This window comes from Flagellimonas alvinocaridis, from assembly GCF_004916895.1.
Lineage (GTDB): Bacteria > Bacteroidota > Bacteroidia > Flavobacteriales > Flavobacteriaceae > Flagellimonas > Flagellimonas alvinocaridis.
Genome location: NZ_SNTZ01000003.1, coordinates 57,672 through 432,447 on the forward strand (window position 1 = coordinate 57,672; position 374,776 = coordinate 432,447).

Genomic DNA, 374,776 nt, shown 5'->3' on the forward strand with positions numbered 1-374,776 from the left:
ACAGGTAAATTGTCAGGCCTACAATTGGAATGGAACAATACAATACTCGAAAGTCAAGGAATAATCACAATAACCAGATAAAATTTGCACAATGGAAGATAGTCAAAGGAAATCCAATAATTATTTAAAGTTTTTTGCGATGATTGGTACTTCAATGGTCGCCATGTTTTTTTTAATGTACACCCACTCATATCAAATCATTGATCACTTTTGGTATAGTGAGACTAGATTTTTCATGACTTTGATCATGGGGGGATCGATGATCATTATTATGCTGCTATATATGCTACAGATGTATAAAGACCGACGCAAGAACATGTCAATATTAGCCTTGGGTGTTTTGTTGATTGCAGGTGGGATATGGCTGGTCAGGAGTCAGGTCACCGTATCAGGAGTCGACTACATGGAAGGAATGATACCCCATCATTCCATTGCTATTTTGACCAGTGAACGTTCTCAAATAAAAGATGTCAGGGTACGGGAGCTTGCCAATGAAATTATCAAGGCACAACGCAGGGAGATAATGGAAATGCAGTGGTTGATAAACGACATCAAGGAAAATGGAATAGTGGAAACCGAAGCAGGAAAAGAAAAGCGGCCTATTCCTAAATTCGAGGGATCTCTTAGGGAAGAAACAAAGAATCTGGCCGAATGAGAGGCGATTATTTACTACCAATGTTCTTGTTTTGCCCCAAGTTCACTACAATGGTTTGTCCTATCGAATATATTCTAAACTGATCGGGGCAAATTCTCCAAAAAAGATTGACGTGGGCGAACCTGATTTCATAGATGTTGCCGAATTCTATAAACCACTCACCAATTATAAGTACTTGACGAGGAAAGATAAAAGTTGATTTTTCGGAAAATTCTACAACTCTTTCAGTAAATAACGTAACAGTCCATTTTAGGTCTATTCTGAAATTTGTACCATACAAATTGGAGTAGAAAATGGATGCAATCGATATTATTGAGGACACCGAAAGGAAAGCGAAGACGGTGTCAAAAAAATCTTTCCCGGTCACTGGAATGACCTGTGCTGCCTGTGCATCCAGCGTGGAATCCATGCTGGGCCATACCGAAGGGGTCTACAATGCCAGTGTCAACTTTGCCAACAGTACGGTCCTTGTGGAGTATGACAGTGCTATGGACCTAAGCGATCTTCAAAATGCGGTACGTCAAATCGGTTATAATATAATTGTGGATGCCGAGGATCCTACCGAAGTACAGGAAGAGCTTTCGAAAAAGCATTATGTATCCATAAAAAAGCGAACCCTTTGGTCCGCTATTTTGACACTTCCCATTTTCCTTCTTGGGATGTTTTTTATGGATTGGGTCCCGGGTAGATGGATTTCGTTGGTACTTGCCGTTCCTATCCTGTTCTGGTTTGGCCGAAGCTTTTTCATAAATGCCTTCAAACAGGCCAGATTCGGTAAGGCCAATATGGATACCTTGGTCGCACTCAGTACGGGCATTGCCTTTTTGTTCAGTGCATTCAATACCCTTTTTCCTGAATTTTGGCTCAGTAAAGGCATGGAACCCCATGTATATTATGAGGCGGCCACAGTGATCATCACCTTTATTTCATTGGGGAAATTATTGGAAGAAAAGGCGAAATCAAATACATCCTCCGCCATAAAGAAATTGATAGGGTTGCAGCCCAAGACCTTAAAGGTGATAGCAGATGGGGAGGAAAGGGAAATCCCTATTTCTTCGGTCAAGGTAGGTCAAACGATTTTGGTCAGACCGGGAGAGAAAATCCCTGTGGATGGAACGGTGTCCAAAGGAAGTTCCTATGTTGATGAAAGTATGATCACGGGCGAACCCGTCCCTGTAGAAAAGACAAAGGATGAAAAAGTTTTTGCCGGTACCGTAAACCAAAAAGGAAGCTTTCAGTTTGTAGCTGACCGGGTGGGAGGGGAGACCCTTTTGTCCCAGATCATCAAGATGGTGCAGGAAGCACAGGGGAGCAAAGCGCCCGTACAAAAATTGGTGGACAGGATTGCCGGTATTTTTGTTCCCGTGGTAATGACGATTTCACTGGTGACATTTATCACCTGGATGTTCCTGGGAGGTGAGGACGCTTTTACCCATGCACTGTTGACCGCAGTTGCCGTATTGGTAATAGCTTGTCCCTGTGCGCTGGGTTTGGCAACCCCCACGGCCATCATGGTGGGAATCGGCAAGGGGGCCGAACACAATATCCTCATCAAAGATGCGGAAAGTTTGGAGTTGGGTTACAAAGTAAATGCCATTGTCCTGGATAAAACGGGAACCATAACAGAAGGAAAGCCAGTGGTGACCGATATGGTCTTTGCGGACCATGTGACCGATCACAGGGCCCTGGAGCAAATTTTATATGCCATGGAAGGACAGTCCGAACATCCCTTGGCTGAAGCCGTGGTCTCCTTTTTAAAAAATAGAAAGGTAAATCCGGTCGAAATTTTGAACTTCAATAGTATTACAGGAAAAGGTGTTCGCGCTGAGGCATTGGATGGAACCCAATACCTTGTGGGCAATCATAAGTTGATGGTCGAAAAAGGAATCGCCATGGATGACAACCTGGGGCACATGGTCGAAGGGTTAGAGCAGGAAGCCAAAACGGTCATATACTTTGGCGGTGGAGGCAAGGTGAAGGCGATTTTGGCCATTATGGATAGTATAAAGGAATCCTCAAAGGAAGCCATACGGGAAATGCAGGGGAATGGTATGGAAGTTTACATGATGACCGGTGATAACAAGATGACCGCCGAAGCCGTATCACAACAGGTGGGTATCAAAAGCTATGAAGCCGAAGTGCTCCCATCAGAGAAAGCTGATTTTGTGAAAAGGCTTCAAGAAAGTGGAAAGGTGGTCGCCATGGTGGGCGATGGTATCAATGATTCGCAGGCACTTGCCCAAGCAGATGTCAGTATCGCGATGGGCAAAGGGTCCGACATTGCCATGGATGTCGCGAAAATGACCTTGATCACCTCTGATTTAAATGCCATTCCCAAAGCGTTGAAGCTCTCCCATAAGACCGTTATAGGTATAAGGCAAAATCTTTTTTGGGCCTTTATATACAATATCATTGGAATTCCTATAGCTGCAGGGCTGCTGTATCCGATCAATGGATTTTTGTTAGATCCGATGATCGCTGGTGCCGCTATGGCCTTTAGCAGTGTATCGGTCGTATTGAACAGTTTGAGGCTTAAAACGATTAAACTATAGTAATTTTCTAATTTAAAATCGATGAACATGAGTACATTACAATTCAAATCAAATATTAAGTGCAGTGGGTGTGCCAATACCGTAAAACCATTTTTGGATAAGGTGGATGGCGTGACCGATTGGTCTGTTGACTTTGCCTCCCAAGACAAATTGTTGACCGTACAGACTACAAGTGCCACGGAAGAGGAAATCACTTCTGCTGTTGAATCGGCTGGATATCATTTGACCAAGAAATAAAGGAATGTCCAGAAGAATATATTAAATGGTTCGAATAGGGTTGGGGTTACCTTAATCCTATTCGGGTTGTATAAGTTTATTGGATTTTTCTACACAACTTCGGTATAGGCATGGTCATTGGTAGTATTGAAAACATCGCAAGATTCAGGTATCACTGCAATCAAAACCTCTAAACTTGATTGTGTCAATCATGTAAGGTGGACCAGTAATGGCTTGGCTGGAACACCGGTGGCAAAAATCTAAATCTTGTAATTTATACAGCTAGTTTAAAAATGACAATCAAAGTTCTTATTATATCTGCTTGTCGATAGGGCGAATAGATACTCATCTTGTTTGTGATGAGATTTTGAACTCACAAAAATTCCTTTGTCTATTTTGATTTAAAATTAAATAAAACAAGATGGTGTGGTTTGATTTTAAATATCGATATTTACGTTGTGAAAATCATTATTTCACACGAAGATGTCCTATGGGATGTCCTATTTTGGGAAAATCGACATAATATTCTGGATATTAATGGGTTAGCGCCTCTTCAAGAGGTCAGTCATGATCAAGCTTATTCCGGAGTTGCACATCCGAACACAATAGTAGGATTTAGTTCAACTTCAATTCCAATGCTTTCTGTATAAGGTTGCAGTAAGCTAATTGGTGAAAAGGGTCATAGGGGAATCAAAGCTCTTCTTCATATTTTTTAAAAAAAACAAATCATTTAAAGATTTTTTTATAATTTGTTAACGTTTTTTGGTATTTATTCTATTGGTCACTTCAGATCAAAGAATTGAAATAAGGAGCTTATACAGCTTCCCTTTATTAAAAATAGCCCAAGATTGTATTGGGGGATTTTTATGTAACGGCACTTTTTCGTTTGAGATAAAGGTAGTTCATGCCACTTTGCTGGAACTACCGCTACGTTAAGAGCGTGAGACAGGTATTGGTGATACAATGGAAGTATTCCCAATGGTCGCGCGCTGAATGACTAAGACGAAAATATATGGACCAAAAAAAATACAGAGATGAACATCTTCTCGTTGAGCAGCTGAAAGAAGGCTGCCAAGAAGCCTATGGATACCTTTTTGGGATATACCATAGAGAACTGTGCAATTACATGACGGTGGTCTCTGGCAGTACAAGGGTCGCCGAAGATATAGCCCAACAAACTTTTATTAGGTTATGGGACAACAGGGAACGGTTGGTTGTCCAAGAAAACAAACTAAAGCATTACATCTTCAAAATAGCCTACCACCTCTTTATAGACTCAAAACGGAAAAAGAAAAAGGAATTTGAGTTGTTGGAGAGTCTTAAACAAGAAGCGTATCTGGAAGTTGCAGATGCCGATGCTTCACTTTTTGAGGAACGATTGAAAAGAGTGGAGACCGAAATAGAAAACCTCCCCGAACAGTGTAAGCGGGTCTTTATAATGAGTAAAAAGGAAGGCCTTAAATACCAAGAGATCTCCGAGAGACTTCATATATCCATCAAAACTGTTGAAGTGCATATAGGCAAAGCACTGAAAAGACTTAGGGCCCAACTGACCATTTTCTTCTAAAAACCTCTCTGTAGGTTCATTTTCCCTGAATCGTTCCTTCTAAAGTTTCAGGGCAAAAAAAGCATACTCTATAATTTTTGTGTTAAAAAAATAAATTCAGGTAAGGGTTTTTTGAAAAACTGCGTCTGTTTTATAAAAGAGATAAATTTTCACCGATGACCAAGTTCGATATAAGAAGAACTATTACAAGATACATCAACCAGGAAGCTACCCAGGAAGAATTGTCAATGTTGTATGAGTGGGTAAAAAAGGGGAACAACCAAGAAGTGTTCAAAAAGTATGTTCAGGCAGATTTCCTGATAAATTATCAGAACAGATCTTGGAAGTCTGAGGAAGCCTTCAAAAATTTCTTGGAAACCATAAAAGAGAATGACTCCAAAAAGGTAAGGTCATTGTTGGTACGCGGAGATATGTGGAAATATGCGGCTGCCATAGTGGTAATTGTATCCACATCCTTTTTTGCATTGCTATACAGTACTCCGCAAGAGGATATGACTCCTCGAGTGGACTTAAATATGATAACGTTGCAATTGGAGAATGGTGAAGTGTTGAATCTAGACCCAAGTGCCAATGGAACGATTAAAAGCAAAATGGGAAATACTGTTTTTTCTTTGGTAGAAGGAGTACTCATCCAAAAGAATGGAACCAAAGGGAAGAAAGTGGAAAAAAACAATGTACTGAAGATCCCTTATGGGAAAAAGCTTTCGGTAACCCTACAAGATGGTACCGTGGTCATGTTGAATTCGGGATCTACATTGAGCTATCCGGCTAGTTTTTCCGGGAAGGACAAAAGAGAGGTGTATTTGCAGGGAGAAGCCTTTTTTGAAGTGGCCAAGAACCCGGAACAACCGTTTTTTGTCAAAACCAATACAATATATACCCAAGTGTATGGTACAGTGTTCAATGTATCCGCTTATACAGAGGATGGAGTGGCGGAAGTGGTTTTGGTAGAAGGCTCGGTAGGAGTTGGGGAAGTTGATGTAAATACCTCCAAAACCCCGCAAATGCTAAAGCCCTCACAAAAAGCTTCAAAGCTACTTGATGTGGAGAGTGGTTTTGTTGTGGAAGATGTGGATGTTTCTTCATATGTGTCGTGGACCAAAGGCATATTGACCTTTGAAAACGAGGCGATGTCCAACATTATAAAAAAGCTGGAGCGTCAGTATAACATACATATTATAAACCAATTTGAAGAATTGGGTGAGCGAAGATTCACGGGAATGTTCGATGTGGAGGACATAGACCGGGTTTTGAAAACAATTCAGACCCATACCCGCTTCAGCTATCAAAAAGAAGGAAAAACAATAACAATAAAAGAACCTAACAAACAATAGTGCCTATGATTTGAAGAACCAGTAGACCAAAAAACGAATACTTAACTAACTAGACTAAAAGAATTATGAAAAAAACCAAAACTATCCATGCTTTGTCGCCAAAGGTCGGTAGAAGAATATTATGCTGTTTTTTCTTACTGTTTATATTCGGCCATTTGAAAGCGGCATCATGTACGCAAGAGGATATTGTTGCCATAAGCTTTGAGAATACGAAGCTAGGGGATGTATTTGAAATGATTACAGAATCAACCGGATACAAGTTTTTCTATGAAGCTTCCGATGTTGACCTGAACCATAAGGTATCCATATCCCGCAAAGACCTTTGTGTTGAAGATTTCATGAAAGAACTTTTCAAGGATACGGACCTGTACTTTGAGGTGATCGCAAGGCAAATTGTGGTGAAGCACAAAGACAAGGGGCCACTGCCCAATTTAGTTCCCCAGAAAAGAATTGATGCACCAAAGCCGCAGTCCAACCTTTCGGGTACGGTTCTGGACGAAGCAGGTATGCCCTTGCCGGGGGCAAGTATTGTGGCCAAAGGGACCACAGTGGGTACAACTACCGATTTTGACGGGAAATTTACCATTACATTGCCAGTAGGTGTTACCGAAATCCAAGTAACCTATATTGGGTATAGACCCAAAGAAGTGAATGTGGCAGGACAGACCTCCATCACGGTTTCCATGGAACAGGATGCCGCTGCCCTTGAAGAAGTTGTGGTAGTGGGGTATGGAACATTGGCCAAAACCAAGGTGACAGGTTCTGTAGTCTCCATTACCCCAGAAACCATTGTTGAGGTTCCCGCACTGACCCCGGAAGGTGCCCTGATCGGCCAAGTTTCCGGTGTGCAGGTACAGGAAGTCTCCGGTGAACCGGGTGCGGCCCCTAACATTAGGGTGCGTGGTTCAGGTTCTATTTCTGCGGGAAACGACCCATTGTTTGTTGTGGACGGAATCCCTATTTCGCGTAACCTTACCTCATCAAGTCAGTTGGGGGGTGTTGCCAATAGAAGGGCTACGTTCCAACCCCCGACCATTAATCCATTGGCTACGCTAAATCCAAATGATATTGAATCCATTCAAGTACTCAAGGATGCGAGTGCCGCAGCTATTTATGGGTCTAGGGGAGGTAATGGGGTTCTTTTGATCACCACCAAGAAAGGGTCCAACTCTGAAGAAGGAGTATTTTCTTTTGATTCTTATGTGAGCATACAGTCCGTTGCCAATAAGTTGGATTTGATGAATGCCCAAGAATTGATAGACTATACTACGGATGCCAGGAACAACAATTATCTGGCCTCTGTTGATGGAGCTTCCATCAATGATCCCATAGGACCCGGAGATAGAGGGAATGCCAACTACGAACTACCGGAATCCTTTGTTAACTGGGATGGTACGGATACTGATTGGCAAGACCTTATCTTTAAGACCGGAATAGTTCAGAGTTACAATTTTTCATACGCATCACCGGTAAGGAACAAGACAAGTTTTTATGCATCCACGGGCTATTTTTCCCAAACCGGGGTTATAGATAAGGCGAAGTTTGAGCGGTACTCCGTACTGCTGAACCTAAATTCCCAACTTGCCAAAAAGTTGAACTTGGATGTAAGATTGGCCCCGACCGTTACCGAAAACCAACGGGTACCGGCATCTTCACCTTATTTTGCCACGCCTCCAGGTATCGTCTATTCAGCCATAGTGCATTCTCCAACAGTGAGTCCATACAATCCTGACGGTACCATAAACCAACTGAACAACCAATCCTATTTGGGAGGTGGGACCACAACGGCAAGTAATCCTTTGGCAATCATCGAAGCCGTGGATGACCAAATATTCCAATTTCAGACAAGGGGAAGCCTTGCATTGACCTACGATATTTTACCGGAGTTGAGTTTTAAGACATTCGGAGGGGCATACATTAATTTGTACAATCAGGATTTTTACCGTGCCAACACATTGTTGTACAGAAATTCGGCGGATGGTAACCCGTATGGACAGGCATCATCTTCCACAGAGACCAATTGGCTTTGGGAGAATACCCTCAATTGGAAAAAGGAATTTGGAGACCATTATTTGGATGCTGTTTTGGGATATACCGCCCAAAAGGACAATTTGACATTGAAACAGGTATTGGCCAACAACTATCCGGATGATTTGGTTCCGACCATCAGTGGGGGACAGGTGTTTGGTGGCACCTCTGTAAAGGAACAGTGGTCGTTATTGTCCTCTCTATTCAGGGTCAACTACAGTTACAAGGACAAGTATTTGTTTACCGGTACGATTCGTTCCGATAAATCATCCAGATTCGGAAAGAATAACCAAACGGGATATTTTCCTTCTTTCTCGGTGGGGTGGAGATTGAACGAAGAATCGTTCTTGGTCGGGTCAGAAACCGTTTCCGAGCTAAAACTTAGATTGAGTTGGGGGCAGACGGGTAACTTTGAGATTCCCAATTATGGGGCCGTTGGCCTATTATCCCCCCAAAACTATAACTTGGGAGGAAATGAAATCAACGGTTTGGTCCAGAGTACCATTCCCAATCCCAATCTGACTTGGGAGAAATCGGAACAGATTGATGCAGGTATTGAACTGGGATTGTTCAACAATCGAGTTTTTCTTTTGGCCGATTACTACGATACAAAAACCAGAGATCTGTTGTTGAATGTTGCCATTTCCTCGGTATCTGGGTTTGAAACTACGTTGAGAAATCTTGGTGAAGTACAAAACAGGGGATTTGAGATTGCGTTGAGCACCAAGAATTTTGTAGGAGATTTTACGTGGAATACGGATATCAATTTTTCAACCAATAAGAATGAAGTGCTTTCGCTCAATGAAGGAAACGAACCCATTTATTCTTCAGGTAGTGCCGGTGTACGCCACGTAACAAGGGTAGGAGACCCGATAGGAAGCTATTACGGATATGTAGTGGACGGTATATACCAATCACAGGCAGAAATAGATAGTGCTCCCCTGGATACCCAGGCTCCTGATCCAGGTGTCGGTGATTTCAAGTTCAAGGACATTGATGGGGACGGAGAGATCACTCCAGATGATAGAACGGTTACCGGGAGTTATTTTCCGGATTTTACCTGGGGGGTAAACAATAGGTTCAAGTACAAGAACATAGATTTGAGCTTCTTGATCCAAGGAGTCGAAGGGAATGAGATCTTGAACCTTACCTCAAGACATATGAAGAACGGGGAGGCCAATTTTAATTCCTATGCCATTTTCAATGAACGATGGAGGTCGCCTTCCGACCCTGGGAACGGGTCGATTCCACGGGCGGACAGAGAATCTGGAAATCATGGAAATAACAACAGACCGTCTTCTTTCCAAGTAGAGGATGGGTCGTATATCCGATTGAGGAATGTGACCTTGGGTTATACATTGCCAACCAATAATCTTTTTGGAAGCAACATCCAGAAACTTAGGTTCTATGTTACGGGAACAAATCTTTTTACGATTACCGATTACCTTGGTTACAACCCAGAGGTGAGTAGTATTACCACGAACAGTTTAACCCCGGGCGAGGATTATGGAGCATTTCCATTGACCAAATCCTTTACCCTAGGAGTAAACTTAAAGTTCTAACCTAAAAAATGGAAAACATGAAACGAGTTCTATATATAATACTATGCACGGTTCTATTCGCCGGATGTAGTGAAGATTTTACTGACCTTGCACCAGTATCCAATAGGAATGAAGCCGATTTCTATAATTCTGCGGATGATTTTGAAGTGGCCATCAATGCAAGTTATTCAGGGCTTCAAAGCATAGGAATTTATGGAAGGGGGTATTGGACCATGTTCGAGATGCGAAGCGATAATACCGATCAAGGTCCGGATGCCACAGGGTTGGCACGTCAATACACCGAAATCAATTCCTTTACCGAAGATGCGTTGAACGAGCAGATTACTTCCGCATGGAGTGAATCGTACAAGGTGATTGCCAATTGCAACGTGATTTTGGAACGGATACCTAATGTGGAAATGGATGCCTCCCTAAAGAACAGGGTCACAGGAGAAGCACTGTTCATTAGATCATTGGTGTACTATCATATGGCCATCGGTTTTGGAAACATCCCTTTACAGCTTACCCCATATATCTCTGGGGATGAGCTGACACAGGTGGACCAAAACACGATTTTGGGACAATTGGTCACGGACCTGACCACGGCCGAAGACGCCTTACCGGTTTCTTACTCGGGCAGTGAAGTGGGAAAAGCAACAAAGGGAGCGGCTGCTACTCTTTTGGCCAAGGTATTGCTGACCTTGGGTGATGATTCTGCTGCTGAAACGGTACTTCGGAGAATCATAGCCAATTATGGATATGAACTGCTTCCAGACTATGCCGATTTATGGGGTGTGGCCAATGAGAACAATGCGGAATCCATTTTTGAGGTGCAATACATCAGTGGGGGGATTGGACAAGGAAGCCTTTTTACCAACGATTTTTCACCCAGTACCGATTTGCAAACAGGCTCAGGATTTGGGCGAAACCGACCTACGGTTTCCATGTTGGAGGCATATGAGGACGGTGACCTTCGGTATGATATATCGATGGGGGATTCTTATGTGGATTTGGAAGGAGAGACCATAGAAGCTAGGTACATCAAAAAGTACCGATCTGATTTGGCAATTGAAAACGATTCCGATACCAACTTTGTGGTTTTTAGATATGCAGATGTACTTCTTATGCTGGCCGAAGCATTGGGGGAAACACCCGAAAGCTATGATTTGATCAATGAGATTAGGAATAGGGCAAATCTTCCCGATATTGATGCCTCCACTCCAGGAACCTTCGAAGAAAAACTATTGCAGGAGAGAAGAGTGGAGCTTGCTTTTGAGAACCATAGATGGCCAGATTTAAAACGCTTTGGTATGGTGGATAAAATCCAGGATGCTGAACCCTTCATCACCGGGACAAGGGAGTTTTTCTATATCCCACAACGTGAGATGGACATTAACCCAAATTTTGTACAGAACTAAGCAATGACTTTGATTACGTTATAATGTGTTTTCATTATTTAAGTTAGTTTGATTGGTAGCGCCCCAAAATACCATGAATCCCTACTTATGATGCTATGGGTGCCATTGTCAAAAAGGACAGGGGTCCGTTTCATAAAGTTGCTTTATAAGAATCGACCAAAATCACAATTACTAAATTTTTAAGGAACCTAATATAGATTATACGATGAGAAAATTAATGATGGCAATTTGCCTTTGCTTTGCCTTTGCAACCATCCAGGCACAAGAAAAAAAAGTACTCAATATTATAGCCATTGGGGCACACCCTGATGACTGTGACTCAAAATTCGGGGGTACTGCAGCACTCTTTGCAAAAATGGGCCACAATGTAAAATTTTTGGCGTTGACCAACGGAGACGCAGGCCACCAAAGCATGGGAGGAGGGCCATTGGCCAAAAAGCGCAGACAAGAGGCCAAGGATGCGGCCAAAGCTTTGGGTATTGCGGAATACGAAGTTCTGGATAACCATGACGGGGAGCTGTTTCCCACTTTGAACGTTCGACTGGAGGTAATCCGAAGAATACGTGGCTGGAACGCTGATATCGTTTTAGGGTTGAGACCCAATGATTATCATCCCGATCATAGAAATGCAGGTTCCGTTGTACAAGATGCAGCCTACATGAACATTGTGCCCAACGTAGCTCCGGACACACCACCCCTTAAAAAGAATCCAGTTTTTCTATACATGAGCGATCACTTTAAAAAGCCATACCCATTCCAAAAAGACATTGCGGTGATAGTGGATGATGTGATCGATACCAAAGTCAAAGGTTTGGCGGCCCACGATTCACAAATGTTCGAATGGTTGCCATGGACCAATGGAATGGACCTTGCCACCATTCCCAAAGGAGAAAAGGAAAGACTGGCATGGCTGAAGGACAGATGGATGAACAGAAAACCCGATGCCGGCACTTTGGAAGTCGTAAAGAAGTGGTATCCCAACGTGGATGTCTCCAAAGTAAAGCAGGTGGAGTTCTTTGAGATTTGCGAGTATGGAAAACAACCGACCGAAGAAGAAATCAAGGAATTGTTCCCCATGCTGGGTACAGAATAGGAGTGGACCAATATTTGGAACCCCAAGATTAAAATAACCAACCAACTAAAAATGGAGCACAACAAGGCCACAACCAAAAGATATTTTCACATCATTGGGTTGGTAATGATCGTATTCTTTGTAATATCCTTCATCACCAACATACTGAACTCGATAATAGTGGATGTTAAGGGTAGTTTTGATCTAAGTCTGACTTTGACAGGCCTACTGCCATTTACATTCTTTATCGCATATGGGATCATGTCCATACCTGCAGGGTTCCTTTCCGAAAGGTTTAGTGAGAAGACCTTACTGTCCGTATCCTTTCTGGTAATGGCCATTGCCTCTATGGGCTTTGCCCTTACCCCACAGTACAGTGTGTTCAGTATTACACTATTTATACTGGGTTGTTGTATGGCGGTCCTTCAGGTCATTATTAATCCCATGTTACGCGTTGCCGGAGGTGAGGAACATTTTGCATTCAACTCGGTACTGGCGCAATTGGTGTTTGGGTCAGCGTCTTTTTTAAGCCCTTATCTCTATAAATACTTGGTGAACAAGGAAGAGGTTTCCAACGATATGATTGCAGACATGTTGCGGGGATGGGTGCCTGAGGATTTGCCTTGGGCCTCGCTCTATATTGTGTTTGCTGGAATATCCCTTTTGTTGTTTTTCTATGTTTTTTTTACCAAATATCCAAAGTTTGAAAAGACTGAGGAAGAAAGGGCAGGGGACAAAAGCTCCTATTGGGATTTATTGAAAAACAAATGGACCATACTGTATTTTATAGGGATGTTTTGTTATGTGGGTACGGAACAAGGTGTTGGAAATTGGATATCCCAATTCTTATACGAATACCACGGACTTGACCCACAAACCACAGGAGCTGACACTGTATCCTATTTTTGGGCCATGTTGACGGTAGGATGTCTGCTGGGCCTTCTATTGTTGAAGTTTATGGATAGCCGGAAACTGTTGATTTTGGCAACATCCATAACCATAGTCTGTCTTATTTTGGCCTTGACAGGCTCATCCCAAATGGCATTGATAGGTTTTCCAATGGTGGGATTCTTTATTTCGGTAATGTATTCCATTATAGTTTCATTGGCGCTCAACTCGGTAAAGGAACACCATGGTTCGTTGTCCGGAATTTTATGTACCGGTATAGCAGGTGGAGCGGTCATTCCATTTATGGTAGGGGGGCTGGGTGAAATGTTGACCCTGAAATCTGGAATGTTTTTTCTGATACTGCCCTTGGCATTTATTCTTTCCATCGGCTTTTGGGCCAAACCCTTGGTAAATAATAAGACGATAAGCTTAAAGAAGGAACAGTGAAAGGGATTGGAGCAGAGGTTCTTGGGGTTGATATAGGTGGAACTAAGATCAAATCGGGCAGGGTGATGGGAAACAGAATAGTGGATACCCATCTCATTGAAGTAAATCGAGATGATTCAGAGGAAATTGCCCTCAATAAGGTGTTTGGGGCCATTGATGAGCTTATGACTGATTCAATTCGAGCCATAGGTATAGGTGTTCCCGCGGTAGTAGATCCAGATTCAGGAATGGTATATGATGTACAAAACATTCCATCTTGGACAAAAGTTCCTTTGAGAAGAAAAGTTCAAGATCGGTACAATGTGCCTGTCCATATTAACAACGATGCCAACTGTTTCGCGTTGGGCGAGAAGCATTTTGGGAAAGCCATGGGATATTCGAATTGTGTAGCGCTTTCATTGGGAACAGGATTGGGTATGGGCATTTTGGTGGATGGAAAGCTATACAATGGCGTACTGTGCGGAGCGGGGGAAGTAGGTATGATTCCTTATAAGGATGGGATTATGGAGCATTATGCGGGTAGTTTTTTCTTTGATGAAAAATACGGGGAGTCGGCCAAAGCCTTATTCAGGAAGGCCATGGATAAAGATAAGATGGCTCTACAGGCGTACAAGGAATACGGAGTTCATCTAGGAGAAGCCATCAAGGCCATTCTTTATATGTATGCTCCCCAAGCCATAGTCCTTGGCGGATCCATAAGCAAGGCATATACGTTTTTTAAAGAATCGATGTATGAAACCTTAATTTCATTTACTTATCAAAAACAATTGGAACAAACAAAAATTGAAACATCAGACTTAATGGATGCTCCCATATTGGGCGCGGCTGCATTGTGTCTGTAAAATGTATAATCGTATTGCACAAATGAGAATACTAGCTTTAATATTGCTTACATGTTTTTTGCTTAAATCCTGTGAGACCCCGGAAAAGGGCAAGCAGGTCAACATTACCATAGAGAACAATAAAGAAGGTGCACCAATAACCCTTGGAATTCCTTTTCCAAAAGGTACACTCCATTCGGTGGACCATCTACGTCTGTTGACATCCCGAGGTACTGAGATTCCTTGTCAAACCACAGAAGTGAGCAATTGGGGGCCAACCGACGAAAGTGTTAAATGGGTATGGGTTTTCTTTTTCTCCGAAAAAGACTCAGAATACATATTGGAATATGGTGATTCTGTAGTACCCATACTTCCCAAAGAAAAGATTGTTTCCATGAACAACATGCGACCCCAAGGTGGGATAGAGGTGAATACAGGGCCTTTGTCCTTCTCCATACATAAAAAAGGGAATGGTTTTTTGGATGAAGTGTTTTTGGATTCCAACAAAGATGGAAAGTTTGATAAGGAGGAGCTCATTGTTTCTTCACCAGGAAAAAATAGGGGTTCTTTTCTCGATCTTTTGGATGATGCCGGAATAGATACTTCGAAAGCGGTGATAAATGAGGTGTTCAGGGAGAAAGGATCTGGCCCGATGCACAGTATATTCCGGATAGAAGGAACCTATACCTATAGCAGATCGGATAACAATCTGTCCCCTTTTACCATTTGGTTGCACGCCTATGCGGGAAAAAGCTACATAAAAGTTTTGCATACCATGACCTATACAGGAATCCCGGACAAACATAAACCACAAGAAGGGGAACATGCCAATATTGCCACACAAAATAAGATAATCGTAACGGAAAACACTGAGAACGATATGGGTTGGACTCAGCCCAATGATCAAATTGCAGCCTGTGGGCTTCAGCTTAAATACCATCTGGATAATGAAGTAAATGTTTCAATGCCTCTATATGAAGGAAGCTGGAAAGAAGACAAAGCCAATACTTTTCTGGAGGAAATCGCTGCCAATGGGGAATCCCCAGTTCAACTTTTACAACAAGGCCCGGCAAGGAGAAAGAGCACCAGTTTAAGAAGTTTGTACCTCAACGGTTTCAAAAAGGAGGACGATGGGAACAATCCCGATACGGCTTTGGAATTTAGAGCCACTGTTTCAGAAGGGGAAGAAAGTAAAGCAATAGTGGAAAGGGCTAAAGGATGGCTCAACGTTACCGACGGAAAACGAGGAGTAGGCGTTGGGATTAAAAACTTTATGAAGGAATATCCCAAAGGGATTGAGGTCGATCCTGCCAATGGAACTCTCTTGGGCAGTGTTTGGCCCAAGGAAAACGGTCCCATGAACTTTGCTAGACATAATACCGAACCGGATGGGGGCATGTTGGGCAATTTTGCCCAAGGGATTACCAAGACCACAGAGTTTGTCTATTACTTCCACAACAACGATGCTATGGATAAAGTAGGGAAAAAGATGGATTATATCATCGAAAATCCAGTGGCGCATGCCACACCTGAGTGGTATACCCAATCCAAGGCATACGGTAATATGGCCCCTTTTTCATCCAAGCATCCGGAATTTGAGAACGCCCTGCAATATAAATACCAATGGTGGGCCTATAACCAAAAGCATGAGCCGTGGTATGGGATTTTCAACTATGGGGATGGGAAAAGTTACTACTTTAATGGAAAATGGGTACAATGGACCAATAATGAACCCACAGTGGACTTCATGCTCTGGACCAACTTTATGCGGACAGGAGACCCCAAATATTATAATTTGGCCCAAGCCATGAGTAGGCATACCATGGATGTGGACAATGTGCATTGGCCCAAAAAAAGAACCTATTATGGGGAGATAAATGATGCCATAGATTTCTGGAACTATGAGGATGAACCCAAATCCACCCCCTATTTGGGCATAGGAAGAAGGCATGCCAATGAACACTGGTATGCTCTTTTGAGTGCCCATGTATGGATACAAGGTTGGATTGCATCATATTACCTTTCTGCCGACCATAGGGCCCTCGAAGTGGCCAGAATGACTGGGGATACTTATATCAACAGAATATGGGGGGAGCATGATCTAAGGGGAAGAAGGTTATATCTATCCGTTTTAAACCTTGTTGAACTGTACGATGCCACCAAGCTCCAAAAGTATAAGGACGAACTGGACGATAGGGTCAAGTTAATGTTGGAATTCCAGGAACGTCAGGGAGGAAACCTACTCTTGGATAGATATGGGTATAGTCAGACCTATGTTGCCCAAGGACTTTATAAGTACCAACAGATTACCGGTGATGAAACCGTGAGACAAGCTCTTTTGAAACATGCTCGCTGGGTCAGGGATGTGCCTCCCTTGAACCATGAGATGGAATCATATTTGGCGACCATATATCCATTGTTGATAGGATATGAGTTCAGTGGGGAAAAAGTGTATCTGAATGAAGCTCTTGAGAGAGCCAAAGTACTAATGATCGGAGAACTGCCCAAAGAACCAGCATCCTATGAAAATGCGGAAGCTTTTAGCGAAGATCTGGTCAAGATTTCCAATTTGCCAAAAAGTAAAAAGAGCTTTACCAATTGGGAAACCAATCAAGGACTTCGCGTATTTGGATGGACCCATGCCTATAACATTCCTTACCTGTTGTACTGGATGGACAAGGAACATATGAATTAAATCTTGTAATCTTTGCGAAAAGAGGCGGTTCGATCATAGATCAACGCCTCTTTTTTATATAACCATACCAAATCAATTCAAAAAACATGTCATATAAACGTATAGGCCTTTTACTTGGTCCGATTCTGTTTCTTCTCATTCATTTCTTTTTTAGCGGGGAGGGTCTCTCCTCCCAAGGAAGGGATATCTTGGCCGTTACCGTATGGATAGGTGTTTGGTGGATTTTGGAGGTGCTTCCGATAGCTGCCACGGCGCTGCTTCCCATTGTTTTGTTTCCCATGTTGGGGGCACTGGGCCTAGAGGAAACCACAGCTAACTATGGCCATAAATATGTTTTCTTGTACATGGGTGGGTTTATGTTGGCTATGGCCATAGAAAAATGGAACCTGCACAAGAGAATCGCATTGCATATCATAAGGGCCATTGGTACCAATATGTATACCATTGTATTAGGATTTATGGTGGCTACTGCGTTTCTTTCCATGTGGATATCGAACACGGCCACTGCAGTGATGGTAATGCCGATGGCCATATCCATTGTAAAACAGTTAAAGGACAATCCACAGACCGCCAAGGACGAAAATGCTGTTTTTGGCAAGTTGCTGATGCTTTCCATCGCATATTCGGCATCCATTGGAGGGATAGCAACATTGATAGGTACCCCACCCAATCTGGTTTTTGCCGGTTTTGTACAGAAGGCCTATGGGTTGGATATCAGTTTTTGGCAATGGATGAAGTTTGGACTTCCGATATCGATTCTACTGTTGATTTTGGCATGGCTATACCTTACGCGGATTGCCTACCCGTTGCGGCAAGGAAGATTTCCTGGGGGAAGGGAAGAGATCCATAGGCTTATACAGGAACTGGGACCTATGAAAAGGGAAGAAAAGATTGTTATGGCCGTTTTTGTTCTTACCGCACTCTGTTGGATAACACGGTCGTTCTTATTACAAAAGATTGTTCCTGGGATAGATGATACCATAATAGCCATTGGAGCGGCACTTGTTTTGTTCATTTTGCCTGCTGGAAAGGGTAGGAAGATGATAAAATGGGAAGAAGCTGTTCAGATTCCTTGGGGGATAATTCTGTTGTTTGGTGGAGGAATGGCCATCGCTAGTGGTTTTGAGACTAGTGGGTTGGCAATTTATCTGGGTTCACAAATGACATTCTTTGATGGATTACCCTTGCTTACGTTGATATTATTGGTCATAACCTGCATAAATTTTTTGACGGAAGTCACCTCGAATTTGGCCACTACGGCCATGATGTTGCCTGTTTTGGCACCATTGGCGGTGACCTTGGATGTTGATCCGTTCGTGTTGATGGTTGCCTGTACCACTGCCGCTTCCTGTGCTTTTATGCTTCCAGTGGCAACGCCCCCAAATGCGGTGGTCTTTGGATCGGGCTACCTTAGAATCCCCGATATGGTACGTACTGGTTTTTTAATGAATTTAATTTCCATTCTTGTGTTGGCCATTGCGGTGTATTTCCTATTGCCTCTATTTTTGAAAATATAAGAGATGGTGGAGGAATGTATGTTCACATCAAAGAGAAATTTCTAGTAACATATTGAGTGGTTTGTTAATAACCTATACCAATAATATCTTGTGACTAATTAATATCAAGGCGGATCATCGAATAATCTTTTTAATCAATATGTCAAGTTTTTTGCGCAGAAAACTTGACATGTAATTTATTTGAATATCTTTGCATTGTAATGACAATTGCAAAAAAAATAGCGGATAAAATAGCGGAACTCCCGAAGGACAGTACTTTTGGTTATGCCGATTTACCTATTCGGCCAGAAGAATATGTAACCGCTGCAAAGGCCTTGGAACGACTACAAAAAAAAGGAATTATAAGAAAATTGTCCAAAGGCATTTTTTACAAACCCAATGTAACGGTTTTTGGAGAACTAAAGCCAAGGGAAGAGGATATTCTAAGACCATATTTATACGAAGATGGTAAGCGAATAGCCTATATAACCGGAACCTCTTTGTACAATCAGTTGAACCTGACTACCCAAATACCGTCACTATACAAAATAGCAAGTGCCGAAAAGCGCATATATATTAATAGAGGCGGCATCAAAGCAAAGCCCGTAAAGAGCTACGCACCCGTTACTGATAAAAATTATAGGATGTTGGGTTTTTTGGATGCCATGAAAGACCTTAATAGCATTCCGGATGTTGATAAAAAATCCGCTATTCTTATTTTTTTAAGACGTTTAGGGAAAATGACATCCAAAGAATTGGATGTACTCATCAAGTATGCTCTCTTGTACCCACCACGGGTAAGGGCTTTGTTGGGAGCACTATTAGAACAACTTGATGTGGCAATCGATATAAAAGAATTGAAAAACTCACTTAATCCACTTACTATCTATAGATATAATTTGCGTGATACCACATTGACAACACAACCAAATTGGAATATCGTATGAATCTGCACACTAATAGTGAACTCTTTGCTGAGGCGATAAGGGCAACTGCCCAACGTATGGATATTCTAGAAATTTACGTGGAAAAGGATTATTGGATATGCTATGCCCTAAAACTCATTTATGAAAGTGCAAACAAAGATGAGGCTATATTTAAGGGGGGTACAGCTTTGTCAAAGTGTTTTAAATACATTGACCGTTTTAGTGAAGATATTGATTTGGTAGTATTGCGCAGGGAAGAAGAGACGGGGAGCCAATTAAAGAACAAGCTTAAAAGAATAACCAAGGAAATAGTAGAACCATTCGAGGAGGTGGATATTGATGGAATCACCAATAAAATGGGAATGATAAGAAAGATTGCCTATAACTATCCCAAAATCTTTGAGGGCGATTTTGGACAAGTAAGGGATACTATCATTGTTGAAGCTACGTGGTTAGGTCACTTTGAACCATATATTAAGAAGGTCGTCAATACGTATATCTATGAAATGATGGTTGACTCAAACCAAACGAAACTAGCAGAGACTTATGGATTATTACCCTTTGAAGTACTTGTGTTGGATGTCAAAAGAACACTTTGCGAAAAAATAATGAGTTTGGTCCGGTTTTCCCATACTAAAAACCCAATTGAGGATTTGAACAACAAAATTAGGCATGTATACGATATTCATCAATTATTAAAGGATGAAACGGTTCTAGGATTTTTCAATTCGGTTGCATTTGATAAAATGCTCCTAAGGGTAGCCCATGATGATACGCAAAGTTTTAAGAACAACAATGATTGGTTAAAGTACCACCCAAAACAAGCATTGATTTTCAAAGAACCCGAAAAAACATGGAACCAACTTAAAGATACCTATCGTAATGAGTTTGAGTATTTGGTTTATGGAAAATTGCCAAAAGAGGAAAGCATTTTGGAAATAATTCTGTCCATATCAAATAGACTCACAAAAATAAAATGGGAGAATGTATAATGTGGATCAAATAGTAGACCAAAACAAGGACACGAAATGCAAATCTTTAATCTACTTATCTCTACCTACCCACTATCCAGCAGAGGAAATCACTTCTGCCGTTGAATCGGTTGGATATCATTTGACCAAGAAGTAAAAGGAATGTCCAGAAGAATAGATTTAATGGTTCGAATAGGATTAGGGTTACCTTGATCCTATTCGGATTGTATAAGTTTTTTCGATTTCTGCCTTACGACCGTGTGATGACCGAGGAGTTCATTGCTGTTTACAAAGGACTATTGGCCAATAAATTTATAATGCCAGCAGTGGGTGTGGTGGAACTGTTACCAGGTATACTTTTGGTCGTTGGTAGATGGGTGATTGTTGCATTGTTAGCTATGATTTCTATTGCTTTTGGAATCATGGGTTTTCACTTTGCAGTGGATATACAGGGCATTTTTTGGGGAATTTTGATAGCTTTTGGGCTTGTTTACCGTCTTTCAATGCATTTTTCTAACGTTGGATACCTAAAGGAAGTGGATACCAATGGTTGAATATCGTGATTTTCCATAAACCGCAACCAATATTTGAATTTATTGGTTTTTGAAAATTCATTTACAATAATATGTAAAGTTCAATTTTTTGTTTGTAATTGCCCCAAGGTGTCTTTGGCTTTTAAATTAAAGGGATATCAATCCGGAATATAAAGGGTAAGCGATATTTGAGGAAGAACGTTTCAATCTTTCATGGGTAAATTCCCTTACCTTGAAGGTGTATAGGATACGTAAAGTCAATGGTCTCAAAAATCATTAGTATGCGTTTTACCAAGTAGGGTTTGGTTCTCTGGGTGGTCAATATCCCGCAGCGGTATCGTCCCCTCGTTTATCCGCCCCGCCCTCAAGTCTGCCGTCTTCCAGCACTCGGATGGCGTCTACCTTTCCTATGATCCGGGTCCTGCCCTCATTGATTTGGTAGCCTTTTGCCTTTAGGGTTTCAATGGTTTCCAAAGGAAAGCCTTCGGGTTCGAACACGACTACATCGGGCATCCATTGGTGGTGGAACCGCGGAGCGTTCACGGCATCCTGCATGCTGAGATTGAACTCGTGGACATTGAGTATGGTCTGGGCCACGGCCGTGATGATCGTGGAACCTCCAGGGGTGCCGACGACCATGTACAGCTGGCCGTCCCTTTCCACTATGGTCGGTGACATACTGCTCAACATTCGTTTCTCGGGTGCAATACTGTTGGCCTCGGAGCCAGGAAGACCGAACATATTGGGAACACCGGGCTTGGTACTGAAATCATCCATTTCATTGTTCAGGAAAAATCCCAAGGCATCAATATAAAGTTTGGAACCGTATCCACCGTTCAGGGTCGTGGTCGCACTGATGGCATTGCCCTCCGCATCGATAATGGAGTAGTGGGTGGTCTCGCTGCTTTCCACAATTTCCACCGTTCCATGGCCTACTTCCGCGGACGGGGTGGCCCTATCAAAAGTAAAATCGGCCATTCTGCCCTTTAAGTAGTCAACGTCCATCAGCCCCGTATAGGGAATGTCCACGAAATCGGGATCGCCAAGGTAATGGTTCCGGTCCGCATACGCTCTTCTGGAAGCTTCGGTGAACAATTGGATGGCCCTAGTCGAATTGTGGCCATAGCTAGCTATATCATAGGGTGCTATCATGGTAAAGATCTGATCCATGGTCATCCCGCCACTGCTGGGGGGACCCATCGAGATGATCTTGATGTCCTTGTAGTCGAAAACAATGGGCGTTCTCCACTTGGCCTCATACCTGGCGAGATCCTCCTCCGTGATCACACCTCCCTTTGCCTGTACATAGGCCGCTATTTTTTGGGCTACCTCCCCTTTGTAGAACCCATCATGTCCCTCGTTCATGATCTTTTCCAAGGTGGTGGCCAATGCCGGGTATTTGATGGTATCACCAGCTTTGTACACGGTCGCGAATTTGGTGCTGTCACTATTCGCTTCAATGAATCGTTTTCGGGTACCTTCCAATCTTTTGGCCTGTTTTTCGGTGACCACCACCCCTTTTCTGGCCAAGGCAATGATGGGTTCCATGATTTCGTCAAGGGGCAGTTTTCCGAATTTCTTGTGGACTTCCAGAACCCCGGCCACGGTACCTGGGACACCTACGGCGGTTCCCCCGGAAGTACTCAGTCCAGGGATGACATTGCCCAGGGAGTCGAGATACATGTCCCTGTGGGCGGCCAATGGAGCCTTTTCCCTGTAATCGATACTTCCCACTTCACCATTGCTCTTGCGATAGACCATAAAGCCCCCGCCCCCGAGGTTTCCCGCAAAAGGGTAGGCCACCGCTAGGGAAAGTTCGGTGGCTACCATGGCATCGAAAACATTCCCGCCTTTTTTCATGATTTCAACGCCTATCTCCGAAGCTTCCCTACGTGCAGAGACCACCATGGCATTTTCCGTGACCAGACCTGTCGGTTCGGCAGGTAACTCACGGGTACAGTAGGTAAATAGTAGTAAGGGAAGAAAATATAGAATTCTTTTCATGGGTTTATTTTTAAGGTACTTGAAATTGCTTTTCTGGATTCCGGGTTTTGCCCTTTTGGCCGGGTCATGGCATGTCCTTGATACGCTCCAACATGATTTCCATAAGTGCTTCAGCGCCTTTCTCGGCCTTTTCCTTTAAAAAATCCCTTGGGGTATTGTCCCCGACCTCAAAGACCAAGGCCTCGGCACCATGTTTTACGAAGAAATAGTTCCTTGATACCGTGGTAGGGACCAAATCCCCATTGGGCTTGATATTGGGGTCGTATCCCTCGATGCGCTCCTTTAAGCCATCCAGCCAGGTGGAGACCAAATTGGGCATGTTTCCATGGAGCTCCGGATCCACAGTATAGTAGATATCATCCCAGGTGGAATGGAAATCTATGCCGAAATAGAACTTCCCTTGGGTCTTCTCGACCATCCCCTCCATGAAATCCTTGACCGCAGAGGTCTCCGGTTGGTTAAAATTGGCCCAATCCCGGTTGAGGTCTATCCCGCCTGTATTATGTCTCCAAAACCCATTGTCGACCCCGTCAGGGTTCATTAAGGGGACCACATAGATGGCAAATTCCTTTCGGAACTTTTTGGCCAATTTGGTATCCGAGGAAAGGGTCTCCACAAAGGATTTCATGGTCAGGTACCCTGTTACCTCAGGGGGATGCTGTCTGGAAATGATCATGATCATATTTTTGGAGTCCGTATCACCAATGCTGAGCAAATTGAGGTTCCGGCCCTCACGGCTCTTTCCAATGGTGCTCTTGGTCACGAACTTTTTCTGGGAAATACTGTCCATCCAGGCATTGACCCGGGCCGAATTTTCCAATTCTTGGCCAGCGACCCAGAGCGTATCGGGGCCCACTTCCAAACGCATTTTGACCTTTTCCGGCAAGGAGCCGGGGCCAAAGGCCCTATCTCCCTTGCCGATCTCCTCATAACGAAGGGAATCCAATGCGGTCCAGTGCACTCCGTCATGGCTGAGCTTTGGATAGTACCTGTGTTTGTTGTTCGCTTGATAGGTCAGCCATACGTCAATGGTCATAGGACGCTTTCCCCAAACCTTGAACGCATACCACGGACTGGTATTGATCGGAGTGTTCTCCGAAGTGATCAATAGGGTATAGGTACTGTCATTGTTCTGGACCAAGCCGTTCAACCGGGCACCGTCGAACTCATTGGAGAAGGTAATACCTTGATCCGGAAAGGCAAACTGTCCCTTCCATTGCTTTTGGACCGGTTTGGAATCCGTTGGTACGGCGTTCACAGGGGGTTGGCCCTGGAACCGTTGTTCTTGGCCAAATAGGTTCGCTATGGCCAACAGGCTTAGGAGTACAAAGATTCTTTTCATAATAGGATTTTTAAGCTAGTTGTTTTTGCAGTTCAATTTTCTTGAAATAGGATGCAGTGGCCGCATTGATGCGCGGTGCCAATAAAATCGCCGAAACCATGGTGGGGATGGACATTAGGGCAAAGCTGATATCGATGATGCCCACGACACCGGCCAAGGAGGAAACCGAGCCAAGGAATATGCCCGCGATATACAGGTAGTTATAGGTGTTCCGATATTTGGATCCAAACAGGAATACCACACATTTTGATCCGTAATAGGAATAGGTGAACAAAGAGGTCAATGCGAATATGGCCACAATAAAGATCAACAACGGGGCACCTATTCCAGGCATGGCAGAAACGAAAGCATCCAAGGTAATGGATACACCACTGAGGTCTGAACGCTGCCAACTTCCCGTGACCAAGATGGCAATGGCGGTCAAGGTACATACCACTATGGTGTCGATAAAGGGTCCCAACATCGCTACCAGTCCTTCCTTGATCGGTTCGGTGTTCTTTGAGGCACCATGTGCCAATGGGGCAGTGCCGATACCTGCCTCATTTGAAAAGGCGGCCCTTCGTACCCCCATGATGATGATTGCACCCAGGCTTCCCCCCAACACCGCATCGCCGGTCATGGCATCTCTAAATACGTCCATTAGGACCGGAATGATCCTACCATGGTTGACCACCAAAATATAGCTTACCGATAAAAAATACAGGGTGACCATAAAAGGCACCAGTCGACTGGCCAGGTTTGCTATGCGCCTGATCCCGCCAAATATGACCAGACCCACCAAAATGCTGATGGCGATCGCCACCATCGAAAGGGTCAGCCCCTTGGATGGTCCCATAAATGAGGGGGGCATCACTTCAACGATGACCTGGGTCAACTGGTTTGCCGTAAAAATGGGAAGTGAGCCAAAGATGCCAGCCATTGAAAAGAAAATGGCAAGGGGTTTCCATGGTTTGCCTAGACCATTGACGATGACATACATGGGGCCCCCTTGGGATTCCCCTGAATCATCGGTACCTCTGTACATGACGGCAAGGGAACAGGTATAATATTTGGTCGCCATCCCGATCAATGCACTGATCCACATCCAGAAAAGGGCACCAGGCCCACCCATCGTAATGGCAATGGCCACTCCTGAAATATTACCCATGCCCAAGGTGGAGGACAAGGCTGTGGTCAATGCCTTGAAAGCACTGATCTGTCCAACATTCGAGGCCGTCTCGTACTTTCCCCTGATGACCTGTAGGGCATGCCAGAAATGCTTGAACGGCAATAACCTGGAATACACCAAAAGATATAGTCCGCCACCCGCCAACAGCAGTAATAGGGGAAATCCCCAAATCCAGTCACTGATCCCGGTTATCGTTGCTTCAATTTTTCCCATCTGCTTATTCGTTCTGGTCGAATTTGGCGGAATAGCGTTTGTAGTCCAATTGTTGTGGTCCTTCCAAATCGATCTGCTTGCCGCCAATAAATGCCAAGGTCAAGGCATTGGTCTGTATATCGAGTGCATCCCCCTTGGATACAAATAGACTGGCCACCTTGCCCACGGCAATGGATCCCAGCTTATCGTCAATTCCCAGAATTTTTGCGGGATGCAAGGTAATGGTCTTCAGGGCTTCCTCCTTGTTCATCCCAAATGCCACCGATGTCCCCGCATAAAAGGGCAGATTGATGGAGTTGGACAACGATCCCACATGGTACATGGATACCTCGATGCCCATCCGTTGCAATTTTGTTGGCAAACCATAAAAGGCATCATAGTCCATATCATCGTTTCTGGGGAGGTTGTAGGTAGGCGGGACAATCACCGGAATTTTGTTTTCCTTGAGAAAATCGACAACTTCCAGGGAACCCTCAGAGGCCACCAAGGAGATTTGGTCAATGCCAAAGGACTTGGCAAAGGTGATGCTCTCTATGATTTCCTTGGGTTCATTCACATGGATGACAAGTACCCTTTCTTTTTGGAACAGATCCGTTAAGGCCTCCAACTTCAAATTGGTTTGGGCAGTGGGCATTTGTTCGTATTGCTTGGCATCGGAGAACAATTTTTCCAATTCACCGGTGATCTTTTCGTAAGAAGTATTGGGGCGGAGCATCCTGCTGTTCGTCTCGGCATCATAATAACTCGATAGGGCAGAGGGCCAATCGAGGTGTATGGCCGCAGCCCTTTTGAATACAGCTTCCTCCCAGTTCCAGCCATCCAAGGACATTACCGATGAGGTGCCTGGAATGACACCTCTTGATCGAATCGATTCAATGTAAAGAACCCCATTGAACCGCAAAGGTGGAAGAAAAGTTGATGTCATATCAAAGGCGTAGACTGTTTGTAGGTTGGGAAGATAATCCCCTTCCTCCAAGGTATCATTGGTATGCGGAACGCCACTGATTTCGTTGATACCGATAATGGAATTCAAAAGGATAAAACCCGGATATACCTGTTGTCCGGTTATGTCTATGATCTTATAATCGATCCCATTGGCGTCCAGATCGGAGGCTTTGCCCAAAAAGGTAATGGTTCCCTTGTCAAATCCAACCGCGGTGTCCTCCAATACCCGGCCATCCCCGGTATGAACGGTCCCCCCAACCAAAAGGATGGGAGTTTCCTGCTCCTTGGCAACCATCGGAAGAATCTGGGCATCCAATCCTTCCAAAAGGCTCGAAAGGATCAGTATCATGGTCAATATCGTATAAAATGTCTTGTTTTTCATGTTCTTAATTATTTAGTTCTGCATCTCTAAGGACTCACAATGGAATTCCACCCGTTCCAAGGATATTCTGGTTGATACGTTCTCGGTACCTTCCAACCCTTCCATTTTTTTGAGGAGCCTGGCACGCTCTTTTGAATTCTCCCTGCGCAACTGCGCATCCTTGGCCAGATCAAAATAAATGGCCCCTTCAATGATGGTCTTTTCAGGTTTGGAATAAAGCGACAGTGGATCTCCTGTCCAAAGGACCACATCCGCGGATTTACCGACTTTGATGCTTCCCATGGTATCGTCCAGGTGCAAGAGCCTTGCCGGGTTCAAAGTGACCATTTTAAGGGCTTCCTCTGGTGTGAGCCCCCCATATCTGACCATCTTTGCGGCCTCATGGTTCAAGTGTCGCATTGTTTCACCACTATCCGAGTTCAATGCAGTGACCACACCTTCACGGTCCATGATGGTGGCATTGTACGGGGTCCCGTTCCTAGCCTCCCATTTATAGTTCCAACGATCGGAAAATGTGCTGCCCCCGACCCCGTGTTCCTTCATTCGGTCCGCGATCCGATAGCCCTCCAAGGCATGGGTGAACGTGTTTAGGGCAAAACCAAACCGTTCCGCCACCTCCATCAACATCAACATTTCCTTATCCTGGTAGGAGTGGGCCGTAATGAACCGTTTCTTCTCCAAGATTTCCAACATGGTCTCGTGCAGAATGTTTTTACGGGGTTCCACTGCGGTCCTTTTTTCCTTTGTGCCCAAGCTTCTATATGCATCCCATTCCTTTTTGTAATCCAAGGCCTCGGTGAAGGCATTGGTATAAAATTGTTCCACGCCCATCAAGGACCTTGGAAATCGTATGGATACGTTGTTTTTTGAACGTTTCACGTTCTCTCCAAGGGCAAATTTGATGAAGGGGTCAGCGCCCTGGATCAACAATCCCTTGGCATCCTCCCCCCATTTGAATTTTACTAGAGCGGACTGGCCCCCAATGGGATCCGAAGATCCATGTAGGAGCTGCGCCGCAACGACGCCCCCGGCCAAAGCCCTATAAATGCCCGGGTCATCGGGGTCGACCACGTCCTGCATCCGGACCATTCCCGAATTTGGTGCCATTTCATTGATACCGCCCAAGGCAATATGGGAATGCTCATCAATGATTCCAGGGGTCAGGTGCTTGCCCGTACCGTCCAATACCAAGGCATCCTTGGCACTGAGATCGGTCCCGATCTTGGCAATCTTGCCATTTTCAAGAAGCACGTCCGTGTTCATGAGGATTCCTTCATCTTCGTTCGTCCAAACGGTGACATCGGTGATTAAAATGGATCGGGATGCAATCTTTTCCGGACTGCCAAAGGCCAAGAATGGATAGAATACCTCACCCAAGTCGACAGGATCCTTATCCTGTACCTTTTGAGCTCCCAAGGTGCCCTTTCCTTTTTCTTTCATCCGGGCGGTCCAAGGTTGGTCCTCCCCAAAGTTCAGGGTGCCAGTACCGTTAAGCACGGTCATTCCATTTTCTTGTTTGGTCCAACCTTTCAGATTGTATTGGCTTCCCTTGACCGTGAATTTAAGGACAGGTAGGTCCCCATCCATTTTAAATTCCACTTTTTCCTTTGATCCATCGGACAATGTCAATTCGGCTTGGTACTTGGGACCTTTTTCGATAATGGACAATACGGCCTTTAAGCCACCTACGGATAGGTCATATTCCCCAAGGATCGATTCGGAAATGGGTTCGTTTACCACATAGGGTTTCCCTTCGATCCAGTTGTCCATAATTTGAGTGCCCGGTTCAAAAAGATCACCGTCCGTAACGATGAAGTTGGCCATTTTACCGGCTTCCAAAGTGCCCATATCCTGGTCAACGCCCAACCATTTGGCCGGAACGGTGGTCAAAGAGGAGAGTGCAGCCGTTTTGCTCAGGCCATACGCCACTGATTTTCTCAGATTTTTCAAGAAGTCAGGAAGATTTTCAGGTGGAAAGGAGGTGATGGCAAAGGGAATGCTGTTCTTTTCCAAAGATGCCGGGTTTGTAGGGGCCAGTTCCCAATGCTTAAGATCGGCCAAGGTGATTTTCTTGGTGATGTAGGGGTCACTCACATCATAGGCCTTGGGAAAGTCGATCGGTATGATCATGGGAGCCCTCATGTCCTTCACTTCCATAATCCGTTGATATTCGTCTCCACCTCCCTTTATAATGAACTCAAACCCGAATTCATCCGCTATTTTATCGGCCCTTAAGACTGTCAACCAACCATCGGCCTCCATGATTTTAGGTAAGTTCCCATTGGCCAGCATGGCATCCAACGACAGGTCCGAAAATGGGCTGTCGGTTTGTGCGCCATACCACTTGGCATCGTAAAAGGTCTGACGCAAAAGGGCAATGGTCCCCATAGCGGAAATGGGATAGTCCTGGGTCGAGGTGCCCTTGTCAAAAGAGTAATGGTCGGCCACCTTGGAATTGATGACCAAATTGTTTTCCGTATCCTCGCCTAGGGCTACTAGGGCAGCGGTTCCCCGCGCAATTCCATCCCTTCTGATGGACGCCATGGCACCAAATCCTTGGGCCCTCCATTTGGAGGCAAGCTTTTTGTCCACGGTAAAGTTTTCGGAACTGTTGTATTGCGATTTTATGGCCTCGTTGGCATTGTAGGGTCCCTTGGTATTGGACTGTATCTGTTCCCTGCTGAGAACAGGGTTCCTGAATGGGGGACGTTTTACCTCGGGTTGCCCATATTCCCCAAACATGTCTATAAAAGAGGGATAGATATAACGTCCACTGAGATCGATTTCCAGATAGCCGTTGGGTACCTGGTTCCCCGCTTGTACCGAAACGACCTTACCGTCTTGGATGACCAACATCGCATTCTCCATCACTTGCGTTGGGGCCGTGACGATGGTTGCATGGGTGAGGGCCACCCTGTCCGGGCGCGCATCGAGGACATCGTTTTTGGGAAAGGTCTCCTGTGCGAGTGAACTCCCCATAGATAACATGATACCTAAAAAAAAGAGGTATCCAAAGGTTTTTTTCATCTTCATTGTTGGTGATTTTATCATTTATTTGGTTTTAGATTTCGAACCATTGGTCCAGGTCCAGTCTTTGGTTGGATTCGGACTTGTGGTAAAAGGTATTGCTCATTGGATCGTAATCATATGCTTTGGCCATTTCAGCACCATGCTCCGCTATTTCGCGAAGTGCATCCAGTATAAGGTCCAGTTCCCCATCCGTCATAGTGGGATGGAGTGAGAGACGGATCCACCCAGGTTTGTCCTTAAGGTTTCCGTGCTCGATCTGGTCGGTAATGTGCCGTGATCGTTCCTGGGTGACCTCCAACAGTATGTGGCCATAGGTGCCGGCACAGGAACAGCCGCCCCGGACCTGGATTCCATAGTGGTCGTTCAATAATCGGACCACCAGATTGTAATGGAGATGTTCCACATAAAAGGAAAAGACCCCTAGTCGGTACCTGACTTCCGGTGCGAATACATGCAAGCCCTTGATCTTTGGCAACTCCTCGAAACATTTCCTTGTAAGTTCATTTTCCCGTTGCCGGATCTGCTCAATGCCCATTTTTTCCTTCAGAGCGATCGACAGGGCTGTCCTTATGGTCTGTAGGAATCCAGGCGTACCACCATCCTCCCGGGCCTCAATGCTTTCAAAAAAACTGTGCCCCCCCCAAGGATTCGTCCATTTTACCGTTCCACCACCTGGATTGTCCGGAATCCGGTTCTTGTAAAGCGCCTTGTCGAAAACCAAAACGCCTGAACTGCCAGGCCCCCCTAAAAACTTATGTGGGGAGAAAAAAATGGCATCCAATTTCCTTGCCTTGTTCTCCGGGTGCATATCAATCTGGACGTAGGGTGCTGATGCGGCAAAATCCACAAAACAGTACCCGTCGTGTTCATGCATGATTTCAGCCAACTCATAATAGGGGGTTCCCACCCCCGTGACATTGGAACAGGCCGTAAAGGAACCGATCTTGAGTTTTCGGTCCCCATATTTACGAAGTTCCCTGCGCAATTGGCGTGTATCGACGAACAGGTCTTCTGTAGGCTGTAACAATACGACATCGGCCATGGTCTCCAACCAGGTCGTCTGATTGGAATGGTGTTCCATATGGGTCAAAAAAACGACAGGTCTTTCGGTCTCTGGAATCGAGAGGGAATTCTTGAACTTTTCTGGGAGCTTTAGCCCCAAAATACGCTGAAACTTGCAGAGCACCCCGGTCATACCGGTGTCAGTGGTAATAATGACATCTTCCTCGGTGGCATTGACATGTTCCTTGATCCGGTGTTTAGCCTCCTCGTAAAGATTGGTCATCAATTTCCCGGTAAAAGTGGTCTCGGAATGGGTGTTCCCGACAAAGGGACCGATTTTTTTTTTCATGATATCCTCTATGGGGCCATATAACCTACCGCTCGCGATCCAATCCGCATAAACGATCTTTTTGGTCCCAAAAGGGGTTTCGATATTTTCGTCGATACCGATAATATTTCTTCGAAAGGAATTGAAGTACGATTCCAATGATGTTTCTTTTTTCAAGATTATTATTATGAAAAGCTACCCTTTATCCAATCCAACTCAACAAACTACTAATTCAAATATTTATGGCAATGTGTTGAAGACCCCATACGATAAGGCCTAAGTTTCTATTTTTACTTGTTTTGTATTGATGGATAAGGGCAGCTTTATTGATTAATTAATTTTCACAGAATGCGATATTCTGTAAACCCTATTGTACTGGATTCTTCCCGGCTTATCGGTCAGTTATTGCCTCTAGGGAAAAATCCCGGGCACTGAATTTTGTTTCAGTCCATATAGGATTCCACAAAGTCCAAATAAGTAGTGATGGATTCCGCAAAGGCTTTGGAAAAGTTTTTCCGGTTCTCCTCACTGTCACGGACCCCTTGGAAATTGGCCTCTATCTGCATCCCGAAAACTTTGGGGTGGTCGTAAGCGGTATATCTTCTAGTGTTATATCCTCCGTTGAAGTAGGGCTCGCCCTCCTTGGGATAGGGGTCGCCTTGGCTTGGAACCGCAGGGAAACCGGCTCGTTCCATAAGGGTTCCGAAAGCGTTTTCCCCGGTCAAGAGTTGGTTGAGTCCCAATTGTGGGTTACCCTTTAATAGGTTCCGTACCGAAGTGTTTCCGCCAATTTCAGACTCGGAACTTTCCCCTTCCCTTAGTTCCGTGAGGGCAGGTGTCCTAAGTAGGTACCCCAACTCCAAACGTTTTACTTTATGGCTTTGGCCGTGAAGGTCGATGTACATCACATATCCGTATTTTTTGATGGCCGCATCCAAGGCCTCCTCGATATGCTTGTGATATTGTCTCCAGGTATACTCCATTTGTGGGTTTCCACAGGTGGCCTCCTCCAGGTCCCGGTTAAAATCGATCTTACTCCTTGCCAATCGGGCAATGACCAGGTATGGTTTTTTGCCATGGACCTTGAACGCATTCTCTATTTCCAGTGCGAGCTCGACCGTATTGTTGTCCATTACCTTCGCGCCACAATCCCTGTCCTTGATCTTCTCAGGAGATATGGTGCCCCCATGTGGGGCACTGATGACCAAAGGGATGTTGCCCTTGACGGTTTCCAGCCAGCTGTCCTCGAATATTTTCCGGCCTTCGGACAAAGCCTTTTTGTCCGAACCGTCCGATGTGCTTTTGCCACCAGCGCACTGCACTTGAAGAAGTGCAGTGGCAACTAGAAGGCAAATGAGCATGTTTTTCCCAATCTTTCCTTGAAAAAATAGATCCCTATGCATTTTTCGGTGACTTAATTTTTCAATTATTGATTGACCTTGGTAGGTTCATATAAACCAGGGTCTGCCGGGGCCATTGGATTGGAAAGGACCTCGTCCTGGGGATACAACATACGCTCCACGTTTTGTGTACTGGTCGGTACGTTCAAAGGAAAAGGCACCGCTACGTCCGAATCATTCTTCTTTAACCTGCGTGCATCATCAAATGGCATGAAGGTCGTAAACCCTGAAACATAACGTTCTTCGATGATTTCTCTGAGCAAGGCGGTTTCCGGGTCTGTTCCGTCCATATTCTCCATGCCACCGGAATCGAAGTCCCCGGCTACATAAGCGTCATATAAATAGGGTTCTGCTGAAAAATTCGAATTTAGAAAACTACCGGTGTTCAAAAAGGCACGCAACTCGTTCAAATGTCCCAAACCAATTTCGAAACCTTGGGTACGGGCACCGGCTTCTGCCAATATGAGCATATTTTCCTGAAATGTTATCATGGGTTGCGGCTCCAGTTCCTGTGCCACACCCAGATTTCCGTCCGCATCCGATTGGTCGATAACATAATACATACGCCTTGCCGTTTCATCGGTCTTGGCATTGTTCCGGGAAATTCCACTGGTATCGTCCAAGAGCTGCATCAAATAACTGTCCCCGGTCCCTGTGTTCGGACCACTGGCCAAAACAATGTAGTATTTGTTTTTGGTGGCGTTTTGCCCCGTAACATCAAGGGGATTGAACATCATGTTGTTGTTGCTAGAGGAAATCCCGTTCAAGGCTGCACTATAGGCTTCGCCATACGCTTTGGTATGCATAAAGTAACGAGCTTTCAGGGTCCATGCGGATTCGAGCCATTTGTCGCGGTCACCTTGGAAGATGTAATCCTCCAAAACCCCAAAACCGGCAGCACCCTCCAAATCTGCTATGGCACTGTCCAACAGTATCTGTAACTGTTCAAAAACATAGAGTTGGTCATCGAATTCAGGGTTTTCTATATCGCTCAATGCTTGTGAATAGGGGATATCTCCGAACAAGGAAGCATAAGTGCCCACCAAATGGGCCTCTACCACCTTGGAGATACCCAATAATAGGGGGTTGTCTGATGCTCTTTCCTGTATCACCCGCACTGGGGTCAATACACTTTGGTACCCATCCCAATCAAAGGTATTGTTAGCGACATTGTATTGGAACCGTTCCAGTTCCACTTGTTCAAAGCCGACCAGTTGTCCCGACCAATACCCCGCCATCCTGCTATAGGCGCCCAATTGGATTCCAATGTTCGAAAGCTCCGCGCCGTTTAGGAAAAGGCCTGGGTCGATATCATTCAGGGTTAACTGGTTGGGATTTTCATTGAGATCATCGACCATTTTTTCACAACCAAAAAAAACGAAAGCCGTGAAAATCAAAAGAATTTGTATATATGTTGATTTCATGATTATTAAGTTTTAGAAATTGGCTTGAACGTTGAAAAGAACCGAGCGTGTTCCAGGATTATTGAAGTAATTCATTCCGAAGGCATTGCTGACGCCATAGTTATTGGTCTCTGGGTCTACATCCTTGATTCCGGTCCAGAGGATCAAATCCCGCCCTGTCACCGATATCCGGAAGGAATCCAGTGCCAGTTTTTTACTCAACTTAAGGCCTGAAAATGTATACCCAAGGGTCACGTTACGGAGCTTGGTCCACGTGGCATCCTCGATGAACAGGTCATTGGTCTTGTTGAAACCAAGGCCACCTCCGATACCGCGATACCAAGATTCATCCAACAGGACATCCCCACCACCAAAGTCGGCAATGTTCCCCCTTACCGTGGTTCCGGCTAGGATTACATCTCCATTGACATTGACAAGGTCCTCTGTTAGGGTAACCTCCTGGGCTACATCCTTGTGTACGCCAAACCCATATAATACCACTCGTGTTCTATTAATGAAATCGCCACCTTGGGAATGTTCGAACAAGAAGCTGAAGTCAAGACCTTTAAAGTTTAGTTGCATGCCGATGCCTCCCCTCCAATCGGGATTTGGATCTCCGAGTACGCGGCTTTCCGTATCCAATTGTGGAAAACCGTTGGCATCCAAAGCCAAACTATTGTCCTCATTTCTTAGGGTTCCTGGCAAGAAAAAGGAACTCATCGGATATCCCTTGACGGCTTTTGATGTTCCTCCAATATCCACGGTTTCGGCTCCAGCAATATCCACAACCATATTTTCGTTGTTGTTGTAATTGGTGTTGATCGAAAGTTTGAGGTCATCGGTTTCGATTAACTTGCCAGTAAGATCGACTTCAAGACCTTTGTTCTCGATGACCGCGGCGTTCTTATAGTTAAAGTTGAAACCGGAACTCGGATTGGCTTTGACGGCAAAGAGGATGTCCTTGGTTTCATTTCTATAATAGGTAAACCCTAATCCCACTCGGTCTTTAAAGAACCGTAAATCGGTACCAACTTCCCACTCTGTCTTAATCTCTGGTTTCAGATTTGGATTTCCTTTTTCCGAATCGACCATAAAACTTCCACCAAAAGAGGAAAAACCCGTAGTGGCCAAAGTCTCGAATTTATAGGGAGCCGGTTGGATGCCTACTTTTCCCCATGCTGCCCTAAGCTTTCCAAAACTCAGGAAATCAGAGGAACCGACCAGATCACTGAACTGCCAGGCAAGGTCTACTGAAGGATAGAAAAAACTCCCTTTTATGGTTGAAGAGGCTTCCAAGGCTCCTGAAAAATTGAAAAACAATTGACCATAAAGATTTATTCCCAAAATACCATAACCACGGTTTGAGCGAATATGCTGAAGATTACGATTCCAAGAACTGGCCGCTTGATCTGGATTGAGATCTGGTGTGGGTAACCTTGAATCAACGGCAAAAGGACTTATTGTATTTGTATTGATAACTCTTTTCCGATCATTGAAGTTAACACCGAACGTGGCGGATACCCCTAAATCATTGCTAAAGTCATGTGTAGCAACTATAATTCCATCTAAATTGAACTCCTTACTGTTAATATCCGTCTGACTCCAATACCCGCTACTTCGAAGGCCACTAGCCGAACCGATTGGATAAAATTGACTTCTTGCATCCGTATAATAATCCAGACCGCCCCTTAAAATGACTTTTAGCCAATTGACAGGGTCAATGGTCAACTCGGGATTGATGATGAAACGGTTGACATCATTGGGTGCTTTTTGTTCGTTTAAGGTCCATAAGGGATTGTTGTAAATGGGATTTTCAGATTCTCCCAATTGGCGTCTATAGGACCTTTGTCGATTTGTGATGATGTCTCCGTTGGATGCCGTGTAGGTTCCGATATAGTCTGTAATATCAAAATCAGGTGCGGTCCTTAAAAGCCCTAAAAGGATACCGTTGGTTGTTTCCCCGGCCTGTTCAATACGATTCGATCTAGTGTTGGTAAAGGATACTCTATTGTTCCAACTCAACCAATCTGTCATTTGGAACTTGGTGTTCAACCTAACATTTTGTCTTTTGTAATCATAATTTTTGATGATTCCTTTTTGATCCAAATTCTCATAACTAAAAAAGTAAGAGGCTCTTTGCCCTCCGCCATTTACGGATACATTGTGTTGTGAAAAGGTTCCAATACGAAAAACCTTGTCATAATTACTATCAGTAAATGTTTCTCTTGAGTTTTTTGAAATTACGGGATAATATCGATTGCCGGTTGTGCTTGACAAAAAAGATGCTCCGGATGTATCCAAGTCATCGGGCTCACCTGAGCGGTCTGTGATTTTGTCGCCCCAGGATTCTGCAAAAGAAGTACTAAAAACTCCATTACGTCCTTGTCCAAAGGAGTTCTGAAGAGGAGTTCTTACATTGATATAATCATAGGATTGTGAAAAAGTATATTGTATGGTTGGCTTTTGACCCAATTGACCACTTTTTGTAGTAATCACAATAACCCCATTGGCAGCACGGGAACCCCAAAGGGCAGCAGCTGATGCACCTTTCAAAATCTGAACTGAGGCGATATCCTTTGGATTGATGTCGTCCAATCGCGATTGTTGGCTGAGGGTGACGCCTCCAATATTGTCATTGCTCACGGGAATACCATCCAAAATGATCAAAGGCTGACTGGCACCTTGAATGGTGTTCGCACCGCGGATCTGTATGGAAGATCCAGCCCCTGGGTCACCATTGGATTTGCCGATCCGTACCCCTGATGCCTTACCTGCCAATGCATTGATAACCCCGGCTTCCCCAGATTTGGCAATGTTATCGGATTGGATAGTGGAACTTGTGGAACCTGATTCATCCTTTAGTTGCTTGGTACCAATGGCCGTTACGATAACTTCATCCAAATTACTGACACTGGGGACCATGGTCACATTGACGACGGGATTGTTCCCTACGGTTATTTCCTTGGTTTGGTAACCAATATAGGAGTATACCAAAATGTCTCCTTGGGAGGCATCGATGGCATAGTTTCCATCGAAATCGGAGGAGACCCCCTTTATTGTCCCCTTAATGACAATACTGACCCCAGGTAGGGGGGAGTTGTTCTCATCAGTAACGGTTCCTGTGATGTTAATGAAATTTGGCTTCGATGCCTTTTCTGATTGGGTGCTGATCTTTTCCGGTTCATTTTCCTTTTCTACAAGGACGATCAACTTTCTCCTGATTTCATAAGAAATATTGCTTTCGGCAAGGATAATGTCCATCAGGATATCGATTTTAACTTTTTCCACATCCACCGAAATCCTTTTGTTCAAATCCAATGTGGAATTTTTGTATAGGATATTGTAATCGGTACTCTCCTCAATTTTTTCGAAAACGGATGCTATGGATGCATTTTCCATTTTCATCGAAACGAATTTTTGAGAATATGAATTATTGGCATTGAGTTGGAACAGTGCAACCAATAAAAACAGGGCGGAAATTTTCATTTTCAAATCTATTTTAGCACTAAAATAGCTTTTGCATAGTGTGTTTTTCATACTTTTGATATGGTTTAAAAATTGGTCATTCAGTTTTTGAATTGTTTGAAAACCAGGGATTGTTCCCGCAATTCCTGGTTCTTTTTTAGGTTTAGTTCATAGGCGTTAGTCGTTTTTCTGAGTTAGTATTATTTTATCGTTGGTTATCTTATAGGCAAAATCCTTGATTCTTTGGAATCCTTGTAGGACCTCTTCAATAGTTTCCGTTTTGAAGCGACCCGTGTACCGTTCACTTTTAAGAAGGTCCCCCCTTATTTCGATGGCCACATTGTAGTGCCTCTCCAATTTTTTGGTAATGTGGATGAAATCTTCGTTCTTAAAATACAGGACACCCTCTTTCCATGCGATGTACCTGCTGACATCCACATCGGTCAACTGTATCGCTTTTTGGTCCATGGAATAAGATGCCATTTGGTTCGGTTTCAAAAGGAAATGTGATGCTTCGGAACCATTGCTCCTTTTGACCGAGAGGCTGCCCTCGACCAAGACCACTTGAACGGTTTCGTCATCGGGATAGCTGGATAGGTTAAATTGAGTGCCCAAAACTTTAGTGTCCAACTCCCTTGTTTTGACCCTGAAAGGGCGCAAGGAATCGGATTCTACCGTGAAATATGCTTCCCCTGTCAATTCTACATCCCTTGGTCCCGAAGCATAAAATGCTGTGGGATAGGTCAAGGAAGAACCGGAATTGAGATAGACCTGGGTTCCATCGGAAAGCACAATCTCGAATTTCTTCCCATAAGGTACGTTGAGGGTATTGTATACCAAGGGTTCGCCCAAATCATCATTCTCAATGCTAACTTTTTTGTATACAATCTTAGATCCATCCTGTTCAGCAATGATATTGTTTGAACGCGTGATAATTGAGGCATCCTTGTTCGATAGTTCCTTGGTCGTACCGTTGTCCAGGACAATGGTGACTTCCTGTTGGCCAACCGTCTTTGAGCTATTGTTTCTTAACAAAAGCAATGTTGATATTCCGATGAGCCCGATAAAAATGGCAGCATATCTCAACCAAGCCTGTCTTCTTTTTCTTTTGGATCGAACCAAGAGGTCAAATTTTGAAAGTAATTCCTTTTTGTACTGTTCGGCATTTTCCTGACCTAGGGACCGTGTGATCAAATAGTGAAGCTCGGCCGATTCCTTAAAGGAAGAAGGATTGTCCTTGACCCATTGGGCCAATTGCTTAAATTCATCCGGGTTTGAAGGGTTTTCAAAGAAATTGAAAATAATTTTTTTGATATGTTTATTTTTCATTATCGTTAAATGCGGATTACCAAAATGTTATTTGTGAAACGATCTGAAATTGACAAACCCTTGGTTTTAATCAAAAAATATTGATAATATTGATCGGACTTAGAAGATAGGTGCAATGGATTCCAATGATATCGGGGGAAATATTGATTTAATCTCAATCCAAAAGGGCAGTCGAAAGGAATTCGAGAAGGTTGTTGAGCTTTACTACAACGAACTCTTTTTTTATGCCAAAAGTTTATGTAGGGACGAATTGTTGGCCAAGGATTTGGTCCAAGAAGCTTTTTTTGGACTATGGAAAAAAAGGGAAACTTTGAATACAAAAACGGTCCTTAGGGGATGGCTTTACCTTTCATTGAAGAATAAATTCCTGGATCATGTAAAAAAGTACAGAAAGGAAACCTATTTTTTCGAGAGGACCTATTCGGAGACCATGGAAACCCTCTCACAACAGGATTACCAAGAAAACCTATCCAGAAAGATTGAACTGATGGATAGGGAGATTGCCTTGTTGCCCAAGAAATGTAAACAAGTATTGGTCATGAGCAAAAAGGAAGGATTGACCAATGCGGAAATTTCGGATTATCTGGACATTTCCATCAAAACCGTGGAAGGCCATCTTTCCAATGCCTATAGAATCCTCAAGGAGAAGTTGTATGAGAAATTTCAAATTTTGTTCACCGTAATCAGGTTCAGATCAAAATGATAGGGAAATAGGTCCTAACCTTGATAAACCGCGATAAGGTTGTGGCCAATTCAAACATTTGACAATCCTACCGTCACGTATTAAAGGTTTTTTTTCATCATTTTTTACATTACGAGAATTTTGCGGTTCATCTTAATAACAATGAAAATCCTGAAAGCATTAGCAAAAACAGGATGCTCTTTTTATAATGGGATTTTCCTGATATGTTGAAAGTTTTCCTACCCAAAAACTGGGCTAAAAGGAAAATGGGAAAAATAATTGCAGCGTATTTACATTGCTCAATATTTAGAATGCCACTTAAGGCCAAGGTTGGTGTTCTAGTAAGGGTAACAAGTCCCAAAATGCCAATCATCGTGGCCCTTATGGCATTGATTTTCTTGACCCTATTCTCCACACAGATGATATACAATGGTCCCCCAGTGGAGAAAACCCCTGAGAAAAAACCTGCAAGAATTCCAATACCTAGAATACCTGCGTTCCTCAGATTCAATTCTCGCTTACCTAGTAAGGAATACAACACGTAGGCAAGAATAAAGGCACCGAGCATTCTTTTTAAAAAGATTGGCTTGGAAAATGAAAGGACCAATATTCCTAAAACAACCCCTACAATTGATGTTATGGAAAGGTCAAGGATTGTCTTTTTATCAATGAAGACCCATTCCCTGTAAATCAGGAAAATACTTGAAAATACATAGAATAGGGAAATGTAGGCAATGGCCTCCGGTAATTGAAACTTCAATAATAGGATGGGAAGTGCCACGAGAGAACCTGCGAATCCCATGGCACTTTGCACATAAAACCCTGCAAAAATACCTATGGCCAATGTGATAAGTGAAAATAAATCCATGTTTCAAAAATTAAACGGCTAATCTAGTGGGTTGCAAAATGGTTTTAAAATTGAAAATTTGGAAAATGCAGGGTATTTTAATTGAATAAGTATAATTTTGACCAAAATAACGTTGAAAGGATGGTTGATGGAATAGATAACCGAATAATTGGTCTTCTGAGAAAGAATTCTAGGTATTCATTTGCCGAAATCGGCAGAATCATTTCACTTTCACCTTCATCTGTGAGGGAAAGGATTCAGAAGCTAGAGGATTTAGGCATAATCGAATTGTACAGTCTCAAGGTCAATTATGCCTTGTTGGGGTATGGGATGGAGGTCTTTATCCTTCTAAAGATTTTCGATGGAAAACTAAAGTATTTTTTGGAGGAAATCCATGACTTTGTTGAAGTGGAGGAGGCACATAGGATTACAGGCCCTTATAATATCCATATTAGAGCAATTCTGCGGGACCAAAAACATTTGCAGGACTTTGTGGACAGGCTGATCAATTATGGAAGTCCAACAACCCTTTTGATTCTATCCGATATTGAAAAGAACTTGTAATTCATAAGTTCATTGTAGTGTAAAACACAGTGTAATTCTGTGCAAATGGCATTTGGGGGATTTAACTGATTTTATTTGAGTTTAATTGTTTACTTTTAACTCGTGAAAATCATTATTTCACACGAAGATGTCCTATGGGATGTCCTATTTTGGGAAAATCGACATAATATTCTGGATATTAATGGGTTAGCGCCTCGTCAAGAGGTCAGTCATCCCGACAAAAAAGCTAGATTTTTAATCTAGCTTTTTTTATTTAGTCCCTTCCTTTAAAGGCTTAATGGATTTTGATAATGATGAATTGAGGTGGCTTGTATTTTCGGCATATCATTTTAAATCATATAAAGGTGTTTTGTCAGGATCAGACCATTACACATATGTTATAATTTTAAGATGACTTTTTCAAGCAATTGATTGCTTGCCGCAACGGAACATACACACTCCTTTAAGATTGTAAACGAGAAAGAACTGATGCATCACAGAACGTTGTACAGGCTTATTTAAAAAAATACCAAACCTACAAATTGAAAAAAGAAATACTGGATACAATTTTATAGAGCTTGTTTGGATTACATATTAAAAATATTTCTTAGCTGATAGAAAAAGCGTTCTATTAACCTTAAATCTTCCACAATTATTTCAGCTTTTCCTGTAGTGCCGGGCATATAACTGATTTCTTTATCAGAAATGGTGGCAAGTCTCTCTCCTATTTTTACTTCAACTGAAATTAGGTCCCCATTATAGATACCCAATGACCCAAGTGGTATAGTCCACATTGTCTGAATGGCTTGAGCCGCACTTCTAGGTTGCCGAACAGATTAAATTATCTGGAAAAGAATAACCAAGGTGCTAAATGCTACACTAAGTATTAAAATATTAAAAGTGGTTAAAGGTTTTAATTGGGCGAGTACCGCACCATTGAAAGCCATACAAAAAATGGTGACAAAAAAGAGCAGGACCATTTTAGGGATCATGGCCATTTCCGATATTAAAAGTACCATGGCGGCAGCTGAACCTAGGCAACTTTGGCCTATGATGGCTATGGTCGCATAGCCCATTTGGCCTTTTTTGAATTCCAGGAACAGGTGCTTATGGAATTTTTTCAATTTACTGGATTTTTGATCAGTTCCAGAATGAGTCATGGGTATTGTTGATGAATGTTTCATGTTGATGGTGTTCATGGTTCACTCCCTTGAGTGCATGGTGTCTTTTAATAGGGCTTTTCGCCATTTTCTAATCAATTGGAAAGCAGTTTTTTCTCCATGGCTTCTGCCTTTGGGAAAAGAATGTTGTTTTCCAAATGGATGTGCCTGTGCAGATCATCCTCAAACTCTTGCAAGAGTGAGAATGTTACCCGATAGGTGTTGCAGGCATCCGTAGGGGGGGTGTAATCTTGGCTCAGCGCTGCAATTTTACGGAAACGTTCCCCTTCGTTGTCGTGCTCCTGCATCATCATTTGAATAGGATTGCGTACCGTACCAAAGTGAGGAGCTTCCAAGGTTTCACGATCAGCAATGCCCTCTACCATTTTACGAACCCAAGGGAAGAGCACAAGTTCCTCTTTTTTCATATGCATGGCCAGTTCCCCTGCCGATACTTTAAAATGTTCAAATATTTCGAACAATTCCGGGTGGCGTTCCCCGTGTACCCTGCAGAGCTTATCTAAATATTGATTGAGTATGGGAATGTGCTCTTCTACATAGCGATGGTGCTTCTTTTCAATATAATCTACAAGTAAGTCCAAAGGCCAAGAAGCAACATCCGGTTGACTTGCTTGGCTTTTGTCTTTGATTGTATCCAACTCTTCTTGCAAAGCCTCTAAGTTTAATCCCTTTTTGGAGGCGACCTCAGATAGGGTTCGGTTTCCTTTGCAACAAAAATCTATTTTGTGCGCTTTAAAGACCTGGGCAGTCCTGTAGTCATCTGCTACCATTTGCCCAATAGTTTTTTCCATGGTGCTGTTCATAGTTTCAATTTTAATTCGGATAAATTTATCCTTTATTAATTCAAATTTTTTTATCGTTTCAAATAGGTCAATCCCACTTCCAAACCTGTGGCGAGTTCGTACAGACTTGTACTTTGTAGCATGGTCCTTAAATTGGATCTAACATCTACGAACTTGTCGTGTAGGGGACAGGGTTTGTCTGCATTGCACTCCTTTAGACCCAATCCGCACCCCACATAGATTTTATCTCCATCAATGGCCTTCACTATCTTGCTTAGTTTTACGGTATCCATGGCTTCACGCTCAATTTCAAATCCACCTGTTGGACCTTTTACGGAATCTATAATGTTGTTCTTGGTGAGCTGTTGAAGGATTTTGGCGGTAAATGCCATGGGAGAATCAATTTCCTCAGCAATTTCATTGACGCTTACACGTCTGCCATCCAAAGATTGCATAGCAATGTACACCGCCGCCCGAATACCATACTCACATGCTTTTGAGAACATCTATTATTGTTTCTTAGATTACAAAGATAACGCTTAATTTAATTGAGACAAAATTGTCCTTTATTATTTTTTCCATCAGTAAAACGTTAGGACAAATTAAAAACCATTACAAATATTAAATTCCTAGATTGTTTAAAAAAAGAATCATGGTTTGTTTCTATTATGAAATACCATTACCATCAATCCTAAAAAAATAAATAAGGAACAAAGAACCAAGGCTAGGGCATATCCAGTAAAAACGTTCCATTGCAGCCAAGCCGAAAACCCTTTGAAGAAAATCAGGACTTCCGTAAGCAAGAATCCTACCATATAGAGTGCGTGGGATGATTTTGATACTCGTACCAAGCCAAAATAGTCCATAAAGAAGAACAGCCCAAAACTGATGACCCCCAAAAAGGTCAAGTGCAAATAGCCAATGGTAAAGTCGAGATACTTTGCCGCCAATAGGGCAAAGTAGGGAACAACGGTAATTAGTTGCAATACTACCTTGACACATGTAAGCACCACAACGGTATAGAGTAGTTGCCGTTGAAGGTTTGTTAAAGACAATTTTTCAATCCCGTTTTTGGTGTGTGCCCAATACAGCAGAAAAGCAACAATCTGGGTAATTGCCCCAATTCCCCCAAGGACATACAGCCATGGTGATGGCTCTGTCCATAGGGTGGAAAGGAAAAAAGTAAGGATTATTCCGAGGTTGATCATCTTAAAAAAGCGACTAAACCCCTTTTTGGGGATGATACGCCCCCGTTGCTCCAAAACAAACAGGAACAATCCTAGCAAGGCCAGTAACATCCAACCATTGTACTGAAAGTGCAAGTAAAAATAGATGGACAAGCGGTACCAAATGGATTGGGCACCCAAAGTGCTCATGACAGCCCCCAAGACCCACGGCCCCAAGCTTGATATAACCATATAGATCAGCGCTGCTTTTATGCATTTTAAACCATTACTTTCTTTATGTTTTGATATAACGTTCTTCCAGAAATAATAAGTATAGGTATAGGATGCTATAAGGAATAGGGTGGAAAAAATAATGGAAAAGAGAGCATAACCTTGAAAGGGAAACGTAAGGAGCATCCCGATCAAAGTGGCTTGGGTGCCCCAAAAAATTCGTTGATAGGTGGTGTTGGATACATCCTTGACAAAACAAAAATGGAGCAAAGTGGTCAAGGCCACATATACCCAGCCCAAAAGAGCAATGTGCGAATGTGCATGAACCACATATTTGTAGTTGAAATCAAAGGAGAAAATAGGGAAGGAGCGAAGCAGTAAGCCCAATACCGCTGCAATACTGAAGTACAATACAGCAATTCCAAGATGTTGACGGTATAGGTTTTCTTTCATTTGATTTTATGGAAACTTCGCCACATCCGTGTTAAAAGTCCTTCCGTTTTGCTTTATGGCCCAGTCCAAGTATGGGCAATACTGTCCAAAGTAACAGAATGGCCATGGATACCAAGAAGCCCAGGTCAGTACCGAAGAACTTCTTGAAAATGGCGCCGGTGTAGCCCAATAGGGCAGAGATGTCCAATTTGAGCAGGATCAAGATACGGGAAAGATCAATTGGATTGAGGGCTGTAGCCACCAAAGAAAAAGTATCCAGAGGGTATTCCTCAAAAACGATGAGCGACATCAGGAACAGCCCGTCATAGACCACGGCCAAGAAAAGCCATAAGAGAACGGCATAGCCGAAACCCTTTATCTTGTTTTCGTTGGATATGGCAATGACAAAAGATAATCCAACGAAAATGAACGTCAAGAAAGCCCCGGTGACCAATAGCAGTGAAAAATCAAAAATGGCATTGCTTCGTAAAAGCCCATACAGAACAAATGGAATGCCCAGACCCAACACCAGACTCATGGTCAATGAGCCTGCTACCCCAAAGTACTGTCCCATAAAAATGGACCTTCGGTTGATGGGCTGAGCCAGTAAAAGTTCGGTGAATTCGCGGGAATTGTAATAGTACATCACCCCAAATATGGTGCCTATCAAAGGGATCAAGACAATAATCACATTCATCAAGGTGATTACGGCCTTGGAAACGTCGTTGTTCAAAAAAAGCAAAACAAACCCAAGGGCCAAGTAAAACAAAAAGTAAACGTAGCTCCAACGGCTTCTAATAAGGTCGTAAAAACTGTATTTCAGTATTTTAAGCATGACTTCCTATGTTTGTTATGGTCGCAATGGCGTGTTCAAAATTGGTTTGTTCCGTTTGCTTCAAAAGCTTTTCAATGTTTCCTTTGAAATAGATTTCACCTTCCAGAAGATATACAATCTCATCGGCCACCTCTTCCACAAACTGCATAATGTGTGAGGTGATTAAAATAGTCTTTCCTTGGGTCTTTTCTTTTTGAATCAGTTCCTTGAGCCGAATCAATGCCTTTGGATCTAGGCCAGTGGTAGGTTCATCAAGAATGATCAATGGACTATCAAACATAAAGGTCAAAACAATGTTCACTTTTTGTTTGGTGCCCCCGGATAAGGTGGACAGTTTTTTGTTTAGAAAGGGTTCCAACCCAAACAGTGTAATAAGTTCAGTTTCGTCAGCGACACTGTTCCGAAGGTCCTTGATCATATGGATCAATTCTTTGACCTTGATGTTGGGTGGAAAGTTTGCAATCTGGGGAAGATAATTGATTTGCTTGCGATACTTCCAATCCTTTTTAATGGGTTTCTCCAAAACCATGATCTGTCCTTTATTTGGAATTACCATGCCCAAAATGCTTTTGATCAGTGTGGTCTTTCCTGAACCATTGGGACCTAGGATGGCATAAATATGGCCTTCGTCAATGGTGAGGTCCACTCCTTTTAACACTTGGTTCTTTCCAAATTTCTTGTGGAGGTCTTCTATTTCTATGGTCATGGTCGTATTTTCATTAAAGGTCGAATGTCTTTTAACTCATCCGGGGTGAATACTGGGGAAACCCGTTCGGAAAAATCTATGATATCCATAAACAAGCTTCGAAGTAGCACAATGGTCTCAGGGGTACGGTTCACTATGTAGGAAAACAATTTTACGGGCCTATAAGGTACATCACCAACACCATCCTTGTCCAAATCATAGCCGGTATAACTGCTCCAAAAATTACCTTCAAAGACATTGTCGTTGAGTTTACTGTTGTATGAAATGTCAAAAGAATTGTACAGGAAATTGTTGCCTGTAAAACTGTTGGTATAGCAAGCTCCGATTACTCGAATGGCCCAACCATTGTTGATGAAATCGTTATTGTGGTATTGAATGCGATTGGACCCCTCGATATTGATGCCGATGGTATTTTCTTCGAAGGTGTTTCCGCTGATTTCCGCATCATTGATTTCTTTCAAAAGCATGCCATAGGCCGCTGTTCCCCAATTCTTTTGAAAGGTGTTGTCTTTCATGGTGATGAATTTGGAAAACATGACCGCTACTCCAGCTCCATTATTTTCAAAGGTATTGTTCGAATACACATCATTGTTCGAGAACATAAAATGAAGCCCATACCGAAGATTGTCCACACTAGTATTATCGGTAATGGTTATGCGGTCTGAAAACTCCAAATAAATGCCATCCCTGGTACCTTGCACGTGGTTTTTGCTAACTTCTACATCCGTAGAATACCAAAGTTGGATGCCATTGCCGGAATTGTATTCGTCCACGGCCTGGCCAATAATCCTGTTGTGGTACACCTTGCCATGGGAAGATTTTTCCAGATAAATGCCAAAAAACAACTGTTCCAGCACCATATTCTGAATGAGGAAGTTTTTGCTCTGAACCACCCGTATGGCCGCATTGTCCTTGGTATAGCTTACCCCAACGTTAATAACAAAAAGGCCATCCAAGGTAACATTGTCCGAAGTGATCTTAAAAATCTCACCCTTTTTCTCTCCATCCACAATAGGATAGCCAATGCCTTTTATGACCAATGGTTTATCCACCAAAATCTCAAATTCTTTGTAGGTGCCTTTTTCAATGCGTATGGTGTCATGATCAGTAGCACGCGCAATGGTTTCCTTAATGGAATTGTTCTCGCAGGTAGCACAAACGGTCCAGGTGTTTGCCATACCTATTTGAAAACCCATCAATAGAATACAACCCAAAATGAATTTTATATGTTCTTTCTTGATTTTCATAGTATACCTCCGCTTTATGAACTAAAACCTACCAAAACAGGCAAGATTATAATGATGGTATTTCTGCCAATACATACCTAAACATGATGGATTTGGAAACCACCGTTTTTATCGGATAATCAAGAGTTTAGCATCCTCATTGGCCAACACCCAATGTTCCACATTCTTTGAAAAGCTAAAATGCTGTTGGGAGGTTAAATTAATGATCTGGTTTTCGATATAAAAATCGATGCAACCTTCCAGCACAAACAAATGCACATCCTTTGGGGACGAATGTTTAGGAAAAAGTGCACCTTTGGCCAGACTAACACTCAAGATTTCCATTGACGGGTTTTTAACCAGTTGCTCTACCTGTAGGTCATGAAAAGGTTGTTGCGCAATGGTGTTATCAATTCCGATCATATACATAATTGTTGTTTTTAGGAGTTATTGGTATTCTTGTTTCAATTGATTCCAGGTGAAAAGTTCCCCACCGTTGTCATCCAACGCAAATTGGGCCGCCTGTTCTTCCGAAAATGCACTTAAAAAGGCACCCATAGGGCTTGGAATGTTCTCGCTGATTAAATAAGTGGCCCCTGTAGCATCTACCAATTCGCCCGGTTGGTCAAAATCATTGACCAAAAACAGGGCTATGGTAGATTCATCCTCATCTTTTAAGTGGTTCATCATGCATTCAACCGCATCAAAGTTAAAGACCTTTCCTTTTTTGGTGACCAATTGTGCGGCATGTTGCTTGTCCACAATGGTCATGCTGCAAAAATGACAACCTACATGGCCATAATCAATAGGTTTAGGACCTACGGTGCATCCAAGGATACAGCCAAGCATGGCAAAACAGAAGATAAAAGATGGTTTCATAAGAAGTATTTTTATTGTTTTTTAGTATTCTTCCACCCTAGGTAGCTGGCCGCCAAAGTAAGCATCATACCCACGAACATGAGCCAAGCACCTATGGATGGCATGGAGGTCACATCAAAATTGAGCATCTTCACATGTCCCAATAAGGGTGGTTTATAGGTCATTGGAGTTCCATCGGGGTTGGTCAGTTTCATAATGGCATTGGGATCTAGGTTGGTTCCATAGTCTATCATCCATGCATTAAAGTCGTACATGCCCAGCAGCCCTAGAATGGACATGAGTATGAACCATCCCAAAAACCATTTATAGCCTACTTTGTTGAAATATCCCAAAATACCGATCAATACCCCTAAAGCCACCATAATTCCAATGATGGTGGGAAATGTTCCAAATTCCCACATATCTTCTACTTTGGGCAAGGTCTGCATTCCTATGTAGTGGTTGAGGCCATCAATGTTCTGAATGTCAAATTCATTCATTCCCTGCAAGCCGTTGATATGGATATTCAACCCTAGGGGGTCCGGGTACTGGGGCGCTCCCAACATAATGTTCCAAAGAGGAAAGATGTACAATCCCAATAGAAAGAGAGGGCCAACGATCATTAGTATACTAGCCTTTTTCATTTTTTTGATTTAAGGGTTACAAATTGAGAGTGTTTTTTCTGAAGGGTTGATGAACTTCAATTTGTAAGAAAAGCGGGCAGGTCATGGACACAGCCCGCTTTGTTCAATGGTAGGTCAATTGGGATTATTCACCTAAAGACCATTTCAGTTCCATGTTGGAATTGGCAGGGGAAACCCTAACATATCCTTGCATTTCTTGGTGCAATGCAGAACAAAAATCAGTACAGTAGAACGGCCATACCCCAACTTGTTTGGGCTCCCATACCGAAGTCTTGGTCTGTCCTGGCATAATCAGAAGCTCGGAGGTGTTCTGACCTAGGATAGAGAAACCGTGTGGCACATCAAAATCCTGTTCGTGGTTGGTGATGTGGAAGTACACTTTGTCACCCACTTTGATACCCTCGATATTGTCTGGCGTAAAGTGGCTTCGTATAGTGGACATATATACGTGGACCTCGTTGCCTTCGCGTACCACTTTGGAACCAGTAGGCGATGTTACGGCGTATGGGTGTTTGTTCTCATCCAATCGATAGATTTTCTTTGATTTTGGTGCCAACAGTTCAGCTGGGCAACCAGCAGCATAGTGGGGCTCACCATGCGTTGGAAAATCATAGATGAGTTCCATTTTCTCACCAGAAATGTCATAGATCTGTGCAGAGTGTTCCATTTCCGGTCCAGTGGGCAGATAACGGTCTTTGGTAATCTTGTTCATGGCCACTACGTATTTGCCAAAGGGTTTTCTTGAGTTACCCCCGGGAATCATCAAGTGTCCAACAGAATAATAGGTGGGTTTTCTATCGATGACCTCCCAAGTACCCAATTTCCATTTTACCACTTCAGAAGAGATAAAGAAGGTAGTGTAGGCGTTTCCTTTGCCGTCAAACTCGGTATGAAGGGGGCCTAGGCCACCACTTTTTACCTGTCCAGCCAATACATCCTCAAACTTAAGGATTGGAATACCGTAGGCTTCACCGTCGAATTTCTCACCTTCTATGGCCGCTATCATCTTGTCAAAAGAGTGTACGGTCAAGTCTGCAGACAGTTTACCGTTTCCAATGATGTATTGCCCAGTTGGATCTACATCACAACCGTGTGGCGATTTTGGAGTAGGTAAGAAAAATACAGCCCCGGGCACCTTTAAAGGATCAACCGTCAATACCTCTTTTTTCATGGTGGTGGTTGCCATATGGGTACTTTCATCATAAACATTATGGGCGTAGTTGGCTGGCATTTTGGTACCACCACCATTGTTTACATATTCTTCGATTTTCTTCCAGTTGACTGCGGCAATAAAATCCTTGTCGTTCTGGGATGCATTTACCTCTTGAAGCGTGTGGGCTTCTTCTGTGTTATAGGTAGTAAAGAAGAACCATCCGTGAGATTTTCCGCGACCGGGATGCGAAAGATCATAGTTGAACCCAGGCATCAACAATTGAAACTTCAAGTCCATATGACCGTGTTCTGGGTCTACACTGATAAAGGACAGAGATCCCTTGAAATTGCTTTTGTATTCATTGATTGGCATATCCCTTTGTGGAATGGGAACGGAGAAACGTGTTCCTGCTACTACATACTCGGTGTTCTCGGTAATGAATGAAGAACTGTGGTTCCCGGCACTATTGGGCACTTCGATGATTTCTTCTGTTTCAAAAGTGCTCAAACTGATACGGGCAATCCTTGGAGTATTGTTGCCATTGATGAATATCCAACGTCCATCCAGTTCTCCATTGGTCTGGGAGATATCAGGGTGGTGGGCATCGTCCCAAGGTACAAATCCATGAGATGTAGTAAGCATGGGCTTGGTCTCTTCAGAATATCCATATCCAGAAGTTGGGAATTGGGAGAACACGGGGATTTCCTTGAACATCCTTCCAGAAGGTAGTCCATAAACGGTAAGGTTACCGCTGTATCCACCAGAAAGGAAAGCATAGTATTCGTCCTGCTCACCTGGAGCAACATACACTTTTTCGGCGGCACTTGACGAGAGGGCCCCGTTTGAGTTTTGGTTTTGTTGACCACAGGAAGCCAGTACCAGGACAGCCCCCATGGACATGATCAATTTTTTATAAATTTTCATTGTGTTAGGATTTATTCGTTTTAATGGTATTGTTTATTCTTTTGGGGGAAGGATAACTTTGTCCACAACATGGACAATACCGTTCCCGGCAGGTACACTGGCAATTATTTTGGCACCTCCAACAAAAACATCATCACCCTTGATTTCAACAGGGACATTTTGATCATTGGCCTGTCCCAATTTTTTGAAGTTTTTCAAAAAATCCTTTGAATAGTTGCCAGGAGTAACGTGGTACTTGAGAATATTGGCCAATGCGTCCTTGTTTTCAGGTTTCAACAAGTTTTCCACGGTACCTTCAGGTAGGGCATCAAAAGCTGTATTGGTAGGCGCAAACACCATTAACGGGCCTGCATTCACTAGGGCATTTTCAAGCTCCGCTGCCTGCACTGCGGCGACCAGCGTACTATGGTCAGGTGAACCAATGGCTATTTGCAATACGTTGGGAGTAGATCCATCGTCTTCAATAAAAGCTTGTCCCTTGTTATTTTCCAGAATGGCCTCGGTATCATTTTGGCCAGAAGCTGTTGTGTCGTTTTGGGGCCCTTGTTTGCAACTGCTGACTACCATGAGCAGCAAAAACAGCCCCATCATACTGAGTTTGATGGTTGATTTCATATGCATTATTTTAAGGTTCTAAAATATTCTAGAATGGCACGGGCCTGATCTTCGGTCAACCCTTGGTTGGACATGGGCGAACCGTTAAATTCTTGGAGCAATTCTTTGGCCAAAGGATCTTGTTGTACCATTTCTTGGGGGTTCAAGATCATGTTCATGACCCATTCGGGAGTTCTTCGCTCCAATATTCCGTTTGGGGCGGGGCCTATGAATTTTTTATCTACCCTATGACAGGCCAGACACATTTGCTCATAAACTTCTTTGCCTTTGGCAGCCATAGTTTGGTCTATTTCAGGTGCCAGATCAACAGACTTAATGGGGCCGACACCTTTCGTGGACATGTCCACACGTTCAGAAGCTTTGACCTGATCGGTTATAGGGGTTTCAGCAGGCTGCTCTGTTGTTGTCTTTTGCCTTTGAATACTGAAACCGTCGTCTTTTTTCTCCTCTTTCTTACCGCCACAGCTTATCAAGATGAGCGTAAAGAGTAAGGTTATTCCTTTTAGTATAGTCTTCATGTGATAAATGGTTAAAATTTCGTATCAAAAGTAGCATGGGTAAAACACTAAAAACATGATAATAGTCATGAAAAGGATAAAAATGTCTTTTAATCTTTGTTGAATATAAAATGTCATGCTCTCCAACTCCTCCAAATATGCCATCAAGGGAGTACTTTATTTAGCAGTAAACTCCAATGAGGACCGAAAGATTATGGTCAGGGACATTTTTGAAATGATCCATGTGCCTGAAGCTTACTTGGCCAAACTGTTGCAGGAACTGTCACGACACAATATCATTTCCTCCACCAGAGGACCTAAAGGAGGGTTCTATTTGAGCGATGAAGACCGAAAACGGACTCTTATGGATATTGTTAGGGTAATTGATGGGGAAAAGCGCATAAAGTCCTGTGTTTTGGGAATCAAGGACTGTGATATGGATAATCCCTGTGTGTTGCATAAATTGGTGGGAGCGAACAAATCAAAATTTATAAAAGTACTCCAGAATACCACCATTTTGGATTTGGTGGAAGGAAAACAGGATATAGAAGAGTTTTTTCCCATTTGATTCCTTTTTTGCAACCGAACTCTTGCCGCATCTTTAATTTAGAAAATGCGGGAATTAAAAAGGTCATCCATTTGTGGATGACCTTTTAAAAAACAACAAGTTTTAAAACTCAATCTCGAAGTACAAACTGCTACTTTCGTTCTCTTCCGTAACACTTTCTCCTTTTAAGATTTCATCATTGGCATTGAGCAGCTGTAAGTTGATTTTCCAGTAACCGGTCATGGTGAGGGACAGTTTGCCTGCATAGTTACCGGCAGTGGCGTCATAGATTAAATCCTCATTATTGGGGGAACTATGGTTGCCCATTCCTGGCATTCTGGGATCTAACTTTATGGTATAGTTTTCTATAGGTTGAAAGCTCATCATAGATTCCATTTTGAATAGTACGGCCGATAGGTCGTTGATAGCAACTTCTGGCGTAAGTGGCATCATGGCCAAAACATAACGGGCATCATCGGCACCCATGAATACATTGACCGTTTTTTTGCCATCAGCTGGGGCGTTGACCTCTATGGTTTCCGAGATGGTATAGGTAGTGCCCCCAAAGCTGTATTCTAGGTTCAACTCCCAATATTCGTTAGCGTTGCTGGCCATTTGAAAGACCACAAAGCCTTTATAGACGGTTTTTTCCTCTGTTGCTGAAATCTCCGATTTTGGACAGGAATGGCTCATTTGGGTCATGTGCATAACGGGATTCCAGCTAATGGTTGCATTGGGGATATATTCACCGGTTGACAAGTCCTTAATTTGGAGGTATAGCTCATTGTAACCTGTGGTCAAAACCTCTTTTTCAGAATATAGCTCCAACATATGGCCATTGGCCTCAAAACTACTTGTCAGATTATAAGCTTCCAATGGATTTTCAGTTACAGGCATTGGGCTTTCGTTATTATCGGAGCAAGATGTAATTCCAACAGATAATGCAATCAATATGATTAAGGATTTTATAGTTTTCATTGTTTTTGATTTTAATAATTAGGATTAATTAATGGCATAGGATAAGGTCATGAAAAAGTTCCTTCCCATGCGGGGTATATTGTTCCAATCGGAATACGTTGAGTAATAGGTGTCAAATAGGTTTTCAACTCCTGCCTTCACATACAGCGTATTCCCACCAAAGGAAAAGGTCTTGCCCAAGGATAGGGATAGTAACGTATAGGCAGATGTACGGTCCTCCCCAAAAGTGGGGCTGAAATTGGTTTGTTCCATTGCGCCGGATAAGGTCACTGATCCCGAAAAACTTCCATGGGCATAGCTCAATTGGGAACGGTAGTCAACGGGACTGATGAAGGGCAGATTGCGACCATTGTGGTCTATGCCCCTGTGATAAGAGACCCGTCCACTCCAGTTGAGTTCAGAGGTAAACTTGTATTCCATATCCATAGAGACATTGTAAAGGTTGGCATGTTTCAAATTGGTATAGACTTTAACGCCATCGGCACCTATGGTCATTTCGTTGAGTGTTGGGTCAATTTCACCAATGATATAATCCCTGGTGTGAAAGTAATTGCCCTCTAGACCAAGCTCCAGATTATCTAATGGTAATGTAACCTTGATTCGGGTCTCCAAGGCTTTCTCATTCTTGAGATTTGGATTGCCAATGTAATCATGGTTGTCAAAACTGTTGAACAGATAAAAGCCAAATCCCTCAGAAACCGAAGGAGCACGATCACCATAGGCAACACCACCGTTTACATGCCATTTCTTAAACTGTTTGTGATAATGCGCTGAAACACTTTTTAGTGTGCGTGTTTGCCTTTGGTCCATATCTGGATAGAAAATCCGAAGACTGTTCAGTCCAAAATCATCCGCCACATGAAACGATTGGTAGGCCAGTCGAGTAGCTAATTTTAGGATGCCGTCGCTGAGGTTAATTTTGTCTTCCAAATAAAGACCCGTATTCAACGTCCGTACATCTGGCCAAGTAAGCATGAACATTTCCTGCTCATTGGGGTTATTGGGATACATGGTCATTTCCGCCAAGGAACGATTGTAAAATCCATCGATTTTACCCATAAACCTATGGTTATCAAAAGAGAGCTCGGTCTGGGAATAAAACCCATAGGTGTCACTCCAACCGGGCATATCCATTCGAATGGGCACATCAGGTCTTTGGCTGTCATCCATAATATGTGTAATGGTGTTGGCATATAGCTTGGATTCCCAATTCTCAAGGTTTCCAATAAAATTGGATTGCACCCAACTTAGTGATCCAATAAAGGCACGTGCCAAGGATACATCCATAGGCAGGGCAGGGTAGCCTACATCCCGGGCCTCGTCAAAAATAAAACTGGCTAACAGTTTTTGGTCATCGGAGACTTTGTACCCAGCATTGGCGGACAGATTGTATTTTTCATATTGGGAAAAGGCAACCTCTTCACCGCCACCAGCGGTATAGTTTTCTGCCTTCCGATAAATGATATCGGTATCCAAATAGAAATTTTCATCAGAGTAATTGAGCTCTCCCCCCACAATTTGAGAGGTGTTGTTGGTCTCGTAACCCGTTTCCACAGCAGCTGTCCAGCCCAAGGGTTTAAAGTTGCTCTTCTCCAAGCGCATATCAATGGCTCCTCCTATTACATTGCCGTGTTGGGCACCTTGTTGTCCACTTTTCACCTGGACATCCGAAAGATTGGATACGTCCACATAGGATGTTATAGGGTCCATTTTATCCGTACAGGCCCCAAAAATTCGCATACCATCAATGGTAATGGACAATCGCTCAGAGGTCATATCATTGAGCATTGGATCCCAGGCATATGCACCACGTTTGACCATGGATATTTTCTTGGAGGATTCCAGATATTCATCCAAAGTGGATAGTGGATTTGGTTGCGATTTGTGTTCAATACTTCTTTTAAAGGATGAGATGACAATGACCTCCTTTAAATCTATTGTCAAAATTGAATCCAAGGTTTGGAACTCTATGGGTTCTTGGGCCTGGAGCTTTGACTGAAAAATTAACATTAGGCAAAGCCCAAGGACAACTAGCGGATATTTTATGCAAGCTGACCTGACCCGAAATGAATAATTCGATTTCATGGTTAAAGGTTTTGAATCAATTCAAAAAAATAAAGGGCACCCAGTAGTTGGGAAAATATTGGAATTTTCCCTTAGGGGTACGTCGAATTCATTCAGGCTTGCTCTGGAGGGTGGGGAATGTCTCTAACAAAAAGTGATGTATGTAAATCTTGATAATAATAACCACTGGGGGCTATGCAAGTTTGGAATTGTAAGGACAGGTCAACGGATGGTATAGGTTGGAAGAAATCCATAGGTTGGACTTCCGTTTTTGACCGTTGATCTCCAAAGGGATTTCTATCGGAATCTTTTTGTTGTTCTTCCAATTGTTTTGCCAAGTAGCACTTACCATTACATTGCAACTCTGGTCTATTCTTGTTTTTACAGAGCACTTCTGAGATATATTCATAGTTGGCCACGTACTCCATGATGGGCCAAAGAGGCTTGACCAACATCGAAAAAGCGACCAAAAGAATAATAGTGTGCTTCATAGGGACAAAAGTAGAAAAGGCTCATGGGTGTGAACATGATAATTGTCATAAAGAGGATAACAAAGTCTTTTTTTTGCCATATCAGGTAGAGGATTGGTATCTATGGACTCAGGAAGCTTTTTTCATTCTGTTTACGGTATTCAATGCCGGTTTTGCCACTAACCTTATCAAACGTAAAAAACGTCCGTTTGCTGGATATCGCCGTTCTGGAGTTAGATTGTTGAAGGTAAGAGCCACCAATAACATGATAAAGACCCCACTGAGAACAGGGAAGATAACGTACCAATAGCCCAAACCGATAATTTTTTCAGAACCAATTACAGCAATAAGGGCAGTGGCACCACCTGGAGGATGTAAGGTCTTGCTCAACTGCATGGCTAGGATGGAAATTGAAACGGATAGGGCAGCGGCCAACCAAAGTATGTCCCCTAAAAATTGGCTAACGGTAACACCAATAATAGCACTAATAACATGCCCTCCAATCAGGTTTCGTGGTTGGGCCAATGGACTGTGGATGGCTCCATATATTAAAACACCAGTGGCACCAAATGATCCTATTATCAATATGTTGTCTGTTTGGTTCAGATAATGCCCCTGAATAACCCCGATACAAGCAATCCCTATGAACGAGCCCAAAAAAGACCAAAAGAGTTCTTTAGGGTTCAGGGAAGTCTCCCTATACACTATATATCTTCCAATTCGATATCCCCGTCTAAAATTGTTCCGCATAGATGCCCAAAGATACAGCGAAGGCTTGGCAGAGCAATGCCATTTCCTGTAGTTTTAACCTGCATTGAATCCCTTTGTTGTTACAGAAATAACGTTTGTTAATGGCTGTAAAATAGTGCTAAGACTAAGTGTCTTAAACACAGTTGGTTATTATGATTTTTGGTCGATTTCTACCCAAGTGGGTAAATATTCCCCGGAGGACTATTGGCTTGTTTATTTTTTAAATGATTTAAGTAGCTGATAAACAGAATGTTGAATGTATTTGCTTTATATTCTATTCATTAGGCATACAGTTTGCTCTTTTTTTGGCACAATGGATTGGCATTGAGGTCAAACTATTCGATTAAGGCACTGAACAAGAAGGATGGATTGTCAATAATTCAATCAAAAAGGAATTTCATGAAATACGGTAGTCTGGTTTTGGAAAAACATGACTTTTTGATGATTAAAAAGTTTATGGAATTGAACGCTTCCTTGGAAGACTACATGCATAAAAATGCTTTGGAAATCCTAGATGGGAACTTGGAGGGCGCCATTGTGCTTCAAGCAGATAAAATGCCATCGGATATTGTACGGCTCTATTCACAGTTCATTTTAACCAATTCTTCGGGTTGGCGTGAACAATTTGAGTTGGTTTCGCCCAATGAAGTTAACCCCAAGAAAAACAAAATCTCAGTGATAAGTGGCTTGGGAGCATCGATAATTGGATTGTCCGAAGGGGATATCGTAAAATTTGGAGTCCCGGGAAACATTATGATGCTTCGACTGGAAAATGTGCAGCAGAGCGGCAGGAAAATAACGTTGGAAGTATCCGAAAATGAACTTAAGAAATTATTCAAGCGAAACAAGGATACTTTTCTGGCCAATGAGCTGGAATCCTAGAGTATGCCAATGGAATACAATGTATGAAACAATTCCAATGCAATCATAGTGCACTGGGGTAGTTTGAGGCGAAGATTTTTTCAAAGACTTTATTTAATAGAAAACGATACTATGAAAGCCAAACTTTCTGGAAAACAACGAATACTGGTTGGGGCTATATTGACTTTTGCTTTTTTATTGGTCTTGGGGTCCAATTTGCTGGATCGTAAGCATTTTGAAACCATACAAAGAACGGTCAGTTCCATATACCATGACCGTATTATGGTCCAAGATTATATCTACAAGCTAAGGAACCATATTTATGTGGAGGAACTCGCCCTTATTGAAGGAAGGGAGAAAGTGGAACCTTACCTTGTCTCGCAAAAGATTCAGCCTATTCTGAATGATTATAAAAACACCGTATTGACTCCTGAAGAGAGCAAACTTTTAGAGCGCTTGATAAATGGATTTTCTGGATTGGAAACATTGGAATTGGAAGGTAAGGCAGGAGGTAAAAGTCAAAATGTGCAAGTAAACACCAAGGAAACACTTGTTAAACTCAAGAAAAATCTTGATGCGCTGGAGGCCATTCAAATAGAGGAAAGTAAAAGGCTTACAAAGATTTCGGAAAAATCGTTGGGCATCAATATGATGTTGTCCAATCTTGAGATGACTTTTTTGGTTCTAATCGGTATGGCAATAGCTCTTTTGGCCTTTCAACCAATAAAGACCCTGAATCTTGTGCATCGAAATTGAATCATCGGATGCATCTACCTGAAATTGCAAAAACGGAGCTCGCTAAAATCCAAGCTCAAGAGGTAGCCTAGTCGTCCCTGAGCGGATTCTCATCGCTTTAAGGCAAAATGAAACCTGTAGACATCTGTTATGGTCCCATTTGTGAATTGAACATTGCACCAGTATGTAGTGGAAGGCATTGGTTTTCCACGGTAGCGCCCATCCCAATTGGGATTTTCAGGAGTTAGAACGGCAACCAATTTTCCATAACGATCATAAATTTGGGTAAAATAATCACAGTCTGCATCGTTCTCTAAAAACCAATAATCATTTATTCCATCACCATTAGGGGTGAAAAACTTCTTGAATGTAAAGCAAAGTCCGTTGTCTTCAACGCAAGGCAGTCCAATGAAAGGTTCGGAAAACGTGCAACCATTGTTCACATCAAAAACTACGATGTTTTCATATAAGCCTGTTTCCAGAGCACTTAAATTGATTTGTCCAAGGTCATCGGAAGCAATGGTATTGGTAGTTTGGGCATCATTAAAATCGTATGAAACCTGATATAGCGCATTAGGGACAAGACCAATAATCTGTATGTTCCCGTCAGAGTTGGCACAATTGGTTGGGGAAGTGATTACAAACTGCAAATCAGCGTTTGAACTTTCAAGCACCACATCACCGTAATAATTTTCACAACCGTTTACCTCTTCCCTGATCATGAAGCCCATGTAAGAGCCTCCGGGTAGTTCATCAACAACGATTTCGCCATTTGGATTTGCCGTTGATTGCAGGGAAGTTGGAATGGATTGGTATTCATAGGAAATAGTATAGTCAATATTCGCAACCAGATTGCTGATGATGATACTTCCATTGTTGGCACCACATTCCGTTGGCTCCGTAATGGTAATTTGAGCATCCAAACTTGACCCACTTAGCACAACATTTCCAAGGTTATCGGTGCAGTTGATTACATTTTCAGTTACAATGATGTCATTATACGCTCCCTGCTCCAATCCTGTAACTTGAACGATTCCATTTACATCCGAGATATAATTGTCCGTCACCAAATTTCCCCCATGCACATAGGTTATGGTGTATTCTTTTTCCGGGGCCAAGTCCGAAACGGTGAATGAACCATCATTGGTTGAACACCCAGAGGGGTCGGTTTGGTCAGAAAGTGTATAGAAAACATCGCCTAAGTCAAGAATCCAGATTGCACCTCTCTCGGGTCCATTTTCACTGTCGTGATAGGCACTCACGGCAATTTTTGGATTTTGACCACCATTTAAAAGGGTAATAGCCCCTCCAAAATAGTCGCCACCATTCAGTTCTCCCGAGAAGCAATGCTCCCCATACGTATAAAAGAAGTCTTCGGAAACGGTTCCATCATTGTTTAATTCAATCATATAAAATCCACCAGTTGCAGATGATAGGGTGGGGTTTAGGTGCCCTAAAGCCCCTACTAAAATTTCAAGCCTGCCATCACCATCTATGTCATTGGTGCCATCAATTGATTCACCGAACAGGGCGCTGCCAGAAATTTGATGTGAAAGTCCCCCAGAAAGATTACTTACTTTTTGGGATGATTTCACTGTTCCGTCTGTATTTAAGTACAAGGTATAAAAGCTGCCTGCATTTACCGCTCCATCATCATCCCTATATGCGCCCACAACGATGTCGGTTACATTGTCCCCATCCAAATCACCCATGTTGAGAACGGAACCCCCAAAATAATCCTCAAATTCAAGAATGGGCGTAAACCCACCCTGTGTATCACTGATTTTTTGATATGAGTTCACGGTTAGATCGGCATTCATGAAAAGTATCCACAGTGCACCCCTCCTAGAACCTCCGTCAGCATCCCTTCTTGATGCAACGGCCAAATCGGCAATACCATCATTATTTAGATCTCCAATGCTTTCAATATCGGTTCCAAAAATTGCATCTCCGTTTATGACACCAGTAAAACCTCCTTGGGTATCACTGATTTTTACATGCGAGTTAACGGTTCCATCGTTGTTTAGGCTCAAAATCCAAACAGCACCATGCCAATAACCGCCATCCCCATCATAATCTGCACCAACGGCCAATTCAATACGTCCGTCAGAATTTAAATCCCCGAGATAGGCAACGGCGCCCCCGAAACGATCATCATTCTCAAGCACTCCCGTAAACCCACCTTGAGTATCACTGATTTTGGTTTGATTGATAACTTGGTTGTCCGCATCCAAAAAAAGAATCCAAACAGCTCCCCGATCAGTGCCACCATCATCGTCGGTGTACGCTCCTACGGCCAAATCGTTGACCCCGTTTCCGTCCAAATCCCCAATATTGTCTATGGCGATTCCCCACGAATCAAAATCATCTAGATTCCCTGTGAATCCACCATTGGTCTCATTTATTTTTTGATAATCAGCAACATTATAGCTTTGCGAAAAGCAAGGGAAAGAGCAAACAAGTAAGGAAAAAAGAAGCAGCTTGTGGGTTAAAGAATACGTTTGTGGAGTCATTGAAAGTCAACAATGAGGTTTGGTACAAATTAAAGATTTCGTAGTGAAGAAGAGGTATAAACTCCTGTTTTTTGGTCAAAGTGCACCTATTCTTCCACCTACTGTACAACTCATGCAAGAACATGACGAGGATTCTAGTTTGAAATGGGTAACTTTGATTTTCATTTAAGTCTAATTTGATGGGTTTTTTTCATTCTTTGGTGTATGAACCAAATGTGAATCGGTTGCTGAGAAATGTGAACAGGATTTTGTCTCCCTTGCTGCCAGAACACATAAAGATTCATCCATCGGGGTCGATAAAGGTAGATGTTGGCAATGGGATTGCGTTTCGGTTAAAGACGAATCAAACCAGTTATATCACACGTGAACTTTTCTGGGATAAACCTGAGAATTTTGAATACACCCCTCTTTTTATAGAGCTGGTAAAAAAGGTTGAAACTTTTTGGGATGTAGGGACCAATATTGGTTATTATTCCATTCTAGGGTGTATGGTAAACCCAAAACTGAAGGTGCATGCTTTTGAACCTTCAATGGGCCCCATGACCTATCTTGAGGAAAACATTAAAATCAACAACATTGCGGATAGGGTAAAGATAGAACCCGTGGCTCTCTCCGATGTAAACGGGGACATAGAGTTTTATCAAATACATAATCCAAAATTCCCTGACACTTTAAATTTATCTGGGGAACACAACATTGGGACAAAAACACAATTGCCCTCCAAGAAGGTTAAAGTACGATCATCTAGATTGGATGATTATAACCAGCCCAATAAAAGGATAGATTTAATCAAAATAGATACTGAAGGAGCCGAGGTCCATGTGCTCAAAGGGTCCCAGGAAACCATAAAAACCCAACAGCCCATAATAATCTGCGAAACACTTTTCAATGGTAATGAAGGCCAGATTGAAGCACTGTTGAAGGATGAGGATTATTTGTTTTTTAACCATACCGAGAAAGGCCTGGAAGAAGTTCCAACTTTGGTCCGGGAAAAGGATAACGGGGTAAGAAACTGTTTTATGGTTCCACGATCTAAGAAAGATATGATTATGTCGCTTATTGCCCGGTAATGGTATTCCCTTAAGACAAACCAAATGATTATTAAAGGAATATCAGGATATATCAACTTCTTTTTTTTCTGTCACCTGTATGATCCATTCCTTGTTCCCGCTCCAATAGAATCATCTGTTTCGGCCTAAAATTAAGTATGAGTGCTCTTCGTGGGCCATTGGTGGTGTTGCCCTTACTGTAGTGGAGGGTAAACCCATCATGGAAAGTGCATCCGCCGGCAAGCAGGGGAACTGCTTGGGCACCGGTAGTATCTGAATTGCAATACAGGGCACCTCCGCCAGACAAACTTTGGTGTGGCAGTACCTCTTGCTCTTTTACGGGTAGAAACCACATACATCCATTTTCTTCATGAACATTGTCCAGCGCAATCCAGCAACTGGCAGCACGTTTGTCAGGTAAATCAATCCAATAGGCTGCATCTTGGTGCCACGGGGTTTCTGTATTGGTGTGGGGAGCTTTATTGATCAACATATCAAAATCCAAGTCCATATCATCCCCTAGAAGCTGTTTGGCCCACTGCAAAGCCTTTTGGTATACATGGTGGTTTTGTAATTTTTCCTCAACCAAGCTAGGTCGCATAATTTGGGTGATGCGTTCCATTTTTTCATTTTCGGCCACTGTATTTCCCGCAAGGTCGCTTCGCAAACCTATGGTTTTTTCCTTTTCAGATAAAAGTTGGTTGTATATGGCTTGAAGTTCTTTTACTTCATCTGTTGTCAATAATTCTGGGATGGCTACATAGCCTTCCGAGAGAAAATTTTTCTTGAATGTATCCATGGATTTAAGTTTTTCCAAAAATGACAACTCTATATTAAAATAGCTACTATTTTTATACAACCTTACTTTTTTGAACATGTTATGAAAAAAGCGTCGACCCGTACCGTTCTTTTGCCCCATCAGCATGGAATTTCCAGGGTGCAGCAAATGGGCCACTATCGTTATTCCGCTGCAAAACCGGGATTGGAGAATCATTTCCATCAAAATAGTATTGAGATTTGTTATTGTATAGATGGTGTGCAACAATATAGTGTGGGAAGCCGGATACATTATTTAAGGGGAGGGGATATTTTGATAATTCCAGCAAACCAAACCCATAGTACGGGAGGTATGCCTGAAGAAAAAGGAGAGTTGTTCTGGATTCAACTGCAGCTTGGTGACCGGCACGGGAAACTATGCCATTTACCCCAAGAGAAGACTAATTTATTGTTGAAGCATCTACAAAATGCTTCCAACGCACCTTTTTTTGGAGGACTTCAACTAAAGGAACTGTTGATGGAACTTTTTACCTTGGTGAAGCAAGATGCAAAGGGATTGGACAGTATACGAAAGGAAGTGGTGTTACTGCGCTTGTTGTTGGATACTTTGGAACTTTCACAGCGTAGGCAGGAAAAGGAAGTATCAGAGCGTATTAGGGCTATAGATGGTTTTATAGAAAAAAACCTCCATAGGAGTATTTATGTGGATGAATTGGCCGATTTGACCCAAGTGTCAACCGGTTATTTTAAGGCGTGGTTTAAAATCAATATGGGTAATACTCCAAAGGAGTATATAAATCGAAAACGTATTGATCTAGCCAAAAAAAGGTTGCAAAGGGAAATTTCCGTGACCAAAGTGGCTTATGACCTCGGGTTTAACTCGTCCCAATACTTTTCAACAGTATTTCGAAAATATACAGGGAAATCACCGAAGGAATATATACAAGAAAAAACTAAGGCCGAATGAATCCATTCGGCCTTAGCTCTTATATGACAGATAATTGGGTTTACTCTTGAACTTCTACCACCATGTCTATCTCCACGGCAATATTGCTGGGTAAAGACCCCATTCCCACAGCAGCACGTGCATGCTTGCCACGTTCTCCAAAAACGGCCACCATTAAATCGGAATAACCGTTTATTACCTTAGGATGGTCTGTAAAATCAGGTACGGCATTGACCATTCCCTTTACTTTTACAATACGCTTTACCTTGTTAAGATTGCCTAGTTCTGCTTTTAGCACAGAAAGTTGGTTTATACCGGTAATCCGTGCAGCTTCATACCCTTCTTCAATGGAAAGGTCTGCGCCCACTTTGCCAGTGATGTTTTCACCATCTGCTTTAAGTGGACCCTTACCTGCCAGAAAAATTAGGTTTCCAACACGAACAGCATTTACATAATTGGCCACAGGAGGTGAGGGTTCACTCAAAGTAATTCCCAATTCCTGAATTTTGGCTTCAGGATTATAATTGGGGTCAATGACCTCCTTCTCTACAGGGGCACTTTCGGTCTGTGCCGGATTTTCTTGTTTTGGTTGACAGGAAACTAAGCCTATCAAAACAACACTAAGAAAAAAAATAGTACGTTTCATAGTTTGCGACGTTTTAGGCGTTGGCCAATATTTCTTTCAAACGTTTTGCAACAACACGTTCCTGTCCCGGATCCATCATCCAAGTAGTAATGCCTATATCATCCTTACCTCCAACGGTCTGAATGGATGGATGCCCTTCACGAAGTTGTTTACGAGCTTCTTCTTTTGTGATTTTGACAACACTCTCATCCCAAGTTACCCTTAAGCTAGGTACGTGGTTGGCGTAAGGAGGAACATGGATTTCGGTCTCTACACCGGTAACTGATTTGGCACTGTCACTGATCAGTTGGATTTGGCTTTCCCAAAGTTTCCATTCTTGTTCATGGTCTTTGGACAAGTAAAGCTCCAAGGCCACCAACATACCCAAAATTTCTTCTTTGTTCACTTTCATACCCCTAGCAATAGTGGTACCTCTTGGTGGGCAGTGCAATCTTGCTGCCTCAATGTACTTACGCTTACCCAATAGAAGTCCGGCACTCTGAGGTCCACGGATTCCTTTTCCTCCCGAAAAACATACTAGGTCAAAGCCCAATTTGGTGTATTTGAAAAGATTCTCTACCGGAGGTACGTCCGCAGCACAATCGATCATACACGGAATATTGTGTTTTTGGGAAAGTGCAACGAATTCTTCGTGCTTGATCTTGCCATTATCGGTATTTGCATTTAGGAACCAAAGCATTGCGGTGTTCTTGTTGATGGCCTTTTCCAATTCTTTGGTGCCATCCACTTCAATAATTTTTGCACCAGTGTTCAATAGGGCATGGGTGTATCCAATGGCATGTCCTTTTTGTACAATGACCTCATTTTTCAGTCCCGTTGTGTCAGGAAGCTGGCTTACCTTTTTGTTGTCCATTCCACAGATAATCCCGGCCAAACCAATGGTCATGGCACCAAAGCACCCAGAGGAAACGGTGGCATACTCGCAATCTAGCAGCTCGGCTATACGCTCACCGACCTTGTCCTGTAGGTCGTCCAGATTCACATATTCTGTGGTTGCATATTTAATGGCATCCGTTACTTCCTTGCTCATTAGACATCCGGTCATAGAGGTATAGGTTCCTGCTGCATTGATGAACGTACGCACTCCAAGCTCCTTGAAGAAGTCCCGTGCCAAGGGTTGGGCCACCGAAGTTTCCAGCGTTTTTGCCGAAAGCAATCCGGTTCCCATTAGTCCGCCCGCAACGGGTAGGGCGGAAAGCGTTTTTAAAACTTTTCTTCTGCTCATAATCTTTGGTTGTTTATATTAAAATTGTTCTTACTAGTTATAGGGTTTGTATTATCGCAATAGGGATTTTCTATTTACCCCAGGCTTGTTTTGAAATACCGTTTAGATCGTAGACTACTTTACCATCTTTGATGGTAAGTTCACATTCTACTTTTTCATCTCCTTCCATTTTGGTATTCCTGGTGTCTATGAATCCGAACTCTCCCTTCCTGTGGTTTAATACGGTAACATCTGCCACAGCCCCTACAGAAATATGACCTAAATCGGTACGTTGAATGATTTTTGCGGGTTCCCAAGTAGATACGGTGATAACTTCACTTAGGGACATACCCAAGTTTAGGAATTTGGACATGATATTGGCCATATCCTTCATTCCTCCATTCATACTTCCTGTGTGAAGGTCGGTGCTTATGGAATTGGGTTTGAGACCTTGCTCCATGGCAGGAATGACTTGCTCGAAAACAAAACTTCCACCCCCATGGCCTACATCAAAAATAATCCCTCTTTTTTGTGCAGCAAAAACATAGTCCCTTACTTTTCCATTTTCATCCACAATGGGGGTACGACCGTCTACATGGCCATAAGCATGGGTGAAAATATCCCCGGGGCGTAATTTTTCCATGAAGAGAGTTTCCAAGGATAACTCAGGCTCACTTCCCCCAAAGTCTATCATAACTGGGATATCGGCAAGCCTTCCTGCCTCTGCGGCCCTTTCCGCGGGTGTCCAATCAAATCCACTGAAATGTGCCAATTTCACCCCAACCACGTCGTTGGGGAACTGTTTTGCCACCATAGCGGTCATTCGGGCATCCATATCACTTAGGTTTTGCTCAATGGGTCCTCCTTTCATTCCAGAGCCTACAATGTTCAAAAAGGCCAATACCCTGGTTTTGGACCTATCGATTACCTGTTCTTTGAACTGCCTAAAGTTTCTCCAACCGGCACCCCCGGCGTCCGCAACTGTGGTAACACCACTTCTGAAGGTGAAACCATCCGGTGGGACCGCATAATAACCATTGCTCAGGTAAGCGTTGGATTCCGTACCATAAAAGTTATGGCTGTGAATGTCTATAAGTCCCGGACTAACATAAAGCCCTTTGGCGTTGATTACTGTCTTGGCTTTACTTTGGGAGATGTTGTTGGATACTTCGGCAATCTTGCCATCCTTTATGGCAACATCCATGACTTTGTCTATGTTGTTTTTGGCATCGATTACATGCCCATCTTTGATTAAGATGTCGTAATCCTGTGCCATGGCAAACATGGTGAACAAAAAGAAGCTGAAAGTTGCATACAAATTGCCCATTTTTAGAATTTTCGTTTTCATACGGTTTGGTTTATGATAAAAATTTATATTATTCTGTTTGTACTTGTATGGGGCCCGTCTCTCCACTTTGCTGGAGTTTTTCCCTTGATTCGGCAACTTCACTTTCGTCAATGGCGCTGGCCTCGTTGCCAAAATTTGTTCTGATAAAGGTCAGCACCTCTGCAATTTCCTTATCGCTCAAGAAGCCATGTTGGGGCATCATACCGTTGTAGACTTCATCGCCAACTTTTATGCTGCCTTCCATACCTCGTAGCACTACATTGATGAGTCTTTCTTTATCTCCAGTAACCCAATCCGTTCCAGTAAGCGGGGGAAATCTGCCTGGTGCTCCTTTGCCATCTCTTTGGTGACAAGCACTGCAGTATGTTTGGTAGGCTTTTGGACCACCCACAAGCCCTCCTGAAATTAGGTTGTCCTTGATTTCATCGGGGGTCCTGATGTGGGACAGCTTCTTTCGGTCTTCCATGGCCAATAATTGCTCTTGTCCAAAATTGTTCCTATCACCATTGAAAGTGACTTTCCAAATTTTTCCTTTTACAGAATCGGAGATGTACATGTCGCCATCGGGGCCAAAAGCGATTCCCATAGGGCGATAAATGGCATCCCTAACGCTCACAAGAGGGTCTACACCTGCAAAACCATCGGCAAAAACTTCTACGTCACCACTAGGTTTGCCATCCTTGAAAGGAACAAATCCAATAAAATATCCCGATTGGGGATACGGTGATCGGTTGGTAGAGCCGTGGAAGGCTATAAAGGCTCCATTCTTATATCGTTTGGGAAATTGGTCTCCCTGATAAAAAACAAGATCATTGGGTGCCCAGTGACCTGGAAATCCAATAATGGGGTCTTCAAATTCAGAACATCGACCTATGATTTCACCGTCTCCACCATATTCTGGAGCCAATACTTTTTTCCCTTTTATTTGATCATAGTAGCAGTACGGCCAACCAAAATTGGAGCCTTCCGTAACCTTCATGAATTCTTCGGAGGGCAATAGTGCACTTTCCCAAGGGGAATATTTATCCGGCCACAATCGTAAAAGGTCATCTCTACCATGCATGAGCACATAAAGCTCATCATCAGCAGGATTCCAACTCATGGCGACCACACTTCTAATGCCTGTAGCATATTTAACCCCATCTTTTTGGGTTTGCCCCAATTTATTGGCATCAAATTTCCAGATACCTCCATGGTCTTCCAGTTGGGGGCAGGGATCCATTCCGGGAATACCGGGAGTACGTTTTGGGTCTTGACAGGCATTGGAAGGAGCACCAAATGGCACATACATATTTCCTTTGCCATCAAAAGCTACGGGTTTGGCAATATGCTCGTGTTTGCCATGTTCATGATCGTCTGTCAATACCACTTCAACTTCGCCTTCAGGAACAAGAGAGCCCGGCGTTAATTTTTGTCGATATACCACAAGGTCGGAGCTGAAATAAATATAGCCATTGTATATCCTCATGGCGGTGGCGTAGCTCCAGCGTTGAGGCTCATTGTTTTCCCCAAACTTTTGAATGATGTTTGCCTCACCGTTACCATCGGTATCCTGAATGGCTGCTATTGTACCATCCTCTTTAGAGTTCCTTAGTTTGGCATATAGGATGTTATCTTCAGTAACGTCCATATGTCTTACAGTCTCAGGGATACTGTCAATAACTACCACGGAAGAGAAACCATCGGGTAGAAAAAGCTCACCATCACGTCCCGGCTCTATTTTCTTACAGTTCGAAAATAGCAAGATAGTGCCGAGGGATATTGTTAGGATTTTAATGTTACGGCTGGAAACCATGTGCTAGGGTTTTATAAATGTGTTAATATGTCAACTAATCTTTGGTCTATATTTTTTGAGGCCATCAGCTCATTTGCTTTGTTCAGATCTTGATTGTATAGGGCCCAAACCAAAGCTGCATCCACGTTTTCGGATTTTTGACTCTCTACTTTGTCCAATATGTTTTGTAAGGATTTCTTGTCCCCCAATTTTTTCATGGCCAAAACAGAAAAAATAGCATTGCTCCTTACTCTTGATGTGGTTGCAATTTCATAGTTGGCAACAGCTTTGAAGTTGGATTCTGCCTGATTTGTATTTCCTAAGCTTGTGTTGCACAGTCCCAAGAGATAATTTGCCATTCTCTCATCGGGATTGTAGGGTGCTCCCACGCCCAAGTTTTCAGGCCACTTCTTTGATGCCTCCAAAAGGGGTATCGCCTTACCTAACTGATTTTTTTCCATATATTTTCTGGCCAGATAGGTATGGGCTTGAGTGTATATTCGTTTACTTTCAGAAGCATGTTCAAAAGGTAAAATTCTTAAACCATTCAACACTGTTATGGCTTTGGGGTAGTCATTGATTGCCAAAAGCGCTTTGGCGTAGCTTAGACCAACATTGTAATTGTCAGGGAATTTTTTTACCGCCTTTTTGCCCAAAGCAACGGCGGCATCATTTTGCTCGTGCTTTAGTTGAAAAAGAATAAGGTCGTCCCAATTTTTCCAGTATCCCTGCTTAAGAGCGAGGGCTTTTTGGAAATCTTTTGACTGCATTTCGTAGGATTCGTCATGGAGAGCCTTTGCCCTGAACCTGTAGAAGGTATCATTATCGGGAACATCACCACATTCCTTTAAAAGTTGCTTGCCCTTTTTCTCCAGACCTACCGCCAAATAGTTTTGTGCCAAATAATATTTAAACGTCCAATGGTTGTTTGTCGAGGCGGCCCATTCCAAAACAGGGAGCATCTCCCTTCTATATGGAAACACAAAATCAGGTGATTGGGTTGAAAGTTGGTTCAGGACAGCGGTACTTTTTTGAGCTCCATCTTCTCGACCTAAATAGGCCAGAAGAAGTTTGGATTTACTGTCCGTTGATATGTTCAAAACGTGTAAAGCAGTTTCTTTTTGGCCTAAATTCAAATAGGAGAGCGCCAGTTCCAGTAAAGTCTCATTGGTAAATTCATTTTGAATGTGTTTTAGAATAAGATTGGGTTCTTTACTGAAAAAGAGTATTTCCTCAAAGGATGCAAAGTGATGGATGGGGCTTATTTTGGAAATTTCTGAAAGCTGTTCGTTGAACGCACTTGAATCCTTATTAAGCCTGTGTACTACCAACAATACCTGTCTGGCATTGAGGTTGTACTGGTTGAAATCCAATGCTTTTATGGCATACTCTTCAGCGGTTTCCAAATTACCTTGATGGAGATGTATTTCAGCCATTTGTGCGTATGAAACGGAACGATATTGTATGGCTCTAGCGGCCCATCCAAAAGCTTCCAAGGCATTTAGTGCATCTTTTTGGGCCCAATAGGCAATCCCTGACAGATAATTTGCGGTTGGGTCATAAATATCTAACTGCAATGCCTTGTTTGCATATTCCAAGGCACTATCATATTCAGTTTTTCTAAATTCTGTACTGGATTTTAATGTTAAACCGCCTGAGTGATATGGAGCATCGGTCAGTAGCGAGTCCAATTTAACTTCGGCAAGGGCAAACTCCCTAAACTTAACAGCTTCAGAAGCTTCGTGGTATAGTTTTTCAATCTTTGAGATTTTAAAGTCAGGGGTTTGTTCAAAATTTCGCTTGAGCAAGGTTTTACTTTTGGAAATGTAATTCAATCTGTTGTTTCCCAGCCGAACCTCAAGAACATCTGAGTCTTTGCATGGAATGGTTTTTTCAAAAACTTCCATGGGTTCCAATTTTAGGTTTTCTACAGGAAGTTCTTTGCCATTCACGAAAATGTGCAATGGTTCATTAAAGGCTTGTAGTGCATTGATGCCAAGGTAGGCCGAGTTTCCATTGCGTTCCACATTCAGGACACCATATTTGGAAGCAGCCTCCATGCCTCCGATTTCTTTTATAGGGAACCACTGTTCTTGCCATGAATCCATGACATAGGGGTCAAAATTGGCCTGCGTTATGGGATTTTCAACACCTGGGGAATATTGGTTGAACAAGCGCCCAGCTTGAAATTCAATATATTGTCCATCGGTATCTGTCAGTAAATCTTCCCATATACCACCGGAACGCGATAGGGCCCACAGCCATAACTTTTGTCCAGGCATTTGTTCATAGGGAGATAAGTGTCCAAAACCAACATTTCTATCATGATAATAGCCTCCAAAATAGTTTTGGTAATCGCCTACGATATGATAGGATTTTGCGGGGCCGAAATCATTATTGCGATACATGGCCAAGTTTCTTCCTTGCTCATCAACGGGCCATTTTCTCCAAGTACCATCATGTTCCAAGAATCCGTTTCCGGGAATAAAGAACTCCAAATCATCTGAGGCCACTGCTGCACCGGTCATCCAATTGTAATAGGATTGATTTAAGGGTGTACCGTTATACCACGAAGCATTGGTTTCAAAATAGGCTTTGTCCTTTTCCAGTTTTATTTCAACTTGCCAATAGGTCCTAGAGGGAAGGTCTAGGTTTCCAACAACACAACTTACGCTTCCATCGTCGTTGGTACGGGTCAAATAGTCCACAGGGGTGGCTGTACCAGGGTGATGTCCTATAATTCCGAAGTTAAACTCGATGCCTCCGGATGTCCATGGACCTCTCATGGCTATATTCCTGAACTTTACAACTTCATTTTTGTATAGAAATTCATTTCCGGTACTTTTTTCGATAGCGCCCCATACTTTTCCTCCAATCTCTGGAAGCACATACACTTCTATGTAATCATTTTCAAGCTTTACAACCTTCCATTCTTTTTTTTCAGATTCGTGTGAATAACCTTCGTACTTGAAATAGGGATAGATTTTAGGATTCTCGGTTAAAATTGGAGCAGGGTTAGGGGTGTTGAACCCATAAGTCTCCAACAGCATGGTTTCTTCTGTAATCGTTGTTTGGGAGTAACCACCGATAAAAAATAGAAGTAAGCTGGAATAAAGTAAAATTTTCATTTTTCGTTGGTAGAATTGGTTTTGAAGACTAATAAGGGGCCATTGTTTTGGGCCACCAAAAAAGTTGAATCATCGATAAATTTTGCATCCCTTACCTGTCCTGTAATGTTCATGCCGGTCTTTGTTTGTTCCAATGCGGTGAAACGACCATTTCCATCATTGGTCAGAACAAGCCCGTGATTGGCATCATATCGGCCAAACTTGACCCGGGTATCAAAGAAATTTCCAAAGAGCATCAGGTCAGTATCGCCGTCACCTTCAATATCAAAAGGGACCATGGCATATATTGGGGCAAATTGCGCTTCAACTGGGAGTGCTTCCAAAGTAAAACCGTTGCCATTGTTTCTAAGGATGGAAGTTTTAAAGGTGTGTGCCTCAAACTTTTGGGCCCTGGCCAAACTTTCTTCTCCAAGGATTTCTGAAACGGTGTGCGACGCATAGTCGGAAAAATTGATGTATTTGCTCTTTAGGTAGGCCAATTGGGAGCCAATATCATCCTTAGAGAATACAGGGTGATTTTTGCCACCTAGATAACAACACAGTATAGGGTCAATGGAGCCGTTGTCATCAAAGTCATCCGCATAAAGGGTAACAGGCTCTTCTGCGCTTGCCTTTAATTGGGAATTTTGCCCAAAATTGCCCAAGGCGTAATCCATGTCGCCATCATTATCCACATCGATGGGAGTGATGGTGTTCCACCACCCTTCGGAATTGGTCAATCCTTCAGGGGTTTCCGGTACAAGTTTTCCATTTTTGTTGGCTAGGAAGATTACCGGGGTGAACTCACCAACGACAATCAGATCTTGAGTGCCATCTGCGTTGAAATCTGTGAAAACGGCATCGTTTACCATTCCCAAATTTGAATTTTCACCAAGAATGCTCTCGCTCGCATCGGAGAAATTTCCTTTGCCGTCATTCAGCAGGATTTGGCTATTGGGGGCCATTGGATATTTCCCTGGCTGCAACCTTCCTCCAATAAAAAGGTCTTGGTCCCCATCCCCATCCACATCGCCCACAACGGCACATGAGCCACTAAAGCTCATTTTTGGCAGTTGATTACTACTGTTTTTAAATTGACCGTTTCCTAGGTTGATATAAAGCCTATCGGTATAATTCCCAGGGAGGGCATCATACTCATTTCCACCACTTACCACATATAAATCTGGTTGGGCATCGCCATTGGCATCAAAGAAAACAGCCCCTATGTCCTCGAACTTGCGATCTTGATCAAATATGGTTTCACTTGAGGAAATATAACTTCCATTGGCCTTTTTTAGGAACATTTTTCCAGGTTGACCTTGAGCCCCTCCAATGTAAATGTCCTTCAAACCATCGCCATTGACATCGGATACCGCCAATTTTGGCCCTTGGGTAGAGAGCATATGGGGGAGGAGTAGTTCTCTTTCAAAATCAATAAATCTATTTTCTTTGTGGTTGAAGGTTACAAGACTGTCTTGTGTAATCTCCGTAAACAGAGCTGCTATTTCTCCAACGGTATTTTCTTGGGCCGTTGCCTCATTTTGATCTAATTGCAATGTTTGATTAACGGCAATGTTATTTTTTTGGGTGATGCTGCCATCGGGCCAAATGACCTTGAGTTCCCCAATGGTGCCAACTTTACCCAAACCAAAAATTATGGAGGGGTCAACTGAAGATTGAAAACCTCTCGAGGTATAGAGTTCATGCTGAAGTTTTAAGGTGTCCGCTTCAACAATAATCTTGGAACCAATGGCCAAGGTGTTCTTGTCTTTTCCTTTGAGTTGAATTTTCAGATAGTTGTTCTGCGTGATTTTCTCTGAATTGTTACGGTAGATAAAGGCCTCTTCATCCATATTATTGACCACAAGGTCATAATCGCCATCATTGTCCAAGTCCACATAGGCAGCCCCACTGGAAAGCGATTTGCCTCCAAGGCCCCAAGCAGTGGTCTCTTTTTCGAACTTAAGATGCCCAAGGTTTTTATAGGCATAGTTTTCCTCAATGGAAGAGGGAATTTCTTTAAGGAGGTCCTTTATGGCCATTTCCACACCAGAATCCATCTCTTCAAGGCGTTTTTGTACGGCAAAGTTCATAAAGTCCATATTGGTATAGTCTCGTTTAAGACCATTGGTGACAAAGAGATCTGTGAGACCATCATTGTCTAAATCGGTGAGTAGGGGAGCCCAGCTCCAATCCGTGGCATGGATGCCAGAAAGCTGTCCCACTTCGGAAAATGAGCTGCCATTGTTTATGTGCAGCATATTCCGCATGTATTGGTGGTGAAAATCGGATTTCACCAAGAAATCATATTTGTCATAGTTGTCTGGCCCCAGCACCATTTTTTGCCTAAAGTTCCCTTCGGGCAACATGTCAAGGGTAACTATATCCAATTTGCCATCTCCATTGATGTCGGCCACATCACTACCCATTGAAAAATAGGAGGTATGCCCCATATATTTTTTTAGGCTCTCGGTAAAAGTACCATCACCGTTGTTGAGATATAAAAAATCGTGTTCGTGAAAATCGTTGGAAATGTACATGTCTGGCCAGTTGTCGTCGTTAATATCTCCTACGGAAACACTAAGACCAAATCCCAATACGCTGGAAATAATACCGGCTTCTGAGCTTACATCGGTGAATTTTCCATTGTCATTTCTGTAAAGACGATCGGCATATTCTGGGATATATTCCGATCGTAATTCTTTGGAGGTGTTCCTAAAACTTGAATAGGGCTGTACCGAGTGGTTTAGTACAAATACATCTAGATCACCATCTTTGTCGTAATCAAAGAAATTGGCCTCCGTGGAGTAACCTGAATCATCCAAGCCATATTCATTGGCCTTTTCGGTAAAAGTGAGATCTCCATTGTTAATGAACAATAGGTTTTTTCGTTTTGGAGCATCTTTCGCGGCCGAACGGCACACATAAATATCCACAAGTCCATCACCGTTTACATCGGCCATGGCTGTCCCCGTGTTCCATAATCCTTCTGCAAAAACACCAGCTTTTTCGGCAATTTCCTCAAATTTAAAATCACCTTTGTTCAGGTACAATCTACTGCCTACCATGCTTCCTGTAAAGTACAGGTCCATTAACCCATCATTATTGATGTCTCCAACGGCCACCCCGCCACCATTATAGATGTATCCATAGGTAAGGATGTTTAGTTCATCTGTTTCCACGACTAAGTTTTTAAACTTGATGCCTGTGTGCCCAGAGGGCATTTTAGAGAACAATTTATTGGAATCAATAGGGTTGCAGGAGGTCAGCACCAATATGTACAGAACACTGATGATAGAAATTAATCGCATGTAGTAGAGTGTTAGGTTGGTTTCATCTCAAAAGAAAAAACCTGTGGGAATCCCACAGGTTTTTTTGGGTTTTCCCACTCTTTAGAAGTTGGGACCTCCGGTATCCCACCATAGTCTGGTGTTGATTTCATCCGGTCCACCAAGTTTTGCGGTGGCGTCCGCTACTCCAGCAGGGTTGTTTTCACGTTCATCGTTTACAAAAGGCATTCTTTTGATAAACTCGCCTACAGGTACTATCCCCCAGTCAGCGTTACTGCTGTTCTGATAAACAGGGGGTAATTTTGGATATCCTGTACGTCTAAAGTCTACCCAAGCCTCCATTTCATTGGTATAACCTGCAATCCATTTTTGAGTAATGATCTTTTCCAGTTTGATTTCATTATCGGCACCTTCATCCCAAGCAATGGTGTTGGTAATCTGGTTGGTGAAATCATTGATGGGATCTGGATAAACCACCCCATCATAATCAATAGGCAAACTGGTGTCATCCGCAAGATAAGCATCTACACCACCTGCACCCCAAAGCTCAAAGGAAGCTTTCACTCCATTCTCATAGTTGGTCTGGGCATCACCGGCACCGGCCCAACCACGAAGGGCGGCCTCAGCTTTAAGGAAATGTACTTCATCGGCACTCAACACTTTTCGCTTAGTCACCTTTGCAGGGTCGTTAAAGCTTATGTCGATGGTTGAGAATGGAATATGGTCATCTTTGGCAATAAGCTCACCTCCATTACGTATACCCTTGTAAGGATACTCTGGGTGATCAGCCACCAATGACATATCGGATACAGGATCAAAGAATGCATGGATTCTAGGATCTTTATACCCTACCAAAATGGATTCCATAGTAGCACTCATACGGGTATCGTTCCACTCAAAGCAAATTTGGGCAGGGTGGAATTTATTCCCATACAAGGAAATATTCATGTTGTCTCCATTGGTTTCAATCAATCCTACAGGGTCTGCCAAAGCTTTCTCACCTTGCGTTCTAGCTAGGGTTGGGTCAACTTTGGAGATACGCATGGCCAATCGTAAGCGCATTGAATTGGCAAACTTGGCCCATTGAGAAACATCTCCACCGTAAGTGGCATCAAAATCAGATAGACCAGTATAGTCCATATTTGCACTAAACTCAGCAATAATTCTATCCAAATCACTAAAGAAAGCATTGTACAAGGCAGGTTCGCTGTCATACAATACATCGCCTTCAGTACCGAAATTGGTGTAGATTACTGGACCATAAAAAGTAGTTACCCTAGACATGGACAGAATTCTGATCAAGTTGGCCCATTCCACAAAAACGGTATAACCATCGGCCTCGGCAATCTCAATAACTTGTTTGGCCGGAGCCATAACAAAATCGTATTCACGTCCCCAATATCCGTTCCATCGGATATAATAGGTAGTGTTATTGATGTTACCTGTAAATGGAGTGGGTTGTGCCAAGTGCTGGGCAAACGACGTATTGGTCAGGTTATGGTTAACCTGGTTCCCAAAAATCTGGCTAAGCATTGAAGGGTAGAAAGCACCAACATGGTTAAAATCCTGCTTCAATGATTCGTTGGATATCTGGTAGGGGTTTGTGTTCGTTTCCTCAAAATTTTCAGTACATGAACTGAAGGCCGCTACCAGGGTTAAGAGATATAAAAACTTTTTCATACTGTTTTTTTTAGAATGTTAGTTTTAGGTTAAACCCGTAAGTTCCTGTAGATGGCAAGTTAAAGTTATCCAAACCTTGTGCAGTTTGACTCGTGCTCATTGCCAATTCAGGGTCAAATGGTGCATCTTTATACAAGAAGAAAAGGTTGTTACCTATAAAGGACAAGCTAGCTGCTTTAATGGGCAGACTAGAATTGGACATATCAAAGTTATATCCAATGGATAGCTGGCTCAACTTAATGTTGGTACGGTCGTATACGTAAGCCTCACCAACACCGTTCCTATCACCTATGGCACGGAACCAAGTTTCGGGATCAACACTGGTAACAGCTGTTCCAGAATCCTCATCAAAACCATTTACAGCTACAGCTCCAGCATCACGGGCATCTGCTGTACGTTGGGAAACCCCAGCGCCATCAAGCATACTTTCAGTTTGGCTGAAGACCTTTCCTCCAAATTTGGCATTGATCAAAGCTCCAAAGGAGAAACGCTTGAATGTAACATTGTTGTTCCAACCTAAGCTGAATTTAGGATCTAGATTTCCAATAAGCTCTGGAAGGTCTGTTTTTCTTGGAGCGCCGTTGCTAAATAGGATACGGCCTTGGTCATCCCTTAAGAATTTAAGAACATAAAGGTCGTTGTATCTACCACCTTCAACCAATCTGGAATAGTATCCTTCTGAAGAGCCCAAGTTGAAGATTCTTTCATCATCTGGACCTATGTCTATCACCTCATTTTTGTTAGAGGTAAAGTTAAAGGAAGAACTCCACTCCAAATCCTGGGTTTGAATAGGAATTGTATTCAAAGTAATCTCAACCCCTTTGTTACTGATTTCCCCAGCATTGATGAATTCAGTGGTGAAACCTCCTTCTCCTGAGGTCGTTGGAACTGAAATAAATTGGTCCTCACTCTTAATGGAATAGTAAGTGAAATCCAATCCAAGTCTGTTATTCATGAACCGAACATCAAATCCAAATTCAGTACTGGTTATGATTTCGGGCTTAGCATTCACAAAAGGTCTTGTAGTATTCCTATCCACACCGCCGTTGGCAGAAATTGTGTTTTGAGGGTTGATTCTGTTGAAAGGCACCTCGTTACCTACCTGGGTCCAAGAACCTCTTAGTTTGGCAAAGCTAACAGCCTCTGGCATGGTGAACATTTCGCTTAAAATAGCCGTTACACCAACAGATGGGTAGAAATAGGACTCATTTCCTGTAAGCGCCAAAGTAGAGGCCCAGTCGTTACGTCCGGATAAATCCAAGAACAACATTTCTTTATACCCAAATTGAGCATTAAGGAAAACCCCTTCTTTAATTACTGTTCCGTTGGTAAGAGAGGTTACAGGTACGTTGGTTGGCAAGTTCTGGAAGAAGAACTCATTTGGGTACAGAAGACCCAGTGTTCCTGTTCCATTACCGTTAGGACCAACACCAACACCAACACCATATTCGGTTTCTTGGTGGCTGGCACCCAAAGAAGCATTTAGACTAATGTCATCGCTTAAATCAGTATTGTAGTTGAGGATGATATCCGTGTAAAGCAATTTATCTTCATATTTCTGATAGTTCCAAGCTCCATTTGGGTGAACGTTTGTAGAGTTGGAGGTAGCAGCGTGACGTTGCTCTTTCAATACTGTTGCATAATCATAGTTGGCCCTGGCCTGAACGTTAAGATTATCAGCAATATCGTAGCTCAAGGTAAGGTTACCGATGAAACGATCTCTCTTATCCATCTGAGGTTGCTTGTTAATGATCCAATATGGATTGGATTGATGGTGATCGGAAACAAACCAGTTTTGAGAATCGATATTTCTTACAGGGTCAAAAACCGAGTAATTATTCTGAAAATCATAGAAACTTCTGTTTCTTGGGAAAAAGTAAAGACCTGTAAGTGGGTTCAAATAGTATCCTGCAGGCAATCTATTATGGCTGCTTTCAAAAGCACCAATAACATTTGAAGTGATGGTAAGCTTATCATCAAACAATTTGGTTGATTGCTTAAAGGTAAAGTTGTTTTTCAGATACTTGTTCTTAGGTGTAATACCAGTTGCGCTAATGTTACCGTAAGAGAAGTATGCCTGGGTCTTTTCAGTACCACCACTAACACTTACAGAGTTGAAGAAGTTATGTCCTGTTTGGAAAAAGTCTTCAACATAAGCACTTTGATAATCCCCGGGAGTAGTATCCCAGCTTTCCTTTGCAGCACCAATGGCTCCATACTTGAACTGTAGGTCGGGAAGTTCCAAATAGTGCTCAAAAGTGTAGCTACTGTTAAGCGTTACAGTAGTTTTTCCTTCAGCACCGCTTTTGGTGGTAATCAATACAACCCCGTTGGCACCTTGGCTACCATAAAGTACTGCAGCGTTGGCACCTCTAAGGATACTGATACTTTCAATATCATCAGGGTTAAGGGCAGAAAGTCCATCCCCACCATCAGTACCACCCCACATTCCGGGCTGGCCTCCTTTGTTGTTTGCCATTGGAATACCATCGATTACAAAAAGAGGTGAACTATCACCGCTAAGCGATTTGTTACCCCTAAGCAAAATTTTAGTAGACCCACCGGCACCTGAGCTACTTTTCTTGATTTCAACACCTGCTGTCTTACCAGAAAGTGCATTCATAAAGTTGGGGTCCCTAGTTTTTGTAAGTTCATCTGACTTTACAGTTTGTTGGGCATAGGTAAGGGTTTTCTCCTGTCTTTTGATACCCAATGCAGTTACAACCACCTCATCCAACTGGCTGGCGTCTTCCTGCATTACAATATCGATAGAGTTGGAAGCACCTACAGTAATTCTCTGTGATAGCATACCCAAATAGGAGTACACCAATACATCCCCTTGAGAAACTTCAATGGTATAATTACCATCAAAATCTGTTTGGGTACCATTGGTGGTCCCTTGCACCAAGATACTTACCCCGGGCAAAGGCATACCATCTGAAGCAGCTGTTACAGTACCTGTTACGGTCTTTTGCACCACTTCTTTTTCAACAATTACGGGAGCTTCTTTCTTAGGTCTTGGGCTAACAGCAATAGTGCTGTTGGTCCTTTTAAAGTTAAGGGCAGCTTCACGGCTTATCTGTTCCAATAGGTCATATACGGAATATGATCCAGTAGCAATAACGAGTCTTGCCTTTTTATTGACATCTCTCTCGTCATAATTGAACTTAAAAGCCGATTGGCTTTCAATTTCCTCAAAGACATCCAATACATCCACTTGTTTTGCGGAGTCCCATTTAAGGTAAATGTCTTTCAAGCTTTGTGTATACCCCTCATTGGCCATTGCAAAATAGCAGAAAACTAATTGCAAAATAAAGATTCTTGAGAGCACAGCGATCGTTTTAGTTAGTTTAAATTTCATACTTTTACGTCGGTTTAGTTGATATATTTTTTAATTGAACTTTTGATGATAAGTTTGTCTCCATCGAAAGTGCCATTTTCTTTGGAGCAAACTTATTTTTTTAAGTAGAGTTTTTCATTCCCATAATTTAAAGTTTAGCGGTTATAGTTATTTAAAATTGATTCTTATTTTTCTAGGATTATCCTTATCCATTTTAAAGGAAAACCGTTCAGCATATGCCATTTGTTCAAGCACACTTTCCAGACTTTCGGCCGGAAATTTTCCAGTATAGGTAATGGGTCTGTTCAAATTGCTGACTTCAATGTCAACATCGTACCAGTTTTCCAGTGTTTCCTTGACCTCATCAAAGCTTGCGGCCTTAAAAACAAGTATTCTCCTTGTCCATTTGTAAAAATCCATATCGGAATAGGCCGATATGTCCAACTTGCCCATGGAAGCATCAAAAGTGGCCTTGCCACCCAATGCATCTATAATTTCTGAATCCATATTCCCGGATACAACCGGCGAAACCTGAATTTTACCGGTCACCAAACCTACTTCTACTTTTTTGCCGTTATGGGCTTTAATGTTAAAAGATGTTCCAAGTGCCTTGGTCAATAGCCCGTTTGAGTTTACCACAAATGGCCTTGTAGGATCTTTTTCAACTTCAAAGAAGGCTTCACCTTCCAAAAAAATCTCCCTTTTTTCCTCAAAACTTGAACTGTAGGAAACCTTGCTATTATTATTAAGGTATACCGTGGATCCATCGGGCAGTGTAATTCTGGATTTCTGTCCGCGGAAATTTTCCTTTACTATCAGTTTTGATGGAATATAAACTGGTGCGATCTCTGTAGAGGTGGACCACTTGGCACCTACTGTCAAAGCAGTCATTAAAAGTGCGCAGGCAGCAGCTTGGAATGCCATCATTGGCCAGCTACTTTTTTTTACAGTGATTTGTGAATCTTTTTTGGCTAGGATAGACTTAAGGATTTCACCTTGGTCTATAATGTCAATATCTTCAGATGAACTGTACTTGAAAGAAAGGATGACTTCCCTGGCCACCATGACCGCCTTTTTTTTGGACGGATTTGCGGATAACCATTTTTTCCAAAAAAAATGGTTGGACGGGTTTGGCTTCAATACCCAGTTTCTAAATTCTGGATCGGCCAAAAAGTCTTCCAATTCGTATTCGTGATAATCCATAGATAGTGGCACTATATTAATATGACTTCACAATTTGATAAATGACATCAAAAAAACTTAACTTTTTTTTAAAAAAAACTTCAAGAAGATATTTACTGTATATAAAATCGTTTAATTGCTTGAGAATCTTATTGGTTTGTTAACATGTATAAGGTATTAAATTTCATCAAACCGAAATAAGTGCCCCTCATTTTATGAATTCCTTGCGCTGGCCATGGTTGTTTTTGCCAATAGTTAAACAAGGGCGGCTATTTGGCGGGCGTTTCCGCGTACTTTTTTAATTCAGAAAGTGATCTGTACATTAAGTTTCGTACAGCCCGAACGCTTGAGAAGCCCATGATTTCTTTGATTTGAGAATAGGAAAGTCCGTTGTAATAAAAATAATAGACCACCTCCCTTTGTCGCTGGGTCAATTTGTTCAAGGACTTTTGAATCAGCTTTACTTGTTCTTTGTGGAACTGTTTGTTAACTAGTAAGCTTTCATGGGATGGTGTAACCAAGAATCCATAGGAATCATTGGTCAAACCCAAATCCATTTTTTTTCTTTTCTTGTTCTGCTTTTTCTGTTCGGTAATTATCTTGTTCCTATAACACTTTATTAAAAAGGCCTTGACCGAAATCACTTTATGGAGATCATGTCTTTTTTTTCTGATGGAAATGAAAGTTTCCTGCAGGCAATCTTTGAGCAAATCGGTATCTCCTGAAAACTGTCTGCCCAAATTATAGAGTATTTGAAAGTAGTGATTGTAGATCTTAACAAAAGCAGACTCACTGCCATCGCAAAATAGCTTCCACTCCGCAGCCGAATCAAAAGACTTCGAAAACTCTTGGGAAGAGTTTTTCCTATCATTTTGATTATAACCTTCCGAAATATTGGATAATAAAGCCATTATGTTAAGAGGTTGATAATATTCTACCAATATAGAAAAAAAAACGTAAGCTCTACTTTTTTTGCAAAATTCATTTTGTGAAATATTTAACACCTCTTGATTAAGGGTGGTCTGAAATAATCAGAAACCTATAAATGACTAGGCTTCCAACCAGTTGGAAGCCTAGAAAGAAGTATAGAAAAATGTACTTGGATAGATGTGGATTAAATATGATTTTATGAAATAAAGAAGTGGTTTCTTACAAAAACTACTGTAATGGGTTAGCCTGTCCTGTGCTAAAAAGTATGAGCAAGATGATTAAACTGTCTGGTTAAAAAGAATCAGTGCAATTCTTCGCAAGAAAATCCATTTTTCCTGAGCAATTTGGAAATGGTCAAGGCACCTAGGTTTTGGGTTTCAACCCGGAGGATGTTGTCACAATCCTCCAGATCAAAATTCCAATCACCATTTTTGGTGACCAACTTGTTCAAGACGGGTTTGAGCTTCTTCACACTTCTGTTGTCGAGGACGGAAGTCTTAAATACTAAAACGGTCTTCATACTTTATATAAGTTATTTGTCCCTTTCCCAAAAGAAAGGAGGTTCTATCCCCAATGAACGTAGGTACACATAAGCCTGTCCTCTATGGTGGATCTCATTATCTATAAAATAGAAGATGGAAGACTGTACAGAACCTTCGTATTGGCCAAATAGGACAATGTTTTCTTGAAATCGTTCCAATTTGATTTTACCCCAGAGGCTATTGATTTCCTCAGTGGACTTATCCCATGCCTCCAAGACCCTTGCCTTGCTGTTGCCATGGTCAAAATGTTCTTTAAGCTCAGTGGTCTTGCCGGAAACGATTTCCTGTAATCCAGGAACGGCAATGCCCAAGAGTTCATTCACCATTTCCGAAAATGGACGCATTCCTCCAATGGAGTGTGTAAAGAGTTCTTTTTCGGGAAAGGCCTCGATGACCCTTCGCGTTACCCTTCTGTGTCCTTGCCAATGTTCTAATAATTGGGAAGAGGTGATAATTTGTGCTGTTTCTTTTTGTTGTTCCATTGTTTTTTCCATGATACATGATTTAGATTTTGATTGTGGATTCAAAGGTAGATGGGGGTTGTGACAGCCCTTTGTCAGTAGAAAAAAACTTTAGCAAAAAAAGTGATGTTGACATACGGTTGTCATGCACTGTACAGATATTTGCCATATTCAGGACCATTCATTCCAAAAGGAATTAAGGGGTGTAGGGAATCCTGAAATAGATTTAAAACAAACTAAAATGAAATGGAAATGCTCTCCCGGCCATGGATTGAAATCCTATCTTTGGGAGATAGCACATTCAATTATGGGAATGGATACCGTAAAACGTTTTGATAGGATTGTGGCGATTTTGATCCAACTGCAATCCAAGCGTATTGTAAAGGCACAGGAATTGTCGGATCGTTTCGAGGTAAGCCTTCGTACCATATATAGGGACATTCGCACTTTGGAAGCATCGGGTGTGCCCATTGTCAGCGAGGCAGGAGTAGGCTATTCCATCATGGAAGGGTACCGTTTGCCTCCGGTAATGTTCACCCGTGAGGAAGCTGGGAGCTTTGTGGCCGCAGAAAAGCTCATGCAAAAGTTTACCGACAAATCGTTGGGAGCCTATCACGAGTCGGCCATGTTCAAGCTTAAATCGGTTTTGCGGGGAAGGGAAAAGGCCTGGGTAGAAGCCTTGGAATCCCAAGTGTCCATTTTGCCGGGCAAGGAACTTTTCAATGAAAAGGTGCCCAACGCTTTGGAAATTCTGTTCGAGAGCATTGCAGAAAAGAAACAAGTCTTTTTGCGATATGGTGCCCTTCAGACAGAAATACCATCGGAACGAAAGATAGAGCCCGTGGGACTCTTCAATGAAAATGAATTTTGGTACATATTAGGGTACTGTCATTTGCGGAAGGATTACAGATATTTCCGAACGGATAGAATCCATAGGATTGAGCGTACACCACTCGATTTTGTATTGGAGCACGGCACCTTGGATGAATACCGTCAAAAAGAAAAGAAACCACCAAAGACAAAGGTCAGGATATTGGTCGATAAAGTGGTGGCCAGATACATACAGGGTAGCAGAAAGCACTATGGTTTTGTATCGGAAACCCAAAAAGGTGAATTTGTGGAAATGACCTTTATGTCCATGGATTTGGAGAACGGTTTTGCCCGGTGGTATTTGATGTTCGGGGATTTTGCCAAGATAGTAGAGCCAGAAGCCCTAAAGGAAAGGGTGGTGGAGCTGTTGAAGAAAAATCAAGAAATGTTACAAGGCTGATTTCCAGTTTTTAAAATGAGCAAGAATCGGGTTTTGAAGCAAACTGAAGTCGCATACTTTTGGTTTCAAATCATACAGTTATGGAAACCCAGACAAATTACAATTACAAGCGAATAGCAAAGGCCATAGATTTTATCAGGAACAACTTCAAAGAGCAACCCACCTTGAACGAAGTGGCCGAGACCGTGCATTTGAGCCCATACCACTTTCAACGTCTATTTACGGAATGGGCGGGCGTGAGTCCCAAAAAATTCATGCAGTATATCAGTGTAGAATATGCAAAACAGTTGCTGAAGGAACGACAGGCCACCTTGTTCGATACCGCCCAAGAAACCGGATTTTCTGGGACTAGCAGACTCCACGACCTGTTCATAAACATTGAGGGAATGACCCCTGGGGAGTTTAAAAATGGAGGCGAGAACCTGACCATCAATTATAGCTTTGCCGAAAGCCCATTTGGCCCCTTATTGGTCGCTTCGACCCCCAAAGGAATTTGCCATATGTCCTTTATACATGATGAGGCCCGTGCATTCGAGGGTTTGAGATCAAGATTTCCCAAGGCCCAGTATCGTCAGATGCTGGACAAAAACCAGCAGGATGGCCTGTTCATCTTTCAGCACGATTGGGCAAAGCTGGACCAGATAAAACTCCACCTGAACGGCACCCCGTTTCAACTAAAAGTATGGGAAACACTCCTTAAGATTCCCATGGGAAATCTATCTACGTACGGGAGTATTGCGGAAAAAATTGATCAACCCAAAGCATCAAGAGCTGTGGGGACGGCCATTGGAAGCAACCCCGTTGCCTTTTTGATTCCCTGCCATCGGGTCATTCAATCCTCGGGCCAGTTGGGAGGATACATGTGGGGCCCTACACGAAAGAGTGCCATAATCGGGTGGGAAGCGGCTCAAACCCAAACCTCAAAATAACCCTAACAGAATCCATTAAAGATGCACCAACTTAAATCAAGAATCCACAAAGTGGACTGGCCCCTTGTGGAAGAAAGTCTGCATGCCAAAGGGTATGCCGTAGTGCCCAATTTGCTCACTCCAGAAGAGTGCGATGAGTTAAAGGAGCTTTACAACAACCCTAATGGGTACAGGAAGACGGTTGTTATGGAACGTTATCGGTTTGGACTGGGCGAGTACAAGTATTTTGACTATCCCTTACCCAATATGATTCAGACCCTTCGTGAGGCCATATGCCCCCATCTGGTACCTGTGGCCAACCTTTGGATGAAAGCGTTGAAAATAGAAAAGAAGTTTCCCGGCACCCATCAAGAACTGGTGGAACAATGCAAGGAACAAAACCAGTTGAAGCCCACTCCCTTGATTCTTAAATACGGAGAAGGGGGCTTCAATACCTTGCATCAGGACCTATATGGCGATGTCTATTTTCCGCTTCAAGCGGTATTGTTTTTGAGTGAACCCGGTGAGGATCATGAGGGTGGGGAATTTGTCTTGACCCAGCAAACACCCAGAGCACAATCAAAAGCAATGGTCTTGAAACCAAAAAAAGGAAGTATGGTTGTGTTCACCACTAATTTTAGACCTGTACAAGGCCAAAAGGGATATTATAGGGCAAATATGAAACATGGGGTGAGTGAGGTGTCCAGTGGCGAACGTTATACCTTGGGAATCATTTTTCACGATGCGATAAGTTGATATGCTGTACCACATCCATCTGCAAGATTTTGAGGTAAGAATAGGAATTAGGCAAAGAGAAATCACATATGCCGGCCATAAGAAGTTGAAGATTTATGGTACCTTGAAGTGTACATCGGGCAAACGCATGAAGCGTGAAAACCGTGTCTTTTTCAAAACCGGGCAAGAAGCCATTTCTTTGGGATATAGGCCCTGTGGACATTGCATGCGGATAGCCTATAAAAAATGGAAAGATGAACTTGTTCTCAAATCAAAACAACCCTGACCAAAATTGGCTGCCCCAGGATGGTGTTGTAAACTATCATGGGCCCATTATGGCGTATGATGAAGCGAATGCATACTACAAAAAATTGATGGAAACCATTGCTTGGAAAAATGATGTGGCCATCATCTATGGTAAACGCATCGAGACCAAAAGAAAAGTGGCCTGGTATGGCGACTTGCCTTTTGAGTATACCTATTCCAACACCACTAAACATGCATTGCCTTGGACCCCCGAGCTTTTGGAGCTTAAAAAATTGGTGGAGGAACACACCGGGGAAAGCTTCAATTCATGCTTGTTGAACCTGTATCATTCCGGGGAAGAGGGCATGGTTTGGCATAGTGATGCCGAAAAAGACTTGAAAAAGGACGGCGCTATTGGTTCCTTGAGTTTTGGGGCGGAAAGAAAGTTCTCGTTTAAGCATAAAACCACCAAGGAGAAGATTTCAATTCAACTGGAACACGGGAGTCTTTTGGTAATGAAAGGAACTACCCAGACCCATTGGCTACATCGTTTGCCTCCAACCAAAATGGTAAGGTCTCCAAGAATCAACCTGACTTTTAGAACTATAGAGACTATACAAGTTCACTAGTCTTTACCATTAAAATATTGTAAATGTTTGTTAGATGTAAGTCAGTAATTATGGAAAAATCCATAACTTCAAGGGAATTTTTAATACTATGGCAACATTTACACTGAACATCAACGGAAAAAAACAGGAGGTGGACGTAGATCCATCGACACCCATACTTTGGGTTCTTCGCGACCATTTAAATATGGTCGGCACAAAATTTGGTTGCGGCATAGCCCAGTGCGGAGCTTGTACCATTCATTTGGACGGAACAGCCACACGATCTTGCATATTGCCCGTTTCCAGTATCGGGGACAAGAAAATCACGACCATTGAAGGACTTTCTGAGAACGGGGATCACCCCGTGCAAAAAGCATGGTTGGAAGTGGACGTGCCCCAATGTGGGTATTGCCAAGCAGGGCAGATTATGACAGCATCTGCCTTACTTGAAAAAAATCCAAATCCAACAGACGAAGAAATTGAAACGGCTATGAATGGAAACATCTGCCGTTGTGGCACCTATGTCCGTATTAGAAAAGCTGTAAAAATGGCTTCAGAATCATAATTCAACCGGGCTAACATAAAATTAAGACCATGACACTCATAAAGACAAAAATAGGAAGACGAGCATTCATCAGAAATACTGGTTTGGCCAGTGGAGGCCTTGTTTTAGGCTTCAATTGGTTGGCATCTTGCAAAATGACCCCGGAACAGGTGAATGCTATGCCCAAAGAGTGGTTTGAGCTCAATGGATTTCTCAAAATTGGCGATAATGGTATGGTGACCATCATGTCGCCCAATCCAGAAATAGGTCAAAATGTAAAGACGGCCATGCCCATGATCGTGGCTGAAGAATTGGACGTTGCATGGAAAGATGTTATTGTTGAGCAGGCCCCATTGAACACCGATATTTTCACAAGACAATTGGCAGGAGGGAGCCAATCCATTCGTCAAGGATGGGAGAGCCTTCGTATGACAGGGGCCACGGCCCGGCAAATGTTGAAAGAGGCAGCTGCCCAGACTTGGCAAGTTCCCGTGGATGAAATCACCACAAGTGAGGGAAGGCTTCATCATGCTGCCAGTGATAAATCGGCCGGATATGGTGAAATGGCTTCCATCGCCGCAGGGCTGGAGGTTCCTGAAGAAGTACTGTTGAAAGAAACGGGTGAATTCAAGATTATAGGTACAGACCGAAAGAATGTGGACGGCCCCAAGATTGTGACGGGCAAACCTTTATTCGGTTTGGATATACAACGGGAAGGTATGCTCATCGCTATGATTGTGCACCCTCCCGCATTTGGAATGAAATATAAATCCATGGATGCAACGGCGGCCATGGCTATGCCCGGGATCAAGGATGTGTTTCCGGTAGTGGTCTATCCGGAAGATGCTGAAAAACAATGGTCGGACGGAGGAGCCATTGCGGAACAAGTAGCCATAGTGGGGAATAGTACTTGGGAATGTATGCAGGCCAAAAAAGCCTTGGAGATAGAATGGGAAGAAGCCTCTACGCTAGAAAGTAGTGTGTACCATGATGAAGCTCTATCGAGTTTGTTGAATACGACTCCAAAAGAAGCAGCGCGAAAAGATGGGGATGTAGAAAAAGCATTTAAAAGTGCTGCCAAGATTGTGGAAAGTGTCTATACGGCACCCTTTTTGGCACATAACACCATGGAGCCCATGAATTTCTTTGCCCATGTAACCCCAGAAAAAGCGGAGCTTTTGGGCCCCATTCAAACCCCAGAGTTCTTGGAAAAGACCTTGGTGTCCGTATTGGGAATGCCCGCGGAGAAAATCGATATCATGATGACCCGAATGGGTGGGGGATTTGGCCGTCGTCTCTATGGCACATTTGCCGTGGAAGCTGCCGTAATTTCGCAAAAAATGCAGGCCCCCATTAAATTGGTATATTCACGTGAAGATGATATGACCCAAGGGACGTATCGACCTTCTTATAAAGTACGGTACAAAGCTGGTTTGGATGACCAAGGCAATTTGATAGCTTGGCATGTGCGGGGTGCGGGAACCAATGACGACTTAATTTTTGAAAACCGTTTTCCAGCTGGGGCCGTGGACAATTATTTGGCCGAGAAGCATAGCTTGCAGACCAATGTTACCACAGGAGCATGGAGAGCACCACGCTCCAACTTTATTGCTGGAGCAGAGCAAGCTTTCATGGATGAAGTGGCCGAGGCAGCAGGAAAAGACCCCATTGCCTTCCGTTTGGAACTTTTTGAAAGGGCCAAAAACAACCCAGTTGGCAATCCCGAGAACAATGATTATGACCCAGAACGTTATGCTGGTGTTTTGAAATTGGTTCAAGAAAAATCGGGATGGACAGACGGGGCGAATAGCGGTAAATCAAGAGGTGTTTCTGCTTATTATTGTCACAATTCCTATGTGGCGCAAGTTATGGATTTGACCATGGATGGGGATAGGCCCAATATCGATAAGGTGTGGTGTGCAGTAGATTGTGGTATTGTGATCAATCCATTGAGTGCCAAAAACCAGATTGAAGGAGGAATTGTGGATGGTATAGGACATGCTACTTATAGCGCATTGAGCTTTAGCAATGGCCAAACGGACCAAAAGAATTTTGACACCTACCGTTTGATTCGGAATATGGAAGCTCCCAAGGAAATAGAGAGCTTTTTTGTGGATAATGGCATAGATCCAACCGGATTGGGTGAGCCGTCATTGCCCCCCATTATGGGAGCTTTGGCCAATGCCCTGTACCGCGCAACGGGTAGGAGGCATTACCATCAGCCTTTCATAAACGATAAACCTCCTTTGGTGGGGTGATAAGCGGTACTTTTTTTGAGACTATCTAAGGGTATTGTAATCTATGGGAAAGGAGTTTTTGGTTTCAATATGCTGAATATCAATACGGTATAGGGTCTAAAATTTTTTTGTCAAAAAAGTTGTTGTATTCATTTTTTGTTTATGTTTGACCCATGAATGAGCCCCAATAATGGGACGCATTGCCTATACTTTGAAAGCTTTTTTCATGTTCGGGCTTTTGGGAATAAGGAAGTCTACCCAAAAAGCCGTCTTAGGGATAAGACACCGAATCTTAGGGCTGACTTCCGAAGTACACTCCGTAATCCGTGATTTCTCACGGAAACCTTTCTTTGTGGCCTATACTGTATTTGAATTTCGCATCTGAGAACAAGTTCGCCTCCCATCGAATTACTTTTATTTATAATTTTTAGCAACGCGAAAAGCAAATGAAAACAAAATACATCGACTTGATCGAGCAGACTTATGATTTCCCCCAAGAGGAATTCCAATTGGAGGACAACAAATTACAATTCCATGGGATTGACCTATATGATTTGGTACAGCGCTATGGGGCTCCCTTGAAATTCACCTATTTACCCAAGATTTCCGATAACATACAACGGGCAAAACAATGGTTTGGTGAAGCTATGGAGAAACATGCTTACAAGGGAAAGTATCATTATTGTTATTGTACCAAAAGTTCCCATTTTGAGCATGTGCTTAATGAGGCTCTTAAAAATGATATCCATATAGAGACTTCTTCGGCCTTTGATATTGATATTGTGGAACATTTGAAGAAGAGTGGGAAGATATCCAAGAACACCTATGTACTCTGCAATGGGTTTAAAAGGGATCAATATATCCAGAACATTGCGCGATTGATCAATAACGGACATAAGAACTGTATTCCGGTCATTGATAATTATGAGGAGTTGGAGCTCTTGGGTGAATCCATTGAAGATAATTTTAAGGTGGGTATCCGTATTGCTTCCGAAGAGGAACCAAAATTTGAGTTTTACACCTCTAGATTGGGCATTGGGTACAAGAACATTGTTCCCTTTTACAATCAATCCATAAAAGGCAATCCCAAAGTTGAACTGAAGATGTTGCACTTCTTTATCAATACGGGGATAAGGGATACCGCATATTACTGGAACGAGCTACTGAAATGCTTAAAAGTTTATGTAAGCCTTAAAAAGGTTTGCCCCACGTTGGACAGCCTTAACATTGGCGGCGGATTTCCAATAAAGAATTCTTTGGCTTTTGAATATGACTATGCCTATATGGTGGATGAAATTATTCATCAAATAAAACAAGCGTGCGACGAAGCCGGAGTGGATGTCCCCAATATTTTTACCGAGTTTGGTAGTTTTACCGTTGGTGAAAGTGGAGGAACCATCTATGAAGTGTTGTATCAAAAGCAACAAAATGATAGAGAAAAATGGAACATGATCAACTCTTCGTTCATCACCACCATGCCAGATTCATGGGCCATAAGCAAGCGCTTTATAATGTTGGCCATTAACCGATGGAATGAGGAATATGAGCGAATCTTGTTGGGAGGGCTTACCTGTGATAGCGATGACTATTACAACTCTGAACAGCACATGAACGCCATTTATTTGCCTAAGTACAGAAAGGACAAACCCCTATATATTGGATTTTTCAATACAGGGGCTTACCAAGAGACCATTGGTGGTTTTGGTGGATTGCAGCATTGCCTAATCCCACATCCCAAACACATATTGATCAATAGGGACGGGGAAGGGAATATTGAAACTTCTGTATTTGCGGAACAACAGACAGCGCAGGAGTTCCTGTCCATTTTAGGTTACGGGGCCGTAAAACGACAAGAAGCAGTCATTAACACAAAAAAAGTGCTGGAATCCAGCAAAAACTGAATACGAATAATTAAATAAAATGAATACGAATAAAACGTATGCCGGTATTCCAAAGGAATACGGATCGGCCGAAAAGGCCAAAGTGGTATTGTTACCCGTTCCCTACGATGGTACCAGTACATGGGGAAAAGGTGCTGATAAAGGACCAGAAGCCTTTTTGGATGCTTCAGAGAATATGGAGCTGTACGATATTGAAACGGATAGCGAAGTCTATAAAGTAGGAATTTATCTGTCTGAACCCATTTTGGATTTTGAAACTCCCGATGCCATGGTCAGTGCAGTGCACAAAACCGTCAAGGAGTACATCAAACGAAACAAATTGGTGACTATGTTTGGGGGTGAGCACTCCATATCCATTGGGGCGATCAGGGCTTTTAATGAGTCTTTTGAAGACTTGACCGTTCTGCAAATTGATGCCCATGCCGATTTACGGAAAGAATATATGGGTACCAAGTACAATCATGCCTGTGCCCTTTATGAAGCCAATGAGACCGCAAACCTCATTCAAGTGGGTATACGCAGCATGGATCATGCAGAGACCTTGGTCATGGACAGGGACAAGGTGTTCTTTGCCCATGAAATGGTGACCGATGATTTTTGGATGGACAGTGCTTTGGATTTGATGACAGACAATGTGTACATCACTTTTGATTTGGATGCGTTCGACCCTTCCATTTTACCATCAACAGGAACACCTGAACCAGGTGGATTGTTCTGGTATGAGACCTTGGATTTCTTGAAAAGGGTGTTCGAGGAAAAGAATGTAGTTGGTTTTGATATTGTTGAACTCTGCCCAAACGAGGTAGACCGTTCTTCTGATTTTTTGGCGGCAAAGCTATACTACAAAATGTTGAGTTATAAATTTTTAAAGAAAAACGATTACGTTGAGGAAGGTTTTTCAAAAACTGAGGAAGGTTTTAAAAAATCACCCAATGCAACAGACGATTACGATGAATAACAAAGGAGAAATATCACAATTCATTCAAAAATACTTCCTTCACTTTAATGCTGCCTCTTTGGTTGATGCGGCAAAAGGATACGAAGCACAATTGGATCAAGGTTCCAAAATGTTGGTATCCTTGGCGGGTGCCATGAGTACCGCAGAGTTGGGAAAGATTTTTGCCGAAATCATAAGACAGGATAAAGTTCATATTGTTTCATGTACTGGGGCAAACCTGGAAGAAGACCTCATGAACCTTGTGGCGCATTCCCATTACAAGAGAATCCCAAATTATAGGGATCTTACGCCACAAGAAGAATGGGATCTTTTGGAAAAAGGATTGAACCGGGTAACCGACACCTGTATCCCAGAGGAAGAAGCTTTTAGAAGACTTCAAAAGCACATATTTAAGTTGTGGAAGAAAGCAGAGGAGGAAGGAAAAAGATATTTTCCCCATGAGTATATGTACCAATTGCTGTTATCTGGCGTTTTGGAAGAATACTATGAGATTGACATAAAGGACTCCTGGATGTATGCTGCAGCACAAAAAAACTTGCCCATTGTGGTCCCTGGCTGGGAAGATAGCACTATGGGGAACATTTTTGCCAGCTATGTGATTAAGGGGGAGTTAAAGGCAAGTACAGTGAAATCGGGCATAGAATACATGACCTTTTTGGCTGATTGGTATCAGAAAAATTCAGACAACGGCATAGGCTTTTTCCAAATAGGTGGTGGTATTGCAGGGGATTTCCCTATTTGTGTGGTTCCTATGTTGTATCAGGATTTGGAACAGACCGAAATCCCTTTTTGGAGCTATTTCTGCCAGATCAGTGATTCAACCACAAGCTATGGTTCCTATTCAGGAGCTGTGCCCAATGAAAAAATCACCTGGGGTAAATTGGACATTGATACTCCAAAGTATATTATAGAATCGGATGCTACTATTGTGGCGCCATTGATTTTTGCCTACCTTTTAAATATGTAATGATGAAAAACAGGCAAACCTTAGGATTGAAACGGGTAATAGTGGATTATAAAAAGCTTAATCGACATGTACTCGACCTTTTGGTAGAAAAATATCCAGATGGGTATGATGATAGGGATATTGTCACCTACCGAAATGCAGATAATGAAATTGTGGAATGCATCGAGGTCAGAACCGAGGATACCGCTTATTTGGTTAAAGTGAGCAAGCGTTTGGTGATGGCCATGGAAGACCACGAAGAATCTGATAACGACAGCGATGAAGAAACATCCCTGGACACGGATGGGTTGGAGACCTCTGAAGAAGAGTGACCATCCAACAAAAAGGTCCAAACAATTAGTACAGACCATTAATTTTTTTAGAGTATGAAAACAATCTTTTTCATGTTCTTGTCCTTAACGGCCTTAATGGGAAAACCTACCATTCAAGATTCTGTGGTAGAGGCAACCTATAACGGTTACGTGGACGAAATGTATGAGTTCACCGATGCGGACGGATCTACTTACGGATTTGCAGAGATTGAAGCCTCTGCTGCCCAAAAGTATGATTTGGATTCAACCGATTTAGTGGGGAAATTATTTAGGGTTACCTACAAAATGGATACTGCAGTCGATGAAGAAGACGAAGAATATGACATTTATGTCATAGTGGATTTAAAAGTATTGGAATAATCAGATAAGGGCAGATACCCTCTGCCCTTATATTTTATGCCCAGATATGAAAAAAGTGGTCAAATCAAGGTTGGTAGCCATCAACAAGGATAAGGTTTTAGTATTGAAAAAGGTGGAAAAACCATTGCGATACACCTTGCCAGGAGGGGTGAAGAAAAAAAAGGAGACTGAAGAGGAGACCCTGATAAGGGAAGTAGGAGAGGAGATTAAGTTGAAATTGACTTCAGGGCAGGTTAAATTCTATCTTTCCCATATCAAAAAAAGAAAAGAAGAAACGGTCATTAAAAACTATTTCTTGATCCAATTGGAACCCACATCCATCAAAGTGAAGGAAAAGCACAAGTTTGCGGCAGCTCATTGGATGGATTGGAAGGAAGTACTGCCGTTCATGGATAAATCGGACAGATTGGCCGTTCGATCTTATTTTAAAAGTTTTAATAGAAAAGTAAAGAAAAAGAAAAATAATGGACATCAAGTTTCATCTCGCCTTGCCATGTAAGAACATAGCCGAGACCAAAGCCTTTTACCAAGAAGTGGTACAGGCCAATTTGGGAAGACAGACTGAAAAATGGTTGGATGTTGACCTTTTTGGCCATCAATTGACCTTTACCGAATCAGGAAGCTTTAATTTTGATTTTAAGAACTATCGGTTGGATGATTATGTATTGCCATCGTTTCATTTTGGCGTCATTGTTCCTGTGGATGTTTGGGGAGAACTGTATTCAAGGCTTTTCCAAATGGACTTGGAGATTACCACAGAGGCCACCTTTATGCAGAATAGGACAGGAGAACACCTTTCCTTTTTTGTACAAGATCCCAATGGTTACATGGTAGAGTTCAAAAGCTTCAAGAATCCCGAGGAGATTTTTTCAATATAAATGAAAACAAGGGCCATAGCCCAGCACTTGGCTGGAAGTATAGACATTTCTGGGTGTAGACAGGCATTTAACGGAGAATTGGTATTTGGTGATCGCGATGAACTTTTCTATTCCAATAACGAGGGCTATCTGTACATATTTAAATATGGCATAGTGGCTTTTCTTGGATATGATGACACGGCGATAACCCAAGTTTTGGAAGAATTGCGACCTTTCTGTCTGGAATGGCGAAAACCCGAATTGACGGAAGAAATAGAAGTGGAGCTTGTGGCTGGGCAAGTACAGCCCAAAGTAGGGAACAATACGGTTACTCTGCCCGAATCCAACATCGAGGCCATGCGTCTTACCTTACTACATCTGTCGCAATCCGTGGCACTGGATTATTTCTCCGGACTTTCTGAACAGATCATGAAAGAGACCCGTGAACATACCACCCATTTGGAGTACTTTGGAAAACTGGATTTGGGAGGTAAGAAACTAAAAAGACATATCGGAAGGGTGTTGAACATCAACAACCAAATATCTGAAAATTTATACATATTTGATTCCCATGAGGTTACTTGGGAAGACGAGGCTTTGGACCGATTGGACAAGAGTCTAAAACAAACCTTCGATTTAAAGGAAAGATACAGAACCATAAAGGAACAAGGGTATATTATAAAAGAAAATTTAAGTTTGTTCAAGGACATAATGGATCATAGGGAAAGTAGTAGACTGGAATGGATTATCATTATTTTGATTCTGGTTGAGGTAATGGACCTTTTCATTATGCGATTGATCAGTTAACCATATACAATTTTGGACGAAACAAGGATATTGGGCAGCGAGGAATGGTGCCGATTGGAAGACATGGGGATACCGGCCATAAAGGCAAGGGTGGATTCTGGCGCGAAGACGTCATCCATTCAGGCCAATAAGGTCAAAATTTTTACAAAAGGATTGGAGGATTGGGTGCGATTTGAAGTAAACCCCTTACAGGACAATCGCAGTATATCAATTTTATGCCAAGCTAAATTGTACGATGTACGTAGTGTAAAAAGTTCCCAGGGAATTTCGGAGGAGAGACCCGTAATAAAAACCCCGGTAACCATTGGGGAGCATACATTTGAGATAGAACTCACGCTGGCAAATAGGGATACCATGGAGTATCGAATGCTTTTGGGGCGTGAGGCCATCAATGAACGTTATCTGGTTGATCCTTCAAAAAGTTTTGGGCAGGGCAATGTCTCCCAAGAAGAAATTTCCAGAAAATATAAGCCCTACATGACTGAAAAATCAGGGCTCACCCTTGGTCTTCTGGCCAGTAATCCGGAATTGTACAGCAATAAAAGAATTGTTGAAGCAGGTGAGCTTCGTGGTCATAAGGTGGTTTTTCTGAACGTGGAGAACGTTTATATGAAATTGGATGCAGGATCTCCCGAAATCAGATATAGAGGTGGAAATATCTTGGACAAATTTGATGCGGTGATACCACGGATCAAACCTTCGGTAACTTTTTATGGTTGTGCCCTTCTGCGGCAATTTGATACGCTTGGTGTATACTGTCTCAATTCTGCAGATGCCATAAGCAAGTCCAGGGACAAACTATTTGCATCACAATTGTTTTCCAAGAACGATATCCATATTCCCATTACAGGTTTTGCCAAATCTCCCATGGATACAAAAGATCTTATCCGCATGGTCAATGGGTCCCCACTGATCATTAAATTGTTGGAGAGTACTCAGGGAAAAGGTGTAGTGTTGGCTGAAACCAATAAGGCCGCAGAAAGTGTTATCAATGCTTTTAAGAGTGTACAGACCAATATTTTGGTTCAGGAGTTTATCAAGGAAGCCAATGGACAGGACATCCGCTGTTTTGTGGTAAATGGTAAAGTAGTGGCCTCCATGCAGCGCCAGGCCCAAAAAGGAGAGTTCAGGGCCAACATTCATCAAGGAGGTGCTGCATCCTTGATTAAAATAACCCCTGAAGAGCGTAAATTGGCCATTAAGTCTGCTAAAGTACTCAACTTGGATGTGGCAGGAGTGGATATTATCCGGTCCAATAGGGGACCATTGCTCTTGGAGGTAAACTCCTCCCCAGGATTGGAAGGTATTGAAAATGCTACGGGCATGGACATTGCCAACGTAATGATCGAGACCATCGAAAAAAAACTAAAATACTCCCACTAGCCTTTAAAGATTGAAAACAAGTTTTTTGTAGGAAATTTCCTTTTAGAACTTTGTTTCACACCCTTTTTTTTAAATATGAATTCAAATGGGCCATTCGTGAACGCAAATGGCCCATTGGTTAATTCCCCTTCATTAAAAAAAATAATACGACCTAAGTTTACCCCATCAAAAATAACCTCCCAATAGGATGGGGTATTTGTAGGGTACTTATAGTGTTCTTTACCTAGTTCTAGTTCTTAAGAGGTTTCCGTTACGCCAGGGGGTTTTTGAGGTTGAGCCCCTTGGTTGTAACGGTTTTTATGAAACTGGGCAGATTTGCCATTCATGGATTTAATCTACTTATTGCAAAGAGAGCCGCTCCCAACGGCTCTCTTTTATTTTGGTTCCCAATGGAAAGATTTTGGCCTTTTCTATAAATGTTCACATCTTTTTAATAAAACCGCAGGGGATAACCAATTACCGCTTTGTAAGTTTCTGTACAAAAAACCTACTTTTGTAACATACAATTTAGAGGAAGATTTTTGTTATGTCAGAACAACTGGAAAGAGTAAAAACATTGATTATTGGGTCTGGACCTGCGGGCTATACCGCTGCAATATATGCTGCTAGAGCCGATTTAAGACCTGTACTGTACACTGGAATGGAGCCTGGAGGTCAATTGACCACTACTACCGAGGTAGATAATTTTCCCGGATATCCCGAAGGGATAGACGGCCCCACTATGATGGTGCAGTTACAACAACAGGCAGAACGTTTTGGAACCGATGTAAGAATCGGGATGATAACTGCCGTGGATTTAAGCGATGAAGTAGGTGGAATACATAAAGCCACGGTGGATGACTCCAAAATTGTGGAAGCCGAAACTATCATTATTTCTACCGGAGCAACGGCAAAATATCTGAACATTCCAAGTGAACAACGCCTAAGAGGTGGAGGAGTGTCTGCTTGTGCCGTTTGTGATGGATTCTTTTATAAAGGCCAAGAAGTAGCCATAGTGGGTGGTGGTGACACTGCCGCTGAGGAAGCTTCATACCTTGCCAATATCTGTAAAAAGGTGACCATGCTTGTCCGAAAGGATGAAATGAGAGCCTCCAAAGCCATGCAGCATAGGGTAAACAGTTTGGAGAACATCGAAATACGATACAATACAGAAGTAGATGAAGTAATAGGTGATCAAGTGGTGGAAGGCCTAAGAATGGTAAATAATCAAACAGGGGAAAAAGAGGAAATCGCCATTACAGGACTTTTTATTGCTATAGGACATAAACCAAACACTGACATTTTTAAAGAACAGTTGGAAATGGACGAAACAGGGTATCTTATTACGCAAGCCAAATCTACCAAGACCAGCAGACCCGGTGTTTTTGCTAGTGGAGATGCCCAAGACAAGATTTACAGACAAGCCATTACGGCTGCAGGAACTGGATGTATGGCCGCTTTGGATGCCGAGCGTTATCTGGCAATGGTTGAAAGCAAGGAGACCGTGACACCATAAAGGGTTAGGAAATATACGCTATGAGAACAAAAAAAGGCACTGGAATTCCAGTGCCTTTTTGGTGCGTTACGTGTTGAGTCAATCAATTCGAACGTAATTTTCAGAAAAAGTTCTGTTTCCTTCTTCATCAAAACTAATTTGGCTATACGTACGTTCTGTGATGTCCAGTTCAAATCGGAAAACCCGAAGGGTATCCAGCGCACTCATCATGGATGAAGAGGCATATTCCAGTGTTTCAATCAAGGAATCCGGCGTCACCTTATATTGGCCATATCCAAACCACTCAACCGAATCTTGTGGCACATAGCGTGTCCACATGACCTTACCGTTATAGTACATCTTTACTTGCCGGTATCCGTCCGCTTTAGGCACGGTATCCGAAATGTTTACACCATCATCATAGCTATAAAAGCTTTGTAGTTCCCAAGTTCCCTCAATGGAATGCATTGTTTCAGGTTTTGGAGGTGCGTACCATGCTGTGGAAATAAAAATGAACACCAAAAAAACCAATCCAAGTATTTTTTTCATGACAGGTGTGTTTATGTTATCAATTGTTAATCCTTAATAAGATACGATAAAAACTAATGAATCCGTAAAAAAGGAATTAAAAAATTAACAGGTTGTTGATCCAAGTATTTTAATGATCTTTTGTGGAAGAAAATGAAAATCAAAAAAATATTGTGGTTTCCTATTTTTTTTGAATATTGTGCACTCTCCTTGTCATTTTTTTACAAATACAACATTTTTAACGGCAATTGTTTGATTATTGAATTTTTTTATCAATATTCATCAAAAAATAACATAAAACTAAAGAATGAAGAACGTTTATCTCATTTTGATGGGTTTGTTTATGGGGCTTACGACCTATGGACAGACCATTACAGGAACGGTGACTGATTCATCGGGTCAACCCTTACCAGGTGTCACCATTGTTGTTCAAGGAACAACAAATGGTACCACAACAGATTTTGATGGAAATTTTTCCATTGTCGCTTCTAGCGGACAAGTACTACAGTTTTCGTATTTGGGCATGCAGACCAAAGATGTAACCGTAGGTTCGCAAACCAGACTCAATGTGGTCATGGAGGAAGATTCAACACAATTGGATGAAGTGGTGGTCACCGCTTTTGGTGTTGAACAAAAGCAAAAATCCTTAGGATATTCAGTTACCAAAGTAAGTGCCGAGGATGTTAATCTTGTGGGGCAAGCCAACCCTATAGAAACCTTACAGGGTAGAATTGCGGGTGTACAGATCAACCGAACCTCGGGTAGTTCCGGTGGTGGTGTTGATATTTTGATTCGGGGGGTTACTTCCATTGACCCTTCACGGGGGAACCAACCTTTGATCATTGTTGATGGTCTTGCCCTTAACAATGACACCTTTGCCGGTGAGGTTAGGCCAAGTGCAGGTTCCAACTCTCCCAATAGTTCAGAGCAATTTGCTTTTTCCAATAGGGCAGGAGACCTAAACCCGGAGGATATTGAAAGCTTTAACGTATTAAAGGGAGCGGCGGCAACCGCACTTTATGGGGTAAGGGCTTCCAATGGAGCTATCATTATCACCACAAAAAAAGGAAAACTAGGCAAGCCTAAGATCAATTTGACAGCCTCTACTTCGTTCAGAAATGTTAGAACCACACCACCTTTACAAACTACGTACAGGGAAGGTTTTAGTGGTGCACCAAGAACATTGTACGACCCAGATTCTGAAACAGGCTTCAACAGGGTTCAAAATTCCACATCTTTTTATTCATGGGGTCCTGAATATTCGTTGGATTCGTACGACTTGGGGGATGGAAACATCGTTGATTTGTCCAACGACCGGTTTTACAGCCCTTATGACATCTTTAGAACAGGTTTTAACACCCAACTTAACTTAAACCTTAGTGGGGCAGGAGAGCGAATAAATTATTACTTCTCGGTTGGAAACAACAGCGAACAGGGTGTGCTGCCCAATACAGACTATAAAAAGACCAATTTTAGGCTTAAGGCAGGCTATAAGGTAACGGATAATTTTAATATTGATGGTTCTGTTGCGTTTTCCAGCTCTGGAGGAAAAAGAGCCAATGGAGGTGATAAATCCGTGATGAGCGCCCTATCTTACTATTCTGGGACCTTTCCTATAAATGATTACATGAACCCAGATGGAAGTGAACGTGATTATTCCTTTGGAATAATTGATAACCCAAGATATCTTATGGAAACCAGTAATCTTGAGGACGATGTAAGCCGATGGATCGGTAACACTACCTTGACGTGGTCTCCTAAAGACTGGGTCACCTTTACCTATGCGGCACAGATTGACAACTATTCCGATGCACGAAACAGATATGTGGGACCAGATTTGGATGGAGGTTCTCAAGTAGGTGGATTTATCTTGGAACAGAACATTAATTTCACCGGATTGGAATCCAATTTCTTGGCAGCTTTCAATAAATCTTGGTCAGATGATTTTACAACAGACTTGACTTTGGGGCATCAATTGTCAGATTCAAAACGCTCCTATCTTGAGGCTAGGGGAGAAGGATTGAACATTCCCGGATTGAACGAAATAGGCAATACCACCAACTTTTTTATAAATAAAAGCATTGTTCAGGAACGCGTTATGGGGGTTTTTGGGGAGCTTAAGTTGGGATACAAGGATAAACTATTCCTGTCCTTGACAGGAAGAAATGACTGGATTTCTACTTTACCTGTTGATAACCGATCGTTCTTTTATCCATCGGCAAGTTTGGCATATGACATCTCTGACCTGTTTGGTGATACCAATGTGTTTAGTTTTGGTAAACTAAGGGCATCATGGGCTGAAGTAGGAAAAGGCCCAGGATTTGGCCAAGCAGGACAATATTTTGTGGTTGATGGCGACTTTCCTTTTGCAGGCGTAGGGGGTTACAGAAGAAGTACTCAAAGAGGCTTCGAAATTGTACCGGAGAAGAATCAATCGACCGAGTTTGGAGCGGACCTAAGGTTTATGGATAATCGTATCAGGTTGGATTACGCCTATTACAACTCCCGTGTCAAGGATCAAATATTTGGTGTGGGCGTGGCCAATTCTTCAGGGTATTCACAAATTTTCAGAAATGCAGGAGATTACAAGGTATTTGGACATGAACTTTTGATCAGTGCAGATATCATCAGAAACCAAGATCTTCGATGGGAACTTATCCTGAACTGGTCTACCAGCGAAGGAGAGGTGTTGGAAATACCTGACGATGTTGAATCCATCATCTTTGCCGATTCCGGTTTTGCAGGGGTCACTTCAGAAGTAAGGGAAGGAGACAAGATGGGTAATCTCTATGGATACAAATGGGTATATGAAAATGGAGAACGATATATAGACGCCAATGGCTATCCCGTAATCAATACAGATGAAAGGGTCATTGTGGGGAATGCGTTCCCAGATTTTATTTCTTCCATTGGTAGTAACCTAAAATGGAAAGGAATTGGTTTTAATGTCTTGTTGGAATACAAGAAAGGAGGAGACCTGTATGATGCCGGCCTAAGAAACTCCATTAGGAATGGTAATCCATTGAGCACACTTCAACGTGATGTCAATGTAGTTTTGGATGGTGTCATGGATGACGGAAATGGAGGGTTTGTACCGAATACCACCGAGGCCTTGATAGATGCCAACTACTACAGAAACTCCAATGCATACAACCGAGCTTCCGAAGTGTTGGTACAAGATGCCAGTTGGGTAAAACTGAGAAACGTGTCCTTGTCCTATGATATTCAAAGCAACCTTATCAAGAGTTTGAACATAGAAAAGGTAAGTGTTTCGGCAAGTGTAAATAACGTTTTACTCTGGACGCCTTTTGATGGATATGACCCAGAAGGGAATCAATACAGCGCAGGCAGCAATGTATACGGCTTCACAGGGTTAAATATTCCGTTGAGTGAGAGCTATTCATTTGGTTTAAATATTGCATTTTAAAAAATGACTATGAAAAAAATAAGAATAAGTATAGAAAAGGTTTTTCTACTGTGCTCCCTCATGTTTGTGGTGGGATGTAGTGAAGATTATTTTGATGTGAACACCCCTTCCAACACAGCTACGGAGGAGGAATTGCGAATGCAGGACCTAATGGCTCCAGTAATGCACAGTACCATGGAGGGACAAAGATCTGCCGAACTTTCTTTTGGCAACTATGTGCAATATTTTGTGAACACGGGAGGAGGTGCCGCAGGGCAAACTTCTGCTTCGGGACTTTGGGAGCAGGTGTATCTTTATATTTTGCCCAATTTGCAAGTTATCAAAGCTAAGGCCGAAGAAAATGGCTCAACCCATATTGATGCCATAGCAGACATCCTTACTGCGATAAACATTGGTATCGCAACCGATACTTGGGACAATATTCCATATTCGGAAGCAGGACAAGGTCCAGAAAACAATTTCCCAACGTTTGATACCCAAGAAGAAATCTATACAGAGATCTTCGCATTGTTGGATGCTGCCATTGCTAAATTGGAGACTACGGACAACTCTGTTTTTAGCTTAGGCTCCTCTGATTTAATTTATGGTGGGGATACCGATAAATGGCTTAGGGCAGCCTATTCGCTCAAAGCAAGGTATCAATTGCATTTGGTGAACAAAGGAATTGTTTCGGCCAATGATGTGTTGGCGACCGTTGAAAATGGGTTTACCTCCAATGACGATAATTTTGCCATGTACTATGATGATAGAAATATAAATCCATGGTATTCTGAAGAGATCTTGGCCCGAAATACCGGTAACCTTAGCAAGGATATCGCCAGCCAATTGGTAAGCTCCATGAACGGGGAATATTTTCCTTTTCAAGGCGGAATAGTAGAAATAGACCCCAGACTTCCTTTGTTTGCTGAAAACAACGACGAGGCAGAGTATAAAGGCTATGTAAGTGGTGGTGGCGGAATTGCACCGGATGGTACGGATGCCAATACAGGTTTTAGGACTGATGGGTTTTATACCAGTGTGGACTCACCATTGATTTTGATCAGCTACGCTGAAGTTTTGTTCATAAAAGCTGAAGCTGCTTTCTTGGCCAATGGGGGTAACGAGACCAGTGTTGGTTCCAGTGCAACAGCCTATACCGCTTATTTGGACGGTATTGCTGCCAGCATGGGAATGTATGATGTGGATGGCACTGATTATATGGCTGATGGAGCAATTGCTGTTGGAGAAGCAGGTTTGATGTTGAACCACATAATGAAGGAAAAATACATCCATAACTTCTTGAATCCTGAAACTTTTGTGGATTATCGCAGGTACGACTTTTCAGATGATGTTTTCACGGGATTACAGATTAGAAGTGAAGAAGAAAGCGCGGACACAGAATTTCCCGGTCAATGGTTCAGGAGGGCAAATTATCCGGCCAGTGAACTTACCAGAAATGAAGCCAATGTTCTGGCCAACCAGCAAGATCCTGTAGATCCTGTTTGGTGGGATGAATAGACAACTATCTAGTTTCTAATAAAAAAAAGGCCATCCGATCAGATGGCCTTTTACTTTTATAGACTTTAACGGATAACTCAGAAAATGTCCTGCTCCGTTACGTAAAGAATTCCCTCGTCCTTTTGGTTTAAAATGCGCTTACTTCTTAGGTATCTGTTGTGGTTGAACTCATCGTAATTTTCCGCATCCTTGTCCATGCTGCTGATATGTACATCGCCAGCCGAATGTATAAATTCATTGTTTCCGAGCCACATACCCACGTGGGTCGCTTTTTCTTGGGTGGTATCGGTGGCCTTTCTTCCAAAAAAGAGTAAATCTCCTGGAACCAATTTTTCAAAATCACCGGTTTCATCAACCAAAACTCCTTCGTGTATCTGTTGGGAAGCATCACGCGGTAAAATCATCCCGTTCATAAAAAACACGGTTTTGGTGAAACCACTACAATCCACACCTTTGGCCGAAGTTCCTCCCCATAAGTAGGGTATCCCCAGCATTCTCTTGGAAGTTGCTACCAAAGCTTCTTTGGTAAAGGGAAGTTGTGATTTCCATTCGTTGTATGGTACCCCTTCAGATTTGGCAATAAATGCTTTTTTTCCATCTGGGTACATCACTTCAAAAAAATCGCCCTGTTCAGAGACCAATTGTAAAATGTTCCCAAAAACCAAATCCGATACCACTTGGGCATTCTGGGTTTTACCCGAATAAGAGTTGCCAAAGGTTTGCGTATAGATCAGTTTCTCCGAATTTTTCCAAGCCTTGGATTGTTCATGGTCCATGAGGGCCACTCCTCCGCCATCTACCCAACCCAAATATTGGTCTGGCGTTTGTATACGGTACCAGCTCCCTTGTTTTTGAAAAACTTTTACAGGTGTTCCCATGGTAGCTTGCGTAACCATTTCCGCAGCATGTGAAGCTTTACCCCTTAAATTGGCCACCGAAACTCTGATGACCCCCTGTATATGGCCTTCAAGGGTTTTTGAGGGAAGGACTTCAATACTGTCCACATAGGTGATTTGTTGCGATTTAAGTTCCTCTTTTAGAGATTCCAAGGCTTTTGGTAGATTGGTCTCACCTTTTATAACATATCCGATACTTGTTGATTTGGCCTCAATATCAAAAATAGCCACCCGTTTATCAGGAACGTGTGCGTTGGTTACGGAGGAAATAATGGACTCGATGGCTGTGTTATCTGCAGGGGCATCTGTTTTGCAGGATAGGATTAAGGTTGAAACAAGTAATAAAAGGAAAAACCCTCTATTGTGATAAAAGAAATAGTTCATGATCTTTATTTAATTATTTAGTTTGACCCATTGATGGACGGGGAATAATTGGCAAAACATACCTACGGTTTAAAACTGTTCAAGCAGGTTATAAGTTTTTGTACATCTTCCTTGCTATGGTAGGCACTCAAGACAATTCTACTGATTATAGGTCCATTTTCATCAGGATAATTGAAATTCGTGAAAATAAAACCATGGTCCTTTAAAAATTGAGCCAGCGATGGGTTACAGAACTCAAAAGTTGGGTGGCCGGCCAAATGGCTGAACGGTGTTGAAAAAGTATAGCTGTCCTCAAACATTTTTAAATGCTCCATCACTATATTCCTTCGCTCATTATATATGGTCCTTGCTTCCATAAGCGTGCCCATAAATGCTGGGGAGGTTGGACTGGCTGCTCCAAAAAAAGCAGTATTCCCAAACATTTCAATGGTGCTTTTGGCACCAAATATGGCTCCCGATTGGATTCCCAAACCTTTTCCCAAAGAACAACAGACGATAAGCTGCAAGGGGTTTAATTGCTTCAACCTGGCATAGCAGCCATTTCCTTCATTTCCCACAAGACCTATACCGTGAGAATCATCTCCCACCAAAATAACTTTGTCCAATGGAAGTCCTTGCAGTGTTTCAAAATTCGGGAATTGTCCTCCTGAAAAATCAATGGTATCAAAAAGAATGACAGGGGCAGGACCAAGCCGTTGTTCCAGACTTTTGGAAACCTGATCCTGCAAATCTTCAACACTATTGGTCATAATAATTTTATCGGTCAAAAGTGCCGTATGGGCGTTTGACGCAGCAATAACCGAGTGCCCCTGTTGTAATAGGGTCTGTACCACCAATTGGGCAGCCAAATATCCCGACGATAGAGTTATGCAGTCCTCACTACCTACCCAATTCCCTAAAAAATCCTCGGCCTTACGGTATACTTCCAACCTTACATTGGATTTTCGGGATGCTCCATAATGTAGACCATACTGTTGCACGTTCTTTAAAAATAGCTCAATAAAAGGCGGATGGGACTGCAGCCCCAAATACGAAGTGCCACCAAAATAGAGATATTCTTTATCGTCAACAACTATAGTCCGGTCGGGTATACGATCAAGTGGTAGGGCCATTACAACAATTGTATTCCGCTACCGGGTAGCTCGGGGAAAATGAGTTTGCCATCCTCCAGAATTTGTACGCCTTGAGCAATGTCTTCTTTTAATAGTAGAGGGCCATCCATATCCACATAATCCAGTTGCGGAAGCAGTTGTGCTATGGCCGATATTCCCACTGTGGACTCTGTCATACAACCAACCATTACTTTTAAACCCAGTTCTTTGGCTTTTTGGATCATGCGTCGGGCGGGGGTCAGGCCACCACATTTTGTCAATTTTATGTTGATGCCATCAAAGTAGCCACCACAATTTTCAACATCGCTTTCCACAATACAACTTTCATCGGCAATGACAGGAAGAACACATTCCTTTTTTACTTTTTCCATGCCTTCCCAATCATCTGCCTTTAGCGGTTGTTCCAAAAACTCTACCCCCAAATCTTTTAAGAGGGGAGCATTTTTCAAAGTTTCTTCGGCGGTCCATGCGCAATTGGCATCGATTCGGAAAATACTATCGGTGTGTTGGCGCAGTTCCCTCACAATGGCAACATCATCCGAAGTGCCCAACTTTATTTTGTAGACAGGCCATGGTTTTTCCTGTAGTTTTTCAACCATTTTGGGAATGGTGTCAATGCCAATGGTGTAGTTGGTGATAGGATAGTATGACGTATTGGTGCCCCAAATTTCATATAAAGGTTTTCCTTGTAATTTTCCATACAGATCATTGGCCGCCAAGTCCATGGCACATAGGGTGAAGTTTTGCAGCCCTAGGCTTTTTAGAAATGTATGGAAGTTCTCGGGTGTATCAAAATCGTAGGTTTCTATGTTGTTTTGAACCGCTTCAATTTCAGCCTTCATGCTTTCCACTGTAATCTTGTAATAGGGGTTGGAAGTGGCTTCACCATATCCTGTTTTCCCATTGAGCGTAAGACAGATGATCATGGTGTCTTGGGTCACATGGGTTTCTCTTGATATCCCAAAAGGGTGTTGCAATTGCAACACATATTTCTTGATTTCAATATGCATTTATACAAAAGTTTTAGACCTGCTAAGATAACCACATAAGATGTTTTAAAAGCAAAAACCCGCTGAAGTTTCAGCGGGTTTTCCAGATTTTGGATGGTTTGGTCAGGTTAGTATTTGTGTACACTCCCTGAGACCGATTTTTTTGTCTGTACACTGGCCTCACCCGTGTACGATATATCTGCACCGCTACTGGCATCTGCAACCAATGATTCGGTTACGTTTACCGAAATGTCGGAGCCACTACTGGCATCTGCATTGCATCTCTTGGTGATCAGTTCCTTGGCTTTAATGTCTGCGCCACTACTGGCATTTGCATAAAGTACATCTGATTTTCCAGAAATTTGAATATCTGCACCGCTGCTGGCTTCGGCAGAGACTTCTTCGGCAACAAGCTCTACTTGCAGGTCGGACCCACTACTGGCTTCCAACTCGATTTTTTTGCTTTCAACGACATTTTGAACAATCAGGTCTGCACCGCTGGAACTTTCCAAAGCCGTAATTTCAGGAAGGGACACATATATTTTTTTAGTGGCCCTGCCAATGTTTTCAATGGTATGTATTTTCAATCTACCATCTCTAACGTCTGTAGCGATCAGGTCAATGATATTTTCATCCGCTTCTACAGAGATTTTAAAATCTCTATCCTGGGTAACATATACATCCAAACCTTCTGATGCCGAGATCATGGTAAAGTCTTCAGATACGTTTCGGGTCTCTTCCACCACTTGGCCGTTTCCTTTTTTACCGCTTCCAAAGTTGATATCCATCATACATGAGGATGCAAATAAGGAAAAAAGTGCTGCGATTGCTAATCTTGCTAGTGTAGTCATGGTTGTTGTTTTTTGCCCCAGTTCAGGGACTGTTCGTGATTTGATTGATGATTGTACTTATTTATTTCAGTGTAAAACTCGTATTTGCTTTCCATTTTGGGTAGGAAAGCTTACCCAACTGTTAAAAAGAATTGCTCAATTGTTATTTTTCTCACCGGCCTTCACTTTAATGCCATCCTCATCAATTTTCATTTCAAAGGAATCGTGCTTATCCTTAATGTCGATGTTCACCCCATCTTCATTAATGATGATTTTGCCCCCCTCTTCATTTTCATCAGGGTTTTCTTCATCATCATCTTCTGGACAATCTTGGCACTTGAGCTCCCCATCGCTGCCCATGACCCAAGTATACCCCACAATACTGCTTCGGTAATATTCTTTGTCATTTTCTATACCACGTCCAATATGGCCATGGGTAGATTCTCTAAAGAACACGGTTTTGCCTTCCGGAATGTAAATAGTGACCGTAACCTCTTGATTTCTGGCCTTGTTGGAAACATCGGTGGTTAAATGTTCGTCCAAGATTATTTGGTTTCCGATGACTTCATAGCCAAAGTTGACATTTTTGGCCCTGTCCCTGGCTGCCCGTACGGAGCTTCCTTGGGAATCTTTACGGATATTGATTTTCACCTGTTCATCATCTGACCTACGGATTTTAATATCCACCTCGTCAGAAATCAGTATTCTGTTGTCGTCCTGATCATATGTAAAGGTCATACGCCCAAAGTGTACATCTTCCATACCATATTGGTATCCTGTATCTTTCATGCTGATGAATAAAGTGTCCGTGGGATTTTCCATCACCATTACACGATCTTCATGAACACTCCCCACATTGGCAAATTCGGCTGCTTGGCGAACTCCCAAAGCAAACAGGGAGCCTACGGCAATCAACCAAAGCCCTAAAAGTGAGAACTTGGCTATGTTACCGATAGATTTCAGATTGTTCACCAAAATCTTCAGTCCCAAGTAAAGGATAAAGAAGAATGGGATGCCAATAGCAAAGAACAGCAACAAGGAAACTACCCAAACTGGAGCCCCGGTGGTGTTCACGATTTCGTAGAAATCCACTCCAGGAAAGTTTACTGCGTTGAACATGCCTACCGTAAAGAGAGCCACAAATAATCCGATTAAAGTGGATGCACCGATGATGATCAACAAAATACCTATGAACTTGCCAAATACTTTGAACAGGAACATGATAATGTCACCAATAGCATCGAAAAAGGTCTTGGAGCCGCTTTTGACCTTGTTGCCCACTTTCTCGTAGTCAACATTTTTTACCTTGTCGGCAACATCACCAAACCCCTCTTTAACCTTGCGTTCTATATTGCTGATGTTGACAGGCTCTCCCCTCATATCCAATTTTTGCGAGGTTGTGGCAGCTTCGGGCACCAAAATCCAAAGAAGGATGTAGGCTATTAATCCAAAACCGGTGAATACTGCCAAAAGGATAAAGATCAACCGAATCCATAGCGCATCAAAGCCTAAATAGTGTTCCAGACCGGCACAGACACCACCAATGTATTTTTCATCGATGTCCCTATATAGTTTTTTGGAACGGGTGGTGGTACGCTCGTAAGTCTTTTTGGGTTCATCCTCAAAAATATCCTCGTCCACCATATAGTCTTCGGGTTGCCCCATGACATTGATCACCTCATCCACTTGTTTTTGGGTAATGACCTGTCTTTCATTTTCCATTTTCTCCAAAAAGAGCTCGGCAATCCGCGCTTCAATATCGGCTATGATCTCATCGCTTCCGGGAGTTCCGGCAAACGACCGTTTTATGGACTCGAGATACCGTCCTAGCTTGTTATACGCATCATCATCTATGTGGAAGAGCGTATTGGCCAAATTTATATTTACTGTCTTGTTCATTTTAGATTCTTATTTAGTGTTGGTTACCAAATTCACTGCGCTTCTTAGTTCGTCCCAAGTACCGTTGAGTTCTTTGAGGAACAAACGGCCCGTTTCTGTTAGGGCGTAATATTTCCGTGGAGGTCCCGATGTGGATTCTTCCCAACGATAGTTGAGCAGCCCCGCATTTTTCAACCTTGTCAACAAAGGGTAAATGGTCCCTTCCACTACCAGCATCTTGGCGTCTTTCAAGGCCTCTAGAATTTCCGATGCATACTTGTCATCATCCCTCAGGATGGACAGGATACAGTATTCCAGAACCCCCTTGCGCATCTGTGCTTTTGTGTTTTCTATGTTCATAACTTCATGGTTCTATTAAATTAACTGTTCGCTTTTGTTTCCACTCCAGCCCCCTGTGATGAGCAGGGGAGTGGAAACGGTTTTTGATTGATGATTGATTGATGAATTGTTCGTTTTTTGATTGATGATTAAACTCCCTTTTTTATTTAGATTTTTCTCGCTTCGTCCACAACGGTATCGTTTTCCAAGATGACCATTTTTAAAACTTCATGGCCATTGCTCCGGATAAATTTAAACTTGGTGCCCCGCTCCTTCAGGAAAAAAATGTTTTCGTCCTCTGGATACAGGTTCGCTTCAAATCCGTTTGATTGTAAGAGCAAGTGATCGGAATCCTTGGTTATGGTCACCTTGCCGGCATGGGGCGATTCATAATCTCCCACATAGCTGTTCAAAATTCCTTCCGAAAGAACAATTCCCTCTTTGGATGCTGTTTGGGCATGATGATCATAGCTCAATTCCCTTCTTACCTGCCATTGTCCGTCTTTCAGCAGCCAAACATGGGTAAACTTGGCGATATCCCCTTTTTGATATTCTTTTTGATCATTCAAAAACTCAAAGGAATGCACTCCATGCTGAATGGCCCCATAAAGTTCCCCGTCCTTGTAGAGCGGATATACTTCCAAACTTCCGTCCACCAAGATTCGTTTGGAATTTTGTGGCTCGGCTGGATTCTGCCTCGCGCAATTCTCACGGACGGATTTTAAGAATGCCTCCCTGCGATCGGTAAAACCGCCTCTGTCATGGTAGAACTCAAAATCTTCGGTGAACAAGGATTCCAAGGTAGCCACATCACATCGATTGAAGGCGGCATCGAAGAGAATACTGTCCTTGGATTTTAAGGTCTTGTATAACTCAGTATCCTTGGCGACTTGCCCTTTAAGGCTAAGTGATAGGACCATGATGCCCATTCCCAATATGTATTTTGCCTTTTGCATTACTTGATGAATTTTATAGTGAAAGGATACTTAAAATATTCCCCTTCATTGGTTCTGATAGTGGCCAAGATGGAATACACGATGTTCACCAAAGCCAATCCCACTTGGATTACTCCACTGATACCTGCAGGCCAAAACAACCGTCCAAGCCTAAAGTTGTCACTGTCTATATGGATATTCAGGTTGTTGAGGTCACTCAATCTATGGACGCCCAAAAAGTCCCAATCGAACAAATCGGGCAAAGCACCAATAAAAAAGGGAATGCTGATCAAGCCGGCCACGATGGAGTAGAGGAGCATGCTCATTTGAAAGTTGAGCGCCTGCTTGCCGTTGTAGTCCACAAATTCATGCTCTTTCTTATTGGCGGTCCACAAGATCAAAGGAAGTATAAAGTTCCCAAAGGGAATAAAGTACTTTGAAAAGGTGGATGCGTGTATGATCGCAGATAAATTTCGTTCGTGTTTGGTTAATGTTGCAGCCATTTTTGATTGATGATTTTTGATATACAAATTGGTTTACCTATTAGCTTACGATGCAAATATATATCCAAAAGATGGTACTATGCAAAACAAAGTACTATAAATTAACATTTTTTTAACAATGTAAAATCATTTCAAATTTGATTATTTTTAGACTTCCTAAATTAATGGTATGGCACTGAAACCCAGTAAAATCAACACATTTACCTTCTTTAAGCTCCCCTCTGCATGGTGGACGGGAATTCGATTGACATATATAGATGAGCAGAAGGCAATGACCACTGTAAAACATCGGTGGATCAATCAAAATCCATTTAAATCCATGTTTTGGGCCGTGCAAGGTATGGCGGCAGAGCTTAGCACTGGGGCCTTGGTCATGAACGAAATCCAAAAAAGTGGTGAAAAAATCTCCATGCTTGTGGCCAATAACAAGGCCGTTTTTACCAAAAAGGCCACGGGACGCATCACTTTTACGTGCGAGGAGGGTCATTTGATTGCCGATGCCATCCAAAAAACGATAGCTACTGGAGAGGGGCAGACCTGTTGGATGAAATCGGTGGGCGTGAATGCTGATGGGGTGGAAGTCTCCACCTTTCACTTTGAGTGGACGGTGAAGTTGAAAAGTTGAGTTCTTTTTGTAACAAATTGTTTAGGTCTTCAACATATAGTTAGAAATTAAAACAATAGAAAATGAACGCACACGAAATAGACTATCACATTTACGGGGAAGAAATGCAATATGTAGAGATTGAACTCGACCCCCAAGAAGCTGTTGTGGCCGAGGCCGGCAGTTTTATGATGATGGATTCCGATATTAAAATGGAGACCATTTTTGGAGATGGTTCCAACCAAGACTCTGGAGTTTTGGGCAAATTGTTCTCCGCAGGAAAACGTTTGCTCACCGGGGAAAGCCTTTTTATGACAGCTTTCCTGAACGTTGGGCAAGGTAAAAAACAGGTAAGCTTTGCTTCTCCTTACCCTGGCAAAATCGTGCCTATTGATCTTTCCGAAAAAGGAGGAAAATTTATCTGTCAAAAAGATGCATTTCTATGTGCGGCAAAAGGAGTTTCCGTAGGTATTGAGTTTTCGAAACGTCTGGGTAGAGGACTTTTTGGAGGAGAAGGTTTTATCATGCAAAAATTGGAAGGTGATGGAATGGCCTTCGTGCACGCAGGAGGTACCATGGCCAAAAAAGTCTTGGGTCCGGGTGAGATTTTAAGGGTAGATACCGGTTGTATTGTTGGTTTTTCACAAACGGTGGATTATAATATTGAGTTTGTGGGCGGAATAAAGAATACCGTTTTTGGTGGTGAGGGACTGTTCTTTGCTACCTTACAAGGTCCAGGAACAGTATATATTCAATCATTGCCTTTTAGCAGATTGGCCAGTAGGGTATGGGCCGCTGCTCCCAAAGGAGGTGGGAAGGATAAAGGGGAAGGAAGCCTATTGGGCGGTCTGGGGGATTTGCTGGACGGGGACAATAGGTTTTAATTTTTAGGAGTTTGGGCTCAAGGCTCAGTGATTAAATTATATGTCATTTCGAGCGTAGTCGAGAAATCTTTTTTTAGATGTCTAATGTCTAATGTCTAATGTCCGAATAACGGTTAAGCGTATTTTTCCTATGTTCGTAGCATGAACTTTACAGACCTGTTCCACTTTCTGGAAGAACTCCAACAAAACAACAACAAAGAATGGATGGATGCCAATCGGAAATGGTACAAATCCCTCCGGAGTGATTTTGTCGTTTGGTTGGATGATATGGATTTGACCATGGCCCAACTGCATTCCGATTATTATCCCACTCCAGGGAAAAAGGGCATCAACCGAATCAACAATAATCTCATGTTCCATCCCAACAAGCCCGTGTACAAGGACCATTTTGGCGCAGGACTTGACAAAGCACCCCATTCTGCTGATTTTTACATCGAAATTGGATTAAAACACTGCATGTTGGCTGGAGGGTTTTGGCGACCCGACCCCAAGACACTTCGCAGTATTCGTGATGGGATAGATTACAATGGAGAGGAGCTACAGGCCCTACTGGACAAACCTTCTTTCAAAAAACTGTTTGGTGGTCTGTATGAAGATGAAAAACTGACCAATGCCCCAAAAGGGTTTTCCAATGACCATCCTCACATCCAATTATTGCGAAACAAGACGTTTGCGGTTGTTCATGAGTTGAGAAGAGAAGAGGTCTATCAAGAAAACTTTAAAGGGAAAATTGTGGAAGTATATAAGGAAATGCTCCCGTTTCGGCAGTACTTGAATAAAACGGTAACTGTTTAATCCAGTTGGTCCGAAGCTTTAATCAATCTGGCCGAAAGGTCAGGCAGGTCCATGTTTTCATCATAAGGGAACATGGGACGGATGATTCTTTTATGTCCCAAACGTTCCAAATCTTGATCCACACCGCCAGGTGTCAAGGCCATGATCCAATCACCCCGCATATTGTACAGCTCGGGAACCAAATACCCAATTTTGACGACTACAATATCCGTTTCCCTTGGATTTAATCCCAATTCTGTAAAGTCAGATTCATTATGATAGGGTTTTCTTTTTTTGGTTACAATTACGTTGGCATTGCCCACTTTTACCACCACCTCGGTTTCGGCATGGACATCACCTTGTTTAATATTCATGACTTCTCCATTCAGAAGTAAAGGAGGAGCATACCGATTATCGATTTGCGCACCGACCGATGCACTCACGGTTCCGCCTACGCCTACTTTTATGGCCTCCTCAATCAGTTCCGGTCCGGGAATGGAAGCGTAAATAAGGGTTTTTCCATTTTCTTTGTGGAACTCTTCTCTTTGTAACAATTCGGTCAAGGTCCAGCTAACATCCCCGGCACCACCTGCTGTGGGATTGTCTCCCATATCACTGATCATAAAGGGTTTTTTATCACTGGCTAGGGCAAGTTCCAAAGCTTCTTCATAAGGTTTGGTGGGGGCCACAAATTCAAACTCTTTTCGTACTTCCCAAAAACTCTGGGCCAATTGTTCGGCGCCCGTACTTACTTTTTGCTTATCGTCACCAGTCACCATTACCACAGCATGGTTTCTGGGTTCATCGGCCCACGCATACCCGATCCAAATAGCAGCATCAATGACACCATCTTGATTGGCAACCCCGGGCACTTTGGCATAGAGACTTTTTCCAGGTTCAACACGGGTACTTGTTTTTTCTCCAGGCAGCAAAATGGGTACGGGAATCCATGCTTTGTATTTTGGTTTTCCTTTACCGTTTTCGAGGCGTGAAACTAAGTTTTCCACAGCACGCTTTTTGGATTCCATAGCATCTTCATGGGGAGCCATACGATAACAGGTGATTAAATCAGTATGTTGGGCCAAACGTTTGGAGACATTTCCGTGCAAATCCATGGATGTGGATATGAGTACATCCGCACCCACAACCGCACGTATACGTTGGATGAGGTCACCTTCTGGATCATCCATCCCCACAACACTCATAGCACCGTGGATATCAAAAAACAATCCATCATAAGGTTTGTTCTCCTCCAACATTTTGAGTGTTTTTGTCACCAAAGATTCATAAGCTTCCCGTGTTACCGTACCTCCGGGCAAAGATTTACCCACTAAAGTGGGAATCCATTCTGCCCGTGCGCGGTTTAGGGAATCTGTGTTCAAGAATGGGTAGCGATCAAAGATGGAGTCCCCAATTTTGGCATGAAAAGCTTCCTCATGGGTCAAAGCAGGAGAAAAGGTACTGGATTCAATTCCCAATCCGGCAATGGCAATTCGGGGGAGTTTTTTGTCATTTTCCCTTCCTTTTTTCGGATTCCCATTACAACTGAGCAATAGAAAAAGAGAAAGGTAAAAAAAGGAAGCTGTTAGGCGCATGGGATAAATGAATTTAGGTTGAAGGTTCTATACATTCCAAAGATATTAATATAATGTTATCCCTTTGGGAAATGTAATAACACAGCATAGGCTTTTATAGATAAAGTGTATTTTTATTGCTTAATCCTTTCTTATATTGAAAAGCAGGAACATCAGGAACATCAGTAGGGAATTGCTCTCGGACAATTGGTACACTTTGGAAAAAGTGACTTTTGAATATTTGCGTGACGATGGTGAATGGGAGACACAGGTTCGCGAGGCCTATGATCGTGGCAATGGTGCGGTTATCTTACTGTACAACGCTCAAAAAGGAAAAGTGGTACTTACACGGCAGTTCCGTATGCCCACCTACTTGAATGGGAATGAAGATGGGATGATGATCGAAGCTTGTGCTGGACTTTTGGAGAAGGGCAATGCCGAGGAGACCATTAAAATGGAAGTGGAAGAGGAGACAGGATATAAGATAGACAAGGTGAAAAAAATATTTGAATCGTATATGTCCCCAGGGTCGGTCACTGAGATACTATACTTTTTTATTGGGCAGTATACAGACGCCATGAAAGTGAGTGAAGGTGGTGGGGCCGAGGACGAAACTGAAAACATAGAAGTTTTGGAAATGGATTTCGATAAGGCCCTGCGTATGGTGGAAACAGGTGAAATCAAGGATGCCAAAACCATAATGTTGCTCCAATATGCGCAAATACACAATTTGCTCAATACCTAAGATATAACTCCTTTAAGGTGTTGTACATGGTTTTTCGAATTTCCTTGGAAGAAATTTTAAAATGATTGTTCATGAAACTAAAGATGAGCAATTTTCCTGACCTTGTCTTTACATAACCACTCAAGTTGTAATTGTTTCCAAATGACCCTGATTTGGCATATAAGAAAGGCTCTGTTGTGGGATCTTGCCACTCTTTTACCGTACCGGACGGTCCCCAAAGGGGTACAATCCCGAACAGACGCTCTTCAGGAACCTCACGGTGTAATTTTTCAAGTATTTCAACAAAGGACCGAGGTGTAAAAAGATTATATCTGGATAAACCTGAACCATCTACCCATCTGGGCTTTTGACTTAAATCGCTATAATCGTTCTCGAACATATGTTCTATGGCCACTTTGGTGCCTAATGTATCCGAAACGGTTGAAGAGGCAGCCACCAGCAATTGTTCGGCTAAAAAATTATCGCTTTTGAACAGCATTTGCTTAAAAATGGAATCGGTCTCCATGCCATAAAGCGTTTGTTTAGGTACATCTGGAAAGTCGTCCACTAGCGTAATTTCCTTTCCCAATGCAATTTCCAATAGTTGTTTGGTAAGCTTTTTACTGGTCATATAAGGAACTTCCAAAGTGTCTGTTTCCGAAGGGCTGATAAAAAATTCATTGGCAAATTCAGTTCGTCTTTTTGGAGCTTCAGCCACAATTACATTTTTGGAAAAATAAGACGGAGAAACGCTCAAACTGTCCGCAATGGAAAGAGTGACCACATTTGCATATAAGGGAATCGGCCCTTTTTCTGGTGAAAAATAGGTGTCATAGTCTTCCCAAGCCCAACCGGGTCCGTATCTGTCTTCTTCAATATTCCCGAGATAAAGAGCAATGCTCCCTTGTTTTTTTAGCCAATTAATAGCTGTAGTGTCTTTTAAATGGGGGTGCAACCATGAGGGGTCTCCGGTTCCTTCCACAAAAAGGGTATCGTTGGCAACAGCATATTTTAGGGTTGGGATGTTTTTCGGAAGCATTTTAACCCCTGTATAAAAAGTAACGAGCTTGGTGTTGCTGGCAGGAAGAAAATAACGATCCCCATTTACATCATAAATAGTCTTTTTGGTTTTAGCATCAATCACAACCAAACCATGAAACGAGTTTTCAAGAGGTTCAATTTTTAAATTGGCATTGATGCTTTTCTTTATGGAAGTACATCCGGTAAGCCAGATAAAGCAGAGTAAAATACTATATATCAGTGGTTTGAAATTTAGATGCATAAGGTCATTTATCGAATTTAACACGAATTTATCCAATTTTTAACTGGGGGCGGAGTTATTCAATTAAGATTTTTTCTAAATTAGTTGTGCAACCATTTAATCCAATTTAATCAAAATTCAATGCCCAGAGCTATGTTAGATTACACCAAAACAATCCTACAAAAGGTCAGTTTTGATGCCAAACTCTTCGCGAAAGAATTGAAGAAAGCTGTTTCAAGGCTATTGCCAAGTGAAATAGAAGAACTTAAAATCTGGTTACAATTCTATATTTTGGATAAACCAGAATTACAACCCACACTATTATTGTTAAAAGCATAATCTAAAACAAGGGCCGCTGAAAAGCGGCCCTTTTAGTTTTTGGCCAAGGGACTAATGATTTTTACATCCTGAAAGGCGATGGCTCCGCGAACGATACCCGAAATGACTTCTTTCAAAGCATCGGTAATCTGTATCTTAAGCTCGCTTTTGTGGTAGATCAGACTAATTTCCCGTGCAGGGGATGGGCTTTTGAAAGGCTTTAAATTTTGTTTTTTGGCAGCATCCAATTGAACAGTGTTCAGGTAGGGGAGCAAGGTCATGCCCATGCCTTCATCTGACAAACTCACCAAGGTTTCAAAACTACCGCTTTCAATTTTGAACGTTTCGCCACCTATGTTCTTGGAGGCCTTACATAAATTAATGACCCCATCCCTAAAACAATGCCCATCCTGAAGAAGAAGCACATCATTCACATCAAGATGCTCTGTTGAGAGGAGTTGCTCTTGTGATAATCTATGGTTTTGGGGCACATACCCAACGAACGGCTCATAATAAAGAGGCCGTTCTTTGATAAACTCAATTTCTAGCGGGGTAGCAGCAATCCCAGCATCTAAATGGCCATCCAAAATATTTCGTATCATGACATCTGTGGGCTGTTCTTTGATGATAAGGTTTACCTTGGGATATTTTTTAATGAAAGTGTTCAGGAACATGGGGAGCAGAGTAGGCATTACCGTTGGGATGATTCCTAACGTATAATCCCCGCCTATATATCCTTTGTCCTGGTCCACAATGTCTTTGATGCGTTCCGCTTCGGCAACAATATTTTTGGCTTGGGCCACTATTTTTTTACCTACGGCAGTAATTGAAATAGGTTTTTTGCTGCGATCAAAGATTAGAACACCCAGTTCATCCTCCAATTTTTGTACCTGCATGCTCAAAGTGGGCTGGGTAACATAACTTTTCTCTGCGGCCAATGTAAAATTCTTGTGTTCTGCAACAGCAAGTACATACTGAAGTTGGGTAATGGTCATCAATTATAAATTTGAAGCATAAAAGTATAAAAAACCATCAGTTTAATTTATGGTAGACCTAGATATGTTTCTTTTATGAAATTGAAATAAGCGATTTTGATCAAGCTTGTTTTATGTTGCAAATCCCTATATTTATTTCATCTATAACCTCTTGTAACCGTACAATGACCTCGGCACGACTCATGGATTTGGTGAATTTTTTAAAGGAAGTCCCGTTCTTTTCCGAAGTGGACAAGGTGTCGTTGTTGCAGTTGTGCAAAAATGGGGTAGAGGAGCAGTATCCTGTCAAAAGGACTATTATAAGAAAGGGGGAGCTAGGAGAGGCCATGTATGTTATTTTGGAAGGTCATGTTAGGGTGCATGATAAAGACCATATATATGGAAAGCTCCACAAGGGCGAATGTTTTGGCGAATATGCCTTAATTGACAGCAAACCGCGATCGGTATCGGTCACAGCAGAAGAAGAAACCATTCTATTAAAAATAGAGACCACTCATTTTCAGGAATTGATGGATTCTAACAGTGGATTTGTAAAAGGAATCATGTCCGTTCTCATCAAAAGACATAGGGAGCTGGATAGGGTCCAAGAGCGTTTGGCCTCATCAAAGAAGGAATTGGAATTGACCAACTCCAAGATGACGGGACTCATCAATGGTGCCATGGATGCCATTCTGATGTTTGATGCCAATTTTAGGATATTCTTGGCCAACGACTCTGCAAAAAAGCTACTGGAAAATGATGATGTTGACCAACGGAACGTTCTTTTCTTTTTAGATGAGGAATCAGCTCAGTTGTTGGAATCCATCTGCCAGAACGGGGCTGAAGGCTCAAACACTTATTTGCCCAAGATGGTAAAGATTATTGGATCCAATGGAAAGGAAACCCTCAATGAGGGAACTTTGAGTCATTATGGAAACGATACCGACACCTTTTATACGTTGATTCTTAGGAATATGGAAGATCGGTTGTTGGCTGAAAATAAAATCACCTCCCTGGAAAGCCAGACCGAGTATTTGCAGGAAGAAATCAAGGAGCTTACCCATGACCACGGTATCATTGCGGAACACAGTTCCATGAAAAAGGTGCTGGAGCTCATTCAACAAGTGGCCCAAACCCAAGCTACGGTTTTGGTGCATGGCGAAACAGGTACGGGAAAGGAATTGGTGGCCAGGGCCATTCATGAAGCTAGTGCCAGAAGCAATGGCCCTCTGATTCGGATAAATTGTGGGGCCATTCCAGCCAATTTGATAGAGAGCGAGCTTTTTGGACATGAAAAGGGCGCTTTTACAGGGGCGACCAATATCAGAAAGGGCCGCTTTTTATTGGCGGATAAAGGCACCATTTTTCTGGATGAGATTGGAGAACTTCCGTTGGATCTCCAACCCAAGTTGTTGCGGGTGATCCAAGAGGGGGAGTTTGATCCTGTGGGAAGCTCAACGACCATAAAGGTGAATGTGCGGATCATTGCTGCTACCCATCGGGATTTGTTGAAACTGTCCAAGGAAGGTAAGTTTAGGGAAGACCTGTTCTACCGCTTGAATGTGTTTCCGATTGAAATTCCCGCTTTGCGGGATAGGGGAAGGGATGTTTGTTTGATTGCCGATGATATGATCGGATACTTCTCCAAGAAAATAGGTAGAAAAATCAAACCGCTGACCGTGGTACAGCAGCAATTGTTTTTGGAATATGGATGGCCTGGAAATGTTCGTGAACTTCAAAACCTTATCGAAAGGGCTGTTATAGTTTCCCAAAACGGCGGGATAGATTGGTCTAACATCATTCCAAATTCCAATCCTTCAGAGGAAATGATACCAAAGACCAAGAGTGAATACATTTATACTTCCCAAGAATTGATACAACTGGAAAAGCAGAATATTTTAAACGCCCTAAAGAAATCCCAATGGAAGATTTCCGGGAAAAATGGCGCCGCAGCGCTTCTGGGACTGCGTCCCACCACACTTACCTCCAGAATAAAGGCGCTGGGAATCTCCAGACCGGTCTAAATTAACGAAATCTCGTAAATCTACTAACGAAATCTCATAAATCAACGAAATTTCGTAAGCATTGATCTTTGTGTTCTTGAATTTAAGTAATTGATTTTTAAATTGTTATATTTTTTGGCACGGCAAATGCATCTACTAAGGCAAATGTTAATCAATTAATCTTAAAAATCTAAAAACATGATTACAACAGCAAACATTAAGAACGGAGTAAACGTAGATCAACTAGTAGACACGATCAACGCAGTACAAGAAACCCCAGAATTGGCCAAGTTCGAGTTCAGAGCCAAAAACAACTGGATTGAAGGAGGTCATTGTGTGACCAGCATTCAAGATTACTATGGTGTAGGGCAGGAGCATCCAACCAGAAAAGGAGACTTTACCTTGGAGGCGGACCATGTTGAGGTTCTTTTGGGGAAAGACCAAGCACCCAACCCAGCCGAGATTGTTTTGCACGCCTTGGGATCTTGCCTAACTGGAGCTATGGCCTATCACGCTGCTGCCAACGGTATCGACATTGAAGGTATGGAAAGTACTTTGAGTGGTGAAGCTGACCTTCACGGGTTCTTGGGACTAGATCCAGAAGTACGCAAAGGATACAAGGGTATAACTGTGAAATTCAAAGTGAAGTCCGATGCTTCCGAAGAGCAATTGAGAGCTTTGTCACAATTCTCTCCCGTATTCGATATGATAACCAACCCAACTCCGGTTACCATCGAGTTCGAAAAGTAAGATCAATTAAAAATAAGCCGCCTAAAAATGGGCGGCTTATTTTTTTATCCAACTAACAAAAATTACCTCGCTCCCATGCAAAATCAGAAATACAATATCGTAAATGGAAATCAGGCCGTAGCCCATGTAGCCTATCGTACCAATGAGGTATTTCCCATTTATCCCATTACTCCATCTTCGGAAATGTCTGAACTGGTTGAGGAATGGAGCGCTTACCAACACGAAAATATTTTTGGCAATGTTCCTTCGGTTTTTGAAATGCAAAGTGAAGCCGGTGTGGCAGGGGCTATGCACGGTGCCTTGCAGACCGGATCATTGACCTCCACCTTTACGGCATCACAAGGATTGCTTTTGATGATGCCCAACATGTATAAAATAGCGGGTGAACTTAGCCCGAATGTGATCCATGTGGCCACAAGATCTGTGGCAACACATGCCTTGTCCGTTTTTGGGGACCATAGCGATGTCATGGCAGTTCGGAATACCGGATATGCCCTTTTGGGGTCGGCTTCGGTTCAGGAAGCTATGGATTTTGCACTGATTTCCCAAGCGGCATCCTTGGCATCAAGAATCCCCTTTGTACATTTTTTTGATGGCTTTAGAACTTCCCATGAAGTATCCAAAATTAAAACTGTAACCGATGACGTCATTGGAAGGATGATGGATAAGGATAAAATAAAGTCTCATAAAAACAGAGCCTTGAATCCCAATGCTCCCGTGATTAGGGGAACCTCCCAAGCTCCCGATGTATTTTTTCAGAGCAGGGAAGCGGTGAATGCCTATTACAATGCCTGTCCGGAAATCGTGCAGCAAAAAATGAACGAATTTGCCCAGCTTACCGGAAGGCAGTACCACATTTTTGAGTATGTGGGACATCCCCAAGCAGAACAGGTGATCATTGCCATGGCCTCAGGTACCGAGACTATTGAAACCACTATAGGTCAACTAAATGCCCAAGGTGAAAAAATTGGACTGGTAAAAGTACGATTGTATCGACCTTTCAGTGTGGAGCACTTTATCAAAAGCCTACCGGAGACATGCAAGGCCATTGCCGTTTTGGACCGTACCAAAGAACCTGGTTCCGTAGGGGAGCCTTTGTATTTGGATGTGACCCAAGCTTTGGTGCAAAACCAAGCAAATGGTTTCCTTCCCAAGATCATTGGAGGTAGGTATGGGTTGGGTTCCAAGGAATTTACACCCACTATGGTCAAATCCATCATCTGCAATTTAAAGCAAGAAGTGCCGAAGAATAATTTCACGGTGGGCATTTCGGACGATGTGACCCATTTAAGCCTTCCCAAAGCTGAAATGGAGGTTACCATTCCCTTTGGTGGTCAGGCCTTGTTTTATTCGGTTAAAAATCCAAAAACTTCCGAGCAGTTTAAGAATCTTTTGCAGTATGTGGGAAATACGGAGGGCAAATTTGTACAAGGCTATGAGGAGTGTGACTATAGAAAATCAAGCTCTCGAAATGTGGCCCACTTTCGGGTCTCCAATTCGCCCATAAAAGCACCTTTTTTGGTGTCGAATGCGGATTTTGTGGCCTGTGAAAATCTTCAATTTCTTGAAAAAGACTCTGTCTTGGAGCGTTTAGCCTTTCAAGGGGTGGTCGTGGTGCTATCCGAAGACCAGCCCACTGAAGTGTGGAATGTACTTTCCGAGGAAACCCAAAAGACCATTCAAAAGAAGCAGGTGAAGCTCTATGTGGTCAACAGTGAAAAACTATCGGAATATATAAAGAATAGTGGCGAAAACATTTCCGTTTTGCATGCCAGCTATTTGATGATGGGCAATCCTGTTTCCAACCATCAAATCTTTTCCGTAAGGCGTGAAGAAATTAAAAGAGTGGATACGTCATCCATAGATCAACATATCGAACGGGAATTGAAGGAGGATGAAGACTTTGCCCAAACACTTTTAGGCCGACTTTTGGCTGGTAAAGGGGACGAAGCCCCAGTGAGTCTACTCCCCGTGGATGGAACCTATCCAACGGGAACCTCAATATATAATGATAGGGAACTGGCCAAAGAACTCCCCAGTTGGAACCCGGATCAGTGTATACAGTGTGGTGCATGCAGCATGGCATGTCCATCTGGGGCACTACGCATAAGGGCCTATGACTCCAAAAGTTTAGGGGAAGCCCCTTCACAGTGGAAATCTATGGAAATATTGGCCGAAATGGAAGGGCTCAATCTATTGGATTATACCATTCAGGTAAATCCGGATCAGTGTACGGGTTGTCATAACTGTGTGGATGCTTGTCCTGCCAAAGCCCTTGTAATGACCCATGGTAAATCCCGTTTGGAGCAGGAAAAGGAACATTGGGATTATTTTGATGCCATTCCAGAGATGGACCGAACTAAAATTGATGTTTCCAAAGTAAGTCAACAACAATTGCAGGAACCCCTGTTCAAATACCCCATGGGTGAGGATGGGTGCGGGCAGGCCACCTATTTAAAAGTATTGTCACAATTGTTTGGTGACCGTTTGTTGGTGGCCAATGCCACTGGAGCGAGTTCTATTTTTGGGGGTGCGCTTCCGACTACCCCGTGGAGCAAAACCAAAGAGGGCAAGGGGCCAGCTTGGTCCAACTCCTTGTTTGAAGACAATGCCGAATTTGGTTTGGGTTTTAGGTTGTCTTTGGACCAGCAGGCAATGAAAGCCAGAAGAGGGCTTCAGAGGCTTTCGGGATTTATTGGAGACCAATTGATTCGGGATATTTTAAATGCCAGGCAAACCACCGAGGGTGAAATCAACCAGCAAAGAAATCGTATTGAACAATTGAAGGCCGTACTGAAGAAAGTGCAAATGCCTGAAGCACAACAGTTATTACAGGATGTGGATAGTCTGGTGAAGAAGAGCGTATGGATTGTTGGTGGTGATGGTTGGGCCTATGACATTGGTTATGGTGGGTTGGACCATGTGTTGGCATCCGGAAAGAACGTGAACATTTTGGTGTTGGACAACGAGGTATATTCCAATACGGGCGGACAGATGTCAAAGGCGACACCGTATGGGGCTTCGGCAAGATTTGCTGCTAAGGGAAAATCGAAACAGAAAAAAGATTTGGGGGCTTTGGCCATGCAGTATGAAGACGTTTATGTGGCATCCGTGGCCATTGGGGCAGATCAAGAACAAACCTTGAAGGCTTTTGTGGAAGCAGAACGTCATGATGGACCGTCCATCATTATTGCCTATTGCCATAGTCCGGCTCATGGTATTGATATGAAGCATCCGTCCAAATACCATAAAGCAGCAGTAGCATCAGGACAATGGTTGTTGTATAGGCATGACCCAAGACGGGTTGAAGTGGGTCGATTGCCACTACAGTTGGATTCCGAAGCGCCCCACATACCCTTGTTGAACTATCTGAAAATGGAAGGAAGATTTCAAAAAATGCTTGAAAACGAACAAAGGATAGATGATAGTTGGGTTTCGGTGATGCAAAAAAAGATACAGGATAGATATGTAGGTTATCATGCCATGGCAAACAAAAATCAAGAAGAATCGGTTATGGCATAACCTTCAAGGAAGCCTTCCAAGAAAGGAAGAACAACTATTAACTTTTAAAAATTATCTGTGATGAAAAAAGCATATTTGGGAACATTGACTCCCCTTAGGGGACTGGCAGCCATCTGGGTGGTCATCTATCATTTTGATGAGGTCACTTCTTTTGCGGGTTTGCCCCATCTAATCTCCCGAGAGTCCAGCATGATCCTGGGAAAAGGATATCTTTGGGTCGACTTCTTTTTTATCTTAAGCGGTTTTGTGATTACCCATGTCTATGCCGATAAGTTCAAGGTATTTGGGTTGGATACCATAACCTCTTTTATCAAAGCTAGGTTTGCCAGACTGTATCCATTGCACTTACTGCTACTTTTTTTACATCTCATTTTTTTTGGGTCACTGTTGGTGTTGGCACCAAAAACGGCATCGGATTTTGGGTTTCTATTTCCGCAGGATGGCTTTTGGCTACATCTAGTTTTTGGAGAAACCTTTGGCAACCCGAATGGATTGAGTTGGAATATGCCAGCTTGGTCCATTGGTGCGGAATGGTGGACCTATCTGATTATGGTACCCGTTTTCGTCTGGCTGTTCAAAAAGAGGAATTTGACCTTAGCGGCCTTGTCCATTGTAGGTGTTACACTATTGGTGCTAATTCCTGGATGGCATGACAAGGGAAATATGGATACTACTTGGGAGTTCGGACTTTTTCGTTGCATTTCCGAGTTTTCCATCGGTATATTGGTCTATCAGGCGTTTAAGAGTAGAATTGGCCGAGGCTTCTTTCAAAAGGACGCTGTTGGAGTCGGACTCCTCACCATGGTCGTTGCCTGTATGCATTATGGAGTGGAAGATATTTTTACCGTCGGAGTTTTTGCTTTTGTCATATTAAGTCTGGCCTACAACAAGGGAATGCTGAATCGATTGGCTACATATCGCGCTCCGCAGTTTTTTGGGGATATTTCATTCTCCCTGTATATGTTTCAAGCGCTTTGGCTGTATGGCTACTGGATGGGTATACAATATTGGATGTCCACACACCCTGGTGAAGCTCCTGGCACCATGATGTTATTGATGTTGATGATTTTCATGCTGATTGGCAATAGCCTTAGTGCTTGGTTGTCCTTTAGGTTTTTTGAACAGCCCGCAAGGATATGGATACGGTCTATTTCGTTTAAACAGATTAGATCCAGACTGTCCTACGCCAGAAGATAGGCCCGGAAAGTACTACACCTTATGTTCCGAGGAAGATATATCAATCTTTAAGAAAATAGATCGTATTATTTTTCCTGCATAACGGTACCTGAGGTCCAACCCTCCGGCGCACCGATTACGGCATATTTTTTGGCTTGTTCATTTAAGTATTGAACCACTGTGTCCCCTGGATTTTTGTAGAGGACCCATTGAAAAGCGGTGGACGCTTCATTGAACAGGCCTTTATAAAATGCTTGGATACCCTCTCTGTAGTGCGATAGTGTTTCCAGTTTTAATGAGATGCTCTCGATACTGTCGCCGTCAATACATTCATAAATTTCAATGGCCTTTTGCTTGCCTTTTACCCTCACTTTGCCCAGATATCTAAAATTGAATCCGGAAACATCTTTCATGGTATTGATGCTGTTTTCGCTAATAATGATTTTGGCCCCAAAGTGTTTGGTAACCCCCTCAACCCGTGCTGCACTGTTCACGGTGTCGGCAATTACGGCAGGATCGTTTCTTTTGTCATCGCCAATGATTCCCATGATCAGGGGGCCGGTATGCAATCCAATCCCAATGGATAAAGGTTTGTATCCTTTTTCTTCCACCCTTCTTTTGTTGTAGAGACTAAGGGTACGTTGCATTTCAATGGCGGCATCCAAGGCATTTTCTGGAGATTTGGGAAACAGCGCCATAATGCCATCACCTAAATATTGATTTACAAACCCTTCGTTTTCCTTAATAATTGGCCCCATTCTACCTACATAGGCATTCACAAATTTAAAGTTCTGTTCCGGCGTCATTCCTTCCGAAAGGGAAGTGTAATCACGAATATCAGAAAAAAGAACCGTAACATTTTTTTCAATATGGTCTCCCAGTTTAATGTCGGTAATGGATTCTTTGCCAACGGATTGCACAAATTCCGATGGAACAAACCTGGATGTGGCCCTATGAATGGTGTTCAGGTTAATGTGGGTCTTGATTCGACTCAACAACTCGCCTTTGGAAAATGGTTTGGTCAAATAATCATTGGCACCTGCCTTAAATCCAATCACAAGATCGTTTACCGTGTTTTTGGCGGTGAGTAAGATGATGGGCAAATCACTGGCGGCGTGTTTCATGCGTATATTTTCACATACCTCGTAACCAGACAGGCCTGGCATCATGATATCAAGTAGTATAAGCTGAAACGGCGTATTGTTGTCCAATAATTTCAGGGCCTCCTTACCGGAACTTGCTTCGATGACCTCATATCCGGCTATGGTAAGATGATTTTCCAAAACCCTACGATTGATCGGCTCATCGTCCACAACAAGAATTGTGGGTGATTCCCCTTCCACTTTGGCTACTTTACGTTGTGTGGTTGGCCGTTCGTTTCCCTTAACCATGGGTTGAATATAATCCTGGGCATCTTGGGTTCTTTGTTTGAGCTCTTTTCGGGTGATATTGCTCTTGGGCAGGGTAAATGTAAATATGGAGCCTTTACCCGGTTTGGATTCAACCTGAACGGTTCCTCCGTGCAGCTCCACCAGCTGTTTGGTGACAGAAAGACCAAGTCCTGTACCTCCATAGGTTCTTTGTGTGGACCCATCGCCCTGTTCAAACGAATTGAAAATGGCTTGCTGCTTGTCCTGGGAAATTCCAATTCCAGTATCCGATACCGAGATGGCCACGAAATTGTCCTTGACCTCGGCAAATAGGGTAATGTATCCTTTCTCGGTAAACTTAATGGCGTTGCCAATGAGGTTGTGCATGATTTGCTGTAATCGGTTTTCATCAGCACCCACAGGTGGAATATCTTTTGGGATTGAATTGATGAGCTTTAAATTTTTGTCCTGTAGCAAGGGTTGCGAGAGACGTAGCACAATATTGGATACCGCAAGTATATCTACGGCTTGACGAACCAAGGACAAATCGTTGTTTTTCAATTTTGAGAAATCCAGGATATCATTGACCAAATGGGACAACCGTTTGCCACTACTTGAAATCATATCCAGATTTTCCAGCGCAGCTTTGGGTAGTTTGCCGGCAATGCCGTCCTTCAAGGATTCGGTCAATCCAATAATACCGACCAAAGGGGTACGCAGTTCGTGGGAAGTATTGGCAAGGAACTCATCTTTAAGGGCATCTATTTTTTTGAGTTCGGAAACCCGTTGCTTTTCAATCTCCGTACGTTTGCGTTCTTCCAAAACTGCGCGTTTTTTTTCTTCGTCGGCCTGTTTGACCCGTTGCTCCTGTTTGTACCGATTAAAAGCAAACAAAAGAAATAACACTATGGCCAAGGCAAGCCCAATGACAATATTCCTAAGGATTTTCTGTTGCCGTATCTTCAGTCCGCTTATTTCTGCATCTTTTTGAAGTGCAGTGATGGCATCTTGCTTTTTCTCGGTATCAAACCGTACTTGTAGCTCTTCAATTTGCTTGGATTTGGCCTCATTGAAAAGGCTGTCTTTTATGGCGATGAATCTATTTTTATAATCGAGTGCTTTTTTCAAGTCGCCTTTACTTTCATAAATTCTGGAGAGGATGCCAAAATTTTCCTGAAGCTCTGGCCGTGCCCCAATGGTTTCAGATATGGCTATGGCAGAAAGGATGTTTTTTTCAGCTTCATTGAGTTGGTTCATTTCTAGATTAATGGCACCTATTTGTGTGTAGCTCATGGAGAGTTCCAACTGCTGACCCAATTTTTCCCGTAAAGCCAATGCTCTTTTGTGATGTTCCAAAGATTCGGCATACTTTTTTTGTCGCCCATACACTTTGCCCAATGCTTCATAATCAAAGGCCTTGCCCCAGTCACTATTGGTTTCTTGGTCCAAAACCAATGCTTGGTTAAAGTAGTCCGTTGCCTTTCCATATTCATTTTGAAGCATGTAAGTATCTCCAATATTAAAAAGACAATTGGCCATTTCCGGTTTGTTTCCCAAAGTGGTGAAAATTGCCAAGGCTCTTTGGTAGTGGTCCATGGCTTCGGACACTTTCCCGGTCTTTTTCAGGATTTCCCCCATGGCATTCAGCGTATTGGCAATGCTGAATTGATTGTCATGGGCTTCATAGATTTTTAGAATGTCATAATAGATTCCCAAGCTTTCATCAAAGTTGCCCAGATTATCCAAAATAATGGCTTTTTGGTAAAGCCCGTCCGCCAAGGAAAATGAGTCTTGTTGGGTTCTAAAATGAGTAAGGTAGGCATCAATATGAGTCAAGGCCTGATCATAGTTTCCAATTTGTCGTTCCAAAACAGCATACTGGTAATCTGCCATTGCAATGCCCCAGAACAATTCTTTTTCTTTACTTAACCTTTGAAAGCTATCGATATGTGCCCTGGCCAGAGTGGAGTTGCCCCTATTGTTCAAGTACTCCCAAGCAATGTCCTTTAAGATTCGAATCCGAAGGGAATCAGAATCAACGGAAGTGTATTTTTTTTGGAGACTATCTATAATACCTGTCTGCCCTCCCGCAATGTTGATCGAAAGGCATACGCAAAGTAATATGAAGGCAATGCGTTTAATGGTATTGGTTTTAGGTTGATTAACAGCAAATTAAAGGTAGTGTTTTAAAGTGATGCAAACAAAGTGATGTGTTCAATGTGCATCGATTTAAAAACAGCCTTTCGATGTGGTACCAATAGTCTTTACTGCTGCATTTTCAGATAATAATCCGTCGAATGCTTTCCAGACCCATAAATTGTGAAGAAAATACATAGCAAGAAAACTACAATTGCCAGAATGAGATTGGATACGTCCATCACCCCAAGAAAATTGGTAAGAATGGCGCCTATTAAAATGGGCAATTGTGCAATCACAGCCCAGCGGGTCAATAATCCTATCACAATTAAAAAACCTCCCACAAAATGAGCTGGAGTAACATAGTGCAGAATAAGCATGCCGCCGGGCATCTCTTGAAAGGGTCTAGCCATTACCGCCATTTGTTCATGGCTTGTCATAAATTCTATACCCTTTATAAAAAGAAAAACACCCAAGGCAACGCGAAGTAAATCCAATGGATAATAGGTATGGGCGTTGGCCCATTTGTTAAGGTCCTTTACTGTTCCCATGATAAACGGATTTATAGGTTGATTAACTTAAGGTACTCATTTTTAGCGAGATGACCAATTTTTTTATAAGGCAATCTTTGGGGATTTGGGGCTAAGTATTATCAAAAGGAATAAGAATGTACTAACTTTAAAGGACATGTTGCATCCCAAATACATAAGATATATTAAACAGGCTTTGTTATTTGCTTGTGTTTGGTTGTTGTTTGGTTTTGTGTACGGTATTTTGGAAAAAGGAATCTTGGGCAGAATGGATTATTATCCTTCAACCCAGAACAGATATGACTTTATGACCTCTCTCGCATTTGCGAGCTTTGGTGGGTTTGTTATGGGATTTTTACACGGCTGGGTCGAAGTGTCATGGTTGGGAAAAAAATTCACAAAAAGCCCTCTCTGGGTAAAGGTGGTTTTGAAAGTGCACTTCTATCTGGTATTCATTGTGCTGTTTTTGGTGCTGTTGACCTTTGGGGTAAATAGTAATCGGTTTGAAGAACATCTATTAAGCAAAACAGTGCTGCACAGCGTTGAAATGTTTATTAACAGTTTTGCCTTTTGGAGCGTTGTGGTGTACATAGCTTTTGGATTGATAATGGCCATGCTGTTCTCAGAACTTTCTTCTTATTTGGGGGGCAATGTATTTTTAAACTTCTTATTTGGAAAATACCATACCCCAAAAAGGGAGGGCAGGATATTTATGTTTTTGGATATGAAATCCTCCACTACCATAGCAGAAGAATTAGGGCATTCCAAGTATTTTGAGCTCTTGAAATCATGTTATGCCGATATGTCTAGCCCCATTTTGGAAACTTCAGGTGAAATTTACCAGTATGTTGGGGATGAGGTAGTGGTCACTTGGCCCGAAAAATTAGGCCTGTACAACAATAATTGTATTGCATGCTTCTATAAAATCTCTGAAGCATTGGAAAAAAAGAGGAATAGATATAAGAAAGAGTTTAATTTTTTTCCAACATTCAAAGCAGGTTACCACATTGGACTTGTGACCACCGGCGAGATAGGAGTGTTGAAAAAAGAGATAATCTATACGGGTGATGTGCTAAACACAGCATCCCGGATACAAGCGGAATGTAATGCTTATGGCACACAGATACTGATTTCAGATGCTTTGGCAGACCAATTGCAGCGGCAGGAACAATCATATCGGTTTGTTCCAATGGATTATCTAAAACTGCGAGGGAAAAAGGAACAAATTCAATTGGTCACTATTAAATTGGACGAAGGAAATCAGCCCAAAATAAGTTCCATTTGAATATCACTTCGTTCGTAGGGAGAGGAAACACCTTTTATTTCAACAAAACCCAGTTTTTCGTATAACCCCAATGCTGGTTTTAATACCCTATTGCTCTCTAAATATAGCTTTTTTGCCCCCAAGGATTTTGCTTTTTCAACAATGTGCTGCCCAATAAGTTTTCCTATGCCTTTTCCTTGTGCTTTGGGCGACACTCCCATTTTTGCCAGTTCAAAATCATACCCTTCTTGCTTACTGGGAATAAGGGCGCAGACGCCTACAGGTTCATCTTCCCAAAGAGCCACGGCAATATAACCGCCCTTGTCCAAAATATATTCTTTGGGATGATGGAGGGAGACACGATCCATTTCCTCCATCTTAAAATACTTGGTGATCCATTCCTCATTTAGGGTCCTGAATGCTGTACGATAGATATCAGAATATGGAACTATTTTAGGTTTTACGGTCATGTGCAATAGGATAAGACTATCTACAAAATTACAGGTAAACCATGAAAATCAAATTATAATTTTGTAAGCCTTAACATTCTTTTTTTGAGGGGTGTAGCCAATATTTTGATGCTTAAAACGTTGTCATAACGAGAAACCTTTCCGTTTAACGAAAAAATTGGTTGTTTACCGAATTATTACGTAATATTACGATTCATATTAGTAATAAAACTCTTACAAGTTCCCAAATCTTGCTAATGAGACAAAACCAAAAACACCTACCTGTCCCAAACGGGTATCTTAACCTACAAATTCCAATCGGCTATGGAAATACGACTACTATTATCTTTATGGAGCCCCCACCAGTTAAGACCTAAAGGCGTCTTATTGTTTGTTTTTTCGTGTTGGCTTGGCAGTCAAACAGTACTAGCTCAAGATAGTAACCCCTATATGAGCTATGATGTTCCATTCCAAAATTTGCTCAAATACAATCGGTTTTTAATAAACCCTACTTTTTCTGCGGTACGGGAAGACAAATCGTATGTAAACTTTTTCCACAGGAGTCAAAGCGCAGAGTTCAGTGACAACAACCAGAATTATTTTTTGAGCTACAGCGGTCAGGTCAATGATAGAATTGGTATTGGAATGAGCTTGTATAACCAAAAATCTGGTGTCATCTCCAATTTAGGGGTAATGGCCAATTATTCCCATGGGATACAATTGGGGCAAAAAAGCAGTCTCACCTTTGGGGTTAACATTCCTTATTATGTAAGTAGTTTTGACCCGGATAGGGCTGTTGCACTTGAGGATGATCCCTTGTTGAATGAGGCTTCCGAAAATTCCATCATTTCTTTTCAACCAGGATTGAACCTTTCCCTGGGTAAGTTCGATTTTGGGGTCTTTGCCCAGAATTTGGTGGATTACAATATAAAATCCGGTAAGTCTTTGACCAATATTTCGGAAAAGACTTTTTCTGGACATGTTCAGTTTGCCCATGAGTTTGAAAATGGACGCGGGATTTTGGAAGATGGTAGACTAATGCCCTTGGCAAGGGCAAGATTTTCGGGAAGCAATGATCCCATTTTTGGAGGTGGGGTTATTTTGGACCTTCCCAAATTGGGTTGGATTCAAGGAGGATACGACCAGTTTTATGGAGCTTCCGCCGGAACAGGGTTCAACTTGAACCGCAGACTTTCCTTTGGCTATAATTTTGAAAAAAATATCAATAACAACCTAATAAATCTTGGCGTTACCCACGAGGTGTCAATAGCTTATTCCTTTGTGCCAACCTTGTCCAAGAACGTTATGGTTTCCAATGAAACGGAAAACGATGGGTCAAAGCCCATCGAGGGAACTTTGGTAGCCGATGCCAAAAAGTCAAAAAAGGAAGTTCAGAAAAGCAAATTGGATGTGGAGACCACTTTGCGACCTACCAACAAAGAGGGTTTGGCATTTTGGGAAGAACAGTTGGAAAAATTAAGGGCACAGCAAGAAGATAATTATGCAGTGATCAACGAGCTTATTTTTAGGATGGATTCTATGGAGCAGAATAGGCAACGTGATTTGGAAAAACGGTTTGAAATGGTCATGCATATGGTGAAGCAGCAAACGGGAAATACCAGACCCGATATAGAAGCGAAAGCACAAAAGTTGTATTTGGCCAATACAGAAGACCTGGATTCCTTGGCGAAGAGTATGTCAGAAACGCAATTGGCTGCCAACTCAACCAATAATCAGAACCATACTGTTAAAAAATCAAGTGGTTCCTTTTCTGGGGGAGATTACAAGCCCATTGAAAAGTTCATCAATTTGGATGGGGTAGGGAAAGGGCATTATATTGTGGCCAATGTCTTTAAAAATGAGAGGTACCTGAAAGATTTTATGAATAAGCTGAAGGCAAAAGGACTGGATGTGGAATACTTTAAAAACCCTGATAATGGTCTTAATTATGTGTATCTGGCCAAGTATCAGGAAAATGAAGATGCCTATGCGGCCTATCAGTCCAAAATGAAAGGCAAGTATACCGACGAGATATGGATCATGCATGTGGACAATCCCCGATATTCCAATTGGGCCGATGCTATTTATCAGGATAACGAATAAATCGTCAAGACTTTCGTCTTTTCATGATTTCGGCAATGGTGTTGCTTCCGGGGTCGTTGACTTCGTTAAGCTCAGAGATGATTTTGGGATGATCGTCAACTCGGGTCTGCGAAAGCTTATAGGCTGCCTGAATCTCCGTGATTTCAACTTGGAAGCCTACCACCCCCTTTACTTGGCGTAAGGTCTTGGGCGACATCTGATGCAAAGAAATGGGATTTTTTAAGTTTTGCTCGTATTTATCCACAAGTTTATGTAAAGAAGCCATGGTCTGTTCTTCATCCAAAATGGTAACTTTTCCATAGATGTGTACGGCAATATAGTTCCATGTGGGAACCTCTTCTTCTTTATACCATGATGAAGAAACATAGGTATGGGGTCCATTGAAAATGCACAACACTTCTGAAGGACTTATGAAATTTTTCCATTGTGGATTGGCTTTTGAGATGTGACCCACCAAAATATCCTTGCCAGTTTGGTTGGTCTCCAATTCTAAAGGAATGTGAGTCCCCCAAGGTTTCCCATCAACAGTATTGATCAAGATACCAAAACTGTTTTGGGTTAAAAAATCCTTCACTTCATCAAGATTTTCATTTTTGTAATGATGCGGAATGTACATGGAATGGTAACGTTATGGGATAATGAATCCAAAGATACAAATACGTGTCCATGCGATTTCAGGTAAAAAATAAAAAAGCGGGGCATTGCCCCGCTTTCTTTTGGTTCAATATCAATAGGAGACTAGTTGCCTTCCTCAACCACTTCAGCTTCTAAAATGAAGTCTTGTATGGTCTTGTTGGCAGCTACAATTTCAACTTCTACGGTATCGGTGTTCACAAATCCGTTCATAGAGGCAAATACTTTATAGGTGCCGGCATTGAGTCCCATTATGGCATAGTTTCCATCCACATTGGTAGCTCCAGAGATTACTGGCTCCTCGTCTGTATCCAACACAGAAATTTGGGCGTCTTCCACTGCAATGGAAGATTCACCATCCATGGTGGTGACCACACCACTCAAAGTACCTGCTGTGGACAGGTTGCTGACCTTGATTACAGGCTTGAAATTGAATCCTGTGATGCCATCAACAGAATTCACATTACCCTTGGCTACAAAAGAGCGGCTAACATCAAAATCCAACAATAAATCACTGGATAAACCACCTGCCACGGTAAGAGCAGGATCAATAAATATTTTAATCCCGGTCTGCTCACCACTTGGAACCTTAAGGTCAAAGGTGCGTTCATCGGTCAAAACCACGTTTACACCCTTCACATATACTCGTATAAGATCATATGTGCCAACGGGTACATCCAAATCGGCCATGGTTTCCGTGGTTCCGTTGGTCAAATCCAAAAGATTAACGGAAATTTCCTCTTCCATTAAGGTAACAAAGGAAGAACCACTTTCATCCTCCATTTCTTCATTGTCATCTTCGCCGTCTTTTAATCTTGCATCTATTTTAAAGATAGTGACATTGGCCTCTGCCACCATATCAAACGGAAAAGGGGCATCGGTCAACTGAACTGTTAACCTTCCCATGGTGTCTGTGTTGCCGTTTTCAGCGTCATCTGAACAGCCAATAAATGCAAAAAGGATAAAACTCAGTGCGTAAATAAAGATTTTTGTTCTCATTGTATGGGGTTTAATTAATAGGTTCATGTTATAGGTACGCTGAAAATGACTTCTTTCCGCGTCCAAACCCCGTTTTTTCGATGAAATGCAATCCTTTGGTGTCTTTTTGAAGCTGAAATCCTATAAAATTACTGGCCGCTACTCCTTGACTTCACCTCACCGCTTGAACCACTGAGATCACCTCTATAGATCCACAGTTCGCCACGGTCACCATTTGTGGCAGCTTCAACATCTTTTAGGAAACCAGAAAAGGTGCCTGCGCCATGGACTTCTTCATACCATTGCATAAACTTATCTTCTTCTCCCATCCAAGCTGATTTTTCAAAAAAATCGACCCAAACAAAATCTTGCCCGTCCATATTGGGAAGTTCATTGAAGTAGGTTCCCCACTGGTGGTCTGGGTCTTTGGTCTTGAACACTTTGTACACGCGATCCAATATAGAAGCAAACTCCATCTGCTTGAACCGTTTTACATCCACCATAAAAATGGACAGGTTCTTTAGGTTGAAATCCCTGCTGAAATTGGAATGCTTAGGGTCGTTTTTCCAATAGGTGGTTTCCATTTTTGCCAGTGCATTTGCGGCTACATTGGTATTCCAGTCTTGGGTATGTGCATCATCGTAATTGCTCACATCATCCATGGCCGCCCATGAAGTTGGACCCATACTCCACACATATTTTCCTGAATTTTCGCCGCTGGCCACCCAAAATACACTTACCTGACCTGGGTCACTGGTGTGGTACTTCTTGTTATGGGCCGCTACGCCGGCTTCAAATGCTTCAATCTTTTCTGGATGTGGGGTCATCATCACATTCATAAAGATTGGTGGTTGATTTGTCTGTTGGGCCATTATTAAAATTGGCGCTAGTGTTAGTGTTAAAAGTAATCGTTTCATTGTTTTTAGTTTTAGTATGGTTTTATGATTATTCTGTTTGTTCTTCCTCCATCATCTTCGCCTCAGCTTCAATTTTTTGGAGTTCCAATACAATTTCGGTAGGGTCCCAGTAGCCATATTCCTTAACAATTTTGCCGTCTACAAATTGGAGGGTCAAGTGGACGGGAACGGCTATTTCCTTACCGTTGGCTGCGAGGGTGCACCTCCATTGTAACCAACAGTTCACCCATGTTTCACCATCATCGGTAACCACCATCTCATATTCTTGATGATCACTTTTGAACCCTCTGGACGCATAATTTACTTCGGACTCCCTGTGGTAATCCATGGTTTGGGCGGCCGACATGGCATTATCATTGGAATTGTAGTAGGTCTTGGAGGTATCAGCATACATGCTGGTATCATAGTTTTTACTGTCATAATTGGCAATCAATTTTTTAACAGTATCAATCTCTGGTGAATTCTGTGTATATCTCACGGAATTTTGTTGACAAGCACAGATTAACAGAGCCAGTGCTGCAAATGATAAAAGAATTTTCTTCATTGTTTGTTGATTTTAGGTTAGTAAAAAAAATACCCCGACCACAGGGTCAGGGGATAGGTTATAATGCGATGTGTAATTGGAGAAGTCAAGCCTTATCCTTATAGTGTATGTTTTTATACCCATGAAGTATTCCATGTGCAGTGAATGTTTTGCACAATGTTTAAGGGTTGAATCAACCAGAGTTGTTGATGTTTTCAAAATATTGATTTACGGGTTATGCAAATCTGTAGTCAAAAGGCAACTTGCTTAATTTCTAGCGTCGTGAATCAACATGGTGCGCAAGTACAAAGATCTATTTAGAAATGGGACTTGCCGAGAAGAATGCAAGGGGGAGGTTGTAAACAGTCGGTTCTAATAAATATAGTAAAAAACTGTATATGAATCACTTAAAAGACTGGATAAATGCGTGAAGTCAACTAAAAATGAGTCAAAACACTGGTTTTTCCCACGCAAAATGTATGGTGTAGGGGGCAATTTGTGGGGTAGGAGAATTTTACGTTCCGGGAAAAAGAAAAGAAAGCATTCCCAGACCAATGGAAAGGGAATGCTTATTTGAATTATTGAAAAGTGTAACTGGTTTGAATAACTTCAGTTACCCTAAAATACCCGTAGGCAATATTGTTGGGATTGTCCATGTTCACACAATTACCAATTAACGGAACCGGTGTAGGGCTGAACGGGGTTCCGGCATTTTCATACTGGTCTACCAAAAGACGGAGATAATCATGGTACTGTTCCGAAATGCCCATCAAGGCAATTTCCACCAAGTCTCCGGGTTCAAATTCTTCCACACTATCCTCGTCTTCCAGTTTTTCATAATAAAATGTGGCCGTGTTGCCATCAATGAACTCGTCTTTGATGTAATAGAGTTCGGGCAAAAGGTCATCCTGACTTTTAAAGCGAAGGAAGTAATAGTTTCCAAGACCTTCTGGGTCTTTAAAAGTGACATTTACTTCAAGGGCGTCTTCATCCTCACCGGCGTCCTTGGATTGGGTTACCTCAATAGTGTCAACCAAGGGGGACAGGGTTTCAGTGGCCGTATAGGTTTCACCGCTGTAAATTACCTCTAGGCGGTAGGTGTCACCCACGATAGGTACAAAAGATGAGGTGGTGTACTGTCCGTTATTTTGACTTTCGAACACAAATTCCGTGGATTTATCCAAGTTGATGACTTTGACAGAAGCCCCAAGAACAGGAGCAAATTTTTGTTCGGCAAAGAATGGGGTCGAGGTGCTCAATACCACGGTCTGATTATTCCCTGAGGTTCCTTTTTCCCAATCCAAGGAAGCTTCCACGACCAACCGCTCTGGGCCTTCGGGAACATCTACATCAATAACATCGGTGCACGATGCGGCCAAGAATAATAGGCCAATGCAAACTTTATAAAATGATTTCATGAGTTTAAAATTTAAAATTGTACGTTACAGAAGGAACTATCCCGAAAATGGCAGTTCTACTGGCTTCATTGGCTCCAGTTTCCAAGTTCTGACCAAAGGATATGGATGCGGCATTTCTCCTATTGAACACATTGTAAATGCCAAAGACCCATTCGCCTTTCCATCTATTTTGCGGCTTCCTATTAGGTTGGTAGGTGGCGGAAATATCCAACCTGTGATAAGCAGGTAAACGATCTGCATTGCGTTCCGAATAGTTGGCAATGGAAATTCCTTCATATTGGTATTGACCATTAGGATAAGTGACTGGCCTTCCGGTTTGAAAAATGGCATTGGCCCCGAAACTCCATTTATCGTTTAAAGCATAGGCTCCTGTAAGGGAGATGTCATGGGTACGGTCATGCGGAGTACTGTACCAATTACCATTGTTGATTCCTGGCCCACCTGCATCTCCGCCAGGTGTTCTTTGTTCCGATTTGGATAGGGTGTAGGCCAACCACCCCGTAAAGACACCTTCATTTTTCCGAAGCAATAGTTCAACCCCGTATGCTCTGGATTCACCGCTTAAAATCTCACGCTCAATGGTGTTGTTTCCGATTAAGTCGGACCCATCAATATAGTCGATTCGGTTATCCACTGTTTTATAGAAGGTTTCTACCTCCATGGAATACACCTTGTCTTTAAAATTTCTAAAATAGCCCAAGGCGAATTGGTCGGAAAGCTGAGGCTCTATGTACTTGCCACTGGGGGTCCACACATCAATGGGAGTAACCGAAGAGGTATTGGATAATAGATGAATGTACTGAGCTGCTCTGGAGTATCCCAATTTTACCGATGAGAGTTCATTGAGTTGGTACGCCAAGGAAACACGAGGCTCCAAATTGCTGAATGTTTCAATGCTCTCGCTTTTTTTATAGTTTACCTCATTGATGGGGTCTTGCCTCTCATAAATACGAAGTGTGCTGTTATAGACCAAAGGTCTGTCATCTAGATATTCGTTCAAGGGTTGTCCGCCCATCCGGTTAAAATGGCTGAAGCGGATGCCATACTGCGCCGTTAATCTATCCGTAAGCTTATGTTCCGCATTAATATAGGCTGCACTCTCCAAAGCACGTTTTTTGTCCAATTGTAGTTCATTGATGGCAGAACTTGGATCAGTGGGTTTTATCCTTCCGGGATCAAACACATACTTTATGGTTCCTGCTCCAAAATCGAGTTTGAAGGCATCACTGAAATAATACTTAAGATCGTACTTTATATTATAGTTTTGAATGGATGAAACCCAATCAAAATCAAAAAAATCGATTCCCAATTCATAATCATAATTGCTGAAAATCAGGGAGAGGTTGGAAAATAGACGATCATTAAAAATGTGGTTCCAACGAAGGTTGCCCGAAGCATTCCCATAACTACTGCTAAAAGAACCTCCAAAATTGAAAAGATCTCGCCCAAAGTATCCCGAAAGGTAGAGTTTGTTGTTTTTGTTGAGGTTGTAATTTGTTTTTAGGTTAAGATCGTAAAAACTGGCACTGTTGTCCTCACCGGCTAGCTTTAAAAACAGATGGGCGTAGGAGCCTCTTCCAGCAACCAAGAAAGACCCACGGTCGTTGAACATGGGCCCTTCAAGGGCCAATCTGCTGGAAATGGCACCAATTCCACCGGTCATGGCAAAGTTTTTACTGTTCCCATCCTTCTGGCGCACATCCAACACGGATGATACCCGTCCTCCGAACCTTGCAGGAATGCCCCCTTTGTATAGTTTAAGATCCTTTACGGCATCGGCATTGAAAACGGAGAAAAAACCCAGCAGGTGGGAGGTGTTGTATATAATGGCTTCATCCAGAAGCACCAAGTTTTGGTCCACGGCTCCTCCGCGTACATGAAACCCGCTGGAACCTTCTCCATTGTTGGTAACCCCGGGGAGAATCTGTAAAGACTTGATAATATCCACTTCGCCCAAAACAACAGGCATTTGTTTTACAGTTTTTATGTTGAGTTTGGAAACACTCATTTCAGGCTTGCGAAGTAGGGCGCGTTCCGGTTCTTCAGCGGTGACCTCTACCTCATCAAGCTGGGTGGATGCTTCCAATAATTCCACGTCAAGGGTCATGTTTTGGTCCAAAACAATCTCTCGGGTCATTTCGTTGTAACCCATATACGAAAACACGAGGGTATAGCTTCCCTGTGGAGCACTGATGGAATAAAATCCGTATTCGTTGCTAATGGCACCAATATCGGTACCACGTAGAAAAATGGAAGTGCCAAATAGGGTCTCCCCATTGGAACTATCCGAAATTTTTCCACTAATGGTAAAATTGTTTTGCCCATGCATGAGCGATGGACTCAATGATAGACATAGACCCAAAAGCCATAATAGCGGGCCATGCCGTTTCTTTTTTTGTTTCATTTGTGATTTTTTGAATTATAGGTTTAGACTAAATCGTTTTTTGATTCATTCGACCTAAGGACAGAAGAAAAATTGGAGGGTTGCACGGGGAAGATGAAGAAAAGGTTGTCAATGTGATTTAAGACGTCCAAAAAAGATGAAAACCAAGCTTTTAGGCTCTAAATAAAAGAAAGAATATTTTTAACGGACGTTGGGTTGGTTTGTAATGTTGTTGGTCTAAATTTTGGGTTTATTGCCACTGGGATTAATTAAATTCATGCCTGACTAAATCAAAAAAACAAAAGATGCAGAAATTTTTAATGTTGATGGTTTTGGCCATCACAATTGTGTCATGCAAAGACAAAGAAGGGGAGAAAGAGTCTCCAACGAAGACTAAAATCCCTGTTTATGCCTGGGATTACGGACCTGGTGAAGCCACGGATGAAGAATTGACCGCAAAGTTTGCCGACCTTAAGGCAAAGGGCATCGATGGGCTTATGTACAATGGCGGGCACGACCCTGAAACTTACAGAAGGGTTGGGAAGCTTGTGAAAGAAGCTGGAATGGAGTTTCACACATGGATTCCTACCATGGTACAAGGCAAGAATCCAAAGCTGAAGGAAGAATGGTATGCTATTAATGGCAAAGGTGAGTCAGCTTTTGATAAGCCTGCCTATGTTTCACATTATACCTTTTTATGCCCAAGCAAGGAAGGCGTGTATAACTTTTTGGCCGACCTCTATGGTAGTGTTGCCGAGGTTGAGCATGTAGATGGTATCCATTTGGATTATATTCGTTTTCCTGATGTGATCTTGGCTCGTGGCCTATGGGACAAGTACGGTTTGGTAATGGATAGGGAGTTTCCACAATTCGATTACTGTTACTGTGACGACTGTACATCAACATTTAAAGACAAAACAGGGATTGATATTCTTGAAGCTGAAGATCCTTCCCAGGTTATGGAGTGGAAACAGTTTAGATATGATTTGATCACCAGTATGGTAAACCGTCTGACCGAAGTGGTGCATTCCAAGAACAAGAAAATCAATGGAGCTGTTTTTCCTGGCCCATCCATAGCAAAAAAATTGGTGAGACAGGATTGGGGAAAATGGAACCTGGATGCCATTTATCCCATGAATTACAATGATTTTTATTTGGAAGGCCCTAAATGGGTTGGGGAAATGGTTGCTGAGGAAGTAGCCACAGCTAAAGACGGAGCACCGGTATACAGCGGACTGTTCATTTGTCCAAAACCGGAAAAGAAGGGTGACGAAAAGGATCCAGAGAATCATGGGTTATTGCCCGAAGAAATTGCAGAAGCCATCCAAGTGTCCATGGAAAATGGGGCAGCAGGTATCTGCCTATTTACTCCGGGTAGGATGACGGACGCCCATTGGGAAGCCTTTGAAGAAGCTATCCATAAAGACTACTCTGCGAAATAATTTTCAATTATTTGAAATAAAGCCCGGTGGAATCTCCCACCGGGCTTTTTGGTTTCTACAGCCCAGTTGCTAAAAATGACAATTCGGTACTTTGATTTTTCAATCCTTGGGTCAAATGGACAGCTTTGCACTATCAATCAAAAAACGAACAGTCTCATTTTCTTCAAGACAAAAGTGTTCAATGGGGAAGAATGGAAGGGTTCAAAACAATCATAAAGAAAAACGCACGCCTTTTTGTTACTTTTAGCATTGGTTAACCGGTATTAAAGCGCATACGGGTCTATTGTAAATGGAAAAAACAGTTCGATATATAGGGAAATTGCTGCTCACCGCTTTGGGGTTGGGCATATTGATAGCGGTTATTTTTATTAGCGTAGAGGCTCTATTGGGAAGAAGGATCGTGTTTGGACCAACGTTGTTTCGGGAAGTGGGATATTATGTCTTGTATTCCATTGTACTAACCTTGATAAATAGCATCTATTATGATTATATCAACCATAAGGTTGTATGGAAAAAATACGGAAAATACCGCATACTCATTAGCGGTATAGGTGGAATTGTACTTACGCTTCTTGGTATTTTTTGGATACGTATTGTAATCGGGGTAGGGTTTGAAGGAAAGGATTGGGAGGCTTTTGTAAATGGAGAAGAACCTATATTCTACATTGTTGCACTTTTAATTACGGTTGTGGTCTCCGTGTTTTTTCACGCCGCATATTTTTATAAAAATTGGCAGGAGAAAAAAGTCAAGGAACAGAAGATTATTGCGGGTACGGCATCAGCTAGGTTTGATGCTCTTAAAAACCAATTAGACCCCCATTTTTTGTTCAATAGTCTTAATGTGCTTACAAGCCTTATTGAAGAAGATCCCAATCAGGCACAGAAGTTCACCACATCGCTTTCTAAAGTGTATCGCTACGTTTTGGAGCAAAAAAACAAGGATTTGGTCACTGTGGATGAGGAACTCAACTTCGCGCGGACCTATGTTCGTCTTCTCAAAATGAGATTTGAGGACAGTATCGTTTTTGAAATTCCTGAAAACTGCTCCATACCCGAGGCTAAAATAGTTCCCTTGTCACTGCAATTACTTTTAGAGAATGCGGTCAAGCATAATGTGGTAACCGCCTCCAGGCCTTTGCATATAAAAGTTCATGAGGTGGGTGGAATGCTGGTGGTAAGCAACAATCTTCAAGAAAAACAGGTGGTGAAAAAGAGCAGTGGGGTTGGCCTTCAAAACATAAAACAGCGATATAACATTTTAACGGATCGCGAAGTAAGCATTCAAAAATCAGCCTCGGAGTTTAGTGTCTCCCTGCCCATGCTTACCCAAAAACTTACCGTTATGGAAACACAAAAGGATTACATTGCCCAAAAGAGATACGCCAAAGCTAAAGAGCAGGTAAAGGCCATTAAAGACTTTTATAGCAACTTGATCACCTATTGTATTGTGATTCCATTCTTGTGGTGGATTAATTTCAGGACCACAGATTTTCTTTGGGCGTTTTTTCCAACATTAGGTTGGGGTTTTGGGGTTTTAATGCATGGTATGGAGGCATTTGGGTATAACCCGTTGTGGGGCAAACGTTGGGAGGAGCGAAAAATCCAAGAGTTTATGGATGAGGATACTTTTTAAGTTCTTTCAGATTTCAGACCTTAGGACTCAGACGTTGGATCTCAGATTTTTCTACTTTCAAATAGTAGCGAAGCTTTACAATCCCCAAATCCTTACAGCTCATCCTGTTTAAATGACAGTTCGCGAACCAATTTTTCTTTCTCTTTCCGTATATGTTGAATTTTGAAGTGTAAATAAAGACAATCAATCCAAAAACAAGAAAAAATATGGACAACTTTAACGAGAATAAGTATCTTAAAGCAAAGAAGAAGGTAGATAAGCTAAAGTCTTTTTACTCCAGCTTGTTGGCATACTGTATCGTAATCCCACTTTTGGCCTACTTGAATTTTAGGACCACCAGTTACCCTTGGATAATTTTTCCAGCGGTTGGTTGGGGAATTGGTCTTATGGGTCTTTGGTTTTGCGCCCAAGGGTATAATCCAATTTTGGGTAAGGATTGGGAAGAGCGAAAAATCAAGGAGTTTATGGACAACAGGGAATTTTAATAAGGGGTACAATTATATCAACTGAAACTAAAAGTTAGGGTATGGAAAATATGGACAAGGAAAGTAGATACATAAGAGCCAAGGAACGTGTGGATGAACTTAAAAAGTTTTATGCCCATCTTTGGTCTTACATCATGGTCATGTCAATATTGGCGTTGATCAACTACCTTACCAATAGTTTTAGGTATATGTGGTTTTTATGGGCCGCTTTTGGGTGGGGTCTGGGAATTATGTTCCATGCCGTGGGCACGTTCAATCTAAACCCCTTTTTCGGAAAAGGTTGGGAAGAAAAGAAGATAAAACAGTTTATGAAAGAAGAGGAGGAAACCACAAAATGGAGATAATCATGGAAAATTTTGATAAAGAAAAGTTTGCTAGGGCAAAAAAGAGGGTCGAGGAAATAAAATCCTTCTATATACATCTTGCGGTATATCTGGTTGTCAACGGATTTATTTTGGTGAGTATTTACATTAATTCCGACTCTTTTTGGAAGTGGCCTCATTTTGTCACCCTTTTTGGATGGGGAATAGGGCTGTTCTTCCATGCCGCCAAGGTTTTTGGTTTTAATATATTGTTTGGAAAGAATTGGGAGGAGCGACAGATTCAAAAGTATATAGAAAAAGATAAGAAGGATATTGATAAATACCGATGATTTGATTATGGAGGACCTAGAGAGAAAATACGAAAGAGCAGTCAGCCGAGTAAAAGAACTTAAAGACTTTTACAGGCATTTGAAGATTTTTGTTTTGGTAAATGGGGTTTTGTACTTAATGAGAAGCGGTGTATTATTGTCATTGTTACCGGATGGGTTTCCTACGCAATCATATTATTTTGACTGGATCCATGTGAATTTAATCATATGGTTGGTGATATTGGGTATTCATGCGCTGTATTTGTTTCGCCATAAGATTACTTTTTTGAGGGAGTGGGAAGAACGGCAAATCCAAAAAATATTGGAAAAGGAAGAAGATGAAATAGACAAGTACCTATAAAAGTACATAGGCACTTGAGTAAAATTAGTTAGGAAATGAATGTGATCATCATTGAGGATGAAAAACCAGCTGCAAGGCGGTTGAGTAGATTGTTGTCCGAGTTGGGAGTGGAAGTGTCCACTATGTTGCACTCCGTGGACGAGTCCATTGCTTGGTTCCAAAACCATTCGCACCCCGATCTTATTTTTTTGGATATTCAATTATCCGATGGGCTATCCTTTGAAATTTTTGATGTGGTCGAGGTGAATAGTGCCATTATTTTCACCACCGCTTTTGATGAATATGCACTCCAGGCATTTAAGCTGAACAGTATTGATTACCTTCTAAAACCGATTGACGATGAGGAGCTCGAACAGGCGGTAAAAAAGTACAGGAATTTTAAGCCTGCCGGGCAAAAAATTTCGGTGGATTTCAACGATATAAAAAAGTTGTTGGTAGACCCATTGGAAAGGGAATACAAAAAACGATTTACGGTTAAAGTGGGACAGCATCTCAAGATTGTAAATGCAGATGAAGTGGAATGTTTTTACAGCGAGAACAAGGGAACATATGCGGCAACTTCAGATGGTAGAAATTATTTGTTGGATACCACCTTGGAACAGTTGGAGGAGGAGTTATCCCCGAAGATTTTTTTTAGGGTAAGCCGTAAGTTTTATGTCAACATAAATTATATAAAAGATATCATTTCGTATACAAATTCAAGGCTTCAAATCAAGCTGAACCACTTTAACGAGCAAGAAATCATTGTAAGTAGAGAGCGTGTTAAAGACTTTAAGCTTTGGTTAGAGTGATGTTGTTTAACATACTGATTTAATTTGATTTAATAAAATTGAAAAGTCACTATAAATAAAATTTATAGTGGTTTTTTTCATATAAAAAAGCTTAATTTTCCTCTATGCGGTTATCGTCAAAGGCGGAGGGGAGTAACTTGGGAATCAATTTGATGAAAATAGGTAAAAGCACCGCACCACCAGGCAGCATAAAAATGGCCAAGGACGGGATACTTTTAAAAATATCGACCAATTGATTTTGAACTTTTTTCTTCTCCTCCTCCGTTAAATCCTTCACGGTGGACTTAGATAAAAGAGTCATTAATTCCCTACTTTCTTCCAGTTCTTTTTTAAGTCTTTTGCTGTTCCGTAAAATAAGTTTGCTAACATTTTTGGACATGCCATCGTAGAATTGAACAGCCAAATTTTTGTCATTTAAATAGGTGATTTTTTCCTTGTTTTCCTCAAAGAAATTTTTCACAAATTCCAGAGCTTCACCTACCTCTTTTTTTGTTTTTCCAAGATGCGTTCCAAGACCAAAAATATAATCAGATTCGGTATAGTCCACGGACTTATCTTCCCAAATGGTGAGACATGCCATATCCAAAAAATAATCCTTTTCAAAAACCGTGAAGTTCTGCTCCAAAAGATTCAAATAAGAACCGTCAAACCTTGCTTTGTCCAAATCCACATAAGTTAGGGAGGCATCCAAAAGCTGAATAAGTTTATCGTCTTTTCTTTTGGCTTGTTTCGAATTTAAGGTGTGGTAGGCGATGTTTATGGTAACGTATTCCAGCAATTGGGCATGTTCCTTAAAATCATCACTGGATTGTAGATATGTTCTAAAAATCAATACATCCACAAAGAGCAAGGAATTGGTGAGACTACTGCCAAGAGCCCTATTGAATGTATTTCCTCCAAGGTAAATCCTTGAATCAATCAATTTTTCCAACTGCGATTGGGTTTGTTTTCCGCTCAGGATTTTGCTCAAAAACGAAATACGCCCCACTTCCAAGGACTGATAATACTTAAACACAGTATTGATAAAGTTCTCAAAGGAAGTCTTTCCTTTTTCAAACTGCAGGGTAAAATAAAGCGAGGTAAGCAGATTGATTTTTGCAATCTCATCTTCACTTAGAGCATGTTCAGCTTTTATAAAAGATGGGATGTCCAAATGCACACCATATACAAATCCATTTTTTTTCAACTCCCTGTAGAGCGAGTCATAATCGGTAAAATAAGCGGATTTTTTGGCGACAAGGTGACCAAACTTCTTGATCCATCCAGATGCAGAAGGGTTCATTGGGATGATTATTTGCATACCAAAGTAAAACAATTATGGGACTTAATGATATTTAATTCCTGTTCGAGACATTAAAAATCCGTTAAGTTTTTTTTAACATTTAAAGACCAAACCGCTCCAGAAATAGTTGCGTAGGTAGGGGTGTAGAAAACCTTTTAAAACAAGTAAGATGAAAAAAACAACAAGTTATTTAGTGGGTTTAGGGGTACTGATCGCCTCGGCAGTGGTTTTGGTGTCGGCAGATCATATCGATGCACCTTCAACCGCAGGAACCACCTCAGACATAGCCGATTTTTATGCCTTTGAGCCCAGTGAAGGCTCAGACAACACGGTTTTTGTGGTAGATGTCCAATCCAATGTATTGCCAGAATTGGCCTATGGGACTTTTGATGAAGACGTCCTTACTGAAATCAATATTGATTTGGATGGCGATTTGGTCGAAGATCAAGTTATTCAAGCCATTGCCAGGGACGGTAGAATGTACTTTTTTGGGCCTGCCACACCTTCACAGACAGGACTCAACAGTCAGGTTCTGGTGGATTCACCTCTAGGAGATGTGGAAATTTCTGGAACAACCCCCATTGTGGAAACTACCAATGGAGTTTCACTATTCGCCGGACCCAGACAAGACCCATTCTTTTTTGATTTCTTCCAGTTCAATGCGGTAATCTCACCGGAAATGGATTCAGCTCCGGGAGGATTTCTCCCCCCAGAAGAGGCTGCCGATACTTTTGACGGAGCCAACACGCTCTCCATCATTGTAGAGATACCCAATGCCATGTTGGGAGCACCTACGGCCACTAATGCCCTAGGGTTGACAGTATATAAGACTTGGGTAACAACTAACAGAAAACAATAAACATAAACACAGACGAACATGAGACTAAAACAGATTTATATAGTAACGTTGATTTTAAGCCTTGGTTTGGTCATTGCATGTAGTAATGATGATGAAACCCCTATCCAGATGGGCATGGATGATGATATGATGATGGACGATGATGACATGATGGGAACTGATTTTTCGGGAACCTATGCCCAAGTGGATCACATAGGCCGTCCGGGTATCAACACTACCCTAAGTTTTGATATGGAAGGAGAGGCCAGTGTGAAGGATGCCCATAATACCACTATTCCTTCCGAGATGTCGGCTACTTTCCAAGCTGGATTTCAAGCAAGGTTGGAACAGTACCATGATGTTTATGCCATTAAATTGGGTCTAGATCCTGCCGATGTTGATTATGAGAACAACATTTTGGGACTGGATGCAGCCACCTTGACCACGGTATTGGCAGCAGATGTTCTTGAAGTGGCCCCAGACCTACCTACTACATATTTTAATCCAGGTACTGATTTTGATAACGATGGACGTATTCTGGTGCCGGATGGAGACGAAGTGGCCCTTACCGGAAGACACCCCAATGATGATATTATTGATGTATCCCTGATTCTTTTCTTTGGAGGAATGGAAGGGGATAGGTTCAGTGGTCAGGATTTGGATGATGATGGCATGGCCGACCTACCCAGGTTGACCTCCGATGGGGTTTCGTTAACAGCAGATATTTCTACAACTTTCCCTTACTTGGGAAATCCCGAGTAATCGCTATGAAAGGGAAGAGGGGAGAGGACATGTCCTCTCCCTTTTCATACTAAACAACAACAGAATCATGGAAGCAACAAAATACAAACTCATATTCTTAATGGCGATGGTATTGCTATCATGTCAGCAAGAAAAGGTCTTTAAAACAGACCAGAATGATTACAATCACTTTTTGGCCTCAGAACCAATGAAAACAACCTCAAAGTATTATCAGCTTTGGGATTCCAAAATAAAACAAGATAGTTTGCAGATACTGAGCCTAGGCAATGTAGCTGGGGAATATAATAGATATTTTCAGGGAACGGGAGACATCAAATATCTAAAGATGGCAGAACAATCCCTCAAAAAGGCAGTGGATGTGGCCGCAGTGGGGAAAGCTGGTTACTTAAGAGCTTTGGCCAGAAATTACATTTCGCAGCATCGATTTAAAGAAGCTTTGGATTTAGCCACAGCTGCCCGAGCACAAGGAAGCGGGGTCAATGCATCCCAATCCCTATTGTTTGATGTGCACATGGAACTGGGTAATTACCAGGAGGCCCACACATATTTGGATAGTATTCGAAATATGTCAGATTTTGGATACCTGATTCGGTTGGCCAAATGGAATGATCATAAAGGTGATTTGGATACTGCTATCCGATTCATGGAGAAGGCTTATGAAAGAGCGCAGACGTCAAAAAATAAAAATTTGATGTTATGGTCCAGCACCAATTTGGCCGATTTTTATGGTCATGCTGGACGGATAGAAGATTCGTACAAACTGTATCTGAAGGCTTTAGAGATGGATCCCCAGAATGCCTATGCCAAAAAAGGGATTGCTTGGATTGTATATTCCCACGAAAGGGATGGGAAAGAGGCATTGAGAATAATGGATTCCATCATAAAGAAAAACCAATCTCCGGATTATTTTTTACTGAAGGCTGAAATTGCTGAGTTTATCGGGAATGAAGCCCTTAAACTGGAAGCTTTGGACAATTATCACAAGAGAGTGGGGGATAAAGGGTATGGAGAAATGTATAATGCCCATAACATAGATTTCCTCATTGGTATGGAAGTCAATGGGAAGGCCTTAAAATTGGCGCAACGTGAAGTGGAAAATAGACCCACCCCAGAGTCTTATGGACTCTTGGCTTACAGTTATCTGAAAAAAGGGGAAAAAGAAAAAGCCTTGGAGTTGGTAGAGAACTTTATCTGGGACAAAACCTTTGAACCAGCTATACTTACCCAAGCTGCAGAAATCTATAAGGAAAACGGGAACCTGGACAAGGTGAAGGAATTAAAGCAAGAATTGACAGGGGCTATTTACGAATTGGGACCATTAAAGGAAGATCAAATTTTAAGCCTGTAAACTCTAAAATGAAGGCTTATTGAACGTAAAGTAGTGGTTTTTGGGTTGCTACTTGGTTGTTGTTTTGGATGCGTCACTAAGCATAGTGGCGCATCCTATCAATTTTCAATAATTTCTTCTTCACTGGAATCTGTATCGTGATTCTGTAAGATTTCAATGCCTTTTTGAATGACCAAGTTGGTGGGAATTGTAATTCTTCTGCCATCATCAGTTCGCATAAAAAGATAAAATCCGCTAATATCTTCAACTTTTCCGGTCCAATCAAAATCCTTGTCCAAAACCCTTATCCGATCCCCCAAACGCAACGGGTGACTAAAAAAGAGGATTACACTGGCCGTTAAGTTGGAAAGAATGGACCATTGAGCCACAAACCCAACGCCCAATATAGCTAGGGTAGAAGACAGGAAAAGGGAAAAATCCTTCAAATTCATACCCCAAATCAAAGAGAGGCCTACCGCGGCCAAACCATAAAAGAACAGGTTGCTGAGATAAAAAATGATTTTTCGGTTGTTCATGTCAATGGCACTCGTTCTGCCAAATCTCCTTATGGCTCTCTTGGTCAAAGAGTTCAAAATAAAAATGACAACCAATAATATTCCAGTGACTAAAATTTCAGTTTTAAAAGACATTACGCCCACCATGATCCAATCTTGCTAAATTTGGTTTAACTTATTGCTCTAAACTACAAATAACCCGTTTTACTTTTACAATAATGGTTACAGATTTCGAAAATAATACCTGGGTAATCAACTATTCACTTGAGGATTATTACAATAGAAAATTTTCGTTGGAAGAGGATATTTTGCTTTCCAAAAGTAATAAGACCATAACCTGGGTAAACACCTATGGCCTGGAGTATATGGATGAGTTCAGAAAGATGGTGCTCAGTAATGAATTGGATGACTTTCTACTACGCCTACTGTTGAACCAAAACTTTGGAAACAAGGTAATAGAGCTGGAAGAGCAGCTTTTTATTGCGGCAAGAATCATCAAGACCGAGAACCATAACCTGGAATCTGAACAGATGTTTTTTGTGGTGGCCAAGGATTTCGTCTGGTGTATCCAAGAAAAATGGGGAGACCACTTTGATTGGATAAGGGCACGGATTTTTGATAACAAGGGAATTATTCGGAAGAAAAAAGCCGATTATCTGTTGTTCTTTATTTTGGAAACCTTGATTTCCAACTACAAGGAAAAATATGAAGAAATGGTGCTTATGGAGAACATGTTGGATCGTGCCACTAAAATGGAGCCGACACCTGAATTTATGTTCGAGGTGGAAAACAAGAAAGCCCTCATCCAACAATTTAAAAAAGCATCACATGGGCTCCGCGATATTGTTAATCGGTTGGAAAGGGTTGAGGTAAAAGGGTTTCATACCAAGTATTTTAGTGAGCTTCGGGAGCAAATCAATGGACTTACCAATGATATCGACTCGGACACCCAAGAGTTGGAAAGTCAAATCAATCTGTTCTTTAGTATTCAGGGTCATCGCCTCAATGAGGTCATGAAAACCTTGACCATATTTTCGGTGATATTCATTCCCTTGACTTTTTTGGCCGGAATTTACGGGATGAATTTTGAGAACATCCCGGAACTTAAATGGCCCTACGGCTATTTTGTTCTTTTGGGACTCATGTTGGTAGTTACAATAATCTCCATACTTATTTTCAAGCGTAAAAAGTGGTTTTAATGGTATGACCAACGCTATCTTGCCTACTTGATTTTTACTATCCAATTCGTGATTGGGTTACATGTCTTTTCTCAAGACTTTCCAATGATAAACATCATGTTTATGGGCTATTCTGCACAGTAATTTTGTTCAATCTTAAAATTCAAGACAATGAGAAGAACAGTACTTTTAGCAGCGATGGCATTAATGGGATTCATCAACATGGGAATAGCACAGGATATATCGACGGACGATGCTGGTAGTCCTTGGCAATTTCGACTTCGTGGTATTGTGGTAACGCCAGATGAGAGCGCTGATATTGAAGCTATTGGTGGGGATGCGTCCATTTCAACGGCGGTTGTTCCAGAGCTGGATATCTCTTACTTTTTTAATGAAAATTGGTCTTTGGAGTTGATTTTGGCCACAACTAAGCACGATGTTGAAGCCGTTGATACGCAAGTTGGGGATATTGATTTGGGCCATGTGTGGCTGCTTCCCCCAACATTGACTGGTCAGTATCATTTTACAGGAGGCGATTTTGTACCCTATTTAGGGGCTGGATTGAACTTGACCTTGTTCTATGGTGTGGATGAGGGACCTGTGGCCGATGACGTGGATTATGACACGGCCGTTGGATATGCATTGCAGGGAGGATTTGATTTTATGCTTAACGACAAATGGTTCTTGAACGTTGATGTGAAAAAATTGTTCTTGAACACAGATGCTACTGTAAATGCTACCACCGCACTTGGTGCAACCGTAGTTGCCGATGTTGATATCAACCCATGGATTTTTGGATTTGGATTTGGGGTGAAACTATAATTTTTTGGTGAATTGATTTTTAATAAAAGCGGCTTGGATTGTTGCCAAGCTGCTTTTTTTTATGCCCCAACGGCACCTAAGGTGTACAGCTGCTCCAGTGTAGGGGTTTCGCTACCACCTTCGGGCTCCAAGGTAATGCCAAATGCTTCAGATTCATTGGGATTGGGTAGAGAGAACAATTTACTGTCGGCCGTGGCAAAGTCTTCCAAGAGACCAATACTAGTGGGGGTCAATGGGCTCAATTTTAGGGACCAGACCTGATAGGTATAACCAGGTGGAGGTTCGGGAAGACCCTGGGCGTCGATAATGACCTTGCTTTCTTCCCGGTTCCAGTAGGCCTTGGCATACGAATCTGGAGATACAGCCTGTCCGCCTAACGCTACAACCGTAACATTTTGGTCACGAAGTTGCTGTAGAAGAGCTTCCTTATCAATAACTCTTTCTTGGGTAGTGGATAGGATTTCCTCCAGATTTTCCCTTTCCTGATTGGTAATTTCTATTTCGGTCTTAAGCTTATTGTTCTCAAGGTACAGCCCAAAAAGTCCCACAGCCAATAATACCGCTGCTGCCCAACCTAGATAACTGCCCCAAGGTGTTCGCTTTTTGGAGGCTTCGGGTTTAAACGGTATAACATCGTCTAATTGGGCCAAAATCTCATTAAAATTATCCTTTGGTAATTTTGGGGAAGCAGTTCGGGTAAGCTGAAGTACAGTTTCCTCAATAGCCTCAATCTCTTTTTGGATTTCAGGGTGTTGTAGCGCGTAGTGTTGCACCTCCAAATTTTCCTCAGGGGAAAGTGCTCCAGCTACGTAGAGTTCCAAAATTCCTGATGCTATGTATTCCTTTACATCCATCTTATTGGGGTAAATTTTTCCGTATTTCGGAAATACAACTTCTAATCCGTGTTTTTATGGTGCCTATTGGTGTCTTTAATTCTTTTGCGGCTTCCTTTTGGGTAAATCCCTTAAAATAAAGCAAATCTATCAATAGAATACATTTATCCTTCAACCCCTTCAATAACGATTGCAGCCCAATGGTGTCTATTTTGCCATTTAGGTCCTCACTGTTTTCATAAATACCTACGAGAGAATCAACAGGGAGGTTTTTCTTTTGGTTTTTATGGCTTTTGGAACGCAGTTCGTCAATGGCCGTATTACGGGCAATATTCAAAATCCAAGTGAAAAATCGACCTTTGGAAGTATCGTATTGGTCCGACTTGTTCCAGATTTTCACAAATACATCTTGACAAAGTTCTTGGGAGCGTTCCGGGTCTTTGAGTATTACATTGATTACCCCACAAATATTTTCCGCATACATATTGTGCAAGGTCTCAAAAGCGGCCTTGTCCTTATTCTGGAATCTTTGTATGAGGTTGTCCAAATGCATAGCTGTCCAGCTAAAGATATAAAAATAAGGTGCTCCCCAAAGGGTTTGTTTGGAAAATAGAAGTTATGGCTTACGCAATATTGATTCCTTTTAGAACCAACGTTTTCCATTCAGGGTGTTTACTTATATAAGTAGCAACAAAAGGACAGAGTGGGACCAAGGTAAGGTCTTCTGCTTTAATGTGTTCCAGTGTTTGTTTGATCAATTTGGAACCAATGCCCTTTCCGCCATGGGACTCAGGTACTTCGGTATGGGTAAGATAGATTTTTTCCTTGGCACGGATGTATTCTATTTTGGCAATAGAATCGCCCAAGTCAAACTCAAACTGTTTGGCTTCAGCGTTGTCCACAAGTTTATACTCTTGTTCCATAATCAGGAGGTAGGGGTGTAGTGGCTCAGTGCTCCCGAAGGGTAATGGGCAATCTGGTTCTTTAATTCCTGGGTCGAGGCATTTTCGGCCTTTATCCAAGGTTTGTCCTTCGGATTATATACTTGGGGGAGCATTTTCACACAGATTCCTGCATGTTGGCACAGTTTGGGTTTCCATACCACGGTGATTTCCCCATTGGAGTATTCTTTTGTTATTTCCATATGAAATGGTTTTTACAATGTTTCAAGGGTAAACGGCGGCCCATGGGCCGCCGTTTTTATTACTGTATAATACCGGTACAGGAAACCCTGGCTCCTGCGGCTCCACTGGGTTGCGATGTGAAATCATCCACACCTTGGTGAACGATGACCGCTTTACCCATGATGTCCTTGGTTTCATCGTCGCACCCGATGCACCATTCCTTGGTGGCAAAATCTACGGTGGCATTACCTTCGGCATCGGCCACAAAGTTGCCAATGTCTCCTTTATGGTACCCTTCCTGGGCACCCCATTTTCCGTGGGGTTGGAAGGTTGGGTTCCAATGACCTCCGGTAGACGTTCCATCAGCCGAAGAACAATCAGCCTTCTCGTGGATATGTATGGCGTGTTCACCTTCGGTAAGACCGGTAAGGTGCGCTTTCATGACAACCGTGCCATTTTCTTCGGTAAAGGCTACATCGCCACTTACATTACTGTCACTTTTGGGTTCCATTTTAAACGAAATGGATTTGGTTTCCATTGTTTCAACCACTTGTTCAACGGTTTCCTCTATTTCTTCGGATGTCTCTTCCGCTTCCTTTTTTACTTGTTTGCAGCTAAAGCCAACCATTAGCGCCAGCCCAATTACCACTGCGGGTATTTTTTTCATTAGTGAGAATTTTTAGGTTTAGTCTAAGGTAACCATTATTTAGGGAGGTGTCAATAATTTTCCGATCAATCAACTTAAGGCACCATACGATTTTGTACATAGGACCGTTATAGAAATACCATTTGTGTTGACTATCAACATATAAATTATGACGGTGATCTCTAAGGTTCTAGATTATATCAACTTCTTTGTGTACTGCAAAAAGAAAAAAACTTTTTGTAAAGGATACCGCCGTCTAAGGGAAAACAAAGTAAAGGGATATATTAACCAGAGGGAATACGCAAAATCGCTTCGAAATATCTACAATGCCGTAATTGAACTAGAGTTGGATTATTTTGACATCCGACACATGCGGTTATAATCTCCTATTTTTTAAATCAACTTGTTGATTACCTGAGTCTCGCTGTGTAAGGTTTTGTGCACGGGACATTTATCAGCAATCTGCATGATTCGGGCTTTTTGTTTCTCATCCAAGTCTCCGGTTAATTTAATATCCCGGTAAAAGGTATCAATTTTTGTTCCCTCGCTTTCGCAGTTTTCACAATCTATGGCATGCGTTTTTTCGTAGGAAGTATGCACCTCAATGTTTTCAAGGGGCCAACCTTTGCGTTTAACATACATTTGCACGGTCATGACCGTGCAGGCCGAAAGCCCCGCCGAAACCAGTTCATAGGGAGAAGGGCCAAAATCGTTCCCGCCATAAGATGTGGGCTCATCAGCTGTCATAAAATGGTTTCCAACCTTCATTTGGGTAGTGAAGCCATTGTCACCATCCAAACTTGCCACTACTTGGTGCTCGGTTTTTAAAGGTGTATTTAGGGTGTTCTCAATATCCAGATACCGTGTCGCCCAACCTGCAATAACTTCACCTGCATAGATGGAGTCTTGTTTGTTGGACAATAGGTGGTCGGCACCATCCAATGAGATAAAACTCTTGGGGTGATGTGCAGCAATATAAATATCTTGGGCATTTTTGATTTCTACGGTCAAATCTTGGGGCGAATGAAGAATGAGTATGGGTTTTCTCAGGTTTTTGATGACTTCTATTAGGGATTTGTTTTCCAAATCATCCAAAAACTGTTTTTTGATGGTAAAGTCCCGCCCGCTCAAATTTACAACAGCTTTCCCAGTAGTATTGATTTCTTCTAGATCACTCTTCAATAAATGCTTTACATGAACAGGATTGGATGGAGTTCCTATGGTAGCCACTGCCTTTACCGAAGCAATTTCTGAAGCTGCAAAGATGGAAGCCGCACCACCCAAAGAATGGCCAATGATCAAAGCAGGGGCTTTGTATTTTTCCTTTAGGAAATCTGCCGCAGCAATCAAATCCTGTACATTTCCAGAAAAATTGGTATCCGCAAAATCCCCTTCACTTTCACCAAGTCCGGTAAAGTCAAAACGCAGCACGCCAAAACCTTTTGAGGTCAATGCCCTGCCAATGTGTTTAACCGCCAAGAGATTTTTGGTGCAGGTAAAGCAATGCGCAAAGAGTACAAAGTTGTGCGGTTGTTGGTCCACCGGCAGCTCCAAGCGACCTACCAGTATTTGCCCTTCTTTATTATTGAAAGTTACTTTTTGAATCCCCATATTGCTTTTTTAGGTTGATAAATGAGCAATTGACCCATCCAACATTAGTTCAACGGGGTCAAAAACCACTAACTCTCGTCCTTAGCTTTTTTTGCAAAGACCTTTCTTAAGTCGGGATTAAAAAAGAAACCTATCTGCAAACGGTCATAAACGGCATTGGCAAACTGGTTTCTAAGGTACCCAAACTGAACACTGCTATTCTCCGTAATATGGATGCCCAAAGCACCGTACAAACGGTTTTGTCCAAACAAATCGTCTTGTAGGTTTATGAACAACTCGTCATAAAAATTCAAGAAAAAGGTATCAGTGAGCGGCAAGGTCATTTGGATACGATAGCGGGCCCTGTACTGGGTATCGGTGGTATCCCCTAGTTCCAAAAACCGTTGCTCCAAACGATAGCGGTGTTCAAAAAGGAATTCCCAAACCTTGTTTTTTAATATGAATTGTTCAAATATTCGATGTTCCCTACTATCCAATCCTCCCAAGGGTTCATCAAAAGAACCATCGGTCTTTATGAAACCATAACCAACAGTGGCAATGGCACTCGGGTCTATGTGGTAATTTAATCCGGTACGCAACAGCAGCTGGTTAAAGTTGCTTGTGGTTTCATAATATCGGAATTGTGCTTCGGTATGTATACTGAATCGTTCCGATACCTTATTGGTGCCAAAATACATATACCAAGCCCCCCATTTGTCCTCTCCGGGTTCTTGGGCATTCAAAACTACTATAGCGGTAAGCGCGACCCAAAGGGTCGATATTAATTTTCTTTTTCTTTGCTGCATTAATCTAAACTAAAGGTTTCTGTTTCTTTAAAAGGTGATACATCTATGGCTTCAATGGATTCGCGATAAGGTTTCCATTTTTCATTGAAAAAGGTATTGGTTTTATCCAAAGCCGATTTTAATTCGTCTTCCGCAAAGCGGATGAGTCTTTTTTCTGTTTCAGTGATTCCGGACTGACGGCTACCAACATATGAACCAGCCGTATTGAGCCTTTGCACTACAGAAGGCTCTGGATTTCGGGTAATGCCTTGGCGTTTGTCTTCCTTGCCCAAATATAGGGCTATAACCGAATCTATTTCCTTTACTATGTTCTTTGAAGCTTCAATTTGATCCTTGAACTTTTCCTTGTCCAATTCTTTAAGCTCTTTTTGGAACTTGTTGGCCAAGTTCTTGTTCTCCACCAATTGTTTTACTGCATCTGCAGCAGTTTGTGTATAACCGTCCAATTTTTTTCCAGTGGCATACACTTCATTTATAGATGCCAAGGAAATGTTTAAGCGGGGGTCTGTTTTTACGGTAACAGAGGTGGAATCCTTAAATTGTCCATAATGGGCCACCACTTTATAGGTTCCAGGTTTAACGGTTAATCCGCCCGACTCTCTTGGATTTTTTACAATCGTCCTTGATGGGGAATCAGGAGCTTTTTCATCCAGCCCCCAATAGATTCTATGAAACCCGGCCTTTTTGGGTGTCTTGTATTTTAGGGTTCTGATGAGTTTGTCTCCATCATAAAAATTAAAGAAGATGGAGTCTTTGTTTTTTTCCTTGGTGCTTTCCGAGTTTGAAGCTTCTTCCCCGTTTTCATCTTCTTTTTTGTTGCCAGCGTCTTTTTTAGTAGCCACATCTTTGATGTAGTAGGTAATCATCGCTCCCGATGGTCTATTTTCAGCATTATACAGGGCATCACCACCAAATCGGCTTCCTGTGGGTTGCTGATATGCTGCCAAGTAGGCATCAGGACTGTTGAACAGGCTAATTTCCTTTTGCAAAAGAGCTGTATTGCCCGCCAAAGCACGCAATGGTCTAACATCATCCAGTACCCAAGCGGCCCTACCAAAGGTGCCAATGACCAAATCCTGCTCTCTGGGCTGTAGGACCAAATCTTTGGTGGAAACGGACGGAAAGCCTTTTCCCCATTTTTGCCATTTGGAACCAGCGTTTAGAGAAATGTATAATCCATCATCTGTACCTAAAAACATAAGGTTGGGGTTTTCCGAATCTTCCAAGATGCTAAGTGTATAGCTTTCAACATCATTTTCATCTACAATACGGGTCCATGTTTTTCCGTAATCTTTGGTTCTGTAAGCATACGGAGTGTAGTTGAACCTTCTGTAATCATTGGCGACCAACAAGGCTTCGCCTTTATTTTTTTGCGAGGCTTTTATTTGTGGAATCCAACTGCCTGCGGGTAACCCTTTAATGTTTTTGGTGACATCAACCCAAGTACTACCGCCATTTTGGGTATAGTGTACCTGACCGTCATCCGTACCCACCCATAGCATATCTTTTTCAACGGGTGAGGGTTCTACCACAATAATGGTACAATGGTTTTCAGCCCCTGTGGCATCCATGGTAAGTCCACCACTTTCGCTCTGTTTCTGTTTTTTGGGGTCATTGGTGGTCAGATCAGGGGAAATGACTTCCCATGTGAGTCCCTTATCGGTGGATTTATGTACAAACTGACTTCCAAAGTAGACTGTGCCATTATCAAAGGGGTCTTGGCCAATGGCTGCATTCCAATTGAAACGGAGCATGGTTTCCGGATCTGGATGGGTTGGACGAACGGTGTAGTCGTTTCCTGTTTTCCAATCGTATCGGCGAACATAGCCTTGTTGGCTCATGGCATATCCAAATTGACTGTTGTCTTTATCCGGGACAACATCAAAACCATCTCCAAAGGCAATTTCTTGCCAATAGCTGTTCCGTATACCTTGATCTTTCCAAACATAGGCTGGTCCTCTCCAAGAACCATTATCCTGCATGCCCCCATATACATTGTATGGAAACTCATTATCCACATTAATGTGGTAGAATTGGGCAACGGGCAAATTGCCAATAAAGCGCCAGGTCTTGCCTCCATTTTTGGTGATGTTCAACCCACCGTCATTGCCATCCAACATGAACTGTCCGTTGGTAGGATGTATCCACCAGGCATGGTGGTCAGGGTGCACACCATTGGTAACTCCGTAGGCAGGCATCAATTGGGTAAAATTCTTCCCACCATCCTCAGATACATTTATGTAGGTGAAAACAGAGTAAACACGATTTTCATTCTGGGGGTCTACATAGATTTCGGAGTAATAAAATGGGCGATTGCCAATATCGTTTTTATCATTGATTTTTTCCCATTTGAAACCTCCATCAACCGATCTGTACAATGCATTTTTTTTGGCTTCTACCAATGCATAGACAATATTGGGCTTGTTACGTGCAATGGCAATACCAATCCGGCCCAGTTCGCCTTTGGGCAAACCATCCTCCTCGGTAATCTGTTTCCAAGTGGCCCCTCCATCATGGGTCATGTACAGACCGCTGCCTTCACCTCCTGATTTAAAGAACCACGGGTCGCGTTTATGCTCCCACATGGCCGCAATCAATTTATTCGGATTGGTGGGGTCCATGACCAAATCGGCCACTCCGGTTTTATTATTTACAAAAAGTACCTTCTCCCAAGTCTTTCCACCATCAATAGTTTTAAAAACACCGCGTTCAGGGTGCTCACCCCATGGTGAACCAATGGCCCCAACATAGACTACATCAGGGTTGGTGGGGTCAATAATGACCCTATGAATATGACGGGTTTTCTCTAGCCCCATAGACTTCCAACTTTTTCCACCATCAAGGGATTTGTAGATACCGTATCCACCGTTGAGACTGTTCCGCGGGTTTCCCTCTCCGGTACCTACCCAAATTACGGATGGGTTGGATTGTTGAATGGCAATTGCACCAATGGAGGCAGTAACCTCATTGTCAAATATAGGTTCCCATTTAATCCCTCCCGAAGTCGATTTCCACAGGCCGCCCGAAGCGGTTCCCACATACATGACATCTGGATTGGATAGTTCTACATCAATGGCAGTGACACGACCGCTCATTCCGGCTGGTCCAATGTTCCGAGGCTTCATGTCCTGAAGCAAATCCATTGAAAAATCTTGGGCAAAAAGAGATATTGATGCGAAGAGCATCAACAGGAAAAGAGGCTTTTTCATTTTTAAGGTCAATTAGTCGCCTAAAGATACCAAAAACCCCAAGTGGAATTCTTAAAAGGATGTTAACTGAAGCTGTACAGCAGGGAAACGTGCTCTATTTGAATTGAATGGGCTATTCGTTTTTGTAGATTACCCCATCTTTCATAACAAACCGTACGTGTTGCATCTGTTCAATGTTGACAAGGGGGTTGCCTTCCACGGCTATAAGATCGGCCAAGAAATTGTTTTTGACCCTTCCCAGATTCTCCAAATGAAATACCCTGGCGTTCAACGATGTGGCTGATTGTAGGGCCATGAGGGGCTGCATTCCGTATTGGACCATCAGAACGAGCTCCCTATAATTTTCTCCATGGGGAAATACGCCTACATCACCCCCAAATACAATGTCCACCCCAGATTGTAGGGCCAAGGCAAAGGATTGTTTCTTTTTCGCAATACGGTCTGTATCGGCCTCTTTGCCTTTTTTCCATCCTTTGTACTGCTCAATAGCATCGCCGGCAGCCAAGGTAGGGCATAGGGCCACATTTTTTTCTTTCATCAATTTGAAAATTTCCATAGTGCCCCAATCCCCGTGCTCAATGGTCTCCACGCCGCCCAAGATGGCTTGGCGCATTCCTTCGGGGGTGCCGGCATGGGCTACTACATATTTGCCTGCTGTGGTAGCGGTGGCTACCATGGCATCGATTTCTTCCTGTAAAAAGGTAGGTTGTGGGATTGCGCCTGGGCTCCAACGGTAATCTGCATAAATTTTGATCAGATCTGCACCATTCCCCATTTGATTCCTTACTTCTTTTATTGCTTCATCTCTTCCACTTACGGGTTTGGCACCTAAGGGAACATTTACCCCATCATGAAATCCTTTTGGGCCATAGGCCCCTGTAGCTACGATGGCAGGTCCGGCAACAAGTAATCTAGGTCCGGGGATAATCCCATCATCAATACATTTTTTTAAGTAGACATCGGTATATCCGGCACCTTCCGAACCCAAATCACGCATGGTCGTTACCCCGGCCATTAGGGATTTTTTGGCATGGACGCTCCCCCGGATAGCTCTTTCAACGGGCGATTCCTTTAAAACCTGGTCGTTCCAATCCGTTTCGTTGTAGGGATGAAGCAACAGATGGGAATGCCCTTCGATGAGGCCTGGCATCAGGGTCATCCCTTTGAGTTCCTGTTTGGTGTAGGAACTGCGTTTTTTTAGCTCACTTTCTGGACCTGCATAGGTAATTTTATTATTGGTGACAGCCACCACCCAGTTGGAATGTATTTCTTCACCATCAAATACCCGATCGGGAACCAATAAAACTTGTGCTTTTACGGGGAGAACCAATAAAAACCAGAGTAAAAGGCCTCCAATTTTTGAGCTTGCCGCGATTTTTGGAATAGAATTGATCATTGCGTATGGAGTTAAAATTGAAAAGTGCATCAATCCATGATGGCAGATTTCAATAGTTTTTGTAGCTGGGTTTTGGAGAACACTTGCGTTCCCTTGAATACCATGTAAATACGTTGTGAGTTGCGAATATCTTCCAAAGGATTGTCATCCAAAATCACCAAATCCGATACGTTTCCTTTGGAAACACTACCATAGTTGTTGGATTTATCCAAAAACTGTGCACCATTATAGGCTGATGTACGCAAAGCATCCAAAGGAGAGATTCCATTCTGTACCATGGTTTCCAATTCTTTGTGGAGTGAGAAGCCCGGATAAGTGTACGAGTTGAAGGCACCACTGTCCGAACCCGCCAATAGCTTCACCCCGGCCTGATCTAAGGATTGGGCCAGTTGTCCAAAAAAAGTATCCAGTTCCTTTCGGTTATTTCTGACCTCTTCCGTAGCATTCATGGACCTTGCTATCCTACCTTGATAGGTTTGGATAATACCTTGACCCATGTACGTCAGGTAAGGGTCGTTGGAGTGGTCCACTTCATCCAAATAGCTCAAAGTTTTTCCGATGTGAAGCGTAGGTACCACAAAGACATTGTTATCTTTCAACAGAGTAAAAGTCTTTTGTGCGGTTGAGTCTGAATACGCTTGCATTAGTGCGGGCATGGCATCCCAAAAGCCAATTTCCCCCGATTTAAGCCTTTCGGTTACTTCCTGTTCGTTGCTGGCACAGCCTTTCATGATGTAGTAGAGGTGTTCAATGGCATCCATGCCTGCATCCACGGTTTCCTTTAACGTAACCGTAAAAGGCATATGGCCCGAGACGGTCATACCTCTTTTCTGGGTCTCTTTGATGGCGTTGAGGTAATTCTCTCCCGAAATTCGGCTGTCGTAAAGTTTGACAAAATCAACCTGCAGCTCCTGAAGGGAATCCAAGGCGTTCTTCACATCCTCTTCAGTTTCCACTTCAAGAGAACCCGCCCATGTGGCATTGAGGCCATCAATCTTGGGTCCTGAAGTATAAATGGTGGGTCCCACCAAATCCTCGGAAGCAATCTGTTTTTTCCATTGAATGACGGAAGGCGTAAGATCTCCGCCAGCGTCTCGGACCGTGGTAATACCGTTGGCAATGAACAGTTTTAAAAAGTTTTTGTTGTTGTCTATTAACGAATCACCTCCTCTAAGATGAATATGGTTGTCCCAAAACCCTGGGAGAACAAATTTTCCGGAAGCATCGATAAGGGTATCAGGCTCATAGGCATTCTCTGTACCTGCACTCAGAATTGCCTGGATTTTCCCATCGGAAATAAAGATGTCTTGGTTCTCTAAAGTCCCGGTTTCAAGATGGATGACCTGGGCATTGGTAATGGCCATGTCCACCTTCTGTTTTGTTTTTTTATCCTCACAGGACATGGTAAGTACAAATAATGTAAAAATGCCTATTGTTCTGATAATGTGTTTCATCTTCCCAAGGTTCTGTATTTGATGTTTTGGGCTGACATCCCCACAATTTCTGCTATCCTTTTCTGTCGGGTATCTTCACGTTTGGCCTGATTGAGCCAATACAAATAGCTTTTACGTTGACTGTGGGTGAAGTTTTCAAAATTCTTTTTGGCCTCTTTATTTTGGTTGAATGCCCGTTGAAGGTCTTCGGGCACCACTCCGTTTTCAACATCGTCCAAAGCTGACCAAGAACCATTTTCCTTGGCAACCTGAATGGCAGCAAGACCACTGCTGTGCATTAATTTTTTGGATTTTAGATCCTTAATATGGTCTTTGTTGAGCTTGCTCCATACACTTTTGGGTTTTCTGGGACAAAAATATTGTCTCCGCTTGCCGTCGCCCAAACTTTTCACCGTACTATCTATCCAACCATAACAGAGGGCAACCCTTACAGCTTCTTCCCATCGCATACTTTCCATATGGTGTTCCACCTTGTAGAATATCAAGTGGATACCGTCTGAACTGTCATGGTTTTCATGCAGCCAATCACGCCAATCTGAATCGTTTTGGAAATAATGCTCCGGGAGTTTGCTCAAATCAGATTTTTTTGGTTTCGATATAAAAATTAGGATCAAAAATGAGTTCGTTTCCTTGCAGCGTCTCCGTTTTCCATTCGGCATTTGGAAAGAGCCACTGTTCCTTACCATCAACAAATACGCGAATGGGCATATCAAAATCCTCCACAATGTCCACATACCTATAGGTTATGGAACTTCCCTCTTGTTGGTATTCAAACATGGGAATCATGGTAGTGCGCAGGTATTGGTTGAAGAAGGCGGATAGGTCTTTGTTAGTTTTTTCACTGATGTAGTCCTCAATTTGCTGTGTGGTCACGGTTTTGTGGTAGAATTCAGCATTCAGACCTCTTAAAATTTGCCGCCATAATTCATCGTCCTCTATGAGCTGACGAAGGGTATGCAGCATATTGGCCCCTTTGTAGTACATATCTCCAGAACCTTCTTGGTTTACCCCATAAGTACCTATAATGGGCCTGTCGTTTTGGATGTTGTTTCGGGTTCCCACGACATATTCCGAAGCAGCTTTGGGACCGTAATGGTAATCCAGATAGAGGTTTTCTGAATAGGCCGTAAAGCCTTCATGAATCCACATATCGGCAATATCCTTGTAGGTAATATTGTTGGCAAACCACTCATGACCTGCTTCATGGATAATGATAAAATCGAACTTAAGGCCCCATCCAGAACCGGAAAGGTCTTGCCCCAAATAGCCATTGGTGTATTGGTTTCCATAGGTGACGGAGCTCTGGTGCTCCATGCCCAAATAGGGTACTTCCACCAACTTAAAACCATCTTCGTAAAAAGGGTAGGGGCCAAACCAATGTTCAAATGCTTTGAGCATCATCGGGGTCTGTTTGAACTGTTCTTTGGCCTTTTCCAAATTTTCGGGCAGTACGTAATAATCTACCTCCAAAGTGCCTTTTTCACCTTCGTATTTTTCACCAAAATGAACGTAGTTGCCAATGTTCACATTCACACCATAATTGTTGATGGGATTGGCCACGAACCAGTTGTAGGTCTTAAAATCGACTTCCTCCTCCACGCTTTCAAGTTTTCCATTGGAAACATCCATAAGGTTTTTCGGAACGGTTGCACGGATACGCATACTGTCCACTTCATCGTACATATGGTCTTTGTTGGGCCACCACACACTGGCGCCAAGCCCTTGACAGGATGTGGCCACAAAAGGATTTCCTTTGGTATCTTCTTTCCAGGAAAAACCACCATCCCAAGGGGCTCTCACAGCCTCACGGGGATAACCTGAAAAATGGATTTCGATGGTATTGAACTCTCCAGGAACCTGTTCTTTCTTCAAAGTGATAAAATGTGCATTTCCTTCGGAAGTGACCTCCAACGGTTGGCCATCTTGGGTCACAGATGCTATTTGCATGGGTTGTTGTAAATCAATTTGAAGCACTTTGGCAGCGTTGAGTACTTTATAGCGGACCACATTATGTCCCGAGATGTATTTTTTATCGGGCTCTATTTTTACGTTTAGGTCATAATAATTTAAATCCCACCATTCGCGCTCTGGGGTAATACTCCCCCTAAGGGTGTCTTGGCGGGTGAAATTTTGGGCAGATGCAGTGCAAACTCCCAATACAAGTGCTGATATTATAAAATATTGCTTCATGTTCATACTATAAAAGCCTTATGACTAGACTTACTTTTTATCTAAAAACTTTGTTTGGAAACACAACCGGGCTTTCATGTCCATCTTTGCCAATGGCTGCCACTCCAAAGAAAAAATTGTCAATTACTATGCCGTTTAGCGTATAGGAATCAATGTTGCCAACGTACCTGTAATTGTCCCAAGTGGGGGAAGTGGTATCCCTCCAGTAAATCTTGTACCCCATGGCGCCGTCTACCTTGGACCATTTTAATTTTGCGGCAGGTTCTACCACACCTCCAATTTCAACGGTTTTTGGCGCAGGGGGTGCCCAGGCTATTGATGCCAGATTGATGGCATTTACGGCGGTCAGTTTTTTGGCATATTCAAAATTTACGTGTTCAAGGACATCACCGTAGGCGATACCATCTTCCATACGGATATCCTGATGTTGTTGGGTATAGTTTTCATGGGCCTCCATGATGCGGATTCCGGCAAAACCAGCATCATTAAAGGGTCTATGATGTCCGCCACGGCCAAAACGGTCCAAGCGGTAAACGAGCATGGGATTCATTTCCGGCATATAGGTCTTGGTGGTTTTGTAGACATATCGGGCCAATTGCCGCGAAATACCGTCCACTTCGCCGCCGTAAAAACGTCTAGCCCGTCTTTCTTCCTCGGTTTCGGTTGGGGGAACAGGTTCCGAGAAAATACGAAAATCCCGATTGCTGACCACACCATCCACTCCGGTGATGTTACCGATCATGTCGTTGTTGAAAATGCCAACAATGTCCCAGTTATTTTGCTTTGCATATGCAGCCAAACCTTTACCGCCATAGAGTCCTTGCTCTTCGCCAGAAAGCCCAACGAAGATGATACTACTATCAAACGAATATTTGGAAAGTACCCTTGCAGCTTCAATGGTTCCGGCCATACCACTGGCATTGTCATTGGCCCCTGGCGAATCCGAAGTAAAGTTATTCGGGTCGCTCACCCTGGAATCGATATCGCCGCTCATGATGATAAATCGGTTGGGGTGTTTGGTGCCCCGTTTAATGGCCACGACGTTCACCACCCAAACATCTTTTACAATTCTGGCTCCTTCCCCTTTTTTGACCAAATCTTTTTGGTAGAAGACTTCCAAACAACCATTACAATCGGAAGATATTTTTTCAAACTCTGATTTGATCCATCGCCTTGCAGCACCTATTCCCCTAGTTTGTGAGGTGGTGTCGCTCAAGGTGTGTCTTGTACCAAAATTGACCAAGGTGGTAACATCTTTTTCAATGCGCTCAGCCGAAACTGTATTAATGATATCGTAAAGTCGGGTGTCGTTTTGAGCTGTGCCTATAAATAAGCAAAGTAGTGCAATAAGCAGTAGTGTCTTCTGTTTCATTCTTGATTTGTTGTAAAAAGGGTTCAATGACCAATGATTTCGATAAAAACACCGTCAGGGTCTTGAATCAGGATAAAATTTCTTCCATCGGGTAGTTGTATGGGAGTGTCCCCCAGAAACTTAATGTTGTTTTCGCGAATGCGTTTTATGATGTTTTCTGTGGAGTTTATGAAAAAAGTGGTGTATTGCATGCCATTTTGATCTTGAATATGGTTGTCCATGTCCGTTTTTTCATTTCCGAACGATACTAATTTTAATTCTGTCGCATCTGGACTGTTCTTGAGCTTTAAGATTTTTACCAACAAAGGCTTTCCCCCTGTCAATCCCGAGACTTTCCCGAAAGAACCATCTAAATCCAGTTCGCCGGTTTCTTCCATACCCATGATATTGGTGTAAAAATCGAGGGAGGTTTCAAGGTCCGAGACGACAACACCAATGGAAATGGTCAATTTTTCGTAATTATCCTGGGCTTGGACAGTACTAAAGGTGAGTACTAACATGATGCAGGCAATGTAGTTGATTTTCATGGCGATACGGTTTAAATTTTAAAATGTGAGTCTATGAAAGTAGCAAAAAGACTCATTGTAAAAAAGTGACTTTTACGATTTTTCCATTTTCTACTTCATAGATGGCCACGGCGGTTATCACAGAATCATTTACCGTTACATATTCTTCATCGATTACCTTGTTCCCAATAACTATACGATTCTTGATCTTACAATGAAGGTTGGAGGTGTTTTTAAAGAAGGAGTCATATCTGGTCCTCATTTCCTTTTTGTCTTTGAGGGTAACTTGGTTGGGAAAATTATAAAGGGCAATAGTATCGGAATAGGTATCCATAAAAGCATCAATGTCGCGGGCATTATAAGCGTCCAATTGCTCTTGCACAACGGATTCGGCATCTGCGGTCTGTTGATTGGGAAAAATAAAGGTCATGGAGGTGATGAGCCCACCTTCAACGGTATACAGAGCCACTTGATGCCCCTGTCGACCATCAACCATGGTGATTTCCTCATCGATTACTTTATTTCCTAGGGTTATTCGTTTAACCACCTCAACCTTTGCATTTTTGGTATTGGCGTAGAACCGTTCATAATTGGAGAACATTTTGGCCTTTCCCACATACATGGTGTCGTTGGGAAAACGTTGTGCCAGAACATTTTCTGCATAGCAAGAGACAAACCCATCCAAATCCCGTTTATTGAAGGTATCCACTTGCCTTTGTACGATTTCTTTGGGTGAAATCTCTGTGACCAAGGCCAATCGCGTTCCACTTGGATTTACGGCCATTCGGGATATTTTAAAGACTTGGTCTTTGTCAAAAACCTGGAAATCTTTCCAAGTATCTCCCACTTTTGGATTGTAGAGGGAAATTCGGTTGTCATTGGGAATAAGAAGTGCGCCATTGGGAAGCCAAACCATATCTTCAACGGGGTCGATTAACGTTAAAACAGTATCTGTTACATGATTGGTTACGTTAAGAGATTTGATTTGCCAAAGTTCGTTTTTTGAGGAGCCCTTGCTAATGAAACTTACCAAATCTGTCCCTGGAATTTTATGGAGGGAGCGCCCCACATTTTTGTATACGGTATGTTGGGAGCCATTATCGAGGTCGATCACCACCAAATCCATCCGGTCTGCCACCAATACTGTGCAGACCAAAACATGGTCATTGTACCACACATGATAACCTATCTTTAAGTCGGAAATAGCTTCGGATTCCCCGGTTTTTATATCGTATTCATACAATCTCTGCAATCCATCCAAATCCAACCTAATGGCAGAGATGGCGTTTTCCCCTGGAATTCTCAGTGGGGAGTATTCGCTTCCCGTGGGTGTATTGGTAATCCAAGAAGAGGTGCTTCCTTGATTGATGTTGAATCGCAGGATATCGGTTTGGTCGGCCCTTGTCGAAGAAAACAATACCGTATCATCGTCCCAAAAAGAGGGCTGGTTGTCATATCCATGATTGTTGGATATATTCTTGGGATTGGATAAAGGAGCATTTCCGTTGCTCATGTCAAGGTCAAAAAGGTAGACCTCAGTATTTGCTTGACTGTAACTGTTGAAAGTCATCAGCAAGCATACTAAAAGGTAGAAGTGTTTCATCATGGTTTTGCAAACCGTTTTAAAAGTTCCCGAACCCGTTTAGTGTTTTCAACATGGTATTTGGCCTGGGTCTTTTTTAGTCCCACTTTAACAGTTATGGCCGAGTTGGGGAGTTCTTGGAACATAAATTCATCAGTCCAATCGTCTCCAATGGCAAATACGAAATCATAGTCATCCTCTCCCAGCATGCGCACGGCGGCCCTGCCCTTGTTCACGTTACTACTTTTGACTTCCATCACTTTGTTTCCGTTGAGAACGCTAATATCGTCATTCCCGATAAGACTGGTCAAGACCGTATTGAGTTCCGTGGCCCTTTTTTCACCAAAATCAGGGTCGGTGTTTCGGTAATGCCACGCCATGGAGTAGTTTTTCTCTTCAATAAAAGAGCCAGGGGTCCGATCCACAAAAGATTCCAGTACCGGTTTAATTTTTTCCATCCAATCGCTCTTTACATTTTCCAAGAGTTTAAAGTCTTCACCATCTTTGGAAATCCAAACCCCATGCTCCACGATCATATTGTACTTTTTGGGAAGGAACCACCTGCCAAAGGTCTGTTTATCCCTGCCACTGATCAAGAATAGGGTAGTGTCTTTTTGATTGTGCAATTGGTCCAGTAGAGCGTATAACTCTTCATCGGGCAATGCCTTTTGGGGGTCTTTGTGGAACCCGGCCAAAGTACCATCATAATCCAAGAACAACAGCCGTTTTGAAGAGTCTGAGTACTCCTTAGAGATGGTGTTGAGGTACTCGTTTGTGATTTTTTGGGAAATATAGGCGTGTCCCGCTGTTTTTTTCTGGTTGAGTGCACTCATAAATTCGTTGGCCCACACTTCCACATTGTAACGTTCCAACCGTTTTTGAAGGAAGGTATTTCGGGATTGTTGCTCTTCCAAGGGCATGGTAATGGCCTGATGCAAGGTATCTGCCTGCTGCTCGAAATTATTGGGGTTGATCAAAAGGGCTTCGTTCATCTCATAGGCAGATCCGGCCATTTCACTCAAAATAAGCACCCCTGACTTGTCTGTTCGGGTGGCTATGTATTCCTTTGCCACGAGGTTCATCCCATCTCGAAGTGGGGTAAGCCACGCAATATCACTGGAAGTATACAGGTCGATGAGGTTTTCAAAGGGAAGGGAACGATAAAAATACCAGATAGGGGTCCAGTTTACCGTGGATAGTTCACCATTGATGCGTCCCACCAACTCATCGATTTCTTTTTTCAGCAATTGGTATTGGGGTACATTGGAGCGAGAGGGCACCGCAAGGATGATCAACCGTACCTTTTCCTTGTACTCTGGATATTTGTTGAGAAAATATTCGAAGGCATTGATGCGCTTGGCAATACCTTTACTGTAATCCAAACGGTCTATGGACAGGATCAATTTGGTGTCCGGGGCAGAGGCTTTATGATCGTCCAGCCGTTGTTGTAGATCACTTCTATTGTCTTGCTTTCTTTCAACTTGTACCAAAGCGGCATCTCTAAACTTCTTATAGTCGATTCCCATAGGGAAAGAATCCACTTTGATGACGCGGTTATCCAAATAAATCTCATTGAAGCTTACCTCCAATCCCAGTAGTCTTCGCACAGAACTCAAAAAATGCCTTTCATAGTCGTAGGTGTGGAACCCAATAAGATCGGACCCCAACAAGCCTTCCAATATTTCTTCACGCCAAGGGAGTGTTCTAAAGATCTCGTAGGAAGGAAACGGAATGTGCAAAAAGAATCCAATGGAGGTATTGGGGCGTTTTTCCCTGACCATTTGCGGAACCAGCATCAACTGATAGTCATGTACCCAAATGGTGTCATCCTCATCCGATTTTTCAATGATGGCATCGGCGAATTTCTGGTTCACGGCCTTGTAGGTATTCCAAAAATCCAGTTCAAACTCGGAATACTTCAAAAAATAATGAAATAGGGGCCATACGGTCCTATTGCTGAAACCAAAATAAAAACCGTCCACTTCCTGGGCATTCAGTTTTACCTTGGCACAGCCATTTTCTTTCAAGGCCTTGTCAATGGCATCTTCAAGTTCAGGGGGTGTATCCTCATCCGTGAGGCCAGACCAACCTATCCAAAGGCTTTCACTGCCACTATGCACGGATTTCATTCCGGTGGCCAATCCTCCTACACTGGGGATGGCATTGATGCTTCCATTGTTGATTTGCAATTGAACGGGCAGTCGATTTGAGATTATGATAGTTTTGGCCATAAAAGGGTATTTTTTGACAGGTTTTACTTTTAAGTTTCTTTAAATTTCGGGAAATTCGACTGTAAAAGCAATTCATTCTAAACCTTTTGAGGATAATTAGCCTATGGATAACCTGGATTATGGAATTATTGGAAATTGTAGAAGTGCGGCCTTGATCTCAAAAACGGGCTCGTTGGATTGGTGTTGTCTGCCTCAATTTGATTCCACTTCCGTCTTTGCAAAATTGTTGGATGAGGAAAAAGGAGGGAGTTTTGAGTTTCTTGTGGATGATGCGTATGAAACTCATCAACAATACTATGATAGCACAGCTATATTGATCACACGTTTTTCCCGAGGGGAAGATGTTTTTGAAGTGCATGATTTTATGCCGAGGCACCATAAACACAACAATGGAAAGTATAATGCACCACCAGAGATCATTCGGTATGTAAAGTATGTTTCGGGAAAGCCGAGCTTTAAGGTCAAGTACGACCCCAAACTGGAATACGGGTTGGGGCAGACCGAACATCATGTGAAAAAGGATTTTGTAGCGAGTCTCACCCATAAGTTAAAGTATGATACCCTGTTCCTGTATACTTCGTTCAATAAAAGGGTGGTATTGGAAGAAGAGGAAATCCCATTGAGGGAGGATGGATACTTTATGATTTGCTACAACGAGAAAATTCTTAAGCCCACTACGGAGAAAATGGCCTTGGAGTTGGAGCGGACCAAAGTGTATTGGTTGGATTGGGTGGATAAGACCCCTACCTATAAAAAGTTCAACAAGGAAATCGTACGGAGTGCAATTACCTTGAAGATGCTTACATACGATAAAACGGGGGCGGTTTTGGCCGCCGCCACGACTTCTTTACCCGAAACCATTGGTGAGGTCCGTAATTGGGACTACCGATTCTGTTGGATCAGGGATGCCTCCATGGTAATCAAGGTGGTTTCCGAACTGGGGCATAAGAATTCCGCCAAAAGATACCTGCAGTTTATCATTGACCTTATGCCGGACAAGGATGAAAAACTCCAGATTATGTACGGTATCAATCAAGAAAAGAAACTCACGGAGCAAACCTTGGACCATTTGGATGGATACAAGGGCTCGAAACCCGTTCGTATTGGCAATGCCGCCTATAAGCAAAAGCAAAACGATATTTACGGTATCCTTATGGATGTCATCTATGAGCAGTTGGTGAAATTCAGCAATGACATTGAAAATGTGGAAGAGCTGTGGAGCATCACCAAAGGAATTGTCTGGATCGTAAGCAAACACTGGAGGGAACCGGACAAGGGTATTTGGGAATTCCGAGGAGAAGACAGACATTTTACCTTCTCCAAGGTACTGTGCTGGGTGGCTTTGGACCGGGCCATTAAAGTGGCCAAGATCTTTGGAAAGACCCATAAGATTGAAAAATGGACAGCACTTGAGCAAGAAATTAAAAGAGATATCCATGAAAATGCATGGAACAGTGACATCAATGCCTTTGTGCAATCGTATGGTTCCCGCCACTTGGACGCTTCGGTATTGTTGATGGAACCCTATGGTTTTATCAATGCCCGAGACCCCAAATATGTGAACACGGTGCAGGCCATTGAGGAGGGATTGAGCAATGATGGATTATTGTATCGTTATAAGAATGAGGACGATTTTGGCGAACCCTCATCGTCCTTTACCATTTGTACCTTTTGGTTCATCAACAGCCTCTTTAAAATAGGGGAGGAAGAGAAGGCTTTGGAACTTTTTGAACGTTTGTTGGGCCATAGCAATCATTTGGGACTCTTTAGCGAGGATATTGATTTTAAGACCAAGCGCTTATTGGGTAATTTCCCACAGGCGTATTCCCATTTGGCTTTGATCGAATGTGCCATCAACTTTTCAAGAAAGCAGAGCGAGGAAAAAATATTGGAATCTATAGGGTAGGTTCCGGAGCCATCAATTTTTCGGCTAGGGTTTTGATTTTTTCCAATAGCCACCCCAAATGTTCCATGGTGGTAAAGGGGTTCATTAAACTGGTCCTTAGGTAATGCACGCCCCTTAGTTGGGTCTGGACCATATAAAATTCCCCATCCTCCAATAATTGCTGACGAATGGATTGGTTCAAGCTGTTAAGCTGTTCCAAACTCAGTTGAGGTGCCACATACCGGAAACAGAGGATGTTGGACATGGGTTCAATGGCCAACTCGAAATTAGAATCACTATGTATCAATTGGGCAAATTCTTTTCCTAAATCATACAGTTTGGTCACATTCTGGTCAAAAATGTCGTCCCCGTATAGTTTTAGTAAAATGTACCAATGTAGGCCCATCATGGATTTGGTGCACTCAAAAGTTCTTTTCCCTCCATTATACCAATCTTCCTCATCCGTATGGGTCAATAAGTAGTCCGCTTTTTGGACAAAGGTGGTATGCGAATGAATACCTTCCCGGTATAGAAGTGCCGTGGTAAGGGTAGGCATCATCAGCATTTTGTGTCCATCTATGACCACGGAATCCGATTTTTCAATCCCTGCGAGCAGATGTTTGTATTTTTTAGAGAAAATGGCAGCACCTCCATGGGCACCATCCACATGGAACCACAATCCTTTTTCTTTTGCGAACCGGGCAATGGCCTCCAAATCGTCATAAATGCCGGTCGCGGTGGATGGGGCGCTGCCCACAATCGCAAAAACGTGAACTCCATTTTCCAAGGCTTTGGCGTGGTAATTTTCCAGTTGGGAAGTGTCCATGGTAAAATCCTTTGTAACCGGAACTTTAATGATTCCCTGGTCGCCCAACCCCATGATACGTGCCGCACGGTCCACACAATAATGGGCTTCTTCGCTCACCATGATGCCTAGTTGTTGGGAGCTGCCTTCCGTCCAAACGTTGTGCTTTGCCTTGGCTTTCCGTGCCGATAGCAATGCAGTCAGATTGGCCAGGGTCCCGCCTGATGTCAGCAACCCTCTGGATGTTTCCCCATAACCCACTTTTTTGCAAATATGGTCTGTAATGATACGCTCCATGGCCGTAGGGGACATTCCCATTTCGTAAACAGCCATTCCGTTGTTCAGCAAGGAGGCCAGTAAGCCCGTCAAGGCGGTAATTGGGGCAGGAACCCCCACTTGGTGCCCAATGTATTTGGGATGATGGGTATGGGTGGTTCTTTGTATGACCTTTTCAAAGAAATCATCTGCATTTCCGTTGTTGAAAAAATCCTTCCAAGATTCCAGTTCGGTACTAGGTTCAGCCCAGTCAATAGTCTTTGGGTTTTTCCCTGAAGTGGTGTTGGCGATGTGGTCGGCCAAAAGATCTATCAATCGGTGACCCATTTCCCTAAATTGCCTTTGGTCATAAAGGGATTCCATAGTGTTCCTTTCCATAGGATAAAGGTATACCGTATATGCAACCTTGCAAAATAGCACATAAAAAAACCGCCCTAAAAGGGCGGCTTCTCAGTTGTTTTGTTTCAAAAAACAATTGCATCAATCAAAGGTGTACCCGTTATCTGCGGCCACTTTATCCGCAATTTGCGTACGAAGTGCCACAACATTGGGCTGGTTAGTATATTTTGTGAAACGCTTCAGTCCCATCAGCATCATACGTTGTTCATCTCCCTCGGTAAAAGAAACTATGGCTTCTTTTCCTTTTTGGATGACGATATCCACGGCTCTGTATAAATAGAGTTTGGACATGGCAATTTGCGTAGCTTGGGCTTCTTCACCAAAACGTTTTGCATTTTTCTCGGTACGGAGGATGGTGGACTCGGCCAAATACACCTGAATCAGAATATCCGCGGCGGATTGCAACAACATCTGGTGCTGTTCCAAATCCGGACCAAATTTTTGAACGGCACTACCGGCGATCATAAGGAAGACCTTTTTCAAACGGGTCACCAAATCCTTCTCTTCGGAGAACAGTTCGGAAAAGTCAGGCGTATCAAAAGATGGAATGCCCATCAATTCCTCACCAACGGCAGTGGCAGGACCTAAAAGGTCCACATGGCCTTTCATGGCCTTTTTCACCAACATGCCCACGGCCAACATCCGGTTAATTTCGTTGGTTCCCTCATAAATCCGTGAAATACGGGCATCGCGCCAAGCAGATTCCATTGGGGTGTCGGCGCTAAAGCCCATTCCCCCAAAAATTTGGATACCTTCATCGGTGGTGTGTTGCACATGCTCGGATACGGCCACTTTTAAAATGGAACATTCAATGGCGTATTCTTCAACACCTTTGAGTTCTGCTTCTTGGTGCGAGTTGCCTTCGGACTCCCGAATGGCAATCCGGTCCTCGATGTTTTTAGCTGCTCGGTAAGAGGCAGACTCATCCACATAGGCATTGGTGGCCATATCGGCTATCTTGGCCTTGATGGCCCCAAAGTTCATAATGGGAGTTTTAAACTGAATACGCTCATTGGCATATTTGGTCGCCTCATTGAGCACCCGTCTCTGGGCTTCCAAACAGGCAGCAGCCAATTTAATCCGACCAATGTTCAGGGCATTCATGGCGATCTTGAATCCGTTGCCCCTTTCGGAAAGCATATTTTCAACAGGTACCTTGGTCTCGTTGAAGAACACTTGTCGGGTAGAGGAGGAGTGGATGCCCAGTTTCTTTTCCTCATCGCCCAATGTGATACCATTCTCTGGATTGTTCTCAACAATGAAACCGGTGATGTTCTTGTCATCCTCGATTCGGGCAAAAACAATGAACATATTGCAGAACCCCGCGTTGGAAATCCACATTTTTTGGCCTGTAATGCTGTAATACTTGCCATCATCGGACAAAACGGCCTTGGTTTTCCCGGAATTGGCATCGGAGCCAGCTCCGGGTTCGGTAAGGCAATAGGCGCCAAACCACTCGCCAGAGGCAAGCTTGGGGACGTATTTTTGTTTTTGTTCCTCGGTACCGTACAGGGTAATGGGCATGGTCCCGATTCCTGTATGTGCCCCGAAGGCCGTACTAAAGGAGCCTGTAGCCCCTGAAATGTAGTCGCAGACCAACATGGTGGAGACAAAGCCCATTCCCATCCCGCCATAAGCTTCGGGAACGGCAACGCTCAATAGGCCTAGTTCACCGGCCTTTCGCATACACTCTTCGGTATAGGCGTAGTCTTTTTTCTCAAAACGTTCCCAATGTGCCCAAAGTTCCCGGTCTACAAATTCCTTGGTACTTTCGCGCATCATTTTTTGTTCTTCGGTAAGGTCTTCAAGGGTGAAAACATCCTCACATGGGGTTTCCTTTACCAGAAACTGACCTCCTCTTAAAATGTCTTTATTTGTTGTTTCTGTGCTCATCTTTATAAGATTTTAGATTCAAGAGACAAGAATCAGGACTTATTTCAATCCATCTTGAAAGCTTGATATCATTTTTTGTAGTTGTTGGACTTTATGTTCTAAAAATTCAAATTTCTCTATGGAAATGTACTTTTGGTTCAAGGCAATAATTAATTGGGTTTCCCACTCAAAACTAGAACCAAGACTTACTTCGATATAATTATTAAAATGCTTATTTGTTGATTTGCTTGTACCTTCGGCAATATTAGATGGAATGGATACTGCACAACGGGTCATTTGGGATACAAGATTGAATTTTTCCATAGACGGAAATTCTTTTATCATTTGATAAGTTTCATCAACCAAAATCATCCCTTCCTGCCAAATTTTAAGTTTTTTAAAATTATGTCTTCCCATAGTCTTGAATCTTGCCTCTATCCGTCTTGGTTCCTAAGCTAAAAATTCAAATATACCCGCTGCACCTTGCCCTGTTCCCACACACATGGTCACCATGCCGTACTTCCCTTTCATATTGCGTTTCCGCATTTCATCAAAGAGTTGCACGGATAATTTTGTCCCTGTGCATCCCAGTGGATGTCCCAAGGCAATGGCACCGCCATTCACATTTACAATTTCAGGGTTTAGGCCCAGTTCGCGGATAACGGCCAAGGATTGTGAGGCAAAGGCTTCATTCAATTCGATCAACTCAATGTCGCTTTGCTTCATTCCGGCCTGTTTCAAGGCTTTTGGAATGGCCTTTACCGGGCCAATTCCCATAATTCTGGGTTCTACCCCGGCAGCGGCATAGTTCACCAATCGGGCAATGGGCTCCAGATTCAATTCTTTAACCATTTCCTCGCTCATCACCATGACAAAAGCTGCACCATCACTCATTTGGGAGGAGTTTCCTGCGGTAACACTTCCACCAGCGGCAAAAACGGGTCTTAACTTGTTCAGGGTAGGGATATTGGTGCCTTTTCTTGGCCCTTCATCCTTGGTCACAGTGTAGCTGGTAGTTTCCTTTTTCCCTGCTCCATTGATAAAGGTATGTTCCACTTCAATCGGTACAATCTGGTCTTGGAACCGATTTTCTTCTTGAGCTTTTAGGGCCTTCATGTGTGAATTATAGGCAAAGACATCCTGATCTTCGCGGGATACCTTGAACTGTTGGGCCACGGCTTCTGCGGTTAGCCCCATGCCCCAATAATAATCCTCATGTCCTTCTTTGGCGGTGGCATAATCCGGGGTGGGCTTATAGCCTCCCATGGGAATGTAGCTCATGCTCTCGGCACCTCCCGCAATGATACAATCCGCCATTCCCGATTGGATTTTTGCGGTGGCAATGCCAATGGTTTCAAGCCCAGAGGCACAGTATCTATTGACGGTCACTCCCGGAACATCGTCAATGTCCAATCCCATTAAGGAGATGAGTCGGGCCATATTTAACCCTTGTTCTGCTTCTGGCATGGCGTTGCCCACAATGACATCGTCTATGCGTTTTTTGTCCAACTGTGGCAATTCCTTCATCATGTGTTCGATGGTCTCTGCGGCCAGTTCATCGGGTCTTTTAAAACGGAACAGTCCCCGTGGTGCTTTGCCCACTGCGGTACGATATGCTTTTACGATATATGCTGTTTTCATTTTTTTAGATTTTTAGATTCAAGAACCAAGAGAAAAGACGGCTGTCTTGGTTCCAATGTCTTGATTCTTGTTCCTAATTTCTCAGAGGTTTACCGGTTTTTAACATATGCTGTATACGTTCCAAGGTCTTCCGCTCCGTACAAAGTGAAAGGAAAGCCTCTCGTTCCAAATCCAAAAGATATTGTTCGGTAACCATGGTAGCTTCAGACAAATCACCACCAGCCATTACGTAGGCCAGTTTGTCCGCAATCTTCTTATCGTGTTCCGAAATGTAATGACCAGCCTCCATGGAATCTGTTCCTACCAAGAACATTCCCAAGGCTTGTTTTCCAAGCACTTTTACGTCCTTGCGTTTAACGGGTTTGGTATAGCCTGCCTCGGCCATTAATTTGGCGTATGCCTTGGCCGTGGCAATTTGTCGGTCTTTATTTACGACCACTACATCCTTTCCTTTTTGTAGAATGCCCAAATCGTATGCTTCATAGGCCGAAGTGGATACCTTGGCCATTCCTATGGTCAGGAAGTATTCCTGTAGCACGTTCAATTCCACATCATTTTTTCTAAAGGTATCCGAAGCGCGGAGTGCCATTTCCTTGGAACCGCCCCCACCTGGGATGACCCCAACACCAAATTCCACCAAACCGATATAGGTTTCTGCGGCGGCCACTACTTTATCGGCATGCATGGACAGCTCGCATCCTCCGCCCAAACACATGCCATGCGGCGCTGAGATGGTGGGAATGGAGGAATATCGCATCCGCATCATGGTATCCTGGAAGTACTTTATGGCCATGTTAAGCTCATCATACTCTTGTTCCACGGCCATCATGAAAATCATGCCGATGTTGGCCCCAACAGAGAAATTGGCCGCTTGGTTGCCAATGACCAATCCTTGAAAGTCTTTTTCGGCCAACTCCACGGCTTTGTTCAATCCGGCCAATACGTCACCTCCAATGGTATTCATTTTGGATTGGAACTCACAGTTGAGAATTCCATCGCCCAAATCCTCAATGACCACACCACTGTTCTTGAACACTTCGTTGGACTTTCGGATGTTGTCCAAAATGATGAAGGCATCCTGACCTGGGACCTTTTCCATGGTCTTTTTGGGAATGTCATAGAAATAGGTAGCCCCATCTTTTACGGTATAGAACGAATTGATGCCTGCCGCTTTCATGTCTGCAACCCATGAAGCAGCTTCCAGCCCTTCGGCCTTGATGAATTCCAAGCCTTTATCCAGTCCTACGGAATCCCAAATCTGGAATGGGCCGTGTTCCCAGCCAAATCCGGCCTTCATGGCATCATCAATCTTATAGAGTTCGTCCGAGATTTCTGGAATACGATGGGTCACATAGGCAAATAGGGCCCCGAAGCTTTTTCGGTAGAATTCCCCAGCTTTGTCCTTGCCATCGACCAATACTGGAAAACGCTCAATGACCTTGTCAATGGTCTTGGTGAGCTCCAAAGTTGCAAATTTTGCACTTTTTTTGGCGCGATAGTCCATAGTGTCCAAATCAAGCGTAAGGATTTCACTTTTCCCATCGTCGCCCTGTACTTTTTTATAGAATCCCTGTCCAGATTTGCTCCCCAACCATTTGTTTTCCATCATGGTGTTGATGAAATCTGGAAGTTTAAAGAGTTCATGGCGTTCATCGTCCTTACAGTTCTCATAAATACCGTTGGCCACGTGCACCAAGGTGTCCAATCCTACCACATCCACAGTACGGAAGGTGGCAGATTTAGGTCGACCAATCACAGGTCCTGTCAATTTATCTACTTCTTCCACGGTCATGCCCAGTTCCTTTACAGCGTGAAAAAGGCTCTGGATGCTAAAAATCCCTATCCGGTTTCCAATGAAAGCAGGTGTATCTTTGGCCACCACGGAGGTTTTCCCCAAGTATTGTTCGCCATACCCATTCAAGAAGTCCAATACTTCTTGGGAGGTCTTTGGCCCCGGAATGATTTCAAAGAGTTTTAAATATCTGGCAGGATTAAAGAAGTGGGTGCCACAGAAATGCTTTTGGAAATCCTCACTGCGTCCCTCACTCATAAACTTGATGGGGATGCCAGAGGTGTTTGAAGTGATCAAGGTACCAGCGGTGCGGTACTTGTCCAGATTCTCAAATACCTGTTTTTTAATGTCCAAACGTTCAACCACTACTTCAATGATCCAATCCACTTGGGCCACTTGGGCAATATCGTCTTCCAAATTTCCTGTTGCGATTCTATCGGCAAATTTTTGGTGATAGATCGGGGACGGTTTGGATTTTAAGGCTGAAATGAGGGAATCGTTCACCAAGCGGTTCCTAACCATTTTGTCCTCCAGTGTCAAGCCTTTGGCCTTTTCTTTTTCGTTGAGTTCCCGTGGGACAATATCCAGTAACAAAACCTCGACCCCAATATTGGCAAAATGACAGGCAATGCCACTTCCCATAATGCCGGAGCCGATGACGGCAACTTTATTGATATGCCTTTTCATTTATGAATGTTTGTTTTAATTAGTTGTTTTTATGTATACTTTTTTATCAGAAATAAGTTTGTTGATGACCTCCACTATTTTAAAGAAACTTTGTAAATCTTCTTCTTCCACGTGTTCCTTTACCACTTCGTTGAACCGAAGAACTACACTTTTTGATTCTTCCCGTTTCTCCAAGCCAAGTGCTGTTAGGTGTATCAATACCCCTCTACCATCATTGGGGTTGGGTTTACGTTGGATGTAACCCTTTCCCTCTATATTCTTTAAAATTCTGGATAAGCTTGTTGCCTCCATGCCCATTTTTGGACCCAAGGCTGTACTTGGCGTCCCTTTTTTTGGGTCAATGCTCAAGAGTGTAAAACCAATTGCCATGGTAAGCCCATAGTTTTTGGCCTCCTCATTGTACATTTTACTGACCGCCTGCCATGTTGCCCGCAATGCATAATCAATGGTCAAGTCCTTCATACGTAGTTTGGTTTCCTCAAATATAAAAAAAATTTATTATGCATGCATAATAAATTTAAGTTAACTCAGAAACAAATTTTCTGTATAATGATTTCTTGACCAGGTAACAAACAAAAAGGGATTTTGTAACTGGTCAAATAGGCTTGAGCTTAACTATCAAATGTAATCAAGGACTTCTATCTTACTTAGGAATGACATTTGTTCATTGATTATGCTCTGATGATTGTTCTCTCCAAATTAAATCTTTTGCCTAGGCTGGAAATGACCAGAGACAATGAATATGGATAATTATTCATCTTAGACGGTCATTGAAAGATCAATGTCCATAAATGTCATTATAGAGATCAAGGTACTTCTCCTTTACAATTTTTCTACGCAGTTTCATGGTAGGGGTCAGGTGACCGTTGTCCACGCTCCATACATCAGGGGTCAGACGAAACTGTTTTACCTTTTCCCACTTGGCAAAATCTTCGTTGGCTAGGTCCACTTCTTCTTGGATACGGGCAATGACCTTGTCATTAAGGACAATATCCGAGTTTTCCCCTACTGTTACCTTATGGCGTTTGGCCCATTCGTGCAGAAATTCAAAATTGGGTTGTATCAGGGCTGCGGGCATTTTTTCACCTTCACCTACCACCATGATTTGCTCTATAAAACGGGATTGTTTAAAGCGATTTTCCAACAACTGAGGCGCTACATATTTTCCACCAGAGGTTTTAAAGATTTCTTTTTTACGGTCGGTGATGCGTAAAAAGCCATCGGAATCCACTTCGCCAATATCTCCTGTATGAAAATAGCCATTGGTCATTACTTCTGCCGTTTTTTCTGGGTCCTTATAGTAGCCCATCATTACATTGGGGCCTTTGCAGAGAATTTCACCATCCTCGGCAATCTTTACTTCAACCCCATCTATGATTCGGCCAACCGTACCTATTTTCCATCCTTTGTTCCGTTGATCGTTTACCGCAATCACCGGAGAGGTTTCGGTAAGACCATAACCTTCCATGACCGGCATGCCTGCGGCAGCAAATATGCGAGCCAAACGGGGTTGTAAAGCGGCACTTCCTGATACCATGACCGAAAGGTTCCCACCTAGACCTTCTTGCCATTTGCTGAAAATAAGTTTTCGGGCAAGACCCAATTGTTTCTCGTACCACCACCCATTTTTACCGTAGGGTTCGTATTTTAGTCCAAGTTCCACGGCCCAGAAAAACAGTTTTTTCTTTACTCCGGTCAGTAAGGTCCCTTTGGCAATAATGGCATCATAAACCTTTTCCAACAATCGAGGTACCACTGTCATTACATTGGGTTTTACCTCCTTGACGTTATCGCTGATTTTGTCCAACCCTTCGGCAAAATGGATTTCAATTCCACAATATTGGTAGAGGTATAAAATCATCCGTTCAAAAATGTGACAGACAGGCAAAAAACTCAGGGCACTGCCGCCGGTTTCAAAAGGAACCCTTGTTTCGCTTGAAATTACGTTGGACACAATATTATCATGGGAGAGCATAACTCCTTTAGGTCTTCCCGTTGTACCCGAAGTATAGATTAAAGTGGCCAAATCCTCCGGTTTTACCTGATCTTTTAATTTTTCCACCTCATCTTGATTGGAATTATCAGCTCCTTTTTCCAAGACTTCCCCCCAATTTTTACAGTTGGTCAATTGGTCAAAGGAATACACATCATTCAACTTTTTTAATTTATCGCTGATAGACAGTATTTTTTGGAGTACCTCATCACATGAAACAAAGCAATACTTTGCCTCGGAATGGTTCAGTACGTATTCGTAATCTTCTTCGGATATGGTGGGATAAATGGGAACGGTCTGCGCACCAATCTGAAGTACCCCAATGTCCATAATGTTCCACTCTGTTCTGTTGGTCATGGAAATTATGGCAATTTTGTCATTGGGTTGTACCCCCATGCGCAACAGGCCCCTACTAATGGCATTGGCCTTTTCCACATATTCTTGGGTTGAGGTTGCTACCCATTTGCCATTGTATTTGGTGACCAATGACTTTTCCAGCGGAAGTTTGTTCAACTGGTAATAGGGGAAATCAAACAATCGGGTAACGTTTTGCATACTAAGTTTCTATTAGGTAATTGCAAAATAGGGAAAGGAAGTGGTATTTTAAAATTGGTTATTTAAAAAACCTGATAATTATTTATCAATTTCACAGTAGGTGTAGTTTCATGCCTTCGTGAGAATCGACAAAACCCAAGGATTGATAAAATTTTAACGCATCAGGGCGTTTCTTATCCGTAGTTAACTGTACTACATGGGCTTTTCTTTCTTTAGATCGTGCAATGGCCCATTGAAACAACTTTTTGCCAATTCCTTTTCCTCGATGCTCACTATTTACCCGAACAGCTTCTATCTGGGCCCGGATTCCCCCTTGGTAGGTTAAATATTGGATGAAACTAAGTTGGAGGGTACCCAAAATTTGTTTTTGATCATTCTCGATGACCACCAATTTTTGATTTGGATCGCAATCAATCCTTTCAAATGCATCAAAATAAATATTGGGCAAAGGGTCCCTATAATCTTCCCGAAGCTGTCCTAACTTGTCATTGGCAAGCATGCCTACAATGGTAGGAACATCAGATTTTAAGGCCTTTCTAATCCACATTGTTTATTTTTTCGACCCACTCTCTGGCATTTACAAAGGCTTGGAGCCATGGTGATACCACATCATTTCTATCTTTAGGATAGTGGGCCCAGTTCCAAGGGAAGGTAGACCGTTCAATATGCGGCATGGTCACCAAATGCCTTCCGGTTTTGTCACAGAGCATAGCGGTATTATAATCGCTTCCGTTGGGATTGGCAGGATAACCTTCGTAGCCGTATTTGGCCACAATGTCATAATCATCTTCCTTTTGGGGAAGACTGAATTTACCCTCGCCATGTGAAATCCATACCCCCAGTGTGGTTCCGGCCAAGTTGGATAGCATTACCGAGTTGTTTTCTTGGATTTTCACCGAAGTGAAATTACTCTCGTGTTTCCTAGATTCATTATAGGTCATTTTGCCATGGGTTTCGTGCTCGGGGTTAATGAGGTCCAATTCCATGAACAACTGGCACCCGTTACAGATACCAACCGAAAGCGTATCAGGACGGGCAAAGAAATCATTGATCACTTTGTTGGCCTTTTGGTTGTATTTGATAGCACCGGCCCATCCTTTGGCACTGCCCAGAACATCGGAATTAGAAAAACCGCCTACGGCACCCAAAAATTGAATGTCCTCCAACGTCTCCCTACCCGAGATGAGGTCGGTCATGTGCACATCCTTTACATCAAACCCGGCCAAGTACATAGCATTGGCCATTTCACGCTCGGAGTTACTTCCCTTTTCACGGAGAATTGCCGCTTTGGGTCGGCTATTGTCTCTCGACTTCGCTCGAGATGACAATTTTCCATCAAAATTCTCTGGAAAAATATATTGCAGGGGTTGGTTTTTGTAATTCTCGTATCGATTTTTTGCCAAGCCCTTGGCTGTTTGTTTGTTGTCCAATAGGTATGAAGTCTTGAACCAAGTATCGCGAAGCGAAGCAATGTTCAGTCCAATTTCAACCCCGTTGTTTTTGATTTTCAGGGTGCTTTCTGAAGTGGGGGTCCCAATTTTGACAAATTTGATACCAGCTTGTTGCAAAATATCTTCCACGGAATCATCCTTACTTTGGAAAACTAGACCAATATTTTCACTGAACAAAAGCTTGATGATATCTGTTTCACCAAGACTGGATAGGTCCAAGTTCGCCCCAAGGGCATTATCAGCAAAACAGAGTTCCAAAAGGGTGGTGATCAGACCTCCTGAGGCTACATCATGTCCGGCCAAAATCTGGTCTTTTTTAATGAGTTCTTGCAAAGTATTGAAAACAGTCTTTACATAGTCAGCATCCAAAACCGATGGGGTTTCATCTCCAATGCCGTTTAAAATTTGGGCAAAGGAAGAACCTCCCAATTTATACCCATCTTTGGAAACATTGATATAGTAGATGGCGCCGCCATCTTTTTGAAGGACAGGTTCCACTACTTTGGTAATGTCGTTACAATTGGCTGCCGCAGAAACGATAACGGTTCCAGGGGATAATACCTCACTATCCTTATATTTTTGTTTCATGGAAAGAGAATCTTTCCCTGTTGGAACATTGATGCCCAATGCAATACTGAAATCTGAAAGGGACTCCACGGCCTCATACAAACGGGCATCTTCGCCTTCATTTCGGCAAGGCCACATCCAGTTGGCTGAGAGAGAGACAGATTTTAATCCATCTTTTAAAGGCGCCCATACGATGTTGGTCAAAGCTTCTGCCACACTGTTCCTACTACCGGCTTTTGCATCGATTAAGGCAGAAACAGGGGAGTGTCCAATACTGGTGGCAATACCTTCCTTGGTCTTAAAATCGAGCGACATCACGCCGCAGTTGTTCAAGGGTAGTTGAAGAGGTCCAGTACATTGTTGTTTGGCCACATGGCCACCCACACAACGGTCCACCTTATTGGTGAGCCAATCCTTGCAAGCTACGGCTTCCAGTTGCAGTACCTGCTCCAAATAGTCATGGAAATGCTCCAAGGAATAGGACAGGGCAGGATATTTTTGATGGGAAGTAGTGTCTTCCATAATGGTTTTGGGAGAGCTTCCGAACATGTCCGAAAGTTCCAAATCCATGGGCTTCTCACCTGTTTTTTTTGACTCAAATGTAAATCGGTGGTTGCCAGTGACCTCACCTACATTGTACATGGGCGCGCGTTCACGGGCAGCCACGCGGTCCAATAGACCCAAATCCTTTTCTCCGATGACGAGTCCCATACGTTCTTGGGATTCGTTCCCGATAAGTTCTTTTTTGGATAGGGTAGGGTCTCCAATGGGGAGTTTGTCCGTATTAATGGTGCCTCCCGTATCTTCCACAAGTTCCGACAAGCAGTTGAGGTGTCCACCAGCACCATGGTCATGGATGGAAACTATAGGATTGTCATGACTTTCCAAGAGTCCACGGACAGCATTGGAAGCCCTTTTTTGCATTTCTGGGTTGGAACGCTGCACAGCGTTCAATTCTATGGCAGAACTGAATTCACCTGTATCGGCACTGGAAACTGCAGCGCCACCCATTCCAATACGATAATTGTCACCACCTAGAACGACTATTCTGTCTCCCTTCTTCGGAGTGTCTTTCAAGGCTTGGTCCTTTTTTCCATAGCCAATACCTCCGGCGAGCATGATGACCTTATCAAAGCCCAATTTTCGGGCTTCCTCGGCATGTTCAAATGTGAGTACAGAACCTGCGATCAAGGGTTGACCAAATTTATTGCCAAAATCAGAAGCCCCGTTGGAAGCCTTGATCAAAATGTCCATTGGGGTTTGGTACAGCCAGTCACGTTCAGCCATTCCCTTTTCCCATGGACGATTTTCTTCCAAACGGGAATAGGAGGTCATGTATACGGCGGTTCCTGCCAAAGGCAAAGACCCTTTACCTCCTGCCAAACGGTCCCGGATTTCCCCTCCAGAACCTGTGGCAGCCCCATTGAAAGGCTCAACAGTGGTCGGGAAGTTGTGGGTTTCCGCTTTTAGGGATAGTACCGAATCAAATTCCTTTTCTTCATAGTAATCAGGCTTGTCGGCACTTTTTGGCGCAAATTGAATGGCTTTGGGCCCCTCAATGAACGCTACGTTGTCCTTGTAGGCCGAAACAATATTGTTGGGATTGGCCTCAGATGTTTTTTTAATGAGTTTGAAAAGAGAGGAGGGCATTTCATTACCGTCAATAACAAAAGTACCGTTGAATATTTTATGTCTACAGTGCTCAGAGTTCACTTGGCTGAACCCAAAAACCTCGGAGTCTGTTAGCTTACGTCCCAATTTTTTGGAAAGCCCTTCTAGATAAGATACTTCTTCATCGCTAAGGGCCAATCCTTCTTTTTGGTTGTAGGCAGCAATATCCTCAATCTCCAGAATAGCTTCAGGAACAATGTCAATAGTGAATATGCTCTGGTCCAACCCTTTGTATTTCTGGAACAACATAGGGTCATAATCCGTAAAGTCTACCGTGATTGACCGGAACTCTTCAATTCTTAGAATTCCTTTGATGCCCATGTTTTGGGTAATTTCTGTGGCATTGGTACTCCATGGGGTAACCATGGCAGCACGGGGCCCAACAAAAAAGGCGTCCAGGGACGCCGCTTGTATCTTGGGATGGTTGCCAAACAACCAAGTTAGTTTTTCAATGTCTTTTTGAGCAATCTCCTGAGTAGTCTGGACGGCAAAAACCTTAGTAGCCTTGTCCCCGAAAAAATGAATCATACAGAGTATGGATTGAACGGTTTAAGAAAGTGCAAATTTACGACTTTGGACTGGATTTTCGGCTATGGTCCAACGGAGTTGTTAACTGAAAATGTTGATAGTCTTCATTTGACAAAGTGTTATAGGGCTATTGTTTGTGAAATTACTTGGGTGTTAAGTTTTTGCATTTTCGATTTGCTGTAAAAAGATGTTGGGTTTTCCTATCTTAGACGGATTAACGCTAATTCAAAACCCAACCACATGAAAACTGTTAAAACCTTGTTATCAGCGGTGCTGCTTCTTAGTTGTATTGCACCGGCAACCGCCCAAAAAAAATACTCCAAAAAACAAGTTGAAAAATTAAAGGCCGAAGTCGCCCAAATCGTGGAAGGCCATAGAAAACAATCTCAAGTGATGGTGGATAAAATCTTCAGCTTTGCCGAGCTTGGTTTTCAAGAAGTGGAGAGTTCCAAATACCTTACAGGGATTCTAGAAGACAATGGTTTTGCCATTGAGCATTCCATTTCTGGTATTCCCACGGCTTGGTTTGCTACATGGAGCAACGGTGATGGACCTGTAATTGCTTTGGGAAGTGATGTGGACTGTATTCCAAAGGCATCGCAATATCCGGGAGTAGGATATCACAAACCCATCGTGGAAGGCGCACCTGGACATGGGGAAGGGCATAACTCGGGAATTCCATTGAACATCACCTCCGCTTTGGCCGTAAAGCAAATTATGGAACGCGAGAATATTGGTGGCACTTTGATTCTTTGGCCTGGTATTGCCGAAGAATTGGTAGCGGCAAAAGCGTGGTACGTTCGTGATGGTCTTTTTGATGATATCGACATGTGTATTTTTACCCACGTAGGCAATAATTTTGGGGTTTCATGGGGACCAACCCGTGGAACGGGTTTGATTTCCGTTGAATATCTTTTTGAAGGGGAAGCGGCCCATTCTGCCGGCGCTCCATGGCGTGGAAGAAGCGCCCTTGATGCTGCCGAATTGATGAATATTGGGTGGAATTACAAACGGGAGCATTTGCATCCGCTCAAACGCTCCCATTCCATTTTTACCGATGCCGGCGATCAACCCAATGTAGTTCCGTCCAAAGCGGCTATTTGGTTCTATTTTAGGGATATTAAATATGAAGGTATCATGGAAATGTACGCCGAAGCCAACGATATTGCCAAAGGAGCGGCCTTAATGACTGGAACTACCATGACCTCTAGGGTTTTGGGGACGGCATGGCCTAGACATTACAATAAGGTGATTGCGGAAACCATGTATGAAAACATTAAACAAGTAGGCTTGCCTACTTGGTCTGCGGCCGACCAAGCCCTGGCCAAAGCTGTCCAGACAGAAGTGGGTTCGGAGAAGATTGAAGGCCTTCCTACCGAATTGGCGGAGCTGGGACTTCCTGTATTGGAGCCTGTTAGCGGTGGTTCGGATGATATTGGTGATATCTCTTGGAAAGTGCCCACGGTTACCATGCGTTTTCCTTCCAATATCCCCGGATTGCAGGGTCATCATTGGAGCAACGCTATAGCTATGGCCACCCCAATTGCCCATAAAGGAGTTACGGCCGGGGCCAAAGCCGAAGCCATGACCTTATTGGACTTTTTCTTAAATCCTGAGTTGCTCAAAGGAGCGTGGGACTACTTCAACAATGAACAGAGCAAAGAAACCAAATATCAGCCTATGATTGCTGCAGACGATATGCCGCCCACTTATTTGAACAAGGATAAACAGGAGACCTACCGCTCGGAACTGCAAAAATATTATTACGATGAAACCAAATACGATACCTATCTGGAACAATTGGGTGTAGAGTATCCAACGGTAAAAGAATAGGATTTTTTGATGTGTCATATCGAGTGTGGCCGAAAACCGTTAGGCACATCTCGACTGCGCTCGATGTGACAGTATTTAGGCTTTCTTTTTCATCAAGGCCATATAAAACCCATCAAAACCACTTTCTGAGGCGTAGACATTTTTCTCTCTGATGAACTCAAAATCCTTTCCATTTTCGGATTCCAAGAACTTTTTGACTTGCTCCGAGTTTTCTTGGGGAAGGATGGAACAGGTAGCATAGACCATTTGCCCACCTTTTTTGAGCATCTTACTGTAGTTCTGTAGAATGTCCTGTTGAACCCCCATGATGCGGTCAATGAACTCAGGTTCGAGCTTCCATTTGGAGTCAGGGTTTCTTTTGATGACCCCTAGACCGGAACATGGGGCATCCAATAACAATCGGTCGGCACTGTTGTACAATTTTTTGATCACTTTGGTGGAATCTATGGCACGAGTCTCCATATTATGGACACCATTGCGACGTGCCCTGACTTTTAGTTTTTTGAGCTTACTTTCATAAATATCCAAGGCAATCAACTGTCCCTTATTTTGCATGTGGGCAGCCAAGTGAAGGGTTTTACCGCCTGCTCCGGCACAGGCATCGATGACACGGTGTCCAGGTTCAACTTCCAAAAAAGGAGCCACCAATTGTGATGAGGCATCTTGTACTTCAAAAAGTCCATCTTTGAAAGCGGAAGTGACAAATACATTTTTCCGTTCTTTGAGCTGCAGGGCGTCAGGATAGCCAGCCAAGGTTTCGGTTTCAATATCTTCCTTGGCCAAAAAGGACTGAAGTTGATTTTTTTGGATTTTTAGAGTGTTGGTACGGAGGATTACATCCGCCTGCTGGTTGAGTGCGGCGATTTCCTTGGTCCAAAGTTTGTTGCCCAAGGATTTTTCACCCAGTTCATCCATCCAATCGGGAATGGATTCCCTAAACTTTCGAATTTTTGAAAGCTCATCAAACCGTCCTTTTATGCGACGCTCAGGAGTACCTTCCAGCTGTTTCCAATCTGGGATTCGGATTCCTTTCAACACACACCAAACCGAAAACAATCGAAACAAGTGGGGACGGGTATATGGTTCATGGGCCTCGGCAATTTCAGTGTATAACCGTTTCCATCGAACAATGTCATAGGTTGTTTCTGCAATAAATCCTCTATCACGTGCACCCCAGCGCTTATCATACCGCAGTACTTTTTCAATGACCTTATCGGCATATTCACCCTCATTAAAAATAAGATGTAGGGCATCAATAACGGCAAAAACAAGATTTCGATGTAAACGCATGGTGTAAAATAAGTTGCAAAGGTATCATTTCTACTTACTTTTATAGCAAAATATCTACTATGCGATTTTCTATTTGTGTGCTATTGGGCCTAATCTTGGTTTCCTGTGTTGATGAAAAAAAGCAACAGCCGTTTCAAGGGGTGTCCATCACGCCCGTTTATGAGGATTCGGTAAGCATTAGGGCCATTACTTTTTTGGACAGCAATACGTTGGCCTTTGCAGGAAGTAAGGGAATATATGGAACAGTGGATGTAAGGACCGAAAAAGTACGGACCAATATCCAGAAATATGATTCCATTGTCCCTGATTTTAGGGCTGTTGGAAATACGTCCAGTGATTTTTTTATGCTTTCCGTGGCCAATCCGGCCTTGTTGTACAAAACTGGTGACCAAGGTAAAATGGAAGTGGTATATACCGAAGAGGGTAAAGGGGTGTTTTATGATGCCATGGCTTTTTGGAACGATATGGAAGGGATTGCAGTTGGCGATAGTGTAAATGGGTGTTTATCCATTATTCTTACCAAAGATGGTGGACAAACTTGGTCCAAAATATCCTGTGAACATCTTCCAGAGGGGATAGAGGGGGAAGGAGCCTTTGCAGCGAGCAACACCAATATTTCAGCTGTAGGGAATACAGTGTGGGTGGCAACTACGGAAGGAAGGATTTATCATTCTTCTGATAAGGGAGCCACTTGGAGCGTACAGCAGAGTCCCATCATTCACCAAGAACCTACGCAAGGTATCTATTCCATGGCTTTTTATGATGAAAGTATAGGTTTTGCAATAGGTGGGGATTATACCCAACCGGACGCCAATACCGCCAACAAGATAATCACCCAAGATGGTGGGAAAACATGGGATTTAATTGCCGATGGTCAAGAACCGGGCTATAAAAGTTGTGTGCAATTTGTGCCCAATTCCAAGGGGAAAGGTTTGGTGGCTGTTGGTTTTACAGGGATTTCATATTCCGCTAATGGAGGTGAAAGCTGGAAATCCATGAGCGAGGAGTCTTTTTATACCTTACGATTTTTGAACGATACAGTGGCTTATGCGGCAGGGAAGCATAGGATTGCAAAATTGGTCTTCAAATAAAAAGAGCGACGCTATTCCGCCGCTCTTATGTTCAAAAAACCAAAAAACTATACGGTTACCACAACATAGTGCCGTCCTGCTCTTTTATAGAAAACGCCTCTATACTTGTACAGTCTTCTGCCATTGACATAGACAACCTTTGAACTTCTTGGCAAAACGGATATCTTAACTCCTTTGGGAGCTGCGCAGACCACATATTTTTTGCCCTTGGCTTTATACCAAATGCCATCGGCATAGTAAAAGCTCTTCTTTTTGTGGACCACCAAACGGGGTCTGGATATTGTGGTCACTACCGTTCCGTAAGCTGGATATGTTCTCACTACGGTTCGTTGGGCGTTAGCGGCCATCGTCAGTCCAAAAAACGCCATGGTTGCGAGTATTAATTTTAAGCCTTTCATAACTGCGGGTTTTAAAGATTTATATCAATAGGACCAATGGTTTTGGAAATGGTTTAATTGAAAAAGGAGCCAAATGGCTCCTTTAAAGGATTATTATGAAATTGATGCTTCCTTGGCGGTGATTTACAACGTCAATACTTTTGAAGCATTATTCTAGGTCTGCTCCATAAATAAACCATTCATCATAAATACTATTGGGCAATTCCTCTCCTTGCATACCTCCATAGATGACGAACATTTTTCCATTGAACAAGGCCATTTGATGTATGGAATGGAAGCCATCAGGGTTATTTAAGTTATGGGAGATTTCCGTGATACTGTTATCTTGGGTATCAAATACATGTATGGTGGATTCTCTTCCACTTGGATTGCCTTCTGTGTCAAATTGTAACGTTGTCCCTGCCACATAAATCAAGTTTTGATGTTTCTGTACAAAACTGAAGCTTAATTTCTTGGGCATTGCCAGCGTCTGAATATCTTTCGGGTTATCCATGTCGATAACGTAAATAGTATTGGTGGGAGTGTCATCATAAAAACCCAATGAACCACCAAAAACATACATTTTATTATTTACAATGGTTCCGCGTGCTCCATAACGCCGTTCTGGGAGTGATGCAAAAAGGGTAGGGGTCATGGTCTCCAAATCCCATTTGTAAATATTTCTAGCCTCTTTAGTATCAAAACCTTCGGATGGCACAAAACCTCCACCGATAACATAAACGTTGTCATCTTGCACGGCAATACCAAATCGAGTAAACATGATTTCTGAGTCAAACTCTTCCGATACAAGACCATGAGGCACCGTTGTTGGGTCGCCCGAAAGATCAAGATCGTAAGTGTTGACATACCGTCCTCCAAAGGCAATCAGTTCATTGTTGACCACATGAAGTTGCTTGGAGGCTCCATTATCCAGAAATTCAGGATTGGTATAAACATATTCCTCTTGTGAAAAATCATCAATGTTAAATTTGATGACTCGCTCTGGTCCCCAGGCTTCATTCTCTTTTAATGCATCTTCCCTGTTTACCAAAAAGAAGCTATTGTCACTGTTAGACCCTATCATTCCTGGGGAATATCCTTCAATGGAGGTGGATCCAAACCGAAAAGCTTCGGAGAATTGAAGTCCGCCAGTTGGAGGTGCTTTGTAATCATCCGGATTTTTTTTGACCAATGTCATGACCAATTCACCTATACCGCCTTTACCTGTTACGGTTCCATTTTTTGAAGTGTCGGAACCGGAACCCGAAATCGTTGCGGTTATTGTTCCGTCTGGGGCGACATTTATATCAAAGTCATCTGAAACCAAATCAGAACTGCTTTCACCCACAAAAGAGAATGCGGAACTTTTGGGAGATCGGTAATAATCCAATAAAGTTTCATCCATAGAAGATGCGGACATGTTCAGATCATGGCCTCTTCGCCATTCCAAAGAACCATTGGAAACACTTCCGGAGAAAATGAATTCATCATCAGCGACATTAAAATTGCTGGTAACGTCCAGTATTTCACTTCCTGCGGAAAGTTGGGCTGTTTCAATTTTCCATACAGTAGGTTTTCCATTTTCGGTCAACTTGCCCATAGTCTCTCCCTGAAGCTCCGATAGTGTAGGTTTTTCATCAGTTTTACCAGTTGGGATAGGTTGTGGGCTATCATCAGAACTACAGCTCCAAATCAATAAAGTAATTGCGAAGATGTGTAAAAGATTTCTTTTCATAAAAACGTTCAATAGACCTTTTTTCATAGAATTAAATTATGTTGTTTAGACACTTGATTAAAGTGAACATCCCTTTTAGATGCTGCCGCAAGGTCTATTTTTGAAAGGCTGATTTTTGTATCCGATTTACGAATGGCCCATTTGATTTGACGGATGGGTAGTTTCAATTGATACTTTTTTGTGTTGAGATACGGCAAAACACTGAAAGTAAGAGGATTATTGTTAACGAATTCAGTTTAATCGCAAAGATGTAGTAGTGTATTTTGTAGAATGGATATGGAGCGTAAAAATCGTCCAATCAATACGCTTAAATGAGTTATAGGTAAAGTGCTGGGAATATAAAAAGACAGGAAAAAGGGAGGACCATTAATCACCTCCATTGTGTTTTCGGTACTGTTGCAACAATCGTTTTTTAAAGTCTTCTTCAGCCCTTAGGAGGAGCAATGTTTTTTTGGCGGAAATGACGGTCCTGATTTTTGAGATGAAATCTTGTTCTGTAGTATGTTTTTCTTTTTGAAGGGCCATGAGGGTGTCCAGTAGGGCGGAAGATTCGCTGTCGGTCAAATCTTGGGCCAACGATATTCTAGAGCGTAATTCCCTACGTTCCTTTCTTCGGATGTTCTCCAGAGTTTCCTCATGGGCGTTGTATATGGGCCAAAATTGTTGTGCTTCCTGACTGGTTAGCCCAACCCTTTCCGTTATAAAAGCCACTTTTAAGGTTTTTATGCGATCCCTTGCCGGACCTTGGGCGTGCAAGTAAGCGGTCCCCATTAACAGAGCAAAGAGTATGAGTATTCTTTTATTCATAATCGCTGTAATCTAAGTTTAGTTCGTCAATATCGTCTACGGTTTCATCCAAATATTCCAAAATATTTTCGGCATCCAGGTCCTGTTCCAAGACATCGTTCAATTCCACATTGTCCAATGAGATCAGTTCGGCAAGTTCATAGGTGTTGATATCCAGTTCATTACTTTCAAAATACGCATCGATTTCGGCATTCGCCAGGTCATCAAACGCAACGGTAGTAGTGGATTTCCAGTTGAGGCCGAAGACCAAAACAAAGACTGCGGCCACGGCAGCGGCTCCATAGTAGAACGTTCTGTAGGATTTTAGCTGGATGACCTTGCCGCCTTCCCCTGTTGTTTTGGACATGATTTTTGGGGTGATTTCGTCAAAATAGTTTTCAGGGATGGAAAAACCATCTGATTTTGGGATGATGGACTCTGAGTGAACCTCTTTTTCAATGCGGCCCATAAGTCGCTCATTGAAGTTCTCAAAGTAACCTTCCGGAGTATTGAAGCTATTTTTCTTGTCCTTTTTCATTTCTTTAGTTCGACTCTTAAATACGCTAAAGGTTTAATCTTCCTTAAGATACGATTCAATTTTCTTTACGGCTAAATGGTAGGAGGCCTTTAGCGCTCCGACCGATGTTTCCAGTACTTCGGAAATATCCTCATATTTCATTTCCTGAAAGTATTTCATGGTAAAGACCAATTTTTGTTTGTCCGGCAGGGTGGCCAACGCCTTTTGCAATTTCAATTGGATCTCGTCCCCTTCAAAATATACATCGGATTGCAGGTTCTCCACCATGCGGTTTTTGAGTTCCTCATCACTGATGTCTGCTTTCTTGGACTTCTGCTTTAAAAAGGTCAGGGATTCATTGGTGGCGATACGGTACAACCAAGAATACAGTTTGCTTTCACCTTTAAAACCGTCAATATTCTTATACACTTTAATAAAAGTATTTTGGAGCACATCATCCGTATCATCATGATCAAGCACAATACGGCGTATATGCCAATACAAGCGCTCTTTATAGGTGTTAACCAACACTTCAAAGGCCTTTGCCCGACTTTCCTTTTGTTTTAATTCCTTGACTAGTGCTTCTTCGGCAATCAATATGTCCGTACAATTTGGTGCTTTGACTAAGATAGGGTAAAAGGTTTAATGCAATTGGCAATTTTCAATGGACAATGAACAGTCATCAATGTGATACTGTCATTTTGAGCCCTGTCCTGAGCGAAGTCAGAGGAGCTGTGGGGAATCTATTTTGGGGTGACTAATCCAGAAATCAAACCTCAGAAATCGGAACCCAGCGTTTAGGTAGTGTTGAACTTGATTTTGAAACTTGAACTTTCAAAGGTTTGACACGAATTGCACTAATTTGCCCGAATGTACTGGATGTCATTTCGAGCGCAGTCGAGAAATCTATTCAAGTGTTAAATATTCAGACATCAGAAATCGGAAACCAGCATTTAGGTAGTGTTGAACTTGATTTTGAACTTGAACTTTCAAAAGGTCTGACACGAATTGCACTAATTTGCACAAATGTACCGGATGTCATTTCGAGCGCAGTCGAGAAATCTATTCAAGTGTTAAATATTCAGACATCAGAAATCGGAAACCAAAATTTGGGCAAAGATGGTTTGAGCTTGAACTTGATATTTGAACTTTTAGGGGTATGACACAAATTGCACTAGTTTTCTCAAATGTGTGTCTTCCTTTCAGGATGAGAATGACTGCATTTCCACTAGCTTTTTATAGCCTTTTTGTGACTTCATCAGCTCTTCATGGGTGCCCTGTTCCACAATTTCACCTTTGTTCAGTACCACAATGGAGTCTGCATTTTGGATGGTGGACAAGCGGTGTGCAATAACAATGGAGGTACGGTTTTTCATCATTTTCTCCAAGGCGTCCTGTACTAAACGTTCGCTTTCAGTATCCAAGGCCGAAGTAGCTTCGTCCAAGATCATGATAGGAGGGTTTTTTAGTACCGCCCTGGCAATGGATAGTCGCTGTTTTTGTCCGCCGCTCAATTTATTGCCACTGTCCCCAATGTTGGTATCGTAACCATGCGGAAGTTCCATAATAAACTCGTGGGCATTGGCTACTTTGGCCGCAGCCACAATCTCTTCGGTGGTGGCATTTTCCTTGCCCATGGCGATGTTGTTCTTTACCGTATCATTGAACAAAATGGAGTCTTGTGTTACCAGTCCCATTAGTCCTCGAAGTGATTTTTTGGAGATTTGTTTGATATTGGTCCCATCAATCAAAATCTCACCCTTATTGACATCATAGAAACGAGTGACCAGATTGGCCACGGTACTCTTTCCACTTCCAGATTGCCCCACCAATGCAACGGTATGGCCCTTTTCAACCTTTAGGTTGAAGTTTTTCAGCACGTAATCGTCCTCATATTTGAATGAGATATTGCTGAGTTCAATGCCTTGGTTGAAATCGGTTTTCTCCAATGCATTTTCGGCGTCTTTAATAGGATTTTCCGATTCCAGGATCTCCAATACCCGTTCTGCGGCGGCATTCCCTTTTTTAACCCCGTAGGAGGCCTTACTGATGGCTTTTGCGGGAGTCAATATATTGAAGGCTAGACCCATATAGGAAATGAAGGAGGCCGCGTCTAACGAGCCTTCCAGCAATACCATTCGGCCTCCAAACCAAAGTAGTACCCCAAACACTAAAATCCCCAAGAACTCTCCTGTTGGCGATGCCAAGTTTTGTCGGTTCAGTAAGGAGTTGGAGAACTTGAAAAAACGACTGGTTGAATTTTGGAAGGTCTTAAAGAATTTGGATTCTGCATTGAAAGCCTTGATGACCCGCAATCCGCTCAAGGTCTCTTCCACGATGGACAGGAACTCGCCCTGTTCCTTTTGGACCCGGTCCGATTTGCGTTTGAGGGATTTCCCGATCCTGGAAATGATCATTCCGGCGATGGGAATAAAAATGAACACAAAAATGGTAAGCTTTACACTGATCAGGAACATTACAATGATCGTGAACAATATGGTGAGGGGTTCCCGTACGATCAATTCCAAAATGGAGAGGAAAGAATGTTGTATTTCCAGTACGTCGGAAGTGATCCGTGCAATGACGTCCCCTTTTTTCTTTTCCGAAAAGTAGGAAATGGGCAGGTCCACAATCTTTTCGTACATCTTGTTTCGGATGTCCTTGAGCACCCCATTCCGTAAAAACGTGATGAAGTACATGGCCAAATAGTTGAAGATGTTTTTGAACAGGAACAGGAACAAGATTAGTCCCACGGCCAAAATAAGCCCTTTCATAGGGTCATTTCCCGAATATTGGGTGACTTGGTAGTTCATGTAGTCCATGAAGTAATCTTTCAATCCACCGATACCTTCTAATTTTGGAGGGGTGTGCACTTGCTGGGTCTTATCAAATAGCACATTGAGCATTGGGATAAGGGCAGCATAGGACAATGCACTGAAAAGTGCATAGAGGATATTGAAGAAAATATTCAAAAAACCATATTTACGGTAAGGTCCCGCAAAACGGAGAATTTTTTTAAAGTAGTTCATTCACCTACAAATTCAGTTCGGAAAGGATACCGTCAATTTTGGTATCCAACTGCGAATTTACGGATTTAAAATCCTCGGCCCTGTCCAATTTGGTATTTGTACTGATATAAAACTTTACTTTAGGTTCTGTGCCACTGGGGCGGGCAGCAATTCGGGTGCCGTCCTCGGTTTCGTAGATCAGTACGTTGGATTTGGGTAAATCGATGGTTTTTTCTTCTCCGGTCTGTACATTTTTGGCAATGGAGGTGTTGTAGTCCTCAATCCACAATAATTTTGATCCTTGGACGGATTCCACAGGATTTTCTTTAAAATCTTTGAGCATTTGTTTGATTTCCTCTGCACCACTAATGCCTTTTTTGGTCAAGGAAATGAGTTTTTCTTTGTAAAAGCCAAATTGGACAAAACAGTCAATCAACTCCTCATAGAAAGAACCTCCTTCGGCCTTCGCGTTTGAGGCAGCTTCGCAAGCGAGTAGGGTAGCGGTAACGGCATCCTTGTCACGGACAAAATCACCCACCATATAGCCAAAACTTTCTTCTCCACCACCAATGAACTTGGAATTGGGAAAATCCTTGATCATTTTGCCAATCCATTTAAAACCGGTCAGGGCTGTCTTGTATTCTACTCCATAGGCTTTGGCCATTTGTTCCACCATGGGGGTGGATACAATGGTTGAGGCTATAAATTCGTTGCCCTTAAACCCTTTTTCTTTATAACGATCCAACAAAAACTTGGTCATTAGTACCATGGTCTGGTTACCGTTGAGCAATTCCATTTTCCCTTCAAGGTTTCTAACGGCTATTCCCAAACGGTCACTGTCCGGGTCGGTGCCCACCACCATATCAGCACCAATTTCTTCGGCTTTGGCCATGGCCATGGCCAGTGCTTCTGGTTCTTCCGGGTTGGGGGATTTTACCGTTGGAAACCCACCATCGGGCTTCGCCTGTTCTTCAATGATCGTTACGTTGGTATAACCGGCTCGTTTCAGTACTTCAGGGATGGCGGTAATGGAGGTTCCGTGCAATGATGTAAACACGATTTTAAAATCACCCTTGCCCTTGGCATTAAAGTTGCCATTCTCGACAGAGGCTTTGAAAAAGGCCTCATCCACTTCTTTATCGATATGTTGAATCAAACTTTCATCGGCATTGAACTTAATGTCTTCAAAAGAAAGGGAATCTATTTCGGCGATGATTTCTCCGTCTTGGGGAGGAACGATTTGCCCACCATCTGCCCAATATACTTTGTAGCCATTATATTCCGGTGGATTGTGCGAAGCTGTGAGGACAATACCTGCATGACAGCCCAAGTACCGAACCGCAAAGGATAGCTCAGGGGTGGTGCGCAGTTCGGAGAACAAATATACTTTAATGCCGTTGGCCGCAAAGACATTGGCAACGGTTTTGGCCAAAGTGTCCGAATTATGCCTGCAATCATAGGCGATAACGACTTTAAGGTCAGAATCTAAATAGGTCTTTTTTAGATAGTTACTAAGGCCTTGGGTGTTCTTTCCCAAGGTGTATCTGTTGATTCTATTGGTGCCGACACCCATAATACCTCGCATTCCCCCAGTACCAAATTCCAAATCCTTGTAAAAGCGTTCCTTAAGTTCTTCCGGGTCGTTTTTAATCAGGTGTTGGATTTCTTTTTTTGTTGCATCATCAAAAAAATCGGTAAGCCAAGCATGTGCTGAGGAAGTAATGGCGTCGTCCATAGTTCAGTTAATTTATTGTCTTAAAAATACAAAGATTATGGGTTTACGTGCCCTTAAAGATTAATTTTATTGGAAATGCTGTAACGAGTGTCATTTTTTCGGGAACGCACCATGATTTCCCCAATAAAACCTGCCAAAAACAGCTGTGTGCCTATAATCATTGCTGTCAGGGCTATATAAAATTGTGGACGTTGTGTGATCAAACGCCCTGTAGGGTGCAAGAACAGTTTGTCTATGCCCAGATAAAGTGAAAATCCAAAGCCCACAACAAACATTAAAACGCCCAAAGCGCCAAAGAGGTGCATGGGCTGGCGACCAAATTTGGAAACGAACCATATGGTAATTAAATCCAAAAAACCGTTAATGAAGCGTTCCATTCCAAATTTTGTGGTGCCATATTTTCGGGCTTGATGCTGCACCACTTTTTCAGTGATTTTGGAAAATCCTGCGTTTTTGGCCAAGACTGGGATATAGCGGTGCATTTCACCATGGACTTCAATGGTTTTAACCACTTTATGGTCAAAGGCCTTTAAGCCGCAATTGAAGTCGTGCAGTTTTACCCCAGAGGTTTTTCGGGCCGCCCAATTAAACAATTTGGATGGGATATTTTTGGTGATTACGGAGTCGTATCTTTTTTTCTTCCAACCGGATACCACATCATTGCCATCTTGGGCAATTAATTGGTACAATTCAGGGATTTCTTCAGGATTGTCCTGTAAATCGGCATCCATGGTGATGATCACATCTCCTGTTGCAGCTTTAAACCCGGCATGAAGAGCTTGGGACTTTCCAAAATTCTTCAAAAAACGGATTCCCTTTACATTGGAATCCTTTTGTGAAAGTTGGGTTATGGTTTCCCAAGAGCCATCGGTACTGCCATCATCAATGAAAATAATCTCATATAAAAAATGATTGGATTGCATTACACGTACAATCCAATCATGCAGTTCATTTAGAGATTCTTGCTCGTTCAGTAAAGGAATTACAATTGAAATCTGCATTTCTTGTTTCTGGAATTCCTTTCAAAAGTAGTATTTTTTGCCTTAGTAGGCGGGTTTTTCCTTTTTCAGGATTAGGCCCGTGATCAAACCTAGGACCAATCCAATAACACAGCTGATGATCAATCCTATGGGGTAGCGCATCCATGCAAACTTTTTCTGCATTTCAACACCTTGTTCCCATTGTTCTTCAGTCAATGAAGGGTTTTGTTCAAAAGCTTTCGGTTTAGCTATTTCCATGGCTTTGTCCATAAAGTCAGGTTCTATGAAGCTGGTTAGCACATATTGGTACAGCAGGGAGATAATGGCAGAGACCAAGGCAATGCCAACTGCTACTTTCAAAGCTTCCCCAATTTTCAAGTACCCTCCATTGGCTTTTTTAAATGCATTTACACCCAGGAAAATGGCCACAGCCGTTAAAATGATGGAAACTGCCATTACAGGGGCACTCATTTCGTAATGCATCTTTTGTGTGTAAAGCATCACCCCGAATACTATAGACACCAGACCTAACAAAAGGCCATAATTGAGAGCGAATTTACCGGTCTTTGGTTGTTGTTCTTCCATTTATAAAAGTTTTTAGCGTTGATTCATTTGTTAGTGAACAAAAGCATAGTTTTGTTACAACTAAAGGTAGTTTTTTTCTTTTTTCCTTTTTTAAGTTGGAGGTGTCAAAGAAATCATTAAATTTGCACCTCGAAAATTCGGAGATTAAGTATTTAAGACGATGAGAAAAGGCATACACCCAGAGAATTATAGATTAGTGGCTTTCAAGGACATGTCCAATGAGGATGTGTTTATCACTAAATCCACTGCAGAGGCTAAAGAGACCATTACCATAGATGGTGTTGAGTATCCTTTGGTAAAATTGGAAATCTCAAGAACTTCGCACCCTTACTACACTGGTAAGACCAAGTTGGTGGATACCGCTGGTAGGATTGATAAGTTCAAGAATAAGTACAAAAAATTCAAGAAAGAAGAGAAGAAGGCCGAGTAGGTCCTTACTTTCAACGAAATATATGAACGCTCCTGATGCTTTATCAGGGGCGTTTTTTAATTTTAGGGCAATCTAAGCAAACACTATGAACTATATCCTTTCCGACGGCGATTACCGAAAAGCTATGCTTCCCTTTACGTTTACCAGACCTGTGGCCGAGATTCGTATTGGGATTTTGACCGTAAAGGAAAAGTGGGAAAAATGGCTGCAGACCCAAGTCAGTTTCCTTACCGAGGAATATCTCTCCATAAAGTTTCCCTTGATCACAGCGGATAAAAATATAGTGATTATTGGAAATATTCTTCCCGATGCCTCAATTGTGGAGCAGATAAAGCAGTTGAATATGGGGCAAGCCTTGGTATGCAATGATGAGGTGATAGCCTATGGGGCTAATGAACCGGAAAAACCTTTTAATATGGATGACTATGAAAAGGTTGCATGCAAAGGAGACGTGTTTGCCCTAAAAAATACTTGGGACATTTTCAGTAGGAACGGGGAAGCTCTGGAAGCTGATTTTAAACTATTGACCCAAGGTAGGAAAAGTGCCCCTATTTCGGATACAAATAAATTGATTCGCCCTGAGAAAATCTTTTTGGAAGAGGGTGCAATAGTGGAGCACAGTATTTTAAATGCTACCAATGGTCCTATTTACATTGGTAAGAATGCTGAAATCTGGGAAGGTAGCCTTATTCGTGGAGGATTTGCCCTGTGTGACCATGCTATCGTGAAAATGGGCGGAAAAATTTACGGTCCAACTACCGTAGGACCTTATGGGAAGGTATGCGGAGAAATCAATAACTCGGTTATTTTTGGCTATACCAGTAAAGGGCACGAAGGCTATTTGGGTAACTCTGTTTTGGGTGAATGGTGCAATATTGGGGCGGACAGCAACAATTCTAACCTCAAAAATAACTACGCCAAAGTTCGCCTTTGGAACTATGCCACCGAGTCTTTTGATCGTACAGGACTACAGTTTTGTGGCCTTATGATGGGTGACCATAGTAAAACAGCCATTAATACCATGTTTAACACGGGAACAGTGATTGGGGTTAATAGTAACATCTACACTCCGGGTTTCCCTCGAAATTTTATCCCGAGTTTTAGTTGGGGTGGGGCATCAGGGTTTAAGGAGTATCATCCCAAGAAAGCCTTTGAGGCGGCCAAGGTGATGATGGACCGCAGGGGAGTGGAGTTTGATGAAGTTGAGGAAAATATCCTCAACAAAGTCTTTGAACTGACCCAGAAGTGGCGAAAGTACTAAGACGGCACCATCAAAATTCAAGAACATAAACCATTTATGGTTTTATTTCCAGGCTGGATGTCTTTTCAATTCGTTTTCGAGGGTAGTTTTAATAACCGCTTGTTCGGTGGTAAGTGAATCTGAAGACAAGGGATTCTTTTCCAATAGGTCGTTGCTCAGGTGATAAAAAGTACTGTCAGGATACAATTTATAATCCAACGAACGTACAAATTGATTTCTATACTGGTTTACATTTTTGCCCCACTGGGGATCATAATGGACAAATGCAGTTTCCCTTGGGGTATACGTTCCATTGGTCAACAAAGGATAAAAGCTTTTCCCATCGGAACTCACATCAGCCTTGACCATATCTCCAAATGTTGGGAAAAAGTCACTGAATTCAATCAGGTCATTAAAAACCTTACCCTCTTTGATTTGAGCAGGCCAATAGGCAATAAGGGGCACATGGGTGCCAGCGTCTATGGTATTTCCCTTGGCCCCTTGAACTGCGCCTTCCGCCAGTTGTGATGTAATGGAGGGATGCGTACCATTATCACCTGTGAAAATGATCAGCGTATTTTCATCCAGTTGTAATTCTTCAAGTTTGCGAACAATCTTGCCCACAATCTTGTCGGTGTAGGCAACCATATCCTTAAAGTAGGTGGTGTCGTTCTTATATCGGTTTTCAGAATCGCCCCATTGCTGTGAATCGGGTGTGGGCACGAATGGGTCATGGACTAGGACCATGGGATAGTACACAAAGAAGGATTGGTCTTTTTTCCGTTCGATAAAATCCAAGATATAGTTGGCAAAAATATCCGGGCCGTAATCATCCGAATTACGGTCCAAGATTTGGCCATTTTGTTCGATCAAGGGGTTGGCATAGCGACCACCATCACTTCTTTGCTTGGTCAACTGCCAAAGACAGTATTCGTCAAATCCAAATTTGTTGGGCCTGGTGTTGTCATTCCAGTCAGCTATAATGTCTTTGTAGGACAAGCCGTTCAATTGCCATTTTCCAGCAATACAGGTTTCGTATCCTGCATCTTGCATCAAGTTCCCAAAGGTGTATTCTGAAAGGTTTAAATGTCCAAAATGATCGTAATTGCGGTAGTTGTATTTGCCTGTCATGATCTTCACCCTTGAAGGGGTGCATAGAGGTTGGGAAACACAATTGGCAAAACGGATTCCCTGTGAGGCCAGTTGGTCGATATTTGGGGTTTGATAGGAGGTGGAACCATAGGCCCCAATGCATTCGTATCCCATGTCATCCGCCATGATAACAATCACGTTGGGCATTTGGGTGCTCTTTTCCTTGGTACAGGAAGTTACCCATACGGCGAGCAGTAGGATTAAGAGGTTGAATTTGGTTTTCATGGTGGTTGGAATGGTTATAATCTCTTGTAATGAAATCGGATTGGTCCTTTTTCAAACATAGGTGTTGGCAAAATCATAAATGTAATGGAAAAATACCTTGGAGTCAATGGATTAAAGTATTTATGGGGCCACAGTTACGAAATCAGTTGTCTGTCCTGTTCCGCAAAGGGCAAAAAGCTGATATCCAAATAGCCTCCACTGGCATTGTCATCACTTACTATTTGAGGTTTTCCTTTAATGGTTTCCAAGGAATTTTGATGGATGTGACCCGTAAATATGCCCAATAGGTTAGGGGCATTGAAAACCTCCTTGTGAAAGTTGAGCGTGGTGGCGGCATGCCCTTCTTCCGGCCATTTGGGACGCCGTTCCAATTTAAAATTCCGGTCAGTGGCCGCTCCCCAATTTGGATTGCCACAGCCAAAGGAAATACTCTTTCCAGGTGCATATAGTGGAATATGTACCAATAAGACCAGAGGGACTCCACTGGTTACGTGCTCCTTAAAAAAAGCCAGTTGTTCCTTATTGATTTGATAGGTGGAATTATCGATAGCCAAAAATCGCACGCCTTTGATGTCATAAGCGGCCATTAATGGATGGTTTCCTTGGTATAGGGGCAATAATCGTTTCTGTATCCAGGTATCCCGCAAATCTTCCAAAGAGCCTTCCATGCCCTCGTAGTGCCAATCATGGTTCCCGGCAACGTAGATGTAGGGAATGCCGGTTTCCTTCAATTTTGACAATACCCACTCAATGGCGGCTTCGGAGGGGAAGCTGAAAATATCCCCGACCAAGGTAATCACATCGGCATTGACTTTTTTGGCGAAAGCCAGAGTTTCTTCAAAGGCTTCTTCCGGGTTGGTCTGTGCAAGTGTTTTAAAATGTGTGGTCCGGTTGTAGGCTTTGGCCATGCGCCCACTATACTCTTGATAGGGGATTCCCCTGTCATCATCCCTGAATAAATGGGTGTCGGCAATATGGACCACCTTAATGGATTCATGGATGACCTCGGCATAGAAAAAGACTTTTTCCTGTTCCACGGTGGTACACACCTTTAGGGGTTTGGCGGTTTTCTTCTCCGAAGTATTTGAAAAAGCCTCCGAGGTAAGTCCCATCCCCATCAGGGTGGCAGCGGTTTTTTTGAAAAATGGCCTACGTTTCATAAACTATTGTTGGTTGGTCAAACAATGGATGTAACATATTTTGTTTTGAAAGTGTAATTATTTGACTTCCGGTTTTTCCGTAAAAGGCCGTATCCCAAATGCGGGGTATACCTCTGCAGGATAGTAAAACGTACCTCCTTTGGATACCAATGAAATGGTTTTGATGTCCTTGATATTTTCAACCGGATTGCCGGGCACCAAAAAGAAATCGGCCAGTTTTCCAGGGGCAATACTGCCCAGATTGTCCTTTCCGAGGTATTGGGCCATGTCGTAGGTGGCCAATTTCAGTAATTCTGCGGGAGTATAACCCAATTGTTGGTAGAGCTCTAGTTCGCGGTGTAGAAAGAATGCTCCACCCAAATCGGTCCCAGGGACTATAAAAATGCCCTTCTCCTTCATTAGGGTGATGGTCTCCACAATTTTTTGATAGGCCTCCCGGTAGGCTTTGTCCTCTTCTTCATCTGCTATCTGGGCCATGGCCACTTTAAAGCCACGTTGCTCGTTAGGGGGTAAATGGTCTATAAAATCTTTGGTGCCAGGAGAAATTTCACCGTTTCGGGATAGCATCAACAATTCATGGATGGCCAAGGTAGGGTCTATAGCTGTATTATTGGCCACAAAAAGGTCCAAGGTTTCCTGTACCTCGGGACTGTTCAAATCCAATTCGGGGAAGCGTTTCATGGCCGTTAGGCGTAATAAGGTACGGGTGTCTTCATCCGGTTCCAATACCCAGCCCAACATGGTTTGGTTAATGTGGGTCATTTCATCAAAACCTGCCCTGAGCATGGCATTGGCATTGGAAAAGGCAGGTACGTGTCCCGTCACGAACATACCTTTATCATGAGCCTTTTTCACAATGTCTGGAGCCCAATCCCCATTCATGCTATTGTACAGTTTTATGCCATAGAAACCTAAGTCGTGATAGGTGTCCACAGCGGCTAAGGCTTCTTCCTTGCTTTCCACCAAAACACCATTGTTGCTGTTGTACGGACTTTTTCCTTCAATAAAGCCCAATCGGGTAACACGTGGCCCGGCCAGCACTCCGGATTCTATTTTTTCAATAAGGTTGCTCAGGACTTCGGTATCGTTCCCCATGTCCCTGAACGAAGTGACCCCGGCCAAGATATTCAATAAGGCATCGTCGTCACCTGTATGGGCGTGCATTTCAAAAAGGCCGGACACCAAGGTGCCTCCGTTGCCCTCAATTTCAACATCACCCTCATTGCCTTGGGCATCAGGGGCCTCAATGGCGGAAATCTGTTCGCCGTCAACCACCACAGAAACCGGTTCGGTCAGGGCCAAGGCTTCTGGGTCAAAAATACGAACATTGCGTATGCGTACTTTTCCATTGTACTTGTGGGCAAATTCTTTTTGTATGTTTTCATAGCGTTCCGCAGAATAGTTTTCGGAAAGTTCCCGCATATCCTTTTCCACGGCCTCATATCCTTCACGAATGGCAATGTATCGAGGGGTGATGTAAGCAAAGAAACGTTGCGCATCATCCAAGATGAAATAGGAAGGATCCAACCCTGCACCAGATAGGGCATAGGAGGTCAAGGCCAATTCGCCTTCACCTGAGGGGTTGGGAACACTCAAAGTTTCCATCTCCTGCAAAGTCAGTTGACCTGCCGGGAGCACTTCCAAAGTATTTTCTGGGGACTGGAGCAGCACTCGGGCTGTCAAAGCATCTCCATATGGACTTCCAAATTGGTTCACATAAAGTTTTGGATTATCGGTTGTGGCACTGCCCGAACCCGTGGCATCGGTCCATGAGGCATTTTGGCCGTCCAAATTGTACTCCTCATCAACGGCATTTCCAAAAGTGGTGTTTCCCGTAATATTCCAGTGAACAGGGAAGCCATCATCGTTAAGTATGATGGTTTCTTTCATGGTAGGTCCGCGTCCATTGTTCTTGTAGTCATAATCAATATGAATGGTATCTCCCGAAATGTGTGTTTTGAGATGCCCTACCTTGTTTTCGCCTACAATCACGGTGTAGGTTTCATCACCCTGAAAATTAATCAGGGAAGCGGGAGAGGTTTCTTTTTTGCAGGAATAGGTGGCCAGGACAATAAGGCCCAAGAACAGCAAACGGAATTTCATACGAGTTGATTTTTAGTATTGGGTTTAAGGTATGGATTTTTATGGAATGATATGACTATAAAGAATTTAAAACAAAGGGGTTCAATCATGTCAGTTTTTAAAAAGACGATAGAAAAGATAAGGTCCTATGGCCAAGGCGATGGGAACCAAGACCCAAATACGGCCCTTCCAGATGTAATAATCTTGCAACAGCTTTTCCCAGGAATTTCCCCGTAATCTACCAAAACCGAATTCGAAAATCAAAGTAAGCACCATCCAGAAAAGGCCAAGCCAAATCGCTTGAGATGAAGACTCGGGCGGAAACATTTTGACCATAAGACCTATACATCCTGCAAAGAGGATTAGAAGGGTCACTGTGGATAATTGATGGGCGACCAGTTCGCCAAAATGCTTTTTAAATACGAATTCCCTGAGGGTCCCGTTCAGAATGGCTAAAATCAACATGGGAAACCATGCGATGAAGTATTTCAGGAAAATGTTCAATGGGTTACCGATTAATTGTATGGGATTCTTTGATGATGTGTTTAAAGGTAGCGAAAAAACAAATCACTATCTTTGCACCCCTCAATTAAAGGCTTGGTAATGAACAAAAAAGTCGCTTTTTATACCTTGGGCTGCAAGCTCAACTTTTCTGAAACTTCCACAATTGCCCGAAGTTTTGAAAAAGAGGATTTTGAGCGTGTTGATTTTTCCGAGAAAGCGGATATCTATGTGATCAATACCTGCTCGGTGACCGAGAATGCCGATAAGCGGTTCAAGACCATTGTAAAGCAGGCCCAGAAAAGCAATCCCGATGCCTTTGTGGCCGCTGTGGGATGTTATGCCCAGCTAAAACCTGAAGAACTGGCCGCTGTAGATGGCGTGGATTTGGTATTGGGGGCCACTGAAAAGTTCAAGATCACCGATTACTTGAACGATCTTTCCAAGAATGATAGGGGAGAGGTGCACTCCTGCGAGATAGAAGATGCCGATTTTTATGTGGGCAGTTATGCCATTGGAGACCGTACCCGTGCCTTTTTAAAGGTACAAGATGGTTGCGATTATAAATGTACCTATTGCACCATTCCGTTGGCAAGGGGCATATCACGCAGTGATACTTTGGAAAATGTATTGCACAATGCCCGCGAGATTGCTTCAAAAGACATTAAGGAAATTGTTCTGACCGGGGTGAATATTGGGGATTATGGCAAGGGAGAATTCGGAAACAAAAAGCACGAACATACCTTTTTGGATTTGGTGAAGGCCTTGGATACCATTGATGGCATTCATCGTTTGCGCATATCTTCCATTGAACCCAATTTGTTGAAGAACGAGACTATTGATTTTGTATCCCAAAGTGATGTGTTCGTACCCCATTTTCATATTCCCCTACAAAGTGGAAGTGATGAAATTTTAAAGTTGATGCGCCGTAGATACCTGTCCAACCTCTACGTGGACCGTGTAAAACGAATTAAGGAGACCATGCCCCATGCCTGTATTGGGGTGGATGTGATCGTTGGTTTTCCGGGGGAGACGGATGAACATTTTCTGGAAACCTACCATTTCCTGAACGAATTGGACATTTCCTATTTGCATGTGTTCACTTATTCAGAAAGAGACAATACCCTGGCGGCGGAAATGAACCATGTGGTGCCTCAAAAAGTAAGGAGCAAGCGGAGCAAAATGCTTCGGGGGCTATCGGTCAAAAAAAGAAGGGCATTCTACGAAAGCCAATTAGGCACGGTACGCACCGTTTTGTTTGAAGGAGAGAATAAGTCTGGATACATCCACGGGTTTACCGAAAACTATGTAAAAGTTAAGACGCCTTGGAATCCTGAATTGGTGAATACCTTGCACCAAGTGGAGTTAACCCAGATAGACGAGGATGGTCTGGTGCGATTTGAGTTTGTCTCCAATGCGGTATCAGCATAAAAAAACCTCTCAAATGAGAGGTTTTTAATGTTTTCATACTGGTTTGGTCAGATGCGAATCCCAACGGGGAGCATCTCCTTATACTGCCTGTTTTTCCGTAAAAAGCCTGCAATATGAGGGCTTGTGGGTACCACTCTCAAATTCTTTTCCTGAATGTGGTGCAACACAGCTTTGATAAAAGCTTCCTTAAAACCTTCTTGGGTAATCCCTTCAGGAATTACCAACTTGGTCAAAAATACTTTACGCTCCTGTGAAGAGTACTCAATTTTAGCTAAAAGGCCATCGACTTTGGTCTCAAACTGGCGCAAGAAGCTATTGTCATTGATTTCAATTTCAGTCATATAGTATTGTTTTTAAAATTGACTCGGCACGATTACCAAAGTGGTAATTTGTTATTCCCTTTAAAAAATGCGTCTTGTCTTGAGGGGTTAATTGCAAAAGGGGTACAAAATTACTCAAAAAATTGTTAATTTCCTAACCCTTGTCGATATTTGGTGCGAAATGCCCGACAACAAAATCCATATATACCTCATGCCGGGAATGGCGGCCAACCCATCCATCTTTGATGGTCTATCACTTTCACCTGACATTTTTGAAACACACACCTTGGAGTGGTTCGTTCCGGACAGGAATATGTCCTTTGAATCCTATGCAAAAAAGATGTGTGATAATATTCTTCATGAGCACCCAGTGCTCTTAGGGGTTTCCTTTGGAGGGATGCTGGTACAAGAAATGGCAAGACATATCAAAACCCATAAGGTCATTGCGGTATCCACGGTAAAGACCAAGGATGAACTGCCCAAGCGGATGATCTTTGCCAAGTATACCAAGGTGCATAAACTATTGCCTACGGGATTGGTGAACAATGTGGAGCTTTTGGCCAAGTACGCCTTTGGGGAAACGGCCACTAAGCGTTTGGATCTCTACAAAAAATACCTTTCGGTGAGGGACAAACAATATATAGATTGGTCCATAGACCATATCGTAAACTGGAGCCAGACCCAACCACCCAAAAATTTGGTGCACATCCATGGCGAGAAGGATGCGGTTTTCCCCATGGCCAACATCAAAAATTGCATTACGGTAAAGAACGGAACCCATACCATGATCATACACCGGGCCAAGTGGTTCAATGAAAATCTCCCCTCAATTATTTTAGAATAAGGCCGTTCTTATAGTATCTTTACTGTAAAATTATAGCATCTTGGTATGAAACAGATAAAAAATATATTGGCGATTATTGGTTTGGTGGCAGTGGTGAGCACGCTCATATTTGCGGTTCAGACCGATTCAGTGGACACGATTGAAAAGAAGGAAACACCTTCAAATGAGGCTAAGGATTTGGACAAGAATGTGGCCGACACCTATCAGATCAGCGCCATAGAGATTCCAAAGGATTTAAATTTCGCAGGCGAAGCCGTTCCGCAGGAAGATCCAGAGATCATGGAGCGTGTGGACCGTGAGTTTTTGGTGAATACCTACTGGCAGTCCAATGCCCTTTTGCTCATGAAACGGGCCAATAAATACTTCCCGATCATTGAGCCCATTCTTAAAAAAAATGGCATCCCAGACGATTTTAAATACTTGGCCGTGGCCGAAAGTGGTCTGGAAAATGTGGTTTCCCCAGCTGGGGCCACTGGTTTTTGGCAGATTATGAAGGCTACCGGTAGGGAATATGGTTTGGAGGTGAACGATAATGTGGATGAGCGGTACCATGTGCAAAAAGCTACGCAAGTTGCTTGTGATTACCTTAAAAAATGGAAGGAACGCTTCGGAACATGGACATTGACTGCAGCAGCGTATAATGCCGGACCGGGGGGCATCCAAAAATATATGGGCATCCAACAGGTAGATGATTACTACGACCTGCTTTTGGGACAGGAGACAGGTCGATACGTGTTCCGTATTTTGGCGATCAAGGAGATTATCTCCAACCGCGATAAGTATGGTTTCCAATTGGATGAGGAGGACATGTACGAAAAAGTGCCCACCTTTACCGTTGAGGTAGATACCGCCGTGGCCAGCTGGGCTGATTTTGCCGAACTTTACGAAATTAATTATAAGATATTAAAAAGACATAACCCTTGGTTGCGCGAACCCCATTTGAACAACGCTTCACGTAAAAAATATACCATTGAAATCCCCAATAAGGGCTATTACCGCGTGGGGAGTGTGGGGAGGTAAATAGAAATACTTGATTTTCTGGGGATTGCTTATCAGTCTCGGCTATGGTTTTGTTGCGTTATAAACAGTTAGATTTCCAGTGGTGGTGAATCAAACCGTTGATGGCTTCTGAATTTCAAGTTAGCGAAATGCACCTACCAAACAAGAAACATTGTTGGTAAATTTTTTTATCAGAAATAGTTGAAGAACAGCTCGATAAAAATACCAAAGGCAAGACTTAATACGGCTACCAAACGAGATAAACGTTTTAATTCAAATGGGTTGGCAAATGCTATCCATAGGCATGACAGCCCGCAAATCGATAAAGTTACTGTTCCATATAAAGGTACGATGCTGTCGAAAAGACCTATTTGATTAAAGAAAGGATCTAGCAAAGCAGTAAATCCAAAAATAGCTAAAGCGAAATTCGTTTTTTTATGCTCTATAAAAAAGTAGTAACCCGCTATTAAAAGTTCAACACTTATAGCCAAGGGACCAAATTGGTTATAATATTCCCTTTTAAAGTAGGCCTCAAATCCTTGAGGAAATTCAATCCTTAAAATAAAGGCAACACTTAAAACAACACCAACCAGTAAAAGTAATAATGAAATAATTTTTCTTTTTTTCATAAGGTCTTTCCAAATGTTTGCCAACGCTATTGATATGATTCGTTTTAATGAATTATAACGACTGGTAGTGAAGTTAGTATTTTTCCGATTAAAATTCCAGTCGAAATATACCAGTTCACCTTATAGATTGACGTATTGCTTTAAAAAATGAAAAATGGGTGGGAGGTTAAATAAAGAGTTTACTGGGCTGGTATTGTATTGCATTGGAATAATTGGAAAATCAATTAGGCTTTAGAATTTTTCAAGGTTTCATAGTCATTTTCAAACATGCTTAGAATTTCGGTTGAAGGAGTTTTTGGTTCATGTTCAGGATCACTCTGGCGTAATATGTCCTCCATATCCTGAACGTTTTTATTTTTCCAAAATCCCGCTTTTGTAAACCCTACTGCACAGATTTGGCCATTTTGGGTGAATATTTGTCGATGATAGACCCATTTGTCGTCCGAACCTTCCAATTTTAATGTAATGTCAAATGTTTTTAACATTTTAAGCGGTTTTTTATAAATGATCTTTTGGGAAGCCAAAACGCCAAACATTCCTTTCCTCACTGTGTTGTCATACAAGTCCGAACGAAAAACCACTTCGTACCTTATAAGGGCCATGTAATAAAAATACTTAGAATTGGCCATGTATTTTAAAGATTCACAATCTAGGATATTCACTCTTCGGGTTTTTGTTAAATCTGCAGAGGGTTTGATTTTCTTCCAAAACATTCTTGATCCAATGTAGATGTATAACATGTGTAACCAATAATAAATCATTTTGTTGGATTTAGTTCGCAGGTTACTTGGAAATTTGGGTAGTAAAAGACCTCGCAGCTATAATGCAAAACAGCTTTTTTGATGGTTCTTTGGCACAAGGTAGGTGAAGGTAGCTTTTTTTGGCAAAACTTCGGCCAAAAAACAGCTGCAATTATTCTAAAATAACGTTGATAATCAACCCAATAGAATAATGGAACACGATGAATAAGCTGAAGTGAAGGGAACTTTTAAATCTTCTTCATCTGCTGTTGCATCATCTTGATCTGCTCGGTGAGCATATTGTTCTTGTCCAATTTCTTGGCTTCCTGCAACAATTGGGTGGCCTCACGCTTTCTGCGCTTTTGCATGGCAATGCCCGCCAGGCTCAATTTGGCCATGGCCACATCATAATCCATGGTCAACCCCAATTTTAGGGCCTTTTTAAAGTATTTTTCGGCCTGGGTAAGGTTCTTTTGCGAAAAGATGATGCCGTGTAGGTAATTAAAGTATCCCTGCTGCTTTTTGATTAAGGCCGCTTCGGGGTTCTTGATCTTGTCCAACCACTTTTGGGTGCCTTCCAAATCCTGTTTGCGCATACGCAAGAAGGCCAAAAGGATAAACTCGTTCCTAAAGTACAGAAAGATGAATACCGAGGAGAGCAGGACCAATGAAATGCCATTGCCAATGTTTCCTTCCACAAATTGGTATACGGCATAGGCTATAATGAGACCGGCTATAACGAGCTTAAGATTTTTGTTGAACATATTCCAGTTGATTTTCTTTGGATTAAAAGAGGTGGCAAAAGTAGTAAAAACTAAATTAAATATTTTTGTTCAGGACTTGTCAAAGTAAAAAGTCTTCGTATATTTGCGCCCAGAATTTTTCGGGAAGACAATCTTTCCACAACACAATCCATTAAAAGAGTTCCGAAATGAAAAGAACGTATCAGCCGTCAAAAAGGAAGAGAAGAAACAAGCATGGTTTTAGGGAGCGCATGGCGACTGCCAATGGTAGAAAAGTTCTTGCGAGAAGAAGAGCCAAGGGAAGAAAGAAGTTAACTGTTTCCTCTGAGCCAAGACATAAAAAATAATGATAGTATTTTAGATTTAAATTAAAGGTGTTACTTTTCTAGGTAACACCTTTTTTTTGACTTGAAACCAAAAACGAGTAACACTTTTTAGAATGCCAAAGAGAAAAGATTTAAAATCCATTTTGATTATCGGTTCTGGCCCCATCATCATTGGCCAGGCATGTGAGTTTGATTATTCTGGTTCCCAAGCCCTTAGGTCGCTTCGCGAAGATGGGATAGAAACTATTTTGATCAATAGTAATCCAGCTACGATCATGACAGATCCATCCATGGCGGACCATGTATACCTGAAACCCCTTACCACAAAATCAATTGTCGAGATTTTAAAGAACCACCCCAATATAGATGCTGTTTTGCCTACCATGGGAGGGCAAACGGCCTTGAACCTTTGTATTGAGGCCGATGAAAAAGGCATTTGGGAAGACTTTGGTGTGGAGATCATAGGTGTGGACATCGACGCCATCAACATTACCGAAGACCGTGAGAAGTTTAGGGAGTTGATGTTGAAAATAGGGATAGGCATGCCCCCGCAGGCATCTGCCACCTCTTTCCTAAAAGGAAAGGAAATTGCACAGGAGTTTGGCTTTCCTTTGGTAATACGGGCCTCCTTTACCCTCGGCGGGGCAGGGGCAGGTATCGTATATGACCCAGAAGATTTTGACGATATGTTGAGCCACGGTCTGGAAGTATCGCCCATCCATGAGGTGATGATAGACAAAGCTTTGATGGGTTGGAAAGAATATGAATTGGAGCTGCTTCGCGACAAGAACGACAACGTGGTAATCATCTGTACCATTGAAAATATGGACCCCATGGGTATTCATACAGGGGATTCCATTACCGTTGCTCCAGCCATGACTTTATCTGACAGGACGTTCCAACGTATGCGGGATATGGCCATCCACATGATGCGCAGTATTGGGGATTTTGCTGGGGGATGTAACGTGCAGTTTGCCGTAAGCCCAGATGAAAAGGAAGATATCATTGCGATAGAGATCAATCCAAGGGTTTCGCGATCATCAGCATTGGCTTCAAAGGCCACAGGATATCCTATTGCGAAAATTGCCGCTAAATTGGCCATTGGGTATACTTTGGACGAGCTGGACAACCAGATTACCAAGTCCACATCGGCCTTGTTTGAGCCAACCTTGGATTATGTGATCGTAAAAATCCCAAGATGGAACTTTGATAAGTTCGAAGGTTCCGACAGAACCCTGGGGCTTCAGATGAAATCCGTGGGAGAGGTCATGGGTATTGGACGTTCCTTTCAGGAAGCCTTGCACAAGGCTACGCAATCTTTGGAGATCAAAAGAAACGGATTGGGTGCCGATGGCAAGGGATACAAGGATTACGAGACCATCATGGAAAAATTGAGGGTACCCAGTTGGGACAGGGTTTTCGTGATTTACGATGCCATCCAGCTTGGGATTCCGCTGAAACGTATCCATGATATCACCAAAATAGATATGTGGTTCTTGAAACAATATGAAGAGCTACATTATCTGGAAATGGAGATATCAAAATATACCATTGAAAGCTTACCAAAAGCATTGTTGTTGGAAGCGAAACAGAAAGGTTTTGCCGACAGACAGATTGCCCACATGTTGGATTGTTGGGAGAGCGAGGTACACAGCAAGCGTATGGATATGAGCATAAACCGGGTGTACAAATTGGTGGATACCTGTGCCGCTGAGTTCAAGGCCGTTACGCCATATTATTACTCCACTTTTGAAGAAGAGATCGAAACTGCGGATGGCGTACGATATGTTGCCAACGACAGTGAGGTGACCGATAAAAAGAAAATCGTGGTACTGGGTTCCGGCCCCAACAGGATTGGACAGGGAATAGAGTTTGATTACTGTTGTGTACATGGCGTTCTGGCCGCGGCCGAATGCGGTTATGAGACCATCATGATCAACTGTAACCCTGAAACGGTTTCCACGGATTTTGATACGGCGGACAAGCTGTATTTTGAACCTGTTTTTTGGGAACATATCTACGACATCATCCTACATGAAAAACCCGAAGGGGTCATTGTACAGTTGGGAGGCCAGACCGCCTTGAAGTTGGCCGAGAAACTGGATAAATACGGAATCAACATTATAGGAACAAGCTTTGAATCCTTGGATTTGGCAGAGGACAGGGGAAGTTTCTCCACTTTGTTGAAGGACAACGGTATTCCTTACCCAAGATTTGGAGTGGCTGAAACAGCGGATGAGGCCTTGGCCCTTGCCGACGAGCTGAATTTTCCATTGTTGGTGAGACCATCCTATGTTTTGGGTGGACAAGGGATGAAGATTGTGATCAATAAAGAAGAACTGGAGGCCCATGTGGTGGATTTGCTGCGAAGCATACCCAACAATAAGCTGCTCTTAGACCATTATTTGGATGGGGCCATAGAAGCAGAGGCAGATGCCATTTGCGATGGGGAAGATGTGTATATCATCGGTATCATGGAGCATATAGAGCCTTGTGGTATACACTCTGGTGATTCCAACGCTACCTTACCACCGTTTAACTTAGGCGAGTTTGTGATGCAACAGATCAAGGACCACACCAAGAAGATTGCTCTGGCACTGAACACTGTAGGGTTGATCAATATCCAGTTTGCGATTAAAGATGACATTGTGTACATCATTGAGGCAAACCCAAGAGCATCCAGAACTGTTCCTTTCATAGCAAAAGCGTATGGGGAACCTTATGTGAATTACGCTACCAAGGTGATGCTAAGGGAAAAGAAGGTCAAAGACTTTACGTTTGATCCAAAATTGGAAGGATACGCGATAAAACAACCGGTTTTCTCTTTTAACAAGTTTCCTAATGTGAACAAAAATTTGGGGCCGGAAATGAAGAGTACAGGGGAGAGTATTTTGTTTATAGACAGTCTAAAAGATGATGAGTTCTATAATCTATACTCACGCAGGAAAATGTATTTGAGCAAATAATTTGGATATTTTCTTAAGTTTTGACGAGAATTCTATAGGTTTAATGGGATTCAATACCTTATTGTGCAATTTATTTGGTAAATAGCGTTATTAAATGGAGTTCAAGGGTGGTCAATGGAGTTTTGCGAGTGGCAATTTATCACCTTGATCTATTTTATCTATAGTACAATTATATGCATTTACTAGACAGAGTTGGTCATCGGCTAAACAACCTGGCCCTTACATCGTATATTAATACTTTAAAATTCTTTGATAGGTCAAAAGAGAAGAAAATCCTTTTTTCAGAAGTATGTGATTGGAAGGAAGAGATCATCAAGGGATTGAAGGGCACCAAAATCCAAGCTTTTTTTAAGGATTTGGAAACCGAAGACTTTAGTGGTTATGATTTGGTAGTTCCCTTGACCATTGCTGATTTGACAAGCGAGACCATCACCGAAAAGATGCGTGCCACGCCATCAATACTGCCATCTCCAAGTATTGAAGCTGTAAAGTTGTTTGATAATAAACATCTGTTCAATGAGAAATTGATAGGCACTGGTTTTGGAAAATATATCCCCGATGTTGGTGAGATAGAAGGTTATCCATATATCCTAAAAAAGAAAAAGGATAAATGGGGTGCCAATACCTTTCTAATCACTGATGAAACATTGGAAAAGAAACATTTGGATAAAATAAACTCCAATGAGTTCTTTGTTCAGGAGATTATCACGGGAAGATATGAGCATGCCGCGCACATTGTAATAAAAAATGGAAAGATTGAGAAGGCCTTGACCTTTAAATACATTTTTGATGACCGAACCGGGATCAAGGGAAAAGACCCACATATTAGAAATGTAGACAGAAACCACTATTTGAAGATTTTTGAGGAAATTCTTAATGCTACTGGGTTTGAAGGTCTGTGCTGTGTCAATTACAAGGTTAAAAATGGCATCCCCTATATCATAGAAATCAACCCAAGGTTTGGGGGTAGCTTGGCGCCCCATTTTTATTTGTTCATCAGAGGAAAGATTTGATATCCATGTCACTCCAATAGTTTAAAAGAATTGGAGATTGTTTCAAAAGTGGCTCTGTGTTCTTCTTTCTTGGAGGATGTGGTCCAACACATGACCAGGTACACTTTCTGTTTTCCCTCCACAAAGGTTAAAAAGTAAGAAAGAGTCTCCTCAATACCGTCCACTTTGGCATCGATTGACAGCTGTGAGGCTTCAAGGTTGTTGATTGTTGTAAATGTGGCTTCGGTTTGCTTCAGGATACGAATTCTTTCCGCTAAAAGCTGTAATTGGGTCTCCCTATAGTTTTCAATAAAAGATTTATCGCTATTGTACAGGTCAAGCTCCTTGAAAGTGTCAATGTATGCCCCTATTTGCTCATCAATAACAATGATATAGGCTTCTTGATAGATATTCTGGTACTGTAGTGAAGCATCGGCGTTGAGTCCAGTAGTTTTACCCAAATCCTTGGGGATTAAAATCTGGAACTCATTTTTAACATTGACCATATTGAAATCCTCAACCTTTGGGATTGTGCCGGCTTTCTTGGTCTTGGAATCGATACAAGAATTAAGTGTGGCATTGGTCGATACAAGGAATAAAAGTAACAGAAAGTTTTTCATGCAGTGGAAAATGGAATGAACATGACGAATATAAGCTTTAACCCTAGGAATTTATAACATAAAAGGCTCCTATAGGAGCCTTTTCAAAAATTTGAACCTAGGTTAATTCCCCAAAGGCTTGTGTGTACTTATTGCAATGCGGTTCCAAGCATTGATTGTTACAACGGCCATGATAATTTGGGAAAGGTATTTCCCATCAAAGCATTCAGTGGCTTTTTCATAGGTTTCTTGGGTAAGTCCATCTTTATGGATCATGGTGACTTCTTCGGTGATTTTAATGACGATTTTTTCCTCCTCGGTGAATAAGTCCGTATCCCACCAGGCATCCAAAAGAAACAATCTTTTGGGGTCTTCCCCCATTTTTAAGGCCTCTTGGGTATGCATATTGATGCAAAAAGCACAGCCGTTCACTTGTGAAGCCCTTATTTTGATAAGTTCATAGTGGGTCTTGCTCAATTCTCCTTGTTTCATATACATTTCAAGACCAAACATTGCCTCGAACGCCAAAGGTTGCACTTCGTCAATTTGAATTCTTTGCTGCATTTGTACCATTTTTTAAATTTTATGCTAAGGTATCCAGCTCCATTCCCAAAAAACTTAAACGGGTTTAAGAACGATTTTTGGCAGGCTATAAATGCAGAAATATTTAGATGAGGTTTTATGAAAAATTGAATTTCATGGGATTCTTACAAAATTTTTGACAAAGAAAGTAAACGGTTTATCGATTTTAACCAATATTAACAATGACTATTTGTACGTGTTGTTTGTGTGACATAGTTTTGTTCCCCAAATGAAAAAGGCACTAGCGCAATTTTGGCTTCCCTTATGTATCCTTTTCTTGGGAGGATTCATGAACCATGTCTATGCAGATGCGCAAGACACTTCGGAAAGTGCCTGTATCATTGACTATCAACACATCGATAATTCTACTGTTGCCATCCCTCTAAATGGGGTGGAGAAAAATCTTTTCGTGGAGATTACGGATGTGGAGGAACAGGAAGAACGTGACGAAAATGGGGCTTCCTATAACATTGATATTCGGTTGGGCAGTTATTTGACTGCCTTTTTTAATGGCTCGCTCTCTGAGCAGACCTTTGGTCAACTTGAGACCAATCCAAGACATTTGGAACCTAATTTCAGTACCGCAACCCAAAAGCGGCATATAAGGTTTCAAGTATTCCGAATCTAGAATTTTTAGCTTTTAGCAGGTCTTGTGGAATATGAGACCGCTTTCCATCCTTTGAAATAATTTCAACACAATGGGGTAGGTCCATGGTAAACTGGATTTGGACTTCCCTACAATCAATTAAACCAATTTTTTAAACCTGTAAACATTATGAGGAGAATTTCCATCTTCATTGGCATGTTTGTATTGCTGTTCCATGCAAGCTGCGAGTCCAAAAAACATGAAAAAAAGGACGAAACCAAGTATCTGGTCAGCAGTCCCATTCGTATGGACACATCCATCACCAAAGACTACGTTTGTCAAATTCATTCCATTCGCCATATTGAATTGAGGGCACTTGAAAAAGGGTACCTCCAACATATCTATGTGGATGAAGGGCAGCACGTAAAGAAAGGACAGCAGATGTTCCACATCATGCCCAACGTTTATCAAGCAGACCTTCAAAAGGCCAAGGCGGAAGCAGAAGTGGCCAAAATAGAATATCAGAACACCAAATTGTTGTCGGATAGTAATGTAGTGTCCGAAAATGAATTGGCCATGGCCAAAGCGGAATACGATAAAGCCAAAGCAGAGGTGACCTTGGCGGAAACCCATTTGGGCTTTACCAATGTGCGCGCCCCTTTTGATGGGATCATGGACCATCTTGAAGCAAGGGAGGGTAGCCTTCTGGACGAAGGTGAACTCTTGACCACTCTATCAGACAACAGTAAAATGTGGGTCTATTTCAATGTTCCTGAGGCGGAGTATTTGGATTATATCACCAGCGCCAACAAGGATAACAAACAAGCGGTGGACCTTTTGATGGCCAACAACAAGAAATTTAATCAATCCGGTATCGTGGAAACCATAGAAGGGGAATTTAACCACGAAACGGGAAACATAGCCTTTAGGGCCACTTTTCCCAATCCAGATGGGATACTTCGTCACGGGGAAACCGGTAGCATCTTAATGAAAGTCCCCTTGCAGAATGCCATCCTCATTCCCCAAAAGGCCACTTTTGAGGTGCTTGACAAAAAGTATGTTTTCGTTTTAGACAAAGAAGATAAGGTGCAGCAACGTGAGATTACGGTAGGTGCCGAGTTGCCCCACCTTTTTGTGGTGGAAAGCGGAATTTCGGAAAATGACAAAGTCTTGTTGGAAGGCATACGAATGGTTCGGAGCGGAGAGAAAATCCATTACGATTTTGAAAAGCCGGAGGAAGTCCTTTCCAAGCTAGACCTGTACACTGAGTAGTAGAACCCAAAATCTTTCAATAAGATGTTCAAAAAATTTATTCATAGGCCCGTTTTGGCCATAGTGATCTCCGTGATCATTGTGTTTACGGGGCTACTAGCCATAAAACAACTGCCCATATCGCAGTTTCCCCAAATTGCACCGACCACGGTCAATATCTTTATCGCTTATCCGGGGTCAAGTGCCGATGTGTTGGTAAAATCGACCTTGATTCCTTTGGAAACCTCCATCAACGGGGTACAGGGAATGCGGTACATTGCTTCCGATGCCACCAGTGCGGGCGAAGGTACCTTGCGTGTGATCTTTGAACCGGGCACCGACCCCAACCAAGCTGTGGTACGGGTAAAGACCCGGGTAGACCAAGTAATGCCCCTCTTACCCGAGTTGGTGCAGCGTGAAGGGGTCATCATCACCCCGGTACAGCCCAGTATGCTGATGTACGTGAACCTGTACAGTGATTCCAAGAACAACGATGAGAAGTTCCTCTATAACTATGCCTACACCAAGATGATTCCAGAGATCCAGCGGATCAACGGGATTGCCAGTGCGCAGATTTTGGGTAGCCGTAAATATGCCATGCGGGTTTGGTTGAAGCCAGATCGTATGAGGGCGTACAACATTTCAGCAGAGGAAGTTCTCGAAGCCATGGAAGACCAAAGTATTTTGGCCCGTCCAGGACGTTTGGGAAGAAGTTCCGGAAAAAAGGCGCAGTCCTTGGAGTATGTTTTGGTGTACCAAGACCGTTACAGCGAGCCTGAGCAGTACGAGGACATCATCATCAAGGCCAATGAAGAAGGAGAGTTGCTCAAGTTGGGCGATGTAGCCAGTGTGGAACTCGGAAGTGAGTTCTTCGATATCTATTCCAACCTGGATGGAAAGCCTTCAGCGTCCATTGTATTGAAACAAACGTTTGGAAGTAACGGTAGCGATGTGATCAAGTCCGTTAAGGAAAAACTGGATGAACTCGAAGCTGAAATGCCTCCGGGTATTGATTACAAGATCAGCTATGACGTATCCAACTTCTTGGATGCATCCATTGATCAGGTACTTCACACACTTCGGGATGCCTTCATCCTGGTGGCCATTGTGGTGTTCCTCTTCTTGGGGGATTGGCGATCTACCTTGATACCGATCATTGCGGTACCTGTTTCCCTTATCGGTGCCTTCTTTGTGATGCAGCTTTTTGGGCTGTCCATTAATCTGATCACCCTGTTTGCATTGGTATTGGCCATTGGTATTGTGGTGGACAATGCTATTGTTGTGGTGGAGGCGGTGCACGTGAAAATGCACGAGGAGAACCTTACTCCCTACAAAGCCTCCTATGAAGTGTTGGGTGAAATTGGAGGGGCCATTATCGCCATTACCTTGGTAATGACCTCGGTGTTTATCCCAATTTCTTTCATGACCGGACCGGTAGGGGTATTCTATCGGCAGTTTTCCATTACCATGGCAGGTTCCATTGTCATTTCAGCCATTGTGGCCTTGACACTGACTCCGGTACTCTGTGCCATGATGTTGAAAAACACCCATGGTCAACCTAGAAGAAAATCACCCGTAAACCGATTCATCGATTGGTTCAATGGCAAGTTTGAAAAACTTACCGGAAAATATGTAGGCTTCTTGACCAAGATCGTAAACCGAAGAGTGGTCACTTTTGGGGCCTTATTGGCGTTCTGTGCAGGTATTTTCCTTACCAATCAGGTATTGCCTGCAGGGTTTATTCCCAATGAGGACCAAGGGATGATATACGCCATTATCCAAACCCCTCCTGGGGCAACTTTGGAGCGTACCAATGAGGTGGCGCGGAAGCTTATGAAAATTTGTGAAGAGACCGAAGGAGTGGAATCCGTATCCTCTTTGGCCGGATATGAGATCATGACCGAAGGTCGGGGATCCAATGCCGGTACCTGTCTCATCAACCTTAAACCATGGTCGCAACGAGAACATTCCGTACACGAGATCATGGAAGAGCTGGAAGAAGAAACCAAAGACCTAGGGGCGGTCATTGAATACTTTGAGCCCCCCGCCGTCCCAGGCTTTGGTTCCTCCGGCGGATTCTCCATGCGATTGTTGGACAAGACCAATGGTACGGATTACCATGAGTTTGAGCGTATCAACAACGAGTTTATGGAATCCCTTCGGGAGCGCAAGGAGTTGACCGGTTTGTTCACCTTCTTTGCGGCCAACTATCCCCAGTACGAGTTAAAGATCAATAACAAAGTGGCCATGCAAAAGGGTGTTTCCATTGGAAAAGCGATGGAAAATCTCAATATTCTGATCGGGAGTACCTATGAGCAAGGCTTTATCCGCTTTGGACGTTTCTTCAAGGTATATACCCAAGCGGCACCGGAGTATCGAGGCATGCCTTCGGATTTGGAGAAATTCTATGTCAAGAATGAAGAAGGGGAGATGGTTCCTTATTCCGCATTCATGACCATGGAGAAAAAGCTGGGTCCCAACGAGATTACCCGATACAACCTGTACAATTCTGCGGCCATTCGCGGATTACCGGCAGCGGGGTATACCAGTGGGGATGCCATCAAGGCCATCCAGGAAGTGGCGGAGCAGACCCTTCCCCGAGGGTACGATATTGCTTGGGAAGGTCTCTCCTATGATGAGGCACAGCGTGGTAATGAATCCATCTACATTTTTATTGTGGTATTGATATTCGTGTATTTGGTTTTGGCTGCACAGTATGAAAGTTTCCTATTGCCACTGGCAGTAATTCTATCGCTGCCTGTTGGGGTGTTTGGTTCATTCTTCTTGCTCAAGGTCATGGGGCTGTCCAATGACGTGTATGCCCAGATCGGGATGATTATGCTGGTGGGACTGTTGGGTAAAAATGCGGTATTGATTGTGGAATTTGCCGTGCAGAAGCACCGTCAGGGAGCTACCATCCTTGCTGCGGCGATTGAAGGTTCCAAACAGCGGTTCCGACCCATTTTGATGACCTCTTTTGCCTTTATCGCAGGTTTGATTCCGTTGGTGGTGGCCACTGGGGCAGGAGCCATCGGAAACCGGACCATTGGTGGTTCTGCCTTGGGTGGAATGCTCATTGGAACCTTGTTCGGCGTATTGTTGATTCCAGGACTGTACTACCTTTTTGCCAAAATGGCCGAAGGCAAGAGTCTTATCAAGGACGAACACCATGAGCCTATTTCTGAAGAGTTGTTCAGGACCAGTGAGGGAGAGAGCAAGGTTAGGGCCAGACTCCGTGAAATCAACAAGCTGTTGAAAAAAATGGCCACAAGAAATGGTAACAACAAGAAAAAAGGAGACAATGATACGGAATAGGAAATTATACGGGGTCGCTGTGTTGGCAGCAGCGGCCTTTTACGCCTGTGTGCCCACTCGTGAGATTCGGGATGAAAACAGAACAGTGCCCGAGCAATATCAAAACCAATCCATAGATACCGTGAATACAGGAGTGGTACAATGGAAGGAGTTTTTTAAGGACCCCAACCTTGTGGCCTTGATCGATACGGCCTTGGTGAACAACCAAGAGTTGAATATCATTTTTCAACAAGTGGATATGGCCAAGAACGGGATTCAGGCTAAAAAAGGTGAGTATTTGCCCTTTGTGAACCTTTTGGCGGGAGCCGAAGTGGAAAAAGTGGGAGAGTATACCCGAAATGGCGCCGTGGAGAAGAACCTAGAAATCAAGGAAGGAGAGGAGTTTCCTGAACCCTTGACGGATTATAAGGTCGGGGCCTTTGCCACATGGGAACTGGATGTGTGGAAGAAGCTGCGCAATGAGAAAAAGGCAGCCGTGTTTGAATACCTGTCCAGTGTGGAGGGCAAGAATTTTATGGTAACCCAATTGGTTTCGGAAATTGCAGATTCGTATTATGAGTTGATGGCATTGGACAATGCATTGGCCATTATTCAGCAGAATCTGGAGATTCAGCAGAATGCCCTAAAAATGGTTAAGCTCCAAAAGCAGGCGGCAAGGGCCACGGAGTTGGGAGTTCGTCGTTTTCAGGCAGAGGTGTTGAAAAACCAAAGCCATAAATACGAAATTCAGCAAGAGATCGTGGAAACGGAGAACAAGCTCAATTTCTTGTTGGGACGTACCCCGCAACACATTCAAAGGGAGTCCGACAACTTTATTGACACCTCCATCGATAGCATTTATGCCGGGATTCCATCACAATTGTTGCAGAATAGACCTGATGTACGTCGGGCGGAGTTTGAGTTGGCAGCTGCCAAGTTGGACACCAAAGCGGCCAAGGCCAATTTCTATCCCCAGTTTACCATCAAGGCAGGCTTGGGATTGCAGGCATTCAACACCAAATACCTTACCACCACCCCAGAATCCGTGTTGTATTCGGTCATGGGCGATATGGTAGCTCCCTTGATCAACCGAAATGCCATCAAAGCGGAGTACAAGAATGCCACGGACCGACAGTTGCAAGCGGTTTTTGAATACGAAAAGGCCATTTTGAATGCCTATATCGAAGTGGCCAATCAGTTGTCCAACATCGACAACCTGAAAAACAGCTACGAATTAAAAGAAGGTCAAGTGCAGGCCCTCACGGAATCCATTGAGTTGTCCACACGCCTTTTCCAATCCGCACGGGTGGAATATATAGAGGTATTGTTGGCGCAGCGCGAAGCTTTGGAGTCCAAGATGGAGCTGGTGGAGACCAAAAAGGACCAGATGCTGGCCCAGGTACATATGTATCGTGCCTTGGGGGGTGGCTGGAATTAAAAACCCCAAATCAATAGTTGTTGTGCCTACGTAATGCGCTATTGGTTTCTCAAAAGTGAAAGCCCATGTTACATTTGCATGGGCTTTCTAAATTTTGGAAAAGACAGTGAGACCAATTTTACTCAACAATGGCAGAAGCTACCTCTCTGTGTATTTTCCATCGATTATCTTCCTTGTCCTTTTTAAGAATCACAATAAAAGTGTCCTGTAATTCAACAGACTCGCCTTTGTCATTTGTGTAATACACTTTACTGGTGCCATAATCATAGGCAATGGAATCGCTTGCAATCACAGTTTCTTGGGGGGTCATGATGATACTATCATAGCTGAATTTCCCCAAACGTTCTTCACGCTGCTTCCTATATTCAAGCCAGTCTTCACTGCCTGGCGAAACACCTTTCATGTCTGCTGTGGCATACTGACCCAAATCATCATACCGCTTTTCTTTGATGGTTTGTTGAAACGATGCACGAAGTTGATTGATGGCCTCCACTTCGGCAGCAACATCAATGGCCTGGGCAACAACGGGTTCTTCCGCCATGACCTCTGTATTCTTTGGAATTTGATTACAGGCTAAAACAAGAAATGGCAATAGAAAAACGAGTTTTTTCATAATACTAATTTTAAGGTTGGTGTTTAATTAAGTAGTAATATACTGATTCTTAGTATTCTGAAAAAAAGCTTCCCCTTAAATTTTAATCCTTGTCTTTATATTTTTCAAACCAAGCCAACACACTGGCTATTTTGGCGATTAAGTTGCTCGGCTTATTGGCGATGCCGTGTGAAGCCCCAGGAATTCGCACCATGGCAGTTTCCACATTCTGTAATTTCAAAGCGGCATAAAACTGCTCGGATTCCGCTATCGGGGTTCGGTAATCCTCTTCCCCGGTCATCAACATGGTTGGGGTGGTAACATTGCCCACATAGGTGAGGGGAGAACGTCTCATATAGTTTTCGGGGTCCTCCCACGGTTTTTTTCCGAACCAATATTTGGAGAAGAACTGTACGCCATCGGCATAAAGGACAAAACTATACCAATTGATAACCGGTTTGGCCACTACGGCCGCCTTAAAACGGTCTGTTTTACCCACGATCCAAGCTGTGAGTACCCCGCCGCCACTTCCGCCGGTGACAAAAAGGTTGTCTTGATCCACAAAACCTTTGGTCAACAAGGCATCCACGCCAGACATGAGGTCGTCATAATCATGGTTGGGATAGTCATGATGGATCAGGTTGCCAAATTCCTCCCCGTAGCTGGTACTACCCCTAGGGTTGGTATAGAGCACCACATAACCAGCCGCCGCATAGGCTTGGATTTCCGCAGAATACACAAAACCGTAGCTAGTAAAAGGTCCTCCATGGATTTCCAAGATCATGGGGTATTTTTTGGACGGGTCAAAATTGGGAGGGGTAACCACCCAGCCCTGTATTTTGCGTTGGTCATAGGAAGACTCCCACCATAATTCTTCCACCTTGCCCAAATTTTTGAACGAAAAGAGGTCGTCATTGAGGGCGGTCAAACGTTTGCTGTTCCCTTTGGCATCCACAACCGCCAAATCAGAAGGATGGTCTGTTTTACCTAGGGTATAGGCGAATTTGTTGTTGGAAGAGCCGGAAAAGCTGGCTGCATTGTAAGGTCTGCCCAGAGACAATCCGCCCAAGCCTTCTGCGATATCGGTCACCTTTCCGGATAGGGTAATGGAGGCCAGTTTCCCCAATCCCTTATCGGTGTAGGCGACATAGAGCCCATCCCCTTTGCTGTTCCAGGCCATATCTTCCACATCCCTGTCAAAGTCCCCGGAAATCAATTGGGCATTGCTTCCATCGGCATTCATTACATACAGCTGGGTCAGTTGATACCCTTGAAGGCGATCATCAAAGCCCAAATAGGCAATTTTGGAACCGTCAGGGGAAAGCACGGGGTTTCCATCAGGGCCATTACGGTCGGTGAGGGCTTTGGTTTCACCGGTACCTACACCGATCTGGTAAATTTCGCTGTCTAGGGCCTCAAATTCCTCATCCTTGTGAAAATTGGCGCTAAAATAAAGGTGGCTGTCATTTTTGGACCAAATAGGACCTCCGTGGTCAAAATCGCTAAAGGTGAGTTGTTTGGGTGTTCCCCCGGAAATGGGAAGGGTGAACAATTGCATGTTTCCTCCTTTTATATATCCTTGGCCATCCCCACGATAATTCATTTGGTCTATGTATTTGGGTGGGTCGTTCCATTTGGCGCCTTCCGGTTTGGCCGGCATCTTGATGATGGATTTATTTTCCTTGGGCACAAACATATTGAAGGCCACATACCGGCCGTTGTGCGACCAAGAAACCTGCCCCGGAGCTTGTGGCGTATTGGTCAAGGCCATGGTTTCCTTGGTGTCCAACCACATGAGGTAGAGCTTCATCTTTTCATCGGCCATATTGGATTTGAAGACAATTTTTGTGCCGTCATGGGACCATTTGGGTGCAAAATCATTATGGTTTCCTGTGGTCAAGGGGCGATTGTTGGAACCGTCAAAATTCACAATCCAGAGATTGGATAGATTTCTATCAGTCATGACGTCCTTAAAATTCCGTACATAGATGACTTTGGAACCATCAGGGGAAATCTGAGGGTCCGAAATGTACTCCATGTTGAAGATGTCCAAGAGTTCCAAGTTGGACTGTACTTGCGTCATCCCTAAGGAAATGGACAAGACAGTAAAAAATGTGGTAGTGAGTAATTTTTTCATAGGATTGTGAGTTAATTGCTGATGGTTAGTCTTATTCCTCCCACTCGGTATGGAAAATCCCATCGCGGTCTACCCGCTCATAGGTGTGGGAGCCAAAATAATCGCGCTGCGCCTGAATAAGGTTCAGTGGTAAACGGCTACTGGTATAGGCATCAAAGTAGGTAAGGGCATTGGACAATCCGGGTAAGGGAATGCCGTTAGCGGCCCCGTAGGCCACCAATTCACGGGCTGCATCAACCGTTTCCTTCACTTTTTCCACAAAGGAAGGAGAGAGCAATAGGTTTTGCAAGTCGTTATCTGCGCGATAGGCGTCGGTAATATCTGCCAAAAGGGCCGCTCTGATAATGCATCCAGCACGCCATATTTTGGCAATTTCACCCAGTTCCAGTTCGTAACCATATTCTTTGGAGGCATCAGCCAACTGGTGCATGCCTTGGGCATAGGTTATGATAAAGGCAAAATACAACGCTTGTTCAGCTTTGTAGATAAAGTCATTTTTGTCAACACCTTTAGGTGTTGGACGGTTGTACAACGCATCCGCTTTGATCCGTTCGTCTTTGAGAGCCGAGATTTCCCGCATACTCACCGCCACATCGATAGTGGGGACGGGAATACCCAAGTCCATGGCATTTTGGGAAGTCCATTTTCCGGTTCCCTTTTGCTTGGCCTTGTCCAAGATCATATCCACGAGGTCAGCACTGGTCAACTCGTCTTTTTGTGTAAATATTTCAGAAGTGATTTCCACCAAAAACGATTGTAATCGCCCTTGGTTCCATTCCGAATAGGTTTTGTGAAGTTCTTCATTGGAAAGTCCACCCGCTTTTTTGAGCAAGTCGTACATTTCCGAAGTAAGCTGCATCAATCCATATTCAATGCCATTGTGCACCATTTTTACATAGTTTCCAGCCGACTTAGGGCCTAAATACGCCACACAGGGCTCACCTTTATACTTGGCGGAAACCGCTTCAAAAATGGGTTTTACATGCTGATAGGCCTCACGCGACCCTCCGGGCATGATGCTGGGACCTTTTCTGGCCCCCTTGGCACCACCGGAAACCCCGGCCCCAAAAAAGTTGATGCCTTTTTCCTTCAAATAGGCCTCGCGTCGGTCTGTATCCGTGAAAAAAGAATTTCCACCATCAATGATGATATCGCCTTGGTCCAAATGGGGCAATAAGCTCTCAATAACTATGTCCACCACTTTTCCCGCAGGGACCAACAGCATGATTTTTCTAGGGATGGTAAGGGCTTGTACAAAGGTTTTTACATCGGAACTGGCGTTTACTTTTGAGGTATCGTCACCTTCTTGGATCAGTGCATTTACTTTTTCGGTATCCAAATCGTTTCCGAAGGCGGTAAAGCCATTATCGGCCACATTCAAGATAAAATTGCGTCCCATTACTCCCAGACCTACTAGGCCAAAATCATACGTATCTGTCATTGTGCTTCGTTTTCAGCTTCTTATGTTAAGACAATTTAAAGTAAGCTATTTGTTGAAATCAGAACCTAAAATAAACCTTATATTCGTTATGCTCAAATATAAAAGGACTTCATTGGATGGTGTGTGCGATCATCCGAAGGAATTACTCAGCCAATATCAACTATCGTATGAAAAAGACCGAAAACCAAATGCTCGTAATTTTTGGGGCATCTGGCGATTTGACCGCAAGAAAATTGATTCCAGGCCTCTTCAATCTCTATTTGGCCAAGCAACTACCGCCCAATTTTGTGGTATTGGGGGCGAGCAGAAGTGACCTTACGGATGAAGCATTTCGGGATAGGGTGGTGTATAAAAGCCCCTATTTGAAAGAGAAAATCAAAAAACTGGATGAAAGTGAGGTGAAAGGCTTCGCCGATAAGCTTTTTTACATGGATTTAGGGAAGGATTACGATACAGATTATGCGCCGCTTCGTAAACGTGTTGAAAGCCTGAAGGCCGATCATGGCACCTCTGGGAATATCATGTATTACCTTTCAACCCCACCTACATTGTATGAGACTATTGCCCAAAATTTGTCCGAAGCGGGCATGAATACCCAAAACAACGGTTGGAAGCGTTTGATCGTGGAAAAGCCTTTTGGATATAGTCTGGAAACGGCAAGACAGCTCAACAAAGGACTCCACAAATATTTTACGGAACCCCAGATATACCGGATAGACCATTATCTGGGAAAGGAAACGGTGCAGAACCTATTGGTGACCCGTTTTTCCAATAGCATTTTTGAGCCATTGTGGAACCGAAACTATATCGACCATGTGGAGATCACCAATGCCGAGAGTGTCGGAGTAGAGAAAAGAGGGGGGTACTATGATAAATCCGGGGCGCTACGCGATATGTTCCAGAACCATTTGTTGCAGATTGTATCCTTGGTGGTGATGGAGCCACCCATTGGGGATCAACCCGAGGAAATCCGTAACGAGAAAGTGAAAGCGCTGAAATCGCTCCGTATCATGAAGGATGAGCAAACCTTGTTCGACAATACGATCCGTGCCCAGTATGTAGCTTCGGAAATCAATGGGGAAAAGGTGAAGGGATATCGGGAAGAGGAGGGGGTAGACCCCAATTCCACCACGGAAACCTATGCGGCCATTAAGTTTTTTGCGGACAATTGGCGCTGGCATGGCGTACCGTTTTATGTGCGTACCGCAAAGCGGATGCCTACCAAGGTCACCGAGGTAGTGATCCATTTTAAGGCACCGCACCACCAGATTTTCAAGGATTCGGGTATGCAAAGCAAGGACAATAAACTGATTATACGGATACAACCGGATGAAGGTATTTTGATCAAATTTGGGGTTAAGGTCCCGGGACAGGGTTTCAAGGTGGAGCGTGCCAATTTGGATTTTTATTACTCCAGTTTAGCTGAAACCTATGTCATGGAAGCTTATGAACGACTTTTATTGGATGCCATGCAGGGAGATGCCACACTTTATGCCCGTGCCGATGAGGTGGAAGCCGCTTGGGAATTTGTGGACCCAATTCTGGATTATTGGAAGAATGGCAAGGATGTTCGTATGTACGGATATGCTGCGGGGGTATGGGGTCCTGAAAATGCCGATAACCTTATGAATGGTTTTGGTTTTTGGCGGAACCCAGGGGAGAATCTCGCCGATGACCCTGGATATTGTGTGATTTGCTAATAACAATGAACAATGAACAATGAACAATGAACAATGAACAATGAACAATGAACAATGTGCAATGTGCAATTGTCAGTTCGAGCGCAGTCGAGAACCAGTTTAGTCAAGAACAAATGAAATTAGATGTTTGATGGAGTTAAAGGTATACAAGGATAAACAAGAGGTAGCGGAACAGTTTTCAACCTATTTTAAGGAGAAAGCCAATTCGGGAGAGTTCCATGTGGCCCTTTCGGGGGGTAGCACACCCAAAATCGTATTTGATGTACTTGCCGAAAAATTTTCGGATGAAATTGATTGGAGCAAGATTCATTTTTATTGGGGGGATGAACGTTGTGTTCCTCCTACTGATGATGACAGCAACTACAAAATGACCGTGGAGCATCTATTTTCAAAAATTGAGGTGCCCGAAGCCAATATCCATCGTGTATTGGGAGAAAATGACCCTAGTGGTGAAGCCATGCGCTATGCCAACCTGTTGGAAATCAATTTGGATAGGATAGAAGGCATTCCCCAGTTTGATTTGGTCATTCTGGGTATGGGCGATGACGGACATACGGCTTCCATTTTTCCCCATGAGATTGGGCTTTGGAACGCCGAGGACCATTGCGTAGTGGCTACGCATCCCGATTCAGGTCAAAAAAGGGTTTCCATTAATGGAAAGGTCATCAATACCGCCAAAGAAGTCGCTTTTTTGGTCACAGGGGATTCCAAAGCTGAAAAAGTAAAGGCGGTTTTGGGGAAAACAGCAGGTTCTGAAGTGTATCCGGCTAGCCTTGTCAATCCAACATCGGGAAATCTGGTTTGGTTTTTGGATGAGGATGCCGCCACAGGGCTTAGTCCAAATCCATAGTCACATTTTCCCCTTCCAAAAACTCCAAAAACTCGTTTACCTTAAAGTTGTTGGATTCGTATTTGCTATCGCGACTAGATGCAGATTGCTTCCGTTCCTTGCTTCGGGCAAATCGGCGGATGTCCTGTTTGCTTTTTAAGATCAATCCCGGAACCGTTTTGTTTTTCCCATCCTTTCCTTTGGACACCATGGTAAAATAAGAAGAGTTGCAATGTTTTACCTCACCCGTGGTCACATTTTCGGATTCCACCCGTACCCCGACCACCATGGAGGTTTTTCCGGTATAGTTGATAGAGGCCTTGAGCGTGACCAATTCGCCCACTTCAATGGGATTTAAAAAGTCTACCCGGTTCACGGAAGCTGTCACACAGTAGCTTTGCGAATGTTTTGAAGCACAGGCAAAAGCAATTTGGTCCATAAGGTTAAGAATGTGTCCACCGTGCACCTTGCCCCCAAAATTGGAATGGGATGGGAGCATGAGTTCGGTAATGGAGACCCTACTTTCTTTGGACGATTTGAATTTTTTCATTGATTTCTGAATAGCGGTGACTTTTCGGTTTCCACTTCGGTGATGAAATATTTGGTATCGCCCAGCCAAAAGAAGGTGGCGTAGCGTTCCTTGTAGGTCACTTTGATGTACTGGCCTTGATATTCCTTCATCTTTTCGATGATCTCCGTTTGGCTGTCCTCCACAGAAAAGGAAAACACATTGGTGCCCGAAAGCCCTTGACTGATTTGCCCTTCCCAGGTCTTTGCGATCACACCCCTGCGGCTGAACTTGATGAGTTCCCCGGAACGATAGCCCTCACTGAAGGGCACGTAGTAGATAAAGGCAAAATAGGCGGCGATTCCCAGCACTATGGCAGAAATGGCGATAAATAAAAACTTTCTCACGACTTATAGTTCTAGTTTAGGGTCTTCCTCAAAATCATCCTCATGGGCACGTTTTAATATTGGCTCGGGCAAGGACTTTTTGGCTTTGGCCCCCATGGTTCGTAATTTTTCAATACTGATCACAATATTGCCTCGACCATCGAACAACTTGCTCATGGCATTTTTGTATTCCCCTTTGGCATCATCCATTTTTTTGCCCACTTGGGTCAAGTCCTGCATAAAACCAACAAACTTGTCGTACAGGGCCCCAGCCTGTCGGGCAATTTCCATGGCATTTTTTTGCTGTTTCTCATTGCTCCACATGGTATCAATGGTACGAAGCGTAGCGAGCAATGTAGATGGGGTCACAATGACAATGTTCTGTTCAAAGGCCTTGTTGTAGAGCGAGACGTCCTCGTTTATGGCCACGGCAAAGGCAGGCTCAATGGGCACGAACATCAATACAAAATCCGGGCTCTCCATTTCATAGAGGTCCTCATATTTTTTGGCTGACAACTGTTCCACGTGCTTCCGCAGCGAGTTGATATGATCTTTCAGGAATTTGGGTCGGTCATCCTCCTCGGCATTGGTATATCGCTCATAATCGGTCAATGAGACCTTGGAATCCACGACCATTTTTTTGCCATCGGGCAAATGGATGATGACGTCGGGCAAGACCCTACTTCCATCTTCACGGGTAAAGCTTTGCTGAACACTATATTCCCTATCTTTCTCCAAGCCAGACTTTTCCAGGACCCGTTCCAAAACCAATTCTCCCCAGTTCCCCTGCATTTTGCTATCGCCTTTCAATGCTTTGGTCAGGTTTTCGGCCTCTTGGGTTATTTTAAGGTTTTGGTTCTGGAGGTGGTGCAACTGCTCCTTCAAGGCCGAGTGGATACTGATATTCTCCTTTTGCGAATTTTCCACCTTCTCCTCAAACTCCTTTATCTTTTTGTTGAGAGGGGTGAGGATGTTCTCAATGTTCTCTTTATTGCTCTTGGTAAACTTTTCGCTTTTTTCTTCCAGAATTTTGTTGGCAAGGACCTCAAACTCTTTGGTGAACTTTTCCTGTAGTTTTTCAACCTCTTCCTTTTGTTCCCTGTTTTTGAGTTGAAGGTTTTCCAAATCAGCTTGATAACGCACCAACTGGTTGCTTTGCTGTTCTTTTTCGGATTGTAACTGTTTCCGTTCCTCATCGCCCAATAACAATTTATCATTGAGGGATTTGATGGAGGCATGGAGTTGTTGCTCCCGTTCTGCCCAAACACTTTCGGTGGACTTGGTCTTTAACTTTTGGATGTACATGCCACCAAACAGCCCTAATGCCAAGGCAATAATTCCTATAAATAGATAGATCAGTTCTGTGCTCATGAAAAGATTTCTTAGGATAAAGATAACGGATTCCGATGGATGCCAAAATGGAAAATAAACTTACTTATTCACCTTGAACGTGCCCGTTTTGGCATCAAACTGAATCATTTCCGAAGGAAACAAGCGTTCAAAATGATGTTGTTCAATCAGTTCGCATGGTGCTCCGAACGGGTTGTTTACGCCGTCCAAAATCAAGGTCTTGTCGCACAACTGAATGGCCAAATCAATCTCATGGGTGGTAAAGACTATGGTTTTTTGGTTTTCATGCGCTAACTGTTGCAACAATTTCAAGATTTGAACCTTGTGATAGAGGTCCAAATGGGTGGTGGGCTCATCCAACAGGATCAAAGGGGTGTCCTGTGCCATGGCCCGGGCAATAAGAACCCGTTGCAACTGGCCGTCGCTCAATTCGTGGCATTTGACATTTCGTAAATCGTTGAGCAAAAAGGCATTTATACTTTGGTTGATGTGTTCTTTGTCCGATGCGGTAAGGCTTCCCAACCAGTTGGTATAGGGTTGTCTTCCCAAAGCAATGAGTTCTTGGACAGTAAGATTTTTGGATGCAGGAGGTTCCGTGAGGACCACACTGAGTTTTTGGGCCATTTCGGAAGGCGAATGGTCCTCCAATGCTTTACCCTTCAGGTAAATGCGCCCCTCTAGTTTGGGTTGGAAGCTGCCCAAGGTTCGGAGCAAGGTGGATTTCCCGATTCCGTTGGCCCCAACAATACCGCACAAGGTTCCCGCTTCCAGTGAAAAATTGATGTGTTCTGCCACAACTTTTACACCATACCCAATGGTCAATTCTTTGGTGGAAAGGATATGTTTTTCAACGTTTTCCATCAGAATATCATTTTGCGTTTTCGTACCAACAACCATATTACAACGGGTGCCCCAACCAATGAGGTAATCGCATTGATGGGCAATACGTTCACCGAGTTGGGCAATTGGGCGAAGGTATCACAGAGCAACATTAAGATGGCTCCATACAGGAATACGGCAGGCACCAAAATACGGTGTTCCATAGTGTCGAATATCTGTCGCGTAAGGTGTGGTACCGCCAATCCGATGAACACAATAGGGCCGGCAAAGGCGGTTATGCCACCGGCCAACAATCCCGCTGCGATGATGATGATCCATCTCGATTTTCTAAGGGAAACTCCAAGACTTTGGGCATAATGCTCTCCCAACAAAAAGGCATTGAGGGCTTTGATGGAGAGAATGCACAGTAGGACACCCAAAAGTACAATCCCTGTTAAAAGAGATAATTGTTGGGAACTCAAATTCCCCACGCTACCAAAGGACCAAAAGATAAAGCGCTGTAAACTTTCCGCGCTGGTAAAATAGGCCAGTACGCTGACTAATGCCGAGGTGATACTGCCAAACATCAACCCAATGACCAACAAGGCCATGGTGTCGCGTATGCGTTGCGCAACAGCGAGCACTACGGCCAGTACCAAAAAACTGCCCAGACTGGCAGCAATGGCCAAGGAAACATCGCCCACAAAAGACAGGGAAGCAAAGCTTGAAAGGAATGAGGTTCCCATCAAAAGCAGTGCAGCCCCCAAACTGGCGCCGGAGCTAATGCCCAAGACAAAGGGTCCTGCCAGTGGATTTCGGAACAGGGTCTGCATCAAAAGTCCACTCAGGGAAAGCCCACCCCCAACCAAAAGTGCGGTAAATGCCTTGGGAACGCGATAGTCCCAAAGGATGTATTCCCACGAAGATACCTCCAAAGGTTTCCCCATAAGCCCGGAAAGGGTTGCAAAAAAGGGAATGGAAACGGAACCCGAACTGATGTTCAATACCAATGCAAGGCAGAGCGCGACCGAAATCAACACAAAGGAAAGGCGATATGATCTTGGGTGCGACATCTACTGCAAAGGCCTGTAAAAATGGGATTCATAACTAGGCAAGAGTCCCGGATGTAAGATGGAAATAAGGTCTTTCAACACCAAATCGGGGCGTTGGGGTGCCAATTCATAAAAAACCAATCCACCCGTGGCTCCCTTCCTGATGGCATTGGAATATACCTTCTTATTGGAAAATGCCGAAAATTGGTGGTAATGGATATTGGCCTGTTCCAATTCTTCATACGTCCCGTGAAGGGATGGGTTCAACCAATAATCCGCTTGTTGTGCTTTTTCCAGGACGGCTTCCAAACTTAAACCGATTCCCCCGGTCTCTTCGGTATCGGCCCAGATATAATCAGTATTGGCATCTTCTAAAAATTGGGCCATCCAACTTTTTCCACCGGAAACGTACCATACGTCCTTGTAAAGTCCACCTGTAAGTACGATAGGACGTTCTTTGGCATTTTTGGCCAGTACTTTGGCCTCTTGATAAGACTTTTCAATATCGTTAAAAATGCTGTCGGCCTCCATTTCTTTCTGAAAGAAAGGGGCAAAGAATTTGATCCATTCCGCTTTTCCCAATGGGGTCTGTTCCACCCAATCCCCATTATAGACCACGGGAATTCCAGCGCGTTTGATGATGTCATAGGCCTTGTTGGTATCGTTGATGCCAAATCCCATGACCAGTTCAGGGTTGAGTTCCAAGACCACCTCGGTATTGATATTCTCATTGGTACCCAATTCTTTGATCAGGCCTTGGTCGATTCGCTGCCGGGTGGCAGTAGATGAAATCAAATCAGTATTGGGAAACCCGACTACGGATTCGAGTACACCCAAGGCTTCCAAGGAAGGAATATGAGTAGTTGAAGTGATTACCATGCGCTCAATAGGTATCGCCACAATGGCATCATAGGCATCCCTAGGTAGGCTAATGACGGCCAACTTTTCCCTGGGCACCAAGGCATATTTGAAACTTTTTTCGGAACCTGGCCAAGCTGCTGTGACCTCAATTTCGGTAAACTGGCCATTGTGTTGGACCGTAAAGCCCGTAGCATATTGGATTTGGGATTCCTTTGCAGCTACTTCGATGGGTGGGTTTTTCTTTTTTTTGCCACAGCCCAAAACCAAGAGCAAGGAAGCGATTCCAATGAGGAGTCTGGATAACTGTTTTTCTGCCATGGACCAAAAGTAAGATTAATTAACTTTTGCCAAAAAAGATTAAACAGATTGATTACTTTCGCGTTGAATTTTGGTTTGCACGTTGTTGTTGACGTGTGATTAAAAGGGAATCTGGTGAAAATCCGGAACTGTTCCCGCAACTGTAAGTTTATGCCAAACTTGGTTTGGTACCCTTTTGTAGAGGGATGTTGTTTCTTCAAAACCACTGTCCGCAGGATGGGAAGGTTAAACTACATAAGACAAGTCAGGAGACCTGCCAAATTCAAACAAACAATGTTAAACTTTCGGGATAAAAGTTTGCGTATGAACACCATACTACGCTCCCGTTTATTGATTTAAACGAAATGAAGAAAAATCATTTATGGTTATGTGCCGCCCTTTTGGCAGGCAAGGGACTTTGTGCCCAACAACAAGATTCGGCCCACGTGCAACAATTGGATGAGGTTGTAGTGAGCGATTCCAAATTTGAACTGAAGCGTGAGAATTCAGGAAAAACGGTGATCAAGATCACTGCAGAGGAATTGGAACGAAAACAAGGCCAGATCGTGGCCCAGATCATCAACACCAAGAGTGGGATCGAGATTACGGGAAGTCGTGGACGGGACGGCGATGTTTTGGGCGTTTTTGCCCGTGGCGGTCGAGGAAGACAGGTTTTGGTCATCATTGACGGGGTCAGGGTTTCCGATCCATCATCCTTTAGCCAAGAATACGATTTGCGTTTGCTTTCCACCGCAAATATTGAAACCATAGAGATTATCAAGGGAGCGGCCAGTACCCTCTACGGAACCAATGCTGCCACGGCAGTAATCAACATCACCACCAAGAAAAGCTCCAAAGAGAAATTGGCAGGGAATTTTCAATCAACCGTGGGGACCAATCAGACGGCCGATGACCAGAACTACAATTTGGGCAACCTCAGTAATGCGGTTTCCTTGAATGGGACCTTGGACAAGTTCGATTATGTGGTGGATTTCTCCAACCGGAGTTCCAAAGGGCTTTCCGCTGCGGTGACCCCGGAAAATGAAGAGGACAATTTTTCCCATTTCAGCACCAACGTTAAATTGGGCTATCAATTTTCTGAGAACTTTCGATTGTCCGTATATGGAAACCAGACCCGATATTCGAATGAATTTGATGCCGATTTCATGGAGGCCCCTAACCGTTCCAGAGTGGACCAGAAGAGGGCCGGAGTCGCCTCATCTTTTGCATATGGGAAGGGATCGTTGCACCTGAACGCAGCATATACGGATTACGAAACGGATTCCAAAAGCACCTATGGGGAGAGTATTTCGGACGGAAAGAATCTGGTACTTGATTTTTACAACAAATATGTGATCCACGATAAATGGCATACCATTTTGGGCGTAAATTATCTCAAGGATGAGGCGACGTTTTCCAATGATACGGATTTCAATATTGTTGATCCCTATGCCAATGTGGTCTATGTTTCTGATTTTGGATTGAATTTGAATGTGGGTGGACGTTGGAACAATCACTCCGAGTATGGTAGTCACTTTGTGTACAATCTTAACCCTTCCTACGTTTTTTCATCCGCCAATGGGTATGTAAAGCTGTTCGGGTCGTATGCCACATCGTACATTACCCCAAGTTTGACCCAATTGTTCGGGGATTTTGGGTCCAATCCGGACTTGGAACCCGAGGAGAACAGAACCCTTGAAGGAGGTGTGGAGTATAAAGTCAATGATGGATTGCGTTTGAGTGCCCTGTATTTCAATCGGAATGAGAAGAATGCCATCGGGTATGACCAGAACTTTACCAGCATCAACATTTCTGATGAAATCGATGCCAATGGGGTAGAAGTGGAGTTGTCTTGGAAACCTTTAGATGTTTTGGACATCAATGCGAACTATACTTTTACGGAACGAAAAGGGGACAATGCCATTCGAATTCCTAAGCACAAGGTGAATTTGGCATTGGGCTACCAAGTTTGTGAAACCACCAACCTTTCCTTGAGCTACGCCTATACTGGGGAACGTTTTGACACCAATTTCATGACTTTTACGGATGAACCCTTGGAGGCATTTTCCTTGGTGAATCTGTATGTGGAGCATCAATTGTTGCTCAACAGGTTGACGGTCTTTGTTAACGGTTATAACCTATTGAACGAAGAATATACTGAAGTCATCGGCTTTACCACTCGTGGTAGGAATCTGGCCTTTGGATTGAATTTGAACCTATAAACACCCGTTGCAATCCTATGCTGAAAGTCTGTTCCTTTTTGCCGGCCGTTACCCAAATGCTTTATGATATGGGGCTCGATGGACATTTGATGGGAATCACCTTTGAATGTCCCGAACAGGCCTTGAGGGAAAAGAAACCTGTGGTACGCTGTATTCTTGAAGGTAAGAATTTGTCCAGTCAGGAAATCGATTCCCTTTTCTCGGCCAGTAAACATCAGGGGAAGCAATTGTATTATGTGGATGAAAAGCTTTTGGAGCAAATGGCCCCGGATATTATTTTCACCCAGGACATGTGCGATGTTTGCCAGATTGATACCGCTTGTACATCGGCTGCTGTGGCCAATCTGAAAAAGCAACCTGAGTTGATATCCATTAGCCCTGAATCCTTGGAAGATGTTTTTGAGTCGGCCATTACCATTGCGAAGGCTTTGGACCGGGAAGAAGTGGCCTATAGGTATTTGGAAGGACTTCACAAGCGTATGGAGTCTGTGACCGACCAATTGCGTGCGGCCAAGGCACTGCCCAAGCGGGTCATGCTCATGGAGTGGATTCAGCCCATATTCAACTGCGGTCATTGGATTCCCCATCAGATTGCCTACGCGGGAGGTGTGGATATGCTTTCGAACCCCTCCGGGGACAGTGTGGTTACCTCTTGGTCAAAAATAACACAATACGATCCCGAAGTTCTGGTCATTGCTCCCTGTGGTTTTGGGATTGACCGTACCTTAAAGGAAATATATCTCTTAACGGGTCGACCTGGTTGGAAGGATATCAAAGCAGTCAAGGAAGGAAAGGTTTTCATTGCCGATTATGATATGTTTACACAATCATCAGCAAGTACGTTGGTGAACGGGATTGAAGTGTTGGCCGGAATTTTTCACCCAGAAATAATTAAAATTCAGGAACACCTTAGAGGAAAATACAAACAACTCGATTTGCAAAAAGTCCAATCATAAAAAAAAGCGGCCTCGGCCGCTTTTTTTATTCCCATGGATTTGTTAGCTCTATATCCACGTTCAAAGGTTTGTCCAAATACATGTTGTCCCTTAATGGAGTCTGTAGCCTTGAACTGGCAAAGGATTTTGCTGCCATTTGAACAGAAAAGCTTCTTTTGGCACCAGCACCTGTAATTTCATCAATGGCACGGGCCAATAGCGGCTCGTTGGGGTCTCCCAGAACGCCCAGATTGGTCAGGTCCTCATTTAGGGTTATGTCTGGTGTTAATCCATTTGTATAGTCAAAGAAACCATCGGCATTTTCATTTCTTCCTACCAAGGGCTGTATGCCCCAACTATTTTGTGGGTTGATGTTGCCTTCACGGTCCTCATCATAAATAAAGGAATTTTCAGGGTCGTCCACCAAGGTAATGGAGAACTCATTTTTACCCCTAGTAGTCCCCCCAATGTGAATCACTTCCACATAGGGGGCCAAACCATTCATCACCAATTCACTTGCAGAAGCCGAGTCATTGGTGGCTAAAATGAACACCCTATCTAAATTAAGTGTGTTTATGGCACTGGCGCCTGTGGTATTCGCAAAGTAGTCTTCCAATTGGGAGGCACTCAATTGGTCTTGTATTTTATCATTCCAGCGTTGCCTAATGTAAAGCTCATTGGTATTGGTGCCATAGACCATACTGGCCAAAAGGCGGGAGGTGTTTACGGAACCTCCAGGATTGTAGCGCATATCAAGGACAAGTTCTGTGGCTCCAGCGTCTACAAATTGGCCAAATGCGGCATTAAGTTGTTCGTTAAAATTGCCTAAAAATCGATTGTACATGAGATACGCAATTTTCGTCCCATTGATGTCCAAAGTTTTAGCTACCAAAATAGGGTTTTCCACTTGGTTGGAAATTTTGGTAAGAGTCACTTCCGTATCGTTGTCCACAATTTGATTGTCCACGATATCTGCCATTCCAAGTGTATAGGTGTCGTTGTTTCCAAAAAGCAAACTGACATAATTGTCTCCGGTCAATTGTTGTCCGTTCACACGGGTAAAAATATCGCCCCTTTGTATGTCTTTGGTTGAAGCATCAGAATCCGGCACAATGTAAAGTACGTAACCAAAAACATTGGTTCCGTCTTGGAAATAGTTAAGATTGAACTCTAAGCCATTACTCTTGGATACTCCTGAAAGATTGCTGACCAGTTCGGTATAGTCATCATTTAAAAAGCTAAAACGATCTATGGAGTTTTGGTTTCCGAAAAGTGCCGCATGTTTGTTGCAAATTTGATAGTAGAAGAGTTCAGGGTTGGCTGTTGCTTCCAAAAACGAAGTATACTCATCATTGGATGAGAACCTGTCATCAGCAAGGTTGGGGACGTCTTCTTGCCAAAAATACCAGAGGTTCATGGCTTGCCACATAAAGTTTTGGGCAATGGCAGTAGATCCTGGGTTCATGGTGGGAGTTTCCCCATTCTTGATTTGATTGTCATCATTATTACAACCAACAAAGAAGATTGTAAGCCCCAATAATAGAAGAGCATATTTTTTCATAGCAGAGTTTTTATTGGATTCATCAATATTTGTTCCAAATTAGAGATGAGGTTGGTAAGTAAGGCGATAACTTTTATAAATTCTTACAAATTTGCGATACAAAATAGGTACATAAAATCAGAATACAAATTTTTTGTAACAAATTTCGATATGTGTCGTCGTGATTATGTAGACCGAGAAATAAGGTCTAAAACAACTAAGACAAACCAATGAAACAATCAGAGTTTTTAAATGTGGTGATGCCCTTTAAGGACAAGCTATACCGACTGGCAAAACGCTTGTTGGTCTCCAGGGAGGAAGCAGAGGACGCCACACAGGAAATCCTGATGAAATTATGGTCTAAGAATGAATCCATGGGAGAATACAAAAATGTGGAAGCTTTTGCCATGACCATGACCAAGAACTTTTGTTTGGACCGTTTAAAGTCCAGACAAGCGGGTAACCTAAAATTGGTACATAGTAATTATAGTGATGAAAACACTTCGTTGCAACGCCAATTGGAAGCCGAGGACAGTGTGCAATGGATGGAACGCATTATGCAAGAACTGCCCGAACAACAAAAAATGATCTTACAATTACGAGATGTGGAGCAGTATGATTTTGATGAAATATGTGAGCTCATGGAAATGAAGCCCACCGCAGTACGGGTGGCGCTCTCAAGAGCTAGAAAAACAGTACGCGAAGAATTAATAAAAAAACACAGCTATGGCATTGGATAATATAGAAAAGTTATTGGAAAAGTACTTTGAGGCCAGCACAACGGTGGCCGAGGAGGAACAGCTACGGGAGTATTTTGCACAGGAAAGCGTACCCGCGCATTTGGAGCAGTACAGACCTATGTTCAACTACTTTTCCAACGCCAAGGAAGAACGCTTTACCAAGCAGGTTCCATTAAAAACCAGAAGTAATCTATACAAATGGGTTTCCGTTGCGGCGGTCGCAGTTTTAACCTTTGGCATTTATTTTGGTAACGAATACCAAGAAAAGAAGAAAGCAGAGTTCGCTTACCAAGAAACCAAAAAGGCTTTTGAACTCTTGGCTGAGAATTTTGGCCGAGGAACGGAGAAAGTGGCTTACCTCAAAGAGTTCGAAGAAGCAAAACAAAAAATTTACAACAACAATTAAAAACGAAAAACATGAAACGGAATATTTTAATCTTTTTGATCGCGGTTTTGCCAACAATGGGATTCTCACAATCCTTGTTCGACAAGTACGAAGACCTGGATGAAGTCACCTCAGTAGTGGTGAACAAGAGTATGTTCAATTTATTGGCCAAAATAGATGTGGAAATCGATGACCCCGAAGCCCGGGACTTTATGGACATTGCCAGTAGTTTAAAAAGCCTTAAGGTCTTTACCACTGACAACCAAAAAATAGGTGATGACATGAGATCTTCCGTGAGCAGTTACCTAAAATCCTCGAAGATGGAAGAGCTTATGCGCGTGAAGGACAAAGATGCCAATGTAAAGTTCTACATTAAGCAAGGAAGGGATGACGACCATGTGAGCGAATTACTGATGTTGGTCACCGATTTGAGCAACGTAGAGGCTGATGGAAGAAAAATCGAGACTGTGCTACTTTCATTGACAGGCGACATCGATTTGAACAAGATCAACTCCCTGACCAAAAAAATGAACCTTCCCGAAGAGTTGAACAAAGCGGGCAAGCAGAAATAATAGATAAATTGGTTGACAATGACTGGCAAGATGTAACAAAATTAGGATTTCACCAACCAATCATTGTCAACTGATTATTGAATTAAGCAATCAATCAAAAAAAGTACAGATGAAAAATATAGTAAAAGGAATTTTGGCAATGGCAGTGATTCTGTTGGCTTCTTGCTCTTCGAGACAGAGCTTGCAGGAATACTACGTGGACAATTCGGAGAACCCTAATTTTATCACAGTGGATGTCCCAGCAAGTATTCTGAAAATGGATGCCGTAGACCTTACTCCAACCCAGAAAGAAGCTGTGGAATCCTTACGAAAGTTCAATCTATTGGCATTTAAGAAGAATTCAGACAACGCCGCAGAATTTGAGGTGGAAAAAAACAAGGTGCGCGAGATCTTAAAAGGGGAAAAGTTCGTGGAACTCATGAAAATCAACTCCAAGTACGGAAAGGGTGTAGTGAAATATTTGGGTGACGAAGATGCCATAGATGAGGTCATTATCTACGGCGATAGTGATGACAAAGGCTTTGCCTTGGTTAGGGTTTTGGGCAAGGACATGAACCCAGCACATATTATACAACTCATGCAGGCCATCCAAAAATCGGAATATAAGGGTGAGGGACTGGGCGAGATCGGAGAATTTTTAAAGGGCTAGACTGGTTTTTAAAAGGATATGATCCCAAATGGTTTTACTGTTTGGGATTTTTTATTTGTCATATTTCATATCAGAATTAAAGATAATTTCCTATATTGTTGTAAGATTTTACTCAACCTCCCGAATTTTTTCTAACTCTTAATCTTTAAAAATGAAAAACTTAACCAAAGTTATGGTGCTTCTCGCCATGCACACTTTTTTGGCGTGCACCACCGAAATGAAAGAGGATGAGAACCTGCTTTCAGAACAAGACCTAGATGATTTATTCAAGGGCTATAAAGATCTCCAATTAATTAAAGATTACACCATGTCAAAAAAAGAATTGGAATCTTTTCAAAAAGAGGGATTTATTGGAGAATATGTCCGTGTATTCAATTCTATCGATATAAAAACCGGGGAAGCCTCAAAAGTCTATGAGATTGGAAAGGATGTGTACATAAACGAGGAAGACATGTTTGGGCATTCAAAAAAAGACAAGACAAGCACTAAATCAAGTGTCAATGGTACAAATGATTTGTTTTCGCAGTATCGAACAACTAATCTGGTAACTGTTAATAATGGGGTAAGAACTATAGAGATTAAAGCTATTAATTTCTTTTATTTCCAGAATATGAATAATGTGGCTGAAGGACTAATTCAAGCAGTCAATAATTACAATAGCTTAAATTTGACGGTACGTTTTGAATTAAATTTTTATACTATAACCACTTTGCAAGAGTCTTGGCCACTTTACACTCCTGGCATTAATGTTGTAATTCACAATGGAAGTGGAAGTAGTCTGCCCGGAGGAAGCGCTGTCTTTCCCAATTCGGGAAGTCCAGGTGGTCAGGTAAGAATAAACTCAGGCACAAATAATGAGTCAATAAACGTAAATGAACATGTTATAACTCATGAAATTGGACATTGTTTGGGTATGAGGCATACCGACTTTTTTAACAGGTCAATATCTTGTATTTCTGGTGGTAATGAAGGAAATGCAGGTGTTGGTGCAATTCATATACCAGGAACCCCGGCACAGGTGAATGTAGATATGGATTCCGTGTTTTTATCGTGCTTTAATTTGTTTACTGATGGAGAATTCAGTAATGCCGATATCGTAGCATTGCAAGCATTGTATTAATCTTTAAAACAAGAAAGAGTGTTATGAGAATATTTTTTTTCATGATATGTGTTTTTTTAGTTGTGTCTTGTTCTAAAGAAGATAACATCCCTGTTACTGTTGTGGAACTCAACATTGAAGCGAATCAAGAGTTACGGTATTATCTTGGAAATAGACCGACTGAAGGAGGTTATAGTATTGCCAAACAGGCTAAATCGTATCGTTTCAGTGAAATTTTGACGGATGAGGAATTAGGAGGACTAACCTATGTCTATCTTCCAAAGCAAGACTTTAGGGGCACAGATATTGTTGAAATTAACCTAAAAATGTCATCTGGAAATCAAGATTTTAATCAACAATTGATTGTACTTCGTATTACAATCGAATGATTTTAGTGGCTTAGCGAAAAAAATGGAAAAGGGACAACGTTTGTTGCCTTTTTTTGTTTAAATGAGGCAAATTCCGAGCATTTCTGTGACCTTCTTTTTTATCTTAGTGTCTCATAACAAGAACACTAACAAATCAACAACACCATGGAAAAAGCAGAAGAATGGATGAATTACGGCCTTGATCTGGCCAAGGAATTTGGACCCAAGCTCATTACGGCAATCCTGATCTACATTGTGGGGATGTGGATTGTAAAAAGGATTATTTCTGGGACCAGAAAGGTCATGTCCAAGAGCAAGTATGACGAATCCCTACAAAAATTCTTATTGAACCTGTTCTCTTGGACTCTCAAAGTCTTTCTGATCATTGTGGTTATTTCGCGATTGGGCGTGGACGTTACCACCTTCGCTGCCGTAATAGCAGCGGCAGGTTTGGCCGTAGGCTTGGCCCTGCAAGGTTCCCTTTCCAATTTTGCGGGTGGGGTACTGCTTATGATTTTTAAGCCTTATCGTATAGGTGACCTTATAGAGGCCCAAGGCGTATTGGGTGTAGTAAAGGGCATCGAAATCTTCACCACCAAACTGGTTACCCCACAGAACAAACTGGCCATTATTCCAAATGGAGCCATGGCCAATGGAAACATCATCAATTACACCGCTGAAGGCAAAATGCGGGTGGACACCGTGATTGGCGTGGGCTATGGAGAAGACATCAAAAAGACCAAGGAGGTACTTCTAAAAGTGCTCACTACAAACCCCAAGGTTTTGCAAGACCCGGCCCCATCGGTAAATGTGATGGAACTGGCCGATAGCTCCGTAAACTTTGCCGTACGGCCTTTCTGTAAACCCGAGGACTATTGGGATGTGTACTTTGCCACCTATGAAAATTGCAAATTGGCCTTGGATGCCGCCGGAATTGAGATTCCGTATCCGCACCAAGTGGAAATCCACAAGGAGGGATAGTTAAATTATCAAATGAAATAAATTTGAGTTTAATTAAACCCCAGTATAATTCGCTGGGGTTATTTGTTTCAATTCCGTTTTAATAGCATCCGAAACCTCCAAAGTTTCAATAAAATCCGCAATGGACTTCTGGTTGATTTTCTCATTGGTTCGGGTCAAGCCCTTAAGGGCTTCATACGGATTGGGATAGCCTTCGCGGCGTAAAATGGTCTGGATGGCCTCTGCGACCACGGCCCAGTTATCCTCCAAATCCTGCTCAAATTTTTGCTGGTTCAACACGAGTTTGTTCAACCCCTTTAAAGTGGATTGAAACCCGACCAAGGTATGTGCAAAGGGCACCCCTACGTTTCGCAATACGGTACTATCTGTTAAATCGCGCTGCAATCGGGAAATGGGGAGTTTGGCCGATAAATGCTCGAAAATGGCATTGGCCAGACCCAAGTTTCCTTCGGAATTCTCAAAATCTATGGGATTTACTTTGTGCGGCATGGCCGATGAGCCCACTTCGCCCTTTTTTATTTTCTGTTTGAAATAATCCATGGAAATGTAGGTCCAAATGTCCCGATTGAGGTCAATCAAAATGGTGTTAATGCGTTTAAGGCAATCGAACAAAGCGGCCATATGGTCGTAATGCTCAATTTGGGTTGTGGGGAAAGAGTGGTATAGGCCCAATTTTTCCTGCACGAACTTTTGGCCGAAGGCTTTCCAATCTATGCTGGGATAGGCCACTTTATGGGCGTTATAGTTTCCTGTGGCCCCACCAAATTTGGCGGCACTGGGGATGTCGTTCAATAAATTGAATTGCTCTTTCAAACGCTCTACAAAAACATCGATTTCCTTGCCCAAACGGGTAGGGGATGCCGGTTGACCGTGGGTACGTGCCAACATAGGGATGTTCTCCCATTCCTTGGCCAATTCCTTTAATTTTTCAAAGACTTCAAAGTAGGAAGGAACATAACTGTCGTTCATTGCTTCCTTAATGGAAAGCGGAATGGCCGTATTGTTGATATCCTGGGAAGTCAACCCAAAATGGATGAACTCTTTATGGTTCTGTAGTCCCAAGGCATCAAAACGTTGTTTGATGAAATACTCCACGGCTTTTACATCGTGATTGGTGGTTTTTTCAATCTCTTTGATGGACTGGGCATCTTCCGCAGAAAATGCTTTGTAAATTAAACGTAGCTCCTCAAATTTAGTCGCATCAAAATCCGCCAATTGAGGCAACGGTATTTCGCAAAGGGCAATAAAATACTCAATTTCTACCTGTACACGGTATTTGATGAGCGCTTCCTCGGAAAAGTAATTTTGAAGAGATTCGGTTTTGTTTCTATATCTACCGTCTATCGGCGAAATGGCGTTGAGCTGCGTTAAGGACATTTTCACGTACTGTTTTTGAAAGTGGCAAAGATACTCAAACTCCTAGAGTTTATCGGCCTAATTTGGCCAGCTTGTCCAGTGTTTTTTTGGCACGGTTCTGATATCCTACCGTACCTGTGGCATAAGAATCCTCCAAAATCACGCGTAGTTCAGGGTGTACCCAATCAAATTTTTGCCCCAGATAATATAGACTGGTCATGGAAAATACCTTTGGGGCCATGTTCATGGGGCTGATGAGCCAATCGAAACAGGCTGTCAGCATTTTTTCAAGATGTTCATCGGCAATATTTTTGATGAAAACAGGATTTTTCTTTTTGAAATAGGCCTCTGCAACCATTTCACAAACATGCGCCATGAGACGGATACAGGACTCACACTTGAGTTGGGAGAGACTATTTGTAAAAAGGGTCATCATGGGCAGCAGGTACACTAATTTTTTCCGCATGAGATGATCAAAGGTCCAACTGGCATTAAATGTCCCTTCTTTATCTTCTCTCAAAACCTCGAGAAAAAGTGCCTCTGTCAGTGAAGGCTGGCGTATCAATTGTTCCACAAGCTGGTCTACTTTGGGCTTGGAAAGTCTGCCTGAATTCAATTTGGTATGGAGTTGATGTTGGGTCATGCGGGATTATGGTTGAAATTCTCTAAAAAGATGTTCCACTAGTTCGGGAACTCCATTTGCTGCAGTTTTTTCAATGATGGTGATTTTTTCAAAATCTGAAGAGCGTACACTGGGTTTGGGGTCCACAAAAAAGATAGGGGTTGTTCTTGGTGCGTAATGCACTAAACTTGCCGCAGGATAGACTTGCATGGATGTACCAACAATAATCAGAATTTCGGCTTGTTGGGTTATTTGGGCGGCTATTTCCAGCATTGGGACCATTTCTCCGAACCATACAATGTGAGGGCGAAGTTGATGTCCGTTCTTGTCCAGATTGCCCAGAACCAAGTCTTTTTTCCATTCCAATACATGACCTTCGTCCACAGTACTTCGAACCTTAAAAAGTTCACCATGCAAATGCACAACGTTTGAACTTCCTGCCTGTTCATGTAGATTGTCTACGTTTTGGGTTACGATATGCACATCAAAATGCTGCTCCAAATCTACTAGGGCGTGGTGTCCTGCATTGGGGCTTACTTCCAATAATTGTCGTCTCCGTTGGTTGTAAAAATGAAGCACCAATTCCGGATTTTTGGCAAATCCTTGCGGAGAGGCAACTTCCATAACATCGTGCCCTTCCCAAAGCCCATTGGAATCACGAAAAGTCTTCAACCCACTCTCGGCACTCATACCGGCACCAGTGAGCACCACTATTTTCTTTTTGGTCATTTTTTTCTTAATTAGGTGGAAGTTGGGGCTGCCAGAGTTGGGGGAGTCCCAAAAATAGGAATTTTGTTTTTTTCTATCTTGTGAAGTATGCAGAATAATGATTTGTTCACCTATTTGCAAGGGTACTTGACCGAAGAGCGTAAGGAACGTTTTCTAGAGGTATTGAAAAATCGCACCAAATTTTTGACGGTGGCTATTGAAGATGTGTACCAAATGCACAATACCAGCGCCATAATTAGAAGTTGTGATGTGTTTGGAATACAGGAAGTGCATGTGGTGGAAGACCGTTTTTCAAAACGGTTGGACAAGAACATAGCCGTAGGGGCGGAGCAGTGGGTTGATGTACACAAATATCAAAGTACGGGGGAGTGTGTTTCAAGATTAAAGGGTCGAGGATATCAAATTATGGCTACTACCCCGCATGATGATTCTCTTTTGTTGCCCGATTTTTTTCCAAAGAAACAAACGGCATTGTTCTTTGGAACCGAAAAAGAAGGGTTGAGCGAAGAGGTGATGCAGCAAGCAGATGGGTTTCTAAAAATTCCCATGGTGGGTTTTTCCGAAAGCTTAAATGTTTCCGTATCGGCAGCAATCATTATACAGGAACTTGCGCACAAGGTCAGGAATTCCAATGTGAATTGGCAACTATCTGAAGATGAAATTTTTGAGAAGCGTTTCGACTGGACCAAAAAGTCCATTAAAAGTGTGGAAGGAATCATTGAACGGTACCTTTCCAAATGAAGTTTTTTGTACATTTAATTTCTAACCAATTCACAAACAAATGGCTACACTACTTTACATCCTAGCTGGAATTGTGCTGCTCATCCTTATTTTGGGAGCTATAGCGCCCAAGACGTACAATGTCTCAAGATCTATTGAAATTGCCCAACCTAAATCCAAAGTTTTTGAAAATCTTCGTTTTCTGAAAAATCAGGATCAATGGTCGCCTTGGAACAAAAAGGATCCCAACATGGAGAAAAAATTCACTGGAACCGACGGGGAAGTTGGAGCTACCAGTTATTGGAACGGCAACAAGGATGTTGGAGAAGGGGAGCAGGAAATCACGCAGATCGTGGATGGTGAGCGTATTGAGTCAGAACTTCGATTCTTAAAACCATGGAAATCCACTTCCGATGCCTATTTGATGACTGAAGAAGTGAATGGGAACACCACCAAAGTCACTTGGGGTTTCTCGGGAAAGAATAAATTCCCATTTAGCATCATGATGTTGTTCATGAACATGGACAAAGCGGTTGGTAAGGATTTTGAGGAAGGATTGGCATCATTAAAAGACATTTTGGAAAAGTAGCTATGGAACAGAACATGGTGGGCTGGTTTGAGATTCCAGTTGAAGATATGGCCCGGGCAAAAAAATTCTACGAAACAGTTTTTGGAATAGTCATACAGGTACACGATATGGAGGGTACCAAAATGGGTTGGTTCCCATGGGATGAGACCAAAACTGGAGCAGCGGGTTGTCTTATCCAGAATGCGGATTGGTACACGCCCAGCAAAACGGATGGCGTCTTAATTTATTTTGCTAGCGCCGATGTACAACAAGAATTGGACCGTGTGGAGCAGGTAGGCGGCAAAATAATAAGAGCAAAGACCCAAATAAGTCCGGATGTAGGCTATATGGGATTGTTCTTGGACTCGGAAGGTAACCGAATTGCGTTGCATTCCAGAAAATAATACAAATTGCGAATTTTTTGAACTTGAAAATTCTAAGTATGGTTGAAGTTCAGTTTGGTATTTTCGGAAAAATCATCACTGGCCATAACGAAGGTTGGTATGTCAAACTTGAAGATAATACGGACCAATCGGGAGGATTCTATATTTACGAAATGCCCAATTTGGAAGGAGATAATGGGTTTGATACTTGGCTTGAGAGTAAAGAAGACATCAAGTCGTATTTTGATGAATGTAATTGGAAAATTGAGTGGTTGATAATTGAAAAATGATAATTGTTATTCCACCAATTCCAAAAGAGCGATATCAAATTCATTGTCCAAGACCACTTTACCTTTGGTAACAATTACTTCGGTGTCTGAATAGGTGTCGTACAGTTTTGTGCCATCTCCAAAGAAACCTTTTACCACAAGTGATTTTTTCCCTTTGGGCAGGTCAAGGGCCACAACCACTTTATCACGATAATCGCCATCAACATAGGTTCGGGAAAACACATAGGGCGATTTGGACAAACGCTTATGACGCCCAGCACCAATAGCAGGGTGGTTTCTTCTGAACTGACCCAGTTTTTGCCAATGTTTATGGATGTTCTGTATTTCGGCAATGCTATCCAATTCTTCCCAGTTCATAAAGGAACGTAGGGTGGCATCTCCTTCTGCCCCTTCTATCACTAGGCTTCTGGAAGTTTCGTCTCCATAATATACCTGAGAGGCACCTGGGGTCAACAACAATACGTTAGCAGTTTTATAGGGCTGGGTACGGTCTTTATCAAAAGGTGAGCCGTCATCATGGGAAGTTAGGTAGTTGAGTACACTCTTTCCTTTGAGCTTTGTGTTGAGAAGTTGGTTATATTTCTTAAAAATGGTTTCATAATCTTTTTGTCCATCTTCCTTTAATTCAAAATTGATGAGACTCTTGAACCCGTAGTTGAAATAGTCCACCTTTTTGTCGCCAAAATCAAACTCACGACCTCCGGAAATGCCATAGTTGTACACTTCGCCTACCATATAAAATGGGTTGTTGTCCAATATTTCGTCCTGATGTTTTTTCTTCCAGGTCTCAAAGGCATAATTGGCCTCTTTATGCAAGTCTGCCCACGCATTTTCATTTACATGTTTTACGGTGTCCACCCGAAAACCGTCAACGCCAAAATCGTTAATGTAGTCGGTGAGCCATTTAATGATATAATAACGAGGCGCCCTTGGATATCCTGTCCTTTCGAAGAACAATTGCAGTTCGTCCAATTCTTGACTCAGACGTCCTTCTTTCTTCCATTTGGCCAACAAAGCATCGGGTAATTCCACAGGTTCATCCGATTCTGTGAGAATGTCGGGAAGGTTCTCAACCAAGGTGCAGGCCGTGGTGGTTTCGTAAGTGGTAAAATCGCAAGTTGGGCCGGTACGTACCCAGTCATCTGGCCAAACAGGGTCTTTTTCGGTAACAGGCCCAGTATGGTTGAGCACTACATCCAAAAGAATGCGTATGCCTTTGGCATGGGCGGTTTTTACCATATTTTCCAAATCTTTCCGAGAGCCGAAATTTGGGTCAATGGCTGTCCAATCCTTGGCCCAATAACCATGGTATCCGTAGGTTTTTCCGGTGCCTTCATCTGTGGCGCCATGGATTTGCTCGACCACCGGAGTTAACCAAATGGCATTGATGCCTAAATCGGTAAAGTAGCCTTCTTCAATTTTCTGGGTGACGCCAAGAATATCCCCTCCTTCAAAACCTCTAAGGACCGCAGTTTCCTCTGTTCTGTCAAAATTAATGTCGTTTTCGGGGTTACCGTTATTAAAACGGTCGGTAAGGAGGAAGTAGACATTGGCCCCTTCCCATACAAAAGGGACTTTCTTTTTAGGGCTTTGCTGCTCAACTACTTGCTCTTGTTCAATGGTCTGTTGCTCTTTTTTAGCTTCCCTACAACCAAACAAAGTGGACAGAATGGACATGATGACAAGTAGTTTTTTCATGCATTGGGATTTTGCCTAAAGCTATAAAATGAATATGGAAAACTAAAATTTATTTATAGCTCAACGGTACTATCGGCAAAGTCTACATGGTCATGTGTTTTACTTTCGATTGAGTACTTTATACTCTTCATAACAGCTGGATATGGCATCCAAAATCTGAAGGTCGTTCGCCGTATTGATGAAGGATTTGGAGTAGTTACAGTTGTTAAGGATGTCTTCAATATCCACTTTTTCCAGTTGAAGCAGTTCCGTCAACGTTTCCCTATCAAATTTTGACGCCAAAAGATCGCGAATGCCATCATCCTCTTTCATTTGGCGTAATTTTCGCATCTGGCGTGGCTTTTTACCAAAGAGGTTTCGTAAAAGGTCTGCCGGATTCAGAATAGCACCCAATACCTTGGTCACCGCACTTGGGCTTTTATTGCCCGCTTCATAACTGGTGTTCAACCCTGAAATGCTATACTGATAGGCATTATTGACAGGAAGGTTCTTCACGTCAATCTCAAGATATCCAGTCAATTGATAAGGCTTTACAATAACTTCTTCCAAAGCATAAGCGAGCTCTGTTAGGGCTATCTTGGTATCCTGAAACCGGAACATATCGTTGGTTACCCTTACTTTTTGTGTTTTAAAACCCAAATAGGAAAGATAGAGTGTATCATTCACGGCGGCTTGTATGGTAAATCGCCCTTTTTGGTCCGTAATGGTCCCCTTGACTTGATTTAGGTTGATGACGTGCACACTTTCCAAAGGAAAATCGCTCTGCGCATTGACCACAGTGGCCGTCAACTCGCCTTGAACGGATGAATCATCATCATTCTGGGCAAAACAAGACCACGCAATAAGCGAAAAAAGGGTAAGTAGAATTCTTCTCATGCAATCTTTGTCGGTATAAAAGTACTAAACAAAGAAAAATAAACAGGAGGCCCTTGCCATTTAATATAGAATTAACTAATAAAAGCCAGACCTCTTTTTGCCACCTTTCTTAGCGTATCCACCTTTTTTTCCTCCTTTGAACGATGGTTTGTTGCTCCCACCTTTTCGGTGTCCACCTTTTCGATGTCCACGTTTTTTGCCTCCACCTTTTCCACCGCCACCACCAGGCTTGGTAGAAATTTCTACATTGATGAACCGACCTTCCAATTTGAATTCGCTAAAGGTTTGAATAATCAATTCAGCCAGATGCGCATCAGAATTGAAGAAAGAGAAACTGTCTTTGGTGTCTACATTGAAAATGTCTTCTTTTTCCAGATTCAATGTATCTCTTAGGAAGTCTTTCAACGACATCCAATCGTAACCATCGCGCTCACCAACATTAATAAAGTAACGCACGGAACCTTCACTTGGAATTTCTCCTTTGGAAGTCCCTTTGTCATCTCTATCCCTGCCACTTTCGGAGGTGTTAAGGTCTTTGGTTTTGCTGTAGTAATTGTAAAATTGGGTAAATTCTACCGAAACTATTTTCTTGATAAGTTCTTCACGATCAATGCCTTCCAATACATCATTAATAGCGGGAAGATAACTGTCAATCTCCTTGTTTACCTTGGTGTCTTTTATTTTATTGGCCAGATGATATAGTTGAATCTCGCAGATCTCTATACCATCAGGAATATTTTTCTTTAGAAATTCCTGTTTGATTTTATTTTCAATGGACTTGATCTTTCGGAGTTCGGAACGGGTGACAATGACCATGGAAATTCCGGATTTTCCAGCTCGTCCTGTACGACCACTTCTGTGGGTATAGGTTTCGATCTCATCGGGCAATTGATAGTTGATCACGTGGGTCACATCATCCACATCAATTCCACGGGCGGCTACGTCAGTGGCCACCAACATCTGCACCTGCTTTTTTCGGAAGGCATTCATGACCAAATCACGTTGGTTCTGGCTTAGATCGCCATGCAATGCTCCTGCATTGTACCCATCCTCGATTAATTTTTCGGCTACCCGTTGGGTATCGCGTTTGGTTCTACAAAAGACCACGGAAAAAATACCGGGATTGGCATCGGCAAGTCGTTTCAAAGCAGCGTAGCGATCGCGTCCACCCACCACATAATACTCGTGCTGTACTGTTGATGCCCCTGCATTTTTGGTGCCCACGGTGATTTCCACGGGTTGGTGCATAAATTTTTTGGCAATGGAAGCCACTTCCTTGGGCATGGTCGCAGAAAACAACCAAGTCAATTTTTCTTGCGGAGTGTTGGAAAGGATGTCCTTGATATCTTCGTAGAAGCCCATGTTGAGCATTTCATCGGCCTCATCCAATACACAATAATCAATTTTGGAAATGTCCACCATGCCACGTCCGATCATGTCCTTCATCCGTCCAGGAGTGGCCACAACAATTTGGGCGCCGCGCTTGATCTGCTTGGCCTGTTCGGTGATACTGGCTCCACCGTAGATGGCCACGGTGTTAAGTCCCTTAATATATTTGGAATATAATTTTAATTCGTTGGTGATTTGCAAACAAAGTTCACGGGTAGGGGAAAGTATCAATCCTTGCGTGGTTCTACTCTCAGCATGTATTTTTTGGATCATGGGAAAACCAAAAGCAGCGGTTTTACCCGTTCCTGTTTGGGCCAAGGCCACCAAATCGGTGTCTTGTTCCAAAAGAATGGGAATAGATTTTTCCTGTACTTCGGAAGGAGTTTCAAATCCAAGATCGGAAATAGCGTCCAATAGGGGTTGATCCAACCCCAAGGCTTCAAATTTTGTCATAGTGGTATATACCTTAAATCGCAAATATGTTGTGTTGCATAGAGCGATTTCTGTATAACCTCTTAAGCCCATCGCAACACCTTGCCCATACCGGCGGCGTTAATAAAGCGGCAAAGGTACATTAAATTTGTTCGGTGAGGACTATTAGGCCTTCTTTTTTAAATAGTTGACCAGTTTTTCAATGGCACGCCCCCTATGACTTATGGCATTCTTGATTTCTGCCGATAGCTCGCCAAAGGTTTTTTCATGCCCTGAAGGAATAAAGATAGGGTCATATCCGAAGCCACCATCGCCATATTCTTTATCGGTTATGATGCCTTCAACAATACCTTCAAAGGCTACACTTTTACCATTGATGTTCAAATGGATAGCCGTTTTGAAATAGGCATTTCTGTTCTCTTTCCCTTTCATTTCTGAAAGCACTTTGGACATATTTTCCTGCGCATTTTTTTGCTCTCCGGCATACCGGGCAGAGTAGACCCCAGGTCGGCCATTAAGTGCATCTACCAGAAGCCCTGTGTCATCGGAAAAACAATCAAAACCATAGGTTTGGGTCACAAAATTGGCCTTGATTTGGGCATTTTCCTCCAAAGTTTCTCCCGTTTCAGGGATTTCATCAAAGCAACCAATATCTTTTAAAGAGAGCAGTTCTATGGATTTTGGCAGCAATTGTTGTACCTCTCTCAGTTTGTGGTCGTTATGGGTGGCAAATACAAGTTTCACAGGGCAAAAAGATTCAGATAAGGGTCAAAAGTAGTAATTTCGATACAGAAGAAGTGGAATATGAATTTACGGATACCACCTGCCTTGGTACTGCTCATTTTTGGCGGATTGATGTATGTTTTGGATGAATTCCTCCCTTTTGGGGAGTTTGATTTTTTTGGAAGAACTACATTGGTGTCAATTCTTGTTGGGTTAGGAGTCTTAGTGATGCTCATTGCCATTATCCAATTTTTTTGGGCAAAGACCACGGTTGACCCTTTGAATCCGCAAAAAGCTAAAAAACTGGTGACCAACGGGATTTACAATTTTACCCGCAATCCCATGTATTTGGGCATGCTCTTGTTTTTATTGGCTTTCGGGCTTTGGCTGGGAAATGCATTCAATACCCTGTTGGCTGCAGGATTCGTATCCTATATGAACCATTTTCAGATTCGAAATGAAGAAAAGGCATTGGAGGAGGTATTTGGAAAGGAATATCGAATGTACTCCAAGATTACCCGACGTTGGTTTTGATTGCAATCATTACAAAAAAGCGGATTTTGGGTGGCATTTCAAACATTTTAAAAGCGTTTTTTGATTTATCCGTAATTCTGTAAGGTTTTGGTGGGGTTGCAATTTGGATGATGGAATTAATGCTTAATTTTACGCCTTAAATTTTTTGAGAGCATCATGGTGGAAGTGGGACGCAAGTACGTTTTCGATTTTGACAGCACCCTTACCCGGGTTGAGGCATTGGATGTCTTGGCGGAAATCACCCTTCAAGGAAAATCCAATAAAGAAGAAGTTGTAAAGGAAATCCAAAGAATTACCAATCTGGGGATTGACGGGGACATATCCTTTACGGAATCCTTGGAAAAAAGAATACGTCTTTTAAATGCGCACAAGAACGATTTAGAGCGGTTGGTAGGCGAGCTACGTTATAAAATCTCCAAGTCGATTGCATCGAACAAGGAGTTTTTTGAAGAGTTCTCTAATGATATCTATGTAATTTCCTGTGGATTCAAGGAATTTATCGATCCCATAGTGGAAGAATATAACATTCCATCCGATCGGGTTTATGCCAATACCTTTAAATTTGATGAAGAAGGAAACATTATCGGATTCGATGAAGCCAATGTTCTGGCTTCCCACAACGGGAAAATAGAATGTTTAAAGAACCTGAATTTGGACGGAGAGGTCCAGGTAATTGGTGATGGCTACAGCGATTATGTCATGCGTGAGGCCGGGATTGCCCATAAGTTTTTTGCCTATACTGAAAATGTGCACCGTGAGAAAGCGACCAATAATGCGGACCATGTAGCACCTAACCTAGATGAATTTTTATTTGTGAACGATTTGCCACGAAACCTATCCTATCCGAAGAACCGAATCAAGATATTATTACTTGAAAATGTCCACCCCGATGCTTTTAAAAACCTGTCGGAAGAAGGGTTTTCCGTGGAATTGGTAAAGCACAGTCTTTCCGAAGACGACTTAATTGAGCGAATCAAGGGGGTACATGTTTTGGGGATACGTTCCAAAACCCAGGTAACCCAAAAGGTTTTGGATGCTGCCAACAAACTTTTGGTAGTGGGTGCTTTCTGTATTGGTACCACCCAAATCGATTTGGAATACAGCAAGAAAAAAGGTGTTGTGGTGTTCAACGCACCCTACAGCAATACCCGTTCCGTAGTGGAATTGGCCATTGGGCAGACCATTATGTTAATGCGAAGTATTTTTCCACGTAGTACGGAAATCCATAACGGTGAGTGGAACAAAACCGCAGCCGGTTCCCAAGAAGTGAGGGGGAAGAACTTGGGTATCGTAGGTTACGGAAACATAGGAAAGCAAATGTCCGTTTTGGCAGAAGCCATGGGGATGCGTGTATACTATTACGATGTAAACGATCAGTTGGCCATTGGTAATGCCACTAAGTGCAGTACCTTGGAAGACCTGTTGTCCGTTTCTGATGTGGTAACCTTGCATGTGGATGATAATAAAGCGAACAAGAACTTCATTGGCGAGCGTGAAATCAACCAAATGAAAGATGGTGCCAAGCTTATTAACCTTTCCCGTGGATTTGTGGTGGATATCGATGCTTTGGCCGCAGCCATTAAAAGTGGCAAGTTGGGTGGAGCGGCTGTGGATGTGTACCCTTCCGAACCACGAAGCAACGGCCCGTTCGAAACACCATTGCAAGGACTTTCCAATGTGATTTTAACACCACATATTGGTGGAAGTACGGAAGAAGCCCAACGTGATATAGCCGACTTTGTGCCAAACAAGATCATGGATTACATCAACTCAGGGAACACGGTGGATGCGGTGAATTTCCCTAACATCCGTCTGCCTAAGCAGAACAAGGCTCACCGCTTTTTACATATTCATAAGAACGTTCCGGGAATCATGGCTAAAATCAATGAGGTGTTGGCCAAGTATGGGTTGAACATCACCGGTCAGTACCTTTCCACAGATTCTGAAGTGGGGTATGTGATCTCTGATTTGGACAAGGAATACAACAAGGATGTGATCAAGGAACTTAAGGGTATAGAAAACACCATTAAGTTCAGGGTGCTTTACTAGGCAAAACTCAAGAGTCAAGAATCTAGGGTTAAGAATCAAGACGAAAGAGAAAAGATAAAGTTCACGAGAAAGTAAATCAATAACGGAATCAACAAATCCCAAGCACCAAATCCTAAAATAAGCTAAAGCTCAAGAACCAAGTGAGATCGGTGTCTTTTCTCTTGAATCTTTAAGCGAAGCGGTCTGAGATTTAATCATTGATGGTGATAAGGCTCGTTCCGTAGAATAGAGAACCCTCGGTACAACTGCTCTACAAAGAACAAACGCACCATTTGGTGGGAAAAGGTCATTTTGGACAGGCTTATTTTTCCATTGCATCTCTGGTAGAGGGCCTCACTGAAGCCGTAAGGTCCGCCAATGACCAGTACCAAATTCTTTATGCCACTGTTCATTTTCTTTTGGAGGAATTGGGAAAACTCGACCGAGGTATACTGTTTTCCTTTTTCATCAAGCAGAACAAGTACGTCTGAATTTTGGATCTGTCCCAAGATTTGTTCCCCTTCCTTTTCTTTTTGTTGGGCTTCGGAAAGATTTTTACTGTTTTTGATATCGGGAATAACCTGCAACTGAAACTTGATGTAATGTTGCAACCGCTTTTCGTAAATGGCGATAAGTCGTTCTAGATCAGGATTATCGGTTTTGCCTATGGCGATCAAGGTAATCTGCATCCCCAAAAATAATCCTTTGTGTTGAAACAAGAACCATGTATTGGGCATGGGTAAGGAGCAATGTTTTTACTATTTTCGTTAAAACCCCTTGTGGATGATATCCGAAGAACAATTTCAGAAAGAACTCAGTTTGATCATTGCCAACGCCATTCGGGAAGATGTCGGGGATGGCGACCATAGCTCCTTGGCCTGTATTCCGGCTACTGCCACAGGCAAGGCGAAGCTACTGGTAAAGGATGAAGGTGTATTGGCCGGTGTGGCCTTTGCCCAGCAAGTATTCCAGTATGTGGACCCAGAGCTTAAGGTAGAGGTTTTACTGCCCGACGGTACCTTGGTCAAGCATGGGGATATTGCCTTTTATGTGGAGGGAAGTTCCCAAAGTATTCTAAAGGCCGAACGCTTGGTACTCAATGCCATGCAGCGAATGAGTGCCATTGCTACGAAGACCCGATACTATGTGTCGCTTTTGGAAGGTACGGGCACCAAGATTTTGGACACCCGAAAGACCACTCCGGGAATCAGGGCCCTGGAAAAATGGGCGGTGAAGATTGGAGGAGGTGAGAACCATAGGTTTGCCCTCTACGATATGATCATGCTCAAGGACAACCATATCGACTTTGCCGGTGGCATTACCAAGGCCATCCAAAAGACCCAACAGTATCTAAAAGAACAAAACAAGGATTTAAAGATCATTGTGGAGGCAAGGAATTTGGATGAAGTGGAAGAAATCTTGCAATCCAAAGGCGTCTACAGGATTTTACTGGATAATTTCAATTATGCCGATACCAGAAATGCCGTGCAACGCATAGGAGAGCAGTGCCTTACCGAATCTTCGGGTGGGATTACGGAAGATACCATACGGAAATATGCCGAGTGCGGTGTGGATTACATATCCTCTGGGGCATTGACACATTCCGTATACAACATGGACCTTAGTTTAAAAGCGGTTTAGATGTCGGTAGCCATAGAAGAGCAGTTGGAGAAAATACCCGTGGTCAACTGGTTGGTACGGTTATTAAAAAACATAAAGCTCAAGGCTTTTGAAGGACTCTCTTTCTATGATCTGATGGAAATGTACGTGGTAGGTATCGTGAAAGGTGCCGTGTCCACACGTGCTAGTTCCATTGCGTTCAGCGTATTTATGGCCTTGTTCCCCTTGCTCATTTTTATGGTGACGCTCATTCCTTTTGTCATTCCGTATGTGCGAGTGGGAAATGAAAATTTTGATGCCCAGTTCCTCCTTTTCCTGGAATCTTTCCTGCCATCGGCCACAGGAGATTATTTTGGGGACATCTACCAACAGATCAAAGATCAAAAACAAGGCGGTTTGTTGTCATCGGCCTTTCTGTTGTCCATTTTTTTAGTGGCCAATGGGGTCAATGCCATTTTTGGAGGTTTTGAAAATTCCTATCATGTAGAACTCACCCGGAATTTTTTCAGGCAGTATATCTATGCCCTCATGGTTGGGCTGTTATTGTCCATTTTGTTGATTGTGGGGGCCGTGGCCTTTGTGTATTTTGAGTTCTATATTGTGGAATACACCAGTGAATACTTTGGGAAGACCTTTGGGACCGATATTGAAAAAGGAGACACTATAGGAATCCAATTGGCCAAGATCCTGTTTTTCATGGTACTGTCCTATCTGACCACCTCCATCCTCTACTATTTTGGGACGGCAGAAGGGCGTAAAGCCAGATTCTTTTCAGCAGGGGCCTTGATGACGACCCTGTTGTTTGTGCTCACCTCTTATCTTTTTGGGATCTATGTGGAAAAATTTGCTCGATATAACGAACTTTATGGGGCACTGGGGGGATTGTTGATTTTGATGGTGTTCATATGGCTAAATTCCAATATCTTATTGTTGGGTTTTGAGTTGAACGCTACCTTGAATTCATTAAAGAAGCGGCATGAAAGGCATCAAGATGTTCCATAAATGTTTTTTTGTTTTGACCGTATTGGCTTTCCAGAACATGTGGTCCCAATCCGTATTCGGAAAATGGAAGACGGTGGACGACCGAAGTGGAGCTACAAAGGCCATTGTGGAGATTTATCGTGAAAATGGGCTGTTGCAGGCGAGAATCATCGATATTTTGGAAAAAGGGAAGAAAAATGCGCTCTGTACCAAGTGTAAGGGGAAGTTCAAGAACCAACCCGTATTGGGGATGAAGATTTTTCAAAACCTTGTAAAGAACGATAAGGATGAGTACAAGGGCTCGGATATGTTGGACCCGGAACACGGAATGACCTTCAGGGGAAAATTGTGGCTCCATCCAGAGGATATGGATAAATTAATGGTCAGGGGCTATTTGGCATTTTTATACAGGACCCAGACGTGGCATCGGGTAAAGGAAGAATAAGTGTATGGAGTATTTTTTGGATGTCGTCCTACCTATTCCTTTGGAACGACTTTTCACCTATAAGATAACACAAGAAGAGGCGGATTTTTTGCAGCCAGGGATGCGTGTGGCCGTTCCTTTCGGGAAATCCAAGATATATACGGCCTTGGCCTATCAAGTCCATTCCAACGCTCCTATGGCCTATGAGGCCAAGGAAATCTACCAGATTTTGGATGAACAGCCTTTGGTCAATGCAATTCAATTGAAACATTGGCAATGGATGGCACAGTATTATATGTGTACCTTGGGAGAGGTAGTACGAAGTGCGCTGCCCAGCGCTTTTTTATTGGAAAGTGAAACCTTGGTCATGCCCAACAAAGACGCCCAGGTTGATGAAATGCAATTGGGTGACGATGAGTTTCTGGTGTATGAAGCCTTGCAACACCAGAGCGCACTGAAAATTTTCGAGGTGAGTGATATTGTGGACAAAAAAAATGTCCTGAAACTCATCAATGGACTGGTACATAAAGGGGTGGTGCTCCAAAAAGAAGAACTGTACGAGCAGTATAAACCGAAACTGGTACGATATGTAAAGCTTTCCGAAACTTATGATGACGAGGCCCGGTTGGAGCAGTTGTTAAATGAGCTGACCCGTGCGACCAAACAGAGTCAGGTGGTGTTGTCCTTGTTTCAAATACAGGCCAAAACCAAGAAGCCTATCCCCATAGCCGATTTGGAAAAAGAGAGTGGTGGTTCGCGGGCCGTGATCAAAGCTCTAATTGATAAGGAGGTTTTAGAGGAATACCATATTCAAACTGATCGGGTGAATTTTGACGGCCAATCGGAAGAATCCCAACATATGCTCCTGAATGAACATCAGGCCAAGGCTTTGGAAACCATTCAAACTGGTTTTTCGGAAGGCAAACCTGTTCTTTTGCATGGCGTCACTTCTTCTGGAAAGACCGAAGTGTATGTAAAACTCATCCAAGAATGTTTGGAAGAGGGTAAACAGGCTCTATATCTGTTGCCCGAGATTGCACTGACCTCGCAATTGATCAGTAGGTTGCGACATTATTTTGGACATAAAGTGTCCGTTTATCATTCAAAATACAGTATCCACGAACGAGTGGAGGTCTGGAACAATGTGATGGCCAATGCGGAGAAGGCACAAATTGTCATTGGTGCTCGTTCTTCCCTGTTTTTGCCGTTTTCCAATTTAGGGTTGGTCGTGGTGGATGAGGAACATGAAAGTTCCTTTAAACAGTTTGATCCAGCGCCACGATACCATGCCCGTGATGCGGCCGTTGTGTTGGCATCCCTGCATGGAGCCCATATTGTTCTGGGGTCGGCTACGCCCAGTATAGAGAGTATGGACAATGCCAAAAAGGGAAAATATGGATATGCTTCCATCCAATATCGCTATGGCAATGTACTCATGCCGGACATTAGTTTGGTGGATATCAAGGAAGCGACTCGGAAAAAGCGGATGAAGGGGCATTTTTCAGAGGTTCTGCTCAGAGCCATTTCAGAAACCTTGGAAGAAGGGGAGCAGGTAATTCTCTTCCAAAACCGTCGGGGATTTGCCCCGGTGGTGGAGTGTACCACCTGTGGCCATGTGGCCCAATGCCCCAATTGCGATGTGAGCCTTACCTATCACCAGCGAAGAAATCAGCTTCGTTGTCATTATTGTGGTTACCATATGGCCTTGCAACAGGCCTGTTTGGCATGTGGCAGTGGTACATTGGATAAAAAGGGATTTGGTACAGAGCAGATTCAGGAAGAACTCAATCATCTTTTCCCTGATGTGGCCGTAGGGCGTATGGATTTGGATACCACTAGGGGAAAGTACGCGTATGAAAAAATCATTTCAGCGTTCGAAAACCAAGAGATGGATATTTTGGTGGGAACCCAAATGGTCACCAAAGGGCTCGATTTTAGAAATGTGAGCTTGGTGGGGATCATGAATGCGGATTCTATGTTGAACTTTCCGGATTACAGGGCCCATGAACGTAGTTTTCAAATGCTTACCCAGGTGGCAGGAAGGGCAGGGCGGACCCAAAAAAGAGGCAAAGTGCTCATACAGACGTATAATCCGTATCACCAAATATTGCAACAGGTCACCACAAATGATTATAAGAAGATGTTCTCGGAGCAGTATTACGAACGGGAGCAGTTTAAATATCCACCTTTGGTACGCATTGTCAAAATTACTTTAAAGGATAGGGATTTCAATAAGCTGAACGAGGCTGCCAGTTGGTTGGCGGGTTCTCTCAGAAACGTATTGGGACAAGACATTTTGGGGCCGGAATATCCCCCAGTGGCCCGTATCCGAAGGGATTATCTTAAAAACATCCTTATTAAAATTCCAAGGCAACAATCGCTGGTACAAACAAAAAATAGCATTAAAAGAATTGAGAAATCCTTTAATGCTATTTCCAAGTATAAAAGTGTAAGACTGGTCTACAATGTGGACCACATTTAGTTATACATTGGCCAGTGCTTCTGCCAATTCAGTCTTTTTGTTTCTACTTAAAGGAATCTGTCTGCCCCCCACTTCAACATTTTTACTGTTGAATTTTTCAATCTTCTCCAGATTCACGATATAGGATTTATGGATTCTCAGAAATTTTTCGGCCGGCAATTGCTTTTCGAAGGATTTCATGGTGGATAGGATTACGATATTGGCTTCATCGGTTACCAATTTAATGTAATCGCCCAAGGCTTCTATCCATTTAATGTCGTTTAAGATAACCTTACGCTTTTTAAGGTTGCTCTTCACAAAAATATGTTCTTCATCCTCATCAACACGGTTCATTTGCTCGTATTTGGCCACTGCTCTTTTAACGGAGGCTTCAAAACGGGCCAAAGTGATGGGTTTGTGAAGATAATCGGTCACGTCATAATCAAATGCTTTAAGGGCATAATCAGGTTTTCCCGTGATTAGAATAACCTGAGGCGGGTTCTCAAGGGCCTCTAAAAGGTCAAAACCACTAATGATTGGCATTTCAACATCTAAAAAGATAAGGTCAATTTCGTGGTTCTTTAGGCCATTTTTTGCTTCAATGGCGTTGCTGTACTCCGCAACCAAAGCAAGGTGTGGATGATTGTTGACCAACTTTGCAACGGCCATCCGCTGCATCGAGGAATCGTCTACAATTATACTTTTTAATTTCATAGAATGGGGTGATTTGTAGGGTTTTAAATCATCGGCAAATTACATAAAAAAGACGTTTAACAGCAACAAAAGATGTAAACATGGTCTATTTTGTTGTGTACATTGCCATATACGTTACGTAGGTTTAGAGGGTTCATTTTGTTAATAACTCTTGTGATTTAAACGAAGTTTTTTGGGTTTTCTTGCGGGATGAAAGAAATATTGCTAATTTTGCGCTCCTTTAAAAAACATATAATATGAACCATTACGAAACTGTTTTCATTTTGAATCCCGTTCTGTCTGAAACGCAGATAGAGGAAACAGTCAAGAAATTTGAGGATTTCTTGATTAAGAATGGTGCCAAAATGGTCTCCAAGGAAGATTGGGGACTTAAAAAATTGGCCTATCCCATTCAGCACAAAAAAAGTGGATTTTACCACTTGTTTGAATTTACCGCTCCCGGTGAAGCCATCGGACCATATGAGTTGGAATTCAGGAGAGATGAGCGCGTTATGCGTTTCTTGACCGTTAAATTGGACAAGCATGCCATTGCTTGGGCCGAAAAAAGAAGAACCAAATTAAAAGCAAACGCATAGGGTTATGGCATCTATAGAACAACAGGCAAAAGCAAAGAAAGATGGGGAGATCAGATATTTGACCCCATTGAACATTGAGACCAACAAGCAGAAAAAGTACTGCAGGTTCAAGAAGTCAGGTATTAAGTACATTGATTACAAAGACCCAGATTTCTTGATGAAATTGGTGAACGAACAAGGAAAGCTTCTTCCCAGAAGACTTACGGGAACTTCCCTAAAGTACCAAAGAAAAGTGGCCCAGGCTGTTAAGCGTGCCCGTCACCTAGCGTTAATGCCGTACGTTGGCGATATGTTGAAATAAAAAAATACCGAAGAATGGAACTTATTCTAAAAGAAGATGTACAGGATTTGGGATTTAAGGATGATATCGTTACCGTAAAGAACGGTTACGGGAGAAATTTCCTTATCCCTCAAGGATTGGCCACTTTGGCCACACCGTCTGCCAAAAAGGTTTTGGCCGAAAATCTAAAGCAAAGGGCTCACAAAGAGAAAAAAATCATTGATGAAGCCAATACCATGGCCGAGGCCATAAAACAATTGGAAATCCGTATCCCTGCCAAAGCAGGTGCCGGTGACAAGTTGTTCGGTTCGGTAAGTAATATAGATTTGGCCTCCGCTTTGGAAAAAGCTGGTCACCAAATAGACAGAAAGTTTATCAATATTAAAGGAGGGGCCATCAAAAGAGTTGGACCTTACAATGCCATCATTAGACTTCACAGGGAAGTTGTTGTGGATTTTCCTTTTGAAGTGATAGCAGAAGCCAAGTAAGCGTTAAGCTTTGGTTAATAACTTGTAAAGAGCTATGCATGCATAGCTCTTTTTTTTGTCTATGTTTGTAGGTACTCAAAACTAAAACTAACGTATTCATTATGAAGAAACTTCAGTTATTGGGCATGCTGTTCTTACTCGTGTCCACATCCGTTTTTTCCCAAGTCACGACGTCGAACATCAGGGGAACAGTCTCCGATGATCAAGGCGCTCCATTGTTAGGCGCCAATGTAGTGGCGGTGCACACACCTACAGGCACACGCTATGGGGCCATTACCAATGAGGAAGGCCGATTTAACCTTCTCAACCTTAGGGTTGGTGGGCCATATGAGGTCACAATATCTTATGTGGGGTTTAAGACCGAAACCCAAAGTGATGTTTTCCTTTCGTTGGGAAAAACCTTCAATCTTAATTTGAATTTGGCTTCCGATAGTCAACAATTGGACGAAGTCGTTGTGATTTCGGATAGGGGAGGGACCTTTGGTAGCGACCGTACCGGTGCAGAAACCAGTGTAGGGCGAAGAGAATTGACCCGCTTGCCCACCATTTCCAGATCTACCAACGATTTTACCCGTTTGGAACCCACAGCAAGTGCCGGTTCATTTGGGGGCCGGAACGACCAGTTCAACAACTTCTCCCTGGATGGGGCCATCTTTAACAACCCTTTTGGTCTAGATGCTGCCCAGCCTGGCGGACAGACTGATGCGAATCCCATCTCTATCGATGCGATAGACCAAATCCAAGTCACTACGGCACCTTATGATGTTACCCAATCAGGATTTACAGGGGCATCGGTAAACGCAGTAACAAAAAGTGGAACCAACGAATTCTACGGTACAGTATACGGGTTTTATCGAAATGAAGACCTTACCGGTGGAAAAGTTAAGGGAGATGATGTTTTTAAGGCCGATTTAAGCCAGTCCCAATATGGATTGAGCATTGGTGGACCTATTGTTAAGAACAAACTCTTTTTCTTCGTCAATTTTGAAAAAGATGATCGTACTGACCTTGGAAGTTCCGGATTTGTGCCTAACCGTAACTCAGGAAGCATAAATGAATCCAGAGTACTGGCCTCCGATTTTGAATTGGTTTCCAATATTTTGAGTCAAGTCTCTATTGGAAATGGAGAGTTCTATAACCCTGGACGGTATGAAGGCTTCAATTTTGATCAAGAATCCACCAAAGGGATTTTTAAGTTGGACTGGAACATCAACGAGAAAAACAGATTGGCAATCATCTATAACTTTTTGGATGCATCAAAAGAAAAACCGGCCCACCCAACAGCCCTTGGGTTTAGAGGACCAAACCTATCCACTTTGCAGTTTGAAAATGCAGGATATGAGATCAACAACAAGATACAGTCGGTTCAATTGGAATTAAATTCTACCCTGTCAGATGAAGCCATCAATAAACTTCAGGTTGGATATACTCATTTTGATGATTTCAGAAATCCAAAATCAACCCCGGCACCCACAATCACACTATTGGATGAAAATGGAAGTTCCAACTATATCATTGCAGGGCATGAACCATTTTCCATCAACAACAGATTGGACCAAAAAGTATTTCAATTGACGAACAACCTGAATTTTTTTAAAGGGGACCATACCTTTACCTTGGGATTTTCTTTTGAGAAGTTCGAATTTGACAATTCATTCAACTTAGGGGCTTATGGAGCTCAAGGGGTATTCTTCCCCACCGGTTCCATAGCGGATTTTAGAGACCCCGCAAACGAAGCTGGTTTGGTGGCTTTTTACCAAGATGCATTCAATGCGGCCATAGCGGCGAACAATTCTTTGGAAGCCAATGGCGAAGGAAACCTAAATGGTTGGGCCTTAGCGGAGACCAATGTGGGGCAATTGGCGTTTTATCTGCAGGACGAATGGAATGCCACGGAGAACTTCAAATTGACCTACGGTATTCGTTTTGACAGACCTTTATATTTTGATTCGGCCCAAAAAGCGCAAGATGTGATTGAGGTTGCCCCGGCCTATGTGCCGGAAATACCCTATGTAAATCCCAATAACGGAGAAACCGTTTTCTTTGATTCCACCGAATTGCCCACTGATAATTGGTTGATTTCACCTCGTTTGGGCTTCAACTGGGATGTACACAATAACAACACCCTTCAAATTCGTGGAGGAACCGGAATCTTTACGGGTCGTTTTCCATTTGTATGGTTGGGTAACCAAATTGCGAACCCCAACGTTTTCTTTTATCAAGTGGTGGACCCAGATTTTAAATGGCCGCAGGTATGGAGGACCAGTTTAGGTGCCGATTATAGGTTTGATAATGGATTGATTTTGACGGCAGACCTTTCCTATTCCAAAGATGTAAATGGCCCGCATGTGCAAAACTGGGGGTTGTTGCCTCCATCGGAAAACTTATCCGGTGTTGATAACCGACCCGTATACGGCGCAAATGATTTGATCAATAATGCCTATGTTTTTTCAAACTCGGACAAGGGAAGAATTTGGAATGCAGTATTAAAGGCGCAAAAAACCTTTGAAAATGGGTTGTACGCCAGCCTGGCCTATAGCTACTTGAATTCTAAGGATGTAAACTCCATTGAAGCCGAAATCACAGGGGATGCCTTTGTGGCCAATGCCATTTCGGGTAATGCCAATGACGATGTGTTGTCCTATTCCAGATATGGGGACACACATAGATTTGTTGGGGTTATCTCCCAAGCCTTTAAAACAGGGACCACTATTTCCGCATTTTATGAGTATGCCCAAGGAGGACGTTTTAATTATATCTACGGAGGTGACATCAATAACGATGGATCAAGCATCAACGATTTATTGTATATCCCAACCTCATCTGAGGTGGGGCAAATGAACTTCAGTGGTGATGGACAAGCGGCAGCTTTTGAATCTTTCATTCAACAAGATGATTATTTGAGCGAACACCGCGGAGAGTATGCAGAACGATATGGAGCTTTGGCCCCATGGAGGGGAAGATGGGACTTAAAAGTGTTGCAGGACATTAAGTTTGCCAATAAAAATACCATTCAATTAAGTGTGGATGTGTTGAATGTGGGCAATTTGATCAGTTCGGATTGGGGAATCGTGGAAATTCCTGCCAATCAACAGGTATTGGGTGTAACGGTAGATGACAACAATGTACCTACCTATACCTTTGATCCCAATATGGTGGAAACATTTAGTTCGGACACCAGTTTGCTGTCCAGATGGCAAGCCCAGTTTGGAGTGCGATACATCTTTAACTAACCATTACAGAAATACTACGTAAAGGCTGCGCTATTGTGCAGCCTTTTTTATTTTTGCAATATGAAGTACAGAAGACTGACGAAGGAACAATTAGAAGAGTTACATCCTGAATTCATCAACTTTTTGGCAACTCAATCTATAACCGCAGAGGAATGGAGCGCCCTAAAGATGGAAAAACCCGAAGTGGCCGAAGAAGAAATCGATGTGTTCAGTGATTTGATATGGGAAGGAGTACTCAACAAGGTGGAGTATCTGGAAAATATCTCTGAAAGGCACATGCATCTGTTCCATTTGACCGAAAAGGAAATGAAACTGCTATCCGTAAAGGTCATGAACCCAGAAATTGACCTGCGCACTAAAGTGGGCTTCGATTGGTTCAAACGGAATTTCCAATCCGATTTTGTGGAATACCTGACTGCTTCCAAAGCATATGGGGAGGACAAGAATATGGACAAGTTTGAACTCATCAAACAAGGTGCAACCATTACCAAAGGGGAGCTCTACCAGTGGTTTGAGCAGATTATGGAATGATATGATACTGGACTTATGGTTTCAGATATCTGATATCTGAGGAAGTGTGGATTCAATTGTCAGTTCGAGCGCAGTCGAGAACATATTTGGGACAAAAAATGCAATTAAGAAAGGCTGCTCGTTAGATTTTCGCGTCATTTCGAAGAAGCATCGCGACTGAGGAATCTCAGCCAATGTTATTTTGAGATACTTCTCTTCGTTCAGTATGACATTCGGTCTTGTCATTTCGACAGAGCGAAGCATGAGCGATGAGAAATCTCAAAATCAAACAGATTTCTCACATTCGTTCGAAATGACCATCACTTCTACTTTGAACCTATGACAAACCCCGTATATTTGCACGAGAATTTTACACTACATGGCACAAAAACCATCCATACCCAAGGGAACCCGAGACTTTTCGCCGGCTGAAGTAGCCAAGCGCAACTATATCATCCAAACCATAAAGAAGCATTTTGAAATCTATGGTTTTCAACCGATAGAGACGCCGTCTTTTGAAAATTCGGAAACCTTGATGGGCAAGTATGGGGATGAAGGGGATCGTTTGATTTTCAAAATATTGAACTCCGGAGATTTTATCTCAAAGGTGGATGATGTGACCTATAGTTCCAAAAATTCAGCTTTGCTCACGCCCAAAATCTCCGAAAAAGCCCTTCGGTATGATTTGACTGTTCCCTTTGCCCGTTATGTGGTAATGCACCAAAATGAGATTGATTTTCCCTTTAAAAGGTATCAAATACAACCTGTTTGGCGCGCAGATAGGCCCCAAAAAGGGCGTTTCCGTGAGTTTTACCAATGCGATGCCGATGTAGTGGGGGCCAACTCCCTTTTGCAGGAAGTGGAGTTTGTACAGCTCTACGATGCGGTTTTTACCGATTTGGGATTAAAGGGCACTACCATAAAAATCAACAATAGAAAAATTCTTTCCGGCATTGCCGAAGTGATCGGGGCCAAGCACTTGTTGGTGGATTTCACCGTGGCTTTGGACAAATTGGACAAAATAGGGGAAGGGAAGGTCAAGGAAGAAATGCTGGAAAAGGGCATTTCCGAGAGTGCCATTGAAAAGGCGCGGCCCTTGTTTTCCATTGCGGGCACTGCTTCGGAACAATTGGAACGGCTACGCGGCCTTTTGGCCGATTCTGAAATTGGCATGGCCGGAGTGGGCGAGTTGGACGAAATTATTTCCACCGTTGAAAATATTGGATTGCAATCGGCCCAATTGCAGTTGGATGTGACCTTGGCCCGTGGACTCAATTATTATACAGGGGCCATTTTTGAAGTGGCCGCGCCGGAAGGTGTCCAGATGGGTTCTATTGGTGGTGGTGGCCGTTACGATGACCTCACGGGTATTTTCGGATTGAAAGATGTGAGCGGAGTGGGTATTTCTTTTGGATTGGACCGTATTTATCTGGTAATGGAAGAATTGAACCTCTTCCCGGACAGCTTGGATACGTCCTTAGATGTACTTTGCCTCAATTTTGGCGAAAAGGAAGGGTTGGAGGCCTTAAAATTGGTGGCCTCTATGCGAAAGGCAGGATTGCGTGCCGATTTGTACCCAACAGCGGCCAAGATGCAAAAACAGTTTAAATATGCCGATAAGCGGGGCGTACCGTATGTGGTTTTATTGGGTGAGGAGGAGCTTAAAGCGGGAGCTTTTGTGGTAAAGGAAATGAAATCGGGGCAACACAAAACCTATGCACTTGATACTGCCGCCGTTTTTGCAAAGGATATTAGCTAAATTCGATTTTTTAGCTCTTTAATGACCGTTTTGTAATATTCCGTTCCGTGGGGCACGTATTTTTCAACACGTGCCATGCCCCAAGTTTCTTCTGCAAATTGAAGTAGGGGGACCAATTTCAATGCTTCCACTTCACTTTCTTGTTTGGTCAGCTTGCTTAATGGTACTTTGAGTTCGCATAAAAAAATATGATGGAATTCCGCATCGATGAAATCCTCCGCAATTTTATGAATGGCTTTGACCTTACCGATGGGTTTTAAATCGGTATTGGAAATGGTCAATCCCACTTCCTCCTGCACTTCGCGTACTGCGGCCCATTCAATATCCTCTCCGGACGACACATGTCCTGCCACGGAAACATCCCAAAGTAAGGGATGGGTATCCTTGTGCTTGCCCCGTTGTTGGAGCAATATCCGCCCGTCTTTGGTGTAGAGCCACACATGGATGGTTGGATGTAACAGGCCTTTTCGGTGCGCTTCGGATTTTAAACAGGACGCTCCTGTTGGGTTACCTTGCTCATCCAAAATGTCGACCCGTTCATCCATCATAAGAATAAAGATATGAATTTGTCACATCGAGCGCAGTCGAGATGGCACATAATTTAGAAATGAATTTAATCGAGTATGTAATTCCTGTGAAAGTAGGAATCTATTTATGTCGAGACCTTGAAACAAGTTTGAGGTGACGAATTGCATCAAAAAAAGCACAAAAACCAAAAAAGGTTGATGTGCTTTCAATTTTATTTCAAAAAGGTCATTTCGAAATGAGATACTTTGTATCGATTGAGAAATCTAAAGGTGAGATTTCTCACGCTCTACCCAATACCAATTGGGTTTCGGTTCGAAATGACTGTGTTTAATCAAAATAGCTAAACGTCTCCCCGTCCTTAATGGTTAACAAAGTTTCGTAGATTAAACGGATTACATTTTCCACATCATCCTTGTGTACAGTCTCCACAGTAGTGTGCATGTAACGCAAAGGCAACGAGATTAAAGCGGAAGCCACTCCACCATTGCTATAGGCAAAGGCATCGGTATCTGTTCCCGTGAAGCGGGATGCCGCCAATCGTTGGAAGGGTATTTTTTTGGCTTCGGCCGTTTCCAAAATGCGCTCGCGCAGCTTGTTCTGTACCGCAGGGGCATAGGAAACTACCGGTCCGGAACCTATGGAGGTTTCCCCTTCCTTCTTTTTATCGATCATAGGGGTGGTGGTATCATGGCAAACGTCGGTGACAATGGCCACATTGGGTTTAATGGTCTGGGTAATCATTTCGGCACCGCGTAACCCAATTTCTTCCTGAACCGAATTGGTGACATAGAGTCCAAAAGGAAGCTTCTTTTTGTTTTCATGGAGCAAACGGGCCACTTCGGCAATCATAAAACCGCCCATGCGGTTATCCAGGGCACGGCAGACAAATTTGTTTTTGTTCAGGATGTGGAATTCATCAGGGTAGGTAATGACACAGCCCACATGAACCCCCATTTTCTCCACTTCGGCCTTGTCTTTGGCTCCGATATCGATAAAGATGTTCTCAACCTTTGGGGATTCTTCCTTAGCCCTGTCACGGGTATGGATGGCAGGCCATCCAAATACACCTTTTACAATGCCTTTTTTGGTATGGATGTTCACCCATTTGGACGGTGCAATTTGGTGATCGCTGCCCCCATTACGGATTACATAGAGCAGTCCATTGTCCGTGATATAGTTTACGTACCAAGAAATCTCATCGGAATGACCCTCAATGACTACTTTATATTTGGCCTTTGGGTTGATGACGGCCACGGCAGTCCCATAGGTGTCCGTGATGAATTCATCCACATAAGGTTTCAAGTATTCCATCCAAATCTTCTGTCCTTCCCATTCATAACCCGTGGGAGAGGCATTGTTCAGATATTTTTCAAGAAATTTAAGGGATTTAGCGTTGATGATCTTTGCTGCTGCCATGTGTTCAATTTAGTTCACAAACATACTAATATTCACTTTTATTTAATAACCAAATCTTACCTTTATCCTTAATTTTGGCAGGACTTTTGAGTAATGGACCGCATGTGGCGAACTAGTTTTTTAATTGTTTTTTTAACCTTCCACAGCCTTTGTTTTACGCAGGAGATGGAAGGGGATTCCTTGATGAATCCCATGGACTCCATTCAGGATTACTACGTTCGGTTTGAGGGTGATTCCATTCTCTATAGCTCCATAGCTTTGGACGAGGTGTATCTCTTCGGAAAACTGGAGTTCGCCGACCGCAATGAAAAGCTACGGTACTATATTCTCAGACGAAAGACCTTAAAAGTGTATCCCTATGCCAAGTTGGCCGCAGAGCGATTGGTTGAATTGAACGATAGTCTGCAGCACATTAAAAAGCGACGACATCAGAAAAGATATACACGGAAGGTTCAAAAGTTTATTGAAGAAGAGTTTTCTGCCGAGTTGAAAAAATTGACTAGAACCGAAGGTCAGATTTTGGTGAAACTGATCTACCGGCAGACGGGTACTACTGCATTTGATTTGGTCAAGGAATTGCGAAGTGGGTGGCGAGCCTTTTGGTATAACACCACCGCAAGTATGTTCAATATTAGCTTGAAAGAAGAATTCCGACCAGAAAATGTGCACGAGGATTATTTAATTGAAGATATCCTGCAACGGGCGTTTGCTTCAAACCGGTTGGATAGGCAAAAATCGGTTCTTGACTATGATTATGCGCAGCTCAGCAATAAATGGAAAAATGTTTCTCCGACTCCCAAAGACTAGTCTTTGGGTTTCTTTCCAAATAAAGCATCCATTACAATATTTACGGACCTAAACCCCATATAAATGGCCAGTGCGGCAAATAATATTCCCAAAATCAAAACGGGGATAAAAAACGGGTGTCCTTCATTTTTGAACGCCTGATAGAGTAAAAAAGGCCCCATGAACATGGCTGCAACCGTGTAGCCAAATGATTTTATTCCCTTAACCAAAAGTTCCTTGTCTGTTCGCCTCATAGGACCAAAGTAGGAATATTAGCTTATATTTAATGGATGTCCTGTAAAAAATAAGTATGGAGTTATTGGTTTTGGCCTTGGTGGTACTCTTTATCATTGTGGCCACGGTAAAGTTTAAAATGCATCCCATTTTTTCATTGACCATTGCCGCGGTGGCCTCTGGCTTCTTTCTAGGGTTGTCTCCAGCTGAGATCATGAAAACTATTGGCGATGGTTTTGGCAAAACACTCTCAGGTATTGGATTGGTTATTGCATTTGGGACAGTCATCGGTATTTATCTGGAAAAAACCGGAAGTACCCAGGTTCTTGCCAGCAGTATTTTGAAGATAATCGGTCTAAAACGTTCGCCTTTGGCCATAAATTTGGCGGGATATGTTATTTCGATACCTGTATTTTGCGATTCAGGTTTTATAATTCTTTCATCCTTGAACAAGGCCATTAGTAAGAGAACTGGTATTCCAGTAATGGTCTTTGCCATATCCTTGGCCACGGGGCTGTATGCGGCCCATGTTTTTGTGCCACCAACCCCGGGGCCTTTGGCTGCAGCAGCTTTATTGGAAGCTGATTTGGGTTTGGTATTGCTCTTGGGCCTAGCGGTATCCATACCTGTTTCACTGGCTGGGTATTTTTGGGCCAAGCTCATTGGAAAATCCTTGAAGGGGGATGTAAAGGGAGATGACGTATCGGATAAAGAAGAAGCTCAGCTTCCTATAAAACCCATTCAGGCATTTATGCCGCTCTTGGCGCCCATAGCGCTTATAGCTATGAAATCCATTGTCAACTATCCCACTCATCCTCTGGGGGAAGGGGTTATTTTTCAACTGCTTGACTTTTTGGGAAATCCCATCATGGCCTTGTTGGTAGGGGTGTTCTTTGCCCTGTCCTTGGGAAGAAACGTACCCGCTGAGGAGAAGGAAGGTTGGGTTCCAGAAGCATTTAAACAAGCTGGGGCCATAGTTTTAATTACGGGCGCAGGAGGAGCTTTTGGAGCTATTCTACGTACCATGGACATTGCTTCCATGATTAATTTGGAGTCCAGTTCGGGTGTAGGTGGATTATTGATTGCCTTTTTGATTGCTGCAGTACTGAAAACCGCCCAAGGGTCGTCTACAGTGGCCATCATAACCACTTCGGCCATTATAGCGCCTTTGTTGGAGAGCTTTGGTTTGATTTCTGCCACGGATAAATCGTTGGCGGTATTGGCCGTTGGAGCAGGGGCTATGACCGTTTCCCATATTAATGACAGCTATTTCTGGGTGGTTTCCCAATTCTCGAATATTACCGTTAAAACCGCTTTGAGGGGACACACTTTAGGAACCCTGTTTCAAGGTGTCGTGGGTATTTTGATGGTTATTTTACTGTATTTTATGCTGTGATACACACAAGTCACTCAATAATGATGCTTTGTGAATACTCTTGAACCACTGCAAAATAACCCAAAGGGAATTCATTGGGAATTTTCAGGTTGTCAAAATAATCGATATTATCAAGCTCGGTCACATCAAAAATGTTTCCACGTACGGTTGCCGCTGGTGTTTCAAACACTCCAAAATTATCTTCCGTTTGTTCAATAAGAAGATTCATGTAATTATAAAAAGATTGATCTGCACCCAATATGCTAATAGAAAGTTCTTGGCCAGGCTCAAATTTTTGATCGTAGAAGTAAGAAAATGTAAACTGCTGGCCTTGGATAAATTGATCATCCACAGTGTTGAAATTCCCAAAACCCATATCGAAAATGTAGTAATTTTTCCGGTCGGGATTATCTGTAAATGTAATGATCACTTCGGTTTCATCCTCATCAAAAAGTGTATTGCTCCCAATTACTAGGGAATCTATAGGCACCGCAGGTATATAAGTGGTGCTTGCGTAATAGCGCTTGTCTTCCCAGGTAATTTGTAATAATATTTCCTCTCCTTCAAGACTCTCAAAGCTTTCACGGGACCTAACACCTTCATAGATTCCAGAACCAGGATCGTTATAGTCAACCAAAGCTGCACCTGCCAGTGTAATCTGTTCTAAGTTGGTCACTGGGATTTCACCAAAAAAAGAATTAGTAAGGCTAACCTTTACGCGAAGGTTAACGAAGTTTGAATTTGGATTGACACGTATTAGAGCATTCACAATCAACCTAGGTTCTTCTTGGGGGACATTTACCTCGATTACGTCCTCACATCCTAAAAGGGAAAAGAATGCGATACATGTCGAAAGGTTTTTAAACAGATATGATTTCCAAAACTTCATATTCACTGTATAGTGAGGTTCTCTGAAAATTCTTGCACTACGGCAAAATACCCCAAAGCATACTCATCAGGACGCTCTACATTGTCAAAAATATCGATGTTGTCCAATCCAGTAATATCAAACACGTTACCACGAACGGTAGCAATAGGGGTCTGAAAAACACCACCGGTGTCTTGTGTTTGTTCAACCAGTAGATCCATATAGTTATAAAATTCCTGATCGGCCCCTAAAATACTTATAGCGATGTTTTGTCCTTCATTTACATTACCATCATAGAAATAGGAAAATTGAAATTGTTGCCCCTGAAAAAACTGGTCTTCCAAGGCTTGGAAATTTCCAAATCCAAAGTCGAAAACATAATAATTGGAAACTTCGGGGGCATCTGTGAAGGTTACAATGACTTCAATATCATCCTCATTAAAAAGGGTGTTGTCCCCTTGTTCCAAATCATCAATAGGTACAGTAGGGGCATATTCCGTTCTGGCATAATAATTTTTGTCTTTATGGCTTATCTGGAGGATAAATACAACACTGGGTTCTGCAGCCGTTGTCCTAATACGCTGGTCCGATGAAAAATTTGGGTCAGGAACATAAATCCCTGTGTTTGGGGACTCTTCGGCCAGTGAGGAAAAAGCCAGCTCCGTAAATTCCCCAAACTCATTTGGAATACCGTAGGCAATCACGGCACTTTCCACTTGTGTTATGGTGTTTTCCTCAAAAAAGCCCGTGGTTTCCTTCATTTCAATACGTACATCAATGAATTCCTGGCTTTTATCTACACGTAAAAGTCCATTTACGATGAGTCTGGGTTCAGTTTTTGGGAGATTTACCTCAACCACATCTTCGCAGGAGAAAAACGTTAAAAATGCAAGTATGTAGTAGAATGCTTTTTTCATAACGTTAGAATCTAAAGTTATAAGTTATAGACGGGATAATCCCAAAAATTGAGGTGCGAATGGCCTCATTTCTACCCGTGTCCTCATTTTCCCTAAAGTTGATGGAAGCTGCATTTTTACGACTGTACAGATTGTAAATGCTAAATACCCACTCGGATTGCACTTTTTTTCGTTGATTTCTTTTTGGGGTCAAGATGGCAGAAACATCCAACCTATGGTAGTCCGGCAATCTTTCTTTATTTCGAAGGCCATAGTAAGGAACCACCAGTCCTTCAAATTCAAATTGACCTATGGGATAATTGGTGGGTTGCCCGGTCTGGAATATGAAGTTGGCGTTAAAGCTCCAAGAGGGGCTCAGTTCATAACTGCCATACAGGGCAAGGTCGTGTCTCTTGTCGTAGGGCGTGTTGTACCATTGCCCAAGATTAATGCCTGTTTCAAGGTCGGAACGACCGGTATCAATTCCTAGGGCCCTAAGGTCTCTTCCAGGTGTGCGCTGTTCCGATTTGGACCACGTATAGGCCACCCAACCCTTTAGGCGTCCCTCATTCTTTCGAATCAGAAATTCCAAACCATAGGCACGGGCCTCTCCATTTAAAATAATCTGTTCTATGGCGTTATTGGCAATTAGATTTGCGCCGTCGATATAATCTATCCTATTTTGAATTTCCTTGTAGAAAGCTTCAGTTTCAAAAGAGAAAACTCCATCCTTGATGTTCCTAAAATATCCGATGGCATATTGATCCAACAATTGTGGTTCTACAAATGGTCCGCTCGGTGTCCACACATCCAATGGGGTAGGGGAACTGGTATTGGACAATAAATGAAGATATTGGGCCAAACGGGTATAGCTTGCCTTAACGGAGCTTTTACCATCAAAATTATAGGAAGCCGATATCCGTGGTTCCAGATTGAAAAACTTTTTTAGCGTTCCACTTCTACCGGGATTGATGGTATCTATGGGTTCCGCTTCCCGATATACCAAGGAAAATGGGTCGAACAATACTGGATTGTCATTTTCGTATACATAGAATTCATCCTGTCCAAATCTGTTAAATTGACTGGCCCTTAAGCCATAACCCATACTAAGATTGTCCGATATCTTATGCTCCACATCAATATAAATAGCATTCTCATTGGCATATTTTTTTGTCAACTGCTCCTCAACAATACCAGAGTCAGGGCTATTGGGGCGTATTCTTCCAGGATTGAACACATAGTAAGTGTTGTGCATACCATAATTGAGTTGAAGCTTATCGTTAACGTAGTGTTTTAGGTCGTATTTAAGGTTAAAGTTTTGAATTCCCGAATCCCAGTCAAACCCCACAAAATCAAGCTCCAAGCCATAAAAATAATCAGAATATATTAGTGACAAATTGGAGAAAAGTTTGTCTGAAAATAAATGGTTCCATCTAAAATTTCCCACTGCATTGCCATAGGTGTTTACAAAATTATCGTTGATGCTAAAAAGGTCCCTTCCAAAATACCCGGATAGGAAAATGCTGTTCCGGTCATTTATTTTATGGTTGATTTTGGTATTCAAGTCATAGAAATAGGCTTTATTATCCACATCGAACAGGGGAAGAAATAGATGGGCGTATGACGCTCTTCCGCCAACTAAAAAAGCGGTTCGGTCTTTGGTGATGGGACCTTCGAGTAGCAATCTGCTGGCCACGGCACCAATTCCTCCGTTAACCTTAAAGTCTTTGCTGTTGCCTTCCTTTTGAAAAATCTCCAGCACCGATGAGACCCTGCCCCCATATCTGGCAGGTATACCTCCTTTAAAAAGTTTGACATCTTTGATGGCATCGGGATTAAAGACTGAAAAGAAACCAAACAGGTGGGATGAATTGAACACAGTGGCTTCATCCAATAGGATGAGGTTTTGGTCCGCCGCCCCGCCTCTGACATTGAATCCGGACGAAGCTTCACCAGCATTGGTGACCCCGGGTAAAAGGATGAGGGACTTGATTACATCGGCTTCACCAAGTACCACGGGTATTTGCTTAATGGTTCTTACGGCCAAGGTGTTTACACTCATTTGGGGTTTTCTGATATCCAGACGTTCCGCATTGTCTGTAACCACCACCTCTTCCAACTCTTCTGCGGCTTCCAGAAGGTTGAAATCTTTCTTTATATTTCTATCAAGACGTATGGTTTCCCTGATGTCCTGAAACCCTAGATAACTCAAAACCAATTCGTATTCTCCTTGAGGTAAGGTAATGGAGTAAAAGCCATATTCATTGGTGGTGACTCCTGTTTTTAAGGATGGAATGGCTATGGTGACCCCTATTAGTGTTTCATTGCTGTTGGCTTCCGATACGGTACCGCTCAGGGTGAATTTTTGTTGCGCTTGCAGAAAACCAAGTTGAAGCAACAATGTAAACAGGAGAAAAAAGTACTGTTTGGACATTCAATGGGTTTTACTAAAAGTACACATTTATCCGAGACGGCAAAAATAGAATGTACTATCTCTCAACCTATTAAACCTATACCAAAAACAGAAAGGGTGCAAAACCAAATTGGATTGGTTTGCACCCTTGTGTAGATGAATTTCAATATGTTGCTACGCGATACCTTCTAAAATGGTATTAAGCGTGTTGCTAGGGCGCATGGCCTTTGATGCCAATTCTGGGTTTGGCAAGTAATATCCGCCAATATTTACACTAGTACCTTGGGCGTCTATCAATTCTTGGGCAATCTTTTCTTCGTTGGAAGACATGGTATCGAATACTTTGCTGAAAACCGATTTCAGTTCGGCATCTTCATTTTGGTTTGCCAACGCCTCTGCCCAATACAATGCCAAATAAAAATGGCTTCCACGGGTATCCAATTCGTTTACTTTTCGGGAAGGGGATTTGTCGTTGTCCAAGAATTTTTCAGTGGCTTTATCCAATGCATCTGCCAATACCTTGGCTTTGGAGTTGTTGTTTTTCTCACCGTAATGTTCCAAAGAAACGCCAAGGGCCAAGAACTCGCCCAAGGAATCCCATCGCAAGTGACCTTCTTCCAAAAACTGTTCAACGTGTTTGGGAGCAGAACCACCGGCACCGGTCTCAAATAGTCCACCACCGTTCATCAAAGGAACAATGGAAAGCATTTTGGCACTGGTGCCCACTTCCAGAATGGGGAAAAGGTCAGTAAGGTAGTCCCGTAGCACATTTCCGGTCACGGAGATGGTATCTTCACCATTTTTGATGCGTTCCAAAGTAAATTTGGTAGCTTCAAGAGGGGATAGGATTCGGATATCCAAACCTTGCGTATCGTGATCTTTTAGGTAAAGGTTGACTTTTTTGATGAGTTCGGCATCATGGGACCTGTCTTTGTCCAACCAAAAAACGGCAGGCGTGTTGGTTGCCTTGGCTCGGGTTACGGCCAATTTCACCCAATCCTGGACAGGAGCATCTTTTACTTGGCACATTCTCCAGATATCGCCCGCTTCAACCTTGTGCTCGATTAAGGTTTTTCCTGTTGAGGTATCCACCACCTTTACACTTCCGTTTTTCGGAATCTCAAAAGTTTTGTCGTGAGAACCATATTCCTCTGCTTTTTGCGCCATAAGACCAACATTGGGGACCGTTCCCATTGTTGTGGGGTCAAAAGCGCCATGTTCCTTGCAAAAATCAATGGTAGCTTGATAAATGCCTGAATAACTGCTATCTGGGATGATGGCCTTGGTGTCTTGGAGTTTTCCGTCCTTGTCCCACATTTTCCCGGAGTTCCTGATCATAGCGGGCATGGATGCATCGATGATCACATCACTGGGCACATGAAGGTTGGTAATTCCTTTATCGGAATTTACCATGGCCAAATCAGGACCGTTTTCAATGCTGGCTGCAATGGCTTGCTCAATTTCTTTATGTTGGTCATCTGGAAGCTCGGATAATTTGTCCAAAAGAGTTTCCAAGCCATCATTTGGGTTGATACCCAATTTTTTGAATGTATCCCCGTATTTTGAAAACAGATCTGCAAAATATACTTCTAGGGCATGGCCAAAGATGATAGGGTCGGAGACCTTCATCATGGTTGCCTTAAAGTGCAATGAAAGTAGAAGGTTGTTTTTTTGGGCATCGGCTATCTCGTTGGTCAAGAACTCCACCAATGCATTTTTGCTCAATACAGTCGCGTCAATGACCTCTTCTTTTTGAAGGGTGACTTTATCTTTCAGTACGGTTGTGTTTCCTTCCGTGTCCAATAGTTCAATGCGAACATCACCGGCGTGATCCATGGTGAGCGATTTTTCATTGGCTTTGAAATCGCCATGGGTCATGGAAGCTACATGGGTTTTGGAATTGGAAGACCATTCTCCCATACTGTGCGGATTTTTTTTGGCGTAATTTTTTACGGCCTTGGGAGCTCTTCTATCCGAATTTCCTTCTCGTAATACAGGGTTTACGGCACTTCCCTTAATCTTGTCATACCTTGCCTTAATGCTTTTTTCTTCGTCATTTTTGGGCTCATCGGGGTAATTGGGTAGGTTGAACCCCTTTCCTTGTAATTCTTCAATAGCTTCCTTAAGCTGAGGAATTGAAGCACTGATATTGGGCAGTTTAATGATATTGGCCTCGGGCGTTTTAGCCAAATCCCCCAAAATGGTCAAATCATCTGAAACTTGTTGGTCCTTGTTCAGAAATTCTGGAAAAGCAGCAGCTATCCTACCTGCCAGAGAAATATCTTTGGTTTCAATAGTGACATCTGCAGTTTCGGTAAAGGCTTTTACAATGGGTAAGAAAGAAAGGGTTGCTAAGGCTGGAGCCTCGTCGGTCTTGGTATAATAAATTTTGGCCATTTAAATGTATTTGTTTGAGCGGTGCAAATATACGACATATGAATGGTGATGAATATACCGAATAAAGTAAAAAGGGTACAAAAATGGAGGGGAATGTGAAAAAACAAAAGCCATATCTATGTGTAAACATTGATATGGCTTTCTGAAAAGTACTTACAGCATTGTTCTGTGTTGCTACAAAACCACAAATCCTAAGATCTGTTCCTGTTTTCCTTTTAACGTTTGCTTTGCTTCCTGTCCTTAATTTTTCAACCAAACAACTTTCCGCAAAGTGTACCGATAGTTTCCTAAATTCTATCAAAATGGAAAATTGCTCTTCCATTCGCACATAAAATTCATCATTTCTCCTCAAGCAGCCTGAGCCTTACCTTGTCTTGAAATTCCTTTTGTGATCAGTAGTGTTACTAATTAAAAAGGGAAACCACAGCTTTTAAAGAACGTCAACTTTAAAATAGAAATACGAAACTGATGGTATCATTTTCATTATTTCTTCTGCTAAGATAGGATTAAGCGGTAGATATCCAAATTTTATAACCAATTAAAAATCAACAATATATAAACTACTGTTATTAACAATTGTTCATAAAAAAAGCACCTTGAAAAGGTGCTTTTTATTTGCGTTGGGGTTTTATTATCCCCTAATCTCTTTGATACGGGCTTTTTTCCCGGTAAGACCTCTAAAGTAGAAGATTCTAGATCTACGAACTTTACCTTTCTTGTTCACTTCAATACGTTGCAAGGCAGGCATATTGATAGGGAAAATTCTTTCTACTCCCACAGTACCAGACATCTTTCTGATGGTGAAGGTTTCAGTGGCACCACTTCCTCTTCTCTGGATTACAACTCCTTTGAAGAACTGGATACGGGTTTTTTCACCTTCCTTGATTTCGTAGTATACCGTGATGGTATCTCCAGAAGAAAATTTTGGGAAATCTTTTTTTGGAACAAATTCGTCTTCAACAAATTTCACTAAGGATTCCATGATATTTTTTTTAAGTGTTTTTCAAAATCAACTTTCACGGATTTCGTCAGAGGTTGAATTTGAGATTGCAAAAGTAATGCAATATTTAGAATTGGCAAGCGGTTTTTTGCACTTTAAACATTTTCTTGACCCAATCTTTTCTTTTTTACTTGATTCATGGCGAACAGAATCAGTCCAATGGCAAAAAGGCCATAGGGGAGAGGCCCTACCACCGACATTATTTTATTGGCTTGTAATAGGGAATCAACTCCGTTTTTTGCTGCAAGGAAGTTCCAAAGGTATCCGCCCAATGAAAACACTATGGATAAGATTTGCCCAACGAGCATTAAAATGGTTGCGGTGTTTCTTTGCTTTAGCACCAAGATGATGCAGGCAATCAGAACAATCAGTTGTATCAAGCCGTAGAATAGTCCACCAACGGCGAAATAAAGGGAATCGTTGTTTTCCATGTAAATTATTTTAATAGATCAGGTCTTCGTTGGTTGGTGCGTTCCAAGGCTTGTTCTTCCCTCCATTTCTCAATTTTTGGAAAGTCACCACTCAATAAGATTTCGGGAACCTTTTGCCCTTTATACTCGGCGGGCCTTGTATAGACTGGAGGGGCCAATAAGTTGTCTTGAAAAGTGTCGGTAAGTGCGGAGGTCTCGTCGTTGAGAACTCCTGGAAGCAGTCGGATAACAGCATCGCACACAATGGCAGCGGCCAATTCCCCGCCCGAGAGAACATAATCACCCACGGAGATTTCTCGCGTAACAAACATATCACGCACTCGCTGGTCTACGCCTTTATAGTGTCCGCACAGAATTATTAGGTTCTTCTTTAATGAAATCTCGTTTGCCATGCCTTGGTTCAATGTATTTCCATCAGGAGTCATGTAAATTATTTCGTCATAATCCCGTTCGCTCTTTAGTTTGGAAATGCACTTGTCAATCGGTTCTACCATAAGAACCATACCCGCACCACCACCAAACTGGTAATCATCAACCTGTCTATATTTACCTGTGGTGTATTCCCTTAGATTGTGAAAATGAACCTCTACAAGGTTTTTTTCAATGGCTCTTTTTAATATGGAAGCCTCAAAGGGGCTTTTTAGGAGTTCTGGTAAAACGGTGATGATATCTATCCTCATGGGTTAAGGCAATAGGGTCAAAAATAAAGGTTGATCTACTTGGGGTTTGCCCAAAAATAATGAAAGAATGCAGTTTCTTTTTTCCAATCCAGGCGTTCATATAATTTTTGGGCCGGGTTGTCTACAGCAGTCTCCAAAGCAAGTCCTTTGTACTCCATTCGTTGACAATGCTGCTTTGCTTGTTGTAACAGTGCTTCGCCAACTCCTTGTTTCCGATATTCGGGGGAGACATACAAGTCGTTAAGAATGTAAAAAGGACGCATGGAAACGGAAGAAAAGGTTTTGTACAATTGTGTAAAACCAATGGGGGTTTCATTATCCATCGCCAAGAAAACAACATTGTCCCCATTTGAAAAACGTTCCTCAAGAAAGGTTTTGGCCGCTTTTAGGTTTGAGGGCTGTCCATAGAATACCCTATATGCATCAAAAAGTGGTATGATAAGTTTCAGGTCAGCGGATGTAGCCTTTTTTAGGGTCATGAAGTTCGTTAAAAAGGCTTCCCTTGAGGAAGCCTTATTGTTACTTTTTCTGTTTGTTCAATTCGTCCTGTAATTGACGGCTTATTTTTTGCTCGCGTTCCAAGGCCCGCCTTCTGTGCTCTTCATATTCTTTTTCTAAATCGGCTAGTGCAGATTTAGCCTGATGTGTCAAGAAATTGCTGTTTCTGAATCGGTATATGAAAAAGAGCAGGAACAGTAAAAGAGCAAAAATGATGGACCATAAAATAAAATTGTAGGTCCCTTTGCTAATCAACGCGCCAAAAAAGGAAATGCTGTCCTTTTCTTCGGTAACGGTATTTAGTTTATTGGTGGTATCCTGCAATTTAGAATTAAGGTCTTCTATTTGGGCCTCGTTACCAGTAATGGTGGCAGAAAGATCTTTTATGGTCTTGCTTGCGGTGTTTATGGAATCGAAAATATTGTTTTTGACCTCATACAGATCGGATAGTTTAATGACCTCATACCTGATGCCATTGGCTCTGTAATTACCTGATTTCCGTTCCAGTTCTTCAAATTGCCCGATCAAGGTATTGTTTTCATCTGGGGAAGAATCCTCTTCTTGGGCAAAAATTGCAGAAAAGGAAGTCAGTAGGGCTAGGGTCAATACAACTGTTAAATGCTTCATGGTCAATAGTATTCTCGTATTAAATTTAGATTAAGGGTAGGGCGAAATTACACCAATAAACCAAAAATCAAAAGAAAAACCTTATCACTCCAGTTGGGGCACTTCCAATCCAGACCACTAATAATACGTATAACGCCTAACCTTGGCTATGTATTTTGCCAATCGAATGACCTGATGCGAATAACCATATTCATTGTCATACCATATATAAAGCACCAAGCTTTTACCATCGCCGGATACCAAAGTGGCCTTGCTATCGTATATGGAGGGAGCTGAAGTTCCCACAATATCGGAAGACACCAATTCATTGCTGAGGGAGTATTTTATTTGTTCTACCAAATCCCCTTCCAAGGCATATTTCTTTAATATGGTGTTTACACCTTCTATGGAAGTCTTGTTTTTCACTTCCAGATGCAAAACCACAAGAGAACCATTGGGAACTGGTACACGAATGGCATTGGAGGTCAGCTTCCCTTTCAAGGATGGCAGAGCCTTGGCTACTGCTGCTCCTGCACCAGTCTCTGTGATGACCATGTTCAAGGCGGCAGCGCGACCCCTACGGTACTTTTTGTGCATGTTGTCCACCAAATTTTGGTCATTGGTGTACGCATGTATGGTCTCCAAATGCCCTTTTCTAATCCCTAGGGAATCTTCTATAACCTTTAATATTGGTGTAATGGCATTAGTGGTGCAAGAGGCTGCAGAGTATATTTTAGTCTTGTCTGGATCAAACTCTTTGTGGTTTACCCCATGTACAATGTTTGGGACTTCTTTTCCGGGAGCGGTTAGTAATACCCTGCTCGCACCTTTGGATTCCAAATGTCTGGACAATGCTTCCTTATCCCTGAAAGCCCCAGTGTTATCAATGACCAAAGCGCTTATTATACCGTATTTGGTATAGTCGATGTCTTCGGGCTTTTCGGCAGTGATGAACTTTACGGTGGTGCCATTAATGATGAGGGCATTGTTTTTTTGATCTATATCCACGGTGCCCATAAACTGACCGTGAACAGAGTCGGTTCGGAGCAATGCGGCCCTTTTCTCGAGAACTTCCGCATTTAGTTCACCGCGAACTACAATGGCCCTGAGCCTTAATTGACTGCCTCTTCCGGTTTTTGCCATAAGTTCTCTGGCCACTAGTCTTCCAATTCTTCCAAAACCATAGAGAACTACATCTTTAGGTTTTATTTCCTTGGAGAATTGAGCATCCTTGAGCTTATCCAGTACAAAAGATTTTACATTGAGATGGTTGTTTTCATCTGAATGATATTCGTAGGTAAGCTTGCCAATGTCCAATTTTGCCGGCGGTAAATTGATATCGTTTATGGCCCTCAAAATTTCGACCGAATCAAAAATGGAAATCGGTTTCTGGACAAACTCCCCAGCATATTCATGCAAGTTGATGATGTCACTGACATTTTTATCGATGACTTGATTTTTAAAGAGAACCACTTCAATGGCTTTATCATACCATAGGTCGCTAATGATCTTTATGAATTCCGTGGTCGCTTTTCTTCGGTCTGCCTGAAAGGCAAGTTCCTTTTCGTAGGACTTGATGTCGCTCATAGATTATTTGATACGTTTGTTTAGTTAGCTATTTTTGACAAAATTAGATATTTCAAACGTTTTCGTAAAAGAATTTCGATATAAAAAAAGCACCTTGGTAGAGGTGCTTTCTTAGTGAGTATTTCAATGTTTTTATTGTAGGATCATATGTTCTTTTTCCCCTTTTTCATTGATCATGGTAAAGCTGGTGCGGCCATACCTTGAGATTTCCCCGAAATGACGTTTGGCATCTTCAATGTTGTCAACTTCATTGCCATCAACTTCTGTGATAACTTTATTTTGAAGACCATATCTTCCATAGGCTTGGGGAACATCTATAATCTTGACACCCTTGGATACTCCAAATTTCTTTTTGTCTTCTTTGGATAGGTTTTTAACGGTAAATCCGGTCATGGGCAAAACAATGCTGGATTGTTTTTTTAGGGTAACTCTTTTGGAGACACTCTTTCCATCGCGATCTACAACCACTTCGACTACATCACCAGGTCTTTTGGAAGATAGATATCCGGATAATTCTGAAAACTTATGGACTGCAATGTTGTCCACTTGCTTAATAATATCCCCTTCCTGAAGGCCGGCCTCTGCAGCGCCGGATTCTTCTGTTACTTTGGAGACGTACACTCCATCAGAAATACTAAGCCCTCTTTCTTCTGCAAGGGCAGAGGTAAGGTCACCTCCTTGGATACCCAACAATCCTTTTTGAACGTTGCCAAATTCCATGATATCCTCAACTACTTTTTTGGCTATGTTACTGGGAACAGCAAACGCGTAGCCTACATACGAACCGGTTTGAGAGGTAATGGCAGTATTGATTCCAATTAAATCACCATTGGTATTGACCAGGGCACCACCACTGTTGCCAGGATTTACAGCCGCATCGGTCTGGATAAAGGATTGGTTTCTGCCCAAAGACCTTGCCTTGGCACTTACAATTCCGGCCGTAACAGTTGAGGTAAGGTTAAAAGGGTTGCCAACGGCCAGTACCCATTCCCCGATCTTGGCATTGTCTGAATCTCCAAACGCCAAATAAGGTAGGGGTTCTTCAGCATCGATTTTTAAAAGTGCAATGTCGGAATCGGCATCGGAACCGATCACTTCTGCATCATAAGTTTTATTGTTGTTTAGGTTCACCTGCAATTGACTGGCATTGGCAATTACATGGTTGTTGGTGACAATGTAGCCATCGGGAGAGATGATCACGCCCGACCCAGACCCGATCTGCGGGGTTTGTTGGCGTTCAAAACCATAAAAGAAATCCGATAGACTGCTCGGGCCTTTGCTCAAGGTCAAGTTTTTCACGTGCACAACAGAGTTTACCGTTTTCTCCGCAGCCAAGGTGAAATCCACTTCATTGATTCCAGCCCCCAATGCCGATGTTGGCAGGTTGCTTGTGCTCAATACGGGTATGGCTTCCTGGGAAGCAGACCAGTTGAGATTGTCTTTCTCAAAAAATAATTTGTACGCTCCGAGGGTAATTGCCCCTGCAAATAAGGATACCAGAAATAAACTAGCTATTCTCTTCATAATCATTACTAATTTAACATTTAGCTCTAACAAAATTAAAAGAATTCAATTTTTGGCTTTATCGGTTTAACTCGTTTTTAACTACAAAAAAACTCTTAAAGAATGCCCTATATTTGTTCCTTTGTAGGGAATTATGAGGTTACAGTTTTATAAATACCAAGGAACGGGAAACGATTTTGTGATCATCGACAATCGTCAGGAGCTATTTCCCAAAAACGACTCCAAGCTTGTGGCGCACTTGTGCGACCGACGGTTTGGGATAGGTGCGGATGGACTTATTCTTTTGGAGAATGATGCAAATTCGGATTTTAAGATGGTGTATTTCAATGCAGATGGGGCCGAGGGCAGCATGTGTGGGAATGGAGGTAGATGTTTGGTGGCGTTCGCCCATTTTTTAGGTGTAATTGGCAATGAGACCACTTTCAATGCTGTGGATGGGTTACACCATGCTACCATAGATGGAGACATGGTGAAGCTAAAGATGGTAGATGTTGATGAGGTTCGCGAAAAGCCCAACTATAGTTTCTTGGATACAGGTTCTCCACACCATGTTCAACTCGTGCAAAATCTGGAGCATTTTAATGTCTCAAAGGAAGGAGCTAAGCTCCGATACGGAATCTATGGGGAATCCGGGAGTAATATCAACTTTGTGGAGCAATCAGGGAATGATGCCTTTCAGGTGAGAACCTACGAGAGAGGTGTTGAAAACGAAACGCTCTCTTGTGGAACAGGAGTCACTGCCGTGGCTATTGCCATGCACCAATCTGGGAAAACCGCATCCAAGGTCGTAAAGGTGCAAACCCCAGGGGGCAAGCTTACCATAAGCTTTGAGCGACAAGACGATATCTATACGAACGTCTTTTTGCAGGGGCCAGCCGTACAAGTATATAAAGGTGAGATAGTATGTTAAGCTTACAAGGAGAGCAAATATACTTAAGAGCTTTGGAGCCAACAGATTTGGATTTTCTATATCAGTTAGAGAACGATACTTCCATTTGGGAAATCAGTGGTACCATAAAACCCTATTCAAAAAAAGTGCTTCGGCTGTATTTGGAAAATGCCCACAGAGATATCTATGAAGTAAAACAGTTGCGGTTGTGCATCTGCAATTTGGAAGACAAATGCATTGGTTTGATTGATGTATTTGATTTTGACCCTAAGAACCGAAGGGCGGGAATAGGTATTGTAATTGCCAACCCTGAAAATCGGAATAAAGGCTTGGGGGCAGAAGCTCTTGAATTGTTGTGTGATTACACCTTTTCTGTTTTAGACCTTCATCAATTGTATGCCAATATTCTGGAGGAAAATACCAGCAGTATCCATTTGTTTGAAAAGTTGGGGTTTGAAAGAATAGGAGTGAAAAAGGAATGGATTCGGACCAATACGGGATTCAAAAATGAGATAATGTTTCAAAAGATAAGAAAGGATGTACCTTAAAAAGATACTTTGGACAGTGGCCTTGCTCGGACTTTTGGTATGCGGCTTTGTTGTTTATCAAATTTATAATGCCATTTTTAGCCCAAATACACAGTTCAATAATAATGAAGCCTTTGTATATATCGCTTCAGACGACACCTTCACGGATGTAAAAACGAGTCTGGAGCCTTTATTGAAGGACTTGTCCACTTTTGAGGCCGTTGCCAAAAGAAAAGGGTATGTCGCCAACATAAAAGCTGGAAAATATGCCCTTAAAAAGGGGATGAACAACAACGAAATCATCAATACCTTGCGCAGTGCCAACATTCCGGTTCGGGTGTCCTTCAACAACCAGGAATCTTTGGAATCTTTGGCGGGCCGTATATCGGAACAGTTGGAGGCGGATAGCATATCGCTTTTGCATGCGTTCAATGATGCGGATTTCCTTCGCGAAACCAATTTTGATGAAGACAGTAAGTTGGGCATGTACCTTCCTAATACCTATGAATTCTTTTGGAACACCAAGGCAGAAGGTTTTCGTGACAGGATGCTGAAGGAATATCAATCATTTTGGAACGAAGAGCGCCTAGAAAAGGCCAAAGAACAGAACCTTACCCCGGAACAGGTGATTGCCTTGGCCGCAGTGGTGCAAAAAGAAACAGCCAAAGTGGATGAACGCCGTAGGGTGGCGGGGGTCTATCTAAACCGAATCCGAAAAGGAATCTTGTTACAGGCCGATCCCACGGTGATTTTTGCCATTAAAAAGGAAACGGGGAATTATGACACCATAATTAAAAGGGTGCTCTACCGTGATTTGGAGATGGATTCCCCATACAATACCTACAAATATGCCGGGGTTCCACCGGGTCCCATTACCATGCCCGATATTTCATCCATAGAAGCGGTTCTCAATCCAGAAAAACACGAATATCTTTATTTTGTGGCCGATGTTTCCAATTTTGGATATCACATGTTCGCCAAAACTTTAGCGCAACACAACCGAAATAAGGTGCAGTATACCCAGTGGTTAAATGAGCAAAAAGTACTCAGGTAACACGGTTCGTCGTTAATTTTCAGCGCTTTAACGTATTTTAAGCCTCTTTTAAGAAAATCTTAGGAGCTTTACTACTGTTAAAAAAAAGTCTCCCCCTATATTTGCCGGCCAAATTTAATTTCAACGCTTTTGGTGTTGGAGACTTAAATAGCAACGTTATGAAAAGATGGATAGGTTTTATATTACATCTTGCCATGATTGTAATTTTAACAAGTTTTGGTACGTATACCGTTATGAAAAAAGTGAATCACGAGATACCGGATTCGCTTCAGGTTACGGCCAGCTTAGAGCAATCAGTTCAGTTGGATTCCATTGCGGATTCTGAAATTGATGTGATGACCCCTCCTTTTTTGGGAAAAGCCTATAACGGCTTTAAGGATGCCCTTGCATTCAAGGAATCCCAAGGAAAATATCATGTAGTGAACACTTTAGGGTATTTGGGTAAATATCAGTTTGGGGGAAGCACCCTAAATTTGATGGGCGTCTACGATATGGACGGTTTCTTAAATGACCCGGTGCTTCAAGAAAAAGTTTTTGATATTAACATCGCCCGTAATAAATGGATATTGCGTAGGGATATCAAACGCTTTAACGGAAAAAGAATTGGGGGAATCAAGATTACCGAGTCAGGTATTTTGGCAGCGGCCCACTTAGCTGGAGCTGGAAATGTGAAGAAATACCTTCGGTCATATGGTCAGGATGATGTGGCTGATGCCTTTGGAAGTAGTATCTCTTACTATATAAGGAAGTTTGCAGGGTACGATGTTTCCATCATTCCGCAGAAAAAAAATCCAAAGATTTAATACGGTAAGATAAAATACAATCAACCCCGGAATTGTTGTTCTGGGGTTTTTTTATGCCTGAATAATATATATGGTTGGGCGTTTGTCTAAATCTACTTCTTGTTCGCCCCACTCATGTGCACTTTTGGTCTGGATGAACTCCGAGGGAAGCGTAATGTCACAGGCAATACACAAACGCGTATTCTTGTGCAGGGTCCTCACCAATTCCTTGACCAACTTGTTGTTGCGATAAGGGGTTTCCATAAAAATCTGTGATTGACCTTTTTCCCTTGACAGACGTTCTAGATTTTTTATCATGCTCTTTCGCTCGTTGTTGTCTATGGGAAGGTACCCATTGAAGGCGAAATTCTGCCCATTCATTCCGCTGGACATCATGGCCATTAAAATGGAGGACGGCCCTACTAAAGGAACGACCTGGATTCTTCTTTCGTGGGCTATCCGTACCACATCGGCACCAGGGTCTGCAATACCTGGACAGCCTGCTTCAGACAATAGCCCAATATTAAAACCATGAATGCAGGGATCTAAATAGGATGGGATAACAGTGGGATCGGTATACTTGTTCAGGGACTCTATGTGTAAATTGGGTTGCGATTTGCCCGGGCTCACCTTTTTGATGAAATGCCGAGCGGTTTTCTCATTCTCAACAATATAGTGATCTATGTTTTCAATGGTTCGCTTAATGGAAATGGGCAGTACTTCGAGTGGAGCATTGTCCCCAAGTGTTGTGGGGATTAAATACACCTTGCCCATGACCAACCCCGGTTTAACCTCTTGTTCCATAGGTTTAATTTAGTTTTTTTGCTATAGCTTCACAAGCTATGTCGATCATTTGATATACATCTTCAAAACCGCTTTCCCCTCCATAATAGGGGTCGGGCACCTCTTTAATACCTAAATTGACCTCATCCAAAAGCAATTTTACCTTGCTCATTTCTTCTGTAGTTTTGGTCAGGTTGATTACACTTGAAAGGTTGCTTCGGTCCATCACATAGATCCAATCAAACTCTTTGAAATCCATCTGTGAAAATTGCCTGCACTTTTGGGAGCCAATGTCCAATCCATATTTCTTTGCCACTGCAACTGATCTAGAGTCAGGAGCATTGCCTATATGGTAACCGGCAGTTCCGGCGGAATCGACAAACACCTTGTCAGAATCTACCTTGGATTTTAAAATGCCTTCGGCCAATGGTGATCTGCAAATATTGCCCAGACAGACCATCAACACCTTGGTTTTCATTATGTAATTGAGGTTAAGAGAACTTTTTGTTCAAGTCTTCGATATACTTTCGGAACTGTTTATCGGTTTCAGCAAGATTATCCACGGTTTTACAGGCATGCAATACAGTGGCATGATCTCTTTTTCCAATTTGTGAACCGATACTGGCCAAAGAGGCCTTGGTGAACTTTTTGGCAAAGAACATGGCCAATTGTCTAGCTTGTACAATATGCCGTTTTCTGGTTTTGGATTGAAGCGTGGCCACATCCATTTCAAAATAATCGGACACCACTTTTTGGATGTAATCTATGGAAACCTCGCGCTTGGTATTCTTTACGAACTTCTCCACAACCTGCTGGGCCAGTTCCAAGGTCACTTCACGCTTGTTGAATGAGGATTGTGCTATCAGCGAAATAATGGCGCCTTCCAACTCGCGAATATTGGTCTTGATGTTCTTAGCCACATGATCAATGATTTCATCGGGCATTTCAACACCGTCACGATACAGTTTGTTCTTTAAAATTGAAACACGGGTTTCGTAATCAGGACTTTGCAATTCGGCAGAAAGTCCCCATTTGAAACGGGATAGCAATCGCTGTTCAATATCTTGCATATCAACAGGTGCCTTATCCGAAGTTAGGATAACCTGCTTTCCGTTTTGGTGCAAGTGGTTAAAAATATGGAAGAACACGTCTTGTGTTCCAGATTTACCTGAGAGAAACTGTACATCATCAATAATGAGGATGTCAATCAATTGATAAAAATGGATAAAATCGTTACGGGTGTTCTTTTTTACCGATTCAATATATTGTTGGGTGAACTTCTCCGCAGATATATAGAGTACCGTTTTTTCAGGATACTTGTCTTTTATTTCCACCCCGATGGCATGCGCCAAGTGGGTTTTTCCCAAACCAACCCCACCAAAGACCAAAAGAGGGTTAAAAGAGGTTCCACCCGGTTTATTGGCCACGGCCATTCCGGCAGATCTAGCCAAACGGTTGGAATCCCCCTCCAAGAAATTGTCAAAATTGTAGTTGGGATTTAATTGGGATTCTATTTTTATGTTCCGTATCCCGGGAATAACAAATGGGTTTTTCAGCTCGGGACTTTTGGAGGTAATGGGCACGTCCAATTCCTGGGGTGCAACAGCGGTACGGTTGGAACTTGGAATCTGTTCGGTGAACGGTTCTTTGTTCCCGTACTTGTTCTCCATTTTAATAATGTAGATCAATTTTGCGTTACTGCCCAATTCACGAGTTAAAGCCACTTTTAAAAGCTTAACATAATGCTCTTCCAGCCACTCGTAAAAAAACTTGCTGGGAACCTGTATGCTAAGTGCTTTTTCGGTGAGCTTAATAGGTTTGATGGGTTCAAACCAAGTTTTGAATGCCTGCGGTTGGATATTATCTTCGATAAAAGCCAAACAGTTGTTCCATACGGAATTAGCAGTAACACTCATGAAGTTTTTCCTCGTTTTTTGTTGGTTAGTAATAACACTTTTAGATGTAACATCTAGGGGTATTTAGATGCCCAATGGATGCGACAAATATGTGAACAAATCTTTTAAAAAAAAAATGAAATGCACATTGAATAATTTGTTTTTTTTTCGCATGTTACCCTAATGTTAACCAAGTCTCTAATATATAATTTTTCATTTAAAATATGGGGTTAAATTCGCATTCTTTTCGGGTACGTTATGGAGAAACTGACCAAATGGGTGTGGTTTACCATGGCAACTATGCCCAATACTTGGAAATGGGTAGGGTGGAATGGCTAAGGGACCTTGGGGTTACTTACCGAAGCATGGAAGAGAACGGTGTTATGCTACCCGTAATTTCTTTGCAGATAGACTACAAAAAATCTGCGCTTTACGATGATTTGATCACGGTGGAGACTTCCCTGACAAAAACGCCTCTGGTAAAAATTGAGTTCGACTATAAAATTTATAATGAGGACAGGGAACTTTTGGCCACGGCCCATACCGTCTTGGCGTTTATGGATAAAAAGACCAACCGCCCCATGAAATGTCCGGAATACATTTTGGAAAAGCTGGAAAGATAATATTTCCGTTAAAGCAAAGTCACCTTATATAGGTATAGGGTTAAGCACGTTTTCTTGTAGCTTCTGTAAAAAAGTACCGCAAATTAACCTGAACTTGAGTCAGGACTTGCACTTGAACTTGAGTTTGAACTTAGGTTTGAGCTTGGTCATGGTTCTTCATTCCATTTTCTTAACACGAACATGCTGCATCTCTTCAAAAAACAATAGAGTCTGTTCTGCCTCGCTTTCCCGAACTGAAATGACCAGTCTGCAATCTATCTCCATTTTTTGGGAAACAATTTCCAGATTTCGTTGTTTAATGCCTCGCATCACCTTGTCCATTTCGGGGTAATCAAAATGCAATTGAAATTGGGCCGTTAGTATTTTTTTAATGATTTTGGCATCTTCCAGTGCCATTTGTGCGGCAGCACGGTAAGCTTGGATCAGGCCACCTACGCCCAACTTGGTTCCTCCAAAAATACGTGTCACCGTTATCAATACATTGGTCACTCCAAAAGACTGTATTTGGCCGTAAATGGGCATTCCGGCAGAATTGTTGGGCTCACCATCATCATTGGCGCGATAGGTATGTTCCTTTTCCCCTAATTGCCATGCGTAACAAACGTGGTTGGCAGTATGGTGTTTTTTGCGAAGTTCTTCTACAATGGGTTTTACCTCATCTTCGGAAGAAATGGGGAAAGCTTGGGCAAAAAATTTACTTTTCCGGTCTTTGAATAGAAGCTCTGTTGTGGGCTGCGCTATGGTTTTAAAGGTATCTTCCTGCATTAAAACAAAGCTACAAGGATTATGCTCAATACGGCCAAAACCACACCGCTCCAATTCTTCATGCTAAGCCTTTCCTTGAACATCAGTATCCCCACAAGGGTCGAAAACATGACGATGGCCACATTGTTCAGCGTAAACAGTGCGGCACTTTCCAGCATATCGGAGCGCAGGGCTCGAATCAAAAAGAAAATGGAAAAGTAATTGGGAACGCCCAATGCTATCCCACCCAACACATTTTTTAGGTTGATGCGCAATGGGTTTTTAAAGGCCTTGAAGCCAATAAAAATAAATCCTGTTAAGGCGGCGCACCCGAATACCATGGAAGAGAAGAGAGGGATTTCTTGGGAAGTGAGATGTTGCTCTTCAAAATATTTAATGCTGGTGTCGATAACCCCAGAACCCAAGAAAACCAAGGTGGGCAATATCAGGTCCTTTTTATGGATGGTAATGTGCTGCTCCTTTAATGAAGCCAGATAAACGGCCACCAGGGCCAGCAATATTCCAATGATCTGCCATGCGGACAGATGCTCTTGATAGAACAGTACCCCAAACAGTACAGGAATGACCAGTGACATTTTGGTGGCCACAGAAGCCACAGATACCCCTGCAACCTGCGCGGTTTTGGCCATCAGATTAAAAATGGTGATGAAAAGTACTCCCAGAAAAATTGGGCCCAAAAACCATGAAGATTCAACAGCGTCACCCATTTTCACGGGACCTTCATAAACGAAGAGTCCAACAATGCAGGCCACCACATAGTTGACAATGATGGCATACAGGGTTTGGATTTTGTAAACATCAAATAGTTTAAAGACCACAAATATTAGGGTGGAACTCAGAATGCTCAAGGCCAGGTCCATCATTTACAGATAACGTTTAAGTTGGGTGATGTCTTCTTGGCCTACCAAAAGGTTCCAAGTGTGAATGCCGAGCTCGGCCGCCGCATCTGTGTTCTCTTTGGTGTCGTCCACAAACAAGGTTTCGGATGGGGTTAAGTCGTTTTGCTCTAATACGAATTCAAATATCTCCGCATCAGGTTTGCTCATTCCCATTTCATAGGACAGGTAGAACACCTCAAAGACATCCTTGAACCGATTGAACTTTTCCATTCCCATTTGCTGTTTTATATATTCAATATGTAGGTCATTGGTGTTACTCAACAGGAAAAGGCGGTGTTGGTTTTCTTTGGCCAATTGTTCCAGAAAGGTAAGTCGCTTATCGGGAAAATCCTTTAAAATGGAATTCCATGCATAGATCAAATCGGGTTCTTTGGCCTCTGGGAAATACCCTGAGACTTGTTCAAGGAATTTCTGGGAATCCAAAGCTCCTTTTTCATAAGCCAAGAAGAGCAAGCTCAATTCCGGAGTAATGCCCGAAAAACCAAACTTGATCATCTCCCGGGCTATCGCTGGCTTGTCCAGATTGATGAAAACATCCCCAAAATCGAGTATAATATTTTTAATCATTGGTAAAAACGGATAAGGTATCGGTTAAAATAGATTGCTCGCTTACAAGATGTCCATGGAGTTTTGGCGCAGGAAGTCCACTTTCAAAAATGGATGTTCCTGTAAAGACCCGTGCCTCGTCCCACAAGTTTTCTTTGATAAAGGTTTGAAGGGTACGCGAACCACCTTCAATGATGATGCTGGTTATTGAATGTTGATACAGCACATGGCATATTTGGGAGGCAATCGCCTTTGAAAAGTCAATGATTTCATAAACAATACCTTCGGAATAGCAGGATGCATCTTTGACTTGGGTCAGGACTAGGGTCTTTACAGTTTTGTCCAAAACGTGAAAAGTGGTGCCAATTCTCAAATCCCTGTCCAAAACCACCCTCACCGGGTTTTTTCCGTTCCAATCACGGGTGGTTAGCTTTGGATTGTCCATCAATACGGTTTGGGTCCCCACCAAAATGGCCTGCTCTTGGCATCGCCATTGGTGCACCATTTGTTTGGAATAGGGGTTGGTGATCCAAAACGGTTCCGGGGTGCTCTTCCTTAATTTTGGATCTGGGGCTATAAAACCATCTTGGGTTTCTGCCCACTTCAATATAATATAGGGACGCTTTTTCTCTTGAAAGGTCAAAAAGCGCTTAAGATGACTGCGACATTCTTCCTCCAAAACCCCAACGGTGACCTTGCACCCGGCTTCACTCAGTTTTTGGATGCCTTTTCCGGCCACCTTGTCATGGGGGTCTTCAATCCCTATGATTACTTCCGGGATTTTATGCTCAACGATCAAATCGGCACAGGGAGGTGTTTTTCCATAATGGGAGCAGGGCTCCAAGAGAACATACAGCTCAGCTTTGGGAAGCAGGCTTTTATCCTTTACGGAATGAATGGCATTCACCTCGGCATGGGGTCCGCCATAAGGACTGGTATATCCCTCACCAATAATCTTTCCTTTATGCACAATCACACAACCTACCATAGGGTTCGGTGCTGTGCTGCCCAGTCCTTTTTTGCCCAGTTCAATGCATCTGAGGATGTATTTTTGGTGTATCTTCACCCAACAAAAATAGAACAATAAAACACAATATGAAGGATGCGGTAATCCGTGAGATTACTCCGGAAGATAACGCTCAGGTTGCCCAAGTAGTTCGCAAGGTTTTGGAGGATTTGGGGGTGCCCAAAGTGGGTACTGCGTATGCCGATAAGGCTTTGGATGATATGTATGCCGCCTATGATGTGCCCAGGGCTACCTACTTTGTTGTGGAGTATGATGGCCACATCATTGGTTGTGCAGGAATTGCGCTTTTGGAGAACTACGATGGAAATGTGTGCGAACTTCAAAAAATGTACTTTTTGGAAGAGGCTAGGGGGAAGGGACTAGGCGTGCAGATGATCAACGTATGCCTGGATAAGGCCAAGATGTATGGTTTTGAGGCATGCTATTTGGAAACCATGCCTTATATGAAATCGGCCCAAAAACTTTACCAACGCAGCGGTTTCGAGTATATTGATGCCCCTATGGGCAATACAGGACACTATTCTTGCCCGGTCTGGATGCTAAAAAAACTGTAATGCTGCTCCAAGAAATCAAGACCATTTTTCATAAGGAATTGGATGGTATTTATCCCAAAGAGGAAGTGGATGCATTCTTCTACCGATGTATAGAACATTATCTGGGATTGGAGCGCTTTGTTCTGGTTGTTCGACCCAAGACTACGGTGACCAAGGAAGAAGAACAGCCCCTGTTTGAAGCTTTGACACAACTGAAGCAAGAACGACCCCTGCAGTATATTTTGGGCACGACCCATTTCATGGACATGGAGTTTGCCGTCAATGAAGATGTTCTCATTCCCCGACCCGAAACCGAAGAATTGGTGCAATGGATTATGGATGATGTGGAAAATCAGAAATCAGAAAGCGAACATCGGATATCAGAAATAAGAATCCTCGATATCGGAACAGGAAGCGGTTGTATTGCCATATCCTTGGCCAAATACATCCCCACTGCAAAGGTCTACGCTTTGGATATTTCCGAAAAAGCCTTAGAGGTAGCTCGCAAGAATGCCGAAGCCAATTCCGTGGACGTTACCTTTTTTAAACAGAGCATTCTTGACCCTGGACTTGATCTTGAACTTGATTTTGATGTCATCGTTTCCAATCCACCTTATGTCAGAGAGTTGGAAAAAAAGGAGATAAAGAAAAACGTAGTCGACCACGAACCGCATTTGGCACTTTTTGTTTCGGATGAAGACCCTTTGCTGTTTTATAGGGCCATTGCCCATTTTGCCAATAGAAACCTGAGCAAAAATGGAGGTTTGTACTTGGAAATCAATCAATATTTGGGAGCAGAGAGCCAGTCCCTTTTGAAAGCCCATAATTTTTCGGAAATTGAACTCCGAAAAGACATCTTTGGTAATGATAGGATGATCAAGGCGAATCCCAATCCATGAAAAGTATTTCAGTTTTTTGCGGTAGCAGTAACGGTAATGATACGGCCATTGTCCGTGAGTCGTATGCATTGGGTACATTATTGGCCCATGAAAATATCACCCTGGTGTATGGTGGTGCCAAAGTAGGCCTGATGGGACAGGTGGCCAACGGGGCATTGGACCATCATGGACAGGTTATTGGGGTGATTCCCGATTTCCTACGTTCCAAGGAAATTTTCCATGATAGGATTACCGAATTGATTGTGGTGGACAGCATGCAGGAACGGAAAATGAAAATGCACGAACTTTCCGAAGGCACTATTGCCCTGCCCGGTGGATTTGGTACCCTTGAAGAATTGTTCGAGATGGTAACCTGGGGACAATTGGGCCTGCACACCAAGCCTATCGGGATTTTAAATATCAATGGATATTATGACAAACTGTTGGAATTTCTGGATGGCATGGTGGTCGCAGGACTATTGAAACAAGAAAATAGGGATATGCTTTTGGTGGATACATCTTCAGAAGGACTTCTGGGCCAAATGAGATCGTACCAACCAATGGCAACCCCAAAATGGATTAAAAAAGATCAGATATAGCAGATGAGCAGCATCGAACAAAAAATAACATCCCTTCGGGAAGAACTCCGGGAGCATAATTACAAATATTACGTGTTGGACCAACCTTCCATTTCGGATTTTGAGTTTGATATGAAACTCAAGGAACTCCAAAAACTGGAAGAACAACATCCCGAATTCCATGACCCAACATCACCATCATTGCGGGTTGGGGGAGCGGTGACCAAGAACTTTGAGACGGTAGTGCATGAGCATCGAATGTATTCGTTGGACAATTCGTATTCCAAGGAAGATCTGGAGGATTGGGAAAAGCGCATCCAACGTATTTTGGGCGATGTGCAGGTTGAATTCACCTGTGAGCTCAAATATGATGGCGCTTCTATAAGCCTCACCTATGAGGATGGACAATTGGTGCGGGCGGTGACCCGGGGAGATGGTTTTCAAGGTGATGAGGTAACCACCAACATCAAGACCATCAAATCGGTTCCTTTACAATTAAAAGGGGACTACCCTCAAAAATTTGACATCCGCGGCGAGATCATTCTCACTCTCGAAGGTTTCGCCAAGATGAACCAAGAACGTATCGAAGCGGGGGAAGACCCATACATGAATCCAAGGAACACGGCTTCTGGCAGTCTTAAACTACAAGACAGTGCTTTGGTGGCCCAACGTCCTTTAGAGTGTCTGTTGTATAGCATTACTGGAAATAATTTGGGCATCAAGACCCAATTTGAAGTATTGGAAAAAGCAAGGCAATGGGGGTTTAAGGTGCCCACCGTGGCCAAGTTGTGCAAGTCCACTCAAGAGGTAATGGAGTTTGTGGATTATTGGGACACCCATCGTCACAGCCTGCCCTACGAAACCGATGGGGTGGTGATAAAGGTGAACAGCATCCAGCATCAAGAAGAATTGGGGTATACGGCAAAATCCCCCCGGTGGGCCATGGCCTACAAATTCAAGGCGGAACAGGTATCCACCGTACTCAATGAAATCACCTACCAAGTAGGGCGCACCGGAGCCATTACCCCAGTGGCCAATCTGGAACCTGTATTGTTGGCTGGTACAACGGTAAAACGGGCTTCCCTGCACAATGCGGACCAGATTGCCAAGCTGGATGTGCGCGAAGGGGACACCGTTTTTGTGGAAAAAGGAGGGGAAATCATCCCCAAGATTATTGCGGTGGATTTTACGAAGCGTTCTACCGACTCAAAACCTACAGAATATATTACCCATTGCCCAGAATGTGGCACGGAACTCATTCGGAAAGAAGGGGAGGCCCAGCACTTCTGTCCCAATGACACTGGTTGTCCTCCCCAGATTACAGGTCGAATACAACATTTTATATCCAGAAAGGCTATGGATATTGAAGGCATGGGCAGCGAAACGGTGGAATTGTTGTTCAAGGAAGGACTGATTGCCAATTACGCCGACTTATATACCCTGACCAAGGAACAGGTGATGCCTTTGGAACGAATGGCGGAAAAATCTGCTGAAAATTTGGTCAATGGTGTGGCGGCATCAAAAAGTATCCCTTTTGAAAGGGTTTTGTTTGCTTTGGGAATTAGATATGTTGGGGAGACCGTTGCCAAAAAATTGACCAAGGCCTATAAAAACATCGATGCGTTGATGGTGGCCACCCAAGAGGAATTGATCGCTGTAGATGAGATAGGGGAGCGGATTGCTGAAAGTGTGATTCGTTTTTTTGCAGATTCCTCCAATGTGGAACTTGTAGACCGTTTGAAATCTTATGGATTACAGTTCTCACTATCTGAAGAACAATTGGAAAATCAAACCGACAAATTGAAGGGGCAAACTTTTGTAGTGTCCGGCGTTTTTGAAAGCATCAGTCGGGACGACCTCAAGAAACTCATTGAGGACAATGGGGGCAAGGTGGCCTCATCCATTTCATCCAAGACCAGTTTTGTAGTGGCGGGCGACAATATGGGCCCCAGCAAGAAAACCAAGGCGGAGAGTTTGGGCGTGCCCATCATTTCGGAACAGGAGTTTATGGAAAAAGTGAGTGTATGATCCCTGAAAACTTCCCATCATTTCAAAAAACTTTGGAAGAAGCCAAACCTTCATCGGCATGGCCCTTACCCCTTCAGGCTTTGTGGTATGATGCCCGTGGCGACTGGGAGGCTTCACATGATATTGCCCAGGACCTACATACCCCTATGGGCAGTTGGATCCATGCGTACCTGCATAGAAAGGAAGGAGATGACTGGAATGCTAAATACTGGTACAGTCAAGCAGGTAAGTCTTTTCCCAACTATGGTTTGGAGGAAGAACTTAAACTTTTGGTGGAGACCAATCTTCAATGAAAAATGCCGGCATTTAGCCGGCATTTCCATATTACTTTGACAAGTATCACTTTGTGATTATTGTTTGAACAATTTTACAACTTCACTAGAATTGTCATCATAAGTCAATTGAAGAAAGTAAAGTCCGGAGGGGCCTTTTACGTTGGATAAATCCAGGGTGATCTGCTGTCCTCCGCTGATTTTCCCTTTGGGAACATTGTATTTGTATCCGCCTCCATCGGTAAGAATTGCTTTTTTGATAGATCTTCCTTCTAGTAAACTAACATTTATGTTGCTTGAGAAAGGATTGGGATACACGGCAACTACATTGTCAGCTCCGGCTAAAGGGTCATCACCTTCATCATCCTGAGCATTGGGGTTTTCCATAACTTCACGATTCACCTTACCGTTCCAACCCATGTCATCAAAAATGGAAAGAACAATGGGACCGGGATTATCAAAAGAGGCTCCTGTGGACAAAAATGGAACCATGAGTCCGTTGGGTCCACCGGCGTAGGTGAAATAATCCAAATGCGAATAGCTTGAGCCGGGCAACCAAATATCGGTAAGACCTGGAATTTCACCGCCTAAAATATCAGAATCCAATATGGTGAACACTTGGGCACCTTTACCTTGGGTAGTTCCTTTGATTCGGGGTCCTTTGGCAGTCAGAGGGCCAGAAAGGAGCACATCCCCCAACGCTGTGGTAAAATTACCGTATTTGTTTTCCTTCAAAATAGACTTCCCATCAGCTGAATGGGCCAATCGATCATAAATGGCAGGGAAAACGGGATTGGGAATGCCAAATCCATAATCTCCGATACCCGTTTCATTGTCAACAAATAGGGAGCCGAAGAAGCCTAAACCATGTCCAAGTTCGTGTAATACTACAGACTTAAAGTCGTACATGCCTGCAGGGGTATTTCCATCGGTGCCGTAATACCAGTTTGGGAAAACCGTACTGAAATTGGCCACGATGTCATAACTAGTAGGATTTAAATCCTCCCCTGAAAGCTTGTCGGCCAAGGCATCGCCATACCAGGTATTTCTTTCCAATCCGGGGGCATTGGCAAAAACACTGGTGGGTCCAGCGGAGCCTAAAACACCTTCATCCAAAGGTTGAAAAACAGCGGCAACATAAATTGGCACATCAGAAGACAATAGACTGGCCCATGCATCCACTGCAGATTGAAATGCTGTGGCTGCAATTATAAAATCTTCAATGGGTAGTGAGGGATCAAAATTGTAGTAATCAACAAAAATGGTAGCTCCGGTTGCTGCTTTTTTAGTGTTTGAAGCAGATTTTTGGTTTCCATTCACTGTGAGTCCTGAGCGTGCTTTGCCAATACTGTGATGGGCTGCAGCTACAGCATCTGCCGCATGGATTTCACAGGCAATTTCGCCATTGCTGTTCATGGTCAACTCACTAATAGGTCCTGGGAGGGACTGTTGGCTTTGGGCCCATGAAATAGATGAGATCAGAAGAAAGCTAAAGAGTAGGGATGGAGGTAGATGTTTGGGGTGTGGGGTAAAAATCTTTTCTTTCATATAAAATGGTTTGTGTGAACCCTCTAAAATGTTAAAAATTTAACAAAAAACAAAACCTTTGTTTCACTTTTTCGGTTAAAAGTGCTTATTAAATTGAAAAGAAGCAGTTCATCGGATAAATAGTCGTTTTCATCCGGGTCATGGCCTTGTAAATTGAAGTCCAAGCCCAAGTCTCAATTGCATGAGGACGGTATTGTTCATTGAACATGATCTATTGATCATTGTTTATTGCCAATTAGACATTGGAACCCTAAACGGAAATGCTTACTCCTTGTGTTGTAGTTTTTTTGGCGGCATCAAAATAAAAATCGATTCGACCCACATTCAGCCCATAGCATCCTACTTGATTCACCAAAACGGAGTCGCCATTTTGGTTGGTGCGGACATGGGGCTTTTCCAAAAAAGTATGGGTGTGCCCCCCAATAATCAAATTGGTGTGATAGGTGCGTTGCGCCAGCTGCGTATCAGAAGGGCGTTGAGGATTTTCATAATCGTATCCCAAGTGGGACAAGCAAATGATCAGGTCACATCGTTCCTCTTCCTTTAGTTGACGTTCTATATCCAGGGCGATTTCAAACGGATTTAAATATTGGGTTTCTTTGTACAGACGTTTGGTCACAAGTCCATCCAAAGCAATACCGAGTCCATATACACCGATTTTAATTTCATCCACCACATAGGTTTTGAAGGGCTTTACATAGCCGTCCAGTACCGTGTTGGAAAAATCATAGTTGGCCGAGAGCATTTCAAACGAAGCATAGGGCATTTGAGCCAACAAACCGTCCACGCCATTGTCAAAATCATGGTTGCCGATTGTGGCGGCATCGTACTTTAGTTTACTCATCAGTTTGAATTCCAGTTCTCCGCCATAAAAGTTGAAGTAGGGGGTACCTTGGAAAATGTCGCCTGCGTCAAAAAGCAGTGTATTTGGATTCTCATTTCTAATTTGCTCCACTAAAGCTGCTCTACGGGCCACCCCACCCAAATTTGGATATTGGGAGTGCGAGTTTGGGAAAGGGTCAATATGACTATGTACATCATTGGTGTGCAATATGGTGATCTGCTTACTTCCAAAATTGGAGCAGGAATTGAGGCTTATACCGCCAATGCCTGCCAAAGTTGTCACAGCCGCTGTGTTTATTAAAAAATCCCTTCGTTTCATTTAATCCAATTGAATAAATCGATCATCAACAATAGCATTGAGTGTATCTACCTTCTTGAAATGATCAATGATTGCATTTCGCAAAAGGTAATCAATATCAGAAGTGGAAATAGTGTCCTTAAAAAATCCAATGCTGGGTCCACCCTGCACCAGGTAATCCGAAGTCCCCACAAAATAGGTTCGGGTTTCGTCAAAGGGTTTTCCTTGAATGTCCACAGATTCCAAACCACCTTTTTTATCCAAGACAATTTGCATACCCGCAATGGGATGTCTTCGGGTGGCGTTGACCAAAAAAGTGATGAGTTCCCGAACCGCAGAACCGCTCATTTCTACAATGGCAATGCGATTTTCAAAAGGCATGACCTCATATGCATTTCGGGCACTTACGCTTCCTTCGGAAATTATAGATCGGACACCTCCGTAATTGAGTACAACAAAGTCAAGGTCGTTTCCCGTTCTGGATTTAAAAATAGGAGTGGCTTCCTCCAAAACAATATCAGCCATTAAATTTCCCATGGAAGTATTGCGCTTGCCATCATCCAATAGAAAAGGTTTTGGAGCGTAAGCCAGGGCACTGTCCAGCACTTGGTTTATGCGGGTCCTGTATGGTTCAACAAAGGAAACAATGGAATCTACTTCATGGAGGGAAGCATCAATGGGAATCTGTTGTCCTTGGATTGAGGATAGTTGTTGAGTCTCCTGTTTACAGGAAAACAAAAAACCCATTGTTATAAATATAACAAATTGTTTTAATTTTAAAACGCTCACGTCTGTATCTTTGTCAAGTAATCTTGGTAGAATATTTACCTTTGTAAAAATGCATAAAATTATGTTTATAAGGGGTCTCCAAGATAAATTTAAAGTTAAATCAGGGCTCAAATATTTGAAGGAGGAAATGGAAAAGCCTCCCGTGCCTGTGAACAGAGAGAAGGGGATCACCAGTATAGGTTGTATTGTTGATACCGATAATTTTCAGAAAGCAGAGGCATTTTATGAGTTGATTGGTGATTTTTCCCTTAAACCCAATGCCATAAAAATCATTGGTTATAAGAGAGAGTACGATAAAAGTTCACCTTATGCCATTCAGATGTTCTCGGATAGAGACCTTGGGTGGAAAGGACAAATAGAAAATGGATATGTGCTTGAGTTTTTGGGCAGGGAATATGATATGCTCATTAGCTATTACGAAGAGGACAATCTTTTGATGAAACTTTTATCGGTTAGGGCCAAGGCCCGCCTAAAAGTAGGGTTGGGCACCCAAGACTTAAAGGTCAATGATTTGATCTTGAGTACGCCACTGAAAGACTTTGAGTTGTTTAAAAGTGAATTAAAGAAATACTTGAAGGTTTTAAAAGAACTGTAATGGAACAATTGGTAGGAACGGGAGTTGCTTTGGTAACCCCTTTTACAGAGGATTTTTCGGTAGATGTTAACGCCTTGGAAAGGATTGTGGAACATAACATTCAAGGTGGAGTGGATTACTTGGTGGTCATGGGTACCACGGGAGAGTCTGCCACGTTGTCTAAAGCCGATAAACTTTTGGCCATGGATGTGGTTGTGCGCACCAATGCTGGAAGATTGCCTTTGGTATTGGGTGTTGGAGGAAACAACACGGCTGCCGTGGCCGAAGAATTAAACACTTTGGACCTATCGGACTTTGATGCAATACTTTCCGTTTCACCTTATTACAACAAACCAACGCAAGAAGGCATCTATCAACATTTCAAGTTTATTGCAAAAGCTTCCCCAAAACCAATCATTTTGTATAATGTCCCTTCTAGGACTGGTAGTAACATGCTTGCAGAGACAACCCTAAGATTGGCCCACGATGTCCCTAATATTGTTGCCATTAAAGAAGCTAGCGGGGATATGGTTCAAATCGATAAAATCATCAAGGAAAAGCCCGAAGGATTTATGGTGATTTCAGGAGACGATTTCACCGCATTGCCCACCGTTTTGGCGGGAGGTTCTGGGGTCATTTCCGTATTGGGACAGGGACTGCCTGGTCATTTTTCAAAGATGATGAACTTAGGATTGGAGGAAAATGTTGATGAAGCTTATCAAATCCACCATAAGTTGTTGCCATTGATGCAACTTATTTTTGAAGAAGGCAACCCAGCAGGCATAAAAAGTGTTTTCGAAAGTCTTGGCCTATGTAAGTCCACTGTACGCCTACCTTTGGTAGAGGCCACACCCTCCCTCAAGAATAGAATTGGCGCTTTTTTGAAGGCAATGGATACGGCTCATGCCTAAATTTCGTTAAAAGTTGCCCAAAACCTTGGGGAATGGTAGTTGTACCCATTACTTTTGGATTTTAAATTCTTTTTTTAAATCCGTTCATTATCACTAATTTTGCAAAATGTTTTTGAAAATGAGGTACATTCTCCCTGTATTGTTTGCCATGGTTTTTCTTGCTTCCTGCAGTGAGTACCAAAAGGTGCTTAAAAATGAGGAAGTAAAGGCTAAATATGATATGGCCGAAAAACTCTATGAAGAAGGCGACTACAAAAGAGCCATTCGGTTGTTTGAACAGATAGCTCCAAAGTATGTGGGCAGACCCCAAGGGGAGCGGGTAATGTTCTTCTTTGCCAATTGCTATTTCAAAAATGAGGATTATTATTTGGCAGGATATCAGTTTGAACGCTTCCTTAAATCTTATCCACAGAGCGACAAGATTCAAGAGGCTGGTTTTTTAGGGGCCAAAAGCTACTATATGCTTTCACCATCCTATTCTTTGGACCAAACAGACACAGACAAGGCCTTGGCAAAATTGCAGACCTTCATCAACACATATCCAGAATCGGAATATTTTGATGAGGCCAATACCATGGCAAAGGAGTTGACCTCCAAGAAAGAGAAAAAGCAAATAGAGATTGCCAAACAATTCAATAAATTGGGTGGATGGGATTATACTATTTTGGTATCTGCCATTACTGCATTAGACAATTTTGTATCGGACAATCCAGGCTCAATATATAGGGAAGAAGCATTGTACTACCGTATAGAGGCCACAACCACTTTGGCCATGAACAGTGTTGACAGCAAGAAGAAAGAGCGATTGCAGGAAGCTCTGGACTCCTACAATAACCTATTACGTTATTACCCCGAAACACAGTTTAAAAAGAAAGCGGACGATTTGTCCGATAGAATCCAAAAGGAATTGAGTGCATTTAACACCATTTCCGATTCCAAATAACAAGTTTTTTAAAACAGTTGCATATGCAAGATTTGAAAAATACAAAAGCTCCGGTCTCTACAGTTACATTGAACAGAAACGAGTTCGATCAAAAGACGCAGAACATCTATGAAGCCATTTCCATCGCTTCCAAACGTGCCATCCAAATCAATTCTGAAATAAAAAAGGAATTGTTGGAAAAGCTGGAAGAGTTTGCTACCTATAGCGATAGTTTGGAAGAGGTTTTCGAGAACAAGGAGCAAATTGAGGTCTCCAAGTTCTACGAAAAATTGCCAAAGCCCCATGCCTTGGCTGTATTGGAGTGGTTGGAAGATAAAATCTACTACAGGAACACAGAGAAAGACGCCTAGAATATGTTGGGCGGTAAGAACATCCTTTTAGGTATTACCGGGGGAATTGCCGCCTATAAGACTACATTTCTAGTCAGGTTATTGATAAAAGCTGGTGCCCAGGTCAAAATAGTGATGACCCAGAGTGCCGGCTCTTTTGTTTCCCCGTTAACCTTAAGCACACTTTCCAAGAATCCCGTGCTAACCGATTTCATCAACGAGGAGGACGGTAGCATTTCATGGAACAACCATGTGGAACTCGGTCTATGGGCAGACATTATGCTCATAGCACCTGCAACGGCCAATACCCTTTCCAAAATGGCAAACGGGGTATGCGATAACCTTCTTATGGCCACCTATCTATCTGCAAAATGTCCCATCTATTTTGCTCCGGCCATGGATTTGGACATGTATCAGCACCCCACTACCAAAGCTTCCATAGAAAAATTAACGTCATTCGGTAATAATCTAATCCCAGCCGAATCTGGCGAATTGGCCAGCGGATTGCATGGTGAGGGTCGCATGGCAGAACCTGAAAACATTGTTCAATTTCTTCAGGACCATTTGGTTGAAGGATTACCCTTGAAAGGCAAAAAAGTACTTATTACAGCAGGTCCAACCCATGAAGCCATAGACCCTGTCCGATTTTTAGGCAATCGTTCTTCGGGCACTATGGGTTTTGAACTCGCCAAAAAGGCGGCAGATTTGGGGGCAGAAGTCATTTTGGTATCCGGACCCACGGGATTGTCCATACAACATACCTCCATTAAATTGGTAAGGGTTACATCGGCCCAAGAAATGTACAATGAGTGCCATGCCCATTACCCAACTACGGATATTGCCATATGTGCTGCAGCCGTAGCCGATTATCGCCCCAAGCAAGTAGCCAAGGAAAAAATCAAAAAAGAAGATGGTGGTCTTACCATAGCACTTGAACGTAACCCTGACATCCTTTTGTCATTGGGAGAAAGCAAGGCCCATCAGTTTTTGGTTGGATTTGCGTTGGAAACCCAGAACGAACTGGAAAATGCCAAAGGCAAGCTACAGCGTAAAAACTTGGATGGCATAGTGCTCAATTCACTTAAGGATGATGGCGCAGGTTTTGGAAGCGCCACCAACAAAATCACCTTCATTGATAAGAATTTGCAGATAAAAACGTTTGGATTGAAGACGAAGCCCGAAGTGGCCTCGGATATTTGGGAAGAAATCATTGCACGAATCCATGCGTAACATTCTATTGTTCAGCCTATTTTTAATAGTTTCATTTGCGGTTCACGCGCAGGAACTCAATTGTCAGGTCACCGTAAATTCTGATCAAGTAGGGCAAACCAATCAACAGATATTTAAGACATTGGAACGTTCACTGAACGATTTTGTGAACAATACCAAATGGACCAATAGGGTCTATCGTGAAAACGAGAAGGTCAATGCCCGAATGTTCATTACCGTAACACAATACGAATCGGACCGTTTTGAGGCCAATATCCAAATACAGTCTTCCCGCCCCGTGTACAATACTTCTTATGAGAGTTCTGTGTTTAATTACAAGGATGATGCTTTCAATTTCCAATACCAAGAATTTCAGCCGTTGGTGTACAATCCCAATCTGTTCGACTCCAATCTGGTAGGGGTTATATCGTATTATGTATACCTTGTTTTGGGCTTGGATGCCGATACCTTTTCTTTGGAAGGGGGCAATGATTTTTATAGAATGGCCCAAAATATTGTGACACAAGCACAGGGGTCCAACTATAGTGGATGGAGCCAAGAAACCGGTGAGCGTACCCGTTTTGAGTTGGTGGACAACCTTTTGAGCAATTCTTTTAGGGAATATCGCATCGCCATGTATAATTACCACCGCAAAGGCTTGGATATTCTAGCCGATAATAATAGTACGGGGAAACAGGTCATTGCTGGAAGCCTTCGGTTGTTCGAGACCCTTATCAAAAGACGTCCCAATGCTTTTTTGATTCAAACTTTCTTTGATGCCAAATCTGAGGAAATCCAAAATATCTTTTCCGATGGCCCCAAGGTGGATATTGTAAAACTCAAGGAAACCCTGAACAAAGTGGCCCCATTTTATTCCAATACCTGGAACCAAATAAATTACTAGCTAAGTTCTCCAAAGACATTTATCTTTACGGGGAAAATTATCCAAATTGCTAGCAAATCTTTCCATCCAAAATTATGCGCTTATTGACGATGTCAATGTGACTTTTTCCAGTGGATTTACCACAATTACGGGAGAAACAGGGGCGGGGAAATCCATATTGTTGGGAGGGCTTTCCTTGGTATTGGGCAAACGGGCAGATTTAACATCGCTCAAGAACACCGAGCAAAAATGTGTGATAGAAGCTGAATTTGATATCTCCAAATACAATCTAAAACCGTTTTTTGCAGAAAACGACCTAGATTACGAGGATAGGACCATTTTGCGTCGGGAAATACTGCCCAGTGGAAAATCCAGGGCCTTTGTCAATGATACCCCGGTAACCTTGGATGTGCTCAAGACTTTGGGGGAGCAGTTGGTAGATGTACATTCCCAGCACCAGACCCTTCGTTTGACCGAGAACGACTTTCAGTTAAAGGTCATCGATGCTCTTGCGGATAATTCAGAAAACCTGAAGCACTACAAAACCCATCTGGCCCAACACGCCAAAGTATCGAAGGAATTACAGGAATTGGTCAATTTTCAATCCAATGCCGATAAAGAACACGATTACAACAGTTTTTTGTTGAAAGAATTGGAAGAAGCCAAGTTGCGGGCTGGTATGCAGGAAGAACTGGAGGATGAATATGAGCAGTTGAACAATGTAGAGCAGATCATGGAACAATTGGCTGCAGGATACCAGTTGTTGAATGAAGAACAATTGGGCATTTTGGGTCGATTGGCAGATTTAAAGCGAACATTCCAAAACCTGAAAGGTTTTGGTTCGGCATATGCATCCTTGAACGATAGGGTACAATCCATTTTTATTGAAACCGATGATATTGCCTCGGAACTGGAAAGTATGAAAGATGCAGTTGAGGCAAATCCAGAGCGATTGGAAACCGTTAATGGACAATTACAGCAATTGTACGATTTGCAAAAAAAGCATCACGTAGCTACTGTGGATGAGCTTATTGCGATTCGTGAAGAATTGTCAATAAAAGTGGAGGCGGTTGCCAATATTGAATCAAAGATTGAAGCCAAACGAGCTGAAGTTCAACAAATCACCAAAGAAGTGGATGCTTGGGCGGATAAAATCAGCAAGGCTAGGAAATCGGTCATTCCAAAACTCAAAGATATGCTACAGGAAAACCTGTCAGCATTGGGCATGCCTTCGGCCAGCTTCAAGATTGAAGTAAATCAAACCAATGCATTTAAGATGCACGGGAAGGACGACTTGGTGTTTTTGTTCTCCGCCAACAAGGGGTCAAATTATGGAGAACTGAAGAAGGTAGCTTCTGGAGGTGAACTTTCCCGAATCATGCTCACCATAAAGTCCATTTTGGCTGCATACGAACAATTGCCTACCATGATGTTTGATGAAATTGACACTGGAGTTTCGGGGGAGATTTCCAACAAAATGGGCGAAATCATGCAACGGATGAGCAAGACCATGCAAGTATTCTCCATAACGCATTTGCCACAAGTGGCTTCAAAAGGACAACATCAGTTTAAAGTGTTCAAGGAAGAGCAGGAGGGAGGCACAAGTACCCAAATGAAAAAGCTGAGCACCGATGAACGCATTACCGAACTTGCAGAAATGTTGGGAGGGAAGTCATTGTCAGAATCTGCTTTGGCCCATGCACGGCAATTGTTGCAATAGAAATGTAAACAGAACACATTTGGGCAAAAAGCGGAGAACTTCAAAATAGAATAAATATCTTTGCCACAGAACCAACAATAGCAAAATACATATGGCGTACAATCTTTTAAAAGGAAAAAGAGGAATCATTTTTGGAGCTTTGGATGAAAATTCAATTGCTTGGAAAACCGCAGAACGAGTTCATGAAGAGGGAGGTACCTTTGTGCTGACCAATGCACCCATTGCCATGCGAATGGGACAGATAAAGGAATTGGCTGCAAAGACCAATTCAGAAATTATCCCAGCCGATGCCACCAACGAAGAGGATTTGAACAACCTTGTTGAAAAAGCCACTGAAATCTTGGGGGGGAAATTGGATTTTGTGCTTCATTCCATAGGAATGTCGGTGAACGTGCGTAAAGGAAAGCATTATACTGATGAGAACTATGATTTTACGGCAAAGGGTTGGGACGTTTCCGCACTTTCCTTTCATAAAGTAATGCAGAGCCTATATAAGGCCGATGCCATGAACGAATGGGGCAGTATTGTAGCTCTTACCTATATGGCGGCCCAACGTACATTCCCAGATTATAACGATATGGCCGATAACAAAGCGTATTTGGAATCCGTGGCCAGAAGTTTTGGCTATTTCTTCGGGAAAGAGAAAAAAGTAAGGGTAAACACCATTTCACAATCCCCAACACCAACTACAGCTGGCCAAGGCGTTAAAGGGTTTGATGGTTTTATCAACTATGCCGAAAAAATGTCGCCTTTAGGGAATGCTTCGGCGGATGATTGTGCCAATTACACCGTGAGTCTGTTTTCTGATCTGACCAAAAAAGTAACCATGCAGAACCTATTCCATGATGGTGGGTTCTCCAATACAGGGGTGAGTCAAGAGGTAATCGATGAATTTACCAAGTAATCCAAATAAATAACACAGAAAGCCATCCTTTTTGGGATGGCTTTTCTATTATAGATGAATACTTTTTTTTCCATAGTCGTTCCAGTGTACAACAGGCCTGATGAAGTTCGGGAGCTGTTGGAAAGCCTTTCCCAACAAACTTTTCGGAAGGATTTTGAGGTGGTCATCGTGGAAGATGGTTCTTCGGAGAGTTCGGAAGAAGTAGTTAAGACCTTTCAGGATAAGCTCCAGATTTCGTATTACTACAAACCAAACTCAGGGCCAGGGGATTCCCGAAACTTTGGTATGCAAAAGGCGAAAGGGAATTACTATATCATTTTGGATTCGGATTGTATTTTGCCAGAGCAATACCTTTCTGAAGTGGACAAGGAACTCCAAAGGGAATTTGTGCACTGTTTTGGCGGACCCGATGCTGCCGATCAATCGTTCACCACGGTTCAAAAGGCCATTAATTATGTGATGACCTCTTTTTTTACCACGGGAGGGATTCGGGGAGGGAAAAAGTCCGTTGGAAAGTTTCAGCCACGCAGTTTTAATATGGGAATATCCAAGGAAGCCTTTGAAAAAGCAGGTGGATTTGGACGTATTCACCCTGGGGAAGACCCAGATTTGACCTTTCGAATTTGGAAGGCAGGATTTGATTCCCGATTGTTTCCAAAGGCCCACGTTTACCATAAAAGGCGAATAGATTGGAATAAGTTTTACATCCAAGTGAATAAGTTTGGAATGGTACGGCCTATTTTAAACCTATGGCATCCGGGCACGGCCCGCCCTACATATTGGTTCCCCACTTTTTTTATGCTTGGTCTGAGCATTTCTGTCATACTCGGATTGTTTGGGATTTACCTTCCATTGGTATTGTACGGTTTTTATTTTTTACTGCTGTTTGTTGATGCATTGCTCAAGAATCGGAACTTAAAAGTGGCCTTTTTGGCCCTATTTGCGGCATTGACACAGTTTACGGGGTATGGAATAGGTTTTTTCAAGTCCACAATCTTGCTTACTTTTAGTAATAGGGAACCGGAGGAACTGTTTCCCAAGCTGTTTTTTAAGAAAAAATAGAAGTGTTCAAAAAGCTATTGCACGGCCTCAATCAAAGAAAAGTGAAGGTTTTTTCACTGTTTTTGTTGTGCTCTTTTCTAGCTTGGTTTTTGAGTAATTTGTCTGAATCCTACGAATCCAGAGCCAATTTTGCAATTAATTACAGAAATCTACCGGATACACTTTTATTGGGAAAAAATTCTGAAAGTACTGTTGAAGCCAAGCTGAGAACCAGCGGTTTTCAGTTCCTGTATTTTAATTTTTTCAGGAAGCGGATAGATGTTGATGTGTCGAAGGCGGTATACTTGAATGGGAAATATGTATTGACCGAAGATGCCCTAAAAAAGCAAATGGATCAGCAATTGTCACAGAACATATCACTCTTGGAAATAGATCGCAATCAATTGGAGGTTGATCTTTATCAAGTGGCCTCAAAAGAAATTCCCGTGGTACCAAGTCTGGACATACAATTTGAGCAAAACCATATTTTGGATGGGAAATTGGATGTTTCGCCAGACCATGTTGTGGTAAAAGGCCCAAAAAATGAAATAGACACACTGCGAAGCATTCGGACCGCCCCCTTACAATTGACCAATTTGTCAACGGATTTTTCAAGAGAAATGTCACTGATTTTTCCAAAAGGGATGGACAATACCATTTTTTCAGTGGGAAGGGTCAATGTTTCAGGAAAAGTGGTGCGGTTTTCAGAAAAGGTTTTTGAAGTGCCCATTCGGGTGATAAATTTGCCTGAAGGATACCAAATCAAAACCTTTCCCAGCTCGGTAACGGTACTTTGCAAGGCCACTGTGGAACGATTAAAGGAAATTTCGTTATCGGATTTCGAGGTGACCGCAGATTATGCACAATTGAATGGAGCCGAAAGAACCGTATTGTTCCTCAAAAAAACCAAGAGCCCTGAAAATGTGTACGATGTTAGGTTGCAAGAGGCAAGAGTCAATTTTATATTGGAACAACAACCATGAAAATTGTAGGACTTACTGGAGGTATAGGGAGCGGAAAAAGCACCATTGCACAAATGTTCAAAGATTTGGGGGTTCCAGTTTATGACTCGGATTTGGAGGCCAAACGACTGATGTCCACCTCAGATGAGCTTAGGGGTAAAATCAGGGGTCTTCTAGGTGATGGGGCTTATGAAGGAAATCTATTAAATAGGGCATACATAGCTGAAAAGGTTTTTAAAGACCCAAAATTACTGGAACAACTTAATGGTATTGTGCACCCCGCTGTTAGGAATCACTTTTTGGATTGGTCATTAAAGTACGATGAGCCGTATGTAATTCAGGAAACTGCATTGATATTTGAAAACCAGTCCCAAGACCAATATGATTATATTGTGTTGGTGACAGCTCCATTTGATTTACGGCTGCAACGGGTGATGGAACGGGATGGAGCAACACAAAAGCAGGTTATGGAGCGGATGAAAAATCAGATGGAGGATGCCCAAAAAGTGGATTTGGCTCATTTTTGTATCGTAAACGTGGATTTGGAAACTACCAAAAGCAAGGTTCAGGAACTTCACGCCAAGCTTGCGGCGCTGTCTTCTTCATAATTTTAACATTTTTGTTAAGGTTAGGTTAAACGGCCAAAGGTCTAAATGTTAAATATTTAATTTTGACGCAATGAACAAGAAGCTATTCGTCCTTCTAGTCATTCTTATGAGTTTGTCCCTTACCGGGATAATATTCGTTCAGGTATATTGGATACGGACATCCATAAACGACAAGGAAGAGCAATTTTCAAGGACGGTCACGGATATTTTGGATAAGGTGGCTGGTAGAGTGGAGATGATGGAGATGAAAGATTATTCAGACCGTTTGGCTTCGCTCGTGGACAGTATTGGTCAACCTAAAAGCACACAGTTCAGGAATTTTTTGTTTGTTGACCGGGATTTGAACTCCGATGAGATTCTTTTTTATTCCCACGGAATTCTTGAAGAAGATTACAATATAACATCTACGTTCTTTGATAACATAGGCGGAGAAGACGATACAACTACGTTTAAAAACTATACCAGTAAACGTACCAAGGCTGTATTTAAGGAAGAGTATGGTTTGGATGGGAAGAGCTATAGTTTGACCCCCATCCAAAGAGCTGAAAAAATTGGAGGGTTGTCCAGGATTGATAAGGCAGCATGGGAAGATGTCTTTATGGAATATGCCAAGACAAGACCCATTCATAAAAGAGTATCCAATCAAGAATTGGAACTTTTATTGAGCCAAGAGCTGAAGAACAGGAATATTGATATAGATTACGAATATGGGGTCTATAGTCAGGGCTACCCCACAAAAGTACGGTCAAAGAAGTTCAAGTTTTCCGGTTCAAAAATGTACAAGGCGCCAATTTTCAAGGATAGTGAGGGGTTCACCAATTTTTCATTGCTGCTCACCTTTCCCAAAATGAAAAAATTCTTGTTCAGGTCTATAACGGGGATGGCACTATTGTCCCTCATATTCACTTTGGTGATTATGATCGCATATTCCAGCGCTATCTATCAGTTGATAAGGCAAAAGCAGATATCCGAAATCAAATCGGATTTCATCAACAATATGACCCATGAGTTCAAGACTCCCATCGCTACTATCAACTTGGCCGTGGAAGCCATTCGCAACCCAAAGGCGATAGAGGACAAGGAAAAAGTACTACGGTATTTGGGTATGATAAGGGACGAGAACAAGCGTATGCATGCGCAGGTGGAAAACGTTCTGAGAATATCTAAACTGGAGAAAAACCAACTGGATATCAGTAAGGACAGGGTGGATGTGCACGACATCATCGGCGATGCCATTGCCCATGTGGAATTGATCGTGCAGGATAGGGGAGGCTATGTAAATGCCCATCTTGAAGCCGAGAGATCTGAAATTTTGGCCAATGACATGCACATGACCAATGTAATTGTAAACATACTGGACAATGCCATAAAATATTCTCCTGAGCCGCCAAAAATTGATGTGTATACAGAAGTGGTGAAAAACAATATCATCATAAAAGTACAAGATCAAGGGGCCGGAATGAGCAAAGCCGTCCTTAAAAAAGTTTTTGAGAAATTTTACCGGGAGCATACCGGTGATATACATAATGTAAAAGGCCACGGATTAGGGTTGGCCTATGTAAAAAGAATAACAGACGACCATCAAGGAGAGGTTTATGCAGAAAGTGAAAAAGGAAAAGGAAGCACATTCTTCATAAAACTCCCCCTAATTTAAAAGCAAACTATGGAAACAGAGAAAAAGAAGATATTATTGGTAGAGGATGACCCTAACTTTGGGATTGTTCTTAAAGACTATTTGTCCATGAACGATTTTGAAGTGGTTCTGGCCAAAAATGGTATGGAGGGTTTTGAGAAATTCAAAAAAGACAATTATGATGTCTGTATCTTGGATGTGATGATGCCTTACAAAGATGGGTTTACCCTTGCAAAGGAGATTCGTGAGAAGAATGAGAATGTTCCTATCATTTTCCTTACTGCCAAGACCATGAAAGAAGATGTGCTCAAGGGGTATAAGGCCGGTGCCGATGATTATTTGAACAAGCCCTTCGATTCTGAAGTATTGTTGATGAAACTTAAAGCCATACTTCAACGAAAAGCATCCAGTACTTTGGCAGACAGCAAGCAGTTTGAGTTCCAAATTGGAAATTTCCACTTGAACTCTAAATTACGCTTCTTGAAATTCAACGATGAGGAGCCTATTAAACTTTCGCCCAAGGAAAATGAACTGTTACGTTTATTGGCATTGCATGAGAATGACTTAATGCCAAGGGAATTGGCGTTGACAAAAATTTGGAGAGACGATAATTACTTTACCTCAAGAAGTATGGATGTGTACATTGCCAAACTCAGAAAATATCTGAAACGTGATGATACAGTGGAGATCCTGAATATTCATGGTGAAGGTTTCAGATTGGTGATTAAAGCTGAGAACCAATAAAAGAAATACTATTTTTTAATAGTAAGCCGCCCAAAGGGCGGTTTTTTTATTGTATGATAGTTAGGTAAATAGGTACACCAAGGATACGGATAACATTCCTACAATCGACAAAATTGTGGTCATTACTGTCCATGATTTAAAGGTCTCCTTTTCAGTAATGCCCAAATATTGTCCAACCAGCCAAAAGCCACTATCATTTACATGGGAAAAAATGCTTGCCCCAGACGCAATGGAAATTACCATGCAGGCCAATTGCAACGAATTTAAATCAGTATGGATAAGTAAAGGCGAAACCAGTCCTGCGGCAGTAATCATGGCTACAGTGGATGATCCTTGTATGACCCTAACAATGGCTGCACTTATATAAGCAAAGATAAGTACAGGGATTCCTGCATTGCCCAACGATGTTGCCAAAAGTCCTCCTGCCCCAGTATCGGTCAGTACCTGTTTGAAAACCCCGCCGGCCCCTGTCAGTAAGATAATGGTTCCTGCTGGGGCTAAAGATTTTGTGGTAATGTTTAAAAGTTGTGACTTGGAAAATCCTTTTCGGATTCCAAAAACATACCATGCCAATAGATTGGCTATGATCAACGCTGAAAAGGGGTGTCCAATCAAAGCGATAAAATTCAAGATTGTTTCATTAATGCCAAATGCTCCCGTTGACAGTATGGTATTGGTTAGAATCAACAAAATCGGTAGGCCAATAATAAACAGTGTCTGTCCAATAGGAGGGAGTTGGGTTGGATTCTTGTCCTCTATCTGTTTAGGTGCTTCAACAAATATTTTTTTTGATATGTACTTTCCGAAAAGAAGTCCAGCAAATAGGGCAGAGGGAATTCCAGCAAAAAAACCCATTAAAATGACCCATCCTAAATCGGCCCCTATAATGTCGGCAACTGCAATGGGTCCTGGAGTGGGTGGAATAAAAGCATGGGTGATGGCCAGTCCGGCAAGCAATGGAATGGCATATAACAATAATGACTTTCCTGTTTTTCGTTGCAAGGCATAGATCATGGGAACCAAAATGATGAAGGCCACATCAAAAAAAACAGGGATGGCGATTAAAAACCCGGAAACGGCCATAGCCGATGGGGCATTTTTTAATCCAAATTTGGAAACCATAAAGTCTGCAATGGTTTTGGCGCCGCCCGAAGCTTCCAAAATTCCTCCGAACATGGCGCCGAGCCCCACCACGGTTGCAACAAACCCCAATGTCCCACCCATTCCTGTTTGGATGGTGGCTATGATTTGTTTGGCATCCAGACCGGCAATAAGCCCTACTACAATGCTGCCTATCAATAGGGATACAAAAGCATGGATGCGAAGCTTTAGAATTAAAAAAAGCAGTACGGATATACCAACAATGACCGCAAGAAGTAAATTGACTTCAATCATTTGAGCTGTCTTAGGATTTCTTCTACGATTTTATTTGATTCTTGTGCAATGGACACGGTGATTGCCTTTGAAGGGGGCTCAAGGGTTTCGAACTGTGATTTTAATAACCCAAGTGGCATGAAATGGTCTTTTCTGCTCGCCAAACGCGATTGTATCAAATCAAAAGAACCATCCAGATAGATAAACTTAAGTTGTTGGCCCATTCCCGATTTTAGGATGCTTCTATAGGTTTTCTTCAGTGCCGAACAGGCTATAATCACTCCTGAGTCTTTATGCTCCAGAGCCAAAGCGTTCAACCGTAAAAGCCAACCTTTCCGGTCTAGATCGTTCAATGGAATTCCAGATGACATTTTTTGAATGTTCGCTTCAGGATGAAAATCATCTCCATCAAAAAAAGGATAACCCAACTGATCGGCAAGCAGTTTACCAATTGTGGTTTTTCCAGTACCACTGACGCCCATAACAACTAGGACTTTACTGTTCTTGACCATGAGATATGTTATTTAGTTGGTCTGAAACTGCCTTAAAGATGTTTTTAGGTTCTGTTTTGTGGTCCACCCAGAGTATATTTTGATTTTTCCGCAGCCAAGTCAGTTGCCGTTTGGCAAAACGCCTTGTGTTCTTTTTGATTTCTGAAACAGCAGTGTCCAGAGGACAATGTCCGTCAAGATATTCAAAAAGTTCTTTGTAGCCAACTGTTTGTAGGGCATTCAGATGCCTGTAAGGATGCAACTTTTGTACTTCCTCCAACAAACCAGCCTGCATCATAAGGTCTACCCGGGTGTTGATGCGTTTATATATGACCTCTCTTGGCGCTTCTATGCCAACATAAAGGGCCTTGAACTCTCTTTTGGGTTTGTATTGATTCAAGAACGTGGAATAGGGTTTGTTTGCCATAATGGAAACTTCCAAGGCTCTAATTAACCGATGTGGGTTTTCAATATCCACGATTTTATAGTAGGACGGGTCTCTTTCCCTTAATTCCTCTTGCAGGGAATTTAGTCCCTCTTCATCCAACTTTTGATTCAAGGATTCCCTGATTTTGGGGTCTACTTCTGGAAATTCATCCAATCCGTTCACCACGGCATCCACATACAAACCGCTTCCTCCGACCATTATGGCAACATCTTGCTTTCGAAACAGCTTACTCAATAATTCAATGGCATCTTTTTCAAAATCCCCGACTGAATAAGGATCAAAAATGCTTTTGTGTTGAATGAAATGGTGCGTAGCCGCCTTTAATTCCTCTTTGGAAGGCACTGCAGTACCTATTTCCATTTCTTTAAAAAATTGCCGGGAATCAGCAGATATGATTTCGGTGTTAAAATGTTGGGCTAACCCAATACCAAGGGCAGTTTTTCCTATGGCAGTGGGCCCCACTACCGCTATGAGTACCTTGCAACTCATAACGTATGGCCGCAGTTATAGCAATGGGTAGCGTCATCTCGATGCCCTTCGGCGGAGCAACTAGGGCAAGCTTGCGTGTTTAAGTGTACCAGTTTCTTGGTTTCTTCTGTTTCTTTTTTATTTCGAGAGAACTCTGCGGTAACAATGCCTGTGGGAACTGCAATGATTCCGTAACCTAGTATCATGATTATCGTAGCTAGGAACTGTCCTAAACTTGTCTGTGGGGTAATATCGCCAAAACCTACGGTGGTGAGGGTTACAATGGTCCAATAAATGCTTCGGGGAATGCTGGTGAAACCTGCATCATCTCCTTCAACAAGATACATTAGAGTACCTAAGATTACTGAAAGAATCAGTACAACATAAATGAAAACGGCTATTTTGGTACGGCTGGCTTTTAAAGCCGACTGTAATTGGGAAGCTTCCCCAATAAACTTCACCAATTTTAATATCCGGAAAATACGCAGTAATCGGAATGCCCTAACCGCCAACAATACCTGCGAACCTGCCAAAATATAGCTTAAATACAATGGAATAGTGGATACAAAATCTATGATGCCATAAAAACTGAAAATGTATTTCCATGGCTTTTTAATACTGACTATACGGGCTATATATTCTAATGAAAAGAAGATGGTTACGCACCACTCCAAGACTAGTAAAATTTGATGGTAACGTTCGTCTATTTCCTTGACGGTTTCCAACATGACCAGAATTACACTGAGGATAATCAGGAAAAATAGGGCCATGTCGAACAATTTTCCCATTGGGGTGTCCGCCTCATAAATAATTTCATGAAGTTTATTTTTCCATCCAGAATGTGCGTTCTGCTCTTTCAAGTTGAAGGAGTTAATGCTATGGTCTTGATTCTATTTTTCTTTCTTAAAAAGGATTCAATGATAAAAGTAGTGTTCTCATCGCTGCTCATAGGGGTCATTATGGATTCCAATATATGAATATTATTCATTTGATGATTCAATTCCACATACCCAAAACCTTGCAAATGACCATTTTTGATGAGCAAAAAGCTACGCTCCCCTGTTTCCCGTCCACGGTCTACCAAAGCAACATTCTTTTCCAAAATACTGTATTTGTCCAACACCTCCATTATCCTTTCATTGCATTGTTGTGGATTGACATCATCTCCATTTTCGGGTGTTTTTGCAAAAGAAGAAGAGCACAGATTAAACTCAGACTGTATTCTTTCCAAAAAATTCTTGGCGGAAACAGCTCCACTGAACCCTATTTTTAGTTTTGCCTTAGAGCTGCCATTTTCTATGCCAACAAGAATATGATCAGAGCCATTCTTGCTAAAACTCACCACATGCGAAAAAAGATTTCTTCTGGTAATGTTGTTATGTCGTGGGTTGGTTTTTTGCAATTCTTGATATTCTTTAAGGAGTGCGATGAGTTCACTGCCCGTAGGTTCATAAGTGACTCTTTTGGTCTCTTTTTGCAATCTTCTTGCGAGACTACCCACATTGGTAAAATGTTGGTTGACTCTTTTTTTGATGTTTGTGGTTTTCCCAAGAAAAATGATTTCTCCTTCTTTGTCGTGCATGTAGTACACCCCTGTTTCGGAGGGTAGGGAAGTGACCATGTCCAATTGGTTGTGGGATAGTTCCCCGTGAGCCGCTTCCCGGATAACCTCTTGGATGATGCCTTTGCCAGAATCCTTGTTCAGTAGCAATTTAAAGAGTTTCAGGGTGGCTATGGCATCTCCATTGGCCCGATGCCTGTCGCTCATGGGAATACCCAAGGAGCGGGCAAGTTTGCCCAAGCTATGCGATTCTGCTTCAGGGATTAATTTTTGGGAGAGATCAACTGTACATAGCGTTTTTCGCTGATAGTCGTACCCTAATCGTCTAAATTCTGTTCTAAGAATACGATAATCAAACTGGGCATTATGAGCCACCAAAGTGGCCCCATCCGTAATCTCAACAATCCGTTTGGCCACTTCATGAAATTTTGGGGCGGAACGGAGCATTTTATCTTTAATTCCGGTTAGTTTTGATACAAAAGGCTGAATTTCCCGCTCTGGATTGATCAAGCAGATAAACTTGTCCACCACTTTATGCCCATCGAACCGATGAATGGCAATTTCCATGATGCCTTCTTCATTGTATTTTCCTCCTGTGCTTTCAATGTCGAGTATGGCGTACATGAAACTGTATTGGTGTTTTTAGGAATAGTTTCTAACTCCAAAGATACTACTTCCAATGCGTACCATGGTGCTGCCTTCTTCAATAGCTACGGAGTAATCTCCGCTCATACCCATGGATAGCACTGAAATATTGGGGAGTTCCTGCTTAAGCTTTTCGAAAATGGATTTAAGGTTTGAAAATTCTTTTCGAACCTGGTTTTGGTTTGAAGTAAAGGTAGCCATACCCATCAATCCCATAATCTTTATGTTTTCCATGGCTTTGAATTCTTCGGACTGAATAAGCTCCTTTAATTCCGCTTCATCCAACCCAAATTTAGTGTCTTCCTCTGCAATGTGCATTTGCAAAAGACAAGGAATCACCCGATCATGCTTCTGGGCTTGTTTGTCTATTTCCTTTAATAAGCGAAGACTGTCCACTCCGTGGATCAAGGATACAAATTCGGCCATGTACTTGACCTTATTGCGCTGTAAATGCCCGATCATATGCCATTCAATGTCCTTGGGGAGCGTTTCCCATTTTTGGGTCATTTCCTGTACTTTGTTTTCACCAAACACCTGCTGTCCGGCTTCATAGGCCTCCAAGATGGCTTCATTGGGCTTGGTTTTGGAAACCGCTACCAAGGTTACTCCGTCGGGTAATTCTGTTTTTATGTTTTTGAGATGTTCTTTAATCGACATAAAGACGTATTATAATTCGTAAATAGCCAATCCGCTCCGTAGTTTGGGTTCAATATAGGTGCTCTTGGGCGGCATTACCAAACCTGCGTCGGCAATAGACTTTATTTCTTCAATAGTAATGGGCACCAAGCTGAATCCCACGGCAAATTTACCTTCATCCACACAGTCCTTCATTTTAATAAGGTTGTGCTTGCCGTAGCCGTAGGAAATCCGTTTGTCGTTTCTAAGGTCCGTTATTCCCAAAATAGGTTCAAGAATGGTCTTGAACAAGATTTGGGTGTCCAATTTACTCAGTGCATTGGTAAAAGTATAATTGGTCCTTCTAAGGTAGAGCGAATAGAACTCACCTTCCAAATACATGCTAAAATGATGCTTCTTGGTAGGTTTATAGAGGCCATCTTCCCGTTTTTCGATTCGAAAATGCTCATCCAGTTTGATCAAGAATTCCTTTTTGGTATGACCATTCAAATCTTTGACCATACGATTGAACTCATAAATCTTGATTTGGGATTCAGGAATGAGATAAGCCATAAAGAAATTGTAGGCTTCCTTACCTGTATGTGCCTTGTTTTGGCCTTCCATTTTTTTTGCCAACAGGTTGGATGAAGCGCTACGGTGGTGACCATCAGCAATATAAAGGGCATCCATTTGGGCAAAGGCAGCCTCTAAACTTTTGATGGTTTTCTTATCTGAAATTTTCCAAAGCTTATGGCTAACCCGGTCCGTAGTGGAAAAAGCGTATTCTGGTTGTTTTTGGACTTCTTGTTGAAATATGGTGTGGATGAAATCATTATCCGTGTAGGTCATCAGCACAGGCTCAGCATTAAAACCAACGGTGTGCAGATAGTCTGCGAACAACCGCTCTCGATGTTGAATGGTGTCTTCATGCTTTTTGATGACATCCTTTCTATAATCGGCAACGCTGCAGGCGCAGAAGAACCCAAGGCTTTTAAAATCCCCTTTTCCTATTTGGTAGAGATAAAAACAAGCTTGATCATCTTTTTGGAAAATATGTTCCTCCAAAAACTCCAAATATCGATTGTGCACCAATCGAAACCGTTCTTTCCCAGTAATGCTCTTATCAAACTTAAACCCTGGATTGATAATATGCAAAAATGAGAATGGATTGTATTTTAGTACGGATTTCAACTCATCTTTGGGATATTCCTCGTAGGAGCGCGAAGCCACAAAAGAGACCTTGTCCTTGGTTGGTCTTATGGCCTTAAAGGGTTTTACTAGGGCCATTTTTCATTAATTGAATTGAGCCGAAACATGTTCCGCTTTTCGGGACTCGGAATAATCATAAAAACCTTCCCCTGATTTTACGCCCAATTTTCCTGCCATGACCATATTCACCAATAGGGGACAGGGAGCATATTTTGGGTTTTTAAACCCGTCGTACATCACATTCAATATGGAAAGACAGACGTCCAACCCAATAAAATCAGCCAATTGCAATGGTCCCATGGGATGCGCCATGCCCAACTTCATCACAGTGTCTATTTCTTGAACACCAGCTACACCATTGTAAAGTGTTTCAATGGCCTCGTTGATCATGGGCATAAGAATCCGATTGGCCACAAAGCCGGGGTAATCGTTTACCTCAGTTGGAGTTTTTCCCAACTTTTGGGAAAGTTCCATTATGGTTTTGGTCACCGCATCAGAAGTATTGTATCCACGGATGATTTCCACCAATTTCATAATGGGGACAGGATTCATAAAGTGCATACCAATGACTTTGTCCGGACGTTGTGTGGCCGCACCAATCTGTGTAATGGAAATGGAAGAGGTATTGGTGGCCAAAATAGTGCTTGCTTCGCAGGCCTCATCCAAATCCTTAAAAATCTTGAGTTTAATGTCCAGGTTTTCCGTGGCGGCCTCTACTACCAAGTCCACTTGGGAAACCCCTTTGTTCAAATCTGTATAGGTGGAAATATTGGCCAGGGTGGTCTCTTTATTCTTTTGGTCGATAACCTCTTTGGCCAACATTCGGTCCAAGTTTTTGGTGATCGTGGCAATCCCTTTGTCCAGGGAGGCTTGGGAAATATCAATAAGATTGACTTGAAATCCATTTTGGGCAAAAACATGGGCTATTCCGTTGCCCATGGTTCCTGCTCCGATTACGGCTATGTTTTTCATTGTATTCAGATTGAAATTATGTCAGTTCGGGCACAGTAGCAAACAACTTCGATTATTTTTCAAAAGAGGCTATGATCTGAAGGGCTACTTGTAAGGCCTTTGTACCTTGCTCCAAAGTCACTATAGGTTGTGTATCGTTGTAAATGGCATCGGCAAAGGTCTCCAGCTCATCCAAAATGGCATTGTTTACTTCAATTTCGGGATTTTCAAAATAGATTTGTTTTTTTTCTCCTTCCGCGTTCTGTAAAATCATATCAAAATCCCCTGGATTTTCCGGGGCATCCTTCATTTTCACTACTTCCACTTTTTTCTCCAGAAAATCTACAGAAATATAGGCGTCCTTTTGGAAAAAACGGGATTTTCGCATGTTTTTCAGGGAAATCCGACTGGCCGTTAAATTGGCCACACAACCATTTTCAAATTCTATACGGGCGTTGGCAATGTCAGGAGAACTGCTAATGACAGATACACCGCTGGCATTGATTTGTTTTACATTGGAGTTGACCACGCTCAAGATTACGTCAATATCATGGATCATAAGGTCAAGGACCACAGGGACATCGGTGCCTCTGGGATTGAACTCGGCCAAACGATGGGTTTCTATGAACATGGGGGTTTCTATCTTATCCTTTACAGATAAAAAGGCGGGATTAAAACGTTCCACATGCCCTACCTGACCTTTTACACGATGTTTTTTGGAAAGCTCCAACAACTCTTGTGCTTCCTCAGAGGTATTGGTTATGGGTTTTTCAATAAAGATGTGCTTTCCTTTTTCAATGGCCTTTTTGGCGCAATCATAATGGGAGAGGGTAGGGGTAACAATATCTACCACGTCCACAGCATCCATGAGGGTGTTGATGTTTTCAAAATAAGTATAACCAAACTCGGCCGCTACCTTTTTTGCATTGATTTCATCGGGGTCGTAAAAACCAACTAGCTCATACCTTTCCGATTGGTTCAAGAGCCTAAGATGTATTTTTCCTAAATGTCCTGCGCCTAGGACACCAACTTTTAGCATAGTATGTGTTTTTGTCAAAAATAAGGATATGGGGGCACTCTTCCACAAAAATAACGGCTGAACCGAGGGAAAGTTTTTGGAGAACTTTTTAAATTCGTGGACCAGACCAATGAGATGAAGGATACGCTTAAGCACAAGGGCATGCGCAATAAGTTGGCGGAATTGCTGTCAACTAAGGGAATAAAGGATAAAAGGGTGATCGAGGCCATTAAAACAATTCCAAGGCATTTGTTTTTGGACAGTAGTTTTGAGGACCATGCCTATCAAGACAAGGCCTTTCCCATTGGTGCGGATCAAACCATTTCCCAGCCCTATACGGTGGCATTTCAGACCCAATTGCTCCAGGTGAAGCCCAATGACTCCATTTTGGAAATAGGCACAGGAAGCGGTTACCAAACTGCTGTTCTGCTGCACTTAAAAGCTCGTGTATATACCATAGAACGGCAGCAGGAGCTTTTCAAGAAAACGCGTTTGTTCTTCAATAAGATGCATTACAGACCCAAAAAAATGGTGTTTGGTGATGGCTACAAAGGGCTGCCTGATGACGCCCCTTTTGATAGTATTATAGTTACAGCCGGCGCCCCCGAAGTTCCCAAAGCTTTGATGTCTCAATTGAAGGTGGGAGGAAGGTTGGTGATTCCTGTAGGTGTGGATGAGCAGGTTATGACTTTATTTGTTAGGAAGTCGGAAAAAAGGTTCGAGAAAAAAGAATTGGGCGCTTTTCGGTTTGTTCCTTTGCTTGAAGACAAAAACTAGTTGTTGAAATCTTTTTTGATTCGAGAAAGATTGCGCTTGTTGTCTCGATCTTTGATGGTTTCCCGTTTATCGTACTGTTTTTTACCCTTGGCCAATCCAACATTCATTTTGGCCAATCCCCTGTCATTGATAAAAAGGTTGAGAGGAATGATCGTAAGCCCGGAAGTGGCCACTTCTTTTCTAAGTTTTCTGAGTTCCCCTCTGTTCAGAAGAAGTTTTCGCTCTGCTTTGGGCCTGTGGTTGTAATGTCCTCCGTGGCTATATTCATCAACCTGCATGTTAATGACAAAAAGCTCGCCCTTGTCATTGAACTCACAAAAACTTTGGGATAGGTTGGCCTTTCCCAATCGGATGGATTTAATTTCAGTACCTCCCAAGACAATGCCGGCAGTATAGGTGTCCAAAATCTCATAATCGAATCGGGCCCGTTTGTTCTTTATGTTGATGTTTTTCATCATGGAGGGCAAAAATATAAACTCTTCGGGAAGAAAATTGTAATGTTGTGGCTTATTTTACGAATATACTTGAAACCCTAACGATGAATAGATACTTTACTTTTCTAATCCTTTTATCTTTTCTTGCTTGCAAGGAGACAGCAAAAGAAACACTATCCGTACAAGAAATTGTGGACAAATCAATAGCCGACAGTGGTGGGGTGTTATACAAGAACCACGATACCTCATTTATTTTTAGGGATAAGAAGTACAGCGCAAGTAAGGAAGATGGGAAAAAGGTCTTTGTACGGATCTTTAACTTGGATTCCGTTACCGTAAAGGATATTAAAAAGGGAAACAGTTTTCAACGCTTCTTTAATGATTCCCTTGTTGAGGTACCGGATTCCATGGCCATCAAATACGCAAACTCCATAAATTCGGTCCATTACTTTGCCCGATTGCCCTATGGTTTAAATGATAAAGCCGTTAACAAAGAGCTTTTAGGCGAAGAAACCATAAAGGGAAAAGAGTATTACAAAGTAAAAGTCACTTTTGATCAAGAAGGAGGAGGGGATGATTTTGATGATACTTATGTGTATTGGTTTGATAAAGAAAGTTTTAAACCTGATTATTTGGCATATGACTTTCATGTGAATGGTGGAGGTCAACGGTTCCGAAGGGCCTACAATGAGCGGTACGTAAATGGTATCCGGTTTGTGGATTATGAGAACTATAAACCCCAAAAAGAGGATTCGGGCATTTTGGAAATAGGCAAACGGTTCAACAATGGGGAACTGGAACTGCTTTCAAAAATCGAACTTACGGATATTGCAGTAGAAAAGCATTAATCCATTTTCAACCTAAAATCGGTGGGAACACCATCAATGATGCGAACAATAAAAAGGCTGCTGTTGTCCGTATCGTCCATGGGTTCATATTTTTCAACCTCGATCATCTTGTTTACAAAAGCAGGGGTTGTGTTACTGTGCCCAACCACCAAAACATTTAAACCCTCATTTTCAGATTTAAATTGTTCAATATCAATATTGTTGGGGTCATAATACTTTACGTCTACATTTTTTTTAACCGAAGTAGGCGCAGCCGTCATGGAAGTACGCTCATAATTGGTGGAATAAATGACATCTATGGCTATGGGATCAAATACCTCTGCCCATTTTATGGCCCGGTCCAAGCCATCTTGATTTAGCTCTGGATCAGGATTGTCTGGATCGGTCCGGTCTTTTTCAGCATGTCTGATAAAATAAAAAGTGGATATGACAGGGTCTTCCACAATTTTCGTATCTTCTTTGCAGCTGACACTTCCAACTAAAATAATTGCAAGGGCAATTAGAGGTTTGATAATCCGCATAGTAGTGATATAAGAGTTCCCTCGTTATTTATGGTTCTGGTTTTAAAAGTAACGTTTAATTTTTATTTTCTCGTATGCGAAAGACCTTGCTTTTCCTTTTGGTGATATGGATTTCTGCTTTGGGTTGGGCCCAAGAACCCCAATTACCATCTGATTTTAGGCAGCATACTCTGACGCAGTTCAATGCCAGTTTCTTAAACGCCACTTATGCTGCCAATTGGAACAGGCCAAATTCGCTCTCCGTTTGGATGCGTTGGCAATGGCAGACCTTGGATGGGGATCCTACCACCACTTTTTTGAATTATACCCACAATATCAATAAAGTATCAACCGTGGCTGTAGGTTTTTTGCAGCATAATACAGGCACTTTCCTGCAAACGGGAGGACATTTTAATTATGTGCATAAGTTTTCAGTGGATGAGGGGGTTGATGTTTATGCCGGAACCAATGTATTTGCTTCGCAGCGCAGCTTGGCGGACGACCGGGTAATTCCCGATTCCCAAATGGATACAATACAGCTTGAGACTGCTGAAGGCTTCATTGTGCGATTTTCACCGGGAATACGGCTTCAGGCAAATCAGTTTGGATTGGGGCTGGCCTTTGAGAATGCTTTTGGATTTGGCGGGGGTGAAGGTGATTTTGAAGAAACTTCCAATTTTAAGACTATTACAGGAAGTATCAATTACGATGTTCCAGTGTCTATTTTTTCCAACTGGGGCCATAGTTTTGTGCGGCCTATGCTGTATGTGAAGTCAGTTCCTAACGGCGACACACAAATTGGGGTCAACGGGCTGCTATCAACCCCCAAAGTTTGGTTACAGGGAGGGTACAACAGTTTTTATGGTGCCTCTGCCGGATTGGGTGTGACCCTTGGAGGAGTCTTTTCCATTGGCGGATTAATGGAGTTTGGTGCTGATACCTCTTTAACTGATGAAGACTCTACCTTGGAGATTTTACTATCCTATAAGTTTGATAAAAAACCAATCGAGGAAGAGGAGCCTATGCCTGATATGAAAAGCGAAGAGGAGATAGCCGTTGCTAAAAGAAAAGAGGAGGAATTACAAAAAAAGAAAGAGGCCCTAGAAGAACAGCAGCGTTTAGAACAAGAACAAAAGCAAAGGACGGAGCAACGATTGGAACAAGAGCGGAAGCAAAAGGAACAAAAACTCGTAGAGCAACAGTTGTTGGAAAAACAGAAAGAAGAGTTGGCCCAAAAACGCCTTCAAGAAGAACAACGCAGAAAAGACTCCATACAAGCTGCGCAGTTGGCGGAACTTCAACAAAAGAGGGAACAGCAACAAGATAGCCTTGCTAAGGTGCAAGCACAAAAAGTTGAGGTGGAACCCAACGAAAAATATGAGGAGGTGTCACAAGCAGATGGCTTGGAGCCTGGGTTTTATTTGATAGCCAATGTCTTTGGAACCAAAAAATATTTTGAAAACTTCATGAAAACCCTTCAGCAAAAAGGGTTGGAGCCAAAATCCTTTTTCCGTAGCGTCAACCAATTTAATTATGTGTACTTGGAGCGGTACAACACTATGCAAGAAGCCCGAAAGGCTAGAGACAGCAAGTTTTCTGGAAAGTACCCGGATAAAACATGGATATTCAGAGTGAGAGGTAATTAAGCGCAAAAATGGCTATTTTTTGATTTCTCCCTGCACCAGATGTTCCAAATAGGTCATGGTGTTGATAAGGTATTTTCGGTCTCGGGTCATGGTGCTCATGGCAATGGCCCCTTGAACCATGGTGAAAAGTTGTTTGGCAAATTGGAGTGGGGGCACGGGTAAGCGTATTTCACCTTTATTGGCGCCATTTTCCAAGACCAACGCAATCTTTCCTTCAATATCCTTTATAGTTTCTTTTACTGCGGCCACCAACAGAGTATTGTTGTTTTGCGCATCTACACCTACATTGAGAATCGGACATCCGCCCAAGGGAAGGGAGAAGACGTCGTATTGTCGATAGAATGCCATTAAAGAGAAAAGTTTTTCCAAAGCAGTACCATCAACCGCAAGTTTCTCATCTATGACACCCAATAAATGGTTCCGGTTGTATTCAAAAGCGGATAAGGCAAGCGCCTCCTTATTCTCAAAGTTACCATAAATGGCACCCTTGGTAAGACCTGTGGCCTCGGTAAGGTCACTCATGCTAGTGCCCACGTACCCAAACTTGTTGAATATGGGGGCTACGGTCTCAATAATGTACGCAGTGGTGCGTTCTGCTTTTTTGGTCATGGTGGTTCAGTTTGGTTGGGTGTAACTAATATATAAAAAATCAAATACTGTATGGTATTTTAAAAGCAAAAGCCCCTACTTTTAACAATGTAAGGGCTTTGTTTTCTATATCAATAGGTTTATTCAACCAATTCATTTTGGTTCCTGAAGACCAAATGATCGTCAAAAGAGTCCAGTAATACGATACTATCCGACTTTATTTTACCAGCCAACAACTCTTTGGATAGGTTGTTCAATACTTCTTTTTGAATCAACCTTTTAACCGGCCTAGCCCCAAATTGTGGGTCGTAACCTTTCTCGGCCAGATAACTGATGGCCTCTTCCGTGGCATCTAAGGTAATGTGCTGTTTTGAAAGCATCTTTTTCAGATGTTCCAACTGCAGCCTTACAATTTCCTTAATGTTGGCTTTGTTCAAAGGCGTGAACATAATAATGTCGTCTATTCGATTTAAAAACTCTGGACGGATGGTCTTGCGTAACAACCCCATGACTTCGACCCTGGCAGCTTCCGCTGCACTTTCCACATCCATTGCGTCCTCAAACTTCTCCTGAATGATCTGACTTCCCATATTACTGGTCATAATAATGATGGAATTCTTAAAGTCTGCTACACGTCCTTTGTTGTCGGTCAACCTACCTTCATCCAAAACCTGCAATAGAATATTGAAGGTATCAGGATGTGCTTTTTCAATCTCATCCAACAGAACAACGGAATAGGGTTTTCTTCTAACTGCTTCCGTTAACTGTCCGCCCTCATCATAACCTACATACCCCGGAGGCGCTCCTACCAAGCGACTTACGGAGTGTCGTTCTTGGTATTCGCTCATGTCAATTCGCGTAATGGCATTCTCGTCATCGAATAAATAGGCGGCCAAGGTCTTGGCCAACTCTGTCTTTCCTACTCCGGTGTTTCCCAAAAACAGGAACGAACCAATGGGTTTTTTGGCATCTTGCAAGCCAGCCCTACTTCTTCTTATGGCGTCTGAAACGGCCACAATGGCTTCTTCTTGACCTACAACACGCTGATGGAGTACGTCTTCCAATTTCAAGAGTTTTTCCCGTTCACTCTGCATCATTTTGGTTACAGGAATGCCGGTCCATTTGGCCACCACTTCGGCAATATCCTCATTGGTCACCTCTTCTTTGATCAAGGTGCCGGCACTTTGCTGATTGGCCAGTTCATCTTGGAGGGCGTCCAGTTTTTCTTGAGCCTCCTTGATTTTTCCATACCGAAGCTCTGCTACTTTGCCATAATCCCCATTGCGTTCTGCCCGTTCAGCTTCCAATTTGAAATCTTCGATGTCCTGCTTGGTCTTTTGAATGTTGTCCACAACGCTCTTTTCGCTCTCCCATTGGGCAAAGATTTCGTTTCTTTCCTCTTTGAGATTGGCCAAGTCCAAATTCAGGGTTTGCAATTTTGCCTTATCGTTTTCACGCTTAATGGCCTCAATTTCAATCTCCAATTGCATGATTTTTCGGTCCAGCACATCCAATTCCTCTGGTTTGGAATTGATTTCCATACGCAATTTGGATGCAGCCTCGTCCATGAGGTCAATGGCCTTATCCGGTAAAAATCTATTAGTGATGTAGCGTTGGGAAAGCTCTACGGCGGCAATGACCGCTTCATCTTTGATACGTACCTTGTGATGGGTCTCGTATTTTTCCTTGATACCCCTCAAAATGGAGATGGCGCTTTCCGTGTCTGGTTCATCAACCATAACTTTTTGGAACCGTCGCTCCAAGGCCTTGTCCTTCTCAAAATATTTTTGGTATTCATCCAAGGTGGTAGCCCCAATGGCTCTTAATTCTCCCCTAGCCAAGGCAGGTTTCAGGATGTTTGCCGCATCCATGGCACCTTGTCCGCCACCCGCACCCACCAGGGTATGGATTTCATCAATAAAAAGGACAATATTGCCGTCAGATGAGGTTACTTCCTTTATCACGGCCTTTAATCGCTCCTCAAACTCACCTTTATATTTGGCACCGGCAATAAGCGCCCCCATGTCCAGGGAATAAAGCACTTTATCCTTTAGGTTTTCAGGAACATCACCTTGCACAATTCTATGGGCCAGCCCCTCGGCAATGGCTGTTTTACCCACACCGGGTTCACCTACCAGCATAGGGTTGTTTTTAGTGCGTCTGGATAAAATTTGCAACACTCTACGAATTTCCTCATCCCTTCCAATGACAGGGTCCAATTTGCCATTGTCGGCCAATTGGTTGAGGTTTTTGGCGTACTTGTCCAAAGAATTGTAGGTGTCCTCTGCACTTTGCGAAGTTACTTTTCCTCCTTTGCGCAACTCTTCAATGGCCGCGGTCAGATCCTTTTCGGTAACCCCTTGGTCTTTTAGGATTTGGCCTATTTTGCTTTTCGATTTAAAAACGGCAAGCAGTAGATGCTCCACAGAGACAAATTCATCGCCCATTTTTTTGGCAACTATGCTTGCTTCGTTCAAGGTTTTTCCAGCTTCTCGAGACAACATGATTTCACTTCCCGATACTTTTGGAAAACTCTGAAGCTCCTTGTCCAAGATTTGATAGACGAGGGATGCATTGACATTCAACTTTTTTAAAATGAAGGGCAATACATTTTCATCTACCTCTGCAATGGCCTTGAAGAGGTGCTCATTTTCTATTTGTTGATGGCCATGCTCTTGGGCCAATTGCTGGGCCCTTTGGATGGCTTCCTGTGATTTTATGGTAAAATTGTTAAAGTTCATAGTGTTTGTTTTGTTTGCTCTATTTCAACAACCTTACCAGACAACAGGTGCGGACAAAATGTCTGTAAATCCTTGAAAACACAGGACATTTCGTCAGGTGTAAGGTTTTTGGTTCTGCTCGACATATCCTCTAAATTTGTAGCATGGGATTATTTGACAATGTATTTGGGAAACGGGAAAAATCTACCAATGAGGATACAACATCACCTTGGGTTTCTTTGACAACCTTGGGGCAGTTGGATGAATTGAAAGAGCGTTCACAAGAAAAAACGCAACTTATTTTTAAACATTCCACTACCTGCGGTATTAGCGGAATGACATGGCGTATGTTTAAAGGTTCTTATGAATGGGAAGGCAGATGCGACCTTTATTTTTTGGATATCCATGCCCATAGGGACATTTCCAACGCTATTGCTGATAGCTTTCACGTAAGACACGAATCACCTCAATTATTGATTATTAAGGATGGAGAAGTGACTTTCCATACTTCACATGGAGCGATTACTGATATCAACGTTGAAGATTACATATAAAAAAGCCCCGCAAAGCGGGGCTTTTTTTTAATTGAACTGATGTTTGGAGACAATACCTTTTAAACGTGCTTTAAGGTCCTCTCCGGCATCGTATACCATTTGTTCATTGGAAGGGAAAGGTACCTCCCGTGCATTTAAATACACCAAAAGGTCATCTTCCAATGCTCTTTTGTCTCCTTGAAAGTTGGCAAAAATATGTTCAAAAATAAATTGGCTGGATAGGGGATAGGCATTGATTTCCTGCCCATTTCTTAAGTCAGTAAAACTCACCTTTGCGCCAATTTGAGCACTCTTACTTTGCGTAAATTGAAAAAACTTACAGGTAACGGTTCGCATTTTGTCTACCTTTATTTTATTGCCCAAACTATCCTTTACTACATCTCCGTTCCTGTCCAGGAGATATTCCCAGCCATCCTTGATCTGTCTTTCCTTGATGATTTGTGTCTCGTTGACACGCTCCGGGGAAACATTGATTTCCATGAAATCTAGGTTCATGGCATAATCATAGGTCACATCGGATAAGGGATTGGTATGGTATTGCAACCAAAAATTATCGATACCGAAAGCATTGAAGTCCAAAAGCTCTTTTTCCAATCGCTCTGGGATGATTTGTTCGGTTTGATTGGCAATCTCAACTCTAACGAACTCCAAGCCTTTGTTGTACGCTTCATCCATTTTGGCTATTGTGGCTTTATATCCGGGATTTATTTCCTGTAGATACTTAAGGTCATCATATGCAGCTCTGTAATCTGCCTTTGTCCGGGCATCGGACAATAAGTTTAAGGCGTTGTTGTACAGATGCTCCGAAAGATCATCTTTGGTATTTAGAATTTTGGAATCGTAGTTCACAAAACTGAAACGGGCATCCCGTCCCTCATCATAAATAGTTAGAGGCATTAAAGGTCGTATACGTTGCTGTATTTCCTTTAATTGCAAATACTTGTTGTAAATGGCTTCCAGATTTGCAGGGTTACCATCATTTTGAAGAAAGGAAATCTCTGCCTGTTCCCTTTGGGTGTTTTTGGCAAAGGCATCTTCCAAGAGCAGGATGTATTGCTGATTGCCCTTTTTAGTCTTGTTTTCTGCAAGGTTCTTTATGGCTTTGTTCATAGCGGCCACATAATTTCCACTATTCAAGGCCTCTTGGGTTTTTTTGACACCACTGCAGGCGACAATGAAAACCGATATTGAAAGGAGTAAAATTTTTTTCATAGGTTTTGAATTTATGGGTTACAGAATTGTTTTCAACAGCTGTGCCAAAAACCCACAATCTATTAACGAAAAAGGATGAACGGTAGTATAAATCGGATAAAATCCTTTTAAGTAACTCTTTTTCAATGGGTTGTAAAAATCATAAAATTGTTGATTTCTGTTTGATAAAATCAAACACAGAATCGTTTTTTTTGGGATAATTAGGTAAGCAATTCGTAATTTTGACCCTTGTTAAATTTAATCGCCAAATGCAAAGAGACCAGAAGATTTTTGACCTGATAGCACAGGAAAGGGAAAGACAAATTGAGGGAATTGAATTGATTGCCTCCGAAAACTTTACTAGCCCCCAAGTAATGGAAGCCGCAGGGTCGGTACTTACCAACAAATACGCCGAAGGCTATCCTGGAAAGCGTTATTATGGAGGTTGTGAAGTAGTTGATGAAGTAGAGCAATTGGCCATTGATCGTGCAAAAGAACTTTTTGGTGCAGAATATGCCAATGTTCAGCCACACTCGGGATCACAAGCCAATGCCTCGGTATATCATGCTTGTTTGAATCCTGGGGACACAATTTTAGGTTTTGATTTGGCCCACGGAGGACATTTGACCCACGGATCTCCCGTAAATTTTTCTGGAAAACTGTACCGTCCGGTTTTTTATGGCGTAGACGAAGAAACAGGTACTTTGAATTATGACAAAATCAGTGAGGTGGCCGAAAGGGAAAAGCCCAAATTGATCATTGCGGGTGCTTCTGCATACTCACGCGATATGGATTTTGCCAAATTCCGTGAGATTGCGGACAGTGTTGGGGCCATTTTAATGGCAGACATTTCCCACCCAGCAGGATTGATAGCCAAGGGTATCATGAACGATCCCGTTCCTCATTGCCATATTGTTACAACAACAACCCATAAAACCCTAAGAGGGCCAAGAGGGGGTCTTATTTTAATGGGGAAAAATTTTGACAATCCCTTTGGTATTAAACTAAAGAATGGCAACCTAAGAAAAATGTCGGCTTTATTGGATTTGGCCGTTTTTCCAGGCAATCAAGGAGGTCCATTGGAGCATATTATCGCTGCAAAGGCCGTAGCCTTTGGGGAAGCTCTTTCCGATGATTTCCTACACTATATGCTGCAGGTAAAGAAAAATGCGGATGTTATGGCCAAGGCCTTTATGAAACGGGATTACAAAGTAATCTCTGGAGGAACCGACAACCATATGATGCTCATCGACTTAAGGAACAAGAACATTACAGGAAAAGATGCTGAAAAGGTTCTTGAGTTGGCTGCAATCACAGCCAATAAGAACATGGTGCCTTTTGATGACCAATCTCCTTTTATTACTTCTGGTATACGTTTTGGGACCCCGGCAATCACAACAAGGGGACTCAAAGAAGATGATATGGAAACCATTGTGGAATTCATAGACCAAGTGCTCATGAACCCAGAAGATGAGAAAGGAATTGAACAAGTGCGCAAAAAGGTCAATGAGCTTATGAAGTCTCGACCTTTGTTCAATGGTTAATTTCTTGTGGCTTAGTATTTAGTTCCGGTAGATTATTTTGAGCTATTCCAAAAGGAAAAGGTCTTCATGGTTGAGCCTTCTCTCCTCAAGGGAATATACCATTACTTGGTGCTGTTTTTCACTTTCGAAATAGAGTCCCCAGTAATCAAAATATCCGTTGTGGTCCTGCAAAAATTCCTCAGTACGTTGGGATTTGTCCTCAAAAACGGGAACAAAGACTTCATAGGGCATTTGGGTAAGACCCTTGGTAAGGTATACAAAATGCTCACTGATTCTTAGGAGGATATCTCCCAATTGCTCGGCAATACTGTGTTCGTAGAGTCTGGAGATTATGACAGAAGTATCCTTAAAGTGAAATGAGATTTCAGCAATGTCTATGCAATGAATGTTTTTTTCATTCAAATGCTCCAGAGCGGTTTTAAATTCATTCGAAACAACGTGGTTGTCTTCTGAAAATGTCATACCTCCCCAAGTTCCCTTATTAAAATGGTGTAGACTTTCCGTTATGCCAAAATTAAGGTCCAATCCCAAAACCATATCGGTTTTTTTGCTTTCAGTATGATAAGTGCACTGAACTTTGGCTTCTGCAAAAAAGTTTCTTTCCAGAACTTTCAGAAACTCATCCAACCCATATGCGACCTCAAATACCCTTGGGCCATAATGATGGAAATTTAGATTGGTTTTTTTTTGTAATGACATGTGGCTGCTATCTAATTTTTCTTTACCCTTAAAGTTAGGATGAATCTTTTTTTTAAGAGTAAAGGAAACCCATAAAAATTCTATGGGTTTTCTTTAGTTTGTAGGGTTTTTAGGTCATAAACCGGAAAAACTATTTACTATTTCTTACTATTTCGAAAATTAGGGAAAGGATACGTTAAATAAACCCCCTGTTTTTTGCGGCCAGGATCAAGGCCAGATCATTTTCGTTCTCTGTGCCAAAAAGTGTTTTCATGTGTCTTTTTCGGTTCTCTATGGAGGATGGTGACAACCGGATAAATTTCTCCAGATCTTTATTTTTGGTTCCTTTGGAAAGGTGGTATAAAATCTGTCGGTCTTTTTCGTCTATTTCAATGTCGTTGGACATTTTTTTCCGTATGGCAGATAGCGCTTTGGAGGAATAATAAGGTGGATTCAATACAATGGTCTTTACCGCATCTTCCAAGGTTTTTGGATCAATGTCTGTCTTTACTAAATAGCCATCGGGATCAACGGTCTTTAAAATGCTGTTGATCCTGAAATTATCGCTAAAGGAGGACATAAATGCTATTTTGGTGTCTGGCACCAGCTTTCGGGCCAAAATTCCAAGTTCTTCCCCGGTCTGGGGCTGTTCCTCATTGGGGGCATATAGTTGTACGTCTAACAACAGTACATCATACTTAAAGGAATTCACGGAATCCTCGATCAATTTTTTTCCTGCGGCAAACGTGGTGGCAGTATCCACAATAATGATTTCATAGCCTTCGAACTCAATACGCTCCAGGATATATTTATACCCCAACATCGTCATTTCATGATCGTCTATGGCCAATATTCTAAGTGTGCTCATATGTTCTGCTTTACTATGTAAGATTTAGGCATTAATAGTTTCTCTTTGATCTGAATCTCCCTTGCGGGGAACAGTTTCTGTGTATTTACAGGGAATTGTGGCCACTATTGTGGTTCCCTTGCCCTTACTGCTTTCTATATCCAAGGTTCCTTTTAACTTTTTTACCCTTGAGGCAATGTTTCTAAGACCAATTCCCCTTCTATTTCTCTTGGTGTCAAAACCAACTCCGTCATCTGCAATGACAATCTTGAGTTTATTGCCCTGCACATCCAAGGCGACACTGGCTGTTTTGCACTTGGCATGGGTAACGCAGTTTTTAAGCGCTTCTTGGACAATTCGGATGGCATTTATCTTGATGTCACCCAACAGCCCATCCCAGTTTACCTCGTTATCATAGGTAAAAGAGCATACAATGCCAGAGGACTGTTCCAAGTTTTCAAAGAAGCCCTCCAAGGACACAATAAAATTATGAAATTTTTCATAGGCCGCATGGTTGAGTTCGTGCGAAATGGTGCGGATTTCCTCTTCCACATCACGCAATCGTTCAAGGAACTCTGCACGTTTTTCCACGGAATCCCCATCTTCTTTTTCGTTAAGGCCGCTGAGAATTAAACGAATACCCAACATCTCACCCAAAACACCATCATGTAGTTCCTCCGAGATTCGTTTTTGCTCCATTTGCTTTCCTTCCTCGATTTTACCCTGCTGGGAAAGTAAGAGGTTGTAGATTTCCTGGTTGCTTTCGTGCTGCTTTTGCTTGTTCTTTAATTTGTTGTTTCGGATTTGCTGGTTTACAATAACAAGTCCGGCCGTACCTAATCCTATAAAAATCAGAGCAAATGCGGCCCAGAGCTCTTTTTCGCGGGTAAGAACCTCGTTTTCTTGAATGATCTCGTCGGTTTCCATACGAATACGCGCAAACTTGTCCCGCTTGGTGCGCTCCTCTTCTTTTTGGGCCTCATTAAGGTCATAATACTCGTCGGAGTAGGATGCAGCATTGTTGCTATCCAGTTTGGTGAGCAGACGGAGTACTTCTAGAAGACGATCATTATTATAGTTTTCTTTGGCCATATTGCGAGATTCCTTCGCATAGAGGAGTGCGTTTGCCGTATCTCCCTGATCTGCCAAAATTTCGGCATAAAATTGTTTGGCTCTTGGCTGATCAAAAGTATACTCTATACTGTCGTTGATTTTGATGGCTCGTGACAATAATTCTTTTGCCGAGTCCAAGTTCTTTTCATCCTTATAAATGGCATAAGCCTGACTGGAAAGGGACATGGAGTATAGCTCTGGATTTCGGGTGAAAATATCCTTGCTCCTCAACAAATCGCCAAAGGCTATCTTGGCGCGCCGGTAATCTTCTTTCTTTAAAAATTCGTGGGCTATGTTGTTTTGGTTCTGTTCGGTATATTTTATACGATCTGCGCTCTCCATCTGGTTGATGTAGGTGTTGGCCCTTTGAAAATATTCCAAGGATTTGTCGCTGTTGTCCATACCGCTGGCAATGATTCCCAATAGATTATAACAAAAGTACAGCCTTCTCTCATCCTTTAACTCACTAAAATATTTTATGGCACTGGTAACACTTGTTTCGGCTCCCAGATAATCCTTGTAGGAATCTTGAATGCGGCCCATGCTGTACAACATTCTTCCTTTCATTGAGTTTGAAGTGGAATCTATAGGCAGGTTTTCGAAAGTTTTTAATGCATTTTGATAATGGTAGAAGGCACTGTCCAAACTTCCGTGCGATTGAAAAAAATCAGCCATATCCCAATGGGAGTTTCCCAACGCAGTATATTGTTTCTCTTTTTTGGCCAATTCCAAGACTTGCTTGTTGGTCTTTCTAAACTCCAAAGAATCGGGAAGACTCATGTAGGCCAAGGAAATGTTGGAAAGGTGGTTTATGGTTAAAGTATCGTTCTTTAAAGTAGATACGACCTGTTGGGCATTTTGTAAAAATTGTTTGCGTTCCTCCAAGGACAAATGAGCGCTATCACGGGCAAAAGCGATCCATTGCTTAATGGACTCACTTCTCTGGTCAACGGTGCTCCTATTTTTTGGAGTTTTCTGGGAACAGCTCCAAAGAACAAGCCCCATAATGGGAAGTAAATACTTAATTTTCAAGACAAAGTAGGTTTTGTTACAAAAATACCCCATACAAGGTAACAAAAAAGCCCCATACCATGATTGAGGTTGGGGCTATATCGTATGTTGGTTGATCCTTATAGTTTTCGATCATCTGCGCTGGACCTGAACCCGGACAGATGGTATTTTATACTACTTCGGTTTCCATGATCAGGCACCGAAATCGTGCTGTTGCCATTGTCCAACCAAGCAGATTCTATTTTTGTCCCATTGGTCTGGGAACCGTCTTGGTCATGCGTAACAAGAGCACAAAGTATTGTGGCACCTATTAGGAGGCGGAACATTTTTTTCACGACTTAAAACTACGGATTATCAGGGAAATACAAAAATTAGTTACTTCCTCCTCTTGGGTCTGGATCGGATTGTTTTCCATCAGTAGCATTCTCATCTGAGTCAACGCTAAGGTTCTTTACCATGGCTTCAGTATCCTGTACATCGGTTTCCGCTTCACAAGAGAATAATCCAGTGGTCAAAAGGGCAATCGCAGCAATAGAAAGTAATTTTTTCATAATATTAGGTTTATGGTTTAATAAATAGGTTTATACCGCCAAATTATCGACCTAATATGGAGACGCGTAGAATTGTAGTAGGTATTTAGAATCTGTAGGGATTCTGCTAGAATTTTACTTAAATCCGCTAGAATTTGATCAATTTAACTCTCCTACTGCAGTTTTGGAGAGCATTTCCTTAAGGGCATCAATCTTGCCTTTGTAGGTTTTGGAGAAGGGGAGTTCGTCCTGCCCATTTTTAAGGGTGCACATGGACTTGCCATAATTTATACGGGAAACATACCGGCTGTTAAGGATATAGCTCTGATGAATCCGAACAAAGCCCGTAGGTAATACATCCTCAAAGGACTTTAGGGTTTTAAAGGCACTGACCACATTGCCATCCCTCATAAAGAAATCCGTGGCGTTGTTGTCCGATTTTAGATATAGAATGTCCTTGGTGTCCAAGTATCTATAATCATTATAGGACTTAAGACAAATGGTGGATGGGATGTTGTGCTTGGGATGTAATTTGCGAAGCCTCATAATGGTCTTTCTAACATCAAATTCATTATGAGGCAGTATCCAATAGTCGAAAAAGCCACTCTTAATGGCATTGTATGCATACTTTTTGGTAGTGGCATACCCAATAATGATGGGCAAGCTGGGCATGTACTGGTTGAGTTCCGTTACCATTTGAAAATACTCCAAACCATCTTCGGCCAAATTAACGAGTACCACGTCTGGAGTGAACTTTAAAATAATGTCCAATCCTTCCGAAGCACTGGTGGCCACCCCTGCGCAAGTAAAATCTTCATACTCCTGCAGATAGAGCTGCAATTGGAGCTTGGAAGAGGCGCTGGAATCTATTATGGTGTAGGTATAATCCATATGCAAAATGCTGATTGCAAGTTACTAACGTGCCAAATAAACTCATTAAAGTTTTCCCTTAAAAAAACTAGGGGTTTCCCTTGAAAAAGGTTTATTTTCCTACATTTTTCCCAATAAACAGTTAAAAATCTAGTTGTTGGATGAAAATTCGTAGGCGCCAATGTCTGGATTCTGGGTTCTATCCGTTCCTAAAAGATCCATTGGAACAGAAAGAGAAACATTGGTGTCGGCAAGGTCTATGGCTGCAGAGCCCTCATGAATGGTCATTTGGTTTTTAGATGGGTTGACAAAGCTTGGTTCTTGGTTCAACACTATGTTACGGTAAAGGGCCGTATTGTCAAAATTGTAGAGTGGATTTTCTCCAAACTGACCATTGTTATCGTTAAACTGTAGCAAACAGTAGGAAAAGGTAAAGTTAAAATTGGCATTTGGGTCTTGCAGTAAGGCCAGTTCCTTGGATAAACTCCCAGCTATGATGCAATTGGCAAAGTTGGCATTCTGCAAATTGTTGGTGATGTCGCCAGAAAAATTGGAAAGGTACAGTGCGGTCCCGTTCCTGAAGCTATGTGGCCAAAAATTGGCCAAGGTGCAGTGCACAAAATTGTACTTTCCACCCAAGTCAATAGACAAGGATGAAGTTCCTGCGTTGCCCAATACCGTATTTTCCGCATTGATATGGGCTGCTGTGGCCCAAAGATTATATTCTTGACTATTATAGATTTGGGTATTGCGCAAAGTAAGGGTGGGGGAGTCCAAAACAGTATCACCATCGACCCGTAGCCCCACTGTGGCATTTTTTAAGGTTAGGTGTGTTATTATATTGTTGTTGCTGCCTTCCCTAATCCAAACTGTACCCCATTGCCCCGGGGCATCTTCAAAGCTGGGCTCCAGGCGATCGCCCTCAAAGATGACCTCATTTTCAAGTGTTTCTTGATTTTCACTCAATGCACCATTGATGTGGATGGATGCCCCTGCATCTACCAAAATTCCGGAGCGGTTATGAAAGTGAACCCGTGTTCCGGGCTGCATGGTGAGCGTGTTCCCTTCGGGAACGGCAGCATAGCCATAGATTACATAAGGTTTTTCTTGGGTAAAATTGAGCTGGTCAGGTTCTAGGTAGAAACCTTCCACAGTAATGTCATTCCCCGTTTCATCCTGGCCCAAGACCAATCTTTCCTTGGTACCATCCGAATGGGTGGTGGGATATAAAAAAACGGCATCCTTTACCAAAGTGACCAATTCCACTTTTTGGTTTGAAGTACCATTTCCAAATATGAGGCTTTCGGCATACAAAAATTCGTTGGTAGTGGTCGGTGTGATGTCAAAAGTGGTCTCTATGAAGACAAAAAGGCTGTCCTTGGCCAGTAGGGGTACATTGTCGAACTCCTTTCCTGCCATGCCATCCACATTGAGGCGATAACTGCTGCTCTGCCCGGTTTCCAATCCCACATAGGGGATTAAAATGTCATTGTTGGTGGGGTTGTATACCTTTAAGGTATAAGTACTGCTTCCGATGTTGGTAAAAACGGTGTCCAGAAAAACGGTATCCTTGGAAAATGTTAACTGGCCAGTGCTGGGAGTGTAGTCAAAATCCTTTCGGCACGATGCTCCCATCACAACAAGGAAAATCCCTGCCATGGCAGAAACAAGGTTTATGTGCCAACGGTCCACTATAGAAATAGGTTGTTGATGGCCTCGGGAACGCGTTTGGGACGAAACGTCCTCGCATCCAAAAGACACCACTCTGTATGGGCATTAACTAAAAGTTGACCTGTTTTATTGTTTTTGATTTCCACAACACGTACGGACAATGGGCCAGTATTGTTCTTTATATAGGTAGAAACTTGAAGCGTATCTCCCAATACGGCGGATTTTAGGTAGTTGATGTTGTGGTTGCGAACCACCCAGGCCATTTCGTTGCGCATGGCTTGTGGGGCAACCTTTTCCCAGTGCTTCTTGGAAATATCCTGAATCCATTCCACGTAGCGCACATTGTTGACATGGTCAAGGTCATCAAGGTCTTCTGGGGATACATTTAAGACTTCGGTATAGGTCTTCATCAATCTTTTTTAAGGATGTTCACCTCAAAGAGTTTGTCCCAATTTTTTCCGGTCACAAAAAAAGTGCCCCTGTCCTTATGGTAGGCTACTCCATTGAGCACAGAGTTGGTATCGTCCCAGTTAGGACCTTTTTGGATTTTGCTCTTGAGTCCACCAAAGTTGATCACGCCCTCAATGGCCCCTGAGGCAGCATCAATGATCATCATGCTTTCCTTTTGATAGACGTTGGCATAGATTTTCCCGTTCACGTATTCCAGTTCGTTGGCCTTGTTGAAAATGGATTTATTGGTTGCGGTTTCAATATGGCCCACTTCCTCAAGGGATTCAGGGTCTAAAAACCAAATTTTTTCTGTGCCGTCGCTTTTGAAGAGCTTTTTGCCATCATTGCAGAGTCCCCAACCTTCACGGCTCTTGCCGTAGGAGAAGTTTCTAATTTTTTCCAAGTTGGAGGCGTTGTAAACATAACCGAGACCACTTTGCCAAGTGAGTTGGTACAACTTGTCATTGAGAAGGGTAATGCCTTCGCCGAAGACGGTATTGTCCAAATCTATGTTTTGTATCACTTCACCAGTTTCAAAATCCACTTTTCTGACAGTGGAAGCCCCTTTTTTTCCCGTACTTTCATAAAGTGTACCATTGTGGAACTCCAAGCCTTGGGTGTAAGCCTTAGGGTCGTGGGGATAAGTATTCACAATTTCATAGGTGTATATTTCAGGAGCTTTGGCGGCCAACAATCGAAAATCTTCCTTGATTTCTACGGTTTGTCCTTCAATTTCAATTTGGGCCACAAGCGTTTTGTTTCCCAAAGTTTTTGCATTCATGGTAAGTTGGTTGTTTTCCAAAGGAAGTTCTTGCCCATCCATAAAATATTTGACACTGGAGATTTCGACATCTTTTTTGTTTTTAATGGCGACACCTATCTTTTGATGTTGTTGTACATTGTTGTTCTCCAGTTGAATGGAAAAAAGTTTGGAAGGATCGTTTTCTCCTCCACAACCTAGGAAGAACAGTAAAAACCCAAAAATGGAAGCTAATTTGATCATAGTCTTAAATGCATGTTTCATGGCATAAATGCTTACACTTCGAAATTAAGAATGAAATAGGATTGTGGCAAATTTTAAAAGGTCGTATATTTGCACAGGCAAGTCCTACACGACCAGCTCCTGCAGAATCCCCCAGGGCGGGAACGCAGCAAGGGTATGTGGTCGTAGCGGTGCGATGTAGGTAGCTTGCCTTTTTTTGTTCCCTAAACTCAGATGGCCATGGATAGAAAAGTTATTTTGATCACCGGCGGCTCCTCTGGCATAGGCAAGGCCATTGGAACTTTCTTGACCTCCAAAGGCTATAAAGTTTACGGAACCACCCGGAACCCGCACAACCATCCAGATTTTGATGCTTTTGAACTTATCCAATTGGATGTAAAGGATGTGGAGAGCATCCAAAGAGCTGTTTCCGAGGTTGTTTCCAAAGAAGGGCGTTTGGATGTATTGATCAACAATGCCGGAAAAGGTATTACCGGTCCCATTGAGGAAACCCCCCATGAAGAAATATTGGATGTTTTTGATACCAATTTTCACGGACCTGTCCATGTGATGAAAGCGGTATTGCCACAAATGCGCCAGCAGGGTGGGGGAGCTATCATAAATGTGACCTCCATCGCAGGGTATATGGGCTTGCCGTTCCGCGGGTTTTATTCGGCCACCAAAGGTGCTTTGGGCTTGATTACCGAAGCTTTGCGCATGGAGACCAAGGATTTTGGCATTAGCATTACCAATGTGGCCCCCGGGGATTTTGCTACCAATATAGCGGCGGGAAGGTACCATGCTCCGGTTTTGCAAGGTTCTCCGTATGAGGATAAATATGCACAGACCGTAGATTCCATAAACGATGATGTGAACAGTGCCGGAGATCCCATTAAAGTGGCAGAGGCGGTGTACAAGATCATCAACCAAAAACGACCCAAAGTACATAATCCGGTAGGTGCTTTTATGCAAAAGTTTTCTCTGGTCCTTAAGAATATTTTACCGGATAAACTCTACGAAAAACTATTGCTCAACCATTATAAATTGTAGTTTTATACCTCATACTAATCACTTATAAACTAAAGGAATGAAGTTTTTTATTGATACTGCCAATCTTGATCAAATTAAGGAAGCACAACAATTGGGTGTCCTTGACGGGGTTACCACCAATCCATCCTTGATGGCCAAAGAAGGAATCACTGGAAAGAACAATATTTTAAAACATTATGTGGATATCTGCAATATCGTGGATGGCGATGTGTCTGCTGAAGTTGTGGCTACCGAATTTGAGGCCATGGTGAAAGAGGGCGAGGAATTGGCGGAACTACATGAGCAAATTGTGGTAAAGGTGCCTATGATCGAAGATGGTGTAAAGGCATTGAAATATTTTTCAGATAAAGGTATCCGTACTAATTGCACGTTGGTATTCTCACCAGGACAGGCTTTATTGGCCGCCAAAGCTGGAGCTACCTATGTTTCTCCCTTTTTGGGTCGGTTGGATGATATCTCCACCGATGGGTTGAACCTTATTTCTGAAATCAGGTTGATTTTTGACAACTATGGGTTTGAAACCCAAATTTTGGCCGCATCCATCCGTCACACCATGCACGTAATTGATTGTGCAAAGATCGGTGCGGATGTCATGACCGGACCTTTGTCATCCATCACAGGATTGTTGAAACACCCACTTACCGATATTGGACTTGAAAAATTCTTGGCCGATTATCGAAAGGGAAATTCATAAGTAAAGGAGAAAAGAAAATTAAGAATGAGCCTTGGTTAACCAAGGCTTTTTTTTTATTAGAAGGAGGCATACAGATTGCCAAAGGCATTGACAATTACCGTGTCTTTTGTAATAATACATTTATTGAGTCCGTCCACGATCATGGCCATTTGTATTTCCTTAAAATCCTCGCCGTGGAACTGTTTGCTCTTGTCCAAATGAAATTCCTCCATCATGCTTATCCATTGCGGATAGCTGGTCTTTAAGTTGATGCCAATAAAGGTATACTCAGGATGTTTTTTTTCAAGCTGGGCAATGTGTTGTGTAATATTTTTGAAATGCCCTTTCTGGTCAGCGGTCCAAAAATAGAAAACGGTGGTTTTCTTTTTGTTGACCACATCTTTCAAATAAACCACGTTGTTGTCCGAATCCTTAACCTCTATATTTGGCAGGCTATTTTCGGGTTGAAGGCTTTTTATGCCCGCATATAATTGATCGATCTCCTTTTTATGGTCATCGCTTGAAGATAGTGTACGGAACTTTTCTATAAAAGCTTGACTTTCTTCACTGGGATTGTGCTCCTTCAACAGGTAATCCACGGCTATGTTTCTAAAAAGAATGTCTCTAAGCTCATTTTCCTTTACCAAGCTATCCACAAGGTGAAGTTTGTGTTTGTTAAAGTGTAAACGGTCACTTATGGGAAGTTTTCCCGTATGGCAATTTTCCATACAGCTCATGTAGGATACATTGCCCAAATGCCATTTCATAAAATCAAAATAGGGCCTAAAATAGGTAAGGTCCTTATTGTTCAGGTCAATGTGGTTGCGATATTCATAAAATGAAGTACTTAGGTCGTGTATGGTCTCCTCTCCGGTTCTTTTTTTATGGTAAAACGGATATTTCTCCCTATACAGATAACTATTATAGTCAATGGATGCTTTGGCCATGGCCAATTCTTTGCCCGTAAACTGTCCGTGGTCCGTTTCCAATTCTTTTAAATGGGAAATCTTGGTGGCCTTCAAGGAGTCAATTTTTTGGTTGAATGCATCGGGGTCTAGCGAGTAGTAGTCGTAGACCAAAGGTTCTTCATTTTCATAGGCCAGGAACATTTCAATCAAAAAGTTATTGATTTCACTTCCTTTACCGGAAAAGACCAGAGATTCATCAAACTCCAAAGTGTTCAATCGGATGAGAAGACTGTCACCGCCTTGTAGGTACACATATTGAAGTTCTGGAGTATGGTCAAAATGGTACAATCCCTCTTCTATGCCCTCAAGGTTGAAGGAAAAGCGGTTGTTGTCATCCAACTTTACCGAGTCAACATAAGTATCATTATGGTAGAGTACTACAAAGTCACTGGTAGGATTTACAATTTCACCGCCAAAGAACACAGCGGCACAATCCGAGGAATTTTTCCCGCATGCTAGAAAAGACAATAAGGTAAGGCCGAGTAATAATCTAACCATATATTGCGAACCAAACATTTACAGACAAAATTAAGAATCCCCGCAGGTCCACTCTGTTAATGGCGAGTTAAATGTTGTAAAACCCTGTTTTTGTGAGGTTTAAGAAAGTGTGCTTAAATTTAGAAATAAGGGGAGGTTTTAGCTACTTTTGCAAAAAAATAAATAGTTGCATGTTATCAGTATCCAATTTATCTGTTCAATTTGGAAAGCGCGTATTGTTCGATGAGGTAAATGTCACGTTCACCCATGGAAATTGCTATGGTATTATAGGCGCCAACGGTGCCGGGAAGTCTACCTTTTTAAAAATATTGTCAGGGCAGTTGGATGCTACTTCGGGGCATGTGCATCTGGAACCTGGTAAGCGTATGTCCATTTTGGAACAAAACCATAATGCCTACGATGAGTTCCCTGTTTTGGAATCTGTGGTTATGGGAAACAAACCCCTCTACAAGATCAAAAAGGAGATAGATGCTCTGTATGCCGATTATACAGATGAAAATGCAGAGAAAATAGGCGAGTTGCAAGTACAGTTCGAAGAAATGAACGGCTGGAACGCCGATAGTGATGCGGCAGCACTTTTGTCCAATTTAGGGATATCGGAGGAGCTACATTACACCGCTATGGCAGACATGGATTCCAAATTAAAGGTGCGGGTGCTTTTGGCCCAAGCACTATTTGGTAACCCCGATGTGCTGATTATGGATGAGCCTACCAATGATTTGGACTACGAGACCATTAACTGGTTGGAGAATTTCTTGGCAAATTATGACAATACCGTGATAGTGGTTTCGCACGACAGGCACTTTTTGGATGCCGTTTGTACCAGTATTGCAGATATAGACTTTGGAAAAATCAATCTTTTTTCAGGAAACTACACCTTTTGGTATGAAAGCAGTCAGTTAGCTGCTCGCCAACGCGCCCAACAGAACAAGAAAGCAGAGGAGAAGGCCAAGGAATTGCAGGAGTTTATCCAGCGCTTTAGTGCCAACGTAGCCAAGAGCAAACAGGCCACTTCACGTAAAAAGATGTTGGACAAACTAAAGGTAGAAGACATCAAACCATCTAGCAGAAGGTATCCCGCCATCATCTTTGACAGGGAGCGTGAGGCTGGAGACCAAATCCTAAATGTTGAGAAGCTTTCGGCAACCTCAGAGGATGGGGATTTGCTGTTTCAGGATGTGAACATCAACTTGGCAAAAGGGGACAAGGTGGCCATCTTGTCCAAAGATTCCAGGGCCACTACAGCGTTCTATGATATCATTTCAGGAAAGATTAAGGCAAGTAGTGGTTCTCATCAATGGGGGGTTACTACAACCCAGTCCTATTTACCAGCCGATAATTCAGATTATTTCAAGGAAGACATCAATTTGGTGGATTGGTTACGCCAATGGGCCAAGACCGAAGAAGAACGAGAAGAAGTCTATATTCGTGGATTTTTGGGTAAAATGCTCTTCAGTGGTGAAGAAGCCCTTAAGAAATGTACTGTGCTTTCAGGAGGTGAAAAGGTGCGTTGTATGTTGAGCCGCATGATGATGATTCGTGCCAACGTATTGCTTTTGGATGAGCCCACCAACCACTTGGATTTGGAAAGTATTACGGCATTCAACAATTCCTTGAAAAACTTTAAAGGAACGGTATTGCTTACCACCCATGACCATGAATTTGTGCATACCGTTGCAAACAGGATTATTGAGCTTACTCCAAAGGGCACCATTGACCGTTATCTGACTTTTGACGACTATATGTCTGATAAGGCCATTAAAGAACAACGGGAAAAAATGTACTCCGTTACAGCCTAGGCATTGAAATACTTACTGTTCCAAATAGCGGGGTTGAAGTTTTTGCCCAAGGCAAAACCGTAAAAAATAACCACGGAGGCAATACATTTGAACATAAAAAAGAAGATGATCCAAAACTCTGCAGTTGTATTCTTTTTGGAAAAAAGACCTTCGGGCACCATAAGGGTTACCAAATAACTAATCAAGACCACAAAAAGAGTCAAATTGACCATATTCTTGAAGGGCCAAACCAATAATTTTCGGAAAGGATGCAGGTCGTTTCCCCATTTATCCACCAAATAATAATACCCATTACCAATGGGAGCAAAGAGTAGGGGGTCGTCCTTGTCCTCTAGTTTAAAAAGTTTGGAAGGCGCCATTACCTTATACCCTTTTATATCAATTTGATGTAGTCTTTCCAGCGATTTAATTCTAGCTATGGTGCTGGAAGGAAAAGCTCCTTTGAAATATGAGCTGTCCAGAAAACGAAGTCGGTAATCAATACAGATTTGTTTGATATGATCTATGTGATAAATTTTATCAGCTTCCAATTCGTCAAAAACAAAGGGGTTTTGAACGCTTGGATTTTTTGAGGCAAGTTCATGGGCAATTTTCTCTTCCTTCTGGGTATCTTTCCATAAAATTTCTTGGACTTCTTCCAAAATCTGAAGTTCTTTTACCTGTCTGTTACGGACCTTAAGGAGACTTTCTTCAATATTTGTGTTCTTGAAAACCATAATCTTTTTCTTGGCAACCTATTCAAAGTTAAGCAATTGTAGGGGTGATTGTAAAGGCTGCCAAAACCATCCAATGTTAACGTTATGTTAAATTGAATGTAGGGACGGGAAAACTGCTTGTATATCCTTAAAAAGATGTAACTTATCGAAGTTTTCAGCATTTAATCGAAAAATCATACTATTAAGAGTCCCAAATTTGACCAAAAACCAATGAAATCCCCTTTGACCAAACTTTTACTGGCTCTTTGCATGGTTTGTACCGCATCCGCCTTTGCTCAACTTCCAAGGTCTACCACTAAAACAATTGCCCTGAATGCTATAGATTCGGAGCAACATAAAATACTTTTTGAAGCTGTAAAAGTGACGCAAATGGAAGAGATTTTGGAAAAAGCTGGACCATTTACCATTTTTGCGCCTTCCGATGCCGCTTTTGAGCGGTTTTCTACTGAAAAGATAAAGGAACTCATCAACTCGCAGGACAAAAGTGCCCTTAAGTCATTGTTGACCTACCACATTGTAGCTGGTCATTTAACCGCTTCTAGGATTCTGAGGGCTATGTGTAGGGGAAATGGAAAGGCAAGTTTTACCACGATACAAGGTAAAAAACTACTGGCCCATATGGAAGGTTTTGATATTGTATTGACCGATCCAATGGGTAATCAAGCTCGCATTACCTCTGCAGACCTAAATCTCAAGAATGGGGTTGCCCATGAAATAGATAGTGTTATTCTGCCTTCACAAATGTAATCAGCGTAGTTCGGCACCCAATTCCTTTTGATATTGGGTCAGTAACTTAGCCATAATCTTGTCAATTTGCTTGTCCGTTAGGGTCTTTTTCTCATCCAACAAGGTAAAGCTCACAGCATAGGATTTTTTCCCATCCGGTAAATTTTTGCCCGTATAAACATCAAAAAGATTTACCTTTTTCAGAAGATTTTTCTCTGTTTTCCAAGCAATGTCATATACTTGCTGGAATGACGTGGAATCGTTAAGTAATAGCGCAAAATCACGGGAAACCTCTGGGAATTTTGGGATTTCCTTAAAGACAATATTTTGTTTGCCCACCAATGCAAGAATGGAGTCCCAATCAAAATCCGCAAAGAAAACATCTTGCTTAATGTCAAACGTTTTAAGAACAGATTTTGAAGCCAAACCAAAGTGCGCCAAGACATTGCCATCTTTTTCATAGGAAAGCCCTTCCGCATAGACTGTATTGGTACATGGTTTAATTTCGACATCTTTTATTCCTAAGCGATCAAACAGAGATTCCACAATACCTTTAAGGTAGAAGAAATCTGTTTTTTTGCTAGGGACACTCCAGCTATCCGCCGCACGGTTTCCAGAAATAAAGATGGATAAATGTTGTCGCTCCTGGTTTTCGCCTGCTATTTTATGGTAGGTCTTGCCGAATTCAAAAAGTTTTAGACTGGTTTTCTGACGATTATGGTTGTAGCTTATGGCTTGAAGTCCAGAAAACAGCATGGAGGTCCTTAAAACCGACAAATCGGAACTCAATGGGTTGAGCATGGTGATTTTTTCTCCATCACGCTCTTGCGTATGGGCATCGGGGGGAACCAAACTATTGGTCATGATTTCATAGAATCCTTGGGATGCCAAGGTATTTCCAACCACATCCTGTATGCGATGGTTTTCAAAGCGAGATGTTTTGGCAATGGAAGCTGTAAGCTTTTCCTTATGGGCAATATTGTTATAGCCATATACCCTTAGGATCTCTTCGATGACATCCACTTCTCGGGTAACGTCAACACGATAGGTGGGAATGGTTAATCCAAGTCCGGACTCTGTAACATTGTTGATTCGGATTTCCAAGGAAGACAAAATGGATTTTATGGTATCCCTTGGAATTTCCTGTCCAATGAGTGAGTTGATTTTATCAAAAGTCAGGAACACTTGTCTATCCTGAGGTTTCTTTGGGTAAAGGTCAACAACCTCAGAAGTGATGTATCCCCCCGCAATTTCTCGAATCAACAACGCTGCCCTTTTAAGGGCATACTCGGTTAGGTTGATGTCGATGCCACGCTCATATCGAAATGAAGCATCCGTATTTAGTCCATGCCTTTTGGCAGACTTTCGAATGGAAACGGGATCAAAATAAGCGCTCTCCAAGAAAATGGAAGAAGTATGCTCCGTTACTCCGGAATAAACCCCACCGAAGACTCCGGCAATACACATGGGTTTTTCACTATCGCAGATCATAAGATCATCTTCGTGGAGGGTACGTTCCACATTGTCCAAGGTCTTGAACTTTGTGCCGGCCGGTAAGGTCTTGACCTCTATTTTATTGCCTTTTATTTTGGATGCATCAAAAGCATGTAGGGGTTGTCCCAATTCGTGCAATACATAATTGGTTACATCCACCACATTGTTAATAGGAGACAATCCAATGGCTTTTAGCCTATTTTTTAGCCAATGGGGAGATTCCTGAACAATAAGATTGCTTATGGTAACTCCACAATATCTTGGTGCCAATTGGCTTTCCTTGACCTCAACATCGATTTTCAGCGATCGGTTATCAATGGAAAAATTACTGGTGGAAGGTGTTACCAACTCCTTTTGGATTTCTTTCTGTTCCAATCCAGCCTTCAAGTCGCGGGCCACTCCAAAATGACTCATGGCATCGGACCGGTTAGGGGTAAGGCCTATCTCAAAAACCTCATCACTCTCAATATCGAACACTTTGGCACAAGGGGTTCCTGGCTCCAAAGTCTCGGTCAATACCATAATGCCATCATGGCCATTTCCCAAGCCCAACTCGTCTTCGGCACAGATCATACCATGGCTTTCCTCACCTCTGATTTTCCCTTTCTTTATTTGCCATGCTTCACCCTCTTTGGAATACAATGTGGTTCCGATAGTCGCTACAGGAACTTTTTGTCCGGCGGCAACATTTGGGGCACCACATACGATTTGTACAGGTTCTCCTTTTCCAATATCAACAGTGGTCAGTTTTAGTCTATCGGCATTTGGGTGTTGCTCGCAACTGAGTACGTGGCCCACAACAACACCTTCCAGGCCACCTTTTACGGATTCAAAACGGGAAATGCCTTCTACCTCAAGTCCTAAATCCGTCAACAACTCACCAGTTTTTTGTGAATCCCAATCAATCTGTAAAAACTGTCGTAGCCAGTTGTAAGAAATCTTCATACCCCAATTTTAGAGGGAACAAATATAAAACAATAGCCCAACAGATTCAATGTAAATAATAAGAGGGTTATGGTCTAAATTGTAAGAATTGGATACTATTTTCTACTTTTAAGAAAAATCTTTCACATCATGAAGAGGATATCGTTGTTTTGGGCGCTGGTTTTGTTGGTGGTTTCATGCAAAAAGGAGGGGAAGGAAATATCGGTCGGCGACTGGTGGGGTAAGATGGAGGTTGCATCACATCTAGACTTGCCTTTTACGTTTACCCTATCCAAGAATACAGATGGACGCTACGTTATGCAAATGTATAACGCCGAGGAGGTGATCACTGTGGATGAGATTGAGATAGAAGGTGATTCAATCCACATACAAATGCCTGTTTTTGAGGGTTACTTTGCAGGAACTTTTTCGGCGGAAGAAATTCATGGAAGCTTTATAAAAGAGAGTTTGGAGCGTATAGTGCCGTTTAGTGCTTTTTACGGAAAACGGGAACGTTTCCAAACACAGCAGGATGCTGCCGTCAATATTTCAGGGATATGGGAAACTTATTTTGATATAAATACAGATACGGAATACCCCGCAAAGGGCATATTTATGCAAAATGGAAATAAAATCAAGGGGACTTTTAGAACCAGAACGGGGGATTATAGGTATTTGGATGGTGTGGTCACTGGCGATAGTCTAAAACTTTCTGCTTTTGATGGTTCGCACGTGTACCTTTTTATGGCCAAAGTAACAGACAGTACTTTGGAGGGGAGGTTTTACGATGGAAACCATTCCGTAAAAGAATTTATGGGTGCCCGTAACGAGGCGTTTGAATTACCAGATGCCAATTCGTTGACGTATCTAAGGGAAGGCTATGATAGGTTGAACTTTTCTTTTCCCGATGCAACTGGCAAAATGGTAAGTTTGTCCGATACCAGATTTTCTGGAAAACCTGTCTTGGTACAGATTATGGGGTCTTGGTGTCCCAATTGTTTGGATGAAACCCGATTTTATGTTGATTTCCTAAAAGAACATCCAGATTTAAACATTGAATTGGTAGCTCTGGCCTTTGAATATGCCAAGACCGAAGAAAAAGCTTTTGAGGGTATTCGCCGCCTTAAAGAGAGGGTAGGGGCAAATTACCCCATTTTACTGGCACAGTTTGGTACTTCCAACAAACAGAAAGCCAATGAAAAATTGCCCATGCTCAACCATATTTTGTCTTATCCCACTACCATTTATCTCGATAAAAAAGGTGCAGTCAGAAGGATTCATACGGGCTTTAATGGGCCTGCGACGGGCAAAAAGTATGAGGAATTCAAAAAACAGTTTACTAAAACCATGCAAGAACTGGCTTCGGAACCTATAGAGACAGATGTTTAAATAATAGTGGATTTTCCCAAATGGATATTCTCATCATTTACACTGAAATCATCTTCAATATCAACAATGTTGTGAGCAATGAAATCGCCCACTTGATTGGTTCCATATTGACTATCATGCTTTAGGTCCGGTGTAACAATTTCCTTCTTTAGTGATTTATCCACAGCATTTCGAACGGCAAGCGATTCGTCTATAAGACCAAAATGCTCAAGTAACATGGCTACCGAAAGAATAGAGGCGATAGGGTTTGCAATGTCTAACCCCATAGCTTGGGGATAGGATCCATGGATAGGTTCAAAAAGTGCGCTTTCCTCCCCAATTGATGCCGAGGCCAGTAATCCAATGGACCCGCCAATAACACTTCCTTCATCAGAAATAATGTCACCGAACATGTTTTCGGTAAGAATAACGTCAAATTGGGTCGGTTTCAGAATGATTTGCATGGCAGCATTGTCCACAAACAAATAATCCAACACTACATCAGGGTAACTTTCACCTATTTTGGCAACCACTTTTCTCCAAAGTCTGGAAGATTCCAACACATTGGCTTTGTCTACAAGGGTAAGTTTACCTCTCCTGTTTTTAGCAGCCTTAAACGCGAGGTGGGCCACTCTACTGATTTCTTCTTCAGAGTATTCACAGAGATCGGAAGCTACCGTACCCTCTTCATTAAGTTTTTTCTCCCCAAAATAAATTCCCCCGGTCAACTCGCGATAGATTACAAAATCCGTACCCGAGACAACCTCTTTCTTCAAGGGAGATTTATCAACGAGGGCCGAATGGGCAATTACGGGTCTTATGTTGGCAAAGAGTCCCAGTTCCTTTCTTAATTTCAACAGTCCCTGTTCGGGTCTAATAGGGGAATTGGGATTGGTATCGTATTTAGGGTGGCCAATGGCTCCTAACAGTACAGCATCTGCTTCCTTACATAGGTTAAGGGTGCTTTCTGGCAATGACGCACCTTTTTTATCTATGGCTATGGCTCCAATGGAAGCCTCTTTAAACACAAAATTATGGTTAAAGGTTTCTTCAACCGCTTGAAGGCATTTTACAGCTTGGGCCAATACTTCGGGTCCTACGCCATCTCCGGGAAGCAATGCAATGTTCAAATTCATGTGATGACAGGATTTGCGTCTAAAAGAAACCGAGAATTAAGCTAGACTTTGTATGCTGATATTGCTGGTTTCCACAATTTCATGGATGTCCTCATCCATGATTTCTTTTTTACGGTCGGCAAACTTCAAAAAGTTTTCATAGACCACATCCAGTTGTAGCTTGGTAAGTTCGTACCCCACTTTTTTGGCGCGGTATGCCAATGCGGCCCTTCCACTTCTTGCGGTAAGCACAATTGAAGATTCATTGACCCCTACATCTTTTGGGTCAATGATTTCATAGGTTTCACGTTGCTTTATTACACCGTCTTGATGGATTCCAGAACTATGTGCAAAGGCATTGGAGCCCACAATGGCCTTATTGGGCTGTACAGGCATTCCCATTTTTTGGGAGACCATACGACTTGTATCCCATAGCAACTGACTGTTGATGCCAGTATCCAGATTAAGGTAAGGATGTTGTCTTAAAATCATCACTACTTCTTCCAGAGAAGTGTTTCCGGCACGTTCACCAATACCGTTTATGGTACATTCAATTTGTCTGGCACCGTTAATTACCCCAGCAATGGAGTTGGCCGTGGCCAATCCAAGGTCATTATGACAGTGGCACGATAGAATAGCCTTATCAATGTTCTTCACATTTTCCTTGAGGTATTTCATTTTCGCACCATATTCTTCTGGAAGGCAGTAGCCGGTAGTATCAGGAATATTCAAAACAGTTGCTCCGGCCTTTACGACCGCTTCGCACACCTGTGCCAAAAATTCATTGTCCGTACGCCCAGCGTCTTCAGCATAGAATTCAACATCTTCCACAAAAGTTTTTGCATAGGCAACTGCTTCAACGGCTCGCTCAATAATTTTGTCCCTTGTGGAATTGAATTTGTATTTGATATGGGAATCAGAGGTGCCAATTCCAGTATGTATCCTTGGTTTTTTTGCTTGTTTGATGGCCTCGGCGGCCACTTCAATATCTTTTTTAACGGCTCTTGTCAAGCCACATACCGTAGCATTTTTGACCAATTTAGAGATTTCTTGTACAGATTTGAAGTCTCCAGGGCTGGAAATGGGAAATCCAGCCTCAATGACATCAACACCTAGTTCGTCCAGACGTGACGCGATGACCAATTTCTGTTCCGTGTCCAACTTGCAACCCGGAACTTGTTCTCCATCTCTTAGCGTAGTGTCAAAAATTTGTACCTTATCTTTACCCATTATATTTGTCTGTTTCGTCGTGTATACACGAAAATAGAGAAGGTGAGAGGAAAGGGAAAAGTGAGGTTAAAACCTTATACAACGTTAAATCGTATTTAGTGCTATATAGTATACTGATATTCAATTGTTTAAATTATATTTTTTACGATGACAAATGCGCATAAGGATGCATTGTTTGTGCTGGTAAAATCGCTTTCGAAATCAGAAAAGCGCCAGTTTAAACTGTATGTGGGCCGGTTAGGGGTCAATACGGATGCCAAGTTTTTGGCCCTATTTAACCTATTGGACAAAATGCGGAGTTACGACGAGCGTCAAATCCTGGAAAGTGGCATTGTAAAAAAGGCTCAGTTATCCAATTTGAAAGCACATCTGTACAAGCAGATTTTGGTAAGCTTGCGTTTGAACCCAGTAAATCAAAATATTCGAGTGCAAATTCGCGAACAGCTTGATTTTGCTACTATACTATATCAAAAAGGACTCTACAAGCAGAGTTTGAAGATTCTGGACAAGGCCAAAACCGTTGCCATTGAAAATGAAGAGAAGAATGTGGCCTATGAGATTGTGGAATTTGAAAAAATAATTGAAACCCAGTATATTACCCGAAGTATTCCGGATAGGGCCGATGAGTTGGCCGTGCAGGCAAAAGAACTTTCTGCCCAAAATGTGATGACCAGCAAACTCTCCAATCTTTCCCTGCAATTATACGGAATGATGCTTAAAGTGGGGTATGTGCGTGGCGATGAGGATTTAAAAAAAGTGAAGTCGTATTTTGATTCCCACATGCCAAATTATAGTTTGGAAAGTCTTGGTTTTCGGGAAAAACTATGGCTATATAAAGCCCATTTGTGGTACAGTCTGCTTATTCAAGATTTTTTGTCTGCCTATAAATATGCAAGTAAATGGGTAGACCTCTTTTACGACCATGAAGAAATGATTGCCTTGAACCCTGTTTTTTATCTGAAGGGAAATCATTATCTATTGGAGTCACTTTTCTTTGTAAAATATGCATCACAGTTTCGGGAAACCTTGCATAGGTTGGAAACCCAAGTTGAAAACCCGAGCTTTCCACAGAACGATAATATTGCCTCTTTGGCTTTTCTGTATATCAATTCAAATAAGTTGAACCTTCACTTTTTGGAAGGAACCTTCGATAAAGGATTGTACTTGGTCAATGTGGTGGAGTATGGAATTAAAAAACACAGGGAGCGAATAGATGAGCACCATATCATGCTGCTCTATTATAAAATTGCTTGTCTGTATTTTGGGAATGGCGATAACAAGAACTGCATTGCCTACTTAAAACGAATAATTTCCAACAAGAATTTGAAAATGCGTGAAGACCTGATGTGTTTTGCTAGGGTATTGAGTCTTGTGGCGCACTACGAAGCGGGTATGGATTACCACCTTGAAGTGCAGCTAAAGAGCACATATAAGTTCTTGTTGAAAATGAACGACTTACATGCGGTGCAGAAAGAGATGATCAAGTTTTTAAGGAGCTTGGGAGATATCTATCCACATGAATTAAAGGATGAATTCCAGAAGCTATATAACGAACTCAAGAAGTATGAAAACCACCCTTACGAAAAAAGAGCGTTTTTGTATTTAGACATTCTTTCTTGGCTGGAAAGCCACCTACAGAATAAACCCGTTTCCCAAATAATTAGGGAAAAGGCCATGGCTGTTACGCGTTGATGCAAACATTCCAAATAGTTTCATTGGGTGGTGAGGCCAAAAAAGTGAGCGGCTCTTTTTTTACAGGATGTTCCAATTCAAGGCTACGGGCATGTAAATGTATGCTTCCATCCTTGTTGCTTCGTTCGGCCCCGTATTTTAAATCCCCCTTGATATGACAGCCTATGGCTGCCAGTTGAGCCCGGATTTGATGGTGCCTTCCTGTTTTTAAATCTATCTCCAGTAAAAAGTAACTATCCAATTTCTTGAGTGTCCGGTATTCTAAAATTGCTTTTTTGCTATTGGGGACTTCTTTGGTATGGGCATAAGACTTGTTTTGTTTTGGATTCCGCACCAGCCAATGGGTCAACGTGTCACTTTCTTTCGGGGGGACACCTTTTACTACTGCCCAATAGGTCTTTTTTGAGCTTCCTTCAGAAAACAGTTTATTTAATCGGGGCAAAGCCTTGGAGGTTTTTGCAAACACTACAATACCCGAAGTTGGTCTATCTAACCTATGGACCACCCCGAGGTATACATTGCCGGGCTTGTTGTACTTCTCTTTGAGGTACAACTTGACAATATCGCTGAGGGGTGTGTCCCCGGTTTTATCTCCTTGTACAATATCACCAGGTTTTTTATTGACCACAATAAGGTGATTGTCCTCGTAGAGAACTTCCAGATTGTATTTGTTAGAATGTTGGGAATTGTTAATTGACAATTGCTGATTGGAATTTAATAGGATTCCTCTTCATTAGGAAAATCCCTGCTCTTCACATCATCCACATATTGGGATATGGCTGAGCTCATTTCGTCATAAAGGTTCATATATCTTCTTAAAAAACGGGGATGGAACTCATGGGTCATTCCCAAAAGGTCGTGCACCACCAAGACTTGTCCATCTACTCCGTTTCCAGCACCAATGCCTATGATCGGGATAGAAACACTTTCTGCTACTTCTTTGGCCAAACTTGCCGGAATTTTTTCCAAAACGATACCAAAACAGCCTAATTCTTCCAGCATTTTGGCATCCTGCTTCAATTTATCCGCTTCTTCCTCTTCTTTGGCCCGAACGGTATAGGTGCCAAATTTATAAATGGATTGAGGGGTAAGCCCCAAATGCCCCATTACAGGAATACCTGCTTGCAGAATACGGCTTACCGAGTCTTTGATTTCGGCCCCACCTTCCACTTTTATGGCGTGGGCTCCACTTTCCTTCATGATTCGGATGGCGGAACGCAAGGCTTCCTTGGAGTCACTCTGGTAGCTTCCAAAAGGGATGTCCACCACCACAAGTGCCCTTTTTGCGGCACGGACCACTGAACTGGCATGGTAGATCATTTGATCCAGCGTGATGGGCAAGGTGGTCTCATGGCCGGCTATGACATTACTGGCGGAATCCCCCACCAAGATGACATCCACATTGGCGGCATCAACGATTTTGGCCATGGAATAATCGTAGGAGGTGAGCATGGAAATTTTCTCCCCATTTTGCTTCATCTCGATCAAGGATTTTACCGTGACTCTTTTGTATTCTTTTTTGGCGACAGACATTAGGTTCTTTTTTACGGGCTAAATGTAAGCAGATTTGTTTAATTTGGGCTTCAATCAAAAAACTACATCTCATGAGAACAGTATTAAGTTTTGCATTTTTGTGCATGACGTGCCTTACGGTCACGGCCCAAGGCCCAAACCCATCGGATGTTGATTCCGAACAACAAATAAAACAGGTGATAGAAACTTTTTTCGATGGATTTCATAAGCAGGACTCCACCATTATAAAAAGCGTTTCGGCTGATCAGGTGGTACTTCAGACCACTGGAAGGGACCAAGAGGGTAAGACCCGATTCCGTAACGAGGAGTTTTCAAATTTCCTCACTTCAATTTGCAGTATCCCCGATAGTATCAAGTTCGAGGAAAAACTAACCTCATTTTCCATTCAGGTAGACCGTACCATGGCCAATGCATGGGTGGGCTACGAATTTTGGTTGAACGATACCTTCAGCCATTGTGGTATAAATTCTTTCCAACTGGTAAATTTTGATGGTGACTGGAAAATCATCTACTTGATAGATACCAGGGGCAAGGCTGGCTGTATGGAAGAGTAAGCATTGATAAGATTACTCGGTCAAGGTTTTTATGGCGTCAATCAGCTTATGGATTTCGTCATTGTTGGTTCCATCATATACGCCCCGAATTTGTTTTTTTTTGTCAACAAGAACAAAGTTTGGAGTATGAATGAAGTCTTGTAAGCCGCCATCTCCATAATCCACAGCCGCAAAATAACTTTTACGGGCCAGGTTGTAAATAAGCTCTTTGTTGCCCGTAGTGATGTTCCATTTTGAATCCAATACCCCATTTCTGAGGGCATATTCCTTTAAAATGGGGACACTGTCCATTTCAGGAGTTACAGAAATGGATAAAAACATCACATCGGGGGTATCCCGAAAAACCTCCTGGAGTTGCTCCATATGGTTTGTCATTATGGGACAAATGCTAGGGCATCTTGTAAAAAAGAAGTCGGTAACGTAAATCTTGTCGCCATAATCTTCTTGGGTAATGATTTCTCCATTCTGATTGATCAGTTCAAAATTGGCAACCCTATGAGGTGCTGCATTATTTTGAAAACTAACGTCTACCAGCTCCGCATTGAAATCTTTTGGTCCCAGAACAGGCAATTTTGAGTTCTTTTTGAAAATGCTATAAACCACTGCCAAAATACCAAGGACAATGAGTGCCATTGGTATTTTGGAGCCGTTTTGTTTTGGCGAAGAAGGTTTTCTCATCTATAAAATCGAAGTTTCTATGGAGATATCCGAATGTTTCCAAGCCTTGTCAAACTCATCTTTTATGGCCTGCGCCTCTTCCATTTTACCTTGGGCCTTAAGGCTGTTGTGTAGTCCCATCAATGACCAGCCATTTTGCCTGAGCACGCTTAAATCTTCCCGATAGATTTTTTCAGCCTCTTGATATTTTTTGGCATTCATCAAGACTGCACCCAAGTTTTGTCTTGTAGGAATGTGCCAAGCAGCGGGTTCCGTGTAGGTAAGCCCGTCTTCAAATTCAACGGCTTTGCTCAAGTGCTCTATTGCACCGTTGATGTCCCCGTTCAAGGCGGCAAGTTCTCCCGCAACTACTTCATAGGCAATGTTCGCGGCATTAACGGACGGATTATGTGGTGTGGCCACAAGGGTTTCCAAATCTGGATCATTTTTTAAGGATTCAAGGGCATCCAGTTCTTCCTGCGCTTCTTTTTTGTTCCCTTTTCGCACAAATGCCATTCCCCGGGCATAGTGTCTGATCAGGTTCAGGTGCTTTATGTCTGGATTGGGGGCAGGGATGGTCAAGATTTCATTCCATTTGCCAAAACGTGTATAGGCCAGCATAGGAGTAGAGGCAAAGTCTTGCAGAAATGGCATAGTGATGAATTCGCCCACGGGAACTTTTTCAGCCGTTTTCTTTGCGGCATCTATGGCAATATCACTATCACCCAACAAGCTAGCTGCGGACCATAAAAAATGGATGTTGTGCGGATAATACCCCAAAGGGTACAACCCTTGTGAATAGCACTGGGAAATGTAATCCTCATCCGCTAAAATGGCAGCTTGATTCGCTTTCACGGCATCTAAATAACGCCCAACCCGAATGTAGATATGCGAGGGCATGTGTACAATATGTCCGGCAGCTGGCATAAGGTTACCTAATTTATCCGCACTGGCCACTCCTAAATCGGGCTTGGGTAATTCCACCATGTGGATATAGTAGTGGTGTGCACCCGGGTTGTTGGGGTTGATTTCCATCGCCTTTTCCAAAGCAGCCTTGGCCTCAGGAATGTTGGGAGATGGATTCCCATCTTGGTCCCAATAGTTCCAAGGGACTGTATTCATCACCGAAGCAGCATAAAGTACTTGCACCTCTGCATCTTCGGGGTATTTTTTCAAAACTTTTGCCATTTCGTTCATATAGGCCATGTTCAATTCCGCGACATCTTTGGTAAGATCTTCACTATACCTTGCTGTAAGTGCTTGAATTAGTGCCTGCTCTTTTGGGGTGGCCGAGGAGATAAGACTTTTGGCCTTTGCCATGGCTTCGTTGGTTTTTATTTTTCGGTCTTCTGGAGGCAATGGGTCGTTGATGTTTGGTCCCAAGGCATAGGCTTGACCCCAAAACGTCATGGCCGAAGTAGGGTCTAAACGGGATGCTTCCATAAAAGACCTGTGGGCCTCTGCATGGTTAAACGCATAGGTGAGCCGCAGACCTTGATTAAAAAAAGTTTGGGCTTTTTCGCTTTTAGTGGTGATGGGGTAACTCAAATCACCCAAGTTTTCAAAAAGGGGAGCAATTTGTTGGGTTGAATCCACTATATCCAATAGGTAAGTGGTAGGAGTACATTTAATAAAGCTGAATGAGGCTTTTTGCCTATCCTTGTTCACGATGGATTGGGATTCATCGCTAGCTAGGTGAATAGCCATTAGCACTGCTAGTGCCAAAATGGCCAAGCTTAGTTTTGTTTTCATGATGATGATGTTGTGTGTTAGCAACCGATGTTTGGAACATCCAGTTCTGTGGGGGAAGCAATCAATCGAGCTCTCTATCAAATGAAAGAATCCAATTGCTCTACAGTTCTACGCTAAACTAATGAAATTTAACCGATTAAGAAAGAAAAAGCGATATTCAATGCTGTATTTTTTGATGCAATCCTATTTAACAGTCGCTAAGGAAAACACCTACGGCGAGACCGCCTTCAGAAGTTTCTTTATACTTTGAATTCATGTCCTTTGCAGTTTCCCACATGGTATTGACCACCTTGTCCAATGGGACCTTAGCCTCTTTTGGATCGGTGTCGAGGGCCAGCTCCGCAGCGTTAATGGCTTTAATGGCTCCCATGGCATTGCGCTCAATGCAGGGCACTTGAACCAATCCCCCAATAGGATCGCAGGTGAGTCCCAAATGGTGTTCCATGGCAATTTCTGCGGCCATAAGAACCTGTTCAGGCGTACCGCCCATGAGTTCTGTCAACCCAGCAGCGGCCATTGCCGAGGATACTCCAATTTCAGCTTGGCAGCCGCCCATGGCTGCGGATATGGTGGCTCCTTTCTTGAAGATACTTCCTACTTCGCTGGCCACCAATAAAAACTGTCGAACATCATCAAAGTTGGCATCGTGGTTTTCAATGACCATATAATACATCAAAACGGCAGGAATTACCCCGGCACTTCCGTTGGTTGGAGCAGTGACCACCCTTCCCAGTGAGGCATTTACTTCATTTACGGATAATGCAAAACAACTGACCCATTTGATGATTTGGCGGAATTTCACTTCAGTGTCCCGAATACTTTCCAACCATTCTTGAGGAGTGGCGTAGGGAGTATTGCCTTTTAATTTTTGATGCATTTCAAAGGCGCGCCTTTTTACGTTCAACCCGCCAGGCAACTTTCCTTCGGTATGGCAACCCGTGTACATACATTCGAGCATGGTATCCCAAATACGCTGTAAACCTGTGTCGATCTCATCGGAAGAACGCAATGAAAGTTCATTTTCCCAAACGATTTCCGAAATGGATTTTTGGTTTTCCTGACAGTATTGCAGCAATTCTTGCCCGGTTTTAACCGGGTAGGGGAAGGTCTTGAATGTTTCCTTGTTCTCTTTGGAATGAATCAATTCTTCCTTGACCACAAAACCGCCTCCAATGGAGTAGTAGGTTTCAGAAGTTGATTTTCCATTGGAGAGCTGAGCTTCAAAACGAATACCATTGGAATGAAAGGGCAAGAATTCCTTTTTAAAGACAATATCGTTTTTAAAATCGAATTTTATGGAACGGGTTCCTCCCAATTGGAGTGTGCTGTTGCTTTTTAGATTTTCAATGTCTTTATCAATACTATCAATAGGGACAGTTTCCGGGTCTGTGCCCAATAATCCCATGACAACGGCAATGTCAGTAGCATGGCCCTTGCCTGTTAGTGAAAGGGATCCAAAGAGAGACACGGAAACCTGTTCAATATCATCAAAAATGTTCTGTTCTTTGAGTTCGCCAATCCAACGTTCGGCTGCCCTCCAAGGCCCAAGGGTATGGGAACTCGAGGGCCCCACGCCAATCTTGAGCATATCAAACACACTGATACATTCCATAGATCCGATTTAATGTTTCAAATATAACAAGTAGGTTGGATAATGAAGGAAATAAGTTTGGAGGATATTTTGGTTTCGAAAGGTAGCTTAATAGGGGAATTTACGGAATATGGTCAGACACGGTCTGACACCTTGTCATATTCTAGGGCATGGCATGATCATTGACACTTCAAGAACGAGACAAAAAGAATTTTAAACAGAATAACTTTAGATACAATGAGCAAAATTATAGGTATAGACTTGGGTACGACCAACTCCTGCGTCTCTGTAATGGAAGGTAACGAGCCAGTGGTAATTCCAAATGCCGAAGGTAAACGTACCACCCCTTCCGTGATTGCATTTGTGGAAGGTGGAGAGATCAAGGTGGGAGACCCTGCCAAAAGACAGGCGGTCACTAACCCTAACAAAACAATTTATTCCATTAAACGATTCATGGGGAACAAGTTCTCTGAATCCAAAAGGGAAGCGGACAGGGTGCCGTATAAAGTAACCAAAGGAGACAACGATACCCCGCGTGTAGATATTGACGGCCGTTTATATACTCCTCAGGAGCTTTCGGCCATGATTCTTCAGAAAATGAAGAAGACCGCTGAAGATTATTTGGGTCAGGATGTTACCCGTGCTGTAATTACGGTTCCTGCCTACTTTAACGATTCTCAGAGACAAGCCACCAAGGAAGCTGGTGAGATTGCCGGTCTAACTGTGGAGCGAATCATCAACGAACCAACAGCCGCTTCATTGGCCTATGGTTTGGACAAAAAAGACACCGATCAAAAAATCGTGGTTTTCGATTTTGGTGGAGGTACGCATGACGTTTCCATCCTGGAATTGGGTGACGGCGTTTTTGAAGTATTGGCCACGGATGGGGATACCCACTTAGGGGGAGATGATGTTGACCAAAAAATCATTGATTGGTTGGCTGAGGAGTTTATGAAGGATGAGGATATGGATCTTCGTAAGGATGCCATGGCGCTTCAACGTTTGCGTGAAGCTGCCGAGAAGGCCAAGATTGAATTGTCTTCGTCTGCACAGACCGAAATCAACTTACCTTATGTAACGGCAACTGCGTCAGGCCCCAAACACTTGGTGCGTACATTGACGCGAGCCAAATTTGAGCAGTTGATCGATGATTTGGTAAAAAGAACGATTGCACCTTGTGAGACCGCATTGAAATCTGCAGGTCTTTCAAAAAGTGATATAGATGAGATCATCTTGGTAGGTGGTTCTACCCGTATCCCTGCGGTACAGGAGGCTGTTGAGAAATTCTTCGGCAAAAAACCATCCAAAGGGGTGAACCCTGATGAAGTAGTGGCCGTAGGTGCCGCTATCCAAGGAGGGGTATTGACCGGAGACGTGAAGGATGTACTTCTTTTGGACGTTACCCCGCTTTCATTGGGTATCGAGACCATGGGAAGTGTGTTTACCAAATTGATCGAGGCAAACACCACCATTCCTACCAAAAAGTCACAGGTATTCTCCACAGCAGCGGACAATCAACCTTCGGTTGAAATCCACGTGTTGCAAGGAGAGCGCCCCATGGCTGCGGACAACAAAACCATTGGTAGGTTCCACTTGGACGGTATTCCACCGGCACCAAGAGGTACGCCTCAGATTGAAGTGACCTTTGATATCGATGCCAACGGTATCATCAAGGTTTCTGCTACGGACAAGGCTACCAACAAGACCCAAGATATCCGTATCGAGGCATCTTCAGGTTTGACCGAGGAGGAAATTCAAAAAATGAAAGCCGAAGCCGAAGCCAATGCCGAGGCAGATAAACAAGCCAAGGAGAAAGCCGATAAGCTGAACGAGGCCGATGGTATGATCTTCCAGACCGAAAAGCAGTTGAAGGAGTTTGGTGATAAATTGTCCGATGACAAGAAAAAGCCTATCGAAGATGCTTTGGAAGAGTTGAAGAAAGCCTATGAAACCAAAGATGTTGCGGTGATCGAGCCTGCTTTGGAGAAAATCAACGAGGCTTGGAAAGTGGCTTCCGAGGAGATGTACAAGGCCCAGGCCGATGCGGCCCAAGCCAATGGTGCTGACCCATCTGCCGGTGCTGATAGCGCTGCTGGAGGCAACGCCAAGGAAGGTGATAATGTAGAGGATGTTGACTTCGAAGAAGTGAAGTAATACTCAAACATCATAAATAATAAAAAACCCTGACCAAAGTCAGGGTTTTTTGTTTGCTTGATTTGGGTTTTATGCTGCGTTCAATTGGCGCATTTCCATTTCACGAAGCTTTTCAAGGGCTTCTGATTTTGAGTTGACATTGAGTTTTACGTAAATGTTTTGAATATGGAAATTGACCGCGCTCGGCGTAACGCAAAGCTTGTCCGCAATCATCTTATAGGTGAATCCTTGGGTAAGGAGTTCGGCAATTTGGTTTTCCTTTCTTGAAAAGGAATCAAAGGATTTGGTCTGGAAAGAGTGGATGATTTTTTTGGCAATCTCATGTTCCAAAGCCACACCATGCAGGTGTAGTGCTTCAACCGCAGCAAAGAGCCTATCTTTGGTCAGCGGTTTGGTAAGGTAGCCGCTGGCTCCTTTTTTGAAAGATTCCCTGATAACCTTAAAATCGCTTTTTTGACTCATCATCAAGACTTTCAAGTTTTCATCTTTCCTGAGGAAGTATTCCAGACCATCAATTCCGGATATGCCGGCCAAGGTCACTTCAGATAGAATGATGTCAGGGGTTTTTCTTCCAAAATTGGACAAGAGCTCGTGAACTGATTTGTAAATGCCGTGCAGCTCATATTCCACCGTATCTTCAAAATACAGTTTGTACATAGGTTTTAGGCTTTCATCATTGTCGATGATCGCAATTTGTAAAGGGTGAGTTTTCATGATACATAGATTTGGGGGTCATCTGATTTTGTTATAGTATTAAATCCCTTTTTTTGGTAAAATTTGGGCAAAAAATACCTGTTCCGCCAGTTGAATGGGGAGGAAAATGAAACGCATATTAGGGGAGCAATGCATTGAATGTTATATGCACGCGCCTAATGCTGCCATTGTCCGAACCAAACAAATAGGGCAGGTCGACCCTTATGGGGTCAGATCAAAATGTAGTTTAGAAAAGGTTGTTCAGTACCTTAAAAAAGTAGCTTGTAGGTAGCTTTAGGTATGCCTTTTTTCCGAGAGTTGTAGTTTTTTTTCATGACTAATAGATTTGGGTTTGTATTATTTCAAAAATTAAATTAGTTTTTTTTTCACTCCCACAGAATTTTTTGTAGTGTTTTTCGTTCAAATGCATTCCTGTAATTGGATTTGGTTTACTGGAATTAAATACTGAATATGAATCATTTTGATTCTAAAAAATTGTATTTCAGTATAATACAAAAAAATAGGATGCAGTTTAATGCATCCTATTCTTGGTAAAATCGGTCAGATTGAAATAATACAACCCGCTTCTATGATAGACTGTCAGTTCCCCCTGTCTTTCTTATCATGGTCATGAGTGTTTCAAATCTCGGCTATGAAACAGAATCAGATGACACCTCAGGTAGTTGACCGACTTTAGGTTTTTATGTTTTTATTTGTCCTCAAACGACGTACTTGTATACTCTTGTACTGTGGTGTTCATTGCGGTTTCAAGATTTGCATCCCTTTGTGCAATGTCATGATTATTCTTATTGGCTCGTCCATAAGCAACAGTATACTGCGAAATGGTGTGGTTTTGTCCTCTGTTGGAGACCACGAACCCAAGTCCCTTTTCTGGCGTTAGTTGGATGGCGTAGTCATCTCTGTCACTGTTGATGCGATCGCCTAAGTTAACGGAAGGTGTTAAGGTATTCAATACTACTTGAGTGGCGTAGAGGTCTAGACCGCCATAACCGTCTCTTCCTTCGGAGGCAAAGAACAACAAGGTTCCATTGTAAAGGTTGGGATATAGCTCATCTTCCTTGGTGTTTACCTTGGGTCCAAGGTTTTTGGATACGCCCAAGCTACCGTCAGATTTGATTTCGGCTACATAAATATCATATTTCCCAAAGCTTCCACGCATATTAGAGGCAAAGAACAGGCGTTTACCGTCATCGGAAACAGTAGGATGCTTTGCTGAAGCATATTTTGGACAAACTTCCATTTTGGTCATGTTTTTCCATTCACCATCAACGTTTTCTACTCTGTAAATTTCATGGATGAGTTCTTTCTTGGAAAAAACTCCATATAAAGGTTTTTGGTAGGTGGCCTTGCTAAAGTATGCAGTTTGGCCATCCTTGGTAATGGTCATGGAAGGTACATAACCATCAATTGTAGATAGGTTGCCATCCATAACATGGGGCAAAAGGTCTTTATCCATCTGTGCATTTGCATTTTCATTGCAGATGAGGATTCCGATAGTAAGTAGGCTGTAGATAAGTGAACGTGTCATGATATTCTGATTTGGGGGTTAATACATGACAAAGATCAAAAAGATTTTAAGGGAATACTTATGAATTTTTCATAGGTTTTCACTTTTGCCGATTAAAAAATGCATTTCATCGAAAAAATTTTAAACATTTTGCAATAAAATAACACTGGAGTATCGTTTATCGATGTTTTTAACCGTTTATCTGCATGGAAAGCTGCGTGCTAACCATTTATTTAGGCTCCAAAAGGTCCCATAGGTTACCATAAAGGTCTTTAAACACAGCTACGGTGCCGTAGATTTCTTCCCGCGGAGGTTCAATGAATTCAACATTCAAGCTTTTCATTTTCCTAAAGTCTCTCCAAAAATCGTCAGTATAAAGAAATAGGAATACTCTTCCGCCTGTTTGGTTGCCAATGCGGTTGCTCTGCTGTTCGTTTGAAGCCTTTGCCAGCAAAAGGCTGCATTCTTGACTTCCCTTTGGAGCTACCACCACCCATCTTTTATCTTCGTTCAAATGGACGTCTTGTAGCAAATCAAATCCCAACTTCTTCGTATAATAGGCAATGGCTTCATCATAGTCATTCACTACCAAAGAAATATGCGCTATTCGTTGTTTCATGTTTTGTCTTTAATTGGAAACGCCGGACATAGTATACCACCCTCGCCGGGTTAAAGTGACCATAGCTGGCCGGACGAAAGTGACCCACCCGCGCCGGGCCAAAGTGGACCACCTTTAGATTAGATCTATCTGTAAAAAGTCTAAGTGCTTTTTTTGTTAAA

At 42.6% G+C, this 374,776-nt stretch carries 334 protein-coding genes, 1 other RNA gene and 1 riboswitch; of the genes, 145 read left to right on the forward strand and 190 right to left on the reverse strand.

Annotated elements, in window-relative coordinates; translation table 11 throughout:
- The first annotated feature begins 316 nt into the window (after positions 1-316).
- The 15 genes from EZV76_RS17310 (at position 317) to EZV76_RS07905 (ending at position 21,181) form a co-directional block, all read left to right on the forward strand.
- Positions 317-655, forward strand: coding sequence for a DUF305 domain-containing protein (locus EZV76_RS17310; protein ID WP_235855789.1), 339 nt, complete (start codon positions 317-319; stop codon positions 653-655).
- Between the two features lie 293 nt (positions 656-948).
- The gene (locus tag EZV76_RS07840; protein WP_136565996.1) at positions 949-3,207 is read left to right on the forward strand and encodes a heavy metal translocating P-type ATPase; all 2,259 of its coding nucleotides are present in this window, start codon (positions 949-951) and stop codon (positions 3,205-3,207) included.
- Positions 3,208-3,234: 27 nt separating this feature from the next.
- Positions 3,235-3,444: a heavy-metal-associated domain-containing protein gene (locus EZV76_RS07845; protein WP_051947607.1), complete on the forward strand. Its 210-nt coding sequence runs from the start codon at positions 3,235-3,237 to the stop codon at positions 3,442-3,444.
- Between the two features lie 991 nt (positions 3,445-4,435).
- Entirely contained in the window at positions 4,436-4,990 is a 555-nt protein-coding gene (locus EZV76_RS07850) for an RNA polymerase sigma factor (protein ID WP_136565997.1), read from the forward strand.
- Positions 4,991-5,145: 155 nt separating this feature from the next.
- Entirely contained in the window at positions 5,146-6,324 is a 1,179-nt protein-coding gene (locus EZV76_RS07855) for a FecR family protein (protein ID WP_136565998.1), read from the forward strand.
- Between the two features lie 65 nt (positions 6,325-6,389).
- Positions 6,390-9,914, forward strand: coding sequence for a TonB-dependent receptor (locus tag EZV76_RS07860; RefSeq protein ID WP_136565999.1), 3,525 nt, complete (start codon positions 6,390-6,392; stop codon positions 9,912-9,914).
- Between the two features lie 17 nt (positions 9,915-9,931).
- Complete coding sequence (locus EZV76_RS07865) at positions 9,932-11,311, forward strand: RagB/SusD family nutrient uptake outer membrane protein (protein ID WP_136566000.1); 1,380 nt, start codon at positions 9,932-9,934, stop codon at positions 11,309-11,311.
- 205 nt (positions 11,312-11,516) lie between these two features.
- Positions 11,517-12,404 carry a PIG-L deacetylase family protein gene (locus tag EZV76_RS07870; RefSeq protein ID WP_036383524.1) on the forward strand — a complete coding sequence of 296 codons (888 nt, stop codon included), beginning with the start codon at positions 11,517-11,519 and terminating at the stop codon, positions 12,402-12,404.
- Positions 12,405-12,455: 51 nt separating this feature from the next.
- Complete coding sequence (locus EZV76_RS07875) at positions 12,456-13,718, forward strand: MFS transporter (RefSeq protein ID WP_136566001.1); 1,263 nt, start codon at positions 12,456-12,458, stop codon at positions 13,716-13,718.
- Positions 13,715-14,560, forward strand: coding sequence for an ROK family protein (locus EZV76_RS07880; protein ID WP_262709746.1), 846 nt, complete (start codon positions 13,715-13,717; stop codon positions 14,558-14,560). The genes EZV76_RS07875 and EZV76_RS07880 overlap by 4 nt, the downstream gene beginning before the upstream one ends.
- Before the next feature lie 22 nt (positions 14,561-14,582).
- The gene (locus EZV76_RS07885) at positions 14,583-17,234 is read left to right on the forward strand and encodes an exo-rhamnogalacturonan lyase family protein (RefSeq protein WP_136566002.1); all 2,652 of its coding nucleotides are present in this window, start codon (positions 14,583-14,585) and stop codon (positions 17,232-17,234) included.
- An 86-nt stretch (positions 17,235-17,320) separates the two neighbouring features.
- On the forward strand, positions 17,321-18,751 hold the full coding sequence (locus EZV76_RS07890; protein WP_136566003.1) for an SLC13 family permease: 1,431 nt from the start codon (positions 17,321-17,323) through the stop codon (positions 18,749-18,751).
- 200 nt (positions 18,752-18,951) lie between these two features.
- A complete protein-coding gene (locus EZV76_RS07895; RefSeq protein ID WP_136566004.1) occupies positions 18,952-19,677 on the forward strand; it encodes a DUF6088 family protein in 726 nt (241 codons plus the stop codon).
- Positions 19,674-20,648 carry a nucleotidyl transferase AbiEii/AbiGii toxin family protein gene (locus EZV76_RS07900; protein WP_136566005.1) on the forward strand — a complete coding sequence of 325 codons (975 nt, stop codon included), beginning with the start codon at positions 19,674-19,676 and terminating at the stop codon, positions 20,646-20,648. Before EZV76_RS07895 ends, EZV76_RS07900 begins: the two co-directional genes overlap by 4 nt.
- A 296-nt stretch (positions 20,649-20,944) precedes the next feature.
- A complete protein-coding gene (locus EZV76_RS07905; protein ID WP_136566006.1) occupies positions 20,945-21,181 on the forward strand; it encodes a hypothetical protein in 237 nt (78 codons plus the stop codon).
- A gap of 297 nt (positions 21,182-21,478) precedes the next feature.
- Here EZV76_RS07905 and ggt read toward each other — a convergent pair whose 3' ends face one another.
- The 10 genes from ggt to EZV76_RS07955 form a co-directional block, all read right to left on the reverse strand.
- On the reverse strand, positions 21,479-23,164 hold the full coding sequence (ggt, locus tag EZV76_RS07910; protein ID WP_136566007.1) for a gamma-glutamyltransferase: 1,686 nt from the start codon (positions 23,162-23,164) through the stop codon (positions 21,479-21,481).
- Positions 23,165-23,228: 64 nt separating this feature from the next.
- The gene (locus tag EZV76_RS07915) at positions 23,229-24,506 is read right to left on the reverse strand and encodes a M14 family metallopeptidase (RefSeq protein WP_136566008.1); all 1,278 of its coding nucleotides are present in this window, start codon (positions 24,504-24,506) and stop codon (positions 23,229-23,231) included.
- Positions 24,507-24,516: 10 nt separating this feature from the next.
- Positions 24,517-25,887: an alanine/glycine:cation symporter family protein gene (locus EZV76_RS07920; RefSeq protein WP_136566009.1), complete on the reverse strand. Its 1,371-nt coding sequence runs from the start codon at positions 25,885-25,887 to the stop codon at positions 24,517-24,519.
- Between the two features lie 4 nt (positions 25,888-25,891).
- Positions 25,892-27,214, reverse strand: coding sequence for an amidohydrolase family protein (locus EZV76_RS07925; RefSeq protein WP_136566010.1), 1,323 nt, complete (start codon positions 27,212-27,214; stop codon positions 25,892-25,894).
- A gap of 12 nt (positions 27,215-27,226) precedes the next feature.
- Positions 27,227-30,247 (reverse strand): amidohydrolase family protein, encoded by a 3,021-nt coding sequence (locus tag EZV76_RS07930; protein WP_161594394.1) that lies wholly within the window; start codon positions 30,245-30,247, stop codon positions 27,227-27,229.
- A 28-nt stretch (positions 30,248-30,275) separates the two neighbouring features.
- Complete coding sequence (locus EZV76_RS07935) at positions 30,276-31,751, reverse strand: aminotransferase class V-fold PLP-dependent enzyme (protein WP_136566012.1); 1,476 nt, start codon at positions 31,749-31,751, stop codon at positions 30,276-30,278.
- A 266-nt stretch (positions 31,752-32,017) separates the two neighbouring features.
- A complete protein-coding gene (locus EZV76_RS07940) occupies positions 32,018-32,935 on the reverse strand; it encodes an N-formylglutamate amidohydrolase (RefSeq protein ID WP_136566013.1) in 918 nt (305 codons plus the stop codon).
- Positions 32,936-33,000: 65 nt separating this feature from the next.
- Positions 33,001-34,398 carry a SusD/RagB family nutrient-binding outer membrane lipoprotein gene (locus tag EZV76_RS07945; protein WP_136566014.1) on the reverse strand — a complete coding sequence of 466 codons (1,398 nt, stop codon included), beginning with the start codon at positions 34,396-34,398 and terminating at the stop codon, positions 33,001-33,003.
- A 12-nt stretch (positions 34,399-34,410) separates the two neighbouring features.
- Positions 34,411-37,914 (reverse strand): SusC/RagA family TonB-linked outer membrane protein, encoded by a 3,504-nt coding sequence (locus EZV76_RS07950; protein WP_136566015.1) that lies wholly within the window; start codon positions 37,912-37,914, stop codon positions 34,411-34,413.
- Between the two features lie 105 nt (positions 37,915-38,019).
- Positions 38,020-39,171, reverse strand: coding sequence for a FecR family protein (locus tag EZV76_RS07955; RefSeq protein WP_136566016.1), 1,152 nt, complete (start codon positions 39,169-39,171; stop codon positions 38,020-38,022).
- Between the two features lie 115 nt (positions 39,172-39,286).
- On the opposite strand from EZV76_RS07955, the gene EZV76_RS07960 reads away from it, so the two are divergent.
- Entirely contained in the window at positions 39,287-39,874 is a 588-nt protein-coding gene (locus EZV76_RS07960; protein ID WP_136566017.1) for an RNA polymerase sigma factor, read from the forward strand.
- A gap of 127 nt (positions 39,875-40,001) precedes the next feature.
- Here the strand turns inward: EZV76_RS07960 and EZV76_RS07965 are convergent, their stop codons facing one another.
- A complete protein-coding gene (locus EZV76_RS07965) occupies positions 40,002-40,721 on the reverse strand; it encodes a sulfite exporter TauE/SafE family protein (RefSeq protein WP_136566018.1) in 720 nt (239 codons plus the stop codon).
- 120 nt (positions 40,722-40,841) lie between these two features.
- Here EZV76_RS07965 and EZV76_RS07970 point away from each other — a divergent pair, with 120 nt between their 5' ends.
- On the forward strand, positions 40,842-41,264 hold the full coding sequence (locus EZV76_RS07970; RefSeq protein WP_036386927.1) for an Lrp/AsnC family transcriptional regulator: 423 nt from the start codon (positions 40,842-40,844) through the stop codon (positions 41,262-41,264).
- Positions 41,265-41,830: 566 nt separating this feature from the next.
- On the opposite strand, the gene EZV76_RS17190 is transcribed toward EZV76_RS07970, so the two are convergent.
- The 14 genes from EZV76_RS17190 to EZV76_RS08040 form a co-directional block, all read right to left on the reverse strand.
- Positions 41,831-42,037 (reverse strand): hypothetical protein, encoded by a 207-nt coding sequence (locus EZV76_RS17190; RefSeq protein WP_201741841.1) that lies wholly within the window; start codon positions 42,035-42,037, stop codon positions 41,831-41,833.
- Positions 42,038-42,079: 42 nt separating this feature from the next.
- On the reverse strand, positions 42,080-42,427 hold the full coding sequence (locus EZV76_RS07980; RefSeq protein WP_236640887.1) for a hypothetical protein: 348 nt from the start codon (positions 42,425-42,427) through the stop codon (positions 42,080-42,082).
- Positions 42,428-42,498: 71 nt separating this feature from the next.
- On the reverse strand, positions 42,499-43,227 hold the full coding sequence (gene ric, locus EZV76_RS07985; protein WP_136566019.1) for an iron-sulfur cluster repair di-iron protein: 729 nt from the start codon (positions 43,225-43,227) through the stop codon (positions 42,499-42,501).
- Positions 43,228-43,277: 50 nt separating this feature from the next.
- Complete coding sequence (locus EZV76_RS07990; RefSeq protein ID WP_136566020.1) at positions 43,278-43,712, reverse strand: RrF2 family transcriptional regulator; 435 nt, start codon at positions 43,710-43,712, stop codon at positions 43,278-43,280.
- Between the two features lie 144 nt (positions 43,713-43,856).
- On the reverse strand, positions 43,857-45,056 hold the full coding sequence (locus tag EZV76_RS07995; protein ID WP_136566021.1) for a hypothetical protein: 1,200 nt from the start codon (positions 45,054-45,056) through the stop codon (positions 43,857-43,859).
- 31 nt (positions 45,057-45,087) lie between these two features.
- A complete protein-coding gene (locus EZV76_RS08000; protein ID WP_136566022.1) occupies positions 45,088-45,870 on the reverse strand; it encodes an ABC transporter permease in 783 nt (260 codons plus the stop codon).
- A complete protein-coding gene (locus EZV76_RS08005; RefSeq protein ID WP_136566023.1) occupies positions 45,863-46,576 on the reverse strand; it encodes an ABC transporter ATP-binding protein in 714 nt (237 codons plus the stop codon). Before EZV76_RS08005 ends, EZV76_RS08000 begins: the two co-directional genes overlap by 8 nt.
- The gene (locus tag EZV76_RS08010; protein ID WP_439107850.1) at positions 46,573-47,772 is read right to left on the reverse strand and encodes a nitrous oxide reductase family maturation protein NosD; all 1,200 of its coding nucleotides are present in this window, start codon (positions 47,770-47,772) and stop codon (positions 46,573-46,575) included. The genes EZV76_RS08005 and EZV76_RS08010 overlap by 4 nt, the downstream gene beginning before the upstream one ends.
- Before the next feature lie 159 nt (positions 47,773-47,931).
- Positions 47,932-48,231 carry a cupin domain-containing protein gene (locus tag EZV76_RS08015; RefSeq protein ID WP_236640888.1) on the reverse strand — a complete coding sequence of 100 codons (300 nt, stop codon included), beginning with the start codon at positions 48,229-48,231 and terminating at the stop codon, positions 47,932-47,934.
- An 18-nt stretch (positions 48,232-48,249) separates the two neighbouring features.
- Positions 48,250-48,681, reverse strand: coding sequence for a nitrous oxide reductase accessory protein NosL (locus tag EZV76_RS08020; RefSeq protein WP_136566025.1), 432 nt, complete (start codon positions 48,679-48,681; stop codon positions 48,250-48,252).
- 11 nt (positions 48,682-48,692) lie between these two features.
- Positions 48,693-49,304 (reverse strand): hypothetical protein, encoded by a 612-nt coding sequence (locus EZV76_RS08025; protein ID WP_136566026.1) that lies wholly within the window; start codon positions 49,302-49,304, stop codon positions 48,693-48,695.
- Between the two features lie 124 nt (positions 49,305-49,428).
- Positions 49,429-51,381 carry a Sec-dependent nitrous-oxide reductase gene (gene nosZ, locus EZV76_RS08030; protein WP_136566027.1) on the reverse strand — a complete coding sequence of 651 codons (1,953 nt, stop codon included), beginning with the start codon at positions 51,379-51,381 and terminating at the stop codon, positions 49,429-49,431.
- 33 nt (positions 51,382-51,414) lie between these two features.
- On the reverse strand, positions 51,415-51,996 hold the full coding sequence (locus tag EZV76_RS08035) for a fasciclin domain-containing protein (RefSeq protein WP_136566028.1): 582 nt from the start codon (positions 51,994-51,996) through the stop codon (positions 51,415-51,417).
- A 5-nt stretch (positions 51,997-52,001) separates the two neighbouring features.
- On the reverse strand, positions 52,002-52,514 hold the full coding sequence (locus EZV76_RS08040; RefSeq protein WP_136566029.1) for a c-type cytochrome: 513 nt from the start codon (positions 52,512-52,514) through the stop codon (positions 52,002-52,004).
- Positions 52,515-52,629: 115 nt separating this feature from the next.
- On the opposite strand from EZV76_RS08040, the gene EZV76_RS08045 reads away from it, so the two are divergent.
- Positions 52,630-53,061: an RrF2 family transcriptional regulator gene (locus EZV76_RS08045; RefSeq protein WP_136566030.1), complete on the forward strand. Its 432-nt coding sequence runs from the start codon at positions 52,630-52,632 to the stop codon at positions 53,059-53,061.
- A gap of 102 nt (positions 53,062-53,163) precedes the next feature.
- Here the strand turns inward: EZV76_RS08045 and EZV76_RS08050 are convergent, their stop codons facing one another.
- The 4 genes from EZV76_RS08050 to EZV76_RS08065 form a co-directional block, all read right to left on the reverse strand.
- Positions 53,164-54,018, reverse strand: coding sequence for a hypothetical protein (locus tag EZV76_RS08050; protein ID WP_136566031.1), 855 nt, complete (start codon positions 54,016-54,018; stop codon positions 53,164-53,166).
- Positions 54,019-54,042: 24 nt separating this feature from the next.
- A complete protein-coding gene (locus EZV76_RS08055) occupies positions 54,043-55,962 on the reverse strand; it encodes a TonB-dependent receptor (RefSeq protein WP_161594395.1) in 1,920 nt (639 codons plus the stop codon).
- A 233-nt stretch (positions 55,963-56,195) separates the two neighbouring features.
- Positions 56,196-56,573: a hypothetical protein gene (locus tag EZV76_RS08060; protein WP_136566033.1), complete on the reverse strand. Its 378-nt coding sequence runs from the start codon at positions 56,571-56,573 to the stop codon at positions 56,196-56,198.
- 108 nt (positions 56,574-56,681) lie between these two features.
- Positions 56,682-57,302 (reverse strand): HPP family protein, encoded by a 621-nt coding sequence (locus EZV76_RS08065; RefSeq protein ID WP_136566034.1) that lies wholly within the window; start codon positions 57,300-57,302, stop codon positions 56,682-56,684.
- 399 nt (positions 57,303-57,701) lie between these two features.
- Between EZV76_RS08065 and EZV76_RS08070 the strand changes: the two genes are divergently transcribed.
- Together EZV76_RS08070 and EZV76_RS08075 are read left to right on the forward strand one after the other, a co-directional pair.
- The gene (locus EZV76_RS08070) at positions 57,702-58,184 is read left to right on the forward strand and encodes a GreA/GreB family elongation factor (RefSeq protein ID WP_136566035.1); all 483 of its coding nucleotides are present in this window, start codon (positions 57,702-57,704) and stop codon (positions 58,182-58,184) included.
- Between the two features lie 111 nt (positions 58,185-58,295).
- Positions 58,296-58,919, forward strand: a complete 624-nt coding sequence (locus tag EZV76_RS08075; RefSeq protein WP_136566036.1) for an MCP four helix bundle domain-containing protein — start codon at positions 58,296-58,298, stop codon at positions 58,917-58,919.
- Between the two features lie 89 nt (positions 58,920-59,008).
- Here the strand turns inward: EZV76_RS08075 and EZV76_RS08080 are convergent, their stop codons facing one another.
- Positions 59,009-61,411, reverse strand: coding sequence for a T9SS type B sorting domain-containing protein (locus EZV76_RS08080; protein WP_136566037.1), 2,403 nt, complete (start codon positions 61,409-61,411; stop codon positions 59,009-59,011).
- Positions 61,412-61,590: 179 nt separating this feature from the next.
- Here EZV76_RS08080 and EZV76_RS08085 point away from each other — a divergent pair, with 179 nt between their 5' ends.
- The gene (locus EZV76_RS08085) at positions 61,591-62,481 is read left to right on the forward strand and encodes an FkbM family methyltransferase (RefSeq protein ID WP_136566038.1); all 891 of its coding nucleotides are present in this window, start codon (positions 61,591-61,593) and stop codon (positions 62,479-62,481) included.
- 52 nt (positions 62,482-62,533) lie between these two features.
- Here the strand turns inward: EZV76_RS08085 and EZV76_RS08090 are convergent, their stop codons facing one another.
- Positions 62,534-63,259, reverse strand: coding sequence for a phytanoyl-CoA dioxygenase family protein (locus tag EZV76_RS08090; protein ID WP_136566039.1), 726 nt, complete (start codon positions 63,257-63,259; stop codon positions 62,534-62,536).
- Between the two features lie 81 nt (positions 63,260-63,340).
- Here EZV76_RS08090 and EZV76_RS08095 point away from each other — a divergent pair, with 81 nt between their 5' ends.
- Positions 63,341-64,204: an AraC family transcriptional regulator gene (locus EZV76_RS08095; protein ID WP_136566040.1), complete on the forward strand. Its 864-nt coding sequence runs from the start codon at positions 63,341-63,343 to the stop codon at positions 64,202-64,204.
- 40 nt (positions 64,205-64,244) lie between these two features.
- Here EZV76_RS08095 and EZV76_RS08100 read toward each other — a convergent pair whose 3' ends face one another.
- The 12 genes from EZV76_RS08100 to EZV76_RS08155 form a co-directional block, all read right to left on the reverse strand.
- Entirely contained in the window at positions 64,245-64,829 is a 585-nt protein-coding gene (locus EZV76_RS08100; protein ID WP_136566041.1) for a RidA family protein, read from the reverse strand.
- A gap of 13 nt (positions 64,830-64,842) precedes the next feature.
- Complete coding sequence (locus EZV76_RS08105; RefSeq protein WP_236640889.1) at positions 64,843-66,054, reverse strand: aminotransferase class V-fold PLP-dependent enzyme; 1,212 nt, start codon at positions 66,052-66,054, stop codon at positions 64,843-64,845.
- Positions 66,055-66,124: 70 nt separating this feature from the next.
- Positions 66,125-67,381: an amidohydrolase/deacetylase family metallohydrolase gene (locus EZV76_RS08110; protein ID WP_236640890.1), complete on the reverse strand. Its 1,257-nt coding sequence runs from the start codon at positions 67,379-67,381 to the stop codon at positions 66,125-66,127.
- 28 nt (positions 67,382-67,409) lie between these two features.
- Complete coding sequence (locus tag EZV76_RS08115; protein ID WP_136566042.1) at positions 67,410-69,176, reverse strand: PQQ-dependent sugar dehydrogenase; 1,767 nt, start codon at positions 69,174-69,176, stop codon at positions 67,410-67,412.
- Between the two features lie 11 nt (positions 69,177-69,187).
- The gene (locus EZV76_RS08120; protein ID WP_136566043.1) at positions 69,188-72,283 is read right to left on the reverse strand and encodes a DUF5107 domain-containing protein; all 3,096 of its coding nucleotides are present in this window, start codon (positions 72,281-72,283) and stop codon (positions 69,188-69,190) included.
- Entirely contained in the window at positions 72,280-75,573 is a 3,294-nt protein-coding gene (locus EZV76_RS08125) for a VCBS repeat-containing protein (RefSeq protein WP_136566044.1), read from the reverse strand. The genes EZV76_RS08120 and EZV76_RS08125 overlap by 4 nt, the downstream gene beginning before the upstream one ends.
- 81 nt (positions 75,574-75,654) lie before the next feature.
- Positions 75,655-77,232 (reverse strand): SusD/RagB family nutrient-binding outer membrane lipoprotein, encoded by a 1,578-nt coding sequence (locus EZV76_RS08130; RefSeq protein ID WP_136566045.1) that lies wholly within the window; start codon positions 77,230-77,232, stop codon positions 75,655-75,657.
- A gap of 10 nt (positions 77,233-77,242) precedes the next feature.
- Positions 77,243-80,593, reverse strand: coding sequence for a SusC/RagA family TonB-linked outer membrane protein (locus tag EZV76_RS08135; RefSeq protein ID WP_136566046.1), 3,351 nt, complete (start codon positions 80,591-80,593; stop codon positions 77,243-77,245).
- Between the two features lie 147 nt (positions 80,594-80,740).
- Positions 80,741-81,775, reverse strand: a complete 1,035-nt coding sequence (locus EZV76_RS08140; protein ID WP_136566047.1) for a FecR family protein — start codon at positions 81,773-81,775, stop codon at positions 80,741-80,743.
- A gap of 248 nt (positions 81,776-82,023) precedes the next feature.
- On the reverse strand, positions 82,024-82,665 hold the full coding sequence (locus EZV76_RS08145) for an RNA polymerase sigma factor (RefSeq protein ID WP_136566048.1): 642 nt from the start codon (positions 82,663-82,665) through the stop codon (positions 82,024-82,026).
- 320 nt (positions 82,666-82,985) lie between these two features.
- The gene (locus EZV76_RS08150; protein ID WP_136566049.1) at positions 82,986-83,204 is read right to left on the reverse strand and encodes a hypothetical protein; all 219 of its coding nucleotides are present in this window, start codon (positions 83,202-83,204) and stop codon (positions 82,986-82,988) included.
- A gap of 12 nt (positions 83,205-83,216) precedes the next feature.
- Positions 83,217-83,720 carry a DinB family protein gene (locus EZV76_RS08155; protein ID WP_136566050.1) on the reverse strand — a complete coding sequence of 168 codons (504 nt, stop codon included), beginning with the start codon at positions 83,718-83,720 and terminating at the stop codon, positions 83,217-83,219.
- A gap of 274 nt (positions 83,721-83,994) precedes the next feature.
- On the opposite strand from EZV76_RS08155, the gene EZV76_RS08160 reads away from it, so the two are divergent.
- From EZV76_RS08160 to trxB, 17 genes are all read left to right on the forward strand, one after another.
- Positions 83,995-84,957, forward strand: a complete 963-nt coding sequence (locus EZV76_RS08160; protein WP_136566309.1) for a helix-turn-helix transcriptional regulator — start codon at positions 83,995-83,997, stop codon at positions 84,955-84,957.
- 80 nt (positions 84,958-85,037) lie between these two features.
- Positions 85,038-85,886, forward strand: a complete 849-nt coding sequence (locus EZV76_RS08165) for a methylated-DNA--[protein]-cysteine S-methyltransferase (RefSeq protein WP_136566051.1) — start codon at positions 85,038-85,040, stop codon at positions 85,884-85,886.
- A gap of 21 nt (positions 85,887-85,907) precedes the next feature.
- Entirely contained in the window at positions 85,908-86,621 is a 714-nt protein-coding gene (locus tag EZV76_RS08170) for a 2OG-Fe(II) oxygenase (RefSeq protein WP_136566052.1), read from the forward strand.
- 1 nt (position 86,622) lies between these two features.
- Positions 86,623-86,886: an Ada metal-binding domain-containing protein gene (locus EZV76_RS08175; RefSeq protein ID WP_136566053.1), complete on the forward strand. Its 264-nt coding sequence runs from the start codon at positions 86,623-86,625 to the stop codon at positions 86,884-86,886.
- Positions 86,855-87,475 carry an alpha-ketoglutarate-dependent dioxygenase AlkB family protein gene (locus EZV76_RS08180; RefSeq protein ID WP_136566054.1) on the forward strand — a complete coding sequence of 207 codons (621 nt, stop codon included), beginning with the start codon at positions 86,855-86,857 and terminating at the stop codon, positions 87,473-87,475. The genes EZV76_RS08175 and EZV76_RS08180 overlap by 32 nt, the downstream gene beginning before the upstream one ends.
- An 88-nt stretch (positions 87,476-87,563) precedes the next feature.
- Positions 87,564-88,019 (forward strand): (2Fe-2S)-binding protein, encoded by a 456-nt coding sequence (locus EZV76_RS08185; RefSeq protein WP_136566055.1) that lies wholly within the window; start codon positions 87,564-87,566, stop codon positions 88,017-88,019.
- Between the two features lie 29 nt (positions 88,020-88,048).
- Complete coding sequence (locus EZV76_RS08190; RefSeq protein WP_136566056.1) at positions 88,049-90,256, forward strand: xanthine dehydrogenase family protein molybdopterin-binding subunit; 2,208 nt, start codon at positions 88,049-88,051, stop codon at positions 90,254-90,256.
- A gap of 425 nt (positions 90,257-90,681) precedes the next feature.
- On the forward strand, positions 90,682-92,136 hold the full coding sequence (locus EZV76_RS08195) for an arginine decarboxylase (RefSeq protein ID WP_136566057.1): 1,455 nt from the start codon (positions 90,682-90,684) through the stop codon (positions 92,134-92,136).
- A gap of 19 nt (positions 92,137-92,155) precedes the next feature.
- A complete protein-coding gene (speB, locus tag EZV76_RS08200; RefSeq protein WP_136566058.1) occupies positions 92,156-93,094 on the forward strand; it encodes an agmatinase in 939 nt (312 codons plus the stop codon).
- Entirely contained in the window at positions 93,087-94,061 is a 975-nt protein-coding gene (locus tag EZV76_RS08205) for a deoxyhypusine synthase family protein (RefSeq protein WP_136566059.1), read from the forward strand. The genes speB and EZV76_RS08205 overlap by 8 nt, the downstream gene beginning before the upstream one ends.
- A 26-nt stretch (positions 94,062-94,087) precedes the next feature.
- Positions 94,088-94,372 (forward strand): hypothetical protein, encoded by a 285-nt coding sequence (locus EZV76_RS08210; RefSeq protein WP_136566310.1) that lies wholly within the window; start codon positions 94,088-94,090, stop codon positions 94,370-94,372.
- Positions 94,373-94,426: 54 nt separating this feature from the next.
- The gene (locus EZV76_RS08215) at positions 94,427-94,732 is read left to right on the forward strand and encodes a hypothetical protein (RefSeq protein WP_136566060.1); all 306 of its coding nucleotides are present in this window, start codon (positions 94,427-94,429) and stop codon (positions 94,730-94,732) included.
- A gap of 46 nt (positions 94,733-94,778) precedes the next feature.
- Complete coding sequence (locus EZV76_RS08220; protein ID WP_136566061.1) at positions 94,779-95,231, forward strand: NUDIX hydrolase; 453 nt, start codon at positions 94,779-94,781, stop codon at positions 95,229-95,231.
- Positions 95,197-95,610, forward strand: coding sequence for a VOC family protein (locus tag EZV76_RS08225; protein ID WP_136566062.1), 414 nt, complete (start codon positions 95,197-95,199; stop codon positions 95,608-95,610). The genes EZV76_RS08220 and EZV76_RS08225 overlap by 35 nt, the downstream gene beginning before the upstream one ends.
- Entirely contained in the window at positions 95,611-96,396 is a 786-nt protein-coding gene (locus tag EZV76_RS08230) for an RMD1 family protein (RefSeq protein ID WP_136566063.1), read from the forward strand. It abuts the gene before it with no gap.
- A gap of 9 nt (positions 96,397-96,405) precedes the next feature.
- Complete coding sequence (gene rimK, locus EZV76_RS08235; protein WP_136566064.1) at positions 96,406-97,779, forward strand: 30S ribosomal protein S6--L-glutamate ligase; 1,374 nt, start codon at positions 96,406-96,408, stop codon at positions 97,777-97,779.
- 526 nt (positions 97,780-98,305) lie between these two features.
- Complete coding sequence (gene trxB, locus EZV76_RS08240) at positions 98,306-99,274, forward strand: thioredoxin-disulfide reductase (protein ID WP_136566065.1); 969 nt, start codon at positions 98,306-98,308, stop codon at positions 99,272-99,274.
- A gap of 78 nt (positions 99,275-99,352) precedes the next feature.
- Here trxB and EZV76_RS08245 read toward each other — a convergent pair whose 3' ends face one another.
- Complete coding sequence (locus EZV76_RS08245; RefSeq protein WP_136566066.1) at positions 99,353-99,802, reverse strand: hypothetical protein; 450 nt, start codon at positions 99,800-99,802, stop codon at positions 99,353-99,355.
- Positions 99,803-100,088: 286 nt separating this feature from the next.
- On the opposite strand from EZV76_RS08245, the gene EZV76_RS08250 reads away from it, so the two are divergent.
- Positions 100,089-103,208, forward strand: coding sequence for a SusC/RagA family TonB-linked outer membrane protein (locus EZV76_RS08250; RefSeq protein WP_136566067.1), 3,120 nt, complete (start codon positions 100,089-100,091; stop codon positions 103,206-103,208).
- A gap of 9 nt (positions 103,209-103,217) precedes the next feature.
- Positions 103,218-104,705, forward strand: coding sequence for a SusD/RagB family nutrient-binding outer membrane lipoprotein (locus EZV76_RS08255; RefSeq protein ID WP_136566068.1), 1,488 nt, complete (start codon positions 103,218-103,220; stop codon positions 104,703-104,705).
- A gap of 77 nt (positions 104,706-104,782) precedes the next feature.
- Here the strand turns inward: EZV76_RS08255 and EZV76_RS08260 are convergent, their stop codons facing one another.
- The 8 genes from EZV76_RS08260 to EZV76_RS08295 form a co-directional block, all read right to left on the reverse strand.
- On the reverse strand, positions 104,783-105,985 hold the full coding sequence (locus tag EZV76_RS08260) for a C40 family peptidase (protein ID WP_136566069.1): 1,203 nt from the start codon (positions 105,983-105,985) through the stop codon (positions 104,783-104,785).
- Between the two features lie 62 nt (positions 105,986-106,047).
- The gene (locus tag EZV76_RS08265) at positions 106,048-107,097 is read right to left on the reverse strand and encodes a pyridoxal phosphate-dependent aminotransferase family protein (RefSeq protein WP_136566070.1); all 1,050 of its coding nucleotides are present in this window, start codon (positions 107,095-107,097) and stop codon (positions 106,048-106,050) included.
- The gene (locus EZV76_RS08270) at positions 107,097-108,107 is read right to left on the reverse strand and encodes a dipeptide epimerase (protein ID WP_136566071.1); all 1,011 of its coding nucleotides are present in this window, start codon (positions 108,105-108,107) and stop codon (positions 107,097-107,099) included. Before EZV76_RS08270 ends, EZV76_RS08265 begins: the two co-directional genes overlap by 1 nt.
- A 107-nt stretch (positions 108,108-108,214) precedes the next feature.
- On the reverse strand, positions 108,215-108,937 hold the full coding sequence (locus tag EZV76_RS08275) for a head GIN domain-containing protein (RefSeq protein ID WP_136566072.1): 723 nt from the start codon (positions 108,935-108,937) through the stop codon (positions 108,215-108,217).
- 135 nt (positions 108,938-109,072) lie between these two features.
- Positions 109,073-110,815: a PspC domain-containing protein gene (locus EZV76_RS08280; RefSeq protein ID WP_136566073.1), complete on the reverse strand. Its 1,743-nt coding sequence runs from the start codon at positions 110,813-110,815 to the stop codon at positions 109,073-109,075.
- 9 nt (positions 110,816-110,824) lie between these two features.
- Positions 110,825-111,154: a PadR family transcriptional regulator gene (locus tag EZV76_RS08285; RefSeq protein WP_136566074.1), complete on the reverse strand. Its 330-nt coding sequence runs from the start codon at positions 111,152-111,154 to the stop codon at positions 110,825-110,827.
- Positions 111,155-111,300: 146 nt separating this feature from the next.
- Entirely contained in the window at positions 111,301-112,089 is a 789-nt protein-coding gene (locus EZV76_RS08290; protein ID WP_136566075.1) for a nuclear transport factor 2 family protein, read from the reverse strand.
- Entirely contained in the window at positions 112,089-112,571 is a 483-nt protein-coding gene (locus tag EZV76_RS08295) for a DUF4870 domain-containing protein (protein ID WP_136566076.1), read from the reverse strand. The genes EZV76_RS08290 and EZV76_RS08295 overlap by 1 nt, the downstream gene beginning before the upstream one ends.
- Before the next feature lie 169 nt (positions 112,572-112,740).
- Between EZV76_RS08295 and EZV76_RS08300 the strand changes: the two genes are divergently transcribed.
- From EZV76_RS08300 to EZV76_RS08310, 3 genes are all read left to right on the forward strand, one after another.
- Entirely contained in the window at positions 112,741-113,196 is a 456-nt protein-coding gene (locus EZV76_RS08300; RefSeq protein WP_136566077.1) for a DUF4442 domain-containing protein, read from the forward strand.
- A 62-nt stretch (positions 113,197-113,258) separates the two neighbouring features.
- The gene (locus tag EZV76_RS08305; RefSeq protein WP_136566078.1) at positions 113,259-114,059 is read left to right on the forward strand and encodes a TIGR00266 family protein; all 801 of its coding nucleotides are present in this window, start codon (positions 113,259-113,261) and stop codon (positions 114,057-114,059) included.
- Between the two features lie 141 nt (positions 114,060-114,200).
- Positions 114,201-114,854, forward strand: coding sequence for a DUF2461 domain-containing protein (locus EZV76_RS08310; RefSeq protein ID WP_136566079.1), 654 nt, complete (start codon positions 114,201-114,203; stop codon positions 114,852-114,854).
- On the opposite strand, the gene EZV76_RS08315 is transcribed toward EZV76_RS08310, so the two are convergent.
- Positions 114,851-116,428, reverse strand: coding sequence for a M81 family metallopeptidase (locus EZV76_RS08315; protein ID WP_136566080.1), 1,578 nt, complete (start codon positions 116,426-116,428; stop codon positions 114,851-114,853). The two genes, EZV76_RS08310 and EZV76_RS08315, sit on opposite strands and share 4 nt — an antisense overlap.
- Positions 116,429-116,564: 136 nt before the next feature.
- Here EZV76_RS08315 and nudK point away from each other — a divergent pair, with 136 nt between their 5' ends.
- Positions 116,565-117,152, forward strand: coding sequence for a GDP-mannose pyrophosphatase NudK (nudK, locus tag EZV76_RS08320; protein ID WP_136566081.1), 588 nt, complete (start codon positions 116,565-116,567; stop codon positions 117,150-117,152).
- Here nudK and EZV76_RS08325 read toward each other — a convergent pair.
- A complete protein-coding gene (locus EZV76_RS08325) occupies positions 117,142-118,413 on the reverse strand; it encodes a D-alanyl-D-alanine carboxypeptidase (protein WP_136566082.1) in 1,272 nt (423 codons plus the stop codon). The two genes, nudK and EZV76_RS08325, sit on opposite strands and share 11 nt — an antisense overlap.
- Positions 118,414-118,533: 120 nt before the next feature.
- On the opposite strand from EZV76_RS08325, the gene EZV76_RS08330 reads away from it, so the two are divergent.
- Positions 118,534-118,731, forward strand: coding sequence for a hypothetical protein (locus EZV76_RS08330; protein ID WP_136566083.1), 198 nt, complete (start codon positions 118,534-118,536; stop codon positions 118,729-118,731).
- 32 nt (positions 118,732-118,763) lie between these two features.
- On the opposite strand, the gene EZV76_RS08335 is transcribed toward EZV76_RS08330, so the two are convergent.
- Complete coding sequence (locus EZV76_RS08335) at positions 118,764-119,705, reverse strand: hydrogen peroxide-inducible genes activator (RefSeq protein WP_136566084.1); 942 nt, start codon at positions 119,703-119,705, stop codon at positions 118,764-118,766.
- A 164-nt stretch (positions 119,706-119,869) separates the two neighbouring features.
- On the opposite strand from EZV76_RS08335, the gene EZV76_RS08340 reads away from it, so the two are divergent.
- The 4 genes from EZV76_RS08340 (at position 119,870) to EZV76_RS08355 (ending at position 127,156) form a co-directional block, all read left to right on the forward strand.
- Complete coding sequence (locus EZV76_RS08340; RefSeq protein ID WP_161594396.1) at positions 119,870-121,708, forward strand: sigma 54-interacting transcriptional regulator; 1,839 nt, start codon at positions 119,870-119,872, stop codon at positions 121,706-121,708.
- A gap of 177 nt (positions 121,709-121,885) precedes the next feature.
- Positions 121,886-122,437, forward strand: a complete 552-nt coding sequence (locus EZV76_RS08345; protein ID WP_136566086.1) for an OsmC family protein — start codon at positions 121,886-121,888, stop codon at positions 122,435-122,437.
- Between the two features lie 75 nt (positions 122,438-122,512).
- Complete coding sequence (locus EZV76_RS08350) at positions 122,513-125,959, forward strand: 4Fe-4S binding protein (protein WP_136566087.1); 3,447 nt, start codon at positions 122,513-122,515, stop codon at positions 125,957-125,959.
- Positions 125,960-126,019: 60 nt separating this feature from the next.
- Entirely contained in the window at positions 126,020-127,156 is a 1,137-nt protein-coding gene (locus EZV76_RS08355) for an acyltransferase family protein (protein ID WP_136566088.1), read from the forward strand.
- 65 nt (positions 127,157-127,221) lie between these two features.
- Here the strand turns inward: EZV76_RS08355 and EZV76_RS08360 are convergent, their stop codons facing one another.
- Positions 127,222-130,398, reverse strand: a complete 3,177-nt coding sequence (locus tag EZV76_RS08360; protein WP_136566089.1) for an ATP-binding protein — start codon at positions 130,396-130,398, stop codon at positions 127,222-127,224.
- 371 nt (positions 130,399-130,769) lie between these two features.
- The gene (locus tag EZV76_RS08365; protein ID WP_136566090.1) at positions 130,770-131,192 is read right to left on the reverse strand and encodes a DoxX family protein; all 423 of its coding nucleotides are present in this window, start codon (positions 131,190-131,192) and stop codon (positions 130,770-130,772) included.
- Positions 131,193-131,328: 136 nt separating this feature from the next.
- Here EZV76_RS08365 and EZV76_RS08370 point away from each other — a divergent pair, with 136 nt between their 5' ends.
- Positions 131,329-132,456, forward strand: a complete 1,128-nt coding sequence (locus EZV76_RS08370; RefSeq protein WP_136566091.1) for an adenylate/guanylate cyclase domain-containing protein — start codon at positions 131,329-131,331, stop codon at positions 132,454-132,456.
- On the opposite strand, the gene EZV76_RS08375 is transcribed toward EZV76_RS08370, so the two are convergent.
- Positions 132,432-132,905 (reverse strand): GNAT family N-acetyltransferase, encoded by a 474-nt coding sequence (locus tag EZV76_RS08375; protein ID WP_136566092.1) that lies wholly within the window; start codon positions 132,903-132,905, stop codon positions 132,432-132,434. The genes EZV76_RS08370 and EZV76_RS08375 overlap by 25 nt on opposite strands.
- Before the next feature lie 303 nt (positions 132,906-133,208).
- On the opposite strand from EZV76_RS08375, the gene EZV76_RS08380 reads away from it, so the two are divergent.
- Positions 133,209-134,987, forward strand: a complete 1,779-nt coding sequence (locus tag EZV76_RS08380) for a PorP/SprF family type IX secretion system membrane protein (RefSeq protein ID WP_136566093.1) — start codon at positions 133,209-133,211, stop codon at positions 134,985-134,987.
- A 4-nt stretch (positions 134,988-134,991) separates the two neighbouring features.
- Here EZV76_RS08380 and EZV76_RS08385 read toward each other — a convergent pair whose 3' ends face one another.
- The 6 genes from EZV76_RS08385 to EZV76_RS08410 form a co-directional block, all read right to left on the reverse strand.
- Complete coding sequence (locus tag EZV76_RS08385; RefSeq protein WP_136566094.1) at positions 134,992-135,603, reverse strand: FMN-binding negative transcriptional regulator; 612 nt, start codon at positions 135,601-135,603, stop codon at positions 134,992-134,994.
- 122 nt (positions 135,604-135,725) lie between these two features.
- A complete protein-coding gene (locus EZV76_RS08390) occupies positions 135,726-136,619 on the reverse strand; it encodes a DUF4382 domain-containing protein (RefSeq protein ID WP_136566095.1) in 894 nt (297 codons plus the stop codon).
- Between the two features lie 128 nt (positions 136,620-136,747).
- On the reverse strand, positions 136,748-137,515 hold the full coding sequence (locus EZV76_RS08395; RefSeq protein WP_136566096.1) for a hypothetical protein: 768 nt from the start codon (positions 137,513-137,515) through the stop codon (positions 136,748-136,750).
- A 28-nt stretch (positions 137,516-137,543) separates the two neighbouring features.
- Complete coding sequence (locus tag EZV76_RS08400; RefSeq protein ID WP_136566097.1) at positions 137,544-138,059, reverse strand: nuclear transport factor 2 family protein; 516 nt, start codon at positions 138,057-138,059, stop codon at positions 137,544-137,546.
- A gap of 557 nt (positions 138,060-138,616) precedes the next feature.
- Positions 138,617-139,456: a DUF4249 domain-containing protein gene (locus EZV76_RS08405; protein WP_136566098.1), complete on the reverse strand. Its 840-nt coding sequence runs from the start codon at positions 139,454-139,456 to the stop codon at positions 138,617-138,619.
- 4 nt (positions 139,457-139,460) lie between these two features.
- Entirely contained in the window at positions 139,461-141,860 is a 2,400-nt protein-coding gene (locus tag EZV76_RS08410) for a TonB-dependent receptor (RefSeq protein ID WP_136566099.1), read from the reverse strand.
- A gap of 284 nt (positions 141,861-142,144) precedes the next feature.
- Here EZV76_RS08410 and EZV76_RS08415 point away from each other — a divergent pair, with 284 nt between their 5' ends.
- From EZV76_RS08415 to EZV76_RS08445, 7 genes are all read left to right on the forward strand, one after another.
- Complete coding sequence (locus EZV76_RS08415; protein ID WP_136566100.1) at positions 142,145-143,281, forward strand: glycoside hydrolase family protein; 1,137 nt, start codon at positions 142,145-142,147, stop codon at positions 143,279-143,281.
- A gap of 289 nt (positions 143,282-143,570) precedes the next feature.
- Positions 143,571-144,914 (forward strand): 2TM domain-containing protein, encoded by a 1,344-nt coding sequence (locus EZV76_RS08420; RefSeq protein ID WP_136566101.1) that lies wholly within the window; start codon positions 143,571-143,573, stop codon positions 144,912-144,914.
- 206 nt (positions 144,915-145,120) lie between these two features.
- On the forward strand, positions 145,121-145,399 hold the full coding sequence (locus EZV76_RS08425; protein WP_136566102.1) for a 2TM domain-containing protein: 279 nt from the start codon (positions 145,121-145,123) through the stop codon (positions 145,397-145,399).
- Between the two features lie 41 nt (positions 145,400-145,440).
- Positions 145,441-145,743: a 2TM domain-containing protein gene (locus tag EZV76_RS08430; RefSeq protein WP_136566103.1), complete on the forward strand. Its 303-nt coding sequence runs from the start codon at positions 145,441-145,443 to the stop codon at positions 145,741-145,743.
- 2 nt (positions 145,744-145,745) lie between these two features.
- Positions 145,746-146,051, forward strand: a complete 306-nt coding sequence (locus EZV76_RS08435) for a 2TM domain-containing protein (RefSeq protein WP_136566104.1) — start codon at positions 145,746-145,748, stop codon at positions 146,049-146,051.
- A gap of 7 nt (positions 146,052-146,058) precedes the next feature.
- A complete protein-coding gene (locus EZV76_RS08440; protein ID WP_136566105.1) occupies positions 146,059-146,391 on the forward strand; it encodes a 2TM domain-containing protein in 333 nt (110 codons plus the stop codon).
- A gap of 35 nt (positions 146,392-146,426) precedes the next feature.
- Positions 146,427-147,182, forward strand: coding sequence for a LytR/AlgR family response regulator transcription factor (locus tag EZV76_RS08445; protein WP_136566106.1), 756 nt, complete (start codon positions 146,427-146,429; stop codon positions 147,180-147,182).
- Positions 147,183-147,273: 91 nt separating this feature from the next.
- Here EZV76_RS08445 and EZV76_RS08450 read toward each other — a convergent pair whose 3' ends face one another.
- Positions 147,274-148,464, reverse strand: a complete 1,191-nt coding sequence (locus EZV76_RS08450) for an LETM1-related biofilm-associated protein (RefSeq protein WP_136566107.1) — start codon at positions 148,462-148,464, stop codon at positions 147,274-147,276.
- Between the two features lie 169 nt (positions 148,465-148,633).
- Between EZV76_RS08450 and EZV76_RS17765 the strand changes: the two genes are divergently transcribed.
- The 3 genes from EZV76_RS17765 to EZV76_RS08465 all read left to right on the forward strand — a co-directional run bounded on the left by EZV76_RS17765 (position 148,634) and on the right by EZV76_RS08465 (position 151,412).
- Entirely contained in the window at positions 148,634-149,323 is a 690-nt protein-coding gene (locus EZV76_RS17765; protein ID WP_136566108.1) for a DUF4331 family protein, read from the forward strand.
- 18 nt (positions 149,324-149,341) lie between these two features.
- Positions 149,342-150,064, forward strand: coding sequence for a DUF4331 family protein (locus tag EZV76_RS17770; protein ID WP_136566109.1), 723 nt, complete (start codon positions 149,342-149,344; stop codon positions 150,062-150,064).
- 67 nt (positions 150,065-150,131) lie between these two features.
- Entirely contained in the window at positions 150,132-151,412 is a 1,281-nt protein-coding gene (locus EZV76_RS08465; protein WP_136566110.1) for a tetratricopeptide repeat protein, read from the forward strand.
- Between the two features lie 98 nt (positions 151,413-151,510).
- Here EZV76_RS08465 and EZV76_RS08470 read toward each other — a convergent pair whose 3' ends face one another.
- Positions 151,511-151,927: a mechanosensitive ion channel domain-containing protein gene (locus tag EZV76_RS08470; RefSeq protein ID WP_236640891.1), complete on the reverse strand. Its 417-nt coding sequence runs from the start codon at positions 151,925-151,927 to the stop codon at positions 151,511-151,513.
- Between the two features lie 197 nt (positions 151,928-152,124).
- Between EZV76_RS08470 and EZV76_RS08475 the strand changes: the two genes are divergently transcribed.
- The gene (locus tag EZV76_RS08475; protein WP_136566112.1) at positions 152,125-153,105 is read left to right on the forward strand and encodes a CorA family divalent cation transporter; all 981 of its coding nucleotides are present in this window, start codon (positions 152,125-152,127) and stop codon (positions 153,103-153,105) included.
- A gap of 150 nt (positions 153,106-153,255) precedes the next feature.
- Positions 153,256-153,906, forward strand: a complete 651-nt coding sequence (locus EZV76_RS08480) for an OmpW/AlkL family protein (RefSeq protein ID WP_136566113.1) — start codon at positions 153,256-153,258, stop codon at positions 153,904-153,906.
- A 59-nt stretch (positions 153,907-153,965) separates the two neighbouring features.
- Here EZV76_RS08480 and EZV76_RS08485 read toward each other — a convergent pair whose 3' ends face one another.
- The 16 genes from EZV76_RS08485 to EZV76_RS08560 all read right to left on the reverse strand — a co-directional run bounded on the left by EZV76_RS08485 (position 153,966) and on the right by EZV76_RS08560 (position 172,845).
- Complete coding sequence (locus EZV76_RS08485; protein ID WP_136566114.1) at positions 153,966-154,760, reverse strand: anti-sigma factor; 795 nt, start codon at positions 154,758-154,760, stop codon at positions 153,966-153,968.
- A gap of 1 nt (position 154,761) precedes the next feature.
- On the reverse strand, positions 154,762-155,292 hold the full coding sequence (locus EZV76_RS08490) for an RNA polymerase sigma factor (RefSeq protein ID WP_136566115.1): 531 nt from the start codon (positions 155,290-155,292) through the stop codon (positions 154,762-154,764).
- 70 nt (positions 155,293-155,362) lie between these two features.
- Positions 155,363-155,662, reverse strand: a complete 300-nt coding sequence (locus EZV76_RS08495) for a GNAT family N-acetyltransferase (protein WP_136566116.1) — start codon at positions 155,660-155,662, stop codon at positions 155,363-155,365.
- Between the two features lie 2 nt (positions 155,663-155,664).
- Complete coding sequence (locus tag EZV76_RS08500) at positions 155,665-155,883, reverse strand: (4Fe-4S)-binding protein (protein ID WP_136566117.1); 219 nt, start codon at positions 155,881-155,883, stop codon at positions 155,665-155,667.
- Positions 155,884-155,942: 59 nt separating this feature from the next.
- The gene (locus tag EZV76_RS08505) at positions 155,943-156,530 is read right to left on the reverse strand and encodes a superoxide dismutase family protein (RefSeq protein WP_136566118.1); all 588 of its coding nucleotides are present in this window, start codon (positions 156,528-156,530) and stop codon (positions 155,943-155,945) included.
- A 372-nt stretch (positions 156,531-156,902) separates the two neighbouring features.
- Positions 156,903-158,120, reverse strand: a complete 1,218-nt coding sequence (locus tag EZV76_RS08510) for a bifunctional alpha/beta hydrolase/OsmC family protein (RefSeq protein WP_136566119.1) — start codon at positions 158,118-158,120, stop codon at positions 156,903-156,905.
- 68 nt (positions 158,121-158,188) lie between these two features.
- A complete protein-coding gene (locus EZV76_RS08515; RefSeq protein WP_136566120.1) occupies positions 158,189-158,905 on the reverse strand; it encodes a DUF2490 domain-containing protein in 717 nt (238 codons plus the stop codon).
- On the reverse strand, positions 158,905-162,114 hold the full coding sequence (locus EZV76_RS08520) for a WD40/YVTN/BNR-like repeat-containing protein (protein ID WP_136566121.1): 3,210 nt from the start codon (positions 162,112-162,114) through the stop codon (positions 158,905-158,907). Before EZV76_RS08520 ends, EZV76_RS08515 begins: the two co-directional genes overlap by 1 nt.
- A gap of 112 nt (positions 162,115-162,226) precedes the next feature.
- A complete protein-coding gene (locus tag EZV76_RS08525) occupies positions 162,227-163,510 on the reverse strand; it encodes a metal-dependent hydrolase family protein (protein ID WP_136566122.1) in 1,284 nt (427 codons plus the stop codon).
- Between the two features lie 29 nt (positions 163,511-163,539).
- Complete coding sequence (locus tag EZV76_RS08530; protein ID WP_136566123.1) at positions 163,540-164,964, reverse strand: amidohydrolase family protein; 1,425 nt, start codon at positions 164,962-164,964, stop codon at positions 163,540-163,542.
- Positions 164,961-165,539: a YdeI/OmpD-associated family protein gene (locus EZV76_RS08535; RefSeq protein ID WP_236640892.1), complete on the reverse strand. Its 579-nt coding sequence runs from the start codon at positions 165,537-165,539 to the stop codon at positions 164,961-164,963. Before EZV76_RS08535 ends, EZV76_RS08530 begins: the two co-directional genes overlap by 4 nt.
- A 1-nt stretch (position 165,540) precedes the next feature.
- A complete protein-coding gene (locus EZV76_RS08540; RefSeq protein WP_136566125.1) occupies positions 165,541-167,154 on the reverse strand; it encodes a M1 family metallopeptidase in 1,614 nt (537 codons plus the stop codon).
- A gap of 37 nt (positions 167,155-167,191) precedes the next feature.
- A complete protein-coding gene (locus EZV76_RS08545; protein WP_136566126.1) occupies positions 167,192-168,526 on the reverse strand; it encodes a M28 family peptidase in 1,335 nt (444 codons plus the stop codon).
- A gap of 23 nt (positions 168,527-168,549) precedes the next feature.
- Complete coding sequence (locus tag EZV76_RS08550; protein WP_136566127.1) at positions 168,550-169,053, reverse strand: VOC family protein; 504 nt, start codon at positions 169,051-169,053, stop codon at positions 168,550-168,552.
- 52 nt (positions 169,054-169,105) lie between these two features.
- Entirely contained in the window at positions 169,106-170,638 is a 1,533-nt protein-coding gene (locus tag EZV76_RS08555) for a nuclear transport factor 2 family protein (protein ID WP_136566128.1), read from the reverse strand.
- Entirely contained in the window at positions 170,635-172,845 is a 2,211-nt protein-coding gene (locus tag EZV76_RS08560) for a bifunctional alpha,alpha-trehalose-phosphate synthase (UDP-forming)/trehalose-phosphatase (RefSeq protein ID WP_136566129.1), read from the reverse strand. Before EZV76_RS08560 ends, EZV76_RS08555 begins: the two co-directional genes overlap by 4 nt.
- Before the next feature lie 103 nt (positions 172,846-172,948).
- Between EZV76_RS08560 and EZV76_RS08565 the strand changes: the two genes are divergently transcribed.
- Complete coding sequence (locus EZV76_RS08565) at positions 172,949-174,751, forward strand: glycoside hydrolase family 15 protein (RefSeq protein ID WP_136566130.1); 1,803 nt, start codon at positions 172,949-172,951, stop codon at positions 174,749-174,751.
- On the opposite strand, the gene EZV76_RS08570 is transcribed toward EZV76_RS08565, so the two are convergent.
- The 9 genes from EZV76_RS08570 to purL form a co-directional block, all read right to left on the reverse strand.
- Positions 174,741-176,189: a pyridoxal phosphate-dependent decarboxylase family protein gene (locus EZV76_RS08570; RefSeq protein ID WP_136566131.1), complete on the reverse strand. Its 1,449-nt coding sequence runs from the start codon at positions 176,187-176,189 to the stop codon at positions 174,741-174,743. The genes EZV76_RS08565 and EZV76_RS08570 overlap by 11 nt on opposite strands.
- Before the next feature lie 102 nt (positions 176,190-176,291).
- Positions 176,292-178,103, reverse strand: a complete 1,812-nt coding sequence (locus EZV76_RS08575; RefSeq protein WP_136566132.1) for an acyl-CoA dehydrogenase FadE — start codon at positions 178,101-178,103, stop codon at positions 176,292-176,294.
- Positions 178,104-178,142: 39 nt separating this feature from the next.
- A complete protein-coding gene (locus tag EZV76_RS08580) occupies positions 178,143-178,499 on the reverse strand; it encodes a four helix bundle protein (RefSeq protein WP_136566133.1) in 357 nt (118 codons plus the stop codon).
- Positions 178,500-178,532: 33 nt separating this feature from the next.
- The gene (locus EZV76_RS08585) at positions 178,533-179,723 is read right to left on the reverse strand and encodes an acetyl-CoA C-acyltransferase (protein ID WP_136566134.1); all 1,191 of its coding nucleotides are present in this window, start codon (positions 179,721-179,723) and stop codon (positions 178,533-178,535) included.
- A gap of 73 nt (positions 179,724-179,796) precedes the next feature.
- Complete coding sequence (locus EZV76_RS08590) at positions 179,797-182,202, reverse strand: 3-hydroxyacyl-CoA dehydrogenase/enoyl-CoA hydratase family protein (protein WP_136566135.1); 2,406 nt, start codon at positions 182,200-182,202, stop codon at positions 179,797-179,799.
- A 15-nt stretch (positions 182,203-182,217) separates the two neighbouring features.
- Positions 182,218-182,664 (reverse strand): MarR family winged helix-turn-helix transcriptional regulator, encoded by a 447-nt coding sequence (locus EZV76_RS08595; RefSeq protein WP_136566136.1) that lies wholly within the window; start codon positions 182,662-182,664, stop codon positions 182,218-182,220.
- A 316-nt stretch (positions 182,665-182,980) separates the two neighbouring features.
- Entirely contained in the window at positions 182,981-184,750 is a 1,770-nt protein-coding gene (locus tag EZV76_RS08600; RefSeq protein WP_136566137.1) for an AMP-dependent synthetase/ligase, read from the reverse strand.
- Between the two features lie 91 nt (positions 184,751-184,841).
- Entirely contained in the window at positions 184,842-185,297 is a 456-nt protein-coding gene (locus EZV76_RS08605) for a GNAT family N-acetyltransferase (RefSeq protein WP_136566138.1), read from the reverse strand.
- Positions 185,287-188,967, reverse strand: coding sequence for a phosphoribosylformylglycinamidine synthase (gene purL, locus EZV76_RS08610; protein WP_136566139.1), 3,681 nt, complete (start codon positions 188,965-188,967; stop codon positions 185,287-185,289). The genes EZV76_RS08605 and purL overlap by 11 nt, the downstream gene beginning before the upstream one ends.
- A gap of 240 nt (positions 188,968-189,207) precedes the next feature.
- On the opposite strand from purL, the gene EZV76_RS08615 reads away from it, so the two are divergent.
- Positions 189,208-190,800, forward strand: coding sequence for an amidohydrolase (locus EZV76_RS08615; RefSeq protein ID WP_136566140.1), 1,593 nt, complete (start codon positions 189,208-189,210; stop codon positions 190,798-190,800).
- A 75-nt stretch (positions 190,801-190,875) separates the two neighbouring features.
- Here EZV76_RS08615 and EZV76_RS08620 read toward each other — a convergent pair whose 3' ends face one another.
- Positions 190,876-192,090 carry an RsmB/NOP family class I SAM-dependent RNA methyltransferase gene (locus EZV76_RS08620; RefSeq protein WP_136566141.1) on the reverse strand — a complete coding sequence of 405 codons (1,215 nt, stop codon included), beginning with the start codon at positions 192,088-192,090 and terminating at the stop codon, positions 190,876-190,878.
- Between the two features lie 59 nt (positions 192,091-192,149).
- Here EZV76_RS08620 and EZV76_RS08625 point away from each other — a divergent pair, with 59 nt between their 5' ends.
- Entirely contained in the window at positions 192,150-193,181 is a 1,032-nt protein-coding gene (locus EZV76_RS08625; protein WP_136566142.1) for a WD40/YVTN/BNR-like repeat-containing protein, read from the forward strand.
- 47 nt (positions 193,182-193,228) lie between these two features.
- Here EZV76_RS08625 and EZV76_RS08630 read toward each other — a convergent pair whose 3' ends face one another.
- The 9 genes from EZV76_RS08630 to EZV76_RS08670 all read right to left on the reverse strand — a co-directional run bounded on the left by EZV76_RS08630 (position 193,229) and on the right by EZV76_RS08670 (position 202,904).
- Positions 193,229-193,579 carry a DUF6515 family protein gene (locus tag EZV76_RS08630; protein ID WP_136566143.1) on the reverse strand — a complete coding sequence of 117 codons (351 nt, stop codon included), beginning with the start codon at positions 193,577-193,579 and terminating at the stop codon, positions 193,229-193,231.
- Positions 193,580-193,727: 148 nt separating this feature from the next.
- Positions 193,728-195,320 (reverse strand): Kelch repeat-containing protein, encoded by a 1,593-nt coding sequence (locus EZV76_RS08635; protein WP_136566144.1) that lies wholly within the window; start codon positions 195,318-195,320, stop codon positions 193,728-193,730.
- 339 nt (positions 195,321-195,659) lie between these two features.
- Positions 195,660-196,100: a hypothetical protein gene (locus EZV76_RS08640; protein WP_136566145.1), complete on the reverse strand. Its 441-nt coding sequence runs from the start codon at positions 196,098-196,100 to the stop codon at positions 195,660-195,662.
- Positions 196,093-196,617, reverse strand: coding sequence for a hypothetical protein (locus EZV76_RS08645; protein ID WP_136566146.1), 525 nt, complete (start codon positions 196,615-196,617; stop codon positions 196,093-196,095). The genes EZV76_RS08640 and EZV76_RS08645 overlap by 8 nt, the downstream gene beginning before the upstream one ends.
- A gap of 33 nt (positions 196,618-196,650) precedes the next feature.
- Entirely contained in the window at positions 196,651-197,193 is a 543-nt protein-coding gene (locus tag EZV76_RS08650) for an RNA polymerase sigma factor (RefSeq protein WP_136566147.1), read from the reverse strand.
- Between the two features lie 605 nt (positions 197,194-197,798).
- Positions 197,799-199,625 (reverse strand): ABC transporter ATP-binding protein, encoded by a 1,827-nt coding sequence (locus tag EZV76_RS08655; protein WP_136566148.1) that lies wholly within the window; start codon positions 199,623-199,625, stop codon positions 197,799-197,801.
- Between the two features lie 4 nt (positions 199,626-199,629).
- A complete protein-coding gene (locus tag EZV76_RS08660) occupies positions 199,630-201,339 on the reverse strand; it encodes a phospho-sugar mutase (RefSeq protein WP_136566149.1) in 1,710 nt (569 codons plus the stop codon).
- 53 nt (positions 201,340-201,392) lie between these two features.
- Positions 201,393-202,340: a glycosyltransferase family 2 protein gene (locus EZV76_RS08665; protein WP_136566150.1), complete on the reverse strand. Its 948-nt coding sequence runs from the start codon at positions 202,338-202,340 to the stop codon at positions 201,393-201,395.
- Positions 202,341-202,382: 42 nt separating this feature from the next.
- Positions 202,383-202,904 (reverse strand): DUF4199 domain-containing protein, encoded by a 522-nt coding sequence (locus EZV76_RS08670; protein ID WP_136566151.1) that lies wholly within the window; start codon positions 202,902-202,904, stop codon positions 202,383-202,385.
- Positions 202,905-203,064: 160 nt separating this feature from the next.
- Between EZV76_RS08670 and EZV76_RS08675 the strand changes: the two genes are divergently transcribed.
- Positions 203,065-203,334: a type B 50S ribosomal protein L31 gene (locus EZV76_RS08675; protein ID WP_136566152.1), complete on the forward strand. Its 270-nt coding sequence runs from the start codon at positions 203,065-203,067 to the stop codon at positions 203,332-203,334.
- An 85-nt stretch (positions 203,335-203,419) separates the two neighbouring features.
- Entirely contained in the window at positions 203,420-204,595 is a 1,176-nt protein-coding gene (locus EZV76_RS08680) for a GlmU family protein (RefSeq protein WP_136566153.1), read from the forward strand.
- 42 nt (positions 204,596-204,637) lie between these two features.
- On the opposite strand, the gene EZV76_RS08685 is transcribed toward EZV76_RS08680, so the two are convergent.
- From EZV76_RS08685 to EZV76_RS08700, 4 genes are all read right to left on the reverse strand, one after another.
- Positions 204,638-205,951 (reverse strand): sulfatase family protein, encoded by a 1,314-nt coding sequence (locus EZV76_RS08685; protein WP_136566154.1) that lies wholly within the window; start codon positions 205,949-205,951, stop codon positions 204,638-204,640.
- 134 nt (positions 205,952-206,085) lie between these two features.
- On the reverse strand, positions 206,086-207,111 hold the full coding sequence (locus EZV76_RS08690; RefSeq protein WP_136566155.1) for a metallophosphoesterase family protein: 1,026 nt from the start codon (positions 207,109-207,111) through the stop codon (positions 206,086-206,088).
- A gap of 57 nt (positions 207,112-207,168) precedes the next feature.
- Entirely contained in the window at positions 207,169-209,214 is a 2,046-nt protein-coding gene (locus EZV76_RS08695) for an amidohydrolase family protein (protein ID WP_136566156.1), read from the reverse strand.
- A gap of 90 nt (positions 209,215-209,304) precedes the next feature.
- Complete coding sequence (locus EZV76_RS08700) at positions 209,305-209,697, reverse strand: hypothetical protein (RefSeq protein ID WP_236640893.1); 393 nt, start codon at positions 209,695-209,697, stop codon at positions 209,305-209,307.
- Positions 209,698-209,796: 99 nt separating this feature from the next.
- On the opposite strand from EZV76_RS08700, the gene mtaB reads away from it, so the two are divergent.
- Positions 209,797-211,125, forward strand: a complete 1,329-nt coding sequence (mtaB, locus tag EZV76_RS08705; RefSeq protein WP_136566157.1) for a tRNA (N(6)-L-threonylcarbamoyladenosine(37)-C(2))-methylthiotransferase MtaB — start codon at positions 209,797-209,799, stop codon at positions 211,123-211,125.
- 47 nt (positions 211,126-211,172) lie between these two features.
- Here the strand turns inward: mtaB and EZV76_RS08710 are convergent, their stop codons facing one another.
- Positions 211,173-211,466, reverse strand: coding sequence for a GNAT family N-acetyltransferase (locus EZV76_RS08710; RefSeq protein ID WP_136566158.1), 294 nt, complete (start codon positions 211,464-211,466; stop codon positions 211,173-211,175).
- Between the two features lie 160 nt (positions 211,467-211,626).
- Here EZV76_RS08710 and EZV76_RS08715 point away from each other — a divergent pair, with 160 nt between their 5' ends.
- A complete protein-coding gene (locus tag EZV76_RS08715; RefSeq protein ID WP_136566159.1) occupies positions 211,627-212,289 on the forward strand; it encodes an alpha/beta hydrolase in 663 nt (220 codons plus the stop codon).
- 45 nt (positions 212,290-212,334) lie between these two features.
- Positions 212,335-213,309: a lytic transglycosylase domain-containing protein gene (locus tag EZV76_RS08720; RefSeq protein WP_136566160.1), complete on the forward strand. Its 975-nt coding sequence runs from the start codon at positions 212,335-212,337 to the stop codon at positions 213,307-213,309.
- Positions 213,310-213,479: 170 nt separating this feature from the next.
- Here EZV76_RS08720 and EZV76_RS08725 read toward each other — a convergent pair whose 3' ends face one another.
- From EZV76_RS08725 to EZV76_RS08735, 3 genes are all read right to left on the reverse strand, one after another.
- The gene (locus tag EZV76_RS08725) at positions 213,480-213,917 is read right to left on the reverse strand and encodes a hypothetical protein (protein WP_136566161.1); all 438 of its coding nucleotides are present in this window, start codon (positions 213,915-213,917) and stop codon (positions 213,480-213,482) included.
- Positions 213,918-214,141: 224 nt separating this feature from the next.
- Positions 214,142-214,678, reverse strand: a complete 537-nt coding sequence (locus tag EZV76_RS08730; protein ID WP_136566162.1) for a thioesterase family protein — start codon at positions 214,676-214,678, stop codon at positions 214,142-214,144.
- 227 nt (positions 214,679-214,905) lie between these two features.
- On the reverse strand, positions 214,906-215,421 hold the full coding sequence (locus EZV76_RS08735; RefSeq protein ID WP_136566163.1) for a DUF2892 domain-containing protein: 516 nt from the start codon (positions 215,419-215,421) through the stop codon (positions 214,906-214,908).
- Between the two features lie 167 nt (positions 215,422-215,588).
- On the opposite strand from EZV76_RS08735, the gene rpmH reads away from it, so the two are divergent.
- The 3 genes from rpmH to EZV76_RS08750 all read left to right on the forward strand — a co-directional run bounded on the left by rpmH (position 215,589) and on the right by EZV76_RS08750 (position 219,705).
- Positions 215,589-215,747: a 50S ribosomal protein L34 gene (gene rpmH / locus EZV76_RS08740; RefSeq protein ID WP_082433296.1), complete on the forward strand. Its 159-nt coding sequence runs from the start codon at positions 215,589-215,591 to the stop codon at positions 215,745-215,747.
- Between the two features lie 92 nt (positions 215,748-215,839).
- Entirely contained in the window at positions 215,840-218,692 is a 2,853-nt protein-coding gene (gene carB, locus EZV76_RS08745) for a carbamoyl-phosphate synthase large subunit (RefSeq protein WP_136566164.1), read from the forward strand.
- A 173-nt stretch (positions 218,693-218,865) separates the two neighbouring features.
- A complete protein-coding gene (locus tag EZV76_RS08750) occupies positions 218,866-219,705 on the forward strand; it encodes an ATP-grasp domain-containing protein (protein WP_136566165.1) in 840 nt (279 codons plus the stop codon).
- Positions 219,706-219,713: 8 nt separating this feature from the next.
- Here EZV76_RS08750 and EZV76_RS08755 read toward each other — a convergent pair whose 3' ends face one another.
- Both EZV76_RS08755 and EZV76_RS08760 read right to left on the reverse strand, forming a co-directional pair.
- A complete protein-coding gene (locus tag EZV76_RS08755; protein ID WP_136566166.1) occupies positions 219,714-220,304 on the reverse strand; it encodes a hypothetical protein in 591 nt (196 codons plus the stop codon).
- Between the two features lie 102 nt (positions 220,305-220,406).
- Positions 220,407-220,847, reverse strand: coding sequence for a carboxymuconolactone decarboxylase family protein (locus EZV76_RS08760; RefSeq protein WP_136566167.1), 441 nt, complete (start codon positions 220,845-220,847; stop codon positions 220,407-220,409).
- Between the two features lie 247 nt (positions 220,848-221,094).
- Between EZV76_RS08760 and EZV76_RS08765 the strand changes: the two genes are divergently transcribed.
- The 4 genes from EZV76_RS08765 to EZV76_RS08780 all read left to right on the forward strand — a co-directional run bounded on the left by EZV76_RS08765 (position 221,095) and on the right by EZV76_RS08780 (position 227,434).
- A complete protein-coding gene (locus EZV76_RS08765) occupies positions 221,095-221,493 on the forward strand; it encodes a hypothetical protein (protein ID WP_136566168.1) in 399 nt (132 codons plus the stop codon).
- Positions 221,494-221,640: 147 nt separating this feature from the next.
- Complete coding sequence (locus tag EZV76_RS08770; RefSeq protein ID WP_136566169.1) at positions 221,641-222,723, forward strand: efflux RND transporter periplasmic adaptor subunit; 1,083 nt, start codon at positions 221,641-221,643, stop codon at positions 222,721-222,723.
- Positions 222,724-222,747: 24 nt separating this feature from the next.
- Positions 222,748-226,017: an efflux RND transporter permease subunit gene (locus EZV76_RS08775; RefSeq protein WP_136566170.1), complete on the forward strand. Its 3,270-nt coding sequence runs from the start codon at positions 222,748-222,750 to the stop codon at positions 226,015-226,017.
- On the forward strand, positions 226,004-227,434 hold the full coding sequence (locus EZV76_RS08780; RefSeq protein WP_236640895.1) for a TolC family protein: 1,431 nt from the start codon (positions 226,004-226,006) through the stop codon (positions 227,432-227,434). The genes EZV76_RS08775 and EZV76_RS08780 overlap by 14 nt, the downstream gene beginning before the upstream one ends.
- Before the next feature lie 118 nt (positions 227,435-227,552).
- On the opposite strand, the gene EZV76_RS08785 is transcribed toward EZV76_RS08780, so the two are convergent.
- The 3 genes from EZV76_RS08785 to gnd all read right to left on the reverse strand — a co-directional run bounded on the left by EZV76_RS08785 (position 227,553) and on the right by gnd (position 231,604).
- Complete coding sequence (locus tag EZV76_RS08785) at positions 227,553-228,047, reverse strand: Cif family virulence factor (RefSeq protein WP_136566172.1); 495 nt, start codon at positions 228,045-228,047, stop codon at positions 227,553-227,555.
- Positions 228,048-228,129: 82 nt separating this feature from the next.
- Positions 228,130-230,163, reverse strand: a complete 2,034-nt coding sequence (locus tag EZV76_RS08790; RefSeq protein ID WP_136566173.1) for a S9 family peptidase — start codon at positions 230,161-230,163, stop codon at positions 228,130-228,132.
- A gap of 31 nt (positions 230,164-230,194) precedes the next feature.
- The gene (gene gnd, locus EZV76_RS08795; protein ID WP_136566174.1) at positions 230,195-231,604 is read right to left on the reverse strand and encodes an NADP-dependent phosphogluconate dehydrogenase; all 1,410 of its coding nucleotides are present in this window, start codon (positions 231,602-231,604) and stop codon (positions 230,195-230,197) included.
- Between the two features lie 167 nt (positions 231,605-231,771).
- Here gnd and zwf point away from each other — a divergent pair, with 167 nt between their 5' ends.
- Both zwf and pgl read left to right on the forward strand, forming a co-directional pair.
- On the forward strand, positions 231,772-233,304 hold the full coding sequence (zwf, locus tag EZV76_RS08800; RefSeq protein WP_136566175.1) for a glucose-6-phosphate dehydrogenase: 1,533 nt from the start codon (positions 231,772-231,774) through the stop codon (positions 233,302-233,304).
- Positions 233,305-233,434: 130 nt separating this feature from the next.
- Entirely contained in the window at positions 233,435-234,154 is a 720-nt protein-coding gene (gene pgl, locus EZV76_RS08805; protein ID WP_136566176.1) for a 6-phosphogluconolactonase, read from the forward strand.
- Here pgl and EZV76_RS08810 read toward each other — a convergent pair.
- From EZV76_RS08810 to EZV76_RS08835, 6 genes are read right to left on the reverse strand one after another with little or no spacing between them, the layout of a single operon-like run.
- A complete protein-coding gene (locus tag EZV76_RS08810) occupies positions 234,138-234,683 on the reverse strand; it encodes an acyl-CoA thioesterase (RefSeq protein ID WP_136566177.1) in 546 nt (181 codons plus the stop codon). The genes pgl and EZV76_RS08810 overlap by 17 nt on opposite strands.
- A complete protein-coding gene (locus EZV76_RS08815; RefSeq protein WP_136566178.1) occupies positions 234,680-235,048 on the reverse strand; it encodes a DUF8785 domain-containing protein in 369 nt (122 codons plus the stop codon). Before EZV76_RS08815 ends, EZV76_RS08810 begins: the two co-directional genes overlap by 4 nt.
- Before the next feature lie 3 nt (positions 235,049-235,051).
- The gene (locus tag EZV76_RS08820; protein WP_136566179.1) at positions 235,052-236,398 is read right to left on the reverse strand and encodes a DNA recombination protein RmuC; all 1,347 of its coding nucleotides are present in this window, start codon (positions 236,396-236,398) and stop codon (positions 235,052-235,054) included.
- Between the two features lie 60 nt (positions 236,399-236,458).
- Entirely contained in the window at positions 236,459-237,238 is a 780-nt protein-coding gene (locus EZV76_RS08825) for an ABC transporter ATP-binding protein (protein ID WP_136566180.1), read from the reverse strand.
- Positions 237,238-238,269, reverse strand: coding sequence for an iron chelate uptake ABC transporter family permease subunit (locus tag EZV76_RS08830; protein ID WP_136566181.1), 1,032 nt, complete (start codon positions 238,267-238,269; stop codon positions 237,238-237,240). The genes EZV76_RS08825 and EZV76_RS08830 overlap by 1 nt, the downstream gene beginning before the upstream one ends.
- Positions 238,270-239,427 (reverse strand): ABC transporter substrate-binding protein, encoded by a 1,158-nt coding sequence (locus tag EZV76_RS08835; RefSeq protein WP_136566182.1) that lies wholly within the window; start codon positions 239,425-239,427, stop codon positions 238,270-238,272.
- Positions 239,428-239,481: 54 nt separating this feature from the next.
- A riboswitch (cobalamin riboswitch) is annotated at positions 239,482-239,702 on the forward strand.
- A 69-nt stretch (positions 239,703-239,771) separates the two neighbouring features.
- On the opposite strand from EZV76_RS08835, the gene EZV76_RS08840 reads away from it, so the two are divergent.
- Together EZV76_RS08840 and EZV76_RS08845 are read left to right on the forward strand one after the other, a co-directional pair.
- Positions 239,772-241,628, forward strand: coding sequence for a TonB-dependent receptor plug domain-containing protein (locus tag EZV76_RS08840; protein ID WP_136566183.1), 1,857 nt, complete (start codon positions 239,772-239,774; stop codon positions 241,626-241,628).
- 17 nt (positions 241,629-241,645) lie between these two features.
- On the forward strand, positions 241,646-242,584 hold the full coding sequence (locus tag EZV76_RS08845) for an ABC transporter substrate-binding protein (RefSeq protein ID WP_136566184.1): 939 nt from the start codon (positions 241,646-241,648) through the stop codon (positions 242,582-242,584).
- Positions 242,585-242,609: 25 nt separating this feature from the next.
- On the opposite strand, the gene EZV76_RS08850 is transcribed toward EZV76_RS08845, so the two are convergent.
- Positions 242,610-244,124: a GFO_1087 family putative carboxy terminal peptidase gene (locus tag EZV76_RS08850; RefSeq protein WP_136566185.1), complete on the reverse strand. Its 1,515-nt coding sequence runs from the start codon at positions 244,122-244,124 to the stop codon at positions 242,610-242,612.
- 209 nt (positions 244,125-244,333) lie between these two features.
- Between EZV76_RS08850 and EZV76_RS08855 the strand changes: the two genes are divergently transcribed.
- The 7 genes from EZV76_RS08855 (at position 244,334) to EZV76_RS08885 (ending at position 248,897) form a co-directional block, all read left to right on the forward strand.
- Complete coding sequence (locus EZV76_RS08855) at positions 244,334-244,843, forward strand: GFO_1088 family ECF-type sigma factor (protein ID WP_136566186.1); 510 nt, start codon at positions 244,334-244,336, stop codon at positions 244,841-244,843.
- Complete coding sequence (locus EZV76_RS08860) at positions 244,830-245,249, forward strand: PG0215 family putative anti-sigma factor (RefSeq protein WP_136566187.1); 420 nt, start codon at positions 244,830-244,832, stop codon at positions 245,247-245,249. The genes EZV76_RS08855 and EZV76_RS08860 overlap by 14 nt, the downstream gene beginning before the upstream one ends.
- Positions 245,250-245,260: 11 nt before the next feature.
- On the forward strand, positions 245,261-245,800 hold the full coding sequence (locus tag EZV76_RS08865; RefSeq protein WP_136566188.1) for a GFO_1090 family protein: 540 nt from the start codon (positions 245,261-245,263) through the stop codon (positions 245,798-245,800).
- A 109-nt stretch (positions 245,801-245,909) separates the two neighbouring features.
- Positions 245,910-246,449, forward strand: coding sequence for a GFO_1091 family lipoprotein (locus tag EZV76_RS08870; RefSeq protein ID WP_136566189.1), 540 nt, complete (start codon positions 245,910-245,912; stop codon positions 246,447-246,449).
- 151 nt (positions 246,450-246,600) lie between these two features.
- Positions 246,601-247,569 (forward strand): M57 family metalloprotease, encoded by a 969-nt coding sequence (locus EZV76_RS08875; RefSeq protein WP_201741842.1) that lies wholly within the window; start codon positions 246,601-246,603, stop codon positions 247,567-247,569.
- Positions 247,570-247,592: 23 nt separating this feature from the next.
- Entirely contained in the window at positions 247,593-247,937 is a 345-nt protein-coding gene (locus EZV76_RS08880; protein WP_136566190.1) for a hypothetical protein, read from the forward strand.
- Between the two features lie 144 nt (positions 247,938-248,081).
- Complete coding sequence (locus EZV76_RS08885) at positions 248,082-248,897, forward strand: mechanosensitive ion channel family protein (protein WP_136566191.1); 816 nt, start codon at positions 248,082-248,084, stop codon at positions 248,895-248,897.
- 33 nt (positions 248,898-248,930) lie between these two features.
- Here the strand turns inward: EZV76_RS08885 and purB are convergent, their stop codons facing one another.
- The 3 genes from purB to EZV76_RS08900 are packed head-to-tail and all read right to left on the reverse strand — an operon-like array spanning position 248,931 to position 251,604.
- Positions 248,931-250,274, reverse strand: coding sequence for an adenylosuccinate lyase (gene purB, locus EZV76_RS08890; RefSeq protein ID WP_136566192.1), 1,344 nt, complete (start codon positions 250,272-250,274; stop codon positions 248,931-248,933).
- Between the two features lie 49 nt (positions 250,275-250,323).
- Positions 250,324-250,896, reverse strand: coding sequence for a HEAT-like fold family protein (locus EZV76_RS08895; protein WP_136566193.1), 573 nt, complete (start codon positions 250,894-250,896; stop codon positions 250,324-250,326).
- A 6-nt stretch (positions 250,897-250,902) separates the two neighbouring features.
- Entirely contained in the window at positions 250,903-251,604 is a 702-nt protein-coding gene (locus tag EZV76_RS08900; RefSeq protein WP_136566194.1) for an SIR2 family NAD-dependent protein deacylase, read from the reverse strand.
- A gap of 87 nt (positions 251,605-251,691) precedes the next feature.
- Between EZV76_RS08900 and EZV76_RS08905 the strand changes: the two genes are divergently transcribed.
- From EZV76_RS08905 to EZV76_RS08920, 4 genes are read left to right on the forward strand one after another with little or no spacing between them, the layout of a single operon-like run.
- On the forward strand, positions 251,692-252,345 hold the full coding sequence (locus EZV76_RS08905; protein ID WP_136566195.1) for a TrmH family RNA methyltransferase: 654 nt from the start codon (positions 251,692-251,694) through the stop codon (positions 252,343-252,345).
- A 40-nt stretch (positions 252,346-252,385) separates the two neighbouring features.
- Positions 252,386-252,913: an SRPBCC family protein gene (locus EZV76_RS08910; RefSeq protein ID WP_136566196.1), complete on the forward strand. Its 528-nt coding sequence runs from the start codon at positions 252,386-252,388 to the stop codon at positions 252,911-252,913.
- Between the two features lie 2 nt (positions 252,914-252,915).
- Complete coding sequence (locus tag EZV76_RS08915; RefSeq protein ID WP_236640896.1) at positions 252,916-253,296, forward strand: VOC family protein; 381 nt, start codon at positions 252,916-252,918, stop codon at positions 253,294-253,296.
- 38 nt (positions 253,297-253,334) lie between these two features.
- Positions 253,335-253,565 carry a hypothetical protein gene (locus EZV76_RS08920; protein ID WP_136566197.1) on the forward strand — a complete coding sequence of 77 codons (231 nt, stop codon included), beginning with the start codon at positions 253,335-253,337 and terminating at the stop codon, positions 253,563-253,565.
- 6 nt (positions 253,566-253,571) lie between these two features.
- On the opposite strand, the gene EZV76_RS08925 is transcribed toward EZV76_RS08920, so the two are convergent.
- The 4 genes from EZV76_RS08925 to EZV76_RS08940 all read right to left on the reverse strand — a co-directional run bounded on the left by EZV76_RS08925 (position 253,572) and on the right by EZV76_RS08940 (position 258,704).
- Complete coding sequence (locus EZV76_RS08925; protein ID WP_136566198.1) at positions 253,572-255,263, reverse strand: alpha-amylase family glycosyl hydrolase; 1,692 nt, start codon at positions 255,261-255,263, stop codon at positions 253,572-253,574.
- 99 nt (positions 255,264-255,362) lie between these two features.
- The gene (locus EZV76_RS08930) at positions 255,363-256,139 is read right to left on the reverse strand and encodes a carboxypeptidase-like regulatory domain-containing protein (protein ID WP_136566199.1); all 777 of its coding nucleotides are present in this window, start codon (positions 256,137-256,139) and stop codon (positions 255,363-255,365) included.
- 75 nt (positions 256,140-256,214) lie between these two features.
- Positions 256,215-257,981 carry a DEAD/DEAH box helicase gene (locus tag EZV76_RS08935; RefSeq protein WP_136566200.1) on the reverse strand — a complete coding sequence of 589 codons (1,767 nt, stop codon included), beginning with the start codon at positions 257,979-257,981 and terminating at the stop codon, positions 256,215-256,217.
- A gap of 144 nt (positions 257,982-258,125) precedes the next feature.
- A complete protein-coding gene (locus EZV76_RS08940; RefSeq protein ID WP_136566201.1) occupies positions 258,126-258,704 on the reverse strand; it encodes a non-canonical purine NTP diphosphatase in 579 nt (192 codons plus the stop codon).
- 60 nt (positions 258,705-258,764) lie between these two features.
- On the opposite strand from EZV76_RS08940, the gene EZV76_RS08945 reads away from it, so the two are divergent.
- Together EZV76_RS08945 and serA are read left to right on the forward strand one after the other, a co-directional pair.
- Complete coding sequence (locus tag EZV76_RS08945; RefSeq protein ID WP_136566202.1) at positions 258,765-259,217, forward strand: methyltransferase family protein; 453 nt, start codon at positions 258,765-258,767, stop codon at positions 259,215-259,217.
- Positions 259,218-259,373: 156 nt separating this feature from the next.
- Complete coding sequence (serA, locus tag EZV76_RS08950) at positions 259,374-261,266, forward strand: phosphoglycerate dehydrogenase (RefSeq protein WP_136566203.1); 1,893 nt, start codon at positions 259,374-259,376, stop codon at positions 261,264-261,266.
- Between the two features lie 194 nt (positions 261,267-261,460).
- On the opposite strand, the gene rlmH is transcribed toward serA, so the two are convergent.
- Positions 261,461-261,934 carry a 23S rRNA (pseudouridine(1915)-N(3))-methyltransferase RlmH gene (gene rlmH / locus EZV76_RS08955; protein ID WP_136566314.1) on the reverse strand — a complete coding sequence of 158 codons (474 nt, stop codon included), beginning with the start codon at positions 261,932-261,934 and terminating at the stop codon, positions 261,461-261,463.
- Between the two features lie 94 nt (positions 261,935-262,028).
- Here rlmH and nadC point away from each other — a divergent pair, with 94 nt between their 5' ends.
- The 4 genes from nadC to priA are packed head-to-tail and all read left to right on the forward strand — an operon-like array spanning position 262,029 to position 266,752.
- A complete protein-coding gene (nadC, locus tag EZV76_RS08960) occupies positions 262,029-262,886 on the forward strand; it encodes a carboxylating nicotinate-nucleotide diphosphorylase (protein ID WP_136566204.1) in 858 nt (285 codons plus the stop codon).
- Entirely contained in the window at positions 262,887-263,867 is a 981-nt protein-coding gene (locus tag EZV76_RS08965) for a YihY/virulence factor BrkB family protein (RefSeq protein WP_136566205.1), read from the forward strand.
- On the forward strand, positions 263,842-264,291 hold the full coding sequence (locus tag EZV76_RS08970) for a DUF2147 domain-containing protein (RefSeq protein WP_136566206.1): 450 nt from the start codon (positions 263,842-263,844) through the stop codon (positions 264,289-264,291). The genes EZV76_RS08965 and EZV76_RS08970 overlap by 26 nt, the downstream gene beginning before the upstream one ends.
- Before the next feature lie 4 nt (positions 264,292-264,295).
- Positions 264,296-266,752 carry a replication restart helicase PriA gene (gene priA, locus EZV76_RS08975; protein ID WP_136566207.1) on the forward strand — a complete coding sequence of 819 codons (2,457 nt, stop codon included), beginning with the start codon at positions 264,296-264,298 and terminating at the stop codon, positions 266,750-266,752.
- On the opposite strand, the gene EZV76_RS08980 is transcribed toward priA, so the two are convergent.
- Positions 266,753-267,445, reverse strand: a complete 693-nt coding sequence (locus tag EZV76_RS08980) for a LytR/AlgR family response regulator transcription factor (RefSeq protein WP_100818563.1) — start codon at positions 267,443-267,445, stop codon at positions 266,753-266,755. It lies immediately after the preceding gene.
- A 236-nt stretch (positions 267,446-267,681) separates the two neighbouring features.
- Between EZV76_RS08980 and rpsF the strand changes: the two genes are divergently transcribed.
- The 6 genes from rpsF to hisS all read left to right on the forward strand — a co-directional run bounded on the left by rpsF (position 267,682) and on the right by hisS (position 274,290).
- The gene (gene rpsF, locus EZV76_RS08985) at positions 267,682-268,020 is read left to right on the forward strand and encodes a 30S ribosomal protein S6 (protein WP_136566208.1); all 339 of its coding nucleotides are present in this window, start codon (positions 267,682-267,684) and stop codon (positions 268,018-268,020) included.
- Positions 268,021-268,024: 4 nt separating this feature from the next.
- On the forward strand, positions 268,025-268,321 hold the full coding sequence (gene rpsR / locus EZV76_RS08990) for a 30S ribosomal protein S18 (protein ID WP_106145737.1): 297 nt from the start codon (positions 268,025-268,027) through the stop codon (positions 268,319-268,321).
- 14 nt (positions 268,322-268,335) lie between these two features.
- Complete coding sequence (rplI, locus tag EZV76_RS08995; protein ID WP_136566209.1) at positions 268,336-268,788, forward strand: 50S ribosomal protein L9; 453 nt, start codon at positions 268,336-268,338, stop codon at positions 268,786-268,788.
- 101 nt (positions 268,789-268,889) lie between these two features.
- Positions 268,890-272,021: a TonB-dependent receptor gene (locus EZV76_RS09000; RefSeq protein ID WP_201741843.1), complete on the forward strand. Its 3,132-nt coding sequence runs from the start codon at positions 268,890-268,892 to the stop codon at positions 272,019-272,021.
- Positions 272,022-272,081: 60 nt separating this feature from the next.
- Complete coding sequence (locus EZV76_RS09005; RefSeq protein ID WP_136566211.1) at positions 272,082-272,552, forward strand: DUF6495 family protein; 471 nt, start codon at positions 272,082-272,084, stop codon at positions 272,550-272,552.
- 358 nt (positions 272,553-272,910) lie between these two features.
- Entirely contained in the window at positions 272,911-274,290 is a 1,380-nt protein-coding gene (hisS, locus tag EZV76_RS09010; RefSeq protein ID WP_136566212.1) for a histidine--tRNA ligase, read from the forward strand.
- On the opposite strand, the gene EZV76_RS09015 is transcribed toward hisS, so the two are convergent.
- Positions 274,287-274,838 (reverse strand): NUDIX hydrolase, encoded by a 552-nt coding sequence (locus tag EZV76_RS09015; protein ID WP_313790956.1) that lies wholly within the window; start codon positions 274,836-274,838, stop codon positions 274,287-274,289. The two genes, hisS and EZV76_RS09015, sit on opposite strands and share 4 nt — an antisense overlap.
- Positions 274,839-275,145: 307 nt before the next feature.
- The gene (locus EZV76_RS09020) at positions 275,146-276,234 is read right to left on the reverse strand and encodes a M42 family metallopeptidase (protein WP_136566213.1); all 1,089 of its coding nucleotides are present in this window, start codon (positions 276,232-276,234) and stop codon (positions 275,146-275,148) included.
- A 165-nt stretch (positions 276,235-276,399) separates the two neighbouring features.
- Here EZV76_RS09020 and EZV76_RS09025 point away from each other — a divergent pair, with 165 nt between their 5' ends.
- Complete coding sequence (locus tag EZV76_RS09025; protein WP_236640897.1) at positions 276,400-277,041, forward strand: DUF4294 domain-containing protein; 642 nt, start codon at positions 276,400-276,402, stop codon at positions 277,039-277,041.
- On the opposite strand, the gene EZV76_RS09030 is transcribed toward EZV76_RS09025, so the two are convergent.
- Positions 277,038-277,274 carry a DUF6095 family protein gene (locus tag EZV76_RS09030; protein WP_136566215.1) on the reverse strand — a complete coding sequence of 79 codons (237 nt, stop codon included), beginning with the start codon at positions 277,272-277,274 and terminating at the stop codon, positions 277,038-277,040. The two genes, EZV76_RS09025 and EZV76_RS09030, sit on opposite strands and share 4 nt — an antisense overlap.
- 56 nt (positions 277,275-277,330) lie before the next feature.
- On the opposite strand from EZV76_RS09030, the gene EZV76_RS09035 reads away from it, so the two are divergent.
- Positions 277,331-278,650: a GntP family permease gene (locus EZV76_RS09035; RefSeq protein ID WP_136566216.1), complete on the forward strand. Its 1,320-nt coding sequence runs from the start codon at positions 277,331-277,333 to the stop codon at positions 278,648-278,650.
- 10 nt (positions 278,651-278,660) lie between these two features.
- Here the strand turns inward: EZV76_RS09035 and EZV76_RS09040 are convergent, their stop codons facing one another.
- The 11 genes from EZV76_RS09040 to EZV76_RS09090 form a co-directional block, all read right to left on the reverse strand.
- Positions 278,661-279,518 carry a DUF4249 family protein gene (locus tag EZV76_RS09040; RefSeq protein WP_136566217.1) on the reverse strand — a complete coding sequence of 286 codons (858 nt, stop codon included), beginning with the start codon at positions 279,516-279,518 and terminating at the stop codon, positions 278,661-278,663.
- Positions 279,519-279,520: 2 nt separating this feature from the next.
- A complete protein-coding gene (locus tag EZV76_RS09045) occupies positions 279,521-280,414 on the reverse strand; it encodes a DUF4249 family protein (protein WP_136566218.1) in 894 nt (297 codons plus the stop codon).
- A 4-nt stretch (positions 280,415-280,418) separates the two neighbouring features.
- Positions 280,419-282,827: a TonB-dependent receptor gene (locus EZV76_RS09050; protein ID WP_136566219.1), complete on the reverse strand. Its 2,409-nt coding sequence runs from the start codon at positions 282,825-282,827 to the stop codon at positions 280,419-280,421.
- Between the two features lie 153 nt (positions 282,828-282,980).
- Entirely contained in the window at positions 282,981-285,203 is a 2,223-nt protein-coding gene (locus EZV76_RS09055) for an NADP-dependent isocitrate dehydrogenase (protein WP_136566220.1), read from the reverse strand.
- 631 nt (positions 285,204-285,834) lie between these two features.
- The gene (gene rplS, locus EZV76_RS09060) at positions 285,835-286,185 is read right to left on the reverse strand and encodes a 50S ribosomal protein L19 (RefSeq protein ID WP_136566221.1); all 351 of its coding nucleotides are present in this window, start codon (positions 286,183-286,185) and stop codon (positions 285,835-285,837) included.
- A gap of 113 nt (positions 286,186-286,298) precedes the next feature.
- On the reverse strand, positions 286,299-286,634 hold the full coding sequence (locus tag EZV76_RS09065; RefSeq protein ID WP_136566222.1) for a hypothetical protein: 336 nt from the start codon (positions 286,632-286,634) through the stop codon (positions 286,299-286,301).
- A gap of 5 nt (positions 286,635-286,639) precedes the next feature.
- Positions 286,640-287,314 carry a tRNA (guanosine(37)-N1)-methyltransferase TrmD gene (trmD, locus tag EZV76_RS09070; protein ID WP_136566223.1) on the reverse strand — a complete coding sequence of 225 codons (675 nt, stop codon included), beginning with the start codon at positions 287,312-287,314 and terminating at the stop codon, positions 286,640-286,642.
- 35 nt (positions 287,315-287,349) lie between these two features.
- Positions 287,350-287,793, reverse strand: a complete 444-nt coding sequence (locus tag EZV76_RS09075) for a GNAT family N-acetyltransferase (RefSeq protein ID WP_136566224.1) — start codon at positions 287,791-287,793, stop codon at positions 287,350-287,352.
- 40 nt (positions 287,794-287,833) lie between these two features.
- Positions 287,834-288,439: a tRNA (guanine-N1)-methyltransferase gene (locus EZV76_RS09080; protein ID WP_136566225.1), complete on the reverse strand. Its 606-nt coding sequence runs from the start codon at positions 288,437-288,439 to the stop codon at positions 287,834-287,836.
- 117 nt (positions 288,440-288,556) lie between these two features.
- Positions 288,557-290,005 carry a glyceraldehyde-3-phosphate dehydrogenase gene (locus EZV76_RS09085; RefSeq protein WP_136566226.1) on the reverse strand — a complete coding sequence of 483 codons (1,449 nt, stop codon included), beginning with the start codon at positions 290,003-290,005 and terminating at the stop codon, positions 288,557-288,559.
- A gap of 132 nt (positions 290,006-290,137) precedes the next feature.
- Positions 290,138-291,529, reverse strand: a complete 1,392-nt coding sequence (locus tag EZV76_RS09090) for a trypsin-like peptidase domain-containing protein (protein WP_136566227.1) — start codon at positions 291,527-291,529, stop codon at positions 290,138-290,140.
- Positions 291,530-291,662: 133 nt separating this feature from the next.
- On the opposite strand from EZV76_RS09090, the gene dapF reads away from it, so the two are divergent.
- From dapF to EZV76_RS09110, 4 genes are all read left to right on the forward strand, one after another.
- A complete protein-coding gene (gene dapF, locus EZV76_RS09095; RefSeq protein ID WP_136566228.1) occupies positions 291,663-292,439 on the forward strand; it encodes a diaminopimelate epimerase in 777 nt (258 codons plus the stop codon).
- The gene (locus EZV76_RS09100; protein ID WP_136566229.1) at positions 292,433-292,966 is read left to right on the forward strand and encodes a GNAT family N-acetyltransferase; all 534 of its coding nucleotides are present in this window, start codon (positions 292,433-292,435) and stop codon (positions 292,964-292,966) included. The genes dapF and EZV76_RS09100 overlap by 7 nt, the downstream gene beginning before the upstream one ends.
- Positions 292,956-293,999 carry an endolytic transglycosylase MltG gene (gene mltG / locus EZV76_RS09105; RefSeq protein WP_136566230.1) on the forward strand — a complete coding sequence of 348 codons (1,044 nt, stop codon included), beginning with the start codon at positions 292,956-292,958 and terminating at the stop codon, positions 293,997-293,999. Before EZV76_RS09100 ends, mltG begins: the two co-directional genes overlap by 11 nt.
- A 158-nt stretch (positions 294,000-294,157) precedes the next feature.
- Complete coding sequence (locus EZV76_RS09110) at positions 294,158-294,802, forward strand: lysozyme family protein (protein WP_136566231.1); 645 nt, start codon at positions 294,158-294,160, stop codon at positions 294,800-294,802.
- Positions 294,803-294,853: 51 nt separating this feature from the next.
- On the opposite strand, the gene EZV76_RS09115 is transcribed toward EZV76_RS09110, so the two are convergent.
- From EZV76_RS09115 to dnaA, 3 genes are read right to left on the reverse strand one after another with little or no spacing between them, the layout of a single operon-like run.
- Entirely contained in the window at positions 294,854-295,585 is a 732-nt protein-coding gene (locus EZV76_RS09115) for an SAM-dependent methyltransferase (protein ID WP_136566232.1), read from the reverse strand.
- Between the two features lie 4 nt (positions 295,586-295,589).
- Complete coding sequence (locus tag EZV76_RS09120; protein WP_136566233.1) at positions 295,590-296,042, reverse strand: low molecular weight protein-tyrosine-phosphatase; 453 nt, start codon at positions 296,040-296,042, stop codon at positions 295,590-295,592.
- Between the two features lie 13 nt (positions 296,043-296,055).
- Positions 296,056-297,480 carry a chromosomal replication initiator protein DnaA gene (dnaA, locus tag EZV76_RS09125; protein ID WP_136566234.1) on the reverse strand — a complete coding sequence of 475 codons (1,425 nt, stop codon included), beginning with the start codon at positions 297,478-297,480 and terminating at the stop codon, positions 296,056-296,058.
- A 203-nt stretch (positions 297,481-297,683) separates the two neighbouring features.
- Here dnaA and EZV76_RS09130 point away from each other — a divergent pair, with 203 nt between their 5' ends.
- Positions 297,684-298,082 (forward strand): acyl-CoA thioesterase, encoded by a 399-nt coding sequence (locus tag EZV76_RS09130; protein ID WP_136566235.1) that lies wholly within the window; start codon positions 297,684-297,686, stop codon positions 298,080-298,082.
- 156 nt (positions 298,083-298,238) lie between these two features.
- Here the strand turns inward: EZV76_RS09130 and EZV76_RS09135 are convergent, their stop codons facing one another.
- From EZV76_RS09135 to ribD, 4 genes are read right to left on the reverse strand one after another with little or no spacing between them, the layout of a single operon-like run.
- On the reverse strand, positions 298,239-298,847 hold the full coding sequence (locus tag EZV76_RS09135) for an IMPACT family protein (protein ID WP_136566236.1): 609 nt from the start codon (positions 298,845-298,847) through the stop codon (positions 298,239-298,241).
- Entirely contained in the window at positions 298,847-299,710 is an 864-nt protein-coding gene (locus EZV76_RS09140; RefSeq protein ID WP_136566237.1) for a GRP family sugar transporter, read from the reverse strand. The genes EZV76_RS09135 and EZV76_RS09140 overlap by 1 nt, the downstream gene beginning before the upstream one ends.
- A complete protein-coding gene (locus EZV76_RS09145; protein WP_136566238.1) occupies positions 299,711-300,313 on the reverse strand; it encodes an HAD family hydrolase in 603 nt (200 codons plus the stop codon).
- Positions 300,306-301,358, reverse strand: coding sequence for a bifunctional diaminohydroxyphosphoribosylaminopyrimidine deaminase/5-amino-6-(5-phosphoribosylamino)uracil reductase RibD (gene ribD / locus EZV76_RS09150; protein ID WP_136566239.1), 1,053 nt, complete (start codon positions 301,356-301,358; stop codon positions 300,306-300,308). The genes EZV76_RS09145 and ribD overlap by 8 nt, the downstream gene beginning before the upstream one ends.
- 29 nt (positions 301,359-301,387) lie before the next feature.
- On the opposite strand from ribD, the gene EZV76_RS09155 reads away from it, so the two are divergent.
- Genes EZV76_RS09155 through EZV76_RS09170 form a run of 5 tightly spaced genes read left to right on the forward strand, consistent with a single transcriptional unit; the run spans position 301,388 to position 305,629 of the window.
- Positions 301,388-301,873, forward strand: a complete 486-nt coding sequence (locus EZV76_RS09155; RefSeq protein ID WP_136566240.1) for a GNAT family N-acetyltransferase — start codon at positions 301,388-301,390, stop codon at positions 301,871-301,873.
- Positions 301,873-302,751 carry a peptide chain release factor N(5)-glutamine methyltransferase gene (gene prmC, locus EZV76_RS17195; RefSeq protein WP_201741844.1) on the forward strand — a complete coding sequence of 293 codons (879 nt, stop codon included), beginning with the start codon at positions 301,873-301,875 and terminating at the stop codon, positions 302,749-302,751. Before EZV76_RS09155 ends, prmC begins: the two co-directional genes overlap by 1 nt.
- Complete coding sequence (locus EZV76_RS17200) at positions 302,748-303,329, forward strand: LOG family protein (protein WP_201741845.1); 582 nt, start codon at positions 302,748-302,750, stop codon at positions 303,327-303,329. Before prmC ends, EZV76_RS17200 begins: the two co-directional genes overlap by 4 nt.
- A 3-nt stretch (positions 303,330-303,332) precedes the next feature.
- Entirely contained in the window at positions 303,333-305,336 is a 2,004-nt protein-coding gene (gene ligA, locus EZV76_RS09165) for an NAD-dependent DNA ligase LigA (protein ID WP_136566241.1), read from the forward strand.
- Positions 305,333-305,629, forward strand: coding sequence for a hypothetical protein (locus EZV76_RS09170; protein ID WP_136566242.1), 297 nt, complete (start codon positions 305,333-305,335; stop codon positions 305,627-305,629). Before ligA ends, EZV76_RS09170 begins: the two co-directional genes overlap by 4 nt.
- A gap of 57 nt (positions 305,630-305,686) precedes the next feature.
- Here the strand turns inward: EZV76_RS09170 and EZV76_RS09175 are convergent, their stop codons facing one another.
- The 3 genes from EZV76_RS09175 to EZV76_RS09185 form a co-directional block, all read right to left on the reverse strand.
- Positions 305,687-307,156: a T9SS type A sorting domain-containing protein gene (locus EZV76_RS09175; protein WP_136566243.1), complete on the reverse strand. Its 1,470-nt coding sequence runs from the start codon at positions 307,154-307,156 to the stop codon at positions 305,687-305,689.
- Between the two features lie 250 nt (positions 307,157-307,406).
- The gene (locus EZV76_RS09180; RefSeq protein WP_136566244.1) at positions 307,407-308,318 is read right to left on the reverse strand and encodes a metallophosphatase; all 912 of its coding nucleotides are present in this window, start codon (positions 308,316-308,318) and stop codon (positions 307,407-307,409) included.
- Positions 308,319-309,044 carry a 5'-nucleotidase C-terminal domain-containing protein gene (locus EZV76_RS09185; protein ID WP_201741846.1) on the reverse strand — a complete coding sequence of 242 codons (726 nt, stop codon included), beginning with the start codon at positions 309,042-309,044 and terminating at the stop codon, positions 308,319-308,321.
- A gap of 103 nt (positions 309,045-309,147) precedes the next feature.
- Between EZV76_RS09185 and EZV76_RS09190 the strand changes: the two genes are divergently transcribed.
- The 13 genes from EZV76_RS09190 (at position 309,148) to EZV76_RS09250 (ending at position 321,547) form a co-directional block, all read left to right on the forward strand.
- Positions 309,148-309,681 carry a DUF6913 domain-containing protein gene (locus EZV76_RS09190; RefSeq protein WP_136566245.1) on the forward strand — a complete coding sequence of 178 codons (534 nt, stop codon included), beginning with the start codon at positions 309,148-309,150 and terminating at the stop codon, positions 309,679-309,681.
- Positions 309,681-310,571: a 4-hydroxy-tetrahydrodipicolinate synthase gene (gene dapA, locus EZV76_RS09195; protein ID WP_136566246.1), complete on the forward strand. Its 891-nt coding sequence runs from the start codon at positions 309,681-309,683 to the stop codon at positions 310,569-310,571. Before EZV76_RS09190 ends, dapA begins: the two co-directional genes overlap by 1 nt.
- A 106-nt stretch (positions 310,572-310,677) precedes the next feature.
- Entirely contained in the window at positions 310,678-311,514 is an 837-nt protein-coding gene (locus EZV76_RS09200; RefSeq protein ID WP_136566247.1) for an outer membrane protein assembly factor BamD, read from the forward strand.
- Between the two features lie 23 nt (positions 311,515-311,537).
- The gene (locus EZV76_RS09205) at positions 311,538-311,864 is read left to right on the forward strand and encodes a DNA-directed RNA polymerase subunit omega (RefSeq protein WP_136566248.1); all 327 of its coding nucleotides are present in this window, start codon (positions 311,538-311,540) and stop codon (positions 311,862-311,864) included.
- A gap of 3 nt (positions 311,865-311,867) precedes the next feature.
- Positions 311,868-313,073 carry a bifunctional phosphopantothenoylcysteine decarboxylase/phosphopantothenate--cysteine ligase CoaBC gene (gene coaBC, locus EZV76_RS09210; RefSeq protein WP_136566249.1) on the forward strand — a complete coding sequence of 402 codons (1,206 nt, stop codon included), beginning with the start codon at positions 311,868-311,870 and terminating at the stop codon, positions 313,071-313,073.
- On the forward strand, positions 313,066-313,956 hold the full coding sequence (gene porD, locus EZV76_RS09215) for a type IX secretion system protein PorD (protein WP_136566250.1): 891 nt from the start codon (positions 313,066-313,068) through the stop codon (positions 313,954-313,956). Before coaBC ends, porD begins: the two co-directional genes overlap by 8 nt.
- Before the next feature lie 46 nt (positions 313,957-314,002).
- A complete protein-coding gene (gene recN / locus EZV76_RS09220; protein ID WP_136566251.1) occupies positions 314,003-315,655 on the forward strand; it encodes a DNA repair protein RecN in 1,653 nt (550 codons plus the stop codon).
- A gap of 91 nt (positions 315,656-315,746) precedes the next feature.
- Entirely contained in the window at positions 315,747-316,559 is an 813-nt protein-coding gene (locus EZV76_RS09225) for an enoyl-ACP reductase FabI (RefSeq protein ID WP_136566252.1), read from the forward strand.
- 54 nt (positions 316,560-316,613) lie between these two features.
- Positions 316,614-317,621, forward strand: a complete 1,008-nt coding sequence (locus EZV76_RS09230; RefSeq protein ID WP_136566253.1) for a glycosyltransferase family 2 protein — start codon at positions 316,614-316,616, stop codon at positions 317,619-317,621.
- Between the two features lie 89 nt (positions 317,622-317,710).
- Positions 317,711-318,583 carry a CdaR family protein gene (locus tag EZV76_RS09235; protein ID WP_136566254.1) on the forward strand — a complete coding sequence of 291 codons (873 nt, stop codon included), beginning with the start codon at positions 317,711-317,713 and terminating at the stop codon, positions 318,581-318,583.
- Positions 318,580-319,170 (forward strand): dephospho-CoA kinase, encoded by a 591-nt coding sequence (gene coaE / locus EZV76_RS09240; protein ID WP_136566255.1) that lies wholly within the window; start codon positions 318,580-318,582, stop codon positions 319,168-319,170. Before EZV76_RS09235 ends, coaE begins: the two co-directional genes overlap by 4 nt.
- Positions 319,171-319,240: 70 nt before the next feature.
- Positions 319,241-320,824 (forward strand): sensor histidine kinase, encoded by a 1,584-nt coding sequence (locus EZV76_RS09245; RefSeq protein ID WP_136566256.1) that lies wholly within the window; start codon positions 319,241-319,243, stop codon positions 320,822-320,824.
- A gap of 9 nt (positions 320,825-320,833) precedes the next feature.
- Positions 320,834-321,547 (forward strand): response regulator transcription factor, encoded by a 714-nt coding sequence (locus EZV76_RS09250; RefSeq protein WP_136566257.1) that lies wholly within the window; start codon positions 320,834-320,836, stop codon positions 321,545-321,547.
- 60 nt (positions 321,548-321,607) lie between these two features.
- Here the strand turns inward: EZV76_RS09250 and EZV76_RS09255 are convergent, their stop codons facing one another.
- Genes EZV76_RS09255 through EZV76_RS09295 form a run of 9 tightly spaced genes read right to left on the reverse strand, consistent with a single transcriptional unit; the run spans position 321,608 to position 330,348 of the window.
- Positions 321,608-322,942: a GntP family permease gene (locus EZV76_RS09255; protein ID WP_136566258.1), complete on the reverse strand. Its 1,335-nt coding sequence runs from the start codon at positions 322,940-322,942 to the stop codon at positions 321,608-321,610.
- Positions 322,939-323,433 (reverse strand): gluconokinase, encoded by a 495-nt coding sequence (locus EZV76_RS09260; RefSeq protein WP_136566259.1) that lies wholly within the window; start codon positions 323,431-323,433, stop codon positions 322,939-322,941. The genes EZV76_RS09255 and EZV76_RS09260 overlap by 4 nt, the downstream gene beginning before the upstream one ends.
- Positions 323,417-324,349, reverse strand: a complete 933-nt coding sequence (miaA, locus tag EZV76_RS09265; RefSeq protein ID WP_136566260.1) for a tRNA (adenosine(37)-N6)-dimethylallyltransferase MiaA — start codon at positions 324,347-324,349, stop codon at positions 323,417-323,419. The genes EZV76_RS09260 and miaA overlap by 17 nt, the downstream gene beginning before the upstream one ends.
- The gene (locus tag EZV76_RS09270; RefSeq protein ID WP_236640898.1) at positions 324,346-325,188 is read right to left on the reverse strand and encodes an ion transporter; all 843 of its coding nucleotides are present in this window, start codon (positions 325,186-325,188) and stop codon (positions 324,346-324,348) included. Before EZV76_RS09270 ends, miaA begins: the two co-directional genes overlap by 4 nt.
- On the reverse strand, positions 325,185-326,513 hold the full coding sequence (locus EZV76_RS09275; RefSeq protein ID WP_136566261.1) for an exonuclease domain-containing protein: 1,329 nt from the start codon (positions 326,511-326,513) through the stop codon (positions 325,185-325,187). The genes EZV76_RS09270 and EZV76_RS09275 overlap by 4 nt, the downstream gene beginning before the upstream one ends.
- A gap of 18 nt (positions 326,514-326,531) precedes the next feature.
- Entirely contained in the window at positions 326,532-327,191 is a 660-nt protein-coding gene (locus EZV76_RS09280) for a YggS family pyridoxal phosphate-dependent enzyme (protein ID WP_136566262.1), read from the reverse strand.
- Between the two features lie 9 nt (positions 327,192-327,200).
- A complete protein-coding gene (locus EZV76_RS09285) occupies positions 327,201-328,436 on the reverse strand; it encodes a DUF1015 domain-containing protein (RefSeq protein WP_136566263.1) in 1,236 nt (411 codons plus the stop codon).
- Between the two features lie 6 nt (positions 328,437-328,442).
- Positions 328,443-329,330 carry a 3-hydroxyacyl-CoA dehydrogenase family protein gene (locus EZV76_RS09290; RefSeq protein ID WP_136566264.1) on the reverse strand — a complete coding sequence of 296 codons (888 nt, stop codon included), beginning with the start codon at positions 329,328-329,330 and terminating at the stop codon, positions 328,443-328,445.
- Positions 329,331-329,382: 52 nt separating this feature from the next.
- Positions 329,383-330,348: a Gfo/Idh/MocA family protein gene (locus EZV76_RS09295; protein ID WP_136566265.1), complete on the reverse strand. Its 966-nt coding sequence runs from the start codon at positions 330,346-330,348 to the stop codon at positions 329,383-329,385.
- Positions 330,349-330,462: 114 nt separating this feature from the next.
- On the opposite strand from EZV76_RS09295, the gene EZV76_RS09300 reads away from it, so the two are divergent.
- Positions 330,463-331,104: a protein-L-isoaspartate(D-aspartate) O-methyltransferase gene (locus tag EZV76_RS09300; protein WP_136566318.1), complete on the forward strand. Its 642-nt coding sequence runs from the start codon at positions 330,463-330,465 to the stop codon at positions 331,102-331,104.
- Here the strand turns inward: EZV76_RS09300 and smpB are convergent.
- Positions 331,101-331,562 (reverse strand): SsrA-binding protein SmpB, encoded by a 462-nt coding sequence (gene smpB, locus EZV76_RS09305; protein ID WP_136566266.1) that lies wholly within the window; start codon positions 331,560-331,562, stop codon positions 331,101-331,103. The two genes, EZV76_RS09300 and smpB, sit on opposite strands and share 4 nt — an antisense overlap.
- A gap of 80 nt (positions 331,563-331,642) precedes the next feature.
- Between smpB and EZV76_RS09310 the strand changes: the two genes are divergently transcribed.
- Complete coding sequence (locus tag EZV76_RS09310; RefSeq protein ID WP_136566267.1) at positions 331,643-332,386, forward strand: DUF6503 family protein; 744 nt, start codon at positions 331,643-331,645, stop codon at positions 332,384-332,386.
- On the opposite strand, the gene EZV76_RS09315 is transcribed toward EZV76_RS09310, so the two are convergent.
- Positions 332,383-332,907 carry a histidine phosphatase family protein gene (locus EZV76_RS09315; RefSeq protein ID WP_136566268.1) on the reverse strand — a complete coding sequence of 175 codons (525 nt, stop codon included), beginning with the start codon at positions 332,905-332,907 and terminating at the stop codon, positions 332,383-332,385. The genes EZV76_RS09310 and EZV76_RS09315 overlap by 4 nt on opposite strands.
- A 74-nt stretch (positions 332,908-332,981) precedes the next feature.
- Between EZV76_RS09315 and EZV76_RS09320 the strand changes: the two genes are divergently transcribed.
- Positions 332,982-334,532, forward strand: a complete 1,551-nt coding sequence (locus EZV76_RS09320) for a PorP/SprF family type IX secretion system membrane protein (protein WP_136566269.1) — start codon at positions 332,982-332,984, stop codon at positions 334,530-334,532.
- Between the two features lie 12 nt (positions 334,533-334,544).
- Here the strand turns inward: EZV76_RS09320 and EZV76_RS09325 are convergent, their stop codons facing one another.
- Positions 334,545-335,141: a TetR/AcrR family transcriptional regulator gene (locus EZV76_RS09325; RefSeq protein WP_136566270.1), complete on the reverse strand. Its 597-nt coding sequence runs from the start codon at positions 335,139-335,141 to the stop codon at positions 334,545-334,547.
- A 119-nt stretch (positions 335,142-335,260) separates the two neighbouring features.
- On the reverse strand, positions 335,261-337,861 hold the full coding sequence (gene clpB / locus EZV76_RS09330; RefSeq protein WP_136566271.1) for an ATP-dependent chaperone ClpB: 2,601 nt from the start codon (positions 337,859-337,861) through the stop codon (positions 335,261-335,263).
- Positions 337,862-338,004: 143 nt separating this feature from the next.
- Between clpB and ytxJ the strand changes: the two genes are divergently transcribed.
- On the forward strand, positions 338,005-338,394 hold the full coding sequence (gene ytxJ / locus EZV76_RS09335) for a bacillithiol system redox-active protein YtxJ (RefSeq protein ID WP_136566272.1): 390 nt from the start codon (positions 338,005-338,007) through the stop codon (positions 338,392-338,394).
- 27 nt (positions 338,395-338,421) lie between these two features.
- Here the strand turns inward: ytxJ and EZV76_RS09340 are convergent, their stop codons facing one another.
- Complete coding sequence (locus EZV76_RS09340; RefSeq protein ID WP_136566273.1) at positions 338,422-339,606, reverse strand: hypothetical protein; 1,185 nt, start codon at positions 339,604-339,606, stop codon at positions 338,422-338,424.
- Between the two features lie 248 nt (positions 339,607-339,854).
- Here EZV76_RS09340 and glyA point away from each other — a divergent pair, with 248 nt between their 5' ends.
- A complete protein-coding gene (gene glyA, locus EZV76_RS09345) occupies positions 339,855-341,129 on the forward strand; it encodes a serine hydroxymethyltransferase (RefSeq protein ID WP_136566274.1) in 1,275 nt (424 codons plus the stop codon).
- Between the two features lie 42 nt (positions 341,130-341,171).
- Here glyA and EZV76_RS09350 read toward each other — a convergent pair whose 3' ends face one another.
- From EZV76_RS09350 to EZV76_RS09390, 9 genes are all read right to left on the reverse strand, one after another.
- Positions 341,172-341,828 (reverse strand): hypothetical protein, encoded by a 657-nt coding sequence (locus EZV76_RS09350; RefSeq protein WP_136566275.1) that lies wholly within the window; start codon positions 341,826-341,828, stop codon positions 341,172-341,174.
- 175 nt (positions 341,829-342,003) lie between these two features.
- Positions 342,004-342,675 carry a response regulator gene (locus tag EZV76_RS09355; protein WP_136566276.1) on the reverse strand — a complete coding sequence of 224 codons (672 nt, stop codon included), beginning with the start codon at positions 342,673-342,675 and terminating at the stop codon, positions 342,004-342,006.
- 24 nt (positions 342,676-342,699) lie between these two features.
- The gene (locus tag EZV76_RS09360; protein ID WP_161594398.1) at positions 342,700-344,799 is read right to left on the reverse strand and encodes a tetratricopeptide repeat-containing sensor histidine kinase; all 2,100 of its coding nucleotides are present in this window, start codon (positions 344,797-344,799) and stop codon (positions 342,700-342,702) included.
- A gap of 98 nt (positions 344,800-344,897) precedes the next feature.
- Positions 344,898-345,104: a hypothetical protein gene (locus EZV76_RS09365; RefSeq protein WP_136566278.1), complete on the reverse strand. Its 207-nt coding sequence runs from the start codon at positions 345,102-345,104 to the stop codon at positions 344,898-344,900.
- A gap of 45 nt (positions 345,105-345,149) precedes the next feature.
- On the reverse strand, positions 345,150-345,329 hold the full coding sequence (locus EZV76_RS09370; RefSeq protein ID WP_136566279.1) for a hypothetical protein: 180 nt from the start codon (positions 345,327-345,329) through the stop codon (positions 345,150-345,152).
- A gap of 138 nt (positions 345,330-345,467) precedes the next feature.
- Positions 345,468-346,199: a LytR/AlgR family response regulator transcription factor gene (locus tag EZV76_RS09375; RefSeq protein ID WP_136566280.1), complete on the reverse strand. Its 732-nt coding sequence runs from the start codon at positions 346,197-346,199 to the stop codon at positions 345,468-345,470.
- Positions 346,200-346,328: 129 nt separating this feature from the next.
- Positions 346,329-347,837: a choice-of-anchor Q domain-containing protein gene (locus EZV76_RS09380; RefSeq protein ID WP_136566281.1), complete on the reverse strand. Its 1,509-nt coding sequence runs from the start codon at positions 347,835-347,837 to the stop codon at positions 346,329-346,331.
- Between the two features lie 32 nt (positions 347,838-347,869).
- Positions 347,870-348,259 (reverse strand): acyl-CoA thioesterase, encoded by a 390-nt coding sequence (locus EZV76_RS09385; protein WP_136566282.1) that lies wholly within the window; start codon positions 348,257-348,259, stop codon positions 347,870-347,872.
- On the reverse strand, positions 348,259-349,323 hold the full coding sequence (locus EZV76_RS09390; RefSeq protein WP_236640899.1) for a glutaminyl-peptide cyclotransferase: 1,065 nt from the start codon (positions 349,321-349,323) through the stop codon (positions 348,259-348,261). Before EZV76_RS09390 ends, EZV76_RS09385 begins: the two co-directional genes overlap by 1 nt.
- 75 nt (positions 349,324-349,398) lie before the next feature.
- Here EZV76_RS09390 and ffs point away from each other — a divergent pair.
- The 3 genes from ffs to fsa all read left to right on the forward strand — a co-directional run bounded on the left by ffs (position 349,399) and on the right by fsa (position 351,025).
- Positions 349,399-349,497: signal recognition particle sRNA small type (ffs, locus tag EZV76_RS09395), an RNA gene on the forward strand.
- 24 nt (positions 349,498-349,521) lie between these two features.
- Positions 349,522-350,331, forward strand: coding sequence for an SDR family oxidoreductase (locus EZV76_RS09400; protein WP_136566283.1), 810 nt, complete (start codon positions 349,522-349,524; stop codon positions 350,329-350,331).
- Between the two features lie 37 nt (positions 350,332-350,368).
- Positions 350,369-351,025, forward strand: coding sequence for a fructose-6-phosphate aldolase (gene fsa / locus EZV76_RS09405; RefSeq protein WP_136566284.1), 657 nt, complete (start codon positions 350,369-350,371; stop codon positions 351,023-351,025).
- 56 nt (positions 351,026-351,081) lie between these two features.
- On the opposite strand, the gene EZV76_RS09410 is transcribed toward fsa, so the two are convergent.
- A complete protein-coding gene (locus EZV76_RS09410) occupies positions 351,082-352,470 on the reverse strand; it encodes a transaldolase (RefSeq protein WP_236640900.1) in 1,389 nt (462 codons plus the stop codon).
- A 170-nt stretch (positions 352,471-352,640) separates the two neighbouring features.
- On the opposite strand from EZV76_RS09410, the gene EZV76_RS09415 reads away from it, so the two are divergent.
- The gene (locus EZV76_RS09415; RefSeq protein ID WP_136566286.1) at positions 352,641-354,269 is read left to right on the forward strand and encodes an ABC-F family ATP-binding cassette domain-containing protein; all 1,629 of its coding nucleotides are present in this window, start codon (positions 352,641-352,643) and stop codon (positions 354,267-354,269) included.
- On the opposite strand, the gene EZV76_RS09420 is transcribed toward EZV76_RS09415, so the two are convergent.
- Positions 354,266-354,985 carry a hypothetical protein gene (locus tag EZV76_RS09420; protein WP_136566287.1) on the reverse strand — a complete coding sequence of 240 codons (720 nt, stop codon included), beginning with the start codon at positions 354,983-354,985 and terminating at the stop codon, positions 354,266-354,268. The two genes, EZV76_RS09415 and EZV76_RS09420, sit on opposite strands and share 4 nt — an antisense overlap.
- A 210-nt stretch (positions 354,986-355,195) precedes the next feature.
- Here EZV76_RS09420 and EZV76_RS09425 point away from each other — a divergent pair, with 210 nt between their 5' ends.
- Positions 355,196-355,732 carry a fasciclin domain-containing protein gene (locus EZV76_RS09425; RefSeq protein WP_136566288.1) on the forward strand — a complete coding sequence of 179 codons (537 nt, stop codon included), beginning with the start codon at positions 355,196-355,198 and terminating at the stop codon, positions 355,730-355,732.
- Here the strand turns inward: EZV76_RS09425 and pheT are convergent, their stop codons facing one another.
- Entirely contained in the window at positions 355,733-358,150 is a 2,418-nt protein-coding gene (gene pheT, locus EZV76_RS09430) for a phenylalanine--tRNA ligase subunit beta (RefSeq protein ID WP_136566289.1), read from the reverse strand. It lies immediately after the preceding gene.
- 129 nt (positions 358,151-358,279) lie between these two features.
- Here pheT and EZV76_RS09435 point away from each other — a divergent pair, with 129 nt between their 5' ends.
- On the forward strand, positions 358,280-359,518 hold the full coding sequence (locus EZV76_RS09435) for a peroxiredoxin family protein (protein WP_136566290.1): 1,239 nt from the start codon (positions 358,280-358,282) through the stop codon (positions 359,516-359,518).
- On the opposite strand, the gene leuB is transcribed toward EZV76_RS09435, so the two are convergent.
- On the reverse strand, positions 359,515-360,633 hold the full coding sequence (gene leuB / locus EZV76_RS09440) for a 3-isopropylmalate dehydrogenase (RefSeq protein WP_136566291.1): 1,119 nt from the start codon (positions 360,631-360,633) through the stop codon (positions 359,515-359,517). The genes EZV76_RS09435 and leuB overlap by 4 nt on opposite strands.
- 36 nt (positions 360,634-360,669) lie before the next feature.
- Positions 360,670-361,842 (reverse strand): 2-isopropylmalate synthase, encoded by a 1,173-nt coding sequence (locus EZV76_RS09445; RefSeq protein WP_136566292.1) that lies wholly within the window; start codon positions 361,840-361,842, stop codon positions 360,670-360,672.
- A 147-nt stretch (positions 361,843-361,989) separates the two neighbouring features.
- Between EZV76_RS09445 and EZV76_RS09450 the strand changes: the two genes are divergently transcribed.
- The gene (locus EZV76_RS09450; protein ID WP_136566293.1) at positions 361,990-363,534 is read left to right on the forward strand and encodes a hypothetical protein; all 1,545 of its coding nucleotides are present in this window, start codon (positions 361,990-361,992) and stop codon (positions 363,532-363,534) included.
- On the opposite strand, the gene EZV76_RS09455 is transcribed toward EZV76_RS09450, so the two are convergent.
- Together EZV76_RS09455 and panB are read right to left on the reverse strand one after the other, a co-directional pair.
- Positions 363,524-364,228 carry an RluA family pseudouridine synthase gene (locus EZV76_RS09455; protein WP_136566320.1) on the reverse strand — a complete coding sequence of 235 codons (705 nt, stop codon included), beginning with the start codon at positions 364,226-364,228 and terminating at the stop codon, positions 363,524-363,526. The two genes, EZV76_RS09450 and EZV76_RS09455, sit on opposite strands and share 11 nt — an antisense overlap.
- A gap of 20 nt (positions 364,229-364,248) precedes the next feature.
- Positions 364,249-365,067: a 3-methyl-2-oxobutanoate hydroxymethyltransferase gene (gene panB / locus EZV76_RS09460; protein ID WP_136566294.1), complete on the reverse strand. Its 819-nt coding sequence runs from the start codon at positions 365,065-365,067 to the stop codon at positions 364,249-364,251.
- A 71-nt stretch (positions 365,068-365,138) separates the two neighbouring features.
- Between panB and EZV76_RS09465 the strand changes: the two genes are divergently transcribed.
- Complete coding sequence (locus EZV76_RS09465) at positions 365,139-365,621, forward strand: nuclear transport factor 2 family protein (protein WP_136566295.1); 483 nt, start codon at positions 365,139-365,141, stop codon at positions 365,619-365,621.
- 12 nt (positions 365,622-365,633) lie between these two features.
- Here the strand turns inward: EZV76_RS09465 and EZV76_RS09470 are convergent, their stop codons facing one another.
- The 3 genes from EZV76_RS09470 to EZV76_RS09480 form a co-directional block, all read right to left on the reverse strand.
- Positions 365,634-366,299: an SCO family protein gene (locus EZV76_RS09470; RefSeq protein ID WP_136566296.1), complete on the reverse strand. Its 666-nt coding sequence runs from the start codon at positions 366,297-366,299 to the stop codon at positions 365,634-365,636.
- Positions 366,300-368,030: a tetratricopeptide repeat protein gene (locus EZV76_RS09475; RefSeq protein ID WP_136566297.1), complete on the reverse strand. Its 1,731-nt coding sequence runs from the start codon at positions 368,028-368,030 to the stop codon at positions 366,300-366,302.
- 187 nt (positions 368,031-368,217) lie between these two features.
- On the reverse strand, positions 368,218-369,642 hold the full coding sequence (locus EZV76_RS09480; RefSeq protein WP_136566298.1) for an L-serine ammonia-lyase: 1,425 nt from the start codon (positions 369,640-369,642) through the stop codon (positions 368,218-368,220).
- 216 nt (positions 369,643-369,858) lie between these two features.
- Between EZV76_RS09480 and dnaK the strand changes: the two genes are divergently transcribed.
- On the forward strand, positions 369,859-371,775 hold the full coding sequence (dnaK, locus tag EZV76_RS09485) for a molecular chaperone DnaK (protein ID WP_136566299.1): 1,917 nt from the start codon (positions 369,859-369,861) through the stop codon (positions 371,773-371,775).
- A 69-nt stretch (positions 371,776-371,844) separates the two neighbouring features.
- Here the strand turns inward: dnaK and EZV76_RS09490 are convergent, their stop codons facing one another.
- The 3 genes from EZV76_RS09490 to EZV76_RS09500 form a co-directional block, all read right to left on the reverse strand.
- Positions 371,845-372,489, reverse strand: a complete 645-nt coding sequence (locus EZV76_RS09490; RefSeq protein ID WP_136566300.1) for a response regulator — start codon at positions 372,487-372,489, stop codon at positions 371,845-371,847.
- A gap of 688 nt (positions 372,490-373,177) precedes the next feature.
- Positions 373,178-374,017, reverse strand: coding sequence for a PD40 domain-containing protein (locus EZV76_RS09495; RefSeq protein WP_136566301.1), 840 nt, complete (start codon positions 374,015-374,017; stop codon positions 373,178-373,180).
- A gap of 208 nt (positions 374,018-374,225) precedes the next feature.
- Entirely contained in the window at positions 374,226-374,615 is a 390-nt protein-coding gene (locus EZV76_RS09500; RefSeq protein ID WP_136566302.1) for a VOC family protein, read from the reverse strand.
- Between the last annotated feature and the right edge of the window lie 161 nt (positions 374,616-374,776).

Bases quoted from the DNA above. Each gene is read 5' to 3' on its own strand.
- dnaK (WP_136566299.1), top strand. From the start codon at position 369,859: ATGAGCAAAATTATAGGTATAGACTTGGGTACGACCAACTCCTGCGTC.
- EZV76_RS08340 (WP_161594396.1), top strand. From the start codon at position 119,870: ATGACCTCGGCACGACTCATGGATTTGGTGAATTTTTTAAAGGAAGTC.
- EZV76_RS09415 (WP_136566286.1), top strand. From the start codon at position 352,641: ATGTTATCAGTATCCAATTTATCTGTTCAATTTGGAAAGCGCGTATTG.
- priA (WP_136566207.1), top strand. From the start codon at position 264,296: ATGGAGTATTTTTTGGATGTCGTCCTACCTATTCCTTTGGAACGACTT.
- EZV76_RS07955 (WP_136566016.1), bottom strand. From the start codon at position 39,171: ATGAAAAATAAACATATCAAAAAAATTATTTTCAATTTCTTTGAAAAC.
- EZV76_RS09420 (WP_136566287.1), bottom strand. From the start codon at position 354,985: ATGGTTTTCAAGAACACAAATATTGAAGAAAGTCTCCTTAAGGTCCGT.
- EZV76_RS09380 (WP_136566281.1), bottom strand. From the start codon at position 347,837: ATGGCAGGGATTTTCCTTGTTGTGATGGGAGCATCGTGCCGAAAGGAT.
- EZV76_RS08325 (WP_136566082.1), bottom strand. From the start codon at position 118,413: ATGCATCTAAATTTCAAACCACTGATATATAGTATTTTACTCTGCTTT.
- EZV76_RS08045 (WP_136566030.1), top strand. From the start codon at position 52,630: ATGCTCTCCAACTCCTCCAAATATGCCATCAAGGGAGTACTTTATTTA.
- EZV76_RS08225 (WP_136566062.1), top strand. From the start codon at position 95,197: ATGGACATCAAGTTTCATCTCGCCTTGCCATGTAAGAACATAGCCGAG.
- EZV76_RS08330 (WP_136566083.1), top strand. From the start codon at position 118,534: ATGCCCAGAGCTATGTTAGATTACACCAAAACAATCCTACAAAAGGTC.
- EZV76_RS09320 (WP_136566269.1), top strand. From the start codon at position 332,982: ATGCGAAAGACCTTGCTTTTCCTTTTGGTGATATGGATTTCTGCTTTG.
- EZV76_RS07940 (WP_136566013.1), bottom strand. From the start codon at position 32,935: ATGCTCATTTGCCTTCTAGTTGCCACTGCACTTCTTCAAGTGCAGTGC.
- EZV76_RS08560 (WP_136566129.1), bottom strand. From the start codon at position 172,845: ATGGCCAAAACTATCATAATCTCAAATCGACTGCCCGTTCAATTGCAA.
- EZV76_RS08175 (WP_136566053.1), top strand. From the start codon at position 86,623: ATGCTGTACCACATCCATCTGCAAGATTTTGAGGTAAGAATAGGAATT.
- EZV76_RS07915 (WP_136566008.1), bottom strand. From the start codon at position 24,506: ATGAAAAGAATCTTTGTACTCCTAAGCCTGTTGGCCATAGCGAACCTA.
- EZV76_RS08435 (WP_136566104.1), top strand. From the start codon at position 145,746: ATGGAAAATTTTGATAAAGAAAAGTTTGCTAGGGCAAAAAAGAGGGTC.
- EZV76_RS08665 (WP_136566150.1), bottom strand. From the start codon at position 202,340: ATGCAGATTTCAATTGTAATTCCTTTACTGAACGAGCAAGAATCTCTA.
- EZV76_RS08870 (WP_136566189.1), top strand. From the start codon at position 245,910: ATGAAAAATATAGTAAAAGGAATTTTGGCAATGGCAGTGATTCTGTTG.
- EZV76_RS09225 (WP_136566252.1), top strand. From the start codon at position 315,747: ATGGCGTACAATCTTTTAAAAGGAAAAAGAGGAATCATTTTTGGAGCT.
- EZV76_RS09275 (WP_136566261.1), bottom strand. From the start codon at position 326,513: ATGTACGCCATACTCGACATTGAAAGCACAGGAGGAAAATACAATGAA.
- EZV76_RS08190 (WP_136566056.1), top strand. From the start codon at position 88,049: ATGACACTCATAAAGACAAAAATAGGAAGACGAGCATTCATCAGAAAT.
- EZV76_RS09020 (WP_136566213.1), bottom strand. From the start codon at position 276,234: ATGGCAGCAGCAAAGATCATCAACGCTAAATCCCTTAAATTTCTTGAA.
- EZV76_RS08885 (WP_136566191.1), top strand. From the start codon at position 248,082: ATGGAAAAAGCAGAAGAATGGATGAATTACGGCCTTGATCTGGCCAAG.
- EZV76_RS08555 (WP_136566128.1), bottom strand. From the start codon at position 170,638: ATGATGAAACACTTCTACCTTTTAGTATGCTTGCTGATGACTTTCAAC.
- EZV76_RS08965 (WP_136566205.1), top strand. From the start codon at position 262,887: ATGTCGGTAGCCATAGAAGAGCAGTTGGAGAAAATACCCGTGGTCAAC.
- EZV76_RS08485 (WP_136566114.1), bottom strand. From the start codon at position 154,760: ATGGATGTAAAGGAATACATAGCATCAGGAATTTTGGAACTCTACGTA.
- EZV76_RS08730 (WP_136566162.1), bottom strand. From the start codon at position 214,678: ATGATTTATTATTGGTTACACATGTTATACATCTACATTGGATCAAGA.
- EZV76_RS07995 (WP_136566021.1), bottom strand. From the start codon at position 45,056: ATGAAAGAAAACCTATACCGTCAACATCTTGGAATTGCTGTATTGTAC.
- EZV76_RS08895 (WP_136566193.1), bottom strand. From the start codon at position 250,896: ATGACCCAACATCAACTCCATACCAAATTGAATTCAGGCAGACTTTCC.
- EZV76_RS09155 (WP_136566240.1), top strand. From the start codon at position 301,388: ATGAAGGATGCGGTAATCCGTGAGATTACTCCGGAAGATAACGCTCAG.
- rplI (WP_136566209.1), top strand. From the start codon at position 268,336: ATGGAACTTATTCTAAAAGAAGATGTACAGGATTTGGGATTTAAGGAT.
- EZV76_RS09005 (WP_136566211.1), top strand. From the start codon at position 272,082: ATGAAGTACAGAAGACTGACGAAGGAACAATTAGAAGAGTTACATCCT.
- EZV76_RS09340 (WP_136566273.1), bottom strand. From the start codon at position 339,606: ATGAAAAAAATTTTACTCCTTTCAATATCGGTTTTCATTGTCGCCTGC.
- EZV76_RS07925 (WP_136566010.1), bottom strand. From the start codon at position 27,214: ATGAAAAACAAGACATTTTATACGATATTGACCATGATACTGATCCTT.
- EZV76_RS09175 (WP_136566243.1), bottom strand. From the start codon at position 307,156: ATGAAAGAAAAGATTTTTACCCCACACCCCAAACATCTACCTCCATCC.
- EZV76_RS09200 (WP_136566247.1), top strand. From the start codon at position 310,678: ATGTTTTTGAAAATGAGGTACATTCTCCCTGTATTGTTTGCCATGGTT.
- EZV76_RS08660 (WP_136566149.1), bottom strand. From the start codon at position 201,339: ATGGACGACGCCATTACTTCCTCAGCACATGCTTGGCTTACCGATTTT.
- EZV76_RS08585 (WP_136566134.1), bottom strand. From the start codon at position 179,723: ATGAAAACAGCATATATCGTAAAAGCATATCGTACCGCAGTGGGCAAA.
- trxB (WP_136566065.1), top strand. From the start codon at position 98,306: ATGTCAGAACAACTGGAAAGAGTAAAAACATTGATTATTGGGTCTGGA.
- EZV76_RS08525 (WP_136566122.1), bottom strand. From the start codon at position 163,510: ATGATCAATTCTATTCCAAAAATCGCGGCAAGCTCAAAAATTGGAGGC.
- nadC (WP_136566204.1), top strand. From the start codon at position 262,029: ATGATATCCGAAGAACAATTTCAGAAAGAACTCAGTTTGATCATTGCC.
- EZV76_RS08335 (WP_136566084.1), bottom strand. From the start codon at position 119,705: ATGACCATTACCCAACTTCAGTATGTACTTGCTGTTGCAGAACACAAG.
- fsa (WP_136566284.1), top strand. From the start codon at position 350,369: ATGAAGTTTTTTATTGATACTGCCAATCTTGATCAAATTAAGGAAGCA.
- EZV76_RS08245 (WP_136566066.1), bottom strand. From the start codon at position 99,802: ATGAAAAAAATACTTGGATTGGTTTTTTTGGTGTTCATTTTTATTTCC.
- EZV76_RS08635 (WP_136566144.1), bottom strand. From the start codon at position 195,320: ATGAAAAAAGGTCTATTGAACGTTTTTATGAAAAGAAATCTTTTACAC.
- miaA (WP_136566260.1), bottom strand. From the start codon at position 324,349: ATGAGTTGCAAGGTACTCATAGCGGTAGTGGGGCCCACTGCCATAGGA.
- EZV76_RS09400 (WP_136566283.1), top strand. From the start codon at position 349,522: ATGGATAGAAAAGTTATTTTGATCACCGGCGGCTCCTCTGGCATAGGC.
- EZV76_RS09480 (WP_136566298.1), bottom strand. From the start codon at position 369,642: ATGGAATGTATCAGTGTGTTTGATATGCTCAAGATTGGCGTGGGGCCC.
- EZV76_RS09385 (WP_136566282.1), bottom strand. From the start codon at position 348,259: ATGAAGACCTATACCGAAGTCTTAAATGTATCCCCAGAAGACCTTGAT.
- EZV76_RS08910 (WP_136566196.1), top strand. From the start codon at position 252,386: ATGGCTACACTACTTTACATCCTAGCTGGAATTGTGCTGCTCATCCTT.
- EZV76_RS07920 (WP_136566009.1), bottom strand. From the start codon at position 25,887: ATGGGAAAAATTGAAGCAACGATAACCGGGATCAGTGACTGGATTTGG.
- EZV76_RS08905 (WP_136566195.1), top strand. From the start codon at position 251,692: ATGCAGAATAATGATTTGTTCACCTATTTGCAAGGGTACTTGACCGAA.
- EZV76_RS08265 (WP_136566070.1), bottom strand. From the start codon at position 107,097: ATGGCCCTACCACTTGATCGTATACCCGACCGGACTATAGTTGTTGAC.
- rplS (WP_136566221.1), bottom strand. From the start codon at position 286,185: ATGGAATCCTTAGTGAAATTTGTTGAAGACGAATTTGTTCCAAAAAAA.
- EZV76_RS07950 (WP_136566015.1), bottom strand. From the start codon at position 37,914: ATGAAAAACACACTATGCAAAAGCTATTTTAGTGCTAAAATAGATTTG.
- EZV76_RS08935 (WP_136566200.1), bottom strand. From the start codon at position 257,981: ATGACAAAATTTGAAGCCTTGGGGTTGGATCAACCCCTATTGGACGCT.
- EZV76_RS08075 (WP_136566036.1), top strand. From the start codon at position 58,296: ATGAAAGCCAAACTTTCTGGAAAACAACGAATACTGGTTGGGGCTATA.
- EZV76_RS08755 (WP_136566166.1), bottom strand. From the start codon at position 220,304: ATGAAAAACTTTCTGTTACTTTTATTCCTTGTATCGACCAATGCCACA.
- EZV76_RS08345 (WP_136566086.1), top strand. From the start codon at position 121,886: ATGATTACAACAGCAAACATTAAGAACGGAGTAAACGTAGATCAACTA.
- EZV76_RS08900 (WP_136566194.1), bottom strand. From the start codon at position 251,604: ATGACCAAAAAGAAAATAGTGGTGCTCACTGGTGCCGGTATGAGTGCC.
- EZV76_RS09145 (WP_136566238.1), bottom strand. From the start codon at position 300,313: ATGATTAAAAATATTATACTCGATTTTGGGGATGTTTTCATCAATCTG.
- EZV76_RS08170 (WP_136566052.1), top strand. From the start codon at position 85,908: ATGCACCAACTTAAATCAAGAATCCACAAAGTGGACTGGCCCCTTGTG.
- EZV76_RS09135 (WP_136566236.1), bottom strand. From the start codon at position 298,847: ATGCAGGAAGATACCTTTAAAACCATAGCGCAGCCCACAACAGAGCTT.
- purB (WP_136566192.1), bottom strand. From the start codon at position 250,274: ATGTCCTTAACGCAGCTCAACGCCATTTCGCCGATAGACGGTAGATAT.
- EZV76_RS08095 (WP_136566040.1), top strand. From the start codon at position 63,341: ATGAAAAAAGCGTCGACCCGTACCGTTCTTTTGCCCCATCAGCATGGA.
- EZV76_RS08405 (WP_136566098.1), bottom strand. From the start codon at position 139,456: ATGAAATCATTTTATAAAGTTTGCATTGGCCTATTATTCTTGGCCGCA.
- EZV76_RS07945 (WP_136566014.1), bottom strand. From the start codon at position 34,398: ATGAAATCAACATATATACAAATTCTTTTGATTTTCACGGCTTTCGTT.
- rpsF (WP_136566208.1), top strand. From the start codon at position 267,682: ATGAACCATTACGAAACTGTTTTCATTTTGAATCCCGTTCTGTCTGAA.
- EZV76_RS09015 (WP_313790956.1), bottom strand. From the start codon at position 274,838: ATGATGGATGAACGGGTCGACATTTTGGATGAGCAAGGTAACCCAACA.
- EZV76_RS08480 (WP_136566113.1), top strand. From the start codon at position 153,256: ATGAGAAGAACAGTACTTTTAGCAGCGATGGCATTAATGGGATTCATC.
- EZV76_RS08865 (WP_136566188.1), top strand. From the start codon at position 245,261: ATGAAACGGAATATTTTAATCTTTTTGATCGCGGTTTTGCCAACAATG.
- EZV76_RS09140 (WP_136566237.1), bottom strand. From the start codon at position 299,710: ATGATGGACCTGGCCTTGAGCATTCTGAGTTCCACCCTAATATTTGTG.
- EZV76_RS09370 (WP_136566279.1), bottom strand. From the start codon at position 345,329: ATGAAAAAATTACTTTCTATTGCTGCGATTGCCCTTTTGACCACTGGA.
- EZV76_RS08005 (WP_136566023.1), bottom strand. From the start codon at position 46,576: ATGACCATAGAAATAGAAGACCTCCACAAGAAATTTGGAAAGAACCAA.
- EZV76_RS08285 (WP_136566074.1), bottom strand. From the start codon at position 111,154: ATGAACATAGAAAACACAAAAGCACAGATGCGCAAGGGGGTTCTGGAA.
- EZV76_RS08490 (WP_136566115.1), bottom strand. From the start codon at position 155,292: ATGCATTTGGACAACCTCATACAAAGATTCCAGAATAAGGACAAGGCC.
- EZV76_RS08615 (WP_136566140.1), top strand. From the start codon at position 189,208: ATGAAAACTGTTAAAACCTTGTTATCAGCGGTGCTGCTTCTTAGTTGT.
- EZV76_RS07875 (WP_136566001.1), top strand. From the start codon at position 12,456: ATGGAGCACAACAAGGCCACAACCAAAAGATATTTTCACATCATTGGG.
- EZV76_RS08050 (WP_136566031.1), bottom strand. From the start codon at position 54,018: ATGAAAACTATAAAATCCTTAATCATATTGATTGCATTATCTGTTGGA.
- EZV76_RS08695 (WP_136566156.1), bottom strand. From the start codon at position 209,214: ATGAAATTCCGTTTGCTGTTCTTGGGCCTTATTGTCCTGGCCACCTAT.
- EZV76_RS07900 (WP_136566005.1), top strand. From the start codon at position 19,674: ATGAATCTGCACACTAATAGTGAACTCTTTGCTGAGGCGATAAGGGCA.
- EZV76_RS09475 (WP_136566297.1), bottom strand. From the start codon at position 368,030: ATGAAAACAAAACTAAGCTTGGCCATTTTGGCACTAGCAGTGCTAATG.
- EZV76_RS17765 (WP_136566108.1), top strand. From the start codon at position 148,634: ATGAAAAAAACAACAAGTTATTTAGTGGGTTTAGGGGTACTGATCGCC.
- EZV76_RS08565 (WP_136566130.1), top strand. From the start codon at position 172,949: ATGGATAACCTGGATTATGGAATTATTGGAAATTGTAGAAGTGCGGCC.
- carB (WP_136566164.1), top strand. From the start codon at position 215,840: ATGCCAAAGAGAAAAGATTTAAAATCCATTTTGATTATCGGTTCTGGC.
- EZV76_RS08440 (WP_136566105.1), top strand. From the start codon at position 146,059: ATGGAGGACCTAGAGAGAAAATACGAAAGAGCAGTCAGCCGAGTAAAA.
- EZV76_RS08060 (WP_136566033.1), bottom strand. From the start codon at position 56,573: ATGAAGCACACTATTATTCTTTTGGTCGCTTTTTCGATGTTGGTCAAG.
- glyA (WP_136566274.1), top strand. From the start codon at position 339,855: ATGCAAAGAGACCAGAAGATTTTTGACCTGATAGCACAGGAAAGGGAA.
- EZV76_RS08640 (WP_136566145.1), bottom strand. From the start codon at position 196,100: ATGAATAAAAGAATACTCATACTCTTTGCTCTGTTAATGGGGACCGCT.
- EZV76_RS09130 (WP_136566235.1), top strand. From the start codon at position 297,684: ATGGGGTTAAATTCGCATTCTTTTCGGGTACGTTATGGAGAAACTGAC.
- EZV76_RS09310 (WP_136566267.1), top strand. From the start codon at position 331,643: ATGAATAGATACTTTACTTTTCTAATCCTTTTATCTTTTCTTGCTTGC.
- EZV76_RS09490 (WP_136566300.1), bottom strand. From the start codon at position 372,489: ATGAAAACTCACCCTTTACAAATTGCGATCATCGACAATGATGAAAGC.
- EZV76_RS08715 (WP_136566159.1), top strand. From the start codon at position 211,627: ATGCCCGACAACAAAATCCATATATACCTCATGCCGGGAATGGCGGCC.
- EZV76_RS07870 (WP_036383524.1), top strand. From the start codon at position 11,517: ATGAGAAAATTAATGATGGCAATTTGCCTTTGCTTTGCCTTTGCAACC.
- clpB (WP_136566271.1), bottom strand. From the start codon at position 337,861: ATGAACTTTAACAATTTTACCATAAAATCACAGGAAGCCATCCAAAGG.
- EZV76_RS08675 (WP_136566152.1), top strand. From the start codon at position 203,065: ATGAGAAAAGGCATACACCCAGAGAATTATAGATTAGTGGCTTTCAAG.
- EZV76_RS08155 (WP_136566050.1), bottom strand. From the start codon at position 83,720: ATGGAAAAAACAATGGAACAACAAAAAGAAACAGCACAAATTATCACC.
- EZV76_RS08915 (WP_236640896.1), top strand. From the start codon at position 252,916: ATGGAACAGAACATGGTGGGCTGGTTTGAGATTCCAGTTGAAGATATG.
- EZV76_RS08220 (WP_136566061.1), top strand. From the start codon at position 94,779: ATGAAAAAAGTGGTCAAATCAAGGTTGGTAGCCATCAACAAGGATAAG.
- EZV76_RS07850 (WP_136565997.1), top strand. From the start codon at position 4,436: ATGGACCAAAAAAAATACAGAGATGAACATCTTCTCGTTGAGCAGCTG.
- EZV76_RS08540 (WP_136566125.1), bottom strand. From the start codon at position 167,154: ATGAAGCAATATTTTATAATATCAGCACTTGTATTGGGAGTTTGCACT.
- EZV76_RS08790 (WP_136566173.1), bottom strand. From the start codon at position 230,163: ATGAAAAAATTACTCACTACCACATTTTTTACTGTCTTGTCCATTTCC.
- EZV76_RS09000 (WP_201741843.1), top strand. From the start codon at position 268,890: ATGAAGAAACTTCAGTTATTGGGCATGCTGTTCTTACTCGTGTCCACA.
- EZV76_RS08130 (WP_136566045.1), bottom strand. From the start codon at position 77,232: ATGAAAAAGTTTTTATATCTCTTAACCCTGGTAGCGGCCTTCAGTTCA.
- EZV76_RS09280 (WP_136566262.1), bottom strand. From the start codon at position 327,191: ATGTCGATTAAAGAACATCTCAAAAACATAAAAACAGAATTACCCGAC.
- EZV76_RS08445 (WP_136566106.1), top strand. From the start codon at position 146,427: ATGAATGTGATCATCATTGAGGATGAAAAACCAGCTGCAAGGCGGTTG.
- EZV76_RS08120 (WP_136566043.1), bottom strand. From the start codon at position 72,283: ATGAAAATTTTACTTTATTCCAGCTTACTTCTATTTTTTATCGGTGGT.
- EZV76_RS09040 (WP_136566217.1), bottom strand. From the start codon at position 279,518: ATGAAGTTTTGGAAATCATATCTGTTTAAAAACCTTTCGACATGTATC.
- EZV76_RS08670 (WP_136566151.1), bottom strand. From the start codon at position 202,904: ATGGAAGAACAACAACCAAAGACCGGTAAATTCGCTCTCAATTATGGC.
- EZV76_RS08355 (WP_136566088.1), top strand. From the start codon at position 126,020: ATGAAAAAAGCATATTTGGGAACATTGACTCCCCTTAGGGGACTGGCA.
- EZV76_RS08065 (WP_136566034.1), bottom strand. From the start codon at position 57,302: ATGCGGAACAATTTTAGACGGGGATATCGAATTGGAAGATATATAGTG.
- EZV76_RS08160 (WP_136566309.1), top strand. From the start codon at position 83,995: ATGGGAATGGATACCGTAAAACGTTTTGATAGGATTGTGGCGATTTTG.
- EZV76_RS08450 (WP_136566107.1), bottom strand. From the start codon at position 148,464: ATGAACCCTTCTGCATCTGGATGGATCAAGAAGTTTGGTCACCTTGTC.
- EZV76_RS09495 (WP_136566301.1), bottom strand. From the start codon at position 374,017: ATGACACGTTCACTTATCTACAGCCTACTTACTATCGGAATCCTCATC.
- gnd (WP_136566174.1), bottom strand. From the start codon at position 231,604: ATGACAGATACGTATGATTTTGGCCTAGTAGGTCTGGGAGTAATGGGA.
- EZV76_RS08400 (WP_136566097.1), bottom strand. From the start codon at position 138,059: ATGAAGAAAATTCTTTTATCATTTGCAGCACTGGCTCTGTTAATCTGT.
- EZV76_RS08530 (WP_136566123.1), bottom strand. From the start codon at position 164,964: ATGAAACACATTATCAGAACAATAGGCATTTTTACATTATTTGTACTT.
- EZV76_RS08105 (WP_236640889.1), bottom strand. From the start codon at position 66,054: ATGAGCAGAAGAAAAGTTTTAAAAACGCTTTCCGCCCTACCCGTTGCG.
- EZV76_RS08505 (WP_136566118.1), bottom strand. From the start codon at position 156,530: ATGAAAAAAATACCCGCAGTGGTAATTGGGCTGGCGCTAATGGTTGGC.
- EZV76_RS08810 (WP_136566177.1), bottom strand. From the start codon at position 234,683: ATGAAAAAATTCAAATCGTCCAAAGAAAGTAGGGTCTCCATTACCGAA.
- EZV76_RS09115 (WP_136566232.1), bottom strand. From the start codon at position 295,585: ATGGAACAAGAGGTTAAACCGGGGTTGGTCATGGGCAAGGTGTATTTA.
- EZV76_RS08580 (WP_136566133.1), bottom strand. From the start codon at position 178,499: ATGGGAAGACATAATTTTAAAAAACTTAAAATTTGGCAGGAAGGGATG.
- speB (WP_136566058.1), top strand. From the start codon at position 92,156: ATGAATACGAATAAAACGTATGCCGGTATTCCAAAGGAATACGGATCG.
- EZV76_RS08145 (WP_136566048.1), bottom strand. From the start codon at position 82,665: ATGGCTTTATTATCCAATATTTCGGAAGGTTATAATCAAAATGATAGG.
- EZV76_RS09470 (WP_136566296.1), bottom strand. From the start codon at position 366,299: ATGAGAAAACCTTCTTCGCCAAAACAAAACGGCTCCAAAATACCAATG.
- coaBC (WP_136566249.1), top strand. From the start codon at position 311,868: ATGTTGGGCGGTAAGAACATCCTTTTAGGTATTACCGGGGGAATTGCC.
- EZV76_RS08305 (WP_136566078.1), top strand. From the start codon at position 113,259: ATGAACGCACACGAAATAGACTATCACATTTACGGGGAAGAAATGCAA.
- EZV76_RS08090 (WP_136566039.1), bottom strand. From the start codon at position 63,259: ATGGATACATTCAAGAAAAATTTTCTCTCGGAAGGCTATGTAGCCATC.
- EZV76_RS09050 (WP_136566219.1), bottom strand. From the start codon at position 282,827: ATGTCCAAACAGTACTTTTTTCTCCTGTTTACATTGTTGCTTCAACTT.
- EZV76_RS09065 (WP_136566222.1), bottom strand. From the start codon at position 286,634: ATGGAAAACAACGATTCCCTTTATTTCGCCGTTGGTGGACTATTCTAC.
- EZV76_RS09260 (WP_136566259.1), bottom strand. From the start codon at position 323,433: ATGGTCAAGAACAGTAAAGTCCTAGTTGTTATGGGCGTCAGTGGTACT.
- EZV76_RS07855 (WP_136565998.1), top strand. From the start codon at position 5,146: ATGACCAAGTTCGATATAAGAAGAACTATTACAAGATACATCAACCAG.
- EZV76_RS09030 (WP_136566215.1), bottom strand. From the start codon at position 277,274: ATGAGGCGAACAGACAAGGAACTTTTGGTTAAGGGAATAAAATCATTT.
- EZV76_RS08735 (WP_136566163.1), bottom strand. From the start codon at position 215,421: ATGTTCAACAAAAATCTTAAGCTCGTTATAGCCGGTCTCATTATAGCC.
- EZV76_RS09315 (WP_136566268.1), bottom strand. From the start codon at position 332,907: ATGCGGATTATCAAACCTCTAATTGCCCTTGCAATTATTTTAGTTGGA.
- EZV76_RS08630 (WP_136566143.1), bottom strand. From the start codon at position 193,579: ATGAAAGGCTTAAAATTAATACTCGCAACCATGGCGTTTTTTGGACTG.
- EZV76_RS08625 (WP_136566142.1), top strand. From the start codon at position 192,150: ATGCGATTTTCTATTTGTGTGCTATTGGGCCTAATCTTGGTTTCCTGT.
- prmC (WP_201741844.1), top strand. From the start codon at position 301,873: ATGCTGCTCCAAGAAATCAAGACCATTTTTCATAAGGAATTGGATGGT.
- EZV76_RS08780 (WP_236640895.1), top strand. From the start codon at position 226,004: ATGATACGGAATAGGAAATTATACGGGGTCGCTGTGTTGGCAGCAGCG.
- EZV76_RS08000 (WP_136566022.1), bottom strand. From the start codon at position 45,870: ATGCTTAAAATACTGAAATACAGTTTTTACGACCTTATTAGAAGCCGT.
- EZV76_RS08080 (WP_136566037.1), bottom strand. From the start codon at position 61,411: ATGACTCCACAAACGTATTCTTTAACCCACAAGCTGCTTCTTTTTTCC.
- EZV76_RS09190 (WP_136566245.1), top strand. From the start codon at position 309,148: ATGTTTATAAGGGGTCTCCAAGATAAATTTAAAGTTAAATCAGGGCTC.
- EZV76_RS08115 (WP_136566042.1), bottom strand. From the start codon at position 69,176: ATGGTTTCCAGCCGTAACATTAAAATCCTAACAATATCCCTCGGCACT.
- EZV76_RS08930 (WP_136566199.1), bottom strand. From the start codon at position 256,139: ATGAGAAGAATTCTACTTACCCTTTTTTCGCTTATTGCGTGGTCTTGT.
- EZV76_RS08820 (WP_136566179.1), bottom strand. From the start codon at position 236,398: ATGAGCACAGAACTGATCTATCTATTTATAGGAATTATTGCCTTGGCA.
- EZV76_RS09425 (WP_136566288.1), top strand. From the start codon at position 355,196: ATGAAATCCCCTTTGACCAAACTTTTACTGGCTCTTTGCATGGTTTGT.
- EZV76_RS08395 (WP_136566096.1), bottom strand. From the start codon at position 137,515: ATGAAACGATTACTTTTAACACTAACACTAGCGCCAATTTTAATAATG.
- EZV76_RS09090 (WP_136566227.1), bottom strand. From the start codon at position 291,529: ATGAAGAGAATAGCTAGTTTATTTCTGGTATCCTTATTTGCAGGGGCA.
- EZV76_RS08645 (WP_136566146.1), bottom strand. From the start codon at position 196,617: ATGAAAAAGGACAAGAAAAATAGCTTCAATACTCCGGAAGGTTACTTT.
- EZV76_RS08430 (WP_136566103.1), top strand. From the start codon at position 145,441: ATGGAAAATATGGACAAGGAAAGTAGATACATAAGAGCCAAGGAACGT.
- EZV76_RS07890 (WP_136566003.1), top strand. From the start codon at position 17,321: ATGTCATATAAACGTATAGGCCTTTTACTTGGTCCGATTCTGTTTCTT.
- EZV76_RS08510 (WP_136566119.1), bottom strand. From the start codon at position 158,120: ATGGGGATTCAAAAAGTAACTTTCAATAATAAAGAAGGGCAAATACTG.
- EZV76_RS07845 (WP_051947607.1), top strand. From the start codon at position 3,235: ATGAGTACATTACAATTCAAATCAAATATTAAGTGCAGTGGGTGTGCC.
- EZV76_RS08140 (WP_136566047.1), bottom strand. From the start codon at position 81,775: ATGGATTATCACGAATACGAATTGGAAGACTTTTTGGCCGATCCAGAA.
- dapF (WP_136566228.1), top strand. From the start codon at position 291,663: ATGAGGTTACAGTTTTATAAATACCAAGGAACGGGAAACGATTTTGTG.
- EZV76_RS08970 (WP_136566206.1), top strand. From the start codon at position 263,842: ATGAAAGGCATCAAGATGTTCCATAAATGTTTTTTTGTTTTGACCGTA.
- EZV76_RS09080 (WP_136566225.1), bottom strand. From the start codon at position 288,439: ATGAAGCATTTAACAGTTGTATTGACCCTAGCCCTACTGACTTCCTTT.
- EZV76_RS09250 (WP_136566257.1), top strand. From the start codon at position 320,834: ATGGAAACAGAGAAAAAGAAGATATTATTGGTAGAGGATGACCCTAAC.
- EZV76_RS08775 (WP_136566170.1), top strand. From the start codon at position 222,748: ATGTTCAAAAAATTTATTCATAGGCCCGTTTTGGCCATAGTGATCTCC.
- EZV76_RS08310 (WP_136566079.1), top strand. From the start codon at position 114,201: ATGAACTTTACAGACCTGTTCCACTTTCTGGAAGAACTCCAACAAAAC.
- mltG (WP_136566230.1), top strand. From the start codon at position 292,956: ATGTACCTTAAAAAGATACTTTGGACAGTGGCCTTGCTCGGACTTTTG.
- EZV76_RS08925 (WP_136566198.1), bottom strand. From the start codon at position 255,263: ATGAAAAAACTACTTGTCATCATGTCCATTCTGTCCACTTTGTTTGGT.
- EZV76_RS09075 (WP_136566224.1), bottom strand. From the start codon at position 287,793: ATGACCCTAAAAAAGGCTACATCCGCTGACCTGAAACTTATCATACCA.
- EZV76_RS08375 (WP_136566092.1), bottom strand. From the start codon at position 132,905: ATGACCGTAAAACCTAAAATAGTTCCATATTCTGATATCTATCGTACA.
- EZV76_RS08125 (WP_136566044.1), bottom strand. From the start codon at position 75,573: ATGCGATTAATTTCTATCATCAGTGTTCTGTACATATTGGTGCTGACC.
- EZV76_RS09365 (WP_136566278.1), bottom strand. From the start codon at position 345,104: ATGTTCCGCCTCCTAATAGGTGCCACAATACTTTGTGCTCTTGTTACG.
- EZV76_RS08880 (WP_136566190.1), top strand. From the start codon at position 247,593: ATGAGAATATTTTTTTTCATGATATGTGTTTTTTTAGTTGTGTCTTGT.
- pgl (WP_136566176.1), top strand. From the start codon at position 233,435: ATGGAGTTAAAGGTATACAAGGATAAACAAGAGGTAGCGGAACAGTTT.
- EZV76_RS08025 (WP_136566026.1), bottom strand. From the start codon at position 49,304: ATGAAAAAGGCTAGTATACTAATGATCGTTGGCCCTCTCTTTCTATTG.
- EZV76_RS08295 (WP_136566076.1), bottom strand. From the start codon at position 112,571: ATGGCTGCAACATTAACCAAACACGAACGAAATTTATCTGCGATCATA.
- EZV76_RS08420 (WP_136566101.1), top strand. From the start codon at position 143,571: ATGGAAAAAACAGTTCGATATATAGGGAAATTGCTGCTCACCGCTTTG.
- pheT (WP_136566289.1), bottom strand. From the start codon at position 358,150: ATGAAGATTTCTTACAACTGGCTACGACAGTTTTTACAGATTGATTGG.
- EZV76_RS09085 (WP_136566226.1), bottom strand. From the start codon at position 290,005: ATGAGCGACATCAAGTCCTACGAAAAGGAACTTGCCTTTCAGGCAGAC.
- EZV76_RS09435 (WP_136566290.1), top strand. From the start codon at position 358,280: ATGAAGAGGATATCGTTGTTTTGGGCGCTGGTTTTGTTGGTGGTTTCA.
- EZV76_RS09410 (WP_236640900.1), bottom strand. From the start codon at position 352,470: ATGGTTAGATTATTACTCGGCCTTACCTTATTGTCTTTTCTAGCATGC.
- EZV76_RS08980 (WP_100818563.1), bottom strand. From the start codon at position 267,445: ATGAAATTAAAAAGTATAATTGTAGACGATTCCTCGATGCAGCGGATG.
- EZV76_RS07840 (WP_136565996.1), top strand. From the start codon at position 949: ATGGATGCAATCGATATTATTGAGGACACCGAAAGGAAAGCGAAGACG.
- EZV76_RS07930 (WP_161594394.1), bottom strand. From the start codon at position 30,247: ATGAAGATGAAAAAAACCTTTGGATACCTCTTTTTTTTAGGTATCATG.
- EZV76_RS08085 (WP_136566038.1), top strand. From the start codon at position 61,591: ATGGGTTTTTTTCATTCTTTGGTGTATGAACCAAATGTGAATCGGTTG.
- EZV76_RS09055 (WP_136566220.1), bottom strand. From the start codon at position 285,203: ATGGCCAAAATTTATTATACCAAGACCGACGAGGCTCCAGCCTTAGCA.
- EZV76_RS09110 (WP_136566231.1), top strand. From the start codon at position 294,158: ATGAAAAGATGGATAGGTTTTATATTACATCTTGCCATGATTGTAATT.
- EZV76_RS07990 (WP_136566020.1), bottom strand. From the start codon at position 43,712: ATGTTCTCAAAAGCATGTGAGTATGGTATTCGGGCGGCGGTGTACATT.
- EZV76_RS08690 (WP_136566155.1), bottom strand. From the start codon at position 207,111: ATGAAACGTAGGCCATTTTTCAAAAAAACCGCTGCCACCCTGATGGGG.
- EZV76_RS08015 (WP_236640888.1), bottom strand. From the start codon at position 48,231: ATGTATATGATCGGAATTGATAACACCATTGCGCAACAACCTTTTCAT.
- EZV76_RS09035 (WP_136566216.1), top strand. From the start codon at position 277,331: ATGGAGTTATTGGTTTTGGCCTTGGTGGTACTCTTTATCATTGTGGCC.
- EZV76_RS08500 (WP_136566117.1), bottom strand. From the start codon at position 155,883: ATGGAAATAACAAAAGAATACTCCAATGGGGAAATCACCGTGGTATGG.
- EZV76_RS09350 (WP_136566275.1), bottom strand. From the start codon at position 341,828: ATGTCATTACAAAAAAAAACCAATCTAAATTTCCATCATTATGGCCCA.
- EZV76_RS08850 (WP_136566185.1), bottom strand. From the start codon at position 244,124: ATGAAAAAATATGCTCTTCTATTATTGGGGCTTACAATCTTCTTTGTT.
- EZV76_RS08150 (WP_136566049.1), bottom strand. From the start codon at position 83,204: ATGAAGACCGTTTTAGTATTTAAGACTTCCGTCCTCGACAACAGAAGT.
- EZV76_RS08390 (WP_136566095.1), bottom strand. From the start codon at position 136,619: ATGAGAACAAAAATCTTTATTTACGCACTGAGTTTTATCCTTTTTGCA.
- EZV76_RS08365 (WP_136566090.1), bottom strand. From the start codon at position 131,192: ATGGGAACAGTAAAGGACCTTAACAAATGGGCCAACGCCCATACCTAT.
- EZV76_RS08720 (WP_136566160.1), top strand. From the start codon at position 212,335: ATGAAACAGATAAAAAATATATTGGCGATTATTGGTTTGGTGGCAGTG.
- EZV76_RS17200 (WP_201741845.1), top strand. From the start codon at position 302,748: ATGAAAAGTATTTCAGTTTTTTGCGGTAGCAGTAACGGTAATGATACG.
- EZV76_RS08825 (WP_136566180.1), bottom strand. From the start codon at position 237,238: ATGGAAAACGTTGAAAAACATATCCTTTCCACCAAAGAATTGACCATT.
- EZV76_RS08020 (WP_136566025.1), bottom strand. From the start codon at position 48,681: ATGAAACCATCTTTTATCTTCTGTTTTGCCATGCTTGGCTGTATCCTT.
- EZV76_RS09185 (WP_201741846.1), bottom strand. From the start codon at position 309,044: ATGGGTTTTTTGTTTTCCTGTAAACAGGAGACTCAACAACTATCCTCA.
- EZV76_RS07965 (WP_136566018.1), bottom strand. From the start codon at position 40,721: ATGGATTTATTTTCACTTATCACATTGGCCATAGGTATTTTTGCAGGG.
- EZV76_RS07895 (WP_136566004.1), top strand. From the start codon at position 18,952: ATGACAATTGCAAAAAAAATAGCGGATAAAATAGCGGAACTCCCGAAG.
- smpB (WP_136566266.1), bottom strand. From the start codon at position 331,562: ATGATGAAAAACATCAACATAAAGAACAAACGGGCCCGATTCGATTAT.
- rpmH (WP_082433296.1), top strand. From the start codon at position 215,589: ATGAAAAGAACGTATCAGCCGTCAAAAAGGAAGAGAAGAAACAAGCAT.
- EZV76_RS17770 (WP_136566109.1), top strand. From the start codon at position 149,342: ATGAGACTAAAACAGATTTATATAGTAACGTTGATTTTAAGCCTTGGT.
- EZV76_RS09355 (WP_136566276.1), bottom strand. From the start codon at position 342,675: ATGAGCACACTTAGAATATTGGCCATAGACGATCATGAAATGACGATG.
- EZV76_RS09375 (WP_136566280.1), bottom strand. From the start codon at position 346,199: ATGGATTATACCTACACCATAATAGATTCCAGCGCCTCTTCCAAGCTC.
- EZV76_RS07970 (WP_036386927.1), top strand. From the start codon at position 40,842: ATGGTTGATGGAATAGATAACCGAATAATTGGTCTTCTGAGAAAGAAT.
- EZV76_RS09285 (WP_136566263.1), bottom strand. From the start codon at position 328,436: ATGGCCCTAGTAAAACCCTTTAAGGCCATAAGACCAACCAAGGACAAG.
- EZV76_RS08280 (WP_136566073.1), bottom strand. From the start codon at position 110,815: ATGAACAAGACAGTAAATATAAATTTGGCCAATACGCTCTTCCACATA.
- EZV76_RS08470 (WP_236640891.1), bottom strand. From the start codon at position 151,927: ATGAACAACCGAAAAATCATTTTTTATCTCAGCAACCTGTTCTTTTAT.
- EZV76_RS09445 (WP_136566292.1), bottom strand. From the start codon at position 361,842: ATGGGTAAAGATAAGGTACAAATTTTTGACACTACGCTAAGAGATGGA.
- EZV76_RS17190 (WP_201741841.1), bottom strand. From the start codon at position 42,037: ATGTGGACTATACCACTTGGGTCATTGGGTATCTATAATGGGGACCTA.
- EZV76_RS09450 (WP_136566293.1), top strand. From the start codon at position 361,990: ATGACAAATGCGCATAAGGATGCATTGTTTGTGCTGGTAAAATCGCTT.
- ligA (WP_136566241.1), top strand. From the start codon at position 303,333: ATGAGCAGCATCGAACAAAAAATAACATCCCTTCGGGAAGAACTCCGG.
- ric (WP_136566019.1), bottom strand. From the start codon at position 43,227: ATGAACAGCACCATGGAAAAAACTATTGGGCAAATGGTAGCAGATGAC.
- EZV76_RS08770 (WP_136566169.1), top strand. From the start codon at position 221,641: ATGAGGAGAATTTCCATCTTCATTGGCATGTTTGTATTGCTGTTCCAT.
- EZV76_RS07865 (WP_136566000.1), top strand. From the start codon at position 9,932: ATGAAACGAGTTCTATATATAATACTATGCACGGTTCTATTCGCCGGA.
- EZV76_RS09300 (WP_136566318.1), top strand. From the start codon at position 330,463: ATGAAGGATACGCTTAAGCACAAGGGCATGCGCAATAAGTTGGCGGAA.
- EZV76_RS08255 (WP_136566068.1), top strand. From the start codon at position 103,218: ATGAAAAAAATAAGAATAAGTATAGAAAAGGTTTTTCTACTGTGCTCC.
- EZV76_RS08250 (WP_136566067.1), top strand. From the start codon at position 100,089: ATGAAGAACGTTTATCTCATTTTGATGGGTTTGTTTATGGGGCTTACG.
- EZV76_RS08110 (WP_236640890.1), bottom strand. From the start codon at position 67,381: ATGAAAACGAAAATTCTAAAAATGGGCAATTTGTATGCAACTTTCAGC.
- EZV76_RS08875 (WP_201741842.1), top strand. From the start codon at position 246,601: ATGAAAAACTTAACCAAAGTTATGGTGCTTCTCGCCATGCACACTTTT.
- EZV76_RS08100 (WP_136566041.1), bottom strand. From the start codon at position 64,829: ATGAAACGTACTATTTTTTTTCTTAGTGTTGTTTTGATAGGCTTAGTT.
- EZV76_RS08040 (WP_136566029.1), bottom strand. From the start codon at position 52,514: ATGAAGACTATACTAAAAGGAATAACCTTACTCTTTACGCTCATCTTG.
- EZV76_RS08620 (WP_136566141.1), bottom strand. From the start codon at position 192,090: ATGCGTTTACATCGAAATCTTGTTTTTGCCGTTATTGATGCCCTACAT.
- EZV76_RS08520 (WP_136566121.1), bottom strand. From the start codon at position 162,114: ATGAAAAAGCCTCTTTTCCTGTTGATGCTCTTCGCATCAATATCTCTT.
- EZV76_RS09045 (WP_136566218.1), bottom strand. From the start codon at position 280,414: ATGAAAAAAGCATTCTACTACATACTTGCATTTTTAACGTTTTTCTCC.
- EZV76_RS08070 (WP_136566035.1), top strand. From the start codon at position 57,702: ATGAAATACGGTAGTCTGGTTTTGGAAAAACATGACTTTTTGATGATT.
- EZV76_RS08545 (WP_136566126.1), bottom strand. From the start codon at position 168,526: ATGAAACAGAAGACACTACTGCTTATTGCACTACTTTGCTTATTTATA.
- EZV76_RS09170 (WP_136566242.1), top strand. From the start codon at position 305,333: ATGATCCCTGAAAACTTCCCATCATTTCAAAAAACTTTGGAAGAAGCC.
- porD (WP_136566250.1), top strand. From the start codon at position 313,066: ATGCGTAACATTCTATTGTTCAGCCTATTTTTAATAGTTTCATTTGCG.
- EZV76_RS08605 (WP_136566138.1), bottom strand. From the start codon at position 185,297: ATGTGGATTAGAAAGGCCTTAAAATCTGATGTTCCTACCATTGTAGGC.
- EZV76_RS09290 (WP_136566264.1), bottom strand. From the start codon at position 329,330: ATGAAAAACATAGCCGTAATCGGAGCAGGAACCATGGGCAACGGAATA.
- EZV76_RS08215 (WP_136566060.1), top strand. From the start codon at position 94,427: ATGAAAACAATCTTTTTCATGTTCTTGTCCTTAACGGCCTTAATGGGA.
- EZV76_RS08230 (WP_136566063.1), top strand. From the start codon at position 95,611: ATGAAAACAAGGGCCATAGCCCAGCACTTGGCTGGAAGTATAGACATT.
- EZV76_RS08260 (WP_136566069.1), bottom strand. From the start codon at position 105,985: ATGAACTATTTCTTTTATCACAATAGAGGGTTTTTCCTTTTATTACTT.
- EZV76_RS08300 (WP_136566077.1), top strand. From the start codon at position 112,741: ATGGCACTGAAACCCAGTAAAATCAACACATTTACCTTCTTTAAGCTC.
- EZV76_RS08595 (WP_136566136.1), bottom strand. From the start codon at position 182,664: ATGAAGGACTTGACCATTGATTATGCATTGCGGGCAACATGGCAGGCG.
- purL (WP_136566139.1), bottom strand. From the start codon at position 188,967: ATGATTCATTTTTTCGGGGACAAGGCTACTAAGGTTTTTGCCGTCCAG.
- panB (WP_136566294.1), bottom strand. From the start codon at position 365,067: ATGTCTGTCGCCAAAAAAGAATACAAAAGAGTCACGGTAAAATCCTTG.
- EZV76_RS08860 (WP_136566187.1), top strand. From the start codon at position 244,830: ATGGCATTGGATAATATAGAAAAGTTATTGGAAAAGTACTTTGAGGCC.
- EZV76_RS09120 (WP_136566233.1), bottom strand. From the start codon at position 296,042: ATGAAAACCAAGGTGTTGATGGTCTGTCTGGGCAATATTTGCAGATCA.
- EZV76_RS08685 (WP_136566154.1), bottom strand. From the start codon at position 205,951: ATGAAAACCAAATTCAACCTCTTAATCCTACTGCTCGCCGTATGGGTA.
- EZV76_RS08840 (WP_136566183.1), top strand. From the start codon at position 239,772: ATGAAGAAAAATCATTTATGGTTATGTGCCGCCCTTTTGGCAGGCAAG.
- EZV76_RS08575 (WP_136566132.1), bottom strand. From the start codon at position 178,103: ATGAGCACAGAAACAACAAATAAAGACATTTTAAGAGGAGGTCAGTTT.
- EZV76_RS08270 (WP_136566071.1), bottom strand. From the start codon at position 108,107: ATGCATATTGAAATCAAGAAATATGTGTTGCAATTGCAACACCCTTTT.
- EZV76_RS08495 (WP_136566116.1), bottom strand. From the start codon at position 155,662: ATGGAACAAGAGTATAAACTTGTGGACAACGCTGAAGCCAAACAGTTT.
- EZV76_RS09180 (WP_136566244.1), bottom strand. From the start codon at position 308,318: ATGAAACGAAGGGATTTTTTAATAAACACAGCGGCTGTGACAACTTTG.
- EZV76_RS08655 (WP_136566148.1), bottom strand. From the start codon at position 199,625: ATGAACTACTTTAAAAAAATTCTCCGTTTTGCGGGACCTTACCGTAAA.
- trmD (WP_136566223.1), bottom strand. From the start codon at position 287,314: ATGAGGATAGATATCATCACCGTTTTACCAGAACTCCTAAAAAGCCCC.
- EZV76_RS08205 (WP_136566059.1), top strand. From the start codon at position 93,087: ATGAATAACAAAGGAGAAATATCACAATTCATTCAAAAATACTTCCTT.
- EZV76_RS08750 (WP_136566165.1), top strand. From the start codon at position 218,866: ATGCATTTACTAGACAGAGTTGGTCATCGGCTAAACAACCTGGCCCTT.
- EZV76_RS08830 (WP_136566181.1), bottom strand. From the start codon at position 238,269: ATGTCGCACCCAAGATCATATCGCCTTTCCTTTGTGTTGATTTCGGTC.
- EZV76_RS09100 (WP_136566229.1), top strand. From the start codon at position 292,433: ATGTTAAGCTTACAAGGAGAGCAAATATACTTAAGAGCTTTGGAGCCA.
- EZV76_RS08845 (WP_136566184.1), top strand. From the start codon at position 241,646: ATGCTGAAAGTCTGTTCCTTTTTGCCGGCCGTTACCCAAATGCTTTAT.
- EZV76_RS09230 (WP_136566253.1), top strand. From the start codon at position 316,614: ATGAATACTTTTTTTTCCATAGTCGTTCCAGTGTACAACAGGCCTGAT.
- rpsR (WP_106145737.1), top strand. From the start codon at position 268,025: ATGGCATCTATAGAACAACAGGCAAAAGCAAAGAAAGATGGGGAGATC.
- EZV76_RS08600 (WP_136566137.1), bottom strand. From the start codon at position 184,750: ATGCAAAACGTTACCCGATTGTTTGATTTCCCCTATTACCAGTTGAAC.
- serA (WP_136566203.1), top strand. From the start codon at position 259,374: ATGGTGGAAGTGGGACGCAAGTACGTTTTCGATTTTGACAGCACCCTT.
- EZV76_RS09205 (WP_136566248.1), top strand. From the start codon at position 311,538: ATGCAAGATTTGAAAAATACAAAAGCTCCGGTCTCTACAGTTACATTG.
- coaE (WP_136566255.1), top strand. From the start codon at position 318,580: ATGAAAATTGTAGGACTTACTGGAGGTATAGGGAGCGGAAAAAGCACC.
- dnaA (WP_136566234.1), bottom strand. From the start codon at position 297,480: ATGAGTGTTACTGCTAATTCCGTATGGAACAACTGTTTGGCTTTTATC.
- EZV76_RS08185 (WP_136566055.1), top strand. From the start codon at position 87,564: ATGGCAACATTTACACTGAACATCAACGGAAAAAAACAGGAGGTGGAC.
- EZV76_RS08165 (WP_136566051.1), top strand. From the start codon at position 85,038: ATGGAAACCCAGACAAATTACAATTACAAGCGAATAGCAAAGGCCATA.
- EZV76_RS08290 (WP_136566075.1), bottom strand. From the start codon at position 112,089: ATGCAAAAGGCAAAATACATATTGGGAATGGGCATCATGGTCCTATCA.
- EZV76_RS08010 (WP_439107850.1), bottom strand. From the start codon at position 47,772: ATGGGTTTTCAAATAGGTATGGCAAACACCTGGACCGTTTGTGCTACC.
- EZV76_RS08135 (WP_136566046.1), bottom strand. From the start codon at position 80,593: ATGAAATTTAAACTAACTAAAACGATCGCTGTGCTCTCAAGAATCTTT.
- EZV76_RS08350 (WP_136566087.1), top strand. From the start codon at position 122,513: ATGCAAAATCAGAAATACAATATCGTAAATGGAAATCAGGCCGTAGCC.
- EZV76_RS07860 (WP_136565999.1), top strand. From the start codon at position 6,390: ATGAAAAAAACCAAAACTATCCATGCTTTGTCGCCAAAGGTCGGTAGA.
- EZV76_RS08370 (WP_136566091.1), top strand. From the start codon at position 131,329: ATGTTGCATCCCAAATACATAAGATATATTAAACAGGCTTTGTTATTT.
- EZV76_RS08710 (WP_136566158.1), bottom strand. From the start codon at position 211,466: ATGACTGAAATTGAAATCAATGACAATAGCTTCTTGCGCCAGTTTGAG.
- EZV76_RS08315 (WP_136566080.1), bottom strand. From the start codon at position 116,428: ATGCGCCTAACAGCTTCCTTTTTTTACCTTTCTCTTTTTCTATTGCTC.
- dapA (WP_136566246.1), top strand. From the start codon at position 309,681: ATGGAACAATTGGTAGGAACGGGAGTTGCTTTGGTAACCCCTTTTACA.
- EZV76_RS08765 (WP_136566168.1), top strand. From the start codon at position 221,095: ATGAAAAAGGCACTAGCGCAATTTTGGCTTCCCTTATGTATCCTTTTC.
- EZV76_RS09025 (WP_236640897.1), top strand. From the start codon at position 276,400: ATGGAAGGGGATTCCTTGATGAATCCCATGGACTCCATTCAGGATTAC.
- EZV76_RS08385 (WP_136566094.1), bottom strand. From the start codon at position 135,603: ATGTACATTCCGCATCATTACAAAAATGAAAATCTTGATGAAGTGAAG.
- EZV76_RS09325 (WP_136566270.1), bottom strand. From the start codon at position 335,141: ATGACCAAAAAAGCAGAACGCACCACTGCGTACATTATTGAGACCGTA.
- EZV76_RS08760 (WP_136566167.1), bottom strand. From the start codon at position 220,847: ATGCAGCAAAGAATTCAAATTGACGAAGTGCAACCTTTGGCGTTCGAG.
- EZV76_RS09245 (WP_136566256.1), top strand. From the start codon at position 319,241: ATGAACAAGAAGCTATTCGTCCTTCTAGTCATTCTTATGAGTTTGTCC.
- EZV76_RS09255 (WP_136566258.1), bottom strand. From the start codon at position 322,942: ATGATTGAAGTCAATTTACTTCTTGCGGTCATTGTTGGTATATCCGTA.
- EZV76_RS08195 (WP_136566057.1), top strand. From the start codon at position 90,682: ATGAAAACAAAATACATCGACTTGATCGAGCAGACTTATGATTTCCCC.
- EZV76_RS17310 (WP_235855789.1), top strand. From the start codon at position 317: ATGTCAATATTAGCCTTGGGTGTTTTGTTGATTGCAGGTGGGATATGG.
- zwf (WP_136566175.1), top strand. From the start codon at position 231,772: ATGAAAAAGACCGAAAACCAAATGCTCGTAATTTTTGGGGCATCTGGC.
- EZV76_RS08380 (WP_136566093.1), top strand. From the start codon at position 133,209: ATGGAAATACGACTACTATTATCTTTATGGAGCCCCCACCAGTTAAGA.
- EZV76_RS09500 (WP_136566302.1), bottom strand. From the start codon at position 374,615: ATGAAACAACGAATAGCGCATATTTCTTTGGTAGTGAATGACTATGAT.
- EZV76_RS08725 (WP_136566161.1), bottom strand. From the start codon at position 213,917: ATGAAAAAAAGAAAAATTATTTCATTATTACTTTTACTGGTTGGTGTT.
- EZV76_RS08945 (WP_136566202.1), top strand. From the start codon at position 258,765: ATGAATTTACGGATACCACCTGCCTTGGTACTGCTCATTTTTGGCGGA.
- EZV76_RS08465 (WP_136566110.1), top strand. From the start codon at position 150,132: ATGGAAGCAACAAAATACAAACTCATATTCTTAATGGCGATGGTATTG.
- EZV76_RS07980 (WP_236640887.1), bottom strand. From the start codon at position 42,427: ATGAAACATTCATCAACAATACCCATGACTCATTCTGGAACTGATCAA.
- EZV76_RS08855 (WP_136566186.1), top strand. From the start codon at position 244,334: ATGAAACAATCAGAGTTTTTAAATGTGGTGATGCCCTTTAAGGACAAG.
- EZV76_RS08360 (WP_136566089.1), bottom strand. From the start codon at position 130,398: ATGGCAGATTACCAGTATGCTGTTTTGGAACGACAAATTGGAAACTAT.
- ytxJ (WP_136566272.1), top strand. From the start codon at position 338,005: ATGGGATTATTTGACAATGTATTTGGGAAACGGGAAAAATCTACCAAT.
- EZV76_RS08570 (WP_136566131.1), bottom strand. From the start codon at position 176,189: ATGGAAAGGAACACTATGGAATCCCTTTATGACCAAAGGCAATTTAGG.
- rlmH (WP_136566314.1), bottom strand. From the start codon at position 261,934: ATGCAGATTACCTTGATCGCCATAGGCAAAACCGATAATCCTGATCTA.
- EZV76_RS09465 (WP_136566295.1), top strand. From the start codon at position 365,139: ATGAGAACAGTATTAAGTTTTGCATTTTTGTGCATGACGTGCCTTACG.
- EZV76_RS08275 (WP_136566072.1), bottom strand. From the start codon at position 108,937: ATGACTACACTAGCAAGATTAGCAATCGCAGCACTTTTTTCCTTATTT.
- EZV76_RS08180 (WP_136566054.1), top strand. From the start codon at position 86,855: ATGAACTTGTTCTCAAATCAAAACAACCCTGACCAAAATTGGCTGCCC.
- EZV76_RS08550 (WP_136566127.1), bottom strand. From the start codon at position 169,053: ATGAAAATCAACTACATTGCCTGCATCATGTTAGTACTCACCTTTAGT.
- EZV76_RS08415 (WP_136566100.1), top strand. From the start codon at position 142,145: ATGCAGAAATTTTTAATGTTGATGGTTTTGGCCATCACAATTGTGTCA.
- EZV76_RS09390 (WP_236640899.1), bottom strand. From the start codon at position 349,323: ATGAAACATGCATTTAAGACTATGATCAAATTAGCTTCCATTTTTGGG.
- EZV76_RS08680 (WP_136566153.1), top strand. From the start codon at position 203,420: ATGAACTATATCCTTTCCGACGGCGATTACCGAAAAGCTATGCTTCCC.
- EZV76_RS08425 (WP_136566102.1), top strand. From the start codon at position 145,121: ATGGACAACTTTAACGAGAATAAGTATCTTAAAGCAAAGAAGAAGGTA.
- EZV76_RS07905 (WP_136566006.1), top strand. From the start codon at position 20,945: ATGCCAGCAGTGGGTGTGGTGGAACTGTTACCAGGTATACTTTTGGTC.
- EZV76_RS08035 (WP_136566028.1), bottom strand. From the start codon at position 51,996: ATGAAATCAACCATCAAACTCAGTATGATGGGGCTGTTTTTGCTGCTC.
- EZV76_RS09295 (WP_136566265.1), bottom strand. From the start codon at position 330,348: ATGCTAAAAGTTGGTGTCCTAGGCGCAGGACATTTAGGAAAAATACAT.
- EZV76_RS08515 (WP_136566120.1), bottom strand. From the start codon at position 158,905: ATGCAGCAAAGAAAAAGAAAATTAATATCGACCCTTTGGGTCGCGCTT.
- nosZ (WP_136566027.1), bottom strand. From the start codon at position 51,381: ATGAAAATTTATAAAAAATTGATCATGTCCATGGGGGCTGTCCTGGTA.
- hisS (WP_136566212.1), top strand. From the start codon at position 272,911: ATGGCACAAAAACCATCCATACCCAAGGGAACCCGAGACTTTTCGCCG.
- EZV76_RS08410 (WP_136566099.1), bottom strand. From the start codon at position 141,860: ATGAAACAAAAAAAGAAACGGCATGGCCCGCTATTATGGCTTTTGGGT.
- EZV76_RS08590 (WP_136566135.1), bottom strand. From the start codon at position 182,202: ATGAAAAGGCATATCAATAAAGTTGCCGTCATCGGCTCCGGCATTATG.
- EZV76_RS08475 (WP_136566112.1), top strand. From the start codon at position 152,125: ATGGTTACAGATTTCGAAAATAATACCTGGGTAATCAACTATTCACTT.
- EZV76_RS08920 (WP_136566197.1), top strand. From the start codon at position 253,335: ATGGTTGAAGTTCAGTTTGGTATTTTCGGAAAAATCATCACTGGCCAT.
- EZV76_RS08785 (WP_136566172.1), bottom strand. From the start codon at position 228,047: ATGAAAAAACTCGTTTTTCTATTGCCATTTCTTGTTTTAGCCTGTAAT.
- leuB (WP_136566291.1), bottom strand. From the start codon at position 360,633: ATGAATTTGAACATTGCATTGCTTCCCGGAGATGGCGTAGGACCCGAA.
- ggt (WP_136566007.1), bottom strand. From the start codon at position 23,164: ATGAAAAGAATTCTATATTTTCTTCCCTTACTACTATTTACCTACTGT.
- EZV76_RS07885 (WP_136566002.1), top strand. From the start codon at position 14,583: ATGAGAATACTAGCTTTAATATTGCTTACATGTTTTTTGCTTAAATCC.
- mtaB (WP_136566157.1), top strand. From the start codon at position 209,797: ATGAACAAAAAAGTCGCTTTTTATACCTTGGGCTGCAAGCTCAACTTT.
- EZV76_RS07960 (WP_136566017.1), top strand. From the start codon at position 39,287: ATGGATTCCAATGATATCGGGGGAAATATTGATTTAATCTCAATCCAA.
- EZV76_RS08835 (WP_136566182.1), bottom strand. From the start codon at position 239,427: ATGGCAGAAAAACAGTTATCCAGACTCCTCATTGGAATCGCTTCCTTG.